Annotated in this window: 452 protein-coding genes, 5 tRNA genes, 1 other RNA gene, 4 pseudogenes, 2 riboswitches and 1 other annotated feature (2 of these 465 cut by a window edge); of the genes and pseudogenes, 392 read left to right on the forward strand and 70 right to left on the reverse strand. The window is 41.0% G+C overall.

Annotated elements, in window-relative coordinates; genetic code table 11:
* Positions 1–327 carry the 5' portion of an NUDIX hydrolase gene (locus tag HMPREF1195_RS00310; protein WP_023917461.1) on the reverse strand. 123 nt of this gene lie to the left of the window's left edge, so the window shows 327 of its 450 coding nt (coding positions 1–327); it begins with the start codon at positions 325–327; its stop codon lies beyond the left edge, outside the window.
* Between the two features lie 264 nt (positions 328–591).
* A complete protein-coding gene (locus HMPREF1195_RS00315) occupies positions 592–2,850 on the reverse strand; it encodes an ATP-dependent Clp protease ATP-binding subunit (RefSeq protein ID WP_023917463.1) in 2,259 nt (752 codons plus the stop codon).
* 249 nt (positions 2,851–3,099) lie between these two features.
* Between HMPREF1195_RS00315 and HMPREF1195_RS00320 the strand changes: the two genes are divergently transcribed.
* The 23 genes from HMPREF1195_RS00320 to metG all read left to right on the forward strand — a co-directional run bounded on the left by HMPREF1195_RS00320 (position 3,100) and on the right by metG (position 23,762).
* The gene (locus HMPREF1195_RS00320; RefSeq protein ID WP_003005989.1) at positions 3,100–3,330 is read left to right on the forward strand and encodes a DUF1797 family protein; all 231 of its coding nucleotides are present in this window, start codon (positions 3,100–3,102) and stop codon (positions 3,328–3,330) included.
* Positions 3,331–3,495: 165 nt separating this feature from the next.
* Entirely contained in the window at positions 3,496–4,350 is an 855-nt protein-coding gene (locus HMPREF1195_RS00325) for a bifunctional methylenetetrahydrofolate dehydrogenase/methenyltetrahydrofolate cyclohydrolase (protein ID WP_037599252.1), read from the forward strand.
* A gap of 13 nt (positions 4,351–4,363) precedes the next feature.
* On the forward strand, positions 4,364–5,137 hold the full coding sequence (locus HMPREF1195_RS00330; RefSeq protein ID WP_023917466.1) for an HAD-IIB family hydrolase: 774 nt from the start codon (positions 4,364–4,366) through the stop codon (positions 5,135–5,137).
* A gap of 52 nt (positions 5,138–5,189) precedes the next feature.
* Complete coding sequence (locus HMPREF1195_RS00335) at positions 5,190–6,068, forward strand: NAD(P)H-hydrate dehydratase (protein ID WP_023917468.1); 879 nt, start codon at positions 5,190–5,192, stop codon at positions 6,066–6,068.
* A 27-nt stretch (positions 6,069–6,095) separates the two neighbouring features.
* On the forward strand, positions 6,096–7,091 hold the full coding sequence (locus tag HMPREF1195_RS00340; RefSeq protein ID WP_023917469.1) for a LacI family DNA-binding transcriptional regulator: 996 nt from the start codon (positions 6,096–6,098) through the stop codon (positions 7,089–7,091).
* Between the two features lie 131 nt (positions 7,092–7,222).
* On the forward strand, positions 7,223–8,536 hold the full coding sequence (locus tag HMPREF1195_RS00345; protein WP_009732412.1) for an ABC transporter substrate-binding protein: 1,314 nt from the start codon (positions 7,223–7,225) through the stop codon (positions 8,534–8,536).
* Positions 8,537–8,620: 84 nt separating this feature from the next.
* Positions 8,621–9,523: a carbohydrate ABC transporter permease gene (locus HMPREF1195_RS00350; RefSeq protein WP_023917471.1), complete on the forward strand. Its 903-nt coding sequence runs from the start codon at positions 8,621–8,623 to the stop codon at positions 9,521–9,523.
* A gap of 1 nt (position 9,524) precedes the next feature.
* Complete coding sequence (locus HMPREF1195_RS00355) at positions 9,525–10,370, forward strand: carbohydrate ABC transporter permease (protein WP_023917473.1); 846 nt, start codon at positions 9,525–9,527, stop codon at positions 10,368–10,370.
* A gap of 9 nt (positions 10,371–10,379) precedes the next feature.
* Positions 10,380–11,834, forward strand: coding sequence for a glycoside hydrolase family 32 protein (locus HMPREF1195_RS00360; RefSeq protein WP_023917474.1), 1,455 nt, complete (start codon positions 10,380–10,382; stop codon positions 11,832–11,834).
* A 108-nt stretch (positions 11,835–11,942) separates the two neighbouring features.
* Complete coding sequence (locus HMPREF1195_RS10550) at positions 11,943–12,107, forward strand: type 2 periplasmic-binding domain-containing protein (RefSeq protein ID WP_023917476.1); 165 nt, start codon at positions 11,943–11,945, stop codon at positions 12,105–12,107.
* Between the two features lie 152 nt (positions 12,108–12,259).
* Positions 12,260–13,585 (forward strand): exodeoxyribonuclease VII large subunit, encoded by a 1,326-nt coding sequence (gene xseA, locus HMPREF1195_RS00365; RefSeq protein ID WP_023917477.1) that lies wholly within the window; start codon positions 12,260–12,262, stop codon positions 13,583–13,585.
* Complete coding sequence (locus HMPREF1195_RS00370) at positions 13,578–13,790, forward strand: exodeoxyribonuclease VII small subunit (RefSeq protein WP_003006013.1); 213 nt, start codon at positions 13,578–13,580, stop codon at positions 13,788–13,790. The genes xseA and HMPREF1195_RS00370 overlap by 8 nt, the downstream gene beginning before the upstream one ends.
* On the forward strand, positions 13,787–14,662 hold the full coding sequence (locus HMPREF1195_RS00375) for a polyprenyl synthetase family protein (protein WP_023917479.1): 876 nt from the start codon (positions 13,787–13,789) through the stop codon (positions 14,660–14,662). The genes HMPREF1195_RS00370 and HMPREF1195_RS00375 overlap by 4 nt, the downstream gene beginning before the upstream one ends.
* A complete protein-coding gene (locus tag HMPREF1195_RS00380) occupies positions 14,655–15,473 on the forward strand; it encodes a TlyA family RNA methyltransferase (RefSeq protein WP_023917480.1) in 819 nt (272 codons plus the stop codon). Before HMPREF1195_RS00375 ends, HMPREF1195_RS00380 begins: the two co-directional genes overlap by 8 nt.
* Positions 15,463–15,897, forward strand: coding sequence for an arginine repressor (locus HMPREF1195_RS00385; RefSeq protein WP_023917481.1), 435 nt, complete (start codon positions 15,463–15,465; stop codon positions 15,895–15,897). The genes HMPREF1195_RS00380 and HMPREF1195_RS00385 overlap by 11 nt, the downstream gene beginning before the upstream one ends.
* Before the next feature lie 6 nt (positions 15,898–15,903).
* Positions 15,904–17,562, forward strand: coding sequence for a DNA repair protein RecN (recN, locus tag HMPREF1195_RS00390; protein ID WP_023917483.1), 1,659 nt, complete (start codon positions 15,904–15,906; stop codon positions 17,560–17,562).
* A gap of 22 nt (positions 17,563–17,584) precedes the next feature.
* A complete protein-coding gene (locus HMPREF1195_RS00395) occupies positions 17,585–18,313 on the forward strand; it encodes a metallophosphoesterase (RefSeq protein WP_023917484.1) in 729 nt (242 codons plus the stop codon).
* An 89-nt stretch (positions 18,314–18,402) separates the two neighbouring features.
* Entirely contained in the window at positions 18,403–19,236 is an 834-nt protein-coding gene (locus HMPREF1195_RS00400) for a DegV family protein (protein ID WP_023917486.1), read from the forward strand.
* 110 nt (positions 19,237–19,346) lie between these two features.
* Positions 19,347–19,622, forward strand: coding sequence for an HU family DNA-binding protein (locus tag HMPREF1195_RS00405; protein ID WP_003006038.1), 276 nt, complete (start codon positions 19,347–19,349; stop codon positions 19,620–19,622).
* A 546-nt stretch (positions 19,623–20,168) separates the two neighbouring features.
* On the forward strand, positions 20,169–20,615 hold the full coding sequence (locus tag HMPREF1195_RS00410) for a Fur family transcriptional regulator (RefSeq protein ID WP_023917488.1): 447 nt from the start codon (positions 20,169–20,171) through the stop codon (positions 20,613–20,615).
* Positions 20,616–20,761: 146 nt separating this feature from the next.
* On the forward strand, positions 20,762–21,454 hold the full coding sequence (locus HMPREF1195_RS00415; RefSeq protein WP_003012031.1) for a phosphoglycerate mutase: 693 nt from the start codon (positions 20,762–20,764) through the stop codon (positions 21,452–21,454).
* Between the two features lie 69 nt (positions 21,455–21,523).
* On the forward strand, positions 21,524–21,712 hold the full coding sequence (locus HMPREF1195_RS11260) for a hypothetical protein (protein WP_080674677.1): 189 nt from the start codon (positions 21,524–21,526) through the stop codon (positions 21,710–21,712).
* A gap of 58 nt (positions 21,713–21,770) precedes the next feature.
* On the forward strand, positions 21,771–23,762 hold the full coding sequence (metG, locus tag HMPREF1195_RS00420) for a methionine--tRNA ligase (RefSeq protein WP_023917490.1): 1,992 nt from the start codon (positions 21,771–21,773) through the stop codon (positions 23,760–23,762).
* A 505-nt stretch (positions 23,763–24,267) separates the two neighbouring features.
* Here the strand turns inward: metG and HMPREF1195_RS00425 are convergent.
* Positions 24,268–24,474: a helix-turn-helix domain-containing protein gene (locus HMPREF1195_RS00425; protein WP_003006064.1), complete on the reverse strand. Its 207-nt coding sequence runs from the start codon at positions 24,472–24,474 to the stop codon at positions 24,268–24,270.
* Positions 24,475–24,484: 10 nt separating this feature from the next.
* Positions 24,485–25,006, reverse strand: a complete 522-nt coding sequence (locus HMPREF1195_RS00430; protein WP_003006066.1) for a DUF2975 domain-containing protein — start codon at positions 25,004–25,006, stop codon at positions 24,485–24,487.
* A gap of 248 nt (positions 25,007–25,254) precedes the next feature.
* Between HMPREF1195_RS00430 and HMPREF1195_RS00435 the strand changes: the two genes are divergently transcribed.
* The 4 genes from HMPREF1195_RS00435 to HMPREF1195_RS00450 all read left to right on the forward strand — a co-directional run bounded on the left by HMPREF1195_RS00435 (position 25,255) and on the right by HMPREF1195_RS00450 (position 32,051).
* Positions 25,255–26,517 carry a DUF6287 domain-containing protein gene (locus HMPREF1195_RS00435; RefSeq protein ID WP_023917492.1) on the forward strand — a complete coding sequence of 421 codons (1,263 nt, stop codon included), beginning with the start codon at positions 25,255–25,257 and terminating at the stop codon, positions 26,515–26,517.
* Positions 26,518–26,533: 16 nt separating this feature from the next.
* Positions 26,534–27,517, forward strand: coding sequence for a Gfo/Idh/MocA family protein (locus HMPREF1195_RS00440; RefSeq protein ID WP_023917493.1), 984 nt, complete (start codon positions 26,534–26,536; stop codon positions 27,515–27,517).
* 354 nt (positions 27,518–27,871) lie between these two features.
* A complete protein-coding gene (locus tag HMPREF1195_RS00445; protein ID WP_023917495.1) occupies positions 27,872–28,807 on the forward strand; it encodes a metal ABC transporter solute-binding protein, Zn/Mn family in 936 nt (311 codons plus the stop codon).
* 7 nt (positions 28,808–28,814) lie between these two features.
* Positions 28,815–32,051: a pneumococcal-type histidine triad protein gene (locus HMPREF1195_RS00450; RefSeq protein WP_023917497.1), complete on the forward strand. Its 3,237-nt coding sequence runs from the start codon at positions 28,815–28,817 to the stop codon at positions 32,049–32,051.
* A gap of 338 nt (positions 32,052–32,389) precedes the next feature.
* On the opposite strand, the gene HMPREF1195_RS00455 is transcribed toward HMPREF1195_RS00450, so the two are convergent.
* Entirely contained in the window at positions 32,390–33,574 is a 1,185-nt protein-coding gene (locus HMPREF1195_RS00455; RefSeq protein ID WP_023917499.1) for a DUF2974 domain-containing protein, read from the reverse strand.
* Positions 33,575–33,718: 144 nt separating this feature from the next.
* Here HMPREF1195_RS00455 and HMPREF1195_RS00460 point away from each other — a divergent pair, with 144 nt between their 5' ends.
* From HMPREF1195_RS00460 to HMPREF1195_RS00490, 8 genes are all read left to right on the forward strand, one after another.
* On the forward strand, positions 33,719–34,396 hold the full coding sequence (locus HMPREF1195_RS00460) for a response regulator transcription factor (protein WP_003006080.1): 678 nt from the start codon (positions 33,719–33,721) through the stop codon (positions 34,394–34,396).
* A complete protein-coding gene (locus tag HMPREF1195_RS00465) occupies positions 34,389–35,363 on the forward strand; it encodes a sensor histidine kinase (protein ID WP_023917501.1) in 975 nt (324 codons plus the stop codon). Before HMPREF1195_RS00460 ends, HMPREF1195_RS00465 begins: the two co-directional genes overlap by 8 nt.
* A gap of 15 nt (positions 35,364–35,378) precedes the next feature.
* A complete protein-coding gene (locus HMPREF1195_RS00470) occupies positions 35,379–37,004 on the forward strand; it encodes an AI-2E family transporter (protein ID WP_023917503.1) in 1,626 nt (541 codons plus the stop codon).
* Positions 37,005–37,012: 8 nt separating this feature from the next.
* Positions 37,013–37,699 carry a hypothetical protein gene (locus tag HMPREF1195_RS11200; RefSeq protein WP_023917505.1) on the forward strand — a complete coding sequence of 229 codons (687 nt, stop codon included), beginning with the start codon at positions 37,013–37,015 and terminating at the stop codon, positions 37,697–37,699.
* 4 nt (positions 37,700–37,703) lie between these two features.
* The gene (locus tag HMPREF1195_RS00480; protein ID WP_023917507.1) at positions 37,704–38,792 is read left to right on the forward strand and encodes an AAA family ATPase; all 1,089 of its coding nucleotides are present in this window, start codon (positions 37,704–37,706) and stop codon (positions 38,790–38,792) included.
* Between the two features lie 113 nt (positions 38,793–38,905).
* Complete coding sequence (locus HMPREF1195_RS11340) at positions 38,906–39,034, forward strand: hypothetical protein (protein WP_023917509.1); 129 nt, start codon at positions 38,906–38,908, stop codon at positions 39,032–39,034.
* Between the two features lie 15 nt (positions 39,035–39,049).
* Positions 39,050–39,808 carry an ABC transporter ATP-binding protein gene (locus HMPREF1195_RS00485; protein WP_006596750.1) on the forward strand — a complete coding sequence of 253 codons (759 nt, stop codon included), beginning with the start codon at positions 39,050–39,052 and terminating at the stop codon, positions 39,806–39,808.
* Positions 39,809–41,794: an ABC transporter permease gene (locus HMPREF1195_RS00490; RefSeq protein ID WP_023917511.1), complete on the forward strand. Its 1,986-nt coding sequence runs from the start codon at positions 39,809–39,811 to the stop codon at positions 41,792–41,794.
* A 367-nt stretch (positions 41,795–42,161) separates the two neighbouring features.
* Here the strand turns inward: HMPREF1195_RS00490 and HMPREF1195_RS00495 are convergent, their stop codons facing one another.
* The gene (locus tag HMPREF1195_RS00495; protein WP_003012241.1) at positions 42,162–42,425 is read right to left on the reverse strand and encodes a SemiSWEET family transporter; all 264 of its coding nucleotides are present in this window, start codon (positions 42,423–42,425) and stop codon (positions 42,162–42,164) included.
* A 280-nt stretch (positions 42,426–42,705) separates the two neighbouring features.
* Between HMPREF1195_RS00495 and HMPREF1195_RS00500 the strand changes: the two genes are divergently transcribed.
* The 11 genes from HMPREF1195_RS00500 (at position 42,706) to HMPREF1195_RS00550 (ending at position 54,720) form a co-directional block, all read left to right on the forward strand.
* Positions 42,706–42,963 carry a SemiSWEET family transporter gene (locus HMPREF1195_RS00500; RefSeq protein WP_003011864.1) on the forward strand — a complete coding sequence of 86 codons (258 nt, stop codon included), beginning with the start codon at positions 42,706–42,708 and terminating at the stop codon, positions 42,961–42,963.
* A gap of 107 nt (positions 42,964–43,070) precedes the next feature.
* On the forward strand, positions 43,071–43,448 hold the full coding sequence (locus tag HMPREF1195_RS00505; protein ID WP_023917513.1) for a YbgA family protein: 378 nt from the start codon (positions 43,071–43,073) through the stop codon (positions 43,446–43,448).
* A complete protein-coding gene (locus HMPREF1195_RS00510) occupies positions 43,449–43,814 on the forward strand; it encodes a TIGR02328 family protein (RefSeq protein WP_023917514.1) in 366 nt (121 codons plus the stop codon). It abuts the gene before it with no gap.
* Between the two features lie 118 nt (positions 43,815–43,932).
* The gene (locus tag HMPREF1195_RS00515; protein ID WP_023917515.1) at positions 43,933–45,501 is read left to right on the forward strand and encodes a type I restriction-modification system subunit M; all 1,569 of its coding nucleotides are present in this window, start codon (positions 43,933–43,935) and stop codon (positions 45,499–45,501) included.
* Positions 45,501–46,703, forward strand: coding sequence for a restriction endonuclease subunit S (locus HMPREF1195_RS00520; RefSeq protein WP_023917516.1), 1,203 nt, complete (start codon positions 45,501–45,503; stop codon positions 46,701–46,703). Before HMPREF1195_RS00515 ends, HMPREF1195_RS00520 begins: the two co-directional genes overlap by 1 nt.
* A 109-nt stretch (positions 46,704–46,812) precedes the next feature.
* Positions 46,813–47,334, forward strand: coding sequence for a restriction endonuclease subunit S (locus HMPREF1195_RS00525; RefSeq protein ID WP_023917517.1), 522 nt, complete (start codon positions 46,813–46,815; stop codon positions 47,332–47,334).
* Positions 47,335–47,380: 46 nt separating this feature from the next.
* Positions 47,381–50,425, forward strand: a complete 3,045-nt coding sequence (locus HMPREF1195_RS00530; protein ID WP_023917518.1) for a type I restriction endonuclease subunit R — start codon at positions 47,381–47,383, stop codon at positions 50,423–50,425.
* A gap of 194 nt (positions 50,426–50,619) precedes the next feature.
* Positions 50,620–51,495 carry an Rpn family recombination-promoting nuclease/putative transposase gene (locus tag HMPREF1195_RS00535; RefSeq protein ID WP_023917519.1) on the forward strand — a complete coding sequence of 292 codons (876 nt, stop codon included), beginning with the start codon at positions 50,620–50,622 and terminating at the stop codon, positions 51,493–51,495.
* Positions 51,496–51,644: 149 nt separating this feature from the next.
* Positions 51,645–52,568, forward strand: a complete 924-nt coding sequence (locus tag HMPREF1195_RS00540; RefSeq protein ID WP_021152814.1) for an L-lactate dehydrogenase — start codon at positions 51,645–51,647, stop codon at positions 52,566–52,568.
* A gap of 249 nt (positions 52,569–52,817) precedes the next feature.
* A complete protein-coding gene (locus HMPREF1195_RS00545; RefSeq protein ID WP_023917520.1) occupies positions 52,818–53,876 on the forward strand; it encodes an Rpn family recombination-promoting nuclease/putative transposase in 1,059 nt (352 codons plus the stop codon).
* A 304-nt stretch (positions 53,877–54,180) separates the two neighbouring features.
* Positions 54,181–54,720 (forward strand): NADPH-dependent FMN reductase, encoded by a 540-nt coding sequence (locus HMPREF1195_RS00550; RefSeq protein WP_023917521.1) that lies wholly within the window; start codon positions 54,181–54,183, stop codon positions 54,718–54,720.
* Positions 54,721–54,748: 28 nt separating this feature from the next.
* Here the strand turns inward: HMPREF1195_RS00550 and HMPREF1195_RS00555 are convergent, their stop codons facing one another.
* Both HMPREF1195_RS00555 and HMPREF1195_RS00560 read right to left on the reverse strand, forming a co-directional pair.
* Positions 54,749–55,444 (reverse strand): VIT1/CCC1 transporter family protein, encoded by a 696-nt coding sequence (locus HMPREF1195_RS00555; protein WP_023917522.1) that lies wholly within the window; start codon positions 55,442–55,444, stop codon positions 54,749–54,751.
* A gap of 275 nt (positions 55,445–55,719) precedes the next feature.
* Positions 55,720–57,114, reverse strand: coding sequence for an MFS transporter (locus tag HMPREF1195_RS00560; RefSeq protein ID WP_023917523.1), 1,395 nt, complete (start codon positions 57,112–57,114; stop codon positions 55,720–55,722).
* A 320-nt stretch (positions 57,115–57,434) separates the two neighbouring features.
* Between HMPREF1195_RS00560 and HMPREF1195_RS00565 the strand changes: the two genes are divergently transcribed.
* The 6 genes from HMPREF1195_RS00565 to HMPREF1195_RS00590 all read left to right on the forward strand — a co-directional run bounded on the left by HMPREF1195_RS00565 (position 57,435) and on the right by HMPREF1195_RS00590 (position 64,640).
* The gene (locus HMPREF1195_RS00565; protein ID WP_023917524.1) at positions 57,435–58,727 is read left to right on the forward strand and encodes a PTS transporter subunit EIIC; all 1,293 of its coding nucleotides are present in this window, start codon (positions 57,435–57,437) and stop codon (positions 58,725–58,727) included.
* Positions 58,714–59,571, forward strand: a complete 858-nt coding sequence (locus HMPREF1195_RS00570) for an alpha/beta hydrolase (protein WP_023917525.1) — start codon at positions 58,714–58,716, stop codon at positions 59,569–59,571. Before HMPREF1195_RS00565 ends, HMPREF1195_RS00570 begins: the two co-directional genes overlap by 14 nt.
* Before the next feature lie 83 nt (positions 59,572–59,654).
* Complete coding sequence (locus HMPREF1195_RS00575) at positions 59,655–60,773, forward strand: DUF4767 domain-containing protein (RefSeq protein ID WP_023917526.1); 1,119 nt, start codon at positions 59,655–59,657, stop codon at positions 60,771–60,773.
* A gap of 211 nt (positions 60,774–60,984) precedes the next feature.
* Entirely contained in the window at positions 60,985–61,548 is a 564-nt protein-coding gene (locus HMPREF1195_RS00580) for a hypothetical protein (protein WP_023917528.1), read from the forward strand.
* A gap of 328 nt (positions 61,549–61,876) precedes the next feature.
* Positions 61,877–62,644, forward strand: a complete 768-nt coding sequence (locus HMPREF1195_RS00585) for an ABC transporter ATP-binding protein (RefSeq protein WP_023917529.1) — start codon at positions 61,877–61,879, stop codon at positions 62,642–62,644.
* Positions 62,637–64,640, forward strand: a complete 2,004-nt coding sequence (locus HMPREF1195_RS00590) for an FtsX-like permease family protein (RefSeq protein WP_023917532.1) — start codon at positions 62,637–62,639, stop codon at positions 64,638–64,640. The genes HMPREF1195_RS00585 and HMPREF1195_RS00590 overlap by 8 nt, the downstream gene beginning before the upstream one ends.
* 331 nt (positions 64,641–64,971) lie before the next feature.
* Here HMPREF1195_RS00590 and HMPREF1195_RS00595 read toward each other — a convergent pair whose 3' ends face one another.
* Positions 64,972–66,936, reverse strand: a complete 1,965-nt coding sequence (locus HMPREF1195_RS00595) for a peptide ABC transporter substrate-binding protein (protein ID WP_014713037.1) — start codon at positions 66,934–66,936, stop codon at positions 64,972–64,974.
* 258 nt (positions 66,937–67,194) lie between these two features.
* Here HMPREF1195_RS00595 and HMPREF1195_RS00600 point away from each other — a divergent pair, with 258 nt between their 5' ends.
* From HMPREF1195_RS00600 to HMPREF1195_RS00780, 37 genes are all read left to right on the forward strand, one after another.
* Positions 67,195–67,524: a PadR family transcriptional regulator gene (locus HMPREF1195_RS00600; protein ID WP_023917534.1), complete on the forward strand. Its 330-nt coding sequence runs from the start codon at positions 67,195–67,197 to the stop codon at positions 67,522–67,524.
* Positions 67,518–68,318: a hypothetical protein gene (locus HMPREF1195_RS00605; RefSeq protein ID WP_023917537.1), complete on the forward strand. Its 801-nt coding sequence runs from the start codon at positions 67,518–67,520 to the stop codon at positions 68,316–68,318. Before HMPREF1195_RS00600 ends, HMPREF1195_RS00605 begins: the two co-directional genes overlap by 7 nt.
* Positions 68,315–69,145 carry a hypothetical protein gene (locus HMPREF1195_RS00610; RefSeq protein ID WP_023917538.1) on the forward strand — a complete coding sequence of 277 codons (831 nt, stop codon included), beginning with the start codon at positions 68,315–68,317 and terminating at the stop codon, positions 69,143–69,145. Before HMPREF1195_RS00605 ends, HMPREF1195_RS00610 begins: the two co-directional genes overlap by 4 nt.
* 285 nt (positions 69,146–69,430) lie before the next feature.
* Positions 69,431–70,822, forward strand: coding sequence for an APC family permease (locus HMPREF1195_RS00615; protein ID WP_023917539.1), 1,392 nt, complete (start codon positions 69,431–69,433; stop codon positions 70,820–70,822).
* A 104-nt stretch (positions 70,823–70,926) separates the two neighbouring features.
* Positions 70,927–71,163, forward strand: coding sequence for a DUF2829 domain-containing protein (locus HMPREF1195_RS00620; protein ID WP_000141913.1), 237 nt, complete (start codon positions 70,927–70,929; stop codon positions 71,161–71,163).
* A complete protein-coding gene (locus HMPREF1195_RS00625) occupies positions 71,156–71,854 on the forward strand; it encodes a 3-oxoacyl-ACP reductase (protein WP_023917541.1) in 699 nt (232 codons plus the stop codon). The genes HMPREF1195_RS00620 and HMPREF1195_RS00625 overlap by 8 nt, the downstream gene beginning before the upstream one ends.
* Positions 71,855–71,881: 27 nt before the next feature.
* The gene (locus tag HMPREF1195_RS00630) at positions 71,882–72,214 is read left to right on the forward strand and encodes an SMI1/KNR4 family protein (RefSeq protein WP_023917543.1); all 333 of its coding nucleotides are present in this window, start codon (positions 71,882–71,884) and stop codon (positions 72,212–72,214) included.
* A gap of 177 nt (positions 72,215–72,391) precedes the next feature.
* Positions 72,392–72,961, forward strand: a complete 570-nt coding sequence (locus tag HMPREF1195_RS00635) for a PepSY domain-containing protein (RefSeq protein WP_006596735.1) — start codon at positions 72,392–72,394, stop codon at positions 72,959–72,961.
* Positions 72,962–73,050: 89 nt separating this feature from the next.
* Entirely contained in the window at positions 73,051–73,725 is a 675-nt protein-coding gene (locus tag HMPREF1195_RS00640; protein ID WP_023917545.1) for a response regulator transcription factor, read from the forward strand.
* Complete coding sequence (locus tag HMPREF1195_RS00645; RefSeq protein WP_006596733.1) at positions 73,697–75,055, forward strand: sensor histidine kinase; 1,359 nt, start codon at positions 73,697–73,699, stop codon at positions 75,053–75,055. The genes HMPREF1195_RS00640 and HMPREF1195_RS00645 overlap by 29 nt, the downstream gene beginning before the upstream one ends.
* A gap of 202 nt (positions 75,056–75,257) precedes the next feature.
* Positions 75,258–75,596, forward strand: a complete 339-nt coding sequence (locus HMPREF1195_RS00650) for a DUF7716 domain-containing protein (protein WP_037599420.1) — start codon at positions 75,258–75,260, stop codon at positions 75,594–75,596.
* 52 nt (positions 75,597–75,648) lie between these two features.
* Positions 75,649–76,038 (forward strand): hypothetical protein, encoded by a 390-nt coding sequence (locus HMPREF1195_RS00655; RefSeq protein WP_023917546.1) that lies wholly within the window; start codon positions 75,649–75,651, stop codon positions 76,036–76,038.
* 43 nt (positions 76,039–76,081) lie between these two features.
* Positions 76,082–76,489 carry a hypothetical protein gene (locus HMPREF1195_RS00660; protein ID WP_023917547.1) on the forward strand — a complete coding sequence of 136 codons (408 nt, stop codon included), beginning with the start codon at positions 76,082–76,084 and terminating at the stop codon, positions 76,487–76,489.
* Positions 76,486–77,079 carry a hypothetical protein gene (locus HMPREF1195_RS00665; RefSeq protein ID WP_023917549.1) on the forward strand — a complete coding sequence of 198 codons (594 nt, stop codon included), beginning with the start codon at positions 76,486–76,488 and terminating at the stop codon, positions 77,077–77,079. The genes HMPREF1195_RS00660 and HMPREF1195_RS00665 overlap by 4 nt, the downstream gene beginning before the upstream one ends.
* On the forward strand, positions 77,076–77,471 hold the full coding sequence (locus HMPREF1195_RS00670) for a hypothetical protein (protein WP_155246324.1): 396 nt from the start codon (positions 77,076–77,078) through the stop codon (positions 77,469–77,471). Before HMPREF1195_RS00665 ends, HMPREF1195_RS00670 begins: the two co-directional genes overlap by 4 nt.
* A 126-nt stretch (positions 77,472–77,597) precedes the next feature.
* Complete coding sequence (locus tag HMPREF1195_RS00675) at positions 77,598–78,113, forward strand: Imm26 family immunity protein (protein ID WP_023917553.1); 516 nt, start codon at positions 77,598–77,600, stop codon at positions 78,111–78,113.
* Positions 78,114–78,217: 104 nt separating this feature from the next.
* A complete protein-coding gene (locus tag HMPREF1195_RS00680) occupies positions 78,218–78,736 on the forward strand; it encodes an Imm26 family immunity protein (protein ID WP_023917555.1) in 519 nt (172 codons plus the stop codon).
* A gap of 49 nt (positions 78,737–78,785) precedes the next feature.
* Entirely contained in the window at positions 78,786–79,259 is a 474-nt protein-coding gene (locus HMPREF1195_RS00685) for a hypothetical protein (RefSeq protein ID WP_023917557.1), read from the forward strand.
* Positions 79,260–79,374: 115 nt separating this feature from the next.
* Positions 79,375–79,815 (forward strand): hypothetical protein, encoded by a 441-nt coding sequence (locus HMPREF1195_RS00690; RefSeq protein ID WP_023917558.1) that lies wholly within the window; start codon positions 79,375–79,377, stop codon positions 79,813–79,815.
* A 98-nt stretch (positions 79,816–79,913) separates the two neighbouring features.
* Positions 79,914–80,198 (forward strand): hypothetical protein, encoded by a 285-nt coding sequence (locus HMPREF1195_RS00695; RefSeq protein WP_023917559.1) that lies wholly within the window; start codon positions 79,914–79,916, stop codon positions 80,196–80,198.
* Between the two features lie 54 nt (positions 80,199–80,252).
* Positions 80,253–80,816, forward strand: a complete 564-nt coding sequence (locus HMPREF1195_RS00700) for a hypothetical protein (RefSeq protein WP_023917561.1) — start codon at positions 80,253–80,255, stop codon at positions 80,814–80,816.
* Positions 80,817–80,849: 33 nt separating this feature from the next.
* Positions 80,850–81,539: an SMI1/KNR4 family protein gene (locus HMPREF1195_RS00705; protein WP_230514270.1), complete on the forward strand. Its 690-nt coding sequence runs from the start codon at positions 80,850–80,852 to the stop codon at positions 81,537–81,539.
* Positions 81,540–81,702: 163 nt separating this feature from the next.
* On the forward strand, positions 81,703–82,443 hold the full coding sequence (locus HMPREF1195_RS00710) for a hypothetical protein (RefSeq protein WP_023917566.1): 741 nt from the start codon (positions 81,703–81,705) through the stop codon (positions 82,441–82,443).
* 83 nt (positions 82,444–82,526) lie between these two features.
* Complete coding sequence (locus HMPREF1195_RS00715) at positions 82,527–82,925, forward strand: NTF2 fold immunity protein (protein ID WP_023917568.1); 399 nt, start codon at positions 82,527–82,529, stop codon at positions 82,923–82,925.
* A gap of 89 nt (positions 82,926–83,014) precedes the next feature.
* The gene (locus HMPREF1195_RS00720; protein ID WP_023917570.1) at positions 83,015–83,944 is read left to right on the forward strand and encodes a hypothetical protein; all 930 of its coding nucleotides are present in this window, start codon (positions 83,015–83,017) and stop codon (positions 83,942–83,944) included.
* Positions 83,945–84,079: 135 nt separating this feature from the next.
* The gene (locus HMPREF1195_RS00725; protein ID WP_023917572.1) at positions 84,080–84,634 is read left to right on the forward strand and encodes a DUF4304 domain-containing protein; all 555 of its coding nucleotides are present in this window, start codon (positions 84,080–84,082) and stop codon (positions 84,632–84,634) included.
* A gap of 65 nt (positions 84,635–84,699) precedes the next feature.
* Complete coding sequence (locus HMPREF1195_RS00730; RefSeq protein ID WP_023917574.1) at positions 84,700–85,305, forward strand: DUF6707 family protein; 606 nt, start codon at positions 84,700–84,702, stop codon at positions 85,303–85,305.
* 39 nt (positions 85,306–85,344) lie between these two features.
* Positions 85,345–85,824 (forward strand): NUDIX hydrolase, encoded by a 480-nt coding sequence (locus tag HMPREF1195_RS00735; RefSeq protein ID WP_023917575.1) that lies wholly within the window; start codon positions 85,345–85,347, stop codon positions 85,822–85,824.
* A gap of 7 nt (positions 85,825–85,831) precedes the next feature.
* On the forward strand, positions 85,832–86,560 hold the full coding sequence (locus HMPREF1195_RS00740; RefSeq protein ID WP_037599263.1) for a GNAT family N-acetyltransferase: 729 nt from the start codon (positions 85,832–85,834) through the stop codon (positions 86,558–86,560).
* A gap of 41 nt (positions 86,561–86,601) precedes the next feature.
* A complete protein-coding gene (locus HMPREF1195_RS00745; RefSeq protein ID WP_023917579.1) occupies positions 86,602–87,504 on the forward strand; it encodes a putative PEP-binding protein in 903 nt (300 codons plus the stop codon).
* Complete coding sequence (locus HMPREF1195_RS00750) at positions 87,446–87,886, forward strand: ASCH domain-containing protein (protein WP_023917581.1); 441 nt, start codon at positions 87,446–87,448, stop codon at positions 87,884–87,886. Before HMPREF1195_RS00745 ends, HMPREF1195_RS00750 begins: the two co-directional genes overlap by 59 nt.
* 381 nt (positions 87,887–88,267) lie before the next feature.
* Entirely contained in the window at positions 88,268–89,647 is a 1,380-nt protein-coding gene (gene glmU / locus HMPREF1195_RS00755) for a bifunctional UDP-N-acetylglucosamine diphosphorylase/glucosamine-1-phosphate N-acetyltransferase GlmU (protein WP_023917583.1), read from the forward strand.
* A gap of 9 nt (positions 89,648–89,656) precedes the next feature.
* Complete coding sequence (locus HMPREF1195_RS00760) at positions 89,657–90,202, forward strand: NUDIX hydrolase (protein WP_023917585.1); 546 nt, start codon at positions 89,657–89,659, stop codon at positions 90,200–90,202.
* Between the two features lie 11 nt (positions 90,203–90,213).
* On the forward strand, positions 90,214–90,549 hold the full coding sequence (gene macP / locus HMPREF1195_RS00765; RefSeq protein WP_023917587.1) for a cell wall synthase accessory phosphoprotein MacP: 336 nt from the start codon (positions 90,214–90,216) through the stop codon (positions 90,547–90,549).
* Positions 90,550–90,573: 24 nt separating this feature from the next.
* Entirely contained in the window at positions 90,574–91,266 is a 693-nt protein-coding gene (locus tag HMPREF1195_RS00770; RefSeq protein ID WP_023917589.1) for a 5'-methylthioadenosine/adenosylhomocysteine nucleosidase, read from the forward strand.
* Positions 91,267–91,426: 160 nt separating this feature from the next.
* The gene (gene nth / locus HMPREF1195_RS00775) at positions 91,427–92,050 is read left to right on the forward strand and encodes an endonuclease III (protein WP_023917591.1); all 624 of its coding nucleotides are present in this window, start codon (positions 91,427–91,429) and stop codon (positions 92,048–92,050) included.
* Positions 92,051–92,316: 266 nt separating this feature from the next.
* Complete coding sequence (locus HMPREF1195_RS00780) at positions 92,317–94,284, forward strand: peptide ABC transporter substrate-binding protein (protein ID WP_023917593.1); 1,968 nt, start codon at positions 92,317–92,319, stop codon at positions 94,282–94,284.
* 98 nt (positions 94,285–94,382) lie between these two features.
* Here HMPREF1195_RS00780 and HMPREF1195_RS10565 read toward each other — a convergent pair.
* Positions 94,383–94,475: pseudogene (locus tag HMPREF1195_RS10565) on the reverse strand (bleomycin resistance protein); the annotation flags it as partial.
* A 107-nt stretch (positions 94,476–94,582) separates the two neighbouring features.
* Here HMPREF1195_RS10565 and HMPREF1195_RS00785 point away from each other — a divergent pair.
* Positions 94,583–95,221 (forward strand): hypothetical protein, encoded by a 639-nt coding sequence (locus HMPREF1195_RS00785; protein ID WP_023917595.1) that lies wholly within the window; start codon positions 94,583–94,585, stop codon positions 95,219–95,221.
* Between the two features lie 234 nt (positions 95,222–95,455).
* On the opposite strand, the gene HMPREF1195_RS00790 is transcribed toward HMPREF1195_RS00785, so the two are convergent.
* Together HMPREF1195_RS00790 and HMPREF1195_RS00795 are read right to left on the reverse strand one after the other, a co-directional pair.
* Positions 95,456–95,842: a bleomycin resistance protein gene (locus HMPREF1195_RS00790; protein WP_004219638.1), complete on the reverse strand. Its 387-nt coding sequence runs from the start codon at positions 95,840–95,842 to the stop codon at positions 95,456–95,458.
* A gap of 11 nt (positions 95,843–95,853) precedes the next feature.
* On the reverse strand, positions 95,854–96,681 hold the full coding sequence (locus tag HMPREF1195_RS00795) for an exodeoxyribonuclease III (protein ID WP_023917598.1): 828 nt from the start codon (positions 96,679–96,681) through the stop codon (positions 95,854–95,856).
* A 135-nt stretch (positions 96,682–96,816) separates the two neighbouring features.
* Here HMPREF1195_RS00795 and HMPREF1195_RS00800 point away from each other — a divergent pair, with 135 nt between their 5' ends.
* From HMPREF1195_RS00800 to HMPREF1195_RS00875, 16 genes are all read left to right on the forward strand, one after another.
* Positions 96,817–97,269, forward strand: coding sequence for a DUF3290 family protein (locus HMPREF1195_RS00800; RefSeq protein ID WP_023917599.1), 453 nt, complete (start codon positions 96,817–96,819; stop codon positions 97,267–97,269).
* The gene (locus tag HMPREF1195_RS00805) at positions 97,266–97,898 is read left to right on the forward strand and encodes a DUF421 domain-containing protein (protein ID WP_023917601.1); all 633 of its coding nucleotides are present in this window, start codon (positions 97,266–97,268) and stop codon (positions 97,896–97,898) included. The genes HMPREF1195_RS00800 and HMPREF1195_RS00805 overlap by 4 nt, the downstream gene beginning before the upstream one ends.
* Positions 97,899–98,038: 140 nt before the next feature.
* Complete coding sequence (pbp2b, locus tag HMPREF1195_RS00810; RefSeq protein WP_023917604.1) at positions 98,039–100,090, forward strand: penicillin-binding protein PBP2B; 2,052 nt, start codon at positions 98,039–98,041, stop codon at positions 100,088–100,090.
* 10 nt (positions 100,091–100,100) lie between these two features.
* On the forward strand, positions 100,101–100,697 hold the full coding sequence (gene recR, locus HMPREF1195_RS00815; protein WP_023917606.1) for a recombination mediator RecR: 597 nt from the start codon (positions 100,101–100,103) through the stop codon (positions 100,695–100,697).
* Between the two features lie 76 nt (positions 100,698–100,773).
* Positions 100,774–101,820: a D-alanine--D-alanine ligase gene (locus HMPREF1195_RS00820; RefSeq protein WP_023917608.1), complete on the forward strand. Its 1,047-nt coding sequence runs from the start codon at positions 100,774–100,776 to the stop codon at positions 101,818–101,820.
* A gap of 274 nt (positions 101,821–102,094) precedes the next feature.
* Complete coding sequence (locus HMPREF1195_RS00825; RefSeq protein ID WP_023917610.1) at positions 102,095–103,465, forward strand: UDP-N-acetylmuramoyl-tripeptide--D-alanyl-D-alanine ligase; 1,371 nt, start codon at positions 102,095–102,097, stop codon at positions 103,463–103,465.
* Positions 103,455–104,066: an NUDIX hydrolase gene (locus tag HMPREF1195_RS00830; protein WP_023917612.1), complete on the forward strand. Its 612-nt coding sequence runs from the start codon at positions 103,455–103,457 to the stop codon at positions 104,064–104,066. Before HMPREF1195_RS00825 ends, HMPREF1195_RS00830 begins: the two co-directional genes overlap by 11 nt.
* A gap of 30 nt (positions 104,067–104,096) precedes the next feature.
* Positions 104,097–104,798 (forward strand): YwaF family protein, encoded by a 702-nt coding sequence (locus HMPREF1195_RS00835; protein ID WP_023917614.1) that lies wholly within the window; start codon positions 104,097–104,099, stop codon positions 104,796–104,798.
* 25 nt (positions 104,799–104,823) lie between these two features.
* A complete protein-coding gene (locus HMPREF1195_RS00840; RefSeq protein ID WP_023917616.1) occupies positions 104,824–105,510 on the forward strand; it encodes a YwaF family protein in 687 nt (228 codons plus the stop codon).
* Between the two features lie 13 nt (positions 105,511–105,523).
* Positions 105,524–106,204, forward strand: a complete 681-nt coding sequence (locus tag HMPREF1195_RS00845) for a YwaF family protein (protein ID WP_023917618.1) — start codon at positions 105,524–105,526, stop codon at positions 106,202–106,204.
* A gap of 58 nt (positions 106,205–106,262) precedes the next feature.
* Positions 106,263–108,188, forward strand: coding sequence for a DUF2207 domain-containing protein (locus HMPREF1195_RS00850; protein ID WP_023917620.1), 1,926 nt, complete (start codon positions 106,263–106,265; stop codon positions 108,186–108,188).
* Positions 108,189–108,373: 185 nt separating this feature from the next.
* A complete protein-coding gene (locus tag HMPREF1195_RS00855; protein ID WP_023917622.1) occupies positions 108,374–109,921 on the forward strand; it encodes a peptide chain release factor 3 in 1,548 nt (515 codons plus the stop codon).
* Between the two features lie 79 nt (positions 109,922–110,000).
* Entirely contained in the window at positions 110,001–110,381 is a 381-nt protein-coding gene (locus tag HMPREF1195_RS00860) for a PH domain-containing protein (protein WP_003015210.1), read from the forward strand.
* Positions 110,382–110,421: 40 nt separating this feature from the next.
* Positions 110,422–111,330 carry a magnesium transporter CorA family protein gene (locus tag HMPREF1195_RS00865; protein WP_023917624.1) on the forward strand — a complete coding sequence of 303 codons (909 nt, stop codon included), beginning with the start codon at positions 110,422–110,424 and terminating at the stop codon, positions 111,328–111,330.
* A 799-nt stretch (positions 111,331–112,129) separates the two neighbouring features.
* Positions 112,130–113,701: a degradosome RNA helicase CshA gene (locus tag HMPREF1195_RS00870; RefSeq protein ID WP_023917626.1), complete on the forward strand. Its 1,572-nt coding sequence runs from the start codon at positions 112,130–112,132 to the stop codon at positions 113,699–113,701.
* 350 nt (positions 113,702–114,051) lie between these two features.
* Positions 114,052–114,945: an aldose 1-epimerase family protein gene (locus HMPREF1195_RS00875; protein WP_023917631.1), complete on the forward strand. Its 894-nt coding sequence runs from the start codon at positions 114,052–114,054 to the stop codon at positions 114,943–114,945.
* Positions 114,946–114,961: 16 nt separating this feature from the next.
* Here HMPREF1195_RS00875 and HMPREF1195_RS00880 read toward each other — a convergent pair whose 3' ends face one another.
* Positions 114,962–115,225, reverse strand: coding sequence for a GIY-YIG nuclease family protein (locus HMPREF1195_RS00880; RefSeq protein ID WP_004219743.1), 264 nt, complete (start codon positions 115,223–115,225; stop codon positions 114,962–114,964).
* Positions 115,215–115,961: a tRNA1(Val) (adenine(37)-N6)-methyltransferase gene (locus HMPREF1195_RS00885; RefSeq protein ID WP_023917633.1), complete on the reverse strand. Its 747-nt coding sequence runs from the start codon at positions 115,959–115,961 to the stop codon at positions 115,215–115,217. The genes HMPREF1195_RS00880 and HMPREF1195_RS00885 overlap by 11 nt, the downstream gene beginning before the upstream one ends.
* A gap of 138 nt (positions 115,962–116,099) precedes the next feature.
* Between HMPREF1195_RS00885 and HMPREF1195_RS00890 the strand changes: the two genes are divergently transcribed.
* Positions 116,100–116,630: a DUF4352 domain-containing protein gene (locus tag HMPREF1195_RS00890; RefSeq protein ID WP_023917635.1), complete on the forward strand. Its 531-nt coding sequence runs from the start codon at positions 116,100–116,102 to the stop codon at positions 116,628–116,630.
* Positions 116,631–116,659: 29 nt separating this feature from the next.
* Here HMPREF1195_RS00890 and HMPREF1195_RS00895 read toward each other — a convergent pair whose 3' ends face one another.
* Positions 116,660–118,999, reverse strand: coding sequence for a cation-translocating P-type ATPase (locus tag HMPREF1195_RS00895; RefSeq protein ID WP_023917637.1), 2,340 nt, complete (start codon positions 118,997–118,999; stop codon positions 116,660–116,662).
* Between the two features lie 175 nt (positions 119,000–119,174).
* On the opposite strand from HMPREF1195_RS00895, the gene HMPREF1195_RS00900 reads away from it, so the two are divergent.
* The 14 genes from HMPREF1195_RS00900 to HMPREF1195_RS00965 all read left to right on the forward strand — a co-directional run bounded on the left by HMPREF1195_RS00900 (position 119,175) and on the right by HMPREF1195_RS00965 (position 135,603).
* Positions 119,175–119,921, forward strand: coding sequence for a lysophospholipid acyltransferase family protein (locus HMPREF1195_RS00900; RefSeq protein WP_023917639.1), 747 nt, complete (start codon positions 119,175–119,177; stop codon positions 119,919–119,921).
* Positions 119,922–119,988: 67 nt separating this feature from the next.
* Positions 119,989–120,657 (forward strand): helix-hairpin-helix domain-containing protein, encoded by a 669-nt coding sequence (locus HMPREF1195_RS00905; protein WP_023917641.1) that lies wholly within the window; start codon positions 119,989–119,991, stop codon positions 120,655–120,657.
* Complete coding sequence (locus HMPREF1195_RS00910; protein WP_023917643.1) at positions 120,638–122,884, forward strand: DNA internalization-related competence protein ComEC/Rec2; 2,247 nt, start codon at positions 120,638–120,640, stop codon at positions 122,882–122,884. Before HMPREF1195_RS00905 ends, HMPREF1195_RS00910 begins: the two co-directional genes overlap by 20 nt.
* Before the next feature lie 75 nt (positions 122,885–122,959).
* Positions 122,960–123,562 (forward strand): DUF805 domain-containing protein, encoded by a 603-nt coding sequence (locus HMPREF1195_RS00915; RefSeq protein WP_023917645.1) that lies wholly within the window; start codon positions 122,960–122,962, stop codon positions 123,560–123,562.
* A 23-nt stretch (positions 123,563–123,585) separates the two neighbouring features.
* Positions 123,586–124,620, forward strand: a complete 1,035-nt coding sequence (holA, locus tag HMPREF1195_RS00920; RefSeq protein WP_023917647.1) for a DNA polymerase III subunit delta — start codon at positions 123,586–123,588, stop codon at positions 124,618–124,620.
* Positions 124,621–124,708: 88 nt separating this feature from the next.
* On the forward strand, positions 124,709–125,314 hold the full coding sequence (gene sodA, locus HMPREF1195_RS00925) for a superoxide dismutase SodA (protein ID WP_023917649.1): 606 nt from the start codon (positions 124,709–124,711) through the stop codon (positions 125,312–125,314).
* A 210-nt stretch (positions 125,315–125,524) separates the two neighbouring features.
* Complete coding sequence (locus HMPREF1195_RS00930) at positions 125,525–126,997, forward strand: helicase HerA-like domain-containing protein (protein WP_023917651.1); 1,473 nt, start codon at positions 125,525–125,527, stop codon at positions 126,995–126,997.
* A 98-nt stretch (positions 126,998–127,095) separates the two neighbouring features.
* Entirely contained in the window at positions 127,096–128,163 is a 1,068-nt protein-coding gene (locus HMPREF1195_RS00935) for a serine hydrolase (protein WP_037599267.1), read from the forward strand.
* Between the two features lie 159 nt (positions 128,164–128,322).
* Complete coding sequence (locus tag HMPREF1195_RS00940) at positions 128,323–129,012, forward strand: Crp/Fnr family transcriptional regulator (RefSeq protein WP_023917655.1); 690 nt, start codon at positions 128,323–128,325, stop codon at positions 129,010–129,012.
* Positions 129,013–129,248: 236 nt separating this feature from the next.
* Positions 129,249–130,478 (forward strand): arginine deiminase, encoded by a 1,230-nt coding sequence (gene arcA / locus HMPREF1195_RS00945; protein WP_003002445.1) that lies wholly within the window; start codon positions 129,249–129,251, stop codon positions 130,476–130,478.
* Positions 130,479–130,563: 85 nt separating this feature from the next.
* Positions 130,564–131,580 (forward strand): ornithine carbamoyltransferase, encoded by a 1,017-nt coding sequence (gene argF / locus HMPREF1195_RS00950; protein ID WP_021152877.1) that lies wholly within the window; start codon positions 130,564–130,566, stop codon positions 131,578–131,580.
* Positions 131,581–131,665: 85 nt separating this feature from the next.
* Positions 131,666–132,610: a carbamate kinase gene (gene arcC / locus HMPREF1195_RS00955; RefSeq protein WP_023917657.1), complete on the forward strand. Its 945-nt coding sequence runs from the start codon at positions 131,666–131,668 to the stop codon at positions 132,608–132,610.
* Between the two features lie 124 nt (positions 132,611–132,734).
* Positions 132,735–134,249 (forward strand): YfcC family protein, encoded by a 1,515-nt coding sequence (locus HMPREF1195_RS00960; protein ID WP_023917659.1) that lies wholly within the window; start codon positions 132,735–132,737, stop codon positions 134,247–134,249.
* A gap of 19 nt (positions 134,250–134,268) precedes the next feature.
* Positions 134,269–135,603 carry a dipeptidase gene (locus HMPREF1195_RS00965; protein WP_023917661.1) on the forward strand — a complete coding sequence of 445 codons (1,335 nt, stop codon included), beginning with the start codon at positions 134,269–134,271 and terminating at the stop codon, positions 135,601–135,603.
* A gap of 30 nt (positions 135,604–135,633) precedes the next feature.
* On the opposite strand, the gene HMPREF1195_RS00970 is transcribed toward HMPREF1195_RS00965, so the two are convergent.
* Positions 135,634–136,104 carry an arginine repressor gene (locus HMPREF1195_RS00970; RefSeq protein ID WP_003006364.1) on the reverse strand — a complete coding sequence of 157 codons (471 nt, stop codon included), beginning with the start codon at positions 136,102–136,104 and terminating at the stop codon, positions 135,634–135,636.
* A gap of 11 nt (positions 136,105–136,115) precedes the next feature.
* Positions 136,116–137,144, reverse strand: a complete 1,029-nt coding sequence (queA, locus tag HMPREF1195_RS00975; protein WP_003006367.1) for a tRNA preQ1(34) S-adenosylmethionine ribosyltransferase-isomerase QueA — start codon at positions 137,142–137,144, stop codon at positions 136,116–136,118.
* A gap of 307 nt (positions 137,145–137,451) precedes the next feature.
* Here queA and HMPREF1195_RS00985 point away from each other — a divergent pair, with 307 nt between their 5' ends.
* From HMPREF1195_RS00985 to HMPREF1195_RS01045, 13 genes and pseudogenes are all read left to right on the forward strand, one after another.
* Positions 137,452–138,159 (forward strand): glucosamine-6-phosphate deaminase, encoded by a 708-nt coding sequence (locus HMPREF1195_RS00985; RefSeq protein WP_023917663.1) that lies wholly within the window; start codon positions 137,452–137,454, stop codon positions 138,157–138,159.
* A gap of 195 nt (positions 138,160–138,354) precedes the next feature.
* Positions 138,355–139,701: a DUF1958 domain-containing protein gene (locus tag HMPREF1195_RS00990; RefSeq protein ID WP_023917665.1), complete on the forward strand. Its 1,347-nt coding sequence runs from the start codon at positions 138,355–138,357 to the stop codon at positions 139,699–139,701.
* A gap of 70 nt (positions 139,702–139,771) precedes the next feature.
* Positions 139,772–140,944 carry an MFS transporter gene (locus HMPREF1195_RS00995; protein ID WP_023917667.1) on the forward strand — a complete coding sequence of 391 codons (1,173 nt, stop codon included), beginning with the start codon at positions 139,772–139,774 and terminating at the stop codon, positions 140,942–140,944.
* A 167-nt stretch (positions 140,945–141,111) separates the two neighbouring features.
* The gene (locus HMPREF1195_RS01000) at positions 141,112–141,687 is read left to right on the forward strand and encodes an LptM family lipoprotein (protein ID WP_023917669.1); all 576 of its coding nucleotides are present in this window, start codon (positions 141,112–141,114) and stop codon (positions 141,685–141,687) included.
* A gap of 73 nt (positions 141,688–141,760) precedes the next feature.
* Positions 141,761–142,711 (forward strand): competence protein CoiA family protein, encoded by a 951-nt coding sequence (locus tag HMPREF1195_RS01005; protein ID WP_023917671.1) that lies wholly within the window; start codon positions 141,761–141,763, stop codon positions 142,709–142,711.
* Between the two features lie 72 nt (positions 142,712–142,783).
* Positions 142,784–144,586: an oligoendopeptidase F gene (pepF, locus tag HMPREF1195_RS01010; RefSeq protein WP_023917673.1), complete on the forward strand. Its 1,803-nt coding sequence runs from the start codon at positions 142,784–142,786 to the stop codon at positions 144,584–144,586.
* A gap of 1 nt (position 144,587) precedes the next feature.
* Positions 144,588–145,307 carry an O-methyltransferase gene (locus HMPREF1195_RS01015; RefSeq protein WP_023917675.1) on the forward strand — a complete coding sequence of 240 codons (720 nt, stop codon included), beginning with the start codon at positions 144,588–144,590 and terminating at the stop codon, positions 145,305–145,307.
* 72 nt (positions 145,308–145,379) lie between these two features.
* Positions 145,380–146,324, forward strand: a complete 945-nt coding sequence (prsA, locus tag HMPREF1195_RS01020) for a peptidylprolyl isomerase PrsA (protein WP_023917677.1) — start codon at positions 145,380–145,382, stop codon at positions 146,322–146,324.
* Between the two features lie 253 nt (positions 146,325–146,577).
* Positions 146,578–147,063 (forward strand): LURP-one-related/scramblase family protein, encoded by a 486-nt coding sequence (locus tag HMPREF1195_RS01025; RefSeq protein WP_023917679.1) that lies wholly within the window; start codon positions 146,578–146,580, stop codon positions 147,061–147,063.
* Between the two features lie 24 nt (positions 147,064–147,087).
* Positions 147,088–149,706 carry an alanine--tRNA ligase gene (alaS, locus tag HMPREF1195_RS01030; RefSeq protein ID WP_023917680.1) on the forward strand — a complete coding sequence of 873 codons (2,619 nt, stop codon included), beginning with the start codon at positions 147,088–147,090 and terminating at the stop codon, positions 149,704–149,706.
* A 456-nt stretch (positions 149,707–150,162) separates the two neighbouring features.
* On the forward strand, positions 150,163–150,336 hold the full coding sequence (gene cas2, locus HMPREF1195_RS11265; protein WP_023917684.1) for a CRISPR-associated endonuclease Cas2: 174 nt from the start codon (positions 150,163–150,165) through the stop codon (positions 150,334–150,336).
* A 531-nt stretch (positions 150,337–150,867) separates the two neighbouring features.
* Positions 150,868–151,194, forward strand: a complete 327-nt coding sequence (locus HMPREF1195_RS01040; RefSeq protein ID WP_023917686.1) for a hypothetical protein — start codon at positions 150,868–150,870, stop codon at positions 151,192–151,194.
* A gap of 148 nt (positions 151,195–151,342) precedes the next feature.
* A pseudogene (locus HMPREF1195_RS01045) lies at positions 151,343–151,774 on the forward strand (DHHA1 domain-containing protein); the annotation flags it as partial.
* A 372-nt stretch (positions 151,775–152,146) separates the two neighbouring features.
* Here the strand turns inward: HMPREF1195_RS01045 and nrdF are convergent.
* The 3 genes from nrdF to nrdH all read right to left on the reverse strand — a co-directional run bounded on the left by nrdF (position 152,147) and on the right by nrdH (position 155,712).
* Positions 152,147–153,106, reverse strand: a complete 960-nt coding sequence (gene nrdF / locus HMPREF1195_RS01050) for a class 1b ribonucleoside-diphosphate reductase subunit beta (RefSeq protein WP_003011591.1) — start codon at positions 153,104–153,106, stop codon at positions 152,147–152,149.
* Positions 153,107–153,219: 113 nt separating this feature from the next.
* Positions 153,220–155,379, reverse strand: a complete 2,160-nt coding sequence (nrdE, locus tag HMPREF1195_RS01055) for a class 1b ribonucleoside-diphosphate reductase subunit alpha (RefSeq protein ID WP_023917690.1) — start codon at positions 155,377–155,379, stop codon at positions 153,220–153,222.
* Between the two features lie 114 nt (positions 155,380–155,493).
* On the reverse strand, positions 155,494–155,712 hold the full coding sequence (gene nrdH, locus HMPREF1195_RS01060; RefSeq protein WP_003006408.1) for a glutaredoxin-like protein NrdH: 219 nt from the start codon (positions 155,710–155,712) through the stop codon (positions 155,494–155,496).
* Positions 155,713–156,187: 475 nt separating this feature from the next.
* Between nrdH and HMPREF1195_RS01065 the strand changes: the two genes are divergently transcribed.
* The 24 genes from HMPREF1195_RS01065 to HMPREF1195_RS01180 all read left to right on the forward strand — a co-directional run bounded on the left by HMPREF1195_RS01065 (position 156,188) and on the right by HMPREF1195_RS01180 (position 185,895).
* Positions 156,188–156,451: a phosphocarrier protein HPr gene (locus tag HMPREF1195_RS01065; protein WP_003006411.1), complete on the forward strand. Its 264-nt coding sequence runs from the start codon at positions 156,188–156,190 to the stop codon at positions 156,449–156,451.
* A gap of 4 nt (positions 156,452–156,455) precedes the next feature.
* Positions 156,456–158,189 (forward strand): phosphoenolpyruvate--protein phosphotransferase, encoded by a 1,734-nt coding sequence (gene ptsP, locus HMPREF1195_RS01070; RefSeq protein WP_023917692.1) that lies wholly within the window; start codon positions 156,456–156,458, stop codon positions 158,187–158,189.
* Between the two features lie 327 nt (positions 158,190–158,516).
* The gene (glgB, locus tag HMPREF1195_RS01075; protein ID WP_023917694.1) at positions 158,517–160,424 is read left to right on the forward strand and encodes a 1,4-alpha-glucan branching protein GlgB; all 1,908 of its coding nucleotides are present in this window, start codon (positions 158,517–158,519) and stop codon (positions 160,422–160,424) included.
* Between the two features lie 50 nt (positions 160,425–160,474).
* On the forward strand, positions 160,475–161,617 hold the full coding sequence (locus HMPREF1195_RS01080) for a glucose-1-phosphate adenylyltransferase (RefSeq protein ID WP_014713084.1): 1,143 nt from the start codon (positions 160,475–160,477) through the stop codon (positions 161,615–161,617).
* Positions 161,607–162,743, forward strand: coding sequence for a glucose-1-phosphate adenylyltransferase subunit GlgD (gene glgD, locus HMPREF1195_RS01085; RefSeq protein ID WP_023917696.1), 1,137 nt, complete (start codon positions 161,607–161,609; stop codon positions 162,741–162,743). The genes HMPREF1195_RS01080 and glgD overlap by 11 nt, the downstream gene beginning before the upstream one ends.
* Complete coding sequence (glgA, locus tag HMPREF1195_RS01090) at positions 162,743–164,170, forward strand: glycogen synthase GlgA (protein WP_003006424.1); 1,428 nt, start codon at positions 162,743–162,745, stop codon at positions 164,168–164,170. The genes glgD and glgA overlap by 1 nt, the downstream gene beginning before the upstream one ends.
* 233 nt (positions 164,171–164,403) lie before the next feature.
* Positions 164,404–170,358, forward strand: a complete 5,955-nt coding sequence (locus HMPREF1195_RS01095) for a ZmpA/ZmpB/ZmpC family metallo-endopeptidase (protein ID WP_023917698.1) — start codon at positions 164,404–164,406, stop codon at positions 170,356–170,358.
* Positions 170,359–170,586: 228 nt separating this feature from the next.
* Positions 170,587–170,787, forward strand: coding sequence for a F0F1 ATP synthase subunit C (locus HMPREF1195_RS01100; RefSeq protein WP_003006433.1), 201 nt, complete (start codon positions 170,587–170,589; stop codon positions 170,785–170,787).
* 33 nt (positions 170,788–170,820) lie between these two features.
* On the forward strand, positions 170,821–171,534 hold the full coding sequence (gene atpB / locus HMPREF1195_RS01105) for a F0F1 ATP synthase subunit A (RefSeq protein ID WP_023917700.1): 714 nt from the start codon (positions 170,821–170,823) through the stop codon (positions 171,532–171,534).
* A gap of 19 nt (positions 171,535–171,553) precedes the next feature.
* Complete coding sequence (atpF, locus tag HMPREF1195_RS01110; protein WP_004219970.1) at positions 171,554–172,048, forward strand: F0F1 ATP synthase subunit B; 495 nt, start codon at positions 171,554–171,556, stop codon at positions 172,046–172,048.
* Positions 172,048–172,584: a F0F1 ATP synthase subunit delta gene (locus tag HMPREF1195_RS01115; protein ID WP_013903319.1), complete on the forward strand. Its 537-nt coding sequence runs from the start codon at positions 172,048–172,050 to the stop codon at positions 172,582–172,584. The genes atpF and HMPREF1195_RS01115 overlap by 1 nt, the downstream gene beginning before the upstream one ends.
* Before the next feature lie 15 nt (positions 172,585–172,599).
* Positions 172,600–174,105 carry a F0F1 ATP synthase subunit alpha gene (gene atpA, locus HMPREF1195_RS01120; RefSeq protein WP_009732555.1) on the forward strand — a complete coding sequence of 502 codons (1,506 nt, stop codon included), beginning with the start codon at positions 172,600–172,602 and terminating at the stop codon, positions 174,103–174,105.
* Between the two features lie 15 nt (positions 174,106–174,120).
* Positions 174,121–175,002 carry a F0F1 ATP synthase subunit gamma gene (locus HMPREF1195_RS01125; RefSeq protein ID WP_013903320.1) on the forward strand — a complete coding sequence of 294 codons (882 nt, stop codon included), beginning with the start codon at positions 174,121–174,123 and terminating at the stop codon, positions 175,000–175,002.
* Positions 175,003–175,087: 85 nt separating this feature from the next.
* Positions 175,088–176,494 carry a F0F1 ATP synthase subunit beta gene (gene atpD / locus HMPREF1195_RS01130; RefSeq protein ID WP_013903321.1) on the forward strand — a complete coding sequence of 469 codons (1,407 nt, stop codon included), beginning with the start codon at positions 175,088–175,090 and terminating at the stop codon, positions 176,492–176,494.
* Between the two features lie 13 nt (positions 176,495–176,507).
* Entirely contained in the window at positions 176,508–176,927 is a 420-nt protein-coding gene (locus HMPREF1195_RS01135; RefSeq protein WP_003002471.1) for a F0F1 ATP synthase subunit epsilon, read from the forward strand.
* A gap of 98 nt (positions 176,928–177,025) precedes the next feature.
* On the forward strand, positions 177,026–177,256 hold the full coding sequence (locus tag HMPREF1195_RS01140) for a DUF1146 family protein (protein WP_013903322.1): 231 nt from the start codon (positions 177,026–177,028) through the stop codon (positions 177,254–177,256).
* A gap of 66 nt (positions 177,257–177,322) precedes the next feature.
* The gene (gene murA / locus HMPREF1195_RS01145) at positions 177,323–178,606 is read left to right on the forward strand and encodes a UDP-N-acetylglucosamine 1-carboxyvinyltransferase (RefSeq protein ID WP_023917703.1); all 1,284 of its coding nucleotides are present in this window, start codon (positions 177,323–177,325) and stop codon (positions 178,604–178,606) included.
* Entirely contained in the window at positions 178,596–178,784 is a 189-nt protein-coding gene (locus HMPREF1195_RS01150; RefSeq protein ID WP_003006464.1) for a DNA-directed RNA polymerase subunit beta, read from the forward strand. Before murA ends, HMPREF1195_RS01150 begins: the two co-directional genes overlap by 11 nt.
* An 83-nt stretch (positions 178,785–178,867) precedes the next feature.
* Entirely contained in the window at positions 178,868–179,707 is an 840-nt protein-coding gene (locus HMPREF1195_RS01155; protein WP_023917705.1) for a DNA/RNA non-specific endonuclease, read from the forward strand.
* An 81-nt stretch (positions 179,708–179,788) separates the two neighbouring features.
* Positions 179,789–180,511, forward strand: a complete 723-nt coding sequence (locus HMPREF1195_RS01160; RefSeq protein ID WP_023917707.1) for a M57 family metalloprotease — start codon at positions 179,789–179,791, stop codon at positions 180,509–180,511.
* 104 nt (positions 180,512–180,615) lie between these two features.
* A complete protein-coding gene (locus tag HMPREF1195_RS01165; protein ID WP_023917708.1) occupies positions 180,616–182,523 on the forward strand; it encodes an ABC-F family ATP-binding cassette domain-containing protein in 1,908 nt (635 codons plus the stop codon).
* Positions 182,524–183,399: an XRE/MutR family transcriptional regulator gene (locus tag HMPREF1195_RS01170; RefSeq protein ID WP_023917710.1), complete on the forward strand. Its 876-nt coding sequence runs from the start codon at positions 182,524–182,526 to the stop codon at positions 183,397–183,399. It begins immediately after the preceding gene.
* Positions 183,400–183,420: 21 nt separating this feature from the next.
* Positions 183,421–184,599 carry an MFS transporter gene (locus tag HMPREF1195_RS01175; protein ID WP_023917712.1) on the forward strand — a complete coding sequence of 393 codons (1,179 nt, stop codon included), beginning with the start codon at positions 183,421–183,423 and terminating at the stop codon, positions 184,597–184,599.
* 108 nt (positions 184,600–184,707) lie between these two features.
* On the forward strand, positions 184,708–185,895 hold the full coding sequence (locus tag HMPREF1195_RS01180) for an MFS transporter (protein WP_023917714.1): 1,188 nt from the start codon (positions 184,708–184,710) through the stop codon (positions 185,893–185,895).
* Positions 185,896–185,918: 23 nt separating this feature from the next.
* On the opposite strand, the gene HMPREF1195_RS01185 is transcribed toward HMPREF1195_RS01180, so the two are convergent.
* Genes HMPREF1195_RS01185 through murT form a run of 3 tightly spaced genes read right to left on the reverse strand, consistent with a single transcriptional unit; the run spans position 185,919 to position 188,345 of the window.
* The gene (locus HMPREF1195_RS01185) at positions 185,919–186,203 is read right to left on the reverse strand and encodes a LapA family protein (RefSeq protein ID WP_003017726.1); all 285 of its coding nucleotides are present in this window, start codon (positions 186,201–186,203) and stop codon (positions 185,919–185,921) included.
* A 10-nt stretch (positions 186,204–186,213) separates the two neighbouring features.
* Positions 186,214–187,002 carry a lipid II isoglutaminyl synthase subunit GatD gene (gatD, locus tag HMPREF1195_RS01190; protein ID WP_003017742.1) on the reverse strand — a complete coding sequence of 263 codons (789 nt, stop codon included), beginning with the start codon at positions 187,000–187,002 and terminating at the stop codon, positions 186,214–186,216.
* Positions 187,002–188,345, reverse strand: a complete 1,344-nt coding sequence (gene murT, locus HMPREF1195_RS01195) for a lipid II isoglutaminyl synthase subunit MurT (protein WP_023917716.1) — start codon at positions 188,343–188,345, stop codon at positions 187,002–187,004. The genes gatD and murT overlap by 1 nt, the downstream gene beginning before the upstream one ends.
* Before the next feature lie 103 nt (positions 188,346–188,448).
* Here murT and cdaA point away from each other — a divergent pair, with 103 nt between their 5' ends.
* The 11 genes from cdaA (at position 188,449) to whiA (ending at position 197,894) form a co-directional block, all read left to right on the forward strand.
* Positions 188,449–189,297 carry a diadenylate cyclase CdaA gene (gene cdaA / locus HMPREF1195_RS01200; protein ID WP_023917718.1) on the forward strand — a complete coding sequence of 283 codons (849 nt, stop codon included), beginning with the start codon at positions 188,449–188,451 and terminating at the stop codon, positions 189,295–189,297.
* Positions 189,294–190,043, forward strand: coding sequence for a CdaR family protein (locus tag HMPREF1195_RS01205; protein WP_023917720.1), 750 nt, complete (start codon positions 189,294–189,296; stop codon positions 190,041–190,043). The genes cdaA and HMPREF1195_RS01205 overlap by 4 nt, the downstream gene beginning before the upstream one ends.
* Before the next feature lie 22 nt (positions 190,044–190,065).
* Entirely contained in the window at positions 190,066–191,415 is a 1,350-nt protein-coding gene (gene glmM / locus HMPREF1195_RS01210) for a phosphoglucosamine mutase (RefSeq protein WP_023917722.1), read from the forward strand.
* Positions 191,416–191,462: 47 nt separating this feature from the next.
* Positions 191,463–192,824: an LPXTG cell wall anchor domain-containing protein gene (locus tag HMPREF1195_RS01215; RefSeq protein WP_023917723.1), complete on the forward strand. Its 1,362-nt coding sequence runs from the start codon at positions 191,463–191,465 to the stop codon at positions 192,822–192,824.
* A gap of 117 nt (positions 192,825–192,941) precedes the next feature.
* On the forward strand, positions 192,942–193,073 hold the full coding sequence (locus HMPREF1195_RS10575; RefSeq protein ID WP_003011566.1) for a DUF4044 domain-containing protein: 132 nt from the start codon (positions 192,942–192,944) through the stop codon (positions 193,071–193,073).
* Positions 193,074–193,106: 33 nt separating this feature from the next.
* Complete coding sequence (gene obgE, locus HMPREF1195_RS01220) at positions 193,107–194,420, forward strand: GTPase ObgE (RefSeq protein ID WP_023917726.1); 1,314 nt, start codon at positions 193,107–193,109, stop codon at positions 194,418–194,420.
* A gap of 51 nt (positions 194,421–194,471) precedes the next feature.
* Positions 194,472–194,636, forward strand: a complete 165-nt coding sequence (locus tag HMPREF1195_RS10915; RefSeq protein ID WP_003006512.1) for a hypothetical protein — start codon at positions 194,472–194,474, stop codon at positions 194,634–194,636.
* Between the two features lie 18 nt (positions 194,637–194,654).
* Complete coding sequence (locus HMPREF1195_RS01230; RefSeq protein ID WP_003006514.1) at positions 194,655–195,038, forward strand: RidA family protein; 384 nt, start codon at positions 194,655–194,657, stop codon at positions 195,036–195,038.
* Positions 195,039–195,115: 77 nt separating this feature from the next.
* Positions 195,116–196,006: an RNase adapter RapZ gene (rapZ, locus tag HMPREF1195_RS01235; protein WP_009732574.1), complete on the forward strand. Its 891-nt coding sequence runs from the start codon at positions 195,116–195,118 to the stop codon at positions 196,004–196,006.
* A complete protein-coding gene (locus HMPREF1195_RS01240) occupies positions 196,003–196,980 on the forward strand; it encodes a YvcK family protein (RefSeq protein ID WP_003017791.1) in 978 nt (325 codons plus the stop codon). The genes rapZ and HMPREF1195_RS01240 overlap by 4 nt, the downstream gene beginning before the upstream one ends.
* Complete coding sequence (gene whiA, locus HMPREF1195_RS01245) at positions 196,977–197,894, forward strand: DNA-binding protein WhiA (RefSeq protein WP_023917728.1); 918 nt, start codon at positions 196,977–196,979, stop codon at positions 197,892–197,894. Before HMPREF1195_RS01240 ends, whiA begins: the two co-directional genes overlap by 4 nt.
* Before the next feature lie 289 nt (positions 197,895–198,183).
* Here whiA and HMPREF1195_RS01250 read toward each other — a convergent pair whose 3' ends face one another.
* Positions 198,184–199,152 (reverse strand): NAD(P)/FAD-dependent oxidoreductase, encoded by a 969-nt coding sequence (locus HMPREF1195_RS01250; protein WP_023917730.1) that lies wholly within the window; start codon positions 199,150–199,152, stop codon positions 198,184–198,186.
* A 179-nt stretch (positions 199,153–199,331) separates the two neighbouring features.
* Between HMPREF1195_RS01250 and rpsU the strand changes: the two genes are divergently transcribed.
* On the forward strand, positions 199,332–199,508 hold the full coding sequence (gene rpsU / locus HMPREF1195_RS01255; protein ID WP_000048054.1) for a 30S ribosomal protein S21: 177 nt from the start codon (positions 199,332–199,334) through the stop codon (positions 199,506–199,508).
* A 100-nt stretch (positions 199,509–199,608) separates the two neighbouring features.
* Here the strand turns inward: rpsU and mscL are convergent, their stop codons facing one another.
* On the reverse strand, positions 199,609–199,989 hold the full coding sequence (gene mscL / locus HMPREF1195_RS01260) for a large conductance mechanosensitive channel protein MscL (RefSeq protein WP_021152922.1): 381 nt from the start codon (positions 199,987–199,989) through the stop codon (positions 199,609–199,611).
* Positions 199,990–200,203: 214 nt separating this feature from the next.
* Between mscL and dnaG the strand changes: the two genes are divergently transcribed.
* From dnaG to HMPREF1195_RS01325, 14 genes are all read left to right on the forward strand, one after another.
* Positions 200,204–201,982, forward strand: coding sequence for a DNA primase (gene dnaG / locus HMPREF1195_RS01265; protein WP_023917732.1), 1,779 nt, complete (start codon positions 200,204–200,206; stop codon positions 201,980–201,982).
* A gap of 2 nt (positions 201,983–201,984) precedes the next feature.
* Complete coding sequence (gene rpoD, locus HMPREF1195_RS01270; protein ID WP_023917733.1) at positions 201,985–203,094, forward strand: RNA polymerase sigma factor RpoD; 1,110 nt, start codon at positions 201,985–201,987, stop codon at positions 203,092–203,094.
* A 124-nt stretch (positions 203,095–203,218) separates the two neighbouring features.
* On the forward strand, positions 203,219–203,548 hold the full coding sequence (locus HMPREF1195_RS01275; protein WP_004220168.1) for a metal-sulfur cluster assembly factor: 330 nt from the start codon (positions 203,219–203,221) through the stop codon (positions 203,546–203,548).
* A 172-nt stretch (positions 203,549–203,720) separates the two neighbouring features.
* Positions 203,721–204,428: an ABC transporter ATP-binding protein gene (locus HMPREF1195_RS01280; RefSeq protein WP_023917735.1), complete on the forward strand. Its 708-nt coding sequence runs from the start codon at positions 203,721–203,723 to the stop codon at positions 204,426–204,428.
* A 9-nt stretch (positions 204,429–204,437) separates the two neighbouring features.
* The gene (locus HMPREF1195_RS01285; protein ID WP_023917737.1) at positions 204,438–205,232 is read left to right on the forward strand and encodes a hypothetical protein; all 795 of its coding nucleotides are present in this window, start codon (positions 204,438–204,440) and stop codon (positions 205,230–205,232) included.
* Positions 205,233–205,335: 103 nt separating this feature from the next.
* Positions 205,336–205,684, forward strand: a transfer-messenger RNA (tmRNA) gene (gene ssrA / locus HMPREF1195_RS10580).
* Between the two features lie 10 nt (positions 205,685–205,694).
* Positions 205,695–205,782: transfer RNA gene (locus tag HMPREF1195_RS01290), tRNA-Ser, on the forward strand.
* 83 nt (positions 205,783–205,865) lie between these two features.
* Complete coding sequence (locus tag HMPREF1195_RS01295) at positions 205,866–208,967, forward strand: DNA polymerase III subunit alpha (RefSeq protein WP_023917739.1); 3,102 nt, start codon at positions 205,866–205,868, stop codon at positions 208,965–208,967.
* 84 nt (positions 208,968–209,051) lie between these two features.
* On the forward strand, positions 209,052–210,065 hold the full coding sequence (gene pfkA / locus HMPREF1195_RS01300) for a 6-phosphofructokinase (protein WP_021152956.1): 1,014 nt from the start codon (positions 209,052–209,054) through the stop codon (positions 210,063–210,065).
* Positions 210,066–210,134: 69 nt separating this feature from the next.
* Positions 210,135–211,640: a pyruvate kinase gene (pyk, locus tag HMPREF1195_RS01305; protein WP_013903352.1), complete on the forward strand. Its 1,506-nt coding sequence runs from the start codon at positions 210,135–210,137 to the stop codon at positions 211,638–211,640.
* A 165-nt stretch (positions 211,641–211,805) separates the two neighbouring features.
* Positions 211,806–212,366: a signal peptidase I gene (lepB, locus tag HMPREF1195_RS01310; RefSeq protein WP_003006560.1), complete on the forward strand. Its 561-nt coding sequence runs from the start codon at positions 211,806–211,808 to the stop codon at positions 212,364–212,366.
* A gap of 98 nt (positions 212,367–212,464) precedes the next feature.
* Complete coding sequence (locus HMPREF1195_RS01315; protein ID WP_023917742.1) at positions 212,465–213,106, forward strand: amino acid ABC transporter permease; 642 nt, start codon at positions 212,465–212,467, stop codon at positions 213,104–213,106.
* Positions 213,107–213,118: 12 nt separating this feature from the next.
* A complete protein-coding gene (locus tag HMPREF1195_RS01320) occupies positions 213,119–213,748 on the forward strand; it encodes an amino acid ABC transporter ATP-binding protein (RefSeq protein ID WP_023917743.1) in 630 nt (209 codons plus the stop codon).
* 9 nt (positions 213,749–213,757) lie between these two features.
* Positions 213,758–214,585: an amino acid ABC transporter substrate-binding protein gene (locus HMPREF1195_RS01325; protein WP_023917745.1), complete on the forward strand. Its 828-nt coding sequence runs from the start codon at positions 213,758–213,760 to the stop codon at positions 214,583–214,585.
* Positions 214,586–214,766: 181 nt separating this feature from the next.
* Here the strand turns inward: HMPREF1195_RS01325 and HMPREF1195_RS01330 are convergent, their stop codons facing one another.
* Complete coding sequence (locus HMPREF1195_RS01330) at positions 214,767–215,957, reverse strand: cation diffusion facilitator family transporter (RefSeq protein WP_023917747.1); 1,191 nt, start codon at positions 215,955–215,957, stop codon at positions 214,767–214,769.
* Positions 215,958–216,108: 151 nt separating this feature from the next.
* Between HMPREF1195_RS01330 and pcrA the strand changes: the two genes are divergently transcribed.
* The 3 genes from pcrA (at position 216,109) to HMPREF1195_RS01345 (ending at position 220,558) form a co-directional block, all read left to right on the forward strand.
* Positions 216,109–218,394 carry a DNA helicase PcrA gene (gene pcrA, locus HMPREF1195_RS01335; protein WP_023917749.1) on the forward strand — a complete coding sequence of 762 codons (2,286 nt, stop codon included), beginning with the start codon at positions 216,109–216,111 and terminating at the stop codon, positions 218,392–218,394.
* Positions 218,395–218,479: 85 nt separating this feature from the next.
* Positions 218,480–219,754: a DUF2130 domain-containing protein gene (locus HMPREF1195_RS01340; RefSeq protein ID WP_023917750.1), complete on the forward strand. Its 1,275-nt coding sequence runs from the start codon at positions 218,480–218,482 to the stop codon at positions 219,752–219,754.
* A 33-nt stretch (positions 219,755–219,787) separates the two neighbouring features.
* The gene (locus HMPREF1195_RS01345) at positions 219,788–220,558 is read left to right on the forward strand and encodes an alpha/beta fold hydrolase (RefSeq protein ID WP_196229792.1); all 771 of its coding nucleotides are present in this window, start codon (positions 219,788–219,790) and stop codon (positions 220,556–220,558) included.
* A 31-nt stretch (positions 220,559–220,589) separates the two neighbouring features.
* Here the strand turns inward: HMPREF1195_RS01345 and HMPREF1195_RS01350 are convergent, their stop codons facing one another.
* A complete protein-coding gene (locus HMPREF1195_RS01350) occupies positions 220,590–221,906 on the reverse strand; it encodes an FAD-containing oxidoreductase (protein ID WP_023917755.1) in 1,317 nt (438 codons plus the stop codon).
* Positions 221,907–222,087: 181 nt separating this feature from the next.
* Between HMPREF1195_RS01350 and truB the strand changes: the two genes are divergently transcribed.
* The 14 genes from truB (at position 222,088) to HMPREF1195_RS10590 (ending at position 236,528) form a co-directional block, all read left to right on the forward strand.
* On the forward strand, positions 222,088–222,984 hold the full coding sequence (truB, locus tag HMPREF1195_RS01355; RefSeq protein ID WP_141754501.1) for a tRNA pseudouridine(55) synthase TruB: 897 nt from the start codon (positions 222,088–222,090) through the stop codon (positions 222,982–222,984).
* 4 nt (positions 222,985–222,988) lie between these two features.
* Complete coding sequence (locus HMPREF1195_RS01360; protein WP_023917759.1) at positions 222,989–223,924, forward strand: bifunctional riboflavin kinase/FAD synthetase; 936 nt, start codon at positions 222,989–222,991, stop codon at positions 223,922–223,924.
* 309 nt (positions 223,925–224,233) lie between these two features.
* Entirely contained in the window at positions 224,234–224,635 is a 402-nt protein-coding gene (locus HMPREF1195_RS01365; protein WP_009732658.1) for a Spx/MgsR family RNA polymerase-binding regulatory protein, read from the forward strand.
* Between the two features lie 12 nt (positions 224,636–224,647).
* Positions 224,648–224,926 carry a UPF0223 family protein gene (locus tag HMPREF1195_RS01370; RefSeq protein ID WP_003003480.1) on the forward strand — a complete coding sequence of 93 codons (279 nt, stop codon included), beginning with the start codon at positions 224,648–224,650 and terminating at the stop codon, positions 224,924–224,926.
* The gene (locus HMPREF1195_RS01375; protein ID WP_023917761.1) at positions 224,916–225,686 is read left to right on the forward strand and encodes an inositol monophosphatase family protein; all 771 of its coding nucleotides are present in this window, start codon (positions 224,916–224,918) and stop codon (positions 225,684–225,686) included. Before HMPREF1195_RS01370 ends, HMPREF1195_RS01375 begins: the two co-directional genes overlap by 11 nt.
* On the forward strand, positions 225,687–226,991 hold the full coding sequence (locus tag HMPREF1195_RS01380; protein WP_023917763.1) for an RsmF rRNA methyltransferase first C-terminal domain-containing protein: 1,305 nt from the start codon (positions 225,687–225,689) through the stop codon (positions 226,989–226,991). It begins immediately after the preceding gene.
* A gap of 107 nt (positions 226,992–227,098) precedes the next feature.
* Positions 227,099–227,965, forward strand: a complete 867-nt coding sequence (locus tag HMPREF1195_RS01385) for a phosphate ABC transporter substrate-binding protein PstS family protein (protein WP_003017442.1) — start codon at positions 227,099–227,101, stop codon at positions 227,963–227,965.
* A 16-nt stretch (positions 227,966–227,981) separates the two neighbouring features.
* Complete coding sequence (gene pstC, locus HMPREF1195_RS01390; protein WP_014713132.1) at positions 227,982–228,893, forward strand: phosphate ABC transporter permease subunit PstC; 912 nt, start codon at positions 227,982–227,984, stop codon at positions 228,891–228,893.
* Positions 228,883–229,767, forward strand: a complete 885-nt coding sequence (gene pstA / locus HMPREF1195_RS01395) for a phosphate ABC transporter permease PstA (RefSeq protein ID WP_003006597.1) — start codon at positions 228,883–228,885, stop codon at positions 229,765–229,767. The genes pstC and pstA overlap by 11 nt, the downstream gene beginning before the upstream one ends.
* 10 nt (positions 229,768–229,777) lie before the next feature.
* The gene (gene pstB / locus HMPREF1195_RS01400; protein WP_003006600.1) at positions 229,778–230,581 is read left to right on the forward strand and encodes a phosphate ABC transporter ATP-binding protein PstB; all 804 of its coding nucleotides are present in this window, start codon (positions 229,778–229,780) and stop codon (positions 230,579–230,581) included.
* A 29-nt stretch (positions 230,582–230,610) separates the two neighbouring features.
* On the forward strand, positions 230,611–231,369 hold the full coding sequence (gene pstB, locus HMPREF1195_RS01405; protein WP_003003393.1) for a phosphate ABC transporter ATP-binding protein PstB: 759 nt from the start codon (positions 230,611–230,613) through the stop codon (positions 231,367–231,369).
* A gap of 12 nt (positions 231,370–231,381) precedes the next feature.
* Positions 231,382–232,035, forward strand: coding sequence for a phosphate signaling complex protein PhoU (gene phoU, locus HMPREF1195_RS01410; protein ID WP_003003266.1), 654 nt, complete (start codon positions 231,382–231,384; stop codon positions 232,033–232,035).
* Between the two features lie 129 nt (positions 232,036–232,164).
* Positions 232,165–234,708 carry a M1 family metallopeptidase gene (locus tag HMPREF1195_RS01415; RefSeq protein WP_023917766.1) on the forward strand — a complete coding sequence of 848 codons (2,544 nt, stop codon included), beginning with the start codon at positions 232,165–232,167 and terminating at the stop codon, positions 234,706–234,708.
* Positions 234,709–235,179: 471 nt separating this feature from the next.
* Positions 235,180–236,528 (forward strand): IS3 family transposase gene (locus HMPREF1195_RS10590; protein ID WP_155246325.1). Its coding sequence is split into 2 segments (ribosomal slippage): positions 235,180–235,621 and positions 235,621–236,528, totalling 1,350 coding nucleotides; the frame shifts between segments, so codons are not numbered across the junction.
* 90 nt (positions 236,529–236,618) lie between these two features.
* Here HMPREF1195_RS10590 and HMPREF1195_RS01430 read toward each other — a convergent pair.
* Together HMPREF1195_RS01430 and HMPREF1195_RS01435 are read right to left on the reverse strand one after the other, a co-directional pair.
* The gene (locus tag HMPREF1195_RS01430) at positions 236,619–237,896 is read right to left on the reverse strand and encodes a sensor histidine kinase (protein ID WP_023917770.1); all 1,278 of its coding nucleotides are present in this window, start codon (positions 237,894–237,896) and stop codon (positions 236,619–236,621) included.
* Positions 237,896–238,606 (reverse strand): LytR/AlgR family response regulator transcription factor, encoded by a 711-nt coding sequence (locus HMPREF1195_RS01435; protein ID WP_023917771.1) that lies wholly within the window; start codon positions 238,604–238,606, stop codon positions 237,896–237,898. The genes HMPREF1195_RS01430 and HMPREF1195_RS01435 overlap by 1 nt, the downstream gene beginning before the upstream one ends.
* Positions 238,607–238,712: 106 nt before the next feature.
* On the opposite strand from HMPREF1195_RS01435, the gene HMPREF1195_RS01440 reads away from it, so the two are divergent.
* Positions 238,713–239,669, forward strand: coding sequence for an ABC transporter ATP-binding protein (locus tag HMPREF1195_RS01440; protein WP_023917773.1), 957 nt, complete (start codon positions 238,713–238,715; stop codon positions 239,667–239,669).
* Position 239,670: 1 nt separating this feature from the next.
* On the forward strand, positions 239,671–240,393 hold the full coding sequence (locus HMPREF1195_RS01445) for an ABC transporter permease (RefSeq protein WP_023917775.1): 723 nt from the start codon (positions 239,671–239,673) through the stop codon (positions 240,391–240,393).
* A gap of 303 nt (positions 240,394–240,696) precedes the next feature.
* Here the strand turns inward: HMPREF1195_RS01445 and HMPREF1195_RS01455 are convergent, their stop codons facing one another.
* Entirely contained in the window at positions 240,697–241,230 is a 534-nt protein-coding gene (locus HMPREF1195_RS01455) for a biotin transporter BioY (RefSeq protein ID WP_021152981.1), read from the reverse strand.
* A 205-nt stretch (positions 241,231–241,435) separates the two neighbouring features.
* Here HMPREF1195_RS01455 and HMPREF1195_RS01460 point away from each other — a divergent pair, with 205 nt between their 5' ends.
* The 5 genes from HMPREF1195_RS01460 to HMPREF1195_RS01480 all read left to right on the forward strand — a co-directional run bounded on the left by HMPREF1195_RS01460 (position 241,436) and on the right by HMPREF1195_RS01480 (position 246,152).
* On the forward strand, positions 241,436–241,945 hold the full coding sequence (locus HMPREF1195_RS01460; protein WP_023917779.1) for a hypothetical protein: 510 nt from the start codon (positions 241,436–241,438) through the stop codon (positions 241,943–241,945).
* A gap of 135 nt (positions 241,946–242,080) precedes the next feature.
* Positions 242,081–242,761: a response regulator transcription factor gene (locus tag HMPREF1195_RS01465; protein WP_023917781.1), complete on the forward strand. Its 681-nt coding sequence runs from the start codon at positions 242,081–242,083 to the stop codon at positions 242,759–242,761.
* On the forward strand, positions 242,745–244,097 hold the full coding sequence (locus HMPREF1195_RS01470; protein ID WP_023917782.1) for a sensor histidine kinase: 1,353 nt from the start codon (positions 242,745–242,747) through the stop codon (positions 244,095–244,097). The genes HMPREF1195_RS01465 and HMPREF1195_RS01470 overlap by 17 nt, the downstream gene beginning before the upstream one ends.
* Before the next feature lie 32 nt (positions 244,098–244,129).
* Complete coding sequence (gene gloA / locus HMPREF1195_RS01475) at positions 244,130–244,510, forward strand: lactoylglutathione lyase (protein ID WP_023917784.1); 381 nt, start codon at positions 244,130–244,132, stop codon at positions 244,508–244,510.
* A gap of 259 nt (positions 244,511–244,769) precedes the next feature.
* Entirely contained in the window at positions 244,770–246,152 is a 1,383-nt protein-coding gene (locus HMPREF1195_RS01480) for a polysaccharide deacetylase family protein (RefSeq protein ID WP_023917786.1), read from the forward strand.
* A gap of 42 nt (positions 246,153–246,194) precedes the next feature.
* On the opposite strand, the gene HMPREF1195_RS01485 is transcribed toward HMPREF1195_RS01480, so the two are convergent.
* Positions 246,195–247,280 carry a DEAD/DEAH box helicase gene (locus tag HMPREF1195_RS01485; RefSeq protein ID WP_023917788.1) on the reverse strand — a complete coding sequence of 362 codons (1,086 nt, stop codon included), beginning with the start codon at positions 247,278–247,280 and terminating at the stop codon, positions 246,195–246,197.
* Positions 247,277–248,257 (reverse strand): Gfo/Idh/MocA family protein, encoded by a 981-nt coding sequence (locus tag HMPREF1195_RS01490; protein WP_023917790.1) that lies wholly within the window; start codon positions 248,255–248,257, stop codon positions 247,277–247,279. The genes HMPREF1195_RS01485 and HMPREF1195_RS01490 overlap by 4 nt, the downstream gene beginning before the upstream one ends.
* A 128-nt stretch (positions 248,258–248,385) precedes the next feature.
* On the opposite strand from HMPREF1195_RS01490, the gene HMPREF1195_RS01495 reads away from it, so the two are divergent.
* From HMPREF1195_RS01495 to HMPREF1195_RS01590, 20 genes are all read left to right on the forward strand, one after another.
* Positions 248,386–249,312, forward strand: coding sequence for a glycosyltransferase family 2 protein (locus HMPREF1195_RS01495; protein WP_023917792.1), 927 nt, complete (start codon positions 248,386–248,388; stop codon positions 249,310–249,312).
* A 65-nt stretch (positions 249,313–249,377) separates the two neighbouring features.
* The gene (gene rfbD / locus HMPREF1195_RS01500; RefSeq protein ID WP_023917794.1) at positions 249,378–250,229 is read left to right on the forward strand and encodes a dTDP-4-dehydrorhamnose reductase; all 852 of its coding nucleotides are present in this window, start codon (positions 249,378–249,380) and stop codon (positions 250,227–250,229) included.
* A 59-nt stretch (positions 250,230–250,288) separates the two neighbouring features.
* Positions 250,289–251,326, forward strand: coding sequence for an acyltransferase (locus HMPREF1195_RS01505; protein WP_023917795.1), 1,038 nt, complete (start codon positions 250,289–250,291; stop codon positions 251,324–251,326).
* A gap of 331 nt (positions 251,327–251,657) precedes the next feature.
* Positions 251,658–252,911 (forward strand): MATE family efflux transporter, encoded by a 1,254-nt coding sequence (locus HMPREF1195_RS01510; RefSeq protein WP_023917796.1) that lies wholly within the window; start codon positions 251,658–251,660, stop codon positions 252,909–252,911.
* 1 nt (position 252,912) lies between these two features.
* A complete protein-coding gene (locus HMPREF1195_RS01515) occupies positions 252,913–253,890 on the forward strand; it encodes a glycosyltransferase family 2 protein (protein ID WP_023917797.1) in 978 nt (325 codons plus the stop codon).
* Positions 253,891–253,907: 17 nt separating this feature from the next.
* The gene (locus HMPREF1195_RS01520; RefSeq protein ID WP_023917798.1) at positions 253,908–254,876 is read left to right on the forward strand and encodes a glycosyltransferase family 2 protein; all 969 of its coding nucleotides are present in this window, start codon (positions 253,908–253,910) and stop codon (positions 254,874–254,876) included.
* Positions 254,877–255,593 carry a glycosyltransferase family 2 protein gene (locus tag HMPREF1195_RS01525; RefSeq protein ID WP_037599277.1) on the forward strand — a complete coding sequence of 239 codons (717 nt, stop codon included), beginning with the start codon at positions 254,877–254,879 and terminating at the stop codon, positions 255,591–255,593. It begins immediately after the preceding gene.
* Complete coding sequence (locus tag HMPREF1195_RS01530; RefSeq protein WP_023917800.1) at positions 255,593–255,949, forward strand: DUF2304 domain-containing protein; 357 nt, start codon at positions 255,593–255,595, stop codon at positions 255,947–255,949. The genes HMPREF1195_RS01525 and HMPREF1195_RS01530 overlap by 1 nt, the downstream gene beginning before the upstream one ends.
* Positions 255,939–256,715: a glycosyltransferase family 2 protein gene (locus HMPREF1195_RS01535; protein ID WP_023917801.1), complete on the forward strand. Its 777-nt coding sequence runs from the start codon at positions 255,939–255,941 to the stop codon at positions 256,713–256,715. The genes HMPREF1195_RS01530 and HMPREF1195_RS01535 overlap by 11 nt, the downstream gene beginning before the upstream one ends.
* A gap of 1 nt (position 256,716) precedes the next feature.
* Positions 256,717–257,964, forward strand: a complete 1,248-nt coding sequence (locus HMPREF1195_RS01540; protein WP_230514272.1) for a beta-carotene 15,15'-monooxygenase — start codon at positions 256,717–256,719, stop codon at positions 257,962–257,964.
* Between the two features lie 184 nt (positions 257,965–258,148).
* A complete protein-coding gene (locus HMPREF1195_RS01545) occupies positions 258,149–261,100 on the forward strand; it encodes a rhamnan synthesis F family protein (RefSeq protein ID WP_023917803.1) in 2,952 nt (983 codons plus the stop codon).
* Positions 261,087–262,388: a DUF2142 domain-containing protein gene (locus HMPREF1195_RS01550; RefSeq protein WP_037599278.1), complete on the forward strand. Its 1,302-nt coding sequence runs from the start codon at positions 261,087–261,089 to the stop codon at positions 262,386–262,388. Before HMPREF1195_RS01545 ends, HMPREF1195_RS01550 begins: the two co-directional genes overlap by 14 nt.
* 8 nt (positions 262,389–262,396) lie before the next feature.
* Complete coding sequence (locus tag HMPREF1195_RS01555) at positions 262,397–263,629, forward strand: glycosyltransferase family 4 protein (RefSeq protein ID WP_023917805.1); 1,233 nt, start codon at positions 262,397–262,399, stop codon at positions 263,627–263,629.
* Between the two features lie 99 nt (positions 263,630–263,728).
* The gene (cps2T, locus tag HMPREF1195_RS01560; protein WP_023917806.1) at positions 263,729–264,877 is read left to right on the forward strand and encodes a beta 1-4 rhamnosyltransferase Cps2T; all 1,149 of its coding nucleotides are present in this window, start codon (positions 263,729–263,731) and stop codon (positions 264,875–264,877) included.
* On the forward strand, positions 264,874–265,815 hold the full coding sequence (locus HMPREF1195_RS01565) for a glycosyltransferase family 2 protein (RefSeq protein WP_023917807.1): 942 nt from the start codon (positions 264,874–264,876) through the stop codon (positions 265,813–265,815). The genes cps2T and HMPREF1195_RS01565 overlap by 4 nt, the downstream gene beginning before the upstream one ends.
* A complete protein-coding gene (locus tag HMPREF1195_RS01570) occupies positions 265,815–266,624 on the forward strand; it encodes an ABC transporter permease (protein ID WP_023917808.1) in 810 nt (269 codons plus the stop codon). Before HMPREF1195_RS01565 ends, HMPREF1195_RS01570 begins: the two co-directional genes overlap by 1 nt.
* Positions 266,624–267,823: an ATP-binding cassette domain-containing protein gene (locus HMPREF1195_RS01575; protein WP_023917809.1), complete on the forward strand. Its 1,200-nt coding sequence runs from the start codon at positions 266,624–266,626 to the stop codon at positions 267,821–267,823. The genes HMPREF1195_RS01570 and HMPREF1195_RS01575 overlap by 1 nt, the downstream gene beginning before the upstream one ends.
* The gene (locus HMPREF1195_RS01580) at positions 267,824–268,693 is read left to right on the forward strand and encodes a rhamnan synthesis F family protein (RefSeq protein ID WP_023917810.1); all 870 of its coding nucleotides are present in this window, start codon (positions 267,824–267,826) and stop codon (positions 268,691–268,693) included.
* The gene (locus tag HMPREF1195_RS01585; protein WP_023917812.1) at positions 268,693–271,197 is read left to right on the forward strand and encodes an LTA synthase family protein; all 2,505 of its coding nucleotides are present in this window, start codon (positions 268,693–268,695) and stop codon (positions 271,195–271,197) included. Before HMPREF1195_RS01580 ends, HMPREF1195_RS01585 begins: the two co-directional genes overlap by 1 nt.
* A 94-nt stretch (positions 271,198–271,291) precedes the next feature.
* Positions 271,292–271,768, forward strand: a complete 477-nt coding sequence (locus HMPREF1195_RS01590; protein ID WP_023917814.1) for an EbsA family protein — start codon at positions 271,292–271,294, stop codon at positions 271,766–271,768.
* 9 nt (positions 271,769–271,777) lie between these two features.
* Here HMPREF1195_RS01590 and HMPREF1195_RS01595 read toward each other — a convergent pair whose 3' ends face one another.
* The gene (locus tag HMPREF1195_RS01595; protein ID WP_037599281.1) at positions 271,778–271,978 is read right to left on the reverse strand and encodes a ferredoxin; all 201 of its coding nucleotides are present in this window, start codon (positions 271,976–271,978) and stop codon (positions 271,778–271,780) included.
* A 45-nt stretch (positions 271,979–272,023) separates the two neighbouring features.
* Between HMPREF1195_RS01595 and HMPREF1195_RS01600 the strand changes: the two genes are divergently transcribed.
* The 17 genes from HMPREF1195_RS01600 (at position 272,024) to HMPREF1195_RS01680 (ending at position 285,891) form a co-directional block, all read left to right on the forward strand.
* On the forward strand, positions 272,024–272,479 hold the full coding sequence (locus HMPREF1195_RS01600; RefSeq protein WP_003006692.1) for an SAG1386/EF1546 family surface-associated protein: 456 nt from the start codon (positions 272,024–272,026) through the stop codon (positions 272,477–272,479).
* A 14-nt stretch (positions 272,480–272,493) separates the two neighbouring features.
* Positions 272,494–273,171, forward strand: a complete 678-nt coding sequence (cmk, locus tag HMPREF1195_RS01605; RefSeq protein ID WP_023917816.1) for a (d)CMP kinase — start codon at positions 272,494–272,496, stop codon at positions 273,169–273,171.
* A gap of 26 nt (positions 273,172–273,197) precedes the next feature.
* Positions 273,198–273,326 (forward strand) — a sequence feature (ribosomal protein L20 leader region).
* A 16-nt stretch (positions 273,327–273,342) separates the two neighbouring features.
* A complete protein-coding gene (gene infC / locus HMPREF1195_RS01610; RefSeq protein ID WP_003003721.1) occupies positions 273,343–273,873 on the forward strand; it encodes a translation initiation factor IF-3 in 531 nt (176 codons plus the stop codon).
* 33 nt (positions 273,874–273,906) lie between these two features.
* Positions 273,907–274,107, forward strand: coding sequence for a 50S ribosomal protein L35 (rpmI, locus tag HMPREF1195_RS01615; protein WP_001125942.1), 201 nt, complete (start codon positions 273,907–273,909; stop codon positions 274,105–274,107).
* A 49-nt stretch (positions 274,108–274,156) separates the two neighbouring features.
* Positions 274,157–274,516 (forward strand): 50S ribosomal protein L20, encoded by a 360-nt coding sequence (gene rplT / locus HMPREF1195_RS01620; protein WP_000124830.1) that lies wholly within the window; start codon positions 274,157–274,159, stop codon positions 274,514–274,516.
* Positions 274,517–274,765: 249 nt separating this feature from the next.
* Positions 274,766–275,233 carry a deoxycytidylate deaminase gene (locus HMPREF1195_RS01625; RefSeq protein ID WP_049490930.1) on the forward strand — a complete coding sequence of 156 codons (468 nt, stop codon included), beginning with the start codon at positions 274,766–274,768 and terminating at the stop codon, positions 275,231–275,233.
* Between the two features lie 173 nt (positions 275,234–275,406).
* Positions 275,407–275,847, forward strand: coding sequence for a hypothetical protein (locus tag HMPREF1195_RS01630; protein ID WP_023917818.1), 441 nt, complete (start codon positions 275,407–275,409; stop codon positions 275,845–275,847).
* A 119-nt stretch (positions 275,848–275,966) separates the two neighbouring features.
* A complete protein-coding gene (locus tag HMPREF1195_RS01635; protein WP_023917820.1) occupies positions 275,967–276,413 on the forward strand; it encodes a hypothetical protein in 447 nt (148 codons plus the stop codon).
* A gap of 136 nt (positions 276,414–276,549) precedes the next feature.
* Positions 276,550–277,776, forward strand: a complete 1,227-nt coding sequence (locus tag HMPREF1195_RS01640) for a hypothetical protein (protein ID WP_023917822.1) — start codon at positions 276,550–276,552, stop codon at positions 277,774–277,776.
* A 390-nt stretch (positions 277,777–278,166) separates the two neighbouring features.
* The gene (gene metK / locus HMPREF1195_RS01645; RefSeq protein ID WP_023917824.1) at positions 278,167–279,357 is read left to right on the forward strand and encodes a methionine adenosyltransferase; all 1,191 of its coding nucleotides are present in this window, start codon (positions 278,167–278,169) and stop codon (positions 279,355–279,357) included.
* 192 nt (positions 279,358–279,549) lie between these two features.
* The gene (locus HMPREF1195_RS01650; RefSeq protein WP_023917826.1) at positions 279,550–280,809 is read left to right on the forward strand and encodes a UDP-N-acetylglucosamine 1-carboxyvinyltransferase; all 1,260 of its coding nucleotides are present in this window, start codon (positions 279,550–279,552) and stop codon (positions 280,807–280,809) included.
* Between the two features lie 56 nt (positions 280,810–280,865).
* Positions 280,866–281,417 carry a GNAT family N-acetyltransferase gene (locus HMPREF1195_RS01655; protein ID WP_023917828.1) on the forward strand — a complete coding sequence of 184 codons (552 nt, stop codon included), beginning with the start codon at positions 280,866–280,868 and terminating at the stop codon, positions 281,415–281,417.
* On the forward strand, positions 281,410–282,687 hold the full coding sequence (gene spxR / locus HMPREF1195_RS01660) for a CBS-HotDog domain-containing transcription factor SpxR (protein WP_023917830.1): 1,278 nt from the start codon (positions 281,410–281,412) through the stop codon (positions 282,685–282,687). Before HMPREF1195_RS01655 ends, spxR begins: the two co-directional genes overlap by 8 nt.
* Positions 282,688–282,707: 20 nt before the next feature.
* A complete protein-coding gene (locus HMPREF1195_RS01665; protein WP_003015764.1) occupies positions 282,708–283,568 on the forward strand; it encodes a methionyl aminopeptidase in 861 nt (286 codons plus the stop codon).
* 84 nt (positions 283,569–283,652) lie between these two features.
* A complete protein-coding gene (locus HMPREF1195_RS01670) occupies positions 283,653–284,627 on the forward strand; it encodes a YihY/virulence factor BrkB family protein (protein ID WP_023917833.1) in 975 nt (324 codons plus the stop codon).
* A gap of 95 nt (positions 284,628–284,722) precedes the next feature.
* Positions 284,723–285,187, forward strand: a complete 465-nt coding sequence (locus HMPREF1195_RS01675; protein WP_023917834.1) for a MarR family winged helix-turn-helix transcriptional regulator — start codon at positions 284,723–284,725, stop codon at positions 285,185–285,187.
* Positions 285,184–285,891: a B3/B4 domain-containing protein gene (locus tag HMPREF1195_RS01680; RefSeq protein ID WP_023917836.1), complete on the forward strand. Its 708-nt coding sequence runs from the start codon at positions 285,184–285,186 to the stop codon at positions 285,889–285,891. Before HMPREF1195_RS01675 ends, HMPREF1195_RS01680 begins: the two co-directional genes overlap by 4 nt.
* A 24-nt stretch (positions 285,892–285,915) precedes the next feature.
* On the opposite strand, the gene HMPREF1195_RS01685 is transcribed toward HMPREF1195_RS01680, so the two are convergent.
* Complete coding sequence (locus tag HMPREF1195_RS01685; protein WP_023917838.1) at positions 285,916–286,359, reverse strand: GtrA family protein; 444 nt, start codon at positions 286,357–286,359, stop codon at positions 285,916–285,918.
* A 28-nt stretch (positions 286,360–286,387) separates the two neighbouring features.
* Positions 286,388–286,493: riboswitch (PreQ1 riboswitch) on the forward strand.
* Between HMPREF1195_RS01685 and HMPREF1195_RS01690 the strand changes: the two genes are divergently transcribed.
* The 4 genes from HMPREF1195_RS01690 to pulA all read left to right on the forward strand — a co-directional run bounded on the left by HMPREF1195_RS01690 (position 286,491) and on the right by pulA (position 292,392).
* Positions 286,491–287,000, forward strand: a complete 510-nt coding sequence (locus tag HMPREF1195_RS01690) for a QueT transporter family protein (protein ID WP_023917840.1) — start codon at positions 286,491–286,493, stop codon at positions 286,998–287,000. (Overlaps the previous riboswitch by 3 nt.)
* 85 nt (positions 287,001–287,085) lie before the next feature.
* The gene (gene ligA / locus HMPREF1195_RS01695) at positions 287,086–289,044 is read left to right on the forward strand and encodes an NAD-dependent DNA ligase LigA (protein WP_037599286.1); all 1,959 of its coding nucleotides are present in this window, start codon (positions 287,086–287,088) and stop codon (positions 289,042–289,044) included.
* Between the two features lie 9 nt (positions 289,045–289,053).
* On the forward strand, positions 289,054–290,016 hold the full coding sequence (locus tag HMPREF1195_RS01700) for a diacylglycerol kinase family lipid kinase (RefSeq protein ID WP_023917844.1): 963 nt from the start codon (positions 289,054–289,056) through the stop codon (positions 290,014–290,016).
* 78 nt (positions 290,017–290,094) lie between these two features.
* Complete coding sequence (pulA, locus tag HMPREF1195_RS01705; RefSeq protein WP_023917846.1) at positions 290,095–292,392, forward strand: type I pullulanase; 2,298 nt, start codon at positions 290,095–290,097, stop codon at positions 292,390–292,392.
* A gap of 55 nt (positions 292,393–292,447) precedes the next feature.
* Here pulA and HMPREF1195_RS01710 read toward each other — a convergent pair whose 3' ends face one another.
* Positions 292,448–294,607, reverse strand: coding sequence for an LTA synthase family protein (locus HMPREF1195_RS01710; RefSeq protein ID WP_023917848.1), 2,160 nt, complete (start codon positions 294,605–294,607; stop codon positions 292,448–292,450).
* 230 nt (positions 294,608–294,837) lie between these two features.
* On the opposite strand from HMPREF1195_RS01710, the gene HMPREF1195_RS01715 reads away from it, so the two are divergent.
* The 25 genes and pseudogenes from HMPREF1195_RS01715 (at position 294,838) to HMPREF1195_RS01835 (ending at position 317,959) form a co-directional block, all read left to right on the forward strand.
* Positions 294,838–296,001 carry a class I SAM-dependent rRNA methyltransferase gene (locus HMPREF1195_RS01715; RefSeq protein WP_023917850.1) on the forward strand — a complete coding sequence of 388 codons (1,164 nt, stop codon included), beginning with the start codon at positions 294,838–294,840 and terminating at the stop codon, positions 295,999–296,001.
* Positions 295,998–296,675, forward strand: coding sequence for a type I 3-dehydroquinate dehydratase (gene aroD, locus HMPREF1195_RS01720; protein WP_023917852.1), 678 nt, complete (start codon positions 295,998–296,000; stop codon positions 296,673–296,675). Before HMPREF1195_RS01715 ends, aroD begins: the two co-directional genes overlap by 4 nt.
* Entirely contained in the window at positions 296,665–297,537 is an 873-nt protein-coding gene (locus HMPREF1195_RS01725; protein WP_023917854.1) for a shikimate dehydrogenase, read from the forward strand. Before aroD ends, HMPREF1195_RS01725 begins: the two co-directional genes overlap by 11 nt.
* Positions 297,538–297,699: 162 nt before the next feature.
* Positions 297,700–298,773 (forward strand): 3-dehydroquinate synthase, encoded by a 1,074-nt coding sequence (gene aroB / locus HMPREF1195_RS01730; protein ID WP_023917856.1) that lies wholly within the window; start codon positions 297,700–297,702, stop codon positions 298,771–298,773.
* A gap of 6 nt (positions 298,774–298,779) precedes the next feature.
* The gene (gene aroC, locus HMPREF1195_RS01735; RefSeq protein WP_023917858.1) at positions 298,780–299,946 is read left to right on the forward strand and encodes a chorismate synthase; all 1,167 of its coding nucleotides are present in this window, start codon (positions 298,780–298,782) and stop codon (positions 299,944–299,946) included.
* 16 nt (positions 299,947–299,962) lie between these two features.
* Complete coding sequence (locus HMPREF1195_RS01740) at positions 299,963–301,069, forward strand: prephenate dehydrogenase (RefSeq protein ID WP_023917860.1); 1,107 nt, start codon at positions 299,963–299,965, stop codon at positions 301,067–301,069.
* 100 nt (positions 301,070–301,169) lie between these two features.
* Positions 301,170–301,508 (forward strand): YlbF/YmcA family competence regulator, encoded by a 339-nt coding sequence (locus HMPREF1195_RS01745; RefSeq protein ID WP_003014453.1) that lies wholly within the window; start codon positions 301,170–301,172, stop codon positions 301,506–301,508.
* A 172-nt stretch (positions 301,509–301,680) separates the two neighbouring features.
* Positions 301,681–302,964: a 3-phosphoshikimate 1-carboxyvinyltransferase gene (gene aroA / locus HMPREF1195_RS01750; RefSeq protein WP_023917862.1), complete on the forward strand. Its 1,284-nt coding sequence runs from the start codon at positions 301,681–301,683 to the stop codon at positions 302,962–302,964.
* Positions 302,957–303,442 carry a shikimate kinase gene (locus tag HMPREF1195_RS01755; RefSeq protein WP_023917865.1) on the forward strand — a complete coding sequence of 162 codons (486 nt, stop codon included), beginning with the start codon at positions 302,957–302,959 and terminating at the stop codon, positions 303,440–303,442. The genes aroA and HMPREF1195_RS01755 overlap by 8 nt, the downstream gene beginning before the upstream one ends.
* On the forward strand, positions 303,433–304,287 hold the full coding sequence (gene pheA / locus HMPREF1195_RS01760) for a prephenate dehydratase (RefSeq protein ID WP_023917867.1): 855 nt from the start codon (positions 303,433–303,435) through the stop codon (positions 304,285–304,287). The genes HMPREF1195_RS01755 and pheA overlap by 10 nt, the downstream gene beginning before the upstream one ends.
* Positions 304,284–305,600 carry an LCP family protein gene (locus HMPREF1195_RS01765; RefSeq protein WP_023917869.1) on the forward strand — a complete coding sequence of 439 codons (1,317 nt, stop codon included), beginning with the start codon at positions 304,284–304,286 and terminating at the stop codon, positions 305,598–305,600. The genes pheA and HMPREF1195_RS01765 overlap by 4 nt, the downstream gene beginning before the upstream one ends.
* A gap of 62 nt (positions 305,601–305,662) precedes the next feature.
* Positions 305,663–307,021, forward strand: a complete 1,359-nt coding sequence (rlmD, locus tag HMPREF1195_RS01770; RefSeq protein ID WP_023917871.1) for a 23S rRNA (uracil(1939)-C(5))-methyltransferase RlmD — start codon at positions 305,663–305,665, stop codon at positions 307,019–307,021.
* A gap of 607 nt (positions 307,022–307,628) precedes the next feature.
* The gene (locus tag HMPREF1195_RS01775) at positions 307,629–308,351 is read left to right on the forward strand and encodes a MurR/RpiR family transcriptional regulator (protein ID WP_003014472.1); all 723 of its coding nucleotides are present in this window, start codon (positions 307,629–307,631) and stop codon (positions 308,349–308,351) included.
* An 8-nt stretch (positions 308,352–308,359) separates the two neighbouring features.
* The gene (locus tag HMPREF1195_RS01780) at positions 308,360–309,112 is read left to right on the forward strand and encodes a MurR/RpiR family transcriptional regulator (RefSeq protein ID WP_003014478.1); all 753 of its coding nucleotides are present in this window, start codon (positions 308,360–308,362) and stop codon (positions 309,110–309,112) included.
* Positions 309,113–309,260: 148 nt separating this feature from the next.
* Positions 309,261–310,691 carry a 6-phospho-beta-glucosidase gene (locus HMPREF1195_RS01785; RefSeq protein ID WP_003003486.1) on the forward strand — a complete coding sequence of 477 codons (1,431 nt, stop codon included), beginning with the start codon at positions 309,261–309,263 and terminating at the stop codon, positions 310,689–310,691.
* 12 nt (positions 310,692–310,703) lie between these two features.
* Entirely contained in the window at positions 310,704–311,006 is a 303-nt protein-coding gene (locus HMPREF1195_RS01790; RefSeq protein WP_003003699.1) for a PTS sugar transporter subunit IIB, read from the forward strand.
* A gap of 10 nt (positions 311,007–311,016) precedes the next feature.
* Entirely contained in the window at positions 311,017–312,330 is a 1,314-nt protein-coding gene (locus tag HMPREF1195_RS01795; protein WP_003003586.1) for a PTS sugar transporter subunit IIC, read from the forward strand.
* A gap of 13 nt (positions 312,331–312,343) precedes the next feature.
* Positions 312,344–312,664 carry a PTS sugar transporter subunit IIA gene (locus HMPREF1195_RS01800; RefSeq protein WP_003003528.1) on the forward strand — a complete coding sequence of 107 codons (321 nt, stop codon included), beginning with the start codon at positions 312,344–312,346 and terminating at the stop codon, positions 312,662–312,664.
* A 28-nt stretch (positions 312,665–312,692) separates the two neighbouring features.
* Positions 312,693–312,983 (forward strand): annotated as a pseudogene (locus HMPREF1195_RS01805) (alpha-amylase family glycosyl hydrolase); the annotation flags it as partial.
* A gap of 395 nt (positions 312,984–313,378) precedes the next feature.
* Positions 313,379–314,452, forward strand: coding sequence for a hypothetical protein (locus HMPREF1195_RS01810; protein ID WP_023917873.1), 1,074 nt, complete (start codon positions 313,379–313,381; stop codon positions 314,450–314,452).
* 165 nt (positions 314,453–314,617) lie between these two features.
* On the forward strand, positions 314,618–315,394 hold the full coding sequence (locus HMPREF1195_RS01815) for an alpha/beta fold hydrolase (protein WP_023917878.1): 777 nt from the start codon (positions 314,618–314,620) through the stop codon (positions 315,392–315,394).
* A gap of 32 nt (positions 315,395–315,426) precedes the next feature.
* On the forward strand, positions 315,427–316,164 hold the full coding sequence (locus tag HMPREF1195_RS01820) for a DUF4336 domain-containing protein (RefSeq protein WP_023917879.1): 738 nt from the start codon (positions 315,427–315,429) through the stop codon (positions 316,162–316,164).
* Positions 316,165–316,423: 259 nt separating this feature from the next.
* On the forward strand, positions 316,424–316,717 hold the full coding sequence (gene relB / locus HMPREF1195_RS01825) for a type II toxin-antitoxin system RelB/ParD family antitoxin (protein WP_023917881.1): 294 nt from the start codon (positions 316,424–316,426) through the stop codon (positions 316,715–316,717).
* Positions 316,710–317,048 (forward strand): type II toxin-antitoxin system RelE/ParE family toxin, encoded by a 339-nt coding sequence (locus HMPREF1195_RS01830; protein ID WP_023917883.1) that lies wholly within the window; start codon positions 316,710–316,712, stop codon positions 317,046–317,048. The genes relB and HMPREF1195_RS01830 overlap by 8 nt, the downstream gene beginning before the upstream one ends.
* Before the next feature lie 467 nt (positions 317,049–317,515).
* Positions 317,516–317,959: a GNAT family N-acetyltransferase gene (locus HMPREF1195_RS01835; RefSeq protein ID WP_023917885.1), complete on the forward strand. Its 444-nt coding sequence runs from the start codon at positions 317,516–317,518 to the stop codon at positions 317,957–317,959.
* Between the two features lie 235 nt (positions 317,960–318,194).
* On the opposite strand, the gene HMPREF1195_RS01840 is transcribed toward HMPREF1195_RS01835, so the two are convergent.
* Genes HMPREF1195_RS01840 through HMPREF1195_RS01850 form a run of 3 tightly spaced genes read right to left on the reverse strand, consistent with a single transcriptional unit; the run spans position 318,195 to position 320,523 of the window.
* Positions 318,195–318,911, reverse strand: coding sequence for an ABC transporter permease (locus HMPREF1195_RS01840; protein ID WP_023917887.1), 717 nt, complete (start codon positions 318,909–318,911; stop codon positions 318,195–318,197).
* Positions 318,908–319,723, reverse strand: coding sequence for an ABC transporter ATP-binding protein (locus HMPREF1195_RS01845; RefSeq protein ID WP_023917889.1), 816 nt, complete (start codon positions 319,721–319,723; stop codon positions 318,908–318,910). The genes HMPREF1195_RS01840 and HMPREF1195_RS01845 overlap by 4 nt, the downstream gene beginning before the upstream one ends.
* Positions 319,720–320,523 carry a MerR family transcriptional regulator gene (locus tag HMPREF1195_RS01850; RefSeq protein ID WP_023917891.1) on the reverse strand — a complete coding sequence of 268 codons (804 nt, stop codon included), beginning with the start codon at positions 320,521–320,523 and terminating at the stop codon, positions 319,720–319,722. The genes HMPREF1195_RS01845 and HMPREF1195_RS01850 overlap by 4 nt, the downstream gene beginning before the upstream one ends.
* A 129-nt stretch (positions 320,524–320,652) precedes the next feature.
* Here HMPREF1195_RS01850 and HMPREF1195_RS01855 point away from each other — a divergent pair, with 129 nt between their 5' ends.
* The 18 genes from HMPREF1195_RS01855 (at position 320,653) to HMPREF1195_RS01935 (ending at position 340,221) form a co-directional block, all read left to right on the forward strand.
* A complete protein-coding gene (locus HMPREF1195_RS01855) occupies positions 320,653–321,672 on the forward strand; it encodes a DNA/RNA non-specific endonuclease (protein ID WP_023917893.1) in 1,020 nt (339 codons plus the stop codon).
* Positions 321,673–321,791: 119 nt separating this feature from the next.
* Positions 321,792–321,968, forward strand: a complete 177-nt coding sequence (locus HMPREF1195_RS11205; RefSeq protein ID WP_003017298.1) for a hypothetical protein — start codon at positions 321,792–321,794, stop codon at positions 321,966–321,968.
* Positions 321,968–322,579, forward strand: coding sequence for a Fic/DOC family protein (locus HMPREF1195_RS01860; RefSeq protein WP_023917895.1), 612 nt, complete (start codon positions 321,968–321,970; stop codon positions 322,577–322,579). The genes HMPREF1195_RS11205 and HMPREF1195_RS01860 overlap by 1 nt, the downstream gene beginning before the upstream one ends.
* A 252-nt stretch (positions 322,580–322,831) precedes the next feature.
* Positions 322,832–324,589: a glycoside hydrolase family 13 protein gene (locus HMPREF1195_RS01865; protein WP_023917897.1), complete on the forward strand. Its 1,758-nt coding sequence runs from the start codon at positions 322,832–322,834 to the stop codon at positions 324,587–324,589.
* A gap of 110 nt (positions 324,590–324,699) precedes the next feature.
* Positions 324,700–325,011, forward strand: coding sequence for a hypothetical protein (locus HMPREF1195_RS01870; protein ID WP_003003574.1), 312 nt, complete (start codon positions 324,700–324,702; stop codon positions 325,009–325,011).
* 201 nt (positions 325,012–325,212) lie between these two features.
* Complete coding sequence (locus HMPREF1195_RS01875) at positions 325,213–325,986, forward strand: Ltp family lipoprotein (RefSeq protein ID WP_037599290.1); 774 nt, start codon at positions 325,213–325,215, stop codon at positions 325,984–325,986.
* Between the two features lie 119 nt (positions 325,987–326,105).
* Positions 326,106–326,387: a hypothetical protein gene (locus HMPREF1195_RS01880; RefSeq protein WP_023917901.1), complete on the forward strand. Its 282-nt coding sequence runs from the start codon at positions 326,106–326,108 to the stop codon at positions 326,385–326,387.
* A gap of 173 nt (positions 326,388–326,560) precedes the next feature.
* Positions 326,561–327,223 carry a hypothetical protein gene (locus tag HMPREF1195_RS01885; protein ID WP_023917903.1) on the forward strand — a complete coding sequence of 221 codons (663 nt, stop codon included), beginning with the start codon at positions 326,561–326,563 and terminating at the stop codon, positions 327,221–327,223.
* A complete protein-coding gene (locus tag HMPREF1195_RS01890) occupies positions 327,216–328,280 on the forward strand; it encodes a hypothetical protein (RefSeq protein WP_023917905.1) in 1,065 nt (354 codons plus the stop codon). The genes HMPREF1195_RS01885 and HMPREF1195_RS01890 overlap by 8 nt, the downstream gene beginning before the upstream one ends.
* A gap of 8 nt (positions 328,281–328,288) precedes the next feature.
* Positions 328,289–329,635 (forward strand): AAA family ATPase, encoded by a 1,347-nt coding sequence (locus tag HMPREF1195_RS01895; RefSeq protein WP_023917906.1) that lies wholly within the window; start codon positions 328,289–328,291, stop codon positions 329,633–329,635.
* A gap of 288 nt (positions 329,636–329,923) precedes the next feature.
* Entirely contained in the window at positions 329,924–330,811 is an 888-nt protein-coding gene (locus HMPREF1195_RS01900; protein WP_023917908.1) for a DUF4300 family protein, read from the forward strand.
* 3 nt (positions 330,812–330,814) lie between these two features.
* Positions 330,815–331,231 (forward strand): hypothetical protein, encoded by a 417-nt coding sequence (locus HMPREF1195_RS01905; RefSeq protein ID WP_023917910.1) that lies wholly within the window; start codon positions 330,815–330,817, stop codon positions 331,229–331,231.
* Between the two features lie 22 nt (positions 331,232–331,253).
* Positions 331,254–332,009 (forward strand): CPBP family intramembrane glutamic endopeptidase, encoded by a 756-nt coding sequence (locus HMPREF1195_RS01910; RefSeq protein ID WP_023917912.1) that lies wholly within the window; start codon positions 331,254–331,256, stop codon positions 332,007–332,009.
* A complete protein-coding gene (locus HMPREF1195_RS01915) occupies positions 332,006–332,761 on the forward strand; it encodes a CPBP family intramembrane glutamic endopeptidase (protein ID WP_023917914.1) in 756 nt (251 codons plus the stop codon). Before HMPREF1195_RS01910 ends, HMPREF1195_RS01915 begins: the two co-directional genes overlap by 4 nt.
* A 158-nt stretch (positions 332,762–332,919) precedes the next feature.
* Complete coding sequence (locus tag HMPREF1195_RS01920; RefSeq protein WP_021153074.1) at positions 332,920–333,591, forward strand: ankyrin repeat domain-containing protein; 672 nt, start codon at positions 332,920–332,922, stop codon at positions 333,589–333,591.
* A gap of 186 nt (positions 333,592–333,777) precedes the next feature.
* A complete protein-coding gene (glpK, locus tag HMPREF1195_RS01925; RefSeq protein ID WP_021153075.1) occupies positions 333,778–335,286 on the forward strand; it encodes a glycerol kinase GlpK in 1,509 nt (502 codons plus the stop codon).
* 484 nt (positions 335,287–335,770) lie between these two features.
* Positions 335,771–336,535, forward strand: coding sequence for a (S)-acetoin forming diacetyl reductase (locus HMPREF1195_RS01930; RefSeq protein ID WP_023917916.1), 765 nt, complete (start codon positions 335,771–335,773; stop codon positions 336,533–336,535).
* An 896-nt stretch (positions 336,536–337,431) separates the two neighbouring features.
* Positions 337,432–340,221 (forward strand): DNA methyltransferase, encoded by a 2,790-nt coding sequence (locus HMPREF1195_RS01935; protein ID WP_023917917.1) that lies wholly within the window; start codon positions 337,432–337,434, stop codon positions 340,219–340,221.
* A gap of 165 nt (positions 340,222–340,386) precedes the next feature.
* On the opposite strand, the gene HMPREF1195_RS01940 is transcribed toward HMPREF1195_RS01935, so the two are convergent.
* From HMPREF1195_RS01940 to HMPREF1195_RS01965, 6 genes are all read right to left on the reverse strand, one after another.
* Complete coding sequence (locus HMPREF1195_RS01940; RefSeq protein ID WP_023917918.1) at positions 340,387–340,566, reverse strand: hypothetical protein; 180 nt, start codon at positions 340,564–340,566, stop codon at positions 340,387–340,389.
* Between the two features lie 139 nt (positions 340,567–340,705).
* Positions 340,706–341,152 carry a hypothetical protein gene (locus HMPREF1195_RS01945; protein ID WP_023917919.1) on the reverse strand — a complete coding sequence of 149 codons (447 nt, stop codon included), beginning with the start codon at positions 341,150–341,152 and terminating at the stop codon, positions 340,706–340,708.
* 10 nt (positions 341,153–341,162) lie between these two features.
* Positions 341,163–342,344, reverse strand: a complete 1,182-nt coding sequence (gene mobV / locus HMPREF1195_RS01950; RefSeq protein WP_023917920.1) for a MobV family relaxase — start codon at positions 342,342–342,344, stop codon at positions 341,163–341,165.
* A 174-nt stretch (positions 342,345–342,518) separates the two neighbouring features.
* A complete protein-coding gene (locus tag HMPREF1195_RS10495) occupies positions 342,519–343,001 on the reverse strand; it encodes a hypothetical protein (protein ID WP_023917921.1) in 483 nt (160 codons plus the stop codon).
* 4 nt (positions 343,002–343,005) lie between these two features.
* Entirely contained in the window at positions 343,006–343,830 is an 825-nt protein-coding gene (locus tag HMPREF1195_RS10500) for a phage replisome organizer N-terminal domain-containing protein (RefSeq protein WP_023917922.1), read from the reverse strand.
* Positions 343,831–343,839: 9 nt separating this feature from the next.
* Positions 343,840–344,118 carry a hypothetical protein gene (locus HMPREF1195_RS01965; RefSeq protein ID WP_023917923.1) on the reverse strand — a complete coding sequence of 93 codons (279 nt, stop codon included), beginning with the start codon at positions 344,116–344,118 and terminating at the stop codon, positions 343,840–343,842.
* A 157-nt stretch (positions 344,119–344,275) separates the two neighbouring features.
* On the opposite strand from HMPREF1195_RS01965, the gene HMPREF1195_RS01970 reads away from it, so the two are divergent.
* Both HMPREF1195_RS01970 and HMPREF1195_RS01975 read left to right on the forward strand, forming a co-directional pair.
* Positions 344,276–344,824 carry a helix-turn-helix domain-containing protein gene (locus tag HMPREF1195_RS01970; protein ID WP_023917924.1) on the forward strand — a complete coding sequence of 183 codons (549 nt, stop codon included), beginning with the start codon at positions 344,276–344,278 and terminating at the stop codon, positions 344,822–344,824.
* Between the two features lie 63 nt (positions 344,825–344,887).
* Complete coding sequence (locus HMPREF1195_RS01975; protein WP_023917925.1) at positions 344,888–346,048, forward strand: tyrosine-type recombinase/integrase; 1,161 nt, start codon at positions 344,888–344,890, stop codon at positions 346,046–346,048.
* A 104-nt stretch (positions 346,049–346,152) separates the two neighbouring features.
* On the opposite strand, the gene HMPREF1195_RS01980 is transcribed toward HMPREF1195_RS01975, so the two are convergent.
* From HMPREF1195_RS01980 to HMPREF1195_RS01990, 3 genes are all read right to left on the reverse strand, one after another.
* Entirely contained in the window at positions 346,153–346,395 is a 243-nt protein-coding gene (locus tag HMPREF1195_RS01980) for a type B 50S ribosomal protein L31 (RefSeq protein WP_003016441.1), read from the reverse strand.
* A 161-nt stretch (positions 346,396–346,556) separates the two neighbouring features.
* The gene (locus HMPREF1195_RS01985) at positions 346,557–347,126 is read right to left on the reverse strand and encodes a hypothetical protein (RefSeq protein WP_023917927.1); all 570 of its coding nucleotides are present in this window, start codon (positions 347,124–347,126) and stop codon (positions 346,557–346,559) included.
* A 110-nt stretch (positions 347,127–347,236) separates the two neighbouring features.
* Complete coding sequence (locus HMPREF1195_RS01990) at positions 347,237–348,181, reverse strand: DHH family phosphoesterase (protein ID WP_023917929.1); 945 nt, start codon at positions 348,179–348,181, stop codon at positions 347,237–347,239.
* 148 nt (positions 348,182–348,329) lie between these two features.
* Between HMPREF1195_RS01990 and HMPREF1195_RS01995 the strand changes: the two genes are divergently transcribed.
* The 17 genes from HMPREF1195_RS01995 (at position 348,330) to HMPREF1195_RS02080 (ending at position 361,134) form a co-directional block, all read left to right on the forward strand.
* Positions 348,330–348,599, forward strand: coding sequence for a TIGR04197 family type VII secretion effector (locus HMPREF1195_RS01995; RefSeq protein ID WP_023917931.1), 270 nt, complete (start codon positions 348,330–348,332; stop codon positions 348,597–348,599).
* 17 nt (positions 348,600–348,616) lie between these two features.
* Entirely contained in the window at positions 348,617–348,991 is a 375-nt protein-coding gene (locus HMPREF1195_RS02000; RefSeq protein WP_023917933.1) for a DUF3958 family protein, read from the forward strand.
* Positions 348,966–350,888: a DUF3114 domain-containing protein gene (locus HMPREF1195_RS02005; RefSeq protein WP_023917935.1), complete on the forward strand. Its 1,923-nt coding sequence runs from the start codon at positions 348,966–348,968 to the stop codon at positions 350,886–350,888. Before HMPREF1195_RS02000 ends, HMPREF1195_RS02005 begins: the two co-directional genes overlap by 26 nt.
* Positions 350,809–351,456 (forward strand): hypothetical protein, encoded by a 648-nt coding sequence (locus tag HMPREF1195_RS02010; RefSeq protein ID WP_229042363.1) that lies wholly within the window; start codon positions 350,809–350,811, stop codon positions 351,454–351,456. The genes HMPREF1195_RS02005 and HMPREF1195_RS02010 overlap by 80 nt, the downstream gene beginning before the upstream one ends.
* Positions 351,457–351,551: 95 nt before the next feature.
* On the forward strand, positions 351,552–352,229 hold the full coding sequence (locus tag HMPREF1195_RS02015) for a hypothetical protein (protein WP_023917937.1): 678 nt from the start codon (positions 351,552–351,554) through the stop codon (positions 352,227–352,229).
* 99 nt (positions 352,230–352,328) lie between these two features.
* Complete coding sequence (locus HMPREF1195_RS02020) at positions 352,329–353,024, forward strand: hypothetical protein (RefSeq protein ID WP_230514273.1); 696 nt, start codon at positions 352,329–352,331, stop codon at positions 353,022–353,024.
* A gap of 162 nt (positions 353,025–353,186) precedes the next feature.
* Entirely contained in the window at positions 353,187–353,630 is a 444-nt protein-coding gene (locus tag HMPREF1195_RS02025; RefSeq protein ID WP_023917941.1) for a flavodoxin, read from the forward strand.
* 63 nt (positions 353,631–353,693) lie between these two features.
* Positions 353,694–353,966, forward strand: a complete 273-nt coding sequence (locus HMPREF1195_RS02030) for a chorismate mutase (RefSeq protein ID WP_023917943.1) — start codon at positions 353,694–353,696, stop codon at positions 353,964–353,966.
* A gap of 46 nt (positions 353,967–354,012) precedes the next feature.
* Entirely contained in the window at positions 354,013–355,176 is a 1,164-nt protein-coding gene (locus HMPREF1195_RS02035; RefSeq protein WP_230514277.1) for a chloride channel protein, read from the forward strand.
* Between the two features lie 123 nt (positions 355,177–355,299).
* Positions 355,300–355,647 carry a 50S ribosomal protein L19 gene (gene rplS, locus HMPREF1195_RS02040; RefSeq protein ID WP_003003254.1) on the forward strand — a complete coding sequence of 116 codons (348 nt, stop codon included), beginning with the start codon at positions 355,300–355,302 and terminating at the stop codon, positions 355,645–355,647.
* Positions 355,648–355,690: 43 nt separating this feature from the next.
* A tRNA-Arg gene (locus HMPREF1195_RS02045) sits at positions 355,691–355,762 on the forward strand.
* A gap of 246 nt (positions 355,763–356,008) precedes the next feature.
* Positions 356,009–356,431, forward strand: a complete 423-nt coding sequence (locus tag HMPREF1195_RS02050) for a hypothetical protein (protein ID WP_023917947.1) — start codon at positions 356,009–356,011, stop codon at positions 356,429–356,431.
* Between the two features lie 15 nt (positions 356,432–356,446).
* On the forward strand, positions 356,447–356,881 hold the full coding sequence (locus HMPREF1195_RS02055; protein ID WP_023917948.1) for a hypothetical protein: 435 nt from the start codon (positions 356,447–356,449) through the stop codon (positions 356,879–356,881).
* 32 nt (positions 356,882–356,913) lie between these two features.
* Entirely contained in the window at positions 356,914–357,570 is a 657-nt protein-coding gene (locus HMPREF1195_RS02060) for a DUF6572 domain-containing protein (protein WP_023917950.1), read from the forward strand.
* Between the two features lie 150 nt (positions 357,571–357,720).
* Positions 357,721–358,332 carry an NAD glycohydrolase inhibitor gene (ifs, locus tag HMPREF1195_RS02065; protein ID WP_023917952.1) on the forward strand — a complete coding sequence of 204 codons (612 nt, stop codon included), beginning with the start codon at positions 357,721–357,723 and terminating at the stop codon, positions 358,330–358,332.
* A 905-nt stretch (positions 358,333–359,237) separates the two neighbouring features.
* Positions 359,238–360,206: a DUF6287 domain-containing protein gene (locus HMPREF1195_RS02075; protein WP_023917955.1), complete on the forward strand. Its 969-nt coding sequence runs from the start codon at positions 359,238–359,240 to the stop codon at positions 360,204–360,206.
* Positions 360,207–360,321: 115 nt separating this feature from the next.
* Positions 360,322–361,134 carry a PrsW family glutamic-type intramembrane protease gene (locus tag HMPREF1195_RS02080; protein WP_023917957.1) on the forward strand — a complete coding sequence of 271 codons (813 nt, stop codon included), beginning with the start codon at positions 360,322–360,324 and terminating at the stop codon, positions 361,132–361,134.
* A 42-nt stretch (positions 361,135–361,176) separates the two neighbouring features.
* Here HMPREF1195_RS02080 and mnmE read toward each other — a convergent pair whose 3' ends face one another.
* A complete protein-coding gene (mnmE, locus tag HMPREF1195_RS02085) occupies positions 361,177–362,550 on the reverse strand; it encodes a tRNA uridine-5-carboxymethylaminomethyl(34) synthesis GTPase MnmE (protein WP_023917958.1) in 1,374 nt (457 codons plus the stop codon).
* A gap of 162 nt (positions 362,551–362,712) precedes the next feature.
* On the opposite strand from mnmE, the gene rpiA reads away from it, so the two are divergent.
* From rpiA to HMPREF1195_RS02130, 9 genes are all read left to right on the forward strand, one after another.
* A complete protein-coding gene (gene rpiA, locus HMPREF1195_RS02090) occupies positions 362,713–363,384 on the forward strand; it encodes a ribose-5-phosphate isomerase RpiA (protein WP_023917960.1) in 672 nt (223 codons plus the stop codon).
* 93 nt (positions 363,385–363,477) lie between these two features.
* Complete coding sequence (locus tag HMPREF1195_RS02095; RefSeq protein WP_023917962.1) at positions 363,478–364,689, forward strand: phosphopentomutase; 1,212 nt, start codon at positions 363,478–363,480, stop codon at positions 364,687–364,689.
* A gap of 1 nt (position 364,690) precedes the next feature.
* Positions 364,691–365,236, forward strand: coding sequence for a DUF1697 domain-containing protein (locus HMPREF1195_RS02100; protein ID WP_023917963.1), 546 nt, complete (start codon positions 364,691–364,693; stop codon positions 365,234–365,236).
* A gap of 12 nt (positions 365,237–365,248) precedes the next feature.
* Complete coding sequence (locus HMPREF1195_RS02105) at positions 365,249–366,058, forward strand: purine-nucleoside phosphorylase (RefSeq protein WP_023917965.1); 810 nt, start codon at positions 365,249–365,251, stop codon at positions 366,056–366,058.
* A gap of 4 nt (positions 366,059–366,062) precedes the next feature.
* Entirely contained in the window at positions 366,063–367,295 is a 1,233-nt protein-coding gene (locus HMPREF1195_RS02110) for a chloride channel protein (protein ID WP_023917967.1), read from the forward strand.
* Positions 367,292–368,005 carry a type 1 glutamine amidotransferase gene (locus HMPREF1195_RS02115; protein ID WP_023917969.1) on the forward strand — a complete coding sequence of 238 codons (714 nt, stop codon included), beginning with the start codon at positions 367,292–367,294 and terminating at the stop codon, positions 368,003–368,005. Before HMPREF1195_RS02110 ends, HMPREF1195_RS02115 begins: the two co-directional genes overlap by 4 nt.
* Before the next feature lie 206 nt (positions 368,006–368,211).
* Positions 368,212–368,922, forward strand: coding sequence for a purine-nucleoside phosphorylase (deoD, locus tag HMPREF1195_RS02120; protein ID WP_003007097.1), 711 nt, complete (start codon positions 368,212–368,214; stop codon positions 368,920–368,922).
* Positions 368,922–369,689 carry a hypothetical protein gene (locus tag HMPREF1195_RS02125; RefSeq protein WP_023917973.1) on the forward strand — a complete coding sequence of 256 codons (768 nt, stop codon included), beginning with the start codon at positions 368,922–368,924 and terminating at the stop codon, positions 369,687–369,689. The genes deoD and HMPREF1195_RS02125 overlap by 1 nt, the downstream gene beginning before the upstream one ends.
* The gene (locus tag HMPREF1195_RS02130; protein ID WP_023917976.1) at positions 369,690–370,421 is read left to right on the forward strand and encodes an NAD-dependent protein deacylase; all 732 of its coding nucleotides are present in this window, start codon (positions 369,690–369,692) and stop codon (positions 370,419–370,421) included. It abuts the gene before it with no gap.
* A 38-nt stretch (positions 370,422–370,459) separates the two neighbouring features.
* On the opposite strand, the gene HMPREF1195_RS02135 is transcribed toward HMPREF1195_RS02130, so the two are convergent.
* A complete protein-coding gene (locus HMPREF1195_RS02135; protein ID WP_003003594.1) occupies positions 370,460–371,368 on the reverse strand; it encodes a LysR family transcriptional regulator in 909 nt (302 codons plus the stop codon).
* Positions 371,369–371,609: 241 nt separating this feature from the next.
* On the opposite strand from HMPREF1195_RS02135, the gene HMPREF1195_RS02140 reads away from it, so the two are divergent.
* From HMPREF1195_RS02140 to HMPREF1195_RS02240, 21 genes are all read left to right on the forward strand, one after another.
* A complete protein-coding gene (locus HMPREF1195_RS02140; protein ID WP_023917978.1) occupies positions 371,610–373,046 on the forward strand; it encodes a DUF6688 domain-containing protein in 1,437 nt (478 codons plus the stop codon).
* 185 nt (positions 373,047–373,231) lie between these two features.
* Positions 373,232–374,038 carry a dihydroorotate dehydrogenase electron transfer subunit gene (locus HMPREF1195_RS02145; RefSeq protein WP_023917979.1) on the forward strand — a complete coding sequence of 269 codons (807 nt, stop codon included), beginning with the start codon at positions 373,232–373,234 and terminating at the stop codon, positions 374,036–374,038.
* Between the two features lie 9 nt (positions 374,039–374,047).
* The gene (locus HMPREF1195_RS02150) at positions 374,048–374,986 is read left to right on the forward strand and encodes a dihydroorotate dehydrogenase (protein WP_023917981.1); all 939 of its coding nucleotides are present in this window, start codon (positions 374,048–374,050) and stop codon (positions 374,984–374,986) included.
* Between the two features lie 179 nt (positions 374,987–375,165).
* A complete protein-coding gene (gene pyrF, locus HMPREF1195_RS02155; RefSeq protein ID WP_013903499.1) occupies positions 375,166–375,858 on the forward strand; it encodes an orotidine-5'-phosphate decarboxylase in 693 nt (230 codons plus the stop codon).
* 267 nt (positions 375,859–376,125) lie between these two features.
* Positions 376,126–376,758 carry an orotate phosphoribosyltransferase gene (gene pyrE / locus HMPREF1195_RS02160; RefSeq protein ID WP_023917983.1) on the forward strand — a complete coding sequence of 211 codons (633 nt, stop codon included), beginning with the start codon at positions 376,126–376,128 and terminating at the stop codon, positions 376,756–376,758.
* A gap of 142 nt (positions 376,759–376,900) precedes the next feature.
* Entirely contained in the window at positions 376,901–377,500 is a 600-nt protein-coding gene (locus HMPREF1195_RS02165) for a hypothetical protein (protein WP_023917985.1), read from the forward strand.
* 55 nt (positions 377,501–377,555) lie between these two features.
* The gene (locus HMPREF1195_RS02170) at positions 377,556–378,047 is read left to right on the forward strand and encodes a DUF3592 domain-containing protein (protein ID WP_023917987.1); all 492 of its coding nucleotides are present in this window, start codon (positions 377,556–377,558) and stop codon (positions 378,045–378,047) included.
* Positions 378,048–378,195: 148 nt separating this feature from the next.
* Positions 378,196–379,698 (forward strand): glycosyltransferase family 39 protein, encoded by a 1,503-nt coding sequence (locus HMPREF1195_RS02175; protein ID WP_023917988.1) that lies wholly within the window; start codon positions 378,196–378,198, stop codon positions 379,696–379,698.
* Between the two features lie 130 nt (positions 379,699–379,828).
* Positions 379,829–380,482, forward strand: a complete 654-nt coding sequence (locus HMPREF1195_RS02180) for a uracil-DNA glycosylase (RefSeq protein ID WP_023917989.1) — start codon at positions 379,829–379,831, stop codon at positions 380,480–380,482.
* 9 nt (positions 380,483–380,491) lie between these two features.
* Positions 380,492–380,956, forward strand: a complete 465-nt coding sequence (locus HMPREF1195_RS02185; RefSeq protein ID WP_023917990.1) for an NUDIX hydrolase — start codon at positions 380,492–380,494, stop codon at positions 380,954–380,956.
* A gap of 11 nt (positions 380,957–380,967) precedes the next feature.
* On the forward strand, positions 380,968–382,236 hold the full coding sequence (locus HMPREF1195_RS02190) for a dihydroorotase (protein WP_023917991.1): 1,269 nt from the start codon (positions 380,968–380,970) through the stop codon (positions 382,234–382,236).
* Between the two features lie 14 nt (positions 382,237–382,250).
* On the forward strand, positions 382,251–383,093 hold the full coding sequence (locus HMPREF1195_RS02195) for an SGNH/GDSL hydrolase family protein (protein ID WP_023917992.1): 843 nt from the start codon (positions 382,251–382,253) through the stop codon (positions 383,091–383,093).
* The gene (locus tag HMPREF1195_RS02200; protein WP_023917993.1) at positions 383,062–383,694 is read left to right on the forward strand and encodes a YpmS family protein; all 633 of its coding nucleotides are present in this window, start codon (positions 383,062–383,064) and stop codon (positions 383,692–383,694) included. Before HMPREF1195_RS02195 ends, HMPREF1195_RS02200 begins: the two co-directional genes overlap by 32 nt.
* A gap of 433 nt (positions 383,695–384,127) precedes the next feature.
* A complete protein-coding gene (locus tag HMPREF1195_RS02205; protein ID WP_023917994.1) occupies positions 384,128–385,690 on the forward strand; it encodes a 2-isopropylmalate synthase in 1,563 nt (520 codons plus the stop codon).
* Positions 385,691–385,702: 12 nt separating this feature from the next.
* Entirely contained in the window at positions 385,703–386,740 is a 1,038-nt protein-coding gene (leuB, locus tag HMPREF1195_RS02210; RefSeq protein WP_023917995.1) for a 3-isopropylmalate dehydrogenase, read from the forward strand.
* Position 386,741: 1 nt separating this feature from the next.
* Complete coding sequence (locus HMPREF1195_RS02215) at positions 386,742–387,020, forward strand: DUF1294 domain-containing protein (RefSeq protein ID WP_023917997.1); 279 nt, start codon at positions 386,742–386,744, stop codon at positions 387,018–387,020.
* Between the two features lie 24 nt (positions 387,021–387,044).
* Positions 387,045–388,427 (forward strand): 3-isopropylmalate dehydratase large subunit, encoded by a 1,383-nt coding sequence (leuC, locus tag HMPREF1195_RS02220; protein ID WP_023917999.1) that lies wholly within the window; start codon positions 387,045–387,047, stop codon positions 388,425–388,427.
* A gap of 11 nt (positions 388,428–388,438) precedes the next feature.
* Positions 388,439–389,032, forward strand: a complete 594-nt coding sequence (leuD, locus tag HMPREF1195_RS02225; protein ID WP_023918001.1) for a 3-isopropylmalate dehydratase small subunit — start codon at positions 388,439–388,441, stop codon at positions 389,030–389,032.
* A 95-nt stretch (positions 389,033–389,127) separates the two neighbouring features.
* Positions 389,128–389,913, forward strand: a complete 786-nt coding sequence (locus HMPREF1195_RS02230; RefSeq protein ID WP_003003291.1) for an L-threonylcarbamoyladenylate synthase — start codon at positions 389,128–389,130, stop codon at positions 389,911–389,913.
* A 98-nt stretch (positions 389,914–390,011) separates the two neighbouring features.
* On the forward strand, positions 390,012–390,377 hold the full coding sequence (locus HMPREF1195_RS02235; protein WP_023918003.1) for a hypothetical protein: 366 nt from the start codon (positions 390,012–390,014) through the stop codon (positions 390,375–390,377).
* Between the two features lie 56 nt (positions 390,378–390,433).
* Entirely contained in the window at positions 390,434–390,844 is a 411-nt protein-coding gene (locus HMPREF1195_RS02240) for a hypothetical protein (protein WP_023918005.1), read from the forward strand.
* Positions 390,845–390,890: 46 nt separating this feature from the next.
* On the opposite strand, the pseudogene HMPREF1195_RS10610 reads toward HMPREF1195_RS02240, so the two are convergent.
* Positions 390,891–391,130, reverse strand: a pseudogene (locus HMPREF1195_RS10610) (IS30 family transposase); the annotation flags it as partial.
* Between the two features lie 274 nt (positions 391,131–391,404).
* Between HMPREF1195_RS10610 and HMPREF1195_RS02245 the strand changes: the two are divergent.
* The 4 genes from HMPREF1195_RS02245 to HMPREF1195_RS02260 are packed head-to-tail and all read left to right on the forward strand — an operon-like array spanning position 391,405 to position 395,212.
* Positions 391,405–392,181, forward strand: a complete 777-nt coding sequence (locus tag HMPREF1195_RS02245; protein ID WP_023918006.1) for an SDR family NAD(P)-dependent oxidoreductase — start codon at positions 391,405–391,407, stop codon at positions 392,179–392,181.
* Positions 392,178–393,320 (forward strand): glycosyltransferase, encoded by a 1,143-nt coding sequence (locus HMPREF1195_RS02250; protein ID WP_023918008.1) that lies wholly within the window; start codon positions 392,178–392,180, stop codon positions 393,318–393,320. Before HMPREF1195_RS02245 ends, HMPREF1195_RS02250 begins: the two co-directional genes overlap by 4 nt.
* Positions 393,313–393,969 carry a hypothetical protein gene (locus HMPREF1195_RS02255; protein ID WP_023918010.1) on the forward strand — a complete coding sequence of 219 codons (657 nt, stop codon included), beginning with the start codon at positions 393,313–393,315 and terminating at the stop codon, positions 393,967–393,969. The genes HMPREF1195_RS02250 and HMPREF1195_RS02255 overlap by 8 nt, the downstream gene beginning before the upstream one ends.
* Positions 393,929–395,212, forward strand: coding sequence for a glycosyltransferase (locus HMPREF1195_RS02260; RefSeq protein ID WP_023918012.1), 1,284 nt, complete (start codon positions 393,929–393,931; stop codon positions 395,210–395,212). Before HMPREF1195_RS02255 ends, HMPREF1195_RS02260 begins: the two co-directional genes overlap by 41 nt.
* 42 nt (positions 395,213–395,254) lie before the next feature.
* Here the strand turns inward: HMPREF1195_RS02260 and plsY are convergent, their stop codons facing one another.
* A complete protein-coding gene (gene plsY / locus HMPREF1195_RS02265; protein ID WP_023918014.1) occupies positions 395,255–395,899 on the reverse strand; it encodes a glycerol-3-phosphate 1-O-acyltransferase PlsY in 645 nt (214 codons plus the stop codon).
* 187 nt (positions 395,900–396,086) lie between these two features.
* On the opposite strand from plsY, the gene parE reads away from it, so the two are divergent.
* From parE to HMPREF1195_RS02310, 9 genes are all read left to right on the forward strand, one after another.
* A complete protein-coding gene (parE, locus tag HMPREF1195_RS02270) occupies positions 396,087–398,036 on the forward strand; it encodes a DNA topoisomerase IV subunit B (RefSeq protein ID WP_003007156.1) in 1,950 nt (649 codons plus the stop codon).
* Between the two features lie 55 nt (positions 398,037–398,091).
* On the forward strand, positions 398,092–398,910 hold the full coding sequence (locus HMPREF1195_RS02275) for an aminoglycoside 6-adenylyltransferase (RefSeq protein ID WP_023918015.1): 819 nt from the start codon (positions 398,092–398,094) through the stop codon (positions 398,908–398,910).
* Between the two features lie 201 nt (positions 398,911–399,111).
* Positions 399,112–401,565 carry a DNA topoisomerase IV subunit A gene (gene parC, locus HMPREF1195_RS02280; protein ID WP_037599301.1) on the forward strand — a complete coding sequence of 818 codons (2,454 nt, stop codon included), beginning with the start codon at positions 399,112–399,114 and terminating at the stop codon, positions 401,563–401,565.
* Between the two features lie 175 nt (positions 401,566–401,740).
* A complete protein-coding gene (locus HMPREF1195_RS02285) occupies positions 401,741–402,763 on the forward strand; it encodes a branched-chain amino acid aminotransferase (RefSeq protein ID WP_023918018.1) in 1,023 nt (340 codons plus the stop codon).
* A 236-nt stretch (positions 402,764–402,999) separates the two neighbouring features.
* Entirely contained in the window at positions 403,000–403,230 is a 231-nt protein-coding gene (locus HMPREF1195_RS02290) for a DUF2969 domain-containing protein (protein WP_023918020.1), read from the forward strand.
* Between the two features lie 52 nt (positions 403,231–403,282).
* Positions 403,283–403,363, forward strand: a tRNA-Tyr gene (locus HMPREF1195_RS02295).
* Between the two features lie 49 nt (positions 403,364–403,412).
* Positions 403,413–403,484: transfer RNA gene (locus HMPREF1195_RS02300), tRNA-Gln, on the forward strand.
* Between the two features lie 168 nt (positions 403,485–403,652).
* On the forward strand, positions 403,653–404,852 hold the full coding sequence (rpsA, locus tag HMPREF1195_RS02305) for a 30S ribosomal protein S1 (protein ID WP_003011990.1): 1,200 nt from the start codon (positions 403,653–403,655) through the stop codon (positions 404,850–404,852).
* 231 nt (positions 404,853–405,083) lie between these two features.
* A tRNA-Arg gene (locus HMPREF1195_RS02310) sits at positions 405,084–405,155 on the forward strand.
* A gap of 93 nt (positions 405,156–405,248) precedes the next feature.
* Here the strand turns inward: HMPREF1195_RS02310 and HMPREF1195_RS02315 are convergent.
* Complete coding sequence (locus HMPREF1195_RS02315) at positions 405,249–406,235, reverse strand: L-lactate dehydrogenase (RefSeq protein ID WP_023918022.1); 987 nt, start codon at positions 406,233–406,235, stop codon at positions 405,249–405,251.
* Between the two features lie 198 nt (positions 406,236–406,433).
* Here HMPREF1195_RS02315 and gyrA point away from each other — a divergent pair, with 198 nt between their 5' ends.
* The 4 genes from gyrA to radC all read left to right on the forward strand — a co-directional run bounded on the left by gyrA (position 406,434) and on the right by radC (position 410,834).
* Entirely contained in the window at positions 406,434–408,890 is a 2,457-nt protein-coding gene (gene gyrA, locus HMPREF1195_RS02320; RefSeq protein ID WP_023918024.1) for a DNA gyrase subunit A, read from the forward strand.
* 13 nt (positions 408,891–408,903) lie between these two features.
* A complete protein-coding gene (locus tag HMPREF1195_RS02325; RefSeq protein WP_023918026.1) occupies positions 408,904–409,647 on the forward strand; it encodes a class A sortase in 744 nt (247 codons plus the stop codon).
* A 170-nt stretch (positions 409,648–409,817) separates the two neighbouring features.
* The gene (locus tag HMPREF1195_RS02330) at positions 409,818–410,096 is read left to right on the forward strand and encodes a hypothetical protein (RefSeq protein WP_023918028.1); all 279 of its coding nucleotides are present in this window, start codon (positions 409,818–409,820) and stop codon (positions 410,094–410,096) included.
* A 54-nt stretch (positions 410,097–410,150) separates the two neighbouring features.
* Positions 410,151–410,834, forward strand: a complete 684-nt coding sequence (radC, locus tag HMPREF1195_RS02335; RefSeq protein WP_023918030.1) for a RadC family protein — start codon at positions 410,151–410,153, stop codon at positions 410,832–410,834.
* A gap of 52 nt (positions 410,835–410,886) precedes the next feature.
* Here the strand turns inward: radC and HMPREF1195_RS02340 are convergent, their stop codons facing one another.
* The 6 genes from HMPREF1195_RS02340 to HMPREF1195_RS02365 all read right to left on the reverse strand — a co-directional run bounded on the left by HMPREF1195_RS02340 (position 410,887) and on the right by HMPREF1195_RS02365 (position 414,946).
* A complete protein-coding gene (locus HMPREF1195_RS02340; RefSeq protein ID WP_003015147.1) occupies positions 410,887–411,534 on the reverse strand; it encodes a redox-sensing transcriptional repressor Rex in 648 nt (215 codons plus the stop codon).
* 129 nt (positions 411,535–411,663) lie between these two features.
* Positions 411,664–411,879, reverse strand: a complete 216-nt coding sequence (locus tag HMPREF1195_RS02345) for a DUF4649 family protein (protein ID WP_023918032.1) — start codon at positions 411,877–411,879, stop codon at positions 411,664–411,666.
* 1 nt (position 411,880) lies between these two features.
* Entirely contained in the window at positions 411,881–412,228 is a 348-nt protein-coding gene (locus HMPREF1195_RS02350) for a DUF1831 domain-containing protein (protein ID WP_003015156.1), read from the reverse strand.
* 9 nt (positions 412,229–412,237) lie between these two features.
* The gene (locus HMPREF1195_RS02355; protein ID WP_023918034.1) at positions 412,238–413,350 is read right to left on the reverse strand and encodes a cysteine desulfurase family protein; all 1,113 of its coding nucleotides are present in this window, start codon (positions 413,348–413,350) and stop codon (positions 412,238–412,240) included.
* Between the two features lie 9 nt (positions 413,351–413,359).
* Complete coding sequence (locus tag HMPREF1195_RS02360) at positions 413,360–414,316, reverse strand: ribose-phosphate diphosphokinase (protein WP_023918036.1); 957 nt, start codon at positions 414,314–414,316, stop codon at positions 413,360–413,362.
* Positions 414,317–414,388: 72 nt separating this feature from the next.
* On the reverse strand, positions 414,389–414,946 hold the full coding sequence (locus HMPREF1195_RS02365; protein ID WP_023918037.1) for a CYTH domain-containing protein: 558 nt from the start codon (positions 414,944–414,946) through the stop codon (positions 414,389–414,391).
* Positions 414,947–415,041: 95 nt separating this feature from the next.
* On the opposite strand from HMPREF1195_RS02365, the gene HMPREF1195_RS02370 reads away from it, so the two are divergent.
* From HMPREF1195_RS02370 to mutY, 5 genes are all read left to right on the forward strand, one after another.
* On the forward strand, positions 415,042–415,713 hold the full coding sequence (locus HMPREF1195_RS02370; protein WP_023918039.1) for a GTP diphosphokinase: 672 nt from the start codon (positions 415,042–415,044) through the stop codon (positions 415,711–415,713).
* Positions 415,697–416,515, forward strand: a complete 819-nt coding sequence (locus HMPREF1195_RS02375; protein WP_329601246.1) for an NAD kinase — start codon at positions 415,697–415,699, stop codon at positions 416,513–416,515. Before HMPREF1195_RS02370 ends, HMPREF1195_RS02375 begins: the two co-directional genes overlap by 17 nt.
* The gene (locus HMPREF1195_RS02380; RefSeq protein ID WP_023918044.1) at positions 416,512–417,405 is read left to right on the forward strand and encodes an RluA family pseudouridine synthase; all 894 of its coding nucleotides are present in this window, start codon (positions 416,512–416,514) and stop codon (positions 417,403–417,405) included. The genes HMPREF1195_RS02375 and HMPREF1195_RS02380 overlap by 4 nt, the downstream gene beginning before the upstream one ends.
* A gap of 21 nt (positions 417,406–417,426) precedes the next feature.
* Complete coding sequence (pta, locus tag HMPREF1195_RS02385) at positions 417,427–418,401, forward strand: phosphate acetyltransferase (RefSeq protein ID WP_023918046.1); 975 nt, start codon at positions 417,427–417,429, stop codon at positions 418,399–418,401.
* Positions 418,402–418,647: 246 nt separating this feature from the next.
* Positions 418,648–419,802 carry an A/G-specific adenine glycosylase gene (gene mutY, locus HMPREF1195_RS02390; protein ID WP_023918048.1) on the forward strand — a complete coding sequence of 385 codons (1,155 nt, stop codon included), beginning with the start codon at positions 418,648–418,650 and terminating at the stop codon, positions 419,800–419,802.
* Between the two features lie 27 nt (positions 419,803–419,829).
* Here the strand turns inward: mutY and HMPREF1195_RS02395 are convergent, their stop codons facing one another.
* From HMPREF1195_RS02395 to HMPREF1195_RS02425, 6 genes are all read right to left on the reverse strand, one after another.
* On the reverse strand, positions 419,830–420,177 hold the full coding sequence (locus tag HMPREF1195_RS02395; RefSeq protein ID WP_023918049.1) for a DUF6568 family protein: 348 nt from the start codon (positions 420,175–420,177) through the stop codon (positions 419,830–419,832).
* Positions 420,178–420,433: 256 nt separating this feature from the next.
* Positions 420,434–422,149 (reverse strand): phospho-sugar mutase, encoded by a 1,716-nt coding sequence (locus HMPREF1195_RS02400; RefSeq protein WP_023918051.1) that lies wholly within the window; start codon positions 422,147–422,149, stop codon positions 420,434–420,436.
* A gap of 171 nt (positions 422,150–422,320) precedes the next feature.
* Positions 422,321–423,669 (reverse strand): IS3 family transposase gene (locus HMPREF1195_RS10620; RefSeq protein ID WP_118398572.1). Its coding sequence is split into 2 segments (ribosomal slippage): positions 422,321–423,228 and positions 423,228–423,669, totalling 1,350 coding nucleotides; the frame shifts between segments, so codons are not numbered across the junction.
* Between the two features lie 70 nt (positions 423,670–423,739).
* A complete protein-coding gene (locus tag HMPREF1195_RS02415) occupies positions 423,740–424,300 on the reverse strand; it encodes an ECF transporter S component (RefSeq protein WP_023918056.1) in 561 nt (186 codons plus the stop codon).
* Positions 424,297–424,836 carry a phosphopantothenoylcysteine decarboxylase gene (gene coaC, locus HMPREF1195_RS02420; protein WP_023918058.1) on the reverse strand — a complete coding sequence of 180 codons (540 nt, stop codon included), beginning with the start codon at positions 424,834–424,836 and terminating at the stop codon, positions 424,297–424,299. Before coaC ends, HMPREF1195_RS02415 begins: the two co-directional genes overlap by 4 nt.
* A 10-nt stretch (positions 424,837–424,846) precedes the next feature.
* Positions 424,847–425,524, reverse strand: coding sequence for a phosphopantothenate--cysteine ligase (locus HMPREF1195_RS02425; RefSeq protein WP_023918059.1), 678 nt, complete (start codon positions 425,522–425,524; stop codon positions 424,847–424,849).
* Positions 425,525–425,699: 175 nt separating this feature from the next.
* On the opposite strand from HMPREF1195_RS02425, the gene HMPREF1195_RS02430 reads away from it, so the two are divergent.
* On the forward strand, positions 425,700–427,370 hold the full coding sequence (locus HMPREF1195_RS02430) for a formate--tetrahydrofolate ligase (protein WP_023918061.1): 1,671 nt from the start codon (positions 425,700–425,702) through the stop codon (positions 427,368–427,370).
* A gap of 68 nt (positions 427,371–427,438) precedes the next feature.
* Here the strand turns inward: HMPREF1195_RS02430 and HMPREF1195_RS02435 are convergent, their stop codons facing one another.
* The gene (locus tag HMPREF1195_RS02435) at positions 427,439–428,782 is read right to left on the reverse strand and encodes an MATE family efflux transporter (protein WP_023918063.1); all 1,344 of its coding nucleotides are present in this window, start codon (positions 428,780–428,782) and stop codon (positions 427,439–427,441) included.
* Between the two features lie 96 nt (positions 428,783–428,878).
* On the opposite strand from HMPREF1195_RS02435, the gene HMPREF1195_RS02440 reads away from it, so the two are divergent.
* Complete coding sequence (locus tag HMPREF1195_RS02440; protein WP_003011957.1) at positions 428,879–429,433, forward strand: GNAT family N-acetyltransferase; 555 nt, start codon at positions 428,879–428,881, stop codon at positions 429,431–429,433.
* A 186-nt stretch (positions 429,434–429,619) separates the two neighbouring features.
* Here HMPREF1195_RS02440 and HMPREF1195_RS02445 read toward each other — a convergent pair whose 3' ends face one another.
* Positions 429,620–430,648, reverse strand: coding sequence for a YdcF family protein (locus HMPREF1195_RS02445; RefSeq protein WP_023918064.1), 1,029 nt, complete (start codon positions 430,646–430,648; stop codon positions 429,620–429,622).
* Between the two features lie 135 nt (positions 430,649–430,783).
* Here HMPREF1195_RS02445 and brnQ point away from each other — a divergent pair, with 135 nt between their 5' ends.
* The 3 genes from brnQ to HMPREF1195_RS02460 all read left to right on the forward strand — a co-directional run bounded on the left by brnQ (position 430,784) and on the right by HMPREF1195_RS02460 (position 433,547).
* Positions 430,784–432,100 (forward strand): branched-chain amino acid transport system II carrier protein, encoded by a 1,317-nt coding sequence (gene brnQ, locus HMPREF1195_RS02450; RefSeq protein ID WP_023918066.1) that lies wholly within the window; start codon positions 430,784–430,786, stop codon positions 432,098–432,100.
* A 154-nt stretch (positions 432,101–432,254) separates the two neighbouring features.
* Complete coding sequence (gene ccdA2, locus HMPREF1195_RS02455; RefSeq protein ID WP_023918067.1) at positions 432,255–432,962, forward strand: thiol-disulfide oxidoreductase-associated membrane protein CcdA2; 708 nt, start codon at positions 432,255–432,257, stop codon at positions 432,960–432,962.
* A gap of 24 nt (positions 432,963–432,986) precedes the next feature.
* Positions 432,987–433,547 carry a TlpA family protein disulfide reductase gene (locus HMPREF1195_RS02460; protein WP_037599449.1) on the forward strand — a complete coding sequence of 187 codons (561 nt, stop codon included), beginning with the start codon at positions 432,987–432,989 and terminating at the stop codon, positions 433,545–433,547.
* A 37-nt stretch (positions 433,548–433,584) separates the two neighbouring features.
* Here the strand turns inward: HMPREF1195_RS02460 and HMPREF1195_RS02465 are convergent, their stop codons facing one another.
* The 3 genes from HMPREF1195_RS02465 to HMPREF1195_RS02475 are packed head-to-tail and all read right to left on the reverse strand — an operon-like array spanning position 433,585 to position 436,402.
* Positions 433,585–434,829 carry an NAD(P)H-dependent oxidoreductase gene (locus HMPREF1195_RS02465; RefSeq protein WP_023918071.1) on the reverse strand — a complete coding sequence of 415 codons (1,245 nt, stop codon included), beginning with the start codon at positions 434,827–434,829 and terminating at the stop codon, positions 433,585–433,587.
* Positions 434,830–434,847: 18 nt separating this feature from the next.
* Positions 434,848–435,453 carry an NADPH-dependent FMN reductase gene (locus HMPREF1195_RS02470; protein ID WP_023918073.1) on the reverse strand — a complete coding sequence of 202 codons (606 nt, stop codon included), beginning with the start codon at positions 435,451–435,453 and terminating at the stop codon, positions 434,848–434,850.
* A gap of 25 nt (positions 435,454–435,478) precedes the next feature.
* Complete coding sequence (locus HMPREF1195_RS02475; protein ID WP_023918075.1) at positions 435,479–436,402, reverse strand: FAD:protein FMN transferase; 924 nt, start codon at positions 436,400–436,402, stop codon at positions 435,479–435,481.
* Between the two features lie 224 nt (positions 436,403–436,626).
* On the opposite strand from HMPREF1195_RS02475, the gene nox reads away from it, so the two are divergent.
* From nox to ilvD, 16 genes are all read left to right on the forward strand, one after another.
* Entirely contained in the window at positions 436,627–438,003 is a 1,377-nt protein-coding gene (gene nox / locus HMPREF1195_RS02480) for a H2O-forming NADH oxidase (protein ID WP_023918076.1), read from the forward strand.
* A 360-nt stretch (positions 438,004–438,363) separates the two neighbouring features.
* Positions 438,364–439,908, forward strand: coding sequence for a ClC family H(+)/Cl(-) exchange transporter (locus tag HMPREF1195_RS02485; RefSeq protein WP_023918077.1), 1,545 nt, complete (start codon positions 438,364–438,366; stop codon positions 439,906–439,908).
* Positions 439,909–440,018: 110 nt separating this feature from the next.
* Positions 440,019–440,891, forward strand: a complete 873-nt coding sequence (efeO, locus tag HMPREF1195_RS02490; RefSeq protein ID WP_023918079.1) for an iron uptake system protein EfeO — start codon at positions 440,019–440,021, stop codon at positions 440,889–440,891.
* A 5-nt stretch (positions 440,892–440,896) separates the two neighbouring features.
* Positions 440,897–442,102: an iron uptake transporter deferrochelatase/peroxidase subunit gene (efeB, locus tag HMPREF1195_RS02495; protein WP_023918081.1), complete on the forward strand. Its 1,206-nt coding sequence runs from the start codon at positions 440,897–440,899 to the stop codon at positions 442,100–442,102.
* On the forward strand, positions 442,080–443,765 hold the full coding sequence (locus HMPREF1195_RS02500) for an FTR1 family iron permease (protein ID WP_023918083.1): 1,686 nt from the start codon (positions 442,080–442,082) through the stop codon (positions 443,763–443,765). Before efeB ends, HMPREF1195_RS02500 begins: the two co-directional genes overlap by 23 nt.
* On the forward strand, positions 443,752–444,471 hold the full coding sequence (tatC, locus tag HMPREF1195_RS02505) for a twin-arginine translocase subunit TatC (RefSeq protein ID WP_024056040.1): 720 nt from the start codon (positions 443,752–443,754) through the stop codon (positions 444,469–444,471). The genes HMPREF1195_RS02500 and tatC overlap by 14 nt, the downstream gene beginning before the upstream one ends.
* Positions 444,471–444,668 (forward strand): Sec-independent protein translocase subunit TatA/TatB, encoded by a 198-nt coding sequence (locus tag HMPREF1195_RS02510; protein ID WP_023918087.1) that lies wholly within the window; start codon positions 444,471–444,473, stop codon positions 444,666–444,668. Before tatC ends, HMPREF1195_RS02510 begins: the two co-directional genes overlap by 1 nt.
* Before the next feature lie 713 nt (positions 444,669–445,381).
* Positions 445,382–445,999, forward strand: coding sequence for an SAP domain-containing protein (locus HMPREF1195_RS02515; RefSeq protein ID WP_023918090.1), 618 nt, complete (start codon positions 445,382–445,384; stop codon positions 445,997–445,999).
* 314 nt (positions 446,000–446,313) lie between these two features.
* Complete coding sequence (locus HMPREF1195_RS02520) at positions 446,314–446,850, forward strand: hypothetical protein (protein ID WP_023918092.1); 537 nt, start codon at positions 446,314–446,316, stop codon at positions 446,848–446,850.
* A 150-nt stretch (positions 446,851–447,000) separates the two neighbouring features.
* Positions 447,001–447,597, forward strand: coding sequence for a hypothetical protein (locus tag HMPREF1195_RS02525; protein ID WP_023918094.1), 597 nt, complete (start codon positions 447,001–447,003; stop codon positions 447,595–447,597).
* Positions 447,598–447,639: 42 nt separating this feature from the next.
* Complete coding sequence (locus HMPREF1195_RS02530; protein WP_023918096.1) at positions 447,640–448,365, forward strand: alpha/beta fold hydrolase; 726 nt, start codon at positions 447,640–447,642, stop codon at positions 448,363–448,365.
* 182 nt (positions 448,366–448,547) lie between these two features.
* Entirely contained in the window at positions 448,548–449,531 is a 984-nt protein-coding gene (gene guaC / locus HMPREF1195_RS02535; protein WP_037599307.1) for a GMP reductase, read from the forward strand.
* Positions 449,521–449,616: riboswitch (purine riboswitch) on the forward strand. Its footprint overlaps the gene before it by 11 nt.
* Positions 449,617–449,706: 90 nt before the next feature.
* Positions 449,707–450,288 carry a xanthine phosphoribosyltransferase gene (locus HMPREF1195_RS02540; protein WP_003001484.1) on the forward strand — a complete coding sequence of 194 codons (582 nt, stop codon included), beginning with the start codon at positions 449,707–449,709 and terminating at the stop codon, positions 450,286–450,288.
* On the forward strand, positions 450,288–451,550 hold the full coding sequence (locus HMPREF1195_RS02545; RefSeq protein ID WP_023918098.1) for a nucleobase:cation symporter-2 family protein: 1,263 nt from the start codon (positions 450,288–450,290) through the stop codon (positions 451,548–451,550). Before HMPREF1195_RS02540 ends, HMPREF1195_RS02545 begins: the two co-directional genes overlap by 1 nt.
* Positions 451,551–451,659: 109 nt before the next feature.
* The gene (locus HMPREF1195_RS02550; RefSeq protein ID WP_023918099.1) at positions 451,660–453,003 is read left to right on the forward strand and encodes an MATE family efflux transporter; all 1,344 of its coding nucleotides are present in this window, start codon (positions 451,660–451,662) and stop codon (positions 453,001–453,003) included.
* Between the two features lie 126 nt (positions 453,004–453,129).
* Positions 453,130–454,848 carry a dihydroxy-acid dehydratase gene (gene ilvD, locus HMPREF1195_RS02555; protein ID WP_023918100.1) on the forward strand — a complete coding sequence of 573 codons (1,719 nt, stop codon included), beginning with the start codon at positions 453,130–453,132 and terminating at the stop codon, positions 454,846–454,848.
* A gap of 59 nt (positions 454,849–454,907) precedes the next feature.
* On the opposite strand, the gene HMPREF1195_RS02560 is transcribed toward ilvD, so the two are convergent.
* Positions 454,908–455,090: a 4-oxalocrotonate tautomerase gene (locus HMPREF1195_RS02560; RefSeq protein WP_001117401.1), complete on the reverse strand. Its 183-nt coding sequence runs from the start codon at positions 455,088–455,090 to the stop codon at positions 454,908–454,910.
* Positions 455,091–455,204: 114 nt separating this feature from the next.
* On the opposite strand from HMPREF1195_RS02560, the gene HMPREF1195_RS02565 reads away from it, so the two are divergent.
* The 8 genes in view from HMPREF1195_RS02565 to HMPREF1195_RS02600 are tightly spaced (at most 38 nt apart) and all read left to right on the forward strand, a layout consistent with a single transcriptional unit that may run on beyond the window.
* Positions 455,205–455,789: a thymidine kinase gene (locus tag HMPREF1195_RS02565; protein WP_023918101.1), complete on the forward strand. Its 585-nt coding sequence runs from the start codon at positions 455,205–455,207 to the stop codon at positions 455,787–455,789.
* A 21-nt stretch (positions 455,790–455,810) separates the two neighbouring features.
* A complete protein-coding gene (locus HMPREF1195_RS02570; protein WP_023918102.1) occupies positions 455,811–456,290 on the forward strand; it encodes a GNAT family N-acetyltransferase in 480 nt (159 codons plus the stop codon).
* 9 nt (positions 456,291–456,299) lie between these two features.
* Entirely contained in the window at positions 456,300–457,379 is a 1,080-nt protein-coding gene (prfA, locus tag HMPREF1195_RS02575; protein ID WP_003007273.1) for a peptide chain release factor 1, read from the forward strand.
* The gene (prmC, locus tag HMPREF1195_RS02580) at positions 457,379–458,215 is read left to right on the forward strand and encodes a peptide chain release factor N(5)-glutamine methyltransferase (protein WP_023918103.1); all 837 of its coding nucleotides are present in this window, start codon (positions 457,379–457,381) and stop codon (positions 458,213–458,215) included. Before prfA ends, prmC begins: the two co-directional genes overlap by 1 nt.
* The gene (locus tag HMPREF1195_RS02585; protein WP_023918104.1) at positions 458,202–458,813 is read left to right on the forward strand and encodes an L-threonylcarbamoyladenylate synthase; all 612 of its coding nucleotides are present in this window, start codon (positions 458,202–458,204) and stop codon (positions 458,811–458,813) included. The genes prmC and HMPREF1195_RS02585 overlap by 14 nt, the downstream gene beginning before the upstream one ends.
* A gap of 38 nt (positions 458,814–458,851) precedes the next feature.
* On the forward strand, positions 458,852–460,108 hold the full coding sequence (glyA, locus tag HMPREF1195_RS02590; protein WP_023918105.1) for a serine hydroxymethyltransferase: 1,257 nt from the start codon (positions 458,852–458,854) through the stop codon (positions 460,106–460,108).
* An 8-nt stretch (positions 460,109–460,116) separates the two neighbouring features.
* Positions 460,117–461,091: a nucleoid-associated protein gene (locus tag HMPREF1195_RS02595; RefSeq protein ID WP_023918106.1), complete on the forward strand. Its 975-nt coding sequence runs from the start codon at positions 460,117–460,119 to the stop codon at positions 461,089–461,091.
* Positions 461,091–461,373, forward strand: partial view of a lysozyme family protein gene (locus HMPREF1195_RS02600; RefSeq protein WP_023918108.1) — the 5' end (the start) only. Its footprint extends 320 nt past the window's final position; 283 of the gene's 603 nt are visible here — the first part of the coding sequence; the start codon lies at positions 461,091–461,093; its stop codon lies off the right edge, out of view. The genes HMPREF1195_RS02595 and HMPREF1195_RS02600 overlap by 1 nt, the downstream gene beginning before the upstream one ends.

Consider the following 461,373-nt stretch of genomic DNA (forward strand, 5'->3'; position numbering starts at 1 on the left):
AGCTTCTGTATAGCCTAGCACTTCATAAATATAGGCGGGATTGTAGTAGTAGGTGTCGCGATGACTGGAATAGAAATACTCATCTGCTTGGCCATAGTATTGCCCTAAAATAGCAGTAAAGCCTAATTCTTCGATCAGTTCCCGTTTCAGAGCTTGCAAGTGATCTTCACCTGCCTCGATTTCCCCACCTGGTAAGAACCAGGCTCCATTAGGAGCTTGAACGAGGATGATCTGATCCTTGTCCTTATTGGGAATAACAGCGTAGACACCATAGCGATTGACGTAGGTCACATCTTGTTTTTTTTCACCAAAACTTGGAATGGTCATGGTTTTCTCTTTTCTTATTTTTTCATCATTATATCATATTTTTTAGCAAAAATCTGGAGGGAAAAAAGAAAGAGGCTGGGACAAAAGTCCTAGCCTCTCAATTGTTTTTGGATTGTCGAGCAAGACGCAGTGGTTGAGTGGGCTCTACTACGCTGATTTCATCAGCTTTTACAGCCCTACTCAACTGTGCGGAGGTGGGACGACGAAATCGAATTCTAACGAATTACCGATTTCTGTCCCACTCTCTGAATGTACATTTACTGATTATGCTTCTGACTTCTTTTCGGCCGTTTTGTGAACAGCTTTGATGCTAATATTCCCATTGCTGGTCATGACTGCTTTGAGTTGTTTTTCACTTGGATGTTCTAGGTAATAATCTGTAATGGCATCTTCGATATGGTCTTGGATGGTACGACGGAGTGGGCGGGCCCCCATTTTTGGATCGTATCCCAGATCGACCAATTTTTCTTTGACCTTCTCTGTCACATCCAGATGAATCTCATTTTGTGCGAGACGTTGATTGACTTCATCGAGCATGAGGGTAACGATTTGAAGAAGGTTTTCTTTTGATAGAGGTTGGAATTCAATGATGCCATCAAAACGGTTCATGAATTCAGGGCTAAAGAAGTTCCCGAGTTCTCCAAGTACGGAGTTGGTCCGACCTTCGCGAGCAGCTCCAAAACCAACATTGGCCTCAGCTTTGCCGGTTCCAGCGTTAGAGGTCATGATGATAATGGTATCTTTAAAGCTGACGGTACGGCCTTGACCATCTGTCAAACGGCCATCATCCAAGACTTGCAAGAACATGTGCATGACATCTGGATGGGCTTTTTCCACTTCATCCAACAACACGAGGGAGTATGGATTGCGACGGACTTTTTCAGTTAGTTGTCCAGCTTCATCGTAGCCAACATAGCCCGGAGGAGCTCCGACTAGTTTCGCTACGCTATGTTTTTCCATGTATTCGCTCATATCAAAGCGGATCATATTGTCTGCAGAGCCAAAGAGCTCGATCGCTAATTGTTTAGACAACTCGGTCTTTCCGACACCAGTTGGTCCGACAAAGAGGAAGCTTCCGATCGGACGGTTAGGCGATCCTAGGCCGACACGATTGCGTCGAATGGCTTTTGCAATTTTATCTACTGCATCATCTTGACCGATTACATGAGCTTTCAAATCAGAAGCCAGATTGATCAATTGAGACTGTTCTTTTTCTTTCAAATCGCCAACAGGAATATTAGTCTTTTGTTCAACGATGTGTTCAATCGTTTTTTCACTGATGACAGGGGTCTCCTGATCAGTGACATGTTGACCTTGCATTTCCTTGTATTTCGCGATTTGGTCACGGAAGTAGGCTGCTTTTTCAAAGTCTTCTTCGCGGGTTGCTTGAGCTTTGAGGTTTTCAGCTTCAATCAAGCGCTGATCAATCACTTTTGGATCCACAAAGTTCAGAGTCAGGTTCATTTTAGACCCGGCTTCATCCAACAAATCAATGGCCTTGTCTGGCAGGAAGCGATCTTGGATGTAGCGGTTTGACAGAATAGCTGCCGCTTCGATAGCCCCGTCTGTATAGTGGACGTGGTGGTAGTCTTCGTATTTTTTCTGGATGCCCTTGAGGATAGTGATGGTTTCTTTAACCGTTGGCTCATCGACCTTAACGGGTTGCATCCGACGTTCCAAGGCCGCATCTTTTTCAATGATGCGGTATTCATTGAGGGTAGTAGCACCAACTAATTGGAGTTCTCCGCGCGCCAAGGCTGGTTTGAGGATATTTCCAGCGTCCATATTGCCTTCGCCAGCAGATCCTGCGCCAACAATTTCATGGATTTCGTCGATGAACAGAATCACATCTTCACGTTGACGAATTTCATCCATTAATTTTTGCATGCGTTCTTCGAATTGACCACGAATACCTGTGCCTTGAACGAGGCTGACGACGTCTAGGCGGATGACTTCTTTTCCTTGTAATTTATGAGGAACGTCGCCATCGACGATTTTTTGAGCCAGGCCTTCCACAACAGCTGTTTTTCCGACCCCAGGCTCTCCAATCAGAACCGGATTGTTCTTGGTTCGACGGTTAAGAATTTCGATGACACGGATAATTTCTTCATCACGGCCGATGACAGGGTCAATATCCCCTTTGCGGGCAATTTCTGTGACATTGATACCGAACTCTTCTAACAGTCCTTTAGGCTTTTGAGAACGGGCTTGACGTGGGTCTTGACTGCCACTACGGTTATTGTTTTGGCCGTAGCCACCACCTCCATAACTGCCTCCGGATTGAGTTGGAGGGGTTTGAGGCTCTTGCGGACTTTGGAAGTTTCCAAGGTTATTGAAGAAATCTTCGAAGGGATCTCCAGTCAGTTGGCTCCGTTGGGTCATGCCTTTCAAGAAGCTGTTATTTGGGTCTGTTTTCATAATTTTATAGCAATTTTGACAGAGGTCTACTTGCTGCTGACGTCCATTTACATTTGTATATAAATGGATGGTTGATTCATTTATTTTACAATTTTGACAAAGCATATACATACCTCACAGTAGGTTTTTGATGGTTTTCCATCAAGAGACGAGCCTATTTTAAAAAAGGTCAAAAATAGTCAAAGATTTATAGTTTCATTATATCAGTATTCTAGAAGTTTGCAAGAATTTGCTACGGAATGTCACTAAGGAGTGAAGAAGAGAGTAAATCAATGGAAAAATGTGAATTTTTATTGGAAGAGCTTTCTCTTTTATGATAAAATAGGAGAGTAGAAAGTAAAGAGGAGAAAAAAAATGGAATCACATTTAGTACGGATTATCAACCGTTTGGAGACGATGACAAAAGACGGTGGAAATTTGAAACGTAATTTTGAACGTGACGGTGTTGTTGTCGCTGAAGTAGCCTACAACCACAATGAAGAAGAAGGTTCAACCTTTACACTTCGTGATGTTGAAGCGCGTGAAACCTATACATTTGATAGCATTGATTTAATTGCAATGGAAATTTATGAATTGCTTTACTAAGCAGCTGTGTGGATGAGTTTGGGGTGGTCTCAAGCTCATTTTTTGTCCATCTGGCTATAGTTTTCGTCTATAGGAAATTCTAATTAGGAACAGTTAGGTTTGAGAGTTGAAATCTGCTATAATAGAGAGGACTATTTTCATTACTTGACTAGAAAGAGAATTGATATGACGACACTCATTGATGGGAAGGCGCTCGCTACAAAATTACAGGGTGAGATTGCGAAGAAAACAGCACGATTAAAAGAAGAGACAGGAGTTGTGCCTGGCCTCGTTGTCATCGTGGTAGGAGATAATCCAGCTAGCAAAATCTATGTAAGAAATAAAGAGCGTTCTGCTATTGCGGCAGGCTTTCGGAGTGAAGTGAGACGACTTCCTGAAAGCATCAGCCAAGCTGAATTATTAGAAGTGATCGAACACTACAATCAAGATCCCCTTTGGCATGGGATTTTGGTACAGTTGCCACTGCCTAAGCATATCGATGCGGATGCAGTCCTTTTAGCGATTGATCCGACAAAAGATGTGGATGGTTTTCATCCATTGAATATGGGACGCTTATGGGCTGGAAATCCTCTCATGGTGCCTTCAACTCCCGCTGGGATCATGGAGATGTTCAAAGAGTATGGGATTGATCTAGAAGGGAAGCGAGCAGTCGTGATTGGTCGTTCCAATATCGTTGGAAAACCCATGGCGCAGTTGCTCCTCGCCAAAAATGCGACGGTAACCTTGACCCATTCCCGGACCCATCATCTGCCTAAAATTGCTAGAAGAGCAGATATCTTGGTTGTTGCGATCGGTCGTGCCAAATTTGTAACAGCAGACTTCGTGAAAGAAGGCGCCGTTGTTATTGACGTCGGAATGAATCGCGATGAGAATGGCAAATTGTGTGGGGATGTCGATTTTGAATCCGTTGCACCTTTGGCCAGTCATATTACTCCGGTACCAGGAGGGGTTGGGCCTATGACCGTCACCATGCTGATGGAGCAGACCTACGAAGCAGCTGTTCGTGCCTTAAAAAAATGAAAGTGTGAACAAGATGAAGTTTGTATTTGATTTAGATGGAACCCTGTCATTCGATGGTGTCACAATCGATGATGAAATCAAACAGGTCTTATTGAGAGCAGAAGAATTTGGCCATGAAGTCGCCTTTGCTTCTGCACGTTCTTACCGGGACTGCTTGGGCCTTTTAGGGGACCCATTGAGTCAGCAACTCGTGATTGGTTTAAATGGTGGATTGGCCTATCGTCAGGGGCAATTGGTATATGAGGACCAATTGGACAAGGATGTGTATCGGGAAGTCCTTGGCTTTTGCCGCCATTACAATCTACCATTTTTTGTGGATGATACCTTTGATTATAGCGGACAGATTTTGGAAAAGATTCCTTTTGTTGCTAATGTAGATCCCCTCAAGAAAGCTCAGTATCGTTCATTAGAGGAGCTGACAGATCCGATTAAGGTCGTGATCTATATGGGTGGCCATGAGGAGCTCGTGGATGAGATCATCGAGCGGATCGAAAAGACAGATAAGGCCCATATCCGCTATCATGCGCATGAAAAATGCATCTATCTCAATCCAGCAGACACGCATAAAGCGACAACCGTAGAAGAACTCTGTGGAGAGAATTTCGTGGCTTTTGGCAATGATCAAAATGATATCGAGCTCTTTGAAAAAGCTCTTTATGCAGTTCAGATTGGCGATTTTCCATCCCTTCGGCCTTACGCTGATGATCAATTAGTGGCCAAGCAAAATCATCCACAAGCTGTTGCTGCTAAAATCTTGCAAGTCTTCGCAGAATTTAGAGGAAAATAAAAGAAGGAGGGGGAGTCGTGGCTTCTCCTTTTTCGCTAGAAATGAGGAAGGTATGAGAAGAGTTCGGAAAGAAGAGATCCAGCGCGTCATTGTGAAGCGCCCAATGACGTCATATAAGGGAGATTTTGGTCGTCTGCTCCTGATTGGAGGAACCTATCCCTATGGGGGAGCCATCATTATGGCAGCGATCGCTACGGTTCATAGTGGGGCGGGCTTGGTCACTGTTGCAACAGATCCTGACAATCTGACGGCCCTTCATAGCCATCTTCCTGAAGCTATGGGCTTTGATCTAGCGGATCACGAACTCCTTTGTGAGCAAGTGCAAAAAGCTAGCGTGATTTTAGTCGGGCCGGGCTTAAAGGAATCTAATGAAAACCAAGGAGTCTTACAAATGATTTTTGAGCAGGTCTCTAGGCAGCAGGTCTTGATATTAGATGGAGGTGCTATTAGTCTTTTTGCAACCTCTCAATTTGACTTGCCAGAAGCTCAGTTGGTCTTTACCCCTCATCAAAAAGAATGGGAAAAACTATCGGGACTTGATCTAGCAAGCCAGACAGAAGAGAAGAGCCAAAGAGCAGTACAGAACTTTCCTGAAGGGACTGTCATAGTAGAAAAGGGGCCTCACACACGAATTTGGACAAGTGGGAAGGAAGAGGGCTATCAGCTAGATGTTGGTGGTCCCTACCAAGCAACAGGTGGCATGGGAGATACCTTGGCAGGGATGATTGCGGGGTTTGCAGGTCAATTTCCACAGGTTGGACTCTATGAGCGCGTGGCAGTCGCGACCTACCTTCATTCAGCGATTGCTGAAGACTTGAGCAAGGAGTCTTATGTGGTTTTACCGACAAGCATTAGCAAAGAAATTCCCAAATGGATGAAGAAGTGGAGTGACAATTTAAACGAAAATGTTGAAAATAAAACGTTTTCATGATAGTATTTAAGAAAAGGAGGTGAAAAAATGAATGAGCAAAAAAAATCGATTACCATGAAAGATGTTGCAGCAGAAGCTGGAGTTAGTGTTGGGACAGTCTCTCGTGTCATCAATAATGAAAAAGGCATTAAAGAGGTGACCTTAAAAAAAGTTCAACAAGCAATTGAAAAACTTTCTTATGTCCCAGATGAATATGCGAGAGGATTAAAAACGAATCGTAGTAATATTATTGCTTTACTCATTCCAACTATATGGCATCCTTTCTTTTCTGAATTTGCTTATCATGTTGAAAAAGCACTATTAAAAAATCAATATAAATTATTAATTTGTAATGCGGATAAAGATTCTAAAAATGAGATAGAATACATAAAATTACTTGAGAAAAATAAAGTAGATGGGATTATAGGGATCACCTATTCAGATATTGATAAGTATGTCTCATCAAATTTACCTTTTGTCAGTATTGACCGTCATTTTTCTGAAAATGTCTATTACGTAACTTCTGAAAATTTTCATGGTGGTCAACTAGCTTGTCGCGAATTAGTCAAACGCGATTGTCAAAATCTAGCTTACATTAGTGGTGTGAACAAACATTTGAATGAAACAACGGAACGGGGGAGAGGTTTCAAAGCGGAGGCTAAACAGAAAAATACGAACCTTTATTGTCTTGAAATGCCGGAACCACTGAATCAAGTAGAAGAGCAAATAAGAACCTTTTTTGAAAAGCATCCTCAGATTGATGGGATTTTCACAGTAAATGATTTTATGGCCCTTCGTGTGATAAAAGTTTTAGGGGATATGGGAAAAATTCCTATAGAAGATTATCAGATTATTGGTTTTGATGGATTAAGACCAGCTTTTGATCAACCTTACTTACTTTCTACAATTGTTCAACAAATAGCTCAGATGGCTCAAGCAGCAGTTGAACTATTGCTTAAATTAATTCGTGAAGAAAAAATAGACCAGAATGTCATAAGTTTACCGGTACATTTTTTTGAAGGAAACACAACAAAAAAATTATAAAAAGTGCTTGACAAATTATGAAAGCGCTGTTATAATTTAGTCATAAAATGAAACGTTTCAAAAAAACTCAGCTATTTTAGTTTGAGTTAAAAAATTAATAAAAAATGAAACGTTTCAAAAAGGAGGAAGCTATGCGTAAAGGTATTAAGTTATCTGTAGTTGCAGCACTATCATTAGGATTGCTTGCAGGATGTGGTGGGGGATCAAAATCCAAAACTGCAAGTTCTTCGGACGAAATAAAAGTCTGGGTTCAATTCTCAGATGAAACAGCTGAGGGAAAAGCTTGGCAACAAGTTGTTGATAATTTCAACAAGTCAAAGAAAACCAAATATAAGGTTGTGACAGAATATATTCCACGTAGTGGTAGCGGTGGAGGATATGAAGATAAGGTCAACGCTGCTGTTACGACAAATAGTTTACCAGATGTTATTACGCTAGATGGACCAAATACTGCTGCCTATGCAAAATCAAAAGTGATTGCTCCCTTGGATGATTATCTAAAGGACAATGACATGGATGATGTACTGGACAGTATTAAACAACAGGGAACTTATGATGGTAAATTCTATGCGTTTGGTTTTTCTGAATCAAATGTAGGTGTATACTATAACAAGAAGATGTTTAAGGAAGCTGGGATTGATGAAGCGAGTTTGCCAACCCTTGAAAAACCATGGACATGGTCTGAGTTTAATGCTATTGCTAAGAAATTAAAAGATCATTTTAATAAACCAGCAATCGATTTCCGTTTGAATTCAAATGATGAGATGTTACCATATGCTTATATGCCTCTTATTTGGTCAAATGGTGGTTCTGTTGTAAATTCTAAAGGAACAAAAGCTGAAGGTTACTTCAATAGTAAGGAAAGTGTTGAAGCTGTTCAATTTATTCAAAATCTAGTAAAAGAGGATTACACTACAGTTAGTCCTGTTGAAAAAGGATTTGAAACAGGTGAGTATCCGATGGTTCTAAGCGGGTCTTGGACGATTGGGGATCTACAAACAAATTACAAAGATATTGATTTTGGTATTCTTCCTTATCCAGTTTCAGATAAAACGAAGAAATTGGTCTCACCTTCAGGTAGTTGGCAATTAGCTGTTACAACAAAATCTGATAAAAAAGAAGCTGCTGCTGAATTTGTTAAGTTTGCAACAAATACAGAATCTAGTGAAATTATAAGCTTGGGGAACAGTGTTCTTCCAATCAGAAAATCAACAATTAAAAATATTAAGGATAAAGTATCTGAACCATTGCGCTTCTTGATGGAACAAAATGCTGTATCAGCCCATCCTCGTCCTGTTGTAGTAGCTTATCCACAAGTTTCACGCGCTTTCCAACAAGCGATGCAAGATATCAGCTATTATAAAGATAATCCAGATGTACAAAAAGTATTAGATGCTCGTACGAAAGAAATGCAAACAGCAATCGACCAATCTTTAAATAAATAGTTGATATTCAAAAGGTGGAAGGAAAGTTATGAAATGTACCTTCCACCTTATTTTATTTAATGATTTCATCTTAGGAGACGAACAATGAGCGAAACAAAGAAAGTCGAAACAAAAAAGAAAGAACGTCTTAAAGAAAATATTATGGGCTATAGCTTTTTAGCTCCAGCCTTAGTATTACTTTTTATCTTTTTGGTGATACCTGTTGGTATGGTCATCTATTATGCCTTTACAGATTATTACCTATTGACCCCAGAGGACAGAAAATTTGTAGGGTTACAAAATTTCATGCGCTTAGCACAAGATCCGATCTTTATAAAAAGCTTCCTGAATACCTTGAAATTTGTTGTTTGGATTATTCCAGTACAACTTGGGGCAGCCCTTGGTATGGCTTTAATCGTAAATAAGAAACGTAAAGGAAACATGTTCTTTAAGGTAGCATTCTTTGCTCCTGTTGTGATGTCTCTCGTGGTTATCTCTATTCTTTGGCTATACTTGTTAAATCCAAATAATGGTTTGCTCAATGCCCTACTGAATAAAATTGGTATTTCTTCACAACCATTCTTGACAAGTCCAAAACAGGCCATGTATGCAATTGTATTTGTTTCTGCATGGCAAGGTGCAGGCTATCAAATGTTGTTATTCCTTGGAGGAATGCAAAATATTCCACAAGATGTTTATGAGGCAGCAGAGTTGGATGGATTTTCAAAATGGGCTCAATTCAGATACATCACAATGCCTTTATTGAAACCAACTGCCTTATTTGTACTCTTGACGACATTGATTTCAGCATTTAAATTGATTGTACAACCAATGGTCATGACTCAAGGTGGACCACTAAACTCAACAATTACAATGGTATATTATATTTACCAACAAGGTTTCACAGACCGTCTCGTTGGTTATTCAAGTTCTATTGCCTTAGTATTTACAACATTGATTGGTATGATCAGTCTTGTACAACGGCGAGTTTTGAAGGAGGACGATTAGGATGAAACGTTTAAAACCGACTTCTATTTTAGAATATATTTTATTAATTCTATTAGCAGGCCTCTTTCTATTTCCTATGATCTGGATGGTGGTTTCAGCAATGAAGCCAGAAGCAGATGTGTATAAGAATTTAACAAGTTGGAAAGCTTTCTTACCTAGTTTTAATCCAGCTGATTGGTTTAAACCTTACCAAGAAGTTCTTTCACGTTTTAGTATTCTAACATACTTAGGGAACAGTATTTTTTATGCAGGAACATTTGCACTGGGGTCTATTATAGTAAATGCCTTAGCGGGATTTGCATTTGCAAAAATTAATTTTACAGGTAAAAAAATTCTATTTGGCTTTTTATTGGCATTGTTAATCATTCCGATTGAAACAGTGTTGATTCCTCAATTTACAATTATTAATTCACTTGGCTTAGTCAATAATCGTTTAGCGGTTATTATCCCTGGATTAGCTAGTGTCTTTAATATCTATCTTTTCCGGAACTTCTTTATTGCCATTCCAGAAGAAATTATCGAATCTGCAAAAATAGATGGTGCAAGTATCTTGCGAATCTTTTTCAAGATTATGTTGCCGATGTCGAAACCAGCAGTTGCCACAGTCGGTGTTCTTTCCTTTATTTCTAGTTGGAATGATTATATCTGGCCGTTGATGGTTTTAACAGATTCTTCAAAATTTTCAATGCAGGTAGCGATTACAACCATTAATACAACTCAACCAGTTTATATCAATCAAGTAATGGCTGTTTTGACAATTTCTACAATTCCACTTATTCTAGTATATATCGTAGCACAAAAATATATTATTCAAGGTTTAGGTGGATCTGGTACAGGTATTAAGTAGGTGATAAGGATGAAGGAAAGCATTCGAAAAGCAAATCAGTATATTAATGAAAACAGGGAGAAGGTTGACCAGCAATATAGAGGATCCTTTCACTTACTACCTCCAATAGGCTGGATGAACGATCCTAATGGCTTTGTTTATTTCCGCGGAGAATACCATTTGTTTTACCAATTCTATCCCTATGATAGTGTTTGGGGGCCCATGCATTGGGGGCATGCCAAATCAAAAGATCTTCTCCATTGGGAAGAACTGCCAGTAGCATTAGCGCCAAGTGAAAGCTATGATAAGGATGGCTGCTTCTCGGGTAGTGCTATCGTGAAAGACGACAAGCTCTACTTGCTGTATACGGGTCATGTAGACGATGAGGAAAAGCGCGAAGAAACTCAGTGTCTTGCGGTATCGACGGATGGCATTACCTTTGAAAAAATCCCTACTAATCCAGTGATTCATGTGGAGCATATTGATGGTATCGCAGATATTGCTGATTTTCGTGATCCTAAAGTCTTTGAATACCAAGGAATCTATTATACTGTAGTTGCTTCCAAAACAGTAGATGATCGAGGGCAAATTCTCTTGTTTGCGTCAAGTAATCTAGAGGACTGGAGCTTTAAATCAGTCTTACTGGAAGGTGAAAAAGGGCAAGGTATCATGTGGGAATGTCCGGATTTCTTCCTCTTAGATGGTAAATGGGTCTTGATTCTGTCTCCCATTGAAATGGAAAGACAGCAAGAAAAATACTGGAATTTAAATTCGACTGTTGCCTTTATCGGTGACATGAATTGGGAAACGGGTCAGTTTGTTGTCGATTCATATGATGAAATTGATGGTGGCTTGGACTTCTATGCTCCTCAAACTTGTCAAGGACCAAATGGCGAACGATACATGGTTGCTTGGATGCAAATGTGGCAACGTTCCATCCCTAGTCATGACTTAGGTCATGGTTGGGCAGGAAGCATGACGGTTCCTAGAAAATTATGTTTGAGAGACGGAAGATTGGTTCAGGAATTACCTGAGTCTGTGAAAGATCACTTCCTTGTAGAGAATGCGCCAGAAACCATTGCAAAGGGCAATCAAATCACGATCCAAGCTAGAGGGAAACAAACCTTGTTTGAGATAGGTGCTAAATCAGGTCGCTCCTTTATCCTAAGCTATGGGAATGAATCTGATGCTGATAGTACCTTGCAATTGATTTACGATGCCTCCAATAAACGCTTTAGCTTGAGTCGAGATCAATTTGGACACCTCATTTCTGGAAAAGAAAGCCCAGAAATTCAATCAAGATGGATTCAGTTGGATGGTGAAAAGGATCATCATTTCTCGATTCTTCGAGATACCAACTCAATTGAAGTATTCGTGGATGGTAAAACTCTATCAATGACCTTTTATGAAACGACTGAGAATCCTGTCTATACCTTCAAAGCAGATGAAGGGGTCGATTTAGTTGTAAAAGCCTATCAAAAATAGGGACACAAAAATCTCCTAAAGAAGAAAAGACAAGTCCTGAGACTTGTCTTTTTGTTGTATCCTAAATAGGTTTTGAGTTTCATCGAAGAAAATTTAGGAATTGGCCTCATGACCGATCTGACTCTCTTTCCAGAATATCCAAATCTTGTCAAAATTCCGCTGGTTGAAGAGGAAAAAACAGTCTTCTATATTAGTTATGCCTATCCAAATGAAGGGGAACCCCAAGCACTTCTTAGTTCCTTTATTGAACGATTAGAGCAGTGTGAAAAATAGGGAAGCTGGTTTAAAATAGACCAGTAGAAAGTGACTTGAATAAAATGAGGCTTGGAGAGAAAGGAAATTCATGATTTCGCTTTGTCTGCCAGCCTTTTTTGGTGTTTTTTGGTATAATTAAACTTGATCATATTCTGCAGAAAGGAGTTCCTATGTCCAACTATTTATCCGTATCAAGTTTGACCAAATATTTGAAATTAAAATTTGATAAGGATCCCTATTTGGAAAGGGTTTATCTGACAGGGCAGGTCTCCAATTTCCGAAAACGTCCTAATCACCAGTATTTCTCTCTAAAGGATGAAAAGGCTGTGATTCAGGCGACTGTTTGGGCTGGGATCTATAAGAGTTTTGGCTTTGAGCTAGAAGAAGGCATGAAAATCAATGTCATTGGTCGGATCCAACTCTATGAGCCAAGTGGGAGTTATTCCATTGTCATCGAAAAGGCGGAGCCAGATGGGGTAGGGGCCTTAGCCATCCAATTTGAGCAACTCAAGAAAAAGCTGACCGAAGAAGGGCTTTTTCAGGATCGGTGGAAGCAAGCTCTACCACAATTCCCAAGAAAGATCGGGGTGGTCACTAGTCAAAGTGGGGCCGTGATTCGCGATATTATCACAACGGTGAGCCGTCGTTTTCCTGGTGTGGACATCGTGCTCTACCCGACCAAGGTCCAGGGAGAAGGCGCTGCAAGTGAGGTGGTTGCCAATATCCAGAAGGCCAATGCTCGGACGGACCTAGATGTCTTGATCATCGGTCGTGGGGGTGGTTCGATTGAAGACCTCTGGGCCTTTAATGAAGAGCCAGTTGTGCGGGCTATTTTTGAGTCTAGAATTCCCATTATTTCCAGTGTGGGACATGAGACAGACACGACTCTAGCAGATTTTGTAGCGGACCGACGAGCCGCTACTCCGACAGCAGCAGCTGAATTAGCCACTCCGGTGACGAAATTAGATCTCTTGTCGCATTTACAAAAGCAGGAGAATCGCATGGCAACAGCCATGTCCAATCGTTTGGCCTATAATCGTGAACGTTTGGCCAAATTAAGTCAATCGGTTATTTTTAGACAGCCCGAGAGACTCTATGATAGCTACCTGCAAAAGATTGACCAGTTGCAATTGCGATTGAAACAAGGGATGCGCGAAGCTTATGGACAAGGGGACAATCAGTTACAAGGTCTGCGCCATCGTCTAGAGGCTATGTCTCCTTTGCATCGTATCGAACGTTATCAAGACCGTGTCTTTCAAGATAAGAGACTCTTAACCAGCCGCATGGAACAAGTCCTAAAAGAGCAAAAGATCAAGGTTCAAGGCTTATCAGAAGCCCTCTTGATGCTGGATACGAGTCGGATTATTGCGCGTGGCTATGCCATGGTCAAGCAAGACGATCAAGTCTTGGATTCGGTTGCGAACGTAAAAGAAGGAGACCCGCTGTCCCTCATCATGAGAGATGGCCAGTTAGAAGTAGAGGTGAAACATGTCTAAAGAAAAGAAATTTGAAGAAAATTTAGCAGATTTGGAAGCCATCGTCCAAAAATTGGAGAGTGGGGATGTGGCTCTTGAAGAAGCGATTACAGAATTCCAAAAAGGAATGAAGTTGTCAAAAGAATTGCAAGACACCTTGGATCAAGCAGAGAAAACCTTGGTCAAGGTCATGCAAGCAGATGGTACTGAAGCGGATCTAGCATGAGACAAGAAGAAAAACGAAATAGAGTAGAGCAAGCGATTCGCTCTTTTTATGAGGAAAAATCCATCGCCCCCCATTTAGTGGGCTCGGTCCTTTATTCGATCCAAGCAGGTGGAAAACGCCTGCGCCCAATGCTTCTTCTAGAATTGTTAGAAGCCTTCGGACAGGAGTTGACAGAGGCTCATTTTCAAGTGGCAGGGGCTTTGGAGATGATCCACACAGGAAGCCTTATTCATGATGATCTACCGGCCATGGACAATGACGATTACCGTCGGGGGCAATTGACCAATCACAAGAAATTTGGAGAAGATTTGGCGATTTTAGCAGGAGATGCACTTTTTCTCGATCCCTTTGGCCTGATTGCTGCGAGTGACCTTTCAGATGCGGTCAAGGTCTCTTTGATCCTTGAGTTATCAGATGCTTCGGGTAGTCGCGGAATGGTAGCTGGCCAAGTCCTTGACATGGAAGGGGAGCACAAACAGCTCACTCTAGCAGAATTGCAAACCATCCATGCCAATAAGACAGGACGACTCCTTGCCTATCCATTCATCGCAGCAGCCTCGATTTTAGAGTTGCCAGCAGACATTGGTCAGCTTCTAGAAACAATTGGGAAAACATTAGGGCTGGCTTTTCAAGTACGGGATGATATTTTGGATTTGGTCGCTGATTTTGAAGCTCTGGGTAAGACTCCTCAAAAGGACTTAGTGGCAGAAAAATCGACTTATCCAGCCCTCTTGGGATTGGAAGAATCAAAAGCTTTGCTGACAAGTGAATTAGATGCTTGCGAGAACTTGTTGGATCAGATTACGGCTGCTTGCGACTTTGATCCGCAAGCAATCAAGAAATTAATAGAAGGATTACGAATAGATGGCTAAGGAAAGAGTAGATGTATTAGCCTATAAACAAGGCCTATTTGATACACGCGAACAAGCCAAAAGAGGGGTCATGGCAGGCCTTGTCGTTGCCGTTATCAATGGTGAGCGCTTTGATAAACCGGGTGAAAAAATTGATGAAGCAACTGAGTTGAAATTAAAGGGTGAAAAACTCAAGTATGTCAGCCGGGGCGGACTCAAATTAGAAAAAGCCCTGAACCAATTTGGTTTGTCTGTAGAGGACAAGATTGCCATCGATATTGGCGCCTCCACAGGTGGTTTTACAGATGTCATGCTGCAAAATGGAGCCAGCCTGGTCTTTTCGGTGGATGTTGGGACCAATCAGTTGGCTTGGAAATTGCGCAACGATCCTCGGGTAGTCTCGATGGAACAGTTCAATTTTCGCTATGCTGAGCCAGATGATTTTGAAGCGACACCGAGCTTTGCGAGTATCGATGTCAGCTTTATTTCCTTGGACTTGATTCTGCCAGCCCTTCATAGGATTTTGGCAGATAATGGACAAGTGGTTGCGCTAGTTAAACCCCAGTTTGAAGCAGGACGCGAGCAGATCGGAAAAAATGGGATCATTAAGGATCCCAAGATTCATTTAGCGGTCCTTGAAAAGGTCGCTACATTTGCAGGGACACATGGCTTTTCCGTGATGGGAGTGGATTATTCCCCTATCCAAGGAGGCCATGGCAACATCGAATTTTTGATGTATCTAGAAAAAAAAGAAGAGAAAACAAAGCCTAGTACAGAGCAGCTGGAGACTGTTGTGGAAAAGGCGCACAAGGAATTTAAACATGAAGAGTAAGAATATTCGATTAGAAAAAATTCTCCGCTTTATACGTGATCATGAAGTGGGAACACAAGAAGAGATTGTTGAACACTTGAAAGAAGAGGGGATTTCAGCAACCCAGGCGACAGTGTCACGCGATATTAAAGAGCTGGGAATTGTTAAACGACCTTTAAAAGATATGACTTATGTCTATGAATTGCCACGCAAGCATCACCAAGGAATCGGGATGATTGAAAGCAATATCTTGTCTCATCGTCGAATGGGTGAATATGTTAATTTCACCATGGTTCCAGGGACAGCTCCTTTAGTTAAACGTCGTTTGCGGGATATTTATCAGAATCATATATTTAGTATTGTCGCAGATGATGATACGATCTTGTTGATTGCTTATTCCGCACCAGAAGCAGAGAATATCCTCAAATCAATCTTTGGGTGGTAAGAGCCTATGCTATTAGAAATTTCGATTAAGAACTTTGCCATTATCGAGGAGATTTCCTTAAATTTTGAAAAGGGAATGACGGTACTGACAGGGGAAACAGGTGCAGGGAAATCCATCATTATCGATGCCATGAATATGATGCTGGGAAGCCGTGCAACGACGGATGTCATTCGACACGGAGCCCCAAAAGCGGAAATCGAAGGTCTCTTTGCTGTTGAGAGCAATCGCCATTTGACAGCGCTCTTTGAAGAGCAAGGATTAGAGTGGACCGATGAATTGATCATTCGCCGAGAGATCTTGCAAAATGGGCGAAGTGTCAGCCGAATCAATGGCCAAATGGTAAATTTATCAGTCTTAAAAGCGGTCGGTCAACATTTGGTAGACATCCATGGCCAGCACGATCAGGAAGAACTTATGCGGCCTCAATTGCATATCGCTATGCTGGATGAATTTGGAGATGCAGCCTTTTTCCAAACCAAAGATGCTTACTGTCAGACCTTTGAAGACTACAAACGCCTGCGTAAACAAGTGGTGGAACTCCAGCGCAACCAGCAGGAAAACAAGGCCCGTATCGAGATGTTGGAGTTTCAAATTGCAGAGATTGAGGCAACTGCCTTGGAAGTGGATGAGGACGTGCGTCTGGAGCAAGAACGCCAACGTCTGCTCAATCACAAGATGATTGCAGATACTCTAACCAATGCCTATACCATGCTGGATGCAGAAGAGTTTTCGAGCCTTTCCAATGTTCGCTCAGCCATGAATGATCTGGAAAGCATTGAAGAATATGATCCGAGCTACAAAGAACTCTCAAGCCAGTTATCGGAAACCTTCTATGCCCTTGAGGATATTACCAAGCGCTTAGAAGATGTGGTCGATGGTCTGGAATTTGATGGTAATCGCCTCATGCAGGTGGAATCGCGTTTGGATTTGATCCACTCCATCACGCGCAAGTATGGTGGTCAAGTTAAGGATGTCTTGGAATACCTGGCGCAAATCACCAAAGAATATGGCCTCCTCACAGTAAGTGACCTCTCGTCTGAGGACTTGGAAAAAGAACTCAAACGTTTGGAAAAGAGTTTGGTCACCTTGGCTCAAGATTTGAGTGATCAGCGGCATACTCTGGCCCAAGCTTTGGAAAATGAAATCCAGCAAGAATTGGCAGATCTCTACATGGACAAGGCGCGCTTCCAAGTGCGTTTTAGCAAGGCTAAGTTTAATCGGGAGGGAAATGAAGCTGTCGAATTTTACATTTCGACCAACCCAGGTGAGGACTTTAAAGCCCTTGTCAAGGTTGCATCCGGCGGAGAATTGTCACGCTTGATGTTGGCCATTAAATCTGCTTTTTCTCGAAAAGAAGGAAAAACCAGTATCGTCTTTGACGAGGTAGATACAGGGGTCTCTGGGCGCGTGGCTCAAGCCATCGCAGCGAAAATTCATAAGATTGGTCAAAATGGCCAAGTTCTTGCTATTTCTCACCTGCCTCAAGTCATCGCTGCAGCGGATTATCAATTCTATATTGAGAAAATCAGTGATGCACACTCTACCGTATCAACTGTACGCTTGCTCAATAGAGAAGAACGAATCGAAGAAATTGCCAAGATGCTGGCAGGAGAGGATCTAACGGAAGCTGCCCGTCAACAGGCAGAGCAACTTCTCAAGCGTTAAGAGAGAAAGAAGGTTTATAACCATGTCAACATACTTTGTAGTCGGAGATATTCACGGAAAAGCACAAATGCTAGAAGAGCTCATGACAGAGTGGGACGGAAAAGCTCAATTGGTCTTTTTAGGTGATTTGATAGATCGAGGCGAAAACAGCAAACGATCGATTGAGATCGTAAAAGACTACGTAGACCATCACGGAGCTGTTTGCCTTTCCGGAAATCACGAGTACATGTTTTTAGCTTGGTTGGACAATCCAGAAGAGCGTTATGACCACTACCGAAGAAATGGTGGCGATACGACCATCAACTCTCTTTTAGGCCGGCCACTCGATGCTCCTGTAGATGGGATTGCCGATGCGCAAGCCGTAGAGAGCGCTGTTCCTGAATTGGTAGCCTTCATCCGTAGTTTGCCCTTTGACTTTGAGACAGAAACCTATTACTTTGTCCACGCCGGTGTGGATTTAACTCTTGAAAATTGGCGGGAAACCAGTGACTACCAAAAAGTCTGGATCCGAAAACCATTCCATGAAGCGGAGAATCAGACAGGCAAATGGATCGTCTTTGGTCATACACCGGTCTATGGACTGCTCAATGAGCCAGTCGGTACCGAAAATCTTTGGATTTCAGATCAAAAAATGGGTGTCGATGGGGGCGCTGTTTATGGAGGAGTTCTCCATGGGTTGCTCTTGGATGATCAAGGCATTGTCCAAGACCATGTCCTTCACAATACAGGTTTTTCTGCTGCAGACGATTGAGAGCGGAGGTCTGGAAATCTTTTACAGCAAAACCTCGTGTTTTTTGATATAATGAAACCAGAACATTCATAGGAAGAGTAAAGAAATAAATGGCAAATATTAAAATAGTTACAGACTCATCTATTACAATTGAGCCTGAAGTGGTTGAAGAATATGGCATTACCATTGTGCCACTTTCTGTTATGGTGGATGGAGTCCTTTATTCCGACAGTGAGTTGGGTGAAGGGGACTTCTTGCGCTTAATGCAGTCTAGCAAAAATCTTCCAAAGACTAGCCAACCACCTGTTGGAGTCTTTGCAGAGGTGTATGAAAAGTTAGCAGCGGACGGAGCTCATATCGTTTCGATTCATATGTCTCATGCCTTGTCAGGAACAGTAGAAGCAGCTCGTCAAGGGGCAACCTTGTCAGGGGTAGATGTGACCGTGATTGATAGTGGCTTTACAGACCAAGCCATGAAGTTTCAAGTGGTTGAGGCAGCTAAGTTGGCTAAAGAAGGAGCAGATCTAGACACCGTTTTAGCTCGTATTGAAGAAGTCAAAGAAAAGACAGAGTTGTATATCGGCGTATCTACCTTGGAAAATCTAGTTAAAGGTGGTCGGATTGGTCGTGTTACCGGACTTTTGAGCTCGCTTCTTAACATCCGTGTCGTGATGGAAATGAAGGACCATCAGTTAGAACCGATCGTCAAGGGGCGTGGAAACAAGACCTTTAAGAAGTGGGTAGATGAATTGACTGAGAAGTTATCCCACAGCAAGGTTGCTGAGATCGGGATTTCTTATGCAGGAACCCCGGAATGGGCCAATGAAATGAAGGCTCAGTTGCAATCGCTCGTTGAAAATGCGATCCCAGTTCTCGAAACTGGATCGATTATCCAAACCCATACAGGTGAGAATGCATTTGCAGTTTTGGTGCGCTACGAATAAGCTGAATAAATGTTTGAAAAAACAGGTTTAGTACTTGACCTAAAGGCTTTTTTTAGATATTATAGTACTGTTAAGGCGTAAAGCCTAAAAAAATTTGGAGGATTTGTTAAATGGCTAACAAACAAGATTTGATCGCAAAAGTGGCAGAAGCTACAGAATTGACTAAAAAAGATTCAGCAGCAGCTGTTGACGCTGTATTCGCAGCAGTTTCAGAATACCTTTCAAAAGGTGAAAAAGTTCAATTGATCGGTTTCGGTAACTTCGAAGTTCGTGAACGTGCAGCTCGTAAAGGTCGCAACCCACAAACTGGTAAAGAAATCAAAATCGCAGCTTCTAAAGTTCCAGCATTCAAAGCTGGTAAAGCTCTTAAAGAAGCAGTTAAATAATTGCATTTTGAAAAACCATCCTAGATTTCTAGGATGGTTTTTTTGTTGGACAGCTCTATAGGATAAGGGTATAATAGGAAAAAAGAAGGAGAGAGAAAAGACCATGCGATTCATTTTAGGCCTCTTTGCCTTGTTGTTTATCCGACCTATTTTGTATCTACTGAAAGGGCTGTGGTTCGTACTGGAATTCTGTTTTATGATCCTCGTAGTTAAAATGATCCTAGGAACCGTGCGCTGGATGACCAGTTGGATCGGCTGAGAGGGGATAGAGACATTAGTGAATGACTCAATGTCCCCCAGGGGTTTTGCTCTTTCATTTTCAGGCTCGTGACTCAATGTCCACTGGACATAACCTCGCTTTTCCGTTTTCAAGTTGGTGAATCAATGTCCACTGGACATGAACTCGCTTTTCCGTTTTAGGCTCGTGAATCAATGTCCACTGGACATTTTTTTTAATTAAAAGCATTCTAAATAGTGATTTATTTTGAAACATGCTATAATAGGGGTAACGAATCGATTAAATCATATTGGAAAGGGGGGATCATAGTGAACGCATTGCATCGTCATGAAGAAGAGCGCGTGGAAGAAGTCTTGCAAAGTTTGCGTGCTAAGAGCATTCGGATTACCGATACTCGCAGAGCAGTTCTTTCCTATTTAGTGGCGAGTCATGAACATCCAAGTGCTGAGAAGATCTATCGCGATTTATTGCCTCAGTTTCCAAGCATGAGTCTAGCAACTGTCTACAACAATATCAAGGTTTTAATTGATGAGGGGGTTGTTTCTGAGATCAAGGTTCGCAATGATACCACGACCTATTTTGATTTCATGGGGCATGACCATTTGAATGTGGTGTGTGAAAAATGTGGCGGTATCGCAGATGTGGACATTGAAGTCCCAGATCTTCGCGAAGAAGCAGCCAGTCAAAGTGGCTACCAGATCACCAAGACCCAAATGACTGTCTATGGTATTTGCCCAGAGTGTCAAAAACAATGATGAAGATATTCCAAGAGAGTCGTCAGGCTCTTTTTTGTGAGAAATTGCACTTTTCTATGGTCGCCACTAGATTTTTTACTGAAAATCTAGTAGAATAAAATAGATAAACGGGGGAAACCTCGGAGAATAAAAAGGAGATCCATCTAATGGTAAAATTGGTTTTTGCTCGCCACGGTGAGTCTGAATGGAACAAAGCTAACCTTTTCACTGGTTGGGCTGATGTTGATTTGTCTGAAAAAGGTACACAACAAGCGATCGACGCTGGTAAATTGATCAAAGAAGCTGGTATCGAATTTGACCAAGCTTACACTTCAGTATTGAAACGTGCGATCAAAACTACTAACTTGGCTCTTGAAGCTTCTGACCAATTGTGGGTTCCAGTTGAAAAATCATGGCGCTTGAACGAACGTCACTACGGTGGTTTGACTGGTAAAAACAAAGCAGAAGCTGCTGAACAATTTGGTGATGAACAAGTTCACATCTGGCGTCGTTCTTACGATGTATTGCCTCCTGCAATGGACCGTGATGATGAACACTCAGCACATACTGACCGTCGTTACGCTTCACTTGATGACTCAGTAATTCCAGATGCTGAAAACTTGAAAGTTACTTTGGAACGTGCCCTTCCATTCTGGGAAGATAAAATCGCTCCAGCTCTTAAAGATGGTAAAAACGTATTCGTAGGAGCACACGGTAACTCAATCCGTGCTCTTGTTAAACACATCAAACAATTGTCAGACGACGAAATCATGGATGTGGAAATCCCTAACTTCCCACCATTGGTATTCGAATTTGACGAAAAATTGAACGTTGTAAAAGAATACTATCTTGGAAAGTAAGATAGCGTGATTCGTTATCAATAATAGAAGAGGCTGGGACAAAAGTCCTAGCCTCTTCTTGTTTTTGGATTGTCGAGCAAGACGCAGTGGTGGAGTGGGCTCTACTACGCTGATTTCATCAGCTTTTATAGCCCTACTCAACTGTGCGGAGGTGGGACGACGAAATCGAATTCTAACGAATTACCGATTTCTGTCCCACTCTCTTTTTGCTTGTCTTCCTTAGATCCTAGCCGCTTTTGGGTTTTCAGGGTCTCCTAAAAGTGTTATAATAGAGTGTTACTAAATTGGGTTCCATTAGCCCTGAAAGGAAAAGAAAATGACAAAATCATTCTACATCACAACTCCTATCTATTACCCATCAGGTAAATTGCATATTGGTTCAGCTTATACAACGATCGCCTGTGACGTTTTGGCGCGTTACAAACGCATGATGAACTACGATGTTTTCTACCTGACTGGTCTCGATGAGCATGGTCAAAAGATCCAGCAGAAAGCAGAAGAAGCTGGGATTACGCCGCAAGCTTATGTAGATGGGATGGCCGTTGGAGTGAAAGAACTCTGGCAATTACTCGATATCTCATATGATAAATTCATCCGTACGACAGACGATTACCATGAAAAAGTGGTGGCTCAAGTCTTTGAACGCTTGCTTGCGCAAGATGACATCTACCTGGGTGAATACTCTGGCTGGTACTCAGTCTCTGATGAAGAGTTCTTTACAGAAAGCCAATTGGCTGAGGTTTACCGTGATGAGAATGGCAAGGTCATCGGTGGGGTAGCCCCATCAGGCCACGAAGTAGAATGGGTTTCCGAAGAATCTTACTTCCTTCGCCTCAGCAAATACCAAGACCGCTTGGTTGAATTTTTCAAATCCCAACCGGATTTCATCACGCCAGATGGCCGTCTCAATGAAATGTTGAAAAACTTCATCGAGCCAGGCTTGGAAGATTTGGCAGTATCTCGAACTACCTTTACCTGGGGAGTTCCAGTTCCATCTAATCCCAAACACGTGGTCTATGTATGGATCGACGCCCTTCTCAACTATGTGACGGCTCTTGGTTACGGTCAAGAAGATCATGAAAACTTTGATAAATTCTGGAACGGAACTGTCTTCCACATGGTTGGAAAAGACATCCTTCGTTTCCACTCGATTTACTGGCCAATCCTTCTTATGATGTTGGATATCAAATTGCCAGAACGCTTGATTGCCCATGGTTGGTTTGTCATGAAAGACGGCAAGATGTCTAAGTCTAAAGGAAATGTCATCTACCCAGAAATGTTGGTGGAACGCTTCGGCTTGGATCCACTTCGTTACTACCTCATGCGCAGTTTGCCAGTTGGTTCTGATGGTACCTTCACACCAGAAGACTACGTGGCTCGCATCAACTATGAATTGGCCAATGACCTTGGAAACCTCCTTAACCGGACGGTAGCCATGATCAATAAATACTATGGTGGTCAAGTTCCTGCTTATGTCGAAAATGTCACAGCATTTGATGCAGATTTGGCTAAGGTAGTTGAAGAAAACATCGCTGAATACCACAAGCAAATGAACGCGGTGGATTACCCACGCGCTTTGGAAGCCGTATGGAACATCATCTCTCGTACCAATAAGTACATCGATGAGACTGCTCCTTGGGTCCTCGCTAAAGAAGATGGTGACAAGGAACAATTGGCAGCGGTCATGACTCACTTGGCAGCCAGCCTCCGTGTTGTGGCTCACTTGATCCAACCATTCATGATGAACACCTCAAATGCCATCATGGAACAACTAGGCTTGGGCATGGACTTCGATCTTGAAAACTTGACCTTAGCTGGCTTCCCAGAAAATGTTACAGTGGTTGCCAAAGGAACTCCAATCTTCCCACGTCTGGACATGGATGAAGAAATTGCCTACATCCAATCGCAAATGACTGCTGGTAAACCACAAGAAAAAGAATGGATTCCAGAAGAAGTGGAACTCAAGTCTGAAAAAGATGAGATCAAATTTGAAGACTTTGACAAGGTTGAAATCCGTGTCGCAGAAGTCAAAGAAGTGGAACGTGTCGAAGGCTCAGACAAATTGCTTCGCTTCCGCCTAGATGCAGGAGATGGCGAAGACCGTCAAATCCTTTCTGGTATCGCGAAATTCTATCCAAATGAACAAGAATTGGTCGGCAAGAAACTCCAAATCGTAGCCAACCTTAAACCACGTAAGATGATGAAGAAATATGTCAGCCAAGGCATGATTCTTTCCGCAGAATACGGAGATCAATTAACAGTCTTAACTGTTGATCCATCTGTACCAAATGGAAGTATCATTGGCTAAACGATAGACAAAGAAAAAATCATCTAAAAAACTTTCCTTAGGTGAGTACGGACGTCAGCGAACTTCGAAGAAGTTCCATGACTAATTATTGAGCCTAAGGTCTCAATAATTCCGAGTGCCTGAAACAACTGTATTTCAGGCACTTTTCTCACGGCGGAAAGATTCAGTAGATGATTGAATAATTCTTACGAATAAATTTTTTAATTTTTATAGAATTTATTTGATTTGTATGGAAGAGCAGATTGTCTATGCTCTCAAGCACTCCCGCGGGAGTGCTTTTGTTGTATTGATATGGTTCCTATCATTGAGTTTTACAAGGATGGTAGATGAGTCCTATTAGCAATGGATGTTAACGGAGACTTCCGCAGTGAGAAAAGAGTCTGAAACGGTATCATTTCAGACTCTCGGGAGATTTGAGACAGTAGGCTCAAATATTAGGTATGGAATCCCAAAGGGATTCGCTACCGTCCGTCCTCACCCAAGGAAGGTCTCAAATTATATTTTCCTATTCATCCGGCCGGTATTCTAGGATATCTCCTGGCTGGCAGTCGAGTTCTTTGCAGATGGCTTCAAGGGTGGTGAAGCGGATGGCTTTGGCCTTGCCGGTTTTGAGGATGGAGAGGTTGGCTGTGGTGATGCCGATTTTGTCGGCTAGCTCGTTGGATTTCATCTTTCGCTTGGCTAGCATGACATCTAGATTGACGATAATCATGGCAACCTCCTTAAATGGTTAGCTCATTTTCTTCAGCAATCTCAATACCTCTCTCTAAAATCTTGCCAGAGACCCAGACGATTGGAACGGCAAGGAGAAGCCCTGTGTTAAAGGTAAATTGGAAAGTGAAGGGAAGGAGATAAGCATTTCCACTGGTTTCAAGTGTGCCAGACATAAAGGACAAGACCAAGAGAATCTTCCAAGCTCGGTTGCAAAGATCAATGTTAGAGTGAGAAAAGATCTTTTCTTGGTAGAGATTTTGGAGGAAGCTGCGAATGGTGATGAGAAGGTAAATATAGATAGCGCTTGAGGCTAGTGGGAAGAGCAGCTGCCAGAGAGGTTGCGGATGTTTGGGGAAGAGTTGGATGCCATTCACATCAAAGGACAAGCGTCCAGTTTGAATGAGATCTTTAAACACTCCCATCCGTGAAAGCAGGTGGACGACCAGTGCAGCCACAGTCATAAAGCCACAGAAGTAAATGAAAGCCGTCAAGACTTCAATGACATTTTTTAAGGTTTTTGAGTTTTTCATCGCAAGCCTCCTTGAAGTTTATTTATTTTTCACTTATAGTATACTCTTTATAAAAAAATAGTCAATAAAAAAGTATCGAAAAACGATAAAAAAATAACGATAAACAAAATATTATTTTTGAGAAACAGGTATTCTCTGCTAAGACTAGTCAGTTTAAACCTGGAAAACCACTACATAGAGGGGAATTTTACTATACTTTCGATTTAGGGTATACTAGTGTAAAGATCTTATTCCATGGAGGTAGTAAAATGAATCTTAAGTGGAAGAAAAAATACCTGGGGCCGATTTTGGGGCTGGTCGGAGCAGTTGTTCTGATCGGAGGAGTTTATCTCTACTCTAGCTCCAACATCCAACCAGACCATCAAAAGGAATTTAACCAGACTAGCAAGAAGGTCACCAAGCCAAAGGAAAAAGCTATTGACCTGAGTGGTGACTATGTCTCTAATGAACGGGATGAAGCCAAAATCGAGAAAAAAGGCAAGGCCTGGAAGATCGATTACCAAACAGCTGACGGCAAGGTATCCGCTGAATTTAGCACGGATTGGAAGGTCGAAGGGTCTAATAAAGTTTCGACAGGCAAGATGAAAAAGTCCGATGGCAATACAGACTTTACAGTCACTGTTCGTGTCTTTAAATACAAGACAGATAAGAAGCCTTTGATCACGGTCACCATGTCTGACAAAAATCCCGACCACGAGATGGTCTTTGCCAATCGGGAGGATTTTTTCAAATCGACAGATCCAAATGATGTCGTCCTTGATGGCAATCTCTCACCGTTTGAAGGTGCTTATTCCAATGATACCTATGAAAAGGAAATCGCAGATTCCGGTTTTAAACTTTATGGCTATACTCCAGAAGAATATTACCAAAACAAGACCAATGCCTTTCCAAGTATTGTAAATGGGGAGACTGGCTGGACTTTCTGGAGTGGAGGCACTCGGGCAAGTTACTTGTTCAATAAAGAAAAAGAGCCCAAGAAGCGAAAAGGCTATTATGAAGTTTATTTCACAGGGGCAAATGCGACTGCGATCCAAGGGCAGGAACAAACCTTGTACTTGATCCCAGCGGGTGTGACAGGTCCTGACGGAGTAGCTTCCCAAGAACGTCGGATTCTCTTTGGTGACGTGGCCTACCGTGATTACCATCTAGAGTGGTGGAAAGCTTACCCACAACCGAAAAAAGAGAAAGACTTGGATATTGCGGCTATTAACGGAGGAGACTTCTCAAGCTTAGCTGGAACCTGGCGCAATGGCAAGGGGGCTGAAATCGTCATCCAAGCAGACGGAAAAGTCAAGGGCCAAGGCAGCCTCAAGGCTGTTGCAGATTCGGATAAGAAGAGCAAGATTCCTTATGTTGAGATGAAGATGGGGGAGACTGGTGCTGCGATTGGACTTCTGAAAATCGGTTTCCAAAATCCAGATGGAGACCAGTCTGATACCAGCAAGCCACGTCTAGTGGTCACTCAATCTGCAGGCAACTACCCGGCTGATCAATATTTCTACCGTCAATAAAAAAGGAGATTAAACCATGGGCTATCACATCAACTATAAGTGGGCGAGTCTTGGAACAGGCGTTATTGCCAATGAATTGGCGCAAGCCCTTGAAGCGCTTGGTGGGAAACTCTATTCCGTTGCCAATCGTACCTATGACAAGGGGGTAGCCTTCGCTGAAAAATACGGGATCGAAAAGGTTTATAAAGAGATTGATGAAGTCTTTGAAGACCCTGAAGTGGATATCATCTATATCTCAACGCCTCACAATACTCATATCCAGTATCTTCGTAAGGCCCTCGCAGCTGGCAAGCACGTGCTCTGCGAAAAGTCCATCACCCTCAACAGTGAGGAATTGGCAGAAGCGATAAAGCTTGCTGAAGAAAACCATGTCAAACTAGCAGAAGCCATGACCATTTTCCATATGCCTATTTATCGGAAACTCTCTGAAATTGTAGCAAGTGGCAAGCTGGGACCCCTTAAGGTTATCCAGATGAACTTCGGTTCCTATAAGGAATACGACATGACCAACCGCTTTTTCAATCGCAATCTGGCAGGTGGAGCTCTACTGGACATCGGTGTCTATGCCCTGTCTTTCGTACGTTGGTTTATGACGTCACAGCCGACAGAGATGGTTTCACAGGTCAAGCTGGCACCGACTGGTGTCGATGAGCAAGCGGGGATCCTTCTTACGAATCGTGAAGGGGAAATGGCAACGGTGACGCTGAGTCTTCACGCCAAACAACCGAAACGTGGGACGATCGCTTATGACAAGGGCTATATCGAACTCTACGAATACCCGCGTGGGCAAAAAGCGGTCATCACCTATACGGAAGATGGATCACAAGAAGTGATCGAAGCAGGAGAAACCGCTAAAGCCCTCCAGTATGAAGTCCTTGATATGGAAGCAGCAGTCGCAGGAAGGGAAAATCATCTCTACCTAAACTACAGCCGTGATGTCATGGACCTCATGACTCAACTCCGCAAAGACTGGGGCTTGGTTTACCCAGAAGAAGAATAGGAGTCGGAAAAGAGGCTGGGACAAAAGTCCTAGCCTCTCAATTATTTTTGGATTGTCGAGCAAGACGCAGTGGTTGAGTGGGCTCTACTACGCTTATTTCATCAGCTTTTACAGCCCTACTCAATTGTGCGGAGGTGGGACGATGAAATCGAATTCTAACGAATTACCGATTTCTGTCCCACTCTCTTTTTTTACTGCAAGGAAGGCTCGTGGAGTCTAGGCAACTGTTAGTCTCTAGCATTAAAAGGAAAAAAATGTAAAAAAGGCTTGACAAAGCAAATGATTAGCAGTATTATTAACTAGTTAATTAACTGATTAATAAACTAGTTAACGAAAATGAAAAAGAGGTGAAGGATGAATTGGAGAAGAATGAAGGTTCTGGGACTCTTGTTTCTCGGTTTCTTTCTGCTGACAGCTTGTGGAAGTCAAGGAAATGCGGGCAAGCCCCCTTCTAAAAAAGGTCTTAAAATTGTCACGAGTTTTTATCCTATCTATGCCCTGGTCAAGGAAATCTCTGGCGATCAAAATGACATCTGGATGGTTCAGTCAGGTGCAGGGATCCATGATTATGAACCCTCAACCAAGGAAGTAGCCCAGATCTATGATGCGGATGTATTTGTCTATCATTCTCAGACCCTGGAATCTTGGGCCGGTCGCTTAGATCCTAATCTTCAAGGTTCCAAGTTGCGAGTGATCGAAGGTAGCCAAGGAATGACCCTTGATAAGGTGGCTGGATTAGAGGATGTCGAGGCTGGTCAGGGAAAAGAAGCCAAGCACTTGTATGATCCGCATACTTGGTTGGATCCTGTAAAAATCGCAGAGGAAGGAAAGATCATCGCCCAACGTTTGGGAGAGATCGATCCAAAGAACAAGGAACTCTATCAGGCCAATGCTCAAAAGCTTGAAAAGCGCTGTGAGGAACTAGTAGCTCACTACCAGCCTCTCTTTGACAAGGCCAAGCAAAAGACTTTTGTGACCCAGCATACGGCCTTTTCTTATCTGGCCAAACGCTTTGGTCTCAAGCAGTTAGGGATTGCAGGGATTTCCCCAGAGCAAGAACCAACCGCTCGGCAATTGGCCGAGATCCAGCAGTTTGTCAAAGACTACAAGGTGAAAACGATCTTTGTGGAAAAGCACACGTCGTCAAAAGTGGCAGATAGCATTGCCAAGGCAACAGGGGCGCGTGTCAAGGTCCTGGATCCACTGGAAGCCGATCCACAAAACGATAAGGATCTATTAGAAAATTTAGAAGAAAATATGGCAACTTTGGCCAAGGAATTAGAGGAGTAAAACAAGAATGAAGAAAAAGGGAACGATTGGAATTGTAGCGACCTTGGGGCTAGGACTTTGTGCCTATGCGCTCAGTCAGCAACCACAAGTCAAGGAAGAGAGAAAGAATCAGATTCAGTATTTGCAAGCGGACAAGAAATCGTCATCGTCTGCCTCAAGTAAAAAGGAAGACAGCATCGAAGCGGTCAATGCCAAGGAAAAGACCCAGGCAGAGCAGATTGTCATCAAGATTACAGATGAAGGCTTTGTCACTTCTCATGGGGATCATTTTCATTACTACAGCGGCAAGGTCCCATTTGATGCCATCTTTAGTGAAGAGTTGATTTTGCGGGATCCAACTTATCAGCTGCAAGAAGCGGATATCGTGAGCAAGGTCAAGGATGGCTATATCATCAAACGCGCTGGGAAATACTATCTCTACTTAAAGGATGCCCAACATACAGTCAATGTGCGCTCGATCGAAGAGATCGCCCAACAACAAAAAGGAGGCACCAAAGAAGAAGGGGAAACGGGATCGGTGCAAGCGAGCTCCTCGCACAAGGCAGGCAAGACCCGTGACTTCCGTCAACCGAGTCAAGCGCTGAAAGAAGGAAAGACCCTTGAGATGCTGACGGCTAAGAACCATACAGGTGGTGGCTACCGTACGGACGATGGTTATATCTTTAGCCCTGGAGATGTCATTTCAGATACAGGGGACGGCTTTATTGTACCCCATGGCGGCCATTTCCATTATATTCCAAAGAGTGCCTTATCTGCTGGAGAGTTAGCAGCAGCCCTCTCTGTCTTAGGTGGTCAAGCTGGCCATCAGGCTGGAAACTCACGCCTAGCTGGAGCAAGTACAGAACAAGGGCAAGGAACTCCAGATCAGGCCTCTCCAAACCTTGGGAAGCAAGCGAGCAACCAGCCATCAGTCAGTCCAACTAATACACAGACGACACCAACGACTTCTAAACCGGCTACCTCTAAACCGAGTCCAAGCCTGAGCAATCTAATCGAAGAATTGCAGAAAGCCCCGTTGTCTTCTCGTCATGTGGAGTCTGATGGTTCTGTCTTTGATCCAAGCAAGATTACCAAGTGGACCGATCAAGGGATTGTCTACCCTCATGGGGATCATTTCCACTTTATCCCATACAGCTCTCTATCGCCTTTAGAGCGTGAGTTGGCGCGACAATTCCAATTGCTTCGTGCTCAAGGAACTAGTAGTCCAACCGAAACAAACCCAAGCTTGCCTTCAAATCCAAGCACAAAACCAGTTGAACATGAGCATGATCATGAGCATGGCGACAGTCACGAGCACGAAGAGGAGCACGATCATGGTTTCCACGCAGACAAGGTCATCAGCAAGGATGAGGAAGGCTATATGGTCGCTCATGGCAACCATGCCCACTATTTCTATAAAAAGGACCTCTCTCCTCAAGAGATTGCAGCAGCAGAGGCAACTCTGGCAGGTAAGAAAGAAGAGGACAAGGGGCAGCCACTGACAGATGATGTTGCGACCTATTCTCGTGATGCCTCAGATGAGGAAAAGATCCAGTACATCAGCAAGACCTATGGTGTCCCTCGTGAGGCCATTAAGATTTCCAATGGTTTCTTTGTCTTTAACAATCCAGACCAAGAATACGATCCGACCCACATCCATCCTTATGCTGTTCGTAAGGAACATGTCCGGATCCCACTTGAAACTGGCAATCCTGAACTAGACTTTATCAATGAACTCTATGCAACAGCGCTTCGTTCGGGGATTTCTCCTTATAGCCTCCAGATTGAAAATGGTCAGTTTGTCATCCCGCATGGCGATCACAACCACTACATCAAGGTGAGATCAGCGGGACTAGCAGACTACTTAGCACATCGCCTTCCTACCATCCAATCGCCTTACAAAAAAGGAGACTTGGATAAAAAAGCAGTAGAGGACAGGGTCAACCAACTTTTAGCAGAAAGCCGAACTCTTTACGCTTCTGATCCATTGCAGCAACGACGGATTGAGCTCATCTTGGGCCACTTCTTGGAAAACGTCAAGAGTTTCCCAAGCAACTCGACGGAAGGCTATCTAGCCAGTCTCAAACAGGTTGATGATCAGTATATTCATGCGACCCAAGCGGTCAAACCAAAAGAAGAGACAGCCCTAGATCGTCGTTACCAAGAATTGCTGGAACAAGTGCGCTTGCTAGATACAGAGGCCTTCCAATTGAAGAAGGAAGAGTTGGTCTCTCAACTGCAGGAAGCCTATACTGCCAAGGACAGCAAGCGTATAGAGCAGGAAGGGAAGCTATTAGAAGCTGTTCAGGAGATGCAAGATCGGACGGGTGTGACATCTGTCGACTACCTCAAGTATTTCTACCAAAGCTTGAGCGATGCGCGCTTGACACCAGAACTCCGCACCAAGGCGGCAGATCTAGCCTTGAAGCTCTACCGAGCTCAAGCCTTTGAAGAAGCTTGGGATTCCAAGTCTCACTTTATGGAGCTCTACCAAACTAAGCAAGCTATTGACCAGCTCTTCTCCCAAGAAAAAGGCCAAACCTATCCTATTGAAAAAACAGTTTTGGATCAAAAAGGAAGTCAAGCCCCATCTTACAACGTAGAGGTTTATGATTTCCTCAAAGGCTTGTATGGAGAGTTGGATAAGGCAACAGAAGCTCGTCAACAGAACAAGATTCTGACAGCTCTCTTAGAGCAAATCCAGTCGCTCTTGCCACAAGTCGAAGACCAAGGCAAACGAACTGCTTTTGAAGCAGGCTTGGCTCAACTTGGAAAAGAATCTGATCCAGACAAGGCTATTCCAAGTGGGGAAGCACTTCTACGCGAAATCAGTGATAGTATTGAAAAGCAAAAACAGAAGCAAACCGAAGAGCCTCAAATTGGGGATGTCGCTCTTTATCAACAGCTCTATAATCAATTGATGGCCCTACACCAACAATTGCAGGACAAGGGGGCTAGTGATGCGGTATTTGATCGCTTAGAAGCTCTCTTTGACCAATTGGCTAATCCAAAGAGTGATAAAGCAGCCTTACTACAGGCCATCCAAGCCTTCCAGGCAGAGTTGGCAGCTGCGCCATCTACAAGCGAAGCGGGCAAACCAGCTACCACGGTTGAAACACCTGTCGCTACAGAAACTCCGGTGGAAAAAGAAGCAGCAGCTTCAGAAGGAAGCAAGCCTGCCACAACTGAGACAGAAACAGAGCCTGCAAGCGCAGCTGTAACAGAAGAAAGCACGCCAGATGCTCCATCTCCTCAGAACCAATAGAAAATAGAAAAGCATCTGAAAGGAAATTTCAGATGCTTGAATTTGAAAAAATCTTCTTAAGACTTTCCTAAGGTGAGTACGGACGTCAGCGAACTTCATAGAAGTTCCATGACTTAGTTTTGAGCCTAAGGTCTCAAAACTCCCGAGTGCTTGAAATATTATTTCAAGCACTTTTCTCACGGCGGAAAGTCCAAAGTAGACATGGATAACTAATAACATATAATTTTTCTTTGCAGAATATCTTGTATTATTTTTGTAAAGAGTGGTTTATCAATGTCCTGTACGCTTGAAGTTATTTATTCAGATGCTTTTTGCGTGAAGAGGTCAGTAGTTGAGCATCACTCCTTGTGTTCTAAGAGCAGTGGTGAGGAAAGCTCGACTGCTTTTTTTCGCTTGAAAAATGCGGCCATTTGAACCAGGATACGGGGAACTGTTTGCCATTTTTTCCAAGCTTGTACCCGGGTGTCGATGAGTTGTTTAGCGAGACGTTCCAGCATTTCTCGCTCGGTTGGATCCAAATCCTGGGCATTTTGGAGGATTTCCTTGGCCTTAGCTAGCTGCTTGAGATCGGTTAGATCATTGATGGAAGTGATGCCGGCATCTAGAAAAATGCCAAAAAAGGTGTCAAAAAATTTCTTGCGCTCCTCTGCCGATGTTTCGCTAACCCATTGTTTCAAGGTCAGATCGGTCTGCTGGCTATCTGGACTGGTTTCAGAAACGGTCACAAAGCTGTAGTCCTTGATTTCCCAAGTAAAGGCGTCGTGCTGGGCAAAGCCACCAAAGGCGCGACTTTTGACAATGGTCGTCGGTTCTGGCACTTCCAACATCATGCCAACGATGGATCCCTGAGGGACAAATCGATGAATGTTTGGGGACGTGCGCTGGTAGCCTTCGGTTTCGATGATGGCCTTGTTGAGGCCAGGAGCATCGTAGCTGTAGATCGCGTCGACCCGCTCAAATAAGGAATCAGGTAGATAAGAGCAGGCATAGGTCGCAAGGTTGCCCCCTTTGGAGTGACCGGCTACTAAGAAGCGCCCTTTCGGAAATTCCTTCATGACATGTTGCAGGTAGGTGGCTGCGCGCTTCTGAGCTGGAACATGGTCCATATAGGTCATGTGGAAGTCTTCCTTCCAGCCGATCAAGGTGTCATCCGTTCCTCTGAAAACGACCAAATACGCATCCAGACTAAGCTGATAGGTCATGGCCGCAAACTGTTTTTGCACATCGGGATCGTATTCATCGACATAGTTGAGGAGTTTGATGTTCTTAAAGCGCTTTGAACTAGCCAACTCATCGACTAATTGCAGGTGCTGGTTACTCACGATGAAATCGGTAGTCCGGTCGATCAGTTCCATCGCATCAGACAGGCGCACTGGGATCCCTGTTGTATCTCCTTGAGGCACAATGTGTCCAAAGGGCAGATAGGTCAGCTCTGTCAATGCGAGAACATCCAGTTCATTGAAGGGACGGTCATAAATGGAATCGTAGGTCACTTCTTTTAGGTAATCAAAAATCGTCGACATCTGTGCCTCCCGTGTCTTATTTCTTTCAGTATAGCACAAAAATGGGACTAGAAAAAGCAACTCTTGTTATGAAGATTACGCTGGATCTTTTTCTCTGCTGCTTAATCTGTTATAATAGGAAGAAAAAAAGAAGGAAAGAAAGCCATGCATAAAATTCTCTTAGTAGAAGACGATGAAATTATCCGCCAACAAGTCAAACAATTATTGGAACAATGGGGCTATGAAGTGGTCGCAGTAGAGGACTTTATGGATGTCCTCGGGATCTTTGTCGAAAGTGACCCCCACTTGATCCTCATGGATATTGGCCTGCCTCTCTACAATGGTTACCACTGGTGCCAGGAGATTCGTAAGGTTTCAAAGGTTCCGATCATGTTTCTTTCTTCACGGGATCAAGCCATGGATATTGTCATGGCCATCAATATGGGTGGAGACGACTTTGTCACCAAGCCTTTTGACCAAAATGTCCTCCTTGCCAAGGTCCAAGGGCTCTTGCGCCGCTCTTACGAATTTGGGACAGATCAAAATCTGCTGGAGCACCGGGGTGCTATCCTCAATCTCAAGTCCACGGACTTGGTGTATGAAGGGGAAGTCATCAAGCTGACCAAGAATGAATTTCAGATCCTGCGCGTCCTGTTTGAGCATGCGGGCAGTATCGTGGCACGTGATGATATGATGAAGGAGCTCTGGAATAGCGACTTCTTTATTGATGACAATACCTTGTCTGTCAATGTGGCCCGCCTTCGCAAGAAACTAGAGGAGGCTGGCTTGTCAAACTTCATCGAAACCAAGAAAGGCATCGGTTACGGGTTGACCCATGAATAAATTTGGAACGATCTTCTGGCAATATGTGGTATCCCGCAGGCGCCTACTCTATCTATTGGTCATCTTTTTGATCGTCGATTTGGTCTTTGCCTTTCTCTTTCCAGAGACGGGGACGATTTTCCTCTATGCGACCCTGGTGTTAGGCTTTTTTGCCCTCTGTGTCTTGATCTGGGATTGTGCCATGACCTTTCAGGACTATCGCAAAGCAGCGCTATATGAGGAAATAGAAGTTGCCTCGCCACTAGAACATCTCCTTTATGAAAAATACACTGAAGAACAGCAGGCTCGCCTGGAGGAAGGCAAAACAGCCCAGGCCAAGTTCAATGACCTGATGGATTACTACACCCTCTGGGTTCACCAGATTAAGACGCCCATTGCAGCTAGCCAGCTCTTGGTGCAAGATGTCGAGACGCCCATTGTCAAGCAGCAGATGGAGCAGGAGCTCTTTAAGATTGACTCCTATGCCAATCTGGTTTTGCAGTACTTGCGACTGGAGAGTTTTCATGATGATCTGGTCTTAAAGCGCGTGTTGGTAGAAGATTTGGTCAAAGAAGTAGTCCGCAAGTACGCCCTCTTTTTTATCCAAAAGAACTTGACCGTGGATCTGCATGATTTGGAAGAGGAGGTCATCACCGATCGTAAGTGGCTCCTGGTCATTATCGAGCAGCTCTTGTCCAATAGCCTCAAGTACACCAGCACTGGTGGGATTGAAATCTATTTTAAAGACCAGGCTCTCTATATAAAAGATAGCGGGATTGGGATCAAAAATAGCGATGTTCTCCGTGTCTTTGAGCGGGGCTTCTCCGGCTACAATGGCCACCTGACCCAGCAATCTTCAGGGCTGGGGCTCTATCTATCTAAGAAAATCGCAGAGCAATTGGGCCACAGGATCACCCTCCATTCAGAGGTCGGACAAGGCACGACCGTTGCCATTCGCTTTGAAGAAAAGAAGTTGGTCATGGATTAAGAAAAAGGGATTATTATGGAAAATAAAAATGAAACATTAGAGATTACTAATAATGAATTAGAATATGACAATTTGATAGATCTAAAAAGTACTCTTCAAGTTGAGTTAAATGATATTTTAGATGAACTTTCTTCAATTGAGGAGGATAGAGAAAAACTACAAAATAACCAGTATCTTGAAGAAGCCATTCAAGACATCATTTGGGACCAAGTTCAAAATCAATTAGCAGTCCAAATTGGTGAAGAGTTTATTAAAGATAACAACGGACAAAAACTAGATTTACGAAAAGACGCACATATACAAACTACTGAAAATTTTGAAAAAGGGAAATTTGCATCACACAATAGAGAGTTTAATTATCAAGAAAGATATGACAAATGGCAAGATAATTTTACCACTAATAAAAAAGGTGAAAGAGTTTTAAAAAAAGAAGCCCGTCAATTTTTTGATAAGGGAAGAGATATGGGGTCTGCAGCTGTTCATAAAGATCATACGGTTTCCATTAAAGAACAATTAAATGATATCGAAATGGCTGCATTTTTTTCTAAAGAGCAAGTTAAAGAGTTTGCCAATAGCTCTAAAAATTTACATGATTTAGATGCCTCTGCAAATAAATCTAAGAATGATAAAACTATGACTGAGTTTTTAAACTCTGAAAGAAACGGGTTGAAGCCTGAAGAGCGTTTTAATATTGATAGAAAACAATTAGAAAAAGATGATAAAGAAGCTAGAGAAGAGCTAAAAAATAGAAAAGATGAGAATAAAAATATTGCCATACAGTCTGGCAAAAAATCACGACGTAAAGAGGCTTTGAAAGTGACAGGGAAAGCTTTAAAAGCTGCTGTTCTTCAATTGTTGACAGAATTTTTGAGAGAGATTGTTAAGAAGTTTATTTCTTGGTTGGGTGAAAGAGAGAAGAATTTCGGGAACTTCATTGCAAAAGTAAAGGAAGCAATTACAAACTTTATCACCAATCTTTCTCATCATGTCCTTGGTGTAGGGCAATCGATGGTTACGATGTTAGCTACCTCTATAATTGGTCCTGTAGTTGGAACATTTATGCAGGTCTGGACTTTTATTCAGCAAGGTTGGAGATCTCTTACCGATGCGATTGACTATTTAAAAAATCCAGAAAATAAAAATAAAAGTACAAGTGTAAAAATGCTTGAGATAGGAAAAATTATTGTTGCAGGAGTAACAGCTGCTGGAGCGATCGTTTTAAGTAGTGCAATTGGAGCAACTTTGTTATCTATTTTTCCTCCACTTGGTGTAGAAATCCCATTGCTAGGAAGTTTGTCTGGTCTGATCGGTACATTTATGGGGGCAACAGTAGCTGGTATAGCCGGTGCATTTGTCTTGAAATTAATTGATCAAATGATTGTCGACAAACAGATTGACGAATTAACAAATAAAAAAATCGATAAATATAATGATAAACTAATTGTACAAGACCAAATGAATGCGGTTGGAATGGCGCTTGTTCGAGTGGATAAAATGGAGTCTTTGAGCCAAATGGAAGATCGACATCACCAAGCAGCAGAAATAATGCGGGATGAGCTTTCTTTTTTACTTGAAGAAAAAGAAAAAAATGACAATGAATTTACAGAAATCGACGCCTTGTTGGCAGAGTTAACAGATTAGGAGTTATTATGGAAAATGAATTTGACTTACAAGTCAGTAATCATGATTTTAATGCAGCAAAAGAACAATTGAAAAAATTTGCTGAACAGGATGTAGAAGAGTTGAAGTTTGATAAAGTTCGTACACATGAAGACATCTTTGGATTAGAGTGGGCTGAACACGGAGTGACTGGGAAAGAACTTAATTCATTGATTGAAAAACTTCAGAAATATTTTTCAAAGGTTTATGATCGTGATCAAAACTTAATTGAAGAATTTGGTGAAGTTTATAAAGCCTTAGAAGCATTGGATAAGGATTACATTCAGGCTATACTAACTTCTGTTTCTGCGATCAAAAAAACAAATGAAAAGATTTTAATAGAGCAAGAGCGAATTGATCAGACGATTGAGAAACAAAAAGCTACCTTAATCGCCTTAAAACAGTTTAAAGAAAGTGTGTCAAATCAATTATCTGAAATTGATTCTAGTCAACTTATCAGTATTATTGAACAACTTGAGAGTAGGGTTGAGACATTGGAAAAACCTTCTAGTGATTTGAAGGATGAAAGCACAGAAATTAATCGGTTAAAGAATGAATTGGATGCTGTAAAAGGCCAAGTGAATATCCTATCGAATAAGCTAACAACTTCTTTCGCTTTGATAGGCATAGCTACCGGAGTTGCTGTTGTGACTTTGATCATTTTATTGATGAGGTAAGCAAATGAGCCGTTATCAGGATGAATTAATTGAACTAGCAAAAAAATTTGATATCCAAACAGATTCAAAAGGAAAATTTCATGAACGAGTAATTATTTTGCTCAATGATTACTCTGAAAAATTAGTCATTGATATTTTGCAATACTTAGTTATTGAAAAACAAGAGGGTTCTCAAAAGATCGCCACTCTAGCAAATCAATTGTCAGAAGCGCTTCTGAAATATGCAGGCTATGTAAGTCTAAAAGGTTATAAACAAAATAAAAATGAGCAAGTGACGGAAGAATGCTCTCTTGATGATTTAAAAAAAGAACTTGACCGATTAGTTGGTTTACAAAATGTCAAAGAAGAAGTTAATCATCTGATTTCCTATCAAAGAATACAAAAGATAAGGAAAGAAAAAGGACTGAAAATTCCGAATAGAACTTTGCATATGGCATTTACAGGTAACCCAGGAACAGGAAAAACAACAGTAGCTCGTATTGTTGGAAAAATGTATAAACAACTCGGTTTGTTATCTAAAGGTCACTTTATTGAAGTTTCACGAACAGATTTAATTGCAGGATATCAAGGTCAGACTGCTTTGAAAGTTAAAAATGTGATTGAGAAAGCTAAGGGAGGAGTTCTTTTTATCGATGAGGCATATAGTATTACCGAAAATGAAAATTCAGATTCTTATGGTAGAGAATGCTTAACAGAATTAACGAAGGCCTTAGAAGATTATCGAGATGATTTAGTTGTGATTGTTGCGGGTTATACAAAGCCAATGGAACAGTTCTTTTCTTCAAATCCAGGGTTAAAATCTAGATTTAATTACTTTATTGAATTTGGAAATTATATACCAGATGAATTATTGAAAATATTAGAATTTCTGTGTCAAAAAGATGACTATAGACTAAGTGACAATATGAAATTGAAATTGATCAATTATTTCGAAACAAGTATACAAAATGATGAGAAAAACTTTTCGAATGGAAGATTTGTTCGAAATATATATGAAAATCTCGTAATGAATCAATCTGTTAGATTAGATCAAGCGAAGATAAATGATGTAGAAGATTTGTCATTGCTTAGATCATGTGATTTTGAGAAATAAAATCCCCATCTTACAAAAATGTAAGAAATAAAGGTCAAAATGAAAGGTTAGGTTATGGTAGCCGCCTTTTATTTTTTATACAATAGTCTCATCAAATGAAGGAGGTCAAGAAAATGAAACTCTTGAAATGGATGAAACAACTCAAAAAGACTGAGAAACCAAGTAACCAAACCGATCTGGAAAAGGTAGAATTTGGTCGCCAAGTATTACACCAAACTCAAGAATTTTTCTTGATCTACTAGTAAAAGGAGAAAATCATGTCATTACTAGATGTTCAACATATCAAAAAGATCTACAAAACCCGCTTTCAAGGAACGCAGGTTGAAGCCTTAAAGGATATTCATTTTACCGTTGAGAAGGGCGAATACGTCGCCATCATGGGGGAATCAGGATCCGGGAAATCGACCCTCCTCAATATCCTAGCCATGCTGGATCAGCCGACCGAAGGGCGGGTCTACCTCAATGGCACCGATACCTCCACCATCAAGAACAAGGATGCTTCGAGCTTCCGTCGGGAAAAACTAGGTTTTGTCTTTCAAGATTTCAACCTACTTGATACCTTGTCTGTCAAGGACAATATTCTTCTCCCTCTAGTCCTCTCTCGCAGACCGGTCAAGGAAATGATGAGCAAGGTCGATAGCGTCAGTCGGGAGTTGGGCATCCACCAACTGCTTGAAAAATACCCTTACGAAATCTCTGGTGGGCAAAAACAACGGGTAGCCGTAGCACGGGCTATCATCACCTCGCCAGAAATTCTCCTTGCTGATGAGCCAACAGGGGCGCTGGATTCTAAGTCTTCAGCTGCTTTGCTGGACGTCTTTGAGGATATCAACACTATGGGCCAAACCATTCTTATGGTGACCCACTCAACCGCAGCGGCAGCACGTGCCAAGCGCGTGCTCTTTATCAAGGATGGGATCCTTTACAACCAGATTTTCCGTGGGGAAAAGACGGAGCGTCAGATGTTTCAAGAAATCTCAGATACTCTGACAGTCATGGCAAGTGAGGTGGAGTAGATGTTTCGATTAACCACTAAACTAGCTTGCTCCAATCTGATCAAGAACCGCAAGCTCTATTATCCCTTTGCGATTGCGGTCATTCTCGCAGTGACCATCGCTTACCTCTTTGACTCCCTGACCTTTAATCCCCGCATTTCCGAGCTTCGAGGGGGCTCTTCTATAGTGTTCACTCTCAGCTTGGGATTCTTCGTGGTCAATGCGGCGGGAGCTATCATCGTGCTCTATGCCAATAGCTTCGTCATGAAAAATCGCTCCAAGGAGCTGGGAATCTACAGCATGCTGGGTCTTGAGAAACGCCATCTCATCAGCATGATCTTCAAGGAACTCTTGATGTTTGGCTTTCTAACCATCTCAGCCGGAGTCTTGATTGGAGCCCTCTTTGACAAGCTGATCTTTGCCTTTCTCTTGAAACTCATGAAGATGAAGGTCCAGCTAGTATCTACCTTCCAACCTGGGATTGTCATCTTGGTCTTTGTCACCTTTGGTCTCATCTTTGGACTTTTGATTCTTCTCAATGCTTGGCGCATTCTTCGTTTGAATGCCTTGCAGTTGACGCGTGAGAAATCTAGTGGCGAAAAGAAAGCCCGCTTTTTGTGGCCTCAAACCATCCTGGGCTTAGCAGCTCTTGCTTTTGGCTACTACCTAGCTGTGTCTGTCAAAGACCCCATTATTGCGCTTGTGACCTTCTTTCTAGCCGTTATCCTGGTCATGATCGGAACCTACCTGCTCTTTAATGCTGGGATCACCGTCTTCTTGCATCTGCTTAAGAAAAAGAAGAGCTACTATTACCAGCCCAACAATATGATCTCGGTCTCTAACCTCATCTATCGCATGAAGAAAAATGCAGTGGGGCTTGCGACCATTGCCATCCTCTCGACCATGGTGCTGGTAACCATCTCTGCAGCAACCAACATCTATGTCGGTAGCGAAATGGTCAAGAAAATCATGGCTCCTCATGATTTCTCAGTCCAAGGAAAAGGGGTAGACCTGGAGCAGATTAATCAGAAATTTGATGAATTTGCTTCTGAGCATCATCTTGAGATCAAAAATCGCGATCTGATGACCTATGCCAACTTTGGGGTTAAATCACAAAAGGGCACAGACTTGACCGTCTATCCAGCTGATGAACGCAGCGTCACTCCTAAAACCGTCTTTATGGTCTTTGATGTAGCTAGTTATGAACACATGACAGGAGAAAAGATCGATCTGACTGGCAACCAAGTCATCCTCTTTGCTCATAACAAGGATCTTAAAGGGCAAAAGCAGTTCACTATCAATGGGCAAGACTTCCAAGTCAAGGAAGAGGTGAGCAAGGATTTTATCACCGACCACGTGCCAAATCAGTTTAATATGCTGACGGAGGATTTCAATTACCTGATCGTGCCTGACCTCTCAGCCTTTGTCGCTCAGTTTCCGAACCTGGCCATCAATACCAATATCTACGGTGGCTTCAATGTCAATGTCGATGAAGATCAGCAACTCAAGCTAGCAGCCAGCTATGACAAGATGATCGATGAATTGAGCAGCCAACAGGGCCAAGGAACATTTATCTATGGAGGTAACCGAGCCAATGATGTGGCAGAGTTGAATAGCCTCTTTGGTGGCATCTTCTTTATCGGGATTTTCTTGTCACTGATCTTTATGGTCGGAACGGTCATCGTCATCTACTACAAGCAAATTTCAGAAGGCTATGAAGACCGTGACCGCTTCGTCATCCTCCAACAGGTGGGGCTCGATGAACACGAGGTCAAACGGACCATCAACCGTCAAGTGCGGACCGTCTTCTTCCTTCCCCTCATCTTTGCCTTTGTCCACCTGGCCTTTGCCTACCATATGATTCGCCTCATTCTCAAAGTGCTCGGTGTCATCAATAGTGGCCAAGTCCTCGTCGTCACCCTCAGCGTCTGTGCTGTCTTTCTCATCACCTACCTAATCGTCTTTTGGATCACCTCTCGGAGTTATCGTAAGATTGTGCAGATTTAGGAAAAGAAACTCAAATTAAATTAGAAACTTTCCTTAGGTGAGTACGGACGTCAGCGAACTTCGAAGAAGTTCCATGACTAATTATTGAGCCTAAGGTCTCAATAATTCCGAGTGCCTGAAACATAATTATTTCAGGCACTTTTCTCACAGCGGAAAGTTTCAATATACTCTAATAATAATCAGATATTATTTGGATATTTTTGCACAATAATCCAGCATAGGTTATTCAAAGAAAAGAATTGTCAATTTTTTTAGCTTGCTCATAGCGGGCTTTTTTGTACGAAAACCGACTGCGATTGTTTTTGTTTTTCAAAGGGATACACAAAAAAGACTGAACCCGTAGAGTTCAGTCTTTGTTCACTTTCTATTAAAGTGATGTAAGGAAAGTCAATCCCCCTAGGATGACACCTGCTGAATTTGGAATGATCAAAATCCAGTCTTTTTTAGGTTCCTTTGTCCAACCATAAATGACCCAGATCAAGCAAGAAATAGCAGCTGACAAGGGTTGGAAAGGTTGGGCCTTATTTCCCTGTAAATTAGCAATAATTTGTGGGATGTAGGCAATGAAAACGATAATCCCAATAAAGGCACCGATCGAGCCAACGATTTGGTTGATTTTTTGTTTGTTCATAAAATTTTACCTCTGTGTATTAAAATAGCATAAGTAGGAAGATAATGCAATTAATTTGCATGCTACGCAAAATGAAAACGATCACATTTGCAAAAGAATTAGACAAAGTGTCAAAAAATGGCAACTAGAGAGAAAATCCATTCGAAAAGAAATCCATCTTCCTGCAAAATCACAAGATTGTGACACTTTACAGTTCGGTAACATTTGAAAAAAGTAATTGAATTTTAAGAGGGCAAGCGTTAGAATAGTACGTACTTAAAAAACGAAAGGTATCATGAAAATGAATGAAAAACAAATGAAAATCCTTGGTTGGGTTGCAACCTTTATGTCTGTCATGATGTATGTGTCTTACTTTCCACAAATCATGGACAACCTCGCTGGTCACAAAGGAAACTTTATTCAACCGCTTGTCGCAGCCATCAACTGTAGCCTTTGGGTCTACTACGGCCTCTTTAAAAAAGAACGCGATATCCCACTTGCTGCAGCCAATGCACCAGGGATCATCTTTGGTTTGATCACAGCGATCACAGCCTTGTAATTAATTAAAAAAGCTGGACAAAAGTCTTGCTTCTTTTTTTATGACTTCACTCATTTCCATGGTATAATGGGAGGACTATTCATAGAGAAGATCAAAAGGAGACACGAGTGGATCAAAAACGTCACTGCCAAGTCCTATGGGCGAAAAATAAATACCTGGTGCTGAGTCATTCCAGCAACATTTACAAGGAGATCCGGGAATACCTCAAGCAAGACCAGGTGGAGGTCAGTCATGTCGAGGACCTGATCCAGCAAGCGCTGGCCTTGCCGGAAAATCGTGGCCAGGTATCCAATGCCTTCCAGCATATCTGGGGCTATTTCAAAAAGCAGGCGACTCCTGAGGAAAAGGCCGACTTCATGTTGCTACTTGAGAGATACCAGCATGGCCAAGCTAGCCAAGAGGATCTCATCAAGGGGATCCAAACGCTCCTTGAGCGCTATCCCAATCGCTACTTGCAAGAGTCAACACTACTAGGAGGTCAATAGATGAGACTGTGGCACCAAGACTTGATTCCCAAACTACCTCGACCCCAGCTTCTAGGCCAACACCGGGAATGTTGCGCCCTTCGAGGCAATGGCTGGGGAAAGAAGCACGCAACGGTCAACTATGTCTTTGATTACTCGCCTTATCGTCTCTATGCCTATCACCGCCTGATCATGGAGGAGATGACCGCTCGTGGCTACAAGGTCAGCCCAGAGTGGTGGGAGCCGACCTACCGAGGTAAGACCTGCCCAGCTTATCCAGAGCTGGAAGAGGAAGCCTTGAGCACTCCCATCTATCCTGAGCATCAGGACACTTACCTACAGGAGTGCCTGGATAACCTAGTAGAAAAAGGGATCTATTTAGATTAATCATTGATTAAGTAAAAATGTAAGCTAAACCATTCGTAATCAAATTATTACGAATGGTTTTTAGTATCTAAAATATGATAAAATAGAAAGGATAATAGATTAATTAAGGAAAGTAAAAATGGCAAGTAAAGAAAATGCAGAGCGCAAGGAGCTTCACCGTAAAATTTGGGCGATTGCAGACGCTGTTCGTGGAGCAGTAGACGGTTGGGATTTCAAGCAGTACATACTTGGAATTCTATTCTATCGCTTTATTTCTGAGCATATGGCTGACTATTTTGATCATGCTGAGCACGAGGCTGGAGATTTAGAATTTCGTTATGCTGATTTGAGTGACCAAGAAGCTGAGCGAGATTTCAAACCAGGGACAGTTGAGGATAAGGGATTTTTTATCCTTCCTAGTCAATTGTTTGAGAATGTCGTCAAAAATGCTTCACAAAATGAAAATTTAAACGAAGATTTAGCCAATATTTTCCAAGATATTGAGAAATCAGCGATTGGATTCAAGTCTGAGGATGATATCAAAGGATTATTTGATAATTTGGACACACGAAGTAACGTCCTTGGTGGTACTGTCCCAGAAAAAAATAAACGTCTTTCTGATATTCTTAATGGTATCAATAGCATTAACTTTGGCAACTTCGAGGAAAATGACATTGATGCCTTTGGGGATGCCTATGAGTTCTTGATTTCAAACTATGCGAGTAATGCTGGTAAAAGTGGAGGTGAATTCTTCACACCTCAGACAGTTTCTAAATTACTGGCTCGTTTGGTTATGGTTGGTAAGGTGAAAATTAACAAGGTCTACGATCCAACATGTGGGTCGGGTTCACTCTTGCTTCAGATGAAAAAGCAATACGAAGACCATATCTTAGAGTATGGTTTCTTTGGTCAAGAAATCAATATGACCAATTATAACTTGGCTCGAATGAATATGTTCTTGCACAATATCAACTACAATAACTTCGATATCAAGCGAGGAGACACCCTTTTAAATCCTCAGCATTTGGATGAAAAACCATTTGATGCGATTGTTTCTAACCCTCCTTACTCTGTCAAATGGGTAGGAGATGGAGACCCAACTCTCATAAACGATGACCGTTTTGCGCCAGCAGGGAAACTAGCTCCTAAGTCAAAAGCTGACTTTGCCTTTATCATGCATAGTCTCAATCATTTGTCTAACAAAGGTCGAGCAGCTATTGTCTGTTTCCCAGGTATTTTCTATCGTGGTGGTGCTGAGAAGACCATTCGTCAGTATCTAGTAGATAACAACTTTGTTGAAGCAGTGATTGCTCTACCTGATAATCTCTTCTTTGGGACTCCTATTGCGACTACGATTTTAGTTTTGGCGAAGAATAAACTAGAAAATAAAACACTCTTTATTGATGCGAGCAAGGAATTCAAAAAAGAGACCAATAACAATATCTTGACGGATGATAATATCGACCATATCGTTGAATTATTTACTAATTATCAAAGTGTGGACTACAAATCAGCTCTTGTTGATAATGAAGTGATTGGTTCAGAGCAGGATTATAACCTTTCCGTATCTACCTATGTTGAACAAGAAGATACACGCGAGAAGATTGATATTGATGTTCTCAATAAAGAAATAGAAGAGACTGTTGCTAAGATTGACCACTTGCGTGCAGAGATAGACAAGATTGTAGAGGAACTAGGAGGTAAATGATGAGTATCCTAGAAGAAATCCAGAACTGTCCCGTTGAGTGGAAAGAGTTGGGGGAAGTGTGTGAAATTGTCAGAGGAAATGGGTTACAGAAAAAAGATTTTGTAGATGAAGGCATACCTTGTATTCATTATGGACAAATATATACATATTACAGTAGTTATGTATATAAAACGAAATCATTTGTCTCTATTTCTTTGTCTGAAAAGTTGAAAAAAGCACAAACTGGCGATATTATTGTAGCGACAACTAGTGAAAATATAGAAGATGTAGGAAAATCTATTGTTTGGTTGGGAGATGGTGATGTATGCATTGGAGGTCATTCTTGTATAATAAAAACGAATGAAAATCCAAAGTATATAAACTATTATATGCAATCTATTTTCTTTCAAAAACAGAAAGAAAAACAAGTAATTGGCACTAAAGTTATAGAGCTTTATCCTAAAAATCTATCAAAGATTAAAATCCCAATTCCTCCTCTAGAAATTCAAGAAAAAATCGTGCAGATACTTGACAAAATGACTGAGTATGTTACAGAATTGACCTCAGAATTGACCTCAGAATTGACCTCACGTAAAAAGCAATATTCTTATTATCGAGATAAACTTTTATCTTTTGAGGATGAGGTTTATCAGGTTGAGTGGAAGAAGTTGGATGAGATAGCAGAAAATCTAGATAGTAAGAGACAGCCAGTTGCGAAAGGGGGACGTAGTTCAGGCGTTTATCCATATTATGGAGCTTCTGGGATAGTTGATTACGTTGATGACTTCATATTTGATGGAGATTTTCTTTTGGTATCTGAGGACGGGGCAAACTTAGTTGTTCGTAAAACTCCTATCGCATTTTCTATTACGGGTAAAACTTGGGTCAATAACCATGCTCATGTATTAAAATTTGATAATATGATAAATCAAAAATTTGTTAATTATTATTTAAACAACATTGATTTATCACCTTATATTTCTGGAGCCGCGCAACCAAAGCTAAATCAACAAAATTTAAATAATATTAAAATTCCTTATCCATCCATCGAAATCCAATCTCGTATTGTTCAAGTTTTAGACAACTTTGATACGGTATGTAACGACTTGAATATTGGACTTCCCAAAGAGATTGAACTTCGTCAAAATCAGTACGAATATTTTCGAGATAAACTCTTGACATTCGTCGCCGAAGGCGAGTACACTGAGAGTAGAGTAGAGTAGAGTAGAGGAGTGGGACAACTCCGCTATTATCAAACTTTTACAGTGGGTATTTGGACCAATTCGAGTTGAGTTGGGAGCAGTTGCAGAATATAGTCAAAAGAGGATTAGTGTGACAGAACTAACTCCAGAAACTTATGTTGGAGTTGATAATTTGTTACAAGATAGAAAAGGGAAAACAGTTGCTACATTCTTACCTAATCAAGGAAGTGTTACAACCTATAATCAGGGTGATATACTGATTGGTAATATCAGACCTTATCTCAAAAAAATTTGGTTTTCTAATCAAGTTGGTGGGACAAGTGGAGATGTCTTGACAATTCAAAATTCTATAATCCCTTTTATGGAAAATAAATATTTATATTATATTTTATCAGATGATCGATTCTTTAATTATAATGTGCAATACTCAAAAGGTTCTAAGATGCCACGAGGAGATAAGCAAGCAATTATGCAATATAAGTTTATATTGCCATCACTTACTGAACAAGAAAGAATCGTCTCTATTCTTGATAATTTTAACACCTTAACCAATTCTCTTTCTGAAGGTCTTCCAAAGGAAATTGAACTAAGACAGAAGCAGTATGAATATTGGCGAGAACAATTATTAAACTTTACTAGACAAACTCTTTAATCATATTGAGATAGAATCTCAATTAAAACAAAAAAGGAAGCATGCTATGGTTGATTATTCAAAAATACATGAAGTAATTGCGGAAACAAATGAAGGGATTCTCTTGGCTGAGTATCAACCAGAGTATCGCACGGATAGAGAATATCAGTCAGAAGCTGATTTAGAAAATCAGTTGATTTCTGATTTGGTGAATCACCTCAACTATGAACGCTTAAGTATTCATACACCGGAAGAGCTCTTAGCAAATGCCAAGGTGCAAATAGAAAAACTCAATAAGGTGACTTTTACGAATGCTGAGTGGAATCGCCTTATAGTAGAGTATCTGGATTGTCCCAATGAAGGATTAGTTGAAAAAACTCGAAAAATCCAAGAGAATTATATCTATGATTTTGTCTTTGATGATGGACGTATTAAAAATATTTTCATCCTTGATAAGAAAAATATTCATAACAACAGCATGCAGGTCATTAATCAAGTGACTCAAGTAGGTAGCCATACCAACCGTTATGATGTTACTATTTTAGTGAATGGTCTGCCGTTAGTTCAGATTGAATTAAAGAGACGAGGGGTTAGTCTTAAACAAGCTTTTGAACAGATCCATAGATATAGTAAGGAAAGTTTCAATAGTGAAAATTCTTTATACAAATACATTCAGATCTTTGTTATTTCTAATGGAACTTATACACGCTACTTTGCAAATACGACAGCTCAAAATAAAAATCATTATGAGTTCACCTGTGAATGGGCAGACCGAAAAAATAAAACCATTCACGATTTAGAAGACTTTACTGTCACTTTCTTGAGTAAGCGAGTCCTCTTGGAAGTCTTGACCAAGTATTGTGTCTTTGATGCTGATAATACCTTACTCATCATGCGCCCTTATCAGATAGCAGCAACGGAGAGTATTTTACGAAAGATTCATTCCACAAATGAAATGAAGAATTTCGGTACGATCAATGCTTGTGGCTATATCTGGCACACGACTGGTTCTGGGAAAACTTTGACTAGTTTTAAGACCGCTCGTTTAGCAACAGAGTTGGACTATATTGACAAAGTGATTTTTGTGGTGGATAGAAAAGACCTTGACTATCAAACCATGAAGGAATATCAAAAATTCCAACCAAATTCAGTCAATGGTAGTAACAATACAAAAGAACTCCAACGTAGTATTGAAGAAAATGATGATCGAATTGTTGTCACAACCATTCAAAAATTAAATAAGTTTATCACTGCGAATCCAAATCATGAAATCTACAACAAAAAATGTGTCTTGATTTTTGACGAGTGCCATCGCTCTCAATTTGGGAAGGCGCAAAAGCGTATCAAAAAAGCTTTTAAACAGTATGCTTTATTTGGATTTACAGGTACTCCAATTTTCCCAGAAAATAGTTTAACGGGAGAAACAACTCAAGAGGTTTTTGGTGAACAACTTCATAACTACGTTATCACAGATGCTATTCGAGATAAAAAAGTGTTGAAGTTCAAAGTCGACTATAACTATATCAAGCCTGAAATCAATAAGTATAGAGAAGCAGAAAAGGCAGTTGGCCGAGAGCTCGATGAGAAGAAACTCAAAAAGATGGAGAAGGAACTCCTTTTACATCCTGAACGGATTGCAACCATCACTGAGTACCTGTTGCGAGTCTATAACGACAAGACACATCGAAATCAACACTATACTCATAAACAAAAACAACTGTCGGGATTTAATGCCATGCTGGCTGTACAAAGTATTGAAGCTGCGAAATTATACTATGAAGAACTTCAGCGACAACAAGCATCATTACCAGAAGCTAAGCGTTTGAAGGTCGCAACTATCTTTAGCTTTGCACCTAACGAAGAACAGTCAGCTTATGGAGAAATTCAAGATGAAGAGCTAGAACCTCAAGATACAGCTATGCCTCTTTCATCTAAAGAGTTTCTTTCTAAGGCAATCTACGACTATAATCAAATGTTCAAGACCAACTTTTCGACTGATGGGAAAGAGTTTCAAAATTACTATCGTGACCTCTCTAAACGAGTTAAGTCCAAAGAAGTGGATTTGCTGATTGTAGTGGGTATGTTCTTGACAGGTTTTGATGCGCCAACCATGAATACTCTCTTTGTCGATAAAAACCTACGTTATCATGGCTTGATTCAGGCTTTTTCTAGAACCAATCGAATTTTTAACAAGGTTAAACCTTTTGGGAATATCGTATGTTTCCGTGATTTAGAGAAAGCTACTCAAGAAGCTATTAGAACCTTTGGGGATACCAATAAGCTTGATATTATCTTAGAAAAAAGTTTTAGCGAATACATGGATGGTTTCGTGGATCAGGTAACTGGTATCAAGGTTAAAGGTTATACAGAAGTTTGTCAGGAAATTCTGGAAAGATTCCCTAATCCACAAGAGATTGAAACAGAACATGATAAAAAAGAGTTTGTTAAGTTATTTGGTGAGTTTCTGAAACTTGATAACGTGCTTCGAAATTATGATGAGTTTCAGGAAATCGATAAGCCTATCTCGGAAGGATATCTCCAAGATTTAAGAAGTTCTTACGTGGAAATTCGAGATGAATTCTTAAACCTTAAAAACTATGAAAGAACAAAAGATTTAGGTGTTGACCTTTCAGATGTTGAATTTGAGATTGAGCTCTTAAAAACTGACGAGATTAATCTGGACTATATCCTCGCATTAATTGTTGAAAAATCGAAGAACTCTGAGTCTAAGGAAGCAATGAAAGCTGAAGTTAGCCGTGTTATTCGGTCAAGTATTGATATTCGTGCTAAGGAAGAGTTAGTGATTGGCTTTATCAATGATACTGATTTAGCGAGTCTGAAAGACCATGATGAAATTATCAATGCATTCTATGCTTATGGTAAAGAACGTAAAGCAGTCGCTATTCGTGAATTGGCAGAATCTGAAAATCTTGTAAAAGATTATCAATTATTCATTGATCGTTCTATTCAACGTGGTTATGCTGAGAATAGTGGAGCTGATTTGGATTCGATTATTCCACCGACTTCTCGTAGACATGGAGCTCGTGAACGTAAGAAACAAGAAGTTCTACATCAGATTCAAACATTAGTAGAAGTATACTCAGGTATTTGATCATGAAACTAAGAATAATTACCTAAGAGAAAGATCAATTCACTATTAAGAAATTTTGGGTTTAATAATGAAGGATATTATTAATAAGTGGATTGAAAAAACAGTAGAGGTTAAATTTCAACTATTCCCAAATTTTTTTCGAATGATAGAAGTAGAGGGGCCTTCCCTCTATTTTTTATCGAAAAGGAGCAGGAATGCAGAAAAGACATGCACATGTATCGCCGACCTTGGACATCATGGTCAAGAAGATTTTTAGTTTGCCGGAGGTGACGGCAGCATTTATTCGGGACATTTTAGAGCTAGATGTGGCAGATGCTCAGATTGTGGAGGGAAACCAACCCCACAGCATGGCCTATGAGGAGGATGATTTGTTCTCCACTGCGGTGGATGTGAGGGCCAAGCTCCATGACGGGACCGAGGTGATCATCGAGATCCAGATTCGCAAGCAGCAGTATTTCTTGAATCGATTCCATTACTATTTGGCCAATCAGCTTGTGGAGAATGTACAAAAACTGCGTCAGCAAGGACAGACACATAAGATGTACGAGCAGATGGAGCCCGTCTATGGAATTGCCATTTTGGAGAAGTCGCTCTTACTGGACGAAGAGGCCGCCATCAACAAATACTGGCTGACCAATAGCCGGTCCGGGAAGCAACTCAAGGCCTATTATAAAAATGGCAAGCACCAAAATCTTCTGCAGGTTGCCTTTTTAGAGCTAGACAAGTATAATAAAGATGAGAACCTGACAGATGTAGGTAGACAGTGGTTGGAGTTTTTTGGGAATCTTCCCTTTACAAAAGCTCCCAGTCAAGCCGTTGCCCACGCAGATTCATTATTAGATTCATCTAGCTGGACCAAGGAGGAGAAGACCATGATAGACGAGCGGATTCGGATTCAAGAAAATTATGATATGACCCTGGAGACAGCGATTGATGAAGCGCGAGAAGAAGGTCTCGAACAAGGTCGTAAACAGTTGGTATGCGAGATGGTATCACGAGGAATGTCGCCTGAGTTGATCTCGGATATGACGGGCTTAACCATTGAAGAAATTGAGACTCTTCTTTCCTGAGTCGTTAAAAGAGGCACTGCCTCTTTTTTTGAAAAAACTTGAAAATTTTCCCATTTTTTCAATCCGCCTTTCTAGAATTGTGGTAGAATAGAGTCAACAAAGAGCTATCCTCACCAACAGTGTGATCGATACTAGAAAAGAGGATTCTGATGACAAGAAAAATTGGTATTATTGGTTTGGGGCATGTGGGTGCCACCTTGGCCCACAGCATGATTTTGAAACACACCTGTGATCACTTGGTCTTGATTGATACCAATGAGAAAAAGGTCAAGGCAGATGCCTTGGATTTCTGTGATACGGTTGCCAATACGGGGTATCCAGTTCATATCACGGTCAATGATTACGCAGCTTTAGAAGATGCGGATGTCGTGGTGTCGACTCTTGGAAATATCGAGTTGCAGGCTAATAACACTGATGACCGTTTTGCGGAGCTTCCCTTTACCAGCAAGCAAGTGGTGCAAGTAGCGCGTGATCTGAAGGCTTCTGGCTTTAGCGGGGTCTTATTGGTAGTGACCAATCCGGTCGATGCCGTCACTCAACTCTATCAACAATATACTGGCCTTCCAAAAGAGCAGGTGATTGGGACAGGGACGTTACTGGATACAGCTCGGATGAAGCGTGCAGTCGCTGATCGTTTGCAGGTTTCTCCTGCTAGTGTATCAGGTTACAACCTCGGTGAGCATGGAAATTCTCAATTTGTTGCTTGGAGTCAGGTCCGTGTCAAGGGACACGCTATTACCGATCTCTTCTCTCAAGAAGAGCTTGACGCCATCAACTACGAGTCCTTGCGCGGTGGTCACACGGTCTTCTTTGGTAAATTCTATACTAACTTTGGGATTGCAGCAGCAGCCCAACGCCTGGCAGAAGCTGTGATCAATGATAGCCACGAGGAAATGCCAGTGTCTAACTATCGTCCAGAATATGGAACCTATCTTGGCTATCCAGCAATTGTAGGTCGAAAAGGAATTCTTGAACGATTGGATTTGCATTTGACAGAAGAAGAAAAAGAAAAATTGCTCCATTCAGCCGAAACCATTAAGGAAAACACACGAAAAGGATTGGAGCATGCATAAAAGCAAAGAGAGTGGGACAGAAATCGGTCATTCGTTAGAATTCGATTTCGTCGTCCCACCTCCGCACAGTTGAGTAGGGCTGTAAAAGCTGATGAAATCAGCGTAGTAGAGCCCACTCAACCACTGCGTCTTGCTCGACAATCCAAAAATAATTGAGAGGCTAGGATTTTTGTCCCAGCCTCATTTTCTGCAATTTTTTCGAATAGTATAAGTGAGGGGATTCCCTATACGAAATCATCGGAGGTTGCTATGAAAAAACGACATGAGTATGTATCGCCCACCTTGGATTTAATGGCGAAAAAGATTTTTAGTCTGCCGGATGTGACAGCGAAATTCATCCGCGAAGTCTTGGATCTGCCAGTAGAGTCCGTTGAGATTTTAGAAGGAGACCAGATCCATGAGCAGGGGTTTTTAGGAGATCTTCCTTTTGAAACATCTGTTGATGTGAGAGCAAGACTAGATAGTGGGCTTGAAGTCATCATTGAGATTCAAGTTTTGAAGCAAGAGTATTTCTTGAATCGTTTTCACTATTATTTAGCCAATCAACTGGTAGAAAATGTCCAACGCAAGCGAAAGAAAGGGGCAACCCATTCTATGTACCAGGAGCTGGAGCCGGTCTATGGGATCGCTATCCTGGAGCGAAGTATTTTTCCTCATTTAGATTCACCTGTCAATGTCTATGAAATGCGCCATACAGTAGATGGGACACCTCTTTATAGCTCTCGAAAGGATGGAGTAGCTCATAATATGTTAAAGGTTGCCTTTTTAGAGTTGGATAAGTATAATGAAAGTAGAGATACGGAGTTGAATGCTCACTGGAGACAATGGCTTGAATTTTTTGGCAATCGCCCATTCAGTCATCAACCAGATCAAGTGATCGAGCAGGCAGAATCACTCCTGATCCCATCAAATTGGACAAGGGAGGAAAAAGAAATGATTGATGAACGGATTCGTATCAGAGAAAATTGGGAAATGAGCATGGATACCTTTCGGAAAGAACAACTGGAAGCCGGTTTTCAGAAAGGGTTGAAAAAAGGTCTTGAACAGGGACTCGAACAGGGACTCGAACAAGGTCTTGAACAAGGTTTAGAACAAGGTCTCGAACAAGGACTCGAGCGTGGTCTCGAACAGGGATTGGAACAAGGCAGACAAGAAGGCATGGAGTTGGGAGTTCAAGCTGGTCAGCAGTCTCTGATTCAAAAACTATCTTTGAAGGGGATGAGTATTGAGATGATTGCTGAAATGACGGATTTATCCAGCGAATCCATCAAAATAATGTTGGCTACGGATTCGTCTAACGAGGAGTAGTAGCGCGAACAGAATTTGGGGCTTGAGAATTACCTTGCTTATAAAAAAGTAGTTCTAAAATGGATTGTAAAGATCGTCAGGAGTTCGTTATTTTTGGATCTTGATCCTCTACAGATTTATACGGTTATGATTTATTGAAGGTTGGAAACTTTTATCCAACCTTTTTTTCTCACTCCTCTTGCTCCTCACCTAGTGAACTGGAATAGAAGTTTAAAAATACGAGTTGTAATCCTTGATATTACATTGTGATCCTGTATAATAGCTATTGTAATAAATAATCTTACAACAGAAAGAGGAAGCAACTATGAAAAACATTTTATTTATTGTCGGATCCCTTCGTCAAGGATCTTTTAACCACCAAATGGCTAAGAAAGCAGAAAGCCTTCTTGAAGGAAAAGCAACAGTGACTTACTTGGACTACAAAGACATCCCAATGATGAACCAAGATTTGGAAACGCCAACCTTACCAGCAGTGCAAGCAGCGCGTGATGCAGTCCTTGCTGCGGATGCCATCTGGATCTTCTCGCCAGTCTATAACTTTGCTATTCCAGGTGTAGTGAAAAACCTGATCGACTGGCTTAGCCGTGCCCTTGACCTGTCAGAAACTCGTGGTCCATCTGCCCTTCAAGATAAGATCGTAACGGTTTCTTCAGTAGCCAATGCCGGACACGAACCAATGTTTGCGGCATACCAAGCGCTTTTGCCTTTCGTTCGGACTCAAGTGGTTGGAGAGTTTACTGGAACAACCGTTAACCCAGAAGCCTGGGAAACAGGTGAATTAGTCTTGACAGATGAAGAGGTCGCAGGACTGGAAAAACAAGCACAAGCCTTATTAGAAGCATAAGAAAAGCTGAGACAGAAGTCTCAGCTTTTTAGATACTAAAGAGTTGTCCGAAGAAGTAAGTCACACCCATGGTGAGAAGGCCAATGATGAGGTTGCGAAGCATGGCTGGCTTGGTTGGTGCTTTTCCCAGTTTTGCACTGGTATAGCCAGTGAAGATCAAGGATAGTCCAACAACGAAGACCGTCACCGGGATGCGATAGGCAGTTGGAAAGAGAATAATAGAGAGCATTGGAGGAAGGGAACCAACCGAAAAAGCAAGAAAGCTAGATGCAGCAGCATGCCAAGGATTGGTAAACTCCTCATATTCGATACCATATTTCTCTTCGACTAGGGCTTTGAGGGGATGTTTCAGAAAGGCCCGTTCTGTCAAAATCTTTGCGGAAGTTTCGCATTCTCCATTTTGAAGATAAGCGTGGTAGAGAGATTCTCTCGCTAACTTTGGATCGCGATCCAACAAGGCTTGTTCGCGGTTCACAGCGGCTTCTTCCGTGTCTTTTTGTGTGGAAACAGAAACATACTCACCACCCGCCATCGAAAAGGCACCTGCCAGAATCGCCGACAAGCCAGATAGGAAAATGATCCAGATGTTTGGTGTGGCACTGGCCACCCCAATCACCACCCCAGCAATAGAAATAATCCCATCATTGGCCCCGAGAACCGCGGCTCTCAAGATATTCAATCGATCGCTAAATGATTCATCTACTCCATGTTTCATTTCAGTCATACAATGTCTCCTTTATCTTATTTAGAATGATTATAAATAAAATACAAAAAGAAAGCAAGGATTTTAACTCAAATGATAAAAGTTCGACAATTTAATGAAATTTAAGTTATAATCTTTGGCATTGCAAGCAAAAAGAAAGAATAGGTCATACGCCTATTCTAGCAAGATTTATTTAGCAGAAGTGACTTTACCTTTGAGGATACTGATGGCATTGTCACACGGGTCAGAAAAGGATAACAAAAAAACAGCAAATTGCTGTTTTCTGATGAGAAAAATTAATTCGTATCTTGTTCTTTCCCAACAACCCAAAATAAGAGAAGGAGTTGGAAGATGCCCAAGGCAAATAAGACCATAAAACCGTTGCGACTTCCTTTAGCAGTGGCTTGAGTAAAGTCCATCTTTTGATTAGCTTGGCTCATGGCAACAATCAGCGAAGCCAGGGTTGTTCCGACAGCGCCTGCAAATTGTTGCAGGGTGTTAAAGATCGCGTTCGCATCGGGTTGCTCTTCCAGAGAGAGTTGTTTTTGTCCGTTGGTCATGATATTGCCAAAGGCAAGCCCCATACCGGTCATGAAGATCATGTAAAAGATGAGAATCAAGCCATTTGTCAGCTTCAGAGCAAAAAGGGTGAAGTGGAAATGGGCTAGAAGGATTAAAGCAGCTCCAAGGAGAATCGGTTTGCGAGCGCCCAACTTATCTAGAATGAGACCGGAGAAAGGAGCAAAGCCAGCTCCGATGATGGCTCCTGGAAGCAGCATCAAAGCTGCAAGTGTGGTGTTAGAGTGGTTGACCAACTGGATATAATTGGGCAAGAGGAAACTCATGGCCAGAGAACCTAATTGGAAAGTGAAAAAGGCAAGAACATGGCCAGTGAGGAGATGGTTCTTTAAGATGGCAAGGTTGATAATGGGATTCTCCAACTGATTGGACCGCCAGACTAAGAGAACGAGTCCCAAGAACCCAATCACCAGCCAACCAAGGACAGAAAAACTAAAGAAAGCATGGTCAGAGAGACCGTGAATGCCTAGAATCAAGCCTAAAAATGATGCAATAATGGCGAGAAGGCTCATGATATCAAGGGTTTCTCGTTTGACTTTACTGATTTGCTCAATGGAGCGAAGTCCTGCAACTAGCGAAGCTAGAAGGATCGGGAATTGAACCAAAAAGATGGAGCGCCAGCCGAAGTTAGCTGTCAAGAGACCACCGACAGTAGGACCAATGGCGGGAGCGATAGCTGTAATCAGGGTCCCCACTCCCATCATGAGACCGATCTTGCGTTTTGGGACCTGCTCTAAAATGATATTAAACATCAGAGGAAGGGCAAAACCAACCCCCATTCCTTGGACCAATCGACCCAAGACCACAAAGCCAAAACTTGGAGCTAGGAAGTCAATGAGAACACCTAAAACAGATAGGAGATTTCCAACTAAAAAGATGGACTTCATTTTGAAAGAGCGCTTGAGGTAGGCAGATAAGGGGACCACACAGGCAACTACTAGAAGATAGATGGTGGTGACCCACTGAACGGTTGCGGTATTGATTTCAAATTCCTTCATCAATATTGGGAAGGTGATATTCATGGCAGTTTCTCCAGCAACCCCGCAAAAAGAAAGGATCCCCGTCGCAAAGATTGCAAACAGGACCTTGGCTGAAATTTTATCTTGTGACATCGGTGTCTGATTCCTCCTAAATCTTCCTAAAGATATGGACTATGGTATAAAAATCATGGTTACGATCTGATTTTCCGTTAGCTCCAATCGCTAGGAGCATAGCAAGGCTGACGTTAACATGATTCATCGTTTTGTTAGCTAACAAATAGTATAGAGGAAATGAAGACCCCTGTCAAAGAGTTTTTGAAAAGTTTTGAAAATTTTAACAGCATTCTCAACTGATGACGTCTCTACAAACGAAAGGAAAGGCTCGCCAGTATGGTATAATAAGAAGAAAGTAAGCAACGTGAATAAGTCAATCAACTCGAACAGGAGGCCCCATGACCAAGTATTTAGTCCAGAAGTTTTTCTGGTTACGAGAAAAAAGTTTGATTCAAATTTCCCAGAAAACCCTGGTTTCCTTATTTCCTTTTTTCCTATTTTCTGGAATCATTCGGGTGATCGCTCTATCGGTCTTCTCCGATCGAGGCTATATCCATCAGCTCTTTTCGATGGATAGCTGGTTGCCATGGGATCAGGCCATTAGTCAAGTCCTCATTAATTTTTCCAATTTTTTAGGAGGTCTAGCTGGGCCTTTAGCGACCTACTTCGCTGGAAAATACACAGCTGGGCATTACGGTCGAAGTACGGGGACAGCCGGCGTGACTGCTCTTTTGGTCAGCTTGATTGTAGGGTCTCAGGAATTGTTGGTGGGACCACTCCATGATGGGCAACTGACACGCATTAACTTACCTGCGACGACCAATATCCTCTTAGCCATTGTTTTAGGCTATCTTATCGGACAGATCTTTCGGCTATCTAAAGCCAGTGACGATCAGATTGTGGACAAAGACTTCATCTATCAACCCAAGACGGTGCGTCCCATTTTCTTATCCTTAGTTCTAGGGGTCAGCCTAAATCTTCTTTTGGTTCTTGGGAACCAATTTAATATTTTTCAGACTATCCGACAGTTCTTGGCTTCTCTCACGGTAAGCAGTCATTATCTTTTGTCCACCTTTGTCATGGGACTATTTAGTGGGCTATCTGCTTGGTTTGGAAATAGTCAAGCCTTTGCCTTGAACTCAATTGCGGATGATAACTTTGCTTTGGAAAATCTCACCTACGCTGTGACCCATCATACAACGACAGGCATTCCTCATCTCTATACCTTGACCAATTTGTACCGCAGTTTTGGTCTGGTGGCTGGTGTCGGCGCTGTCCTAGCGCTTTTGGTTGCAATCTTATTGGTTTCACGAAGTCAAAAGGACAAGAAAGTCAGCCTCCTCAGTCTGTTTCCAAGTCTCTTTAACAACGGAGCGTCTTTCATGGTAGGGATACCGGTCCTTCTCAACCTCCTATATGTGATTCCCTTTTTATTGATCCCTTTGGTGAATATGGCGATAGCAGCTGTAGCTTTGTGCCTCAAACTGATGCCAGCAGCCGTCTATCCGGTGCCAGATGGGACTCCTAGCCTTCTTTATTCTTTTATTGGAACGGGAGGGAGTCTTAGAGCCTTAGCTGTCAGTATACTTTGTTTTGCCGTCGATGTGCTCCTTTATCTACCATTTGTCCGCATGGGAAATCGTATCCGAAAAGATTTAAAAGTGAAAGGAGAAAGCGATGAAACAATCTAAAAAAACAGCGATCGTCCTCACTTTGGTCAGTCTTTTCTTAATCGCTTTAGCCATTCCTTCTTATAGTTGGACTCGGACCAATGTTTCAAAAATCGAGAAATTTTATAATTCAAAATTGTCTCCCATCATCATGATCCCGGGAAGCTCTGCGACAGAGAACCGCTTCGATGGCTTGGTGACCAAGCTCAACCAAGACCGTCAAGGAACCAAACACAGTCTGCTCAAGGTTAAGGTTTGGAATGATGGGCATATCACCTATAGTGGTAGTATTGATGCCAAGGACAATGAGCCGGTAATTGTAGTTGGTTTTGAAAACAACAAAGATGGCTATAGCAACATTAAAAAGCAAGCCAAACTATTTAATCAAGCCTTTGAAGCCCTTCAAGAAAAATACAATTTTAATAATTTTAAGGGCTTGGGTCATTCCAACGGTGGCTTGATTTATACAGCCTTTATTGAAAATTACCTGGGGGATTATGATGTGGATCTCAAGACCCTCATGACCATCGGAACTCCCTACAATTTCACGGAAACCAATATCAAAAATAAATCTGAGATGTTGGCTGACTTTATCAAGGGAAAAGAAGCTATCCCCACAACCCTTCATATGTATTCAGTAGCAGGGACCATTACCTATGATTCAGATGAGTTGGTCCCGGACGCCAGTGTTTCCGCTGGGAAATATATCTACCAAAACCAAGCGGCTAGCTATACGGAGATTACGGTGACAGGGGAAGATGCCCAGCACTCGGACCTTCCAACCAATGATGAGGTGGTTGCCTTGGTGAAAGAGCATATTGAAAGTCAAACGGATCGTCGAGCCAAACCGAATAAAATAAACTAAGTGTGAAGAAGGGATTCCTTCCTCACCCTTTTTTTAGTATAATAAAGTTTAGTATGAAAATAGGGGAGACGAAAGGAGATCAGATGAAAAGAAAACAGTGGATGCAGTTGGGCTTAGTGGTTTCAAGTATGATTTTGTTAACAGGATGTTACCAGAGATACCAACGCAAATCCAGTCCCAAAAAAGAGGCTGCAACCAGCCAGACAAGCACAAATAAACAGACGAAAAAAGCAGATAACAAACAATTATACCAGTCTGTTTTTTCAGACTATCAAAAGATTTTTGCTACTTCAAAGGATGTGGATGCTATTTCAAAATTGAATTCTCAATTAGCCAAAGAAGATCGGATGATCAATAGCTGGGTGATCGAGACTGTCATCAATCAGCCAGCAGCTGTTCGCTATGCCTTTAAGGACTTAAATAGCGATGGGGTAGATGAGATGATCATCGCCAACCAGCAAACCGATGGGAGCTACTTTGCGACAGGAGTCTACTACCTCAAGGACCAAAAGCCGACCTTGCTTGCAGAAGGTTTCGTCGCTGGACACGGAGGAGCGCGCAATGCGACAACCCTCTATCAGGGAGGAGATGTCTTAGAAGTCAGCTGGTTGTCGGGAACTGGCCGTGGTGTAGCCGTGCTTTCACGAATAGAAAAGACACCTCAAGCCGCGACAAAAGTCCAGGAAGAAGAAGTCCAAGTACCTGGGTCAGATCTGAATGCCCTCTTTGGAAAATCTGATGAGGATAAACTGGATCTCAAGGCTTTTGACTGGCAAACCTTTGAAAGCACACCATCAGCAGGAAATAGCCAAAGCCAGGAAAAAACGCCGTGGAATGCTGAAAAATCAGCAAAATTAGCAGAATTTATGAAGACCTGGGGCGAAAAGATGGGGCAACCCAACTACCAAAAAGGCATAGCTGGCGGTGATGTAGGACCTGACAACCTCTATACTCTAGGGGACAATAGCAAGATGGATGCTATTTATACAGATACTGGCCAAGGAAATGCAAAATACCGAATCGTAGAACGCTATAGCAATTGGGACAAGTATCCAGATGTGCATAGTTATTTCTTTGCTATTACAGATACAGGAGAAGGCATTGTCTTTCATTCTCCAACGACCAATGGTGGAAAGATGTATCTAAAACCAACGGACAACAAGGAACTTCAAGAAGAATTTACGCAACTGCTTCATCAATAAAAAAAGAAAAACCAGGAAACGACTGTTTTTCTGGTTTTGTTTATTCAATGTATGAATAAAAATACAAAATAAACGACATTTTTTGGGATAGAAAATATGTTAAAAACTAGTGATAATTAACGGTGTAATTGCATTTAGAAACGGAAAATATTTGACAAGCAAAGGAAAATCATTTAGAATATATTCATTCTTTATTTATAGGAGAAAAAATATGAAAAAACTTCTTACAGCCGGTGTGGCTCTCTTGTCAGTTGCAACCTTAGCAGCATGTTCTGGTAAAACTGCTTCGGAATCATCAAGCAAAGATGCAAAGGCTTCTTCTAGCAAAGTAGAAAAATCATCTACTTCAAAAAGCAAATCAAGCAGTTCATCAAAAACATCAAAATCAGCAACCTCTTCTGTTGAAATTCCAGAAATTGTCTTGTTGACTGATGAAGAAATTGATAATGCCAAAACACTTGGTGATATGAAAACCATTTATGGAAAAATGATTGACAACTACACAAAATATGTCAAAGAGATTGGGGATAAGATGCCCGAGTCTGGTAAAGATGCCTATAATCAGCAAGTAGCTCCTGGGATCCAATCTATGGAAACTGCAAGAAAAACATTTAACGATACACTTTCAGCTGCAGGTTCTGATGATACAGTTGTTCCTGAACAAGCTCGTAGTCAATTCGCACAACAATTGAAAAATGCTCGCGATATTGCCCAAAAAGCTCTTGAAGGTGCTTATCAATCAATTGCACCATTGCTCTCTTCATCAGCCGAATAATTCATAAATGAAAATGAGAGTGGGACAGAAATCGGTAATTCGTTAGAATTCGATTTCGTCGTCCCACCTCTGCACAGTTGAGTAGGGCTGTAAAAGCTGATGAAATCAGCGTAGTAGAGCCCACTCAACCACTGCGTCTTGTTCGACAATCCAAAAACAATTAAGAGGTTAGGACTTTTGTCCTAGCCTGTTTTTTCGCTTTCTTACAAAAATGTAAGAAATAAAGGGGAAAATGTAAGGTTAGGTTATGGTGAAAGCGCTTCAGTTTTAGTACAATAGACTTGTAAAAATGGATTGAAGCTTTTATCGAGCTAGAAAGGAACGGACCATGACCCTACTAGATGTTCAACATATCAAAAAAATCTACAAAACGCGCTTTCAAGGAACGCAAGTCGAAGCCTTAAAGGATATTCACTTCACTGTGGAAAAGGGTGAATACGTCGCCATCATGGGGGAATCAGGATCCGGGAAATCGACCCTCCTCAATATCCTAGCCATGCTGGACCAGCCGACCGAAGGACGGGTCTACCTCAACGGTACCGATACTTCAACTATCAAGAACAAGGATGCCTCGAGCTTCCGTCGGGAAAAACTAGGCTTTGTCTTTCAAGACTTCAACCTGCTGGATACCTTGTCTGTCAAGGACAATATCCTCTTACCTTTGGTCCTTTCTCGCAGGCCCGTCAAGGAAATGATGAGTAAAGTCGATAGCGTGAGTCGGGAGTTGGGTATTCACCAGCTTCTTGAGAAATATCCTTACGAAATATCTGGCGGGCAAAAACAACGGGTGGCTGTAGCGCGTGCCATCATCACCTCACCTGAAATTCTCCTTGCTGATGAGCCAACAGGGGCGCTGGATTCCAAGTCTTCGGCTGCGTTGCTCGATGTCTTTGAAGATATTAATACAATGGGCCAAACCATCCTCATGGTGACCCACTCAACTGCAGCGGCTGCTCGGGCCAAGCGCGTGCTCTTTATCAAAGACGGAATTCTCTACAACCAGATCTTCCGCGGGGAAAAAACAGAACGTCAGATGTTCCAAGAAATCTCGGATACCTTGACGGTCATGGCGAGTAAGGAGGATCGTGATGTTTAAATTAACAAGTAAATTAGCTCTTTCCAACCTCAAACAAAATCGTAAGCTCTATTACCCTTTTGCTATAGCTATCATTTTAACGACTATGATCCTCTATAGCTTTATCGCCCTGGCAACGACCCCTCATTTAGAAGCTTCTTACGGAGGACGAACGGCAAGAGCTGTCCTTGGTTTTGGTTGTTTCATCGTCCAGCTGGTCGTCGTCATTTTAGTGGCTTATGCCAATGGCTATGTTATGAAAAATCGTTCCAAAGAACTGGGCTTGTACAGTGTTTTGGGGATGGAGAAGAAGCACCTCCTCGTCATGACCTTATGGGAATTGCTTATCTTCTATATCCTCACAGTTGGAGTAGGACTGGGCTTGGGGCTCTTGTTTGATCCCTTGATTTTTGCCCTCCTCTTAAAATGTATGGGGCTTCCAGTCGTCATTCAATCGACCTTCCAGATAGGGGCTGTTCTTAACACTTTATTTGGGCTAGCCTTAGCTTTTGCCCTCATTCTCTTGTTAAATTCTTTCCGTCTCTTGCGCTACAGTTCCCTCCACCTCATGCAACAGAAAAAGGCAGGAGAGAAGAAAGGACGCTTCTTGCTGGTCCAAACTCTTTTAGGACTAGGACTCTTAGGAATTGCTTTCTATTTAGCGCTAACAGCAGAGCGTCCAGTTGCGGCTGTCCAAAGATTCTTTATTGCCGTTATCTTGGTCATTCTTGCGACTTATCTCTTATTCAACGCAGGCACCATTACCTTTTTAAGATTTCTCAAAGGTCGGAAATCCTACTATTACAAGCCAGAGAATTTTATATCCGTCTCCAACTTAATAGCACGGATGCGAAAAAATGCAGCGGGCCTTGCGACCATTAGTATTCTTTCCACCATGGTCTTGGTCACCTTAACAGGGTCGCTGAATCTCTTTATTGGAGGGCAGAATTACCTAGATACTATGTACCCTTCGGACTACAATATTAGTGTGGGGCATATGACTTCAGAAGCTGAAACAGAACCGGTTATTGAGGAGGTTCAAGCACAAATTAAGAAAGTGGCCGATGCGACACATCTATCAGATTATCAAGTGAATCAGACAACATACTGGTCGGCTGAAATTCGAAAGATTGATGGAAAGGTCTTAGAGGTTTATGACCAGTCCGATCAAGAAACTGGTCAGGAATTGAAGACAGAAGGAGTAGTCTACTTTTTTGATCAGGCAACTTATGAGCAACTGACGGGTCAAAAAGTTGAGCTTGGGGAAAATGAAATCCTAGCCTATGGGTATCAGTATCCTGGAAGACTAGACTCGCAATTAGAAATCAATGGAAAGAGCTTCGCGATTAAGCAAAAACTAGACTCCAATTTTATCCAAGGGAAACTCCCTCAAGCCGACCTGTTTCAACACCAAATGGGCTTGTATCTTGTCCTCCCTGACTTGAACCAACTGGGATTAAAAATTGATAAAAATTTGGAATTCTCTATTAGTGCTAAAAATAAAGAAAACCAAGATTTTATAGCTGGAATGGCCAAAGAGCTTTATTCGACAGACAAAATGAGTCAATATGGTGGGACTTTGTTTGGTGGGGTTGATCGATACAGCATGGAGAAGGAGTGGCGTGAATCAGCAGGGACAATCCTCTTTATTGGTGTTTTCCTATCTGTGATCTTTCTATTGGCTACGGTTCTCGTGATTTACTACAAACAGATTTCAGAAGGCTATGAGGACCGGGAAAATTTTGTGATCTTGCAACAAGTAGGATTGGACCAAAAGCAAACCGGCACCACCATACGCAAACAGATTCTCACCGTCTTTTTCCTTCCATTATTCTTCTCCTTCCTCTACCTAGGAGTGGCCTATAAGATGATTGCAAAAATCGTTGCTCTCTTAGGAGCGAACAATGCGGGCTTGGTCCTTCAAACAACCTTAGCCATCTGCGCTGTCTTTTTCATCTCTTATATCCTCGTCTTTCTACTGACGTCTAGAAGTTATCGGAAAATTGTCGTGAGGTAGCGCAGAGTCTATAAAAGATTGAGAAATGAAAAATCCAATAAATAAACAAACTGTTTTTTACATAGGACAAGCCAAGTGTTGCGGAAAGAATTATAATAATGTATGTTATTAAGCTTATTTAAATAGATACCGAAACTTTCCGCCGTGAGAAAAGTGATAGAAATACTAGTATTTCTATCACTCGGGAGTTTTGGAACCTTAGGTCCAAAACTAAGTTATGGAACTTCGAAGAAGTTCGCTAACGTCCGTACTCACCTAAGGAAAGTTTCAAGGATAGGTTTTTCCTTAATCAAAAACACCGAGGATTTGATCCTCGGTGTTTTTATCGTGATTATTTCACGTGTTTTGCAAGTTCTTCTTGCGCTTTTTTGTTTGATTCTTCTTTTTCTTTCAACCAATTCTTATAAGCTTTTTCGTAGTCAGCCGTTGTGACTGTCTTGTCTTGCACTTTTTGGTATTTGAAGAAGCTTGTTTCACCTTTAATACCAATTGCAGAATTTGCTGCTGAGAATGGCGTCACCTTGGTGATAGATGGAACTCCACCCTTAGAGTAGATTGGAAGAACAATGGCGTTTTCTGTCAACCAAGCTTGGGCAGCAGCGTATTTTTCATAACGTGCATTGGTATCCAATTTTTCAGCATTGGCAGCATCCAACAATTCTTTGTATTGGTTCAAACCAATTTTTTCGATGAGCGCTTGGTCTTTCTTAGGATCAAGTCCCATACCAGTCAAGGTTGAACCATCTGTTGGGTTCAAGATATCCAAGTAAGTAGATGGGTCTTGGAAGTCAGGTCCCCAACCAGTGATATCCATATCAAAGTCTTTTTGCTCTGGTGATTGGGCAAAGTAAGTAGCGTTGTCTGCATCGTCTGTAGACAATTTTTGTACATCGATTACGACATTGTCTTTACCAAGAGCTGCTTCGATTGAGCTCTTCATAGAGTCTGCTTGTTGGACAAGAGCATTAGAAGATTGGTCTACGACATAGTCGATATGGATTGGGAATTGAACACCTTGTGATTGCAATTCAGCCTTCGCTTTTTCAAGTTCCGCTTTGGCTTTGTCCGCATTATGCAAGCTATCTTGAGCATCTGCGAAGCTAACACCTTTCCACTCATCTCCTGTTGCGGCAAGTTTTTCTTCAACGAGAGTACCGAAGTCTTTCCCGTCTGCTTGCACAAATGTCGGTGGAACTAGAAGGGTACGAAGAGTTTTTGATGCTCCGTCTTTCCCGTTAACTTGAGCGCTGTAGGAAGTTCTGTCTAAAGCAAAGTTCAAAGCTTGACGGAAGTTTTTGTTTTGAAGGGCTGTCTTCGTGTTGTTCTTTTGCTCATCAGATGTCTTCTTGGTATGGCCGTAATTTTGACGGTTGACGTTGAAGTAAGCGTAGTAAACAGTAGAATCTTGTGGGGTATAAACGATGTTATCCTTGAATTTCTTCTCAATCGTACTGTAGGTTGAGCTTGTTGGGAAGAGACGAGCAGTAGATAGGTTACCATCTGAGAAGTTACGAGCAAGATAGTCTTGGTCTGATCCATCGAAGTAAGTCAATTTAACCGTATCGATGTGAACATTTTTCTTGTCGTAGTATTCAGGGTTCTTTTCCAACTCGATTTGTGATTTTGAAGTGAAGGACTTCAAAATGTAGGCCCCGTTGTAGAGGATCCCATTTGGTTTCACGCTACCGAAATCTTTACCAGCTGATTCCAAGAATTTTTCATTAACTGGCATCATGGTAGCAGTCGTCAATTTAGAATTCCAGAAAGATTCAGGTTGGTTCAAAGTATATTGAAGAGTATGATCATCAACAGCTTTTACCCCAACGGTTGAGAAGTCTTTGGTTTTCCCATTTACATAGTCATCCAAACCTTTGACTGAGTTTTGAACCAAGTAAAGTGCATCAGATTTTTTATCGGCTACATATTTCAGAGATGTCACGAAATCTTTTGCAGTGACGTCAGCGTATTCATTTCCTTCTGAATCATACCACTTCGCGTCTTTTCGAAGCTTGTAGGTATAAGTCAGACCGTCTTTTGAAACAGACCAGTCCTCAGCAAGAGCAGGCACTAGGTTACCGTATTGGTCGTTTTCAAACAAACCATCGACCAAGTTGGTAGTAATGTCGCTTGTAGTTGAACGATTTGAAGTCAAATAGTTCAAGGAATCAGGGTCTGTACCATACACGTAGTTGTAGGTTGTTCCCTTTGACGCATTAGAAGATGAGCCACATGCAGCAAGGAAAAGCGTTGAAGCAGCGGCAACACCTGCTAAAAGAGCAAGCTTCGATTTTTTCATATTCGTGTCTCCTTTTGAATAATTTTAATTATTATACTCCAATCAATCTATAAAATAAAGTGTTTTTTGAACTTTTTTTGTATATTTACACACCAGTATACAGTGAAAGCCTTGATTTTAAAGGATTTTTAAGGAATAAAATTTTTTTAAAAAAGTTACTATTTTGCTTTACATACTAGTTGAGAAAGAGTATACTGATAGTGAATAAACTAGTATGTAAAACAAACTAGTGAATATGTGAAGAAAGAGGTGAGAAGGATGAAAGAGTCCCAATTACTAAAGGGAGTCTTGGAGGGCTGTGTGCTGGAGATTATTTCCAAAAAGGCCATTTATGGCTACGAATTGATTCAAAGTCTCAAAGAGATGGGATTTGATAAGATTGTCGCTGGGACCATTTATCCCCTACTTCAAAAATTAGAAAAACAAGGAATTATTCATGGGGAAATGAGGCCGTCTCCAGATGGTCCTGATCGTAAGTATTTTTCACTCAGTGATGCTGGAAAAGAGCGTTTAGGGGAATTTTGGGACCAGTGGCAGGAGCTAGTCACAAAAGTAGAACGTATCAAGAAGGAGGGGGAAGAATGGTAGAAAGTTATACAGAAAAAATGTCAGATGAATTGATTCATTTAAATAAAGAGGATCAAGCCTATGTGAAAAAAATGGTCGCTTATATTGGGGCTAAGTCCTATTTTTATGATGATGAAGCACTCGGTGAACAACTCTACAATATGGTTTGCGACCTAAAAGTTGCTGAGAAAGAAGGCATTCGGGCAGTGGATTATTTTGGAAAGGATCCACGGGCTATGGTGGACCAAGTTCTTTCAGAGTTACCTAAACGCTCTTTAGGATCTTATGTGGGACTCGTCTTCCTACTTGGAGTGATCTTAGTTGGCATGCGTTATTTAATGGATTTCACCTGGATGACGCCACTGAAAATCGAACCCCTGACCTATGTTGTCATTCTACTCAATTTCTTGGTGTTTAGCCAGTTCATCACGTGGCTTTGGTCCAAACAGAGCTATGGTGAAATGAAGTGGTCTTGGGCTATTTTTATCAGTGTGATCTGCCTGATGGTATTTCTGAACATCGTACGACTATTTTCGATCTATTTTGGCCACATTGGGAGTCTATTCTTATCAGATGGTTGGGCGGTTGTTCTTGCTGTCCTAGTCCTACTTGGGTTTGCGGTTATGGCTTATAGAAGCAGGGAGCGTTTGATGATGAGTATACTGGTCATGGGCCTGACTTTCCTAGTTACGGGATGCTGGATTCGTCTTGTGAATCAGGAAACTGCTCATTTATTAGGCTGGCTACTTCCTCTCATAGGACTAGTTTTGACCTTCGTTGTATTTCGTCTCCAAAGAAAGGGGAAAGAAAGATGACATCAGTTATTTATTATGAAGAAACGCAGGCTTTGGTTCAAACATTTAGCCAGGAGGACCAAGCTTATTTCCAAGATCTCTGGGATTATTTCAATTTCGCCGGTTTCTTATATGAGGAGAAGGCTTTGAGAGAGCAGGTCTATAATTTAGCACTAGACTTTTCGCAAGCAAGCGGTGATGGATTGACAGCCAAGGACTATTTTGGACAGGATCCAAAGGGAATGGCAGACCAAATCATCGAGAACATGCCTAAAGAATCCACGCGATCCGTTCTAAAATATGGGGCAATCGTCTCAGGAGTTGTCATTTTTTATCGCCTCTTAAGTGATTTTGCTTCACAAGCAGTCCTTGTGCTCAAGCCTCTAGTCTATTTAACCGACATCATTTTGGGACTCCTAGCAATTGGGCTACTATTCTATCTCCTTCGTCGCCTCATTTTTGCAGAAGAAAAGTCGAGAAAAGCAATCCATGTGGCAATTGTTTTGGTTTTAGGAGTCTATTTCGCTAGTGAGATCGTGGGGGTCCGCTTCTTACCAGCCCTTGCTTGGTTGACAGTGCCGAATCCATGGGATACTCTCCTTATGACAGGAGCTAGTGGAGCTCTCATTCTTTGGCAATGGAAAGAAGAGTTTGCTCGTGCTTTCATCTTTCCTATTCTGTCCTTCTTAGTAGTGGGATTCTTGCATCGCTGGACCTTGGCACAAGGAATTCAGAATCCTAGTATGACTGTCCTCCTGCCAACAGGCGTCATTGTTTTTGGGCTAGTTATATACTATTGGTTTACCATTCGTTCTTTGAAAAAGAATAGGACGGAAAGTGGTAAATAGAAAGAAAAGGAGGGCTGGGACAAAAGTCCTAGCCTCTCAATTGTTTTTGGATTGTCGAGCAAGACGCAGTGGTTGAGTGCTCAAAGCACTGCTTTGAGGTGGTAGATAGGACTTGCTAAGCAAGTTTCCTAAGTATTTGTTCGCTTTTCAAGTTCCAAAGATGCCCTACTCAATTGTGCGGAGGTGGGACGACGAAATCGAATTCTAACGAATGACCGATTTCTGTCTCACTCTCTTTTCTGATCCAAGTATGATAGAATAAACTCATTAGATGGGAGAATATACATGAATTTGTTTCGAAAAAAGGGACTTGGGCAAGTACACCCGGGTCTAAATCGCCATTTACGATTGTGGGATTTGATTATTTTAGGAATCGGTGCCATGGTGGGGACAGGAATCTTCACGATTACGGGAACTGCAGCAGCGAATTTAGCTGGTCCAGCCTTGATCATTTCGATTGTGATTGCGGCTTTTTGCGTTGGCTTATCTGCCCTCTTTTTTGCTGAGTTTGCCTCTCGCATCCCTTCAACTGGTGGAGCCTATAGTTACCTCTATGCCATCTTTGGAGAGTTTCCCGCATGGATTGCAGGTTGGTTGACTGTGATGGAATTCATGACCGCCGTATCAGGGGTGGCTTCAGGTTGGGCTGCGTATTTCAAGGGCTTATTGGCCAATCTTGGCTGGAGTCTGCCGACGGCTTTAAATGGGACTTTTGATCCAGTTGCGGGAACTTATGTGGATCTCTTACCTATTTTGGTCATGGTCCTCGTCACAGCCTTGGTCCTTATGAATGCAAAAGCCGTCTTACGCTTCAATTCCTTGCTGGTCTTACTCAAGTTCTCAGCTCTTACCTTGTTTATTCTTGTCGGGATTTTTCACCTAAACCCTGGCAACTGGGCAAACTTTGCCCCTTATGGCTTTGGCGAAATTTATGGTGGTCAAACAGGTATTATGGCTGGCGCTTCGCTCATGTTCTTTGCCTTTCTTGGTTTTGAGTCCATTTCAATGGCGGTCGATGAAATCAAGGAACCACAAAAGAACGTTCCTCGCGGCATTGTCCTTAGTCTTTTGATCACAACGGTTCTTTATATCTTGGTTACCCTGGTTTTGACCGGCATGGTTCCTTTTAAGAACTTAAATGTAGATGATGCAGTTGCCTTTGCCCTCCGTCAGGTAGGAGCTAGCTGGGCAGGGAATTATGTATCGTTGGTCGCTATTTTGACCCTGATTACCGTCTGCATTTCTATGACCTTTGCCCTCTCACGGATGATTTACAGTTTGGCGCGAGATGGCCTTTTGCCAAAAGCGATGAAACAGCTCGATCCTAAAACCAGAATCCCAAAAAATGCGACATTGGTCGCTGGATTGATGGCTGCCATTGCTGGTGGAGTTTTTCCGCTAGCTAGTATCGCTTCCTTTTTAAATATCTGTACCTTGGCTTACCTGGTTATGTTGGCCTTTGCCCTCTTGAAATTGCGCAAGGAACACGGGGTTCCTGGACCTGGTGAATTTAAAACGCCTTTGGTTCCGGTCTTACCAATCCTATCGATTGTGGTCTGTGTGTCCTTTATGACCCAGTATTCTCTATCGACCTGGCTGGCCTTCGGAGTTGCTCTCTTGATTGGGATAGGAATTTATTTTGGCTATGGGTATCGCCATTCAGAAGAACATAAATAAAAGATGAAAGCTAGAGTAGAAGAACTCTGGCTTTTTGTATAGAGAAAGCTCTTTTTTTGGTATAATAAAGGGAGAAAGTTAAATAGATAACAAAGGAGAACACCATGACATTTGAAGAGATTTTACCAGGATTAAAGGCCAAGAAAAAATATGTACGAACAGGATGGGGTGGAGCAGAAAACTATGTCCAATTGTTTGATACCATCGAGCAAAATGGAGTGGCTCTGGAAGTGACACCTTATTTCCTCATTAACGTGTCTGGTGAAGGCGAAGGCTTTTCCATGTGGAGTCCAACTCCCTGTGATGTTCTAGCGACAGATTGGGTGGAAGTGCATGACTAAAGGGGTCTTGATTACAGGCGTGAGCTCCGGGATTGGTCTGGCGCAAGCTCGTTTGTTTTTAGAAAAGGGTTATCAGGTTTTTGGAGTGGACCAAGGAGCGGATCCTCAGTTGCCAGGCGATTTTCACTTCTTACAGCGAGACTTAACCTTGGATTTGACACCAATCTTCGACTGGTGTCCTGAGGTAGATGTCTTGTGCAATACAGCGGGAGTATTGGACGATTACAAACCGCTTCTTGAGCAAAGCGCTCAGGAGATTCAGGAGATCTTTGAGATCAACTATGTGACTCCGGTAGAGCTGACACGGCATTATCTGACTCAAATGATGGAGAAGAAGCAAGGGATCATTATCAATATGTGCTCCATTGCTTCTAGCCTTGCAGGCGGAGGTGGGCACGCCTATACCTCTTCTAAACATGCCTTAGCAGGATTTACCAAGCAATTAGCTCTAGACTATGCTGAAGCTGGGATTCAGGTCTTTGGCATTGCTCCTGGTGCAGTTAAGACTGGTATGACCGCTGCTGACTTTGAACCAGGTGGTCTGGCAGATTGGGTAGCTAGTGAGACCCCTATTAAACGCTGGATAGAGCCAAAGGAAGTGGCAGAAGTCAGCCTCTTTTTGGCTAGTGGGAAGTCCTCTGCTATGCAGGGACAACTCCTGACCATTGATGGTGGCTGGAGTTTGAAGTAGAGAACTGAGAAAGCAGGAGGTTAAAGCATGCACGAATATGATTTTGGTTTTTCCTTACCGAAAGGATATCAGGTATTTCTTGATGACTTAGGGGATCAGCTAGGTTATGACATTGGTGAGACGGGTATTTGTCTCTATGCTAAAGAAGATCTTACCGAACGCAATCAAACCTACCAGATTGATGAGGATGAACCAGATTTCTTTATGATCGGTCAAGATGGGGATATGGCCTATTTCCTCAAAAAGAATGGGGACGATAGCATTTATGAAAATGATCTAGGTGCGCTAGGTTCTCTCGAAATGCAAAAGGTAGCTGAATCAATTACAGACTTTATTAATCAGATCTTGCAGGAGGAGTAAGATAGAAATAGAAAGGGGACTGAGAAAGATAGCTGCAAAAAGCTCGTCGATTTACTCAGTCTTTTTTAAAAAATTTTTTAAAAAATCTTTTCTCATTCATTTTGGATTCATCTTTCTTAGATAAAATAGAATCATCAAGAAGAACTTGATAAGAAAAAAAGAAAGTTGGTAACTAACATGAAAAAATCAATTAAACAAAAAGCCGTTGCAAGTCTCGCAATCTTCTCTCTATCAACTGCCGCTCTAGGCTCTGTAGTAGCCTTTGCCGATACTGGAACAAGTAAAAAGACTACTTCTTCAACAGTGACTGCATCTGTCACCCTTGCACAAGCTCAAGAAAAAGCTCTGAAAGAAGCTAAGGGTGGAAAAGTGATTGGCTACGAGCAAGAAGAAAAACATGGAAAAGCAGTGTATGAAGTGACCATCTTGGATGGAAAAAATGAAAAAGAATATAAGATCGATGGCCAGTCTGGTGCTATCTTGAAGTCAAAAACTAAGGATCTGAGTCAGGATCGTGAAGATCAGCAATTAATCGGAGCAAGTGTTCAGTTGGACTTGGCTAAGGTAGAGAGCCAGCTGAAATCAAAATACTCGAATGCTAGTATCGAAAAAGTAGAGTTAGATGTAGAAGATGGTAAACTTGTCTATAGCGTTAGCTTGCGAGAAGGCAATCAAAAAATTGAGTTAGAGTTAGATGCCAATACAGGTACCGTATTGGAAGAAGATGTGGAGCTGGATCACGATTAACTAGAGTAAGATCTCGACTAGGCTTTTCCTAGCCGAGATTTTTTATGGAAGCATGGTATAATAAGGGAAGAAATTTGGAGTAAGTGGCTATGAAAGTATTAGTGATTGAAGACGAAGTAGATTTGAATCGTAGCATCGTTAAATTACTGAAAACCCAGCAGTATAGTGTTGATGCGGCCTATGATGGTCAGGAGGCCTTGGACTACATTCGTGTGTCCCAGTATGACGTGATTATTTCAGATATTATGATGCCGCAGCTAGATGGTTTGGGGGTATTGAGCTACTTGAGAAATCATCAGATTAAGACCCCAGTTCTGATGCTAACGGCTAAAGATAGCCTAGAAGACAAGGTAACAGGACTGGATGCTGGTGCAGACGACTACTTGGTCAAACCCTTTGAATTTGATGAATTACTGGCTCGGATTCGCGTCATGCTGAGACGAAATAATCGAGAAAACTTGACCAACCTGGTCCAATTTGGTGACTATTCCTTAGACCTGGCAAAAAAGACCATCCAACACAAGGGTGTTTTGGTTGACATGACTTCCAAGGAGTATGAGTTACTAGAGTGTCTGGTGCGCCATCCCAATGTGGTTTTAAGTCGGGAACAGATTCGTGAGCATATTTGGGATTTTGATTATGTTGGAGAGTCTAATATCATTGATGTTTTAGTCAAGAATATCCGCAAAAAATTAGGTAATCCATCGATTATTCAGACAAAAAGGGGGATGGGCTATGTTTTCAAAAATGAAGAAGGACTCTAAGTCTCCCTCCATCGTTTCTAAGGTGACATTGTGGTATACCCTCTTTGTTTCTTTTCTCTTTGTTCTTATGTTTTGTGCTTCTTTTATCATTTCCGGAGCCTGGTCCAGCTATAGCTCACGTGGGGAACTGGAGCAGAAGACCATGGAAGTAGCTTCAGACCTTGAGGAATTTGAGCCCTTTGATGACGGAAATTATTTTGCACTCTACAATCAAAACATGAAGTTGGAGCAGGGTGCTCTGCCAAGTGGCTTTGATATCAATGCTGGCTTTGAGTCTGGGAAATTGTCGACGTATACCTCTTCCCAAGCAACCTATTATTATTTTGATGTCTATAATGAAAGTGAGGGCAAATGGATACGGGGCGTGCGCCTTGCTTCTGGTCTAGGAAGAGAATTAAGTATCTTTCTTCTTTCCTTGGCCATTCTAGCTCCTCTGTCCATCCTTGGGATGGCCTGGGGTGGACGTCGGATCCTTCGTAAGGCCTTTCTGCCGATCAGAGAGGTGACCCAAATGGCAGAGGAAATTGCAGAGAGCGGAGACTACAGTAAGCGCGTGTCGACCGAGCATCAGAAGGATTATGTAGAAACGTCTCGTCTTACCAAGGTCTTTAATAATTTGATTTCTTCTGTTCAGTCGACTTTTGAGAAAGAAAAGCAATTCAACCAAAATGTATCCCATGAGTTGCGGACCCCTCTGTCAGTCATCGTTTCGGAGAGTGAGTTTGGCTCCAAATATGCAGATAACCTAGAGGAGACCAAGGAATCTTTGACGGTCATTCATCGGCAGGCTAAATTAATGAAATCGATGACCGAGCAGATCTTGGAAATATCCAAGACCCAACACCTGCAGTGGTCGGATTTAAAACCCGTTTGTCTATCAACCCTGGTGTCAGATTATTGTCAGGGACAGGAAAGAAAGTGGGGCGAAAGCCCCATAGCCTTTGAAGTGAGCATTCAGCCGGACCTCTGGATTCAGGGGGATGCTGTTTTGGTCACTCGGATGCTGGATAATCTATTGAGCAATGCAGTGAAATTTACCAAGACCAAGGTTGCCATCCACTTGGTGGCTAGTCCAGCTGGTGCTGTTCTCAAGGTAGCGGATGATGGGATTGGGATAGCGCCAGACCATTTGAGCAAGATTTGGGATCGCTTCTATCAGGTGGAGGATTCTCGGAACAAGGGCCTCAATAGTGGTATCGGACTTGGGTTGTCCTTTATTAAGGACATTGCAGACCTCCATCGAGCAGAGGTGAAAATCATCTCTGAAGAAGGAAAAGGAAGTCTCTTTCGTGTGACTTTCCCACAGATCCAGGACAAGACTTCTGTCTAAGACGGTTGATTGAGCGATCAGTATGGGTTGAAAAGGGAAAATAATAAAGTGAAATAATAAGGATAAAATGAGTCTAGTAAAACCGCTAGGCTCATTTTCTGTTTTAGCTTTATGGAAAGGGAATCTTATGGTATGATAGCCTAAAAGGGACCTGTAATATGGAGGTCAAACTATGGAAAGAGAGACTCAAAAAGGAGAAGAGATGCGGAAACACCAAGAACTTTCACTAGAGCAGATCATCGAGCAGATGCGTGTGGACGAGTCTTCTTCAGATGATTTTTGCCTCTATGGTAAGGAGTATGGAGAACTAGCACTAGATAGGCTCTATTGGATATCGGATTATCCAGATGTCGTAGATGACCGTGATGTCTACCCGACAGATGTTGCGGAGCAAGATCTTCAGCTAGTCTACTATGGAGAACAGTTGATTGATGTCCTCACCGTAGCGCTTGAAGAAAAGCCAGATGCTAGTCACCAAGACTTGGTCGAGGCTTTGAAATATTATCAGCAGCACGATAACTTTATGCCCTTTAATGATTAGCTAGGTTGATTAGAGAAATGGTATCTGATGACTGATAGCATAAGGAGAGAAAATGATGAGAGAATATAAATTTGATGTCCATAACGAGATGTATGTAGCAATTCCAGAGGAAAGAGAAAAGGTCTGCCTTGCTTTAAGTGATTCTTTAGAGGTTATCAATGAGGAGTTGACTCCGTCCTATAAAGCAAAACTCGATAATCTACTGGATCAATCATCAGTATGGTATCCAAAAGCTTTGGAAAAAATTCAGGAGGAATTTACAGGACTAGCACATGCTAGACTCCTTTCAATTTTTATCTTGTCTGAACAAAGGGCTGTAGACCTAATTTTCGGCTTGGAATTTGGACTGAAAGAGGACTCGGAGCATGGTAGAGGACTTAAATTCTCCCACAATAGTCTTGAAATTTTAGAATATGGTTTAGGGGAAGTCGCTTACTATTAGGTGTAGTCTATAACAAGAGAAGCACTAGAAGATGGAGCAGGATATGGTAGAGAAAGAATGGCGTTTTTATTCATCAGAGGATGATAGGGAGTGGGTGATTTTATCCGATCGTGATAGAGCTGAAACAAAAGAGGATATCCACTCTGTTAATCAGAAAGAATCCGTCATGCGAATGTATCGAAGACCGGGGGACTTTATCTCAGTGTCTTTGCTGTCCGCTTCTTATGAAATAGACGATGTAACAGGGAAACTTGGACAAGAGCGAGATTTCTACTTAAAAATTGAATGCCTGCAAGATGGATGGGCCAGTATTAGTTCTCAAGTCTATAAAAAAGAGGAAGCAGTAACCTTAGCAAGCCTCTTTATGGGACTTAGAAAAGATGCGGCTATCAAACTTTGGAAGTTTAAAAAATTGGGTGAAAATAACCTAGGAGATCGGATAGAAAAATGACAGTTACTATCAATGAATTAGTGAAGGAGCTTGGTTTTTGTCTGGTGCCTACAGAGGAGAAACCATTTAGTCTGGATGTGGTTCGTTTCAACTTTTTTGCCTATTTAGAGGATTATTCCAAAATGGGATTTTCTTTTGTTAAAGTAGCTAGGGATCTAGTAGAACTAAGGAAAGAGCAAGAGAGTTATAGGCTTTTTGGCCAGTGTTTTTTAGGTGCTTTTGTAATTGGAGAAGAGGAACAAGTCTTCTTACTTTGCAATCAAGAAGGAAGAGAAGTTTTTCAAGAAGCGAGGGTTTATGTCAATTCTTCCTTACATACTTTTGTTTCCTCTTATTCACTTTTTCTATCAGGCATCTTTCTTTTGAAAGCAAAGTTTTATGAGATTGAGCAAGATGAAGTCGAAGAGATTGCAGCAAATTTGAAGAACCAAGTACTTGCCTTGGAAAAGTCCCTTGAACAAGAATTGCCCTTCTGGGAGCACATGGCCTATTTGATAGAAGACGATGGAATCGTTCTAAGAGATGATCTCTTTCCTAATAATAGAATGCTAGAAGTAGAAATAGAAAAATCCAATCATGGAAAATCGTGATAGATTTAACGAATCTTAAAATAAAATCAGGGAGCAAAGTGATGAGGAGTAATTGGAAAGACTTGCAGCCGATAAGGGTGGCAAACGGGTGGACTATTGATATTAATAATTTTTATCAGTTTGAATTGAATAAAGAAAATCTGGATTGGTACTATGGTGAATTTTTATTGTGTGGAACACATAGTCAAAAGAAAGTTTGCTTTGATTCCTCCTATGAACCAGAGGGGGATCCAGAAGGATTTCTTACTGTCCGATTTTATTCTATGAAAGATTGTGAAGAATCTTGTGGGTTGGAAATCAATCAATTCCTTGGAGAATTTAAAACGAGAGACAAGGAAGAATTTATCAGAGTGATTGAAACATTTATGTTCACTAATGCGCTTTCCTTTTGATGGTTGAGCAGACCAAACCTTAAGTCGGAAGTGAATCAAAGCTACGATTTACTGTGAGATGGATTATGGAGCTAATTTTAGGGAAAACATAAGTTCCGATATAATAACAATTAAGGAAGAAAAGTTATGGCTAAAAGATTGGCAAGAGTAGAAATTGGCGAATTCTATGCAATTCCTCTATTTCTATTTGAATATATAGAGACGCAACGATTTAAAAAAGCTGATTTAGAAGGAGATGATAAACTCTTTGCTTTTTGTCGGATTATCGATGATTCGGGTGTCAGCATTATAATTGAAGTATTTAAACTTGTGAGCAAGTTACCTGTGACCTTTGAAAATATTCTTAATTCAGGACGTCTATATGATCCGATCATGATAAATGGTCTCGGTATCTATAAAAAAAGATGGAAATTACTCGGAAAGCAAGAGAGTTATGATAAAGAAGTTGATTCAGGTTTTTCCAATATCCAATTTGTTTATCCTGCTTTACCTGGTGGTACACCTCGATTAAGGAAAAGTGGACAAGAAAGGGAAATTTCTTTTGAAGAGAGTGAACAGTATGAATCCTCAAGGAGTTGGAGTGCGCAACACTTAGAAACTAGGATTATCACTAGCTTGAAAGAAAAAGATGGTTCTTTCTAAATCAGTTGAAGGGCTTAGTCAAGTTTAAAAGTATTCACTATCTTCTTCTCTAGTCGTGAGGTAATCAGCAAACAAAGATATAAAACAATTGAGGAGTAAAAATAATGGTAAATAAATTAGCAAATGTTAGCGGTGGAGAAATTTTCGCAATTCCTTTGTTTTTATCTGATAGATCCGATTTAGAGAGATTTAAAAAATCTGATTTCTCTGGGGAAAATAAAAAATTCGCCTATTGTAGAATCATCAAAGATCTAGGTGGTGGCGGTATACTCATAGAGGTTTTTACTTTAATCAATGGATTGTCTCCTGAAATAGAGGACATCATCCAATCAGGAAGGTTATTTCCGCCAATTACCATAAATGGTCTGGGAATATATAAAAAACGTTGGCCGAAAGTCGGACAAGAAGAGAAGTATGACTGCGAAATAGATTCTCATTTTTCTCAAATACAGTTACTTCTTCCTGCCTTACCGCATGAAAAGCCTAGATTATGGCAGAATGGTCAAGAAAAGTTTATTTCTTTTGAGGAGAGCAAGGATTATGAAGAATGGACAGTTTGGCTTTCTTCTCATTTAGAAAAAAGATTTATTGAAAGTTTAAAAGCAAGAGTAATCAACATTTAGTTATGAAATCAGATAATTTTTTTTAAATGACAGAATTGAGGTAGACTAATTGAATTGGGATGATGAGATTGAACGTCTTATAAAAAGTGATTTCTTTTTTAAAATGGGAGAAACTGAACAGATAGATCATGTTATCTTTATAAAAACCGTCAATGAAGCTTTTATAAATCCTACGGAAGAAGCTTTTGAGAATCTATATAAAAAAATGAATTGGCTTCCGTCGTCGCTGAGTGATAAAGATCCATTTTATGGGGATCTTAAGGTTCCAGAGGAACTTGTAGATTATAGGAAAATGGTTAGTCAAATTATATTCCAAAAGGCAAGAGAGATGGATAAAAGCCTGTTTGTATCCAGAGCGCATGATTTTTCAAATGTTGCTAAAATGGGAATGGCCTTTGCTTTTAGACAATATTTAGTAGAAAAGTCCTTGTCGTTAGGGTCTTATTGGGAAAATATTGTTAACTTGTATTATATGGGACATTGGCCGATAGGGTATTTTGAAGGGATCCTGTTTGCTATTTAAGATAACATGATTAAAAGTAAATATAAAAGTATGAGGCTTTGCTAGAGATTTATTCTGACCTATCAAATGTTTTTCATGAAGCAAGCACCCGTTAGCTAACGAGAGAGTGAGAACAATGAGTGACTTAAAAAAGAAATTATCCTTGTTAAAAGTGAAAAGACGAATCAATCAGTTGAAGGGGATTAAGGATGTCTATTTTCTGACCGATAAACCTAAAGAAATTGCTTGGTATGCTGGGGAGTTGAATCCTATAGACTCTCCGATTCCTTGCCTTTATGAGTTTCCTGCCAATCTTACTACTAAAGATCTAAGTAGGTCAATTCAAAGTCTAGTTGGAAATAGAAGGCAGTTTATCCTAGTTTTGTGGGAGTTTTTACCAGTTTATGTCTTATTTCAAATGGAGTCTTTGGATGACTTTTTGCCCTCTTATTTTACTGAATTTTCTACCAGAGACCTGACGCTATTCTTTCAAGACCAGGAAAAAGTACTGGATCTCCATTTAGCGGAGGATAAAGTAGAAGTGAGAGTCTTGGAGAATAAATCTAAGAGCCCGTAGATTCTATAAATTGAAAATGAATATAGAATTAGTCGATGAAAGAGGCAAAGAGGAAAGAATGCCATTCTTGGAGAGACAAATGGTAAAGGAAGATTCTAATGTGTGAAAAAGAATATTATTATTATGGCAATAGTGAGTTTATGACAGGCCTAGGAGTTATTTATACAGAGTTTACTGGTCAGCGTGCAAGTCGACAAATTAACGTTTTGAATGGGCACTCTTATGCTTCCTCTTGCCTACAGGATTATGTTCCAGAAGTAGGGTTTCTACTCTATGATGGTCGAAAAGATGAGTTGGATTTATCAGACTCCATCAAGATTAGTCAAGAGGAATTTGAACGAATTTGGGCTCAGGCTGTCGCTAGCGGTCAGAATGATACGTAATCGTCAGTTGAAAATAGCTAAATATAATCCCAAAAATGTGAGAGGAGTCCAATCATGATGTTCAATTTGTTGAAGGAATTTGTAGAAGTCTATCATAGAAACAAGGGCTTAGGAGAGCTTGTATTTACTAGTAACTGTCTCCATGTCGAAAAGCCAGATTTGTCTGGTCAATTGAAAGAGTTCTACCAACATTTGAGCTTTGAGGAAGAAGCTTATTTTAGAGGAGCTCCCTATGATCTTGCTCTAATTCCTCTCCCTCTATGTGAAGCTGCATCAGAAGGATGGCAGGATACTAGCTGGAAAGAGAGTTATGTGATTTTTGCCCACATGATGGGGGATGAGCCAATTTTTTGTGATCTAACTAGCGAGCTTAGTCCTGTATTTGGCAAGATTCCTGGAAATTCTAAGCTCTATTGCTTAAGCCCCTCTTTATCTACTTTCTTGTCTACTTATAGTCAGATGAAAAAGCTAGAAATCACCAAGTTTGAGAATGACATCTACATTGATGAGGACTTGTCGGACTATAAAGAAGGTTTTTTAACAGGAATCATGGCTATTATCGAGGAGCAACTTCCTGAAGCCTATCGAAAAGACTTTATTGAATTTATGCTTGGCTAAAGCCAAAAATGGAGAGATGAGAAGCAAATGGAAATGAAGAATTTTTTAAAATGTTGTGAGGATCTGATTATACAAGAAAGTGGGGCCTCAGCTCTTGAACTAGAAAAACTCAAAGCCAGACAGTTTCCTCAAGCTCACCTGGATTTGCTCTCCATGACCAATGGCTTGGAGTTTTATGGTGGCTATTATCGCTTGTTTGGGACGGATTCTACTCAAGCTATTACGCTAGATTCCTGGAATTCTGATGAGCTATGGAAAGATGTCTGGAGAGATTATGTATCAGACTACTATTTTTTTGGTATGTCTGCTATTGGAGATCAATTCGCTTATAGATTGAAGGATGGGAACATTCAAAGTCATCAAGTTTATTATTTAGATGGGATTACGATGGATGTCATCGAGATCTATGACAGTTTTGAAGCATTTTTTGAGAGGGAATTTGTTCTGAAAGCCCAAGGTGGGATGGAATCTATTTTTGTTTCTGCTAGGGAACGATTTGGAAATCTAGACCTCTCCACAAGCTGTATTTATTCCCCTTCCTTAATGATGGTGAATGATCCAAGCGTTGAGAATCTCATGCTTTTACCGACAAAGGATGTCATGACCATCAATGGGGATTTGTTAGTTCAATTGTCTGATTCAGAGGAGTCTATTACGAAACTAGAGCAATATCTAGACGCTTCGGGTAGAGCCAGAGTCAAGGTCATTTTTGATCGAGATTGAGCAAGCAGGATAAAGTTTATATAGAAAAGAGTACTCTTGAGATTCATGATTTTAACCTTTTGGCGACAAGCGATGATTTAGTCTTCTAGTCAGGGTGTCATTGTAAAATGATTTAGGTTGAAAATAGAAAACGAAGCATTTTATTCATGAAAAGAGGTGAATAATGACCAGTTTAGATAAATATTTAGAGATCATTAAAAAAGGATTTTCCGAAAGAGAGAATCTAATGGCAATGGAGCCTCTGCATTCTATTGAAGAGATTGCACCATTATTGGATGAAAAATTGACTTATAATGAATTCATCGATATCAATCGCTTATTAAGACAAAAGTACATTGTCGAAAACCCAGAGGATATGCTGAAAGATGTAGATTTTAACCAGCTTTCTTTACCTAGCAATACGAGGGTGATTTACTTGATGGGAAGTAAATCTGATGTGCTAGACTTTTCAAAATATGAACAAGTAGAAAAGATTTTAATAGTTGGGGCTAGAAAAGTAAGAAAGATCATCTTACCCCAGAATGATTGTGTGAAAGCTCTAGGGATATCTTCCATGACAAATTTGGAAACGATAGAGAACATTTCTTTTCATAAAGGCATGCGTTATCTGCACTTTGATTATGGTGTAAAGTTGCCCAACTTAAATTTTATTAGAGATTTAAATCAGTTACTCTATCTTTCATTTACGGCAAATAAAAAATTACCAGAATTGGATTTTATCCAGTCCTCTAGTGAGCTTCGTTTTTTGGATTTTGTCGATACGTCTATTTTTAACTACGCAACAACAGTTAGCTACCTGAAGGGTCTGAAACATCTCCGATTTTTAACAACGGGAAGAACAAATCAAAAGCAAAGGGAACTTCTTAGAAGAGAGTTACCACATGTTTGCATGCGTGAGGGGTAAAAAATGCCTTTAATCCAGCTTTTTATGACCGATGTCTTCATAATAAACGAACCTTTAGTCCCGTTGTTTAAGTAGGAGGAAATATGACCCATACGAATCTAGCAAAAGAAACCTTACTCCAGTTTATGCAGGCCATGTATTCTTGGGAGAGGAAAGCCACAAGGAGCCTAAGAAACCAAGCCGATAAAGAGATGTTGAAGGATGAATTAGCTGCTATATTTGATCAGTTTTGTAGATCTAAAAAAACACTCAGAGAAAGGGAAGTATCTTTATCTGTTCGATTTCCATTTGACTATAAATTAGAAACGCATCCCATCGTCGATGAAGAGTATGACGGGAATCAAACTTATTTGTATATTAAGGAGAATCGATCTGGTTTAGAAACTCTCTATCGTTTTCGAATGGTATTTCAAAAGGGGAAATGGTGGATTGATAAGAAGGAATGGCTTGATGATGGGAAGTGGATCAATTCTTCCTTGTGATATACTGAAAAATGTAGGAAGACAGGAAGAAATGTGTTTCAAAAGACAGTGGTAGTTTAAGTGTAAGTAATGAAATGCTAGGGGTCAATATGAATAAATCACTTTCAAATCAAAAAAGAAAATTAACAACCATTAGAAATCAAGTACTAAAAGCGAGAGATTTTCACTTAGAGGCAGAAAACCGATCAAATACTGAAGCCATTTTAACAGCTCTAAAATCTGATAAGAAAAGCGTTAAAGTTAACTACGAAGAAAATGGTGAGGTAAGATCATACCTGTATGATCACTTAGATATGATTGATTCTATAAGTCCTTATCCTCTAGTCTCTAATTTTATAGAAAACAAGACATCTGAAACCTATCAATCTTTGCTAAATGGCTGTTTTTGTTCTGTAATGGCCGATATGGCTTCTGCTAAATATTTGGCTAAAGGGGGCTCAAACTTTGATACAGATATTTGTTTGAATATCTTATTTGCCCTTGCCTATTTAGATGATACTTATGTAGAGTTTTTAATTGATAAATTAGCCTATTTTAAAGAAGCCCAAGTTGAAAAAGGGAAAAAAGTTATTTTCTTTTCAGCCAAGAGTTTATTGCCTTTAGTCGTTTTTCTTTATGGAAATGGTAAGGGTGATCGACTTGCTAACCTACTGGAGAATGCTTGTGATGCCAAATATCAACCCTTGGACAAGAATCCTTATCAGAATGTGAATGATGTCTATAAACAGGTTATGAAAACTATTTTTTCAGAGGATGTTGATGTTTTTAGAGAAACACTTTTATCCATGTGTGATTATCATTTAGCGAACACCAAAGATAGTCATTTAGTAGACTTCAATACCTTACTATGGCAATATTTCCCAATTGAAATCTTAGTTTTACTAAAAGAACGTCAGAAAAGAGGGTTCCCAATCGACGGGCTTAGCCATCCCTTGCTTGATGACTTTTTACCCTATTTCATGGATAACTTTCAGCTATCCGAGCAAAACAAGATGATTCTAGGAACGATCTTAGACTAGTTGTGTAGAATAGATGGAGACCGTCAATAACCCATGCAATCGCAAGGAATTATAGGAATCACCTATATCCATTTAGATTCCTAGGAAAATGCAATGAGGAACTCCCCACATTCTGTTAGAAATAGAGGTAATGAAATGAAAGAGGCCAAAGAACTCTTCGTAAAAAATGGCTTTTCGCGACTAAAGCGGACCCATAACTATTATAAAATTGATCATGATTTTTACACGGTCATCTATTTTCAACGAAAATCAGATGGGACTGCCTATTTCGTTAATATTGGCCTTCATCCTCTCTTTCTGGACGCGGGACTGTTAGAAGAAGTGGATTGTGCTTTAAGGACGCGATTAGGTTCTATCGATCATAGAAATGGCATGGATCAAGCTGAATTGGAAAAAGCTGTCCAAGAGGCCATTGATTTTACTGCTCAGTATTCATCGTATTCTACCGTATTTTCGAGCATAGATCCCGAGAAGGATCTTGAGAAGGATTGGTTGTTAAAACAATTCTCTATCAGCAAAGTGAACTTATGCAGATTATATGTTGAGTATTATGATTCAATCGATTCTAAGAAGTTGGCTTTAGATTTTGCAAACTATGGCTTATCCATTACACCTAAGATTGCTTCTGTTCCTAAAAAATTCTTTAAGACCTATATTCGTTCAGGAGAAATAATTAAAACTACTTATTAGGGCGGAGTGAAAGTGCAGATTTACTGATCAATATCCTGACGAAAGAAACCGGTAGGAGAAAAGGAATGAATGTGAAAGAACTAATCGAAGAGGTTGAAAATGATGTCAAGTTAGCAACCTACATCAGTCTTGTACCAAAAAAGAATAAGAAGACTCAAGCCACCTATCTCGAATCGCTAAATCATCTGGCCTATTTACTTTATCTGGATGGTCAAGAGGAAATGACTAAGGAATTATTAGATAGGATCATACAAGTTCCATTTGAAGGGAATTATAACACTTGGACCTTTGTTGATAGCTCTCTGGTTTTATTGGCCTATCTGGAAAAAGAGGCAGAAAATAAGCTATCCGCCTATAAAAAACTCCTTTTGTTTCCGTTAGAACAAGGGGAGGAATCCACTCAAAACATAAGAAGGAGAGTTCATCAGAGATTTTTGAATGGTGATAGCTTGGAGCAAAAGCTTGCAAAAATCGAGCAAGCTTCAAGTTCTGAATCAGAAATGGAACGTCGTCTGTTATATTTGACAGATTTGTTGAAAATTTACCTCTTTATTGCTGAGTCAACTTGTGAAGAGATAGATATACAGGAAAAAATAGAAGAAAATATAGAGATACTGAAGAAGTATATCAAGGAGCATGGAATTTATTGCCTATTTCCTTTTAAGGGATAAGGTGAGCTAGCAATTTTGGAATTATAGAAAGAGTGGAATATGGAAATCAAAAATCATTTTGGCGTCTACGGAGTCTGTCTTCAAGAAGGGAAACTGCTCTGCATTGAAAAAACGAGAGGACCTTATCAGCATCGCTTTGATCTACCGGGTGGTAGTCAGGAACTCGGTGAGGGGTTGACAGAAACCCTCAAGAGAGAAGTTCTTGAAGAGACAGGCTATACGCTTAGCAGTTTTTCAAATCCTAGAATTTACGATGTGATGGTTCAAGAAGAAGGGAAAGACTTTGCTGTACACCATATCATGGTCTTTTATGATATAGAACTTGATTTCGAAGGCCCTCAAAAACCCCTTCCTCAGGAGGTTCTTGACGGAAGCAATGATTCAGCAAAGGCAATTTGGTTAAATTTGGAAGAGATTACTGCCGATAATGCTTCGCCTTTAGTATTAAAGGTAAAGGCAGAGTTACGAGGATTTCCAGAATTAGACATGACAAGCTATAGAAATTGGAAGGTAAAATAGAGGGAGAATGGAACTATTTAAAACATGGAAGAAATATATGGTTCTCTATGGTCTTAAATCTCAAATTGGAACTGTTTATCGAAACAGTGATAGGACAACGAGCTTTTATGATATTGGGAATTTTCTATATCTAGCAGGGAAATTAAATTCTAGATTTTGGGAAGACTTTGTTAGGCAATATGGTTTAGATTATAAGATTATTATTTCAGAAGACACTAAGTGGCAAGATTTTCTGCATCAGCAAGTGGGGTTAATTTCTTTTACTCGCTATTCTTTTAAGGATAAGGCAAATTTTCAAGTTGAATTTCTAAATGATATAGTTACTCATTTAGAGGAAGGTTACAATATTGTACCTATTGATAATCGTATTTATAACTATCTTTCTGAGGAAGAATGGTCACAAGATTTACAGGGGGATTTTGAGTCCTACCAGGATTTTACTTTAAAAGGTGGATTTGGCTTTGTTATTCTTAAAAATAATGAACTGATTGCTGGGATTTCCTCAGGTTTAGTTTACCATGGAGCAGTTGAAGTGGAAGTTGCAACTAGACCAAACGAACAAGGAAATGGATTTGCTAAAAAGCTTGGTGCTGCAATGATTCTAGAAAGTTTAAATAGAGATATGTTTCCACTTTGGGATGCTCATAACGAGGCTTCCAAAAAAGTAGCAGAATTTTTAGGATACGAGTTAGTTGAACCTTATGAAGCTTTTGAACTAGAGGAAAGTATCATATAATGATATCTGATATTGTATCTTTTAAGACGAGGTGAATGAAAATGCAAAATCAACTAGGTCTTAGTGGCGAAAAAATTGTTGAAAAAGTTTATCCCCATTTATTGCACCACGTCGGCTTGATTCGTGGGGAATACTTGTTGAGAGAACTAAACCAAAACATACTATTACCAAATTGTCAGCAATTTGTGAAAGATTATCTAGACACTATTTGTCATTTGTACTCAGATGAAGAAGTCTGGTATCGCTTTTCAGAGTTAACAAATGCAGAAGCAAATATTCTAGACGGGACTAAAGAGTATTTTGACGAACGCCACCCCTTATTTGGATACAGAGGTATCAGGCGTTTGTTGGCGTGTCCAGATGAATTTCAGGCTGAGATAAATGTTGTTACCGAAGTTTTTCAAACCAATCCCAATCTGTCTGTTATTTTTCCTTTTGTCAATGATGCCGAACAATTAAAACAAGCTATTACAGTATTGCGTCAGTATGGTTTTACCGGGAAAGTTGGCACGATGATTGAATTACCATCAGCTTATTTCGACTTGGACAGGATACTGGAAACTGGTATTTCAAAGATTGTAGTTGGAATGAATGATTTAACTTCTTTTATTTTTGCGACTGTGAGAAACAGTCAATGGCATGATATGGAAAGTCCAATTATGTTAGATATGTTGAGACAGATGCAGGATAAAGCAAGGAAGAACAAGATTGATTTTGCTGTAGCAGGCTATCTGAATACTTCTTTCATACAAAAAATGAATCAGATGGGTATCGAATGTATTCTCCATTACAGCTCTATTCCAGAGATTTTTGATTTAGAAATTGACCATCCAGACCATCTTAAACATATAAAAGAAGAAAGTAAAAAATTACAAAGGAGAACCCATGACACCTCAAGAAATGTGGAATGCCTACAAGCAAATCAACCCCTCTATCGGAGATGAGATAGACGCCTGGGCTTTTGGAGCGGAACCAGACCTTTTAGCGGAACTGGTCTTTAAAGGCGAAAAAACAGCAACAGCCTCAGCTTACGACCTCTACGCATTAGAGGACGAACCCCTTCCCCAAGAAGGGACTTTTGATGTCATTTTAGACAGTCAAGATCAGGCTGTCTGCATTGTTGAAGTTACAAAGGTTTCTGTTCAGCCTTTCAAACAGGTTTCAGCTGACCATGCCTACAAGGAAGGTGAGGGAGACAAATCTCTAGCTTATTGGCGTCAGGTTCATGAAGACTTTTTCACAGACTGTTTAGGAGAAGCGGGACTAACTTTTACACCTGATAGCAAGGTGGTTTTAGAAGAATTTCGCAAGATTTATCCATTATAGATACGCTCTCCATTTAGGAGAGTCACATTGAAGACAAAATTAATTTGAAAACTTTCCTTAGGTGAGTACGGACGTCAGCGAACTTCCTCGAAGTTCCATGACTTAGTTTTGAGCCTAAGGTCTCAAAACTCCCGAGTGCTTGAAATGATCGTATTTCAAGCACTTTTCTCACAGCGGAAAGTTTTAGTATATTTTTGATTAATTTTTAAAATTAAAACTATTATTACTTATTTGTTGAGTAACGTTACTTATCTTACTAAAAAATAGTTTGTCTACATTCGAGCTTCCCTTATAGGAGAGTTTTTTGGTTTGGGTCTTATTTTCCAAAAGGGCTAAAAAATGGTATAATGTAAGCGATATTGTACAGAAAAGAGAAATGTTATGCCAAATTATGCCATTATTTTAGCAGCGGGGAAAGGTACCCGTATGAAATCAGATCTGCCTAAGGTTCTTCACAAGGTTGCTGGGATCTCTATGTTGGAACATGTTTTCCGTAGTGTTGGAGCCATCTCACCTGAGAAGACTGTAACGGTTGTGGGCCACAAGGCGGAATTGGTGGAGCAAGTATTAGCTGGACAAACAGAGTTTGTCAAACAAATCGAACAATTGGGAACTGGTCATGCGGTAATGATGGCAGAGCCAGTCTTGAAAGGTCTTGAAGGGCATACCCTCGTCATTGCAGGAGACACTCCTTTGATTACGGGTGACAGTCTCAAACACTTGATTGACTTCCATATCAACCACAAGAATGTGGCAACGATTTTGACAGCCGAAGCAGCCAATCCATTTGGGTATGGCCGGATTGTTCGTAATGACAATGCGGAAGTGCTTCGAATTGTTGAGCAAAAAGATGCGACAGATTTTGAAAAACAAATCAAAGAAATCAATACAGGGACTTATGTCTTTGACAATGCGCGCCTTTTTGAAGCTTTGAAGAATATCAATACCAACAATGCCCAAGGTGAATACTATATCACAGATGTGATCGGGATTTTCCGAGAAGCAGGAGAGAAAGTTGGAGCCTATACGCTCAAAGATTTTGATGAAAGCCTGGGGGTTAACGACCGCGTGGCCCTTGCAACAGCAGAAGGCATCATGCGTCGTCGCATTAACCAAGCCCACATGGTTAATGGGGTGAGCTTTGTCAATCCAGATGCGGCCTATATCGATGTCGATGTTGAGATCGCACCAGAAGTGCAAATCGAAGCCAATGTTACCCTAAAAGGTCACACAAAAATTGGGGCTGAGACAGTTTTAACCAATGGAACCTATATTGTGGATAGTGAAATTGGGGCAGGTGCCGTTATTACCAACTCCATGATTGAAGAGAGCACAGTAGCTGATGGCGTGACAGTGGGACCTTACGCCCACATTCGTCCAGGATCTAGCCTTGCAAAAGATGTCCATATTGGAAATTTTGTCGAAGTCAAAGGTTCGTCTATTGGCGAAAATACCAAAGCTGGTCATTTGACCTATATTGGAAACTGTGAAGTTGGTAGCAACGTTAATTTTGGTGCAGGAACCATCACAGTGAATTATGATGGCCAACACAAGTTTAAAACGACGATTGGAAACAATGTCTTTGTCGGCTCCAATTCGACGATCATTGCGCCAGTTGAATTAGGCGACAATTCCTTAGTCGGTGCTGGATCAACCATTACCAAGGATGTACCAGCTGATGCGATTGCGATTGGTCGTGGCCGTCAAGTGAATAAAGAAGAGTATGCCCTTCGCTTGCCACACCATCCTAAAAATAAATAGGAGATTCTCATGCAATTTGAAGAAAAAACCATTGAGCGCAAGGAGATTTATCAGGGGCCGATTTTCCAAGTGGTCACTGATCAAGTAGAACTACCCGCTGGGAAAGGCCAAGCGCAGCGTGATTTAATCTTCCATAACGGAGCAGTAGCGGTTTTGCCGATCACAGAAGATGGGAAAACGATCTTGGTCAAGCAGTACCGCAAGGCGATTGAAAAGACTTCGGTGGAGATTCCAGCAGGGAAGTTAGAAAAGGGAGAAAATGCAGACCCTAAAGCGGCTGCTCTGCGCGAATTGGAAGAAGAAATTGGCTACACAGCGGATCTAGAGTTGTTGTATGATTTTTATTCAGCCATTGGATTTTGTAATGAGCGGATCAAACTTTATGGTGCGACCAACTTGAAAAAGGTGGAAAATCCACGTCCACAAGATGCGGATGAGACCTTAGAGTTATTAGAAGTGACCTTGAAGGAAGCCAAAAATTTAATCCAAACTGGCGAAATATGTGATGCCAAGACCATCATGGCTATCCAATATTGGGACTTAATCAATAAATAGAGGAGGATCCGATGGGAAAACCTTTATTAACCGATGAAATGATTGAACGAGCAAGGCGAGGTGAGGACATCACCGGTCCTAATATGGTCGATGCTGAAGAAACGAAGATTATTCGGACAGACCACAGAGGATTTGGCTACGAACGTCCTATGAGAGAGAGTCGTATGGAGCGTCCACAGGAGAGCTATTCTCAGGATACTGTGCAGATCCAAGTGGAGCCCACAGTGACCAAGAGTCGTCGCATTGAAGAACGCAAACAAAGTGTGGTCCAATCCAAACTCAATAAGATTTTGTTCTGGATCATTGTGCTCCTCATTGCCTTGATCATTGCTATTTGGCGTCTATAGGGTCGTCACAAGGAGAGAAATGACATGAAAATTGGAATTATCGCAGCCATGCCCCAGGAGTTGAAGATCTTGGTTGAAGCCCTTGATAATGGGGAAAAGCATCTGCGTCTTGGAAAAGTGTACTATACAGGATCAATTGGACGCCATGAGGTCGTTTTGGTGGAAAGTGGTATCGGAAAAGTCATGTCTGCTATGAGTGTAGCCGTCTTGGCCAATGATTTCAAAGTGGAAGCCATTATCAATACGGGTTCTGCAGGTGCCGTTGCCCCAGGAATGGCTGTTGGGGATATCGTCCTTGCGAACAAATTGGCCTATCATGATGTGGATGTGACAGCTTTTGGCTATAAGTACGGTCAAATGGCAGGCCAACCGCTTTACTTTGAATCTAGTCGCTATTTCGTATCAGAAATGAAAAAAGTTCTGGAAGAAGAAGCTGCAACCACACATGTGGGCTTGATTACAACAGGAGATAGCTTTATCGCGAGTGAAGAAAAAGTCGCAGCAATTCGGGAGCATTTCCCAGAAGTCTTGGCAGTTGAGATGGAGGGGGCAGCTATTGCCCAAGCCGCTCATGCAGCTGGGCGTCCCTTCATGGTCATTCGAGCTATGAGTGATACGGCAGATCACGCAGCCAATATCTCTTTTGATGAATTTATCGTAGAGGCTGGCGAACGCTCTGCTCAAACCCTGATTACCTTCTTGAAGAGATTGGTGTAAAATAAACAATAGGGCCAAGGAATATCTGATGATAGAAGTGGGACGAGGAATGAAGTTAGATTCAATTTCATTCCTCGTTCCATTTTTTTCTGAAGCCGAATCTTTCAGAAATAGGGAACTTTCATGCTATAATAAAGACTAGTAATGTAAAGGAGAGAATATGGTTTTATCAAAGAAACGGGCACGTCATGTGATTGAAGAAATTATCGCCCTCTTTCCAGATGCCAAGCCAAGTCTGGATTTTCGTAATCATTTTGAATTACTAGTAGCAGTCATGCTCTCAGCTCAGACGACAGACGCGGCTGTTAACAAAGCGACACCAGGTTTGTTTGCGGCTTTTCCAACCCCCCAAGCCATGGCAGTAGCCAGTGAGGCTGATATCGCCAAGCATATTTCTAAATTAGGCCTCTATCGAAATAAGGCCAAATTTCTCAAAAAATGTGCCCAACAATTGCTAGATAATTTTGATGGGCAAGTGCCTCAGACTCGTGAAGAGTTAGAAAGTCTAGCAGGAGTAGGACGCAAGACAGCAAATGTCGTCATGAGTGTAGGTTTTGGGATTCCAGCTTTTGCTGTCGATACCCATGTGGAGCGGATCTGCAAGCACCATGATATTGTCAAGAAATCAGCTACGCCATTGGAAGTTGAAAAGCGGGTCATGGATGTTCTGCCAAAGAGCGAATGGCTAGCTGCCCATCAAGCCATGATTTATTTTGGAAGGGCTATCTGCCACCCGAAAAATCCTGAATGTGACCAGTACCCACAACTCTATCATTTTGATTAGGAATCAGTTCCTCTGCTCGAAAGTGCAGAGGTTCTTTTTTGTGATGAAACGTATATTTATTAAAAGGATTGAAAGGTGATATCTTTGTTGGATCTGGTGGTAGGTGCCTAGACTCCCCTATCCGGCTTCTTTGAGGTCGATTTCAAGATGCTTTTTCTTTATATCTTATTATATTCATTCAGAAAAAACGAACTTTTTTAAAATAAATTTGGTTTTTTTTAAGAAATAGTGTATAATGGTAGAAAATCTAACATAAGGAGATAGTGATGAAAGCAAAAAAACTGTTAGCTCTTGCAGGAGTTTCTGTTGCAGGTGCCTTTTTCTTAGCAGCGTGTGGCGGTGGTAGTAGCAATCAAGCAACCTACTCATTCGTCTATTCAGCGGATCCAAATACCTTGGATTACATCGCTGCAACTCGTACAACAACTTCAGATGTCACAAGTAACCTTGTAGATGGTCTTCTTGAAAACGACCGATACGGAAACTTTGTGCCAAGTCTAGCAGAAGATTGGACTGTCTCTGAAGATGGATTAACCTATACTTACAAACTTCGTAAGGATGCCAAATGGTATACGAGTGAAGGAGAAGAATATGGTGCTGTAACGGCTCAAGACTTTATTACAGGGATCAAACACGCGGTTGAGTCTAAATCAGAAGGTCTCTTCTTGATTCAAAATTCGATCAAAGGTTTGGATGCCTACGTAAAAGGGGAAACCAAAGACTTTAACACAGTTGGAGTGAAAGCTTTAGATGACCACACCATACAATATACTTTAGTTCGTCCAGAAAGCTTCTGGAACTCAAAAACAACCTCAGGTGTTCTTTTCCCAGTCAATGCGGATTTCTTGAAATCTCAAGGGAAAGATTTTGGTTCGTTGAAACCTAGCAGCATCTTATACAATGGTCCATATTACCTGAAATCATTGACTTCAAAATCTGAGATTGAATTGGTCAAGAACAAAGACTATTACGATGCGAAAAATGTTCATATCGACAATGTCAAATTGACCTTTAACGATGGATCAAACCCAGATTCTATCATTAAGAACTTTGAAAAAGGTCAATATTCCTTTGCATCTGTTATGCCAAACAGCTCGACTTACAAGAGTGTCAAGAAAAACTTTGGTGACAACATTGTCTACGGTTTGCAATTGGGAACATCCTACTATCTTGGATTCAACTTGGACCGTCAAAAGTATGACCACACAGCCAAAACAACGGATGAACAAAAAGCTTCTACCAAGAAAGCAATCCTGAACAAGGACTTCCGTCAAGCGGTGAACTTTGGCTTTGACCGCAAATCATATGCGGCACAAGTATCTGGATCTGATGCGGCTGAAAATACCCTTCGTAGCACCTTGGTACCACCAACTTATGTCCAAGTCAATGGAGAAGATTTTGGTAAGGTCGTTGAAAAACAATTGGTTACCTATGGGGATCAATGGAAGGGTGTGAGCCTGGCCGATGGTCAAACGAGCCTTTACAACCCAGAAAAAGCCAAAGCTTCCTTTGCGAAAGCCAAAGCTGAATTGCAAAAACAAGGCGTTCAGTTCCCAATTCATTTGGACTACATTGTCAGCCAAGTGGACAACAGCATGGTCCAACAAGCTAGCTCCTTCAAACAATCTGTAGAGTCAGCGCTTGGTGCAGACAATGTCGTTGTGGACCTTCAAAAGGTATCGGATGATGATTTCCAAAATATCACCTACTTCAGCGATACAGCAGCTGCGAGAGATTACGATATCTCAGGCGGTGGTTGGGCTCCTGACTACCAAGATCCATCGACTTACCTCGAAAGTATCAGCCCAGTAAATGGTTCTGTCTTCTACTATCTTGGTATTGATGCAGGTTCAAACAATCCAGCCATTGCAACAGTTGGTTTGGATCAATACGCTAACATGTTGAAAGACGCCGATGCTGAATTGTTGGATCAAGGAAAACGCTATGAAAAATATGCAGCAGCGCAAGCTTGGTTGACAGATAGCTCGATTACGCTTCCAACAGTCTCAAATGGTGGTGCTCCAATGCTTCAACGGACTGTGCCATACAGCCGTGCTGCTTCATGGGTTGGTACAAAAGGAACAGGAACATTCTACAAATACCTTGAAATGTCTAAAGATGTTGTCACTACAAAAGACTTTAACAAGGCCAAAGAAGAATGGTTGAAGAAAAAAGCAGAATCCAATAAAAAAGCTCAAGAAGATCTCAAAGATCACATTGAGAAGAAAAAATAAAAAAAATCAATCATTGGTCTATCAATGAAGATAAAAAAGTCGGAGCCGTCATGTAAGGGCTCCGGTTTTTTAAGTCTTGAAAGTCAGTCCGTCTCATTCTATTCACTAAATCTTAAAAAATAGCCATCAGGGTCTAAAACTGCAAATTCATGGGGATAGATATATTGTTCACCAACACGAAATTTTCTTTTGTTATACCCTATGCTTTTTAGTGAAAGCGTTTCCTGTTTTAATTTAAATAAACTATAAAAAATGATATAATACATGTGAGTCAACCACTTTAAGGAGAACAATCCTGATGAAAAACAAAATAATATTAAGCTCTGTAACGCTTCTATCTGCATTTATACTAGCAGCATGCGGAAACGGAGAGAAGAAAGCAACAGAAACTACGGCTGCATCAACGACAAAAGCTCAAACAACAACTCCTGGGTCTTCTTCTAGGGCAAAAGAAATATCCCTTGCAGATACTCAACGTATCGGAAATGAAAATTTTGGTTATATCAATATCCCTAAAGATTGGGTCGTATATAATTTCAAAGCTCAAAGTAGCAAAACTCAAAGTAGCAAAACGCTCAAATATTCATCACCAGACAAACACAATATGTTGTTAATGGAATCAAACACTAAAGATACTGTTGAACTTGGCCCCAACGAAACCTTTGACGCACAGTTACTTGCGGACCGTTTATATAGCTTCTGGGGAAAAGCCAAAAATCAAACTAGTTTAGAAGGTGTAAAAGCTATTTTTGCCAGTGAGGACGCTTTCTTAATAAAAGTAACATTTAAAAATGGGAACATTTTGTACGAATGGGTATTCCAAAAAGGCGATAAAGTATACAATATCACAATCGTAGGTTCAGAAGATATGATTAAAGCCTTAAGACCTGTTCTCGAGCAATCTTGGGGCTTAGATCCAAATATTCCTGGGAAATAATCCCCAAAAGACTAAAAGAGAGTGGGACAGAAATTGGTAATTCGTTAGAATTCGATTTCGTTGTCCCACCTCCGCACAGTTGAGTAGGGCTGTAAAAGCTGATGAAATCAGCGTAGTAGAGCCCACTCAACCACTGCGTCTTGCTCGACAATCCAAAAATAATTGAGAGGCTAGGACTTTTGTCCCAGCCTCTTTCTTTTTTTGTTTCTTTTTCTACTCTAGTGATCTATTTTCTTATTCACTAAATCTTAAAAAATAGCCATCTGGATCTAGAACTGCAAATTCATGGGGATAGATATATTGTTCACCAACACGAAATTTTCTTTTGGTCAAAGGACGATGAATAGGATAGTTAGACTCGATTACTTTTTGATAGAGTCTAGGGACATCTTTTATGCCGAAGGAGATATTAACTCCACGACCAAAGGGGTAGGTCAGTTCAGCTAGTTCCTCCTTACTCCCCTCCTCTATCATTAGCTGGCACTCTTCAAGAGAAAGAAAGAGGAAGTTCTCTTCTGGTCGCCCGTATTCGATGGTAAAACCCAGTAAATCACAGTAGAAGGAACGGGACTGCTCTAAATTCGATACAATAAACTCAGGAATCACTGCATTGAAATTCATAAAGACCATCCTTACAAATCAATTTCTAATACAATTGGTGTATGGTCTTGGCGAGCGCCTGAGTCGATCATATATGACTTGGTAACTTTGTCTGCCACACGGTTACTTGTGAGCCAATAGTCGATTCTCCAGCCTGTATTGTTGATTTTTGAGGTTTTACTTCGTTGCGCCCACCAAGTGTAGCGTTCTGGGACATCACCATGGACATGGCGGAAGGTATCTGTAAATCCTTTGGCCAAAAGATTTGTAAATCCTTCGCGTTCTTCGTCTGTGAATCCTGGCGAACGGCGGTTGCTGGCTGGGTTAGCAAGGTCGATTTCCTTGTGAGCAACGTTGTAGTCACCGGTTGCAAGGACAGGTTTTTCTTTGTCTAATTCAGCCAAATATTCAGCATATTTGACATCCCATACTTGACGTTCTTCTAAACGTTTGAGACCATCACCAGCGTTAGGTGTGTATACCTGAGTAACGAAAAATTTATCAAATTCTAGGGTAATGATCCGACCTTCCAAGTCCATGGTCGAAGGGGCTCCGATCTCTGGGAAAGTCACAACGGGTGTGAGCTCTTTTTTATAGAGGAACATGGTTCCAGCGTAGCCTTTACGAGCCGGTTCTTGAGAAGAGCGCCAGGTGTTTTCATAGCCAGGGAAGAGTTCCTCAAGGATTTCAAGGTGTTTTTTGGTAGGTCCTTTGGCGGATAACTTGGTTTCTTGAATGGCAATGATATCCGCATCCTCAGCAACCAAGGTTTGGAGGACTTCTTGAGAGAGTTTGGCGCGTGCTGAATCACTAGTTAATGCAGCATTAAGCGAGTCGATATTCCATGAAATGAGTTTCATTGTATTTCCTTTTCTTGACATGATAGATAACTTTATTATAACAAAAAATATATTTTTTTCTGATTAGAATGCCTTGAATTCTCTCCTGAAATACATTATAATAGCTTGAATTCATTTGGAGAAAGGGAGTTCATTATGAAATTTTACTCTTATGATTATGTATTGAGTCAGATCAGTCAGCAAAATTGGGTGACCATTGGGATCTCTGGTTTGCTCATTCTACTGACTGGTTTTTTTGCGGTGAAAGCCTATCGGGATAAGCAAGATAGCAAATTCCGTGAATTATCCATTATCTCGATTTTGACTCTGGTTGCAGTGGTCTTGATCGGCATCAGCAGTTTCCAAAATAGCCAAAGTAATAATGACCAATTTCAACGGTCTCTGCATTTTATTGAGGTCATCTCAAAGGAGTTGGATGTCAAAAAAGAAGACGTCTATGTCAATACTTCAGCAGCCACAGATGGGGCGATCCTGAAGGTTGGAGAGGTTTATTACCGAGCTATCGCAGGATCTGACCCAGATAGCTACCTATTAGAAAAGATGGATCTGTATAAAACAGACGTGGAACTTGTGGAGGTGAACAAATGATAGTAAATTTTTTAAACATCTTGATTAAATTAGCTTTGGGCTTGATTTCCTTGGTATTTGTCATCAATGTGACCGGGAAAGGAAACTTAGCACCAAATTCTGCAGTAGACCAGATACAGAACTTTGTTCTTGGGGGCATTATTGGTGGGGTCATCTACAATAGCTCCATTACCATTCTTCAATACATTGTGATTCTCTTAATGTGGACTATTTTGATCTTGCTCTTAAAATGGCTCAATACCAATGTTCGTTTTATGAAGCACTTGATTGATGGAAAACCAACTGTCATCATTAAAAATGGGAAACTGGATCCGGAAGCGTGTCGTTCCAAAGGACTTTTTGCTTCAGATGTTGCTTTGAAACTACGTGGACAAGGGATTTTTCAATTAAAAGATGTGAAGCGCGCTGTTATTGAACAAAATGGTCAATTGATCGTTGTCCGTGCGGGGGATGAGAATCCTAAATACCCGATTATTACGGATGGAGTGATTCAGCTTGAAATTTTGGAAACAATTGGAAAAAGTGAAGAGTGGTTGTTGGCTGAATTGGAAAAAGAAGGCTATGATAATGTTTTGGATATTTTCATTGCGGAGTATGACAAAGGAAAAATCAATGTTGTGACCTATTAAAAGAAGAGATTGGACGAGCCTGTCCAATCTTTTTTCTTTATAAAATTCCAGGAAAGGCCTCTTCCTTTTCTTGAGATACTCTGGGAAAAATAGTAAAATGGAAGGTAAGTGTTCATTAGAAAAGAAGGATAGAAAATTTCATGAAGAAGAAAATACGGAAGTTTGAGAATCATTCGATTACACGCAGACTCTACCTGCTGTTTAGTTTGATTTGCCTTCTTTTTTTGGTGCTGATTGCCCGACTTGGCTATATGCAGATCACTCACCAAGCCTACTATACGGATAAATTGGCAAAAGCTACGAAAAAGACGGTCAAACAAGGGAGTGTGCGAGGGCAAATCTATGATGCTTCTGGTAAGCCCTTGGTGGAAAATGTGGGAAAACAAGTCTTGACCTTTACGCGGGATCGTAAAATGACGGCCCAAGAAATGCGAGAGACAGCTGGAAAACTCTTGCAGTATGTCGATGTAGAAAATCCTCAAGTGACCGAACGGCAAGAAGTGGATTACTATCTAGCCAATACCAAAGTCTACCAAGAGGTCGTAGAGCACCTGCCTGAGAAAAAGAAATTTGATACTGATGGCAATCGTCTACCAGAAGCTAAAATCTATCAAGCGGCAGTGGACAGCATTGACCCTTCAAAACTCGGTTACACAGATGATGAGAAAAAGATTATCTATCTTTATAGCCAAATGAATGCTGTGGAGAATTTTGCGACGGGGATTATTTCGACGCAAGCACTAGGAGCTGAGCAGATTGCGACCATCGCGGCTGACAGTCAGGACCTTCCTGGAATTGCGATCACGACCAGCTGGGACCGCAAGGTTTTGGATACTCCTTTAGCTTCTATCATCGGAACGGTTTCGACTGAGCAGGCAGGACTTCCAGCAGAAGAAGTCGAGGAATATGTCAAAAAAGGTTATGCCCTCAATGACCGGGTTGGAACATCTTATCTCGAAAAGGAATACGAAAACGTCCTTCAAGGAAAACGCAGTGAAAAAGAAATTCTCCTGGATAAAAATGGCAACATGGATAAAGTGGTAGACATTTCAAAAGGAGCTAAGGGAGAAAACCTCAAGCTCTCGATTGACTTGGATTTCCAAAAAGGGGTGGAAGATATTCTCCGCTCTGCCTTTAGCGCAGAGTTGCAAGCTGGAAATGCGACCTACTCCGAAGGTGTCTATGCTGTAGCCCTTGAGCCTGATACAGGGAAAGTCCTTGCCATGGCAGGGATCAAACACCAGGCTGGTAGTCAAGATTTATCAACCGATGCTTTGGGAACAGTCACCAATGTTTTCGTCCCAGGATCGGTCGTTAAAGGAGCAACCTTGACTTCAGGATGGGAAAATGGTGCCATTTCCGGCAATCAGGTACTGACCGATCAGCCCATTGTTTTTGCAGGATCAGCTCCTATCAATTCTTGGTTTACCCAATACGGTAGTCGTTCCATCAATGCGGTAGAAGCTTTGGAATACTCTTCTAATACCTATATGGTCCAAATTGCTCTAAAGATGATGGGGCAACCTTACACTCCAAATATGACCTTACAAGTGGATCAGGTTGAACCTGCTATGAAAAAACTGCGCTCTACTTTTGCAGAGTATGGTCTTGGAACGTCAACGGGGATTGACCTTCCCAATGAATCGACCGGTTTTATTCCGAAAGACTATACAGTCGGTAATTATTTGACCAATGCCTTTGGTCAGTTTGACAACTATACGCCTATGCAATTGGCCCAGTATGCGGCAACGGTAGCGAATGATGGGAAGAGGGTGAGTCCTCATGTCGTCGAAGGCATCTATGACAATAATGATCAAGGGGGCCTTGGTCAGTTGAAAAAAGCGATCGAAACCAAGGAGCTCAATCAGGTCCATATCTCAGCGGAGGACATGGCCTTGATCAAGCAAGGATTCTACCAGGTTGCGAATGGTACGAGTGGGTTGACGACAGGGAAAACCGTCGGTCAAGGTGCTAGTGTCTCTATTAGTGCCAAGACCGGTACGGCCGAAACCACAGTCGATGGAGGCAAACAAGCCATTAATACCAATGTGGTGGCTTATGCACCGTCAAACAATCCAAAGATTGCTGTAGCAGTGGTCTTTCCACATAATACCAATCTACAAGCGACGGTCAGTCATTCCATTACGCGTGACATTATTAACTTATACAATCAGAAACACCCCATGAATTAGAAAGGAAACTATGCTTTATCCAGCACCTATTGCAAAATTAATTGACAGCTATTCGAAGTTGCCAGGAATTGGGATCAAAACAGCGACCCGTCTTGCTTTTTACACCATTGGCATGTCAGATGATGATGTTAATGAATTTGCCAAGAACTTACTCAATGCCAAGCGTGAGCTAGGCTATTGCAGTATTTGTGGCAATTTAACTGATGAAGAAACCTGCGAGATTTGTCGAGATGAAACGCGGGATCCATCTCTTCTTCTTGTTGTAGAAGATAGCCGGGATGTCTCTGCTATGGAAAATATCCAGGAATACCACGGTCGCTATCATGTCTTGCATGGCTTGATCTCACCCATGAATGGCGTGGGACCCGATGATATCAATCTCAAGAGTTTGCTCAGTCGCTTGATGGATGGAACAGTTACTGAGGTCATTGTTGCGACCAATGCGACGGCAGACGGGGAAGCGACTTCTATGTATATCTCACGCGTGCTCAAACCAGCAGGCATCAAAGTGACCCGTTTGGCACGGGGGCTAGCAGTTGGAGCCGATATCGAGTATGCGGACGAAGTGACCCTTCTTCGCGCGATCGAAAATCGGACAGAATTATAAGAGAAGTTCTTTCGAAAGGGCTATCATTGTGGTATACTATCAAGTAAGAAATCAAGGGAACAATTAGGGAGAAACTATGAGTAAACAAGACTTAATCCTGTTATATGGTGGACGTAGTGCAGAACGTGAAGTATCTGTTCTTTCAGCAGAAAGCGTGATGCGCGCGATTGATTACCAAGCATTTTCGGTTCAAACCTATTTTATTACGCAGTCAGGAGACTTCATCCAGACGCAAGCTTTTGAAGAGAAGCCAGCGGATGATGAGAAATTGATGACCAATGAGACAGTGGACTGGTCTAAAAAAGTCGCACCATCAGCGATTTACAAGGAAGGAGCAGTGGTCTTTCCAGTGCTTCATGGACCGATGGGAGAAGATGGTTCCATCCAAGGCTTCTTAGAAGTCTTGAAAATGCCTTATGTCGGCTGTGGCATCTTGGCTTCTAGTGTCGCGATGGACAAGATCACGACCAAACGGGTCTTGGAGTCTGCAGGGATTCCACAAGTTCCTTATGTAGCTGTAGTGGAAGGCAATGATATAGATGAGAAAATTGCTGCAATTGAAGCTACTCTCTCTTATCCTGTCTTTACTAAACCATCCAATATGGGTTCTAGCGTAGGGATTTCAAAATCTGAAAACCAAACTGAACTTCGGACTGCTCTTGAATTGGCCTTCAAATACGATAGCCGTATCCTGGTAGAACAAGGGGTCAATGCGCGTGAGATTGAAGTTGGACTGCTTGGAAACTATGATGTGAAGAGCACCTTGCCAGGTGAAGTTGTGAAAGATGTGGCCTTCTATGATTATGATGCCAAATACATCGACAACAAAATTACCATGGCGATTCCGGCTCAATTGGACCCTGAGGTTGTGAAAACCATGCGGACCAACGCAGAGAAAGCCTTTCGTGCGATCGGTGGTCTGGGCTTAGCGCGTTGTGATTTCTTCTATACCGATAAAGGAGAGATCTTCTTAAACGAACTCAATACCATGCCTGGATTTACCCAATGGTCTATGTATCCTCTGCTTTGGGACAATATGGGACTCAAATATACAGATTTGATCACCAAGTTAGTAGAGCTTGGAAAAGAAGTCTTCCAAAAACACGAAGCGCATTTGTTGTAAGAAAAGAGAGAGTGGGACAGAAATCGGTAATTCGTTAGAATTCGATTTCGTCGTCCCACCTCCGCACAGTTAAGTAGGGCTGTAAAAGCTGATAAAATCAGCGTAGTAGAGCCCACTCAACTACTGCGTCTTGCTCGACAATCCAAAAACAATCAAGAGGCTAGGACTTCTGTCCCAGCCACTTTTTTTGTGGTCTAGAATATGGTATAATGAGAAGAATTTGATAGGAGCGTCCAAATCTTTGAGGACGCTACGGAGAACTGAGGAGTCGGATATGAATCTCACATTACATGAAGTTGCTCATCTAGTACACGCAAAAAATGATATCAGCCAATTTGAAGATGTAGCCCTCATCAAGCCGGAATTTGACAGTCGTTTGATTGGGCCTGGAGACCTGTTTGTTCCCTTAAAGGGAGCGCGTGATGGTCATGACTTTATTGAGACTGCTTTTGAAAACGGAGCCGTAGCCACTTTTTCAGAGAAAGTGGTAGAAGGCCACCCTTATATTTTGGTGGAAGATGTGCTGAGCGCTTTTCAAACATTAGCTGCAGCCTATCTTCAAAAGACAAAAGTGGATGTTTTTGCAGTGACGGGGTCAAATGGTAAAACCACCACAAAAGATATGTTGGCACAGCTATTGTCCACCACCTACCTGACCTATAAAACACAAGGAAACTATAATAACGAAATTGGTCTTCCTTATACGGTTTTGCATATGCCAGAAGGGACGGACAAACTCGTCCTTGAAATGGGGCAAGACCACCTAGGAGATATCCATCTCTTGTCAGAACTGGCGCATCCAAAAGCTGCTATTGTCACCTTGATTGGAGAAGCCCATTTGGAATTCTTTAAAGATCGAAGTGAGATCGCAAAAGGAAAACTCCAGATTGCGGATGGCATGCCAGAAGGTGGCCTTCTGGTGGTTCCAGCTGATCCGATCGTGAATGCCTACCTCCCTGAAAAACAAAAATTGGTTCGCTTTGGGCCAGACGAGGAGATTTTTATTACTGAGTTAATCGAGCGAAAGGATAGCTTAACTTTCCGAGCTAATTTCTTAGAAGAAGCGATTGATCTTCCGGTAACAGGAAAATACAATGCGACCAATGCCATGATTGCAGCTTATGTTGCTTTGAAAGAAGGAGTGAGTGAAGCTGCAATTCGTGATAGTTTTGAAACCTTGCAATTGACGCGCAACCGGACAGAATGGAAAAAGGCCAGTAATGGAGCAGATATCTTATCCGATGTCTACAATGCCAATCCGACGGCTATGCGCCTAATCTTAGAAACTTTCTCGACTATTCCTGCTAATCCAAATGGTCGAAAATTAGCCGTCCTGGCAGATATGAAAGAACTAGGGGAGCAATCTATTGATCTACACAACCAAATGATTCTCAGTCTCTCGCCAGATGTCTTGGATACGGTTATTTTCTACGGCCAAGACATTGCGGGATTGGCTCAGTTAGCGAGCCAGATGTTCCCACTCGGACATGTCTATTATTTCAAGAAGACAGCTGAGGAAGACCAGTTTGAGGATATGGTCAAACAAGTCAAGGAAAGCTTGAAAGAGCAAGACCAAATCCTTATCAAGGGAAGCAATTCCATGAATCTAGCCAAATTGGTAGAGGAGTTGGAGAATGGCGAGTAATAATGTACTGAAGAACATTCAGCGCTTGATTTCAATCACTAATACAGGCTTAGCGTTTTCAAAAGATCCATTTGATCAAGAGCGCTACCAGGATATTCGTGCTATTTTACAGGATCTTGTCAGAGAAGCGACTGATTTGAATCCACAAGAATTATCGGATTTGTTTCGTCCGACAGACCATTACGACACTCCCTTGATTGATGTAAGGGCCTGGATTGTCAAAGATGACAAACTTTGTTTAGTGAAAGGTCAGGGAGAAGAGACCTGGGCTTTGCCGGGTGGTTTTGGTGAGGTTGGCTATTCTCCTAAAGAAAATATTTTAAAGGAAATCCAAGAAGAAACGGGCTATGTAGCACGTGTCAATCGCTTGTTGGCAGTATTTGATACCAATCGCTACCAATTGCAAAGCCGCCAATATGTGAAATTGGTATTTGAATGTGAATTGCTGGATGGAAGTTTTCAACAGAATCAGGAAATTTCCGATCTTGCCTTTTTTGAGAGAGAAAAAATACCTGCTCTTTCTACCAAGCGCAATACAGAAGAACAATTGAACTTCCTTTGGGAGGTTTATGATGGGAAACGAGATTTGTATTGTGATTAAAAACGATCTATAAACTAAAGGAATATGAACATGACACTTTGGGATTTATTGTTTACGAACCAAAAATCAGCCCCGCCTGAGTTTGGACTCTGGTATTTTTTCCTACCAGTTTCCTTGTTGGTGGTTGGCTACTTTTCTATCAAATATGCGCAGTCAAAAAGCTACCAACGCTTTTGGTACTGGGCACAATTGATTCAAGTCCTGACCATCAATGCTTGGTATATTCTAGCCCACATGCCTTTGACAGATAATTTGCCTTTTTATCATTGTCGCTTGGCTATGCTTGCGATCCTCTTTGCACCGAGAGGGACCTATATCAAGCAATATTTTGCCTTGTTGGGAGTTCTAGGATCCATTGCGGCCTTGGTTTATCCAGCCTTTGACCCCTTCCCCTTCCCCCATATTACTGTGCTCAATCTGATTTTTAGTCACTGGGCCTTGTTTGCCAATAGTTTGATTTACCTGCAAGATTTTTATCAGTCGGAAAAGCAAGATAGCTTACGAATTGTTAAGATCACCTTTGGCATGAATGCCGTCATCTTTTTGGTCAACCTTTTGACCAGTGGAGATTACGGCTTCTTAAAGCGTCCACCAATCATTGGAGACCACGGTGCTCTCTTGAACTACCTCTTGGTCAGCATTGTGATGGTGGCAGGTATTTGCTTGGTCAATCAACGCTATAAATACAAATACAAGATGGTCGAAGAGAGTATAGTTTCGCGTTCAGAATAAAAAGAGCAGATAAGGGAAAGAAATCATGACACTTTGGGACCTATTTTTCACCAGTCAACCAACGGCCCCTCCTCAATTAGGAGTCTGGTATTTCTTATTGCCGACTTCTTTGGTAGTGGTGGGAGTTCTGTCCGTTCGATTTGCTCACTCTAAAGGCTATCAAAACTTTTGGTATTGGGGGCAATTGATTCAGTTGCTCATTATCAACTCTTGGTATCTAGCAGCTCGCTTGCCTTTTTCAGAGAGTCTTCCCTTCTATCATAGCCGGATGGCCATGTGGATTATCCTTTTGGCCCCCAAGGGAAGCTTCAAGCAATATTTTGCCTTAGTCGGAGTCTTTGGCTCCATTATGGCCTTGGTTCATCCTGTTTTTTATCCCTACCCTTTTCCTCACGTTTCCTCGATCAACAATGTCTTTGGTCACTGGGCCCTCTTGGCCAACTGCCTAATCTATCTGGTTCAATCCTACCAGGTGGAAGAAGGGGCTGTTTGGAAGATCTGTCAGATGACTTTTGGAGTCAATGCCATTATTGTTCTAGCCAACCTTGTAACGGGCGGAAACTATGGCTTTCTGCGTCGGCCACCTGTGCTAGGAGACCATGGCCTTGTGCTCAACTATTTCATCGTGACAGTCCTAATGACGGGGACACTGATCCTCATCAATACGATCGTTCAGTACAGTAAGAAAAGAAGAATACCTGAATCTGTTTAAATAAGGAGACTTTATGCATCATTTTTTCACTACAGAATCAACAGCACCACCAGCAATCTCAGCACTTTGGTATAGTGTGATGGTCTTGTTCGTTGTGACAGCGATCATGATGTCACTTCGCTATTATCAGAATGAGCAATTTCGCAAATGCTTTCAATACTTACAAGCCTTCCAGTTAATTTGCTTGTATCTTTGGTATTTTGCCTACCACATTCCTTGGTCCAACAGTTTACCTTTTTATCATTGTCGATTGGCCATGTTTGCGGTCTTGTTTTTGCCAGACAGCTGGAAAAGCAAACAGTTCTTTGCCTTGATGGGAGTGAGTGGAGCCATCTTTGCTTTGGGCTATCCAGTCTTTGATCCCTACACTTTCCCTCATATTACGAGTTTTTCTTTCCTCCTCGGACATTACTGTCTCCTCATCAATTCCTTGATTTATCTCTTGAGATGCTATGATCGAAACCTCTTAAAAAATAGTCAGATTGTTCTCTATACCTTTGCCTTAGATTTATTCCTGGTTGGAGTCAATCAATTGACAGGAGGAAATTATGGCTTGATGGCCCGCCCTCCGATTATGAGAGGGGATAAGGTGTGGCTCAATTATCTGGTTGTATCCAGTATTTTAGCCCTTGCTTTATTACTCTTTAATCAGTTCTTCAGTCGCAGAAGTGAGCGGGTGAAAGTGAGAAAATAACAAGTAGGAAGGTTGGGACATCTCGGTCTCAACCCTGTTTTATATTAAAGGAGAATATATGAAGCGTTTCTTGCTAATGATTTCCCTCATTTGGAGTTTGGTTTGTACAATCACGATCGCACATGCAGATGATGAAGTTCGCTATTCGATTGAATCCTATGTAGGACACCTCCAATTGCAGGAAGATAGCCAAGCAACATTTACACAAGAGATTACCTATCAGTTTCAGACAGGCTATCATGGTCAATATGTGACTCTAGGAAGCGCAGATCCTCTTCCAAAAGGGTTTAAGATTCATCGTCATCCTGAGGTGGAAGCCTATGTGGATGGGGAAAAACGTGAGATTCGTGTAGAGGAGACAGACCTGGAAGATGGTCGTCAATTAAAAATATACAATGCCCGTATCGTCGGAGGGACGGTCAAGATCAAAGTAAAATGGAAGATTGATCATCTCTTGACTTTCTACAAGGATATTGCAGAACTGAATTGGTTTCCTATTTCAGATGGAGATGAGAAAGTCGCGAAATTAGATTTTTATGTGGATGGCTTGGATGCCAAGCAGGGAAAACTGTATGCCCATACTGGTTACTTTAATCCACCAGCCCATGTCGAACGGACTGCAACTGGTTATCATATTTGGACAAAGGATTTTCCCAAAAATGGCAAGCTCGAACTGCATGCCTATTGGCCAATGTCAGAGGCCCTGCGTCGAGACCAAGCAAATGAGATTAATAAGGGAAATGGAAAAGAGAAATTTCTCAAAAAAGAGAAATCCATTGAACAAAAAACATTCTTTTATCGGACCCTTCTACTCAAAGTCGTTCCAATTGTATCGGTTCTTTTATTGATCCTAGCTTTCATTCCATGGATCCGGTATTTTATCAGTACCAGAACTCGTCGAATTTCAAAAGGAGTACGATTATACGAACCACCACAGAATTTACCTCCTCTTGTCCTAGCTAAGGCACTGTATCAACTTGATTTTGAACGGATGGTGATGTCTAGAGAGAAGGGGCAACTAAAATTTAATCATCTCATCCAGGCAACCATATTAGATCTCATTGACCGAGGAAATATTCGGTTGACTAGGGATGAAAATGGGGAAACCTTGACCTGTCTCCATTATGAAGGCTTGGCTGATTTTGAATTGAAGTTTATTGAAATGATCTTTGATCAAGAATCTCAAATCAATATCAGTGAAGTATTTTCAAGGTATAAAATCGACAAAGTAGCCCTAAAAAAAGACTTTCGAGCTGCTAAATCAGACACCCAACGAGACCGTATTCGAAAGGTCGGAAATGACGTTCAATCACTGTTAAAAAAAGATGCCCAGCAATTGTCAAAAGGGGTAGAGAAGGAGATTGCGAAATTAGGATTGCCTTCTTATTTTAGAGACTTATCTGAAAAAGAAGAAGCTTTTTCAAAAACAGGCTGTGCCTTACATTTTTGGCTCTTACTGATCTTATTTGTGAGCATGTGTTTCTTATCTTTTGGATTTGGTTCCCACCTATCTTCCTTCTATTTTTGGATGATTGTATTGTTGGTCGTTCTCTTCATTCCATTTTATATTCTTGTGAAAATTCGCGAAGAACATCTCCAATCCTTAGAAAACTTGGATTCACAATTCCAATGGATGGCCTTTCGAAATATGATCGAAAGTATTCCAAATTTCAACCAAGCAGAACTTGAGAGTGTCATCCTATGGAATCGTATCCTAGTCTATGCAACTATGTATGGTCAAGCTAAAAAAGTGAGTCAGGTACTCAAAAATCATCAGATTTCCTTACCATATGAGGATTGGGATGCTGTTGTTTGGATAACGACCTCTTCAAATTCCTTCCTAGACGGCTCTACCTTGATGAGTTATGCAGATGATTCCTATAGCGTTTCAAGCTTCTCTACTAACTCCTCAGATGGCAGTGGCGGTTTTGACGGCGGTGGCTTTTCTGATGGTGGCGGTGGCGGAGGATTTGGAGCCTTCTAACAGTCATGATAAGAGGACTAGAATCGACGGATTTTAGTCTTTCTTTCTGCTCTCAAAGAAGAATCATCATTGAAAAAAGTGCCTATTTTCGCTATAATAGAAAAGATAGAGAAATTGAGGAGAGATCCGATGTAGAGATGAATTTGTAAATTTATCAGAAAATAAAAAGAGAAAGAACTAGGAATATGAACGTACAAGAAGAAATTAAAAAACGCCGTACCTTTGCCATTATCTCCCACCCGGATGCTGGTAAAACGACGATTACAGAGCAGTTGCTCTACTTTGGGGGAGAGATTCGGGAAGCCGGTACCGTCAAAGGGAAGAAAACAGGAAACTTTGCTAAATCTGACTGGATGGATATTGAGAAACAACGTGGGATTTCGGTAACCTCATCTGTTATGCAGTTCGACTATGATGGCAAACGGGTCAATATCCTTGATACGCCAGGGCACGAGGACTTCTCAGAAGATACTTATCGGACCTTGATGGCGGTGGATGCTGCCGTCATGGTGGTAGACTCTGCCAAAGGGATTGAGGCTCAAACCAAGAAATTGTTTGAGGTTGTGAAACACCGTGGCATTCCCGTCTTTACCTTTATGAATAAGCTAGACCGGGACGGTCGTGAGCCACTGGATCTCTTGCAAGAATTGGAAGAAGTCTTAGGCATCGCGAGTTACCCGATGAACTGGCCGATTGGGATGGGGAAGGCCTTTGAGGGACTCTATGACCTCTATAACCAACGCTTGGAACTCTATAAAGGAGACGAGCGTTTTGCGAGTCTAGAAGACGGAGACAAGCTCTTTGCTAACAATCCTTTCTACGAGCAAGTGAAAGACGACATCGAACTCTTGCAAGAAGCTGGGAATGAATTCTCAGAAGAAGCCATCCTTGCGGGTGAATTAACACCAGTCTTCTTCGGATCCGCTTTGACCAACTTTGGGGTACAGACTTTCTTGGAAACCTTCTTGAAATTTGCTCCAGAACCACACGGACACAAGAAAACAGACGGTGAACTTGTCGATCCTTACGATAAGGATTTCTCAGGCTTTGTCTTTAAAATCCAAGCCAATATGGACCCTCGTCACCGTGACCGGATTGCCTTTGTGCGGATCGTATCGGGTGAATTTGAGCGTGGGATGAGTGTCAACTTGCCTCGTACTGGTAAGGGCGCTAAGCTATCAAATGTCACCCAGTTTATGGCCGAAAGCCGTGAGAATGTCAGCAATGCCGTAGCAGGAGACATCATCGGGGTCTACGATACAGGGACTTATCAGGTTGGAGATACGCTGACAGTTGGTAAAAACAAGTTCGAATTTGAACCACTGCCAACCTTTACGCCTGAAATTTTCATGAAGGTATCTGCCAAGAACGTCATGAAGCAAAAATCCTTCCACAAAGGGATTGAGCAATTGGTGCAAGAAGGAGCCATCCAGCTTTATACCAACTACCAAACAGGTGAATACATGTTGGGTGCTGTCGGGCAACTTCAGTTTGAAGTCTTTAAACACCGCATGGAAAATGAATACAATGCCGAAGTGGTCATGAGCCCAATGGGTAAAAAGACTGTTCGCTGGATCAAACCAGAAGACTTAGATGAGCGCATGTCTTCAAGCCGAAATATCTTGGCCAAGGATCGCTTTGACCAGCCAGTCTTCCTCTTTGAAAATGACTTTGCCCTCCGTTGGTTTGCGGACAAGTATCCTGACGTTGAGTTGGAAGAAAAGATGGGATAAGGAACGTTTTCAAAACCGATCCATAACAATAGAATAAGAAGACGAAAATCTACCCGTTTTCGCTTATAAAGGAGAAACTATGGGATTACTAAGTGGTTTGATGGGCAATGCCTCTCAAAAGAATGTTGATAAAGTAGAAAGAGATCTGGAAGATATCTTGGTGCCGGGAGAGCAAGTCACACTTGCTTTTAGCTTGATTCGTGATTTAATCGTCTTTACAGAGTTTCGTTTGATCTTGGTGGATAAGCAAGGAGTAACAGGAAAGAAAACTTCCTACAAATCCCTTCCTTATCGCTCCATCTCTCGATTTTCAGTAGAAACTTCCGGTCATTTTGATTTGGATGCTGAATTAAAAATCTGGGTCTCTTCAGCAGTGGAACCTTCAGAAGTTTTACAATTCAAGAGTGACAACAGTGTCATTGAAATCCAGCAAGCATTAGCCAGTGCGGTCTTTAAATAAAAAATCATGTTGATAGAGAACAGTTGAGAAAGGAGACGGAATGTTTATCGATAAACAATTGGGTCAAGATCGGAAATGGATCAATATCGACTCGGATTTGATTGCTGAAAATTCATATCTTTATAAAAAATACGATATTGACAAAGAAACCATTGAGTACGCGATGGATAAGAACGAACGTGCCCATATGGATTACAATCGAGAAAACGGAACGATCACCTTTATCTACAATGTATTGGATTTAGAAAAGGACAAGGAATACTACGAAACCATCCCCATGACCTTTATCGTTCAAGATACGCGACTCGTCACCATCAGTAACCAAGACAATGCCTATATCATTGAACAAATGGTTCGCTATTTGGAAAGCCATGAGGAACTATCGATCTATAAACTGCTTTTTGCAGGTCTTGAAATGATCAGTAATGCTTATTATCCGATTATTGATCGCTTAGATAAGCACAAGGATGAACTCAATCGCTTGCTTCGAAAAACTACAACGACCAAGAATCTCTATGCCCTGTCTGACCTTGAGACCGGTATGGTTTATCTAGTTGCAGCAGCCAAGCAAAATCGGATGTTGCTAGAGCATATTAAAGCGCACGCCATCTATCGAAGGATGGATGATGTTGAAAAAGAGCAGTTTGATGATGCCATGATCGAAGCGCGTCAGTTGGTTTCAATGACTGAGTTGATTTCCAACGTCTTGCAGCAGTTGTCTGGATCATACAATAATATCCTAAACAATAACCTGAATGACAACCTGACCACCCTAACCATCTTTGAAGCCTTGTTGGCTGTTTTAGCCGTGATCACAGGTTTCTTCGGTATGAACATCCCTCTTCCATTGACACAAGATCCCAATGCATGGATTTATGTGTCGGTATGCAGCTTTATTTTATGGCTCCTTTTGGCAAAAGTGATGCGGTGGATTGTTAAAAAAAGATAAAAAAAGAGGCTTGGAGAAATCCGAGCCTCTTCGTATCTAAATAATCTGAGAAATAGGAACCATCTAGACACCTGCCCTCCTCTCCAAAGAAGGGGCAGTGTGAATAGTTCATTGACTGTACAAAATCTTCTTGGAAATAGTAGGAGTAGATTTAATAGTACTGAGTGGTTTCTAAAAAAATTAGAACGTAGAATAAATCGTTGAATCAGATAAAATGATCCTATTTCTTTATACAGAAATATTTCAGATACTAACTGTATTATACATATTTATTTGTAAAAACGCAAGATAAGAACTACCAAAAAATAAAAGTTTTTCCGATTTTTTTATACTCCTATGATGAAGTATATTAGATGGCTGCATGAAAAAAAACAGTCCTGGATTGGCTTTTCGTCACTTTTATGATTTCAAGCTATCAAGGATTTTTTCCTAAAAAATAAAATTATTCTCCTTTGACTATCATTTGCCTCTTCATTGTGTTATACTAGATAAGTTGCAAACTTGTATGAGAGAAATGGTGGGGAGGCGGAGCAGATGGAAGGCTTCTGTTCGAAAGAAGACTCCCGCAAAAAGGATCTTGGTGTCTCTTCGTTTGAAAAACGACTTTAATCAACCAAATCCGCTAGTGCGAAAACATTTTTCGCCAAAGGGAATTCCATTGAAAAACGATTGGCTTTTCCTTTAGATGAGTCTTGCGACAGGTGACCGGGAAGGTGACTTCCTATGCAATCAGTGCGTTTTCGCATTGAAAGAAGTTTGATAAAGTGGCTTCGCACCACTTTTTAGAAAGAAGAAAGAATTGAAATTCAATGAATTTAACTTATCTGCTGCATTATTAGCAGAAATCGAAAAAGCTGGCTTTGTAGAAGCAAGCCCTATCCAAGAACAAACCATTCCTTTGGCTCTTGAAGGAAAAGATGTCATCGGTCAAGCGCAAACAGGGACTGGTAAAACAGCTGCTTTCGGTCTTCCAACGTTGGAGAAGATTGATGTCGATAACACAGTGATCCAAGCCCTTGTCATTGCCCCAACGCGTGAATTGGCCGTTCAAAGTCAGGAAGAATTGTTCCGCTTTGGACGCAGTAAGGGTGTCAAGGTTCGCTCTGTCTATGGTGGATCAAGCATTGAAAAGCAAATTAAAGCTTTGAAGTCAGGCGCTCACATCGTTGTGGGAACACCTGGACGTTTGCTAGATTTGATCAAGCGCAAGGCCTTGAAACTCGATCATATTGAAACCTTGATCCTGGATGAAGCAGATGAAATGCTCAATATGGGCTTCTTGGAAGATATCGAAGCCATCATTAGCCGTGTTCCAGAAACACGCCAGACCTTGCTCTTTTCAGCAACGATGCCAGAAGCCATCAAACGCATCGGTGTGCAGTTTATGAAAGAGCCAGAACACGTTAAGATTGCGGCCAAAGAATTGACAACCGATTTGGTCGATCAATACTATATTCGTGTCAAAGAAGGCGAAAAATTTGATACCATGACTCGATTGATGGATGTCGAGCAACCTGAACTTGCCATCGTCTTTGGTCGGACAAAACGCCGGGTTGATGAATTGACTCGTGGCTTGAAGATTCGTGGTTTCCGGGCAGAAGGAATTCACGGAGATTTGGATCAAAACAAACGTCTCCGAGTCCTTCGTGATTTCAAAAATGGGAACTTGGACGTCTTGGTGGCAACGGACGTTGCGGCACGTGGGTTGGACATTTCAGGTGTGACCCATGTCTACAACTACGATATTCCACAAGATCCAGAAAGCTATGTTCACCGGATCGGACGGACAGGTCGTGCTGGGAAAACAGGGCAATCCATTACCTTTGTATCGCCAAATGAAATGGGCTATTTGCAAATCATTGAGAACTTGACCAAAAAGCGGATGAAGGGAATGAAACCTGCAACAGCAGAAGAAGCCTTCCAAGCGAAAAAACAAGTAGCGCTGAAGAAAATTGAGCGAGACTTTGAAGATGAAAAGATCCGGACCAACTTTGAGAAGTTTGGCAAGGATGCTCGCAAATTGGCTGCAGAATTCACTCCTGAAGAATTGGCCATGTATATCTTGAGCTTGACTGTTCAAGATCCAGACAGCCTTCCAGAAGTTGAAATTGCGCGTGAAAAACCATTGCCATTCAAACCATCTGGTGGTGGCTTTGGTGGAAAAGGCAAAGGTGGCCGTGGAAATGGCCGTCGTGGAGACCAACGCCGTGACCGCAATCGCAGAGATGACCGTGAAGGTGGACGCCGTGATTTCAAACGCAAGTCCAATAAAAATAGCCGAGACTTTGAAGGCAAAGGCAACAAACGTCCTCATCGTACTTCCAATGAAAAGAAAAATGGATTTATCATCCGCAACAAAGGGGATAAATAAGTCCGAAGGACGGTCTAGCAATAGGCCGTTTTTTATATGAAAATCAAAAATACAAGGGTTAACTAGCTGTTAACCCTTGTATATTTATAAGGAGACCTAAATGATAACTGACTCTTTTAGAAAAATGTATCATGATAAGGAGCATCCAAAAAAGTCAGACAACAGAAAGAATGAATTCCTAAAACGGAATGTTTCTGTTAACATATTAAGTCTACAATTATTTCCAAGCCTTGTCAAGGATTTTTTCTTATTTTTTTAAAATTTTTGACTAGAAAAATAAAAATTGACAATCTCTTCTAAAAGGTTATAATGAATATAATAACTATACTAATTATAAAGAGGTCTTGTCCATGGTGATTGCATTAAAAAATGATGATCTAGAAGTACAATTTAAGACATTTGGTGGAGAATTGAGCTCCATTCGAAGTAAAGAAGGCATAGAATATCTCTGGCAAGGTGATCCAGAGTACTGGTCAGGACAAGCGCCCGTTCTGTTTCCGATTTGCGGGAGCGTTCGTAATGGCCAAGTGCAGTATCATCTAAAAGATGGAGTGAAGACAGGCCAACTTCCAAGACACGGTCTTATTCGCAAGAGAGAGTTTGAACTCAAAGAACAAACAGACCATCGTCTTGTCTTTGAAATTACTTCTAACGACGAGAGCTTTCAAAATTATCCCTACCATTTTCGAGTGGAAATCGCTTATGAATTGAAAGGGAAAGAGATCACCATCACCTATCGCGTGCAAAATCTAGAGTCAGATCAAGTCATGCCTTATTTCATTGGAGGGCATCCAGCCTTTCGTTGTCCCCTTTTAGCAGATGAAGACTATGAAGACTACGAGTTGATTTTTGAAAAAGAAGAAAGCTGTAGCGTTCCTCTCTTGTTCACAGAAACCGGTTTGGTTGATCGCCTGCAGCGGACGCCATTTTTAGACCATAGTCGTAGCCTACCTTTGCGCCATGAACTGTTTGAAAAAGACGCCATTATTTTAGATCAATTAGCCTCTAAATCTGTGAAGCTTATCTCGAAAAAATCTGGTAAAGGTTTGGAATTTGCCTTTGCAGATTTTGAGAATCTCGTCCTTTGGTCTACCAATAACAAGGGGCCTTTCATTGCCTTGGAGCCTTGGACGGGTATTTCCACATCTGCAGAAGAGGGCGATTTCTTCGAAGATAAAAAAGGTGTGATCCAGTTGGCTCCTCAAGAAACACGGAGTCACCAGTACCGTATCACCATTTTGTAAATGAAAAACCGTTGGACTATGGAGTCCGACGGTTCTTTTTGATATAGTTTAGTTTTGCTTGGCGTGATTTCTTTTTAAAGAGAGCCTCGGCAGACATAGCAGAGGGTTTATCTGGATAGGATTCTTGGTAAAGAAGTTTAACGGGGAGGCGAGCCCGTGTGTATTTGGCGCCTTTTCCAGCATTGTGAGTCTTTAGGCGTTTTTCGACATCCGTGGTGTAGCCAGTGTAGAGGGAGCCATCCGCACACTCTAGAACATACATGTAAGCCTTAGTTTCCATAGTAGATCTCATGAATCTCGTCTGTATAGCTGCCGTCTTCATTGTGAATAAAGAGGGGAGGCAGAATTTTTAAACCGTCCAGTGAGCCATCCTTGATCGCCTCAATCAACAACATATTCGCCTCTTTGGTCACTTTTGGATAGACAAACTGGATCCGCTTAGGTGCAAGATTGTAACGCTTCATGGTTTCGATGATATCTAAAAAGCGATCTGGACGATGGACCATCGCTAGTCGACCATTTGATTTGAGAACCCGCTGGGCCACATGGCAAATCTCATCTAAATTGGTGGTAATTTCATGCCGAGCTAAGAGGTAGTGTTCACTCTCATTGAGATTGGAATGCTCATCCACCTTGAAATAAGGAGGATTGCAGAGGATGATATCCACCTTACTGCCCTTGATATGTTGAGGCAAATGCTTAAGGTCATCGGTGATCATGGACATTTGCTGGTTCAAGTCATTGAGGGCAATGGAGCGGGTAGCCATATCCGCTAGACGTTCCTGAATTTCGACACCAATGATCTGGGCCTCTGTCCGCGTACTCGCAAAGAGTCCCACAGCCCCATTTCCCGCGCAGAGATCTACGATCAAGCCCCGCTTGGGCAATTTTGGAAAGCGTGAGAGCAGGACGCTATCCACGGAGTAACTAAAGACTTCCCGATTTTGTATAATTTTCACATCACTTGAAAAGAGTTGATTGACGCGCTCGCCGTCTTTTAATTCGATATCTGTCATGGCTCTATTATAGCATGAAAAGAGTCTTGGGGAAAGATGATAATTTTTAATATATTAAAATGATATATTTTTGTAAAAACGCTTTCTTTTCTTGTTTAAATATGTTACTATATATTAAAAAAGTGGGAGGTTTTGTAAATGAACAAAACGAAAAAATGGTTTGGCTTGGGGGTAACATTGCTTTCAGCAAGTATACTAGTAGCCTGTGGAAATTCTAGTAGTAAGTCTGATGATACTTCAAAAGAAGCTAAAACAGAGAAAAAGGCATCTACTGAGAAGAGTAGTGAAAAGAAATCAACCTATGCAATTGGTGATAAGATTGTTTTTGATAAACAAGCTGAGTACACTATTACAAATGTTGAATGGACTGATGAACGGAATGATTTTGATAAAACAAATCCCGATAAAGTATTAAAAGTGACCTATAATGTGAAAAATCTATCAGATAGTGATCTAGCAGTTGGGGTTGACATTGATCTATTTGTTGGTGGAAATAAAATGGAGACTTATCCTAATACAAATACAATGGGGTCAATTTCACCGGGTCGATCAATGGAAGGTGCTATACAACATTTTGGTGTAAAAGGGGATGGCAAATTAGAACTGGAAATAAAACCATTTGCTGCATTTAATGAAAAACCTGCGATTGTTGCTTTTGATGCACCGTAAAAAAAGTTGAGAGTAAAACTCTCAACTTTTTAATCAAATTCATATTTTTGGAGAATCGTAGTGAGGATAAAGACTCCTGTAAAGATAGCCATCAATGCCAGATAAACTGGGAAAGTAGTGGCTGTAAGGAGGGAAATCTCGATCAAGTTTTTCAACACGACCGCAGATGCGTAGAATCCTACTACAGAGAAGAGGATGAGGAGGGCCCTCCAGATATTTAGTGGCAGGCAAGCACGGATAACGGATAGGAAACCGATGGAGCCAAGTAAGTAGTAGGATACAGTAGACATATCGGCTGCAGACCAACCATGGCTTGCTCCCCAAAGGCGAATAAACAAGACACTAAAGACGACCATCAAGGCGCTTGGTAAGGCTAACAGAAGGGAACGTCTCAAGAAGTGTTTTTCAACCGGTTTGATATTGCGTTCAAAGGTCAAAACAAATGGTGGGAATCCTTCGACGAATTGGTCGATCAGGGTGATTTGAATAGGAATGAAAGGGAAAATCAGCAAATAGTTGACGTTAAAGAAGAGAGCACTGGCGATACAGATGATAGCCAAGAGGAAGGAATAGATCGTTTTGATAAAGAAGATTGGAGCGATTCGTCCAATGTTATTCACCACACGACGGCCTTCAAAAAGAATTTCTGGAACGTCATTAAAGTCAGAGTTCAAAAGAACAATATTGGCAATTTGACGGGTTGCGGGATCTCCTTCAGCCATCACGATGGAGCAGTCTGCTTCGCGAAGAGCAAGAATATCATTGACCCCATCTCCTGTCATAGCAGTCGTCCGACCAGCTGCTTTCAAGGTTTGGATAAGCAGTTTTTTCTGGTGAGGGGACACGCGCCCAAAGATAGCTGTTTCTTCAGCTTGATCCACTAATTGATCATCAGAAATTTTTGAACAATCGATGTAGTTCTCATAATTTTTGAAGCCAGCTTGTTGAGCGATATAAGAGACCGTCACAGGGTTGTCACCAGAGATGATTTTGAGATCCACTCCTTGTGAGCGCAAATACTCAAGAGTATCTGAAGCCCCTTCACGAATGGGGTCTGTAATCTCAATAACCGCAATCCCTTCAAGATTTTCAGGCAGATTCAATTCCTGCATGCTGATCAGTTCTGAACTATGAGCCAAGACGAGCACGCGTGATCCACGAGCTTGTGCTTCGACGACAGCAGCTGGATTTTCTTGAAGGAGCATTTCAGGAGCACCGAGAAAGACGGTTCCAAGGTTGGATAGGTGCATGGCTCCCCATTTCCGATCACTTGAGAAAGGAATAATGTTTTCCGCAGTATAAGCATGTTCCAACTCCCCATAAGCCTTGCGAATAGCTTGAGCAGTAGGATTGGTGTCCTCGCTATTTTGCATGTAAGCAGAGAGGATGACCTGGATCGTCTGTTCCGAAAAATGATCAGATAAGCTATGGAGAGCTTCGACTGTCATCTTCCCTTGAGTGATGGTGCCGGTCTTATCAAGACACAAGGTATCCACACGGGCCAGGGTTTCTACTGAGTACATTTCTTGGACAAGAACCTTGCGCATGCCGAGTTTAATAACCGCTGTCAAGAGAGACGTAACCGTCAGTAGGGCAATTCCTTTTGGCAACATTCCCAGGAGAGCTGTGGAAGAATTCACGACAGCATCCTTGATTGGCAGCATCTTGATCAACAATGCTTCAAAGAAGAGGGCAAGGCCAAATGGGATGATAATTTTACCAGTGAAGCTTGAAATTTTCGCTAAGTTATAAAGAATACGCGAATTGATCGGCTTCAAGGTTTTTGCTTCCATCATCAGTTTGTTGGCATAGTTGTTTGCTCCAACTCGCTTGACACGGGCATAGACTTGACCACTGGCAATATAACTACCAGAAAGCAGTTCATCACCAACTTCTTTTAAGACCAGATCACTCTCACCAGTCAGCATAGCCTCATTGGCTTCTGCAATACCAGACATGACTTCGGCATCACTAGGGATCTGCTCACCCGAAGATAAGAGCATTAAATCACCTAGAACAAGCTTTTCTGGTGGAATCGCATCTTTTTCCCCGTCACGAATGACAGTCACTAGCTCACGACTCATGAGGTTGAGCTTATCAATCATCCGCTTGGCGCGCATCTCGGTCATGATCCCTGTAATGGCATTGAAGCAAATGACTGCAAAAAAGATCATATTGCTCCAGGCCTGTACAGCAGCCAAGGCCACAGCAATCACAAAGTTTAAGGTATTAAACAAGGTGAAGACGTTGCGCTTGATGATTTGCCAGGTGCTGGTACTGGTATTCGTTGTAAAATCATTGGTTTGTCCGCGATCCATTTTCTTGCGAACTTCACTGAGGGATAACCCCTTTAATTCATTCGTTTCCATAGACAATATGATATCATTTTTTTGCGAAAAAGACTATCTAGAATCGGTCCGCTGAGACATTTTTTATCTAAAAAAAGTTTGCGGTCAAAATCAGGATACGGTATAATGAGAAAGAAGGTTCAATATGATTAACTATCATGTTGAGAGACGAATGAAATGGATTTGAGGAACAACTATGTTTTACACCTACTTACGAGGCCTTGTTGCCTTTATTCTTTGGGTTTTAAATGGGAATGCCCATTACCATCATAAGGACAATATTCCAGATCGGGAAGAGAACTACATATTGGTATCGCCTCACCGGACCTGGTGGGATCCAGTCTATATGGCCTTTGCGACCAAGCCAAAGCAGTTTATCTTTATGGCGAAAAAAGAACTCTTCACCAATCGTATTTTTGGCTGGTGGATTCGTATGTGTGGGGCTTTTCCGATCGACCGTGAAAATCCGGGAGCAGAAGCCATTAAGTATCCTGTCAATATGCTGAAAAAGAGCAACCGTTCTTTGATTATGTTTCCAAGTGGAAGCCGTCATTCTCAAGATGTCAAAGGCGGTGTTGCTATCATTGCCAAAATGGCGAAGGTTCGTATCATGCCAGTGACATATACTGGTCCAAGAGACTTGAAAGGGTTGGCAACGGGTGAACGCATTGATATGAACTTTGGACATCCAATTGATATTTCGGATATTAAAAAGATGAATGACGAAGGAGTGGCAGAAGTTGCCCGCCGTATCCAAGAGGAGTTTGATCGCTTGGATGCGGAAGCACAAGCGATCAACACCCCAACAAAACCGTTTATCTTGATTCGTTTGTTAAAAATTCTTTTGCTTCCCCTTGTCTTAGTCGTGGGCATCTTGACCTTGCTCTTTAGTTACCTGGCCAGCTTTGTATGGGATCCGGACAAACATCGGAAAAACAAGTAAAAAAACTGAGAGTTTCTCTCAGTTTTTTTTTATTTTTACGAATAATAAAAGTGAGAGGAGGTTTCTTATGGAGGATATCATCGAAAAAATCAAAGAATATAAGCTCTTTTTGGCTCTTACAGCTATTGGACTCTTACTTGGAGGGTATTTTCTTTTTCATCGACCTCAGTCAAGTGCATCCACCATACCGGATCTTTATCAGTCTTCTAGTTCAACTTCGAGCAAAGAAAAGGTGCAGACCGCTAGTTCCAAAGAAGAAAAGACGGTTACTTCAGTGTCTGATGCACCCGAGATCATTACGGTCGATGTCAAAGGAGCCGTCAAACAACCAGGGGTCTATGAGTTGCGCTCCAATAGCAGAGTCCACGATGCCATTTATAAGGCAGGCGGGATGACAGCAGATGCCAATAGCCAATCGGTCAACTTGGCGCAAAAACTCACCGATGAAGCGGAGATCTATGTTGCTAAAGAAGGAGAGGATGTTCCAGTACTTGGAAGTTCAGAAAGTCCTGCAACTTCGTCAGCGCCAGCAGAAAAAACAGGCAAGGTCCATTTAAATCGAGCGACCGAGTCAGATCTCCAGACAGTATCAGGCATTGGCCAGAAACGTGCCCAGGACATTATCGCCTATCGCGAAGCAAATGGTCCTTTTCGATCAGTGGATGATCTGAAGAATGTTTCAGGAATCGGAGAGAAAACACTGGAGAAACTAAGAGATGCTTTCACGGTGGATTAAAGACCTTCCTTTTTCGCTTGTCCATCTCGCCTTTGTGCTCCTATGGCTGTATTTTAGTATCTATCAACCATCTTGGCTTTCGATCAGCGGTCTAGTAGTAGTGGGAGTTTTAGCGGTTCATCACTATAAAGGGGAGCGCTCAAGTTTGCTAGGGCTTGCTTTAGCAACCCTTTGTTTTGCGGCCTTCTTTGTCTTTCAGCGACTACAGGATCATCCAGTACAAGCAGAAAGTCAGCTGCCACCCCACTTACGCCTGATTCCAGATAGCATCAAGATCAATGGGGACGCCCTGTCTTTTCGTGCTAAAAATCAGGGTAGGACCTACCAAGTCTTTTATACTTTAAAATCAGAAAAAGAAAAACAACAGTGGCAAAGTCAAACTCATTTGTTGGAGTTGACGTATAAAGGTGCTATAGAAGAGCCAGAAGGGCAGCGAAATTTTAGAGGATTTGACTACCGGTCTTATTTGCAAACACAGGGGATTCACTATCAAATAAAAATTGAGGCGATCCAATCCGCGCTTCCTATACAGACTTGGAATGTTTTCGATAGCCTATCTCAATGGAGGCGCCAGGCCATTGTTTGGAGTAAAGAGCACTTTCCGCAGCCAATGAACCAGTATATGACCGGCCTTCTTTTTGGCTATTTAGATAGGGATTTTGAAGAGATGGACCAGCTTTACACGAGTTTAGGAATCATCCATTTATTCGCCTTATCTGGGATGCAGGTCGGCTTTTTCATCAATGGGATCCGAAAAGGTCTCTTACGTCTAGGAATCTTGCAAGAGACAGTCGATATCTGGATGGTTCCAATTTCTTTGGTCTATGCTGGCTTGACAGGTTTTTCAGTTTCAGTGGTTCGCAGTCTCTTGCAAAAGATCCTCTCTCAAAAGGGGATCCGAGGGATGGAGAATATGGCGATGACCCTGATGCTCTTAATGCTGCTTGTGCCCAAGTTTCTCCTGACAGCTGGAGGGGTCTTGAGTTGTGCCTATGCTTTTATTTTGACCTTGGTAGATACCAGTTCTTATTCAGGACTTAAAAAGATACTAGTGGAAAGTTTCTGGATTAGCCTGGGGATTTTGCCCCTTTTGACCTATTACTTTAGCGTCTTTCAACCCTGGTCACTCCCTTTAACCTTCCTCTTTTCTTTCTTATTTGACCTTGTCCTTCTTCCAGGTTTAACGGTGCTATTTATCTTATCGATTCTAAAGCCCCTTACAATCTTTAACAGTTTCTTTCTTCTCATAGAGGAGTGTATTCGTTGGATTTCAAAGCTCACGTCGCTACCTTTGGTATTTGGTCAGCCGACGGGACCAGCTCTGATCGCTCTCTTCCTTCTTTTAGGGATCTTGTATGATCTTCGAAAGCAAAAAAAACGTCGTTTTCTGTTAATAGGTATGATTCTACTCATCTTTTGTTGGACCAAGCACCCTTTAGAAAATGAGATTACCATGGTGGATATCGGTCAAGGAGACAGTATCTTTTTACGCGATTGGAAAGGAAGAACCATATTGATTGATGTCGGAGGACGTGTCACTTTTAAAAGTGGAGAAAAGTGGCAAGAGCGCAGTCAATCTGCCAATGCGGATCAAACCTTGATTCCCTATCTCAAGAGTCGAGGTGTTGGAAAACTCGATGCTTTGGTCTTGACTCATACAGACCAGGACCATATGGGCGATATGGTGGAGGTTGCCAAACAAATCCCAGTTAAAAAAGTGTATGTCAGTCCAGGTAGTCTAACTAATTCTCAATTTCGAGAGAAATTGAAACAGCTTCATAGTCCGATTAAAGTAGTCCAGAGAGGAGATCAACTTCCTATTTTTGATCATCATCTAGAAGTCTTATCCCCTGATGAAGTGGGGGATGGTAAAAATGATGATTCGATTGTCCTCTATGGGCAGTTCTATCAGAAACGATTTTTGTTCACGGGTGATTTGGAAGAAGCTGGAGAGAAAAAACTATTGAAAAACGATCCACAATTACAAGTAGATGTCTTGAAAGTAGGCCACCACGGTTCTAAAGGTTCCTCTAGTGATGTGTTTTTAGACCAGTTACATCCTCAGTTGGCCTTGATCTCTGTTGGAAAGAAAAATCGCTACCAACATCCCCATAAAGAATTGCTCGATCGTCTAGAGGAACGCTCTATTTCTTATCTTCGTACCGATGAAAGGGGAGCAATTCGCTTGATTGGGTGGGACCATTGGAGGGTAGAAACGGTCCGCTAGAGACGAGGAGAGGTTTGCTTTCTATGCTGAAAATTGCTATTATAGAAAGTGAAATCAATGTAAAGGTAGAATCGTATGAACGCATTTAAGCAATTTTGGATACAGTATGCAGATTTTTCAAGTAAGACCAGTCGGGCCCATTTTTGGCTAGCTTTTTTCTGGAATTCCCTGATTTCTTTGCCTCTTTGGGTTTTTTACATCGTGACCTCTTTATCCCATCAAAATGCTCAAGAAACGCTCAATTTTTCAACTGTTCATTCTAAGACAGGTTTATGGGCGCTCGCTTTCTTAGCGTTCTTTTACTTCCTCATTTTGGTACCCAGTCAAGCCATTTGTGTGCGTCGCTTGCGGGATGCTGGGATTCATTGGTCTTGGATTTTTTTGAACCTTGGTCCGGTTCTGCTCTATTTGTTGACGGGTCTAGATATTTTCCTATTTCTCTGGGTAATTACAGTTATTTCCCTCTTGATTCTCATGATGCTTCCAGGGAAAAACACCTTCCCACAACCAGTAGAAACTCCTATGGGAGTGGCTTCTGAACCACAGGTCACAGCGACAGGGGGGAGCTTTGGAGGAAACTCGTTTGAGCAAATTCCTAATTTTGTAGCAGCACCTGATTTGTCTGATGAAAAACCACCATTGGAACAAAAAATGGCTGCTGAACACGAAATCCACTAAACTGATAGAGATAAGAGAGTTTCATGCAAGCAATTACCGACACTAAACATCTGACGGTTCAAACTCTGCCTCCTATTCTTGTCTTGACGGGTGAGGATGTAGGTCAATTTGAATGGTTAAAAAAAGACATTTTAAAAAAAATAGGCTATGATCCTTCAGATTTGAATTATTCTTATTTTGATATGAAGGAAGCCTCCTATGCTGAGGTCGAGCTGGATTTGGTTAGTCTTCCCTTTTTTGCAGATGAAAAAATCGTGATTTTAGATCACTTATTGGATCTGACCACTGCCAAGAAACGCAATTTAACCGATGAAGATCTGAAACAATTTGAAAACTATCTGGAAAATCCTTCTGAATCGACCCGTTTGGTGATATTTGCAGAAGGAAAATTAGATAGTAAGCGCCGCTTGGTCAAACTCCTAAAACGGGATGCCCAAATCATTGAAGCGACCACTCCTAAAGAGCAAGATTTAAAGCGTTATTTTTCTGGTCAGGCGCAAGAATTGGGCTTACACTTTGTGGGCGATTCCTTGGACCAGCTGCTCTTAAAATCTGGCTATGATTTTGGAGAGTTACAGAAGAATCTCGCTCTATTGCAGGCTTATAAAGAAGATGGTCAGATTACCCTCCAAGATATCGAGGAGGTTGTTCCAAAGTCCTTGCAAGATAATATTTTTGATCTGACACAGATGATTCTCAAAGGCCAAATCGATCAAGCCCGGAATTTGGTTAAGGATCTTCGCCTACAAGGTGAAGATGAGATAAAATTGATCGCTATTTTGTTGGGGCAATTCCGAATGTTTTCTCAGGTTAAAATTTTCTCAGAAGAAGGCCAAACTGAAAGCCAAATTGTAGCGAACTTGTCGGACTTGTCAGGACGCAAGGTCAATCCTTACCAGGTGAAGTTCGCCCTACGGGATAGCCGTAGGCTTTCCCTATCCTTTTTGAAGCAAGCTATGATGACCTTCATCGAGACGGATTATGCGATTAAAAGTGGAACATATGAAAAAGACTACTTATTTGATTTGGCCCTGTTGAAAGTAGCGAATAGCGTCTAACGATGAATGAAATCGCAAGCAGATTAGTTGAATAATTTAGCTGTTTGCGTTATCATCAAGTCAGTAATAAAGAAAAGAGGACCATAAAATGGCTATCATTTTACCAGAATTACCATATGCTTATGATGCATTGGAACCTTATATCGATGAAGAAACCATGCATTTGCACCATGATAAACACCATCAAACATATGTAAACAATGTGAATGCAGCTCTTGAAAAACATCCTGAAATTGGAGAAGACCTTGAAAGCTTGTTAGCTGATGTTGAATCCATTCCAGCTGACATTCGCCAAGCTGTGATCAACAATGGTGGTGGTCATTTGAACCACGCTCTTTTCTGGGAATTGATGACTCCAGAACAAACAGCTCCTTCAGCAGAACTTGCTGCAGCGATTGATGCTACATTTGGTTCATTTGAAGACTTCAAAGCAGCCTTCAAAGCAGCAGCAACGACACGTTTTGGTTCTGGCTGGGCATGGTTGGTTGTTAACAAAGAAGGCAAACTCGAAGTGACTTCAACAGCAAACCAAGATACACCAATCTCTGAAGGTAAAACACCAATCCTTGGTTTGGATGTTTGGGAACATGCCTACTACGTGAAATACCGTAACGTACGCCCTGACTACATCAAAGCTTTCTTCTCAGTGATCAACTGGAATAAAGTTAATGAATTGTTTGCAGCAGCAAAATAATAAAATGAAGGAATCTATAAGAGCAAGTATTGGCTCTTATAGATTTTTTTATTTGCATCCGAAAAATCGGAGTATAATTTCTTGCGTTTGGTCAGGAAAATGATACACTAGTAGGAGTGTGTCTTACTTGTCTGAAGCCTGGTTTGAAGGGCCTAGGCAAGGAAAAGATAAACCTTAAAATGAAAACTGAAACATTCAGGGAGAAATGAAATGACTAGTATTACCATTACTAAAGGAGCCGTTGAGACGCCTATCTATTTGCGGATGTTAAATCGTCATGGCTTGATTGCAGGTGCAACAGGAACAGGAAAAACGGTTACGCTCAAGGTCCTAACAGAAAAATTAAGCAAAGAAGGCATTCCGGTCTTTCTAGCCGATATCAAGGGAGATTTATCTGGCTTAGCCAAAGCCGGGCAATGGACGCCAAAACTGGAAGAACGCTACAAACTTCTTGGGATCACAGATCCGTTTGAGCCACAAGCCTTCCCAGTTCGATTGTGGGACGTCTTTGGCCAAGCTGGTCATCCTGTTCGGGCGACCGTCGAAGGGATGGGGTCATTGCTTCTGTCTCGTCTACTTGATTTGAATGAAACCCAATCAGGAATTCTCGCAATTGTCTTTAAAGTAGCCCAAGAGAAAGATTGGCCTTTGATTGATTTGAAGGACCTGCAAAGCCTTTTAAAGGAAGTCTATGAACACAGTTCAGACTATTCGGCCCAATATGGCAATATCACCAAACAATCTGTCGGAGCGATCCAAAGAAGTCTCTTGGTTCTCGAAGAAGAAGGAGCAGACCAGTTTTTCGGAGAGCCCGCACTTGATTTAAATGACTTCATGCAACTTGATGCATCTGGTCGTGGTTATATCAATATTCTTTCGGCTACAAAGCTCTTTCATTCACCAAAATTGTACTCAACCTTTTTGATTTGGATGCTGTCTCGTCTTTTTGAAACACTTCCAGAGGTTGGGGATCCTGAAAAGCCAAAATTGGTCTTCTTCTTTGATGAAGCGCATCTTCTCTTCAAGGATGCAAGCAAGCTCTTTCTTGAGAAGGTTGAGCAAGTGGTACGCCTAATTCGTTCGAAGGGTGTAGGGATTTACTTTATTACCCAAAATCCTCAAGACCTTCCAGAATCTGTTTTGGCACAGCTTGGAAATCGTGTTCAGCATGCACTTCGAGCTTATACACCAAAAGAAATGAAGGCGATCAAGGTTGCTGCCCAAAGTTTTCGTCCAAATCCAGATTTTGATACTGAAACAGTGATCACAGAGTTAGGGACAGGGGAAGCCTTGGTTTCTTTCCTCAATGAAAAGGGACAGCCTAGTGTGGTTGAGCGTGCTTATATTCTCTCTCCTCAATCGAGTTTTGACCTCTTAAATGAGAGTGAACAATTGGCCTTGATCACAACATCGCCTTTCCATCAAAAGTATGCGACGACGATTGATCGGGAATCTGCCTATGAAAAATTAGCAGCTAAAGCAAGCAAGGAAGCACAAGAAGAAGAGCAAAAAGAAGCAGAAAAAGAACGAGCTGCGGTGGAAAAAGCAGAGCAAAAACGCAGTCCAGGTCGCCCAAGAAAATCCAGTCTTGAAAAAGCCAAGGATTCCTTCTTGAGTTCCTTATTCCGGACGATTGCGCGTGAGATTGCTAAGCTAATTATGGGCTCCTTTAAACGGAAATAAGCCTTTGATGAAAAGAAATAAACTTTTTAAAAAGAAACCGTTTTCTCTTTCTGATAATTCTTGTTATTTTCAGTAGAATCTTTTATAATTAATCTCGTATGAAAAAATATTTTAATCTACGCTCGATCATGATTGCGGTCAGTATTTTATTGTGCTTAGTGGGAACAAGCGCACTGGGCTACTTGCATCTTACGCAACCAACAGCATCAGCAATTGAAAAAAAAGCAAAGAAAACAAAAGAAGCAAAAGAACAAGATATCGAAAAGTCTACCCCTGAGACGAAAAAACCACGTGTCAAATCTCCTGAAGCTAAGCAAGCAGTAGTAGATGCAGACATGGAAACGATGAGTGCTTATGGCCTTGTCTATGATTATGCTAATAAAGGCTTGGTAGAGGTTGTTCAGGATTTCCTAGCGGAAAGTGGAATTGATCCGTCACAAGTTGCCTTCACGTATCGCAATGCCATTACTGGAGAGCAATTTGCCATGAATGATCTTCAACCAATGACGGCAGGTAGTACCTATAAGCTACCGTTGAACATGTTGGTGGTGGATGAAGTCGCAAAAGGCAAACTCAATTTAACAGACCGGTTTGACATTACCAATACCTACTATGAATATGTAGGGGAGCATGACAATTACGTTGCTGCCTTTGATGGAGCCATGTCTATTCCTGATATGCAGCGCTATTCATTGGTTTACTCTGAAAATACTCCAGCCTATGCCTTGGCAGATCGTTTAGGGGGAATGGAGCAAGCGCGTAAGCTATTCAGTCGCTATGGTCAATCTCGTTCACCAGAAGTCAAAACCTTTAGCGAAGATAATAAAACGACAACAGATTATTACATCCATGTCTTGGAATATCTTTGGAATCATCAAGAAAAATATGCAGATTTACTAGAACTGATCGGGGAGTCTTTCCCAGGTGAGTACTATAAGAAATTCTTGCCAGATTTGGTCATTCAACAAAAACCAGGTTATGTTGCTGAAGCACTCAATGTGGATGCGATTGTCCGTGAATCAACTCCTTATTTGGTTGCCATCTACACTGCAGGACTTGGAGGTACGACTCCGGAAAGTTCTGAAATCAGTGGCGTTGGTCTTTATCAATTGGGGCAATTGGCTTATGTTATCAATGAATGGCATCGTGTCAATATGAATGAATAATCGACAGAAGGTCTGAGGGTTGCTCAGACCTTTTGTTCTAACAAAGTATCATGAAAATGACTTGGTGTTTCGAATTACTTTTCTGTTTTAAAGAGACTTCTTTCCCTTTTCTATAAAAAGTATGTTATACTACTAATAGTAATAAGAGGAAGTATAGACATGATTACAAAGGAAGATTACCAGTTGCTCCGCTCGCATCCAGCCTTTTCTGCGCTACCAGTGGAGCTATTTGATAAATTAGCTGTTGAAATTCATGCCAGGGATATCCCTAAAGGACAAATTTTATTTTATGCAGGAGATAGGCGGGAGCGTATTTTTCTTCTGGCAAAAGGCTTTGCTCGTATTGAGCAATTTGATTCGTCTGACCAATTCTCCTATATGGATTATATAAAGAAGGGGGCTCTGTTCCCTTATGGTGGGATGTTCCAGGATGAGCGTTACCATTATACAGCTAGTGCGGTGACGGATTTGCGTTGTTTCGTGATCCCCGTCAGTCTCTATGAATTATATGCCCAAGAGAGTAAGGAGCAGTTGCTCTTTATTATGAGAAAGCTCTCCTCCATCCTAGAATTTCAAGAGTTGCGCTTGCGCAATGTCGTGACAGCTAGTGCTAGTGAGCGCGTGATTCAATCCTTAGCCATTCTGTGCAAGGACTATGAAAGCCTTGGAAATCAACTTCCATTTCCAATTAGTATGAAGGAAATGGCCAAATTAGCAGCCACAACTCGAGAAACAGTCAATCAAGTTTTAAAGAAACTCATCGATTCTCATAAGATCCAGTATGAGAGAAAACAACTAACTTTTCTAGATACAGCCTACTTTTTAAAAAGTTTTGAAGAGATCAACTAATTCGTTGATCTTTTTTTATTTTTTACAAAAAAATATATATTCATAAAAATAATATAAAAGACAAAATATGCAAAGAAAACGCTTCATATTAACTAAAAAATAGGAAAGATTCAAAAAAACGCCAAATTCTTTGCATTCAAAAAGCAGAATCCTTTGTGAAAGCGGTACCAATAAAGAATATAATAACAATTGTAATAAGCTTGTGAACAAGCTCAAAGAAAAAAGGAGGATGACAGATGTCAACTAAACCAATTCATGTTTTCTCAGAAATTGGAAAACTGAAAAAAGTAATGTTGCACCGTCCAGGTAAAGAGTTGGAAAACTTGATGCCTGACTATCTAGAGCGTCTTCTTTTTGATGATATTCCATTCTTGGAAGATGCACAAAAAGAACACGACAATTTTGCTCAAGCGCTTCGTAACGAAGGAATCGAAGTACTTTATCTTGAAAAATTGGCAGCTGAGTCATTGACTACTCCAGAAATTCGCGAACAATTCATCGAAGAATATCTTGATGAAGCAAACATTCGTGGACGCCAAACTAAAAACGCTATTCGCGAAATCCTTCGTGGTATTGAAGACAACCAAGAATTGGTTGAAAAAACAATGGCTGGTTTCCAAAAAGCTGAGCTTCCAGAAATTCCAGAAGCTGACAAAGGCTTGACAGACCTTGTTGAATCTGACTACCCATTTGCGATTGATCCAATGCCAAACTTGTACTTCACACGTGACCCATTTGCTACAATTGGGAATGCAGTATCATTGAACCACATGTATGCTGATACACGTAACCGTGAAACTTTGTATGGTAAATACATCTTCAAATATCACCCAGTATATGGTGGTAATGTAGAATTGGTATACAACCGTGAAGAAGATACTCGTATCGAAGGTGGGGACGAATTGGTCCTTTCTAAAGATGTCTTGGCAGTTGGTATCTCACAACGTACAGATGCTGCATCAATTGAAAAATTGTTGGTAAACATCTTCAAGAAGAACGTTGGCTTCAAGAAAGTATTGGCCTTCGAATTTGCGAACAACCGTAAATTCATGCACTTGGATACAGTATTCACAATGGTGGACTACGATAAATTCACTATCCACCCAGAAATCCAAGGCAACCTTCGCGTCTTCTCTGTAACATATGAAAATGAAGCATTGAAGATTGTTGAAGAAAAAGGTGATTTGGCTGAATTGCTTGCTGAAAACCTTGGTGTTGAAAAAGTTACATTGATCCCTTGTGGTGATGGCAATGTGGTTGCAGCTGCTCGTGAACAATGGAACGACGGTTCAAATACTCTTACAATCGCACCTGGTGTAGTAGTTGTATACGATCGTAACACAGTTACAAACAAGAAATTAGAAGAATACGGACTTCGTTTGATTAAGATCCGCGGAAGTGAATTGGTTCGCGGTCGTGGTGGACCTCGTTGTATGTCAATGCCATTTGAACGTGAAGAAATCTAATAGAGAAGACCGAGAGCTGGTCTTGAGGGATCAGCTCTTCCTTCTTACTGATCAATACTAGAAAGAAAATAGGAGACAATTAGAAATGACAGATTCAGTATTCCAAGGACGTAGCTTCTTGGCAGAAAAAGACTTTACACGTGCAGAGTTAGAATACCTTATCGGACTTTCAGCTCACTTGAAAGACCTTAAAAAACGCAACATTGAACACCACTATCTTGCTGGTAAAAACATTGCGCTTTTGTTTGAAAAAACTTCAACTCGTACTCGTGCTGCCTTCACAACAGCAGCTATCGACCTTGGTGCTCACCCAGAATACCTAGGTGCAAACGACATCCAACTTGGTAAAAAAGAATCTACAGAAGATACTGCTAAAGTTCTTGGACGTATGTTTGACGGTATTGAATTCCGTGGTTTCAGCCAACGTATGGTTGAAGAATTGGCTGAATTCTCAGGTGTTCCAGTTTGGAATGGTTTGACTGACGAATGGCACCCAACTCAAATGCTTGCAGACTACTTGACAGTTCAAGAAAACTTTGGACGTTTGGAAGGTTTGACACTTGTATACTGTGGTGATGGACGTAACAACGTTGCGAACAGCCTTCTTGTAACAGGTGCTATCCTTGGTGTGAACGTACACATCTTCTCACCAAAAGAACTCTTCCCAGAAAAAGAAATCGTTGAATTGGCAGAAGGATTTGCAAAAGAAAGTGGCGCTCATATCTTGATCACTGAAGATGCTGACGAAGCAGTGAAAGGTGCAGACGTACTTTACACTGACGTTTGGGTATCAATGGGTGAAGAAGACAAATTTGCAGAACGTGTTGCCCTTTTGAAACCTTACCAAGTAAACATGGATTTGATTAAGAAAGCTGATAACGAAGACTTGATCTTCTTGCACTGCTTGCCAGCCTTCCACGATACAAATACTGTTTACGGTAAAGATGTTGCTGAAAAATTCGGCGTAGAAGAAATGGAAGTTACTGACGAAGTGTTCCGCAGCAAATATGCTCGTCACTTTGACCAAGCTGAAAACCGTATGCACACAATCAAAGCGGTTATGGCAGCTACTCTTGGTAACTTGTACATTCCAAAAGTTTAAGACTTTATAACCGTATACCAACAGCTATAGGGGCTGGACTGCTAGCTTTAGTCCTGCTCCTATTTTTTATAGAAAGGGATACCTTATGTCAAGAAAAATCGTCGTTGCTTTGGGAGGAAATGCTATTCTCTCATCTGATCCTTCTGCTCAAGCTCAACAAGAAGCACTTGTAGAAACGGCAAAACACTTAGTCAAATTAATCAAAAACGGGGATGACTTGATCATCACTCACGGAAATGGTCCTCAAGTAGGGAACCTCTTGCTCCAACACTTGGCAGCAAACTCTGAAAAGAACCCTGCTTTCCCACTTGATTCATTAGTTGCTATGACCGAAGGAAGCATTGGCTACTGGCTTCAAAATGCTCTTCAAAATGCTCTTCTTGAAGAAGGAATCGAAAAAGACGTGGCTTCTGTTGTGACACAAGTCGTTGTTGATAAGAACGACCCAGCTTTTATCAACCTCAGCAAACCAATCGGTCCATTCTACTCAGAAGAAGAAGCAAAAGCAGAAGCTGAAAAATCAGGAGCAACTTTCAAAGAAGATGCTGGTCGTGGCTGGCGTAAAGTTGTGGCTTCACCAAAACCAGTGGATATCAAAGAAATCAATACCATCCGTACTTTGTTGAACAACGGTCAAGTCGTTGTAGCTGCCGGTGGTGGCGGTATCCCAGTTGTGAAAGAAGCAGATGGTAGCTTATCTGGTGTTGAAGCGGTAATCGATAAAGACTTCGCCTCTCAACGTTTGGCTGAATTAGTAGAAGCAGACCTCTTCATCGTTTTGACTGGTGTCGATTATGTCTTTGTCAACTACAACAAACCAGACCAAGCAAAATTGGAACATGTCAATGTGGCTCAATTGGAAGAGTACATCAAACAAGACCAATTTGCACCAGGAAGCATGCTTCCTAAAGTAGAAGCTGCCATTGCCTTCGTCAATGGTCGTCCAGAAGGAAAAGCAGTTATTACGTCACTTGAAAACCTTGGCGCTTTGATTGAGTCTGAAAGTGGAACAATCATCCAAAAAGACTAATGAAAAATTAGGAAAAAACTAGTATTTTAAAGCTTATTGTGATAGAATAAATCTATAGGTAAGCGTTTTACAAGATGCTCTTGTAAAACATCACTCACACTTTGTTGCGTTAGGAGGAAGACAAATGAGTGAAAAAGCTAAAAAAGGGTTTAAGATGCCTTCATCTTATACCGTATTGTTGATCATCATTGCTATTATGGCAGTGTTGACTTGGATTATCCCAGCTGGAGCTTTTGTGGATGGTGTTTATAAGTCACAACCGCAAAATCCTCAAGGGATTTGGGATGTCTTGATGGCTCCTGTTCGTGCCATGCTAGGAACAACACCTGAAAAAGGTTCGTTGATTAAAGAAACTAGTGCGGCGATTGATGTAGCCTTCTTCATCTTAATGGTTGGTGGTTTCCTTGGTGTTGTCAATGAAACTGGGATGCTAGACACTGGTATTGCTTCCATCGTGAAGAAATACAAAGGTCGCGAAAAAATGTTGATTTTGGTTCTTATGCCTTTGTTTGCTCTTGGTGGTACAACGTATGGTATGGGTGAAGAAACCATGGCTTTCTATCCTCTCCTTGTGCCAGTTATGATGGCCGTTGGATTTGATAGTTTGACTGGGGTAGCCATTATCTTGCTCGGTTCACAGATTGGATGTTTGGCATCTACCTTGAACCCATTTGCAACAGGTATCGCATCTTCAACTGCAGGTGTTGGTCTTGGTGAAGGTATCATCCTTCGTTTGATTTTCTGGGTTGTCTTAACTGGTCTTAGCACTTGGTTTGTTTACAAGTATGCAGATAAGATCCAAAAAGACCCAACCAAATCTCTCACCTATGCAACTCGTGATGAAGATATGAAATTCTTCAATGTTGGTGAAGATGATGAAAATGTTAATTCAACTCTTTCAAAGAAACAAAAACAAGTCTTTGTACTCTTTGTTTTGACCTTTGTCTTGATGGTCTTGAGTTTCATTCCTTGGAATGATCTCCATGTTACTATTTTCAGTGACTTTAATACTTGGTTAACAGGCCTTCCAGTAGTTGGTAAGATTGTTGGTACTTCAACTCAAGCTCTCGGTTCATGGTACTTCCCTGAAGGAGCAATGCTCTTTGCCTTTATGGGTATTTTAATCGGTATTGTTTACGGATTGAAAGAAGAAAAAATTATTTCATCCTTCATGAATGGTGCAGCTGACCTCTTGAGTGTTGCTCTTATCGTAGCAATCGCTCGTGGTATCCAAGTCATCATGAACAACGGTATGATCACTGATACTATCTTGAACTGGGGTAAAGAAGGACTCAGTGGACTTTCATCTCAAGTTTTCATCGTCTTGACTTACATTTTCTACTTGCCAATGTCATTCTTGATCCCATCATCATCTGGTCTTGCCAGCGCGACAATGGGTATCATGGCTCCTCTTGGAGAATTCGTACATGTACGTCCTAGCTTGATCATCACTGCCTACCAATCAGCATCTGGTGTTTTGAACTTGATCGCACCAACTTCTGGTATTGTAATGGGAGCTCTTGCTCTTGGACGCATCAACATTGCTACTTGGTGGAAATTCATGGCAAAACTTGTTGTTGCAATTATAGTAGTAACAATTGTTCTCCTTCTTCTTGGAACCTTCGTTACATTCTTATAAGAAGTGAGTGAGGTGTTTCATGAAAAATAGAATAAAGGACGATGTGAAAGAGCAGTTTTTAGACTCTCTTCAAACCATCATTTCTTACCCTTCTGTATTAAATGAAGGGGAAAATGGAACACCGTTTGGACAAGCTATCCAAGATGTCCTAGAAAAAACCTTAGAGCTTGCTCGAGAATTAGGTTTTCAAACCTATATAGATCCTGAAGGATACTATGGATATGCAGAGATCGGTCAGGGGGAAGAACTCCTGGCCGTTCTTTGTCACTTGGATGTTGTTCCAGCCGGTGATCTGAAAGATTGGCAAACGCCAGCCTTTGAAGCGACTGTTGTCGGTGACTATCTAGTAGGTCGTGGTGTACAGGATGATAAGGGGCCGTCACTCGCTGCTCTCTATGCAGTTAAGAGTTTGCTGGATGATGGCATCCAGTTTACCAAACGAATCCGCTTTATCTTTGGGACGGATGAAGAAACCTTGTGGCGGTGTATGAACCGCTACAATCAAATTGAAGAACAAGCAGATCTTGGGTTTGCACCGGATTCCTCTTTCCCTTTAACCTATGCTGAAAAAGGCTTATTACAAGTGAAATTGCATGGTCCAGGTTGGGATGATCTTCCCTTACAGGCTGGTCAGGCCCTCAATGTTGTTCCAGACAAGGCGACCTATGCTGGTCATCGTTTGGAAGAGTTGCTTCCTGTTTTGGATCAAAGTGGGGTTCAGTATAGCCAAACAGAAAATTCTGTAACGGTTTTGGGTGTTTCCAAGCACTCTAAAGATGCAGCTGAAGGAGTGAATGCCATTGTCGGTTTAGCGGAAAGTTTATCCCTCATTCAACCCCATCCAGCCTTGCTCTTTATCGCAGATGCAGTTGGTGAGGATGCAACTGGTGAGGCTCTATTTGGCCCTATTTCAGATGAACCAAGTGGCGATCTTTCCTTTAATCTTGCGACCCTTGTGATCGATCAAGAACAATCGGAAATCGGGATTGATATCCGGATCCCCGTCTTAGCAGATAAGGAGGCCTTGGTAGCTCGTTTGCAAGAAATTGCAGCTAGCTATCAGTTGGAATATGAAGAGTTTGATTATCTGGCTCCTTTATATGTTCCTTTGGATAGTCCTTTAGTCAGCTCTCTGATGGCCGTCTACCAGGAAGAAACTGGTGATAAGACGCCAGCTATGTCTTCTGGTGGTGCGACATTTGCGCGGACCATGGAGAATTGTGTTGCTTTTGGGGCTCTTTTCCCAGGTGCAGAACAGACCGAGCACCAAGCCAATGAACGTGCAAAAATTGAAGATCTCTATGCTGCGATGGAAATCTATCGAGAAGCCATTCAACGCCTAGCCACCATATAAAAAAGTTTGGAAACTTGGTTTCCAAACTTTTTATTTACTAAAGAAGAAGGGTGGGGTGAATTCTTTTAATTTTTCAAAACAATCCAAAGCTCCTTGGTTGTCTTCGCAGATAACCAAACAGACATCATCTCCACAGATGGTGGCTACAATTTCTTGGAGTTCCAATGCATCTAAGATAGCTCCAAAGGATTGGGCCAGACCTGGAAGAGTTTTTACAACGACCTGGTTTTGAACGGGCCGTAACATAACTAAGGCATCTTCCATATACATCCGCAGGCGCTTTTCCCAACGGGAAGGAGCGATGGTGTTCATGGCATAGTAGGAACTATCCCCCTCGTTAATTTTTACCAAATTCAAGGATTTGACATCCCGTGAAAGGGTGGACTGGGTAACGAGAACACCATTGGCTTCTAAGGCTTCCTGGAGTTCTTGTTGGGTATGAATCCTACGCTCAGAAATGATCGAGCGGATCAAGCGATGGCGGCTTTCAATTTTATTCATGAGAGACTCCTTTACTTGATGAACATAGCATCCCCGAAACTGAAGAACCGGTAGCGTTCTTGAATCGCATGGTGGTATGCTTCTAGGGTTAATTCACGGCCGGCAAAGGCAGAAACCAACATGACCAGAGTTGATTTTGGAAGGTGGAAGTTGGTAGAAAAAGCATCGACGACTTTCCATTCATAACCTGGTTTGATAAAAATATTGGTCCAGCCTGAATCGGCTTGGATATCACCATCAAATTTGTTTCCAATCGTTTCAAGAGTTCGGATAGAAGTCGTTCCGACGGCTACGATGCGTTTCCCTGCAGCTTTTACCTGACGAAGGGTCGCAGCAGCTTCTTCAGAAAGTTGGTAGAATTCAGAGTGCATCTCATGGTCTTCAAGATTGTCCACAGATACTGGACGGAAGGTTCCTAGGCCCACATGAAGGGTCAAATAGACCAGGTGAACCCCTTTTGCTTCAATTTTTTGGAGCAATTCTTGGGTGAAATGAAGACCTGCCGTCGGAGCTGCAGCAGAACCATTTTCTTTGGCGTAAACGGTTTGGTAGCGCTCGCGGTCAGCAAGCTTTTCGTGAATATAGGGAGGAAGTGGCATTTCGCCAAGGCTTTCTAGAACTTCTAAAAAGATCCCTTGATAGTGGAAGCGAACGATGCGGCCTCCATGCTCCAATTCTTCCTCAACAGTTGCAGTCAAACGACCATCTCCGAAGCTGACTGTGGCACCTACCTTTAAGCGTTTTGCAGGTTTTGCCAAGACTTCCCAACAGTCATCTTGCGTATTTTTAAGGAGAAGGAATTCGACGTGACCACCTGTTTCTGGTTTGACTCCATGAAGACGGGCAGGTAGCACGCGCGTATTGTTCATGACAAGAGCATCTCCTGGCTCCAATTCATCCAAAATTGCATCAAAATGACGGTCTTGGAATTGCCCTGTTTTTCGATCAAGGATCAAGAGTTTAGAGGCATCTCGTTTTTCAAGAGGGGTTTGGGCAATCAGTTCTTCAGGCAAATCAAAGTCAAAGTCGTTGGTATTCATTTGCGCTCCTTTTATAATAAATTTGTGAGTAGATAGATGGTAGTCCCGACAGCTAAGAGCATCAGGCAGATTCCCATCAAAAAGATCAGGACCTTGAGAATCTTTCTTTGATGAATCAAGAAAGATAAGAGAAAGACAAGGAGTCCGATCAAAAAAATGATGAATAATAGTGATACAATCATACCTTTCATTATATCATGAATCGACTTGAAAATGAAAAAAATGCCAGAAAAAGATAGCGGTTTCACTTGACAAAAATTGGTCTATACCATATAATAAAAGCATAGAGAAATAGGAGGTCTATCCAATGAAAATTATTGAAGTAAAGGACCAAATTGAAGGTGGAAAAGTTGCCTTTGATATATTAAAAGAAACCTTAAAGGAAGGTGCTCAAACCTTAGGTCTTGCGACTGGAAGCAGTCCCCTTGAGTTTTATAAACAAATTCGTGAAAGTGATTTGGATCTGTCTACTCTAATCAGTGTAAACTTAGACGAATACGTAGGCTTGACGGGAGATGATCCTCAATCTTATCGTTACTTCATGGAGAAAAATCTCTTTGATGCCAAACCGTTCAAAGAAAGCTATCTCCCATCAGGTGTTGAAGAATCTGCCGATCAAGAAGTGATCCGTTATAACAAAATACTCGAAGACCATCCAGTGGATCTTCAAATCTTGGGAATCGGACGCAATGGGCATATCGGTTTTAATGAGCCAGGGACATCCTTTGATAGTCAGACCCATTTAGTACAGTTGGATGACTCTACCATTGAAGCTAATTCTCGTTTCTTTGATAAGATCGAAGATGTACCAACTCAAGCCATTTCGATGGGGATTGCCAATATCTTAGCAGCGAAATCGATTGTCTTGTTTGCCTATGGGGAATCGAAAGCTCAAGCGATCAAAGGTACGGTAGAAGGTGAAAGGACAGAAAAAGTGCCAGCTAGTGCCCTTCAAGGACATCCAAATGTGACCATTATTGCGGATAAGGAAGCTTTGAGCTTGTTAAGTCGATAAAAAACAGGACCTATCGCCGATTTATTCAGGCCAGATAGGTTTTTTTCTGCTTCAAAATATGGTACAATACAAGTAATTATCTGCTGTGATTAGCTCTTTTCATCTACTGGGAGACAAGAGGAAAGGGCATGAGGGCTAGAAGCTTATTTTAGCCTCCAGCTGATTAGTCTGTTATATGTTATAAAGGAAAAGTTTATGATAAAAAAATATTTGATCCATATTTGCCTCCTTCTGAGTCTCTTATGCCAGCCAATTCTAGCGAGTGCGGATGAATTGGTGGATATGGCGCAAAAGATGTACCCAAATGACAATGTCCAAGCCATTAACCGTCCGCATTCTTCGCTTGTTATTGATGGAAATACAGGAAATGTTCTTTGGAAGGACAATATCGATGAAGTCAGAGATCCTGCCAGCATGAGTAAGCTCATGACGCTCTATCTCTTGTTTGAAGATATGGCAAATGGCAAGATCAGTAAGGATACAGTGATCAAGGCGACCGCTTCAGACCAAGCGATCGGAAAGATCTATGAGATCTCCAACAATAATATTGTTGCTGGGGTAGACTACACAATTCCTGAGTTGATTACCATGACAGTGGTTCCATCCTCAAATGTATCGACCCTCATGTTGGCCAATCTTATGTCCAACAATGATCCAGATGCCTTTATCGAGCGCATGAATGCCAAGGCTAAGGAATTAGGGATGACCAATACGGTCTGGAATAACCCGAGTGGGGCGGCCATCTCCACCTTGCAAGGCTACTATCAGGTAAACAATTATCCAAATGATGCGGCCAATCAGACAACTGCGCGTGATTTAGGGATTTTGGTCTATCATTTTATCAATCAATACCCAGATATTTTAAACTATACCAATCAAGCACAAGTCACGGTCAAAAAAGGGACTCCGTATGAGGAAACCTTTGATACCTACAATTATTCATTGCCAGGAGCCAAGTATGCTTTGAAAGGTGTGGATGGTTTAAAAACTGGATCAAGCCCTCGTGGAGCTTTCAACTATATCGCGACCATCAAACGGGGCAATCAGCGCTTAATTGCTGTCATTATGGGCGTAGGAGATTGGGCAGACCAAGATGGGGAATATTACCGTCACCCGTTTGGCAATGCCTTGATCGAAAAAGCCTATAAAGATTTTGGCTATAAAAAATTGCTAGATGCAGGTGTCCAGAAGATTGACGGAAAGACCTATACACTTGAAAAACCCTTCTATGCAACGGTTAAAAAAGGTGCTAAAGAACCGACCCTTGCGGTAAAAGATGGCTATCTGACAGTAGATAATGATCTCTACACGTTGTCTGAAGGTATCCGAGATGATATGAAGGTGGAAGAAGGATCCAAGCCAGAGCTTGTCAAAGAAACAGCAAGTGGGAAAAAGACAACGGCTAAGCACAGTAAATGGCTTTCGCTAGATCACTTCCTGATCTTGATTCCAATTCTCATTCTTGTTATCATTCTCTCGATTGAAAAACAAAGTCGTGAGAGACGCAAAAAAGAGGCTCAAAAGCGCTATAATAAAGAATAAAATAAAACCTAACTGATTGTCAGTTGGGTTTTGTCATTGTCCCATTCCGATATTTTTAGAAAGGATTTATATGAAAAAATTCCGAAATTCTTATGCGGCATATATGCTGCTCTATAGTTTTTATTTTATGTCCACATCTCTCTTTACGACCCTTATTTCCGTTTATTTGATGGGAAAGCACTATAGTGCAACTCAAGTGTCGACCTTGGTATCGGTTGCCTTTTTCTTATCTATGGTAGCCCAACCCTTCTTTGGGTATATCAATGAGCGATTTGGAATCGTAAAAATGACGACCCTCAGTCTGAGTGTGATCATTGGTGGTGTCTTCGGTTTTCTTTGGGCCCCCAATCTCTTTTGGCTGACCGTTTTTTACGGAATTGTTCTAGTCTGTTTGAATGGGACAGCTCCCATGATGGAAGTTTTTGCAACGCAAAGTCCATACGCTTTTGGGAAGATTCGCGTTTGGGGAACCATTGGCTACTCGGTCGGTGTTCAAATAGCCGGCTGGGTCTATCATCAGTTTAGCCCCCAAGCTGTCTATTATACGGTTTTGATCACCATTGTACTCAGCATTTTCTGTCTAAGTGCCGTTCGGATGAAGACAAGAGAGAAAAAAGAAGAAAAGGTTAAAGAGCCAGTTTCTATTCGTCCCCTTCTTCACAATGGACCTTACCTCTTCTTTATCATTTTGATTGGCTTGGCTTCAGGGGTTGGAAATATTGGTCATACCTATATTCCTGAGCTACTCATGGATAGTGGTCTACCAGTTCATATTGCCTCAACAGTTGTGGCTATCTCCGTCGTAGTGGAAGCTCCCTTGATCTTTTTCTCTGATCGATTCATGGACCACTGGCCTTTACGGGTTTTGATCGCTCTTCCAATCGGGATTATTTTTGCTCAATATGTTGTCTACGCTCTTCCAAGTCCTGTCTTCTTAAAAGTGCTTTTGACTCTTTTAGCCAAGCATACAACAGGGATGGTTTTGATTATGGTCTCCTTACGGTTTATTGCCCAACAGGTGAATGGCAAAGACTTGGTTCTTGCCATGGCTATTGTCCAAGGAGCTCGTTATTTAGGAACCATTCTTTTACAACCTCTCGCAGCCCTCTGTATTGAAAGAGGTGGTTACCAAGTCATGAGTTTCTTTTTAGCAGGGGTTGTAGGGATCGTCTTTTTGCTGAGCTTTGCCTTAAAAATGCCCCAAGGGAAGGCTCACGGCCTTTTTAGTGGCAAAGTAGACTAATAAAATTGTCACAATTGTATGACTAATCATCGAGGAGTTGGACAGAAACACTGATTTCACAGTGTTTTGTCCAACTTTTTTGCTATTATTAAGAACTAGTGATTAATTTGACAATCAAAGTATTCGATGGTAGAATGAGGTAAAATAAATATAAAGGAGACCATTTTATGAAAAAAATGATCTTATCGACAGCTGCTCTTTTGACGATTGTTTCCCTAGCTGCTTGTTCAAACAAACAAGACACAAAGAAGGAAACTTCAAACAGTCAATCAACTACTAAAGTGACGAGCAAATCTGCCAACACTTCAAAAAGCAAGGATACTTCAACAGATTCAGAAGAGACTTCATCTTCTAGCCTCTTAACAGACGCTGAAATCAGCAAGGCTAAAACAGTTGGAGACTTTAAAAAGTTGTTTGCAAAATTAATGGATCAATCTGTTTCTATTACTGAAGAAGCAGGTACTTCTGTGACAGGTTCTGCAAAAGAACAATACGATGCAACGATTAGTGCTTTGAAGCAAGAATTGGAAAACCAAAAAGATATCTTTAATGAAGGCTTGGAAAGCATCGGTTCAGATAGCACAGTCGTTCCTAAAGAAAAGCGTGAAGCTTTGATCGAAAGCTTGAAAGATGCTCGAGAAGAGTTGGAAAGTACTCGTAAAGAAATGAAAGATATGCAGAAAGAATTGAGTAAATCTCCTGTTGCAGATGACGACAGTGATGATTCAGATTCTGAAGAATAAAAGGAAGAAGAGGTTGGAATTTCCAGCCTTTTTCTTATTTTTTTTCGAATGATATAGATGAGGAGGTGGGGCTATGTTTATTGCCATGGATAACAATCAAAAGCGGTGGAACTGTATGGAAGAGATCCCAGCTGTGACAGAAGGTCCCTTCTATTGCTTAGCTTGTCATAGTCCAGTGCGTCTAAAAAATGGCTCGGTTCTACGGGCTCATTTTGCTCATGTAGAATTACAGCATTGTCCCTATCATCACGAAGCTGAGAGTTTTGAACATCTGGAATTGAAAGCCAGTCTTTATGACTGGGCCTCTAAGGAGTCTCATACAGAAGTAGAAAGTTATTTAGCAGACTTTCAACAAATTGCCGATCTTTTGGTAGTAGACAAGAATTTAGCTTTGGAAGTGCAGTGCAGCTCCCTATCTTTAGAACGCTTGAAGGAGAGAAGCGATGCTTATCGATCCTACGGTTATCAGGTCTATTGGTTACTTGGTAAAAAGTTGTGGCTCAAGAAAAGACTAACAGAGCTGCAGGCTGGCTTTCTTTATTTTAGTCAGAATCGAGGGTTCCATCTTTGGGAATTGGATTTGACAAAGAAAGAGTTACGTCTGCAATACCTCATCCATGAGGATTTACGAGGGCGATTGCATTATCAAACAGAAATTTTTCCTTTTGGCCAAAGGTCTTTACTGGAAGTCTTACGGACTCCTTATCTTTCGCAACCCATGCGGCAAATGGCAGTCGAGCTCGATCGTACATTTTTAACGTATATCCAGCAGCAACTCTTTTATCGTCATCCAAAGTGGCTGAAGCTTCAGGAAGAACTCTATATGCAGGGACACCATCTGATGGAACTGGGGCTGGATTTCTTTTATCCTCTTTGTCGTCCGATCCTTTCACAGAACTTGCTCCAAATTAAAGAGGATGTAGAAGGTTACTACCAGCAATTTATGACCTATTATCAGTCGCAAGGGATCCAACCCGTTCAGATCCTCTATCCCCCACGTTTTTATGCTCAACAGAAAAGCTAACTTTCTAAGATAGAAATCCTCCCGAAATGTTCATTTTTATGCTAAAATAGTACCATTGGAGGATTAATCGAAATGGTAAAACAACGTAATGAAATTGATGAAAAATACCAATGGGATTTGTCGACAATTTTTGCGACAGATCAAGCTTGGGAAGAAGAAGCAGCAAGCTTAGCTGCAGATATTAAAGCAGCAAGCCACTATGCTGGTCATTTGTTGGATTCAGCGCAAACACTGTTGGATACAACCAATGCATATTTGGAATTGAGCCGTCGTTTGGAAAAGGTCTATGTCTATGCTCATATGAAAAATGACCAAGACACACGAGTGGCTAAATACCAAGAATACCAATCAAAAGGGATGTCTCTTTATAGCTTGTTGGGTGAAACCTTTGCCTTCTATGAGCCTGAATTCATGGCCATTACGGATGAGCAATACAAGGACTTTGTGAGTGAGGTTCCAGCCTTGGAACAATATGGTCATTATTTTGATCGTTTGCTAGAGAAAAAGGAACATGTCTTGTCTCAAAAAGAAGAGGAATTACTTGCAGGAGCTGGTGAGATCTTTGCGGCTGGTGGGGAAACCTTTGAAATCTTGGACAATGCAGATATTGTTTTCCCAACTGTACATGATGACAAGGGCGAAGAAGTTCAATTAACCCATGGAAACTATATTTCTTTGGTAGAATCAAAAGATCGTGCCGTTCGTAAAGAAGCTTACGAAGGTCTCTACAAGGTTTATGAACAGTACCAACATACCTATGCTAAAACCTTGCAAACCAATGTGAAAGTTCACAACTTCAATGCCAAAGTTCGCAAATTCTCATCTGCCCGTGAAGCGGCCCTTTCTGAAAACTTTGTACCAGAAAGTGTTTATGATAGCTTGGTAGCAGCTGTGAATAAACACTTGCCACTCTTGCAACGCTATGTGCAATTGCGTTCAAAAATTCTAGGAATCTCAGACTTGAAGATGTACGATATGTATACGCCATTATCCGATACAGACTACAAGTTTACCTATGAAGAATCGTTGGCCAAAGCAGAAGAAGTCTTGGCTGTTTTGGGTGAGGACTACCTTTCTCGTGTGAAACGGGCCTTTAGCGAACGGTGGATTGATGTGCATGTCAACCAAGGAAAACGCTCAGGTGCCTATTCAGGTGGTTCTTATGATACCAATGCCTTCATGTTGTTGAACTGGCAAGATACATTGGATAATCTCTTCACCTTGGTGCATGAAACTGGTCACAGTATGCATTCTAGCTATACCCGTGAAACCCAGCCTTATGTCTATGGGGACTATTCCATCTTCCTTGCCGAAATCGCCTCTACAACCAATGAAAATATCCTGACCGAACGTCTGTTAGAAGAAGTAGAAGACGATGCAACTCGTTTTGCTATTTTGAATCACTTCTTGGATGGCTTCCGTGGAACCGTCTTCCGTCAAACGCAGTTTGCTGAATTTGAGCATGCTATCCATAAAGCAGACCAAGAAGGTACCGTTTTGACTAGTGAGTTCTTAAACAACCTCTATGCAGAGCTCAATGAAAAATACTATGGTCTTTCAAAAGAAGACAACCCTGAGATCCAATATGAATGGGCTCGAATTCCTCACTTCTACTATAATTACTACGTCTTCCAATATTCAACAGGTTTTGCAGCAGCTTCAGCCTTAGCTGAAAAGATTGTTCATGGAACACAAGAAGATCGTGATAAATATATCGACTACTTGAAAGCTGGAAATTCTGATTATCCACTCAATGTCATCCGCAAAGCAGGTGTGGATATGGAAAAAGAAGACTACTTGGACGCAGCCTTTGCGGTCTTTGAACGTCGGTTGAATGAATTTGAAGCCCTAGTAGAAAAATTAGGACTCGCATAAGATGGTAGAGTCTTATAGTAAAAATGCCAACCACAATATGCGCCGGCCAGTGGTTAAAGATGAGATCGTTGACTTTATGCGCACGCGTCAAAAACCGGTAGCAGGTGCCTTGGAGGAGTTAGAAGCATTCGCCCGCAAGGAAAATATTCCGATTATTCCGCATGAAACGGTAGCTTACTTTAGACTACTCCTGCAAGCCCTACAACCAAAGAAAATCCTGGAAATTGGGACAGCAATTGGATTTTCAGCGCTCTTAATGGCTGAAAATGCTCCCGATGCACAAATTACCACTATTGATCGGAATGAAGAGATGATTGGCTTTGCCAAGGAAAATCTGGCTAAATACGATCAGAGAAAGCAAATCACCTTGCTTGAAGGAGATGCGGTAGATGTCTTGCAGGATTTAACAGAGACCTATGACTTTGTCTTTATGGACTCTGCTAAGTCTAAGTACATCGTCTTTTTACCACGGATTCTCGAACTCTTAGAGGTTGGGGGAATTGTGGTACTGGATGATATTTTCCAAGGAGGAGATGTTGCCAAGGACATCATGGAAGTGCGTCGTGGACAACGAACCATTTACCGGGGGCTTCAGAACCTCTTTAATGCGACTCTCAATCATCCAGATTTGACCGCTAGTTTGGTGCCACTTGGAGATGGTATTTTGATGATTCGGAAAAATGCAGAGACGGTAACCTTGCCAGATCCTAGCTCTTTTTAGGTAAATTTAAGGTATTCTCTCTAATTTGTGGTAAAATAGAAGAAGTTTAAAAAGGAACGGAGAATAATTTTCATGAAGAAAAAACTTGTAGCGGGTGCTGTGACCTTGCTATCAGTCGTAACACTAGCAGCGTGTGCCAATGGCACAAACAAAGATATCGTGACCATGAAAGGGGACACGATCACAGTTTCTGATTTCTATAATGAAATCAAAACCAACCAAGGTGCTCAACAAGTTCTTTTCCAAATGACAATCAATAAAGTCTTTGAAAAAGAATATGGATCAAAAGTTTCTGATAAAGAAGTCGATAAAGAATTGGCTAAACAAAAGAAACAATTAGGTAACCAATTCGATGCATACTTGGCGCAACAAGGCTTGACGGAAGAAACAGCGAAGAAACAAATCCGTAGCAATATGTTGTTGGAATATGCAGTCAACCAAGCGGCTAAGAAAGATATCAAAGAGTCTGACTATAAGGCAGCTTTTGAATCTTACACACCAGAAGTAACAGCACAAATTATCAAGTTAGATTCAGAAGATAAAGCAAAAGAAGTGTTGGAAGCTGCTAAAGCGGAAGGTGCAGACTTTGCCCAAATCGCCAAAGACAATTCAACAGATACTGCTACAAAAGACAAAGGTGGCGAAGTCAAGTTCGATTCAGGAACAGCAGGTATCCCATCTCAAGTCAAAGAAGCTGCCTTTAAATTGGATGAAAACGGCATTTCAGATGTGATCACAGTTTCAGCAGGTCAAAACTATTCTGCTAGCTACTATATTGTCAAATTGAATAAGAAGACAGAAAAAGGCTCTGACTGGAAGAAATACGAAAAACGTTTGAAAGAGATCATTGTTGATGGTCGTAAGCAAGATACCAACTACATCCGTAGCATTATTGCAAAAGCGATGACCAATGCCAATATCAAGGTCAAAGATGATGCCTTCAAATCAACCTTCAACCAATATTTGCAAAATATCGGTGTTCAAACGAGCGATAGCAGTTCATCATCTAAAAAATAGTTGACGGTTCCTTTTGGAACTTGTATAATGAAATAGTTGAGAATAAATCATTGTTACTCGGAATCAGAGAAGTGGCGGGGGTGCGAGCCATGGAAGAGAAATGATTTTGCTACTCGGCTGAGACAATTGCATATAAAATGAAGAATGACAAGTTCATTGAATGAAGGTGGTACCGCGGTTTTTCGCCCTTCGTTTAGTGGCTTGTCTTTTGTTTATGGGCAGTTGTCTGGAGCTTTTTAAAGGAGATCAAAAGATGCGAACCTATCAAGTGAAACAAAAATTTCGATTGGGTGGCGAGCGGTTCGATATCAAAGATGAATTGGGAAATGTTGAGTACCAGGTTGAGGGGTCTTTTCTTAAGATTCCCAAGACTTTTACCATCTATGATAAGAATGGTCAAGAAGTGAGCCACATTACTAAAAAAACAATCAGCTTTCTTCCCAAGTTTGTGGTTGAGTTGAAGGATGGGGACCGCTTTTTTATCCATAAAAAACTGACGCTCTTCAGGGATAAATACGATATCGAAGATTTGGGACTGCGGGTACAGGGAAATATCTGGGACCTAGAATTCAAATTATTCGATGATCGGGATCAAATCGTCGCTGAGATTAGCAAGGAACTCTTTCATCTAACCTCTACCTACCAAGTATCGGTGTATGAGGATGAATACGCTGATTTAGTCATCTCACTTTGTGTCGCCATCGATTATGTCGAAATGTTAGAAGCTAGCGCAAATTAATCTTAAAAAAATTAGGAGACAAATATGAAACAATTATCTAGTGCACAAGTCCGTCAAATGTGGCTTGATTTCTGGGCAAGCAAAGGCCACTCTGTAGAACCATCAGTTAGCTTGGTTCCAGTAAACGATCCAACACTTTTGTGGATCAACTCAGGGGTTGCCACTCTTAAAAAATACTTCGATGGAACCATCAAACCTGAAAATCCACGGATTACCAATGCTCAAAAAGCTATTCGTACCAATGATATCGAAAACGTAGGGAAGACTGCTCGTCACCATACTATGTTTGAAATGTTGGGGAATTTCTCAATCGGAGATTACTTCCGTGATGAAGCCATTACTTGGGCTTATGAACTTTTGACTAGTCCGGAATGGTTTGATTTCCCTAAAGACAAACTTTACATGACCTATTACCCTGATGACAAGGATTCATACAACCGTTGGATCGCTGTTGGGGTGGATCCAAGTCACTTGATCCCAATCGAAGACAACTTCTGGGAAATCGGTGCAGGGCCTTCTGGACCAGATACAGAAATCTTCTTCGACCGTGGAGAAGAATTTGACCCAGAAAACATCGGTCTTCGTCTGCTTGCAGAAGATATCGAAAACGACCGTTACATCGAAATCTGGAACATTGTCTTGTCACAATTTAACGCAGACCCTGCTGTTCCTCGTAGCGAATACAAGGAATTGCCACACAAGAACATTGATACGGGCGCTGGTTTGGAACGTTTGGTAGCCGTTATCCAAGGAGCGAAGACCAACTTTGAAACAGACCTCTTCATGCCAATCATCCGTGAAGTGGAAAAGATGTCTGGTAAGACCTATGATCCAGATGGCGATAACATGAGCTTCAAGGTGATTGCTGACCACATCCGTTCGCTTTCATTTGCGATTGGTGATGGGGCTCTTCCAGGTAATGAAGGACGCGGTTACGTTCTTCGTCGTCTCCTCCGTCGTGCTTCCATGCATGGTCAAAAATTGGGGATTGAAGGAACCTTCTTGTATAAATTGGTTCCAACCGTTGGGAAGATCATGGAAAGTTACTACCCAGAAGTACTTGAAAAACAAGACTTTATCGAAAAAATTATCAAGAGTGAAGAAGAGTCATTTGCTCGTACTTTGAATTCTGGTCAACACTTTGCCCAAACCATCGTTGAAGACTTGAAAGCCAAAGGTCAAACAGTGATTGCTGGTCAAGATGTCTTTAAACTTTATGATACATACGGATTCCCAGTAGAATTGACAGAAGAAATCGCTGAAGAAGCTGGAATGACAGTCGATCGTGAAGGTTTTGAAGCAGCCATGAAGGAACAACAAGAACGTGCGCGTGCATCTGCTGTCAAAGGTGGATCTATGGGGATGCAAAATGAAACCCTTCAAAACATTACAGTTGAAAGTAGCTTCAACTACAATGCTAGCCAATTGCCTTCTAAGTTGGTGGCTATCGTAGCGGACAATGCAGAAGTAGAGGCTGTTTCAGAAGGAACTGCATCACTGATCTTTGCAGAAACTCCATTCTACGCTGAAATGGGTGGACAAGTTGCGGACCATGGTCAAATCTTGGATGCTGCAGGAAACGTCGTAGCGACGGTGACAGATGTTCAAAAAGCACCAAATGGACAACCACTCCATACGGTTGAAGTTCTTGCTCCTCTTGCCTTGAACCAAGAATACACCTTGGCTATCGATACCAATCGTCGTCATCGTGTCATGAAGAACCACACTGCGACTCACTTGCTCCATGCGGCTCTTCACAATATCCTTGGTAACCATGCAACCCAAGCAGGATCTCTCAACGAAGTAGAATTCCTTCGCTTTGACTTTACCCACTTCCAAGCCGTGACTCCAGAAGAATTGCGTGCTATTGAGCAACAAGTCAATGAAAAGATTTGGGAAGCGATCGCAGTCGAAACGATTGAAACAGATATCGATACTGCTAAAGAAATGGGAGCTATGGCCCTCTTTGGTGAGAAATACGGTAAGGAAGTTCGCGTAGTCACTATCGGGGACTACTCTGTTGAGCTCTGTGGTGGTACCCACGTAGGCAATACTTCTGAAATTGGTCTCTTCAAGATTGTCAAAGAAGAAGGGATCGGATCAGGAACTCGTCGTATCTTGGCAGTGACTGGTAAGGAAGCCTTCGAAGCATACCGTGAACAAGAAGACGCACTGAAAGCAGTAGCAGCAACCTTGAAAGCACCTCAACTTAAGGAAGTCCCTCACAAGGTGGAAGGTCTTCAAGAACAACTCCGTCAATTGCAAAAAGAAAATGCAGAATTGAAGGAAAAAGCGGCAGCAGCTGCAGCAGGAGATGTCTTCAAGAATGTTCAAGAAGCAAACGGCCACCGTTACATTGCCAGCCAAGTTTCTGTATCAGATGCAGGTGCCCTTCGTACCTTTGCGGATAACTGGAAACAAAAAGATTACTCTGACGTCCTTGTTCTTGTCGCAGTAATCGGTGACAAGGTCAACCTTCTCGTAGCTAGCAAGTCTAAAGACATCCACTCAGGTAACTTGGTTAAAGAATTGGCTCCAATCGTCGATGGACGTGGTGGTGGAAAACCAGACATGGCCATGGCAGGAGGAAGTAACCAAGCGAAAATCCAAGAATTGTTGGATGCCGTAGCAGGTAAATTGTAATCTAGAGAAGACCTACCCTCGGGTAGGTCTTTTTGCTTGTGTATTTTTTTATATATGGCTTGACTACTTTTGAAAACGTGATAAACTAATATCCTTTATCCATTGAGGAGGTGTTAGGACATGAGTGGTTTTTTCGTACAAAAGTCGGACTATGTTTTAGGTCTATCTGAATACAGAATTATCGTGAAAAATGGGAATGGTGAAATTTTCAGGGAGAGCTAGAAAAGGAGCTATTTGAAAAAGAGGAGGATGATGCTGTCATATGAACAGATGAGGGAAGTGAAATCTTTATCCGAGGTATGAGGGAAAGGATGCTGGAAAATCATCCATATGTTCAAGGTATAGCAAACGTTACAGTTTTTTCTATACTGCTGATCAGCAAATCAAAAGCTTGATCAGATCGTTTGAGGAGCTAGGTCCTCAATCTTATCGAACATGTGATACAGGAGATAAATAATGGGATTATTCTATCGTTTATCAGGAGATGAGAAAGAGTTCGCCAAGAAAAAGTCTCTCTTTTGCTCGATTATCTACGATATCACCAGCATTAAACGGAGCTTGAAATTGGCTAAACTTCTAGAGGTATTTGGTATTCGAGTGCAACGCTCTTGTTTTGAGGTTGATTTATAGTTAGAGGTCTCTAGTTATCAGCTTTTACTTGGTGCTCGTCAAAATTCTTATGATGCCAAGCAAGAGGACAACAATATCATCTATGTCGGTAGTTTGGAGGAAACCGTTCGTTTGAATGGGGTGAGAGATCAATAGAACGTGAAGATTGTTTGTTCTTCTAGCTGAAAGCTCTAGTAAAATATGGTATACTTAGGATTGTTTCCAGGTAGGAACTATACTGTGTGTTGATTCCCTTTTTGGGATGCAGCATATGAAGTAGGCCCCCCTAACCCTTGATAGTGGATTGAAAGAGCTCAAATTCCTTCTACGTTTGATGAAAGTTATGGAGGGCGTAAAGGTTCAAAATACAGCTTAATGACTGATGTTATACGCTTGCAATACATTCAATGTATCTATTATTCTGATATTGTCAGAGAAGCATCAGGGAGCTATAGGAAACAAGTTAATTCCAAGTTTTCATCTGATACAGAAGAGAAAATTATTGGTGAAATTATTAAATATTTAGACGATGAGTTATAAGAAAGGAATAAAATGGGAAGATTTAATAGAGCATTACTCAATTTACTATGTTTTGGGATTTTCTTTAGTACAATAGTCATTATGTTCATTTTCAAGGCTGGAAATGACCTATCTAATATCTATGATAGATTAGAGAAAGAGAAACAAGAGCAGATAGTGAAAAACCCTAATCCACAAGATCGTGAAATTGTTGGAAAAACTGATGATGGTGAATACTTACAATTCATCTTGTGGGATGAATACAACCAAAAAGAACACAAAATACACGTTCACCCCAGTGACTATGATATTTATAAAATAGGGGATATCTATTATACTGATAAAAACACAATTCATTAAAATCAAGGAGAAACTAAAAATGAAAAACACTAAAAAACGTAAGATTATTTTTAAGTAGGAAGCCACCAAACCCTCGAGAGGAGATGGAAACGGTCTTACAAATCTCATAAAAGCTGTACAAGTTCCAACTCCAGTAAATGATTCAAATAAGGAAGTTCCTCACAAGGTGGAAGGTCTTCAAGAGCAACTCCGTCAATTGTAAAAAGAAAATGCAAAATTGAAGGAAAAAGCAGCGGCTGCAGCAGCAGGCGATGTCTTCAAGAATGTTCAAGAAGCAAACGGACACCGTTACATTGCCAGCCAAGTTTCTGTATCAGATGCAGGTGCTCTTCGTACCTTTGCGGATAACTGGAAACAAAAAGATTACTCTGATGTGCTTGTTCTTGTCGCAGCCATCGGTGACAAGGTCAATGTCCTTGTAGCCAGCAAGACAAAAGATGTTCATGCAGGTAATGTGATCAAAGAATTGGCTCCAATCGTCGATGGACGTGGTGGTGGTAAACCAGACATGGCCATGGCAGGAGGAAGCAACCAAGCGAAAATCCAAGAATTGTTGGATGCTGTAGCAGGTAAATTGTAATAATCGGAGAGGTTGGATGTTTGTCCAACCTCTTTTTTCAAAAAAAAGCAGATCCAATTAGAAAAAGATTGCAACAAAAAAACCTTTCCGTCTGGAAAGGTTTCAGATTGAAGATAAAGTCTTCTAAAAAACTTTCCTTAGGTGAGTACGGACGTCAGCGAACTTCAAAGAAGTTCCATGACTTAGTTTTGGACCTAAGGTTCCAAAACTCCCGAGTGCTAGAAACATGATTGTTTCTAGCACTTTTCTCACGGCGGAAAGTTTTTAATCTTCAAAAAATAAAAGTCACTTTTTGAAAATCATCTATCTGTTTTATGTAAAACAATAGGTTGTCTATATTTAAAAACCTTTCCATCTGGAAAGGTTTTTGTCTTATAGGCCGTAGTTGTAATCGTCATCCTGCATGGCTTCTACTTCACCGAGAAGGTAACCATTTCCGACTTGAGAGAAGAAGTCGTGGTTAGAGGTACCGGTTGAGATTCCGTTCATGACGATTGGGTTAACGTCATCTGCTGAGTCTGGGAAAAGTGGATCTTGTCCTAAGTTCATGAGAGCTTTATTGGCGTTGTAACGAAGGAAGGTCTTGACTTCCTCAGTCCAGCCCACACCATCATAGAGGCTCTCTGTGTAGCCTTCTTCATTTTCGTAGAGGGTGTAGAGCAGATCATACATCCACTCTTTGAGTTTTTCTTGTTCTTCTTCTGGTAATTCGTTAAATCCAAGTTGGAACTTGTAGCCGATATAGGTTCCGTGAACTGATTCGTCCCGAATGATCAACTTGATGATCTCAGCTACGTTGGCCAATTTGTTGTTTCCAAGATAGTAGAGAGGTGTGAAGAAACCAGAGTAGAAGAGGAAGGTTTCAAGGAAAACGCTGGCGACTTTCTTTTCAAGAGGGGTCCCATTGAGATAGATTTCGTTGATGATTTCTGCCTTCTTTTGAAGGAAAGGATTGGTGTTGGTCCATTCGAAAATCTCTTCGATTTCTGACTTAGTATTCAAAGTAGAAAAGATAGAAGAGTATGACTTAGCATGGACAGATTCCATAAATTGGATGTTGTTAAAGACAGCTTCTTCATGGGGAGTACGAATATCCGCACGAAGAGCCTGAACACCTGTTTCAGATTGCATGGTATCTAGAAGGGTTAATCCCCCAAAGACTTTACCAACTAGGTCTTTTTCTTTATTAGACAACTTTCTCCAGTCATCCAAGTCGTTTGACAAAGGGATACGTGTATCCAACCAGAATTGCTCTGTCAGTTTTTCCCAGGTCGATTTATCGATGACATCTTCGATCGCATTCCAGTTAATGGCTTTGTAGTATGTTTCCATTTGCATCACTTTCTTTTTCTATTCATTCAATCGTTACTATTCTACCATAAATTGATAGAATACCGCACAAAAAGTCGGCGAACCGACTTTTGATAGCTATCTAGGATAGCGGATTAGATGACACAGCTTTCACATTGGTTGGCGCCAACTTCTCCACCATCATCTGTAAAGGTACGGACGTAGTAGATAGACTTGATACCCTTGTTAAAGGCGTAGTTCCGAAGGATAGACAAGTCACGAGTGGTTTGTTTGTTTTCCGTTTTCCATTCGTAAAGACCCTTTGGAATATCGCTGCGCATAAAGAGAGTCAGTGAAAGACCTTGGTCTACATGCTCAGTTGCAGCAGCATAGACATCGATGACTTTTCGCATATCCATGTCGTAGGCAGAAGTGTAGTAAGGAATCGTTTCCGTTGACAATCCTGCTGCAGGGTAGTAGATTTTACCGATTTTTTTCTCTTGGCGTTCTTCAATCCGTTGTGTAATTGGGTGGATAGAAGCAGATACGTCATTGATGTAGCTGATAGATCCATTTGGTGCCACAGCCAAGCGGTTTTGGTGGTAAAGACCATCTGCCTTGACTTTATCACGAAGTTCAGCCCAGTCTTCTGCACTAGGAATGAAAATGTCCTTAAAGAGTTCTTTGACGCGATCAGATTTTGGTACAAATTCTCCAGTCATGTACTTATCAAAGTATCTACCGTTGGCATAATCAGATTTTTCAAAATTGTGGAAGGTAACACCACGTTCGCGCGCAATGTTATTTGATTCTACGAGAGTCCAGTAGTTCATGAGCATGAAGTAGATACTTGTGAACTCAACAGACTCAGGTGATCCGTATTCAATCAATTGTTGCGCAAGGTAGCTGTGAAGTCCCATTGCTCCAAGTCCGAACGAATGCGCCAGTTTATTTCCGTGGTCAATGGTTGGAACGGCCACGATATGAGAACTATCGGTAACGAAGGTTAAAGCACGAACCATGGCACGAATCGAACGTCCAAAATCAGGTGAAGTCATCATGTTAACTACGTTGGTTGAACCAAGGTTACATGAGACGTCTGTTCCCATTTGGACAAATTCTTGGGCATCGTTGATCAAGCTTGGTTCTTGAACTTGGAGGATCTCTGAACACAAGTTACTCATGATGATTTTTCCATCAACTGGGTTGGCCCGGTTAGCAGTATCGATGTTGACTACATATGGATAGCCAGATTCTTGTTGCAATTTAGAAATTTCAGTTTCCAAATCACGTGCCTTAATTTTTGTCTTGCGGATGTTTGGATTAGCAACCAACTCATCGTATTTTTCAGTGATGTCGATGTAGTTGAATGGTACTCCGTATTCACGTTCCACAGAGTATGGGCTGAAGAGGTACATTTCTTCATTTTTACGAGCCAACTCGTAGAACTTGTCTGGCACGACGACCCCAAGTGAGAGAGTCTTCACCCGAACTTTTTCATCAGCATTTTCTTTCTTAGTTGAAAGGAAGGCGATGATGTCTGGGTGGAAGACGTTGAGGTAAACCACCCCAGCCCCTTGGCGTTGTCCCAATTGGTTAGAGTAAGAGAAGCTATCTTCGAAGAGTTTCATAACTGGAACCACTCCAGAAGCGGCTCCTTCATACCCTTTGATTGGTGCTCCAGCTTCACGAAGGTTGCTGAGGGAAATCCCAACCCCACCACCGATACGTGAAAGTTGAAGGGCAGAGTTGATGGAACGTCCGATCGCATTCATATCATCGGTTACTTGGATCAAGAAACATGAAACCAATTCTCCACGGCGGGCACGTCCAGCGTTTAAGAAAGAAGGAGTAGCTGGTTGGTAGCGTTGGTGGATAATTTCGTTTGCGATGTCTCGCGCGATAGCTTCATTTCCATCTGCAAAATAGAGAGCATTGAAGAAGACACGGTCTTCCATGCTTTCAAGATAGTATTCTCCATCATTTGTTTTCAAAGCGTATTGGTTATAGAATTTGTAGGCCGCCATGAAGGACTTGAATTGGAAGTTTTGGTCTTTGATAAATTGGGCCAATTCCTCTAAAAATTCAGGACGGTATTTCTCGATAAAAGCTCTCTCAATGTAATTGTGCTCGAGAAGGTACTGAATCTTGTCTGTAATCGAGTCAAAGGCTTTAGTATTTGGTACAACATTTTCTTTAAAGAATGCATCCAAAGCTTCTTTATCCTTATGAAGCATGATTTGGCCGTTTACTGGACGGTTGATTTCATTGTTAAGACGAAAATACGTCACATCTTCAAGAGATTTTAATCCCATAATAATCCTTTTCTAGTTCAAAAAAATGAAGAGGAGAAGTCCTCTCTTCCCAAGTAAAAAGTCTAGTGTTAGGTTGCTAACGCTAGACCCTATTTAAGCAAAATACTGTGTTTATTATGAAAGTTTCTTCAACTTAGCTGGTTGAAAACCAGAAAATACTTCATCCGGTGTTTGAATAACTGGAGCAGCATTGAAGCCAAGGTTCTTAACATGCTCTACAAATTCTGGCTGTTCGTCTAAGTTAATTTCGCGGTATTCCACATGATTGCTATCGAGGAATCGCTTGGTCATTTTGCATTGAACACAATTATTTTTTGAATAAATGGTTACCATTTCTTTTCCGTTCTCCTATCGAAATATAAATCTGTAAACAGTATAAACAAAATCCAGCAACTTGTCAACAAAATAAAACTAAATATTGTGCAAAGAGATGAAATGGAGTTTTCAAAGCACAATATATTGTGGTGAGTGAAAAGTGTGAAAATCGAAGAAATGGGATAGGAATAGGCTTTAAAGCATCTTTAATTAGTTATAATTTTTTGGTGAATCAATATCCTGTGGTTCAAGAGCTTCTTTTCATTGAAAGCGGAGGAAAATGTTACTTATAATATAGTAGAAAATTGAAAAGATATTTTCTCTGTTCTTCAGGTGCTTCTTAAAATGTATCTAAATTGGGATTTTTCGCAGTCTTTTTCTGTAAGTCAGTGATAAAAATCTTGAAAAAAATTTCAAAAGATGATATAATACCAAATTGTAAGGGTTATCAAAAGGTAACTCAAAAACTATTTTTAAAAAGGAGAGTCAAACTATGGCTTCTAAAGATTTCCACATCGTGGCAGAAACAGGTATCCACGCACGTCCAGCAACTTTGTTGGTTCAAACTGCTAGCAAATTTGCTTCAGATATTACTCTTGAATACAAAGGTAAATCAGTTAACTTGAAATCAATCATGGGTGTTATGAGCCTTGGTGTTGGTCAAGGAGCAGACGTTGTAATCTCTGCAGAAGGTGCTGACGCTGATGATGCTATCGCAGCTATCTCAGAAACAATGACTAAAGAAGGATTGGCTTAAAAATATGACAAAAATGCTAAAAGGAATTGCAGCATCTGACGGTGTTGCCGTTGCTAAGGCATATTTGCTCATTCAACCAGACTTATCATTTGAGACTGTTTCAGTCGAAGATACAAGTGCAGAAGAAGCTCGTTTGGATGCAGCTCTTGAAGCTTCACAAAACGAGCTTTCTCTTATTCGGGAGAATGCAGTAGCAAGCCTTGGTGAAGAAGCAGCGCAAGTTTTTGATGCGCATATGATGGTTCTTGCTGACCCTGAAATGATTGGTCAGATCAAAGAAACAATTCGTACGAAAAAAATCAATGCAGAAGCTGGCTTGAAAGAAGTCACTGACATGTTCATTGCGATCTTTGAAGGAATGGAAGACAATCCTTACATGCAAGAACGTGCAGCAGATATTCGTGACGTTACCAAACGTGTCCTTGCCAACTTGCTTGGTAAAAAATTGCCAAACCCTGCTTCTATTAATGAAGAAGCAATCGTGGTTGCACATGACTTGACTCCATCTGATACAGCACAGTTGAACAAAAAGTATGTAAAAGCTTTTGTTACGAATATCGGTGGACGTACCAGTCACTCAGCTATCATGGCTCGTACACTTGAAATTGCAGCTGTTCTTGGTACAAATAACATCACAGAACTTGTCAAAGATGGCGATGTTTTGGCTGTATCAGGGATCACTGGTGAAGTAGTGATCAACCCTACTGAAGAACAAATTGCAGAGTTCAAAGCAGCTGGTGAAGCTTATGCTAAACAAAAAGCTGAATGGGCTCTCCTTAAAGATGCGAAAACAGTGACTGCTGATGGAAAACACTTCGAGTTGGCTGCCAACATCGGTACACCTAAAGACGTTGAAGGTGTGAACGATAATGGAGCAGAAGCAGTTGGTCTTTACCGTACAGAATTCTTGTACATGGATTCTCAAGACTTCCCAACGGAAGATGACCAATACGAAGCTTACAAAGCTGTTCTTGAAGGTATGAACGGTAAACCTGTGGTTGTTCGTACAATGGATATCGGTGGGGATAAAGAACTTCCTTACTTCGACCTTCCTAAAGAAATGAACCCATTCTTAGGTTTCCGTGCTTTGCGTATCTCAATCTCTGAAACGGGTAACCAAATGTTCCGTACACAATTGCGTGCTTTGCTTCGTGCATCTGTTCACGGTAAATTGCGGATCATGTTCCCAATGGTTGCCTTGTTGACTGAGTTCCGTACTGCTAAAGGTATTCTTGAAGAAGAAAAAGCTAAATTGGTTGCTGAAGGTGTTGCCGTTGCAGACGATATCCAAGTAGGGATCATGATTGAAATCCCAGCTGCAGCTATGCTTGCGGATCAATTTGCTAAAGAAGTTGATTTCTTCTCAATTGGTACTAACGACTTAATCCAATACACAATGGCTGCTGACCGTATGAACGAGCAAGTTTCATACCTTTACCAACCATATAACCCATCTATCCTTCGTTTGATCAACAATGTGATCAAAGCGGCGCATGCTGAAGGCAAATGGGCTGGTATGTGTGGTGAAATGGCCGGTGACCAAACTGCTGTTCCACTTCTTGTCGGAATGGGCTTGGATGAGTTCTCTATGTCAGCGACATCTGTCCTTCGTACACGTAGCTTGATGAAGAAACTCGACACAGCTAAAATGCAAGAATACGCTAACCGTGCTCTTACTGAATGTTCAACAATGGAAGAAGTTCTTGAACTTTCAAAAGAATACGTGAACGTAGACTAAGAATTCAACAAGACTAAGACAAATCTGTCTTAGTCTTTTTTTACATTGTTCATAAAAATGTTCATTTTATTCGTAATAAACTAGTTAGTAATAAAAATAGTGATTTAAATGTTCGGTTTTTGTTTGATTTCCCTCGTATATATAGTATAATCGTAAGTAAGATAAGGAGGATGACCAAGGAAGGATCGAAAAGGTTCGGGAAAGAAAATGGAAAAACTTTTCCTGATAATTTTACATGATTTTACAGGAATCAACTTGAAAATTAAGTGATTTTATAGTAGAATAATATCAAATAGAAAACGCTTTCAAAAATAAAGAGGTGAGTATATGGATAGAAGCACAGACTTATGGACATTTGGAAGAGGGGATAATTTCCATCTTCAAGAGTACTTAGGAGCTCACAAGGAAACAAGGGGAGAACAAGAAGGCTTTACCTTCCGTGTTTGGGCTCCCAATGCTCAGGCGGTGGATCTGATTGGTGATTTCACTGATTGGGAAGCTCGTAAAATTCCAATGGTTCGTAATGAAGGAGGCGTCTGGGAAGTCTTCTGTTCCGATGCAAAAGAGGGAGATATATACAAGTATTTGGTGACTCGACAAAATGGCCATCAGGTGCAAAAAATCGATCCTCTAGCGTTATGGATGGAAAAGAGACCCAATACAGGTTCTATTATTAAGACGATTCCAGAGAAAAACTGGAAAGATGGTCTTTGGAGAGCACGCCGCAAAAAACTTGGTTTTAAGGAACGACCCGTTAATATTTACGAGGTTCATGCAGGATCGTGGAAACGTAATGAGGATCACAGTTCCTATACCTTCAAACAACTAAAAGAAGAATTAATTCCATATTTGGTGGAGATGAACTACACCCACGTGGAATTTATGCCAGTGATGGCCCATCCATTGGGCTTGAGTTGGGGCTATCAGCTCATGGGATATTTTGCACTCGAGCAGACTTATGGTAGTCCAGAAGAGTTTCAAGACTTCGTGGAAGAATGCCACCTCAACAATATCGGAGTGATCGTGGATTGGGTACCAGGACATTTCATTATCAATGATGATGCCTTGGCTTATTATGATGGAACACCAACCTTTGAATACCAGGATGAACATCGTGCCCATAACTACGGATGGGGAGCCTTGAACTTCGATTTAGGGAAGAATCAAGTCCAGTCATTCTTGATTTCTAGTTTGAAGTTTTGGATTGATACCTATCATTTAGATGGGATTCGGGTCGATGCTGTGAGCAATATGCTCTATCTTGACTACGATAGTGGTCCATGGACACCAAATATTGATGGTGGAAACCTCAACTACGAAGGCGTTCATTTCCTTAGACGTTTGAATGCGATTATCAAGAACGAACACCCAGATGTCATGATGATTGCAGAAGAAAGTTCTGCTGGTCAAAAGATCACGGGTCCTGAAGAAGAAGGTGGACTTGGCTTTGACTATAAATGGAATATGGGTTGGATGAATGATATCCTTCGATTCTATGAAGAAGATCCCGTCTACCGGAAATTTGACTTTAACCTGGTAACTTTTAGTTTCATGTATGCATTTTCTGAAAACTTCTTACTACCATTTTCACACGATGAAGTGGTGCATGGTAAGAAGAGTTTGATGCATAAGATGTGGGGAGATCGTTACAATCAATTTGCTGGACTCCGTAACCTCTTGACCTATCAGATTTGCCATCCAGGTAAGAAATTACTCTTTATGGGTTCAGAATTTGGTCAATTTTTGGAATGGAAGTCAGAAGAGCAACTGGAATGGGGCAATCTAGAGGATGAAATGAATGCTAAGATGCGTCGTTTCACTTCTCAGCTCAATCATTTCTACAAAGAACACAAGGAATTGTGGGAGATTGATGATAGCTTTGATGGCTTAGAGATTATTGATGCAGATAACCGGGATCAGAGCGTCTTGTCTATGGTTCGGAAAAATCGTAAAGGCGATCTTCTGGTGTGTGTTTTCAATATGGCACCAGTGGAACGCAAGGACTTTACGATTGGTGTGCCTGTATCAGCGGTCTATGAAGAAATTTGGAATACAGAATTAGAAGAATGGGGAGGTGTCTGGAAAGAGCACAATCCGACAGTTCAGTCTCAAGATGGACTGTGGAAGGATTATGAACAAACTTTGACCTTTACTTTGCCGGCTTTAGGGGCTAGTATTTGGAAGGTAAAACGCAAGGTGCGTAAGACAAAATCTAAAACATCAGATAAGAAATGACGATCGGTTGACTCTATGGGAGTCCAAGCTTTAAAAAGAGGAAGTAGTCAATGAAGAATGAAATGCTCGCTTTAATTCTTGCCGGTGGGCAAGGAACACGTCTTGGAAAATTAACCAAAAACATCGCAAAACCTGCGGTTCAATTTGGTGGGCGCTATCGGATTATCGATTTTGCGCTATCAAACTGCGCCAACTCAGGAATTCACAATGTTGGTGTGATTACACAGTACCAGCCACTTGCCCTTAACAGCCATATTGGGAATGGTTCCAGCTGGGGCTTGGATGGAATCAATACGGGTGTGTCTATTCTCCAACCTTATTCAGCTAGTGAAGGAAATCGTTGGTTTGAAGGAACTAGCCATGCCATCCTCCAAAACATCGACTATATCGACAGCATCAATCCGGAATATGTCTTGATATTATCTGGGGACCACATCTATAAGATGGATTACGATGATATGCTTCAAGCGCACAAGGATAATAATGCAAGCTTAACTGTTGCCGTCCTAGATGTACCTTTGAAGGAAGCAAGCCGTTTTGGAATCATGAATACAGATGCCAATAATCGGATTGTCGAATTTGAAGAAAAACCAGCTGAACCAAAATCTACCAAGGCTTCCATGGGGATTTACATCTTTGACTGGGCTCGTCTCCGCAATATGTTGGTTGCTGCTGAAAAGAGTGATATCGATATGTCAGACTTCGGTAAAAATGTCATTCCAACTTATCTAGAATCAGGCGAAAGTGTTTATGCTTATGAATTCAATGGTTATTGGAAAGACGTTGGTACGATTGAGTCTCTTTGGGAAGCCAATATGGAATATATCGATCCAAATAATGCCTTGGATAGTCGCGATCGTCACTGGAAAATCTATTCACGCAACCTCATTTCTCCACCGAACTTCTTTGGGGAACATGGCCACGTCGAAGATTCTCTTGTCGTCGACGGTTGTTCGGTAGACGGTACAGTCAAACACTCCATCTTATCAACAGAAGCTCAAGTTCGTGAAGGAGCAGTTGTCGAAGATGCTGTCGTGATGAGCAATGCCATTATCGGTAAAGGAGCTGTCGTGAAACGCGCGATTATCGGAGAAGGCGCAGTCATTGCAGAAGGTGTCGTGATTGATGGAACAGAGGAAGTACAAGTTGTCGGTTACAATGAAAAAGTGGGGGTAGCAACAGATGAAGATTGATAAATATTCAGCCATTTTAGGAAATACAGTTGGGTATCATGATATGTCCACTTTGACCAGCCATCGTCCGGTAGCATCCCTACCGTTTGATGGGAAATACCGCTTAATCGACTTCCCATTGTCTAGTCTTGCAAATGCTGGTATTCGTAGTGTTTTTGGGATTTTCCAACAAGAAAATATTAGTTCGGTCTTTGACCATATTCGTTCAGGTCGTGAGTGGGGCTTGTCTACTTTATTGAGCCACTATTACCTCGGAATCTATAATACTCCAGTTGAAAATACAACGGTAGGACCAGAATACTACCAACAATTATTAACCTATTTGAAACGGTCTGGTTCTAATCAAACAGTTGCTTTGAACTGTGATGTATTAATGAATATTGACCTCAATCAGATTTTCCACCTTCATAATACCATTGATCGTCCGATTACAGTGGTTTATAAAAAGTTGCATCTGCAAAACATTTCTGAAGTGAATGCTGTCTTGGAAATTGATGAAACAGACCATGTTACAGAGCAAAAACTTTTTGATGGTCAGAATCCTGATGAAGTCTACAATATGTCAACAGATGTCTTTATTGTAGATACTCCTTGGTTGATTGAAAAAATTGAAGAAGAAGCCAAGAAAGAATACCCACAAAAATTGCGCTATATCTTGCGTGATTTGGCGGTGGAATACAATGCTTTTGCCTTTGAATATACAGGTTACTTAGCCAATATTCATTCAGTTGAATCATACTACCATGCAAACTTGGATATGTTGGAAAACCAAAAATTCATGAAGCTCTTTTCACCAAACCAAAAGGTGTATACGAAAGTGAAGAATGAAGAACCAACGTATTATTCCAAGACTTCACATATTAAAACGTCTCAATTTGCTTCGGGTAGTATTGTAGAAGGAACCGTTGAACGTTCCATTGTTTCACGTCGGGTACGCCTTTATGAAGGTTCAGAAGTACGCAGTAGCCTTCTCTTCCCTGGTGTTGTGATTCATGAAAATGCAATCGTCGAACATGCCATTCTGGATAAGGGTGTTGAAGTGGCTGCTGGTGTGACGATTCGTGGGACAGAAGAAGCACCTGTCGTGGTTAAAAAAGGAACGATTGTTACAGAGGATATTGTCTAATGAAACTATTATTTGTTGCAGCTGAAGGAGCACCGTTTTCTAAAACAGGTGGTTTGGGAGACGTTATTGGCGCTCTTCCTAAATCCTTAGCGAAAAGTGGTCATGATGTGCGCGTGATCCTCCCTTACTATGATATGGTAGAGGCTAAGTTTGGAGATCAAATCGAAGATGTCTTGCACTTTGAGACCAAGGTTGGCTGGAGAAGTCAATATGTTGGTGTGAAACGCATTGTGCGCGATGGAGTCACCTTTTACTTTATTGATAACCAACATTATTTCTTTAGAGGTCATGTGTATGGTGACTTCGATGATGGCGAACGCTTTGCCTTCTTCCAGCTCGCGGCCTTAGAAACGATGGAACGAGTTGACTTCATTCCAGATGTTCTTCATGCCCATGATTACCATACGGCGATGATTCCTTTCTTGCTGAAGGAAAAATACCGTTGGATTCAAGCTTATCATGGAATTAAGACAGTATTGACCATCCATAATTTGGAATTCCAAGGTCAGTTCGACCCAGGAATGTTGTGGGATCTTTTCGGAGTTGGATTTGAACGCTATGCAGATGGAACACTTCGATGGAATGATTGCCTGAACTGGATGAAAGCCGGCATTCTATATGCTGACCGTGTGACAACTGTTTCTCCTAGCTATGCGCATGAGATTATGACTGCTGAATATGGTTGTGGCTTGGATCAGATCCTTCGGATGGAGTCTGGCAAGGTGACCGGAATTGTTAACGGGATTGATGCAGATCTGTATAATCCTGAAACGGATCCACTCTTGACGTATCACTTCAGTCTCTCAGATCTTTCAGGTAAAGCAGCTAGTAAACGAGCTCTTCAAGAACGTGTCGGTCTACCTGTTCGCGATGATGTTCCTTTGTTTGGGATCGTCTCTCGTTTGACACGTCAAAAAGGCTTTGACGTGGTGGTAGAAGAGTTGCATCAACTCTTGCAAAAGGATATTCAGATTGTCTTGCTCGGTACAGGAGATCCTGGATTTGAAAATGCCTTTGCTTGGTTTGGTCAAGCCTACCCAGATAAACTTTCAGCGAATATCACATTTGATGTCCAATTGGCCCAAGAAATCTATGCAGCGTCGGATGTCTTCTTGATGCCAAGCCGTTTTGAACCGTGTGGTCTTTCTCAAATGATGGCCATGCGTTATGGAACCCTTCCTTTAGTGCATGAAGTCGGCGGACTTCGAGATACGGTCCAACCGTATAATGCTGTTGATGGAAGTGGAACAGGCTTTAGTTTCAATAATTTGTCTGGCTATTGGTTTAACTGGGCAGTTGATGAAGCCTTGGCTGTCTACTACAATGACAAACAGGCTTGGTATGGTCTCCAAGAGCAAGCTATGACGCGTGACTTCTCATGGGATACGGCTAGTCAACGATACAATGATTTGTACCAATCCTTATAAATAGATCTATAATACAAACGCCTTTCGAGGCGTTTTTTGTGTTGCTTTCTTCCTATAAAGAAAACGGTTTATTTTTTTGAGTTTTAGAGCTTGCTAAAATAGAAGAAAAAAGATAAGATAGGTAAAGGTAAAAAATCACGGGAAGGTTCTTATTTCTGGAAAGGATCCCATCCTCTCTAAAAATAATCAGGTCCCTGCTCGAGGGTTAAATATTACTATATAGGAATTTTAGGATGAAAAAAGCGAAACAAACGTTTGAAAAAATGACCAAATATTCGATTCGGAAATTAACTGTCGGTGTTGGTCCGGTGGCCATTGGAGCCTTTTTATTAGGAGGAAGCTTGTTAGGAGCTCGTCCTGTCCAAGCTGATCAGATGACTCTACCTGCTCATGTTCACTTAGGATATGTGACAGAAGAAGAGCTGACTGCTGAAGAAAAAGCACAGGTGATTCATGCAATCCCTGAAGAGTATCAAAATGAAGATACTTTCTATCTCGTCTATAAGAAGAAGGAAGCAATTCAGTCGGTTCTTCCTCAAACAGGAAGTCAGGAAGTCGCCCTTTTTGGGCTAAGTCTAGCCACAGCTTCCTTTGCGGTCCTCTTACTCTCTAAAAAGCACCGGAAGAAGGTCATGGGCGTCCTTTTGATTGGAGCCATGGGACAAAGTCTTCTACTTCCAGTTGAAGTCGCAGCCCTACAAAATCAAGTTTTGCGCGCCTATAATCAGGATCTTGCGATCGCATCGAGCAAAGATCTTGCAAATGGCGTGATTCAAATTGACGGTTATGACTATATTGGTTATCTGCGCTACCCGTCAGTCCAAAAGACGAGCTTACGAGAGCCAAAGGCTATGCAGGAAACGAAACCTTCTGTAGAAGGAACGATCAAAACAAGTACAGGTATTCCACAAGTGGAAGCACAAGCTCGTGTGACCCCAGAAGTCTCTCCAGCCTTTCCTCAAGTTGAAAAACCAAGCCTGGAAGTCTCTACTGAGCCTGTGCCATTTGAAACTGTCAAACAAGCTGATCCTACATTACCTAAAGGGCAAACCAAGGTGCTGACTGCTGGTCAAAATGGGGAGCGGACCCTATTGACAGAAGTGAGTGTGGTAGATGGACAAGAAGTTCGCAGAGTCGTTGAAAGCAAGGTCACTAAAGAACCAGTTTCACAAATTCTTGCTGTTGGGACAAAAGAAGATGCCCAACCAACCCCTCAACCCAATCCTTCTCCAGTTGTAACGGCTAAGGGGACACAAGAAGAAGGTCATGTCGGTGAAGCTCCTGTTCAACCGGAGAAGCCAACCTATACAGGTGTGGTGGAAGATAAAGGAACACAGGAAGAAGGCCATATCGGCGAAGCTCCTGTTCAACCAGAGAACCCAGCCTATACAGGTGTGGTGGAAGCTAAGGGAACACAGGAAGAAGGCCATGTCGGCGAAGCTCCTGTTCAACCGGAGAACCCAACCTATACAGGTGTAGTAGAATCCAAGGGAACACAGGAAGAAGGCCATGTCGGCGAAGCCCCTGTTCAACCAGAGAACCCAGCCTATACAGGTGTGGTGGAAGCTAAAGGGACACAAGAAGAAGGCCATGTCGGCGAAGCCCCTATTCAACCGGAGAACCCAACCTATCAAGTAACGGAAGGGACGGTAACAGAGACAGAAACGGTAATCCTTCCATATGAAACAGAGTATGTAACGGACGCCAATCGTTACACCGATGAAGAAAGCCTCCTTCAGAAAGGCGAGGCTGGTAGCCAGGAGATTCGTCGAGTTTATAAGACGGTCAATGGTGAGAAGATTGGCGAGCCTCTCAGTACGACCACTGAAACGGTAAAAGCTCCTGTGACAGAAAAAATTAGTCGTGGGACTAAGGCGATTGAAGGCCAAACAGAGGATGTTTCGTTTGAAGAAATTCCATTTAAGACGGTAACCGAACAAGATGTTACCTTGCTAAAAGGAACCGAAAGGGTTTCTCAAGTCGGTAAAAATGGGAAGAAAAAAATCACCAAGGTCTATAAGACCATTAAAGGTGTCAAAACAACGGATGCTCCTACAATTTCTGAAGAAGTAGTAGAACAAGCCCAAGATCAGATCATTCAACAAGGGACCAAAGAACTTGATAAGCCTACCTTAACTTTGACCCAGGTCGATAAGGAAGAATTGAAGCGCAGTGCTAAAGCTACTTATCATTTGGATAAACCAGACGGTGTGACCATCAAGTCCATCCAGGCTGTATTGAAGAAGGGTGATCAAGTGGTGAAAACCCTGACCCTTTCAGAGACGGACTTGGCAGCTGCTTTAGCGGACTTGGACTACTACAAGGATTATACGCTCGCAACGACCATGGTGTATGACCGTGGAAATGGGGATGAAGAAGAAGTTCTCAAGGAAAAACCACTGAGAATTGATCTTAAAAAAGTTGAAATCAAAAACATCAAGGAAACCAGTCTGATTAGCGTGGATGACCAAGGTCTTGAGACCGATAGCAGCCTCTTGTCTGAAACACCATCAGATGTGAAGCCTTACTACTTAAAGGTCACTACCTATGATAATAAGGTTACAAAACTAGCCGTTGATAAAATTGAAGAAGTAACGGTAGATGGCGTGACCCTCTACAAAGTAACAGCCAAAGCTCCTGATCTCATTCAACGGACTGCGGACAACCAGTTTAGTGAGGACTATGTCCACTATATTGCAAAACCCAAAGCTCATGAAGGGGATGTCTACTACAATTTCAACGAACTTGTAAAAGCTATGCAAGCCAATCCGACTGGTACCTTTAAACTGGGTAGCAATATGAATGCGACTAATGTCCAGCCAGTAGGGAAATCCTATGTGACCAATGCCTTCAAGGGAATTTTGGAAAGTACGAATGGAAATAAATTTGCCATCCATAACATTACAAGACCATTATTTGGGAACATCGAAGGTGGCTCGGTTAAGAATCTCTTGCTTGAAAATGTCAATATTGACCTACCTGGGACAGATCGAGTAGCCCCAATAGCAGGTGTTATCAAAAATAATGCAACTGTCGAGAATGTTAAAGTAACAGGAAGTGTTGTTGGGAACAATGACGTAGCAGGGATCGTCAATAAAATTGATGGCAGTGGGAAAGTAAGTAATGTCGCCTTTATCGGGAAACTGCACGCTGCTGGGAACAAAGGTGGCTATCTAGCGGGTGTTGTTGGTGAGAACTGGAAGGGTGTCGTAGAAAAAGCTTACGTTGATGCTGAAATCACTGGGAATAAAGCCAAAGCTGCAGGTTTGGCTTATTCCTCTCAAAATGGTGGAAATAACCACACAGTAGGTAAAGAAGGGGTTCTCAGAAATTCAGTTGCTAAAGGTTCAATTGAACTGAAAGAAGCTGTTCAATCTGGTGGGTTACTGGGGACCAACTGGGCCTTGGGTGCTATTGAAGACAACATCACCATGATGAAAGTCAAAACTGGTGAGATGGTCTTCGGACACTCGGATATCGACGCAGATGATTATTTCACCTATTCAAGAACCAAGCGCAATTACAGTGTGGAAGGCGTGAGTGAAGGGAAGAAAACCTTTAACAACTCCCGTAAAATCCCTAGCATCTCGCTGGCAGAAGCTGAGCAGAAGATTGAAGCAATGGGAATCACTGCTGATAAATTCACCAGCAGGAAACCAATTGAAGATACGCTCAATCACCTTGTTAGCAAAGACGATCAATACAAGGCTATCACTGCTTACGATGCGACTCGTGAGCTAGCTTACCGCAATATTGCTAAATTGCAACCATTCTACAACAAAGAATGGATTGTCGACCAAGGGAATAAATTGGCTGCAACGAGTCCTCTCTTGACCAAGGAAGTCTTGTCTGTGACTGCTATGAAGGGCAATGATTTTGTTACTGAACTAGCTGATGCTGATCACATCCTGATCCATTATGCCGATAAGACAAAAGATATCTTTAGCATTTCACCGAAAGAGTCTAAAGTCAAACAAGTCAAAGAGTACAGTGTGGCGGAGCTCGGTGAAGTGGTCTATACGCCAAATATGGTGGACAAAGACCGGAGCGATCTCATTGGTGCGATCGTTGAAAAATTAAGCCCTGTCGAATTACAATCAGATCCAATCTACACACATCTTGGTCGAACAGGTCCTAACAAAGTCAATGCCATTAAGAACCTTTACCTTGAAGAAAGCTTCCAAGCAGTCAAGGATAATCTGACTCACTTTGTCAAACAACTAGTTGAAAACCAAGATCATCAATTAAATACAGATGAGGCTGCCAAACGGGCCCTTATCAAGAAAGTTGATGACAACAAGGCCGCTGTTCTTCTTGGTTTGTCATACCTCAATCGCTATTATGGAGTGAAGTTCGATGATGTCAATCTCAAACAGCTCATGTTGTTCAAGCCAGATTTCTATGGGAAGAATGTTGATGTCTTAGACCGCTTGATTGAAATTGGTTCAAAAGAAGACTACATCAAAGGGACTCGTACCCACGATGCCTTCCGAGAAGTCGTGGCTAAATCGACTCTTTCTGGGAACCTAAATGACTTCTTGAAGTACAATATGGAGCTCTTCACAAAAGAGACAGACTTGAATGATTGGTTCATTAAAGCAACCAAAGACAATGTCTATATTGTGGAGCCTGAGACGACCAATCCAGCTTTCGCATCTGCTAAGCATAGAGCCTATGAGGGCTTAAACAATGATGTTCACGGTAAAATGATCTTGCCACTCTTGAACTTAAAAGATGCCCATATGTTCTTGATTTCAACATACAATACCATGGCTTATAGTTCCTTCGAGAAATATGGTAAGAACACGGAAGCAGAGCGGAATGCCTTCAAAGCGGAAATTGACAAGGTGGCGAAAGGGCAACAAAATTATCTCGATTTCTGGTCACGTCTAGCAACGGATAAGGTTCGCAATCAACTCTTGAAGAGCAATAATATGGTGCCGACCCCTGTCCTTGATAACCAAAACTACAAGGGCATTAGTACAGACCGTTACGGCCATACCAACAGTGGCAAAGATGTCGCTCCAATCCGTGAATTGTATGGTCCAACCGATCGTTACCATGCGACAGATTGGCGCATGGGAGCTGTGGCGCGAATTTACGGAAACCCATATAAAGACGACTCTGTTTTCTTCATGGTGACCGATATGATCAGTGACTTTGGGGTCTCTGCCTTTACCCACGAAACAACGCACGTCAATGACCGCATGGTATACTTAGGTGGTTGGAGACACCGAGAAGGAACCGATATCGAAGCCTTTGCCCAAGGCATGTTACAAACGCCATCCGTATCCAATCCAAATGGGGAATACAAGGCCTTAGGTATCAACATGGCCTATGAACGTCCAAATGATGGGAACCAATGGTACAATACCAATCCAAATGATTTGAAGTCACGTGACGAAATTGATCGGTATATGAAAGGCTATAACGACACCCTCATGCTTCTGGATTACCTAGAAGGAGAAGCTGTCCTCAACAAAGGCAGTCAAGACTTGAACAATGCATGGTTCAAGAAGGTTGATAAACAATACCGAGGGGCTAACACCAAGAATCAATTTGATAAGGTACGTCCTTTGAGCGATGAGGAAAAAGCGATCACCTTACATTCAGTAGATGATCTCATCACCAACAACTTCATGACCAATCGTAGTCCTGGAAATGGAGTCTATAATCCATCTGACTTTGGCTCCGCCTATGTGACGGTACCGATGATGACAGGGATCTATGGTGGAAACACCAGTGAAGGGGCTCCTGGAGCCATGTCCTTCAAACACAATACCTTCAGACTCTGGGGTTACTATGGCTATGAAAAAGGCTTCTTAGGCTATGCTTCAAACAAGTATAAACAAGAATCCAAACAAGCAGGTCATGCGACTCTAGGGGATGATTACATCATTCAAAAGATTTCTGATGGGAAATTCAGTACCCTTGAAGACTGGAAGAAAGCCTACTTCAATGAAGTGGTAACCAGTGCCAAAAATGGACTTCAGGCTATTGAAGTGGATGGGACTACTTATAGCTCTTATGAGGACTTAAAACAAGCCTTTGCAACTGCGGTTGAAAAAGATCAGGCCAGTTTGAAGAATGGTTCTGTCAAATTTGACAATACCCTTGCCTTGAAAGAAAAAATCTTTAAGAAATTACTGCAACAAACAGACAGTTTCAAAACGTCTATCTTTAAATAATCGAATTCTCTCATCTGCTGAGCAGGTGAGAGTTTTTTAGAAGAAAAAATGAATAGAGGTGGACAAAGCGACTAAAAATTAAAAGAAATCAATCGTAGATAGGAAAAATTATCATATTAAAAAAATAACGTAATTTCACTAAAACGCTTACTTTTATAGGAAATATTTGACTATTATATCTTTTAGGAGTAAACTAAGGAAGTAAAATTTATAAAAGGAGAATTCATCATGAATTTAACATTTTTAGGTCTTTGTTTAGCCTGTTTTGGTGTATCACTGGCAGAAGGTTTGATGATGAGTAGCTTATTGAAATCTGCGTCTCGTCAACCAGAAATTATCGGTCAATTGCGTAGCCTCTTGATTCTTGGTGTTGCCTTTGTCGAAGGTACTTTCTTCGTAACCTTGGTTATGGCCTTTATTATCAAATAGACGCTTCTATTTTAGAAAAGGAGGTGTCAAACCTTGGAAGAAAGTATCAATCCAACGATTACTCTTGGACCTGTATCTTTTAATTTGACCCTACTTGCTATGACCCTGATTTCTGTTTTCGCCGTTTTTGGCTTCATTTATTGGGCCAGTCGAAAAATGTCGATCCGACCAAAAGGCAAACAAAATGTGCTGGAATACGCATATGACTTTGTCGTAGGCTTTACAAAAGGAAATATTGGGGAACATTACATAAAGGACTATTCCTTGTTCTTGTTTGTTCTTTTCCTCTTTCTTTTAGTAGCCAATAACATTGGATTGATGGCTAAAATCGAAACGACCAATGGTTACAATTTGTGGACATCACCAACCGCTAACCTGGGTTATGACTTTGCCTTTTCATTTTTGATCACCTTAATCGCCCATGTAGAAGGAATTCGCAGACGTGGTGTGAAGGAATATTTAAAGGCTTTTGTGACACCCGGATTTATGACCCCCATGAATATTTTGGAAGAATTCACGAATTTTGCCTCCTTGGCCCTTCGGATCTTCGGAAATATCTTTGCGGGTGAGGTACTAGCAAGCTTGCTTGTGACTTTGTCGCATCAAGCTGTTTATTGGTATCCATTTGCCTTTATTGGAAGCATGGCGTGGACAGCGTTTTCGATTTTCATTTCATGTATCCAAGCCTATGTGTTTACCATGTTGTCATCAATTTATATTGGTAAGAAAATTAATGGCGAAGAGTAAGTAGAGGAGGAGTAGAAGAATGCATGTATCAATGAGTGAAATTATTGGTAACTTTATTCTCATTGCTGGTTCCTTCCTATTATTAATCTTTTTAATAAAGAAATTTGCATGGAACAATATCAATGGAATTTTAGAAGCGCGTGCCAAAAAGATTACAGATGATATTGATGGAGCAGAATCAGCTCGTCAAAAAGCTGAGGAACTAGCAAGTAAACGTGAAGAAGAGTTGGCAGGTAGCCGCAAAGAAGCTGCGTCTATCGTCGAAAATGCAAAGGAAACTGCAGAAAAGAATAAATCTCAGATCCTTTCAGAAGCCACTCAAGAAGCAGTACGTTTGAAAGAAAAAGCGCAACAAGAAATTGCGCATAACAAAGAAGAAGCATTGAACAGTATCAAAGGTGATGTGGCAGATCTCACTGTCAATCTTGCCAGCAAATTGTTGAGCCAACAGCTGGATGCTGAAGGTCAACGCCAACTGATCGATCGCTATCTTGATGAATTAGGAGAAGCCTAATGGACAAAAAGCAACTGATGGTGATTGAGAAATATACCCAGCCTTTTGTTCAATTGGTCTTTGAAAAAGGAGAACAAGACCTAGTCTTTGAAAAATTGACTCAAATCAAGGGTATTTTTGAAGAGACTGGACTTGCTAACTTCTTAGCTCATATCGGTGTAGAGGATGAAGAGAAAGCAAAAAGTCTAAGACTTTTTCAACCCTCTGATTCACAATTACTCGACCATTTGATTGAAGTGGTTATTCTCAATCATCGTGAAGCCTTATTTTATGACATTGTAACGATTTGTTTGGATCAGATTCAACTGTTGAGCAACGCATTTGTCGTCACTGTTACGACAGTTGCTGGTTTGGATCCTGTTCAAGAGCAAAAGCTAGTACCCATTATCGAAAGAAAATTTGGGATTCAAGTTCGCTCGATCCAACAAAAGATCGATCCAGATTTAATTGGTGGCTTTGTCGTGACAGCCAATCATAAAACGTTGGATACCAGTCTCAAACACCAATTGCAAGTTATAAAATCTAAATTGAAATAGAAAGTGGTGTGAATTTTGGCGATTAACGCACAAGAAATCAGCGCTTTAATTAAGCAACAAATTGAAAATTTCAAGCCAAACTTTGACGTCACTGAGACAGGTGTTGTAACCTACATTGGTGACGGGATTGCCCGCGCTCATGGGCTTGAAAATGCCATGAGTGGTGAGTTGTTAATCTTTGAAAATGGCTCATACGGGATGGCCCAAAACTTAGAAACAACGGATGTCGGAATCATCATCTTGGGTGATTTCACGGATATTCGTGAAGGAGACTCTGTCCGTCGTACAGGTAAAATCATGGAAGTCCCTGCAGGGGATGCCTTGATTGGTCGTGTTGTCAACCCACTTGGCCAACCAGTAGATGGTTTGGGTGAGATTGTGACAGATAAATTCCGTCCAGTTGAAACACCAGCTCCTGGTGTTATGCAACGGAAATCTGTCTCAGAACCCCTACAAACTGGTTTGAAAGCCATTGATGCCCTTGTTCCAATTGGACGCGGTCAACGGGAATTGATCATCGGGGACCGTCAAACAGGGAAAACTTCGATTGCCATCGATACCATTTTGAACCAAAAGGGTCAAGACATGATCTGTATCTATGTGGCGATTGGTCAAAAAGAATCAACAGTTCGTACGCAAGTAGAAACTCTCCGTAAATACGGAGCTATGGATTATACGATTGTGGTAACCGCTTCGGCTTCTCAACCGTCTCCATTGCTTTATTTGGCACCTTATGCTGGGGTTGCCATGGCAGAAGAGTTCATGTATAACGGTAAACATGTTTTGATCGTCTATGATGATTTGTCAAAACAAGCCGTAGCTTACCGTGAATTGTCCCTTCTTCTTCGTCGTCCACCAGGACGTGAAGCCTTCCCAGGGGATGTCTTCTATCTCCACAGCCGTTTGTTGGAACGTTCTGCGAAAGTTTCGGATGAATTGGGTGGGGGTTCTATTACAGCTCTTCCAATCATTGAAACCCAAGCAGGGGACATCTCCGCTTATATCGCAACCAATGTGATTTCGATCACAGACGGACAAATCTTCTTGCAAGATAGTTTGTTTAATGCCGGTATTCGTCCAGCCATTGATGCCGGATCTTCTGTTTCCCGGGTTGGTGGATCTGCTCAAATCAAGGCTATGAAGAAGGTTGCGGGTACCCTTCGTATCGACCTCGCTTCCTACCGTGAATTGGAAGCCTTCACGAAATTTGGTAGTGACTTGGATGCTGCGACTCAAGCGAAATTGAACCGTGGTCGCCGAACAGTTGAAGTCTTGAAACAACCTGTTCATGAACCATTGACGGTTGAAAAACAAGTCGTGATCTTGTATGCCTTGACTCATGGTTTCTTAGATAGTGTTCCAGTAGACGACATTCTTCGTTTCCAAGAAGAGTTGTTTGATTACTTCGAAGCACATTATCATCAAATCTTTGAGACGATTCGTTCGACACATGATCTTCCAGCAGAAGAAGAACTGGATGCAGCCCTTACTGAATTTGTCAACCAGTCAAATTTCAAATAGAAATAGGAGTGGAAGATGGCAGTTTCATTAAATGATATTAAAAATAAAATTGCATCCACAAAAAACACCAGTCAAATCACCAATGCCATGCAGATGGTGTCCGCTGCCAAACTTGGTAAATCTGAGCAGGCAGCCAAGGATTTTCAGGTTTATGCTGCTAAGGTTCGTAAGCTCTTAACAGACTTGCTCCATGGACATGAAACAGAAAATACCAAGTCCCATCCGATGTTGGTGAGTCGCCCGGTAAAAAAGACAGCTTATATCGTGATTACATCCGATCGTGGTTTGGTTGGAGGTTACAATGCCTCCATCCTTAAAACCATGATGGAAATGAAGGCAGAATACCATCCAACTGGAGATGACTTTGAAGTGATCTGTATTGGAAGCGTCGGTGCGGATTTCTTCCGTGCCCGTGGGATTCAGCCGGTTTATGAATTGCGTGGTTTGCCTGATCAGCCTAGCTTTAAGGAAGTTCGCAAGATCATTTCGAAAACAGTCCAAATGTATCAGGAAGGCTTGTTTGATGAGTTGTACGTCTGTTACAACCACCACGTCAACAGTTTGACGAGTCAAATGCGGGTGGAACAAATGCTTCCAATTATTGATTTGGACCCAAATGAAGCGGATGAGGACTATGTATTGAATCTAGAATTGGAATCTAGTCGAGATGCCATTTTGGATCAATTGCTTCCTCAATTTGCTGAAAGCATGATCTATGGTGCCATTATTGATGCTAAAACAGCTGAAAATGCTGCTGGGATGATGGCCATGCAAACTGCAACAGACAATGCCAAGAAAGTCATTGATGAATTAACGATTCAATACAACCGTGCTCGTCAAGCAGCGATTACACAAGAAATTACCGAAATCGTTGCGGGTGCTAGCGCCCTTGAATAGTTGTCGGATACAATTTTAAATACAAAAACAGATGCTTGAAAGAGAACTTTTGAGCAGTAGAAATTACTTAGAATAGGAGAATGACATGAGTTTAGGCAAAATTTCTCAGGTCGTAGGTCCCGTCGTAGACGTTGCCTTTTCCGTTGGAGATAAACTTCCTGAGATCAATAATGCGCTTGTAGTCTATAAAAATGACCAACAAAAATCAAAAGTCGTTCTTGAAGTAGCTTTGGAACTTGGTGATGGGGTCGTACGGACCATCGCCATGGAATCAACCGATGGTTTAACCCGTGGAATGGAAGTCTTGGACACAGGTCGTCCAATCTCTGTTCCTGTCGGAAAAGAAACCTTGGGACGTGTCTTCAATGTTCTTGGAGATACCATTGACTTGGATCAACCTTTTGCTGAGGATGCTCCTCGTGACTCCATCCACAAAAAAGCTCCATCCTTTGACGAGCTCTCTACTTCAGAAGAAATTCTTGAAACAGGGATCAAGGTCATTGACCTCTTAGCCCCTTATTTGAAAGGTGGGAAGGTCGGACTCTTCGGTGGTGCCGGAGTTGGGAAGACTGTCTTGATTCAAGAATTAATCCATAATATTGCCCAAGAACACGGTGGTATTTCTGTATTTACCGGTGTTGGGGAACGGACACGTGAAGGGAATGACCTTTACTGGGAAATGAAAGAATCTGGCGTTATTGAAAAAACAGCCATGGTCTTTGGACAAATGAATGAGCCACCTGGAGCACGGATGCGTGTTGCTTTGACTGGTTTGACCATTGCGGAATACTTCCGTGATGTCGAAGGTCAGGACGTTCTCTTGTTTATCGACAATATCTTCCGTTTCACCCAAGCCGGATCTGAAGTATCAGCCCTTTTGGGACGGATGCCTTCAGCCGTTGGTTACCAACCTACTTTGGCAACTGAAATGGGGCAATTGCAAGAACGGATTACGTCAACCAAGAAAGGTTCTGTTACATCCATCCAAGCCATCTATGTGCCAGCCGATGACTATACAGACCCAGCGCCAGCAACCGCCTTTGCCCACTTGGATTCAACAACCAACTTGGAACGTAAATTGGTACAATTGGGGATCTACCCTGCGGTGGACCCATTGGCATCAAGCTCACGTGCCCTTTCTCCAGAAATCGTAGGAGAAGAACACTATGCAGTAGCATCTGAGGTCAAACGTGTCCTTCAGCGTTACCATGAATTGCAAGATATCATTGCGATCTTGGGGATGGATGAATTGTCTGACGAAGAAAAGACCTTGGTTGCTCGTGCTCGCCGGATCCAATTCTTCTTGTCACAAAACTTCAACGTTGCGGAACAATTTACCGGTCAACCTGGTTCATACGTACCTGTTGCAGAAACTGTTCGTGGTTTTAAAGAAATCTTGGACGGAAAATATGACCATCTTCCTGAAGATGCCTTCCGTGGTGTTGGATCGATCGAAGATGTGATTGCCAAAGCTGAAAAAATGGGATTCTAAGAAGAGGTGAAAGATGAGTCAAATGAACGTCCAAATCGTTACACCGGATGGACTGGTTTATGATCATCATGCCGCATTTGTATCTGTCAAGACAATTGATGGTGAATTAGGGATTTTACCTCATCATATCAATACCATTGCGGTTTTGGCTGTAGACCAAGTAAAGGTTCGTCGTGTCGACGATGACAAACATATTGATTGGATTGCAGTCAATGGGGGGATTATCGAAGTAGCTGATAATGTCATTACCATTGTTGCCGATTCTGCCGAACGTGCTCGAGATATCGACATTAGTCGTGCAGAACGTGCCAAACTGCGAGCTGAAAAAGCGATTGAAGAAGCCAAAGATCAGCATTCGGTTGATATGGAACGTCGTGCTAAAATTGCTCTTCAACGCGCCATTAACCGGATTAATGTCGGAAATCGTTTATAACATATTAAAAAATAAGGTAGAGGTCTTGTCCTCGCCTTATTTTTGTTGAGTGAGAATCAAAAGAAGAAAGTGAGAATCAAATATGGTATAATAGCTGTATGATCCAAATGATTTTTAACTTTTCAAGCCATTTATTGTTTATCTTTTTTGCCTATTACCTATTGTTGAACCTAGTTCAATGGGAAAAGTTTTTAAAAGTAAGTACTGAAAATGCTGTTAAAATCCGTTTTTTGATCTTGATGCTCAGCATTGGAATCGGCTATCTAGCCAGCTCATTTTTTATCAGCGTGTATGAGATGAGTCGGCAGATTTTTATTGGCCAATTCTAGCCACATTTTATCAAAAATATGGTATGATAGAAGTCGTGACTTTAAGAAATTGGAGAACAATCCCGTATGGAAAAAATAATCGTTAATGGTGGAAATAATCGACTAGTTGGAACTGTCAAAATCGAAGGAGCAAAAAACGCTGTCCTTCCGCTTCTTGCTGCAACAGTCCTTGCAAGTGAGGGCGTGACGACCTTAAAAAACGTCCCTGTTTTATCAGATGTCTTCACAATGAACAATGTCGTTCGTGGCTTGAATGCACAAGTGACCTTCAATGAAGAAGAAAATACGGTTGTCGTAGATGCGCAAGAAAAATTATCAGAGGAAGCGCCTTATAAGTATGTGAGCAAGATGCGGGCCTCTATCGTTGTCTTAGGTCCTGTCTTGGCACGCAATGGCCATGCTAAAGTTTCCATGCCTGGAGGCTGTACGATCGGTAGTCGTCCAATAGACCTCCATCTCAAGGGTCTGGAAGCCATGGGGGCTGAAATTACACAAACGGCCGGCTATATTGAAGCGAAAGCAGATCGTCTCAAGGGAGCACATATCTATATGGACTTCCCATCAGTAGGGGCGACACAAAATATTATGATGGCCGCAACCTTGGCTGATGGAGTCACCGTGATTGAAAATGCTGCGCGGGAACCTGAGATTGTCGACCTAGCTCTTTTGCTCAACAAAATGGGAGCTACTGTCAAGGGGGCAGGAACTGAGACCTTAACCATCGTCGGTGTGGAGAGCTTGCACGGGGCAGACCACAATGTTGTACAAGACCGCATCGAAGCTGGAACCTTTATGATTGGGGCAGCCATGACCGGTGGAGATGTCTTGATCGAAGATGCCATTTGGGAACACAATCGTCCGCTGCTGTCTAAGATGCAGGAGATGGGCGTGACGGTAACCGAAGAAGAAAATGGAATTCGGATTCAATCGGATATCAGTAAGCTCCGTCCAGTGACCGTTAAAACTCTTCCGTACCCAGGATTCCCAACTGATATGCAGGCTCAATTTACAGCCTTGATGGCCATGGCTAAAGGTGAGTCCACCATGATTGAAACCGTCTTTGAGAATCGCTTCCAGCACTTAGAAGAGATGCGTCGAATGGGCGTTCACTCAGATATTATGCGGGATACAGCTCGTATCGTAGGTGGTGAAAGTTTCCAAGGTGCAGAGGTTATGTCGACCGATTTGCGCGCGAGTGCAACGCTTGTCTTGATGGGCTTAGTGGCAGAAGGAGAAACAAAGGTCAGCAAATTAAGTCACTTAGATCGTGGTTATTATCAATTCCATGAGAAATTGGTGGCACTTGGTGCAGACGTGAAACGTGTAGAGGAAGAAGACGATGAAAACTAATCTTCGCTATGTTGGAAAACAGCTAGGAATTGTCCTCCTGTTGGCTGTGATTGGAATCATCATTTTTGCAGTTGGTTTGGTCATTGGCTATGGAGTGATTGGAGATGGAAAAAATCCATGGTCCATTCTCTCTCCGGATACTTGGTCAGAGATCATTGGAAAGCTAACAGGCAAATAAGCTTTTAACTAAAATTGAGTAAAAAGGAGAGCAGCGAATCGAGTCAATGACCCATCTAGCGCTGCTCTTTTTTGGAGAGAGATATGGCAAAACAAACAGTAAGCAAACGAACCAAACAAACCCTAGCAGGTTTTGTGGTGGCAACGGCCCTAGCTATTGGGGGCTATTATTTTAATCAACCGGCGGTAAAAGAAGCGACGGATCAGGTTGTTTCGGTGGTAACTAGTAGCCAGCAAGAAACACCTAGTAAAGAGTTAGCTAGCTCTGTACTAACGAAATCTGCCCGTTCACAATTGGGGAATGACTTGGAATGGAATGGTGCTGGAGCCTTTGTAGTTAAGGGGAATCGCACAGATCTGGATGCTAGTGTGGCCAGTCAACCCTATGCCGATAACAAGACAAAAGAAGTGAATGGAAAGACCGTACCGACGGTTGCGAACGCTATTATGACCAAGGCGACTCGCCAGTACAGAGATCGAGATGCAACAGGTAGTGGCCTAACCGATTGGAAACCAGCAGGTTGGCATCAGGTCCATAATCTGTCCGGTGAGTATGACCATGCTGTGGATCGGGGCCATCTATTGGGCTACGCCTTGATCGGTAATCTCAAAGGTTTTGATGCTTCGACTAGCAATCCCAAAAATATCGCTGTGCAAACGGCGTGGTCCAATCAAGCCAATGATCCTCATTCCACTGGTCAAAACTACTACGAGACCCTGTTACGAAAAGCATTGGATAAGAACAAACGGATCCGCTATCGAGTAACCTTGATCTATAACCAGCCAGAAGATTTGATTCCATTAGGTTCTCAGATCGAAGCCAAATCGAGTGATGGAACCCTTGAATTCAATGTCTTTGTTCCCAATGTTCAAAGTGGGATTAGTCTGGATTACCAGACAGGAAAAGTAACCGTTCATCAATAAGCTGGAAAGCGGATGTGCTTAAGCCTTTTTTAAGTATGGTGCGATATAATTGTGTACCTTCTTTAAGAGAAAGGAGAATATATGAGAACCATTTTTCGGTTTTTCAGAGGAATCCTTCGCATGGCTTGGAGTCTTTTTTGGGGATTTTTCTGGACCATTGCCATCAGTTTTCTCGTTCTAGTGGGGATCATCTATTTCACAGATTCTCCTAGTTCTGGTATGGATGGAGTTGGCCGAGCTGCCCAAAAGGTTGTCTATCAAGTCGGCAATTTATTTGGTGATCAGGGTTTTGCATCGCGCTTCGGGATGACACCTAGCTCACAGACCACGCAGACGGACAATCATGAGCATAGTGGCGCTCGCTGGGAAAAAGCGGAAGCTACGGTCTATTTGGATCCCAATATCAATCAAACCTTTATAAAAGCTTATCGGGATGCTATTGAGGCTTGGAACCAAACAGGCGCCTTTACCTTCAAGCTGGTTACAAATGAAAAAGAGGCTAATGTGGTCTTGACGGAAATGGATAACGCATCGGTTTCTGCTGCAGGAGAGACTGCCTCTCAGACCAACCTCTTAACCAACCGCTTCACCCACATCACAGTTCGTCTCAATCGCCATTATCTTTTAAACTATGTCTATAACTATAGTTATGATCGGATTGTCAATACAGCTGAGCATGAGCTAGGCCATGCGATAGGGCTGGACCACACTGATGGAGAATCGGTCATGCAACCGGCTGGTTCCTTTTACAGTATTCAGGATACAGATGTGGAAGCAGTCAGACAATTATACAAGGAAGAATAAGTTTTAAAATACTTTCTAAAAGTTCTGAGCCTCAAGGGGCTCAGGATTTTTTTGATGGCTCGTCTTTCCTTGTTTAATCTGGAAAAAGATAGTAAAATAGGGACATGATTATTTTACAAGCCAACAAAATTGAACGCTCTTTTGCAGGGGAGGTTCTTTTTGATAATATCAGCCTGCAAGTGGATGAACGGGACCGGATTGCCCTGGTTGGAAAGAACGGAGCCGGTAAGTCAACACTCTTAAAAATCTTGGTGGGGGAAGAAGAACCAACTTCAGGTGAAATCAATAAAAAGCGGGATCTTTCTCTCTCCTATCTGGCCCAGGATAGTCGATTTGAGTCGTCCAATACCATCTACGATGAGATGCTCCATGTCTTTGAAGACCTCCGTAAAACGGAGAAAACTTTGCGGCAGATGGAGCTTGAGATGGGTGAAAAAACTGGGGCTGACCTAGAAAAACTCATGCAGGACTATGACCGTCTATCGGAAGAATTCCGTCAGGCAGGTGGCTTCACCTATGAAGCAGATATCCGCGCGATTTTAAACGGCTTCAAGTTCGATGAGTCCATGTGGCAGATGAAGATTGAAGAGCTGTCTGGTGGGCAAAATACCCGTCTAGCTCTGGCCAAGATGCTCTTAGAAAAACCAAATCTCTTGGTACTGGACGAGCCAACCAACCACTTGGATATTGAGACCATCGCCTGGTTGGAAAATTACTTGGTTAATTATAGCGGAGCTCTTCTCATTGTCAGCCACGACCGGTATTTCCTAGACAAGGTCGCCACCATTACACTGGACTTGACCAAGCATTCCTTGGATCGCTATGTCGGCAATTACTCCAGCTTTGTCGAGCAAAAAGAACAAAAATTGCTGACCGAAGCCAAAAACTACGAGAAGCAACAAAAAGAAATAGCAGCTCTGGAAGACTTTGTTAATCGCAATTTGGTGCGGGCTTCGACTACCAAGCGGGCTCAGTCTCGGCGTAAGCAGTTGGAAAAAATGGAGCGTCTAGACAAGCCGGAAGCTGGGACCAAGTCTGCCCATATGACCTTCCATTCCGATAAGACATCTGGAAATGTCGTCCTGACAGTAGAAGAGGCAGCCGTCGGCTATGACGATCAAATCCTCTCAGAGCCTATTAATTTGGATATCCGCAAGATGAATGCAGTCGCCATTGTGGGACCAAATGGGATCGGGAAATCTACTCTTATCAAGTCCATCGTCGGGCAGATTCCTTTTATCAAGGGTGAAGCTCGTTTTGGAGCCAATGTCGAGGTGGGCTACTATGACCAGACCCAAAGTAAACTAACGCCTCACAACAGTGTCTTGGATGAGCTCTGGAATGATTTTAAACTGACGCCAGAAGTGGAAATTCGCAATCGCCTGGGAGCCTTTCTTTTCTCTGGGGATGATGTCAAGAAAACCGTCGGCATGCTGTCGGGTGGAGAGCGGGCCCGCTTGCTTCTAGCTAAGCTGTCCATGGAAAATAACAATTTTTTGATTCTCGACGAGCCGACCAACCACTTGGACATCGATAGCAAGGAAGTGCTAGAAAATGCCTTGATTGATTTTGACGGCACCCTGCTCTTTGTCAGCCACGACCGTTACTTTATCAATCGGGTGGCCACACAAGTTTTGGAACTGTCAGAAGAGGGCTCAACTCTTTACCTAGGCGACTATGACTATTATCTGGAGAAAAAAGCTGAGTTAGAAGCCCTTGCTGCAGCGCAAGCAGAAGCTATGCCTGTTTCTTCGACCGAAGAAGTCACCAGCAATGATTATCACTTGCAGAAACAAAACCAGAAGGAACTCCGTAAAATCACCCGTCGCATTGAGCAATTGGAAGCAGAGATGGAAGAGCTGGATCAAAAAATCCAAGCCATCACCGAAACCATGCATAGCACCAACGATGCAGCTGACTTGGTACAACTCCAGAGCGAGCTGGACCAACTAACTGTCCAGCAGGAAGCGGTTATGGAAGAGTGGGCAGAACTGTCAGAGCAGGTGGAATAGATGGAAGATCTTGGAAAAGTTTTTCGTGAATTTCGAATCAGTAAGAATTACTCGTTAAAAGAAGCTGCAGGAGAGGCCTGCTCGACCTCCCAATTATCCCGTTTTGAATTGGGGGAGTCGGATTTGGCTGCTTCGCGCTTCTTTGACATTTTGGACAATATCCATGTGACGATTGAGAATTTTATGGATAAGGCCAGAAATTTTCAACACCATGAGCATGTCGCTTTGATGGCTCAGATTATTCCGCTTTACTACTCAAATGATATTGCAGGTTTTCAAAAGCTTCAAGAAGAGGAACTTGAAAAAGCCAAACATTCCACCAATCCTCTCTATTTTGAGCTGAACTGGATCCTGCTACAAGGCCTGATTTGCCAGAGAGATGCTAGTTATACCATGAAGCAGCGTGATCTAAACAAGGTGGCGGATTACCTCTTTCAAACGGAAGAGTGGACCATGTATGAATTGATCCTCTTTGGCAATCTCTACAGCTTTTATGAGGTGGACTATGTCACACGGCTTGGGAGAGAAGTGATGGAGCGTGAAGATTTCTACAAAGAAATTGGTCGCCATCGAAAACTGGTCTTGATTCTGGCTCTGAATTGCTACCAACATTGTTTAGAACACTGTTCTTTTGAAAACGCCAGCTATTTTGAAGCCTATGTAGAAAAGATTATCGGGAAGAGCATCAAGCTCTACGAACGCAATGTCTTTCATTATCTTAAGGGATTTTCTCTGTATCAGAAGGGGCAAACTGAAGAAGGCCGGCAGCAAATGCAGGAAGCCATGCATATTTTTGACGTGCTAGGACTGCCGGAGCAGGTGGCCTATTATCAAGAACACTTTTATAAATTTGTAAAAAATGAATGTTCTAAATAGGACAGTGATAAAGGAGATTTTATGAACCGACATGCGGTCCAATTAATTAGTCGTGGAGCTATTAACAAAATTGGAAATATGCTCTATGACTATGGAAATAGTGTCTGGCTGGCTTCGATGGGGACTATAGGAAAGACGGTATTAGGGATCTATCAAATTTCTGAGTTAGTGACAGGGATTCTCGTGAATCCTTTTGGAGGAGTGATTTCAGACCGTTTTTCTCGTCGCAAGATTTTGATGACGACCGACCTGGTTTGTGGACTCCTTTGTTTGGCGATTTCTTTTATCACAAATGATAGCTTGATGATTGCGGCTCTTATTTTTGCCAATATTGTTCAGGCCATTGCCTTTGGTTTTTCTCGACCTGCCAATAAAGCCATTATTACCGAGGTAGTAGAGAAAGACGAGATTGTGACCTATAACGCCCACTTGGAGTTAGTCTTACAGGTTGTTAGTGTCTGTTCACCTGTTTTTTCTTTCCTAGTTCTACAATTTGCCAGTCTTCATATGACCCTCTTATTAGATGCACTGACCTTTTTCATTGCTTTTGTCCTAGTGGCTTTCCTTCCGAAAGAAGAAGCTAAGGTTCAAGAGAGGAAACAGTTTACCGGGAAAGATATTTTTTCTGATATCAAGGATGGGTTAGACTATATCTGGCATCAGAAAGAGATTTTCTTTCTCTTATTAGTGGCTTCTAGCGTCAATTTCTTTTTTGCGGCTTTTGAGTTTTTACTTCCCTTCTCGAATCGTCTATACGGGGTTAAAGGAGCTTATGCGACTATTTTAACGCTGGGAGCTATTGGATCTATTCTAGGAGCGCTTGTTGCTAATAAAATGAAATCAAGTATGAAAATTCTCCTGTTTTTACTGATCATGGCAGGGGTCGGAGTGTTCATAATGGGCTTGCCCCTTCCGCCTTATCTTTCCTTTTCAGGAAATCTGGTCTGTGAATTCTTTGTGACCATTTTCGACATCCACGTTTTTACCCAAGTACAAACCAAGGTGGAAGATGATTATCTGGGGAGAGTCTTGAGCACAATTTATACCTTGGCTGTTCTCTTTATGCCCATCGCCAAAGGGTTGATGACTTGGTTGCCAAGCGTCCGTATGGAAACATTTCTCTTGATTGGAGCTGGGATTATTCTCTTTTCACTCTTGGCTCAGCTAGTAGCTAAGCAGCTTCAATCAAAAGAACAGTAGGGATCCTTTGATAAATTTGTAAACCATTATTTTTCCCAAATAGGGGACAAAATGAAAACCTCTTTCATGAACTGATACAATAGTTTCAGAAAATGAAGGAGGTTTTTTATGAATCGACATGCTATCCAGCTGATTGCTCGTGGGGCAATCAATAGAATGGGGAATATGCTCTATGATTACGGGAATAGTGTCTGGCTGGCCTCGATGGGGACTATAGGAAAGACGGTATTAGGGATTTATCAGATTTCTGAACTTGTCACCTCCATTCTAGTCAATCCATTTGGTGGCGTGATCTCAGACCGGTTTTCCCGTCGCAAGATTTTGATGACGACCGACTTGGTTTGTGGTCTCCTTTGTTTAGCGATTTCGTTTATCAGGAATGATCGTTGGATGATTGCGGCCTTGATTTTTGCCAATATTGTCCAGGCCATTGCCTTCGCTTTTTCTCGTACGGCCAATAAAGCCATTATCACAGAAGTTGTAGACAAGGACGAGATTGTGACCTATAATGCCCGCTTGGAGTTGATCTTACAAGTGGTCGGTGTTAGTTCTCCTGTGTTCTCTTTCCTTGTTTTACAATTTGCCAGTCTCCATGCAACCCTCTTACTGGATGCACTGACCTTTTTCATCGCCTTTGTTCTGGTCGCTTTCCTTCCGAAAGAAGAAGCCAAAGTTCAAGAGAAGAAAAAATTTACAGGAAAAGATATTTTTTCTGATATTAAGGATGGGTTACACTACATCTGGCATCAAAAAGAAATTTTCTTTCTCTTATTAGTAGCTTCCAGCGTCAATTTCTTTTTTGCAGCTTTTGAATTTTTACTTCCCTTTTCCAATCGCCTTTACGGGGTCAAAGGAGCCTATGCGACCATCTTAACCTTGGGCGCTATCGGCTCTATCATCGGAGCCTTGATCGCCAATAAATTTAAATCAAGCATGGAGATGCTTCTCTTCTTATTGATTTTAACAGGAGTAGGAGTCTTCATGATGGGCTTGCCCCTTCCGCATCTTCTTTCCTTTTCTGGAAATTTAGTTTGTGAACTCTTTATGACGATTTTTAATATCCACTTTTTTACCCAAGTGCAAACCAAGGTGGAAGGAGACTATCTGGGCAGGGTCTTAAGCACGATTTTTACCCTAGCCATTCTCTTTATGCCGGTAGCTAAAGGTTTGATGACCTGGTTACCAAGTGTTCGAGTAGAATCCTTTCTCCTGATAGGAGCTGGCGTCATTCTCTTTTCACTCCTAGCTCAAGTAGTCGCCAAGAAATTACAAGCAAAAGAAGGTACATCAGCATGAAAAAAGCACCGATCGGTGCTTTTTTAGTTGTTTTCTTTTTCTTCTGTCTTGATTTCTTTCTTTTCTTCTTCCAGTTGCTTTTGAGTGCTCTTGAGTTCTTTTTTTAGGGAGAAGCCCTTTGAAAAATTAACCAAGGTCATGACGAATGCACCCAAGAGGACACAGAGCAAGATCAGAATGATCAAGGGCAATTTAAATTGGACCAAGAGGAAATTTACGGTAACCGATTGCATGTTTGCAAGGGAAATACCAGCAATCAATAAAATTAAAAGTAATAAAGCAATGTAGTGTAGATTATTTTTGTTCATCATTATCTCCTTATTGTTCAGCAGGGGCCTTACTTTTCACATCAGCGTATTCTTCCGCTTTTTCTAGACTTAAAATATCATCATAAGTCGCTAAGACGATATCTTGTCCATATTTATTCTTTAGAGCTGTTGTCACCAAGCGATAGGCCAAATTGGCATTTCGGGACAAGATAGGACCGTGGAAGTAGCTGCCAAAGACGTTCTTGTAATGAACTCCTTCGCATCCATCTTCTTTGTTGTTCCCATTTCCATAGACGACCTTACCCAGCGGTTTTTCATCCTCAGCCAAGAAGGTCCGACCTTGGTGGTTCTCAAAACCATAGTAGGTCTCGTTGAACTCTTCATTATGGATTTTGATGTCGCCAATGTAGCGATTATTTTCTTGGTTGAGGGTATAGTGTCCCATAATACCAAGTCCCTCAATGCGCTTGCCAGAAGCTTCAATGTAGTATTGGCCTAGAAGTTGAAAGCCACCACAGATAGCCAGGACCACACCATCTTCATCAATGAAGCGTTCGATGTCTTCTTTTTTATCTGGTAGATCCTCGGATACAATAGTCTGTTCGTAGTCTTGGCCTCCACCGAAAAAGGCGATATCGTAGGCGTCTGGATCAAAGCGGTCTTTAAGAGAAACGATGTCCACCGTTACGCGAGCACCAAGCTTCTCCGCAACGTACTTGAGCATGAGGATATTCCCATTGTCCCCATAGGTATTCATTAAGTTGCCATAGAGATGGGCAATGCGCAGGCTGTAGGGATACTGTGCCTGATCAGAAGATTCTAGGGAAGTATAAGTCATTAGTGCATCTCCTTTTCAATCAGGTGTTCTTGGGCCAAAAGTTCACGGAATTCTAGCATGGCTGTATAGGTAGCTAAAATGTAAGCGTGAGGGGTTTCCTGTTGCTGGATGCGTTGGAAAACCTCTTTTAATTCAGCCATTTCTGTGATCTTTTCTGCAGGATAGCCAGTGACCCGAAGTCGCCGAGCAATCTCAGAGTGGCGCACCCCGCCAGCGTTGATCTCTGGAATGTCCATCTGAGTGATTTGCTCGAAGTCGGCATCCCAAATCCAGCTGGTATCAATCCCATCTGCATAATTCGCATTGAGGAGAACCGACAAGCTAAAGGGATAAGGGGCTAGTTTGATCATTTCAATGGCTTGGGTCGCACCAACCGGATTTTTAATCAGGACTAGGGTACATTCCTTATCCCCAATCTTAAAGGTTTCCTGGCGACCAAAGACAGCGCGACTGCGATCAAATCCTTGCTTAATCACTTCAGGTTGAACCCCAAAGAATCCAGCAACGGAAACAGCTGCTAAGGCATTATAGATGTTGTAGAGACCACCGATATTGATGTGGTAATCTTGCCCTTGGATCCGGAATTGGGAAGAGCGCTGGGTTAATGAGAGGAGATCCGATACGGCATAAGTCAGAGAAGGCCTGTGGAAACCACAGTGCTCACAGATATAATCCCCAAGATTAGCATAGGTATTGAGCTTGTACTGGAGGATGTTGTGGCAATGCGGACAGAGGATTCCTTCCGTATTGTAATGGGCTAGTTGTGGCTCTGATTTGTCAGTATCAAATCCATAATATTGGATCGGATTGGATAAGGTCTGACTATTAAAGAGCGGACTATCACCATTTAACAAGACTGTTGCAGTTGGGACCTTGTGAATAGCATCCAAAATCATTTGGTAGGTCGTATAGATCTCTCCATAGCGGTCCATCTGGTCCCGGAAAATATTAGTGACCACAAAAAGGCTGGGCTTAATATAATCACAAATCCGAGAGAGGCTGGCCTCGTCAATTTCAAGTACCGCAATCGGTCGATTTGCTTTCGAATGCTTAGCACGTAAGAAGGTCGTTGTAATCCCAGAGATCATATTGGCCCCACTTGGATTGGTCAAAATAGGTCCAAAAGCTTCTTGGAGAATACCTACTGTTAGCGCAGTGGTCAGGGTTTTTCCATTTGTCCCTGTAATCACAACAATCTCATAGTTTTTTGCCAGTTGACTGAGAATATCTTTATCAAATTTGAGGGCTACTTTACCTGGTAGGGTTGATCCCCGCCCCATCTTTTCTAGAATAGAGCCGGAAAGCTTTCCTGCCAGAAGGCCCAAGGTTGTATTTATCTTCATAAATCATATTTTATCATAAAAAGCATCAGAAGGTTACAGAAAAATCTGTTGAAACGTGTTATAATAAGATGATGTCTTTTAGAGAAGTGGTAGGTATGAGAATATGAATATTCAACAGTTTTCAAATCCACAATTTTGGACCAGTTTGTTCCCAAATTGGTGGAGTGTTATTATCAATATCATCGATATTGCCCTGGTGGCTTGGTTGCTGTATTTTTTGATCAAGGCCATCGTCGGGACCAAGATCATGATTTTGGTGCGTGGAGTTATTATCTTTTTCTTGGCTCAATTTTTAGCCAATTTTTTGGGTTTAACGACTATTTCTTGGCTGATCAATCAAGTGATTACCTATGGGGTTATCGCGCTGGTTGTGATTTTCTCCCCTGAAATTCGGATTGGCTTAGAGCGTTTAGGTCGGGCGACAGAATTTTTTACGACGAGTGAAGTCAGTCAGGAAGAGAAAATGGTACAGGCCTATGTCAAGGCAGTGGCTTATATGAGCCCACGTAAGATTGGTGCCTTGGTAGCTATTCAAGGGGCCAGAACCCTTCAGGAATACATTTCCACAGGGATTCCACTAGATGCGGAAATTTCAGGAGAATTGCTGATTAATATCTTCATTCCTAATACTCCTTTGCACGATGGAGCGGTCATTGTCCGCAATGATAAAATTGCCGTTTCTTGTGCCTACCTGCCCTTGACGGAAAATACCGGAATTTCAAAAGAGTTCGGAACGCGTCACCGCGCAGCCATTGGTTTGTCTGAAGTTTCGGATGCCTTTACCTTTGTGGTATCAGAAGAAACGGGCGGGATCTCTATGACCTATAATGGAACCTTCCGACACGATTTAACTTTAGAAGAGTTCGAGGCAGAATTGAGATCCTTCTTGGTTCCTGAAGAGAATAAAACGAGTAGTTGGAAAGAGCGTCTATTTGGGAGGGTGACAAAATGAGATCGAAAAAAGAATTTCTTTATGTTTTTGCCTCCGTCTTATTGTCCTTTATCTTGTTTATTAATGCGTCATCCTTTAATTTTCAAAATAATAGCAGCGCTAGACAAGTAAGTTCAGAGACCTACACCAATACCTTGACCAATATTCCGATTGATGCCAAGTACAATGACAAGACATACTTTGTCAGTGGGTTAACATCGGAAGTAACAGTCTTTCTAAAGGGTTCAAACCGGGTCGCTCTAGCAAGCGAAATGCAGCCGGGAACTCGGAAGTTTCGCGTGGTAGCGGATCTTCGTAAGGCCAAGGAAGGTACCGTTGAAGTGCCGTTGATTGTGGAAGATCTTCCGGCTGGTTTGACCGCAACCGTAGAGCCTCAGAAAGTTTCTGTAAAAATCGGGAAGAAAGCGAAAAAATCGTTTGCGGTCAGGGCTACGATCCCGGACAATCAAATTGTGGATGGAATAACGGTTTCGGATATTTCTCTTGAAACCACCAAGGTAGAAGTGACCAGCGATCAAGAAACCTTGAGTCGCATTGATCATGTCCAAGCGGTCTTCCCATCCAGTGAGATCATTAGTGGAAATTATAGCGGAACTATTTCCTTAAATGCAGTAGATGCCCAAGGAAATGTTCTACCAGGTTTGGTCAAGCCGAGTGAAACACGGATTCAAGTGACCACAAAGAGTAGCTCGTCTACGTCAAGCTCAAGCAGCTCGTCGTCGACCTCCTCCAGTTCAAGTAATTAGAAAGTAAAAAAGGTAATGAAGAATGGGTAAATATTTTGGGACGGACGGTGTCCGTGGAGAAGCAAATGTAGAATTAACGCCAGAATTGGCTTTTAAACTAGGCCGTTTCGGTGGCTATGTGTTGAGCCAACATGAAGAAGAAACACCCTTGGTATTTGTTGGACGTGATACGCGTATTTCTGGTGAAATGTTAGAGCATGCCTTAATTGCTGGCCTCTTATCTGTTGGAATTCGCGTCTACAAGTTGGGTGTGATTGCAACGCCAGGTGTTGCTTATCTAGTTCGTACGGAAAAAGCCAGTGCCGGAGTTATGATTTCTGCTAGCCACAATCCAGCCTTGGACAATGGCATCAAATTCTTTGGTGGTGATGGCTTCAAATTGGATGATGATCGCGAACTTGAAATTGAAGCCTTGCTTGATGCTGCTGAAGATACCCTTCCACGTCCAAGTGCCCAAGGTTTAGGAACGGTCATGGAATATCCAGAAGGCTTGCGTAAGTATCAAGAATTCCTTGTATCGACAGGTGTCCAACTCGAGGGCATGCACGTAGTCTTAGATACAGCAAATGGTGCAGCCTCTACTAGTGCCCGTCAAATCTTTGCAGATCTGGGAGCTCAATTGACCGTCATCGGTGAAAACCCAGATGGTTTGAACATCAATGATGGGGTTGGTTCTACTCACCCAGAGCATTTGCAAGAGAAAGTCAAAGAAGTAGGCGCAGCGATTGGTCTAGCCTTTGACGGAGACAGCGATCGCTTGATTGCAGTGGATGAAAATGGAGAGATCGTTGACGGGGATAAGATCATGTACATCATCGGTTCTTATCTTTCAAGCAAAGGCTTGCTCGAAAAAAATACGATCGTCACAACCGTCATGTCCAATCTCGGCTTCCACAAGGCATTAGATGCGAAGGGAATTCAAAAAGAAATCACAGCTGTTGGAGATCGTTATGTGGTCGAAGAGATGCGCAAGTCTGGTTACAACCTTGGTGGTGAACAATCCGGTCACGTCGTCATCATGGATTACAACACGACTGGTGATGGTCAATTAACAGGAGTTCAATTGACTAAAATCATGCAAGAAACCGGCAAGAAATTATCTGAATTGGCTGCTGAAGTAACCATTTATCCACAAAAACTCGTCAATATCCGGGTTGAAAATAGCATGAAAGATAAGGCGATGGAAGTACCTGCTATTCGTGAAATCATTGAAAAAATGGAAGCGGAGATGGCAGGAAATGGACGTATTTTGGTACGTCCAAGTGGAACTGAACCCCTCCTTCGAGTGATGGCAGAAGCACCAACCCATGAAGAAGTGGACTACTATGTAGATACCATTGCTGCAGTTGTTCAAGCAGAAATCGGACTTTAACCTTGTAAAAAACATGGCTCGCAAATAGGCGAGCAGAGGAGGTATATATGAAACAGGTTCGTCAAATTGTATGGGCACTTGCCTTAGTGCTAACGATTCTATTCACAGCTGGTTTGACTAAAACAATACATGCTGCAGAAGTCTCATCATATACACAGACAGCACGTCTAACGAAAGACGGTAACACGCTAACAAATGGGAGCAAGGTGTTGACAAATGAAAAATTGTCAGCAAGTATTTATTTAGCCTTTCCAGATTCGCAAACTATTCAAGCTGGTGATACCTTAACTCTTAGTTTGCCAAAAGAATTAGCCCTCTACACAGCACTGGAATTCAATGTTCTTGAGGAAGGTCAATCAAATGGTCAGACGGTGGGGAAAGCTGTCGTTGATACAGCTAAGAAAACAGTGACCGTTACCTTTAATGATTATTTCGCATCTCATCCACTCAACAAACGAGTTGCTCTTCATTTTGATGTAAAAGTAGACTCAGAAGTAGTTACAAAAACTTCTCCAATCCAGTTTAAACTAGGAAATACAGATTTTTCATTTAATTATGAAAAAACAGCTGGAGAAGCTGGAGACTATGAGATGAAATACGGTTACCAAGATAAGTCTGATCCAACCATTATCAAATGGCGGATTCTCTTAAATGCTCGCCAAGATATGCTTCGTGGAATGGTCATTAAAGACCAATTCGGAGATGGCTTAACATTGGTTGAAGGGAGCTTACGCGCTGTTCGTTATGCTCCTGTAGAAGGTGGGATTAAGAACGAAGCTCAGATATTAAGTCTCCCAGTTCTGGATAACTTTACTAAAAAAGCTGTTTTCAATAAGAATGCAGATGGAAAGATCACTGGTTTTACAATTGAATTTGGTGATAATTACAATTGGCCAATGTATATTGAATATTCTACAAAAGTGGCACCTGGAACGAAAGTCGGTGATGTTGTCCATAATACATTAACATGGACAGCAACCAATTTCCCAGCACCGCGTAGTTTAACCCGTGAATTGAGATTGGAATCAGGAACCGGAGAGGGATTAGGTGAGAAAGAACAAACACCACCGACACCTAGCTCAACCTCCTCATCAAGTTCTAGTTCTTCATCAAGCTCTAGTTCTTCATCAAGCTCTAGTTCTTCATCAAGCTCTAGTTCTTCATCAAGCTCTAGTTCTTCATCAAGCTCATCATCTTCAACGAGTTCCAGTTCTACATCGAACTCAACATCCACATCAAGTTCTTCATTGAAATCATCTTCATCTTCTGTTAAAGAAGAAGCCCCAAAACCTGGTAAGAAAAAAGTTCTTCCAAGTACAGGTGAAAAGATGACACCGGTAGTTCTTGTCATGGGTGTCTTCCTAGCAATTCTATCGGTTGGTATTTTACGTGTAAGAAAAGATTCTTAATATGATCAATGAAAGATCAGACTTCTGTCTGGTCTTTTTGTGTAGGCTCGATTTGAAAAATCCCCTATTTCGTGGTAAAATAGGGCTAATGAATTTATAGTAATCGAGGTATTAGAAGTGGCTTTTGGAGATAACGGAAAACGTAAAAAAACACCATTTGAAATGATCACGATGGTGGTCATTGTGATTATGTTGATTGTAACGGTTGGTGCAATATTTGCAACCGCAATTGGTGCTCTTTCTTACTAAGACGCACACAGAAATAAAGGAAATCATCTATTTATGAGTATGTTTTTAGATACAGCCAAGATTAAGGTCAAGGCTGGAAATGGCGGCGATGGCATGGTGGCTTTTCGTCGCGAAAAATATGTCCCTAATGGCGGACCTTGGGGTGGTGATGGAGGTCGTGGTGGCAATGTCATCTTCGTAGTAGACGAAGGCTTGCGTACCTTGATGGACTTCCGTTATAACAGGCATTTCAAAGCCCAAAATGGGGAAAAAGGAATGACCAAAGGGATGCACGGACGGGGAGCAGAAGATCTCTATGTACGAGTCCCTCAAGGAACGACAGTCCGAGATGCTGAGACTGGCAAGGTCATTACGGACCTAGTCGAGAATGGACAAGAGTACATTGTTGCCCACGGTGGCCGTGGCGGACGTGGAAACATTCGTTTTGCTACTCCTAAAAATCCAGCTCCAGAGATTTCTGAGAACGGGGAACCTGGTCAGGAACGCGAACTTGAATTAGAGCTCAAGGTCTTGGCAGACGTTGGTTTGGTTGGCTTCCCATCAGTAGGGAAATCAACTCTTCTTAGTGTCATCACTTCAGCCAAACCAAAGATTGGAGCTTATCATTTCACAACCATCGTTCCAAACTTGGGCATGGTTCGGACACCGTCAGGTGAATCCTTTGCAGTCGCGGACCTTCCTGGATTGATCGAAGGGGCTAGCCAAGGTGTCGGACTCGGAACCCAGTTCCTTCGTCACATCGAGCGCACCCGTGTTATCTTGCATGTTATTGATATGTCAGCCAGTGAAGGACGTGACCCTTATGAAGACTATGTTCAAATCAATAAAGAGCTTGAAACCTATAATCTTCGTTTGATGGAGCGACCTCAGATTATCGTGGCAAATAAGATGGATATGCCAGAAAGCCAGGAAAATTTGAAAGAGTTCAAGAAGAAATTGGCAGCCAATTACGATGAGTTTGATGAACTGCCACAGATCTTCCCGATCTCTAGTTTGGCGCATCAAGGTTTGGACAACTTGTTAGAAGCAACAGCAGAATTGTTAGACAAAACGCCAGAATTCCTCTTGTATTCAGAAGACGAAATGGCCCAAGAAGAAGTCTACTATGGCTTTGATGAAGACCAGCCAGCCTTTGACATCAGTCGGGATGACGATGCCGCTTGGGTCTTGTCTGGTGAAAAACTTGAAAAACTCTTTAATATGACGAATTTCGATCGGGATGAAGCGGTCATGAAATTTGCTCGTCAATTGCGTGGCATGGGTGTTGATGAAGCTCTCCGTGCGCGTGGGGCAAAAGATGGCGATATCGTCCGGATCGGTAAATTTGAATTTGAGTTTGTAGATTAGGATAGATCCCCAGCGGATCAAGGATTCCAAATAAGAAGTGAGGCTTTTTCAGTGGGAGATAAACCAATATCTTTTCGAGATGAAAATGGAAATTTTGTTTCAGCAGCCGATGTTTGGAATGCTGAAAAACTTGAAGAACTCTTTAATACGTTAAACCCTAAGCGCAAGTTGCGCTTACAAAGGGAAAAATTAGCAAAAGAAAACCAGCAGAAGTAAATAGACTTGGAGAATACTATGGCAAAAACAATTCATACAGATAAAGCACCTGCAGCAATTGGACCTTATGTTCAAGGGAAAATCGTAGGGAATCTTCTCTTTGCAAGTGGACAAGTTCCCTTGTCACCTGAAACAGGTGAAATCATTGGAGAAACCATCCAAGAACAAACAGAGCAAGTCTTAAAGAACATTGGGGCTATTTTGGAAGAGGCTGGGACAGACTTTGACCACGTGGTGAAAACCACTTGTTTCTTAAGTGATATGAATGACTTTGTACCTTTTAATGAGGTCTATAAAACAGTCTTTACTACAGAGTTTCCAGCTCGATCTGCTGTTGAAGTAGCACGCCTGCCACGTGATGTGAAGGTTGAAATTGAAGTTATTGCGGAAATCAAAGCCTAATAACCATTCAAAGACAAAAAGACAGAGTGGAGAGCAGGAAACTGTAGGCCACTCTGTTTTATTTATGGGAGGAGAAAATGACAGAAAGTAAGATTCAACTGGTCATGGTAACAGGGATGAGCGGTGCGGGTAAGACCGTCGCCATCCAATCGTTTGAGGATTTGGGTTACTTTACCATCGATAATATGCCACCGGCGCTCTTGCTGAAATTTATTGAGCTCATGCGCCACAGTCCCGATAACAATAAATTAGCCGTTGTTGTGGATATGCGGAGCCGGTCTTTTTTCAATGAAATTCGCACCATTTTGGATGAATTGGACAACCAAGAAGACCTCGATTTCAAGGTCTTGTTCTTGGATGCCACTGATAGTGAGTTGGTAGCACGATACAAGGAAACCCGTCGTAGCCACCCACTAGCGGCAGATGGCCGTGTCTTAGATGGGATTACTCTAGAGCGCGAACTCTTATCCCCTTTAAAAAATATCAGTCAAAATGTAGTAGATACGACTGAGTTGACACCTCGTAATCTGAGAAAAACCATTGCAGAACAATTTGCCAGTCAAGACAATCAGCCAGATTTTCGGGTTGAGGTCATGTCATTTGGGTTTAAATATGGCCTTCCGATCGATGCTGACCTTGTGTTTGACGTGCGTTTTCTTCCAAATCCCTACTACAAATTGGAGCTTCGGAATTTAACCGGTCAAGATCCAGCTGTTTATGATTATGTCATGGATCACCCTGAATCAGAGGACTTTTACCGTCATCTTCATGACTTGATCGTTCCTATTTTACCGTCCTATAAACGTGAGGGTAAATCCGTTCTCACCATTGCTATGGGATGTACCGGTGGGCAACACCGTTCAGTAGCCTTTGCAGAGCGCTTAGCACATGATTTAGAAAAAAATTGGCAGGTCAATTGCAGTCATAGAGACAAGGACAGACGGAAAGAAACGGTGAATCGCTCATGAGAAAACCTAAAGTAACCGTTATTGGAGGAGGAACAGGGATTTCTGTTATTCTCGATAGTCTGAGAAAGAAACCGGTCGATATTACTGCTATTGTAACCGTTGCAGATGATGGCGGGAGTTCAGGTGAATTGCGGAAGAACATCCAAAAATTGACACCACCTGGGGATCTTCGAAATGTGCTGGTTGCCATGTCAGATATGCCTCGTTTTTATGAGAAGGTCTTTCAATACCGCTTTGCTGACGATGATGGCCCTTTGGCCGGACACCCTTTGGGAAACTTGATTATTGCAGGGATTTCAGAGATGCAAGGCTCGACCTATAATGCCATGCAGTTGTTAACCAAGTTCTTTCATACGACCGGCAAGATCTATCCGTCCAGTGATAGTCCCTTGACCCTTCATGCCGTCTTTCAAGATGGAAAAGAAGTGGTAGGAGAAAGCCACATTGCCAACTACACCGGCATGATTGATCATGTTTATGTGACCAATACCTTTGATCAAGAGCGTCCAAAAGCTAGTAAAAAAGTAGTGGAAGCTATTCTTGAAAGTGATATGGTCGTCTTAGGTCCTGGTTCGCTCTTTACCTCGATCCTTCCTAATTTGATGATCGATGAGATTGGGAAAGCCATCCTTGAAACCAAGGCTCAGGTAGCCTATGTTTGTAACATCATGACCCAAAGAGGAGAAACCGAGCATTTCACAGACAGTGACCACGTTGCCGTTCTCCATAAACATTTGGGAGAGAAGTTCATCGATACCGTCCTTGTCAATATCAATCAGGTTCCCGCAGCTTACATGAACAGTAACAAATTTGATGAATACTTGGTGCAGGTAGAGCACGATTTCAAGGGGCTACACTCGCAAGTTCCCCAAGTGATTTCTTCTGATTTCTTGAAGTTGGTCAATGGAGGAGCCTTTCATGATGGTGAAAAAGTGGTCGAAGAGTTGATGCAGATCGTGCAGGTGAGAAAATGAGTTTTACGGTTCGTGTAAAAGAAGAATTATTGTCTCTCAAGCGATTTGAAAAGAGTGAATTGGCTGCCATTATCAAGATGTCTGGAAGTCTTGGGATTTCAATGGGGGGCTTGACGCTCTCGGTAACAACAGAAAATGCCAAGATCGCTCGCCATATCTATGAATTGTTGCATCATTTCTATGAGGCCAAATCGGATATCCGCCACCACCAAAAAACCAATTTGAAAAAAAATCGTGTTTACACAGTATTCTTGGATGAAAAGGTGGAAGAGATTCTAGCTGACTTGCATTTGGCAGATGCCTTCTTTGGGATTGAAACAGGTATTGATGCCAGTGTTTTAGAAGATGAAGTAGCCAGTCGTGCTTATCTTCGAGGGGCTTTTCTGTCGAGTGGTTCCATCAAGGATCCTGAAAAAGGAAAGTACCAGTTGGAAATTCATTCTGTTTATACAGACCACGCGGAAGGAATTGCCCTTCTCATGCAAGGATTTTTACTAGATGCGAAAACCATCGAGCGGAAAAAAGGAGTGGTGACCTATCTGCAACGAGCGGAAGATATTATTGATTTTCTCATTGTAGTAGAGGCCATGCAAGCCATGCAGGAATTTGAGTCTATCAAGGTCATGAGAGAGACGCGCAATGACGTCAATCGGGCCAATAATGCCGAGATGGCCAACATTCAGCGCACAGTCACAGCTAGCATGAAAACCATTAATAATATTAGTAAAATTGTGGATACGGTCGGCCTAGGGAGTTTACCAAGTGACTTGCAAGAAGTTGCCTATATCCGGATGAACCATCCAGATTATTCCATCCAGCAGATCGCAGATAGCTTGCAACAACCTATTTCAAAAAGCGGCGTCAATCACCGCTTGCGTAAGATCAATAAGATCGCAGACGATTTAGACAAATAAAAAAGGCCAAAGGCCTTTCATAATGAGGATAAAGTCTTTTTAAAAACTTTCCTTAGGTGAGTACGGACGTCAGCGAACTTCATAGAAGTTCCATGACTTAGTTTTGAGCCTAATGTCTCAAAACTCCCGAGTGCCTGAAACGTAATGTTTCAGGCACTTTTCTCACAGCGGAAAGTTTTGTATTTTCTTGATTCATACTAAAAATAGGAACTCATTTTTACTTCTTTGCAGAATCGATTAACTTAAAATAGTTTGACTTCAATTTAAAAAAGGCCAAAGGCCTTTTTTATTATAAACTAGTTGAGTGCGTTGGTTGGACTTTCTTATCTGGATAGATGTAGTTGATGGCATTGTTTACGGCTGTTGGAGCTTCCCCCAGACCTGTAGCGATGAGATCAATCTTTCCTTCGTAGAAGCAGCAGTCTCCACAGGCATAAATTCCAGGAAGGCTGGTTTCTTGTTTCTGATTCACCTTGATTTTATGGCGTTGCAATTCTACACCCCATTCTTTCAAGTTTCCGATTGAAGATTTAAAGCCATAGTTGACAAATAAGTGATCAATCGGGATGAGTTCGGTTTCATCGGCTTTAACTTTTGTGATTTCAAGATGAGTGGCATGACCATTTTCGCCAATCAAGCGGCTAGGAACAAATGGTGTTTTGATGCTGACAGAAGATTGCTTGAGTTCTTCTACACTGTGTTCTAGGGCACGGAAGTTGTCCCGACGGTGAACGATTGTAGTTGGAGCAATCATATCAAAAGCAAGAGCCCAGTCCACAGCAGAGTCCCCACCACCAAGGACGGTCACCTGTTGTCCTTTATATTGTTGGATGTTTGAAACATGGTAGTGGACGTTATCAAAGTCTTCAGCCCCCTCGATATCAAGAGCGCGTGGCTTAAAGGCACCGCCACCCATGGCAATGATGACTGCTTTAGACTGATGAACCTGGCGAGAAGTAGTGATAGTGAAGAGGTCACCCTCTTTTTGAATATCCTCTACAGTTTCATTGAGGAAGATCGGCGTATCAAACCGTTCGACTTGCTCGATCAAGCGGTTGCTCAATTCTTCACCAGTCAAATTGGTAAAGCCAGGTACATCGAGGATACTCTTTTCTGGATAGAGAATAGCTGGTTGCCCTCCAAGTTGAGGTAAGGAATCAATCAGTTTGACTTTAACTTGGCGCATATTGCCATAAAAAGCAGCAAACAGACCAACTGGTCCGCCCCCAACAATCGTAATATCATAAATTTCTGACATGGTATCTCCTTCAGGGTTTTCTTTGTTTCCATTGTATCATAAAATAGGAGGATTGAAAAAGTCATAAAAAAGAAATGGCATAAAGGCTAGGAAGGCTAGAAAAGTTTCAAAAGATCTTGACAGCCTCTTTAAAGTGTGATAAAATAATTAAGATTTTAGGCTTGAAGGGAGTGAAAAATATGTCAAAAACAGTAGTACGTAAGAATGAATCTCTTGACGATGCTCTTCGTCGTTTCAAACGTGCGGTTACTAAAGCTGGTACTCTTCAAGAAACACGCAAACGTGAATTCTATGAAAAACCTTCTGTAAAACGTAAACGTAAATCAGAAGCAGCTCGTAAACGTAAAAAATTCTAATTGAATACAAGAACAGACCTCGGTCTGTTTTTTGTTTTTTTCATCCGTTAAAGACAAAAAAACCGATCTTCTAGCTAGAAGATCGGATCTTTTTATCTGATTATTTGTTTGCAAGCAAGTCGCGGATTTCAGTAAGCAACTCTTCTTGAGTAGGAGCAGGAGCTTCTTCTTCGACAGCTTCTTCTTTTTTACCAAGGTTTTGAGCTTTTTCAGCAGCTTTCACTACGAAGAAAAGAACAGTACCAACAACAAGGAAGTTGATCACAGCGCTCAAGAAGCTACCGTATGCAACACCGTTCCATGACAAATTAGCAATCTTATCAACACCAGCAGCTTTCATAGCTGGTTTCAAAATAAGTGGAGTGATGATATCGTTAACAAGTGATGTTACGATAGCTCCAAATGCAGCTCCGATAACGACTGCTACAGCAAGGTCAACAATATTCCCACGAAGGAGAAAAGCTTTCAAATCTTTTAACATATCCTAAATATGTCCTTTCATAATAATTTTTTACTATGATAGTATAACGGAAAAATATTCGACTGACAAGGAATATGCCTCATTTTTAAAAATTAGTGATAAAGGTTGAAAATCTTTTCTTTTATGTGTGAAATCGGTAGGAAAAAATTTACTTTTACTAACTTTTAGTATAAAATATAAAGTGATAATCTATGGTAAAATGGAGGCACTGTTTATGGTTGATAAAGAGCTGATTGCAGAAATTAAAAACAGTGTAAACATTGTTGAAGTTATTGGAGAAGTTGTTTCTTTGACCAAGGCTGGCCGTAATTTTTTAGGGCTCTGTCCTTTTCATGGTGAAAAGACTCCTTCTTTTAATGTCGTTGAAGACAAGCAGTTTTACCATTGTTTCGGATGTGGTCGCTCGGGAGATGTCTTTAAGTTTATTGAGGAATACCGTGGAGTCGCTTTTATGGATGCGGTTCAGATCGTAGCAGAAAAAGCGGGTATTGCGCTTCAGTACCAAGCAAGGCCGGCTCAACCAACGTCTATCAATCCCAACCAAGAACTTTATGAGATTCATCAGGAAGCCAGTAAGTTCTACCAGGCGATTCTGATGACGACAAAGATGGGAGAAGAAGCGCGAAATTATCTGCATGAACGTGGACTGACGGATGAGGTCATCCGACATTTTCAATTGGGCTTAGCCCCAGCAGAAGGGAATTATCTCTATCGAAATCTCTCTGAGAAGTTCTCTGAGAAAGTGATTACCGATTCGGGGTTATTCACAATCTTAGATACTGGAACAGTTTTTGATGCCTTTCAGGATCGGATTATGTTTCCTTTGACGGATGATAGTGGACGTGTCATTGCTTTTTCTGGTAGACTGTGGAAACTAACGGATGATGGCAGTCATCAAGCCAAGTACAAGAATAGTCGAAGTACCCGTCTATTTAATAAGAGTTATGAACTTTATCATTTGGATCAAGCTAAGACGAGCGCCAAAAAGCAACATGAAATGTATATCATGGAAGGCTTTATGGATGTCATTGCGGCTTATCGAGCTGGGATTGAAAATGCAGTCGCCTCTATGGGGACAGCCTTGACACCAGAGCACGTCCAGCACCTGTCTCATTTTACCAAAAAGGTCATTTTGACCTATGATGGGGATAAGGCGGGACTTGAAGCAACCGCTAAGGCCTTGGATGTCTTGCAGGATCTGGAGTTGGAGATCGTCCGTATCCCTGATCAGATGGATCCCGATGAGTACCTCAAAAAGACCTCCCCAGAAGATCTAGCTTCCCTCTTGAAGAATTCGCGGATCAGTAAGGTTGAATTCTTGATGCACTACTGGAAACCCCAGTATATTGAGAACTTGCAGGCACAGATTGAGTTTGTCGAGAAGCTGGCACCGATGATCGCCCAGACGCGCTCCATCACAGCGCAAAACACCTATATTTATAAGTTGGCAGATTTATTGCCAGACTTTGATTATTTGCAGATTGAGCAGATTGTCAATAATAGTCGCTTGCATCAACGGCAGGAGGATCAAAGTGGTGGACGATCAAGAACGTCGAATTTTTCAGTCGATCTCCTGCCTAATCGTGGGATGACGCGCTTGATCAAGGCGGAAAATCATTTATTAAGTAGGATGAAAGATTTTCCAATGGTGCTCAATGATTACCGTTTGCGACCTGATTTTGTCTTTGACACACCGGAGTTACAGATCTTGTACCAATTACTCTGTCAAAATGGAGAAGTCACATCTCAGGATTTGTCCGAGCAACCTGAAGGGGTCCAGCACGCCTGGTACCGGATGTTAGAAGAAGATTTGCCAGAAGAGATAGCGGATGGTGAATTAGAAGAAGTGGAAGAAACGCGAAATCGTGAGCTTCTTCGCAAAGAAAGTCAACAAATTGGAAATAAAGTGAAGGAAGCTTCCTCGACAGGGGATGCGGAAAAAGCTTTATTGGAACTCGAGCGTTTGATCGCTCAAAAAAGAAGAATGGAGTAGGAATGGCTAAAGAACAAAAAGATATTACAACATTGGACGTTCAAATTGCAGAGTTTATTCGCAGCCACAAGAAAAGTGGAACTGCAACAGATGATGAAATTAATGACAAGTTGGTTATTCCATTCACACTAGATGCAGATGGGATTGAAGATCTTTTGCAACGCATTCAAGATGCAGGAATTTCGATCACGGATAAAGATGGTAACCCAAGTGCGCGTGTGTTGAACAATGAAGAAGAGCTAGAATTGTCAGATGAGGAATTGCTTGGAAGTAACTCTGCCAAGGTCAACGACCCAGTACGGATGTACTTGAAAGAAATTGGGGTTGTTCCTCTTTTGACCAATGAAGAAGAGCAAGAATTGGCTATCCTAGTGGAACAAGGTGATTTGGAAGCTAAGCAACGTCTTGCAGAAGCCAACCTTCGTTTGGTTGTATCCATTGCGAAACGTTATGTTGGTCGTGGAATGCAATTTTTGGATTTGATCCAAGAAGGAAATATGGGCTTGATGAAGGCCGTTGATAAGTTTGACTATACCAAAGGGTTCAAGTTCTCTACCTATGCGACTTGGTGGATTCGTCAGGCTATCACTCGTGCCATTGCAGACCAAGCACGGACCATTCGGATCCCTGTTCACATGGTGGAAACCATTAACAAGTTGGTTCGTGAACAACGCAATCTCTTGCAAGAATTGGGACAAGACCCAACGCCTGAACAAATCGCTGAACGCATGGATATGACGCCTGATAAGGTGCGTGAAATCTTGAAGATTGCCCAAGAGCCTGTTTCTTTGGAAACGCCAATCGGGGAAGAAGACGATAGCCATTTGGGAGATTTCATCGAAGATGAAGTGATTGAAAATCCAGTAGACTACACCACTCGTGTGGTTCTACGTGAACAATTAGATGAAGTCCTCGATACCCTGACAGACCGTGAAGAAAACGTCCTTCGTTTACGCTTCGGTTTGGATGATGGAAAAATGCGGACCTTGGAAGATGTGGGTAAAGTCTTCAACGTGACCCGTGAACGGATCCGTCAGATCGAAGCCAAAGCCCTCCGCAAACTCCGCCATCCAAGCAGAAGCAAACCATTGCGTGATTTTATTGAGGATTAAAAATGTCCGGGGGACATTTTTAACGGTCGCCTAGAAATGAAGAAGCGACCTAGGTCCGGGGGACATTTTTAACGGTCGCCAAGAAATTCTATCGAGAGTAACATAACAAAAAAGGAAGTGTCATATGGCATATACAACTGAGCAAATTGAAGAAATTAAAAATAAAATCTTAAATGCTTTGGAAGAGGTAATCGATCCTGAGCTTGGGATTGACATTGTTAATTTAGGTCTTGTTTATGAGATCCATTTTGATGGTGAAACTGGAGCGACCATTATTGATATGACGCTAACGACCATGGGATGTCCATTAGCGGATCTTCTGACAGATCAGATTCATGATGTTTTAGCAGAAGTAGAAGAAGTGACATCAGTGGATGTGAAGTTGGTCTGGTATCCTGCTTGGACGGTTGAAAAAATGAGCCGCTATGCACGGATTGCACTTGGAATTAGTTAAACATTCTATTCATCAAAACAAATCAGAGGTTGGGGGCTTCCCTAACCTCTGATTTGTTTACATCTGTATTTTTGAACAACCATTTTCAAATTCTTAGCAAATTTTCAGATAAAGTTGCAATCATCAAGAGGACAAGGTATAATAGCATAAATAGAAAATAAAGGAGATTTACATGAATCAGTATCCTTTGGTCTACTTGGACCATGTGACAAAGAATTATGGGCATGAAGTTGCTCTCATGGATGTTAGTTTGAACATCCAACCTGGCCGTATTATTGGCCTTTTGGGGCCTAATGGTAGCGGGAAAACAACCATCATTAAATTGATTAATGGTTTGTTGCAACCAAGCCTTGGAAATATCTATATTCATGGTCAATTACCATCCCCAGCTTCTAAAAAAGTTGTTTCCTATTTGCCGGATACGACTTATCTGAGTGAAAATATAAAAATTAGTGATGCTATTAGCTATTTCCAAGATTTTTATTCAGATTTTAATGTCCAACGAGCTTACCAATTGCTCAACGATTTGCATTTGCATCCAAATCAAAAATTGAACAGCCTTTCAAAAGGGAATAAGGAAAAAGTACAATTGATTTTGGTGATGAGTCGTGAAGCTGACTTGTATGTCCTTGATGAACCAATCGGTGGGGTCGACCCAGCAGCGCGTGATTATATTTTGCGGACCATTATTCAAAACAGACGTCCAAACTCTTCTGTCTTGATTTCTACTCACTTGATTGCGGATATTGAGCAAGTTTTGGATGAAGCGATTTTCATCAACCAAGGAAGAATCCTCATGCATGAAAATACGACTGTTTTGCGCAATCAACACGGAAAATCAATCGATGAGATCTTCCGTGATCAATTCCGTGTTTATTAGGAGGAACCCATGTTTGGTAAATTATTAAAATACGAATTTAAGACAACAAGTAAATGGTATCTGTTGATTACTTTGATCGCACTAGGTTTGTCAGTGATTACAGGTGTTATTGGTGGAAGTGCTACAAACGGTTTTGTAGATATGGAAACCAATAGTATGCAAATCATAACTGGGACTCTTGGGATTCTCATTTTTGGAGGAGTCATTGGTCTTTATCTTAGTAACTACTATATTATTATTCGTCGTTTCTATTCCAACTTATACGGACGTGAAGGTTACTTGACCTGGACCCTTCCAGCTAGCCCTCATGCGATCATTTTGTCTAAATTTGTGGGAGCTTTAGTAGCGAGTCTTTACTGCCTATTCCTTCTATTTTTTAGTGGTTTTATCACAATTATTGTGATGGGCGCTGTCATTGGACAAGACCTCTCTCCTGTATTTAGTATTATCGCTGAGGCTTTTAGTCATTCTATTGCTTATTGGATTATCATCTGGTGGATTTTTACCACAGCTTCAGGAATCTTACTATTTTATGTATCAATCGCACTTGGCCAACTGTTCCAAAATCGTCGTGGATTGAAGGCTATTCTGTTTTTCTTTCTCTTGTGTATTGTGTTAAGTATCATCGGTACAGCAGTTAATCCATTGAAAGATTCATATGCTGTCGGATATGCATTGGTTTATGGAAATATTGATGAATTTGGACCAAACTTCATCCCAGGTCTCATTTATGAAGTTATTAAGATTGTTTCTATGTACTTCACCATTCACTACATCAGCAAGTACAAGTTGAATCTTCAATAAGAACAGCAAATTGAGCAAGGAGCTTCCCAGAAGAAGCCTTCTTGTTCAATTTTTTTCTTTTGCATTTTTAGCTAGATTTTGATATACTAATTGTATTCGTTTTGGGGTCGTTACGGATTCGACAGGCATTATGAGGCATATTTTGCAACTCATCTAGCGGATGTAAAACGCCAGTTAAATATAACTGCAAAAAATAATAATTCTTACGCTTTAGCTGCCTAAACACCAGCAGGCGTGACCCGATTCGAATCGCTCGTGTTTGATGACAGGTCTTTATTTTAGCGAGATACGATCTAACTTTGTCTAGGAGTTAGATAAGAGATTGATAGACTCGCAGGTACAGGGCTTGAGTTATGTGTCATGTAGCTGTTAAACTAAGACATAACCTATGGTTGTAGACAAATATGCTGGCAGGTGTTTGGACGTGGGTTCGACTCCCACCGGCTCCATATTTTTATTCATGGAAGATTACTCAAGAGGCTTAAGAGGCCGTGTTGGAAACGCGGTAGGCGTGTAAAAGCGTGCGTGGGTTCGAATCCCATGTCTTCCGTTGTTGAGACATCATTGTGTAGCAGTGGTGTTTTTTTGTACAAAAAAGAGTCCCAAAAATAGACAAGTGAGGGAGGAGACAAAGTGATTGCACAGCTAGATACCAAATCAGTCTATACTTTTATGGAAAGCCTTGTGACCATAAAAGACTATGTCCACGTGGCTAAAAGCATGGGGTATGACGCATTGGGAATCATGGATGTAGATAATTTGTATGGTGCTTATGAATTTATCGAAGCCTGTCAGGCCCACAATCTCAGCCCCTTGGTCGGATTAGAAGTTGGACTAGAAGTAGACAATGAAACAATTCCGTTTCGGATGATGGCCCTGTCAACGAAGGGCTACCAGAATCTGATGAAGATGTCGACCGTCAAAATGATGGGGAAGAGCAATTGGGAGGATGTGAAGCACCTAACAGAAGGAGTAGCAGTTATTGTCCCAGCGCCTTTTGCTAGTGGAGACTTGCCGTTTGGTCTAGATTACTTCATCGGAGTTTTTGCGGATACGCCGGTTCAAGAGTTTAGCCACCCTGTGCTCCCTCTTCATACCGTTCGATTTTTTGAGGCGGGAGATGTGGAAGCCATGCAGATGCTGGCAGCCATCAAGGACAATCAAAGCTTGACGGAAACAGGGCCAATTGATCAGACAACAGTCCTAAAAACTCCTCAGGATTTAAAGAATGATTTTGCAGAGCGATTTCCTCAAGCCATCACAAATCTGGAAAACCTTGTTCAAGGGATTCAATATGACATTGATACCCAGTTGAAATTGCCTCGCTTCAATCCTCAGAAACCAGCTGTTGAGGAACTCAGAGAATTAGCTCAAGCGGGTCTCCTTCGAAAGAACTTGACTAGTCCGGTCTATCAAGAACGTCTGGAGCATGAATTAGACATTATTCACCAAATGGGCTTTGATGACTATTTCTTGATTGTCTGGGACCTTCTTCGTTTCGGACGGAGTCAAGGCTATTATATGGGAATGGGACGTGGGTCTGCTGTAGGCTCACTGGTAGCCTATGCATTAGGAATTACAGGGATTGACCCTGTGGAGAAGAACCTCCTCTTTGAGCGCTTTTTAAATGTGGAGCGCTACACCATGCCGGATATTGATATTGATATTCCTGATATCTATCGTCCAGAATTTATCCGCTATGTGCGAGACCGTTACGGGAGTTACCATGCAGCTCAGATCGTGACCTTTTCAACCTTTGGGGCCAAACAAGCCATTCGAGATGTCTTTAAACGTTTTGGGGTACCAGAGTACGAATTGACCTCCATTACCAAGCGGATTGGCTTTAGGGATACACTGACGACAGCTTATGAACAGAATCTAGCTTTTCGACAAGTGATTCATAGCCGAGCAGAATTTGAGCGTGGCTTTGAAATTGCCAAAAGAATAGAAGGCCAACCAAGGCAGACCTCTATCCATGCGGCTGGGGTTGTGATGAGTGACCAGGATTTGACGGATCACATTCCTCTCAAGTATGGAGAAGACATGTTTGTCACCCAGTATGATGCCCATGCGGTTGAAGCCAATGGTCTGTTGAAGATGGACTTTTTGGGTCTGCGAAATTTAACCTTTGTTCAGAAAATGAAGGAAGCCGTCTATGAAAAGTACCAAGAAGAGATCGTGATTGAAGCCATTGATTTAGAAGATCCAGAAACCTTGGCCTTGTTTGCTGCTGGGGATACCAAGGGGATTTTCCAATTTGAACAGGCTGGAGCCATTCGCCTCTTGAGACGTGTGAGACCCAATCATTTCGAAGAAGTGGTAGCGACCACCTCTCTCAATCGTCCAGGGGCTAGTGATTACATTGATAATTTCGTCAAAAGAAAGCACGGCCAAGAAAAAGTTGAGATTTTAGATCCAGCTATTGAAGAAATCTTAAGGCCCACTTATGGGATCATGCTCTACCAAGAGCAGGTCATGCAGGTTGCCCAGCGTTTTGCAGGCTTTAGTCTAGGGAAAGCCGATATTTTACGTCGGGCTATGGGCAAAAAAAATGCAGCTGAAATGCATCAGATGGAAGACGATTTTGTCGCAGGTGCTCTTAAACTTGGGCATACGGAAGAAAAAGCTAAAGAGGTCTTTGCAATCATGGAAAAATTCGCAGGCTATGGGTTTAACCGTTCCCATGCCTACGCCTATTCTGCCTTGGCCTTTCAGATGGCCTATTTCAAGGTCCATTATCCAGATGTTTTCTTTGATGTTATGCTCAATTATTCGAGCAGCGATTATCTGACAGATGCTCTCCAGTTTGATTTTAAAGTCGCGCCATTATCCATCAACACCATCCCTTACAGAGATAAGTTCCAGGATCGAAAAATCTACTTGGGAATGAAAAATATCAAGGGACTCCCAAGAGATTTCGCGTATTGGATCATTGATAATCGTCCCTTTGAAAGTGTCGAAGATTTTATTTTACGCCTCCCCAATCAGTATCATAAATTACCTCTGTTAACACCTTTAGTGGAGCTTGGATTGTTTGATATTTTTGAAAAAAATAGGCGCAAGGTGCTTCACAATTTGCCGAATTTGTTTGTCTTTGCCGATGAGCTAGGTAGTTTATTTGCAGATTCTAACTATTCCTGGACAGAAGCAGAAGACTTTAGCCAAGCTGAAAAATATGAGAAGGAAGAGGCCATTATTGGTGTCGGGCTCAGTACTCACCCATTGGTTGCGATTGGGCAAACGAGTCCCTACGAGATCCAACCAATTTCTCAAATCATACAAGGAGAGCAGGTACGCATTCTCATTGAGGTACAAAGCATTCGAACCATTCGAACCAAGTCAGGTGATCTCATGGCTTTCTTACAAGTCAGTGATACCAAGAAAAAATTGGATGTGACCCTTTTCCCTGAAACCTACAATCGATTTTCCTCCTTGATAAAAGAAGGTGGCTTTTATTACTTGACAGGGAAGATACAAGAGCGTGATGGGCGCTTGCAGATGATTCTAGCAGAGGCACAACTAGCGACCAATGAAAAGTTCTGGATCCAGTTGCTCGATCATCGTCAGGATAAAACAATTCTTTCTATCTTGAAAAAATATCCGGGCCCATATCCTGTGATATTACGCTATGAAGACGAGAAAAAAACTCTACAATTGAAGGGCTATACAGTCCAGAAAAACAAAGAATTGGAAGATGAATTAAAGAATCTCGTTATGAAAACGATTTATCGGTAAAAACTGCGAAAAATACGAGAATTTTAGTCTTCTTTGTGTTATAATTACGTAGAATGTAAAAGAAAAAAAGGAGCAAACAACGAAATGAAACGTATTGCTGTTTTAACTAGTGGTGGAGATGCCCCTGGTATGAACGCTGCCATCCGTGCAGTTGTTCGTCAAGCAATTTCAGAAGGAATGGAAGTTTTCGGTATCTATGATGGATATGCGGGAATGGTTGCTGGTAAAATTCAGCCTCTTGACGCCTCATCTGTTGGAGATATTATCTCCCGTGGTGGTACCTTCCTTCATTCAGCTCGTTACCCTGAATTCGCTCAACGCGAAGGTCAATTAAAAGGGATCGAGCAATTGAAGAAACACGGGATCGAAGGTGTTGTCGTTATTGGTGGAGATGGTTCTTACCATGGTGCGATGCGCTTGACTGAGCTTGGATTCCCAGCTGTTGGTCTTCCTGGTACGATCGACAACGATATCGTCGGAACTGACTTTACAATTGGTTTTGATACGGCAGTCACAACTGCAATGGACGCGATCGATAAGATCCGTGATACTTCATCTAGTCACCACCGTACTTTCGTAATTGAAGTTATGGGACGTAACGCTGGAGATATCGCTCTTTGGGCAGGGATTGCATCTGGTGCAGATGAAATCATCATCCCTGAAGAAGGATTCAAGATCGAAGATGTTGTTGAGAGCATCAAAGAAGGTTACGCAAAAGGTCGTACCCACAACATCATCATCTTGGCTGAAGGCGTGATGTCTGCAGATGAATTTGGTAAAGCGTTGAAAGAAGCTGGTGATGAAAGTGACCTTCGTGTGACTGAGCTTGGCCACATCCAACGTGGTGGTTCACCTACTGCGCGTGACCGTGTTCTTGCTTCACGTATGGGAGCACATGCAGTTAAATTGTTGAAACAAGGAATCGGTGGTGTAGCCGTTGGTATCCGTAATGAAAAAATGGTGGAAAACCCAATCCTTGGTAAAGCAGAAGAAGGAGCCCTCTTTAGCTTGACAGAAGATGGTAAGATTGTGGTAAACAATCCACATAAAGCTGATCTTGGTCTTGCCGAGTTGAACCGTAGCTTGTCTTCAATCTAATTTTATTTCATAAATTCGTTAACCTTGTCTTAAAAAGACAGATATATTTAAAAAGGAGTCATATATATCATGAACAAACGTGTAAAAATCGTTGCAACTTTAGGTCCTGCGGTAGAAATCCGTGGCGGTAAAAAATTCGGTGAAGATGGATACTGGGCTGAAAAACTTGACGTTGAAGCTTCAGCACAAAACATTGCTAAATTGATCGAAGCTGGTGCGAACACTTTCCGTTTCAACTTCTCACACGGTGACCACCAAGAACAAGGTGAACGTATGGCGACTGTTAAACGTGCAGAAGAAATCGCTGGTAAAAAAGTTGGTTACCTTCTTGATACAAAAGGTCCTGAAATCCGTACTGAATTGTTCGAAGGCGAAGCTAAAGAATATTCATACAAGACTGGTGAACGTATCCGCGTTGCTACAAAACAAGGTATTAAATCAACTCGTGAAGTGATTGCTTTGAACGTTGCTGGTGCGCTTGACATCTTTGATGACGTTGAAGTTGGACACCAAGTATTGGTTGATGATGGTAAATTGGGTCTTCGCGTTGTAGAAAAAGACGCTGCAAAACGTGAATTTGTTGTTGAAGTTGAAAACGATGGTATCATCGCTAAACAAAAAGGTGTAAACATCCCTAACACTAAGATTCCTTTCCCAGCACTTGCTGAACGTGATAACGACGATATCCGTTTCGGTTTGGAACAAGGTATCAACTTCATCGCGATCTCATTCGTACGTACTGCAAAAGACGTTCAAGAAGTTCGTGCTATCTGTGAAGAAACTGGTAACAGCCACGTTCAATTGTTTGCGAAAATCGAAAACCAACAAGGTATCGAAAACTTGGATGAAATCATCGAAGTTACTGATGGTATCATGATCGCTCGTGGTGACATGGGTATCGAAGTACCATTCGAAATGGTTCCAGTTTACCAAAAAATGATTACTTCTAAAGTAAATGCTGCTGGTAAAGTTGTTATCACTGCAACAAACATGCTTGAAACAATGACTGAAAAACCACGTGCTACACGTTCTGAAGTATCTGACGTCTTCAACGCTGTTATCGATGGTACTGATGCTACAATGCTTTCAGGTGAGTCTGCAAACGGTAAATACCCACTTGAATCTGTAGCTACAATGGCGAAAATCGACATGAACGCTCAAACACTTTTGAAAGAATATGGTCGTTTGAACCCAGCTTCATTCGAACGTAACTCTAAGACAGAAGTTATGGCTTCAGCTGTTAAAGATGCTACAAACTCAATGGATATCAAATTGGTTGTAACCTTGACTAAGACAGGTCACACTGCACGTTTGATCTCTAAATACCGTCCAGATGCTGATATCTTGGCATTGACATTTGACGAATTGACAGAACGTGGATTGATGTTGAACTGGGGTGTTATCCCAATGTTGACAGATGCTCCTTCATCAACTGATGATATGTTCGAAATTGCTGAACGTAAAGCAGTTGAAGCTGGTCTTGTTAAATCTGGTGATGATATCGTTATCGTTGCTGGTGTACCAGTTGGAGAAGCTGTTCGTACAAACACAATGCGTATCCGTACAGTACGTTAATAGACAATTATATCTAAAAGCCTTGCTGGTTGGTCCGAAAGGATTGACCGCGAGGTTTTTCTTTTTCTTCTGGTGTGTGTTGATAAGAATTCTCACTAATGCTTACTTTCTCTTTTTTAAAGATCAAAAACATGGTATAATAAATAAAAAGGAAGGGAGACATACATGCCAAGGAGAGATTTAATTAGAAATGTCATAATTGTCGGTGTACTGGTTTTGGCACTGATTTTGCTTCGAATCTTTGTATTTCATCCATTTAGTATCAATGATAAAATGGCCAATGCTTCTGTGAAAACTGGAGATCTTGTGGTAGCAACTAGAAACGCTCAGGTAGATCGCAGTGATTTGGTCTTATATAAGGTCGGTGGAAAAGAATACCTTGGACGTGTCATTGCCAAAGAAAACGACGAAGTCAGCTACGTAGATGACGTCCTCTATTTGAATGGACAGGCAACACCAGAACCTTACCTGAATAAAATGCTGAATAAACACCTAGCTGCTCCAACGAGTAATGGGTATTATACGGATGATTTCTTTTTATCAGAGTTAAAAGGGACCAAGGCTGGTCGTGTACCATCGGATACTTATCTAGTCTTAAATGATAACCGTGGGGATACAGAAGATAGCCGTGAGTTTGGTTATATCCATAAAAATCAGATCGAAGGAGTCGTGAATCTGCGTCTCTATCCTCTCAATAAATTTGGATTTATAAAAGTAGAAGAATAGCCGAAAGGCTATTTTTTTTATAAATATCAAAATGAACTAGTTTTTTTCCATTTTTGTGGTAAGATGTTCATTAAATAATTTTTTAGGAGGAGAATGCTATGCAGTATGCTTTGGAAATTTTACCAAGTTTGTTAAAGGGAGCAAGCCTCACCTTGCAAGTGTTTGCTTTCGTATTGATTTTATCGATTCCGCTAGGAATCGTTGTTGCTTTTTTGCTTCAGTTGCGCTCAAAGATCCTGCATGGACTCCTAACGATTTATATCTGGATCATGCGAGGAACTCCTCTTTTGCTTCAGTTGATCTTTATTTATTACGTCCTTCCAAGTATTGGGATTCGGATTGATCGCTTGCCTGCAGCTATCACAGCCTTCACTCTCAATTATGCAGCCTATTTTGCGGAAATCTTCCGTGGAGGAATTGTCGCCATTCCGACAGGTCAGTATGAGGCGGCCAAGGTCTTGAAATTGAGTTCATGGCAAACAATTCGCTATATCATTTTGCCTCAGGTGGTGAAGATCGTTCTTCCAAGTGTCTTCAATGAAGTCATGTCCTTGATTAAAGACACCTCCTTGGTCTATGCTCTGGGAATTAGTGATTTGATCCTGGCTAGTCGGACGGCAGCCAATCGTGATGCCAGTCTAGCGCCTATGTTTTTGGCGGGAGCTATTTATTTAATCCTCATTGGGATCGTGACCATCATTGCTAAGCGAGTTGAAAAGAACTTTTCATATTATAAATAGGAGGAGAAGCATATGTTAGAATTAAAACAAATTTCGAAACGGTTTGGGGATAAGCAGATCTTATCAGATTTCAATCTTCTCGTTCCTGAAAAACAAATCGTCGCCATTGTTGGTCCTTCTGGGGGAGGAAAAACCACCTTGCTTCGCATGCTAGCTGGTCTTGAAACCATTGATTCTGGTCAGATCATTTACAATGGTGAAAACTTGCCTCTGGATGCCTTAGAAAAACGAAATCTTCTCGGTTTTGTCTTTCAAGATTTTCAATTGTTTCCACATTTATCGGTCTTGGAAAACCTTATCTTGTCTCCTGTTAAGACCATGAATGTGACTAAGGAAGAAGCGAGTAAAAAAGCCATGAGCTTACTGGAGCGTCTAGGACTCGAACAACATGCGGATGCTTATCCCTTCTCTCTATCTGGTGGTCAGAAGCAACGGGTGGCATTGGCTCGTGCTATGATGATCGATCCAGAAATTATTGGCTATGATGAGCCGACTTCGGCCTTGGATCCAGAATTGCGATTAGAAGTTGAGAAGTTAATCTTGCAAAACCGTGAACTGGGGGTGACTCAGATCGTTGTTACCCATGATATTCCGTTTGCAGAAGCAATTGCGGATGTTCTTCTCAAGGTTGAGCCTAAATAGGAGGAGACTATGAAACGAGTAATACCATGGCTGATAGGTGTCCTTAGTCTCGCTCTTCTGACTGCCTGTGGACAGACAGTCAGTGATCCTAAAGTGGACAACTGGCAAAAATACCAAAAAGAGCAGTCCATCACGATTGGTTTTGATAATACTTTCGTTCCCATGGGCTTTGAGCAAAAAGATGGGAGCTACGCTGGTTTTGACATTGATTTGGCCAATCAAGTCTTTGAATCTTATGGGATTCATGTCAACTGGCAACCCATTGATTGGGATATGAAAGAAACGGAACTGAAAAATGGGACCATTGATGCCATCTGGAATGGCTATTCGGCAACAGATGAACGTCGGGAAAGTGTTGCTTTTACCAAGCCCTATATGAAAAATGAACAAGTCTTGGTCACTAAGAAAGCCTCTGGGATCCAATCAGTCGATGGGATGAAAGAGAAACGATTAGGTGCCCAGACCGGATCGTCTGGCTATATGGATTTTGAAGCCAATCCTAAAATCTTAAAAAATAAGGTTAAAAATCAAAAGGCTACCCAATACCAGAGTTTCAACGAGGCGCTGATCGATCTTCAGAATGATCGGATCGATGGCCTCTTAATCGACCGTGTCTATGCCAACTATTATCTGCAAACGGAAGGAATTTTAAAAGACTACAATGTCTTTCCTGTCGGTTTTGAGACAGAATCCTTTGCGGTAGGGGTGCGCAAGGCGGATAAAACTTTGAAGAAAAAAATTGATGAAGCATTCGTAAAACTTTATCAAAAGGGCCAGTTCCAAAAGATCTCTAAGAAGTGGTTCGGAACGGATGTAGCAACAGACGATATCAAGTAATAAAGAGAGTGGGACAGAAATCGGTAATTCGTTAGAATTCGATTTCGTCGTCCCACCTCCGCACAGTTGAGTAGGGCTGTAAAAGCTGATGAAATCAGCGTAGTAGAGCCCACTCAACCACTGCGTCTTGCTCGGCAATCCAAAAATAATTGAGAGGCTAGGACTTTTGTCCCAGCCTCTTTTAGTCGGTTTTATTAGTAATTTGATGGAAAATCTTTTGCCACGTTTCATGGCGACGCCAGAGACTGGTATGGATTTGACCATCTAGTTCATAGCGTATGAGTTTGGTTTTTTGGCTGATGGATTCCAGTTCAAAGTTTTGCAATTGAACTTGGTCGCTTGCGAGAGCCTCTAATAATTCTGCCTTGTTGTGTTCGTGACCGGTATCGTCAATCAAGGTATAATTATCCGCTAGCAATGTATCAAACTCTTGCTTAGCATAGAGGCGTTTTTCATAGGTTAAGAGTTTCTTTTCAACGTTTTCGATCAGCTCATCTTCAGGAATTGAGCTAGGTTCCACATGGACGTCAATGTCAAAGACTCCAAATTCTTCTTTTAGGAGATTCTCGACTTCTTCTGTGATCGCATGGCTTTCATAGACGGAAAGATCGGGATTCATCTCCAAGACAACGTCCAGATAGATATTGCTTCCGTAGGTCCGTCCGCGTTGGTATTTCACACGCGCAATCTTAGGGAGTTTTAAAATAGCTTTTTCGTAATCTTCGAGGAGACTATCGTCAAAGCCATCTGAAAGACTAAAGGAAGATTCCATAAAAATATCGTAGGCTGTTTTGAGGATAAAGAAGGTGATGATGATGGCTACGATTTTATCGACAATTGGATAGTTAAAAGCACTAGCAGCGATCGCGATCGACGTTCCAAGAGAAGTGACGACGTCTGAAAGATTGTCTTTTGCGGCAGCTTTTAAGGCTTTTGATTTGGCCCGTTTTGCTAAGCGAAGATTGTAGAAATAAACGCCTAGCATGACAAGGGCTGAAACCACTCCGACACCAGCACCGAGTGGATCAATGCTAACTGTTTCATTGCTGAAGATCTTTTGGAGGGTATCGCGTAAGACATCAAAACCAACATAAAACATAATGATGGAGGTGACTAGGCTTGCTAGATCCTCAATTTTCCAGTGACCAAATTTGTGATCGCGGTCAGCAGGTTGGCGAGCGAGACGAATCCCGATGAGCAGGGCAGCATTGCTGATGATATCAGATAAGTTGTTAAATCCATCGGCTACCAAACTGGATGAATGAAGTAGATGGCCGGTAGCCAATTTTACTGAAGAGAGCAATAAATAGGCTAGAATACTAATGATAGCGCCACGTTCGGCCAGTTTTAAGTTACTGTATGGTTTATCCAAAATATCCTCCTAGACCTCGGATGAAATCCTGTTTTCTTTAAGCTACTATTATATCGTTTTTGGAAGGGAAATTCAAATGAGTCCTTTTTTAAAAGAAGCTAGGCAGGTTTTTGTGGTATAATAGAACGATTGAATGAATGAGGAGTATGAGATGAATCCTTTATTGAATGGTATGAATGATCGCCAAGCAGAGGCGGTCCAAACGACAGAAGGTCCCCTCTTGATCATGGCGGGGGCTGGTTCTGGTAAGACACGTGTCTTGACCCACCGCATCGCTTACTTGATCGATGAAAAAATGGTCAATCCTTGGAATATTTTGGCCATTACCTTTACCAATAAAGCCGCTCGGGAGATGAAGGAGCGGGCTTATCAATTGAATCCAGCCACCCAAGATTGCTTGATTGCCACCTTCCACTCCATGTGTGTGCGCATCCTTCGCCGAGATGCGGATCACATTGGCTACAATCGTAACTTTACCATTGTCGATCCAGGTGAGCAACGGACCTTGATGAAGCGGATCTTGAAGTCCTTAAATTTGGATCCTAAGAAATGGAATGAACGGACCATCTTGGGGACTATTTCCAATGCTAAAAATGACCTGATCGATGAAGTGGCCTATGCTGCACAAGCGGGAGATATGTATACTCAGATCGTCGCCAAGTGTTATGAGGCTTACCAAAAGGAACTCCGGCAGTCAGAAGCGGTAGACTTTGATGATTTGATCATGCTGACCTTACGTCTTTTTGATCAGCATCCAGATGTGCTGACCTATTACCAGCAGAAGTTCCAATACATCCACGTAGACGAGTATCAAGATACCAACCATGCCCAATACCAGTTGGTCAAACTCTTGGCTTCACGTTTTAAAAATATCTGTGTCGTTGGGGATGCGGACCAGTCTATTTATGGCTGGCGGGGAGCAGATATGCAGAATATCCTGGACTTTGAGAAGGATTATAAGGAAGCTAAGGTCGTCCTCCTAGAAGAGAATTACCGCTCGACTAAGACGATTTTGCAAGCAGCCAATGATGTCATCAAAAACAATCGCCACCGCCGTCCGAAGAATCTCTGGACACAAAATGAAGACGGGGAAGAAATTGTCTATTATCGGGCTAATGATGAGCAGGATGAAGCTGTCTTTGTTGCTAAAACGATTGAAGAGCTTAGTCGCGAAGCTGGCTACAAACACCGTGATTTTGCAGTTCTCTACCGGACCAATGCCCAGTCACGGACCATTGAAGAAGCGCTACTCAAGTCCAACATTCCTTACACCATGGTAGGGGGCACCAAGTTCTACAGCCGGAAGGAAATTCGGGATGTCATTGCTTATCTGAACTTGATTGCCAACCTCAGTGACAATATCAGTTTTGAGCGCATTATCAATGAACCCAAGAGGGGAATCGGGCCAGGTACAGTGGATAAGATTCGTGACTTTGCCCAACTGCAAGAGTCTTCACTCCTGGATGCTTCAGCCAATATCATGCTCTCAGGCATTAAAGGAAAGGCAGCTCAATCCATCTGGGACTTTGCCAATCTCATTCTTGATTTGAGAGAAAGATTGGACCAGCTGACCATTACAGAGTTGGTCGAAGAAGTCCTTGACAAGACGGGCTATATGACGGCCCTAACCAATCAGGGAAATTTGGAAAGTCAGGCTCGCATCGAGAATATCCAAGAGTTCTTGTCTGTTACCAAGAATTTTGATGAAAATGGAGAGACCGTCGAAGACGAATCAGGTGTGGAAACCTTGAGTCGTTTCTTGAACGATTTGGCTTTGATTGCTGATACAGATGATGGGGCGCAAGAAACTTCAGAAGTCACCTTGATGACCCTTCACGCGGCTAAAGGATTGGAGTTTCCAGTCGTCTTCTTGATTGGGATGGAAGAAAATGTCTTTCCTCTTAGTCGTGCGGCTGAGGATCCAGATGAGTTAGAAGAAGAACGTCGTCTGGCTTATGTAGGTATTACACGGGCAGAGAAGGTTCTCTTCTTGACCAATGCCAACTCACGTTTGCTCTTTGGACGGACTAGCTACAACAGGCCAACGCGTTTCATCAATGAAATTAGCTCGGATTTATTGTCCTACCAAGGATTAGCTCGTCCAGCCAACACTAGCTTTAAGGCTTCTTATAGCAATGGAGGCGGAACGACCTTTGGAAAAGGGATGAGCCTGTCACAAGCCCTTCAAGAGCGCAAGAGACAAGCAGCTCCAAGTACTCTCACGTCATCAAGCCTCCCCTTTGGCAATAGCAACCGTTCTAGCGCCAAAGAGAGCGTCGCTTGGTCCATTGGCGACATTGCCATTCACAAGAAGTGGGGTGAAGGAACCGTGCTTGAAGTATCTGGTAGTGGTAGTACCCAAGAACTCAAGATCAACTTCCCAGAAGTGGGGCTCAAAAAACTCTTGGCCAGTGTTGCTCCGATTGAAAAGAAATAAACTGAAACCAGTAAGCTTAGCTTGCTGGTTTTGATTTTACAGGTGGCATGATATAATATACTAAGAATAGAGAAAGAGGCATGCTATGAACGAAATCAAGTGCCCCAACTGTGGGGAAGTCTTTACAGTCAACGAAAGTCAATACAGCGAACTCTTGTCACAGGTACGGACAGCTGAGTTTGACAAGGAAATTCATGAGCGGATTCGGCAAGAGTTGGCTTTAGCTGAGCAAAAGGCCCTTAATGAACAGCAAGAGAAGTTAGCAAAGAAGGACCAAGAAATTGCCCAGTTACAGAACCAGATTCAACAGTTTGATACCGAAAAAGAATTGGCCAAAAAAGAGGTGGAGCAAACGGCTAGCCAAAGCCTGCTAGAGAAAGAAAAAGAAGTGCAAGCACTGGAAAATCAGTTGGCCACCTTGCGCTTGGAGCATGAGAATCAACTGCAAAAAACACTGTCTGATCTAGAGAAAGAAAGAGATCAGGTCAAAAATCAGCTCCTATTACAAGAAAAAGAAAACGAGCTTTCTCTGACTTCTGTTAAGCAAAACTATGAGGCTCAGCTAAAGGCGGCCAATGAACAGGTCGAGTTCTACAAGAATTTTAAGGCCCAACAATCAACCAAGGCCATCGGGGAAAGTCTGGAGCAGTATGCGGAAAGTGAATTCAACAAGGTTCGCAGTTTTGCCTTTCCAAATGCCTATTTTGAAAAGGACAACAAGGTCTCTGCGCGTGGGTCTAAAGGCGACTTTATCTTCCGCGAGTGCGATGAAAATGGGGTGGAGATTATCTCCATCATGTTTGAGATGAAGAATGAAGCCGACGGGACAGAGAAGAAGCATAAGAATGCCGATTTCTACAAGGAATTGGACAAGGACCGTCGAGAAAAGAACTGTGAGTATGCGGTTTTAGTGACCATGCTTGAAGCAGATAACGACTACTTTAACACAGGGATTGTCGATGTCAGCCACGAGTATGAGAAGATGTATGTCGTCCGTCCTCAGTTCTTTATCCAGATCATTGGGCTCCTGCGTAATGCGGCCCTTAATTCCCTTAAATACAAGCAGGAATTGGCGCTTGTCCGTGAACAAAATATTGATATTACCCACTTTGAAGAGGACCTAGATGCCTTTAAAGTAGCCTTTGCTAAGAACTACAATTCGGCTTCTGTCAACTTTGGCAAGGCTATCGATGAAATCGACAAAGCCATCAAGCGGATGGAAGAAGTCAAGAAATTCCTCACCACATCAGAAAACCAACTTCGCCTCGCTAACAACAAGTTGGATGATGTTTCCGTTAAAAAATTGACTCGGAAAAATCCAACCATGAAAGCTAAGTTTGATGCTCTGAAAGGAGAATAATCTTTGTATTCAGCTAAGAACGCTACCTTGTCCATGAATGGGAAAACCATGGACTATGTGACATTTGGAAAAGGAAAGGACGCTCTAGTAATTATACCAGGCTTGGGGGATGGGTTACAGACCGTTAAAGGAAAGGCACAGCTCTTTTCTCTCTCGTATCGTCTACTTGCTAAGCGATATAAGATCTATGTTTTTTCTCGAATCAATGAGTTGAGACGGGGCTATACGACGCGGGATATGGCAGCAGATGTAGCAGAAGCAATGGAGACACTAAACCTAGATACCGCTTATGTTATGGGGATTTCACAAGGTGGAATGATTGCCCAATGGTTGGTGGCGGATTTCCCTGAAAAGGTACAAAAGATCATTTTAGCTGTGACCACTGCAAAACCTAGTCAACTTCCTAGAGAACGAATTGAGCATTGGCAAAAACTTAGTCAATCTGGAAATTTTAAGCATCTCATGCTGGATATTGCAAAGCATTCCTATACGCAAAAGAGCTATCAAAAGTGGCGGTTGCTTTATAATATTATGGGTCGCTTGGGGCGAATCAAAGATGAAAATAGAATAGCCATTCAGTCTCAGTCTTGCCTGGAACATAATAGCCGTGAGGTCTTAAAGGAAATTCAGTGTCCAACCTTTGTCCTTGGTGCGCTTGAAGATGATGTGATTGGTGTGGACGGATCCAAGGAACTGGCAAAAGCGATTTCGGATTGTCAACTCCTCATTCTTAAGCACTCTGGGCATGCTCTTTATGAAGAAAATAAAGCATTTCAAGAGGCTGTCTGTGGATTCTTAAACTAAAAAACGCTGGAAAAATTTCCAGCGTTTTTATTTAAATCGCAAAGAGATCGTTTAGGTTTTCTGCCATGGTTGGGTGGGTAAAGATTTGTTTTGCGATGTAAGTATAAGGGATCTTGTTGTCCATCGCCATGGTAATCAGGTTGATGATTTCGCCTGCAGCTTCTCCAAAGAGCGTCACTCCAAGAATTTCTTTGGTTTCTGGGTTAACCACGGCTTTGAAGGCACCTCGAAGGTCTGCATTGACGTGTCCGCGTGGCATAGCAGCAACTGGCAATTCTTTAACAGCAACTGGAAGTTCTTTGTCACGTGCTTCTTGCTCGGTCAAGCCGACTTGGGCAAGTGGAGGAGCAATAAAGAGTGTTGTCGCATAATTTCTACGAGTTTCGAGATTGTAGCTACCATCGCCTGTGAGGTAGTTGAAGACAATGCGGAAGTCATCGAGTGACATGTAGGTGAATTGAGGGCCACCATTGACATCTCCAACTGCAAAGACACCAGGGACGCTGGTTTCCAAATAACGGTTGACTTGGATCGCTCCACGATCAGTGACTTGGATGTCTGTGTTTTCAAGACCAAGTCCAGCTGTGTTTGGCTTACGACCTGTTGCGTAGAGAAGGATATCGAACTCAAAGTCTCCCTTATCTGTGACAACCGTTAAGCTGTTTTGGCCATCTTTGATTTCTTGGGTATGAATGCCTTGCAAGAATTGAATACCGTCTTCTTCAAGGTAGCCTTTTGCAAGAGCTGCAATACTTGGCTCGATCCGTGGCAAGAATGTTTCAGAAGCATCCAATACCGTTACTTGGCTGCCCAAGGTATTATAGAGATGAGCAAATTCCAATCCGATTGGTCCACCACCAAGGACACCCAAGCGTTTAGGTAGGTTTTCCAAACGTTGAATGCCGGTTGAATCCACGGCAAATTTACTTTCAGCCAAACCTGGAATCGGAAGGACATTTGGCACAGCACCAGTATTAATAATAATGGTTTCAGCTGTCAATTCTTCCTTTTCATCTCCAGCTTGAATTTCGATGACTTTGTTAGAAACGAAACGAGCCGTCGCGTCGATAATGTCTACACCAGTTCCAGCAATGGTTGCGTAGTTCTTGCCATTGAGACGAGTAGTGACTGCATTTTTCTCATTCATGGCTTGCTCAAAATCCAAGCCTTTTTCTGCTGCAACAATCAAGGTCTTGGTTGGAATACAAGCGATATTGATACAAGTACCACCGTACATAGATTTGCTCTTTTCAATTAGAGCAACTTTTTTTCCTTGGCTTGATAATTTCGCTGCAAGTGTTTTACCAGCTTTACCAAATCCAATCACAATAACATCATACATTAACATATGTTACACCTTCTTTCGCTTTCTATTGTATCAAACCCATTTTAAAAAGTCTGAAATCTGCTACGGGATTTTTTAGGAGCTCATGGGAAGGGGGGAAAGAGGGACAAGAAGTCTCGTTTCGTGGTATAATAAGAGGTCGGTGACCCGGATGGTCACACATGAGTTAGAAAGAGCAATTCAAATGGACGGAATTATCAATGTAAGAAAAGAAGCAGGCATGACTTCGCATGATGTGGTCTTTAAACTGCGGAAAATCTTAGGCACCAAGAAGATTGGCCATGGAGGAACTTTGGATCCGGATGTGGTCGGGGTGCTTCCGATTGCCGTAGGAAAAGCGACCCGTATGGTCGAATTTATGCAAGATGAGGGTAAAATCTACGAGGGAGAAATCACTTTGGGATTTTCTACCACGACGGAAGATGCCAGTGGGGAAATCGTTGAGCGTACTCCAGTGGAAGCACCTTTAGATGCAGCAGAGGTAGACCACATGATTGCCCAGATGGTGGGAGAGATCGAGCAGGTACCCCCCATGTATTCAGCGGTCAAGGTCAATGGGCGTAAGCTCTATGAATATGCGCGTGCAGGTGAAGAAGTGGAACGGCCTGTCCGGCAGGTAACCATTTATGACTTTACGCGCACCAGTGAGATCGGCTATGAGGCAGGACTAGCCCGTTTTCGCTTCCGGGTTAAATGCAGCAAGGGGACTTATATCCGGACCTTGTCGGTGGATTTGGGTCAAAAGTTGGGTTACGCCGCCCACATGTCCCACTTAACACGAACCAGTGCTGCAGGTTTGTCACTGGATGATGCCCTGACCCTGGAAGAGCTTGCTGAAAAAGTAGCGAAAGGAGATTTGAGCTTCCTTCATCCTCTTGAAATTGGGACAGGAGATCTAGAAAAAGTGGAGCTGACAGCAGAAGAGGTTGGCGAAGTCCAAGTAGGACGCTTTATTCCAGTTGAGAGTGACTCCAAAGAGTTAGCTGCTTTTTACCAAGGAAAATTGGTAGCCATTTTAGAAAAAAGAGAAGAACTTTACAAACCTCGAAAAGTCTTTCTCACAGAAAGTGTGTTACAATAAATTCATGAATATTCGTACGATTACTACTGCTAACCAGATCCATTTGGAGAATGAGACAGTTTTGGTTCTGGGCTACTTTGATGGCCTGCATCTGGGGCATCAAGAACTCTTTAAAAAGGCGCGTCAGATAGCGGATGAAAAAGGCTTGAAGGTCGCTTTGTTAACCTTCCCTGAATCTCCTAAGTTAGCCTTTGTTCGCTACCAACCAGAATTACTGCTTCATTTGCAGAGTCCTGAGGATCGGTTCCAAAAATTAAACGAACTAGGAGTGGATGAGCTCTTCCTCATTGATTTTACGACCGATTTTGCTTCTAAAACCGCCAAAGAATTTGTTGATCAATTTGTCAAAGCCTTGAGGGCCCGAGTTTTAATTGCTGGATTTGATTATAGTTTTGGCTCTGATAAGAAAACGGCCTCTGACTTAGCTGCTTATTTTGATGGTCAAGTGGAAGTCATTTCTCCTGTATTGGATCAGGGTGAAAAGATTAGTTCGACCCGCATTCGTCAAGCTATCCTAGAAGGACGCGTCCAAGAAGCTGCCCGTCTACTTGGTCACCCTTTATCCAGTCGAGGAATCGTTGTGCATGGGGATGCGCGTGGCCGCACCATTGGCTATCCTACTGCCAATTTAGCGCCGATTGACCGGACCTATTTACCATCAGATGGGGTTTATGTAGTTGATGTCGATTTTAAAGGGCAGACCTACCGTGGGATGGCTTCTGTTGGGAAAAATGTCACCTTTGATGGAAAAGAGCTTCGTTTCGAAGTCAATCTCTTTGATTTTACAGGAGATATCTACGGTCATACCCTGACCATTCATTGGTTAGATAAGATTCGAGAAATGGTCAAATTCGATGGGATCGATCAACTAGTGGCGCAACTAGAAGAAGATGAAGCAGTTTCACGAAACTGGACAAAGAGGCTGGGACAAAAGTCCTAGCCTCTCAATTGTTTTTGGATTGTCGAACAAGACGCAGTGGTTGAGTGGGCTCTACTACGCTCATTTCATCAGCTTTTACAGCCCTACTCAACTGTGCGGAGGTGGGACGACGAAATCGAATTCTAACGAATTACCGATTTCTGTCCCACTCTCTTTTTTCGAGCCTCTTCTTGGGAAAAATGAAAGGGATTTCTTTTTTCCACTGAAATTCAGAAAAATCGTCGAGAAATCAAAAAAGCGCTTTTCAAGCACCTATTTTTTTTGTATAATAGAGTCAGATAGTTATATATAAAAAAAGAAGTGAACCACATGATTACATTATTTTTATCACCGAGTTGTACATCATGTCGAAAAGCTCGGGCTTGGTTAAAAAAGCACGATGTTCCATTTAAAGAACACAATATTATGACAAGTCCTTTGAGCAAACAGGAGTTGACAAGTATATTGGCCTTGACCGAAAACGGAACAGACGACATTATTTCAACTCGTTCAAAAATTTTTCAAAAATTGGATGTTGATGTTGAAGATTTATCCATCTCGGCCTTGATCCATCTGATTGAGGAAAATCCTAGTCTCTTGCGGAGACCGATTATTTTAGATAACAAACGCATGCAGATTGGCTTTAACGAAGATGAAATTCGGGCCTTCTTGCCACGGAGTTATCGCAAACAAGAGTTACGCTCTGCCACTCTAAGAGCAGAAATAAACTAAGAAGTATGTCGAATGCAAAAAAATTATAGTTACCCACTGGACTTATCGTGGAGCACTGAAGAGCTTGCTTCAGTGCTTTCTTTTTTCAATAAAGTTGAAGAAGCCTATGAAAGTAAGGTAGAGGCCAAAGAATACATGGAAGCCTACCGCGCTTTTAAGAAGGTCGTGCCTAGTATCGGAGAAGAAAAGCGTCTCGGACGGGAGTTTGAAGAAGTGAGCGGTTATTCTCTCTATCGTGCGACCCAGGCTGCAAAGCAAAAAGAGGAAGGATGGTTTTCTCTTGAAGAATAAATTAGAGTTTGCCAAACAAATCGTTTTAGAGGCTGGAGACTACTTGCGTCTTCATCTCCATGATGACTTGATGATCTCAAAAAAGACTGGGCCGACAGATTTAGTCACCCAGATGGACCAACAGGTTCAAAAGGATTTGGTTGAAAAAATCACACATCGCTACCCAGAAGATCGGATTTTTGCGGAGGAAGATGGCCTTCGCTCACCGATTTCAGAAGGATCCGTTTGGGTGATTGATCCTATTGATGGGACCAATAATTTTGTGACCCAAAAGGAAGATTTTGCGGTGATGGTGGCCTATTTTGAAGACGGAATTGGTCAGTTTGGCCTGATCTACGATGTGATGAGGGATCACCTTTTTTACGGGGGTGGAGAATTCCCTGTTTATCGCAATGAGGTTGAACTGACGCCCTTTGTGGACCAACCTCTGGAAAACTTTTTGATTGCTTCAAATGTCGGCATGCTTGAGAAAAATGACTGGGGCATGGCCGATCTTGGTATGGATTCTCTTGGCATTCGGGTCTACGGAAGTGCCGGTATTAGTTTTTCAAAAATTCTCTCAGGTGGGATTCTAGCTTATTTTAGCTACATCTGGCCTTGGGATTATGCCGCAGCTGCGATCATGGGGGACCAGTTGGGCTATACCGTTTTAAATTTAAATGGAGATAAACCTAATTACCAGACAGTGGAACCCATTATGATGGTTCCAAAAGTGAAGTTAACAGAAATTCAAACCTATCTTAAGAAAGGGAGAAGTTAAATGAATTTTCCCAATGGTTTTAAAGAAAAATACCAGCATCTTCTAGGTGAGGATGCTGCTGCTTTTTTTGCGACCTTTGATCAAGAAGCAGTATCGGCCTTTCGGACTAATCCCTTGAAAGAAGCGCAAAAAGCATTTGATGATCCGATTCCCAATACCCCTTGGGGCCATTATGGAAAGGTCTCAGGAAAATCCATTGAGCACGCAACGGGCTTGGTCTATTCGCAAGAGCCAGCAGCTCAGATAGTGGCCCAAGTCGCCCAGCCGAAACCAGGAATGAAGGTCCTGGACTTGGCCGCAGCTCCTGGCGGAAAGACTACCCAACTCTTGTCTTATTTGGACAATCAGGGACTTTTGGTCTCCAATGAAATCCACAAGGGCCGCTCGAAAATTCTTGTAGAGAATGTAGAACGCTTTGGTGCCCGAAATGTATTGGTAACCAATGAGTCTGCCGATCGTCTGGCCAAAGTTTTCTCAGGCTTTTTTGATCTGATTGTACTGGACGCCCCTTGTTCAGGTGAGGGGATGTTCCGTAAGCAACCAGATGCCATGGACTATTGGTCCATCGATTATCCCCGAGAGTGTAGTCTCCTTCAAAGAGAGATTCTAGGGGATGCCCTCAAGATGTTGGTTCCAGGAGGTTCCTTGGTGTATTCAACCTGTACCTGGGCTCCAGAGGAAAATGAAGAGATCGTATCCTGGCTTTTGGAAAACTATGATCTGGAGCTGGAAACGATCGAGAAGATCAATGGTATGGCAGAAGGCATTGACTATCCAGAAACCGCGCGTATGTATCCTCATCTCTTTAAAGGGGAGGGACAATTTGTTGCTAAGTTCCGTTATCTAGGAGAGAATCGTCCTGCCAAAATCCCTTCCAAAAAGGACCAATTATCTGCGGAGCAAAAGAAATGGTGGCAGGAGTTTGCTAAGAAACACTTGAAGATCACTCTAGAAGGTGTCCTCGAAACCTTTGGGGACGAGCTCTACTTGGTTCCACTTGGTTTACCAGATTTGCGCAAAGTAAAAATTGCTCGAAATGGTTTGCACCTAGGGACCTTCAAGAAAAATCGATTTGAACCTAGTTTTGCCCTTGGTCTAGCTCTGAAACCGAGTGAAGTCAAAGAAACCGTTTCGATCACGCCTGAGGACTTTGTTCATTATGTGGCGGGAGAGACGGTTCAATTGAAGGAAACGCATCCAAATGGATGGTACCAGGTCCTTGTCGAAGGCAATGGTTTGGGCTTTGCCAAAGTGACCGGACAGACCCTGAAAAATTTCTATCCCAAGGGCCTACGTTTTAGGTAAAATGCTGGGCAAAGAACCCGTTCTATGATATAGTGGAAGTACAGTTTTTTTAAAAAGAAACTTGTCAAAATCATAAGTGAAATAGTGAAATATCAAGGAGACATGATTTGAAAAAGTCTAAAAAGCTGATCCTAGGACTAGCGACGATCGCATTAGCAGGAAGTTTATCTGCTTGTGCTTCTTGGATCAATCGCGGAGAATCAATCACTGCTGTTGGATCCACTGCCTTGCAACCCTTGGTTGAAGGAGTGGTAGATCGCTACATTGAAGAACATCCTGGTAAGATTGTGAATGTACAAGGAGGAGGTTCTGGTACAGGACTTTCACAAGTTCAATCAGGTGCTGTGGACATCGGAAATAGTGACCTGTTTGCAGAGGAAAAGTCTGGGATCGATGCCTCTAGTCTGGTCGATCATCAGGTAGCCGTAGCAGGGACAGCCATCATTGCCAATAAAAATATCTCGATTGACAATCTGACAACGGAGCAATTGCGAAAGATCTTTACAGGTGAATATACCAACTGGAAGCAGTTGGGTGGTCCAGATCTTGAGATCACGATTGTGAACCGTGCCGTAGGTTCTGGTAGCCGTGCTGTCTTTGATGCCATTATCATGGATGGCAAACAACCCAAGCAGGCCCAAGAGCAAGACTCTAATGGAATGGTGAAAAACATCGTTTCTCAAACTCCAGGAGCCATCTCTTATCTAGCCTTTACCTACTTGGATAGCAGTGTCAAAACCATGAAGCTCAATGGTTATCAACCAACCAAAGCTAATGTCGTCAACAATAACTGGCCCATCTGGTCTTACGAACATATGTATACCAAGGGAAAACCCAATGAGTTGTCTAAAAAATTCATTGACTACATGATGACGGATGAGGTTCAGCAAAAAGTTGTTGGTAAGATGGGCTATATTCCAATCAATGATATGAAAGTCACCCGTGATTTAAAAGGGAATGTGACAAAAAAATAAAAGAATTAGGTAAAAAATGAACGAAGTAGCAAAAAAAATGCTGACGAAATCAAAAAACTCCCGCCTAGAAAAATTTGGGAAAACCATTACCTTTCTATGTATGAGTTTGATTGTTGTCGTCGTTGCCATGATTTTGATTTTCGTGGCCCAAAAAGGTTTATCGACTTTCTTTGTTAATAAAGTCAATATCTTTAGTTTTCTATTTGGGAGCTCTTGGAATCCTGCTGCAAAGGAATTTGGAGCCCTACCCATGATTTTAGGTTCCTTTATTGTAACCTTGCTTTCTGCCCTCTTGGCAACGCCGTTTGCCATTGGTGCAGCAGTTTTCATGACAGAAGTCTCCCCCAAAGGAGCTCGTTTCTTGCAACCAGCGATTGAGCTTTTGGTGGGGATTCCTTCCGTTGTTTACGGATTCATTGGTCTTCAAGTGGTCGTCCCATTTACCCGTAGTCTCTTTGGGGGGACTGGTTTTGGGATCCTCTCAGGGGTCTTTGTCCTTTTTGTTATGATCCTACCCACTGTTACCTTTATGACGACCGATAGCCTCCGAGCTGTACCCCGTCATTATCGGGAAGCTAGTATGGCAATGGGAGCGACCCGCTGGCAAACCATTTGGCATGTCACGCTCAAGGCAGCCCGCTCTGGAATCTTTACAGCGGTCGTCTTTGGAATGGCGCGTGCCTTTGGGGAAGCCTTGGCTATCCAGATGGTGGTCGGAAACTCGGCAGTGGTACCAACCTCGCTCACAACACCAGCTTCCACCCTCACCTCTATTTTGACTATGGGAATCGGAAATACCGTCATGGGTACGGTCAATAACAATGTTCTTTGGTCGCTCGCCTTGGTATTGCTCCTCATGAGTCTTGCCTTTAACAGTGTGATTAAACTGATTACGAAAGAAAGAGGTAAGAAGAACTATGCACGCTAAACGAATGGATAAAATTGCCACAGGAGTGCTGTATGCTATTTCAGGGATCATCGTTGCGATTCTTGCCTCATTGATCCTTTATATCTTGGTCCGTGGCTTGCCCCATGTATCTTGGCACTTCTTGACTGGGAAATCTTCTTCTTACCAAGCAGGAGGAGGGATCGGAATTCAATTGTATAATTCCTTCTTCCTCTTGGTCATTACCTTGGTGATTTCCTTCCCACTTTCTCTTGGAGCTGGGATTTACCTCTCTGAGTATGCTAAAAAAGGTCGCTTGACCAATTTGGTTCGTACCTGTATTGAGATCTTGTCTTCTTTGCCATCTGTCGTTGTAGGTCTCTTTGGTTACTTGGTCTTCGTTGTCCAGTTCAAATACGGATTTTCGATCATTTCAGGGGCCTTGGCCTTGACCGTCTTTAACCTGCCACAGATGACTCGCAATATCGAAGATAGCTTGCAGCACGTCCACCATACACAGCGCGAAGCAGGTCTAGCATTGGGCTTGTCTCGCTGGGAAACTGTGATCCATGTCGTGGTTCCAGAAGCACTTCCAAGTATTATCACTGGGGTTGTCTTGGCCTCAGGACGGATCTTTGGGGAAGCCGCTGCCTTGATCTATACAGCAGGTCAATCGGCTCCAGCTCTTGATTGGTCAAACTGGAATATCTTTAGTGTGACTAGTCCGATTTCGATCTTCCGTCAGGCTGAAACCTTGGCCGTCCATATCTGGAAGGTCAACAGTGAAGGAACCATTCCAGACTCGATCGAAGTCTCAGCCGGTTCTGCCGCCGTTCTTTTGATCTTTATCTTGATCTTTAACTTTGGAGCGCGCAAACTCGGAAGTTACCTCCATAAAAAACTAACATCTGCTTAAAGGAGAAGAAATGTCAAAATACAATTGGGATGAGAGACACATCATTACTTTTCCTGAAGAAAAGGTGGTCCTATCGACCAAAGATTTGCATGTCTATTATGGAACGAACGAGTCCATTAAAGGCGTCGACATGCAGTTTGAAAAGAATAAGATTACAGCCTTGATCGGTCCTTCAGGATCTGGGAAATCAACCTACCTCCGTAGTTTGAACCGGATGAATGATACCATCGATATTGCGCGTGTAACGGGTGAAATTTGGTATGAAGGAATCGATGTCAATCGTCCGGATATCAATGTTTATGAAATGCGTAAGCACATTGGGATGGTTTTCCAACGGCCCAATCCTTTTGCCAAATCGATTTATAAAAATATCACCTTCCCGCATGAACGCGCTGGGGTGAAAGACAAGAAGATCTTGGACGAATTGGTCGAAACTTCTTTGAAACAGGCAGCTTTATGGGATCAGGTCAAGGATGACCTTCATAAATCAGCCCTGACACTTTCAGGTGGCCAACAGCAACGACTCTGTATCGCACGGGCCATCTCTGTGAAGCCAGATATCTTACTCATGGATGAGCCTGCTTCAGCGCTTGATCCGATCGCGACAGCGCAATTAGAAGAAACCATGCTTGAGTTGAAGAAGGATTATACGATTGTCATCGTGACCCACAGCATGCAACAAGCAGCCCGTGCTAGCGATTATACCGGTTTCTTCTATCTAGGAAACCTCATCGAGTACGATAAGACTTCGAATATTTTCCAAAATGCGAAATTGCAATCGACCAACGATTATGTATCTGGTCACTTTGGATAAAGTAAAATGACAACAAAAAGGAAAATAGAATGACAGAACCAATTTTGCAAGTCAAGGACTTGTCGGTTTATTACAATAAAAAGAAGGCTCTAAATAGCGTCTCCTTGGACTTTGCTCCAAAGGAGATTACGGCCTTGATTGGTCCTTCAGGATCAGGGAAATCTACCCTTTTAAAAGCCATTAACCGCATGGGCGACCTCAACCATGAGGTCACTACCACAGGAACCATCCTCTATAATGGACATAATATCTACGGACCACGGACCGATACGGTCGAATTGCGTAAGGAAATCGGAATGGTCTTCCAACAGCCCAATCCTTTCCCAATGTCCATTTATGATAATGTGACCTATGGATTGATGATTAATGGTGTCAAGGACAAGGCTGTCTTGGATGAAGCAGTTGAAACCTCTCTGAAACGCGCTTCCATCTGGGATGAAGTCAAGGATCGCCTGCATGATTCAGCGATCGGACTTTCCGGTGGTCAGCAGCAGCGGGTCTGTGTGGCGCGGGTTCTTGCGACCAGTCCCAAGATTATTCTTTTGGATGAGCCAACTTCAGCGCTGGACCCAATTTCAGCTGGGAAAATTGAAGAAACCTTGTATGGACTAAAAGACCGCTACACCATGCTCTTGGTGACACGTTCCATGCAACAAGCAAGTCGGATTTCCGATAAAACAGCCTTTTTCTTGGATGGGGATTTGATTGAGTACAATGATACCAATGAAATGTTCTTGAACCCAGCTAAGAAAGAAACAGAAGACTATGTCTCTGGTAAATTTGGATAGGAAGAAAATAAAATGTTACGAGTTCAATTTGAAGAAGATTTAGAGAAGTTGCATAACCAGTTTTATGCAATGGGAAATGAAGTGTTGAGTCAGATCAACCGTACAGTTCGTGCTTTCGTGACCCATGACCGTGAATTGGCCCGTCAGGTTATCGAAGATGATGCGGAGATCAACGACTACGAAGTGAAGCTAGAGCGTAAGTCTTTTGAGATTATCGCCCTTCAACAGCCTGTTTCACAAGACCTTCGCGTCGTGATGACCGTCTTAAAAGCAGTTTCTGACCTAGAGCGGATGGGGGACCACGCAGTATCGATTGCCAAGGCAACGATTCGCATGAAAGGGGAAGTCCGTATCCAATCTGTTGAGGAAGAAATCAGCAAGATGGGCCGTGAAGTCAAAGATTTTGTCGAAGCGACACTAGATGTTTACCTCAAAGGCGATGTGGATTTGGCCTATGAAGTTGCGACACGAGACGAAGTCATCAACCATTACTTCGATAGCATCCAAGAATTAGCAACAGAAGAAATTCGAAAAAATCCTGAGTCCATCGTGACAGGACGGGATTATTTCCAAGTGATCAACTTCTTGGAACGCATCGGAGATTATGCAAAAAATATCTGTGAATGGGTAGTTTACTTTGAAACAGGTAAAATTATCGAAATGTAAGATCATGGAGTCTTTTCGATCTCAGACAGGCATTGTCATGCTTGTCTTTTCTTTTATCCCAACTTTGTGATAAAATAGTTTTATTAGGGCTTTTCATTGGAAAGCGTAAAACATTTAAAGGAGGAAATTATGCAAGCAGTTGCACATTTTGTAGAAACATTCGTTCCAGAACATTACGAAGTGTTTTTGGATTTAAGTCGTAAAACCAAGACCTTTAGCGGTCGTGTGGTGATCACAGGTCAAGCCAAGGCGGACAAGATCTCGCTTCACCAAAAGGATTTGACCATCGAAACAGTAGAAGTAGCAGGTCAAGCCCGTCCATTTACGGTTGATGATGACAATGAAGCAGTCTATGTTGAATTGGAAGGAACAGGTCAAGTGACAGTTACCCTGACCTATTCTGGTAAGATTACAGACAATATGACTGGGATTTATCCATCTTACTACAGCATTGATGGTGTGAAGAAGGAAGTCCTCTCGACTCAGTTTGAGAGCCATTTTGCGCGTGAAGCCTTTCCAAGTGTGGACGAGCCTGAAGCTAAAGCAACTTTCGATCTTTCTTTGAAATTTGACCAAGAAGAAGGTGAAATTGCCCTTTCAAATATGCCTGAAATCGATGTGGAAAACCGCAAAGAAACAGGAATTTGGAAGTTTGATACGACTCCACGGATGTCTTCTTACCTCCTTGCCTTTGCTGCTGGAGATCTTCAAGGAGTGACAGCTAAGACCAAGAATGGAACCCTAGTCGGTGTCTACTCTACCAAAGCTCACCCATTAGAAAACTTGGACTTCTCATTGGATATTGCCGTTCGTGCTATTGAATTTTATGAAGACTACTATGGTGTGAAGTATCCAATCCCTCAATCCCTTCATATCGCCCTTCCAGACTTCTCTTCAGGAGCGATGGAAAACTGGGGCTTGGTAACCTACCGTGAAGTCTACCTTCTAGTAGATGAAAACTCTACGGCCCAAAGCCGTCAAACAGTAGCCTTGGTGGTGGCTCACGAATTGGCTCACCAATGGTTCGGAAACCTCGTGACCATGAAATGGTGGGATGATCTCTGGTTGAATGAAAGCTTTGCCAATATGATGGAATATGTCAGCTTGGATGCCATTGAACCAAGCTGGAATATCTTTGAAGACTTCCAAACAACTGGAGTGCCTGCTGCTTTGAAACGCGATGCTACAGATGGCGTTCAATCCGTCCATGTGGAAGTCAAACACCCAGACGAGATCAACACTCTTTTTGACCCAGCAATCGTTTACGCTAAGGGTAGCCGTCTTATGCACATGCTTCGTCGATGGTTAGGCGATGACGCCTTCCGCAAAGGGTTGAAGATCTACTTTGAAAAACACCAATACGGCAATACTATCGGTCGTGACCTTTGGGATGCTCTTGGGCAAGCTTCAGGTCGTGATGTCGCAGCCTTTATGGATTCTTGGTTGGAGCAACCAGGATACCCTGTTGTTTCAGCTTCTGTGGAAAACGATACCTTGATCATCCGTCAAGAGCAGTTCTTCATCGGAGATAGAGAAGAAAAAGGACGCAAGTGGGTTGTTCCGTTAAATAGCAACTGGACGGGTATTCCAGATACCTTGGAAACTGAAGTCTTAGAAATTCCAAACTACAGTGCCTTGAAAGCAGCTAACAGCGGAGCTCTTCGCTTCAATACAGAAAATACAGCTCACTATATCAGTGACTACCGTGGGGAATTGTTGGAAGACATCCTTGCTGACCTTGCTAGCTTGGATAGCACTTCAAAATTACAAGTGGTTCAAGAACGTCGTCTTTTAGCTGAAAGTGGTCAAATTTCTTATGCAAGCCTCTTGCCAGTGATTGAACACTTGACAGAAGAAAGTTCCTACTTGGTTGTTTCAGCTGTTTCGAGCGTCTTAGCTGGAATCAGTCTCTTTGTGGATGAAGGAAATGAAACAGAAGCTGCCTTCCATGAGTTGTTGAAACGCTTGAACCGTTACAACTTTGAACGCTTGGGTCTAGAAGCTAAGCCTGGTGAAACAGAAGAAGACGAAAAAGTTCGTCAGCTAATGATTGCTAATATGATCAAGGCCAATGATGAAGCTGCAAAAGCTCAAGCGAGCACTATCTTTGAAGCACATGCAGATGATTTGGAAAAACTTCCAGCTGCCATCCGCCTGCAAATCTTGGTCAACCAAATCAAGCACCAGGAAACCAAGGAGCTTAGCCAACAATACCTGGATACTTATGTTAAGACAGTAGATGGGAACTTTAAACGCCAGTTGGCGGCTGCACTTTCTTATACCAAGGATGAGGAAACTTTGGAAGCTCTATTGAAGGAGTGGAAGAACAAGGATGTGGTGAAACCTCAGGACTTGGCTATGAGTTGGTACTACAACTTCTTACACGATGACTTTACCCAAGGAAGAACTTGGACTTGGGCGCGTGAAAACTGGGATTGGGTCAAGAAAGCCCTCGGTGGTGATATGAGCTTTGATAAGTTTGTTATCTACCCAGCTAACTGTTTCAAGACCCGTGAACGGTTGAATGAATACAAGGCCTTCTTTGAACCTCAATTGGATGATATGGCGATTAGCCGCAATATCAAGATGGGAATCAAGGAAATCGCCGCTCGTATCGATCTGATCGACCGTGAGAAAGCAGCTGTTGAAGCAGCGCTTCTAGCTACAAAATAAAGAAAAAAGCTCCTAGAGAAGGCTCTGCAGATCTGCAAACTTCTCTAAGAGTCTTTTTATTTTTCTTTTTTGAAATAAGGAAGATGCTGAAGATTTCGATAAAGGATGACCGCGAAAATAGTTTATCAATATCCTAATGGAGTGGGAAAAAAGTCCGCAAAATAAAAAAGGTTGAAAAAAGCTTCCCCACACCTTTTCAATTTTTCCACCTGCGTATAGTTCCAACAGTCTGGGAGAGTGTTGGAGGTTGCAGATCAAGGAAATATTGTTCTCCTTATCATTGGAGCTAAATAAGCGAACAAAGACTTGGGGAACTTGCTTCACAAGTTCTATCCTCCACCTCAAAGTAGCGGTTTAAGCAATCAACCACTGCGTCTCACTGTTACTTCTATCAAACATCAAAGTCTGGACAGATTTGAACTGCACCCTAAAAGTTAGACAGAAAAATCTAACTTTTGGGGTGCTTTTATTATGAAATTAACTTTTGAAGATAAAGTTCAAATATATGAATCAAGAAAGCAAGGAGAGAGTTTTAGGCGACTTTCAAATCAATTTGGGATAAAGATTTCTAATCTTCAGTACATGATTAAATTGATTGATCGTTATGGAATAGAAATCGTAAAAAAAGGAAAGAATTGTTACTATTCTCCTGAACTAAAACGAGAAATCATTGATAAAGTCTTACTTGAAGGTCGTTCACAAAGAAGTGTAAGCCTTGATTATGCTCTTCCAAACCAAGGAATGCTTCCAAATTGGCTGGCACAATACAAGAAAAATGGGTATACTATTGTTGAGAAAACAAGAGGGAGAGCACCTAAAATGGGACGCAAGCTAAAGAAGAAATCTGAAGAAATGACAGAGTTAGAACGTCTTCAAGCAGAAAATGAATACCTGAGAGCGGAGAATGCCATTCTAAAAAAGTTGAGAGAACTCCGATTGAAGGAGGAAAAAGAGAAAGAAGAAAGACAGAAATTGTTCAAGAATTAATCACTGAGTTTTCGTTAGATATTCTTCTAAAAGCCATTAAACTCGCTCGTTCGACCTACTATTATCACTTGAAACAGCTAGAAAAACCAGATAAGGATCACGGGCTTAAAGCTGAAATCCAATCTATTTTTACTGAACACAAGGGAAATTATGGCTATCGTCGGATACATTTAGAATTAAGAAATCGCGGTTTTTTGGTCAATCATAAGAGGGTTCAGCGGTTGATGAACGTCCTCAATTTACAAGCTAGAATCCGGCAGAAGCGAAAGTATTCTTCTCACAAAGGAGATATTGGTAAGAAAGCCGACAACCTTATTCAACGCCAGTTTGAAGCTTCAAAACCAATGGAAAAGTGCTACACAGATGTGACAGAATTTGCCATTCCAGCAAGCAGCCAAAAGCTCTATTTATCACCAGTATTAGATGGTTTTAACAGTGAAATCGTCGCTTATAATCTTTCAACTTCACCAAATTTAGAACAAGTGAAAGCTATGTTAGACCAGGCCTTTACTGAGAATCATTACACAAATACAATTCTCCATAGTGATCAAGGATGGCATTATCAACACCAGTATTATCATCGTTTTTTAGAGGATAAAGGAATTCAACCGTCCATGTCACGTAAAGGAAACAGCCCAGACAACGGCATGATGGAATCCTTCTTTGGCATTTTGAAATCGGAAATGTTTTATGGTTACGAGAATACATTTAAGTCACTTAACCAATTGGAACAAGCTATTGTAGACTATATTGACTATTACAACAACAAACGAATTAAGGTAAAACTAAAAGGACTCAGTCCTGTGCAATACAGGACTAAATCCTTCACTTAAATTATTTGTCTAACTTTTTGGGGTCAGTACAATTTTGCCTAGCCTCTTTTTTATAAATTACCTGAATAAGGCCTTGAAGGAGAAGGATCATTAGTTTATTGGACTTGGTAAGAGGATCTCCGTTCGATAGCGGCCATTTTCTTTGAATCGCTTGATAGTTCCTTGGTATTCTTGTACTAGAGCATCAACGTTTCGTAAGCCCCAACCATCTCTTTGACGTGTTTTACGAGTCTCTTGTTCTTGTTCATTAAAGGTATTGTTGATCGAAATAAATAGGTTTTGTTGAAAATAACGTATATTTAGAGCCAATGTTCTCTCCGATTTATCAGTTAATCGAAGACAGGCTGAAATACTATTATCTAAACAATTTCCTAAAATAACAGCTAGAATATCAGGCTGAATAGATAATTCTTGAGGGACAAAGCAGTCAATTTCCAATTCAATTTCATCTTCCACATCGTGCAGTTTTTGATTCAGTAAATAATTAACCGTTGGATTTTTGGAGTAAAAGATTTGTTTTCCTGAAATACTATCGGTTAACGATTGAAGATACTCTCTAGCTTCATCAGGATTTTCTTCTAGAAGTGCCAAGAGGGTTAAATGTTTATTTTTTAAGTCATGCCGAAGACTTTGCAATCGTTGGTATTCTTCTTGAGACTGTTGTGTTTCTCGTAATTGGAACTGAAGCTGTTCTTTATCTAATTTATTTTGATAATAAGCGTGCTGTTGTTGAGAAAGATGTAAGGTAAAATACAGCGAGGAAAACGACAATACAATAAGAGACAAGAGTGAAATGACAGAAAGATAATCTGGTCCAAATACTTGCCCTTGAATAGCAGATACAGTAAAGGCAAAAATAATAGATAAAATCGGCACGATAAATTGATAAAGCCAATTTCTTCTAGAAGTTGCCATGGTTAACTTTTGATGTGTTCGAAATAGCTGTCGAAGAACAAGAGTGATCACAGTTGAAAAAAGAAAACTGATGGCAAGGTAACCACTAATCATTCCTAAATTTTTCGATACTTTTGACAGTGGAAGAAATAGTTGGATAGCTTGATTGAGGACAGCTCCGGCTAATAATGTCAGGCTTGTTTGTAAGAATATCCAAAAGGAAGAATCAAGAAAGGAGTAGCCAAAATAGAGTCCTACAAGAGAGGATTCTACAATACTCAGGAAGAGATTGCTAACTAAAAACACACGACCTTCTAAAAATAGAAACACAAGAGCCACATGAAAAAGAAAGCAACAACAAAGGACTAAAAGTGTCTCTTTTGAATGTTTACTTTTGGATATTGGCCTATAAAATAAGACACTTGCTAGAAATAAGTCAAACAAGATACTAATGATCCGCAATCCTATTAGCATTAGAAATTCCTTTCACTGAGATATTTATAGTATTTTTCTTTAAAAGAAGACTGGAACTTACGACTAATTGGAAGTGAATGTTCCTCGGTTCCATTTAGCAAAATAGTTACTGTTTTCGCATCAAAATCTTTTATATATTTGGGATTTACAATATAAGAAGCATGAATTTGAATAAAATAATCAGGTAGTTTATCTAAAATTTCTTGAGTTTTCAGTAAGGACTTATAGGTATCTGCTAGTGTGTAAATAAAAACGTAACGCTTATCTTTCTCAAAATAGGTAATGTCACTTAAAGGAATAGAGTAACTTTGTTTTCCAAATGAAAAGTTAAAGATGGTTTGTCCTAAATCTAAATAACGTAAAATTCTGTCTACTACCTTATTTAACCTTTGGGGTTCAATGGGTTTTACTAAGTAATCAAAAGTCTGTACTTCAAATACTTGTTCCATGTAATAACGATAGCTGGTCACAAAAATAATGGGGATAAAAGGATTGAACTGACGAATTTCACGTGCAAGGTCAATTCCAGTAATTTGTGGCATATCAATATCCAAAAAAACACAATGCGTATCCCTTGTTAACTGTTCTAGCATTTTTTGTGGATTTGTATATAGTTTTGTTTCTACAGGAACCTTGTCGTAAGAAAGTAAATACTGTTCTAACTGACTAGCATCTCTAGTTGAGTCATCACAAATAACGACGTTTAACATAAGTCCCCCTTATCAAATTGAGTTGGCTAATTATGACACTAAAATGGTAAATCATGACGTAAACCATGGAAAGTCATATGTTTATTATACAATAATCTTATCAAAAATGAAGGAAGCTGGGAAAATCTTCTCAGTCTTGAGTGATGAGATGAAGACATTTGCACCACTGACTATTAGAGATTTGACAAAATCATTTGATAAGCAACATTTTGCTAATAACCATATTTCATTAGAAATAGAAGCTGCTAAAATTACAGCTTTTTTAGGACACAATGGTGCTGGTAAGTCCACCCTCTTAAATCAAATGATTGGTTTTACCAAACCCGATAAAGGAGATGTATGCTATGGAGATATTTCTTTTGTACAGAATCGTAAACAAGCTCGCTCAATGATGAGCTATATGTCGCAACAGTATGCACCACTTGAGAAATTGACGGTGGAACAAAACATAGAAATGCTTGGAAGAATGAGAGAGTTAAACACCTTAGATTTACAAAAAGAAATGGATCAGCTCTTAACCGACTTAGAAATTAAGGAGTACCGGGCAAAACAAGGAAAGGATCTCTCAGGAGGATTAAAGCGTCTAACTTCTTTTGCAATGGCTTTAATAGGATCTCCGACCATCATTCTTCTTGATGAACCGACAAATGATGTTGATCCAATACGTCGTGAAAAACAATGGCAATTATTACAGAAGCTGGCGCATAAAGGTCATACCATTATTATCGTGACGCATAATCTTTTGGAAGTTGAAAAATATGCAGACAACTATGCCTTATTTAACCATGGGAAGTTAATCAAGTCAGGCCCAGTTCAGCAAATAACCTATCAAAAACAGTATCAAATATCTTTTGAGTTTAGGAATAAAGATAGCTTAGCTCTATTCCAAGATTATACCATTATCAATGGTTCGATTTGCCAGATTGAAGTAGAAGAGAAGGAGTTAACAAGACTGCTACCAAAAATAACACAGGAATTGGATAGAAAGAATATTTTTAATCTGTCACTTGCTCAGAAAAACGTATCCATTTCAGATCTTTATAGAGAGGAGTTGACAAACTGATATGACTCAATTTTTTTACTTACTTCGTTGGAACTATCTTCGTCAAAAAGATCTATTTCTACTCTTTACGCTAGCTCAGGTTCTGTTATCCATTTCACTTCTTTTTGGTTATCCACTAGTGATCGGTGAGATTGATACGACAGCTGCCTACTATCTCTCTTCTGGTTCAGTTCTGATAGGAATTATTTCTATTGGCTGTACGATCTCATCCCCTGTTATAGCAAATGCGAAGTCAGAAGGACATGTAGACTACGTACGAGCCCTTCCAATACCACGAATTCTGATTTCCTTAGCAGATCTTTGGATGTGGATGATTGCTATTTTACCTGGAGTGTTCATTTCTGTTATACTGGGCTATTTTCGTTTTTCTGTCCGCCTAAATGTATCTGTTCTGGCTGTTTTCATCCTATTTCTGATCTGTCTTACGATGATCAGTCTTGGATTTGCCATTGCGTATACTTTTTCTCCCAATATTGTCACGCTGATGTCTCAGTTAATTCTCATGATTGGTTTGATGTTTTCACCAATCATGTACCCTGCAAGTCGTCTTCCAGATTGGATAAACCATCTCTACCATGTTCTTCCATTTGTCCCTTCTGTCAAACTCCTACGAGCTTGTGTCTATAGTCATGGTCACGTCTCATTTTTTGACTTCACTATACTGATTATCTGGATTTTGCTAACACAGTTACTGATCTTGAGAGTTCTTTATAAGGAAAAATAAAGGAAGGAGGGTAGATAGAAGGTTCTTCTTCGAAACAGTAACCCATTTAAAAGTAGTTTAATTAAAGAGATTTACAAATGTATGCCTATAACAAAAGAGGCTGGGACAAAAGTCCTAGCCTCTCAATTGTTTTTGGATTGTCGAGCAAGACGCAGTGGTTGAGTGGGCTCTACTACGCTGATTTCATCAGCTTTTACAGCCCTACTCAACTGTGCGGAGGTGGGACGGCGAAATCGAATTCTAACGAATTACCGATTTCTGTCCCACTCTCTTTTTTAATATATCCGCTAAGCCCTTTGTGTATTATTTGAAATACCAGTGGTGTTTGAGGCTGGCAAAAATCGCCTTGCTGGTGATCGTGATGATGACCAGTTTGATGAGGTCGGCAAGGATAAAGGGAGCAACGACCAAAGTAAATGCTTTTTGGAGATCGGTATGCGTGACCAGCATAAAGCCGATAGCTCCTGACACAAAGAGGAGAGCACTACTGAGGAGATTGGCCAAAAAGATAGTGAAAATGCTGGATTTAGCATTGGTAAATAGAGACGTGATCCATGCTCGGAATGGGAAGAAGAGGAGGAAACCAGCAGTAGGACCAAGGAAATGCGAAGCGCCACCAGCACCGCCGGCAAATACTGGAAAACCTAAGAAGCCTAAAAGTAGGTAGAGACAGACTGTGACAAAGGCATGGCTGGGTTTATAGATGGTCCCGATGATCCCGATCATGAGTGTCTGCAGGGTCAAAGGAATTGGACCAAAGGGAATGGTGAATTGAGATAGGACGGAGATCATGGCCACTCCAATGGAGATGAGAACTAAGGGAAAGATTTTCTTCATAACAGTTAACCTCGTATTTATTTTATGGTAACTATTCTACAATAAGGGGTTCATCCTGTCAATAGCCCACGCTTGTTTTAGGATTTTTTAAGTAAAAATTTAGGCAGGCTTAAGACTCCTGAAGTATAATCGCCTTACTAAAGGATCGAGCTCCCTTTAAATTATAAAAGACAAGTACTTGTACAAAAAGATAAAAGGTAAAAAGATGAATCAAAAAGAAACAAAACAAGTAGTAGAAACGCAAGAATCCAAAGAAAAAATGGTTGTCCTAAAACGAAGTCCTAAGTGGTGGATTGGCATGGCAGCAGTTGGTGGATTGTTAGTTGGTGCTGGAAGCGGCTTTGGTGTCGGTGTCATCGCCTCTCAATCCTCCAATAACCAACAATTTTCTCAACCGGTCCAAACGGGTCAGAACCAAGGATCCAATCAGCAACAAAATAGTCAAACTGGCCATCCTTCACAAGGAAACCAGCAAAATGGTGGCCCACAGGATGGCGGACCTCAAGGCGGTGGTCCACAAGGTGGCGGTCCGGGTCAAATGCCACAAGAAGGCAATGGTGGCCCACAAGGGAATGGTCCAGATAATGGCATGAACCAATCTGGCGGACAAGAAGGGAACCAGGGGTCCTCTAAAAAGTCCAATAAGAAGAATTCAAAAAATAAAAACAAGACGAGTGACAGTCAAAGTAACAAAGAAAACACGACAAACTCATAGAATTAGCCTTCCTCAGGCAGGCTGTATTTGATCATAAAACCAGGTTCTAAACTATAGGAAATGAAGGCAAGTCGTGTTATAATGGTTAAGAATAGATTAGAAAGACTCACTCACGAAAGAGAAGAGGATACGACGATGATTAAAATTCTATTGGTCGAAGATGACCTTGGTTTATCAAATTCAGTATTTGATTTTTTAGATGATTTTGCGGATGTCATGCAGGTCTTTGACGGAGAAGAAGGTCTTTACGAAGCAGAAAGCGGGATCTATGATTTGATTTTGCTGGACCTGATGCTTCCTGAAAAAGACGGTTTCCATGTCTTGAAAGAATTGCGTGAAAAAGGCGTGACAACCCCTGTTTTGATCATGACAGCTAAAGAAAGTCTGGATGACAAAGGGCACGGCTTTGAGCTAGGGGCAGACGATTACCTCACCAAGCCTTTCTACCTAGAAGAGCTTAAGATGCGGATTCAAGCTCTATTGAAGCGCTCAGGAAAGGTCAATGAAAACACCCTTAATTATGGCAATTTGAAGGTCAATTTATCCACCAATTCGACTTATGTGGATGGGAAAGAAGTGGAACTTCTTGGGAAGGAATTTGATCTTTTGGTCTATTTTCTTCAAAACCAAAATGTCATCCTTCCAAAGACCCAGATCTTCGATCGTCTCTGGGGCTTTGATAGTGACACAACCATCTCAGTGGTTGAAGTCTATGTTTCAAAAATCCGTAAGAAATTAAAAGGTACTGATTTCGTTGAGAACTTGCAAACATTGCGCAGTGTGGGGTATATCTTAAAAGATGCTAACAAGGATTAAGAAAACAGTCGGAGAAGATGATTTTTCTTACTTTATCCGATATTTTGGTCTCTTCACCTTGATATTCTCAGCCATGACCTTAATTATTATTCAGGTCATGCGCTCGAGTCTCTATACAACGGTCGATGAGAATCTCAAGACCTTGAGTCAGGATCCTTATTCCATTATAGCTATTGCCAACCGGGATCAGAAACAGTCTAATTCCAAAGAGGGTGATGAGCATGAGATGATGATGCCTAATCCTGATAAATCGGAACCAAAAGGAGACGTTACTTCCAATACCACTGTTGTTCTACTGAACAAAAAATATCAAAACTTAACAACGGGAAATGGGTTTTTAAACTTCAAAACGGTGACGTTTGGTCGAAAGCTCCTCAATAAGGTTTCCCAACTCCAAATCACAAATAGTTACGGGAAAAAAGAAAGTTACCGGGCTTACATGACGGATTTGGGCTTGTCTGATGACGGAGATAGTGACGTCAAGTATGCGGTTGTCATGACCAATATCAGTCAGCTAGAACAGACCAGTGAGGAGCACGAGAGCCAGATCGCACTCGTCATGATTTGCTTCTGGGGAATCTCCTTATTCGCTAGTCTCTTCCTAGCACGTCTCAGTGTTAAGCCCCTACTTGAGAGTATGCAAAAGCAAAAGGCATTCGTGGAAAATGCTTCACATGAGTTACGGACGCCTCTAGCAGTCCTTCAAAATCGCCTCGAAACGCTTTTTAGAAAGCCCGAAGCGACCATTATGGAGTCAAGCGAGAGCATTGCATCTAGCTTGGATGAAGTGCGAAATATGAAGCTCTTGACCACCAACCTTCTTAATATTGCCCGAAGGGATGACGGCTTGAAGCCAGAGATGGAGGACATCGAACCAAGCTTTTTCGATCAGACCTTCTCGAATTTTGAGATCATTGCGGAAGAAAATGGCAAACTCTTCCAAGGAGACAATCAGGTGGACAAAGTCATTTGTTCTGATAGAACGCTCCTCAAGCAATTGATGACCATTCTCTATGACAATGCCTTGAAGTACACCGATGAAGATGGCGAGATCCAATTTGAAGTCCAGTTGAAGGACAAAAATCTACTTTTGAGGGTGCTGGATAATGGTCCAGGGATTCGAGATGAGGATAAGAAACGGATCTTTGATCGTTTTTACCGCGTGGACAAGGCCAGAACCCGTCAAAAAGGTGGATTTGGTTTGGGGTTATCCCTCGCTAAGCAGATCGTAGAATCCTTCAAAGGAACCATCCAAGTCAAAGATAATAAACCAAAAGGGACCATCTTTGAAGTGAAATTATCCGTCAAGACGGAAAGTCGTAAAAAAAATCGTTGATAATTTTTTAAAAATAGAAAAGAGGAATACCTATGAGTTCAAAAATGTTGCACACTTGCCTTCGTGTGGAAAACTTAGAAAAATCAATCGCTTTTTACCAAGATGCTTTTGGTTTTGAAGAAAAACGTCGGAAAGATTTCCCAGACTACAAGTTCACTATCGTGTACTTAGGTCTGCCTGGAGATGACTATGAGTTAGAATTGACTTACAATTACGATCATGGTCCTTATGTGATTGGAGACGGCTATGCTCACGTCGCATTGAGTACTCCTGATCTAGAAGGTTTGAATGCCGAACACAAGGCTAAAGGCTATGAAGTGACGGAACCAAAAGGTCTTCCAGGGACACAGCCGAATTACTATTTTGTTGTAGATCCAGATGGTTATAAGGTAGAAGTCATTCGCGAAAAATAAGAGTGATTAAAAATAAGGGGGCTGGGACAAAAGTCCTAGCCTCTCAATTATTTTTTTGATTGTCGAGCAAGACGCAGTGGTTGAGTGGGCTCTACTACGCTGATTTCATCAGCTTTTACAGCCCTACTCAACTGTGCGGAGGTGGGACGACGAAATCGAATTCTAACGAATTACCGATTTCTGTCCCACTCTCTCTTTTTTATGAAACCATTTACAAAAAAGGAATGTTTTTTCGAGAGAAATTTGCTATAATAAAGTTATGAGATTCAAACACACGAAAACTATTTTATTAATCATTATAAATCTCCTTTTTCTGAGTCTTTTGTATATCGGATATCAAAAGATTCAAAGGCTTCGTGAACAAAAAGCCTATCAGGATCAGTTTTCCAAGGTCACCCAATTAGAGAAAAGCTCTGAAAAAGGAAAAGATGCCCAGGTTCAGGAAGGAATTTTAGGAACTTCTTATGTGACGGCTTATTATCCTACTAAGGATGGACAGCCTGTTGAGATTATTAAAGAGAAGATCCAAGAAGATCTTCAGCGTTTAGGATCGGATGAGAAAACCAAGGAGCCTAGGCATTTGACCTTCTATCATAGTGAAGAAGCAGAAGCGCCTTTTGTTGGTTATCACCCTATCCAAATCAAACGGGCTGAATACCAGTACAAAAAAGGGAAATTCATCAAAGATGAGACGGTGAAGTTGCCCCTCTTTTACTTGGATGATGATAGTAACCCTTTGACCCTCAGCCAGGTTTTTGCGGATCCAGATGGAGCCAAACAGATCTTTTTGGAGGAATTACGGGGGAATCTAGCCTTTCGTCAGCTGGACGAGGAAAGCATTGATCAAATGGTTGCCCACTTCTCAGAGTTGGATTTGAGCCAATGGGAATTCCAATATGAAAAAGGAAATTTCACCATTCCATTTCCAACCAAGGTTAAAGGAGACGATACCTTCACTGTTCCCTTGTCTAAATTCTACGACGTGATTGATACAGAGCGCTTGCTTCCTGATGATCTAGCTTCTTATGAATCCTATATTGAAGAACGCCACCGTAAGATGATTGCCCTGACCTTTGATGATGGACCAGATCCAACCACGACTCCTCAGGCGCTGGCCATCTTAAAGAAATACAATGCCAAAGCTACCTTCTTTATGGTCGGAAAAAATGTCAGTGCGAATCCGGATATTGCTAAGCAAGTCCGCAAAGAAGGTCATCAAATCGGGAACCATACCTGGGATCACCCTCAATTGCCAAAATTGAGCTTGGATAATGCCAAAAAAGAGATCTTGGATACCCAAGAAGCTATTCAAAAAGCGACAGGTGTGCAGACCAAGATTACCCGTCCTCCGTATGGGGCCATCAATAACGCTATCCAATACGGTGTCGACCAATCCTTCATCATGTGGGATGTAGATAGCCTAGATTGGAAGACACATAATACGACGGCTATTCTCAATGAAGTGAAAAAAGAAGTCAAACCGGGTTCGATTATCCTCATGCATGATATCCATCAAACCACGATTGACGCTCTACCGACCGTCCTTGACTACCTCAAATCACAAGGCTATACCTTTGTAACGGTGGATGAGTTGTTGGATTACCAACTTGAAAGTCATCGCATCTATTACAATGGAAATTAACGTAAAAATCCTCTGCAGTTCTTTCACTAGCAGAGGATTTTCTTATTCATTTAAAAAGAGTTCGGAATTTTTTAAAACCAGTTCACGGACAGAAGCGTATTTTTTCAAGGCTTTGAGTTCTTCTGGGTGGGTGATAAAGGTGATTACATAGCCATCACGCCCCATTCGTCCTGTTCGACCGGCACGGTGGGTATAGGTCTCCACATCACGAGGAATATCGTAGTTAATCACACACTCAAGATGTTCAATGTCGATTCCACGAGCGACTAAATCGGTGGCCAGCAAGAGGGTCAGATGATGGTCTTTGAAGCGTTCCAGAATGACCTTGCGGTATTTGACATTGACATCGCTTGCGAGCGATACGGCCTCAACACCACGGTATTGTAGTTTTTCTTCAGCACTACCCAGATCAGACAGGCTGTTGAAAAAAGCCAGACCACGAAAATCTTCAACGTAGGCGAGTTTGCGGAGCAATTCGACCTTGTCCCGCTTATCCACTTGCATATAAAAATGTTGGATATTGTCCAAAGAAACTCCATCAACCGTAACGCGAAGAGTATTTTCCTCTAGTTGGTCTGGATCGACCTTGGCTGTGGCGCTCATATAGATATATTGGTGGTCACGGGGAGCATAGTGGCTGATCTTGTCGACGAAGTGGTACTGAGAATCGCTCAGTAATTGGTCGAATTCATCTAAAATGATAGTTTCCACATTCATCATTTTGATCTTTTTCAGCTTGATCAGTTCAAAGATCCGACCAGGCGTCCCAACCAGGATTTCGGGTCCTTTTTTGAGACGTTCGATTTGCCGTTTTTGACTAGATCCTGAAAGGAAGAGTTGTGTCTGGAGCCCGAGAGGCTCTGCCCATTGTTTGGTGACATCAAAAATTTGTCCTGCTAACTCTGTGTTAGGAGCCAAAATCAAGAGTTGTTGGGCCTTCTTCGGTTTGAGTTTGAGCAAGCTCGGAAAGAGGTAGGCGAGTGTCTTACCAGTACCGGTAGGACTGATTCCGAGGACATTTTCTCCTTCATAGATAGGGGAGAAGATCTGTTCCTGAATTTCAGTGAATGTATCAAATCCAAGTGTTTCTAACTGGTCTTTCCAGCTTTGTGGAAATTGTTCTTTCATTCTTTTTCATCCTTAAATTGTATTCCAGCGCTTTGACGCATCTGGTAGAGGGTTTCATGGACCTGCTCAGCTGTTTGTAACCATTCAAGATAAGCAGCTGGCTTTTGATGAGCGATGGCAAGGGCAAAGGCTTCCGCCTCTTCTTGCATTTGGTGTGGGCAGGACTGGATCGGAAGGTCGATGACTTCCCCAGAATGGCTGACGAAGCGAGCCTGGTTGATGGCTGCTACAGCATTGAGAGTTAGTGTTCCAGTCTTGGTGTAGATTTCAGCAGGTAGATGGCTGGTGATATTTTTCCCTGCCTGAATGGCAACCTGAAACTCTGGATAAATCAAGACACCTTGACCATAGAGATCAACCGAATTGGGTAATTGCTGAGCGGTGTAGTGGCTGGAGATCGGTTCTCCAAAGAAGCCGATCGCCAAGTAGAGGCAGTAGACTCCCAGATCCATCAAGGCTCCACCTGCATAGACATCTGAGAAAATATTGGGCATCTCACCTGCAAGAAGGGCAGGCAATTTAGAAGAATATTTGGCAAAGGTGAAGTTGGCGCCCAGTATTTCCTGGTTAGAGAGGAAGTTTTTAACTACTTGAAAGGCTTCTTCTTGGTAATTTCTGGCAGCTTCAAAGAGATAGACCTGGTGCTCCTTAGCGAGCTTGACCAGTTCCTTCCATTCAGAAGGGGTGGTCACAGCGGGTTTTTCAATGATGACATGCTTCTTGGCCAGAATAGCAAGCTTGGCCTGAGCGAAGTGAAGAGAATTAGGGCTAGCAATGTAGACCACATCCAGCTCACTGTCTAAGAAGTCGATGATATCCATGTAGCAAGAGATCTCCCCATAAGGCTCACAAAACTCTTGAGCTGTCTTCATCTTTCTCGAATACACAGCCTGCAAGTGATAGTGGCCCGTCTGATGAGCAGCTTTAATAAATTCATGTGAAATCCAACTCGTACCAATAATTCCCAGCTTTAACATAAGGTGTCCTTCCGTCATCGATTCACTCTATTATACCATGAAAAGGGGGAGTGACGGGGTGAAAAATACTAGGGTTTATGAGAGTTTTTTGTTACAATAGAAGGTGAAGAAATCAAGGAGAGAGTTGAATGACCATATCAGTTGTAGTCCCATGTTTTAACGAAGAAGAATCGATTCCATTATTTTACGAAGAAATGGAACGAGTTCGGACCTCCATGGGAGAAGAATTTGAATATATTTTTATTAATGATGGGTCTTCTGATAAAACCTTAGATGTTTTACGAGAACTCAATCTCTTGAATCCTTGTGCTCATTATCTTTCTTTTTCACGAAACTTTGGAAAGGAAGCAGCTCTCTATGCAGGACTTCAGCATGCTTCAGGAGATTATGTGACGGTCATGGATGTGGATCTACAGGATCCTCCGGAATTATTGATCGAAATGAAGCAGAAGTTGGAGGAACAGCCGGATTTAGACTGTGTTGGAACGAGACGCGTAACCCGTGATGGGGAACCTCCTATTCGCTCCTTCTTTGCACGGATGTTTTATAAATTGATCAATCATATTAGCCAAGTGGAAATGATTGACGGGGCGCGTGATTTCCGTTTGATGCGCCGTCCTATGGTCGATGCTATCATGGAGTTATCGGAGTACAATCGTTTCTCAAAAGGAATTTTTGCTTGGGTAGGATTTGAGACAGAATACCTGGAATATAAAAATGTTGAGCGCGTGGCAGGAGAGACGTCTTGGAATTTTTGGTCCCTCTTCAAATACTCGATCGAAGGAATTGTCAATTTTTCTGATGCCCCACTAAATATTGCCTTTGTTGGTGGACTGTTATCTTGGATATTGGCCTTTATTATGGTGATCCTAATTGTGATCCGTACCTTAGTCTTTGGAGATCCTACTTCAGGTTGGCCATCCCTCATGACAGTGATTCTTTTCCTTGGAGGCTTCCAATTGCTAACTATTGGGATTTTAGGAAAATATATCGGTAAAATCTTCATGGAAACCAAGAAGCGTCCAATCTATGTTATTAAAGAGAAAAGTAAGTAAAAAGCAGAAAACTTCTGCTTTTTTTGCTATAATGATAGGGAAAAAGCATTCGAAAGGAACGTAACATGATTTTAATTACAGGTGCAAATGGGCAACTTGGAACAGAACTTCGCCATTTGTTAGACGAACGAAATGAAGAATATGTAGCCGTTGATGTGGCTGAAATGGATATCACAAATGCAGAAAAAGTAGACGAAGTATTCGCAGAAGTAAAACCAACCTTGGTCTACCACTGTGCTGCTTACACAGCTGTTGATGCTGCTGAAGATGAAGGAAAAGAGTTGGACTATGCCATCAACGTGACTGGTACGGAAAATGTAGCAAAGGCATCTGAAAAACACGGTGCAACCTTGGTTTATATCTCAACAGACTATGTTTTTGATGGTAAAAAACCAGTGGGACAAGAATGGGAAGTAGACGATCAAACAGATCCTCAAACAGAGTACGGTCGTACCAAACGTATGGGGGAAGAATTGGTTGAGAAACATGTTTCTAACTTCTATATCATCCGTACAGCTTGGGTCTTCGGGAACTACGGTAAGAACTTTGTCTTCACCATGCAAAACCTTGCCAAGACTCACAAAACACTTACAGTCGTTAATGACCAACACGGGCGTCCAACCTGGACCCGTACTCTCGCAGAGTTTATGACTTATTTGGCTGAAAACCGTAAAGAATATGGTTATTACCATCTATCAAATGATGCTGAAGAAGATACAACTTGGTATGACTTTGCAGTTGAAATCCTCAAAGATACTGATGTAGAAGTGAAGCCAGTGGATTCCAGCCAATTCCCAGCTAAGGCGAAACGTCCACTGAACTCAACGATGAGCTTGGCTAAGGCTAAGGCTACAGGATTCGTTATTCCAACTTGGCAAGATGCCTTGAAAGAGTTTTACAAACAAGAAGTGAAATAATTAAAATGGAAAGATGGTGCGAAACCATCTTTTCATTCGGTAATACAATAAGGAGATTTATGAAAGAGCGAAAACTAAATATAGATATACTAAAATGTATTGCAATAGTATTTGTAGTAGCTGTGCATTTTTTTCTTCATACCAATTATTATGGTCGTCCCTATACCTTTAAAAGTATATTTTTATCATCTTTTATTTGGATGATTTTTATGACCTGTGTTCCTATATTTATCATGACTACAGGTTATTTAATGAAAGATAAGACTTATAGTAAAACTTACTTTATCAAATTACTACCAGTAATTGGAATTTACTGTCTTGCCGCTTCTATCTATACTTTTTTCGACGTTAGAGTTTTTAATATAGATTATCTTGGTAAGTTATTAGTAAATATATTTTCCTTTAGCCACTATGCATGGTATGTAAATATGTATATTGGGTTATATATAATGATTCCATTTTTAAATGCAGGTTTCAAATCATTTAATAATCGTAGAAATCAAGCTATTGCATTAGGTGTTCTAGTATTATTAACTATTTTCCCAGCCACTCTTTCATTGTTTAATAACAATGAGCAAATTTTTATGATTGTATCTCACCTAATTCCTGATTATTGGAAGGGACTCTGGCCTATTACATATTATCTTGTTGGTGCTTTTATTGCTTCTTCTAAGAAGAGGTCAACTATTAAAGAACTTTTTTTAGTCATTTTAATTCTCGATATATTAAGTGTTTTGGGATTATCAGTAATATCAGGATCTAGTTTTGGAATAGAATACGGTGTTCTTCCAGTATTTCTATTGTCTTCATTAATTTTTTATTCTGTTATTCAACTACGAGTAGATATTAAAAATGATTGGCTACAAAAAGTTGTCCTATTTATCTCTAAGAACACTCTTCCTATTTATTTACTATCTGTGATTGGAGATTTATATTGGTATCCTAAAATAGTTGAGAAATGGGGAGATTTTGCAAACATCTTACCAAAATTTCCTTTTATAGTCATTTTTTTGTTTTTACAATCTCTTTTTATCACCTACGTCATTACTCGAGTTCTAAAATTTGTTCAAAGTATGATTGTTAAATATAACAAGTAATAGACTAATGAATCTGAAAATTAATGGGATTTTGTAATATTTGCAATTTGTGTCTATGTCCATTTCATTATAATTTGTAAAGTGGAAAATAAAGTAAATTAAGGGGGACTGTTTCTCGATTAGAAGAAACATTTCCCTTTGTTTTTTTGGAAATTTTAAATAATGTAGTAATAATTTTAACTATTGAAATATCAAACATATTTTTTTCGGCCGCAGCAAACCAGTATTATTACTAATCATAATATTGGGAGTATATCATAAGCTACTCTCTTTTTTATTGTCTTTATGGTATAATTAATGGAATGTGCTTATAGAAAGTGAGTAGAAAAACTTGAGAAAAGTAACTGCCCAAAAGGTGTTTTTCTGGAATATTTTAGGAAGTCTGTCTTCAGCTGCTGTTTCAGTTATACTTCTTTTTATTGTTACACGTGCTTTAAATAGTGCTTCAGCGGATACCTATAGTTTTGCCTATGCAATTGCGAACCTCTTTGTTATTGTAGCAAGTTTTCAAGTCAGAGATTTTCAAGCAACAGATATAAGAGAAAAGTATTCTTTTGACACCTATTTTGTCACAAGAATCATTTCTAATGTTGCAATGGTTCTTCTTTTAGTGACGTATTTAATTTTTAATATTAATACTCACTCAAATGTAGGGATAATTTTTTGGGTATCTTATTTCCGAGTTAGTGAAGCCCTATCAGATGTTTTTCAAGGATTGTTTCAGCAGAAAGAACGTCTGGATATTGCAGGGAAGTCTCTTTTCCTGAGAAATACCATTTCAACAATTGTATTTGCTTTAACGTTAGTTATCTCTAAAAATCTATTGTGGTCTGTGATCGCACAAACCATCAGTTCATTTATTTTTATTGCTCTATTTGATTATCCTAATTCAAAAGTCTTCCATCGCTTAAATCTTAAGAGTGTTAGGTTGAGTAATATTATCAATGTGTTGAAAGATTGTTTACCTTTATTTATTAATGCTTTTTTGTTGGTCTCAATTTATAATCAGCCTAAATATGCTTTGAATGATATTTTTAATCAAGGTTTGATTGGAAATGGTGTTCAGCGAGATTTTAGTATTTTGTTTACACCAATTTTTGCCATGAATCTTATGATTGTGTTTCTTAGACCAATGATTACACAACTTGCAGTCTTTTTAGAAGAAAAGAAGATTTCTCATTTTGTCACTTACAAGAATAATCTCTTCAAGATTTTATTTGGAACTTGTACATTAATATTTCTAATTGGTGCTTTTATAGCCATCCCAGCTTTGGATATTGTATACGGGACTAACCTTAAGCAGTATCAGACGAGTTTTATCGTCTTGTTGCTTGGAGGAATTGCAAGTACTTTTTCAACTGTATGTGATAATATTTTGACAATATTTAGGAAGCAACATTTTTTGGTTATTTCCTTTATTGTGGGTTATATTGTGTCAATCTTAACTGCCAAGCCTCTAGTGTCAAAATTTGAAATTTTTGGAGCATCTCTCTCATTCCTTTGTGCAATGATAGCTTGGTTAATTGCGTCTTTAGTAATTTATTTTGCAACAAATCCATATACAATCTTTAGAAGGAAAAAATAAAATGAAATTTTCAATTATAGTTGCTGCATATAATGTGGCAGAGTATTTAGAAGAATGTGTAGAAAGTCTTGTAAGTCAAAACTTCCCTGATTCTGAATATGAAGTTCTTATAGTTGATGATGGTTCTACAGATGGCCGAACAGGAATGATTTGTGATCAATTAACATCTGAATTTGAGGTAGTTAGAACCATTCATCAAGAAAATGGCGGATTATCTTCAGCGAGAAATACTGGAATTAAATATTCTAAGGGAGATTATTTACTATTTGTTGATGGTGATGACTTTTGGAGTAATCCAGACTTCCTTGATAAATTATCGAATAACATTGATAAATTTCGAAGTGATGTAATTATATTTTCTTATAATAAATACTATGGATTAGATGATAGCGTCAGGGTTGGTTTTGATTTTGTTCCCGATTATGGAGGTACCAAAGAGAATATTAAAGGATTAGTCAAAAACGAGATTTTAACCGCTCCAGCTTGGAATAAATGTGTGAAAAAGAACCTGTTTGAACAAGGACTAGACTTCCCTATTGGTTTTTTATCTGAGGATTGTTTATATTGTGCGAAGCTATTAAAAATGATTTCTACTTATTCGATTTTAAATATAGATTGTTATCAATACAGACAGAATCGATTGGGAAGTATTACAAATATTGTAAAAGAAAAAAATGTAATTGATATTTTAAAGAGTATCGAAATTGGGTTAACTGATGTTAATAGTCTTGACCCTGATGTTAAACATGCATTGAGTATTTACTTTGCGATCTCATATATCTCAATCCTTCCTTACGTTAATCAATATTCATCTCATCCTGAAATCCAACGTTTACTTAGAGAGTACAAATTCCTTCTTAAGTTTTCAGATGAGATAGAGAATAGACCATTCAGATACACTGGGATGATAACAAGATTATTTGGACTGAGATTATCAATTAAGATATTCCCATATTTGATGAAATTTTATAAAAAATAATAGATAGAAAGTATAATATGTCTAATCCAACCGTTTCAGTCATAATTCCTGTGTATAATGCACAAGAGGGAATTAAACAATGTATGGATTCTCTTCTAAATCAATCATTTACAGATTTTGAGATTATTCTGTTAAATGATGGCTCTACAGATAATAGTTTAGAAGTTATTAAAGGGTATGCTGATGCTAATGATTTTATCAGAGTAATCGATAAAGAAAATGAGGGAGTTGCTAAAACCAGAAATAAAGGTATACAACTTGCTAAAGGGAAGTACATTGTATTTATCGATAATGATGATTTTGTTGATTCAGATTATTTAGAGCGTTTTTATAATGCAATAGATCAAGAACAACTAGATATTGTTCTTGGGGGTTATAAGCGTGTTAATCAGGAAATGAAGACACTTTTTAAGCAAGATTTAACACAGTCTGAATGGTCTAAGTATATAGTTGTTGCTCCTTGGGCACGTATTTATAGAACTTCATTTTTAATAGATAATAATATCCAGTTCTTTGATTATCCAATAGGTGAAGATGTTATCTTTACTTTGACTGCTTACAATTTAACAGAAAAAATTAAAATAATTGATTATAATGGCTATAATTGGTTTTTTAACGAGAAGAGTATCTCAAACACATCTCAAAGAGGCTTTAATCCGAATATAGATATTGTGTATTTCCTGAGTCACTTGCTTCAAGTTGCTGGAGATTCAAAATATATTCGCTATTTTATTAAACGATATTACATTTGGTACTTACTCTTTTCTGGAAGAGCCGCTTCAAGCTCGTCATTTATGGATCAATATAGAAAAATTAAACAATGGGTTTCTAAAGAAAATATTGATTCAAATTTAACACCATTATCATCCGAGATAAATGGAGAAAGAATTCAAACTATTATTTCTGTAATGGCTTTTAGAACTTTAGAACGTTTAAGATTAGTTTCACTGTTTTCGAGATTTTACTGTAAAGGAAAGGAGAAGTAGTTGAGAGTATTAATGATAATTCCTGCCTACAATGAGGAGGAAAGTATTTTCGATACGGTAACGAGTATCTTGAATTACCGCAAGAAGGTTGATTTTGATTTGGACTATGTGGTTATCAATGATGGATCAACAGATATGACAAAACAAATTCTTGACGAGAACCATTTTAATGCTGTTCATCTCGTGATGAATCTTGGAATTGGTGGTGCGGTTCAAACAGGATACAAATATGCACTAGCGCATGATTATGATGTAGCAGTTCAATTTGACGGTGATGGCCAGCATGATATCGAATCCTTGTCAGATTTGCTAGAACCAATTAGAAAAAACGAAGCAGACTTAGTTATTGGATCTCGTTTTGTTGGTGATGTTAAGTCGGAATTTCAGACAACTTTTATGAGACGCTTTGGTATAGGAGTTATTTCTAACTTGATTAAGTGGACAACAGGTCAAAGGGTCTTAGATACAACTTCGGGATATCGATTAGCTGACAAAGTTGTGATCAAACAATTTGCTAGACGTTACCCAATCAAGTATCCAGAGCCTGAAACAATTGTTCACATTTTGAAACGTAAATATAAGGTTGTGGAAAAACCTGCTAATATGTTTGAACGTACTGGCGGAGTGTCCTCCATCACTCCTATCAAGTCTATTCGTTATATGATTGAAGTATGTTCATCCATTTTAATCGCAGCCTTTATGAGGGAGAGTGAATAATGTCAGTATTATCTATAGTTATGTTGGTAGCTTCAATCTTTTTCCTTTATTTAGTCATTAGAAATATCAACAAAAATAATATCTTATTTGAACAGGCATTCATGTGGATTGTTATCAGTCTTGTCATGATTGTAATTTCAGTGTTTGATTCTATTCCTGGATACTTTGCTAAATTACTTGGATTTGAATTGACCTCCAATTTTCTATTGTCTCTTACTATTTTTTTCCTGTTGGTCATTGGATTTTTGCAAACCATGACTTTGTCAAAACAAAAAGAACAGATAAAGCATTTAGTTCAAGAATTATCTATTTTAATAAGTCAAGTAGAAACGAAAGAGGAGAATGATGAACAGTAATCATACGTGGGTGATTTGTGCTTATGGTGAGAGCGAATACTTGGAAGCTTGTATTCAATCCTTGAAGAATCAAACTCTCCAATCACAGATTATCTGTTACAGTTCAACACCACTGGATTCGATCAAGGAACTTTGTCAGCGTTATGCTATTCCATTTTACACCAAGCAAGGTGGTGGAATTGGTAAGGATTGGAACAATGCCATGTCTTTTGCAGAGACGAAGTATGCTACCATCGCCCATCAGGATGATTATTATGAGCCGGACTATGCTGAGAAAGTTTTGGCTAAGATGGAAAAAAATCAAGATGTGTTGATTGGGTATTCTGATTATTTTGAAGAAAAAGATGGCCATAAAATTCCTGCGAATACAAATCTGAAGATCAAAACCTTGATGTTAAAAACCATGAATCTTTTTCCTGCTAGTCACTTTTGGCGAAACCGTGTGATGGCTTTTGGGAATCCGATTTGTTGTCCAGCTGTCACCTATAATCGTGAAAATTTGAAGAATTTCTATTTTGATGAAGGGATGAGAGTGAGTTTGGATTGGTACGCATGGTATAAGATCAGCGAGTATAAAGGTCGTTTCGCTTATGTATCTGACAAACTCATGTGCCACCGTATCCATGGAGAATCTGAAACATCAAAAACAATTGCAGACAATACGCGTAGTAAAGAAGATCTATACATGTATGAACTCTTCTGGCCCAAATGGATGGCCAAGTTGTTGATGAGACAATATGTGAAGAGTCAGAAGACGAATAATTAGAATGGGAATATTGGTAAACGTTAGAAAAATGAAAAGTAACAGAAAATATTATATTTATATTTTAGTCATGGCTGTTTTATATGGATTACAGTATTACATTAATAATAAAATTACTCCAGTAGGAGATCAAACTGCCTTTTTAAAATATGCAAAGGAATTTCATCACCAATATTTTACATTTGGTCTTCATCGTTATTTTACATGGAGCAGTAGGTTATTAATTGAATCTGCAACATTATTATTTTCAGTTCATGAAAAGATTTTTTTAGTAGTGACGGTGATTGCTAGTTATTTTCTACTTATACCTAGTAAAAAACTGATTCCTAGCCTACCATTGTTACCTGCGTTAATAATCTTTTTTAGTCTGCCAGCAAGTGAATTTTTAAGTGCAGGTTCAATACCAACATATACTAATTATATTTTTCCAGCGTCTTTTCTTTTCTTCTCTTTATATTACCGTTATTCAGATAATTTAGCTGTTCGATTTCTTTCATTTTTTAGCTTCATATTTTCAATTATGAATGAACAGTTAGCAGCATATGCTTTTTTGTGGATTATTTTCGAATTGTTTCATGATTGGAAAAATAAAGTTTTTAGGTATAGAAATTTCTTATATTTATTTCTTTCATTTATGGGTATCCTTTCAGCTAAAATTTCACCGGGTAATGCTGTTCGATTTACAAAGGAAGTTGCAACTTGGTTTCCAAATTATACGCGTTTAAATATTTTCCAAAAATTATCTTTAGGTATACTTGAGACAGCAGATGGTTTATTGTCTGTATCCTTCTCATTTGTATTTTTGCTTCTAATAATTTTAATTGTATTATCTGTTTATAAAAAAAATTTTTTATCCCTTTCTTTTTCGGTATTTATATTTTTATCTATACTAAGCCAGAAGTTAGAATGGAGAAATCCTTTATTTACCTTATCAGGACTAAGTAAGATTGTTCGAGAAAGTGGAACTTTTAAAGTAAACATTGCCAATTTTGGAGTACTCATCTATAATATTTTATTATTTTTTATGCTGACATATATCATTTGGAGTGTTACAAACTCTACAAATAAATTATGGTTAAGTTATCTTTTTGTTATTGGAATTTTGGCGCGTTTAATTATATCTTTCTCTCCTACCCTCTATGCCTCTGGGACAAGAACGTACCTTCCAGTAATGATTAGTATATTTGTGATTACTTGTGAGCTCTTAAATGAAGTTTATTCTTATTTTAAACAGACTAGTATTGGTGTTTGAAAAGCAGAATCGATCTGCTTTTTTTGTTAGTAGTCAGATGACTTTTTCTTTTTGCTTTAAAATATAGTATAATTAACTTGAATACACTTTCGAAGATTGTGTAGAAAGTAATCTTTGAAACATGGGAATGTTAGTAGATATTGTATACTAATTGATGTTTTGTTGAACAAAATGGATGGAAACAATGAAAAATTTAATATCGGTGGTTGTGACCTCTTATAATCATGAAAAGTATATTGAGCAGTGCTTGCGAAGTATTTTTAATCAGACTTATCGAAATATCGAATTAATCATTTTGGATGATGGATCTACAGATGGTTCTAATCAGATTATTCAAAACGTTTTAAATGATTCGCCTTTTGAAACAAGCTTTGAATCTCATGAAAATCTAGGTGTTGTAAAGAATCGGAATATGGGGCTTGGTCTAACCAAAGGAGACTATTTGCTGTTTGTAGATAGCGATAACTACCTGGATATGGATTATATTGAGCAGTTGTATAGCAAATTGATTGAAACAAATGCTGATATTGCATATTGTGATCTTTTTAATCCTGAAAAAGAGGAGTTCTATCTTAAAAGTCGTAAATTTGACTTAACTGCCTTTCTAAATGCTAGTTTCATTGATAACTGTTCTTTGATTCGTAGAAGTATTATTGGGAATGCTCGTTATGATGAGAAGTTGAATCGTAAAAAGCTTGAAGATTATGACTTTTTATTAAATCTCATTCTTAATAATGGAGCTAAAGCAGTATATCAAACAAATACTAAACTTAACTATCGTGTTTTTGAAACAGGATCTATTTCTTTACGTAATTCAGTCAAATATCATTATGAAATATATCTTGAGATCCTTGAGAAGTATTTGGATAAACTTCCTCATGAGGTTTATAAAGCAGTTTGTGATAATCTCATGACTTTAGAAGATCGTTTAGAAAGTTTAATAAGTCACCATAATGATGTTTCTGAATATGTAAAAGAATTACAAAGAAAGCAGAAACAACTTCATCGTAAGAGTCAAACGCAAGTAGTAGAATTGAAAGAGGCTCGTAAAGAGATACAACTGATTCGAAGTTCTCTTTCGTATCGTATAGGGAATTCTCTGATTAAACCTATTAAAATCACGAAGGTTTTATTAAAAAATCCACGAAAAATTAAGTCTTATTTAAATGCTACAAAGGATAAAATTGTTAGATTACGTCGTCATGTGACCCCACTTAAGGTTCGTCGGTTACGTCGTCTTAGAAATAGTCAACGGTCTGCTCTGTCATTTACTGGTAAAAGAGCACTAGTCTATGTCATTTTCGAATCTGAAAATCGGTTGCAAGAATACAAATTACGATTTTTACAGGCCTTATCTCCGTTAATGGATGATGTCATTGTTATTGTAAACGGTCAGCTTCATGTTGAGGATGTCAATAAACTTGAACCTTATGGACAAGTTTTGACCCGTAACAATAAGGGATATGATACAGCAGCCTTTAGAGAAGGAATCTTTGCCTTTGGTAAAGATAAGCTTAAAGATTATGACCAGCTCTTCTTGGTGAATGATACTAATATTGGTCCGATGAGAGATTTGTCTCAAGTATTCCATGAAATGGCTGATAAGCAACTAGATTTCTGGGGAATTTCCTTTGGAGAAGAGCAAGAGGATGTTACTAAAGAGAATCCTTATGGCTACATTCCTAAGCATCTTCAATCTTATTTCCTAGTTATTGAAAAGCTCATGCTAAACGATGATTCCTTTTATGAGTACTGGTCACACTTGACGGATACAGACTCTCGTGATAAGGCGATTGGTAGACATGAGACACGTTTTACCAAGCATTTTGCCGATTTGGGTTATCGTTTCGATGCTGTTGTGCAAGAATACGAAGATTCTGCAATGTATATTCACCCGTTGAGGATGCTTAAAGCAGGTAGCCCTTTGGTCAAATACACAGCTTTGAAAAATTATGATGAGGATCAATTCTTGTGGCAAGGTCTTGAGCGTGAGTCAGAAGTTCCGGATTTGCTAGAGTATGTTGCTGAGAAGACAGATTACCCAGTGTCAATCTTGGAAGATATTATCAATAAATTCAAGGCTGTTCCTCGAGAACAATATATTTTATTGATTGATGGAGTTGAAAATATCATTCCTCAGTGTACTCGTTACCGTGTCTTGAATAAGGCAGAGCAATTACGTAAGCATGGCTTTGAAGTTATGGTTACTAACTTATCAGATTTTCAATTGTCAATGGCCCAAAATGCTAGTCATATTATTATCTATCGTTCTCCAATCTCGCCTGAACTACTGCGCTTATGTTATATGGCTCAAGATTATGGTAAACCGATTTTTTATGATATTGATGATTTAGTCTTTGATACGGTTTATACAGATCAATTGAGTTATACGCAAGGGTTGAATTCGGTTGAAAAAGGAAACTATGATGCAGGTGTTCGAAATTATGGCTATATGCTAGAAAACTGTGATGGTGCCATTACTTCGACTAACCAATTGCAGGAGGAGTTGTATAAGTACCAAAGTAAGGTTTTACTTAATCGCAACTTGGCTTCTGATGACTTAATCGCTATTAGTAGTCAATATATCAAAGATTACTCTCAAACATCTGATATTGTTAAGATTGGTTATTTCTCTGGTTCAATTAGTCATAATGAGAATTTTGAATTGATTAAACCAGCTATTAAGCAACTGCTTACAAAATATAGCAATGTCCAATTACATATTGTCGGGATTCTCGATATCCCTCAGGATATGAAGCCCTTTGAAAATCAAATTGTAACTCACGATTATGTGGACTGGGATAAATTGCCTGCCTTGATTAGTGAGGTTGATATTAACCTAGCACCGCTTGTGGATTCTATCTTTAATCGTGCCAAATCTGAGATTAAGTGGATTGAAGCTGCTTTAGTGAAAGTACCAACAGTAGCAAGCAAGATAGGAGCTTTCTCGGATATGGTTATTGATGGTGAAACAGGTCTGTTAGCTACTGATGATCAGTGGTTTGACAAGCTAGAAGCTTTAGTTTTATCTCCAGAATTAAGACAAAACATAGCAGAATCAGCTTACCGAGCAGTCCTTGAAAATTGTACCTTAAGCAAGAAAGATGAAATGGTGACTTATTTTGAACAAAATTAAACAAATAAAAGTTGAAAATTTATTTTTCATCTTAGCAACGATTTTTATTTTTTCATTTATGTTAGTATTTCCAATTAATCGTGTGCCAGACGAAACAAACCACGCGCGTATGACTTGGGAAACTGTCCACAAACCAACTCTACAGTCCTTTAAATGGATGAACGAGATTTCGAGTGATGCTCATGTAAACCCTACTGACTATGAAAAGGTTCTTAATAAAAAACTTGATATGGAAAAAGAACCGTATCAAGTCACTCTAAACCTTAAATCTCTTTCCTTCCTTCCTCAGTTGGTTGGTATGACATTGGGAAGTTTGATAAAGCCAACAGTAGGCATGATAATCTATATGGGCCGAATTTTTAATGCCTTAGCTTATATTATAGGTGTCTTTTGTTTAATTAAATATTTTAAATATGGTAAACTAGCTCTATTCTTTATTTCGTTACAACCAATAATGGTTCAACAAGCATCTTCTTTATCTTATGATGTAATGAATTATTTAGAAATCATGCTAGCAATTGGTTTTATAACGAATTTAGCATACAAAAAGACTTTTTCAAATAAGGATGGATTTTTATTAGTACTTATATCGTTATTGCTTTTAGCTACTAAACCAAATAACTTTTTATTACTATGTCTTATTCCGTTTATACCATTAAATTTTGAAGGTGTCTTTAGTTTTTTAAATACGCCCTTAAGAGTGATTAAACAGACTATTTCAAAATTTAAGTATATGTTTTATTTAGTTTTATTACTTGCAATCTTCGCTGTTCTATATTATTTAATGAGAGATAACGGTGGAGTAATCCACTACATTCGGGTGTTGTCGAATACATTATTAAAACAACATATGAACGGTGACCTAAATACTATTTTAACAATAGGTATGTTTGGTTATTTTGGGAATTTCACTATTCAGCTTCCATTATGGCTTATTTTTGTAAATATTTGCATATTATTTCTTGTGTTTTTATCAAGCGAAGAATATTTCTTCACTAAAGATTTTGCAACTGTCTCTTCATTATTGTTTCCAATACAAGTGCTTGCAACTGTAACGGTCATGTATCTACAATGGACACCTATAGTGTTAGGAAATGGGGCGAATATTTCTGTTGGAAGTCAGGGGAGATATTTCACTCCATTTCTCATCTTATTTTTGCCCATAATTGCAAATTTAGGTAACCTTAAAATTAAACAGCATAAGTTGCTAACTATTACTGTAGTTACCCTATTATTCAATTATCTGATTTCTCTTTACTTATTAATTCCATTTTATTGGGTATTTTAGGAGTTGCGATGACTAAAACAATTTTATTTATTTCACCTACTGGAACAATGGATAATGGCGCCGAAATTTCAATTTTTAATTTAATGAAATTTTTAGTTAGTAAAGGCTTTCGAGTCTTAAACGTTTTCCCTGATTATCGTGTACCAGTTCAAAAAAATTATTTGGAGCAGATGAAGAAAGCTGGAATTCAAGCTATTGGTATTCCAGCAGTTAAGTGGTGGTGGGAAGAAGCTCCAGGTGGATTACCTGGGACACATTATCAGCGAGTAAAAAGTTACGAGGATAATATTAAAAGAATTCGAGATATTTTGAAACAGAATAAAGTTGATTTAGTTATTAGTAACACAGCTAATGTCTTCCAAGGAGCTTTGGCTGCAGCTGAAGAAAATATTCGTCATTTTTGGCTAATTCATGAATTCCCTGAGGGAGAATTTGGTTATTATAAAGAAAAACTTGGATTTATTGAATATTATTCTGATCAAATTTTTGCTGTGTCTGGTTCTTTGCAAAAGGAATTATCACAATTATTAACTGATAAGAATATTTTAAGTTTTATACCATACTCTGAAATAAGTGGTACAAATTTAAAAACCTCTAATTCTCATAGGATTATTCAGATTGGAAGAATAACTGAGAATAAAAATCAGTTGGAATTAATCAAAGCTTATCACAATTTAAATATTTCAAATATTCCATTGATATTTATTGGTGCAGAAGATGAAGAATATGCAAAAAGATGTAAAGATTATGTAAAAAATAATAGCATTCAAAATGTTCATTTCATAGGTTTTCTTGAAAAACCTTGGGAATTTTTAACCGATAAAGATATATGTGTATTTACGTCAAAAATAGAAACGTTTGGAATGGTATATATTGAAGCACTAATAAATAGCATTCCAACAATTGTATCGAATAACAAGGGATATAGATCTGTTAAAGACCTCTTTATACAAGGAGAAATGTACTGCTTGGGCGATATACCTGATTTATCAAGACATATCTTAAATTTATTGACAAATTTTTCTATGAAGAAAAATGAAATGGTACAAAATAAAGAAAAAATAACAGCAATATATAATTTAGAAAATGCTTATAAGTGTATATTGAAACATGTAAATGAGGATGTAGAGATTAATGTAAAGGAAAAAGATAAATTTTTAAATATTAAGGGTGTAAAATCATCTAAAATTGATGTATTTAAAAATTTTATTAAAAAATTATTTGTATTAAAAAAGTTATAGAATGATTGCAGACAAATACCGTCACTACAAAATGGTTATACAAGCTTTCTTTAAAATGGTATAATTGAATAGACTGTAAATGATTTGAAAGGGAACTCTATGCAACATGTTTTTATTATCGGAAGTCGTGGGCTTCCGGCTCAATATGGCGGTTTTGAGACTTTTGTGGACCAATTGGTTTCGCATCAAGTGTCTTCAGATATCCAGTACCATGTTGCCTGCCTTTCTAATGATCAAGCTTATCAACATTTTGACTATAAGGGTGTGGATTGTTTTACGATTAAAGCCCCCAAGCTTGGGCCTGCGCGTGTCATTGCCTATGATATGATGGCCATCAACTATGCCTTGAAGCTTATTAAGAAACAAGGAATTGAACAGCCAATTTTTTACGTCTTGGGCAATACAATTGGAGCCTTTGTGGCACCCTTTGCGCGTAAGATCCATAAGATGGGTGGGAAATTCTATATCAATCCAGATGGACTGGAGTGGAAGCGGGCCAAGTGGGCTAAACCGATTCAAGCCTATCTCAAGTATTCTGAAAAGATCATGACGCGCCACGCTGACTTGGTGATTTCTGACAACCCGGGTATTGAGTCCTATATTAAGAAAGCTTACCCGTGGTCTAAGACGACCTATATTGCCTACGGAACTGACCTATCTCCGACCAGCCTAAACAGTCAGGATAATAAGGTCAGAGAATTCTATCACAAGTGGCAGACTCAGGAGAAAAACTATTACCTAATTTTGGGTCGCTTTGTTCCAGAAAATAATTACGAGACTGCCATTCGTGAATTTATGGCCTCTTCCACCAAACGGGATTTGGTGATCATTTGTAACCAGGAAGGCAATCCTTATTTTGAAGAGTTGCGAGCTCGGACTGGATTTGATCAGGATCCACGCGTCAAGTTTGTAGGAACGGTCTATGATCAAGACCTCTTGAAATATATCCGTAAAGAAGCCTTTGCCTATATCCATGGTCATGAAGTGGGGGGAACAAATCCAGGTCTCCTAGAGGCTCTCGCTCAGACGGATCTGAATTTGGTTTTAGGCGTTTCCTTTAACCAAACGGTCGCAAAAGACACAGCCCAATATTGGACTAAAGAAACTGGGAATTTGGCGCATTTGATCAACCAGGTTGATTCTTTAAAAGATGTATCTGAATGGGGTCAATTAGCCAAAGCCAACATGAAACAAAACTTTACCTGGAAAAAAATTGTAGGTGAGTACGAGGAATTATTCTTATCATGAAAGTAAATATCTTGTTGTCCACCTATAATGGTGAACAGTATCTAAAAGAGCAGGTCAAAAGTATCCAAGACCAGACTTATCAAAACTGGCAACTCTTGATCCGAGATGATGGGTCAACCGACGGTACGGTAGAGATTATTCAAGAGTTGGTGGCCCAGGATGAGCGCATTCGCTTTATCAACCAAGGAGCTATCGAAAATCTCGGTGTTATCAAGAGCTTCCATGCCCTCTTGAAATATGAAAAAGCGGATCTTTATTGCTTCAGTGACCAAGACGATGTCTGGTTACCAGACAAGATTTCTCTTCAAGTGGCAGAAGCCGCCAAGCATCCGCAAGATAAGCCTTTGCTGGTCTACACCGATTTAAAAGTGGTCGATGAAAACTTGAATGTTCAGCATGAAAGTATGATTCGCACCCAGTCTGATCATGCCAATACAGAATTGATTCAAGAGCTGACAGAAAATACGGTAACTGGTGGGGTAGCCATGATTAACCATGCCCTGGCGGAATTGTGGACAGGTCAAGAAAAGCATGCACTCCTTATGCATGATTGGTATTTGGCCTTACTAGCAACTGCCTTTGGAAAGCTCATCTATATCGATCAGCCGACAGAATTGTACCGTCAGCACAGTAGCAATGTTCTGGGGGCTCGTACCCTCAGAAAACGGGTCAAAAACTGGGTTCGCCCTCATATTTTGTTTGCTAAATATTGGAGTCTCATCGAGTCCAGTCAAGAACAAGCAAAAAATTTATTGGCTCTGCCAGTCAGTCCCCAAAATAAAGAAATTATTGAAAACTTTGTGACCATCATGGACGTACCGCTAAGAGAACGTTTGAGACGGATTCGTCAGTACGGTTATCGGAAGAACCGGGCTTTTCACACCTTTGTGTTTACCAGCCTAATTCTGACAAAGTTTGCATATCGAGGTAAAAAATAATGTTTGACGTTTTTAGTCAGAAAAATCGAATTTTATTACGAGAGTTAATTAAAACAGACTTTAAATTACGCTACCAAGGATCAGCAATTGGTTATCTTTGGTCGATTTTAAAGCCCTTGATGATGTTTAGTATCATGTATGTGGTATTTGTTCGTTTTTTGAGGTTTGATGATGGAACTCCACATTATGCAGTTGGACTTCTCTTGTCCATGATTTTTTGGACATTTTTTACAGAGGCAACGAATATGGGTATGTTATCAATTGTTTCAAGAGGAGATTTGCTACGCAAATTAAATTTCCCTAAGCAAACAATTGTTGTTTCCTCAGTTTTGGGAGCCGCAATAAATTTTTCTATTAATCTTCTAGTAGTATTTGTGTTTGCTCTTATAAATAATGTTTCATTTGGTATTCATTCTCTAATAATTATTCCTTTATTTATTGAGATGTTAATCTTAGCTATGGGGTGTGCCTTTATTCTATCGGCCTTATTTGTTAAATATCGTGATATCGGGCCGGTCTGGGAAGTTGTTCTTCAAGCAGGTATGTACGCCAGTCCTATTATTTATTCGATTACCTATCTATTGCAACGAAATCATTTAGCAGTTGCTAAAATGTTGATGATGAATCCAATAGCTCAAATGTTACAAGATATGCGTCATTTTATTATTGATCCAGTCAATCCACGTGGTTGGGATATCTTTGAGAATAAAATGATAGCTTGTATTCCATATTGTATTCCTGTATTTATTTTTGTGATTGGTTTAATTGTATTCAATAAGAATTCGAAACGATTTGCGGAGATTTTATAATGTCAAGTAATGTAGCAGTTAAGGTAGACCATGTAAGTAAATTTTTTAAGTTACCAACAGAGTCAACTCAAAGTTTACGCACAACACTAGTGAACCGTTTTAAAGGAATTAAAGGTTATAAAAAGCAAGAAGTTCTACGTGATATTTCCTTTGAAGTCCAAAAAGGAGATTTTTATGGTATTGTCGGTCGAAATGGTTCTGGGAAATCGACTCTTTTAAAAATTATTTCAGAAATTTATGTGCCGGAAAAAGGTTCCGTCACCATCGATGGGAAGTTGGTATCCTTTATCGAGCTTGGCGTCGGTTTTAACCCTGAACTGACTGGTCGAGAAAATGTCTATATGAATGGTGCTATGCTGGGCTTCTCAACAGCTGAAATTGATGCCATGTATGATGACATCGTAGACTTTGCTGAGTTGCATGACTTCATGAACCAAAAGCTTAAGAACTACTCATCAGGGATGCAGGTTCGCTTAGCCTTTTCAGTTGCCATTAAGGCTCAAGGGGATATCTTGATTTTGGATGAGGTCCTTGCAGTAGGAGACGAGGCCTTCCAGCGTAAATGTAATGATTACTTTATGGAGCGTAAAAAGTCAGGAAAAACTACCATTCTTGTCACTCATGATATGAATGCGGTTAAGAAATATTGTAACAAGGCAGTACTAATTGAAAATGGTCTTGTCAAAGTAGTTGGTGATCCTGATGAAGTCGCGAACCAATATAGTTATGATAATGCAGCTAGCCAAACAGTTTCTAATGATGATGTAACAATAGAGCATGAAGCAGTCACCAATTTAAGTGTAAAACTGCTTTCAGATAAGATGACTCAACCTGAGGCTCCAATAGAGTTTGAGATTTCTTATGATGTTAATCAGGACATAGAAACTTACATAGCTTTCTCGCTAACTGAAATTGATCGCGGTCTTTGGGTATATAATGATAATTCTTTAGATTTATTAACTGATGGAAAAGGGAGAAAGAATTTCCGCTATTCTTGTAGTTTATCAAGCTTGAATGATATCAAATTAAAACTTCAAGTTTCAGTAAGAGATAGCTCGAATACAATGCTTGCATTTGCCAAGGGAGATAATTCACCTATAATTTTATTAAATCGAACAGATATTTTAGATGATGATTTGTCAGCGAAAGATTCTGCTACCGGATTATTGCAAAGGAATGGGAAATGGGAGACGATGTAGATGAATAGAATTCTACTTTATGTTCACTACAATAAGTCTGATGATTTAAGTAGTCATGTTTTATATCAATTGGAAAAACTTTTCCCACTTTTTTCGCGTATTCTATTGATATCGAATAGTTACTTATCAACTGAACATTTAAAATCCCTACGAAAAATTGGCATTAATGAAGTTGTTCAACGAGAGAATATTGGGTATGATTTTGCTGCCTGGCGAGATGGTATGAATTATATAGGATTTAATTCCTTGATAGATTATGATTCGGTTACCTTGATGAACGATACATGTATTGGTCCCTTGTGGGATTTAAAAGAGTATTTCGAAAAATTTGAAAAACAATTAGATATTGATTTTTGGGGAATGACTAATTTTAGAAAAACAAAGTATTTTAAGGAACATCTTCAGAGTTATTTTGTTTCTTATTCCCGTCAAGTTGTGTCGTCAAAAGTTTTTCAAAAGTTTTGGACAAGTATTAGGGATTATGAAAATATAAGAAGTGTGATTGATCGTTACGAGACAAGATTTACTGGTATTCTAACTAAATCTGGATTTAAATACGGTGTGGTTTTTAATACTTTGCACGAAAATTCTGATGAAATGGTTCATCCTGATTTTTCTTACTATAAACCTTTTAAAATATTAGAACATCGTGTTCCAGTTTTAAAAGTTAAAGCAATTCAGGCGCATCCTCTTCAAGCTGATCAGTTAAAAAATAAAATAAGAGAAGTTTCAGATTTTCCAATTGAAATTTTAAATAGTGTCTATTCTTCAATAGAATTTTTTTCTATTGAAAATGAACAAACAGAAAGATACACTTTATTAAAAAAAGTGCGAAACAAAATTAAAAGAACAATAGGAAGAAAAGGATAATGGATTTAAATAAGATTTATAGCTTTTATAATATCTATCTTAAAAAACGTATTCTAAAAATTATTCTATTCTCTCTTGCGTTTGCATTATTAATTTTAAATGTTATTAATATGCAGTTTACAGTGAAGTCACATTATCGTATACAAGAGGTTTCTTATTTTAATAGTTCAATATTATTAATCGGTATTTCTAGTCTCTATTTGGGAATGATATTGTCAAAAATTTGGAATAAGAAATTTTTTATTAAATTAGGAGTGATCTATGGATTGTATTTATTATTTTCATATATACTTGATGCTAGTCTAAGAGTAAATGAAAAACAGTTTAATTTTTTCAAGAGCTTGCAATCCTCTTTTCTTCAAACAGATTTCATATTTTATATTGCTTTAATTTTTATATTCGCTTTTGTCTATCATTATTTGATTTCTGTATTTTTCCCATTGTTTGAAAAATATCTAATTCCAATTTCGAATGATCGAGAAATATATACATTTATTTTCTATGCATTTTCTTTAACAGCTTTTTGTTTTACTGATAGTAAATTTTTTAACGCCGTAATGGGGAGTAATTTCATTACTCAATTTCTTGAAAATAATATTATAAAACTTACGACTCCTACTTTAATAGAACTAGATAAACTGATATTAACCTTGGTTATCATTGTTTTCTGTATTTCTTGTTATATTGTAAAAGGGATAAATGAATTAGAAAATAATAAACCGGAATTTGGCTTGGTGGTTCTTACGAGTGTTGTTTTTTCTATACTATTAAATTATTTTCTTCAATATAGTATACGAACAGATGTAATCGTAATGGAAAAACATATTTTTCCGGGGGCTACACTGTTTCAAATTAGCATTTTTTTTGCTGTGTTTTTGTTTCTTTACTCTATTATCAACGAGTATCTGTTGACTACCATCATAAATATATTGCTTATTATTGGAATTTCAATTTCAAGTTATTTAAAATATCAGTTCCGCCAAGAACCATTGTTACCAAGTGATTTAAGTTGGTTGAAAAATCCAGGATCGCTTTTAGGATTTGTTGGATCAAGTTCTTATTTATATGTTTTTGTATTAATAGTTTTCTTTTCATTTATTTATTGGTTTTTTAAAGATATAATTCTTTATGGTAAAATATTTAAAGCACAACTGGTTAGATTTGTAACAATTCTTTTTATTCTATTTTTCTTTACTACTGTCTACTATTCCTTTAAAAATAGGCAAGATGGTAAAATGAGTGAACATATTCCAGTATTAGCAAACTTAAATAATCGGTATGATATTGCATGGTTTGGAAATACAGTTAATGCGCAAATGAAATCAAATAGCTATGCATGGTTTTCTCAGATGACATCCGATATTATGCATAAACCTGAAAAGTACAGTAAAACTTCTATTAAAAAGATTGAAGAAAAGTACCATTTAAAATCAGTAGAAATAAATAAATATCGAAATCAATTCATCAATGAACAAACTGTAATTTATGTATTAAGTGAAAGTTTTTCAGATCCATCAAGAATAGAAAAAGTTCAAGTTTCATCAAATCCAATTCCTAAAATTCAAGGAATCAAGAGCAGAACAACTAGTGGATTGATGAAATCTGATGGGTATGGAGGTGGGACTGCTAATATGGAATTTCAAACGTTAACAGGATTGCCAATGTACAACCTTTCTCCAAGCATTTCTATTCTATATACTCAAGTAGCACCTAATATGAAATATTTTCCATCTATAAGTAATTATTTTGAACCTAAGAATCGGGATGTTATTCATATTGCAAGTCCTAGTAATTATTCAAGAAATGTAATATATGGGAATTTAAAATTTAATAAATTTATACATTATGGAAACAAAGGAAATAAAGGATATAATGTTGGTGGGAATTATAGTGATGATTCAACTTATCATTTAATTGAAGAAAATCTGAATAAGAATAGTCAATTTTTCTCTGTGATTACAATGCAGAACCATACTCCGTGGACGGAACTGAATCCTATAGATATGAGTGCGAGTTATCCAGGATTTTCGGATGGACAAAACAAATCTTTATCATCGTATGTGAGAATGCTTTCACAAACCGACACCGCCACCCAATCCTTCCTGGAAAGTCTTTCTAAAATAGATAAGAAGATTACAGTGGTATTCTATGGAGATCACTTACCAGGTCTCTATCCTGAGTCGGCCTTTAAGGATAATCCGGAGAGTCAGTATCAGACAGACTACTTCATTTGGAGTAATTTTGATGCACCGAAATTGAACTATCCTTTGGTCAATTCAAGTGATTTCTCTGCTATGGTCTTTGAACAGACCAATTCAAAAGTTTCGCCTTACTATGCTTTGTTGACAGAAGTGCTGAAAAAAGCAAGTGTCGATAAAAAGGCCTTAGAAGGAGAAGCGCAAGAAATTGCAGAGGATTTGAAAATGGTTGAATACGACCTAATTAGTGGGAAAGGTTACCTTTCTAAAGACTTCTTTAAAGTTCCAACCAACAAATCCAATTAAAAGGAGTGCAAGCAGTTAAAAATCTTTGTGATTTTGGCTGTCTGGCTCCCTTTTTTTTGTTTTTTATGCTAAACTATTAGATGGGGGTACGCTCATGATTAAGATATTTGGAAAGGTCCATTATCATTGGCAACCGGACTTATCTATTCTTGTGACTTATTGGTCCATTGCAGTGATTCCGGTCTTTATTGGACTGGCCTTGATGTATGAGAGCTCTAGTGTGCCAACGCTAGTTTTGTTTTCGTTCTTTTTATTTATGGTCTTGCTCGCGATTGGGGTCCATCGTTACTTCACGATCTATGAGGATGGGATCTTGCGGATTATTACTGCCAATCCTTTTACTCCAATCAAGGTGAAGATTGACTCGATTGAAAAGGTCGAAGTAAATAAGAAATCGATCAAGCTCATATTTAATGATGGATCGCGCAGTCGAACATTCTGTATGCGTAAATGGCCGAAAAAATACTTTATCAATGCACTTGCCTTAAATCCTTATTTTAAGGGAGAAGTAATCCTGACGGACAATTTCATCCATGTGGATTACTACGAGATGTATTATGCAAACAAATAAAAAGCCCTCTTAATCTTTTAAGAGAGCATGAGTGGGGCATTCTTTAATAGCCTCGAGAACATCGTTTGTGACAGGGACTTCCTTTTCAAGGAGGTCGTCCTCTTCAGCAGCAAATTTAACGATGCCATTGTTATGGTAATCAAATAATTCAGAATAGGTCTGACAGAGACCGCAAGCGATGCAACGATCTGGAATTAACGTAACTTTCATACTTCTATTGTAATGATTTTTACGAGAAAAAACAAGGAGGAAGTCATGGCAAAAGAACCATGGGAAGAAGATATTTACGATGATGGAGAAGAAACATTGAAAAGAACGAGTAAGTTAAACGGAATCAAGGCAGATCGTCTATTGACGATTTTAGCCATTATTTTCTTTGTAGTAGTAGTGGCGATGGTCTGCTTGTTGATTTTCCTTTCAACAGGTGGCAGCAACAAATCAAAACAAATGTCTGGTTTCTACAATGGAGAGACTAAGGTTGAACAGAAATCATCAGCCCCTGCAGCACAAACTGACCAAGCGGCTAAAGACGATAGTTCAAAAGATGAGAACTCTGAAGAAGGTACGATCACTGTTCAAGCAGGTGAAGGGGAAGCAGCGATTGCTGCGCGTGCGGGTATTTCCATTGCCCAATTGGAACAGTTAAATCCTTCTCATATGTCTACAGGATCATGGTATGCGAATCCTGGTGATGTCGTTAAGATTCAGTAGGAGTTGAGGACAGCATGAAACAAATTCAAATTGCCATTGATGGACCGGCTTCTAGTGGAAAATCCACAGTCGCAAAGATCATTGCCAAGGATCTAGACTATACGTATCTAGACACGGGAGCTATGTATCGTGCAGCGACTTACCTAGCTTTGCAAAATAATCTGACAGCTGAACAGGTTGATGACCTCTTAGCCCTTTTAGATCAGTATCCAATTAGTTTCGGTCGTTCAGAAGAAGGAGAGCAGCTTGTCTTTGTAGCAGACGTGGATATTACCCATCCAATTCGTGATAACCAAGTGACCAATAATGTTTCGTGGGTTGCAGCGCTTGCGCCTATCCGTGAAAAGTTGGTGGCTCTTCAGCAAGAGATTGCAGAGAAGGGTGGAATCGTCATGGACGGTCGCGATATTGGGACAGTTGTCTTGCCAAATGCAGAGCTGAAGATTTTTTTGGTTGCTTCGGTTGAGGAACGTGCAGAACGTCGCTTCAAGGAAAATGTTGAAAAGGGCATCACAGCGGATCTTGAATTGTTAAAAAAAGAAATCGCTGAACGTGACTATAAGGATAGCCACCGTGCTGTGTCTCCTTTAAAACCTGCAGCAGATGCCATTCATTTTGACACAACGGGTGTTGGCATTGCAGACGTTGTGGCCTTTATTGAAGAAAAAGCAAAAAAACTTCTTGACAAATAATAAAAAACTTGATATCATATAAAAGTTGAGAAAAGCAGAAGTGAGAACTTCTCGCCTTGTGACGCAAGTTGCCTGGCCCCTACGGATCAAGTTTCAGTAATGAAATACATCATGTAGTTCGGGCCTGTATTGCAGGTCCGTTCTTTGTTTTTCTCGAATAATAAAAAAGAGGTGAAAACCATAGCAAAGCAAGACTTATTCATCAATGATGAAATTCGTGTACGTGAAGTTCGCTTAATCGGTCTTGAAGGTGAGCAATTGGGTATCAAACCACTTAGCGAAGCGCAAGCACTTGCGGACGACGCTAATGTTGACTTGGTTCTCATTCAACCTCAAGCTAAACCTCCTGTTGCGAAAATTATGGACTACGGTAAGTTCAAATTTGAGTACCAGAAGAAGCAAAAAGAACAACGCAAAAAACAAAGCGTTGTGACCGTGAAAGAAGTTCGTTTGAGCCCAGTGATTGACAAGGGTGATTTCGATACAAAACTTCGCAATGCTCGCAAATTCCTTGAAAAAGGAAATAAAGTGAAGGTATCCATTCGCTTTAAGGGTCGTATGATTACCCACAAAGAGATTGGTGCTAAAGTTTTAGCCGACTTCGCTGAAGCGACACAAGATGTGGCGATCATCGAACAACGTGCTAAGATGGATGGACGTCAAATGTTCATGCAATTGGCGCCAGCAACTGACAAGAAATAATCTGTCAGAAAGTTAAAAAAAGGAGAAAATATCATGCCAAAACAAAAAACACACCGCGCATCAGCTAAACGTTTCAAACGTACAGGTTCTGGTGGACTTAAACGTTTCCGTGCTTACACTTCTCACCGTTTCCACGGAAAAACTAAGAAACAACGTCGTCATCTTCGTAAAGCATCTATGGTGCATTCAGGAGATTTCAAACGTATCAAAGCAATGCTTACTCGCTTGAAATAATCGCGTATTCGTAAGTAAAGAATTCTAGGAAATATTGGAGGAAATATAAATGGCACGTGTTAAAGGTGGCGTTGTATCACGCAAACGTCGTAAACGTATTCTTAAATTAGCTAAAGGTTACTATGGAGCTAAACATATCTTGTTCCGTACTGCAAAAGAACAAGTAATGAACTCTTACTACTATGCATATCGTGACCGTCGTCAAAAGAAACGTGACTTCCGTAAATTGTGGATCACACGTATCAATGCGGCAGCTCGTTTGAACGGACTTTCATACTCACAATTGATGCATGGTTTGAAATTGGCTGAGATCGAAGTGAACCGTAAAATGCTTGCTGACTTGGCTGTTAACGATGCAGCAGCTTTCACAGCTCTTGCAGATGCAGCTAAAGCAAAACTTGGTAAATAATGTTTATGAGGCTGGGCAAAAGTTGTCCAGCCTTTGATGTATGATAGAAATAACTGTATGACGCAGTGGTTGATTGGTATCTTTATTCGCTTTTAAGCTCTAAAGATGACCTAATCAACTATGCGGGGGTGGGAAAACGAACTCTTTTTTACTAGTCAGAGTTCTTTCCCACTCCCTTTTTTTCTTGCTGATTTCATGCTATAATGAAATCAATTATAGGAGTAATCATATTAGATGGAGGATCTAAAGGTGACACACAATCGGCTAGCATGGGATGAGTATTTTGCAGCTCAGGCCTTACTGATTTCGAATCGGGCGACCTGTAATCGGGCGAAAGTAGGGGCTGTTCTGGTTAAGGATAATAAGGTCATTGCAACCGGCTATAATGGATCTGTTTCTGGAACAGATCATTGCTTAGAGGATGGCTGCCTCATGGTCGAGGGACACTGTGTCCGTACGATTCATGCGGAAGTCAATGCTATTTTGCAAGGAGCTGAAAGAGGGATTCCCAAAGGCTTCACAGCTTATGTCACGCATTTTCCTTGTCTCAATTGTACTAAGCAGTTACTTCAAGTTGGCTGCAAGCGTGTGGTATACATCCATCAATACCGCATCGATGAATATGCCGAATACCTCTACCGTGAAAAAGAAGTAGAGCTGGTCAATCTACCGATTGAAGAGGTGAAACGAGCCATTGCAGAGGCAGACTTCATTTAAAATAATCCTGTCTAAAACTTGATATAGATCTAATAGAAAGCTTGTTTTTGAGATCACGCTTGGCTAATTCGTCTAGAGGAAGGAGAGTGTGATGATACGTAAAATTTGCTATCTAATTTTCTTATTCGCCCAGGGGCCTGGGGTTGTTGTTATATGAAAGGTAGGAAACAGTGATGACAGACCAAGAGAAACATTTTGAAGAAAATAAGGAACCTAGTAAGAGAAGTGAAGATCATCCCATTTCTGTATTTGTTCAGAATCCTCCAAAAGAAAATAGCTTACATTCTATTCTTCTTTCAGTGACCTTTTACTTATCCATTATCTATCTTGTATTGTTTGTCTCTCTCTTTGCACTTTCGGGTTATGGTTGGGGATTTGTCGTTTTGATTTTCCTTGGACCAAACTTATTAAGTCTTGCCATTGGAGCCTTTTTACTTCGACTAGGGATGAAGAAGGGGAATAAAAGCTTTCTTTATGCGAGTATTGGACTCTATCTGCTGTCAATCATCTTGGCTTTTGATCCGGACTGGGAAATATTTCGAATTGCTCCCTTATGTTTAGGTATTTTGGATTTAATCGGAACACTCCTGGTTAAAGAAGAGAAAAGCTCTTAATCAAAAAATTGGTATGGTCAACTCTACTCAATAAAAAGTATTCGGGTCGATCAAAGAGATAGTTAAATCAGTTCTTCCGCTCTATTTTTAAGCGCTATTATTTGAAAGAATAACTAAAAATGTTTGGAGAAAGTTATGGCAGATCAACAAAAAATCCTGAAGTAGATAAAGAAAATGAGGCATATGCTTCAGATGAAAGTCTTTTTCCGAACAATGAAATGAAGCCAGAGAAGAGAATTGGAAATTCTGTAATCCTTTCTATTGCTTTGATCTTGGCCATTGTTTATATAGTTTTACTTTTATTAGGTCTCTTTTCAATGGGAGCGTGGGCTGGTGGCTTTTTGTACTTTTTGGGAATCCATATGATTAGCTTTGTGATTGCAACCATCCTACTTTGGAATGGAAATGTGAATGGCAATAAAGCAACTCTTTATATAGCAGCAGCTATTTATGTTCTTTCATTTATTGCTGCGGGTGATCCTTCTTGGGTGATTAATCATATACCACCGCTTGTGGTAGGAGTGCTGGTATTGATTGGAACTGTATTGTTAAAAAATGAAGAGTGATGATAGGAGGTAGGGTGTTCAATCCTATCTTTTTTATTTATTACTGATAATACGCCAGGAAAACGATTACAAACTATGTTATAATTTAAATAAAATGAATAGTTTAATACTTTATTTAGAAAGTGGAGGAGAATCTATGTCTAGAAAAAAATGGTATTGTATACTGCTAATTCTTGAAGCAATTCTTTATCTTGTTTCTTATGGTAGTAGTCTAGTAGAGAGCTATAATGCTCAAAATTTAAATGGAAATACACCACTGTTCAATGCCTCTAGTATTTTTTCTATATGGAATGGAATGATTATTTGCTGGTTAATTTGGAGAATCATGAAGCAACGTTTAAATGTTGAAGGATTGATAGCTGTTCTTCTCCTCTCAATTACTCAACTACTGATGTTTTTTTTACCACCTTTCTCCCTAACAAATCTGATGAACATTTCCTTTGTGCTAAATATCATTTGTTTAATATGGATTTGCTTGCTTATAAAGAATGTAGAAATGAGGGAGCTTTTAAACGATTGGAAAAGTAAAGATGGTTGGAAATCAACGATAACTTATTTAGTACTATTTGTTGCCTCAACCAATATATCTCCATTATTTATATTGTTTGGTATGGATAGAACGAGTGTAATTTACGCTTTTACACTTCAATACACTGTAATGGAGTTAATGTTTCTAATTCTGATTAATGTTATGATCACAAGTACAAGTGATAAACTTCAGAAAGTCTTTTCTCTTTTGCTAATTTTATCTTCTCTTGTTGAGATAGGTGTAGTATACTCTTTTATCTCTCGTATAAGCTTTTACGGTCTCTTTTATCTTCTCTTATCGATTTATATTGTTTGTCGTGTTTTTGGTTTGTTTGATAAAGTTGCAGATAGCTGGGAGTCCAAGGTGAAAGTACAAGATGTATCATCTATTGAAACTAAACCAGAGATGGAATACCCTCAAGTAAAAGGAGAGATAGATGTAAACGATCAGTTGAATGCTGAGATACGATCAAACAATGATAAAGAAAATTCGCCAAAAAGAATTATTCTTCAGTCGTCTTGGTTATGGAGCGCCCTTATAATAGCAGTCTGTCACCTTGGTATTATGATTTTTCCTTTATTTTTAGGAAACCCCATGTATCTACTGATCTTATATATTGGTGCCATCCATTATATTTGTTTTATGATTGCGACTATATTACTTTTCATTGGTATGAGAAAAGGAAGTAAAGGACTCCTAAATGCGGCAGCTATCTTATTTGTTATTTCCATTATAGGTACGCCAGATACTTATTGGATAGGTCCAAATATTTTATCCTTTATTCTGGGAGTCTTGGTATTTATTGGAACTATATTATTTAAAAATGGAGACTGATTAAAGTAGATAGGGTTGAAAATTTTTAAAGAACTGTTATCATTTATGTAGGTGGTAGGTTTTCGAGTACCCATTGGTACGCGGACACCTACCATTTTTGAAGATAAAAAAGCACCGTGTGAGGGTGCTAGATCTTACCTGCTGAACTCGTAAATTGATCGATACCCTACGGGGTATTTTTTTGTGAACTTTTTAGGAACTTTGAGGCTTGCTTAAGTTTGTTTAATTGAGCCCAAAAAAGCTGATTTAATGGGCTTTTTTGAAAATAATTTTCCATATTATTGGTAATATGTTATAATGAAGTGTTATATGGTCCCGATAAGGTGGTAGAAATCTTCTATCAGTACTTTGTAACTCTATAACGAATATTTTTTAAGGGGGGACATTTTTATGTCAGAACGTAAATTATTCACGTCTGAATCAGTATCTGAGGGGCATCCAGATAAGATTGCAGACCAAATTTCAGATGCTATTTTAGATGCTATTTTAGAGCAAGATCCAGAAGCTCACGTGGCTGCCGAAACAGCTGTTTATACAGGTTCAGTCCATGTTTTTGGTGAAATTTCAACCAATGCCTATGTCGATATTAACCGTGTTGTTCGCGATACCATTGCAGAAATTGGCTATACCAATACAGAATATGGTTTCTCTGCTGAAACTGTTGGAGTACACCCATCATTGGTGGAACAATCTCCTGATATCGCTCAAGGGGTAAACGAAGCCCTAGAAGTACGTGGGAATGCGGATCAAGATCCACTCGATTTGATCGGTGCAGGAGACCAAGGTCTCATGTTTGGTTTTGCGGTGGATGAAACAGAAGAACTCATGCCATTGCCGATTTCATTGAGCCACAAGTTGGTTCGTCGCTTGGCAGAATTGCGTAAGTCAGGTGAAATCAGCTATCTTCGTCCAGATGCGAAATCGCAGGTCACTGTTGAGTACGATGAAAACGATCGCCCAGTGCGCGTGGATACGGTTGTTATTTCAACCCAACACGATCCAGATGTCAGCAACGAACAAATCCACGAAGATGTGATTAACAAGGTCATTAAAGAAGTGATTCCAGCTTCTTACCTAGATGATGAGACTAAATTCTTCATCAACCCAACAGGACGCTTTGTTATCGGTGGACCTCAAGGGGACTCAGGATTGACAGGTCGTAAGATCATCGTCGATACCTATGGTGGTTATTCACGTCACGGTGGTGGTGCCTTCTCTGGTAAGGACGCAACCAAGGTGGACCGTTCGGCTTCTTATGCAGCTCGTTACATCGCCAAAAACATTGTGGCAGCTGGTCTTGCTAAGAAGGCAGAAGTGCAATTGGCTTATGCGATCGGGGTGGCTCACCCAGTATCTGTTCGTATCGATACTTTCGGTACAAGTACTGTTGCTGAGAGCAAATTAGAAGCAGCAGCGCGTGAGATCTTTGATCTTCGCCCTGCAGGGATTATCCAAATGCTGGACCTTAAACGTCCAATCTACCGTCAAACAGCAGCATACGGTCATATGGGACGGACAGATATCGACCTTCCATGGGAACGTTTGGACAAGGTAGAAGCCTTGAAAGATGCTGTAAAATAGTTCGTTGAAATGGAAAAGTTAGGGTCAAGATGATCCTAGCTTTTTTTCGTGTTGAAAATTCCTACAGATGGAAAAATAGGGCGATCTGTGGTATAATAGATGCAGTATTTTAAATACATTGTCCCTTTTATTTCCGTTAAAAAAAACGATAGTAAAAGGAAAAAGATTTGAAAGAGCTAATGAATTATTAAGATGAAAAAAATTGTAATAAATGGTGGTCGCCCTCTAAAAGGAGAGGTGACCATTAGTGGCGCAAAAAACAGCGTAGTAGCCCTGATTCCTGCGACCATTCTGGCGGATGATATTGTGACCCTTGATGGGGTGCCAGATATCTCCGACGTGGCGAGTCTGATTGAGATCATGACCATCATGGGGGCTAAGATAGAGCGCAAAGAAGACAGTTTGATCATTGATCCTCGTGGGGTGAAGGATATGCCCATGCCATTTGGAAAGATCAATAGTCTTCGTGCCTCCTATTATTTCTATGGCAGTTTATTAGGGCGCTACGGTCAAGCAACGGTTGGACTACCTGGCGGGTGTGATCTTGGCCCGCGTCCGATCGATTTGCATTTGAAGGCCTTTGAAGCGATGGGAGCTGCTATGACCATGGATGGCTCCAGTATGAAGCTTGCGACAGACGGCAAGCCCCTTCAAGGAGCGATTATCTATATGGACACTGTTAGTGTTGGTGCAACAATCAATACGATTTTGGCAGCGGTCAAGGCTGAAGGTCGGACAGTGATCGAAAATGCTGCTCGTGAACCTGAAATTATCGATGTGGTAACCTTGCTTAACAATATGGGAGCTCATATTCGGGGAGCAGGGACGGATATCATTACCATTGATGGTGTTCCGCATTTGCATGGGACGAGACATCAGGTTATTCCTGATCGCATCGAAGCAGGAACCTATATTGCGCTTGCGGCTGCTATCGGAGAAGGCATCCAGATCAATAATGTCTTGTATGAGCATTTAGAGAGCTATATTGCCAAGTTAGAGGAAATGGGTGTGCGCATGACCATTTCTGAAGATAGCATCTTTGTAGAAAAACAAACAGGCTTGAAGGCGATCCAGATCAAAACGTCTCCTTATCCTGGTTTTGCGACAGATCTGCAACAACCCATCACTCCTTTGCTCTTAACTGCTACAGGACGTGGTCGAATTGTTGATACGATTTATGAAAAGCGGGTCAACCATGTGCCAGAATTGGCTAAAATGGGGGCTGCTATTTCGACCTTGAACGACCACATTATCTATGAAGGGCCAAATCAATTGACAGGATCCAGTGTGAAAGCGACGGATCTTCGAGCTGGTGCGGCTTTAGTGATCGCAGGTCTCATGGCTTCTGGAACAACAGAAATTACAAATGTGGAATACATCCTTCGCGGGTATTCAGATATTATTCAAAAATTGACCCAACTTGGAGCGAATATCCAGTTGGTAGAGGAATAGTGACAGAGCTAGAGATCTGATAGTGGCAGCTGGTTACACGAACAATGGAGTTTGAGATGAATATTTGGACGCACTTAGCTGCCTATTCACTAATTGAAACACAAAGGTTGTATTTACGACCTTTTCTCTTTGAGGATGCGGAAGATTTTTATAAGATTGCTTCTAATCCTGAAAATTTACAATTTATCTTTCCTGCACAAGCCGATCTCGCCGAAACCCAGTATGTACTAGCCAACTACTTCATGAAAAATCCTTTGGGGGTTTGGGCCATCTGTGATAAAGAAACCAATCAGATGATCGGCTCCATCAAATTTGAAAAGTTGGATGAAATCAAGGGTGAGGCTGAGTTAGGCTACTTTTTACGCAAAGATTTTTGGGGAAAGGGCCTCATGACTGAAGCGGTCAAAGAGTTGGTTTATCTCTCATTTGAGAAATTTCAACTGAAGGAGCTTAAGATTGTCACCCATGTTGAAAATGCAGGGAGTCAAAAGGTCGCTTTAAAGGCTGGCTTTCGTCTCTTTCGTCAATTTAAAGGGAGTGACCGTTATACGCGTAAAATGCGCGATTATTATGATTTCCGCCTAGGTAGAGGGGACTTCTATGAGTAAACACCAAGAGATTTTAGACTATCTCGAAAAATTACCGATTGGAAAACGAGTCAGTGTTCGGAGTATTTCCAATTTTTTGAATGTCAGTGATGGAACGGCTTATCGTGCCATTAAAGAAGCTGAAAATCAAGGAATTGTAGAAACGCGTCCTAGAAGTGGGACCATCCGTGTTAAATCGAAAAAGGCTGTACTAGAGCATTTGACGTATCGAGAAATCCAGGAAATTACCGGTTCGGAAATTTTAGCTGGTGAAGAGGGGCTCGAAAAAGAATTTAATAAATTCTACATCGGTGCCATGACGGAGAAGCACGTCCTAGACTATGTGTCTGAAGGGGGCCTTTTGATCGTGGGAGACCGCACCAGCATTCAACGATTGGCATTAAAGCATGACAATGCAGTCTTGGTGACAGGTGGCTTTGAGGTGAGTGAAGATGTGATTGAGCTGGCCAATCAGGTACAAATCCCAGTCATCCGAACTTCACACGATACCTATACCGTCGCTACTATGATCAATAAGGCCTTGTCCAACATGCAGATCAAGACAGATATCTTGACGGTGGAGCAGGTCTATCGGCCTTTCCATGAGTACGGTTATCTTTCTGAAACAGATACGGTAAGGGATTATTTAGATCTGGTTCGAAAGAATCGCTTTAGCCGCTTTCCGGTTGTCAATCAACACCAGATGGTAGTGGGTGTCGTGACCATGCGAGATGCTGGTGATAAGGCACCTCAGACGACCCTAGATAAGGTGATGTCGCGGACTATTTTTACTACTAATTTGTCCACCAGCATTGCGACCATTAGCCAGCGGATGATCGCTGAAGATTATGAGATGATTCCTGTGGTTCGTACTAACCAGACCTTGCTGGGTGTTATTACGCGGCGGGATGTCATGGATCGGATTAGCAAGGTGCAGTTTTCGAGCTTGCCAACCTTTAGTGAGCAAATCGGTCAAAAGATTCAAACAGAGAACGACTATTACCAATTCACAGTAGAGCCAAGTATGTTGGAGAAAAGTGGTGTTTTGGCCAATGGGGTCATGATCGAAGTGCTGATGAAGGTTGTTCGCAAGATGATGCAACACAGTGGGCGTAGCTTGATCGTCGAACAGCTGATCATCAATTTTTTACAAGCTGTGCAGGTGGACGATGTGATCCGCATTGAACCACAACTTGTTCGGCGAACCAGACGTTCAGCCTTGGTTGATTTTAGCTTGTATCTAGATTTGCAGCTGGTCGCAAAAGCAACCATTACCATTAAGATTAATTAAACAAGAGAAATGAGGAGACAATGATTACATTAAAATCACAACGTGAAATTGAAGCCATGGATCGTGCAGGAGATTTCCTTGCCAGCATCCATATTGGATTGCGTGACTTGATCAAGCCAGGACTTGACCTTTGGGAAGTAGAAGAATATGTCCGCCGTCGCTGTAAAGAAGCCAATGTCTTACCACTTCAAATTGGAGTAGAAGGCAGTCTCATGGACTATCCTTACGCGACTTGTTGCGGTTTAAATGATGAGGTTGCCCATGCCTTTCCCCGTCATGTTATCCTGAAAGATGGTGATCTCCTCAAGGTAGATATGGTCTTATCTGAGCCACTCGACAAGTCTGTTCTGGATGTTTCAAAATTAGATTTTGATAATGTTGCCCAAGTGAAGAAATATACCGAGTCTTATACTGGTGGCTTAGCGGACTCTTGCTGGGCTTATGCGGTTGGAAATGTTTCTCAAGAAGTTAAAGATTTGATGGACGTGACTAAAGAATGTCTTTACAAAGGAATTGAGAAAGCAGTCGTAGGCAATCGCTTGGGAGATATTGGTGCAGCGATTCAAGAGTATGCAGAAAGCAAAGGCTATGGTGTGGTGCGTGACTTGGTCGGCCACGGTGTCGGCCCTACTATGCATGAAGAACCAATGGTACCGCATTACGGTCGTGCTGGACGCGGTCTTCGTTTGCGTGAAGGCATGGTCTTGACGATTGAGCCAATGATCAATACCGGTACTTGGGAGATTGATACTGATATGGAAACTGGTTGGGCCCATAAGACCCTCGACGGTGGCCTTTCTTGTCAATACGAGCATCAATTTGTGATTACAAAAGATGGTCCAGTGATTCTAACCAGTCAAGGTGAAGAAGGAACTTACTAAAAGATTGAGAGGAAAGAATGGAGCTGAAGGCACGTGTCTGGTTTCGCTCTTTGCTCTTTTTTAGTAAAAATGGGGAGGTGAGGAATGAAAAAGGTCCTACAAAAAGTGTTCGATCAGCCATTTATAAAAGGCTTCGTGCGGTTTTATCAGAGTGCTGAGTCTGATATCACTAGCATTGCTGTAGCCTATTATTTGTTGATCTCTATTTTCCCTTTGATGCTGATTGCAGCCAATATCTTGCCCTACTTTCACATTCGTCCTACTCAGATTCTTTTGAGTCTAAAAGAAATTCTGCCCGCTTCCTTGTATCGGACAGTGGCCCAGATGATCTCGAGTGTGTTGACCAAGCCTTCGACAGGGTTACTGAGTTTCTCGATTATTTCTGCTTTGTGGATCTTCTCACAGAGCATTGCCTACCTCCAAAAAGCCTATAACAAGAGTTATGGGGTAGAAAAGGAACGTGGTATTATCTGGGGGCGACTCTTTAGCTTTCTGATCAGTTTTGCCTTGCAAGGCTTGTTTGGACTTTCGCTGATCCTTTCCATGTTTGGGAAAATGATCGTTCGCTATCTCTATCAGACCTTTTCATTTGATCGGACAATTTATGTGCGTTTACTGAATTTGACAGAGCCGACCATCTACCTCTTGCTCTTTGTCAGCTTGGTTTTGCTCTATTACACGCTTCCAAATGTTAAAATTCCAAAATTTAGATATGTTTTTCCAGGGGCGACTTTTGTGGTTGTTGTCCTGTATGCAATCTTGAATATCTTTTGGAAATACGTAGATCGCTATGTGAGTCATTTCTTGGATGCTCGCTTCTTTGGTTCGGTCGTCCTAGCGGTTATTATGTTTTGGTTTATCTTGGTAGCTAAAATCATGATTATTGGTTGTATTTTAAACGCCAGTGTCCAATTTGCCAGAGAAGCCAAATTCCAAACGCGTAATGGAGAAATTGTTTCCAAATTAAAATCAGAAGAAGTGGCCTTCCGGCATAGAGAAACTTCATTAAAATTAAAACAACGATTACGTCTTAAAAATAGAGATAAAAGGAAAGAATAGAAATCAGATGATATCTGGTTTCTTTTTTTGTTGATTTTTATTGCATTTGCAACAAAAATATGTTACTCTATTTCTAACAAGAAAGGAGGAGTGGGATGAGTATTTTGCGTGAGATTGGTATCATTGCGCGCGCTCTGGATTCTATTGCAAATATCGAATTTAGAGATTTAGATTTAGCACGTGGTCAATATCTCTATCTGGTGCGAATTGCAGAGCAACCTGGAATGATTCAGGAAGAACTCTCTGACCTCTTGAAAGTAGATCGATCCACCGTTGCAAGGTCCGTAAAAAAACTAGAAGAGCGTGGCTTGATTCAGCAACGTCCGAGAAGTGAAAATCTCAAAACAAAGGAATGGGAGTTAACTGAAAAAGGTAAGCAGATTTACCCCTTCATTTTAGGGGAGCATCTTTACTCTGAGAGAACTGCTTTAAAAGGATTTTCCAAAAAAGAAGTCGCACAGTTAGAAGAGTATCTCATCCGAGTTCGTGAGAATATCACCTTGGATTGGGAACTAGTTAAAAAAGGTAAAAAAAGAAATTATAGTGAGGTAAAGCAATGAAAGTAACAGTCGATCAAGAATTTTGGGATTTGTTCCCAACAGCTAGAATTACAGTGATGTCCTTGTATGGCATTGATAATACAGTAGATGAAGCCAAGGATCCTTATTTCAAAGAATTGTTGGACAAGGGTGCCAAGAGAGCATGGGAATTTATCGATGAAGAAAACTATACCCAGAGTGGGTTCGTTCAAGAATGGCGCCAAGCTTTTAGCAAGTTTAAAACAAAAAAAGGAGCCCGATCTTCCATCGAAGCACTCTTAAAACGGGTTCACCAGGGTCGTGAATTTTATCCGATTAATCCTTTGGTGGATCTTTACAATAGCGTTTCGATGGCTTATGCTCTTCCTTGTGGGGGAGAAGATATGGATAAATTGGTGGGTGGACTCTCTCTAGGACAAGCGAAAGGAGGCGAACCGTTCTTTCCATTAGGAGCTGAAGAAGATGCGCCAGCTTTGGAAGGGGAGATCATCTACTATGACCAAGAAGGAGCTGTTTGTCGTTGTTTGAATTGGCGTGAGGCTCAAAGAACCATGCTAACTGAAGATACGAAGGATGCTATTTTGGTGATTGAAGCCATTGATGAGGTACAGGCCAAACGTGCACAAACAGCTATGCAGGAATTGAAAGACCTAGCCAAGGATTATTTTGGGGTCGAAGGAACGATCTATCAATTAAGTGCAGAGCATGCAAGTATAGAAGTTTAAAATAATAAGGCTGAAACAATTGTTTCAAGCCTTGTTTTTATTTTTAAAGACAAAGAGTTTACTAAAGACATAATTGAGGACCACTATAGCGACTTGCGCAAAGAGGGTTTCAATTAGATTGATTTGACTCTTGTTGTTGTGGACAAATTGCCCGATGATTCCTGGGAATTGCTTGACAAAAATCTCGGTCAAGGCCATGTCTAGTATAAAGGTCCCAGAGCGCGCAATCGCAAATCGGATCAAGCGCTGAAACCAGCCCTTTCTTTCTTGCTTAAAGACGATGGTATCGTTGGTCGCAAAGGCAAAGAGGATCCCAGCAATATTTCCAATCGCTGTCGCCAATCGTTCATCACGAGACATATGATAGATAAAGAGGCGGGTTCCGACGGAAACAAGGGTTGTTGCCACACCAAAGAAGAGATAGGATAAAATTTCATTATCAAAAAATTTTTTAATGAGTGTTTTCATAAATTCAGTCTACCATAAAACCTCAAAATATGCTATACTTGAAAGGTTGAAGAAATAAACCTTCGACCCTTGGTGCTTAAGATCCTTTCGCCAAGCATATTAAACGCGGGAAAACCGCTAAAGGAGAATAGATGAAACAGTTAACTGCTCGTGATATGGCACAAATTGCCATTGTTGCTGCGATTTATATCGTATTGACCATTACCCCACCTCTCAATGCTATGGCCTACTATGGCTATCAATTCCGTGTTTCGGAAATGATGAATTTCTTAGCCTTCTACAATAAGAAGTACTTGATTGGAGTGACTCTTGGTTGTATGATTGCTAACTTATTTAGTTTTGGATGGATCGATGTCTTTGTCGGTGGAGGTTCGACCTTTGTCTTCTTAGGACTCGGACTCATTTTATTTGGTCGTTTTAAAAACAAGTTCTTGTTTGACGGTCTTATTCGATTGGACCATTTCTTGTTTGCGATTTTCTTTTCCATTTCCATGTTTACGATTGCCTTGGAACTTTATTACCTTCAAGGCCAACCATTCTTCTATAACTGGTTGACCATGGGAGTGGGTGAATTTGCATCCTTGATTTTTGGAGCGATTGTGATCAATCAACTTTCTAAACGGATTGATTTTACAAAATAAGAAAAGGGAGCTTTGGCTCCTTTTTTTCATGCTAAGAATGCAGTAAATTCAAGGCTAAATTAAGATTTTATGATAAAATAAGAACATGAAAACCAGAATGAAAGAATTAGTGGAATTACTCAATCGCTATGCTTATGAGTATTACACAAAAGACGCTCCATCTGTTTCAGATAGTGAATATGATCAATTATATCGGGAGTTGGTGGAACTAGAAATCGCTCATCCAGATGAGATCTTACCAGAGAGTCCAACTCACCGTGTAGGTGGTGTGGTTTTAAAAGGCTTTACTAAATACCAGCACCAGTATCCCCTTTATAGTTTGCAGGATGCTTTTTCACGTGAAGAATTAGAAGCTTTTGATCAGCGTGTCCGGAAGGAATTTCCTTCCATCAGCTATGTATGCGAGTTGAAGATCGATGGCTTGTCCATTTCCCTCACCTATGAAAATGGTGTCCTTGTAACAGGAGCAACACGTGGGGATGGTTCTGTCGGTGAGGATATTACAGAGAATCTCAAGCGGGTCAAGGACATTCCTTTGGTGTTACCAGAGCCAGTCAACATTACAGTTCGAGGCGAGTGCTACATGCCACGGGCTTCCTTTGATCGCGTCAATCAGATCCGTCAAGAAAATGGCGAGCCTGAGTTTGCTAATCCACGGAATGCTGCTGCAGGAACGCTTCGCCAATTGGATACGAAAATTGTGGCCAAGCGAAATCTCGCGACCTTCTTATATCAAGAAGTGAGTCCCACTGATCAAAGCAGTCAGGAAGGCGTGCTTGAGAAATTAGCTCGCTTAGGATTTGTCGTGAACCAAGAGCGAGTGCTGGCTGAAGATATGGAGCAAATTTGGGACTTTATCCAAAAAGTAGCTCAGTTTCGAGAGGATCTTCCCTATGATATCGATGGGATCGTCATCAAGGTCAATGACCTAGCTGTTCAAGAAGAACTAGGCTTTACCGTAAAAGCTCCTAAATGGGCTGTCGCGTATAAGTTTCCAGCTGAAGAAAAAGAAGCGAAAATCCTATCGGTGGATTGGACAGTTGGACGGACCGGTGTGGTGACGCCAACTGCCAACCTAACTCCAGTCCAGCTAGCAGGAACCACCGTTAGTCGGGCAACCTTACACAATGTGGACTATATTGCTGAAAAAGATATTCATCAGGAAGATACCGTCATTGTCTACAAGGCTGGTGATATCATTCCTGCGGTCTTAAGTGTCGTCAAAGATAAACGGGTTTCTGATCAAGCATTAGCCATTCCAAGTCATTGTCCGAGCTGCCAAAGTGAGTTGCTTCATTTCGAGGATGAGGTGGCCCTTCGCTGTATTAATCCGCTCTGTCCAGCTCAGATTAAGGAGGGATTGAACCACTTTGCAAGTCGGGATGCTATGAATATCACAGGCTTGGGTCCAGCTGTTGTAGAGAAACTCTTCGCGGCTCAGTTGGTAGAGGATGTAGCTGGGATCTACCGGCTCACTGTAGAGGATCTATTAACCTTAGAAGGCTTCAAAGAAAAATCTGCTGAAAAACTCTATGAAGCCATTCAAGCTTCAAAAGAGAATTCAGCTGAAAAGTTACTCTTTGGTTTGGGAATCCGCCATGTCGGAAGCAAGGTCAGTCAAATCTTGCTCCAAGAATTCCATGACCTCGATCAACTGGCTACCGCTGATCCAGAACGGATTGCCAGCATTGATAGTCTCGGTATGGTCGTGGCTGAAAGTCTCAAGTCTTATTTCGCACAAGAGGGATCCAAGCGTCTCCTGCATGAATTGAAAGAAGCTGGAGTCAATCTGACCTATCTTGGTGAAAAAGTTGCTGCCGATGCGGCCCTTTCAGGGATGACAGTCGTTTTGACTGGGAAGCTAGAGCGACTCACGCGTTCAGAAGCAAAGGCCAAATTAGAGAGTCTGGGTGCTAAGGTAACTGGTTCTGTTTCCAAAAAAACAGATTTGGTCGTAGCAGGTAGTGACGCTGGTAGCAAATTAACCAAAGCACAAGAATTAGGAATCCAGGTAGAAGATGAGGCCTGGCTTGAAAGTTTGTAGAGGATCTTTATGGTAGAACGAATCAAAAAAGCCCGTTTAATTTATAATCCGACCTCTGGGCAAGAAATTATCAAGAAAAATATTGCGGAAGTCTTGGATGTACTCGAAGATGTGGGCTACGAAACTAGCGCCTATCAAACGACTCCAGAACCATTTTCTGCACAAAATGAAGCAGAAAGAGCCGCCAAAGCAGGCTTTGATTTAATCATTGCTGCTGGTGGAGATGGCACGATTAATGAAGTGGTCAATGGAGTTGCAGGTCTGGAGAATCGTCCGCAGATGGCCTTTATTCCAACAGGCACAACCAATGACTATGCGCGTGCCTTGAAGATCCCGATGGGAGATCCAGTGGCAGCTGCCCGCATTATCGAAAAGAATCAAACCATTCAAATGGACATTGGTCGTGCTTATGGCAGTAAGTATTTTATCAATATTGCTGCAGCAGGGACCCTGACAGAATTGACCTTCAGTGTCCCAAGTAGTGTCAAATCTCGCCTGGGTTACTTTGCCTATGTGGCAGAAGCAGCTAAAATGTTGCCGAGAAACAAGGCTCGTAAGGTGCGGATCGAACACGATAATGGCGTTTTTGAAGGTCCAGCTTCGATGATTTTTGTGGCTTTGACCAACTCTATTGCTGGCTTTGAAAGTGTCGCACCAGATGCCAAGCTAGATGATGGAAACTTCACCTTGATTATCGTAAAAACTGCTAAGCTCTTTAACATGTTGTCCTTGATGATTCAGGCCATTAATGGAGGCAAGCATGTGCACGATGAAAATGTAGAATATCTCAAGACCAAGAAGTTGTCGATCGAAATGTTAGGGAAAAATGCTCAACCATTCCGCATCAATCTAGATGGCGAATATGGGGGAGATACTCCAGTTGAATTGGAAGTCTTTCATAATCACTTGGAATTCTTTGCGAATATTGATGAAATCAACAACGATGCTTTAGTTCACACATCTGAAGAATAAAAACAAATAGTTGGAACCATGTACGTGTTTCACGAGCGAATGGTTCCTTCGGTATCAAATTGGAAATAGGAAAATATTATGCGACAATACCATGTAAAGCTTCATTTTCATAAGCAAAAAGGAAATTATTTTGCCTATGATATGTGGCAGTGGCAGGATCAAGTAGAAGGAAAATCAGTCTCTTTCTCCAAGTTAGATTATTTTGGAGTAGAGGGAAATCTGGTATACGAGAGTGAGGATGCCTTGAGCCGGGGTCATGTCTTGGTTAAAGAAGGAGATTGGCTCACCAAAACCCGTGATTTTGAAATCGAACTCTTACCAGAAGGGCATGTTCGAGAAGTTTGGATTCTCGATGGGGACGATACTGTCTATTATTCTTTGCAAGCTGCTTTGACGAGTCATGCTTATAGTCATCGTCAGCCTCATGCCTACGATATGGCGACCCATGCCAAGGAATTTGACACCAAATGGGCTTATCAAGGCTGGCTTGGTTATCGTGAAGAAGAAGGGGAGTATTGCTTTAAGCTGTGGGCCCCTACTGCTAAGAAAGTTGAATTGTTGCTCTATCAATCAACAGAGTTGGATGCGCCTATTTGGAAGACTATTCCGATGATGCGAGGCAAACAAGAGTCTAGCTACCATCCAGAAAACACCCAAGGTGTTTGGATTCTAGATTTTCTAGGAAATTTAAGTGGCATGGCTTATCAATATCGTGTGCATTTTGAACACCAGACTCAAGTGACGCGCGATCCTTATAGCATTGCAACGACAGCCGATGGAATGCGCTCAGCCATTCTCTCAAGAGCAGATCGTCAGTTTGATTGGGGCACTAAAAAAGGCGCCGATGCGACTCCCTGGCGCCTGGACAATCCTTGTCAAGCAGTGATCTATGAGATGCACCTTCGGGATTTGACCAAGTCACCGACATCAGGTGTGGACGAGTCTTTGCGTGGGACCTATCTGGGGACTTGCCAAGAAGGAACTGTCAATAGCCATGGCGATGTGACTGCCTTTGATTATATCCGTCAGTTAGGGGTCAATGTCGTGCAATTGCAGCCGATATCTGATCGCTATAAACAGTACGATGAAGAAGGTCGTGTGACCTACAATTGGGGTTACGACGTTCAGAATCATTCTGCACCAGAAACCAGTTTTTCAACAGATCCATCCAATCCCAAACAAACCATGAAAGAGCTTAAAACTATGATCCGGACTTATCATGAAGCTGGGATTTCTGTAGTCATAGATGTGGTCTACAATCATACCTACTCAACTGAGCATGGTCCTTTCCAAAATACAGTTCCGGATTATTATTACCGGATGGAGCCAGATGGGCGCTTCCAAAATGGGACAGGTGTCGGGAATGAGACGGCAAGTGAGCATGAAATGTACCGCAAGTACATGATTGATTCCCTCACGCACTGGGTAAAAGAGTACCAGATCGATGGTTTCCGCTTTGATTTGATGGGCATTCACGATGTGACGACAATGAATGCTATTCGGGAGGCGATGGATGCTCTGGATCCTCGCATTCTCCTTTATGGAGAAGGTTGGGATATGGGAACCGGTCTCGCACCAGAGGATAAGGCTAAGAAAGACAATGCGGCGCAATTGCCACGTATTGGATTCTTTAACGACACGGAGCGCGATGCTATTAAAGGAGCTGAGGTTTATGGTTCCATCAAACGTGGCTTTGTCAGCCGAAAATCAACAGAGAATATCGTTGCGCGTGCTGTTCTAGGTAGTGCGGAGCTGGGTCATTATTTAAGTCCGAATCAGGTTTTGAATTATGTGGAGGCTCATGACAATTATAATCTCTATGACTTGCTTCAGACCCTCCATCCAAATGAAGAAGTAGCAGGCTTGGTCAAGCGCTCAGAGTTGGCTACGGCCATGAACCTGCTCTTCCAGGGTATGACCTTTATGCAATTGGGTCAAGAGTTTATGCGGACTAAATTGGTAGCGACAGGTCCTCATGGAGAGATCACACCTTTGGATCGTGAGCGGGCCATGAATTCCTACAATGCTCCAGATTTTGTGAATCAGGTCAATTGGGATCTGGTCAGTCAGAATAAGGAATCGATCGCCTACATTCGAAGCTTAATCGCCTTGAAGACCAGTCTTCCTGTCTTAGGGCTTGAAAGCTATGATAACATCTACCAACAAGTCTTTATCCAATCTGCGACAGATACCAGTGGTCTTGTCATCTATGAACTAACAGGAGACAAGAAGTACTTGGTCATCTTCAACGCCAGCGGGCTTCCATATTACCTCCAAAATTCAGATAAATTGAAATTAATGGTTGGGAATAGTCGCCATAAACGTCCTTTCTATGTGGAGAATTTAACAGCTTCTATTTTTGAAGTCCTAGACTAAGTTCTTTTTAAAGAAATCATAAAATCCCTGAGTTTTTAAACTCAGGGATTCTTTTTTATTTAGATGAACTACTACTGGTCTCTGTTGAGGAAGAACTATCATCTTCTGGGTGCAATTCTTTATAAGTTGGTGCCTTGAAGAGATCGACAGTGGACTGGTTGCCACGTTGGTTATAAAGGCTGGTTGATTTGTCACCTTTTTCCTTTTCAATCTTCTTCAATGCCTTGAAGGAATTGGTATAGGAATAATCATCTGGATTGACTTTTCCAAGATCATTGCCCTTGAAGAAGCGGAGGAGGTCACCGGTCTGGATGCTATCGCTAATCTTTAATTGAAGGTTAGCGGCTTCCCTAATCTTGTCCAATTCTTCCTTGGTTTTTTCATCAGGATTAGTGATTTCCTCACCTGTTTTTGTGTAATAGGTCCGGCCACTATAGCTCGTATACTCAGGAGTTACAAAGTAGTTAGCGGAGCGGAAGGCTACAATTTGATCATGTTCTGGTGAGAGCATATCTTGACCAACTTGGAGAAATTTGTTGGACTCAATGCCCAGCAAATGTTCTAAGGTTGGGAGCATATCAATCTCACCACCAAAGGTATCAATGATGCCTCCTTTATCCATACCTGGAACGACTACCATATAGGGTACTCGTTGCAACATGGCATTGTCATAGCTTGACCACGTTTCAGAGTTCTTACCAAGTAGAGGAGCAAGAGCTGGGTTACGAGAGTTTGAAATTCCGTAGTGGTCCCCATAGAGAACGATGATGGAATTTTTGTAAAGACCAGATTCTTTCAAGTAATCAAAGAAGGCCTTGATCGAAGAATCCAGGTAGTTAGCGGTCGCAAAATAGCCATTGATGGTTTCGTCTTGTGTCTTAGCAAGAGGGAAGCCAAGATCATCTCCTGACAAGCTAGTCGTATAAGGGTAGTGGTTGGAAACCGTAATGAACTTAGTATAGAAAGGCTGTTGCAATCTCTCGAGGTATTTGATGGAATCTTTGAGCATGTATTTGTCATTGAGACCATACTGGAAGGAGTTGCTGCTGTCTTGTTTGGTGAAGTAGCTAGCATCAAAGAAATAATTGTAGCCCCATTGTTTATAGGCCGTATTTCGATTCCAGAAACTTCCAGCATTCCCGTGGAAAACAGCGCTCGAGTTGTAACCATTTTTCGAAAGAATAAATGGTGCGGCCTGTTGGGTATTGGTTCCACCATAGTTCACCATAAAGGAACCTTGGTTGAGTCCAAAGAGCCCAGTTTCAATCATGGTCTCAGCATCAGACGTTTTCCCTGCCTTGACTTGGTTAAAGACATTCGAAAAGGCAAAGGTTTCCTTCGAATGATAGAGGGAATTTAAGAAAGGCGTCACTTCATATTCTTTATCGTCTACTTTCAACTTGTAATCGATCAAGAATTGTTGGAAACTTTCCAAGTGAATGTAGATGACATTACGGCCTTTGGCCATTCCGAAGTATTCAGGATTAGCTTTGGCATAATGCTGTTGGATATATTCTTCAACCGGTTTTAGATCTGCCTCAGATGCTTTGGAACGCTCTTTGTTTGCAACATAAGTTTGATTAGCGCTGTATCCTAGAAAAGCAGGAAGACCCAAGGCACGAACAACATAGTAGTTTGAGAACCCACGTGTCAAGAGCTCAGGCCGGTCAATTTCTGCAAGGAAAAGATTGGCCGAAAAGAGCATAGCAGACAAAGATGTGATCGCAAAACTAGCTCGTTTATTGAAGGGACGGTTATCCATTCGAATCCATTTCTTAAAGAAGAAGAAAGCTAGAATCGGGAAATCCAAAATATAAATCACATCCCAAGGGCGGAACAATTCTAAAGCTGCAGCTCCAAGACCGGCGGAAACCTTGCTGGAAGCCAACATGGTATTAACTGTTACAAAGTCTGTAAATTCTCGATAATAAATAGAATTGGAAATCAACCAGATAAATAAGAGAAGGTAGATCCCAAAAGCCAAACTATAAAAGAGCTTGGTAGGTTTGATATAGAGTGCTAGACCGATTAACAGTAAGCTGACCGGAAATGGATTGATCACTGCTAGAAAGATCTGATACGGTCCCTGAATGTCTAAATTAAAATCAACTGAATAGGCCCACATGGTTTTGAACCAGTAGAGCAGCAGAAGGGTCAAGACAAATCCTAGTCTGGTACTCATGAAATTGAGTATCGAATTCGTAATTTTTTTCACAAAATGTTACTTCCTTGTCTTATTTCCTAAAAATTTTCATATACAAGTATACCACATTTTTATGGAGAAAGAAAAAAATGACTGTAAAGAAGAGGAAAGAAATAGGAGAGATCTGGTATTTTATATCGTTTAAAGCTAAATGATGAGAGCTACGATAAAATGGTAAAAAAAGTTCCAGTAAATAAAGCCTCCCTTTGTGAAAACTGCAGACTTTTGCTATAATAGAGGGTATGAAAAAACTCACAGTCAGTCGGCAAGTAGCTCGAAAACTAAAACAAGGACAATCGCTCCTTGAAAAGCAAGACTTTGATTCGCTTCCTACCTTGGATCAAGCGGTTCAATTGCTTTCAGGAGATGGACAATCCCTCGGTGTCGGATACTTATCTGAACAAAATAAAGGGATTGGATGGTTTGTTTCGCAAGAGTTGGTCGCTTTTGATCAAGACTTTTTTAAAAAGCTTTTCATCAAAGCTAAGCAATATCGTCGTTCTTATTATGAGGATGAGAAGACAACTGCTTTTCGTCTCTTTAACCAAGAGGGAGATGGTTTTGGTGGTTTCACGGTTGACTTGTATGGTGAGTTTGTTGTCTTTTCTTGGTACAATCCCTTCGTGTTTCAGATCAAGGAAACCATTCTAGCGGCCTTTCAAGAGGCTTTTCCTGAAGTCCGAGGCGGCTATGAAAAGATTCGCTTTAAAGGCATGGACTATGAATCGGCTCATGTCTATGGTGAAGAAGCACCGCAAGAATTTTTGATTCTTGAAAATGGAGTTTCTTACCAAGTCTTTCTCAATGATGGCTTGATGACGGGGATCTTTTTGGATCAGCATGAAGTTCGAGGTAGCTTGGTAGAGGGCTTAGCAGCTGGCAAGTCCTTGCTCAATATGTTCTCCTATACGGCAGCCTTCTCTGTGGCTGCGGCAATGGGTGGAGCAGTTGAGACAACATCGGTCGATCTGGCTAAGAGAAGTAGAGAATTATCAGAAGCGCATTTTGTGGCAAATGGCTTGGCGCTGGATGCTCATCGTTTTGTCGTGATGGATGTCTTTGACTATTACAAATATGCCAAACGCCATGAGCTAAGCTATGATGTGATCGTGCTCGATCCGCCTAGCTTTGCGCGGAATAAAAAACGGACCTTTTCAGTTGCTAAAGATTATCATCGATTGGTCAGTGAGGCCCTCGAGATTTTAAATCCAGGAGGAACCTTGATTCTCAGTACCAATGCGGCAAATGTGACCAAAGAGAAATTTAAAAAACAAATCGAAAAGGGATTTCAAGGGCGTAAACATCGTTATGTAGCAGAATACGGCCTTCCGGTAGATTTTCGATGGAACAAGAAAGAAGAAAGTAGTAATTACTTAAAAGTATTTACGATTAGGGTGGATGTATGAAGTTAGTTGTGTCGATTATGCCTCGCTCCTTAGAAGAGGCGCAACAACTAGATGGTTCGCGTTACGATGATGCGGATGTCATTGAGTGGCGTGCGGACTTTTTAGAAAAAAACGAGATCTTAACCGTTGCTCCAGCAGTATTTGAAAAATTTGCTGGACGCGAAATTTTATTCACCTTACGGACTCGAGCTGAAGGGGGAGAGATGGAGCTGACCAACGAGGAATATGTTGGAATCCTGAAAGATATTCAATCCATCTATCATCCGGATTATATCGATTTCGAGTATTATAGTCACCGTGAAGTCTTTGAAGAGATGTTGGAATTTTCAAATCTTGTTCTCAGCTACCATAACTTCCAAGAAACTCCGGAAAATATGATGGAGATCTTATCGGAATTGACCAGCTTTTCTCCAAAATTAGTCAAAGTATCTGTCATGGCCCACAATGAACAAGATGTTCTTGACTTGATGAATTATACGCGTGGTTTCAAGACACTGAACCCTGAGCAAGAATATGTAACGATTTCCATGGGCAAGGTCGGGAAGATTTCGCGCTTGACAGCTGATTTGACAGGTTCTTCCTGGTCTTATGCTAGAGTTGGAGATGAAAGTGCCCCAGGTCAAATTCCTCTTGAAAATATGAGAAGAATTCGGGAGTTATTAAATGAAGATTGACGGATATACTCGGATGGCAGCTGTCATTGCCCATCCCATTCGTCATAGTATCTCTCCTTTCATTCATAATCTAGCCTATGAATTAACAGCGACCAATGCTGCTTATCTAGCTTGGGATATTGCTGAAGAAGACTTAGAAAGCACCATCAGCCAAATTCGTAAGTTGGATATGATTGGGGCCAATATCTCCATGCCCTACAAGCAGAAGGTCTTTCCTTACTTAGATGAAGTGGATGAGATGGCCCGAAAGATCGGTTCTGTCAATACTATCGTTCACCGCGATGGTAAACTTAAAGGCTATAATACGGATGGGATTGGTTTCTTTCGTAGTTTACCTCCTGCTTTCTCTATTAAGGGAAAAACAATGGTTCTCTTAGGTGCAGGTGGTGCAGCTTTAGCGATTATTGCACAGGCGATTCATCTAGGTGTAAAACGTATCCTTGTCTTTGTGAGAGAGGAAAGATTGGTTCATTATCGTTCAATAGTTCAGTTGATTGAAGAAGGCTTTGATTTCTTGATAGAATTGTATGCGATTGAGAAAGATGAAGACGTTCAAAGCTCCTTTAATCAAGCCGATCTCATCTTAAATGCGACTGGTGTTGGGATGGATGGTCAGTCTCTTCCGATAGCGAGTCACTTGACCTTTCCCCCACAGGCCTTAATCGTAGAGATGGCTTACTATCCGGCAGTGCCCCCCTTTCTGCAATTGGCAGTGAATCAAGGAAACCAGAGGGAAAATGGGCTGGGAATGCTCTTTTATCAAGCTGAAGCAGCCTTTGAATTAATGACTGGGAAAGTATTTCCTACAGAGTCTGTATGGGAAGCATTGACAACAGAATATCGCCAATTTGTATGTGACTAAGAGAGGGTTTTACATTTTCCTATTGAAAAAGCTTTATGAGATTAGAACAGGAACTGATTTTTTAAAAAACAGTCTTGCTCTAGTCTCTTTTTCATTTTGATTGAGACATGTGCCCTATTTCATGATAAGATAGAATCAAAGAAAAACGTGAAGGAGATTCCTATGAACGTATCGGTACCTATTCCAGGACATTCCTATGATATTGTGATTGAAAGAGGTGGTCTCAACCAGGTTGGAGACTGGTTGCGCACTCTTTGGGGCGATAAAAAAATCGCCATTATTTCCGATAACCGCGTGGCTAAGCTATATGCCTCTATCGTAGAGAAGAGCCTTGAGAAAGCTGGTTTTCAAGTGGTGCGCTTTGAGTTTCTTCAAGGGGAAGCCAGTAAGAATCTAACCACTGTTTCAAAAGTCTATGACTTTCTAGCTACCCAGGGCATGACGCGCAGTGATGGTATCGTCGCTCTTGGGGGTGGCGTAGTTGGTGATTTGGCTGGTTTTGCTGCCTCGACCTATATGCGAGGAATTTCCTTTGTTCAGATCCCGACTAGCTTGACCGCACAGGTGGATTCTTCTATCGGGGGAAAGACGGGAGTCAACACAACACTTGCTAAAAACATGGTAGGGACCTTTGCTCAACCAGATGGTGTGTTTATTGATCCTGAAGTGTTGAGCACGTTGGGGCAACGTGAATTGATCGAGGGAATGGGCGAAGTCATCAAGTACGGTCTCATCCAAGATACGGAACTCTGGGAAGAATTGGAAGCCATGGATGGTTCTGTCCAGAGTATTTTAGAGCATGCAGAGAGCATCATTTCCCATTCTTGCCTGGTGAAGCGAGACCATGTGGTGGCAGATGAGTTGGACAATGGTATTCGACTGTATCTCAATTTTGGTCATACCATCGGGCATGCTATTGAAGCGACAGCTGGTTATGGGCAGGTTATGCATGGAGAAGCCGTCAGTATGGGCATGGTGCAGCTCTCCCGAGTTGCAGAAGAAAAGGGCTTGATGCCAAAAGGAATCAGCCAACAAATCGAAGAAATGTGCCGGAAATTTGGCCTTCCGGTGACCTATGAGAACTGGGATAAAGAAGCCCTTTATCAAGCCTTGACTCATGACAAAAAAGCGCGTGGGACGAACTTGAAATTAGTAATTGTTCCAGAGTTGGGGCAAGCAGCGATTCATCAAATCCCTCTTCAAGAAATGAAGGACTTTTTAGAAAGAAAGGAATAAGGTCGTATGAGATATTTAACAGCAGGAGAGTCCCATGGGCCTCGATTAACAGCCATCATAGAGGGCGTTCCGGCAGGCCTTCCTTTATCTGAAGAAGATATTAATAAAGAGCTCAAACGTCGACAAGGTGGCTATGGTCGTGGTGCTCGGATGAAAATTGAGAGTGACCGGGTCGAGATCACATCAGGGGTCCGTCATGGCTTGACCATGGGAGGTCCGATTACTCTGAACGTGACCAATCTGGATCATCAAAAATGGCTAGAGATCATGAATGTAGCACCGGTCGAAGAGAAAAAGAAAAATCTACGTAAGATCACCAAGCCACGTCCTGGTCATGCCGATCTAGTCGGAGGGATCAAATACCGTTTTGACGATCTCCGTAATTCCTTAGAGCGTTCTTCTGCCCGTGAGACGACCATGCGTGTAGCCGTTGGTGCAGTTGCTAAACGGATTTTAGAAGAAATCGGCCTTGAAGTGGCCAGCCACATTGTTAATTTTGGGGGAATTGAGATTGCAATTCCCGAGAATCTAACCGTTTCTGAAATCAAGGAAAAGGCAGCGAAGTCGGAAGTTTCGATCGTTGTGCCAGAACAAGAAGAAGCCGTTAAGGCCTACATTGACCAAGTAAAAAAAGATGGCGATACTATCGGGGGAATTGTGGAAACCTTGGTTGGTGGTGTGCCTGTTGGACTAGGATCCTATGTGCAATGGGACAAGAAATTGGATGCCAAAATCGCTCAAGGGGTGGTCTCTATCAATGCCTTTAAGGGAGTTGAGTTTGGCCTTGGTTTTGACGCAGGTCGCCTAAAAGGTAGTCAAGTCATGGATGAAATCATCTGGTCTCAAGACACCGGTTATACCCGTCGCACCAATAATCTTGGTGGTTTTGAAGGGGGCATGACCAATGGTGAGCCCATTCTGGTTCGTGGCGTCATGAAGCCTATTCCGACTCTCTACAAACCCTTGATGAGTGTGGATATTGAAACCCATGAACCCTATAAGGCGACGGTTGAGCGCAGCGACCCAACGGCTCTACCTGCTGCAGGAGTGGTAATGGAAGCAGTGGTCGCAACGGTCCTTGCGACAGAAGTGCTTGAAAAATTCTCATCCGATAACTTGGAAGAATTGAAAGAAGCCGTTGCCAAGCACCGGGACTTTACGAAGAATTTTTAAGAGAAAGAGTTTTCCTTTGGAGAAGAAAGTTGTTTATATTGCAGGGTTGGGCTTGATTGGTGCTTCACTTGCGCTAGGCATTAAGAGAGCCCACCCAAACGTGACTGTTCTTGGGTACAATCGTAGTGAAGCCTCTCGAACCATCGCCCTTGAAAGAGGAATGGTGGATCAAGTGACGGATGATTTCGCAGCCTTTGCCCCTTTAGCAGATATCATTATTTTGGCCCTTCCCATCAAGCAAACCAAGTCTTACTTAGAAACCTTAGCTAGCTTGCATTTGAAAGACCGGGTACTGGTGACAGATGCAGGCTCTACCAAGGCAGAAATTGTCACACAAGCTGAAAAGGTATTTACAGACAAGGCTGTTCGCTTTGTGGGAGGACACCCCATGGCTGGTAGTCATAAGACAGGTGCCGCAGCAGCAGATGCAACCTTATTTGAAAATGCCTATTATATTTTTACTCCTTCCAGCTTGACGACAGGAGGTGCCATGGAAGAGTTGAAAGAGCTTCTGAGTGGATTGGGATCTCGATTTATTGAAATCGATGCCGAGGAACACGATCGGGTGACTTCCCAGATCAGCCATTTTCCTCATATTTTAGCCTCGACTCTGGTCGAGCAGGCTGTAGCTTATGGGGAAGAGCATGAAATGACCCGCCGTTTTGCGGCTGGTGGCTTTCGGGATATGACACGGATCGCGGAAAGTGAGCCAGGTATGTGGACTTCTATTCTCTTGTCCAACCCTCAAGCGATATTGGAGCGGATTGCAGATTTCAAAGAGCGATTGGATCAGGTAGCTGAGACCATTCAAGCAGATAACGAGAAGGCTATTTGGTCCTTTTTCCATGAAGGGCGGAAGCACCGAAAAGAAATGCAGATCCATCAGCGTGCTGGACGCGATAGTGCCTATGATCTCTTTATTGATGTTCCAGATAAAGAAGGTGTAATCCTTGAAATCTTACAACTCCTACAAGGGATTTCCTTGGTTAATATTCACATCAATGAAGAGAATCGTGAAGATATCCACGGGATTTTGCAGCTGACCTTCAAAAATGCAGAAGATCAGGAGAGGGCTCAAACATTGATCAGCCAGGCGACGTCTTATACCGTTCTTGCTCGCTAGGTCTACAGAAGGATTTGCATCAAAAGGCCTGCTTCATTTTAGGAATATTGAAGGAAAAGCAGTATAATAGAAGTATCTTATCAGTAAAGGAGCCTAGAAAATGGCAAATATTTATGATGTAGCAAACGAACTCTCTCGGACCCTGCGAGACCTTCCTGAATACAAGGCTGTCGTAGAAAGCAAGCAAGCGATCGAAGCGAATCCAGAAGCGAAAACGCTGTTTGACGAATACGTCGCTTTCCAAAATCAACTGCAAGGCTTGATGCAATCCGGTCAACTTCCAACAGAAGCTGTGCAACAAGAAATGAAGGACTATATGGAAAAAATCCAAGCAAGTCCGATTGTGAATGAATTTTTCACCAAACAACAGCAATTGTCTATTTATCTTGCAGATCTTGAAAAGATCATCTTTGAGCCGATTCAAGATTTATACAAATAAGAACCACTACCAGAGTTGTCATTTCGACTCTGGTATTTTCGTTCGCCACTAGAAGAAAAGAGGCTCAAAAAAAGCTAGGAAACATTCGTTTTTTGTTCCAAATTTTGGATCAAAAATTGAATTCATGTCCTATTTATGATAGAATATGAGGAAAAGCACTCTGGAGAAGGCAATGAAATTAAGAACCAATAGCAAGGGCCTCAGGGGCACCATTCGCGTACCTGGTGACAAATCCATTAGTCACCGATCCATTATTTTTGGAAGTCTTGCAAAAGGCGAAACCAAGGTCTATGATATCTTGCGAGGCGAAGATGTGCTTTCTACCATCCAGGTGTTTCGAGATTTAGGAGTCTCCATCCAAGATGACGGGGATGTGATTCGGATTCAAGGAGTAGGCTTTCAAGGTCTTCAAGCTCCGACCGCTCCCCTTGACATGGGCAATTCAGGAACTTCTATTCGTTTGATCTCAGGTGTTCTAGCAAGTCAGGATTTTGCAGTGACCATGGTCGGAGACGATAGTCTTTCCAAACGCCCTATGGATCGTGTGGCGATCCCACTGCGTCAGATGGGGGTAGAGATTTCTGGTCAGGGAGATCGCGATTGCCCGCCTTTACATGAAAAAGGGACGCATCAGCTCCAACCGATTCATTACCGTTTGCCAGTGGCATCGGCCCAAGTCAAATCTGCTCTCATTTTTGCCGCTCTACAAGCTGAGGGTGAATCGACGATTATCGAGAAGGAAAAGACGCGTGACCATACGGAGGATATGATTCGCCAATTTGGTGGAGAGATCCAAGTGGATAGAAAAACCATCCGCATCCAAGGTGGACAAGAGTTCCAAGGTCAAGAAGTCATTGTTCCTGGAGATATTTCCAGTGCAGCCTTTTGGTTAGTGGCTGGCCTCATTCTGCCAGAGAGTGTGATCAAGATTGAAAATGTTGGCATCAACCAAACGCGGACAGGGATTCTCGATGTGATTCAAGAAATGGGGGGAGATCTCACCATGGAGGATCGCGATGAAAAAGCGGTCTCTGCGAGTCTCACTGTCAAGACTTCGTCCTTAAATGGGATTCGGATTGATGGGGAGTTGATTCCACGCTTGATTGATGAATTGCCGATTATTGCCTTACTAGCGACACAAGCAAATGGTCAAACCGTGATTGCGGATGCTGAAGAGCTTCGTGTGAAAGAAACGGACCGCATCCAGGTCGTAGCAGATAGCCTCAATGCTATGGGAGCCAATGTCGTGCCAACGGAAGACGGCATGATCATCACTGGACCGACTCCCCTACATGGAGCAGACTTAGAAACTTTTGGAGACCACCGGATTGGGATGATGGCTGCCATTGCTGCCTTATTGGTGAGTGAAGAAAATGTGATGCTGGATCGGGCAGAGGCCATCAACACCAGTTACCCTAGTTTTTTTGAAGATTTGGAGACCTTACTGCATGGCTAAAATTTTACTTGGTTTTATGGGAGCAGGTAAAACGACCGTTGGTCGCATTCTTGATCCAAAGTTCCATGATATGGATGAATTAATTGTTGAAGAGATCGGTATGTCGATTAATGACTATTTCGCAGTGGAAGGGGAAGCTGCCTTTCGTCGTCGCGAGGCTGAAATGCTGGAGCGTTTGTTGGAAAACGAGGCGGCCATCATCTCCCCTGGAGGCGGGATTGTGGTCAATCCTCATAACCGTGCGCTCTTGGAAAAAAATCCTCACAACATTTATCTGCGGGTAGATTTTGAAACCTTGTACAGCCGCATTCAAAATGACAAAGCCATGCAACGCCCCCTCTTTTTAAACCACACCAAAGAAGAATTCAAGAAGATTTTTGAAGGACGTTTGCCTTTGTATGAGGATATTGCTACCCATATTGTGGATGTTAAGGACAAAACACCTGACGAAATTGCGGAGATTATTCGATGCTTGTAGGCTATCTAGGTCCCAAGGGATCTTTTACCCATGATGTGGCGATACATAGTTTTCCAACTTCTGAACGCATCGCTTATCGAACGATCACAGATGTTATTAAGGCCTATGAAAATCAAGAAATCGATTTTGCAGTCGTCCCCGTTGAAAACTCTATTGAAGGTAGTGTCCACGAGACGATTGATTACCTCTTTCACCAGGGGACCATCCAGGCCGTTGCAGAAGTGGTCTATCCCATCAAGCAACAGCTCTTGATGGCTAGAAAAGATCGGCCTATTCGAACGGTCTATTCACATCCACAGGCCTTGGCCCAAGGGAAGGCTTTTCTAAGGGCCCATTATCCAGATGTGACCATGGAAATGACGGCTTCAACAGCCTATGCAGCCCGCTATGTAGCAGAACATCCAGAATTGGAGATTGCAGCTATTGCCCCTCTGGCAGCAGCCAGTGAGTACGGTTTAGAAGTCCAGGCCAAAGACATCCAAGAAATCGAGGACAACTACACGCGTTTTTGGATTTTAGGGGCAAAAGAGCCCTTGATTTCAGAAACTTTGAATCTTTCGAGTCAAAAGATTAGCTTGGCTTTAACCTTGCCAAGTAACCTGGCTGGAGCCCTCTATAAGGGGTTGTCCACCTTTGCTTGGCGGGGAATCAATTTAACCAAGATTGAAAGTCGCCCTCTAAAAACAGCTTTAGGAGAATACTTTTTCATTATTGACCTCCTAAATGAAGCGCCTGATCTAGTGCACTTTGCCTATCAAGAATTAGACAGTCTGGGCATTCAGACAAAAGTCTTGGGTCAGTATCAGGTCTATACCATAAAAGATAACGGAATGGAGAAAAGATGAGTAACGAATCCAACTTTCTATCTCACCATGAGCGAAAGCGATTAGAGTACTTATACTCAAATTTTCATTATTTGAATGAACGAGAACAACTAGAATACAATTATTTGCTCAAAAAAAGCCAAGGAGCTTATGAGGAAACAGAACCCCTTCAACAGCCTGAAGTAGCTGCTACTGAAGAAGTGCAAGGGGAGATTGCTGAACCGATTGGTGACCTTCCTGTTTACCAATCACGTAGCAGAAAAACAAAGAAAAAAGCAGTCGCTGCGACGAGCGATCTACCTAAGAAACCACGGAAAAAGATCCGCGTCAAGCGGATCCTCAAGTGGATAGCTCTCTTTTTCTTGCTCATTATCGGTGGCATGGTCTTTATGTTTGTGAAAGGCCTCAACAGTAAACCAGCTGGTAAAGATGCCAAGCCTGCTGTCGTAGAGAAATTTAACGGCAAGAAGTCGCGAGATGGGGTCAATATTCTGATCTTGGGGACAGATGGTCGGATCGGTGAGAAGTCAGATGAAACCCGGACAGACTCCATCATGGTGGTCAATGTCAATAACAAAGAAGGCAAGATCAAGATGGTCAGCTTCATGCGGGATACACTGGTCCATATAGATGGTGTCAGCCAGCAAAATATTCCTGAATATGATGGCTACTATGACCAGAAGCTCAATACTGCCTTCACCATCGGGGAGCAAAATAACAACCAAGGGGCTGAATTGGTGCGTCAGATGCTCAAAGATAACTTTGACATTGACATCCAATATTACGCCATGGTCGATTTCAAGACCTTTGCGACAGCGATCGATACCCTCTTCCCGAATGGGGTCGAGATGAATGCGCAGTTTTCAACAGTTGATGGCGAAAAGGTCAGTGAAGTGGAAGTGCCAGACGATTTGAACATGAAAGACGGTGTCGTTCCGCAACAAACCATCAAGGTTGGAAAGCAACGGATGGATGGCCGGACTCTTCTCAATTACTCGCGTTTCCGTAAGGATGATGAAGGGGACTTTGGTCGGACCCGTCGCCAACAAGAGGTCATGTCTGCTATCATGCATCAGATCAAGGATCCAACCAAACTCTTTACGGGATCAGAAGCCCTCGGGAAAGTCTTTGCTATGACGTCTACCAATGTACCTTTCTCCTTCCTATTGACCAATGGACTTGGCCTAGTCGGTAGTGCTGGAAAAGGAATTGAACGAGTGACCATCCCAGAAAACGGGGATTGGGTCGATGCCTACGATATGTATGGTGGCCAAGGCTTGCTCGTCGATTTCGATGCTTATAAAAAGAAATTGTACCAAATGGGACTGAGATGATATAATAAGGGGATAGGAGTTTTGGACTCCACCCCTTTTAATTTGTAGAAAGATAGAACACCATGTTAAAGAAAAATGAAATTGTAACCGTTGAGATTGTCGATTTGACCCACGAAGGAGCAGGAGTGGCTAAGGTCGATGGCCTGGTCTTTTTTGTGGAGAATGCCCTGCCAGGAGAAGTTGTCCGCATGCGCGTGCTTAAAGTCAACAAAAAGATTGGCTACGGAAAAGTAGAGGAGTACTTAGAAAAATCCCCTCATCGTAATGAAGAGCTGGATCTTGCCTATTTACGAAGCGGAATCGCCGACTTGGGTCACCTAGCTTATCCGGAGCAACTAAAATTCAAGGCCAAGCAGGTCAAGGATAGCCTCTACAAGATGGCAGGGATCTCTGATATCGAAGTACCCCTGACCTTGGGGATGGACCATCCTGTCCAGTATCGCAACAAGGCCCAAGTCCCTGTCCGTCGTGTCAATGGTCAGGTAGAGACAGGCTTCTTTCGGAAGAACTCTCATGATTTGATGCCGATCGAAGATTTCTACATCCAAGATCCAGTCATTGACCAAGTGGTCTTGGCTCTTCGGGATTTGATTCGTCGTTTTGATCTCAAGCCTTATGATGAGAAGGAACAGTCTGGCCTGATTCGGAACCTTGTCGTCCGTCGAGGGCACCATTCTGGAGAAATTATGGTCATTTTGGTCACTACTCGTCCCAAGGTTTTCCGTGTAGACCAGTTGATCGAGCAGCTGATCAAGCAATTCCCAGCCATCAAATCTGTTATGCAAAATATCAATGACCAAAATACCAATGCGATTTTCGGGAAAGAATGGCGTACTCTCTACGGTCAAGACTATATTACCGACCAAATGTTGGGCAATGATTTCCAAATCTCTGGACCAGCCTTTTACCAGGTCAATACCGAAATGGCAGAGAAGCTCTATCAAACAGCCATTGACTTTGCGGACTTAAAAGAAGATGATGTGGTGATCGATGCCTATTCAGGAATCGGAACTATTGGCTTATCAGTCGCTAAACATGTCAAGGAAGTCTACGGAGTGGAAGTTATCCCAGAAGCAGTAGAAAATAGCCAGAAGAACGCAGAATTGAACGGTATCACCAATGCCCACTATGTCTGTGACACAGCTGAAAATGCCATGAAGAATTGGCTCAAGGAAGGCATCCAACCAACTGCCATCCTGGTCGACCCACCACGCAAGGGCTTGACCGAAAGCTTTATCAAAGCAAGCGCTCAAACAGGAGCTGACCGCATCGCCTATATCTCCTGTAACGTCGCCACCATGGCGCGTGATATCAAACTCTATCAAGAGTTGGGCTACGAATTAAAGAAAGTCCAGCCGGTGGATTTGTTTCCACAAACGCATCACGTTGAGTGTGTAAGTTTGTTAGTGAAACGTAGTTAATCCTCAAAAGGTTTCCCAAACCTTTTGAGTCCACAGACGCATCACGTGGAGTGTGTTGCTCTGCTCGTAAAAACCTAGAAACCTTTGAACGCAAGGGAGTTTGAAAAGCCTTGATTGCAAGGCTTTTTGTATTGGCGTGGGGAAGTATCAGAGTGAGAAAATTTTTGGAATGAATAGAAGTGATAGCTAGAAATTATCAGTTTCTATTTCCATTTACCCTGTGGGTACGTGTTTGTTTCCATTGACAAGGAGTTTATGGGAATAGAAACGTCCCCACCTTACATATCTCCAGAATGGACGATTGAAATTGAGACAATTTAATAGAGATAAGCTCTTGTTATGTTTCTTTTAAGTCAATAAACTAACAATACTCAAAGTATGCTCAAAAATATGATATAATCTAGAACATAAGGCAATACTGTTTTAAAGTATTTTCTCTTAACCATGTCTCGTTAGACAAATCTGATTCGTCTGGTTTTCTAATAGATTTTAATGCTGACTTGGTTTTATAGCCATTATGCTCTCCATTATTTTAGTGTAGAACACTTTGGTTATTAGTTTTTTGTTACATTGTAAGCAAATCAATAGAGATAGAAAAAGGGATTATATGTTTAGTTATGAGGTTGTAGCAAGTTTTAACGACTTAGAAAATGCTATTTATACAACTATTTTAGAAAATGAAAATATATCCTCTATGACAATCAAGGAATTGGCCCAACTTGCACATGTATCAGTTGGAACCGTACAACGATTTTGCAAGCATCTAGGATTTGATGGATATAGCCATTTTAAGATTGCTTATAAAGAATATTTAAAAAATGAGCAAATTATTTTAAACAATCAAGACAATAATTCTTTGAAGCTATTCATTGATTATACTGAGCAAGATACTTTTTTGCAGCTGATTATGGAGGCTGTGGCAATCTTAAAGAACGTTGAACAGATTGTTTTTGTCGGAATTGGTTCCTCTGGAACTTTAGGTCGATATGGAGCGCGCTATTTTTCAAATATTGGCAAATTTAGTATGTGTATTGAAGATCCTTGGCAACCAGTGCTACAAAACAGTATGGAAAAAACTTGTGTCATTGCCTTATCCGAATCTGGTGAGACTTCTCAAACATTGAAAATTGTACAAAAATTAAAGGAAAAAGGTTGTCCAGTTATTGCCATCACAAATACATTGGAATCAACATTGTCAAGGCTATCTGATTGCTCCATAACCTATCATGTTCCTCAATTATTTTTAAATGGGTTTAATATTACGACGCAGGTACCTGTTATTCTCATTATTGAAATGTTAATGAAACAACTATATACTACAAAAGCATAAGGGTGTCTATGAATTTATTTGATTATCATAAAGCAAAAGGGCTAAATAATAGTGAATTAAGCGTGTATAATTTTATATTGCAACATAGAGATAAAGTTGCTACGATGACTATCAGAGAGCTATCGACATCTATAAATCTATCGACAACAACCATCATTCGTTTTGCGAAAAAGATGGGATTTGATAGCTACAATGATTTAAAATATGCCTTGTCAAGGTCGGAAGATAAGGAAAATAAACATCGTCACTACTTTCCTATTGATATTCCAGCAATACAATTTTTACAGACTAGTGTCCAAGATGAAGCTTTAAAAAAACAACTATCAGAGATAGCAGACTTGATCGTTCAAGCCAAACAAGTTATCTTTTTAGGGGTGGGTACTAGTCTAAGTTTGGCAGAATATGGCTCATATCTTTTTTCTGGAATCGGTATTCTTAGCTTTGCTATTACTAACCCATTTTATTCTCTGAAATTGCATCATTCTAATTTGGAGGATGTTTTGGTTATTGCTCTAAGTGTCAGCGGTGAGACAGAAGAAGTTCTAACTCTGGTACAGGGATTCAAAGAAAGAAATGCTAAGATTGTTAGTCTGACAAATACAGATATTTCCACTTTATCACAGCTATCGGATATAAATTTATCCTACTTTATGCCAGTTGCCTACGCAGATTCCTCGCTACGTTCCACTAATTTGACCACTCAGATTCCAGTTGTCTATTTTTTAGAATCCTTACGTTACCAAGTTTATTTAAAAAAATAGGAGTGAAAACTCTTGTTTTTTTTATGTAACAAATATTGTTCGACTGTACATATATTTTCTATCTCAATATCTATTGTCAGCAGGTACAGTATGTTATAAAATAGACTTGTTCATAGCGCTAGTACAAAATACAGAAAGGATAGGTAAAATGGCAAAAATACCAGAAGGCTTTTTATGGGGTGGGGCAGTTGCTGCTCACCAAATTGAAGGAGGGTATGATAAAGGTGGAAAAGGCATTTCGATAGCCGATGTGATGACGGTTGGAAGTGCTAGCCACTCTCGACAGATTACTGATGGCGTCTTACCTGACGAATATTATCCGAATCATGATGCAATAGATTTTTACAGAACCTATAAGGACGATATACAATTATTCGCTGAGATGGGATTTAAGTGTTTTCGAACTTCGATTGCCTGGACTCGTATCTTCCCAAATGGAGATGAAGAAGAACCTAACGAAGAAGGGTTGAAATTTTATGATGATTTATTTGATCAGCTGCTAGCTCATCAAATTGAACCGGTCATCACACTCAGTCACTTTGAAATGCCCTATCATCTAGTTACTAAGTATGGTGCTTGGCGTAATCGCAAGTTGATTGATTTCTTTGTTCGTTTTGCGGAAGTCGTCATGGAACGATATAAGGACAAAGTTAAGTATTGGATGACCTTTAACGAGATCAATAATCAAGGTGCAATTAATGTTCCTTGGTGCTCATGGACTAATTCTGGTGTCATTTATCAGGAAGATGAAAATCCAGTTGAGGTACTACAGCAGGTTATCCATTATCAGTCAGTGGCTTCTGCAAAAGTTGTTCAATTGGGTCGGAAAATCAATAAAAATTTCAAAATTGGTTGTATGCTGGCAATGGTACCATTTTACCCGAATACATGTGATACAAAAGATATACTTGCTAGCCAGAAGGCAATGGAGCATCGTTTATTTCACTATGGAGATCTTCATGTTTTTGGAGAGCGTCCTTACTATATCGAGGCCTTTTGTCGAAAAAATAATATCAAACTGGATATTTTACCAGAAGATCTAGAAACTCTAAAAGAAGGTTGTGTAGATTATATTGGCTTGAGTTACTATATGAGTGATACAGTGACTGCTACAGCATCTGAGGAAACAGAAGAGCTTTTCAAAGATGTTTATACTAAGAAAAATCCCTATATTGAATCAAGCGATTGGGGTTGGCAGATTGACCCTGAGGGATTACGCTATAGCTTAAATCTTTTATACGATCGCTATCACTGTCCGCTTTTTATAGTTGAAAATGGATTCGGTGCTTATGATAAGGTAGAGCCTGATGGAATCCATGATTCTTACCGCATTGATTACCTCAAACAACACATTGAACAAATGATGTTAGCGATTGAAGAAGATGGCGTAAATGTCATTGGTTATACCCCTTGGGGCTGTATCGATATTGTTAGTGCTGGTACAGGTGAAATGGAGAAGCGTTATGGCTTTATCTATGTCGATAAGAATAATAATGGCGAAGGAACTTTGCAACGAATGAAGAAAGATTCCTTTACATGGTATCAAAAAGTGATTACATCAAATGGAAACGAATTATAAGGAGTAATTAAAATGAATATTGGATTGTTTTGTGCAGCAGGTATGTCAACAAGTATTTTGGTTGAGCGTATGAAAGAAGCGGCTCAGAAAAAAGGGAAAGATGCAACAATTGCAGCTTATTCCATCAGTGAATTGGAACAAAGAGTTGGAGATATTGATGTGGCTCTATTAGGCCCACAGGTTGGTTTCCAACTTGAAAAAGCAAAAGAAATTTGTGCTTCTCACAATGTTCCTGTAGAAGTGATTGCAATGGCTGATTATGGCACTGTAAACGGTATGGCAGTTCTTAAACAAGCTTACATGATGAAAAAATAAGGAGAAGATGATGAAGGATAAACTAATTAAAAAGTTTGTTGATCGGATGATGGCCTTTGTCAATACCAAAGGTGTAACAGCGATAAAAGATGGTATTGTTTTCTCTATGCCATTGTTGATTGTTGGCTCCATCTTTCTTATCTTGGCCAATTTTCCAGTTCCAGCTCTAGCAACGATGTTAGAAACTAGTGGTATTACCCCTGTTCTCAATCAAGCAATTGGTGCGACCTTTAATATCAGTGCGATTGTAACAGTCATTGGGATTGCGTATACCTATGCTAAGCTAGAAAAACAGGAGCCGCTTGGGGCAGGTGTCATTGCCTTAGCAGTTTTCTTGCTAATCCAGCCCTCCAGTTTGATTTCTAAAAATGGGGATGTAGTTGGTAACATTATTCTGAAGGATTGGACTTCCGGGAAAGGGATGATTGGTGCCATTATCGTTGGTTTGATTGTAGGAGCAAGCTATTCTTGGTTTTTGAAGAAAAATATCAAAATCAAAATGCCAGATGGCGTACCAACTGGTGTAGCCAACGCATTTTCAGCCTTGATTCCTGCTACTGTTATCATCACAGCGGCAACGATCTTTGTCGGACTTGTTGAACAATTGTTTAAGGTCACAACGATTGAAGTGATTTATAATCTTATTCAAACACCAATGCAAGGCTTGACTGACTCATTGTTTGGTGCGGTGCTTATGTGTTTCCTTGTACCATTCTTATGGATGTTTGGGGTGCACGGCTCAACTGTAGTTGGTGGCATCATGAGTGGCTTGCTACAGGCGAATGCTTTGGAAAACCAAGCCATTTTAGATAAGGGCCTTGAATTAAATCTAGCCAATGGTGGTCATATTGTGACGATTCAATTTTTTGATCAATTTATCAATGTTACAGGTGCCGGGATTACGATTGGTTTGGTAGTTTACATGGTTGCATTTGCAAAATCAAAACAACTAAAAATTCTTGGACGTCTTGAAATGGTTCCAGCCATCTTTAATATCAATGAGCCGGTGCTCTTTGGTTTGCCGATTGTAATGAATCCAGTTTTAGCAATTCCCTTTATATTAACGCCTATTTTATCTTGTATCATCCAGTATTCAGCGATTTATTTTGGACTGACACCTATGTATGGTGCCGTTCAAGTTCCGTGGACTTGTCCTCCAATTATTTCAGGATTTATCATCGGTGGTTGGAAAACAGCCTTGTTGCAAACACTTATTTTGGTTATGTCTTTCTTTGTTTATTATCCGTTTATTAAACAGATGGATAAACAAGCTTTACAAGCTGAAATACAAGAAACAAGCGATTTAGAAGACGAAGATTGGTAAGAGAGGCATTAAAATGGACGAAAAAGTACTCGAAGTGTGTTTTCAAATTATCACCTATGTAGGAACAGCAAAATCTATGTACATCGATGCTATTCAATTGGCTAAGCAGGGTGAATTTGAGCAGGCTAAAGATAGAATTAAACAAGGCGAAGAAGCATTTGTACAGGGACACAATGCTCACCACTCACTTTTGACAAAAGAAATGAATGGGGAATTAAACCAAACAGGTCTAATTCTGATGCACGCTGAGGATCAGTTATTGAGTGCAGAAGGTTTTCGAACGATTGCTGAGGAATTTATAGCAGTCTATAAACGCTTTGAGGAAGGTAAATAGAGCAAGTTATGAAAGTAAAAATTAAGCAATGTTAATTACCTATTCAGACAGTCTTGGAAAAAATCTGAAAGACTTGAAGCAGGTCTTAGAAGGCCCTTTGAAAGATGTGGTCGGTGGTGTCCACATTCTTCCCTTCTTTCCATCGTCAGGCGACCGCGGGTTTGCACCCGTGGACTATACCAAGGTTGATGAGGGTTTTGGAGATTGGAGCGATATTGAGGCACTCAGTCAAGACTACTATCTCATGTTTGATTTCATGATTAACCATATCTCAGCCAAGTCGCCTTATTTCCTTGATTTCCTAGAAAAGAAAGATGATCCGCCCATGCGACAAGGTGAAACCGAAGGTCGAGAAGGTATCATGGGGTATAGGTCTCATAGAATGAGGAGGGAAACAGACGAAACGATACGGTAACAGAGAACTGCATAGTGTGGTGATGCCTTTTACCGACTGATATAGGATTGTAGAGATGGTAAACTGGATAGGATTTTGGTCAAGTTGAGTAGTTATTTTGACAGGAATATCATGTGCCAATTTCTCGACAACATCACAATCTCAGGAAGTGGGCAGATTCCTGTAACTTTCCTTGAAGGAAGAGAAGTTGACTTGTAGGAAACTGCAATCGAAAGGTTGCAGTTTTTTGTGTTGTTTCGTGGTATAATATGCTAAAACGATAAACGGTAAGATTGGTTACTAGCTGTAGGAGTTATATTATGGGTAAGTGGACTTGTCAATGCGGATATCCAATGAATGACCATGCTGCTCCAGACCCGAATGCTTTTTCGGTATTCTCGGATGAGTTATGGGAAGAGATAACGGATACCGCAGATGAAAATAATAAGATTGATTATTATGATATTACTGATGCTTCGTACTATGCTTGGCAATGTCCAAATTGTCATAGCTTGATGGTATTCGGTGAGGATGAGAATCCAAATCGTTATACTTTCTATAAGTGGATAGATTTAGATAGTAAAGAGAAGGAGCTATCTGATCAAGAAACTGATTCAAATTCATCAGATATAGTTTACAGAGTTGCATCAGTCACTTTTTCAGAGTTTGGTGAGGAATACATCTATATTTGTGAGGATGAATCAATCAGGGAAGACCATTTTGTGGTTGTACCTGTTGGAATCAACGACGTTGAAAAGATTGCTCATGTTGTGAAGATATATCAGGCTTCGCAAAAAGACATCTCATATCCAATTGACAAGTTAAAGCGTGTGATTAAGCGTTACTCTGATTTTGATAAAGGGAAAGCAAGAGAGATTGCAGCTGAATTATTAAGGTCAGGTCGATGTTTGCAAATAAATGATTTTTCTAAATCAGTAGCAACAGACGAATATTTTGATATTTTGCACAATAAACTTGGATACTGGTGGTTGGAACTGAATGGCGTTCCCATTCCAATGAAGGTTATCCTATTGAATACCAATTATGAAAAGTATCACGTTGACTGCGCTATACATATCAAACCTTACAATATGCACTATAGTACTTTCCAATCGTTAAAGTTATGTACCGACTTTGAGATTGACGCTTCCCGCTGGGTTGATGTCATTTCTTATGAATATGTTTGGGGAAATTACTGGGAACTTGATGGTATCCAGTTTGGGATAACCTGTCAGGAATCATCAGAGGAGGATGAAGTGACACTTGGCAAATACAGTCGTGTCCCATATTATAAGGACTGGCATCCAGATTGGAGCTATAGCTACGGTTTTAATGTAGCTTGGAAACCACATGAATCTGATGAAGACTTATCGGTAGGTTTTTACATTTCTTAAAGTGATAAATTCGTTCAATCATATAATAACAAAGCCATACTAGTCACTTTTCGTTCGATAATATAGATGTTTGCTAGCATCACATGTTGAGGCAGTATCACTGCTTGTTCAAAATGATTTAATATGGATGTATCTAGTGAAAATCCCACAGTAAGGAGTTTAAACATGAAATTCCATGAATTTGGTGATAAGAATTTGCCTCCTATCTTGCTGATACATGGCGGTGGCAGTTCTTGGTGGAATTATCTTCGCCAAGCACGGATTTTGTCAGAAGACTACCGTGTTATTCTACCCACTTTGAATGGCCATGGTGAAGAGTATCAACTCGATTATGTTTCTACGGAAGATTCTGCTTTGGAGATCCTAAACTATATCAAAGCAAACTATGGTGGAAAGTTGTTTGCGATCGGTGGCGTTTCTCTTGGTGGTCAAATTGCTATGGAGCTTTTATCCTTAGACAGCGAGATAGCTGAGAAGGCCATCATAGACGGAAGCCTCTGTATTCCTCAACCAAGGTTAGCTAAAATCAGCATCTTTCTAGTATCCCTATTTGGTAAACTGATGTTCAGTAAATTCTCTTGCAAACTCCAGTTAAGCATGATGGACAAACTCTATCCTAAACTGGCTTATCCAGAGGAGATAAAAGCTTATTATTTGGAGGATCTTCCAAGGACGCCTATCAAAACATTGGTGACTATTTACAAAACCTATATGGGGCGTTACAAGCTCAAGGATACGATTTCTGCTAGTAAAGCGCAGGTTCTGTATATCTACGGTGAAAAAGAATTGAACTGTGTGAAAGCATCGGCGAAATTATTTCAGCAGCTCCATCCCAATACGATCCTGTATGAAGCTAAAGGCTATAACCACGGCTATTTATCAGCTTATCTACCTCAAGAGTGGATTGATTTGGTGGTGCCATTTTTGGAGAATAACGATTGATTATACTTTATTAATTTAGAAAGCAGAGTTTCATGAAAGTCAGAAAATATAGTCCCCTCAATTCCTTAAAAAAGATAGCAGATAATCTATGGATTGTGGATGGGGAAGAAGTACTGATGGATTTTAAATTCTTCAAAGTGCCTTTTTCAACTAGAATGACAGTTATCCGTCTACAGAACGGTGGTCTTTGGGTGCATTCACCGACTAAGCCTAATGACAATTTACTTTTTGAAATCAAGCGATTAGGTGAGGTAAAACACCTTATTGCACCCAATGTCTTACATTATAGTTATATAGATGAATGGCATCAACTATTTCCTGAAGCAAAAGTTTGGCTAGCTAGTGGTGTTCAAAAGCGTGCCAGAAAATCGGGAATGAGTTTGGATTATGGTCAGGAATTAAGCAAGGCCAATTGGAACGAAGAAATTCTTTTTACAACATTTGAGGGAAGTTTTTACGTGAAAGAGGTTGTTTTTTTCCATAATGAAAGTTCAACTCTGATTTTAACGGATCTTATTGAAAACATAGAAACTGAGAATGTATCGATTTTTGAAAAGCTACTGTTTAAAATAGGCGATAATCACTATCCAAATGGTAAAACACCAAGAGATTTAAGAATGACTTTTTTATTTAGTAAAAAACAGGCATTGAAGAGTTATCGTATAGTAAAGAAATGGGAACCTAAGAATATTATTATTTCTCATGGACCGTGTATAGTTGGACAAGCAAAAGAAATGCTAAACCAAGCGTTCTCTTGGCTAGAGAAATAGTAATTTACTATAAAGAAATTAATAAAATATATCTAATATAATTGACTACAATTACTTGGAGTTGTCAAATTAAGATGTGGAATCTACTTAAATTGTTGATTCTAGGAGGTATCAGATGACACGAGAGAAAGAATATAGATTAGCTATCGGTATCTCTTAATTAGATTTAGTGAAAGAAGAATCCATTTTTTACTTGATTCCCCTCTCTATCTTATGGTAGTATGTATATACAAATTGTATGTACAAAGGAGAGGTAGAAATGGCAAACACGAAAGCAGTGAATTTTCGAGCAGATGCGATGTTTTACCAAAAAACAAAAGAGGTGCTTGCGGATAAAAAAATTTCTGTGTCAGATGTCCTAAATGCAGTACTTCGAAAAATTGCTAATGGGACTGTGGATCCAGAAGAATTTGTTTCGAGTGATTTGCAGGACAAACAGTATCAGGTAGCCTTTGAAGATTTGAAGAAGGAGATTTTAGTGGGGCATCAGGAAATCGCTCAAGGAAAAGTTACTTCTGTAGCCGATGTGAGAAAGGAATTTGGTCTTGACTAAGTTGAAACGTTATCAGGTCTTTCTTTCAGATCGTGCTAAGCAGGACTTGCGTGACATTCACGACTATATTCTTGTGAATTTTTATAGCCAGCAAGCTGCAGATGGCAAAGTCGATTTGCTATTGAGCGCTCTTGAGACCCTAGAACTCTTTCCAGAAGCCTGTCCTCTGGTATCAAGCCGGGGCTATGGTGAGATGACGAATGATGGAAAACCCTATCGTTATATGCCAATAGAGAACTATCTCGCATTTTATTATATGGAGAAGCATAGGGTGTATGTTGCCCGTATATTCAGTGCAAAGCAGGATTGGGTCAAGATTTTTTATAAGTAGGATGAGGGACCCCCATGTTAAAATCCAATAAGCTGATTATTTTTTTAATTTCTCTACCTTTTCTGATGGTCCTTGTTTTCTATTCTCTTAGTGAGCATCCTTGATATAGTGATGATAGTAATTTCATTAGAAATCATGAAGCTGCTATTAAGAGTGAGATCATCGCACACTTAGCCCAGGAAAAGCAAGGCATAAAGTCCGTGACCTTATTGCCAAATACTGCTAGAGGAGAGTATGATAATGGTGGTGATGTAAGTGGACATTACCATATCTATTTTACAGCCTATGCTGATGATAACCCTGAGAGGACGTTAAGAGTAGAATTATCCTTCCCCGATGCCAGCATTCCCCCTTTTACCTTGTTTCACCCTAACCCTTATAAAAGCAAGAGCCAAAAGATGGCCAATTGGTTGATGGGGAATATTGAAGTATCAAAGGAAGCGTCTAAATAGAAATAAGAACAAGTCATGATGAATAGAATAGTAGATGATCAGATAGTGCTTATTCCTTATTATAGGAATGATGAGATCTCCCTTCTTTGGTATCAAGATAGTGAGGTTTGCAAACAAGTTGATAATACTGAACAGATTTACGATCTAATAAAACTTCATAAAATGTATGATTACCTAACTTCACACGGATCTTGCTATTATATCCAATATGAGGGTGTGTTAGTTGGAGATGTGACACTTCAAGATAACTCAGAACTTTCTATAGTGATCAGCAAAGAGTATCAAAATTTACAGATCGGAAGACGATGTATTTCTAAAATGATACAGCTGGCCAAAGAAAAAGAGATGGTTAAGGTAACTGCTCAAATTTATCCTTTTAATACCCAAAGTCAAAGAATGTTTTTGGCTTTGGGATTTCAGAAAGTAGATGAAAAGTTGTATGAATATACGTTGATATAGAACAGTTGTATATCTCCATATATATTAAGACTGTAATCTACTGTTTATAAAACAATGTTCATGAAAAATAGAGTTAAAGGGTACCTACTGATACATGGACAAGAGGTTTTTTCAGAAATCTAAAAATGAAGAGAACACCAACAGATGATTTTTTGTTGGTGTTCTCTTCATTTGATTTTACGATCTATCTCGCTTTTGCTTTAAAGTAAAAGCTGGCATGGAATTATTCAGGCATCTAGTTAGATTTTTGTTTATTCAACAGGAGGATAGATGATATTATTGCAATGCAAGATACAAGAATCAGATACCAAAGATTTTCAAGACCAAAACCATGATCTAGCATCAAGCGGTATCCCCAAGAAGCGGGGAAAAGACGCCCGATTGCTTGAAGAAAATCAGGCAGTAAGGTGATGGGAAACATGATTCCTGAGAGCATAATTGAGGGTAAAAATACAAGTTGCGCTATCATGGTCAGCTTTGCTTGATTTTTTACAGTAAGGCCCAGTATACTTCCGATACTCAACGATACAAAAATGTAGATGGCAAGCGCGAGAAAGAATAAGGGAAATTGACTTGGTAGACTTGCTTTAAATAAAATTGGAGCAAGTAGTAGGATCACTATGCAAGTCATTATCAAATGAACAAAGGCAGAGAGAACTATGGTCACCAATCCTAAATGAATAGGCACACCATTTGCTTTATAAATCTTTTTTATGTCGCTTCCGTATGTTTCAATCAAGGAAGGCGGTAAACCGAGAAAGGCTCCCATTGAAACACTCATGACAATCATTGACTGTATAAGTGTGCTACCCATTTCAGGCATAACGGAAGTAAAAATACCACCCATGAGAAGAAAGAAAATAATCGGTACAATATAGTAAGTAACCAAGAGAGACTTACTTCGTATGTCCAATTTCCACTGTAATGTTAGGCTATATAAAAAACCATTCATTCCAAACCCCTCCTTGCCATTTCAATGAAATGCTGCTCCAGTGTGCCACGATCAACCTTGATATCCAATATCTGGATATTTTTCTGTTTGCATTCTTCCAATAATGAAATTAAGCTATCCTCGATCGTATCTGTTTCAAAAGATTCCTCTCCGTCCCGGGTCTTTAAATGGATGAAATATTTTCTTCCCAACCTGTCTGTCAGTTCTGAAGGAGTACCACAAAAGACAATCTTTCCACTATTCAAAATAGCAATGCGGTCACATAGGGTTTCAACTTCGGCCATATCGTGGCTTGCCAAGACGATTGTCTTTTCCTGTGATTTGAGCTTTCGGATTTGTTCATGGAGAGATAGTCGTCCTTCAACATCAAGTCCCGCTGTCGGTTCATCGAGAAAAATAATATCCGGGTTACTGATAAGTGCAAGAGCAAGATGTAATCTCCTTTTTTGACCGGTGGATAATTCTATGTATTGCGACTGTTCAATTTCTTTTATTCCAAGGGCCTTTAGCATAGCATCATCAATGTATGTATGATTCCATTTTGCAAAGAGCTTTATGGCTTCCATTGGTTTGATGTGGACGGGTAGAGAGGAGAACTGTAGTTGAATTCCGGTTTTCCCATTTACAACTATAGTGCCTTCGTCATATTTTCTCAGACCTTCGATACATTCAAGCGTTGTTGTTTTACCAGCTCCGTTCACTCCGAGCAGAGCAAAGATTTCTCCTTGTTTGATTTGAAAATCGAGACCACTAAGAACCATATTGCTACCATAACTTTTCTTTAATCCAGAAACCTCTATTGCGTTTTTCATGGTTCTACCTCCTCAAAAGGATTTGTTCCAAGCCTTGAAAAATAGACTTGTAGGGCGGGTCCTATATAATCATTGACGATTTTTTGCTTTTCTTCCCAAGCGTTTGAGGCGGTATCAATAGTACCAACTTCCATCAACTTAGGAAGCATGCTCATATCACCATTTGTAAACTCCATAATCAAGCCCCAGTATTCTTTCACAACCTGTTGGCTTTGTTCGCTTTCAGCTGGTACGTTTTCTTTTTGAAGCTCTACGATTTGATCACTTAGGCGGTTCAATCTGTCCATAAAGTCAAGTCCGCTTTTCTTGTCAAATCGACTGCGTATCTGGTCGAGTGTATTATCATCAAAGCGCTTAATGAGAGAGTAGGAGTCATTCTTCATCTGTAGATTGACGATGATGTCTGCATACTTCTTAAAATTGACCGTCTGTATTTGTAAAACTTCTGCCTTTAACTGCTCTATTGCGACTAAAGAATCCTTAAGTTGTTCAATATTTTTACGAATAGTATCTGCTTGCTCTGTAAGAGCATTGGCAACATCATCAGGTGTTTTCAAAGAGATCAAACGCCCCTTTATATCCTTGAGAGAAAAACCTAATGATTTTAAAGACAATATCTGATGGAGTAGCACTAAGTCTTTATCGGTATAAAGCCTGCGACCTCCCTCACTTTCTGCCGATGGGGAAAGCACCCCTTCTTTATCATAGTATTGTAGAGTACGGACAGTAACGTTCATTTTCTTAGCAAGTTCCCCAACCGTCATAAATCCTTCCGGAATTGCTCTATATTTAGCCATCATTACCCACCTCCTCATACTTATTATACATCGTTACGTAAGGTCATGAACAAGAGTTTTTGAAAAAATAAATTTTTTGTAACTGCTTTTTTCTGCTATAATAATACTAAATAGTAATGCGGGAGTTTTATCATGGTTACAAAACGGTTGTTGAAAAATGTCATTGTTACAATGGTCACGATATTCATTTCTATGGCCTGTATTCAAGGGGCTCAAGCCCAGCAAACTGGACTCGACTATCAGAGTCTTAACCTGCTACCTTTTACTGGTAACAATCAGCTAGTTCTAGGTGAGTTTGATCATTTAGGTCGTGCGACCTCCGCTCATATTCAGCTGCAGGATAAGGATGAACCTAAGCAGAAAAGAGAGCCACGTCTCAAACATAATCCTGTTGGTTGGCATAATTATAAGATCGCTTATGGAAACAAGGGAAAGAAGGCCTGGTTGTTCCACAGAGGGCATTTGATTGGCTATCAGTTTAGCGGTCTGACCAATGAAGGGAAAAATCTGGTTCCTCTAACTGCCTGGACTAATACGGGGAATTATAAAGGGACAGCGGATAGTAATGTGGAGGGCATGCTCTACTACGAGAAACGACTCGATAGCTGGCTGGCCACCCACCCAAATTACTGGTTAGACTACAAGGTGACCCCGGTCTATACTGGTGATGAATTAATTCCTCGGCAGGTGACCTTGCAATATGTAGGAATTGATCGAGATGGCAACCTTTTACCTATCCATCTAAGTAGTCCCAAAGAGTCGGTAGATGCTTATGGGATCACCACCGTGACCTTGGACAACTACTCTAAGAATGCGACCATTGACTATCTGAAGGGGACTGCCAAGCCATCTTTAGTGCCGACAGAACCAAGTAGCCAACCACAACCAGCCAGCCCTTCTGTAGAGACGCAACCAAGTCAAGCCCCTCAACCGAGTCAAGCAGTAGAACCAGCTCAGCCAGTCCAACCTGTCGAACCTGTAGCACCAACTCGTCAACTGGCTCCAGTAGTTTATGTAGCCAGAAATGGGAGTGCGGATGTTTATTGGTACTCTTTGGACAGTATGCCTCGCAATACTAATTTTTCTAAGGTGGTTCAGATGTCAGAAGAGCAAGCGCTAAGTCTTGGAAAGCGGCATACAAGTAAGGAATGAAGATCAGTTATTTTGATAATGAGAAAGCCCATTTGCTGGGCTTTTTGTGTAGGGTAAGTACTAAATAGGAGAACTAAAATGATTTAAAATATGCTATAATAATAGGACGGAGGTAGAATATGACCTTAGATGTAGATAAAGAAAAAATGATGATTATGGGTGTGATTTTTGACAACAAAAAGGTTTTTAAGAGTGTCTGGTTTGCTCTGAGCACCAATATGATTGAAGGATGGCATCCCACGGTAGAAGACGTGGAGCGACTGAGAGAAGAGGCAGTTGCATTAGGAGTTGGATAATGGTCAGAAAAATATATGAAGGGTATGATTATATAGACCCTGATAATTTATACACCTATCCCCATTCATCTGTTCTCATAAATAAATTTAATGAGAAAAATGATAATAAAGCACGAGAATTAGAATATCGTTTAGTAGCAAGTCAAAGTTTAAAACTGTTTATTAATCCAATTGAAGTAAATACTGTTTCAGATATTTTAAAGATTCATAAGTTTCTTTTTGAAGGAATGTATACTTGGGCAGGTCAATACCGTCAAGTAAATATCTCTAAAAGTGGAAATGCTTTTATGCCAGTTCAGTCTTTTGATATGGCAGAAAAATTTTTAAATACTTTGCTTTCAAACTATTTACTGAACGCAAATAATAAAATTGAGATTTGTAAAAGTTTAGCTGAGATATTAGATAATCTAAATTATTTTCACCCATTTCGAGAAGGAAATGGTCGTACTCAACGAGAAGTTATCCGTTCTTTAGCTTTGATGAAAGGCTATGAATGTGAAATTTCAATTGGTTTAGATGATGATATCTATCACTTATATATGGATGGAACAGTTTATGGAGATACTAGTAAGCTCGAAAAACTGTTCAATAAACTATTAACAGAAATATAGATCTGTAGTATATTTTAGTAGGAAACAGTATAAAGTGATGCTTATAAGGTAAAGTCATTGCTTCAACAAAAATCTTTAAGCCCAATTGATGGGCTTTTTGTGTGGCATTACAATCTTAAAAAGTTAGAGGTCTAATATTCTCTAAAGATCTTGCAAACGTTTTTATAAAGTAGTATACTAGAAATAGTTTATGGAATCGTTTGCATAAAACGGTAAATGATGAAAAGAGAGTATAGTAGGAGACGAGGACAAATGGAATTAGCAGCGATTTATCACCGGCCTGAATCGGAGTATGCCTATCTTTATAAGGACGGCCAGCTCCATATTCGCATCCGGACCAAGAAAGAAGATATCAAACGGATTGTCTTGCACTATGGGGATCCCTTTATTTTTATAGAGGATCTTTATGAGGCAACTAAGGAAATGGACAAGGTGACGACCGACGACCTCTTTGATTATTGGCAAGTGTCGGTATCTGTCCGCCATGCCCGGATCCAGTACCTCTTTGAATTAGAGGACACAGCGGGAGAGAAGGTCTTGTATGGGGATCGGGGTGTGGCAGCCTACACCGAGGAGAACCTGGACTTTGTCATGAACGGCTTTAAGCTTCCCTTTATCCATGAGATTGATGGGTGTGCTGTTCCAGATTGGGTGGCGCAGACGATTTGGTATCAGATTTTTCCTGAGCGCTTTGCCAATGGGAATCCAGCCATTTCCCCAGAAGGTGTTCGTCCTTGGGATGCCTCTATTGCTCCTCAAGTATTGGATTTCTTTGGTGGTGATTTGCAAGGGATCATCGATCATCTGGACTACTTGCAGGAGTTAGGAATTACAGGGCTCTATCTTTGCCCGATTTTTGAATCTCCGAGCAACCACAAGTACGATACCATTGACTATTTTGAAATTGATCGACATTTTGGTGATAAGGACACCTTCCGCCAGCTAGTGAAAGAGGCTCATGCGCGTGGAATGAAGATTATGCTGGATGCCGTCTTCAACCATATTGGTTATGATTCACCCCAATGGCAGGATGTGGTCAAACACGGGGAGGATTCGATTTACAAGGACTGGTTCCATATCAAAGAGTTCCCTGTCTCCTCAGAAAATCTGTGGAATAGTCGCGACTTGTCTTACCATGCTTTTGCCTTTGCGGGCTATATGCCTAAGCTCAATACGGCTAATCCAGAGGTGAAGGCCTATCTCTTGAAGGTTGCGACTTACTGGATTGAAGAGTTTGATATTGATGCTTGGCGATTGGACGTGGCCAATGAAATCGACCATCAATTCTGGCGGGATTTCCGTAAGGCGGTCTTGGCTAAGAAGTCAGACCTCTATATCCTCGGGGAAATCTGGCATTCGTCTCAACCTTGGCTCAATGGTGATGAGTTCCATGCGGTGATGAACTATCCGCTCTCTGAAAGTATCAAGGATTATTTCCTGCGGGGGCATAAGGAGACCCAGCGCTTCATTTGGGAGATCAATAGCCAGTCGATGTATTACAGGCAGCAGATCTCTGAGGTCATGTTTAACCTCTTGGACTCCCATGATACAGAGCGCATTTTGACGACGGCCAAAGGCGATCTCCAGTCTGTCAAGTCTGCCCTCGCCTTCCTCTATCTGCAACGCGGAACGCCCTGTATCTATTATGGAACAGAGCTAGCCCTCATTGGTGGTCCAGACCCAGATTGTCGTCGTGTCATGCCTTGGGAGCGCGTGTCAGCGGACAATGATATGCTGAACTTTATGAAGGATTTGATCCAGCTACGAAAAGAAGTGGCAGAGTTGATCCAGCATGGTAAAGTGGGTCTGAAAGAAGTAGAGCCGGATGTGGTGTCAGTAGAATGGCAGCATGAAGGCCACATTCTCAAAGCCTACTTTAACCACTCCAAGAAAAACGTTGTCCTAGAAAGAGAACAAGCAGATCTGATCAGCCATGGAAGAATTTCTGATGATCGATTGATCATTCAGCCAAATGGATTTGTTATTTATAGAGAAGAGCTAAACGTATAAAACTATTTCTAATGGACGCATTTGTGTGCTATTTTCCGAAATCCTTTAGTTGTACATTCCCCTCCATAGGTGTATAATGTGTCCTTAGATAAACAAATGAGGAGTTTACTATGGAATTGAAAGATTTTACAGAAAAAGAACAAGAACAAATCAAGCAAGGATTGAGCACGGCTGAGCTTTCTGATAAGGAAGCAGCGAAGAAATTGCTTGCTCTTGTACCGCAAGAATGGATTAAACGCATTCCTTTCTTTGTCAGAGGGCATGCGACGACTAAGACAGTTGAGCGTGTAGCCAAACAATACCCTGAACTCTATGCCGTGGCGAAACGTCAAGGGGACCTTCCTGAAAAAGAAGGAGAAGAGCTCCGCAAGATTATGACAGCTATCTTTGAAGAAAAGATGAACAAACACAAGATTAAATAAGATTTTATAATACTTTGTCATTTTTTATTTCACATAGAATGAGTGATTGCAGTTGAAATGCAGTCACTTTTTTATTTACTAGCCATAGAGACTTTTACACTAGTAAATAAAAATGAACAATATTTCATGATATAATACTAATGAAAGCAGTTCCAGAGGGATGAAAATTTCATTGGAGAAAAACAAGTAAAGGTAGTCATGATGAAAAAGTTTTTGATATTTATTTTTACAATTTTTGGATTATTTGCAGGAATGCTAGCTCTTATAGTAATTGATTATGAAATAAATTATAATAAATGGATAAATTCGCGTTCAGGATCACAGTTGACTAATCCTGAACAAAAATACTCTTCTTCAAGTGATGGAAATAAGGATGATTTTGAATCATCAAAACAAGAATACGCTACTTCAAGTTCTAGTACGCAGAATTATGATTATAAAAAATACTCTTCTTCAAGTGATGGAAATAAGGATGATTTAGAATCATTAATGAATATGTTTATGAAAGGACTATTTCCTCCAACTTTACTATATCCAGAATATACAAGGGCATATGAAGAAGCTAAATCTTGGTCAAAAAAGCATTTATCGCAGCAGCAAATTAAAATATATCTTACTAAGTATGACAGGTATTCAGAGGATGCTACTCAGTACGCTTTAAATAAGCTTAATGTAGACTGGAAAGAGCAAGCACTTTTAAAAGCAAAATCATATCAAGAGTTTCATTATTCGAAAGAAAAATTAGTTGAGCAACTTATAAATATTGAAAAATTTACTCAAGAAGAGGCTGATTATGCCATAGAACAAGGTAATTTCGATTGGAAAGAGGAAGCTGTGAAAAAAGCGGAATTTTATGCAAACGGTGGTAAGATTACGAAAGAAAAGTTATTAGAAAAACTTGTTGTATATAGAAAATTTACTCAAGAAGAAGCTGAGTATGCAATAGAACATGCAAAAATAGATTGGGATAACTAAAATATAAGAGTGATATGTTTTTATCTAAATGTTATTCCATTACAATCAAATTTATCAACAAACACATTTTTAACTTTTAGAACTATACAGAAAAAGAACAAGAACAAATCAATCGAGGTTTGAGCACAGCTGAGATTTCTGATAAGGAAGCGGCGAAGAAGTTGCTCGCTCTTGGCCCGCAAGAATGGATCAAGCGTATTCCTTTCTTTGTCAGAGGGCATGCGACAACAAAGACGATCGAACGTGTGGCTATGCGCTATCCTGAACTCTATGCCGTGGCCAAGCGTCAAAGAGACCTTCCTGAAAAAGAACGGGAGGAATTGCGTGTCATCATGACGGAAGTCTTTGAAGAAAAGATGAACAAACACAAGATTAAAAAATCTTATATAATACTTTGTTAATTTTTTATCACACAATTGAACGAGTGATTGTAGTTGAAATATTGCAGTCGCTTTTTTGTTTACTAGTATGAAGACTTTTACACTAGTAAATAAAAATGAACAATATTTCATGATATAATACTAATTAAAGTAGTTCAAGAGGAATAAAGTGTTTCATTGAAAAAGAGGTTATTATGGATTACAGAGAAATTATAAAAGAATGTGTGATTGAACTTGAGTCAAAATCATTTCTTTATTTAAAAGATACACTGATTGCTGATTATTTTGACTTTAAATTTATCCAAGATGGCTCAATCACAAGAGAGATTTTAGCAGAGAAAATTACTGACTATTTTGAAAAGGTTGAGTTAAAAAATAATAAAAAATTTGAAAAAATACTAGAATTCTATTTTAATCATTTAGAAAATTTCGTTGCAAAAAGAGTACCAGAAAAAACAACCAGAAAGAATAAGGATATAACGTCTGTTATAGTTCCAAGGACTAAAAGATATTTTGAAAAAGCTAAACAATTAAGAGCTTTAAAGTTTAATAATGTGAGACAAATAATAGATTATAATAGAATTTTGATGTGCCTTCTTGTAGAGATTGTAAAACAAAATAATAAAGAGGTTACCAATTTTGATTTTTCAACCAGGTGTCTTGATGAAATGATCATAATTCCATGTATGGAAAGTATATTAGAAGAAGATTTATTTTCAATTTTTAATAAAAAAAGTCAAGGAATCATAAAGGATAAAGGGTTCTATAGTTTCGAAGTTTGTTCATTAATTCTGTCCATTATATTTCTTAACAAGATCAAAGATGCAAGAATTATAGGAGAGTACAGTAATGAATAAAACACTAGTAATTGATTATTTGAAACAATTTAATCAGTTTAAAAACGATAAAGGAATTATTGAAATAGTTGTTAGAGGGCAAAAAAATAGAATCAAAGCATTTCAAAAAGTTGCATTAAGTGATATTGTACAAAAGGGAAATAAAGAGATTAGTGAAAAAGCAATTGGAGTTTTTAATAAAAATTTTTCCAATATGCTTAATGATCAAATGAATATATCTCAAATTACCATGCATAATATCCAACAACTTGCATCGGTAAGTAAATTAGGGATTGTGATGAATGGTTTAAACTTAGCAGCCACGAGTGCTGGATTCGCTATTATGTATGAAAAACTTGATAATATTAGCTCAGAGATGAAGCTTCAATTTGATGAATTAAAAAATGTAGTCAAACAGGAGCATGATGTTCGTGCTATTTATGAATTTGAAAAAGTTCTAGGTGAGTATACCGATATGCTTGATTGCAGACGTCGTCAACAGCCATATTCTGAAGAACAAATGCGTTTTTTAGTTCAAAAACTATACACTGCTTTAAAATTACTAACAGACTTATTTAGAAAAGACATTGCATCAAATAATCATCTACTAATCGTTTCCATCTTTTCACTTCTTTCAATGTTTACTGTTGCTTTAAAATATTTTGATGAGCAATATTATTTTAATAATCATAATATTCTAATAGATACAGATGTTTGGCATTCGTCACATGATAAATGGATGAGCATCTATAATGAATTAACTGAAGAGTGGTTTATAGAGAAATTGCAGGATTACGCTGTATTTGAGACGGATTTAGATACTATTGGCGTCGATATATATTATACTGAACTAATTGATAGAGTTAATGAAGCTTTTCAGGAAGTTGTCGATAATAAGGAATTGATTAAGTGTGTAGGAGAAATTCATGTTTTGGAGGCTATCCGTGAAAACAGTACAAGAGAAATGAAAGAACTGATAGATGAAACTATTAGAGATACCTTTAAAGATCAAGATAGTAAAGAAATATCAGATATCTACAAGAATGTAATAAAACAAGCAGAGCTTCTTTTGGTGTGAGGAAACCTATGAATATTGATATTAAAAATTCCCTTGATAGCTTATTATTCATCTGTAATACAATCAAGACATCTTCAAAAGATATAGAAGATATAGATAGGATGATGATAGAAGATATTTTATCTTTTATTCATTACATTTCTAGTGAGGATTCAGAAGAAAGAATATCTCTTTTTAAAATTACATATCTAAACACTTCATACTCTGACCTTTATCCGAAAGTTCAAGAGATAGAAACACCTAGATTTTTTAAATTACTTTTTAATCTTAGTAAAGAAATAAGTAGTAATAGGGTTTCACATATTGAGTCATTATTTATTTCAACAATCTATGAAATTGGAAAGTACTACTCTTTAAATAAACAAGATGAAAATACTGTTGATAAAGAAAAATTTATGAATTATTTAAAGATGCTTAAAGAGTACACTGAGTTAAATAAAGAATCTCAAAATATTGCTTTTGAAAATTTAGATAATAGTATAATAAAAAATGAAGAAATACATAATAAGACATCAATTGATGGTAATAAAAAAGATGACGATCAAGAAGAATCTTTGGAGGATTTATTAAATGAACTGAATGAATTGATCGGTCTAGCAGGTGTAAAAGAAGAGGTGAGCTCTTTAGTAAATATATTAAAAATTAATAAATTAAGAGAAAGTAGAGGGTTTAAGGTACCCCAAGTTTCTAAGCATTTAGTTTTTTTGGGAAATCCTGGGACAGGCAAAACAACAGTTGCAAGACTACTTTCAAAAATTTATAAAAAATTGGGTGTGTTAGAAAAAGGACAATTAGTTGAAGTTGATAGATCTGGTTTAGTAGCAGGATATGTTGGACAAACTGCAATTAAGACTCAGGAGAAAATTAATGAAGCTATGGGAGGAGTACTATTTATTGATGAAGCCTATACTTTGGCTAAAGGAGAAAATGATTTTGGACAAGAATCTATTGATACACTTTTAAAAGCCATGGAGGACCAGCGTGAAGATTTTGTTGTAATTGTTGCGGGTTATTCAGAGCCCATGAATAGATTTTTAGAATCAAATCCAGGTTTAAAATCTCGATTCAATAAAAGTATTACATTTGAAGATTATTCACCAAATGAACTTCTAGATATTTTTGAGTTGTTCTGTAAATTAAATGATATGAGATTGTCTAGCGACGCAAGGGATTATTTAACACAATACCTTAGCAAATTAAGTAATGAAAAAAGTGAGAACTTTGCAAATGGTAGAGAAATGAGAAATCTTTTTGAGAAGGCTTTTACCAACCAAGCGAATCGATTGTCACAATATAATGATATTTCTGATGAAGAATTAAATATTATAAAGTCTGAAGATATTATTGTTCATTAAGAATGATCTTCATATACTATTGTTTTTATTGAAAAATTAAGCTTGTTTGACATAAAAAAGATAATATTAGTTTTCTGAATTCCAGAATTCTAATATTGTCTTTTTTCTTATTAGAGTAGATCGCCAACTTTTCATCAGTCAATAACACCGCAGCTATTTTAATGCTAGCATTCTCAGTGTAAAAGTAAAATGTTTTTTCTTTCTGTTTCAATCTGTTTCTTGTTATAATGAACTTAAGAAACTTTAAAATAAATGATTCTTACAACAATCATTAGAAGGAACCATTTTATGAAACCATCTAAAAAAATCATGCTCCTTACTAGCTGTGCCTTGGCGATCTTTGCTTTAGCGGCTTGTGGTAGCAACCAAAAGCAATCCAAGGAAAAGCAGGCAAGTTCTACTGTGCAGAAATCTAGTTCGGATAAGGAGCGCTACAAGGGCACCTACAGCAACCTCAATAGCAAGGCAAGTGTCGAAGAAGTGCGGAGTCTTTTGTCTGCTTATTTGGATCAGGACAGTGTAGACAAGTTTTTGGGTCTAGTAACGGATTACGATAGCATTGTTGGCTCGGTCGGCTTGACGGGTGACTTCAGCAAGTTTAAGAAAACAGACTACAATGTTGAGAAGATCAGTGACTTGTGGACCAAGAAAAAGGGCGATTTCGTCGGGACCAACTGCCGGATCAATAGCTATACTCTTCTGAAGAACCGCATTGAGATTCCTAAGATGAAAGCGGATAGTGAACTCTTGTTCGTGGACAATGATGCCATTGACAAAGGAAAAGTTTTCGATGAGGCAGACAAGGAAGCCTTTAACATTCTCTATTCACGGGTTCCGACAGAAGCAACAACGGATGTCAAGGTCCATGCCAAGAAGATGGAAGAGTATTTTTCTCATTTCAAGTTCAATGAAAATGCCCGCATGCTTTCCGTTATCGTTCATGACAACCTAGATGGAAACACACTTTTTGTCGGGCACGTCGGTGTCTTGGTTCCTGCTAAGGACGGCTATCTATTTGTCGAAAAGCTAACCTTCGAAGAGCCCTACCAAGCCATTAAGTTTGCGACCAAGGAAGATGTCTACAAATACTTGGAGACCAAGTACCAAGACTACACAGGCGAAGGTCTGGCTAAACCCTTTATCATGGATAATGAAAAATGGGTTGAGATGAAGTAGAGGATGAAAGACGGCGTGTTAGAATTTAGAAAGATAATGGAGTATGCTCCGATTCTATATGTGCTCATTTTCTTGCTCGTTTTCACTGTTTTCCTTTTCCTGAGAAGAAGGGCAATTGTGAGACGTAGTGGAGGTCCCTTCTTTGCTCCTTTCCACATTAGCCGTGGAATCTTCTATATCCATGTCGCTCTGTGTTTCAGTCGTCGCAGGATCCCGCTGAAAGAGATCAAGCAAATCACCTATGCAATTTTTCGTGGACGATCTGGGGGTGGGGCTCGCTATGCTTTTTATATCGAGCTTAGAAATGGAAAGACCATTCCCTTCTTTTTTGGAAAAAGTAAGCGGAATGAAGAGCTAGTGGAGAAGCTCAAACGAAATGCAGGCAGGTATGGGTTTAAGGTAGATAGCACTGGTAATTAATTGAAAGAAAAAGGAATCACGAATGAGTAGAAAGCAAGCCCTTTCCATGTATTTGATAGGGACCTTTGGTCAAGTATTAGGAGTTAGCCTTCTGGTGTGGTTTTTAAGAGCAGGAGGAGTCAAGGTTGATTTTACATCATCATTTGGGATCATCGCTATTATTGTAGGTGGCTTGTCATCAGCTTTGTGGGGCAGTCTTGCAAGCATTAGTTACCATCAATCTAGTTTCAAACAAGTTTTAAAAGATTTTTTTCAAGTCAAAGACAGTTTGGCAAATTATTGCTTGGTGCTCGTTTTCTTGTTGCTTGACTTTTTCCCATTTATCTTAGGTGGTAAGATCACCACTCAATCGTTGGTCTTGCCAGTAGTGCTCTTTTTCAAGGCTCTTCTTTTTGGTGGAGTTGAAGAAATTGGCTGGCGTTATTTCTTTCAACCAACTTTGCAGGAAAAAATACCTTATTTTTCAGCTACTTTGATCACCTTTTTAGCTTGGTCTAGTTGGCATCTACTATACTTTTATATCGACGGTTCTTTAGCTGTCATTCAATTGTTTCCGTTTCTAGTAGGTTTGCTAATTAACTGCTTTATCTTATCGGCCTTGTATCATAAAACGCAAAATTTATGGATTTGTGTCATGACCCATGCCTGTATCAATTCCTTGTCTCAGATTCTAGTGAATGAAGAGGTATGGCTATCTATCGTCAGTAAAATTCTTATTATTAGTTTAGCAATCTGGATTGCAAGAAAGAAGTATGTAACTGTAAAGGAAGAAAAATGAGCAAATTTATTTCAAAACAATCAGTCGCTATCTGGTATGCATTGACTGCCCTCCTTGCTACATTTCTAGTAGGGCAAGTGATCCTTTGGTTTTTCCCAGATGGGAGGAGTATGGGGACCTCACTACTGTTTATCCTAATGAACTTGATTCCCCTGATTGTGGCGGCTGTCTTTTCTCTGGTGTTGAGGGAAGTCAACTCCTTGGGTGAATTTTTCAAAAAGGTCTTTCTTCAAAAAGAAAGTTCCCTATCTTGGATCCTAGCTTTCTTCATCCCCGTCATCTATTATGGGATTTCCATCCTGCTTATGAACGTTCGCTTTACTGGGAACTCCCTCTTGGCCTTCTTCATTTATTTCCCCTGGACCTTTTTATATGGAGGTCTGGAAGAAGTAGGCTGGCGTTGGTTTTTACAAGATCATCTTTCCTTTCGTAATCACTTTATACCTAAAATGATGGTTCTTTCCATTGTCTGGTTCCTCTGGCATATTCCTATCTATCAACTCCCATGGATTACAGCAGGTTCGTCCAACTATCTCATCTTTTACCTGATGATTTTAGGGAATACTTTCCTATTTGGAGCGCTCAAGGAGTACTCGAAAGGAGCTGTCCCTTGTATCCTCGCTCATATGCTGATCGATAGTCTAGCTGTCCTCATGCTGGTTCAGAGCTCGCTTCCTCAGATTATCCTTCTGGTTAGTTTCGAAATCCTAGTAGCCTCTTGGCTGGTGGCTGCACGAAAATCAGAGAATTAGAGTTGTATCTTTTTTGGTGGGAGTCTGTCATCTTTAGCCTTTAGGACTTCAATGTAGAGTCCATAAAATGGTATAATCAGTTTAAAGAAGAACCTAGCGATAGGATCAAAGTATCAACACAGTGTTATTCTTATCTATAATGAGAGAGGGGGAAAACCATGCAAAAAACCTTTCAGTTGTTGCGAAGAGGAGATCTAGAGGCCGTCCGTCAGATATTGGATAAAAAGCCTGAAGAAGTTAATGCTGTTTCGGGTGACAAACCTAAAAGAGATCAGGGACAGTCGCTCCTTCAAGTCGCTATCAAATCGGGACATTTAGATATTGCAGACTTACTTATTGATAGAGGAGCAGATCTTAACTTTATTGAAGAGCCGACAGAGCTGAATCCATTTTGTCAACCAGTCCTCCAAACAGCGGGTGGACGAGCTGTATTTGACTGCCGGCGCATGATCAAACTCTGGAATGGCCAATATGAGATGTATTCGTCTAAGGAAAAGGCTGACCGATCTTTCAAGGTTTTCGAGAAAATGTTGGAGCTTGGGGCTGATATATCTCAGAAGGACAGCCATGGTGGGACTTTGTTGCAAACTATTTTAATTGAAACCAAGGAAGTGTTGCCATCTTATTATTGGAAAACAAAAGAAACAAGCGATAATGTCCTCATAACGGATGAATTGCGTCATGATTTAAATCGTATTTATGATCTATTAATTCGTTACGGTGTGACTGCTGACGAAATAGCTGTCTATCAGAACATTCCTCTCAAAGAACTTTATCAAGACAGTCCGACCATGGAGTTTTTAAATCGGTTAGATCAAAGCAAATCTTGATAAGCATTTGAACTACTAGTTAAAAGAGTCTCAGTGCTCTTTTAACTTTGTCTGATAGAGCTAGAAGCAGTAGAAAATGTTAGACCGGATTTTCTTAAAAAAATGGATACAAATCCATGATGAAATAGAGTATACTAGTTTATGAAAGAACAAGATTTTTAAGTATCGAATTCAGGAGGGCAGTTTATGTCTCAAGAAACTTTCATTATGGCGATTGACCAGGGAACCACTAGTTCGCGGGCTATCATTTTTAATAAAAAAGGCGAGCAAGTTAGCTCTAGTCAAAAGGAATTCACTCAGATTTTTCCGCAGGCTGGTTGGGTGGAGCACAATGCCAATGAGATTTGGAACTCGGTTCAGTCGGTGATTGCTGAGGTCTTTATCGAAAGTGGCATCAAGCCCAATCAAATCGAGGCGATCGGCATTACCAATCAACGGGAAACGACAGTTGTTTGGGATAAGAACACGGGGCTTCCTATTTACAATGCCATTGTCTGGCAATCTCGTCAAACTGCCCCAATGGCTGAGGAACTTAAAAACCAAGGCTATGTAGAAACCTTCCATCAAAAGACAGGTCTAGTTATCGATGCCTACTTTTCAGCGACTAAAGTTCGTTGGATTTTGGACCATGTTGATGGGGCGCAAGAGCGTGCGGAGAAGGGCGAATTACTTTTTGGGACCATTGATACTTGGTTGGTCTGGAAGCTGACGGATGGAGCAGCCCACGTGACTGACTATTCCAATGCTGCCCGGACCATGCTTTACAATATCAAGGAACTGAAATGGGACGATGAGATTTTGGAAATTCTCAACATTCCTAAAGCCATGCTTCCTGAGGTGCGTTCAAACTCTGAAATCTATGGTAAGACAGCGCCTTTCCATTTCTACGGTGGACAAGTGCCGATTGCAGGGATGGCGGGAGACCAGCAAGCGGCCCTCTTTGGTCAATTGGCTTTTGAACCTGGGATGGTCAAAAACACTTATGGAACTGGATCCTTCATCATTATGAATACGGGTGAGGAGATGCAGTTATCAGAAAATAACTTGCTGACGACGATTGGTTATGGGATCAATGGCAAGGTCTACTACGCCCTTGAAGGATCGATCTTTATCGCTGGAAGTGCCATTCAATGGCTCCGCGATGGCTTGCGTATGATCGACAGTTCACCTGAATCCGAGGCCTATGCTCTGAAGTCTCAGAACCAGGATGAAATCTATGTGGTTCCTGCCTTTACGGGTCTTGGAGCACCATACTGGAATCAAGAGGCGCGTGGTTCTGTCTTTGGACTTACCCGGGGAACAACCAAGGAAGACTTTATCAAAGCAACCCTTCAATCCATTGCCTATCAAGTACGTGATATTATTGACACCATGCAGGTGGATGCCAAGACTCCTATCCCTCTCCTAAAAGTAGACGGAGGAGCAGCGAAAAATGATTACTTAATGCAGTTTCAGGCTGATATTCTTGGAATTGCGATTGCTCGTGCCAAAAATTTGGAAACTACGGCTTTAGGAGCAGCCTTCCTAGCAGGTCTGACCGTAGGCTATTGGAAGGACTTGGAAGAATTAAAATCTCTTCATGGAGCAGCCCAAATCTTTGAACCCAAGATGGATGAATCTCGTAAGGAAGAGCTGTACAAGGGGTGGAAGAAAGCAGTCAAAGCCACTCAAGTATTTGCGGAGTCTGATGACTAAAGGGATCAATCAAACGAATAGTTTATGAGAGAGAGTGGGACAGAAATCGGTCATTCGTTAGAATTCGATTTCGTCGTCCCACCTCCGCACAGTTGAGTAGGGCTTTAAAAGCTGATGAAATCAGCGTAGTAGAGCCCACTCAACCACTGCGTCTTGCTCGACAATTCAAAGACAATTGAGAGGCTAGGACTTTTGTCCCACTCTCTTTTTATGTAGCTTTTACAGTATAGAACAATTATCTGTTTTGGCTAAAAGCCATACTCTATTTCACGCTTTCGTTCACTTATCACTAAATAAAAATATCATATAAATAAACTATTTTTTTCAAAAAACAGGCTAGAGTTTGAAATATTTTTCACAAAAGAGTATACTGTTAGCATAGTTTTGTCGGATATTTATAATAGACCCCATCAAAACTAGTTGTCAACCCTTGCTGTTCTGATAGGAACGTTTGCTGGTATCATTGATACCAAGGAGGAATCATATGTCTAAAGTAGCTATTGTCACAGGTGCTGGTCAAGGAATCGGTTTTGCAATCGCAAAACGCTTGGTGCAAGATGGCTTTAAGGTTGGAGTATTGGACTACAATGCTGAAACAGCTGAAAAAGCAGTTGCTGAGTTATCAGCAGATCATGCTTTTGCAGTCGTAGCTGATGTGTCTAAACAAGAAGAAGTGGCTGCAGCTTTCCAAAAAGTTGTGGATCATTTCGGAGACTTAAACGTCGTCGTTAACAACGCTGGTGTTGCGCCAACTACACCACTTGATACAATTACTGAAGAACAATTTACACGTACATTTGCTATTAATGTTGGTGGCGTGATTTGGGGTGCACAAGCAGCTCAAGCTCAGTTCAAAGCACTCGGTCATGGTGGAAAGATCATCAATGCGACTTCACAAGCAGGGGTTGTCGGAAATCCAAACTTAACCATTTATGGTGGGACCAAGTTTGCTGTTCGTGGGATTACGCAAACCTTGGCGCGTGACTTGGCGGATTCAGGAATCACTGTCAATGCTTATGCACCAGGTATCGTGAAGACACCAATGATGTTTGACATTGCTCATGAAGTTGGGAAGAACGCAGGTAAAGACGACGAATGGGGTATGCAAACATTCGCTAAAGATATCACTTTGAAACGTCTTTCAGAACCAGAAGATGTAGCAGCTGCGGTCAGCTTCCTTGCTGGACCAGATTCAAACTACATCACAGGACAAACCATTATCGTGGATGGTGGAATGCAGTTCCATTAAGATGAAAAAAGAGGTTGGGATCAACATCCTAACCTCTTATTTTGTGAATTCACAATAAAAGAAACGGAGATCAAAAAAACCACTCCCGAAAGGGAAGTGGTTCTGTGTTGGTTCTTATTTGAGACCGTATTTTACAAGGAGCCTCTATTATATTCTTAAATACCTATTAGATAGGGTATTTTAAACGGAGTTTTTACCAAAATTGTTACGTGTACTACATTATGTATAATTGAAAAGGTACCAAAAAGGTACTAAATATTTGGTTTCGGAGCTTATAAAATAAAGAAATAAAGATGATATTTGTCTCCATTAAAAGAAAAAAATTTTATCGAATTCTATAAATCTCACTTAAATTAAAATAAAGTTTTTCCGTCATTTTAAAGTTCTAAATCTATCTATATTTTGAGTTTTATAGACTTATTATTCCTATTTTGATATAATTATATTGTTATAAAATGAAAACCTCAGAATGCTTTGCATAGCTTTCTGGTTTTTTTTGAATATTCACAAATAATAAGATTATCAATTTTGAATGCTTTGTTTTCATATAACGAGCATGGTTTTAGGTTTATAGATAATCAAAATTAAAATGTAAAAAGCTTGTCTAGATTCAGGAAATACTTAAAATAGAAGTTACTGATAAATTAAGTGAAGATCAAGCGTATGATATGTGAACAAATAAGAGAAGAAATCATTAAAATGATTAGTTTAGAAACTAGCTGAAATTTTTGGTACATCTTTTGTTGTTATAAAAGGACGTGATGATGGATTAGAAAAAAATGTTAGTTTATTGTTGGAATATGAACCGACAGAAGACGAAAAAATGAAATTATTAGTTTTTTACAGAGCTTTTTAATAAATAATTCTAAATAATTTTGTAGTTGGAGAATGAAAAAGTGAATAATATACGGGAACAAAAAAAGCAAGCTAAAGCATTTATTAAACGCTGGGAAAATAGAGGAAACGAAAGGCAAGATAGTCAGTCTTTCTGGTTAGACTTACTTCAATCTGTTTATGAAGTAGAAAACCCAAGTGAGTATATAACATTTGAAGATAAAGTGATGCTTGACCATACTAGTTTTATGGATGGCTTTATTGATAAAACAAAAGTATTAATTGAACAAAAAGGAGCAGATAAAGACCTTAATAAAGCTATAAAACAGTCTGACGGAACTTACCTGACACCATTTCAACAGGCTAAGCGATATTCTGCAAACTTGCCTTATTCTCAACGCCCTCGTTGGATTGTAACTTGTAATTTCAAAGAGTTCTATGTTTATGATATGGAACAGCCAAACGGTGAACCTAAAGTCATTAAACTTACTGATTTAGATAAAGAAGCCTATCGTTTAGAATTTCTGATTGATAAAACAAACGAGCATCTAGAGCGAGAGATGAAAGTTTCTATAGAAGCAGGAGAAATTGTTGGGGAGATTTATGAAAGTCTTCTTAAGCAGTATATTAATCCGGATAGTCCAGAAAGTCTTCATGCTATCAACCAACTTGTCGTTCGTCTAGTATTTTGTCTATATGCTGAAGATGCTGGTATTTTCGGCCATCACATGGTGTTTCATGATTATCTTGCCCGTTTTAGTAGTCGTGATTTTAGACGTGCTTTAATCGACCTCTTTTCTGTACTAGATACGCCAATTGAAGAACGTAATCCTTATTTAGATGATGAGCTCCTTGCTTTCCCGTATGTCAATGGAGGGATGTTTGCAGAAAATAATTTAGAGATTCCTAATTTTACTGATGAGCTACGTGAGCTAATTTTGGAGCATGCTTCATCTAGCTTTGATTGGTCAGAAATTAGTCCTACTATTTTTGGGGCAGTATTTGAGTCAACTCTCAATCCAACAACACGTCGTAGTGGCGGTATGCACTATACTTCTATTGAGAATATCCATAAAGTTATTGACCCGCTTTTCTTAGATGAACTAAAAGATGAGTTGAATGAGATTCGTCAATTAAAGCAATTTAAAACTGTTGAACAACGAGCTAAACAGTTCCAGTTAAAACTATCTAGTCTTATATTTTTTGATCCAGCTTGTGGTTCAGGAAACTTTCTTACTGAAACATATATATCTCTCAGACGCTTAGAGAATGAAGCTATTAAGCTTTATATGGGAGATGCAGTAGCATTAGATTTAGGTCAAGATCTTGTTAAGGTGAAACTAAATCAATTCTATGGTATCGAAATTAATGACTTCGCTGTATCGGTTGCTAAAACAGCACTATGGATTGCAGAAAGTCAAATGTTGGAAGAGACCACTGATATAGTATATGCAAATATCGATTTTTTACCACTTAAGTCGTATACAAATATTGTTGAAGGAAATGCTTTAACAATCGATTGGGAGACAGTTGTACCAAAAGATAGGCTAAACTATATAATTGGTAATCCGCCATTTATTGGCAAAAAGGAGCAGACAGCTGAACAAAAAATCCAACTTATTAATACTTTTGAAGGAAAAAAAGTAGGTATAATTGACTATGTTTCTGCATGGTACTACAAAGCAATAATTCTTATTCAGGGTACAAATGCTCGTGTCGCATTTGTTTCTACAAATTCTATAACGCAAGGTGAGCAAGTTCCAGTTCTATGGCCTATATTAATTGAAAAGGGAATAGAAATAATTTTTGCATACCGTTCGTTCGTGTGGTCTGCTGAGACCAAATCTCAAAATACAGCAAAAGTACATTGTGTTATTATTGGATTTAAAGATAAAAATAGTAAACTAGTATCCCCAAAATACATCTTTACAAATAAAGGTAAAGATGAAGTAAAACAAATTAATCCATACCTTGTAGAAGGATCGAATTGCATCATAACCAATAGAACTAAACCGTTGTCTAATATTACTAAGATGAGCTATGGTAGTATGCCAATTGATGACGGTCATTTAATTCTAAATAAAGAAGATGTTGAAACTTTGTTGCGTGAGAATGAAAATAATAAAAAATTTATCAAGAAATACGCTGGTGGTCAAGAAATTCTAAAAAATAAGGAAAGATGGTGTCTTTGGTTAGACAAAATTTCTCCATCTGAATACAATAAATCAAGAATAATAATGGAACGCATCGAAAAAACAAAAGAGTTTCGAAAAAATAGTGAACGAATACAAACTCAAAATCTAGCGAATGTTCCTTATCTTTTTGGTGAAATTCGTCAACCTTCTTCTGATATGTTAGTTATTCCCAAAGTATCTTCAGAGAGTAGGCGATATATACCAGTCTCTCTAATTGGTCCGGATGTAATTATTAACGGAAGTGCTTTAATAATACCAAACGCTAATTTATTTACATTAGGATTATTAATTTCAAATGTTCACATGGCTTGGATGAGAACAGTTGCCGGTAGAATGAAAAGCGATTATCAGTACTCCGCAAATGTTGTTTACAACAGTTTTCCTTGGCCAGATGTAACCGAGGCTCAGAAAGAGAAAATTTCTAAAACTGCTCAAGCTATTCTTGATGCACGTGCATTATATCCAGACAGCTCATTAGCTGACCTCTATGATGAGTTAACTATGCCTGCTGAACTTCGTAGAGCACATCAAGCTAATGACAAAGCGGTTATGCAGGCTTATAACATGATAAAAATAGTTGATGGGAGAAAGACTTGGTTAAGCGAAAGTGAAACAGTGGCAAGATTATTTGAGATGTATGAAGAGTTAGCTAACTAATAGGAGTGTTATTGGTAGTTTTTTTGGAAGCTTACATACAAGAGATATTACTTATTTCAAAGTTAACATAAAAGGAATGTTGATTTATCAGCATTCTTTTTCATTGCAATAAGTTTCTTGAAAATAGAAAAAGGATGCTATTTGCATCCTTAAAAGCAATAACATCTATTTTGATGTTTGACTAACACAATGAGGAAAACTGGCTACTTCATAACCGTATTGATCTTTTAGGATCGTTTTAACTTCTTGTCGAGTGAGTTTCCCTGGAAGTACGAATTCTTCAAAATCAGCGATTTTACCATCTTTGCAGAGTCTTACAGTTGCGTATGTATGAGTTTTAGTCATCCTATAAACCTCCTTTTTTTTATATATTATTAGTATGCCACAAAAAATCGAAAAAAATAGAAAAAAATTGAAAAAATCAAAAAATAAGTAAAAATTTATTAGAAAGGTTTTTCAATTCATAATCATTTTCTATTTGCTTTTAGTTTTTAGTTTTTAGTTCTTCGATTTCTGCCCTTATAGCTATTTTGTGTTTTTCTATTCTTTCTTTAAGACTTAATCTTTTTTCAGTTAATTCTAAATGATCAACTAGTTCTTTTGTAGTAAATGTATCAAGTAGATAGAATGAGATATTCTCACGAAATCTAGTAACATCATTTACAATTAAATATAGATCCTTAGTATTATTATCAATATTTTTGATTGTAATTTTTACCCCTAGTTGATTGAAAAGGTTATCTTTTAGGTTTTTTATATAGATTTGTTTTGTTAGGAACTGTCTATAAATTGAATTATTTAATAAAATTTGTAGAAGTTCATTAGCATTCTCAACTCTTAGTTGTTTTGCAATTGAGATTAGTAGTGCGGAAATGTATTTACCAGTGAGTTCTCCGGAGTAAGTTAGTTTAAAACCTTTATTTTCTGTCATTTTTTTCTCCTTACATATTTTTATCCATAACCTTATTTATTTGTTGAACAACTGAAACTATTAATTTAATTGGATTTAGTGAATTAACTATGAGTAACTGGCTTTTGAAAAGAGGAGTAGAAGTATGTTTTTTTGCAAATTCCCGCCATCGTTTTGATTTGACACACATTATTCTGAATCTTTCCAGAAGCTTTTTATACTTATTCTGTAAAGCTTGTTGCTTTTTAGTAAGTTCAGAAATGTGCCGATCCTTTGAGATTACAATATTTCTATATTTTTCTCCCTTTGATTTCTCTATTATCATCTCATTTCTTAATTTAAATATATCTTGTTCAAGTTTGGCTACTTTCATTTCCTTGTCCAAATAACTTGATTTAATCTTATTATAGGATTCAGGATACATTACAATCTGCTCTTTACCAAAGGGGAGTTTTTTCTTTTTTATAGCTAATTCATTATCCCAATTTTGTTGAATCTTATCATTTGATTCTAGTACTTTGCTAAGTTCCCCAAGCTCTCTTTTATTTTTTACGAGTTCGTTTTGTATGTTTGCCAATTCATGTTTAGCATCATTTACTTTTTCTGTTTTTTCTTCTAACTGACTTTGTAAATCTTTATATTCTTTTACTGTAAGGTGTTTAGCAGTGCTACCTTCTTTCCCCCTATGAATATCATATCCATTTTCATTTAAATATTTTGGTAAATCATTTTGAATTTTAAGAAGTTCTTCTCTGTTAAACATCTGTTTAGAAGATAATTTACCCTCTACCATTGGAACTATACCTAAGTGCATATGAGGAGTACTTTCATCCATATGAACACTAGCAAATGCAATATTTTCCTTGCCATATTTCTTTTCAAAAAAATCTTTAGAGGTTTCAAAAAAGCATTTAATTTCTTCATTATCTAATTTTTTGAAAAAAGAACTGTCAGAAGTTATGATCCATTCATTGCACATAACCGCATCCTTTCGAATAGATCGACTGCCTACTTTATTTTCATCAATGAAATCAGTGATTTGCTTTTTATACGTTAGTTCTTTGTTACGATCAGTTAGTTCATAATTTAGATGAGTTTTTGAAGGATCAATCTTTTTATTGCTATGATTTTTAAATATACGTTCATTATGATAGTAGATACCACCTAAGTTAGAACTCTTTAGCTTTTGCATTCTTGCTACAATTTGGCTCATTTTTTGCTCCTTTTTAAATATCTTATAAGTATTTAAATAGATTTTATAAATTAAAATAAACAGCTATTTAAGATCAGAAATCTATTTAAGATCCAGCATACTTCCTAGTGAAGTATAACGCACTATACTTTACCAAATGGTAAAAGTGCGTTACACATGCAAGCATGTCGAGAATCACATAGATTCTATTAGACTATCCAGGAAAGAAGAAGCAGATTTATAATTGTTTTCTTTTACCAATTTTTCCAATTTATCTCTATTTGATGGTTTTATAATAAACTGGTATTGTTTTTTCTTTTCCGTTTTATGGTAGTTATTTTCATTAACTGAATGTGTATTGGACTGTTCGATCATATTTGTACCTCCGTTAATAAGTGATTCAAAATCGATAGATAATCTATAACTTAAATAATCATTATCATAGATATCAACATAATCAAAAATGTTCCGTTCCGAGATAACTAATTTGTTTCCAAAATAAACTGGGTAATAAAATTTCTTTCGTTTCATTTGGAATACCAAATCATAAATAGATTCATTTGAGAAAAATAATATTTCTTTAATTTCTTGCAATTCAATACAAATTGAATTGTTATTGGAAAACTGTAGTGACTTATTAACTAAGAATTCGATTAATTCATTGCATTTTATATTCATGATGTTATGATCCTTCTTTGTAATGATCAGAAGCAATCTTATGTGCTCTTATTTTTTCTTCTTGTCTTCTCTCTTGAATGAGATTTTCTATCATCTTAAACAAATAAGCTAATGGACTTTCTGTGGTTGAAGGAATCCTGTCAATTAAATCCATGATCTCATTACTTTGTATATAATTTGATTCAAGGTATTTTCCAATCTTCATTTTTTGAGAGTGTTTTAAAACAAAACCTTGGGGATACATAAAACGATCGTTATATTTATCAGCAATGACCTGAACTAAGTTATAGTAATTTTCACCTATAAAATTTTTCTTTTTTGAAGGATTATTTTTAGGCTCTTCTAGAACTAAATATCTATTCTCTAATCTCTTATCTCTAATCTCTAGACTCTGGTGGAGATTTGTCGGACTTTTGTCGGACATTTGTCCAGATAATAAAATATTTTGTTTTTCGTTAGCAATTCTATTTCTATATTCTCTTTTGCGATCAGCTTCTGTTGTTGTTTTCCCAATAAAGTTTTGAATATCCATCATATAGATTGCACCATTGTCCAACACCTCAATTAACTCAAGTTCCTGGAATAAATGTAAAGCTTTTTCGACAACAGCAACGGGTTGCCTTGTCATAGTAGCTATTAACCATGGATTGTAGGGGATTCTATCTCTATACATCAATTTACCCTCATTCTTTAAACTTTTTAAATATAACTTCAAAAGGATATTTGAGTACTTTTCGCCATCAGGTTGATTTTCCAAGAGAAGCAGTTCTTCAGTATCAAAAAAATCTTCTTTCAACCTCATGTAATAATATTTTTTCGAATCAGACATACAGAACCCTCATCTTTCATATTTTTTTAACCATTCAGTCACTTTATGTTTATCATATAAAGTAACTCCATCAATAACAATATGAGGCATTCCTTCACGTTGCCATTTGATAACTGTGGTGGTAGAGACATCTAACCAACGAGTTAAACCGGCCATTCGAACCATAGGTTTATATAACTCATAATCTTCAAAGGCCTTTTCAAGGGCTTTTTGAAGCATATTATCATATCTGGCAATTAACATTTTTTCAGTTGATTTGGGTAAACTGATAGTGAATTGATCTGACATATGGTACCTCTTTCTTTATTTTATAAGCTCCAAAATAATTCTTTTTGAATTATTTATAAACATTATAAATTCTTTTTGAATTTGTGTCAAGACTTTTTATGCATTTTGAATAATTTGTGATACAATATATTTAATAAATAAAATAGGAGAGGGTAATATGAGTAGCAATATACAGAAACTTATAAAGAGTAGTGGAAAAAAACTGACAGAAATAAGTAAAGAAACAGGAATTCTTTATCCAACTCTATCAGGATATAATCAAGGAATTAGAACTCCAAAAAAAGAGAATGCCGAGATACTGGCTAGATATTTCAACGTCTCCGTCCCTTATCTATTGGGTATCGACGACAATCCTCAACTACGAAATCCTAGCGATGATAGTTTTTTCCAAGATCTTTATAGACGCATGAAAAATGGAACCTTAATCGATTATAAGATTACTGAATGGACACCATTTAAAGAAGACTTGGCATATTTTATAAGTGATTTTGTGAATAGTGAGGTTTTACCAAATTATATTGATTATATAACAAAAGATAAAGGCTACAATCCTTTGTTTATAGAAGCATTTAAGACATATATTCAGGATAATCAAAGTTTTATCTATCTTATTAATGCTAGTGGTAATGAATCTTCACCATATTATGATGTTTGGCAGACTTGGATCAATTCTGACGAATACAAGCAAGCAATTAAGAAAAAATAGTTGAGTATCTAATTTCTTTATTTTATAAGCTCCGAAACCATATAAAATAAAGGGGAAATTAAGATGTCAATTATTAAATACAAAGCTAAAAAATCAAAAACGGGCTATCTTTATAAAGTTAGAATTTATAGAGTGATAGATGGAAAGCGTCATGACTTCTTTAAAAGCGGGTTTAAGACGCTTAGAGAAGCGAAGCAGTATGAAACATTGATGATGCAAAAGAAATACTCAGGGGAGCTCACAGAGCTCCTGAGTGCTTCAAAAAAGTCCTTTATAGATGTTTTTGAAGAATGGTTTAAAACATATCAAGACACTGTCGAATTAACTACAAGTGTTAGAACGGATGATTTATTTAGGCTTCATATTCTTCCTAGTTTAGGTGAATTTAAAATTTCAAAAATTACACCATGGCAATGTCAAGAGCTAATTACTGAAAAAGGTAAGACTTTTAGGAATATTAAGCAGATTAAGTCATACATTAGTCAGATATTTGAATTTGCTATTAAGATGAAATTGATTAGTGATAATCCAGTAAAAGGAGTGGTTCTTCCAAAAAGGGAGAAGATTGAATCACAGAATTATTTTACAGTTCAAGAGCTACATCAATTTTTAAAAATTGTAAAAGAAGAAGAGCCCTACAAAAATTATGCTTTATTCAGATTATTAGCTTATAGTGGGTTACGAAAAGGGGAATTGTATTCATTGAGGTGGTCTGATTTAGATTTTGATAATCAGATTCTATCAGTGAGTAAGAACCTAGGTAGAATTAATGGAAAAGCACTAGAAAAAAGCACCAAGAACAAATTCTCGGTGCGTCAGATAAGGTTAGATCAAGATACAGTAGATATACTTTCTGAATGGAAGCGACAATCATTAAGAGAAAAAGGAAAGTTAACGGTCACTCCTTTAAATCTTGGTGAATCGTATATGTTTACTTTTATTAATCGAAACGGTGAGGAAGAACCGCTTTATCAGGATTATATAAATAGTATTTTAAAAAGAATTATTGATAAACATGGTTTAAAGAAAATCACACCTCATGGTTTCAGGCATACTCATGCTACACTGATGATTGAAATCGGTATTGATCCAGTTAATACAGCGAAAAGATTAGGGCATGCAAGTAGTCAAATGACTTTAGATACATATAGTCATACAACAGCAGTAGGTGAAGTAAAAGCTATTAATAAGTTTGCAAATTATATGAACGGGTGGAAAGACTAATTTTCCAAGACGGTACCAAAAACGGTACTAAAAAGAAAAAAGCCAATTCCAATTTCTTGGAAAAGGCTTTATTTTCAACGTTTTTAAGTTCGTTATGCGGTTTCTTATTTGAGACCGTATTTTTTGTTGAAACGATCCACACGTCCATCTGCTTGAGTGAACTTTTGACGTCCAGTGTAGAATGGGTGTGAGTCTGATGAAATTTCAACACGGATCAATGGGTAAGTTTCACCTTCAAATTCAACTGTTTCGCTAGAGTACTTAGTTGAACCGCTGAGGAACTTGTAACCAGTAGTAGTGTCCATGAAGACAACAGGGCGATATTCTGGATGGATATCTTTTTTCATTTTGCAATATTTCCTTTCTGCCATGGTCTCTTTCCGAGCCATAGATTGTTACTAAGCTAGTTTACCAAATTTCCAGGATCTTGACAAGTATTTTCACTAATTTTATTTAAAATAATGATCAAAAAAATCACCCTGGCTAAGCCAAGGTGAATCTAATATTATTATTGTTCAGATTGATTTGGATCTTTTGGTGCTTCAACTGGTTGATCAGCTTGTCCCTCAGTATGTTCGTGAGTTTCTTTTTTGATTTCATCTACAGCAGTTTTTACAGTAGAAGTTGTCACACGTCCAACAGATTGGGCAAATCCTTTACCTGATTCAGCAAGTTCTTCGAAGGTTCCTTTAGTGATTTTACCACCAGACATTGCCAAGAGACCAGTCACAACAATAGCGATTGATGCGATCAAAGCAAGGATCAACCCAAAGCCAATTGAAACGCCATAACCATTGAAGTCAGCAGCGTACTTGTTCACACTGAATACATCAATCAATGTTACAACAGTTGAGAGAGCCCCAGATACGATAACACCAATTGCAAAACCTTTTGGTAGTGAAGATTTTACATCATTCAAGCATGCAAGGACAATCGCAACGACTGCGAAGATAATAACGAACCATCCATCTCCGCGAAGACCATTCCAGCTGTATGAACCAAAAGCACCAGCATTCAGGCTTGCCCATGGCAAGAAAGAGCTAAGAATCGCTACCGCAGCAGAGATAATGATAAACAAACGATTTTTTCCATAAAAAGTCTCCTTAAAAATTTTATTAGCTTTATTTTACCATAAGAAAGATCAAATGAAAACCCCATGACCAAGATAAAAAGGCTGAGAAACCGTTCTCAGCCTTCGTTTGTGCGAGCCACTTCTTGTAGCTCTTGGTAAATTTGGTCATTTTCTTCGAGGGAGTAGGAGTTAGCCCCACTCGCTAGTGGATGGCCCCCACCATTATGGCGTTTGGCGATTTCGTTAATCACTTTTCGTTTGCTCCGCATCCGAACACGGAAGTGACCGTCAGGCTGCTCAACAAAGATAGCCCAAACAGACACGGTATCGATGCGTCCAGGAGCTCCGACAATGGCAGCAGTCTCAGAATCACGTAGATCGAATTTCTTCAAGAGCTCTTGTGTCAGGGTAACACGCGCTGCACCATGTTCATCGATCTCGAGATGGTCATAGACATAGCCTTGAAGCTTAGCAGTTTTGAGATTGATCGTATCCATTTGACGAGCAAGTGAAGTAAAATCAAAAGGAATGCTTCGAAGGGTTGCAGCAATCTCAAAGGTCCGAGTCGAAGTGGCAGGATAAAGAAAACGCCCTGTATCGCCGACAATCCCGGCATAGAGGAGACGAGCAGCACTAACCGGGAGTTCGAGATCCAATTCCTTGGCAAACAGGGTAATCAACTCGCTGGTAGAGCTAGACTCGGTATCGACCCAGAGTAGATCACCATAAGCATCGTCATTTGGATGGTGGTCGATCTTGATCAGGAAATCTCCCGTCGTATAGCGCTTGTCATCGATGCGGGGAGTATTGGCCGTGTCACAAACGATCACCAAAGCTCCCTCATAATCCTCATCCTTGACGTCATCCATCTCAGCTAGCCAAGTCAAGGTCGGCTCATCATAGCCAGTTGCCAATACCCGCTTTTGAGGGAAGTGCGCACGCAGGAGATCCCGCAAGCCCACTTGGCTACCAATCGCATCCGGATCCGGATTTTGATGACGGTGGATAATAATCGTGTCATAAGCTTGAATCTTTTCAAGAATGTCATTCATTACGTTCATACATTACCTCATTTTCTCTGTCAATTTTAACATAAAAAAGGCCCATCCAGCAAGCATTTATCACTATGTAGGGGCAGTGGAAGCGGTTTTACAGATATTCAATATTTTGGTAGAATGAATGAATAGATTGAGTATGGGAGGAACTAGAATGATTGAAATTAAAAGTAATGCTGAGACAGCACAAGAGTTAGCGGCTTCTTTAAAAGATAGTGGGGATACACTTTCGGGAGTTGCATCAGCTTCAAAAGATGAACAAACCAAACTATCCGGTAATGATGCTGCCCATCAAGCCATTGATACTGCTAAAACCAAAGCAGAAGAAATTGCAGCAGCGATTGAATCAATCGGGACCAACCTACAAAGTGTTTCAACTGGATTTACAGAAGTGGATGAAGCGACTGCTGCGAGCATGCAATAGGTTGAAAGAGTAGGAAGATGGATTACGATCAACGACTGTTAGAATTAAGAAAAAAAGAAGACCAACTTTTCCAGAAAGAAAGGGCCATTATAAAAGAAACAAGAAAGTTGGAAGAGGATTTGAACCGCTTTGAAGCGTATAGCTATGATGCACACCGTTTTTTATGGAATGCATTTGAATCTTATCCTTCCTCTAGAAATTTTTTTGACCACCTTCAGGAGGAAGCCCTTCATGAATCGCGAAAAATTTCAACTAGTTATTTGGAAGAAATAGATGAATTAGCTATCCAAAAAAGAACAATCGAAGATGATTTAAATGATATTTATCACGAACGAAAAAAACTAAACTTTGAAAAGGAGAGTGACGATGGGAATCGAAGTTTATCGAGGTAGTTTGGATAGTCAGGCTACTAGCACAGGGACGATGGTTGAGCAGCAACTGAAAGCCTATGAGGCACTAGAAACATCATTAACCCAAATAGAAAACTCAGCCTCACGCTTGTCTGGCCAAGCTTACGACTCATTTAGAACCTTTGTGACAAGTGTTGTTAAGCCATTGAAAGAAGCCGGCGTAGCTTTAGCGGATGCGACACAAGAAAGTGTGAAAAAGCTCCCAAAATCCTATCGCTCTGAGGTGGCTGATGAGGACTTACAGGAAGAAAAGTTGGTTTCTGATATTGAACAGTGTGATCGGATGATTGCTATGTTTCATGCAGAGATCAATGAAATTGCAGCTAGTCAATCGACCAGTGCTGGAGATTTTCAACGGTTGCAGAGATTACAGCGACTTCAAGGCTTAAACATATTAGATGGTATTGTAAAAGCTGCTAGAAATAAACTACAAGAAAAATTAAACAAACTAAGAGCATTTAATGCAACGTCACCAAGCATCTTCTGGGAAATTGATGTTTTAGCCCAAGCTATTCAAATAGCTGTCAATCAAATTAACGTAGCGTGGGATCCAAATACTGGAATGTATTCTATTCCAAAGGATTTATCTTGGTCAGATCTCGTAAATGAAACGATTAAGAATAAAGAGTTTGAAAGTGAATATTTGCCAACGAAACCAAAGGGTGTAACAGCTTTCGAATATAACCAATTTCTCACGGGATTACGTGAACAATCAGTGAACCTTAAAGAAATAGATGGTTGGGATAAGGATGCCATCAAAGGTTATGTCAAAGGCGTTTCAAAAAGAACAGCAGATATCAAGACAGGTAGCGAGTTAAACGCAAGGAGAGATGCTTTATATGCGGAAACCAAGGAGATTGGATCCGATATTTATACAGAGATGTATGCTAGTAGTAAACTTGATTCAAAAGCGAAAGTAAAACTGGTTCTTAAGCAATTGGGGGCAGAAACGGACAAAAAGCAGTTTATGCATTTGACAAGTCAAACCCATAAGATTTCAGAGAACCTACCACCACACGGTGATTTCAACATGTATTTCAGACGGGATGTGGTAATAGCGTTTGGAAATGAAAATCTTAATTACCAAAAGGATCCACTTAGGCAACAAGTTCATTTCTTCCGCTATTATTTGGATCGTCAAGCGATTTACTATATTCGCAGTCATTACGAAGGAGCAAATGATTACGAAAAACTGTTAGCATATGGTAAAGAAAATAATATTGAATTTGATTATACAACTGGCTCTAACTACCATAACCGCTTCACTCCAAAAGATGGCTTCAAACATCCCTATAATATGAAGGTTCAAGTACCCAAAGGCAATTCATCTAAAGGGAATGATTTAAACAATGCTCGGATGGTGGAGTTTATTGTGAATATGGATACCGGCGAGTTTGATAGCCAATGGGATGCCTATGACAAGCACAAACTTCCAAATGGTCGCTATGATTCCAACCCAGATCATTATTCTGAAGAAGAATTAAGAGAAATTGCAAATACGGAGTCCTTTAACTATGGTCCTTCAAAAGGTGATAATTCTGATGTTACTAAGTTTTACGAAGGTAAACATGGAATGCTCGATGTGGATGGCACTCCTGAGCCAGCTACTCGAACTGAAGCAAAAAAACTATTTCGCTATGAAGATGATTTGGGTAAAACAGATGAAAAAACTGGTCATGTAGGTCAATTCGCGAATATTGTAAAAGGAGGAGGACATGAAGATTATGAAGCATGGCAACGTAATACAAAAGGAATGTCAGAAAAAGAAAAAATGGAAGAGTATAATAAATATAAAAGTTATGCTAGTGGCATTAAGCCTAGCGATCGCGGGTATAATAAGTATACTCGTAGCCCTGAGTACATCAAAGAGCATAAGTGATACTCATTCAATATTAATAAATAAACGTTATATTGAGACTCAAAGTATTTCAGATAATGATAAAAAATTATCAATCAGTGCGGGTTTTGATTTAAAAGATAAAGAATTTTTTTATTACCATGGAGCTGCAATAAAAAATAGTAAATTGTATGGTGGTAGTCAGGAATATAGTGCTGCGGAGTATTATAAAAGAGCTTTGGATATTGAGCTCACTTCAGCACTTTTAAATCACCACATTAATATTGAAGATATAAAAGATTCCAACTATCAAATCACTCGTTCAACTGATTCATTCATCAATAAAAAATTATTAGATGAAAAACATCCGCCAGAATTTGAAGGTAGATATTCTATCAAGGATAGTCAATTTTCCAAAGTTCGTATCACCTACAACAAAGAGTTTCTACCTACTAAAATTGAGTGGTACTATAAGGGTGAAGAAGGGCTAAAATGGTACACTTGGCGCACGTATTCATACCCATTTAAGAATAAGGCTGAATTTAATAAGAAGCTTGATGAAGAAATCGAAACTATTAAAGAAATTCAAGAAGAAAATGAGGGTGATTGACCTGTTATTGAAATAAAGCTGAGCTTATTTAGGGCCCAGCTTTATTGTTAGGAAGACACTTCCTTTTAGGTATATATTTTGTTAGAATGAGAGAGATGAAACACATTAAAAGATTAACAAGCAAATGGGAATTATTGTTTCATTTGCCAAAAATAATGATGGCAATTCTTGCCCTGTTTTTTATAAGTAGTTGCAGTAACAATCGATCAGCATTGAATGTTTTAAAGAAAAAGCAATTTGTTATGATCAAAATGGGAGATCCTACCGAAGAGCATTTTGAGGTTGGGTTGGATCTTGATAAAAAGGAATATTACTATAATGATGAAACGGCAGTGAAAGACGATACAGTTTATGGTGGTTATAAAGCGGACTGGGATCGTAAACAGTATTACAAATCTGCAGTAAATGAAGAACTATCATCAGTTCTATTAAGTAAGAAAATTTCTACTGATGAAATTAAGAAATCCAACTATCAAATTACTAGCTCACCGAAAAGATTTTTGGACGATAAATTGATGAAAGAAGAATATCCCCCGGAATTTGAAGCGATTTATTTGAAGAAAAATCGTCAATTCACAAAGGTCCGCATCACCTATAACAAAGAATTCTTGCCAACTAAAATCGAGTGGTACTATAAAGGTAAAGAAGGCTTAAAATGGTACACTTGGCGTACCTACTCTTACCCATTTAAAAATAAGGCTGATTTTGATAAGAAATTGGATGAAGAAATCAAAGATATTAAAGAAATTCAAATGGAAAATGAGGGCGATTAACCTCTTATTGAAATAAAGCTGAGCTTATATAAGGCCCAGCTTTATTGTTAGGAATACTCTTTCTTTTAAATGGATATTTAGGTAGAATGGATGAATATGATGAAAGAAATTAAAAATAGACCATTCAGTTCGAAAGTCTTTCTAGTTGCTTTGTCTCTAGTAGTTGTTGCTAGTATTTTCATAGCCGTCCAGATTGGTAAGATTGGTAAGGATTCAAAATCCATATTAGAACAACAGCGGTTTATTGTTGTGGATGATTCGGGCGATGAAAATTTATATCGATCTTATTTTGAGAATGGCTATGACTTGAGGAGCAATAATTCTTATAGTAAAACTCAAGTAGTAGTAAAAAATGGGGAAAAATATGGCAGTTATTCGGACGAAAAACCATCCGATAGGTATCATAGAGACTTATACCGAAATATTACTTCCGCAATTTTGAACTTAAAAGTTTCAAGAGAAGAGATCGAAAAATCAAACTTTATTATTGAGCGAGATCCGAAATCTCTAATCACAAAATCACTAGTGAAAGGAAAAATGACACCTGAATTTGAGGCTAGAGTTTTAGATAAAACTGACAAATTTTCCAAAGTTCGGGTCACCTATAATCAAGATTATTTACCGATCAAACTTGAATGGTATTTTAAAGGGAAAGATGGGTTGAAGTGGTATACCTGGAGCCGTTTTTCCTATCCATATAAGACTGAATCTGAATTTAATAAAAAACTAGATGAAGAAATCAAGCGTATTAAAGATATTGAAGAGGAGTACGAGTTGGAGGCGAAAAACGGATAATAATTGAACTATTAAAGAGATTCAAAAAGAAAACGAGGGCGATTAGGTTGAATCGGTCCAATTTCTTGAAACGTGTCCCTTCTTTCACCTTATCGGGAAAGGTTTCGTGCAAAATACATGAAAAAGTGGTATAATACGGAAAATAGATTTTGGGAGGAAATTATGACTGTAGCGAAGATTGTTTTTGCTAGTATGACTGGAAATACTGAAGAAATCGCCGATATCGTAGCGGATAAATTCCGTGATCTTGGTGTCGAAGTAGATGTGGATGAGTGTACAACTGTGGATGCGGAGGATTTCCTTGAAGCAGATATCGCAGTGGTAGCGACTTATACCTACGGTGATGGAGAGCTTCCAGATGAGATCCAAGATTTCTACGAAGATTTGGCTGGCCTTGATCTTAAAGGCAAACTTTACGGTGTTGTAGGATCAGGGGATACCTTCTACGATGAATTCTGTAAAGCAGTTGATGATTTCGACCGTTGCTTCGCTGCGACGGGTGCTGAAAAAGGTTCTGAAAATGTCAAAGTTGATTTGTCTGCAGAAGACGAAGACATTGAAAAATTAGAAGCCTTTGCAGAAGAACTCGTAGCCAAAGCAAATTAATGACAAAGAGGCTGGATCGATGGATTACAGCCTCGATTTATATCCAAAATAAAGAGGAGACACATGGATTTAGATCAGATTCGTAAGGACATTGACCAGATCGATCAAGAGCTTGTAGCCTTGCTGGAAAAACGGATGGTTTGTGTCGGTCAGATTATAGAATATAAGGAGCAGCAGGGCCTACCTGTGCTCGACCAGGGAAGGGAAAGAGAGCTGCTTGAGAAAGTCGGCTCTCTCGTGACGGATGAGCAGTATCGTGCGACTATTCAAGCTCAGTTTCAAGATATGATGAAGCGTTCTAGAGACTACCAAGAGGAGGTGAAGGCGCGTGACTAGTCTATCTATCAGGCAAAAAGCACAACAATATGTGGTCCTAACAGGGATGGCTCTCTTCATCGGTCTCTTGGTCGGTGCCATTGACATGATTTTTGGTCGAGGATTGCTCCTAATCGGAGATTTCCGAAGCCAGCATTGGCCCTTGATTCTTTTCCTGGCTTTAGCAGGGCTTGTCATCGTTTATCTTTATAAACGTTTTGGTGGGAAGGCTTCAAAAGGGATGGGATTGATCTTTGATGTCGGGCATGCACGTGAGGAGAAAATTCCATTTGTCTTAGTGCCTTTGATCATGCTGACGACCTGGATGAGTCACCTCTTTGGTGGTTCGGTCGGTCGGGAAGGCGTAGCGGTCCAGATCGGAGCAACCCTTTCGCATCGTTTTGCCCGTTATTTCCAGTTTCCGGATGCTTCGCGCATCTTTCTCATGACGGGGATGGCAGCCGGTTTTGCGGGGCTTTTTCAGACGCCTCTAGCAGCAACCTTCTTTGCCCTTGAGGTTTTGACAGTTGGGGAGTTGCAGATGATGGCTCTCTATCCAGCGCTCATCGCCTCAATCGTGGCTAGCTTCACCTCTCATGCCCTTGGTTTGGAGAAATTTGCTGTGCCACTAAGAGAAACGCTGAGCTGGACACCAGAGACCTTGATCAAAGTTGCCCTTCTTGGCTTGGCTTTTGGACTCGCTGGTAAACTGTTTGCTGTTAGCCTTTCCTGGTTGAAGAAAACAGTCGCTCAAGTCTTGCCTAATCCTTATATCCGGATTGCCCTTATAGGGGCTGGACTTAGTTTGGTCCTCTTAACCCTCCAGCTGACCAAGGTCGGTACTTATAGTGGACTTGGAACCAATCTGATTGATGTGGCTTTTCATCAGGGTAGAGCGCAGAGTTATGACTGGATCTTGAAGCTCCTCTTTACCGTAGTGACCATCTCTGCTGGATACCAAGGGGGAGAAGTGACACCGCTCTTTGCGATCGGAGCTACGCTTGGAGTCTTTCTTGCCCCTATGCTGGGCCTACCAGTCTTAGTCGTGGCCGCTATTGGTTATGCCAGTGTCTTTGGCAGTGCGACGACGACCTTGCTCGCACCGATCTTGATCGGAGGAGAAGTCTTTGGCTATGCCAATCTTCCTTTCTTTGTCATTGCTTGTGCCATCGCCTATTGCCTACCAAAAGAGTGGAGTATTTATTCCGGTCAAAAAGTTGCGAAAAAGTAGAGAAAAGTGCTTTACAAACCTGAAATTATCTGATATGATAGTTTCTGTGCGTAATGGAAGCACAAAAATACAGTTTATCCGCTGAGGGAGGTCCCTCAAGATTGACGAAGATAGGAGAATAAAATGAATCCATTAATCCAAAGCTTGACTGAAGGTCAACTTCGTACTGATATCCCTGCATTCCGTCCTGGTGACACTGTTCGTGTACACGCGAAAGTTGTCGAAGGATCTCGTGAACGTATCCAGATCTTTGAAGGCGTTGTTATCGCTCGTAAAGGTCAAGGACACACTGAAATGTACACTGTTCGTAAAATCTCTAACGGTGTCGGTGTTGAACGTACATTCCCAGTACACACTCCACGTGTAGAAAAGATTGAAGTAGTACGTTACGGTAAAGTACGTCGTGCGAAATTGTACTACCTTCGTGCATTGCAAGGTAAAGCAGCTCGTATTAAAGAAATCCGTCGTTAAGACGAATAAGGAGGCGGGAGTGATCTCGCTTCTTTTTTTATAGGTCCCCTTAGTTCAATGGATATAACAACTCCCTCCTAAGGAGTAGTTGCTGGTTCGATTCCGGCAGGGGACAATATAGATAAGTAAAACACTGATTCGCCAGTGTTTTTTCTTTTGCCAAATGTTGACAAAAGTCATAAGATATCTATGGTGTGGTATAATAGGGGAAAGTATAAGTACTAATTTGATTGGGATTTCTCTCCTTATAATGAGATCGGATTAATGTTTAAAAGATGGCATCGCCTATTGAGGAAGAGAAAAAGAGGCCTGATTTTATGATAATCTGGTTGAGAGAATAACTTGCACTAGGAGAATACAAATGAAACCAACAAAACTAGAATGGGAAGATGTTATCCAGTTTGAAGAAGTTGAAGGATATGGGAAATCCATCTGGAAAAATGAGGATAAATATTTTTTAGTTTCAGAAGAGGGAACTGTGGCTTCTTGGTTAGCAGTCTATGATTTACCCCAAGAATTATTCTCTCTATTAGATAGTGGAGAGAGATCACTACTCGAAATATCTTGGAAGATTAAGCACGATTCTTGGCCACCGACGGAAGAAGAAAAGAAGGCTAGTGAGAAACAATTTGTATTAAAAGGCTTAACTCCTTTAATAGCTAATCCTAAGAGTTGGGAATTATTTACTCAGGAAGAGCTTGAGACATTAATTCCACTTGCTGAACAAAAATGGATTGACTGGAGAGGCAAACTTCCAGACGATTATGTATCACCATTGAAATAGACAAAAAGAAATAGTATGACAACAGAAATTCAACAATACAAAAATTGTACGGTATTAAAAAACAATAATGATTATCAGATTCTGTGGAGTAGAGGGAAAGAAGTGCTTAATTTTCCCATTAGCCAGGAATTAGCAAAACGTGTTTCAAAATCAGAAAAAGATGCTTTAGAAGTAATGTTTTATTGTGAACATCATCGTTGGCCAAAGGCAGATGAGTTAGATGATTATAATCATTCCAATACGATTGTACATAGAGGCGACGGATTTGTTGTATATGAAACTGATGGTTATTACGAAATTAGCTTCTTTAAAGAAGTTGGAGGAGCTATGGGCCCAGAAGTATGCTATCGTATTACTAAAGAACTGATGGATAAAGCATTTGAATCTTCTAGGGGAGCATATGAAGTAATGATTTATGCTGAAACAGGGCACTGGCCTATAAGTGATTAGTAAATAGGTTTCAAATAGCAAAGGTGATTTTAATGAAAGTAATTTATTTAAGCAAAAAAGACATGTTGGAAATTTGTCAAGATGGTGATAAGTATTTCTTGCGTTATCCAACTTTCAATATCACCATGCCAGAGGTTGTTAAAGAAATTCCAAAAGAAGCTGTCGACAGCTATTTAGCAAGAGAACATGATGGTGAAGAATTAATTAATTATGCTAATTTCGGATTTTGGAAATCAAAAATTAGTCAAGAAGATGCTAACATACAATTTCTAAGAGATAATCCAGAATTTCTTCTTATGGATACAGATAGAAAGAGACACTATTTCTCCGAAAAAGAATTTGAAGAACTGTTACAAAAAGCAATTTCTTCAGGGCTCAAACCAACTGAACTTGACGCTATTGGTATAGTTGATAATCATTTAGAGTTACTCCTTGTTGATCCAGTCGGCTGGCAGGAAGAGATAGAAGCAGTCCATCTGGAAATTCTGCAGGAAAAAATCAACAATTATATTCACTTCCTCGAAAGCAAGCAGTATTTGGAGCGATATGGTGATAAGTTTGATAAAAAAATCATCCATATTACCTTTCAATATTCCCCATCTGATAATGGACTGGCCTTTCTCGTAGCGGTTCAGAAGACATTGGAACCTACAGATATGAGCTTGAAGGTAGAATTGCCGGAGTTATAAAGGGAGCAGAAACGCTCTCTTGATAATTTTCTATCTGCGATTGAACGTCAAGGCTATTATGAAATCAAAAATCCACGTGTCTATAAGCCTGGCACTAATGAAATTGAGCAAGTTGAAGGAATTTTTAGAATTAACCAATGGAGTAAATAAATGAAAAAATATGAAATACCAGAGCCTAAAGATTATCAATCTTTTATTAATTTTTATCGTAATGTGATGAGAGAAGGAAAAGAGGAAGAAGCTTTTTTAGGCACAGATGCAAAATATCGTATATGGCAAAGGGATTCTTATGAACTTGATAGTACAGATATTGGGGTATTGATAGAATATTGCTTATATCCTTTGTATGTGGAAGGTGATAGGGATATAGCGCGCAGAACTTTTGAAATCTTGAAAGATTTTAGCTTATCTAATGATCTAATGAAATTAAAGAAGGTCACTCAATATATTTCTAATCAAAAATGGTTTGTAACGAATTATTATGATATTCCCTTTGTTATTGAAACAGATGAATTGGTAAGAAATATTATAGAAAGTATCTCAAAATTATCAGATGAGCAGAAACGTACGTATGCTTATGAAAGACTATGTAATGTATTAGACCGTAGTCCGTTATACAGACGATGTGATGAAGAAAAGGTGGAGAAGATTCTCATCACTTTTCAATATTCCCCATCTGATAATGGACTGGCCTTTCTCGTAGCGGTTCAGAAGACATTGCAAAATACAGATATGAGCTTGAAGGTAGAAGTACCGGAGTAAAGAACAACTAAGAAGAATAAAATTAATCAATTTATGAGGGATTAAAAGTATTAAAGCGAAGGTCAGTCAAAAAATAAGTTAGCTAAAAAGTAAACCAAAATTTTCTAAAAGCCTATTAGAATAGGCTTTCTAAGTATATTTTATATTTCGGCAGGGGCAGAGATAGAAAAGAAAACACTGACAGTTGAACTGCACCCCAAAAGTTAGATTTTTTCTGTCTAACTTTTGGGGAGTAGTTCACTTATGACAGAGTGTTGACGTTTTATAGCCGTGTTGTTTCGAATTGTCCTAAAACTTATTTTTTGTATGTTATAAAAGAATATTTTAAAAATGAAAGGGTTTTCTATGGAAAGTGATGTGTTTTTTGATTATTTTTTAAAATCACTTAGGTTTCATTTTCGTGATAGGTGTAAGGATATTGGATTTATAAAGTTTTTTAAAGATGAAAATAATTGTTTTATTACTATAGAGGATTATGTTTTGGAATCATTTGTAATATTGTCAAATATTTTGAGTCAGAAGAGGATTGTGTTTTCTTGTGGAATTATTTATAGTAAGGGGGTAGTTACTGGAGTAGAAGTATATATGAATGTATCAGAGTTAGAAAGATTAAATAAATTGTTTAAAATATAGTTTTGAAGCATATTAAAAAATAAGGGAAACTGTCTATGTAGGATGTGTGGAGTTGATAGTATCAATGTTTCCTTGTTTTAGAGCTGTGTTCTTTCGAATGATCCCAAAACAAGAAAAACAAAAAATGATGGTCTAGGAGCTCGATACATTGAACTTCTATTTCTTTAGAAATTCAAATAATAATTTTACAGACTTTTATGCCCCCCCCCACTTTTTCTTTGACTCTCCTTTCTTATTTTTCTAAAATAGTAGGTGTGTGAAGGGAAATTAATATGAAAAAAGGTTTAGTAATTGTGCTTTCTGCTTTGGTCTTGGCTTCGTGTGGTTGTCCTCAGAGGACGGTGACGCCTAAGAGTTCGGATACCAAGCAGACCAGCACTTCAGAAAAGAAACAGTATGGCATGGACTTGAAAGCCATTAAAGCTAAGGACTACTCGAGTATCAAGGGGACTTGGATCGATGGTCGTGGCAATGAGCTGGTCTTTGATGATAGGGGCTTGGTCAGCGAGGATGTTGAGCTTGATACAGCGAGTTTTAAGCAGAAGGACCAGATCGCTGAGATGACGGTTAGTGCCAAGTCGGGTGTTGGAGGCTATGGTCTCTTGCTTCTTCCAAAAGGTCAGAAAGCGGGCAAAGACGATGCTTCTGATAAGTCCAAGGATCGGATCTGGGCTGGTCAGTCACCGGCTTATGGCGATGATGACAATTTCTACTATCGCAAGAAAGAGCAACCGAAAGATCGGGAGCAAGTAGATACAGACGATAGCAGTAGTACGACAAAGACCAGTAAGGCTAAGAAGTGGAATACTCGCTCGGATGGCGAGGTCAAGTCTTCGAAGAAGGCAGACCAGAATGATTATCCAGGCTACACCGCTGCTCAGGTTGAAGCTGCTCGTGTCTGGGCTTATGTGATCAAGAACGTGCCATCAGAGTTAAATATTTCAAATAGTGTAGCTGGAACAAAGATTTATAATGGTGGCTTGGGTGTCGATTATCCAAAAGATGTGCGTCATCTGTTTGGTTCTTATTCAGCAGAAGGAAATATCACTTATGCATCCAACGGTGATGGGACAGTGACGATCTATCCTATACCGAGCCACTGGCAACAGTCTGCAGATGAACTCAATAGTGAAGAGTTTATGACGCAATTTACCCAAGGGATCTTGGACCATGCTGAAACGGTTACATTGCCAGATGGGGATCCAGACATGATTCGCCAGATTCTTGCAGTATTGAAGTAGGAGCTGAATTTGAGAGCTCAGTTTATTGTTTTTTTAAGCTGATCCTGTTACAATGATACTACACGGAAAAGACTGGTCTTCCAGCCTTTTTCATTTCACTTTAGAAAGGTCTTTTATGAAACGCAAATCGATTTTGTTTCTTTATTTACTCTTGCTAGCGATCGGCCTAGCCTATGAGACTCAGTCACTGACGGAAGGTTGGATGTCTGGCAGCCAGTACGGGATTGTGGGACTTTCTACCCTGATCCTTTTGGTCTATGCACTTCCTGCTGTTTGGGCTCTCTTTCATTTTGCTAAGAAGTGGAAGTTGTCTTGGGTACCGGTTCTCTTTTCTTTATTAGGAGGGGGCTTTGTTGCCGGTTGGTTGTCTAGCTTTGCCAATACCTATTTCCATGACATGATTCAAGCGATCGCTCCAAATAGCGACTTTTGGAACCAGTACGAGAGTGCCATCGCTGCGCCTCTCTTTGAGGAACCCTTTAAGTTGATTCCGATCTTCTTTGTCCTCTATTTGTTCAGTGTCCGTCGCATCAAGTCGATCTTCCTCTTGGCTATTGCCTCTGGTCTTGGTTTCCAGATCGTGGAGGACTTTGCCTATATCCGTCAGGATCTGCCGGAAGGTTTCTCTTACACGGTTTCAGGGATTCTCGGTCGTGTGTCTAATGCGCCCATGTCTCACTGGGTCTACACAGGTCTAGTCATGCTGGGGCTCTTCTTGATTGTCCAAGCAAGCAGAGGACGCAAGGATCTACGTCTAGTAGGCTGGGGATATTTAGTAGCTGGGTTTGGACTTCATTTTGTTGGAAATTCACCCTTCTCACAAATCGTGACCGAGTTGCCGATTGCGATTCCAGTCTTGAATGCTACTGGTCTCTTCCTGATCTACCTAGCTTATCAAACTGTCGAGCGATTAGAACAAGGAAAATAAAACAAAAAAGAATGCGTATGTTTGAACACATACGCATTCTTGTTATTTACCAAGACAGAACTGGCTGAAGAGTTGGGTAATGAGCTCATCTGGAGCAGCGTCCCCTGTGATTTCTCCGAGGATTTCCCAGGTGCGGGTGAGGTCGACTTGAAGCAGGTCAACCGGCATACCTAGAGCTAAGCCTTCGTTGACAGCTTGTAGGGCTTCAACAGCTTTCTCGATCAGAGAGATGTGACGGGCATTTGAGAGATAAGTCGCGTCTTGCTCGACCAGACCTGCATTTTCAAAGAAGAGGGCGTTGATCCGGTCTTCGATTTGGTCAATGTTTTGATTTTTAAGGACAGAGATCTTGATGTGATCTGCAGGGATTTGATCCAACTCGATTTGTTGCGGGAGATCGACCTTGTTGAGGAGAATGATGCGGTTGCTATCTTGAGAGATCTCAAGGAGCTGGCGATCTTGATCGGTCAAGGGCTCGCTAGCATTTAGGACCAGGAGGACCAGATCAGCTTCCTTGAGGGCTTTTTTCGAACGTTCGACACCGATTTGCTCGACGATGTCTTCGGTTTCCCGGATCCCAGCCGTATCGACCAACTTGAGGGGAACGCCGTTGATGTTAACGTATTCTTCGATGACGTCCCGGGTGGTCCCTTCGATATCGGTCACGATAGCTTTTTCCTCTCTAAGAAGGTTGTTGAGGAGGCTAGACTTGCCGACGTTTGGTCGACCGATGATGGCCGTAGAGATCCCTTCGCGCAGGATCTTGCCACGGCGAGCTGTCTTCAGCAAATTGGTCAAGAGGGCTTCAAATTCAGTGGTCTTTTCACGGATGATTTCAGTGGTTGCTTCTTCGACATCATCGTACTCAGGATAGTCGATATTGACTTCGACCTGGGCTAGGGTATTGAGGATCTCTTGGCGCGTGTTGTTGATCAGATCAGACAGGGAACCATCGAGTTGTTTCACAGCGATGTTCATAGCCTTATCGGTCTTGGCGCGGATAATGTCCATGACGGCTTCGGCCTGGGTTAAATCGACCCGACCGTTCAGAAAGGCCCGCTTGGTAAACTCACCAGGTTCTGCCAATCGAGCGCCTTCCCGGATGACTAATTGTAGGATTTCGTTGGTCACTGCAATCCCTCCGTGGGTATTGATCTCGATGATGTCTTCACGAGTGAAGGTCTTAGGCGAGCGCATGGCTCCCACCATGACTTCGTCGAGAATCTCGTCCTTATCTGGATCTACGATATGGCCGTAGTTGAGCGTGTGGCTAGCCACGCTGGTCAAATCTTTACCTTTGAAGATTTTTTGCGCAATGGCAAAGCTGTCTGCCCCGCTCAAGCGGACGATCCCGATAGCCCCCTCACCGAGAGGGGTTGAGATGGCAGCAATGGTATCAAATTCTTTAGTAATCATGTTATTTCTCTTTTCCTGTAGATTCATCTCTATTCTATCGTAAAGTCAGCGGACGGGCAAGGTTTTGCTTTTAGAACTAAAAGCTGGAAAGGTTTTCAATTAATTAGTGAAATCTCTTACAGAATATGCTATACTGTAAGAGAATATAAAAGGAGGTCTATGATGGTAAACCTAAAAGAACAGGTAGGAATTAAAGCGGCTGAGTTTGTCAAAGACGGCATGATTGTCGGTCTCGGTACAGGGTCAACTGCTTATTATTTTGTGGCTGAATTGGGTCGTCGCATCAAAGAAGAAGGCTTGGAGATCACAGCTGTCACAACGTCGAGTGTGACCTATGATCAGGCTGAAAGTTTAGGCATTCCGCTCAAGGCTATCGACGATGTTGAAGTGGTCGATGTAACAGTGGATGGCGCAGATGAAGTGGATCCTCAATTGAACGGGATCAAAGGTGGCGGTGGTGCTCTCCTCATGGAAAAGATCGTCGCAACCAATTCAAAAGATTGCATTTGGATCGTGGATGAATCCAAACAAGTCGCAACTCTTGGGGCTTTCAAACTTCCAGTGGAAGTAGTGCAATACGGGGCTGAAAATCTCTTCCGTCACTTTGAGCAAAAAGGTTACCATCCTGCTTTCCGTCTCGCGGATGATCAACGATTCGTCACTGACCAAGGCAACTTCATCATTGACTTGGATCTCAAGGTGATCGAGGATGCAGAAGCTCTAGCCAATGAACTGGATCACACCGTCGGGGTTGTCGAGCACGGTTTATTCTTGAACATGATTTCAAAAGTGATTGTAGGGACACCAGATGGCCCTGTCATCATTGAAAAATAGGTTTCTCTAAAGAGGGGCCGGAACTATCAACGGCTCTCTTCTTATAGGGATATGGTATAATATAGCTAGTTTAATAAAGGAAAGAGGCAGTATATGTCAAAATTTAAACGCATGCACTTAGTTGTGCTGGATTCAGTTGGGATCGGTGCTGCACCAGATGCCAATAACTTTGTCAATGCAGGTGTACCTGATGGCGCATCTGACACACTTGGACACATCTCAAAAGCAGTTGGTTTGAATGTACCAAACATGGCCAAAATCGGTCTTGGAAATATTCCTCGTGAAGTACCATTGAAGACTGTGCCAGCTGAAAGCAACCCAACTGGCTATGCGACAAAATTGCAAGAAGTTTCTCTTGGGAAAGACACCATGACTGGTCACTGGGAAATCATGGGGCTCAACATTACAGAACCTTTTGATACCTTCTGGAATGGTTTCCCTGAAGAAATTTTGACTAAAATTGAAGAATTCTCAGGACGCAAGGTCATCCGTGAAGCTAACAAACCATATTCTGGTACAGCGGTCATCGATGACTTTGGACCACGCCAAATGGAAACTGGTGAGTTGATCATTTATACATCAGCAGACCCTGTTCTTCAAATCGCAGCTCACGAAGACATCATTCCTTTGGATGAACTCTACCGTATCTGTGAATACGCTCGTTCCATCACTTTGGAACGTCCAGCTCTTCTAGGCCGTATCATTGCTCGTCCTTATGTTGGGGAACCTGGAAATTTCACACGTACAGCCAACCGTCGTGACTTGGCTGTTTCACCATTTGCGCCAACTGTTTTGGATAAGTTGAACGAAGCGGGTATCGATACCTATGCGGTTGGTAAGATCAACGATATCTTCAACGGAGCTGGTATCAACCACGATATGGGCCACAACAAATCAAATAGCCACGGTATGGATACCTTGATTAAGACCATGGGACTTCCTGAGTTCCAAGAAGGGTTCTCATTTACCAACTTGGTAGACTTTGATGCTCTTTACGGTCACCGTCGCAATGCTCATGGTTATCGCGATTGCTTGCATGAGTTTGACGAACGCTTGCCAGAAATCATCGCTGCGATGCGTGAAGATGACCTCTTGATGATCACTGCAGACCACGGAAATGACCCAACCTACGCTGGTACAGACCATACGCGTGAATACATCCCATTCTTGGCTTATAGCCCATCCTTCAAGGGCAATGGTGTGATTCCAGTCGGACATTTCTCTGATATCTCTGCAACAATTGCAGAGAACTTTGGTGTTGAAAAAGCCATGATCGGTGAAAGCTTCTTAGACAAATTGAACTAAGATGACACGCTTCGCTCTCCTCGTAAGAGGGATCAATGTTGGCGGGAAAAACAAGGTCATGATGGCAGAGCTTAGAGAGGAGCTCCAAACGATCGGGCTGGATGGGGTAGAGACCTACATCAATAGTGGCAATATCTTCTTTGAATCTGCTGCTTCTAAAGCAGAATTGGTAGATTTGCTGGGACATTTCTTTCGTGAACACTATCCCTTTATCCAGTCTTTTTCTCTCTTTTCAGCTGAGGACTATGCGCGAGATCTCGCTGCTCTACCAGCCTGGTGGCAGGAGGATCTGGCCCGCAAGGATGTTCTTTTTTACACAGAAGGCCTTGATCAGGATGCTGTCTGGGAGCTGGTCTCCTCTTTTTCACTCGGTGATGAAATCATCCATCGTGGGAATCTAGGGATCTACTGGGGCAAATACTCAGAAGAGACCTATACAAAGACAGCTTACCACAGACAAGTCCTCAAGATGCCGGATTACCGTCTGTTGACCATTCGCAATGCCAATACATTTGACAAAATTGGCCAATTTCTAAGGAAATCATAAAGGAAATATGCAATGACATTATTAGCAAAAATCAATGAAACAGCTGCTTTTTTGAAAGGCAAAGGAATGGAAGCACCTGAGTTTGGCTTGATCCTTGGATCAGGTCTTGGAGAACTGGCTGAAGAAATCGAAAATCCAGTCGTAGTAGACTACTCTGAAATTCCAAACTGGGGTCGTTCAACGGTTGTCGGCCATGCCGGTAAATTAGTCTACGGTGAGCTTGCTGGACGCAAGGTTTTGGCCCTTCAAGGACGTTTCCATTTCTACGAAGGAAACCCACTAGAAGTGGTGACTTTCCCAGTTCGTGTCATGAAAGTTTTGGGCTGTGAAGGGGTTCTTGTTACCAACGCTGCCGGTGGTATCGGCTTTGGTCCTGGTACTTTGATGGCCATCACAGACCACATCAATATGACTGGTCAAAATCCATTGATCGGTGAAAACTTGGATGACTTTGGTCCACGTTTCCCAGATATGTCAAAAGCTTATACACCTGAATACCGTGAAATCGCCCACAAAGTAGCAGACAAATTGGGTATCAAGTTGGATGATGGGGTTTATATCGGTGTGACTGGTCCAACTTATGAAACTCCAGCTGAAATCCGTGCGTATAAGACACTTGGCGCAGATGCTGTCGGAATGTCAACCGTTCCTGAAGTCATCATTGCAGCGCATTCTGGCTTGAAGGTTCTTGGTATTTCATGTATTACCAACTTTGCGGCTGGTTTCCAAGAAGAGCTCAACCACGAAGAAGTAGTAGAAGTGACAGAGCGCATCAAAGGCGACTTCAAAGGATTGCTGAAAGCGATTCTTGCTGAACTCTAATCCAATGAAAGTACGACTCCAAAGGCTGCCCTACGGACTGAGGTTGCTTCTAGCCACCTTATTATTAGGGATCGGGACAGGTCTGGTCGGAATTGCCTGCCATTATCTACTAGAAGGGGTGCAAGAGCTGGCTTTTGGCCAAGCTAGTTCCGATTTGCTCCAGCAATTTCAAGAAGCTGGAGGTCTCCGTAGATTTCTGGTTTTGTGTGTGACTGGGTGCTTGGCAGCTGGCTTCTGGTATGTCCTGCAAAAGCGTTATAAGATTCTGTCTATTCGCCAGCAAATTGACTTAGCAGGAGACAGGGAACCAGAGCCCTTAACCCATCTCCTTCATGCAGGGATGCAGGTGGCAATTGTAGGAGCAGGTGCATCGGTCGGAAAAGAAGGAGCCCCACGTGAGGTCGGGGCTCTTCTAGCTGGTCGCTTGGCGAAGGGATTCTCACTAGCTATCAAAGAGCGAAAAGTCTTGATCGTCTGTGGTGCTGGAGCTGGTTTGGCTGCGGTTTATCAGGTCCCCTTTGCCAGTAGCTTGTTCGTCTTTGAGACCTTAGGACTCGCCTACAGTTGGCAGAACTTTCTATTGGTTTTGACCAGTACTTATCTGGCCACCTGGGTCGCTCAGCCCATCGTTGGTCAGGAGGCCGTTTATCACCTGTCCGCAGTCTCATGGTCGGCTAGCAGCTTCTTGCAGGCGTTTCTGATTGCTTTATTGGTTACTCCCTTGGCTCTGGTCTTTGCTTTCCTCGCCAAGCGGGCTAGTCACAAAAGGCGGAAGGATGGGACGATTCTTTGGGCTCTTCCTTTAGTCTTTCTGGTGCTGGGGAGCCTAGTAGCCTTTTTCCCTATCTTTATGGGAAATGGCCAGGTACTAGCGCAAGCCCTCTTGTCTAGTCAGCCGATTCCTTATCTTCCACTGACTCTTGCAGTGAAGGGGCTTATGGTTTACCTCCTCTTGCGCAATGGTGCTTATGGGGGTACCTTGACACCATCATTTGCCCTTGGGATTGGTTCTGGCTACCTAGTGACCTTGCTTTTGACAGTCCTTGGGATTCATCTGGATCCTGCTCTAGGGATGTTACTAGGAGCGACAGTCTTTTTAGGGACGACCCTAGAAGCTCCTCTGACAGCCATTGCCCTGAGCCTTGGATTTACAGGCCAAACTTGGAATTTGACTATTCCGCTTGTACTTGCGGCTGGTCTGTCATACGTGATTCGAAAGAGATGGGAGAAGAAATGATGAAGGTACATTTTGTACTGCATGAAACCTTTGAAGTGCCGGGCGCTTATCTAAAATGGGCGCAGGAGCGTGGCCATCAGGTAACCACGACCAAAGTCTATGAGAATGAAGTCTTACCAGAGACAGTGGATGAGATCGACTTTTTGATCATCATGGGAGGACCTCAATCGCCAGATGAAGATCGGGAAACTTTTCCATACTACGATCCTCAGGCAGAGATTGAGCTGATTCAAAAGGCCATGAAGGCTGATCGTTATATTGTTGGGGTCTGTCTTGGTGCCCAGCTCTTGTCTGTTGCCTATGGAGCGAAGTATGAGCACAGTCCGGAACGTGAGATTGGGGTTTATCCTGTGACCTTGACGCCTGAAGGACTCACAGATCCGCATGTCGGTGATTTTGGAGAAACGTTTGAAACCGGCCACTGGCATGGCGATATGCCAGGATTGACAGAAGATGCTGTTGTTCTTGCAACCAGTCAAGGGTGTCCACGTCAGATGATTCGCTTTAGTCCGAAACACTATGCCTTCCAAGCCCACTTGGAATTTGATCCAGAAGCAGTCGATCTCTTGATTGCTGCTGACGGTGAAAGTGTTTTGGAAGAACAAAGTCAAAAACTGACCTTTGTTCAAAAACCTCAAGCCATTCGTGCTTACGATTATCGAGAAATGAATGCTAAACTCTTTGCGTTTTTGGATTCATTAACAAAATAAATAAAAAAGAAAGGTAGAGCATGTGTTCTGATTTGAACACGAGCGGAAAGCTTTTCAAAACAAAAAATGAAAGGAAGGGCAGTTCGGGTTTGAATTGAACCCGGGCTAGAGGCTGTGTAAAAAAGATAAATCCTCCTAGATGCGAGGCATCTTTGTCGGATTTCCTATTTTTCTTTGCCTCTTTAACGCCCTTGGTATCTTATATTATGTCTATCCATATTGCTGCTAAGCAGGGTGAAATTGCTGATAAAATTCTTCTTCCTGGAGATCCTCTTCGTGCGAAATTTATTGCTGAGAACTTCCTTGAGGATGCTGTATGCTTCAATGAAGTCCGTAACATGTTTGGTTACACAGGTACTTATAAAGGTCACCGTGTATCTGTCATGGGTACTGGAATGGGGATGCCATCCATCTCGATCTATGCGCGTGAGTTGATCGTGGACTACGGTGTGAAGAAATTGATCCGTGTCGGAACTGCTGGTTCTTTGAATGAAGATGTACATGTTCGTGAATTGGTCTTGGCACAAGCAGCTGCAACCAACTCAAACATCATCCGCAACGACTGGCCTCAATACGATTTCCCTCAAATTGCTAGCTTTGATCTTTTAGACAAGGCTTACCACATTGCCAAAGACCTTGGCATGACGACTCACGTCGGCAATGTCTTGTCATCAGATGTTTTCTATTCAAACTATGGTGAAAAGAACATCGAGCTTGGTAAATGGGGTGTCAAAGCTGTAGAAATGGAAGCAGCGGCTCTTTACTATCTTGCTGCCCAACACCATGTCGATGCGCTAGCTATCATGACTATTTCAGACAGTTTGGTCAATCCTGATGAGGACACAACCGCTGAAGAACGTCAAAATACTTTCACAGACATGATGAAAGTTGGTCTTGAGACCTTGATTGCAGACTAATGACAAAATTCTTTCATGATGAATGGCTCTACGATCTCCAAAATTATCACTACAGCCGGGCTCTGCGTTCTATCAAGCAGCAGGAAGATGTACCGGATTTGTTGGTGAGCTTACTGCAGTTAATGGCGGAGCGTCGAGAGCTCAATATCCAACCCGTCATGAATCAAAAGTTGAGAACCGAGTTGCTAGAAGCGACTGGTTTTCAGCTTTTTTGGCATGAAAATCCAGAAAATGAACAGTTGGCCAACTACCTTTATGATCTCGAAGCGAAGTTGAGAAATGAACAGATTATCGACTTTGTTCGTGCCGTTAGCCCAGCCATCTACCGGATTTTTATGCGATTGATTCAGTTGAAAATTCCTGATATTACAAACTATATTCATAACTCCAAAGAGTCCAGTTATGACCGTTGGAAGTTTGAGAGCCTGCATGCGTCCGACAATCCTATCCTGCAGCAATTCCACAGCGAAAGTGTGGTCAATTCGTCCAGTTTGACGGAGTTGATTGTGCAGTTGGATTTGCCAGATAGCGTCAAAGTTGCGGCCCAACAATTGCGGGAGTTAGAAAAATCAGTTCGCAACCCCCTGGCTCACTTGATCAAGCCCTTTGATGAAGAAGAGCTCCATCGGACGACGGGTTTCTCTTCTCAGGATTTTATGAAGAATTTGATTGACCTTGCAAGCTACACAGGAATTCATTATGATCAAGCTAACTTTTATTTTGATCAGGCCAATGCTGTGATGGAAGAGCTACTAAAGGAGAAGTAGATGGATAAGATTGCTCAATTACAGGAGATGATTGACCAGAGTCAACGGATCGTTTTTTTCGGTGGTGCAGGAGTTTCCACGGAGTCAAATATTCCAGATTTTCGAAGCTCAGACGGTGTCTATAGCGTTCAGGTAGGGCGGCATTTGACAGCTGAGCAATTGGTCTCCCATACCATGTTTGAGCGCTATCCAGAGGACTTTTTCGACTTTTACAAGAAATACCTACTCTACCCAGATGCCAAGCCCAATGCTGCCCATCAGTATCTGGCTCGGCTTGAAGAGACCGGTAAGCTCAAGGCAGTGGTGACACAAAATATCGATAGTCTCCATGAAATGGCTGGTTCTAAAAAAGTTTTGAAGCTTCATGGCAGTGCCGACCGCAATTACTGTACGGGTTGCCAGCGATTTTATGATTTGGAGGCCTTTCTAGCTTTGGAAGGCCCGGTTCCACACTGTCTGGACTGCGGCAAGGTTGTCAAACCTGATGTGACCCTCTACGAGGAGCCTCTCGATATGGAGGTCTTTAGCCAAGCAGCCCAAGCCATCCAAGAGGCTGATCTCCTGATTATCGGCGGAACCTCTCTCGTGGTCTACCCAGCAGCTAGCTTGATCCAGTATTTCCAAGGGAAGAAGCTGGTTGTCATCAATAAGACCAGTATCCCACAAGACAAGCAAGCAGACCTAGTTATCGAAGGAAAAATTGGAGAAGTATTTTCTCAATTAAGACCATAAAAAATATCTGAGTGAACATGGATCACTCAGATATTTTTTTACTTATCAAACTTCACTTCCTCAAGCAAGTATTCGATGAATTTTTCTCCCATTTTTGAGAGGGCTGTTTTTTCATGTTTGATGTAGACCAGCTCGATCGGGTCTTCGATATCAAGGGGAATGGAGACGATGTTATTTCCGTTGAGATTGCTGTTGAGGATCCCGGTCGCAATGGTGTAGCCATCTAGACCAATCAAGAGATTAAAGAGGGTCGCCCGGTCACTAACGACGATGGATTTCTTATGATGCTCTTGAGAGAGGATCTCTTCTGAGAAGTAGAAGGAATTGTGGGTTCCTTGGTCATAGCTAAGGTATGGGAAATCTTCCAGATCTGACAAGTGAACGATCTCTTTCTTGGCAAGAGGATTGGTCTTGCTGACAAAGATATGAGGTTGCGCTGTAAAGAGGTGGGTGGCAATCAGGTGATTATCATCCAGCATCTTAGAGAGGACATCGCGGTTGTAGCTATTCAAAAAGAGTACGCCAACCTCGCTGCGGAAGTTCTTGACGTCATCGATGATCTCCCAAGTCCGCGTCTCCCGTAGGAAGAGCTCGTATTTTTCCATGTCGCTTTTCTTCAATAGTGAAACGAAGGCCTCAACCACGAAGGCGTAGTGCTGTGAAGAGACGCTGAAAAGCTCACGAGAGCCCACAGGATTTTTATAGCGCTCGGACAAGAGGTCAATCTGCTCCACCACCTGGCGGGCATAAGAGAGGAACTCCATCCCATCGCGGGTCAAAGTGATCCCTTTGGGATTTCGGATAAAGATTTCAATTCCCATCTCATTTTCCAAGTCCTTGACAGCATTGGAAAGGCTAGGTTGAGTGATGAAGAGTTGTTTTGCGGCCTCATTCATAGAGCCGGTTTCGACGATTTTGATAATGTATTGTAATTGTTGTATTCTCATGCTTTTATTTTAACATAAAAAAGCGCGTTTTTCCCGTAAAATGTGGTCTTTCAAGGACTGTATGAGAATAAGACAGGCTGAGGTAGGTAATAGGAAGTAGGCTAGATCAAATAGTTAAAAAATAGAAGATTGGAAACAAAATCTACATCTGGGGACTGATTTTGATGGAAAAATACAGTTTTGCCTTGCTGAAGGTAAGATCTGATTGATAGAATGGTAAAAAATTGATTGAGGAGATCTTATGAAAAAACTCGTTTCCTGGTATAAGAAAAAGGATAAGGAATTGGAAACCCATTTCACAGCTGGTCTGTTGCAGATCAATTTTGTGACCAATGCTCTGATTCTATTGGTCTTTTACATCTATTTGGTTATTAGTCAGTCGCTCTACGCAATTAAGGATCCATTCATTCAATTTAGTTTTCTTGCTATAGTATCCTTTACGATGGAGGTCTTGCCCTATGGTGTGACCTTAGCCCTTTTTGTTCCCAATATTTTTGTCATTATCTATGGGATCGGTCGGTGGTCTAGCCTCCAGTTCAAAGAAGCTGAAGAAGAAGCTCTCAAAGATCCGGATTTGTTTGAAGATAGGGTGCCAAAGGAAGGAAAAGGGACAAGAGAAGATGACGCATCTCTTATGAAGGAAAAGCAAGAATCACCTAATCCTAAGCCTGTCAAAAAGAAAAAGCAACAGCCTACAATTGTTCTTTGGTTTGGTCTCTTTGGTTGCTTTCTCGAAGCGATTTTCATTTACATCGTCAAGGAGATGACCTTTTACGAATGGAATGAGCCCTTGATCAATTCTCAGAAACATGCCTTGATCTGGTCTGGCGCCTATCCGACCTTCTTTACACTGGCAGCTCTTACTTTACTAGCCTTGATTATCTATTCCTACCGGGATGCGAATTCACTTTCGCCGTTAGCAAATGTCTTCTGTATTAGTGGCATTCTAGGAGGAGTGGTTCTCCTCTTAGTTTTTGATAATCAACTGCAGGTAGCAAGTTTTCACACCTTTTTCTTACTGATCTATTCCATCCATCTCTTATGGGTTCGCATTAAGGAGTGGCAGGAAGATCGAACAGAGATAAGCTATGAGAATCGTCTACTTCAATGGCTCCATCAGCTCTTAAACAAGTCGCGCAACTGGCCATGGCTAGCGGTCCTTATCGCTATTCCAACCCTTGCCCTTGTTGTCCTTGTTCTCATGCTCTTTGGGCAGCAGCCGGATTCCATGATCAAGGCATGGACCAATACAGCTGATTGGGCCTTCTCACAGAAGATCCCTCCTCAGAATCTTATCATTGATGAGCACTATCTCTGTACGGTTGCGGCTGGTGGGCATGAAAAAGTTGTCAAGCCCCAGCGGATGGGCATCCGCCACGGTCATCCAGTCGTTGTCAATCGCCAGCTTTGTATTGCCAATGCCTTTGAACAGGTACTAGAAGAAAAGACGCCGCGATTCCATCGCTTCTTGCGTCGCAATTACGACCGCTATGGCTATCCCTTTGCTAAACACATCAAGAAGAAATGGGCTATGGACCTGATTTACTACCTAATGAAACCCTTGGAATGGCTCTTTTTACTTGTTCTTTATCTAGTTGATCGTAAGCCTGAAAATCGAATTGCCATGCAATACATCAAACCGATCCCAGAAGATTTTGACCCCAAGAAAGCTTCGTAAGCTACCGATTTCTACTTGACAAGCGAGAAGGAGCGCGATATAATGAGACAAATTTAACCTTTAAGAGGTCCAGAGAGGCCTGCAAGGAAAGACGGAATAAAGATCAGCGGACGGAGTCTAGCTGACCATTTGTGGGACCTTGCTTTTGCGAGGTCTTTTTTGCTGAAAGAAAGAAGAGGAAACCAATGGTCAGTGACAGTTGTAAAAAACGCTTTGGCAAAATCATGATGGAGGAGATGGAGCTGGTCGCTCAAGAAGAGATCGCTCCCCGCATCTATTCTATGATCTTGAAGGGGGAAATGGTGGCGCAGATGCTACCAGGTCAATTCCTTCATATCCGAGTCCCTGATGGGGCCAAGCTCCTTCGCCGTCCGATTTCAATTTCTGAGATTGATCCTGAGACACAGACGTGTCGCTTGATCTACCGCATCGAAGGTGGGGGGACAGCTATCTTTTCCCAATTGCCAATCGGTAGCAAACTAAGCGTGATGGGGCCTCAGGGAAATGGCTTTGATCTCACCAATCTCGGCCAAGGTCAGAAAGCCTTGATCATCGGTGGCGGGATCGGTGTTCCTCCTTTGGTCCAAGTGGCCAAACAACTCCATGAGCAAGGGGTAGAAGTTGAAGTGGTTGTCGGATTTGCGACCAAAGAAGCCGTCATTTTGGAAGAAGAGCTTTCTCAGGTGGCTCATGTCACTGTAACGACAGACGATGGATCTTATGGTACCAAGGGCTATGTCTCGTCGGTTATTGATCAGATGGACCAGGAGTTTGACGCTATCTATTCTTGTGGAGCACCTGGCATGCTCAAATATGTCAATACCAAGTTTCATGACCATCCCCGCGCCTACATTTCCATGGAATCCCGTATGGCTTGTGGGATGGGGGCTTGCTACGCCTGTGTGGTGCATCTGGAAAATGAAAGCCAAGCAGCCAATAAGCGCGTGTGTGAAGATGGACCGGTATTTGAAACCGGTACGATTGTGATGTAGGAGGACCTTATGACAGCAAATCGACTAGCGGTATCCTTACCCGGTTTAGACTTGAAAAACCCCATCATTCCGGCATCTGGCTGTTTTGGTTTTGGTCAGGAATATGCTAAATACTATGACTTAGACCTGCTTGGATCCATCATGATCAAGGCGACAACTGCTGAGGCTCGTTTTGGTAATCCAACGCCACGTGTCGCTGAGACGCCTGCAGGCATGCTCAATGCTATTGGGCTCCAAAATCCAGGCGTAGACGTGGTCCTAGCAGAGAAACTTCCTTGGTTGGCCCAACATTATCCAGACCTACCGATTATTGCCAATGTAGCTGGCTTCTCCAACGAAGAGTATGCGACGGTATCAGGCAAGATCTCTCAAGCGCCAAATGTCAAAGCGATTGAACTCAATATTTCTTGTCCAAATGTAGACCATGGGAACAATGGTCTCTTAATCGGGCAGGTTCCTGAGTTGGCCTATGCGGCTGTGAAAGCAGCGGTAGAAGCGTCCTCAGTCCCTGTTTATGTCAAGTTAACGCCTAGTGTGGCAGACATTTCGCAGGTCGCAAAAGCAGCAGAGGATGCAGGGGCGACCGGCTTAACCATGATCAATACCTTAGTTGGGATGCGCTTTGACCTCAAGACTGGTAAGCCCATCATTGCCAATGGAACCGGAGGCATGTCGGGTCCAGCCGTTTTCCCAGTTGCATTAAAACTCATCCGCCAGGTTGCCCAATCCACTAAACTTCCGATTATCGGAATGGGAGGTGTGGATTCAGCCGAAGCAGCCATTGAAATGATGATTGCAGGGGCTTCTGCGATTGGAGTTGGAACCGCTAATTTCACTGATCCTTATGCTTGTCCAAGCATCATCGAAGATCTGCCACAGGTCATGGATCGCTATGGTATTGACACCCTTGAGAACTTCCGAAAACATGTACGGGAAAATCTACTGTAAATCCTTGACTTTTCCTAAATATCGTACTACAATAAATAAAAACCTTTAAAGCAGTCCAGAGAGGCTCCTAAGGTCTAGACGGTGAATCATGGTAGTTGTTCCTACCTAATTTTCGTGTAACCTTGCCTCGGGCAAGGTTTTTTTGTAGACAAAATGATCAATCAAAAAAGGAGTAATCCATGCGTGAAGAACGTCCTATTATCGCCCTTGACTTCCCAGCTTTCGAGGATGTCAAAAATTTTTTAGAGCATTTTCCAGAAGACGAAAAATTATTTGTAAAAATCGGAATGGAATTTTTCTATGCAGTTGGTCCTGAAATTGTACATTACCTCAAAGGGCTTGGACACAGTATTTTCCTTGATTTAAAATTGCATGATATCCCAAATACAGTCAAATCAGCTATGTCCGTACTGGGGACTTTCGGAGTAGATATGGTGACGGTCCACGCAGCCGGTGGTGTGGAGATGATGCGCGAAGCTAAGGCAGCTCTTGGTGAAGGAGCTAAATTGGTAGCCGTGACCCAGTTGACTTCTACCAGTGAAGAAGACATGCGTGATTGCCAAAACATCCAAACAACAGTCCAAGAGTCTGTAGTTAATTATGCTCGCAAGGCCCAAGAAGCAGGCTTGGATGGTGTTGTCTGCTCAGCCCATGAAGTAGCCTTGATCAAAGATGCCACTTCGTCAGACTTTGTCTGTGTCACACCAGGGATTCGTCCTGCTGGAGCTGAAATCGGCGACCAAAAACGGGTCATGACCCCACAAGAGGCTCATAAAATTGGATCTGACTATATTGTCGTTGGACGCCCAATTATCCAAGCAGAAAACCCATGGGACGCTTACCATGAAATTAAGAGACAATGGAATAGTTAAGAACGTCTAAGAAGCTGTGCTTCAAGACGTTCTACGGGAAGCCCGATAGGGCCTTCCCTAAACTATTCACTAGATTATGAGAATAAAAAGTATCGTTTTATTCTCATAATCGTCGGAACACTAATTGCTACTAAAAGTGAAAATTTTGTAGCTCTACGGGAAGTCCTACTGGACCTTCCCTAACGCGTTCACTAACCTGTAAAGTTGTTGTTTAAATCAATGATTGATTTAATTCGTATATGATTAAAATCGTAAAAAGGAGTCGTCATGTCATTAGCTAAAGATATTGCTAGCCATCTTTTGAAAATCGAAGCGGTTTATTTGAAACCAGAAGAACCGTTCACTTGGGCATCTGGGATCAAGTCCCCAATTTATACCGATAACCGTGTAACCCTCGCTTATCCAGAAACTCGTACCTTGATCGAAAATGGATTTGTAGATAAAATCAAGGAAGCTTTCCCTGAAGTGGAAGTGATTGCAGGTACAGCAACTGCTGGGATTCCTCACGGAGCCATTATTGCGGACAAGATGAATTTGCCATTTGCCTACATCCGTAGCAAACCAAAAGACCACGGTGCTGGAAATCAAATTGAAGGCCGTGTACCACAAGGTCAAAAGATGGTCGTAGTGGAAGATTTGATTTCTACTGGTGGATCTGTCTTGGATGCTGTCGCAGCTGCCAAGCGTGAAGGGGCGGACGTTCTTGGTGTGGTTGCCATCTTCACCTACCAATTGGAGAAAGCCGATAAGAAATTTGCGGAAGCTGGCGTTCAACTTGAAACCTTGTCTAACTACACAGAATTGATTCATTTAGCAGAAGAACAAGGTTACATCACTTCTGAAGGTTTAGAGTTGTTACACCGTTTCAAGGAAAACCAAGAAACTTGGCAAGATAAATAATAGGACGGAAGCGTTTCTAACGCTTCTTTTTTATACTCTATTCACTAGTTGGTGATTAACTTGAATCTCAAAGTAAAATCCGGTATGATAGTAGTAATTGTTTTTATGGATGAAGGAAAAACTATTTTTAAGGGAGAATAAGATGACAAAAGAACATTATTTGCAAATGAAGAAGGAATTTAAAATTAGATTTACAATTATTATCGTCCTAGGTATAATTGCTAGTGTATTTTATATTCAGATATTGCTTAGCCACTCTCGTGAAGTGCCCTTTTTTATAACCTGTCTTGGAACTCTCACCTTCATCAATCGGTCATTGATTGCACCTTTCTTTTATGAGAAAAAAGCAGCTGAGAAGGAACATCCAGAATGGAAGAATTTATCAACAAAAGGAGTAGAAATTCCTCAGGAAGAAATTCAAAAACGAAATGGGATATCGATCCTATCTTTCATCATTGTAATTGTTGGATTCTTCATGTTATACCGACCAGCTCCAAAAACGGATGTAGGAACTGAGGTAATAAAAACTAATAGCGAGATCCAGTCTGTACCAGAAAGTTTGACAGAAAAAGAATCTAGCACAGTCTCTAATTTAACCCCGAAAGATGTTCAAACTTTACAAGAATTGAAAGAAGAGATTGAATCCAATGCTCCATCAGATTCAAATTCACTAGATATAAACAAAGCAAAAGATTTTGCAGAAAAAGCGCAGCAACAGAATTGGTTGAAAAGGGGAGAATAAAAATTTTTCAAGGGATTTGAAACCAACTAGTTTATGTGAAAGGGTAAAAAAATCAATGACAGTAACAATATTCTGGCTTAGCTTGGGCATTCTGAGCCTTGTTTTCTTGATCATGCTGCTCATCTTTTACACCTTGTATCGTCGTGAAATAAAAGTGAAAACAGAATCAACCGCAAAAGTTCTGGGAGAAGTAGTTGCTTTTGATTCCAAAAATCAACTGCTTATTTCCCTGCCTGTGGTGGAGTATCAAGTTGGGGGCGAAAGATACCAAAAGACCTTTACCTACGCTTATTTCAGAGAGACTTCTTCTAAGTCAAGACAAACCAATGTTTTCGATAGAACCTATGTTCTTGGAGCCGGCAAAAATCTGGATTTGCGGATGATATTCCCAATCGGGTCTCCTATGACAGTCTTTTATAATCCAGTCGACCCACAGATCGGTTTTGTCGAACGATATGCTGGCTTAGTCGGTTTCTATAAAATCGGAATGATTCTAACGGTTGGAATTTATCTTGTATTATTATGTATTTTAATTCTAGTATTTTAGGTCTGTTAGTTAAGGTTAAGAGTTAAAAATTGCTTCGATAAAATGAGTATGTTTATAAATTACATTTTAGAACAACTTTTCTTTTCACTTTACAGTTGATAGTCAGTCCAAAACAGCAGAAATGCTGTTTTTTTGATATAATGGAGCTATGTTATCGAAAAGTAAACGTATTCTATTTGGGATGCTTCATGTTGTCATGTTGCTAGTGATGGTCCACTGGTTCTTGATCAGTGTGACCTATCTGAGAGAGATTTCATGGCTAGCCATTTTAGGTGCTGGGTTGCTATTTCTGCTAGCCTGGCTGAAACGCGATGGGCTAAAGAGTGCCTTTGCTTGGTTGACTCGGCATAAAAAAGGCTTCTTGCTTGGAGCGGTTGTCTTTCAGTTGATCGTCATGGTCTGTGCGGAGCTCTTTATCCGTCGGGATGCTGCGGTTGTTTTCAAAGGGGCTTTTGATCTTCTTAAGCAATCCTCTATCACCAACTACCTTAGTCGCAATCCCAATAACATTCCGCTCTTTCTTTACGAGAAGTTTTTCTATGTCTTATTTGGCTCTAGCGGTCTGTGGGTCATGCAGGCTCTCAATATCCTCTATGTCAATCTGGGAGCAGTACTCTTATATAAGCTATCTCAGAAGCATTTCAATCAAAAAACGGCTGATCTAGTCTATCTCTTCTATGTGAGCTTGATCTGTTACTCGCCGTATTTCTATTCCATGTATACGGACATTCCGCCACTTCCTTTGATCGCTCTTCAGTTATGGTGGGCCTTGGATCTCTTGAAGAAAGATCAAGCAGTCTCCTGGAAGAAGATTGTTGGCTTGGGAATCTTATCTGGCGTGACCATGTTGATCCGTCCAACGACGATTATTGTCATGATTGCCTTTTGGGCTGTGCTCTTCTTCAGAGGAAATTGGAAGGCCTTTGGCAAGATTGCTACGGTGACGGTCATGACGACGGGCTTTGTCTTTGCAGGATTGAATACAGCGGTCAATCATCAAAGAGTTGTGCCGATCTTGAAACAAGAAGGGCTGGCTAAAGGACCTCTCTCGTTTATCAATCTGGGCTTGACGGATATGGGGCACAACCAAGAAGATATGAAAGAAGGCTTGCTAGCCTATATTGATGAGGATAAGCGCTCGGATTACAACAATGGTCTCTTTAAAAAAGAAAATGTGATCAAAGAAATCAAGCGCCGTCTCAAGGAGTATGGACCGTTCGGTTTGATCGGGCATATCTACTACAAGCAATCCTTGACGGTAGCAGAAGGGACTCTAGGGTGGCTTTACCGAGATGTAGAGTATGAGAAGACGCCTTTTATCAATCCTCTCTATGCACCCCTGACTAAAAATAATGGTCTGGCAAAATGGGTGCGGACCTATTTTCTCAGCATTGATCGCCCGCAGTACAGGTATTATGAATTTGTCAAGCAGCTGATCTGGATCGTCCTATCAGCTGGTTTGGTTGGAGCTTATCTCAAACGTCGAGATACAGATGACTTTAACTTCCTTTCCTTAGCGGTTTTTGGTGGCTTGCTCTTCTTAACCATTTTTGAAGGAGGGAAGACTCGCTACCTCATCCAATTCTTACCGCAAATTTTACTAGTCGCTTCGATCGGTCTAGCAGGATTTACCAAGAAAGAAAATACCTAAAAGCTCTGGCTTGTTTGACAGGCAGAAATTGAGGTTGGATAAAAATGTCCAGCCTCTTTTTTATCCAGTGGATCTGCGCCAAATGTGGTATAATGGAAGGTAAGAATTTATTGGATAGCGGAGAGTTTCCATGCAGCATTCACCCTGGCATGAAGCCATCAAATCCCATCTTCCAGAAGGGTATTTTCACCAGATCAATGACTTTATGAATGAAGTCTATAGCAAAGGAGTGGTTTATCCACCGCGTGACAAGGTCTTTAAGGCCTTGCAGACGACAGAGATGGATCAGGTCAAGGTCTTGATCTTAGGCCAAGATCCCTACCATGGACCGGATCAAGCGCAGGGCTTAAGTTTTTCTGTTCCGGATCATGTACCAGCACCGCCTTCTTTGCAAAATATTCTCAAAGAATTGCGCTCAGATATCGGAGAGAAGCGTTCTCATGATCTGACTTCTTGGGCAGAGCAAGGAGTGCTCTTACTCAATGCCTGTTTGACGGTGCCTGCTGGTCAGGCCAATGGTCATGCAGGACAAATTTGGGAGCCTTTCACAGATGCTGTGATCAAGGTGGTTAATGAGTTGGAGGAGCCTGTTGTCTTTATCCTCTGGGGATCTTATGCCCGTAAGAAAAAGCCTCTGATTACCCACGATCGACATTTGGTCCTTGAATCAGCTCACCCAAGTCCTTTATCGGCCTACCGAGGATTCTTTGGTTCCCAACCCTTTTCAAAAACCAATCAATTTTTGAAAGAGGCGGGACGCGAGCCGATTGATTGGTTAAGATAGGAGAAAGAAATGCCACAATTAGCAACGATTTGTTACATTGACAATGGGAAAGAATTTCTCATGTTGCATCGCAATAAAAAGCCCAATGATGTCCATGAAGGTAAATGGATCGGAGTTGGTGGAAAATTAGAACGCGGGGAAACCCCACAGGAGTGTGCGGCGCGTGAGATTTTTGAGGAGACCGGCCTTAGAGCCAAGCCAGTCTTGAAAGGGATTATTACATTTCCGGAATTTACTCCAGATTTGGACTGGTATACCTATGTCTTCAAGGTAACAGATTTTGAGGGAGAACTGATCGAGTGTAACGAAGGAACCTTGGAGTGGGTGCCTTATGATCAAGTCCTCTCAAAACCAACCTGGGAAGGGGACCACACCTTTGTCGAGTGGTTGTTAGAGGATAAACCCTTCTTTTCAGCAATGTTTCGCTATGATGGGGATCGCTTGCTAGAGACCCATGTCGATTTTTATGAATAAAGGAGAATGCAATGGTTGTCATTAAAAATGGTCGCGTAATGGATCCCAAGACTGGTTTGGATCAAGTCTGTGACCTTCGCATCGAAGGAAAGAAAATTGTAGAGATCGCTGAAAACCTCCCAACGGATGGACAAGAAGTCCTTGATGCTACTGGTTTGGTGGTTGCTCCTGGTTTGATCGATGTACACGTGCATTTCCGTGAACCCGGTCAAACTCATAAAGAAGACATCCATACGGGTGCCTTAGCCGCAGCTGCTGGTGGTTTTACTCGAGTGGTCATGATGGCCAATACCAATCCGACCATTTCAGATATTGCTACCTTAGAAGAAGTCTTAGCTTCTGCAGCCAAGGAAAATCTTCACATTCATACGGTTGCGACGGTGACTAAGAACTTTGACGGTCAACACCTGACAGATTTTGAAGGATTGCTTAAGGCCGGTGCAGTAGGATTTTCAGATGATGGGATTCCCCTTCAAAGCACTAAGGTTGTCCGTGAAGCTTTGGAAGAAGCTAAGCGTCTAGGAACCTTTATTAGTCTGCACGAAGAAGACCCTGAGTTGAATGGCATTCTTGGTTTGAATGAGAACATTGCTAAGGAACACTTCCATGTCTGTGGTGCGACAGGTGTAGCCGAATATTCAATGGCTGCGCGTGATGCCATGATTGCCCATGCGACAGGTGCTCACCTCCATATCCAACACCTTTCCAAGGAAGAAAGCGTCAAAGTGGTGGAATTTGCCCAAGGATTAGGAGCTCATGTAACGGCAGAAGTGGCACCTCAACACTTTTCGAAAACAGAAAGTCTGCTCTTGACTAAAGGAAGCAATGCTAAGATGAATCCACCTCTTCGCTTGGAATCTGACCGTCTAGCAGTGATTGAAGGCTTGAAATCAGGCGTTATCTCTGTGATTGCGACTGACCACGCGCCTCACCATGCGGATGAGAAGAATGTTCCTGATATTACCAAAGCACCATCTGGAATGACTGGGCTTGAAACTTCGCTTTCTCTTGGTTTGACCTACTTGGTGCATGCAGGCCATTTAAGCCTGATGCAATTGCTTGAAAAGATGTCCTATAATCCAGCCCGTCTCTATGATTTTGATGCCGGCTATATCGCAGTGGGTGGACCGGCAGATTTGACCATCTTTGATCCAGAAGCAGATCGTCTGGTATCGGATCATTTCGCTTCAAAAGCAGGCAATTCACCATTTGTGGGTGAAACATTAAAAGGGAAAGTTGCTTATACAATCTGTGATGGACAAGTGATTTTTCAAGGATAAGCGATCGTATTTATATGAATCTTAAAAAAATGATGCAAGGCTTGGTTTTCTTTTTAACCAGCCTTCTTGTCTTTGTCTTTCTATTTCGTGCTTTGCTACCAACTGCATCTCTTCGCATGACCAAGCCCAAAACAGCTGCGAAAGAAATCACCTATACTTATGTAGCTCTAGGAGATTCACTAACCGAAGGAGTAGGAGATAGCACCAAGCAAGGGGGCTTTGTGCCCATCCTTGCCCAAAGCCTGTCCAATGAAAATGACGGCCAGTACCAACCTGTCAACTATGGAGTAGCTGGAAATACAAGCGCTCAGATCTTAGATCGGCTTAAGAAGCAAACAGATCTTCAGAAGGATCTCAAAAAGGCGCGTGTCATGACCTTAACAGTTGGCGGAAATGATCTGCGCAAAGTCGTTGTCGATCATCTGAGTGATTTTTCTCTATCAGATATCCAAAAGCCACTCAAGAGTTATACAGCGAACCTCAAAGAAATTATTACAAAGGCCAGAAAGGACAATCCCCATCTTCCCATTTATGTAGTGGGGATCTACAATCCTCTTTACCTGAATTTTCCTGAATTAACCAGTATCCAGACGGCAGTAGATCGTTGGAATGAGACGACGGAAGAAACCATCGCGCAATTTGATCAGGTCTATTTCGTTCCGATCAATGATCTGCTCTATAAAGGAATTGATGGCCAAATGGGCGTATCAGAAATCAGTGACGGGAAGACAACCGTTATCAATGATGCCCTGTATGAAGAGGATAGTTTTCACCCTAACAATACGGGCTATGAAAAGATGAAACAAGCAATATTGGAGAAAATCAATGCCACGAAGAAAACTTGGAGTCAAAAATAATCCCATCAAAGAGAAGGTCCCCTTCCTTCAAAAAATCAATATTTGGAAATGGTTGTTTTTAGGCTTGGTCAGCCTTCTCTTAGCCTTTGCTTTAGTCGTGCAAGGACGCTTAGCGACGCCAAGAGAAGATGTTAGTCAGCTTCATCAAGCAGTTGGAACCAAAGATGTCAAAGTTGGAACCATGACAACGACTCGGGATCAACTCAATGATACTATCAAATCGCTACTGAAAAAATATAAGCTGTCCGACTACAAGGTCTATGCGGACAATCAGCAAATCCTATTAGAAGGGCAGTTGAGTCTCTTAGGAAAGGAGTATCCCTTATATATTTACTTTCAACCATCCAAATTGGAAAACGGGAATATTCTCTTGACGGTGAAGGATTTTTCAGTCGGAACCTTTCAAATTCCACAAAAGATGGTTTTGCGACTTTTAAGCAAAAATAAAAATATCCCAGATTTTATCCAGATTTCTCCAAAGGAGTCTACCATTACCATTGTACTACCAAAAATTGACAATGATTTTGGAATTTACGTCAAGGCCAATACCATTGATCTCTATAATGACAAGATCGTTTTTGATTTGTATCAGAAGAAGTAGGGCGAAAGAGGCTATTCAAATTGAATTCACAATCATCTTAAAAAATTTCCTTAGGTTCAATAATTCCGAGTGCTAGAAACAATAGTGTTTCTAGCACTTTTCTCATGACGGGAAGTTTCTAAGATGACTATATCCTCAATCTAACTAGAACTGAAAGCTTTATTTTGTTTCTGTTCAAAAAATTCAGAATATTACAGAAAATTCTTGACATTGCTTTTTCCCTATGCTAAAATACTAAACAAGACATTGAACAAAGGAGAAAGTCAAACATGAAAACAGCTAAGTTTATTCAATTTGCTTTGTTGTTGAGGTATAAGGGCTAGTGCAGAAGCATTAGTCCTGTTTGGCTTACCAAGCGGGCAAAAACATCTCGCTTGGTTAACCGAGTGAGATGTTTTTCTTTATATCCACTACATAAAAATGAGGAGACCCTATGCGTAAAGTTGAATTTTTAGATACCAGCCTTCGGGACGGTGAACAGACTCCAGGAGTTAATTTCTCTATCAAAGAAAAAATTGCCATTGCTAAACAATTGGAAAAATGGGGTATTTCTGCTATTGAAGCAGGTTTTCCTGCAGCTAGTCCTGATTCCTTCACGGCTGTTCAAGAGATTGCCAAGGTCTTGACCAAGACAGCCGTGACAGGTTTGGCTCGCTCCGTTAAATCCGATATCGATGCTTGCTATGAAGCCTTGAAAGACGCCAAATATCCACAAGTTCACGTCTTTATCGCAACCAGTCCGATTCACCGGGAGTTTAAACTCAACAAGACCAAGGAAGAAATTCTTGAAGCCATTAAAGAGCACGTTTCATATGCGCGTTCAAAGTTTGAGGTTGTGGAGTTCTCGCCAGAAGATGCGACACGGACCGAATTGGATTTCCTCTTGCAAGTCGTACAGACTGCGGTCGACGCAGGGGCTAGCTACATCAATATTCCTGATACAGTCGGTTTCACGACACCAGCAGAGTATGGCGCGATTTTCAAATACTTGATTGACCATGTCAAGACGGACCGCGAGATTATCTATTCCCCTCATTGCCATGATGATCTAGGAATGGCGGTGGCAAATAGCCTCGCTGCTGTCAAAAATGGAGCCCGCCGCGTGGAAGGGACCATCAATGGGATCGGTGAACGGGCTGGAAATGCAGCGCTTGAAGAAGTAGCGGTCGCTCTTAATATTCGCGAAGACTATTACCAGGTGGAAAGTCCGATTTTGCTCAATGAAACCATCAATACTTCTGAGTTGGTTTCTCGTTACTCTGGAATTCCAATTCCTAAAAACAAGGCGGTTGTTGGTGGAAATGCCTTCTCACATGAGTCTGGGATTCACCAAGATGGAGTCCTTAAAAACCCTCTTACCTATGAAATCATCACCCCAGAGTTGGTGGGTGTCAAGAGCAATAGCCTCCCTCTTGGAAAATTATCTGGTCGCCATGCCTTTGTCGAAAAACTGCATGAGTTGGGACTGGAATTCACAGAAGAAGACATCAAGCCATTGTTTGCTAAATTCAAATCTTTGGCAGACAAGAAACACGAGATCACAGATGCCGATATCCGCGCCCTTGTTGCCGGTACTGCAGTGGAAAATCCAGAAGGATTCCAATTTAATGACCTCCGCTTGAGCACCAATGCAGACGAAACGATTACAGCAGCGGTTAGCCTCAGCAATGAAGAAGGGGAAGTGCTTGAATTCCTTGCCAATGGTCAAGGGTCGGTTGAAGCCATCTTTAATGCGATTGATAAATTCTTCAACCAAACTGTTCGCTTGACTTCTTACAATATCGATGCAGTGACTGATGGGATCGACGCCCAAGCCCGTGTCTTGGTATCGGTGGAAAATGTCGATACAGATACGATCTTCAATGCCTCTGGTTTGGACTTCGACGTATTGAAAGCCTCTGCCATTGCTTATATCAATGCCAACACGCTGGTTCAAAAAGAGAATGCGGGTGAGATGGGACGAACTGTCTCCTACCGTGATCTTCCACAAGCCTAAGAGGAAATGAACATGACAAAGAAAATTGTAACACTTGCAGGAGATGGGATTGGCCCTGAGATCATGGCTGCTGGACTAGAGGTCCTCGCAGCCGTCGCTCCCAAAATCGGCTTTGATTATAGTCTAGAAGACAAACCTTTTGGGGGTGCTGGGATTGATGTCGCTGGCCACCCACTTCCTCAAGATACTCTAAAAGCAGCTAAAGGAGCGGATGCTATTCTTCTCGCAGCTATCGGGAGTCCGGAATATGACAATGCTCCTGTTCGTCCAGAACAAGGCCTGCTCGCTATTCGCAAGGAGTTAAATCTCTTTGCCAATATTCGTCCTGTACGGATTTTTGACGCCTTGAAACACTTGTCTCCTTTGAAACCCGAGCGTATCGAGGGTGTCGACTTCGTGGTCGTGCGTGAATTGACAGGTGGGATTTACTTTGGAGAGCATATCTTGAAAGAAGATACAGCACGCGATATCAATGATTACAGTGCAGAAGAAATCCGTCGGATTATGCGCCAGGCCTTTAAGATTGCGCAAGGACGTGGTAAGAAAGTGACCAGTATCGATAAGCAAAATGTCCTTGCAACTTCTAAATTGTGGCGCCAAGTGGCAGAAGAAGTTGACAAAGAATTTCCAGATGTGACTTTAGAGCACCAGCTTGTCGATAGTGCGGCCATGATCATGATTACCAATCCAGCCCGCTTTGATGTTGTAGTGACAGAGAATCTATTCGGAGATATCTTATCTGATGAATCGAGCGTCCTTCCAGGAACACTAGGCGTGATGCCATCTGCTAGTCATTCTGACCAAGGACCAAGTATGTACGAACCAATTCATGGTTCAGCACCTGATATTGCTGGTCAAGGCATTGCCAATCCGATTTCCATGATCCTGTCCGTTGCTATGATGCTCCGAGACAGTTTTGGAGAAACAGCAGGTGCAGAAATGATCGAAGAAGCTGTCAATCAAACCTTGAATCAAGGAATCTTGACACGGGATCTAGGTGGTCAGGCTTCTACTGCAGAGATGACTGCAGCCATTATTGAGAATCTCTAAGATGACATGGAGAGATCGCTGTTTAGTTGTTATTGCTATTTGGAATAGTATCGTATTTCTGACCTATGGTTTAGATAAACGAAAAGCTATCCAAAAGAGGTGGCGGATTCCTGAAAAGGTCCTGTTACTTGAGAGCTGGCTGCTTGGTGGATTCGGAGCTCTACTAGGTGGATATCTCTTTCACCACAAGGTGCGGAAATGGTATTTTCAAGCTACCTGGTGGGGCAGTAGCCTTCTTTTAGCAGGTGCCCTCTTTCTAATCCTTCAATGGATTTCCTAACAAGAAGATAAATGGAGAAAGACGATGAGTGGAAAATCTATCTTTGATAAACTTTGGGACCGCCACGTGATTACAGGAGTGGAAGGGCAACCCCAACTCATGTATGTGGACCAACACTACATCCACGAAGTGACGAGTCCCCAAGCCTTTCAAGGATTACGGGACGCAGGACGCAAGGTCCGACGACCTGATTTAACCTTTGGAACCTTTGATCACAATGTTCCAACGGTCAATATTTTTGATATTCGAGATGTGATTTCAAAAGCCCAGATTGATAAATTAGCTGAGAATGTGGTGGACTTTGGGATTGATCATGCTGCCCATGGTTCTGCCAAGCAAGGAATCGTTCATATGGTGGGCCCTGAAACCGGTCGGACCCAGCCTGGAAAATTTATTGTCTGTGGAGACAGCCACACCGCCACCCACGGAGCCTTTGGTGCCATAGCCTTTGGGATTGGAACCAGTGAAGTGGAGCATGTCTTTGCCACCCAAACCATCTGGCAAGTCAAACCAAAGAAAATGTTGGTTGAATTCACTGGAACCCCACAAAAAGGGATCTATTCAAAGGATTACATCCTAGCTTTGATAGCGCGCTACGGTGTTGCTTGTGGAGTTGGCTATGTCGTAGAGTATCGGGGAGAAGCAATTGATCGCTTGACCATGGAAGAACGCATGACCATCTGCAACATGTCGATCGAGTTCGGATCCAAAATGGGGATCATGAATCCTGATGAGACGACCTTTGACTACCTCCGAGGACGTGAATGTGTGCCAGATGATTTTGAGGCCGCAGTAGCTGATTGGAAGACTCTGGTTAGTGATGACGATGCCGTTTATGATAAGGTCATCCGTATGGATGTATCTGATCTTGCTCCGATGGTGACTTGGGGAACCAACCCTTCAATGGGAGTGGACTTTGAGACTCCGTTTCCAGAGATACGAGACATGAATGATGAACGGGCTTATCATTATATGGATCTCGAACCTGGCCAAAAACCAGCAGACATTGAATTAGGCTATATCTTTATCGGTTCTTGTACCAATGCGCGTCTCAGCGATTTGGAGTTGGCAGCCAAGTTTGTGAAAGGCAAAAAAATTGCGCCCAACTTAACTGCTATTGTGGTACCTGGCTCTCGTCCGGTTAAGCAAGCCGCCGAAAAATTAGGCTTAGACAAGATCTTTATGGATGCGGGCTTTGAATGGCGTGATCCAGGATGCTCTATGTGTCTAGGAATGAACCCAGACAAGGTTCCAGATGGGGTCCATTGTGCCTCTACTAGCAACCGGAACTTTGAAGACCGCCAAGGATTTGGGGCTAAAACCCATCTCTGTAGCCCAGCAATGGCCGCTGCAGCAGCAATCGCTGGTCGCTTTGTCGATGTGCGCCAAATGCCAGAAGTCGAGTAAAAGGAGGAATCATGGAGAAATTTACCATTTATACAGGAACAACCGTTCCTTTGATGAACGATAATATTGATACCGACCAAATCCTCCCCAAGCAATTCTTAAAGTTAATTGATAAAAAAGGTTTTGGGAAATACCTCATGTATGCTTGGCGCTATTTGGATGACCAATATACTGAGGATCCAGATTTTATCTTTAACAAGCCAGAATACCGCAAGGCAACCATTTTGATCACTGGTGACAATTTTGGGGCTGGTTCCTCTCGGGAGCACGCAGCCTGGGCTTTAGCTGATTATGGCTTTAAAGTCGTTATCGCTGGATCTTTCGGAGATATCCATTACAATAATGAGCTCAATAATGGCATGCTGCCGATTGTCCAACCACTAGAGGTTCGTCAAAAATTGGCAAGTTTGAAGCCGACAGATCCAGTGACGGTGGATTTGGAAGAGCAGAAGATCATCTCGCCTGTTGGAGAGTTTCACTTTGAGATCGATCAAGATTGGAAACACAAATTGCTCAACGGCTTGGATGATATCGGGATTACGCTTCAGTACGAAGACTTGATTGCAGCTTATGAGAAGAACCGGCCAGCTTATTGGCAACGATAAAATTGTATACTTAATTACGAATTTTCTGAAAATATATTGAATTTGAGACTGTTTTTTGATACAATACTAAAAAGAATAGAAAAGGAAAGAGACTTATGACAAAACACATTCAATGGGACGGACAACTTTCACAAGAAGGATTTGACATTCTTAAAGGAGAGGGTGGCTGTATCGTCTGCCCTACCAAAGTTGGCTACATCATCATGACCAGTGACAAGGCTGGCTTGGAACGGAAGTTTGAAGCCAAAGAACGCAACCGCAACAAACCAGGTGTGGTTCTCTGCGGAAGCATGGATGAACTTCGTGCCCTTGCGCAATTGAATCCTGAAATCGAAGCTTTCTACCAAAAACATTGGGATGAAGATATCTTGCTTGGTTGTATCCTTCCTTGGCGCGAAGATGCTTATGCAAAATTGCAAGCTTTCGGAGATGGACGTGAAGAACTCATGACAGACGTTCGTGGAACCAGCTGTTTTGTCATCAAATTTGGTAAAGCTGGTGAGCAAATCGCCAAAGAAATGTGGGAAAAAGAAGGCAAGATGGTCTATGCTTCATCCGCAAACCCTTCAGGGAAAGGAAACCGCGGGAAAGTCGAAGGAATCGGTGAGCGCATCGAAGGTGCTGTGGACTTGGTTATCGAAGCTGATGATTATGTAGCTTCTATCCAACCAGACAAAACAATTGAAACGCGCTATGAACAAGGTGTGATGGTTTCTATGGTGGATGCAGAAGGTAAACTGATCCCAGAACAAGGAGCAGGCAGCCGTTCTGTCAATACTTGTCCAGTCGTCATCCGTAAAGGATTGGATATCGATAAGATCATGATGCACTTATCCGATCATTTCAACTCTTGGAACTACCGCCAAGGGGAATATTATTAAGAAACAGAAAAAAGCATTCCATTTGGGATGCTTTTTTTGTAAAATGAGAAAGATGGTATAATAGAGACAAACGATGTTCCAATAGAAAGGGAATTGGTATGATCTCCAGAAAAGCATTTATCGATAAAGTAAATCAGGAAGGTTTTTCCTTCAACATCCAAATCCCATGGTGGTGGTATAAAGACTTCAAGGTATTGGTTTGGAAAAAAAGGCTCTCTGAGGAGCAACTCTATCAGATCTTTCTTTCACTTTGTAGGGAGATAGAAGACCGGAGAATGCAAGCCATAGCGGATAAGAGGAAGTTTCAGACAGGATTTTATGTCGCTGCATGCAATGGTCGCGAGTTTCGCTTTGAGTTTGTATTCAAAAAGAATCAACAACTAAGAGTTTATAATCTATTTGAGACAGTCAATGGTCGTAAGAAACTTACCCTGATGGACCTGCTTGATTACATAATGGATTGACTGTGTATAGAAACAATAAGGGTTCGCTAAAGATTGATAAAAGAAAGAGTGGTTCTATGATTTCAAGAGATGAATTTTTAGAAAGAATGAATCGGGAGGGATTTTCATTTAGCATTGAAATCCCGCGCAGAAATTTTTCGGATTTTAAATCATTGGTTCGGAGAAGAAGAATTTCAGAAGAAGACCTCTATCAGCTGTTTTACAACTATTGTCAGGAGCTAGAAAACTGTCTAAAAGAAGCAGGAGAGAAACGACGCTTGCTCTTCAATAAATTTCCAGTTAGCCCTGTTCATGATAAATATAAAACAAAATTTGATACAGTGGCACCGAATGGACGCGAATTCCGCTTTGAGTTTGTCTTTAGCAATGACAATCGTTTAAAAGTTTATCACATGATCGAAACTGTTAATGGTCGTAGGAGAAAAACTCCTATGGAAATATTGATGGACTTAGTCGATGCTTTATAGTGGATATTGATTTAAGAATGATAAATTGCAAGAATAAGTGCAACATTTACTTGACCTCATCCTCTAGAGCTTCACAAGCAGTTCTGTAAGCTAAACATTTTTGTGGTCGGTGATTGATATCATATAAGGCTTTGTTCAATGCCTCATCAGAAATAGTGGCTAAATCTGTTTTCTTTGGGATATATTCTCTTAGTAAGCCATTTACGTTTTCATTGCTTCCTCTCTGCCAGGAAGAATAGGCGTCCGAAAAGAAAAAGGGAATTCCTAAGTTCTCTACCAGAGGATGATGGTCTTCTCCATCCTTCTTTGAGTCTCTTTAATAAGGACTAGGCTAGAGGGGCTAAACAATTTTTCTATATCTTTTATTCGATGCAAAACGATCTTTCCTGTTTGATCGCTTAACAGCTAGTAGTTATAGAACTACGGTTTGGAAATAGACAAAAGATAAAATTACTCTATTTTTGCGATAGAGACCTTTTTTATAAGTAGGGGTTGAACCGTAAAGTTAGAATATGGTAGTAGGAGTTTTCTAACTGGTTGAAATTTGGTACACTAGAGCTATGAAGATAGAAGATACTATTAAAAAAGCGATCATTTTAGGGGCTACAGGAGGGATTGGCCGGCAGCTAGCGAAAGAACTGGCAAGAAGTCTGGATTATCTGGTCTTAGTGGGTCGAGATGCTGATAAACTCTCCCAAGTCCAAAAAGAACTAACTGGGAGAAAGGCGCAACTGTCAATCCTAACATTAGATATGCTAGATCAATTGGCTCTAGAAGCTTTTGTAGAGAACCTAGATGCAGATCTTCTTGTCAATTGTGCGGGATTAGCCTATTTTTCCCGTGGAAGTGACCTTGATTCAGCCAGTGAGCAAGACCTCTGGCAAGTCAATTACCATGCTCCGGTCCAACTAATTAAGCAGTTAGTGCAGAAGAATCAGAAGATCCACTTGGTCCAGCTGTCATCTCTGGCTGCTCTTTTTCCTCATCCCTATCTAGCAGCCTACAGTGCCAGTAAGGCTGCCTTGCAGACCTACACTCTTGCTCTCCAGGAGGAACTGAAGCAATCAGATTCCCCGATACAGCTAGGTCTCTATATTCTTGGACCAGTCCAAACAGGTATTTTTCCTCCTAAACTAGTAGAAGCATTGGGAGGCAGTCGCTTGCAGATGAAGCCTGAGAAAGTCGCTCAGCAGTTGATTCGATTCATAGAAAGAGATACTTCCTATGCGATTATCGGCCTTCGCTATCGCTTGCTAGTTTGGCTAGGTCCTCTGCTTCCCCAAAGATGGATTATTCGCCTCCTTGCAAGGTATTTACGAAAGGGATTTAATAGATGAAATTTGTATTTATTTTTTTAGGCGTTTCTTATCTTCTCTTATTTCTCGTCCGTTGGTTGCTGTCCTTTACTTATTATAAAAAAGGTCAGGCTCATTCTGCTGATTTCCCAGAAGAGCTTTTTACAGTGGTCCAACCCATTCTCTCTGGTGATCCTCGTTTAGAGAGTGATTTGCGGGCTAATCTTCAGCAAACAGAAGCAGTGGAATTCTACTGGTTGATTGACCAGTCTGATACAGAAGCCCAGCGAGTAGCAGATCAGATTTGCCAAGCGGCTTCCTTTGCCCAACGCATTCGAATCTTTCTCATTGAAGACGTCCCTCAAGGGATTAATCCCAAGAGTTACAAGATTGAGCAGGTTGTAGAGGAGCTGTCCCGGCCTTATCTGATTGTTTTGGACGATGATAGTGTGATTGATTTTTCTAAAATGGGGGAGCTGACTACCTATCTAGGTCAAGAGGTCATACTGACAGGTATTCCCTATAACCAAGAAAGAAGTAATTTCTGGTCCAAGCTGGTTGCAGCATTCGTTAATGGCAATTCCTTTATTACCTATTTTACCATGGCATTAGTTGAAGCGAATCACTCCATTAATGGGATGTTTTATATCCTACCGGTAGAACTTGCAAAAGATCAGGGGCTCTTCACAGCGATTAAGGACTATCTATGTGATGATTTAGCTGTGGCCGATTTTTTAAGGAGTAAAGGAGTATCCATTATCCAAACGCAGGTTACCTGTAATGTTCGAACCACTATCAAAAACGCTAAGCAATACCTGCTCCAGATGAAGCGGTGGCTTCTCTTTAGCTCTATCTATCTCAAAGAACACCTGGACTGGAAGGTCTTTTGCCTCATAGGTTTACCGAGTTTTCTACCTCTTCCAGGTTTGATCTTAAGTATGTTTTTAGGTTGGCCTTATCTTCTTCTAGCCTTAAGCTTACTGGTATTCAAGGCAGTTTGGATGCTTCTCTATCGACAAAGCATTCTAACCAATCGCTTACACTTGGATGAAGTCACCTACGAAGTGCTGAATGATCTCCTGCTTCCTTGGCTGTTTGTCTATGTTCTAATGACACCTCCTGTGATTCATTGGCGGGGGCGGAAGATTCGAGTGACGGATGGAAAGATTCGTTATGAGTAAGATGAAGTCCTATCTAGACCGTTTGTCTGCTTTATCTCTTGATCAGACTATGCTAGACTCTGATCGCTTGGTTCTCTTTCTTAGTGGGAGCAGTGATGTCACTTGTGCCGGGCTGACAGCTGGGCAGTTAGATCTCCTCCATGCTATTTGTCCTTCTGGTTACTCAGTAGTAGCCAGCAATTTTCCCTTCAATCAAGATTTTGAACATATAAAGTCTCCTCAAGTATCCCTCTTGTTGCCTGCTACATCAAATGTTATCTACTATTGGCATACGATTTTGAACTTTCGTTTCCAAAAGTTGTTACAGGAGCACTTGTCTCCCTTGTTGGAAGCGCAGGAAGTAGTGCTTGTTTGTAAGAGTTCAGGGGTCAATATGCTGACCCAGTGGCTCAGAAGTTTAGGGAATCAGGTCACCCTTCTAAGATTGCGCGTGATAGCGCTTGGCCCGGTTTCCCAGCTTCTCTTAAATCAAAAAGAACTAGAGCTACTGGTCATCAAAGGAAAGAAAGATCCTTATTCATGTATTCTGGATCACCACTCAGCGGATATTCAAGTGGATACAGATCATTATAGCTATGAATACAGAGAAGATGTGAAAGGAATCATCTATGACTGGATTAGAAAAAGTGATAAAAATCGATGTGATTAGCGTTCCCTTTAGTGGGCATTTGTTTCCAACCTTGACCCTGGTGAAACCCTTGCTGGAGGATCCGCGTTTTCAGATCCGTGTTATTACAGGTTTTCAGAAAAAGGCATTGGTTGAGCAGATTGGTTTTGACTGCCTTGCCTTGTTTCCTGACCGACCGACAGTGATGGAAGATATAGCCAATACAGCCAAGCAAGCAAATCTATTGATCATGTACCAACAATTAATGGACAATAGCAGACTGGTCCCTGAGGTTTTCCACGAAATAAATCGAATTTGGGAGGTTGAAGGAAGACCAGACTTGGTTATTGCAGATTTTGTAGCAGCTCCTGCAGGTATGTTAGCTGATCGTTTGGAAATTCCCTGGATTACGACCATTCCAAGTCCAGTAGCGATTGAAAGTCGCACGACAACCCCTGCATATCTGGGAGGCTGGAAACCGCATCAGGGCATCTTCTATAAGTGGAGAGATGTACTAGGCAGGAAAGTCATTCGTTTGGCAAAGAAGGTTGGATTTGCGCTGGTTAAGAAGAATCTCGATACCCTAGAGGGGTTAAAATTGTATCGCGAAGACGGGACAGAAGCGATCTATTCTCCCTATTCAATCTTGGCTCTGGGCATGAAAGAGTTGGAGTTTCGAGACGATTTTCCATCCCAGCTTAAATGGGTTGGTTATCGCTGTCTATCTTTTGACCGACTTCCTCAAGAGCAGAAGCAGTATTTCACTAGCTCTAATAAGCGGGTCTTCGTCACTTGCGGGACTCATTTAAAATGGGAAAAAGAGCGGATGGTGGAGTATGCAAAGCTTTTGAGCCAAGAATATCCTGACTATGTCTTTTACGTTACCCTAGGTGACCCTAGTGGTTTGGAGAATCCACCTAGCAAGTTGTCGGAAAATCTTCTGATCTTTGATTACCTCCCTTATTCAGATGTTTTAGATCAAATGGACTTTGCCATTCATCATGCAGGTGCAGGGATCCTTATGGGTTGTATTGATCTTGGGATTCCAAGTTTGATTTTGCCCCAGGACTATGACCAGTTTGACAATGCAGTTCGGGCTGAGTTATTCCAAATAGGTTTGGTCTCTCGTAAAAAAACGGAATCCGAAGTCTTGCGCTTATTTAATGAATTGGTTTCTAGGGAAGATTGGACTCATCTAAAGGTCCTCGCTCAACAAAGCAAGGCTTATCAACCAACAGAGATTCTTTATCAAGAAATAGAGAGACTCTTGAAAGTGAAGTTATAGAGGCCTTTTATTAATGAACATAAAAAAACTAGAGCGCAGGCTCTAGTTTTTTGGTTGTTGATGGGTGATATTCTTTCCCCAAGGGATGAGATTTTCTTTTTTCTCTTTGATCCGTTGGATATTGTCTTTGTGACGAAGAATGATCAAGGTCGCTAAGGCCAAGACAATGACTGTAAAAAGCGGATCATAACCGTGCAAGATCCATCCAGTCAATGGGAGAAGGAGGACAGATAGAATGGCGAGTAGCGCAACGGTAACACTCGAAAATGAGATCATACTGGTTAAATACAGGCTGGCAACAAAATACACAGCTAAAATTAGTAGTAGGATAGGCGAGAAGCCAAGTAAGACACCAGCACTTGTCGCCACTGCTTTTCCCCCCTTGAATCCAGCAAAAATTGGAAAAGTGTGACCTAAAACAGCTAAGAGACCAAAGACCATCGGTGAGATCCCTTGAATTCCGAAGAAAGTCGGAAGGAGAACGGCTAAAGTCCCTTTTAAGAAATCAATCGCAAAGACGATGATCCCAGCTTTCTTCCCTAAAATCCGAAAGGTATTGGTCGTTCCTGTATTGCCCGAGCCATGTTCCCGTAAATTAATATGGAAAAAGATTTTCCCAATCCATAATCCCGAAGGAATGGAGCCTAATAGATAGGCTAAAACTAAAACACTTATTTCTTTTATCATACTTTCATTATAACAAAAAGCTATCAATAGAAAAAGCAATTTTTGGAGTTCAAGTGTGACATCTGAAGAAAGTGCTCAGCCAGTATTTTATACTGAGATATAGAAATCACCATATAAAGAGAAAAAATTTTGCAAAATTTCCTAAAAAACTGTAATATAGAAAAGATGAACAAACAGGAGGTTCCTTGTGGCAAAAAAGGAAATCAATATTAATAATTATAATGACGATGCCATTCAGGTACTAGAAGGGTTGGATGCAGTCCGTAAACGTCCAGGAATGTATATCGGGTCGACCGATGGAAACGGCTTGCATCACATGGTCTGGGAGATCGTGGATAATGCGGTCGATGAAGCCTTGTCTGGCTTTGGCTCACAAATCGATGTTACGATTAATAAAGATGGTTCTCTATCGGTAGAAGACCAGGGACGTGGAATGCCGACAGGAATGCATGCTATGGGCAAACCAACCGTTGAAGTGATTTTTACGGTCCTCCACGCCGGAGGGAAGTTTGGTCAAGGAGGTTATAAGACATCTGGAGGTCTTCACGGAGTGGGATCTTCTGTCGTCAATGCCCTTTCTAGTTGGCTTGAGGTAGAAATTACCCGTGATGGAGCTGTCTACAAGCAACGCTTTGAAGATGGCGGTAAGCCTGTCACTACTCTTGAGAAGATAGGATCGGCTCCCAAATCTAAGACAGGGACCAAGGTCACCTTCATGCCGGATCCAACCATCTTTTCAACGACGGATTTCAAATTTAATACCATTGCTGAGCGGATCAAAGAATCAGCCTTCTTGCTTAAGGACGTGACGCTGACACTGACCGACCTCCGCAAGGAAGAAGACAACCATGTGGCCTTCCACTATGAAAATGGGGTTCAAGATTTTGTAGAGTACTTGAACGAAGATAAGGAAACTTTGACACCTGTTCTCTACTTTAGTGGCGAATCAGATGGTTTTCAGGTAGAAGTAGCCATGCAATACAATGATGGTTACTCAGATAATATCTTGTCCTTCGTAAATAATGTCCGGACCAAAGATGGGGGAACCCACGAGACAGGTCTTAAGACAGCTATTACCAAGGCCATGAACGACTATGCAAGAAAGACAGGACTTCTAAAGGAAAAAGACAAAAATCTGGAAGGATCAGACTACCGCGAAGGTTTGTCGGCTGTTCTTTCAATCTTGGTCCCAGAAGCCCATTTGCAATTTGAAGGGCAAACCAAAGACAAATTAGGAAGTCCCTTGGCTCGTCCAGTCGTTGATAGCATTGTTTCTGATAAATTGACCTTCTTTCTCATGGAAAATGGAGAGTTGGCTTCTAATCTCATTCGTAAGGCTATTAAGGCCCGGGATGCGCGTGAAGCAGCTCGAAAAGCGCGGGATGAAAGCCGAAATGGCAAGAAGAGCAAAAAGGACAAAGGACTTTTATCTGGTAAATTGACACCAGCCCAGTCTAAAAATCCTAAGAAAAATGAACTCTACCTAGTCGAAGGAGACTCTGCTGGCGGTTCTGCAAAACAAGGACGGGACCGTAAGTTCCAAGCGATTCTCCCCCTTCGTGGGAAGGTTCTCAATACTGAGAAGGCCAATATGAGTGATATCCTCAAGAACGAGGAAATTAACACCATGATCTACACCATTGGTGCAGGAGTTGGGGCAGATTTCTCTGTGGAAGATGCTAACTACGATAAGATCATTATCATGACCGATGCGGATACAGATGGTGCCCACATTCAAACCCTTCTCTTAACCTTCTTCTATCGCTATATGCGACCTTTGGTAGAAGCTGGACATGTCTACATTGCGCTTCCTCCTCTTTATAAGATGTCCAAAGGCAAAGGCAAGAAAGAAGAAGTGGCCTATGCTTGGACAGATAGCGAATTGGAAGAGTTGCGTCGGACCTTTGGCCGTGGCGCAACCCTCCAACGTTACAAAGGGTTGGGTGAGATGAATGCGGACCAGCTTTGGGAAACGACCATGAATCCAGAAACTCGTACCTTGATCCGTGTCACCATTGATGATCTAGCTCGTGCAGAACGCCGTGTCTCCGTCCTAATGGGAGATAAGGCTGCACCACGTCGTCAATGGATTGAAGACAATGTTAAGTTTACCTTAGAAGAAAATACGGTATTTTAATTACTTTCTACTATAAAATAAATAAGCCGTAATGTAGGAATGTTAAGGAATCGACATGAGAACTGATACAGAAATGATGACTCTGATCTTGCAGATAGCTGATACTCTGAAAGTAGAAGCAATTGCTTTATCCGGATCCCGAACGAATCCTCAGTCCGTAAAAGATGAGTTTCAAGATTATGATGTGGTCTATATAGTTGATGATCTGGAAGACATGATTTCAGATTTATCTTGGCTAAACCAGTTTGGGAATCGCCTGATTTCACAACATAACGTAGTAGACCACCGTCATCTTTACCTTATGCTCTTTGAAGATGGAAATCGCATTGATTTGACCCTCTGTCCTAAGGAGTATATCCAAGAGTGGGTAGACAGCGAAGCAAATTTTGAAGTTATAAAAGATGACAAAGGTTTGTTTGAATCGTATTTGCCAAGCCCAAAACGCTACTGGACCTGTCCGCCTACTGAAGAGGAGTTTGCGGCTACTTGTAATGAATTTTGGTGGGTATCGGCTTATGTGATAAAAGCTATTCGAAGAAATCAGCTTATTTATGCGACCGATCACCTCTATGGCATTTGTCAGCAAGAACTCCTCAAGGTCTTAGCTTGGCAGGTAGCAAGCGATAGGGGAATAGTTGACATCGGAAAGAACTACAAGCACCTCTTTCACTATTTGCCTGCTGAGAAGGAAAAGGTGTTCTCAGCACTTCTTGATCTATCTAGTATAGAGAAGGTTGGTCAGTCCTTATTCGCTACCATGAGGTTATTCGATGGTGAAGCGCAAGAATTGGCCCAAAAAATGGGGTTTACTTACGATAAGGAAGTAGCAGAGAAAATGATTTCTTATGCTAAAGAGAAACTTTCGAATCATTAATGAATCTATTTTATACTACAGAAAGATGGTTTTGTTACAGAATGTAACTGAATCCTCTTTCTACAAAAGACTACTCAACATTCTTTGAAAGGAGTTGAACACGCCCTAAAAACTGTTTGAAAAAGTAATTTCTCTTGTGAGCATCGCTCACTGCAAGAATTTCCTATTTTCACTTTGCATTTTACGGGCTTTGTATCCTATATGAGTAATATCCAAAATATGTCTTTAGAGGACATCATGGGAGAGCGCTTTGGTCGCTACTCCAAATACATTATTCAAGAACGGGCTCTTCCTGATATTCGGGATGGCTTGAAACCTGTTCAACGGCGGATCCTTTATTCTATGAATAAGGATGGGAATACCCATGACAAGGGCTACCGCAAGTCGGCCAAGTCTGTCGGAAATATCATGGGGAATTTCCACCCTCACGGGGATAGTCCGATCTATGATGCCATGGTCCGCATGTCTCAAGACTGGAAGAATCGTGAGATTCTTGTTGAGATGCACGGTAACAATGGTTCTATGGACGGTGATCCACCAGCGGCTATGCGTTATACCGAAGCGCGTTTGTCTGAAATCGCAGGTTATCTTTTGCAAGATATCGAAAAGAATACAGTGCCATTTGCCTGGAACTTTGACGATACAGAAAAAGAGCCAACTGTTTTGCCTGCCGCTTTTCCAAATCTCTTGGTCAATGGGGCAACAGGGATTTCAGCTGGTTACGCGACAGATATTCCGCCACACAACCTTGCTGAAGTCATCGATGCGGTGGTCTATATGATCGACCATCCATCTGCCAAGGTAGACAAACTCATGGAGTTTTTACCTGGACCTGATTTCCCAACGGGTGCCATTATCCAAGGTCGCGATGAGATCAAGAAAGCCTATGAAACTGGTAAGGGACGGGTTGCTGTCCGCTCTAAGACAGAGATCGAGCAACTCAAAGGCGGCAAGCAGCAAATTGTCGTCACTGAGATTCCTTATGAGATCAACAAGGCCGTCTTGGTCAAGAAGATCGACGATGTCCGTGTCAACAATAAGGTGGCCGGTATTGCCGAAGTTCGGGATCAGTCTGACCGGGATGGTCTTCGCATTGCTATTGAGCTTAAGAAAGATGCCAATGCAGATCTAATTTTGAACTACTTGTTCAAGTACACGGATTTGCAGGTCAACTACAACTTCAATATGGTGGCAATTGACAACTACACACCACGTCAGGTGGGGATTGTACCGATTCTCTCTAGCTACATTGCACACCGTCGGGATATCATTGTCGCTCGCTCGCGCTTTGATAAGGAAAAGGCAGAACGACGCCTCCATATCGTAGAGGGCTTGATCCGCGTCATTTCTATCCTTGATGAAGTCATTGCCTTGATCCGAGCTTCTGATAATAAGGCAGATGCTAAGGAAAACCTCAAGGTCAGCTACGATTTCACGGAAGAACAAGCAGAAGCTATTGTTACCTTGCAATTGTACCGCTTGACCAATACCGATATCGTGACCTTGGAAGAAGAGCATGCCAGTCTCAAGGAGCAAATCGCGACCTTGGCAGCCATCATTGGGGACGAACGGACCATGTTCAATCTCATGAAGAAGGAATTGCGTGAAGTCAAGAAGCTCTTTGGTAATCCGCGTCGTAGTGAATTGCAAGACACTGCTAAAACGATTGAGATTGATACAGCCAGTCTCATTGTTGAAGAGGAAACCTTCGTCAGCGTAACCCGTGCTGGATATATCAAACGAACCTCGCCTCGTTCTTTCAATGCCTCAACACTGGAAGAAGTCGGTAAGCGAGACGATGATGAGTTGATTTTTGTAGAGCCTGCTAAGACCACTCAGCACCTCTTACTCTTTACCAACTTGGGGAATGCCATTTATCGACCAATTCACGAATTGACAGATACCAAGTGGAAGGATATCGGCGAGCACCTCAGTCAGACCTTGACCAATTTCGAGCAAGAGGAAGAAATTCTCTTTGCGGAGATTGTAGATCAGTTTGAGGGAGTCACCTACTTTGCGGCAACTCAACAAGGACAAATCAAGCGCTTTGAACGCAAGGAATTAAGCCCATGGCGGACTTATCGTTCTAAATCGACTAAGTACGCTAAGCTAAAAGACCAAGACGACCGTATCGTAGCAGTTGCACCAGTTGTCCTTGAAGACATCATGATCATTACTAAAAATGGTTACGGGTTGCGTTTCAATATTGAAGAGGTCCCTGTCGTAGGAGCCAAAGCAGCAGGGGTCAAAGCCATTAACCTCAAAGACGGAGATCAAGTTGCTGCCGCCTTTAAGTCGACAACTCCAAGCATGTACATTCTGACTCAACGAGGCAGTCTCAAACGGATGTTACAAGACGATATTCCTGTGACCAGTCGGGCCAAACGGGGACTACAGGTCTTGCGTGAGTTGAAAAATAAACCACACCGTGTCTTTAAGGCAGGTCCAGTCTTCACTGACCAGGGAGATTTTGATCTCTTTACGAGCCAAGAAGAAGTGGCAGAGCAAGATCAAATCCTTCAAATCACTTCCACAACAGGTCAGGTAACAGAAGTTGATTTGACACAATTAAGCATTTCTGAAAGAACAAGCAATGGATCCTTTGTCAACGATACCATTTCGGATCAAGAAGTTTTTTCAGCTACTATCAAATAAAAGAAATTGTCGGTCCGTTCTAGGACTGACTTTCTTTGAAAATAAATTTTCTGAAAATTGAAAATTTCGCTTGAAATTCTCATGAAATGGTGTACAATAGTGTACATAGATTGAGAAACTGAATCGACCTGCAGCAGATCGACAAGGAATAGAAAAAATTAAAAGGAGCACTATCATGACAGTATCACTTGATTGGGAAAACCTTGGCTTTTCATATATGAAATTACCTTATCGCTATTTGGCACATTTTCGCAATGGAGCTTGGGAAAAAGGGGAATTGACAGAAGATGCGACTTTGCATTTGTCTGAATCTTCTCCAAGTTTGCATTACGGTCAGCAAGCCTTTGAAGGGTTGAAAGCCTACCGTACAAAAGATGGAAGCGTCCAATTGTTCCGTCCAGATCAAAACGCTAAACGTTTGCAACGCACGGCAGATCGGTTGCTCATGCCTCAAGTTCCAACAGATATGTTTGTGGATGCTTGTAAGGCAGTGGTGAAAGCCAATGAAGAGTATGTTCCACCATATGGTACAGGAGCTACCCTTTACCTTCGTCCACTTTTGATTGGGGTTGGTGATATTATTGGTGTGCATCCAGCAGATGAGTATATCTTTACCATCTTTGCCATGCCTGTCGGTAACTACTTTAAAGGTGGTTTGGTTCCAACGAACTTCTTGATTCAAGATGAGTATGACCGTGCTGCTCCACATGGTACTGGGGCTGCAAAAGTTGGTGGGAACTACGCAGCTAGTATGTTGCCAGGTAAGATTGCGCATGATCGTAACTTCTCTGACGTGATTTACCTCGATCCAGCGACTCACACCAAGATTGAAGAAGTTGGTTCTGCAAACTTCTTTGGTATCACTGCTAATAACGAATTTGTGACGCCATTGAGTCCTTCTATTTTGCCATCTATCACCAAGTACTCTTTGCTTTACTTGGCAGAACACCGTCTTGGTATGACACCAATTGAAGGGGATGTCTTTATCAATGACTTGGATCGCTTTGTAGAAGCAGGAGCTTGTGGTACCGCAGCTGTCATCTCTCCGATCGGAGGCGTTCAACACGGAGATGACTTCCATGTCTTCTATTCTGAAACAGAGGTAGGTCCTGTCACACGGAAACTCTATGACGAGTTGACTGGTATTCAATTTGGTGATGTCGAAGCGCCAGAAGGATGGATTGTCAAAGTCGATTAAACCGAAAGCATCTGAGACCAAAGTGTCTAGGCTTCAATGAGAACGAGTCTTAACGAAAGAACGCAGTAACTAATGTTTCTCTTCATTCGCTTTTAGGAATAGAAGAGTGCCGAATGACTATTGCGGGGGTGGGATAAAGAAGGAATTACTAACTAAATTCTTTCTGCCCCACTCCCTTTTCTCTTGCGTCATCAAGAGAATTTTTGTAAAATAGAAAAAGTGAAAAGAGGGTTGAAATGAGTAAAAAAGATAAGAAAATTGAGATTCAAATCGTTGATAGTAAAGTAACCGTCGGAAAAGACACTTTTGATGGGTTCACTTTGTCCATTGGAAAGAAAACGATTGGTGAAATTGCAGATATGGCTGGTCAATATGCCATTATCAAAAATGGAAATGTGGATTCTCTTTACAAAAAACTTGAAAAAGCCGTTGAAATTTTGATAGAAAATTATAATTTGAATAAATAAGGGCTTGCAATCATAATAAATCAATGGTATAATAGATCCTGTTGATTTATATGGAGAGATAGCGAAGAGGCTAAACGCGGCGGACTGTAAATCCGCTCCTTCGGGTTCGGGGGTTCGAATCCCTCTCTCTCCATTAGCGTTCATTGTGACGATGATAAAGTGACTGATGTCAGCGCTCTTTTTGGGGTATAGCCAAGCGGTAAGGCAAGGGACTTTGACTCCCTCATGCGTTGGTTCGAATCCAGCTACCCCAGTTCTTAGGTAATATCAGATAAGTGATAAAATATCTATCCAGGTATTTTATTTCTTTATAGGATGAGTCGTTAAAGATTGTAGTTGATCTCATTGCGAGTGCTTGCTTAGGAAAAATAATTATAAGTATGTCAAGTTTTAGAAAACTTGATTGTTGGAGGATTTTTTAGATGAATGAATTTGAAGATTTGCTAAACAGTGTTAGCCAAGTTGAACCAGGTGACGTTGTTACTGCTGAAGTATTGACAGTTGACGCGAACCAAGCTAACGTTGCAATCTCTGGAACTGGTGTCGAAGGTGTCTTGACTCTTCGCGAATTGACAAACGATCGTGATGCTGACATCAACGACTTGGTAAAACCAGGTGAAACACTTGAATTGCTTGTTCTTCGTCAAGTAGTTGGTAAAGATACTGATACAGTAACTTACCTTGTATCTAAAAAACGTTTGGAAGCTCGCAAAGCATGGGACAAATTGGTTGGACGTGAAGAAGAAGTTGTTACTGTTAAAGGAACTCGCGCTGTTAAGGGCGGACTTTCAGTAGAATTTGAAGGACTTCGTGGATTTATTCCAGCTTCAATGCTTGATACTCGTTTTGTACGTAACACTGAACGTTTCGTAGGTCAAGAATTTGATGCTAAAATCAAAGAAGTAGATCCAAAAGAAAACCGCTTCATCCTTTCTCGTCGTGAAGTTGTTGAAGCTGAATCAGCTGCAGCACGCGCAGAAGTATTTGGTAAATTGAACGTTGGCGATGTCGTAACTGGTAAAGTTGCACGTATCACAAGCTTCGGTGCTTTCATCGACCTTGGTGGTGTTGATGGATTGGTTCACTTGACAGAATTGTCACACGAACGCAACGTATCACCTAAATCAGTTGTAACTGTAGGTGAAGAAATCCAAGTGAAAGTTCTTGACTTGAACGAAGAAGAAGGTCGTGTATCACTTTCATTGAAAGCTACAACACCTGGACCTTGGGATGGCGTAGAACAAAAATTGGCTGCTGGTGATGTTATCGAAGGAACTGTTAAACGTTTGACTGACTTCGGTGCATTCGTTGAAGTATTGCCAGGTATCGACGGACTTGTACACATCTCACAAATTTCACACAAACGTGTTGAAAATCCAAAAGATGTTCTTAAAGTTGGACAAGAAGTAACTGTTAAAGTTCTTGAAGTAAATGCTGCAGATGAACGTGTATCACTTTCTATCAAAGCTCTTGAAGAACGTCCAGCTCAAGAAGAAGGCGAAAAACAAGAAAAACGTCAATCTCGTCCACGTCGTCCAAAACAAGAAAAACGCGACTTTGATCTTCCAGAAACTCAAACTGGATTCTCAATGGCTGACTTGTTTGGCGATATCGAATTGTAATATTCAAAAGAGGCTGGGACAAAAGTCCTAGCCTCTCAATTGTTTTTGGATTGTCGAGCAAGACGCAGGGGTTGTGTGGGCTCTACTACGCTGATCTCATCAGCTTTTACAGCCCTACTCAACTGTGCGGAGGTGGGACAACGAAATCGAATTCTAACGAATTACCGATTTCTGTCCCACTCTCTTTTTTACTTGTAAAATTCTCAAGAATTTGATATACTATAACAGTTGCCACCCTTAGTGTAATGGATATCACGTAAGATTCCGGTTCTTGAGATGGGGGTTCGATTCCCTCAGGGTGGAAAGAAGAAAAGGTTGAGAAGTCTCTCAGCCTTTTTATCTTATGTTCATAGCTCAAAAAAAGACTCTCAAATTTGAGAGTCTTTTTTAATTGAATTAGTTGATAGATGCTTCTTGGAATTCAGGGTTTTTCCATGCTTCATCAATGATTGCTTGCAATTCATCAGCAGAAGCTTTCATTTTTTGTTGTTCCGCATCGTTCAATGGGATGTTCACTGGACGAACAATACCGTGTGCACCTACGATAGCAGGTTGACCGATAAAGACGTTGCTAACACCATATTGACCTTCTTGGAATACAGAAAGTGGAAGTACTGCATTTTCATCATCAAGGATTGCTTTAGTGATACGAGCAAGGGCAACAGCGATACCGTAGTATGTAGCACCTTTTTTATTGATGATGGTGTAAGCAGCATCACGAACACCTTCGAACAATTCGATCAATTCAGTTTCTTGAACGTTTTGAGTGTCTTTAAGGAATTCTTCAAGGTTTACACCAGCGATGTTAGCGTGTGACCATACAGCGAATTCTGAGTCTCCATGTTCACCCATGATGTAGGCGTGCACTGAACGAGCATCAACGTCCAATTTTTCAGCAAGTGCTTGACGGAAACGAGCTGAGTCAAGAGAAGTACCAGAACCGATAACGCGTTCTTTAGGGAATCCTGAGAATTTCCATGTAGAGTATGTCAAAACGTCAACTGGGTTAGCAGCTACAAGGAAGATACCGTTAAATCCTGATTCAATAACTTGTGTTACGATTGATTTGTTAATGGCAAGGTTTTTACCAACAAGATCAAGGCGAGTTTCACCTGGTTTTTGAGGAGCACCTGCAGTAATTACAACAAGGTCAGCATCCGCACAGTCAGCGTACTCAGCCGCATAGATCTTCTTAGGTGAAGTGAAGGCAAGGGCGTGGCTAAGGTCAAGCGCATCTCCGACAGCTTTTTCGTGCAATTGAGGAATTTCGATAATTCCAAGCTCTTGTGCAATTCCTTGGTTGACAAGTGCAAATGCATAAGATGAACCTACGGCACCGTCACCGACAAGGATAACTTTTTTGTGTTGTTTAGTCAAATCCATGAGTCTAAACGTCTCCTTCATTTTTTTTTGAGATAGATTCTCATACGACTTCATTCTACCACTTTTGAAAGTCTTTGTCATCTGAAACAGTATGAATCCTTGATGTAAACGTTTTTACGTTTGTGTTCCTAAGAAGAAAAATAGGCTAAAATGTGTTATAATAGTATGGTGAATTAAGTAAAGAGAGGCATTTTTTGAATGCAGGATAATAATCTAATTGATGTGAATTTAACATCAGAAATGAAGACGAGTTTTATCGATTATGCCATGAGTGTTATCGTTGCTCGTGCCCTCCCTGATGTTCGTGATGGTTTGAAACCTGTTCACCGTCGTATTTTGTACGGAATGAATGAATTGGGTGTTACCCCAGATAAACCACACAAGAAATCAGCCCGTATTACAGGGGATGTTATGGGTAAATACCACCCACACGGAGATTTCTCTATTTATGAAGCCATGGTTCGGATGGCGCAATGGTGGAGTTATCGCTACATGTTAGTGGATGGTCATGGAAACTTTGGTTCTATGGACGGTGATGGCGCCGCTGCACAACGGTATACAGAAGCCCGTATGAGTAAGATTGCTCTTGAAATGTTGCGGGATATCAATAAAAATACAGTAGATTTCGCAGATAACTATGATGCCAGCGAGCGCGAACCTTTGGTCTTACCTGCACGTTTCCCTAACCTTCTCGTCAATGGTGCTACTGGTATTGCCGTTGGGATGGCAACCAATATTCCTCCTCACAATTTGGGAGAAACCATTGATGCAGTGAAGCTGATGATGGATAATCCTGAGGTAACGACCCGTGAACTTATGGAAGTTCTTCCTGGTCCAGATTTTCCGACAGGTGCTTTGGTCATGGGGAAATCAGGTATCCACAAAGCCTATGAAACAGGAAAAGGCTCAATTGTTCTTCGTTCTCGTACAGAAATTGAAGTAACTAAGAGTGGCCGTGAACGGATTGTTGTCACTGAGTTCCCTTATATGGTCAATAAAACCAAGGTTCACGAGCACATCGTTCGCTTGGTGCAAGAAAAACGGATCGAAGGGATTACAGCTGTACGGGATGAATCAAACCGTGAAGGGGTTCGTTTTGTGATTGAGGTCCGCCGAGATGCTTCGGCTAACGTTATTTTGAACAACCTCTTTAAGATGACACAAATGCAAACCAATTTTGGATTCAATATGTTGGCGATCCAAAATGGAGTTCCAAAGATTCTTTCTCTTCGCCAAATTTTAGGTGCTTATATTGAGCACCAGAAAGAAGTGGTGACTCGACGGACCATCTTTGATAAAGAAAAAGCGGAAGCACGTGCCCATATCTTAGAAGGTTTGCTCATTGCCTTGGATCACATCGATGAAGTGATACGGATTATCCGCAATAGCCAGACAGACGCTGAAGCACAAGCTGAATTGATGGCTAAATTCAAGCTTTCTGAACGTCAAAGCCAAGCTATTTTGGACATGCGTCTTCGTCGTTTGACCGGTTTGGAACGAGACAAGATCCAAAGTGAATACGATGATTTGGTTGCCTTGATTGCTGATTTGGCTGATATTTTGGCGAAACCAGAACGTGTGGCTACCATCATCAAGGAAGAATTGGAAGAAGTCAAACGCAAGTTTGGCGATGCTCGCCGAACTGAGTTGATGATCGGAGAAGTCCTTTCTCTTGAAGATGAGGACTTGATCGAAGAAACAGATGTCTTGATCACCCTTTCTAATAAAGGTTACATCAAACGTTTGGACCAAGCAGAATTCACTGCTCAAAAACGTGGGGGACGTGGGGTTCAAGGAACTGGTGTCAAAGATGATGATTTTGTCCGTGAACTAGTATCTACGAGCACTCATGATCATTTGCTCTTCTTTACCAATAAGGGGCGTGTCTATCGTCTGAAAGGTTATGAGATTCCAGAATATGGCCGGACAGCCAAAGGATTGCCAATCGTCAACCTCTTAAAATTGGACGAAGGTGAATCGATTCAAACCATTATTAATGTGGAGCAAGATCGCAGTGACGAAGCCTATCTTTTCTTTACGACGCGACAAGGTTTGGTCAAGAGGACCAATGTAGCTGAATTTTCAAATATTCGTCAGAACGGTCTCAAAGCTTTGAATCTGCGTGATGAGGATGAATTGATCAATGTCTTTCTTACAGACGGCAATACTGATGTCATTATCGGTACCAAATATGGATATTCAGTCCGCTTTAATGAGGCAGTAGTTCGGAATATGGGACGTTCTGCTACAGGTGTACGTGGTGTGAATCTCCGTGATGGAGACAAGGTTGTTGGGGCGAGTGTTATCACCGACCAGGACGAAGTATTGGTCATTACTGAAAAAGGGTATGGTAAGCGGACGATAGCTGGTGAATACCCAACCAAGGGCCGTGGTGGTAAAGGTATCAAAACCGCCAATATTACAGAGAAAAATGGTCCCTTAGCTGGTCTTTTAACCGTTAAAGGGGATGAAGATCTGATGATCATTACCGATACCGGAGTTATGATTCGGACAGGTGTGGCTAACATTTCTCAAACGGGGCGTTCGACTCAGGGTGTGAAAGTCATGAGACTGGATCAGGATGCGAAAATTGTGACCTTTACAACAGTCCAGCCCGATGAAAAAGATGAAGAAGTAGTGGAAGAAAACGAATAGATAAGGGGACAGCATGTCACGCAAAAGAAAAAAGAAAAAGAGTTTACGTAATACTCTTATCAACATCGTTGCAACACTTTTGATTATTCTCTCGCTTCTCTTAATTTTCAATGCTCCGATCCGCAATATGATCATGGTTTGGCATACCAACCAATACCAGGTTAGCAAGGTCGATAAAAAGACTATTGATAAAAACAAAGAAGTGAAGACGAGCTTTGATTTCCAACATGTCCAGTCACTCTCGACGGAGGCCGTTATCAATGCCCAATGGCAGGCTCAAAAACTTCCTGTAATTGGGGGAATTTCGATTCCTGAATTGAACATGAACCTTCCAATTTTTAAAGGACTCGAAAACGTAGCCCTTTACTATGGAGCAGGGACTATGAAGGAAAACCAAGTCATGGGACAAGGCAATTATTCTCTTGCTAGTCACCACGTATTTGGCCTTACTGGAGCAAATGCCATGCTGTTCTCACCATTAGAGAAAGCCAAGGCTGGTATGAAGATCTACATCACGGACAAAGAAAAGATCTATACTTATGTCATCTCGTCTGTTGAGACAGTGACTCCAGACCGTATAGATGTCATTCAAGATCGTGAAGGTGTTAATGAAATCACCTTGGTGACCTGTGAGGATGCTGCAGCGACTTACCGGACAATTGTAAAAGGAAATTTGGAAACCTCTGTTGACTATGACAAGGCTCCAAAAGACATCCTGGATTCATTCAGCAAGTCTTATAATCAAATGCAACTTTAAGAAAATAAAGCCCGAGACAGAAATGTCTGGGCCTTTTCTATGTAGGAGGCTGGGAGAAATTCTTGTAAAATTGTAAGAGATTGGTAATATAATGTAAGGAACTTGTCATAATATTAAGGGAAAATCGGTATATAATAAGAGGAGAAAGAGTATGATAAGGAGGTAGAATAGTGACGAAAGAGCGAATTTATCATCTCTTGCATCATTTCTATAATCTCTTAATAAATGATTTTCCACGAAATGGATTAATTACGAAAGGAATCTACGAAGTAGAGCAAGTCTACCAAACCTTAGAAGCCATTCCTCAGAGTCAGGAGTACTTGATCCGCTGTGAAATTCAACAGTTTTTAAAGGAGCTTGAACAAGTTCAAACAGGTTATCAGATCCGCTTTAATAAAGATGAAGTCTTAGTGTTAGATGATTTGAAGCAAGAAATCGCCTGTAAATAATGAAAGGTCGTTATTTTCTCAATTTATTACGAATTAATAAGTGAGGAGGAAATTATGTACGACATATCATTTATTGAACCATCTTTACTTCCTAGGGAGCGCTTGGTTTCTGAAGGGGTGGATAAGCTAAGTCATCAGGAATTGTTATCCATTCTCTTACGGACAGGCAACAAGCAAAAAAGCGTTTATGAGATTGCACAAGGTCTTTTGAGCTCGGTAAATAGTTTAAAGGAGTTAGGGCAATTAACCCTAGAGGAGCTACAGGAAATCTCTGGCATTGGGCGAGTGAAGGCCATCGAACTTCAGGCGGTTATTGAGTTTGGACGAAGGATTCATAAAGATGAATTAATGAGTTCCGAACAAATCATGAGTAGTCAGAAATTGGCTCATAAAATTCAACAGGAAATTGGCCATAAAAAGCAGGAGCACCTAGTTGCCCTTTATTTGAATACCCAAAATGAAATTATTCATCAACAGACGATATTTATTGGAACAGTGAATCGAAGTATCGCGGAGCCGCGTGAAATCCTTCATTATGCACTGAAGCACATGGCAACCTCCATTATCTTGGCTCACAATCATCCATCTGGTGCTGTGTTCCCCAGTAAAAATGATGATGAAGTCACTCATCGAGTCTTAGAAGCCTGTGAAGTAATGGGGTTAACTCTATTGGATCATTTGATTGTATCCGAAGAAAACTACTATAGTTATCGAGAAGAAACGGATTATTTGGTATAAAAAAGGTTGGAACCTTCTTGTTCCAACCTTTTTGTTATTGAAGTATAAGTCTTTATTCTTCGTTTTTACGCATAAAATAAAGGAGTGTTTGCAATTCACTAGTAAGATCGACATATTGGACGACGACATCCTTAGGGACTGTCAGATGCACTGGCGAGAAACTGAGAATCCCCTTGACACCTGCATCTACCAAGAGGCTAGCAACTTCTTGAGCCTTAACACTTGGAACAGTTAGAATGGCTGTTTGAATGCCTTCTTGTTTAAGTTTCTCTTTAATAGATGAAATACCGTAAATAGGAATTCCGTCTTTACTTTTAGTATTGACCAGTTCGTGATCGTCTAGATCAAACGCCATGACAATTTTCATCTTATTGCGTTCATGGAAGCGATAGTTGAGGAGGGCACTTCCCATATTTCCGATCCCAACAATAGCGACATTAGTAATAGCATTGTCATTTAAAAGATCTGCAAAGAAGTTCATCAGTTTTTTTACGTCATAACCAAATCCACGTCTTCCTAATTCACCAAAATAAGAAAAATCTCGGCGAACAGTAGCAGAGTCAATCCCAATTGCATCCGCAATTTGCTTGGAATTGGCGCGCTCTATTTTTTCAGAGTTAAAGCGTTTAAAAATGCGGTAGTAGAGCGATAAGCGTTTTGCTGTTGCGCGTGGAATTGGAGTATTTTTATCATGTTTCACAATATCACAACCTTTCCCTCTTATTGTATAGGAAGATTGTGAAAAAATCAACTATCTTGAACGGTTTTTCAAAAATATTTTTGTCTAAAGAAAAAGCTGATGGCGGTGGAGAGTTCCATCAGCATCAGCTTAGTTTTCAGCTTGTTCTACCTTTTTCAGATAAGCATAGAGCCCATCGACTCGACCTGTATAGGGAAGCTTTTGTCCCTTATATTCAATGGAAACAATTGAGTAAGAGTCAGGCAAGGTTACACAGCCTGAAAAAGCAAGGATACAAGCCGCAAGGTCAGTATAAGTAGTCGTTCGTTCTACTTGATAAGCATCGATATAAGTTAGGGTTACCATATTAGACCTCTGTTTTGTTGAAAATTTCTCTTTCGACAAGACTATCCATTAGGAAATAAAATTTTTGTTGGATAATGTCATTTTCTGGATTTTTAAAGATATTAACCAGACGAAGTCCAGATTTGTCTGTAATATTGATTTTAAAACCTGTGAGGTCTTTGTTGAAGATAATTTTAAGCAAGAAGCCTTCACCGCTATTTGGAACAGCTTCAAGCAAACGATTTAATTCGTAATTTCCAACTTTTGTAACAGCAAATGTATTGTCACGTAAGGTATATTTTTTTACATTTGGGTGTAGACTATAGGTATATTTGCAGTCTTTCAATGAAACACTTGTTTCAAAAGCCATATTGTTCTCCTATGATAAAATTTCTTTTAGTGTTGCGAGGAAGTCTTGAACTTCCTCTACGGTATTGAGTTCTGAAAAACTAATTCGAAGGGATTCTTTCAGGCGTGAGCTATTTTTTCCATAGAGTGCCTCTAGGACGTGGCTAGGTTGAACTGTACCAGCGGTACAAGCAGAACCTGTAGAGACAGAAATTCCAGCAAGATCGAGTCGCATCAATAATACATCATTTTGGACGCCTGGGAAGCCAAGATTCCAAACAAATGGGAGATGATCGTCACTCGCATTTACGTAGTAGTCGTAGGTTGCTAAACCATTAACTAGTTCTTGACCGAGTTTTTGAACGTGGTGGAAATTTTCTTCTTGATGAAGTGTGGCTTGCTGAAGCGCAGTTGCCATCCCGACAATTGAAATGAGATTTTCCGTGCTGGCTCTCATCTTATTTTCCTGATCACCACCATGGATGAGATTATCAAAATCTGGGGCGGCTGCATAAAGGAAACCGACTCCCTTGGGACCATGGAATTTGTGGGCAGAAGCACTGAGAAAATCAATCCCTAACTCTTCGGGATAGACCGGGACTTTCCCAATTGCTTGGACAGCATCAACATGAAAGGCAGCGGGATGATTTTTTAAGAGTTCTCCGATTTCTTTAATCGGTAGAAGATCTCCAGTCTCGTTATTGGCAAACATGGTAGAGACAAGAATGGTATCCGGTCTAAGAGCTGCCTTGATATCACTAGCCTGAATACGCCCTTCTCTTGGTTGGACGATCGTGACTTCAAATCCGAAATGTTCTACAAGGTATTCAATGGGTTCGAGAACCGCATGGTGTTCCAAAGCGGTCGTAATGATGTGTTTGCCATCTGCCTGGTGTTTCAAGCAGTAGCCTTTTATCACAGTATTATTACTTTCTGATCCACCTGAAGTGAAGAAAATACGATTTGGAAGGGTATGGAGAGATCTAGCAATCTCCTCGCGAGATTCACGGAGGAGTTTACTAGCCATTCGTCCATGAGCATGAAGACTGGATGGATTTCCAAAGGTTGTCTTCATGGTTTCTGTCATCGCAGTGATGACTTCAGGCAAAAGGGGAGTTGTTGCGGCATTATCAAAATATATCACATTCAGACCTTATTTCTTGTGGTAGGCAAATAGAGGACTAACAGGTTTTCTTTCTTGAATGCGAACAATAGCTTCAGCGATCAGTTCGCTAGCTGTCAGATAGTTAATATTTTTTGGTGTTGGTCCTTTTGGAGCAACAGAATCGGTTACTAAGATTTCTTTGATCGGAGCTTGATCTAATAATTCAACAGCACCTTTAACAAATAAACCATGGCTTGAAACAGCATAAATTTCAGTAGCACCATCACGTTCGACGATTTTAGCAGCCTCTGAGAATGTCTTCCCAGTATTGAGGATATCGTCAATCAAGATTGCTTTTTTGCCTTTGACATCTCCAATAATATAGCCATAATCACGATTCGCATCATCTTGCTCGTAATCAATGATCGCAATCGGTGCATCAAGATATTCTGCTAAACTACGAGCTCGTTTAACTCCTGAGTTTTTAGGGCTGACGACAACAACATCTGGACCAGTTAGACCTTTGTTGATGTAGTGCTCTGCAAAAAGTGGAATGGTAAAGAGGTTATCCACGGCAATATCAAAGAAACCTTGGACCTGAACAGCATGGAGATCGAGTGTGACGACGCGATCCACCCCAGCTTTGACCAACATGTTTGCGACGAGCTTAGCTGTGATTGGTTCGCGAGGAGCAGCAGTTCGGTCTTGGCGGGCATAGCCAAAATAAGGCATGACCACATTGACGGTGTTTGCGCTAGCCCGTTGGCAAGCATCCACCATGATTAACAATTCCATTAAGTGATTATTAACAGGAAAACTGGTTGATTGAATGATATAAATATCATATCCACGAACACTTTCCTCAATATTGACTTGGATTTCACCATCTGAAAACTGACGAGATGAAATTTTCCCAAGTGGAACCCCAGCATGATCCGCGATTTTTTGCGCAATCTCTGGGTTTGAATTGAGAGAGAAGAGCTTCATATTTTTTTTATCTGACATGTGATTCCAACCTCATTTAGATTTTTGATCTTAGCACTATTTTAGCAAAAATTTGCGATAATTTCAGCTTTTTTACAATCTTTCCGCTAATCTAGCGATTTTATTTTTTGCTGCTTTGTAGACGATTCCATGGTCTGAAATGAACTGATGAAAATTTTCTTCCTGTTCAGCAGTTTCCACCTCAATTTCCAACTCATAATCTTCAGTATCTAGATAGAGACTGTGGTCTAGTGCCACCAAGCCTGCAGCTGTTTCTTTTTCGAATCGTTCTGTTGTCAGACTTCCCCAGACAGCAAGTTGTTCAACTGGGATTCCCTTTGACTCCAAGAGGTTTTTGATTTCTCCATCAGGAAACTGTTGTTGTTGAAGAATCTCATTGGTTTCTTCTGGGCTGAGTGCTTGATTGTACTCGAAATGGCCAACTGTTTCAGGAACTTTGAGGGTCAATTCCGCTTGATCTGTGAAAGTGCGCACCCGTAAGGCCATTTTTTCCTTGCGGATGAGCTGGTCGGGTGTATCGATATAGTGATTGGTTTGGACAACCAATTCTGTATCAGCAAAAAGTGAAAGGAGGGATTGGTATTCCTCCTTGTCTAGCAAGGTTTTGTATTCAATTTCTAAATGGTTCATTTTGTAGTCCTTTGCTTTTTTTCGAAAGCGATTCATGATATAATAAGAGATGTGTTTATTGTATACAAAAATGGTTCAGATTACAAGGTGGTAGGATGGCAATTGATTGGGAAAACTTCTTAGATCCTTATATCCAAGCAGTTGGGGAATTAAAAATCAAACTGCGTGGGATTCGTAAACAATATCGTAAGCAACAAAAGCATTCTCCAATTGAGTTTGTCACTGGCCGTGTCAAACCGATCGAGAGCATCCGAGAAAAGATGATCCGAAGAAATATCTCTGAAGAAAATCTGGCACAGGATATGCAGGATATTGCAGGTCTTCGCATCATGGTCCAGTTCGTAGACGATGTCGAAGAGATCCTAGAAGTTTTGAGACAACGGCAGGACATGCGCGTGGTCCAAGAGAGAGATTACATCCGCCACAAGAAATCAAGTGGCTACCGGAGTTACCACGTCGTGGTGGAGTATCCAGTCGACACCATTGATGGAAATGAAACAATCTTAGCAGAGATTCAAATTCGGACCTTGTCCATGAATTTTTGGGCAACCATTGAGCACTCGCTCAATTATAAATATAAAGGAGACTTTCCAGACGAGATCAAAAAACGCTTAGAGACGACTGCAAACCTGGCTTATCTCTTGGATGAAGAGATGGGGGCAATTCGGGATGCGATTCAGGAGGCTCAAGCCCTGTTTGATCCACTTCATCGTAAGTTAAATGATGGCGTTGGAAATAGTGATGACACAGATGAAGACTACAGGTAAAAAAGTATCCATTATTCGCAATCGCAAGCGTCAAAGTGAAGAGGTTTTTCAGCAGTTGCGCTATAAGCTTAGGAAAAATAATTTTATTTTGACGGAGAAGCATCCGGATATTGTGATTTCAATTGGTGGTGATGGGATGTTGCTATCGGCCTTTCACAAGTATGAACACCAGTTGGATCGAGTTCGCTTTGTTGGCGTCCATACCGGACACTTAGGATTTTATACAGATTACTTAGACAGTGAAATCGATAAGCTGGTTGAGAACTTAAAATATGATACTGGTGCTAAGGTTTCCTACCCTATTTTGAATGTCAAGATTACTTTTGACAATGGGGAAACCCGTACCATGAGAGCCTTGAACGAAGCGACAATTAAGAGAAGCGACCGGACCATGGTTGCCGATCTTAGCATCAATGGGGTTGATTTTGAGCGCTTTAGAGGAGACGGCATTACTGTTTCGACTCCGACAGGAAGTACGGCTTACAACAAATCCTTGGGAGGAGCAGTCCTTCACCCAACAATTGAGGCGCTGCAGATTGCGGAAATTGCCAGTCTCAACAACCGTGTTTATCGTACCTTGGGTTCTTCTGTTATTGTCCCTAAAAAGGATAAGATTGAGATTACACCGACGAGACCTGGCTTCCACATTATCTCTGTTGACAATTCAACTTATTCCTATCGCAATATAGCAAAGGTGGAGTACCAGATTGACAACCATAAGATCAATTTTGTGGCTAGTTCTAGTCATACCAGCTTCTGGAATCGGGTCAAGGATGCCTTTATCGGAGATGATCGGGAATGAGATTTGAATTCATTGTCGATGAGCATGTCAAGGTCAAGACTTTTCTGAAAAAACACGAGGTTTCTAAAGGCCTTTTAGCTAAGATTAAGTTTCGTGGTGGCCAAATCCTTGTCAATGGTCGGCCAGAAAATGCTGTTTATTTGTTGGATATTGGGGATCGCTTGGTTATTGACATTCCAGCAGAAGAAGGGTTCGAAACCCTAAAACCCCTGGATCGGCCTTTGGATATTTTGTTTGAAGATGATCATTTTTTGGTTTTAAACAAACCCTTTGGCATTGCCTCGATTCCAAGTGCGATTCATTCCAATACCTTGGCAAACATTGTGAAGGGCTATTATGTAAAACAGGGATATGAGAATCAGCAGGTACATATTGTTACGCGCTTGGATAAGGATACGAGTGGCGTTATGCTCTTTGCCAAACACGGTTATGCTCATGCTCGTTTAGATAAGCAATTACAGACCAAGACCATTCAGAAACGCTACTATGCCTTGGTTAAGGGAGAAGGTCAGTTAGATCCTTCTGGAGAGATCATTGCCCCGATTGCGCGTGATGAAGAGTCGATCATTACTCGAAAGGTAGCAAAGGGAGGCAAGTATGCTCATACTAGCTACCAGGTTGTTCAATCTTTTGGTGATATTCACCTAGTGGATATCCAGTTACACACTGGTCGAACCCATCAGATCCGCGTTCATTTTTCTCACATTGGTTTTCCGCTTTTGGGAGATGATCTCTATGGCGGAAGCCTAGACGATGGCATTGAGCGCCAGGCCCTCCATTGCCATCGTCTATCCTATTATCATCCATTTCTAGAGGAAGAATTGGTCATAGAAAGCCCACTGCCTCCAGATTTTCAAGCTGTTCTAACACAGCTCCAAACAAGTTATTAATTATTAAAAGGAGTAAAACTCATGGAAGTTTTTGAAAATCTCAAAGCCAACCTCGTTGGTAAGAATGCACGCATTGTATTACCAGAAGGTGAAGAGCCTCGTATTCTCCAAGCGACAAAACGCCTTGTGAAGGAGACAGAAGTAACCCCTGTCTTGCTTGGTAATCCGGATAAAATTCGGATTTACCTTGAAATTGAAGGGGTTTTGGATGGATATGAAGTCATTGATCCTCATTCTTATCCAGGTTTTGAAGAGATGGTAGCTTCCTTGGTAGAACGTCGTAAGGGCAAAATGACAGAAGAAGAAGCGCGACAAATTTTGCAAGACGATGTCAACTACTTTGGTGTCATGTTGGTACATCTGGGAATCGTTGATGGGATGGTGTCAGGTGCGATTCACTCAACAGCTGCAACGGTTCGTCCAGCTCTTCAAATTATTAAAACTCGTCCAAATGTCAAACGGACTTCTGGTGCCTTCCTTATGGTACGTGGATCCGAACGCTACTTGTTCGGGGATTGTGCCATCAACATTAATCCAGATGCTGAAGGCTTAGCTGAAATCGCCATCAACTCTGCTATCACAGCTAAGATGTTTGGCATTGATCCCAAAATTGCTATGTTGAGCTATTCAACCAAAGGCTCTGGTTTTGGGGAAAGTGTTGATAAGGTTGTTGAAGCGACTAAGCTTGCTCATGAACTTCGTCCAGACCTTGAAATTGATGGGGAATTGCAATTTGACGCAGCCTTTGTCCCAGCAACTGCAGCCTTGAAGGCTCCAGGAAGCAAGGTGGCAGGACAAGCCAATGTCTTTATCTTCCCTGGTATTGAGGCAGGTAACATTGGATACAAGATGGCTGAACGTTTGGGTGGCTTTGCAGCAGTAGGTCCTGTCTTGCAAGGGTTGAACAAACCAGTCAACGACCTTTCTCGTGGATGTAATGCAGATGACGTTTACAAATTGACCTTGATTACTGCTGCTCAAGCTGTTGAACAATAAGTAATGCATTTAGAGAGTGGGACAGAAATCGGTAATTCGTTAAAATTCGATTTCGTCTTCCCACCCCCGCACAGTTGAGTAGGGCTGTAAAAGCTGATGAAATCAGCGTAGTAGAGCCCACTCAACCACTGCGTCTTGCTCGACAATCCAAAAATAATTGAGAGGCTAGGACTTTTGTCCCAGCCTCTTTTTCTTTATAAAATCAGAATTTCTAAACTCTAACTCATTCTATGGTATACTAGGAATATGTTAGATTTAAAAGATTACGGGATTACCATGTGGGAGGAGGAAAAAATCGCCTCTTTCCGAGAAAAGTTATTAGCCTGGTATGATGCCCATAAACGGGATCTCCCCTGGAGAAGGACCCAGGATCCTTATAAAATTTGGATCTCAGAGATTATGCTCCAGCAGACACGTGTCGATACGGTGATTCCTTATTATGAGCGCTTTTTAGATTGGTTTCCGACGGTCGCTGATTTGGCTCAAGCCCCTGAAGAAAAACTCTTAAAAGCTTGGGAAGGATTGGGGTATTACTCACGTGTCCGCAATATGCAGAAAGCTGCCCAGCAGATAATGGAAAATCATGGAGGAGTGTTTCCGTCAAGCTATGACGAAATCTCTAAACTCAAGGGAATTGGGCCTTATACAGCTGGTGCCATTGCTAGTATTGCTTTTGGCTTGCCAGAGCCAGCAGTGGATGGCAATGTCATGCGTGTTCTAGCCCGTTTGTTTGAGGTGGACTACGATATTGGTGTACCGACCAATCGCAAGATTTTTCAAGCCATGATGGAAATTTTGATCGATCCGGCCCGTCCGGGTGATTTCAATCAGGCTTTGATGGATTTGGGATCCGATATTGAATCGCCAGTCAATCCACGTCCGGAAGAGAGTCCTGTTAAGGAATTTAGCGCGGCCTACCAACATGGGACCATGGATCGTTATCCCATTAAGGCTCCTAAGAAGAAACCTGTACCTGTCTATCTAACAGCTTTTATTATCAAGGATAGTCAAGGTCACTACTTGCTGGAGAAAAATGAGCGAGAAGGGCTTTTATCAGGTTTCTGGCATTTCCCCTTGATCGAAGTGGATTGCCTGTCTGAGAACCTAGGCCAATTATCACTACTGGATAGTAAGGGGGAAGCAGAGAGCAACCCAGAAATTCTTTCTTTTGAACAGGACTATGACTTGGTCATTGATTGGCAGGACAGATCGTATCCTATCGTGCAGCATGTCTTTTCGCATCGCAAGTGGCAGGTTCAAATACGATATGGTCTGGTAAAAGAAGGTGAAGAGTTAGCAAGCGAATCGACTGTTTGGTTAACACCAGAAGAATTTTCCAATTATCCTTTTGCTAAACCCCAGCAAAAGATTTGGACGACTTTTACGGAAAATGAAAAATAGCTAGAGATTATTCTCTAGCTATTTTTTTTATAGATGAGCGAATGCTTTGATTTCTTCTTCAGACATGGATGAGTCGCAACGAACACTGACTTCACCAGATTCGACATGTAAAAATCCTGGGACAGTTGGGATGCCGTAAGTTGAGCGGAAGGCTTGTAATGCGTCTAGCTGACTTGGTTCTTCACTATTAATAAAATAGATATGAGCTTTTGTTTCAGCTACGACAGTTGCTAATTTAGCAGCGAACTTCCGGCAGTAAGGGCAAGTCTTGCGTCCGATAAAGAAGGTCGCTGTTTCTTTTTGATCGATCGCTTCTTGCGCACGCGCGACAGTTGTGACTTCAAGATCTTTAATATCTTCTAAAAATTGTTCCATGAGATTACCTCGCTTTCTTCTATGTCTAGTATGCCATATTTTCTATAAAATCGCTGGTATTTGCTACGAAAGAAAGAGAGAGTGGGACAGAAATCGGTTATCGTTAGAATTCGATTTCGTCGTCCCACCTCCGCACAGTTGAGTAGGGCTGTAAAAGCTGATGAAATCAGCGTAGTAGAGCCCACTCAACCACTGCGTCTTGCTCAACAATCAAAAAATAATTGAGAGGCTAGGACTTTTGTCCCAGCCTCATGTTTTAGCCTACAAAAGCATTGATTTCTGCTTCGATATTCGCAATTTTTTCTTTAGCATCTGCTTCAGATTCACCAACAGTAGCAATGTAGAACTTGATTTTTGGTTCGGTACCTGAAGGACGAACGGCAAACCATGAATCATCAGCCAAGATGTATTTCAATACGTTACTTGGAGGAGTTGTTAATTTTTCAACGCCGTCAGCAGTAGTAGCTGTTTGTTCCAGGAAGTCTTCTGTCTTAGCAATGTCTGTGTTGTTGAATTGTTTAGGAGCGTTACCGCGGAATTTATCCATGATTTTCTTGATTTCAGCAGCTCCATCCACACCTGAAAGGGTAACAGAGATAGTCTTTTCTGCGAAGTAACCATATTGTTTATAGATTTCTTCGATACCATCTGCCAAAGTCATACCACGTGAGCGGTAGTATGCTGCGATTTCAGCAACGATAAGAACGGCTTGGATAGCGTCTTTGTCACGTACGAATGGTTTGATGAGGTAACCGAAGCTTTCTTCAAAACCAAGCATGTAAGTGTGGTTGTGTTGGGTTTCAAATTCATGGATTTTTTCACCGATAAATTTGAAACCAGTCAAGACGTTAAACATGGTTGCGCCGTAGCTTTTTGCAATCTTGGTCACCAACTCAGTGGATACGATTGATTTACAAAGAGCAGCATTGGCAGGAAGGGTACCAGCTGTTTTGTGAGCTTCAAGAATATATTTAGCAATGATCGCTCCGATTTGGTTACCAGAAAGGTTGAGGTAAGAACCGTCTGGTTGGCGGATTTCAACACCAAGGCGGTCTGCATCTGGGTCAGTTGCAACCAATACATCAGCGTCTACTTTGCGGCCAAGTTCTTCAGCAAGAGCAAAAGCAGCTTGGTTTTCAGGGTTTGGAGATTTAACAGTTGAGAAGTCTGCATCTGGAACAGCTTGAGCTTCAACAACTTGAACTGCTTCAAATCCAGCTTGTGCAAGAGCACGACGAGCCAACATTTCACCTGTACCATGAAGAGGAGTGTAGACAATCTTCATGTCGCGACCGTATTCATTGATCAAGTCTTGGTTGATGTTAACGCCTTTCACTTCTTTCAAATATTCAGCGTCGACGTTTTCACCGATAACTTCAATCAAGCCGTTAGCTTTGCTTTCTTCAAGATCAGCCAATTGAACAGTGAATGGATTTTCGATCGCACGGATGTAATCTGTCAATGCATCCGCATCTGCAGGTGGCATTTGTCCACCGTCTTCACCATATACCTTGTATCCATTAAATGGAGCAGGGTTATGGCTAGCTGTTACCATGATCCCAGCAAATGTGTGGAGGTGACGAACGGCAAATGACAATTCCGGTGTTGGACGTAGGCTTTCAAATACATAAGATTTGATACCGTGAGCAGCCAAAACTTGAGCAGATTCAAAAGCAAACTCAGGAGAGAAGTGACGGCTGTCGTAGGCGATCGCAACACCGCGTTTCTTCGCTTCCTCACCTTTTGAGTCGATTAATTGAGCCAATCCTTCAGTTGCTTGGCGAACAACATAAATGTTAATGCGGTTGGTACCAGCACCAATCAATCCACGCATACCAGCTGTACCGAATTCAAGGTTGGTATAGAAGGCATCTTCTTTTGTTTTTTCATCCATTGCGACCAACTCATCACGAAGGTAAGCTGGTAATTCAGCAAAGTCGAGCCATTTTTGGTAGTTTTCTTGATAGGTCATGCAAGCGTCTCCTTTTTGCTTATAATTTAATCGCTTTCATTATAGCAAATTTTTTCAGAAAATTCTAGCGATAATTGTAAATCTTTTCAAAAAAATAGAGTTAATTCATCATCAAAAAAAGCCAAGATAAATTGGTCTTGTGTACTGACCTCAAAAAGTTAGACAAATAATTTAAGTTAAGGATTTAGTCCTGTATTGCACAGGACTAAGTCCTTTTAGTTTTACCTTAATTCGTTTGTTGTTGTAATAGTCAATATAGTTTACAATAGCTTGTTCCAATTGGTTAAGTGACTTAAATGTATTCTCGTAACCATAAAACATTTCCGATTTCAAAATGCCAAAGAAGGATTCCATCATGCCGTTGTCTGGGCTGTTTCCTTTACGTGACATGGACGGTTGAATTCCTTTATCCTCTAAAAAACGATGATAATACTGGTGTTGATACTGCCATCCTTGATCACTATGAAGAATTGTATTTGTGTAATGATTCTCAGTAAAGGCCTGGTCTAACATAGCTTTCACTTGTTCTAAATTCGGTGAAGTCGAAAGATTATAGGCGATAATTTCGCTATTAAAACCATCTAAAACTGGCGATAAATAAAGTTTTTGATTGCTTGCTGGAATGGCAAACTCGGTCACATCTGTGTAGCACTTTTCCATTGGCTTGGTTGCTTCAAATTGGCGTTGAATAAGATTATCTGCTTTCTTACCAATCTCTCCTTGGTATGAAGAATACTTCCGTTTACGACGAATACGAGCACTTAAACCAAGGACCTTCATCAGACGTTGGACCTTCTTATGATTCACTACAAAACCACGATTCCTCAATTCAAGAGTCATTCGACGATAGCCGTAATTCCCTTTATGCTCAGTAAAAATAGATTGAATTTCAACTTTAACATCATAATCCTTATCGCTTTGATCGAGCTGTTTTAAATGATAATAATAAGTTGAACGGGCAAGCTTAATAATCTTTAGAAGAATCTCTAAAGCAAACTCTGTTACCAATCCTCGGACAATTTCCGTTTTTCTTCTTGCTCTTTTTCGTCCCTCAATCGGAGTTCTCTCAACTTTTTTAGAACCGCATTCTCCGCTCTCAAGTACTCATTTTCTGCTTGAAGACGTTCTAGTTCTGTCATCTCTTCGGGTTTCTTCTTTGGCTTACGTCCCATTTTAGGTATCCTTCCTCTTGTTTTCTCAACAATAGTATACCCGTTTTTCTTATATTGTGCTATCCAATTATGCAACATTCCAACACTTGGAAGAGCATAATCTAGAGATACCTTTATTTGTGAACGACTTTCAAGCAGAACTTTATCAATGATTTCTTGTTTTAGTTCGGGAGAATAGTAACAATTCTTTCCTTTTTTGACGATTTCTATTCCATAACGATCAATCAATTTAATCATGTACTTAAGATTAGAAATGTTTATCCCAAATTGATTTGAAAGCTCTTTGAAGCTTCGCCCTTGTTTTTTATGTTCATAGATCTGAACTTTATCTTCATAAGTTAATTTCATAATAAAAACACCCCAAAAGTTAGATTTTTTTCTGTCTAACTTTTGGGGTGCAGTTCATTGGCTTGGAAGGTTATTTTAATTTTTCAAGAGATGGAACGACTGCACTGGTAATGAGTACTGTCGCAATGACTTCGATGAGAGAGTTGGTAGATACAATCAAGGCTAGGAAATGTTGAATCCCCCCTCCAAAACTGTTACCAAAGAAGAAGTAAATCCCGCTTAGAACGAAAACAGTATTGGTCAAAGAGCCGACAATTCCAGCGATCACAAGTCCTGTACGATTGCGGATCCAGCGATAGACGAAATAAGGGGTTACCCCGATGAGAATCCGAGGAACTATGGCAATGATAAGGGAGTAGAGATTCCCGTGAGGGACAAAGGGACTAAAGAGATAGCTTGCGGGTGTTATAACCAGGGTATTCATAGTGAGGCTAAAAAGTCCCATGAGGAGTCCTAAGATAGCTCCAATCCGTGGACCGTATATGATAGAGGCGATCACGACTGGAATATGAACCAAGGTTGGTTGAATTCCTGATGGAACAAATTGCAGAATGAAGGATGTCACAAAGTGAATGGTGATCATCACCGCAAAAAAGATGGCAATTCGTGAAATAGAAGATGACTTTCTCATAAACAATTCTCCTTAACAGCTTCAACAATAGTTTCTACAGTCGCTAGAGCTCCAGAACCTTTGTCCCCACAAGCAAGAATAGCATCACGAGGTTGGATCATCTGGTAACCATAGTCTTGTAAGATTTTTAGATTTCGTTGGGTAGCGGGATGTTCTAGCATTTTTGTATTCATAGCAGGGGCAAGTAATTTTTTAGTTCTTTGTGGCAAGGCTAGAGCTGTGCTAGTGACCATATTATCTGCAAGTCCCATAGCCAATTTAGCAATGGTATTGGCACTGGCTGGCGCGACAAGAAAGAGGTCAGTTTCTTTCCCAATGTCGATGTGCTCGATCCGCTGTGGATCGTCTTCCATCATAACATCTAGCCCTACTTGGTTTTTTGAAAGAACTTGCAAGGTTAAAGGGGTGATGAATTTTCTGGCTGAAGGGGTCATGAGGACCTTCACTTCAAAGCCCAATTTGGTTAGTTGGCTGGTAATATCAGCAGCTTTATAGGCGGAAATACTACCGGTAACCGCTAAAGTAATGTGTGTCATATGTTCCTTTTTATTTGATATAATGTAGGATAGCCTCTGCGATTTCTGTTTTCGTAGAAGCTTCTAGGACCTGATCGTCTGTCACTAGATAGGCTTGATGCTGACCGTTCTGAATCTTGGTCAGATCATTGGCAACGATCATGATGGCATGATTTTTAACGAGGCTTTCACGCGCTACCTGGATCAACTCTTCAGAAGAAACATCGACTAATAGCTTAAAGCCGATCAGTTGAATAGCAGGGTTCCATTCTTTGACGAGCGAGATAATCTTGGGATTTTTCTTTAGAAAGAGCACTTGGTATTCTTCTTTGGAAGAGATTTTAGCTTCCTGATTTTCGCGATGGATAAAGGTATGAAGGTCTTGAGCCTTCTCAACTTCCTCAAGGCCTGTCATGTAAACAGGTGTGTAGTCTGAAACAGCCATAGCGTGAATCAAAACCTGATGATGAGGGACTTCCGCTTTCATTTGTGCGACTAGTTCTTCGACATTCTGGATCAATAGGAGACGAAGGTGTGGGTGAGGATCGGGTTTAAGCGCGGTAGGCGTTGTGATCAAGGTTACCTGATGTCCCTTTGCAAGAGCTGCTTCTGTAAGGATTTTCCCTAGGCTCCCAGTGGAATGGTTGGTGATTGAACGAACGCTATCAATGGCTTCACTCGTCCCGCCTGATGTAATTAAAATATGCATATGCTTATTTTACACAAAAAAGATACGTAAGTAAAGTTCTGAAGCTATTCAAATAGGCTATGACAAGCCATAAAATATACATAAAAAGCGAACGTTGGATTCAAAACATGGAAAAACCATGTTATTTTCGCGAATTTTAGGTATAATAGATCTATCAAATATAAAGGAGTCCCTTATGAAAACAGATATCGAAATTGCTCAAAGCATTGAACTCCAACCGATTGTGGACGTTGTTAAGAAGATTGGTTTGGTAGACGATGATCTTGAATTGTATGGAAAATACAAGGCGAAATTGAGCTTTGATAAGATTCGTGAAGTTGAGAAAAATCCAGTAGGAAAACTTATCTTAGTCACTGCGATCAACCCAACTCCAGCTGGAGAAGGGAAATCAACCATCACCATTGGTCTAGCAGATGCTTTGAATAAAATCGGTAAAAAAACCATGATTGCCATTCGCGAACCTTCTTTAGGTCCAGTTATGGGGATTAAAGGTGGTGCTGCTGGTGGTGGTTATGCCCAAGTTCTACCGATGGAAGACATCAACCTTCATTTCACAGGGGATATGCATGCGATCACAACGGCTAATAACGCTCTCTCAGCATTGATTGATAATCATTTGCACCAAGGAAATGAGCTAGGAATTGACCAACGTCGGATTATCTGGAAACGGGTAGTGGACTTGAATGACCGCGCTCTTCGTCATGTTTCTGTCGGTCTTGGCGGTCCTTTAAATGGGATTCCGCGTGAAGACGGTTTTGATATTACGGTTGCTTCTGAGATCATGGCCATCCTTTGCTTGGCGACAGATATTGAAGATTTGAAACGTCGTTTGGCCAACATTGTAATTGGTTACCGCTATGATCGTAGTCCAGTTTATGTCCGTGATTTGGAAGTAGAAGGGGCTCTTGCCTTGATCCTTAAAGATGCGATTAAGCCAAACTTGGTTCAAACCATCTATGGAACGCCTGCCTTTGTTCACGGTGGTCCATTTGCCAATATCGCCCATGGATGTAACTCTGTGTTAGCAACGACGACAGCTCTTCATTTAGCCGACTATACGATTACAGAAGCAGGTTTTGGGGCTGACCTCGGTGCTGAAAAATTCCTCGATATTAAAACTCCAAACTTACCTACATCACCAGATGCAGTCGTAATCGTAGCGACACTCCGTGCTCTTAAGATGAACGGTGGAGTGACCAAGGATGCTTTGACTGAAGAAAATGTAGAAGCTGTTCGTGCTGGTTTTGCCAACTTAAAACGTCACGTTGAAAATATCCGTAAGTTTGGCATTCCTGCATTGGTTGCCATCAATGAATTTATCACAGATACAGAAGCAGAAATTGCTGCTTTGAAAGAATTGTGTGCTGAAATTGATGTTCCGGTTGAGCTTGCGAGTGTATGGGCGAATGGTGCGGACGGTGGAGTTGACCTTGCTGAAACCTTGGTTAAAACCATCGAAACAAGTCCAGCTAACTACACACGTCTGTACGATAACAACCTTTCTGTAGAAGAAAAAATTGAAAAGATTGTTACCGAAATTTACCGCGGTACGAAGGTGAATTTTGAGAAGAAAGCTAAGACACAAATTGCTCAAATCGTGAAAAATGGTTGGGATAAGTTGCCAATCTGTATGGCCAAAACACAATATAGTTTCTCTGATAATCCAAATGCCTTGGGAGCTCCTGAAAACTTTGAAATCACTATTCGTGAAGTGGTTCCAAAATTGGGAGCAGGCTTTATTGTCGCTTTGACGGGGGATGTGATGACCATGCCTGGTTTACCAAAACGTCCAGCTGCTTTAAATATGGATGTAGCTGCTGACGGAACAGCCATCGGTTTGTTCTAATAGCTAGATATCTAAAAACAACTTCTGTTCAAATGAGCAGAAGTTGTTTTGGTCTTGTTAATCAATCATTATTCAGTAAGGAGTTGGCACCTGATTTTTCGATAGATTATGATGAGCTGTAGGGTCATGGGAATCCAGATAAGGGGTTCGCAGAGAATGACCCCCATGTAGCCGGTGTGAGGAATAATCCACAGAACGAAGAAAATTTTTCCAAACAATTCAATAAAACTGGATGTGAGTGGGGTTAATTTTTTACCCATTCCCTGTAGGGCATTTCTCAGGATAATGAGACTCGCCAAAATAGGATAAAAGCAAGAGCTGATCTGTAGATAAAGACTGGCATTTGCAATGAGATCAGGATTTGTCGAGCCGGAAATAAAGCTGGTTAAAGACGGACTTGTGAAGAATAGAAGAGCAGCAACCAAGACAGACCAAACCCAAGAAAGAAGGTTGGCAATGGTAACGCCTTTTTTGATCCGCTGGAATTGCTCTGCGCCAAAATTCTGCGAGATAAAGGTTGTGATACTTGAGGCGATAGCTGTAATCGGTAAAACGGCAAAGGACATGATACGACGGGCTGCGACCTGTGCACTGATAATGGTTGTTCCAAGCTGATTAATAGCGGATTGGAGGATAACCGTTCCAATCGAAACGATGGAAGTCATGAGGCCCATGGCAAGGCCCTGACTTAGCAGATCCTGATAAAGCTCCTTTTCCCAAACAAAATCCTTGCGATGCGGGAGCAGAAAAGGGACCTTCTTACGAATATAGAGAAGACAAAGAAGGGCCGAAATACCCTGGGCAATAATGGTCGCAATTCCAGCGGATTGGACTCCGAGATGGAGTTGGGTAATAAAATAAAGATCGAGAAGAATATTGAGAATGGCAGCGATAATCAGGAAGTAGAGTGCCGCTAAGCTATCGCCAACCGCTCTAAGAAGTCCAGCGCAAAGATTATAGGCAAAGGTCACAGCCACACCATTGACAATAGTGGAGATATAGAGATAAGACTGAGACACAATTGCTGATGGGGTCCCTAAAAATTGGAGCAGGGGATAAAGTCCGACAGCACCAATGAAGATCACGAAGAAACTGAGAATGCAACCAATAATAGCAGTTGCGGCGACTGATTTTCGTAATTGGTCTTCGTTTTTGGCTCCATAATTTCTCGCGATAATAATCCCCATCCCATTTCCAACACCGACAGCAAATCCAACGATCAAATCAAATATGGCAGAGGTTGCTCCAACGGCGGCCAAAGATTTTTGACCTAAAAAACGCCCTACAATCATGACATCCGAGGTATTGTAGAGTTGTTGAAAGATATTGGACAAAAGAATAGGAAAGGCAAAACTCAAAAGAGCGGGTAAAATAGGACCATCTATGAGGACCACACGCTGAATTCTTTTCATAGTGTCATTATACCAACTTCAGGAACCAGCGACAAGCGTCGATAGTTGAAGGCCCTTACATTTTTTGGTATAATCAGGGCAGAAAAGGAGGCTTTTATGAGCTTAACCAGTCAATTAATCACGGAAACGTTCCCAGATCTGGACAAGGTCGAGAGGCTGAATATCGAGGCATTTCCAGAAGAAGAGCGAGTTCCTTTGTCGGAATACCTGCGTTATACGGACAATGACGATGCTAATTTTTTTGCTTTTTATAACGAAGAAGAATTTGTAGGCTTTGCTTTTTCTATCTATAATCAGAAAGTTTTTTATGTTAGCTTCTTTGCCATTATGCCCCACCTACGTAGCCATGGTTATGGTCAAGAAATCATTGAAAAATTGGTAGAATTTTACCAAAGAACCATGATTCTTGAAGTGGAACGTTTAGATGAAGAATGTGACAATCTAGAGCAACGTCAGTCTCGGATGGATTTCTATAAGCGAAATGGATTTAAAACTGCCAATGCCTTTTTAGAATACGAAGGACTGAGCTTTGAAATTCTCTATCGGGGTGATCACTTTGACGAAGAGGCTTATCGCGATATTTTCCGTAAACTGCAGGAAGAAAATTATTTCGATTTCCGAATTAAATATAGACGCTTTAGTGACCACTAGACAAGAAAGAGGCTGGGACAAAAGTCCTAGCCTCTCAATTATTTTTTGGATTGTCGAGCAAGACGCAGTGGTTGAGTGGGCTCTACTACGCTGATTTCATCAGCTTTTACAGCCCTACTCAACTGTGCGGAGGTGGGACGACGAAATCGAATTCTAACGAATTACCGATTTCTGTCCCACTCTCTTTTAGTTTAGATGTTGCATGAAGAACTCAATCAGTTTCATGATTTGTGTAAAGAACCAAGGCAGAAATAGAAGAGCTAGGAAGGTAACATGCCATTTCCAATAAAGTGAAACCAAGCCAACGGTTTCTCGAATCCAAGCGGATGGGAGATAGTAAAAAGCTGTTCTTGAACCGATACTTCGACCAGGTATTTTCAATCGTCTCATAAAGACACCTGCACGGAGCGCGTGAAAAGAATTGGTTACCACAAGGACTCTCTTGCCAAGCCCCTGTTCTTCAAGGATACGCTTGCTAAAGGTCAGGTTTTCAAAAGTAGTACGAGAGCGATTCTCGATGAGAATGGCGTCTTCTGGCACCCCATGTTCCATCAAGTATCTGGCCATAGCTTCCGCCTCTGCGATGAGCTCATCTGATCCTTGACCACCAGAAACAATCAGCTTTGGTCGTTCCTTGAACTGCTCATAAATGGCCTTTCCCTTCTCAAGACGCTGGGCCAAGAGTGGGGGAACCTTGTCTCCGATCAAACCTGAGCCAAGGATGATGATGGCGTCTGGCTCTTTGCGAACCGGAAAGAGATTGCAAAAGGTCCCATAGGATACATAAGAGAGGTAGAGAAAGGTCATGTAAAACAGGGCAAAGTCAGTCAGATAAATGAGGATGTCATTCCCTGGGAAATAGGGTAGAAAATGTAGTGCCAAAGCTCCGATAATAAACAGTCCATAAAGCAGAGAGAGGAGGTTGGCCAGTCTTTTTCCTTCAAAAAGCATCATTTGACGGCCGTTAAAAAGGAGAAAGATAGATGAGAAAATAATGCTGAGAAAAACGAGGATGGAAATCACTACAAAAACAATCATTGCAATTTGTTGATTAAACCATAGCTCAGTTCGAACGACTAGTAGAAATGCAGAAATCAGTAGAAGAAGCCCCAGGTTTATCGAAAAGAGATAAGCATTGAAAAGCCTTCTGCGATCACTCATAAAGAACAATAAAAAAATAAGAGCTGGAAATAACCAGAATAGATATAGATACATGTTTTGCACCTCGTAAAATCTTACATCCATTGTACCATAATGACTGATAGAACTAGCGGATTGTTCATGCAAATAAGTTGCTTTCTTCAAATGAATTTGATAAAGTTAAGATTATCGTTTTTTTAAGGAGATCGTATGTTACGAAAAGGTTCCCTGACAGGTTTATTACTGTTTGGTATTTTTTTTGGTGCTGGAAACCTGATTTTCCCACCGACTCTTGGTGCTTTATCGGGTAATCAATTTTGGCCAGCTATTGCTGGGTTTGTCCTTTCAGGCGTGGGAATTGCCATTGTGACCTTGATTATCGGTACACTTAATCCCAAAGGATATATTGATGAGATTTCTCGTAAGATTTCACCTGTTTTCGCGATTGTATACTTAGTTGCGCTTTATCTTTCGATTGGTCCTTTCTTTGCCATTCCAAGAACGGCGACGGTATCTTTCGAAGTGGGGATAGCCCCCTTATTAGGTGGAATGAATGCCAGTTTAGCACTTTTCATTTTTACCCTGGTCTACTTTTTGCTAGCCTTTCTGATTGCTTTGAATCCATCTAAGATTCTAGATCGGATCGGTCGTATTTTGACCCCGATCTTTGCGATTCTCATTTTGATCTTGGTCGTTCTTGGGGCTCTGAAATACAGTGGACACGCTCCAATGGTGGCCACCAAAGCCTATCAGGCTTCTGCCTTTGGGCAAGGATTTTTAGAGGGGTACAATACCTTGGATGCCTTGGCATCTGTTGCCTTTAGTGTGATCGCAGTGACTACCTTGAATCAACTTGGATTTTCAAGTAAGAAAGAATATATCAAGACCATTTGGTTGGTTGGAATTGTTGTAGCCCTTGGTTTTAGTGTGCTGTATATTGGCTTAGGATATCTGGGAAATCATTTTCCAATTCCAGCTTCTGTTATGGCATCTGATACCAATAAAGGGGTGTATGTATTATCAGAAGCGACCAAAGCGATCTTTGGTCCGACTGCTCAGATTTTCCTAGCAGGAATGGTGACGGTAACTTGCTTTACCACAACAGCTGGTTTGATCGTCTCTACCAGTGAATTCTTCCATAGCACCTTCCCTAAGGTTTCTTACAAGGTCTATGCAACTGTCTTCACTCTGATTGGTTTTGCGATTGCCAACCTTGGCTTGAATACCATTATTGCTTTCTCATTGCCAGTCTTGATGATTCTTTACCCAATCACCATTACCATTGTATTGATTGTGATAGTGAATAAATTTGTGGCTCTTTCAAAACCAGGAATGCAACTGACTATTTTCTTGGCCAGCTTGGTCTCTCTTGCAAGTGTTCTGGCAAGTACCTTTAAAATTTCACTAGTAGAAAAGGGGATTGCTTTGCTTCCATTTGCGGCTCAATCTCTTCCATGGTTAGTGCCAGTAGTCATCGGGATTCTTTTATCGCTCGTATTACCAAATAAACAAACGGCAGAAGAATAAGTTATATTAAAAACTCTAAAGGTTTGTGCTTTAGAGTTTTTCTTTTGAAACTAGTATCTAAATCCAAACTTTAGTAAAAAAACGTAGCAGAAATTTTTATTTTTTGTCAGTCAATGCTATACTGAATGTAGCATATCAATATACGGAGTGAACTATGAATCCAATCATTTTTTCATTGACAGTTTTTCTTGCGGGTATTCTGTCTTTCTTTTCTCCCTGTGTCTTTCCTTTGCTGCCGGTTTATATTGGAATCTTACTAGGAAGTGATCAGGAAAAGGCTATCCGATTGTTCGGGAAAAAAATTCGCTGGCATGGCTTGCTGAAAACCCTTTGTTTTATTGCAGGTATTTCTGTTATTTTCCTCCTCATTGGTTTTGGAGCGGGCTTGCTTGGAAAGATCATGTACACCAATTGGTTCCGTTATCTGATGGGAGCCCTTATCATTATCCTTGGTCTTCATCAAATGGAAGTTTTCCACTTTCATTTCCTTGAGAAGCAAAAAACAATGGATTTTGGAGCCAACAAACAGAAGAATGAATTGTTTTCAGCTTTTCTACTTGGTCTTGGTTTTAGTTTTGGTTGGACCCCTTGTATTGGTCCGGTATTAGGATCGGTTCTTGCTTTAGCAGCATCAGATGGGCAAGATGCTCTTATGGGAGCTATTTATCTCTTTGTTTATACCTTGGGAATGGCTCTTCCGTTTTTACTCTTGGCCTTAGCATCTAGTCTGGTCCTACCTTACTTTAATCGTCTCAAACCCCATTTGTTATTGCTGAAGAAAATCGGCGGAGCCATCATTATTCTGATGGGAATTCTCTTACTTTTGGGACAATTGAACAGTTTGTCATCTATCTTTTCATAAAATAATCCGGAGGTTTAACGCATGATGAAAGGTTTTAAATACGCTTGTTTCTCAGTCCTCTCTTTAGCTTTGCTGTCAGCTTGTTCCATGAATCAATCCAGTGAGAGTAGTATGGACAATCAGCCAACAATGAATACAACAACGAATAAGAATGCTTTGGTAGGAAAAGACGCTAGTGACTTTGAACTAAAGGATATGAAGGGGAATACGGTTAAACTTTCAGACTACAAAGGGAAGAAGGTTTATTTGAAATTTTGGGCAACCTGGTGTGGTCCTTGCCGGAAAAGTATGCCTGAATTAGAGAAATTGGTCAAGGATACGGATAGAGACTTTGAAATTTTGACCATTATGGCACCGGGACTCCAAGGTGAAAAAACAGAAGAAGAATTCGTTAAATGGTTTGATCAACAAGATTACAAGTCCGTACCGGTCTTGTACAATCCAGACGGTTCTGCATTTGCAGATTATCAGGTTCGCTCTATTCCTACAGAAGTCTTTATAGACAGTCATGGGAAAATTGGACATGTCCAATTAGGGGCTATTTCAAACGACGATGCTAAGAAGATTATCAAAGAGTTACAATAAAAAAATGAAGCACGAAGCTTCATTTTTTTATTGTTTCTTAGTTGCTTGCACCAGAAGTGGCATCGGCATCTCCGTGCCCTCCGTCACCATGTCCTCCAGCATCAGAAGCACCAGAAGTTGCATCTGCACTACCGTGTCCACCAGCAGGAGCAAATGGACCGCTTCCACCAACTAGACGTTGACCTGTTGTTTGCAGGTACCAGTCCAACCATGGTTTGAAGTTGAAGACAATCTCATTGATACCAGCGTAAGAACCATCTTCATAGTACATAGCTTGGTAGTTGTGAGTGTTAATCACGCCTTCAGGAGAACCTGGAACAATGGTCCGAACATAGTCTTGGTTACCGTTACGAAGGGTACCAATCACCCATTCTACGTTTTTCATACGTGCTGGTGGTAGGGAACCATGAACGGTTGACATCCGGCTTCCTGATTGAGGTGGCACGCGTTTGGCAAACATGGTATCAGGATCTTGATGGGCATTGTTGTAGTAGAGGAATTGGTTGTTATCATCGGCATAGGTCAATTCAAATGGCATAGCCTTTAAGAACATATCAATTTGGTTAACGGTTAGGATACCGTGGTCGAGTTTGACATAGGTATCGCCGGAAACGGCACCAGTGATTTCAGCTACTTTTTCTACCCAATCTGGATCGTCAGGATCGACTTCAGTAACAGTTGTAGCGATTGGATGATTACAATCCAAGTCTTCTGGTTCAATTGGTTTTGGTTTTTTCAATTTAGATACAACCTCAACGTATTTCATAAAATTATCCAAGCAGGTTTCAAGGAATTTGACGGTTCCCTCGTTAATGATATTGCCGTCTTCGTCAAAAGCTTCTTTGGCTTTTCCAAGAAGGAATTCATTTCCTGGAAGGGTATAAGCATTGACACCTGGGGCATCGAGGATCTTACGGAGGTGAACTTGCGCACGTGAAGTCCCTTGATCATAGTAAGAAGCACCGACGATCATAACCGGTTTGTTTTCAAATGGATGCACCTCGAAAGAGAGCCATTCAAGAACAGACTTGAGAGCAGCAGAGATCGTATGGTTGTGCTCTGGAGTGGCAATGATAACACCATCTGCACGAGTGATTTTGTTATATAAAAGACGCAATTGGAAACTTTCGTCCCATTTTTCATCTTGGTTAAACATTGGAACTTCGTCGATTTCAAGAACTTCCAATTCAAATTTGATTTTAAATTGGCGGCGAATGAATTCCAAAAGTTTACGGTTATATGATTGATCGTAGTTTGAGCCTACAAGTCCAACAAATTTCATTCTTTTCTGTCTCCTATCTTACAAGTTTTCCCAGTCAAATTCTTCAGCATCTTTGCGAAGTAATTCTTGGGCGTTGCGCAATTTGTCTGTAATTTTTACAAACACACGGAAATCATTGAAGACCGCATCTAATTTTTGAATGACATCTAAATCCACCAAGTCTCCATTTTGATCAAAGGCTTGCAATGAATGAGAGAGCAAGAATTCATCTGGCAAGACATTCGCTTTAATTTCAGGAGCATTTAAGATTTGGCGAAGTTGGAGTTGGGCGCGTGAAGATCCCAACGTACCGTATGATGCCCCAGTAATCATGACCGGTTTGTTCAACAATGGGAAGACTCCGTATGAGAGCCAAGCGAGTGCACTCATCAAGACTGCTGGAATAGAGTGGTCGTATTCTGGAGTTCCAATAATGACCCCATCAGCTTCTTCAATTTTTGCAACAATATCTAAGACAGCTTCAGGAACTTGTTTGTCGGCTGGTTTGTTAAAGACAGGGATATCTTTAATTTCGACCAATTCGATCTCAGCCTTATCAGCAAAATGTTTTTGCATGTATTGAAGCAGTTGACGGTTTGTAGAACGTTTGGAGTTAGTCCCCACAATCGCAATAAGTTTTATCATGGAAAATTCCTTTCTGATAGGAGAATTATAAATAAGATTGAAGCCCACTTGTATAGGCGATCTTGCCTGATTGAGAAACCAATAAGGTATCTATACCAGGAAGTGATTCAACAGTGTTGAGGATAGAAGCAGGAGATTCCCCGAACAAGCGGGTAGTCCATATCTCCCCGTCTACGGATCGATCAGATATGATGGTGATACTGGCTAAGTCTGTCTCGACCGGATAGCCCGTCGCGCTATCAAAGATGTGGTGAAACGACTGGCCGTCCACTTCTAAATGACGCTCGTAGATGCCAGAGGTGACAATAGATTTATCCTTGACAGAGAGGACCAGTAGGTGCTGACCTCTTTTTTCGACTGGATTTTGAATGCCAATCCGCCAAGGTTGCTGTTTGACGGGATGTTGACCGACAGTGAGGATATTTCCTCCAAGATCGATCAAGGCATCTGTTACTCCCTGGCTCTTTAAAAAAGTCGCAATGCAGTCTGCACTATAGCCCTTAGCCAAGGCACCTAAATCGATCTTCATTCCAGGACGCATAAGAAAGACCGTATGGTTTTCTGGGTCGAGCTGAATTCGGTGAGGATCGATCATGGTCAGAGCTTGATTAATTTCCCCTTGCTGGGGACGTCTAGCATCTGAAAATCCAATTCGCCAGGTCTGTACAAGAGGACCAATGGCGATGTTTAAATGGCTGTTTTGAGCTTGACTATGCAAGGTTCCTAATGCAATCAGTTCAAAAAGATCTGGATGAACTTGGACAGGAGCAATACCAGCTTGGTAATTGACCTCCATGAGTTCAGAACTTGCATCATTGGCACTGAAGCGATGTTCGTAGGAGCGAAGAAGTTCAAAGCAGCGGGCTAAGAGTTCATTCGCTTGTGGGTGACAGATCGAAACAGTGATGGTCGTTCCCATCAAACGTTCGGATCGACTACTTAGGTCCACTAAAAATCTATCCTTTCCTATTTTCACTTACTTACAGTATATCAAAAAGATATCGTTTTCACAATTATTTCAAGCATATTGTTTGACATTTTTTGAAACATGTGAAGTGGGATTTTCTTGAAAATTGAAAAAAAGATCACAAATTCTGAGCAAAATAATTGTAACCGATATCATTTTTATGATATACTAAAGAAGTAAATTAAATTAAAGGTAGGATTTATTCTATGAGTAAAATCGTTGTTGTAGGGGCTAACCATGCCGGAACAGCTTGTATCAACACTATGTTAGATAATTTCGGAAATGAAAATGAAATTGTAGTTTTTGACCAAAACTCAAACATTTCATTCCTTGGATGTGGGATGGCGCTTTGGATCGGTGAACAAATCGATGGTCCTGAAGGTCTTTTCTACTCTGACAAAGAAAAATTGGAAGCAAAAGGTGCAAAAGTCTACATGAATTCACCTGTTCTTTCAATTGACTATGACAACAAAGTGGTTACAGCGGAAGTTGATGGAAAAGAACATAAAGAATCTTACGAAAAATTGATCTTTGCGACTGGATCAACACCAATCATTCCTCCAATTAAAGGAGTTGAAATCGTACCTGGTAACCGCGAATTCAAAGCAACTCTTGAAAATCTTCAATTCGTTAAATTGTACCAAAACGCTGAAGAAGTGATCGAAAAATTGAAAGACAACAGCAAACACTTGAATCGTATCGCCGTAGTTGGTGGTGGTTACATCGGTGTTGAACTTGCTGAAGCTTTCGAACGTCTTGGTAAAGACGTTGTCTTGGTGGATATCGTGGACACTGTCTTGAACGGCTACTATGACAAAGACTTTACAGACATCATGGCGAAAAACTTGGAAGACCACAACATCCGTTTGGCTCTTGGACAAACTGTTCAAGCAGTTGAAGGAGATGGTAAGGTAGAACGTCTTGTAACCGATAAAGAAACCTTCGACGTAGATATGGTCATCTTGGCTGTTGGTTTCCGTCCAAATACAGCTCTTGCAGATGGTAAGATTGAACTCTTCCGCAACGGTGCCTTCCTTGTCGATAAAAAACAAGAAACGTCACTTCCAGGTGTCTATGCAGTTGGTGACTGTGCGACTATCTATGACAATGCACGTGGTGAAATGAGCTACATCGCTCTTGCGTCTAATGCGGTTCGTTCAGGTATTGTTGGTGCCTACAATGCGACTGGTCATGAATTAGAAGGAATCGGTGTTCAAGGTTCTAACGGTATCTCTATCTATGGCCTTCACATGGTTTCAACTGGTTTGACTCTTGAAAAAGCGAAAGCTGCAGGCTTCAATGCCACTGAAACTGGCTTCAACGACCTTCAAAAACCTGAATTTATCAAACACGATAACTATGAGGTTGGTATCAAGATCGTCTACGATAAAGACACTCGTCAAATCCTTGGAGCTCAAATGGTATCACGTGATAGCGCTATCTCAATGGCTATTCACATGTTCTCACTTGCGATTCAAGAACACGTGACGATTGATAAGTTGGCTTTGACGGACTTGTTCTTCTTGCCACACTTCAACAAACCTTACAACTACATCACAATGGCAGCTTTAACTGCTGAATAATAGCTAAAGTTCTATTAAAAACTTTCCTTAGGTGAGTACGGACGTCAGCGAACTTCTACGAAGTTCCATGACTAATTATTGAGCCTAAGGTCTCAATAATTCCGAGTGCCTGAAACTGTATTGTTTCAGGCACTTTTCTCACAGCGGAAAGTTTTGACTTTTCTTTATTCATTCCATAATAATAGAACATATTTATATTTCTTTGTAGAATTTCTTAACTTAATTTACTTGATAAAATGGTTTGTCTACATTCTAAACAAAACTAACAAGGGTGGTTTTGTTTTTTTCTGTCTTTCCATGTATTCAGAGGCAGTGAAATAAGGTATAATGAATAGGATAAGAGTTTGAAGGAGTTAGGGAATGTCTGCTAAAGAAGAAGCCTTAAAAAAGGAATTTCATTTTGCCTCTAGTTCAATTGTGGCCCATATTGTCAGAGGTGTTCTGGTTGGGATCGTTGTGGGCTGCATCGTCTCAAGTTTTCGTTTTTTGATCGAACATATTTTTCATTTTGTTCAAGGCGTTTACAAGGAGATGTCTGGTCAACCACTTTATTTGCTGGCGATGCTGTTGGGGTATGGGGTGATCGTACTGATTTCTGGTCGCCTCATTCGCACCAATCGGGATATCAAGGGATCGGGAATTCCGCAAGTCGAAGCAGAGCTCAAGGGTCTTTTGGCGGTGAGCTGGTGGGATACCTTGTGGAAGAAGTATATTTTAGGTGTCTTGGCCATCGGAAGTGGCTTGATGCTTGGTCGTGAAGGTCCTAGTATTCAATTAGGGGCTATGGGTGGAAAAGGAGTAGCCCATCATTTGAAGGTCAGCCCGGTTGAAGAGCGGTCTTTGATTGCAAGTGGAGCTGCTGCTGGCCTTGCGGCCGCCTTTAATGCACCGATAGCAGGGCTTTTATTTGTGGTTGAAGAGGTCTATCATCATTTTTCTCGATTCTTTTGGATTTCGACCTTGGCCGCTAGTCTGACTGCTAATTTTATTTCACTCAATGTCTTTGGTCAAACACCCGTACTTCATATGCCGCAAAATATTCCGCCGCTCCATTTGTCTCAGTACTGGATTTACCTTTTTCTTGGAGTCTTTTTGGGGGCAGCAGGTTATGTCTATGAAGTAGTGGTTCTGAATATCGGTCGATTGTATCGTTTACTTGAGAAGATTTTTCATGTTCCCTCTCATTACTCTTCCTTATTTGCCTTTGTCTCGATTATTCCAATCGGCTATTTCCTTCCACAAATTCTTGGTGGCGGGAACCAATTGGTTTTGGATTTGGCTCGAGTACCGTATCCAGTTCTATCGATCCTTCTCTATTTTACGATCCGGTTTATCTGGAGTATGTTGAGCTATGGTAGTGGTCTACCTGGCGGAATTTTCTTGCCCATTCTAGCTTTAGGATCTCTTTTAGGCGCGATCGTTGGAACTTTCCTCCAAAACATTGGCTTTATCTCTCAAAATCAATTACCTCTCTTCATTATTTTAGGAATGAGTGGGTATTTTGGGGCTATTTCGAAAGCTCCTTTAACCGCTATGATTTTGGTAACAGAGATGGTCGGTGATATTCGTAGTTTAATGCCACTGGGTATGGTCACCTTGCTGGCTTACATGATCATGGATCTCTTCCATGGAGCACCAGTCTATGAAGCCATGCTGGAGCAACTCTTACCTGATAAGGCGCAAGAAGAAGGAGAGTTGACCTTGATTGAGATTCCTGTATCCGAAAAGATTGCAGGGAAACAAGTTCATGAACTCGAACTCCCTCAAGATATTTTGATTACTACGCAAATGCGAAGTGGTAAGAGCTATACGGTCAATGGTGCGACCCGCTTGTATCTAGGTGATAGCATCTTTGTGGTGGTGAAAGAATCTGAAATTGGACGAGTCAAGGATATTCTTTTGTAAAAGACAGTTTCTTAGAAAAGTCTTTCTATTATTAAATTTTCAGACAATTGTTGAAAAATGAGAAAACTTCTGGTAAAATAAGTCCAAGAACAAAAGAGGAGAAGTCTTTCATGAAAAAATATAGTCTACTCTTATTGAGTGTTGCTCTTTTAGCAGGGTGTGCAAATTCTAGTAGCAAACAGTCGAGTCAAAAGACGCAAACCAGCTCAACGGTGCAGTTGTCAAAGGCTGACCAGAAGACCTTGGACAATGCGACAGCTGAATACAAAGACTTTGTCGAAATGCAAATCGACCAATTGCTCAAGGATACAGAAGGATTCCGAGCTACGCTAAAGGCGGGAAATTTGGAAGAAGCTAAAAAGCAATATCCCTTGATCCGCATGGCCTATGAACGGTCTGAACCGATTGCTGAAACCTTCGGAGAATCGGATGTCAAGATCGACTACCGCTTGGTGGATTATGTGGATGAAAATAAATCAGAAGATGGCTGGTCAGGTTTCCACCGGATTGAGCGTATCCTTTGGGAAAACAATACTACAGATGGAACAGACAAATATGCTGACCAACTGGTGAACGATATAAAGGAGTTGAAAGCTAAAATTGCTACAGTAGAAGTCACACCGGATATCATGTTGACTGGAGCTGTCGATTTGCTCAATGAAGTGGCAACGCAAAAGATTACAGGTGAAGAAGAAGTCTTCTCTCATACAGATCTTTACGACTTTCGTGCCAATATTGAAGGGGCTGAAAAGATCTTCTCTCTCTTTAAACCTTTGATTGAGAAAAAAGATGCCAAATTGGTTAAAACCTTGGAAGCAGAATTTAAGAATGTGAATGCTTTATTGGACAAACACATGACAGATGATTCAAACTATAAGTCTTACACAGATTTATCCAAGGAAGATACCAAGGAATTGGCAGAAGCTGTGACCAAACTTGGTGAACCTTTGTCTCAAATGGGTGTGATTTTAGATGGGAAATAAGAAAAATGGCTGACGAAAAATTTTTAGATAAAAAAATGGACCGTCGTGAATTTCTTAAAAAAGCAGGTATCGGAGGGGCTGGTCTAGCGCTGGGTCTCTCTGGTGCATCTGCTTTTTTCGCTAATCAAGACAGTTCCATTAAAAAAGCTTATGATGGGGATGAAGACATCTCCTTTTATGGCAAGCACCAAGCCGGGATTACGACGGCCATGCAGAAGACTTGCTACTTGGTGGTGCTGGATCTTCACACGACGGATAAAAAAGAAGTCATCCAGCTTTTTAAAGACTGGACCGACTATAGTAGTAAATTAGTCGAAGGAGAATTGGTCAAAAAAGATGGTTCCAATGCCCTCTTGCCACCAACAGATACAGGTGAAACAGTGGGACTCAACCCCTATCGCTTGAGCCTGACGTTTGGGGTTTCAGCTTCCTTTCTAAAGAAACTGGGCTTGGAGTCCAAACGTCCCAAGCTCTTTCGTGATTTGCCTCCATTTCCAAAGGAGCAGTTGCAGGACAAATACACTGGTGGCGATATCGTCATTCAGGCCTGTGCCGACGATGAGCAAGTAGCCTTTCATGCGGTCCGAAATCTCATCCGCAAAGGTCGCAATACCATCACCATGAAGTGGAGCAAATCAGGATTTGCAGCTATTGGTGACCGAAAAGAAACGCCCCGCAACCTCTTTGGTTTCAAGGATGGAACAGCAAATGTCACGACGGAGAAGGATTTTGACAAGGTCGTCTGGACTGATAGCAAGGATTGGATGAAGGGTGGTTCCTATATGGCTCTTCGCCTAGTGCAAATGCACTTGGAAACTTGGGACCGAACCAATTTGCAGGAGCAGGAAAATACCTTTGGTCGCTACAAGGAATCCGGTGCTCCCTTTGGTAAAACCAACGAATTTGATGAAGTAGATTTATCTAAACTACCAGTTGATTCACATGTTCGTTTGGCCAAAGAAGTGGATCGACCGATTTTACGGCGTTCTTATTCTTATTCGGATGGCATCAATGAACAGACTGGGCAATTTGATGCTGGCTTGATCTTTATCGCCTTTCAAAAAGATCCAAACAGTTTTGTTAAAATCCAAACCAATCTAGGTGCAGAGGATAAAATGAACGAGTACATCACCCATATCGGAAGTGGACTCTTTGCTTGCTTTGCAGGTGTTGAGAAAGGAGGCTACCTTGGTCAAGCACTCTTTGAATAAACTTTTGATCTTGTTAGGCCTTCTTGCCTTGTTCTGGACTCATCCAGTGGCTGCGGAATCTTATAGCGATCTCTTTATCAAGATCACAGATGCAACAACCGCTGTAGAAAATAAGAACCAGGATAAGGCCAAGGAATTGATCGCTGAGATTCAGGATGATTTTGAATCCAAAGATCACCATGATTCCAAGGCAGGAAAAAAAGTTAGCCAAGCTCTAGCTATAAAAGGGGAGGTAACCAAAGAGGATCTCACCAAGATCTCATCAGCCCTGCTAGCTTTTGAAAAAGAACAAAATCCGGTCGATTTAGAGGCGGAAAAAGACAAACTCGTGAGTCGCCTCGCTCCTTACTTTAAGAACCTACAAGATGCCATTACAGCTAAGGATCTGGATAAAACCCGTCAAACCTATGCAGATCTCAATAATACCTGGACACGAAACGAAGCAGTGGTAAGGGATCATAGCACAGCCTACTATGGCAAAATCGAGACGGCCATTTCGCTCTTACGTAGTAGCATTGAAACAGAGCCTACTGACTTCACCAGCATCCAGTCCTCCTATGATGACCTCAAAAATGGGATTGATGCCTTTGTAAAAGGAGAAGCGATTAGCAGTGCTAGTCCGGATTTGACACTGAAAGATGGGATCAAGCTTTTGGAGAAGGCGCAAAGCCAATTCCAATCTGGCGACGATAAATCTGCTGCAGCAACTATGAAGCAGTTCATCACCATCTGGCCAACCATTGAGGGGGATGTCAGCACGACCAATCCAAGCCTCTACACGCGCGTAGAGAGTGAATCCCCGGTCATTATGGTTAAGGGGAAAGAAAAGACCTATCAAGAGAAATTACAAGCCTTGATCAGGGACCTTTCTGCGATCGATACGACAGCTTCTTACAACGCTTTTGATGCTATGTTGATTCTTCTACGTGAAGGAGTAGAAGCGCTTCTGATCGTCATGGCCCTTGTGACGACCCTTAAGGCCGCTAAGATGAGGAAAGGCCTCAAATGGGTCTACGGTGGAGCTGCTGCGGGGGTTCTTGCCAGCGCAGCGATCGCTCTTGTTCTGCAAGTCGCTTTTCCAGCCGTTACTTCGGGCTCTAACCGGGAAATTATTGAAGGTGGCGTTGGGATTTTCGCTGTGGTCATGATGATCCTCATCGGAATTTGGCTCCACAGCAAGTCCTCTGTCAAACAGTGGAATGCCTTCATGGACCGTCAGATGAAGACGGTAACGGCTACAGGAAGTTTTGTCTCTATGTTTGCCCTCAGTTTCTTAGCAGTCTTTCGTGAAGGGGCTGAGACTATTCTCTTCTATGTTGGAATCATTCCACGGATTACAACCACGAATTTCTTATTAGGAATCGGGCTTGCCATAGCTGTTCTCATCCTTATTGCAGTGGCCATGACCAAGGCCAGTCAAGCCATCCAACCTCATCGAATCTTTTTCATTCTGACGTGGTTAATCTACGCCTTGGCCTTCAAGATGCTCGGTGTTAGCATCCATGCCCTTCAGTTGACCAATATCCTACCGAGTCATTTGGTCAATGGATTTCCTACCATTGATTGGGCAGGGATCTATCCAAGCTGGGAAGTTCTTCTTCCCCAACTACTCTTTGTGGCCCTGATCGCCCTTATCACGGTGAGACAACATGGCAAAGAGTAGAGCAGATAAAATGACCATTGTCGAGCACTTGGTCGAATTTCGAAAACGATTGATCGCAGTGGTCTTGTGTTATATTATCGTCTTCATCGTAGCCTTTGTATTTGGAGGAGAACTCTACCAGATCTTGACCGCTAGCCTCCATCAAAAACTGCTGGTACTGGGTCCAAATGATATCCTCTGGATCTATGTATCGCTGGCCAATCTCTCAGCTTTTAGTCTGACACTGCCCTTTATTGTCTACCAGATTTGGCAATTTGTGAGACCGGCTTTAAGGGAGAAGGAGGCGCGTGCAGTCTTTGCCTACATTCCAGCTAGCTTTATTTGCTTTGTGCTTGGGCTGGCGTTTGGTTATTTCTTTGTCAGCCCAGCTATTTTAGAGGTCTTGATGCGCTTGGGAGAAGGGCTGTTTGATACCCAATTGACGGCACAAAATTATTTAACCTTCTTATGGCACACCACCTTGCCTTTAGGGGTCTTGTTCGAGTTACCAGTTTTGGTCGCTTTTCTGACCTCGATTGGGCTCTTGACACCACAGTTTTTAATAACCTACCGACGTTACGCTTACTTTGTCCTGCTGGTCTTGGCCGTCGTGCTAACCCCTGCAGACTTTATCAGTGACTTGGCCATGACACTCCCTTTGATCCTCTTATTTGAAGTCAGTGTCGCCATCAGTAAAGTCATCTATTCAAGAAAAAGGAGAAACTAATGGGAATTTTACGTGATATTGGAGCACCAGGTTTGATCATCATCATCCTGGGCGCCCTCTTGATTTTTGGACCAAAACGCCTGCCTGAGTTGGGCCAGTCTATCGGCAAAATGTTTGCTGAATTTAAGACAGCTGTCAATAAAGGCAGTGAAGAAGCAGATCAAGACGCCAAAGAAGCTAAAGAAGAAAAAGAATAATCAGACAATTTTCAAAATTCTATTGAGTTCGATTGCATAAAAAGGTATAATAAGACAAGTACTTGCAATCGACGAAGGAGGAAACCATGATTATTACGATTTTGTCACTCATTTTCTATTTTAGCTATATCGGATTCTTATGCTGGTTGGTCGTAAAAATTGTCGAAAAATTGTTCAATTTCTTGTTGAACCGTTAATGAAGAAACAATCCATTTCACCCCGAGTGAGTGGATTTTTTGTGTCCAATTCAGTTAGAAAGATTCAAACAAAGAGGTTTTAACGGTCTCAGATTGAAGATAAAGTCATATAAAAAACTTTCCTTAAGTGAGTACGGACGTCAGCGAACTTATTAGAAGTTCCATGACTAAATCAAAATACAAAGGGCGTCTGCGGATAAAGTCAAAAGAGGAAATTAGAAAGCAAGTGAAACAACACAACAAAACCATCGTTTTACTGACTGTTTTGTTTATTGCTATGCTTTCCATTTAAATGTTTTTATATCTTTCAACTTCTAGTATTTCTTGTTACTAGTGATGGACTATATCGTTTGTTTTTCTTATTTATTTTATAAGAATGTTAAGCTTAATAGAAATACAGTAATTACAAGATTGTAATATATTCTGTTATAGCTTTATGTGGCATGGGTATAAATTGATATGACTTTTATTATCTATGGTATAATGAGATAAATTTGGAGTTGTAGAGGCGAGCATTTGGAAGAACATAGACCTGATTTTAGAGATATAAAATCATTTGAAGAATTTAACAGATACTACTGGTATCGAGAAGAGCTTTCACAAATTTGTAAGTACCTTGGATTAGAATACAGATGTACAAAAAAAGAATTAAATCATATTATAGAACAATATTTTAGGGGAAATAGAGTAGAAAAAGTTTTGAGGAAAAGAAACAAAAATCAAACCGAAATAATAACCCTAAATACATCATTACTTGAATGTGGGTTTTCCTTTAATCAGAAATTTCGTGATTATTTTTCAGCTGTAACAGGTGTTAATCCGTTTAAGTTTAATGCTGATATGGCAACTGCTTGGAGAAAAGTAAAACGGGACAACAACATAAATTTTACAATCCAAGATATGATTAAAATATACTATGGAGAGTCAGACTACGCCAAGTATGATAATTCAGCTTGCCAATGGAATCAATTTCTAAAAGACTTTTGTGCCGATGAATTTAGCAATCATTACTCCAACAAGTTAAAAGTTGCGGCTATCCTTTGGAATGAAGTTAGAGATTCAAAAAATAAAAAAATTTATTCACGGGGACTTCTAAAAGAATATAGCTACAAAATAGAGGAGTACTGTAAGTAAACAACTTCAAGTTTGTCGAACGGAATATAAAGTATTAAAGACGATAGCACTCTGTTTTTGCAGAGTGCTTTTTTGTTTTATAGAATATAAGAGAATGTGGGATACTTGCTTTCTCTGCTAGATGATCGAGCAGAGAAAGATTTATTAGATATGACATCAGTCAGCTAAACCCTTTTAGCTGGCTTTTTTGTTAGCGACTCGGTCATTAACTTGCTTGTCAAAATATAATTCGGTATCATAGATATATAATGTTTGGTAAGTAAGTCCTATTGTCAGTTCGGAACAAGTAGATAGGAGAAGGGGAGAAAAAACTAGTGAATAAAGACCAATTGATAGAGAAACCAGAAATAAATATTGTTGGGGTTATTGCAAATCATCAGTTTAACTGGTATATTTGTTCAAACGAAATGTGGACAATGGATATCGATAAATATATTCAGGCATACCAGGAAGCAGGTCTGGATGTTGATTTCTCCTATTTACCTGAGATTCAGCAGAATCTTCATGTGATTACAAAAAGCAATCTTGAGAGCTACTTAGAAATGTATAAAGATGATTGGCTGAAGGTGACGGTTGAAGAATTGATCTCAATGATCAAACGTTCAATGGAAGAGGAGAACTTGAATTCAGAGATTATTCTGGAAGGAAAAGCCTTGCTTCCGGATCTTTTCATCGATTTTGATAAAGAAGAATTTTATTCAAACCATCTGGGGATGAAAAACTACGAAAGATATGTGCCAAACGGATGGAAGTTTTTTTCAGGACGTTTTGATCATTTGATCCCCAAAGAGGAGCAATATTGGATTGAAGAGACCAAGAAAACTGAAGGAACTAGTCTTCTATTCATATAAAAATAATACAGTTTAAAAGTATTTCATGAGACTGTGAAATGCTTTAAAATTTCGCCACATTTCAAATCTTTATATTCCGTTTCGTTAGGAATAGCGATGGAAAGCCAACCAAATATGCTATACTGAAGTAGATAGAAGGAGGAGCGACTGATGAGCAGAAAGTGGGTAAAGATCATTGCTATTTTAATTTTCATCCTATCCGGTAGTTACTTTGTCTACAATAAACTAACGAAGCCGAATCTTGGACCGAAAACAACAAAGCTCTATAAGCATGGTTTTCTTTTGCTAGAAGAACAAATCGGAACCTACATCAAAGAACACTATACTGGGATTGAGAAGATTGAGTTCTCCCCAATCTACGTTACTGAAGAAGGGTCAACATTCTCAAATGCCTATGTGCGTCCGACGATCTATGACAAGTATGGAAATAAAGCTACTCTGGGAGATAAAATAAAGAAATTTATTCCATTAAGTTATGGATTGATTTCAGACATTGTTCTTGATTTTGATGGAGGTGGCAATGAAGTCATTGAGTTACTGGACTCAAATGGCAAACCTGTAGACGTTTCAAATGAGGAGCATTTGCCTAAGAGAGCTATACTCACAGAGGCAAGTAGTACAGATGAAAATATTGAATTATTAGTAGAAGATGGTCAGTTAATAGGAGTCGTAAAGGATGATAAAGGAAGCCCTGGTGCAGAAATTGTTTATAATACGGAACTCCATAAAGGAGACGCGAGAGAGTAGCGCTAACCAATGAAATAGAATGAAAAAGAAAGGACAAAACACATGCAGTATTATTTTATCGGTGGCCTAGGTGGTAATAGCTACCATCTGGCTCCACTAATGGATGAGCTAGGCTTTCCTGTGACCTTTCTAGATCCCTATAGGGAAATGATTCAGACAGAAAACGATCTTCGTGATTGGTTCCAAGGTCGGGTTGGCCAGGCTGAAGAGATCTGCTTATTTGGGCATTCCTTGGGTGGAGATTTGGCTCGTTATCTGGCTACTGAGTTTCCTCAGATCCAGGCTTTGATTCTCCTGGATGGGGGTTATCTGGATATGGAAAAGATCCTGCCTCTTGAAGAAGAACTAGAAGGAACGGCGTCCTTCATGCAGCAGCAAGTTTTTGCAACTTTAGAAGAAGCCGTGTTATCAGAACTTGGTGATGGAGAAGATCCTACTCCTATAGCGCGAAAAGCAGTAGAGGCTAGCTTTCGCTGGAATCCAGCAAGTGAACAATATGAATTAAATCTGGATCTCGAAAAGGTCATGGCTTTATTGCGTCTACGGCGTCGGATCAAGACTTACCAGATTCCACTGGCGGACCTGCCTGTCCTCTTTATTGGACCTCGATACCAAGAAGAACCTGAATGGAGAAAAGAAGCTCTGAAGCAACTAGATCCCCAGATCAAGCAAGTTTTGCTAGATGCTTTGGGGCACGAACTGTATACAGAGGCGCCAGAAATTGTAGCTAGAGAAGTCAACAATTGGCTCCAAAATGTTCATAAATAAAACCTGTTTTCTTTTTTGAAACAGGTTTTTATCTTGTAATTTCCGAACGTTATTTCCTATAAAATCATTCCCATTGCATTAGGTCCGTATCTTTGGTATAATCTATCAAGGAAACGTCAAGAGACGTAGCGATGCGCTTGCGCATAGGTAGGTCAGTTTTTAGAAAAGAGATTTTTCAATCTATGTTAAATGAATTTCCTATTTTCGACTATGAAGATATTCAGTTGATTCCCAACAAATGTATCATCAATAGCCGGTCAGAAGCAGATACAACCGTCCAATTTGGAAAGCATACCTTCAAGCTTCCAGTCGTTCCGGCTAATATGCAGACGATCTTGGATGAGAGTGTAGCAGAGCAGTTGGCGCGTGGTGGGTATTTCTATATCATGCACCGGTTTGATGAAGCAGGTCGGATTCCTTTTGTCAAACGCATGCATGATCAAGGTTTGATCGCTTCCATTTCGGTTGGTGTTAAGGAATACGAATACGACTTTGTGAGTCAATTAAAGGCAGATGCGCCTGAGTACATCACTATTGATATCGCACACGGTCATGCGGATAGTGTCATTCGGATGATTCAACACATCAAGAAAGAATTACCAGATACCTTTGTCATTGCTGGAAATGTTGGAACTCCTGAAGCTGTTCGTGAATTGGAAAATGCAGGAGCTGATGCGACTAAGGTCGGAATCGGTCCTGGTAAGGTTTGTATCACCAAAGTGAAGACTGGATTTGGTACAGGTGGTTGGCAATTGGCTGCTCTTCGCTGGTGCTCAAAAGCAGCTCGTAAGCCAATCATTGCGGACGGTGGTATTCGGACCCATGGAGATATTGCTAAATCGATTCGTTTCGGGGCGTCTATGGTCATGATCGGTTCTCTCTTTGCAGGACATATCGAAAGTCCTGGTAAAACAGTAGAGATTGATGGAGAGTCTTTCAAAGAGTACTATGGATCTGCTTCAGAGTACCAAAAAGGCGCTTATAAGAACGTCGAAGGTAAGAAGATTTTATTGCCTGCCAAGGGTCATTTGCAAGACACTTTAACGGAAATGGAACAAGATTTGCAAAGTTCGATCTCTTATGCAGGAGGCCGGAAATTAGCAGATTTGAAACATGTTGACTATGTGATCGTTAAGAATTCTATCTGGAATGGCGATGCACACTAATTGAATTACTTATTTATTTCACGAATGGGCGTGATGTTTCTACAAGGTGCCGGAACACCTAACAATAAGTAAGTCGGGATTATTTCTCTTTTTAGAGAGATTTCAAGGCTTGCTTAGCAGGCTTTTTTGTGTTTTGTGAATGAAGTAGAGGATTTTTTAAAAAGTAGGAGGAAGTATGAAATTACTTGAAGAGCGCATCTTAAAAGATGGTAATGTTTTAGGTGAGAATATCCTCAAGGTGGATTCCTTTTTGACCCACCAAGTGGATTTTAAATTGATGAAAGAGATTGGTCAGACTTTTGCGGACCGGTTTAAAGATGCTGGTGTGACGAAAGTCGTAACCATTGAAGCATCTGGGATTGCACCAGCCCTTTATGTAGCTGAAGCCTTGGATGTTCCCATGATCTTTGCTAAGAAGGCTAAAAACATCACCATGAATGAGGGTATCTTGACGGCTGAGGTTTATTCCTTTACCAAGCAAGTCACCAGCACCGTTTCAATTGCGGGTAAATTTTTGGATCCATCAGATAAGGTTTTGATCATTGATGATTTCCTTGCAAATGGCCAAGCAGCCAAAGGCTTGATTCAAATCATCGAACAAGCTGGTGCTCAAGTCGAAGCGATTGGGATCGTGATTGAAAAATCCTTCCAAGATGGACGGGGATTGTTAGAAGAGTTGGGATATCCAGTTGTATCCCTCGCACGTTTGGACCGTTTTGAAAATGGTCAGGTTGTATTTAAGGAGGCAGACATCTAATGCAAAAACAAGAAAGCCATTCACAGGCGGCCATTCTAGGCTTGCAACACCTTTTGGCCATGTATTCGGGATCTATTTTGGTGCCGATCATGATCGCAGGAGCTTTGGGCTATAACGCTCATCAACTAACTTACCTCATCTCTACAGATATCTTCATGTGTGGGGTAGCAACTTTCCTTCAAGTGCAGCTCAATAAATACTTTGGGATCGGTCTTCCGGTAGTCCTTGGGGTTGCCTTCCAGTCTGTGGCACCTCTCAGCATGATTGGAGCTAGCCATGGTAGTGGGGCCATGTTTGGTGCCTTGATTGTCTCAGGGATTTATGTCATCCTTGTATCTGGTTTCTTCTCTAAGATTGCCAATCTCTTCCCATCTATTGTAACGGGATCTGTTATTACAACCATTGGTTTGACTTTGATTCCAGTAGCGATTGGAAATATGGGAAATAATGCGCCAAAACCAACCGTTCAAAGCTTGATTTTGGCTGTGGTGACCATTCTCATCATTTTAGTTGTTAATATCTATACGACTGGGTTTATTAAATCCATTTCAATTTTGATTGGTTTGATCGTAGGTACTGCTATTGCGGCTTCTATGGGCTTGGTTGACTTCACACCTGTGGCTCAAGCACCAGTCGTTCACGTTCCAACACCTTTCTTCTTTGGAGCTCCTAAGTTTGAAATCACCTCAATCGTCATGATGTGTATCATCGCGACAGTTTCTATGGTTGAATCAACAGGTGTCTATCTTGCACTTTCTGATATTACCAAAGATCCAATTAATAGCACGCGCCTTCGCAATGGTTACCGTGCTGAAGGGTTGGCTGTTCTCCTCGGTGGTATCTTCAACACCTTCCCTTACACCGGATTCTCACAAAACGTTGGCTTGGTGAAATTGTCTGGTATCAAGACTCGCTTGCCAATCTACTACGCGGCTGGTTTCCTTGTTCTTCTTGGTCTCCTTCCTAAGTTTGGAGCTTTAGCACAAATTATTCCAAGTCCAGTTCTTGGGGGAGCGATGCTAGTCATGTTTGGTTTTGTATCGATTCAAGGGATGCAGATTCTTGCGCGTGTTGATTTTGAACACAATGAGCACAACTTCTTGATCGCTGCTGTATCGATTGCTGCAGGGTTTGGTTTGAACAACAGTACCCTCTTCAATGGCCTTCCAACAGGATTCCAAATGTTCTTTGCTAACGGAATTGTCGTTGCCAGTGTCTTGGCGATCGTTCTCAATGCTATTTTAAACCGCAACAAACACTAATCTCACATGAACCGGAGGTCCTTGGATCTTCGGTTTTTTGACTTTTAAGGAAACATATAGTAGAGTGGAAGAGGAGAAAATTTAGTTTGATGAGAAGAGAGTTAGAATCATGTATGTAACCTATCACTTTAAAGAGCGCTTGCGCTTGTTTTTGAGTCTATTTTTGCCGATTTTAATCTACCAATTAGCTAATTATTCAGCCAGCTTTGTCGATACAGCCATGACTGGTCAGTACCGGACCCTTGATTTGGCTGGTGTTTCTACAGCTACGAGTCTGTGGAATCCATTTTTTACTTTCCTGACAGGGATTGTCTCTGCGCTGACGCCGATTGTTGGGCATCATTTAGGCAAGGGAAATAAAGAACGGATTGCTGGCGACTTTTACCAATTCCTCTATATGTCATTTGGTATGGCCATTCTCTTAATAGGCTTTGTTTGGGGGATTGCACCCATGATTCTCAAGCAGATCGGCTTAGAAAATGTTGTTGCCCAAATAGCCATTCACTATTTATATTTTCTTTCTCTGGGAATCTTACCTTTGTTGCTCTTTAGTATCGTGCGGACCTTCCTCGATACCTTGGGAATGACGCGTCTATCGATGTACTTGATGCTCTTGCTTTTGCCTCTCAATGCTTGTTTTAACTATATCCTGATCTATGGGGCATTTGGTTTTCCCGAGATGGGGGGAGCAGGAGCAGGTCTTGGAACCTCTCTGGCCTACTGGGTCTTGTTGGTTATTGCGGTTTTGATCTTGTGCAAACACCCTAAGGTAGCACCTTTCCAATTGTGGAAGCCCCAACCTTATGATTTTAAAGGGATGAAAGAAGTATTGCGCCTTGGGCTTCCAATCGGTGGAATTGTTTTTGCAGAAGTCATTATCTTCTCGCTGGTTGGTTTGTTAATGGCAAAATTCCCATCACTGACCATTGCTAGCCACCAATCGGCCATGAATTTTTCTACCCTGATGTATGCTTTCCCAGTTAGTATCTCCAGTACTATGGCGATTATCGTATCTTACGAACTGGGAGCAGGAAGACCAGAAGTGGTCAAACAATATTGCCGTTTGGGACGACTGACAGCCTTTGGTTTTGCCATTGTCACCCTCGTCTTTCTCTATACATTCCGCTTCCAACTAGCAGGACTATACGGGAAGGATCCAGTCTTTGTGCAGCAAACAGCGATTTTCATGACTTATAGTCTCTTTTTCCAAGTGGCTGATACTTTTGCAGCACCTCTACAAGGGATTTTGCGGGGCTATAAGGATACAACCGTTCCTTTCTTATTAGGTGTCTTTAGTTATTGGTGCATCTCTATCCCACTAGGGATTTTCCTTGACCATGTGACCAACTTGGGTCCATACGCTTATTGGATCGGCCTTATTTCTAGCCTTGTCGTGAGTGGAATTTGTTACCAACTTCGGCTCTGGCAGATCGAAAAAAAGCAAACAAACTAAAATAAAGTCTGGGAGACCAGGCTTTTTATGTACCGTAAATATTATAAATTTTCTGAAAGTTCTTGACAATCGATGTCAAAGTGGTAAGATTAGGAGGTAGAAATGAAGAACTAGAAGGAGAACAAGATGAGAAGTGATATGATCAAAATGGGGATCGACCGAGCACCAGCGCGTGGTCTCCTCTATGCAACAGGGCAAGTAAAATCAGCAAAGGATATGCAAAAGCCCTTTATTGCCATTTGTAACTCCTATATTGATATCGTTCCAGGCCATGTTCACCTGCGTGAATTAGCAGATGTTGCTAAGGAAGCTATTCGCGAGGCTGGTGGGATTCCTTTTGAATTTAATACCATCGGTGTCGATGACGGAATCGCTATGGGCCATATCGGGATGCGTTATAGTTTGCCATCACGCGAGTTGATCGCAGATGCTGCTGAAACAGTCATCAATGCCCACTGGTTTGACGGTGTTTTCTATATTCCTAACTGTGATAAGATTACACCAGGAATGATTTTAGCAGCCATGCGGACCAATGTGCCAGCTGTATTTTGTTCTGGTGGACCCATGAAGGGTGGCATTGACATGACGGGGCATCAAGCGACTCTCTCCAGTTTGTTTGAAGCTGTAGGTACTTATCAAGCTGGTGATATGGGCTTGGATGAGCTGGATTTCTTGGAAAAAAATGCCTGCCCAACTTGTGGCTCTTGCTCTGGTATGTTTACCGCCAATTCCATGAACTGTTTGATGGAAGTTTTGGGCCTTGCCCTTCCAGGTAACGGTACTATCCTAGCCGTTTCAGATGAACGTCGGGAATTGGTTCGTCAAGCAGCCAAACAATTGGTAGAGAATATTAAAAAGGATATCCGTCCACGGGATATCGTGACCAAAGAGGCCATTGATGATGCCTTTGCGCTCGATATGGCCATGGGTGGTTCTACCAATACTGTGCTTCATACACTCGCTATTGCACGTGAAGCAGGGATTGACTATGATCTCAAAGATATCAACGAAATTGCCAAGAAGACACCTTATCTTTCTAAAATTGCCCCTTCAAGTGTCTACACTATGCATGATGTGCATGAAGCTGGTGGTGTTCCAGCCATTATCAATCAGTTGATCAAAAAAGGTGCCATTAAGGGTGATCGTATTACGGTTACTGGTAAAACCTTGAAAGAAAACGTAGCTGGTGCTGAAATCAAAAATGAAGAAATTATCCATCCAATCGAACATCCTATTTCACCGGTAGGTGGTTTGTCGATCCTTTACGGAAATATTGCTCAGGATGGAGCTGTTATCAAGGTCGGTGGAGTCGATCCGTCTGTGACCACTTTCCGTGGTAAAGCTATTTGTTGCGACTCACAAGATCAAGCCCTTGAGTTGATTGACAATGGAACAGTCAAGAAGGGACATGTTGTTGTCATTCGTTACGAGGGTCCTCAGGGTGGACCTGGTATGCCAGAGATGCTAGCGCCAACCTCTAAGATTGTCGGACGCGGTCTTGGTAAGGATGTGGCACTGATTACGGATGGTCGTTTCTCAGGAGCTACTCGTGGGATTGCTATTGGTCACGTTTCTCCAGAAGCAGCAGAAGGTGGAAATATCGCCCTAATCGAAGATGGGGACGAAATCGTGATCGATCTTCCAAATCGTACCCTTGATTTGCTTGTTGATGATGCAACCCTTGCAGAACGTCGCAAATATTTGAAACCTTTCAAATCAAAAATCTCCAGCGGTTGGTTGCGTCGCTATACAGCCTTTGCCAAATCAGCCAATGTCGGCGGAACCTTGATGAGTGACGAAGAATTCGAAGAACGGAAAGCAGAACGTCAAGCCCAAGAAAAATAAGAAAAAACCTTTCCTGCTATGTGATATCACAAGCAAGAAAGGTTTTTTTAGTGGAACCATTATTTGGTGCGCATTTCACCTTGAGGGAAGTAAGTTCCTTCAGGCATATCGTTAATGATGACGTGAACAGCTGACTGAGGAGCACCAGTATTGCGGACAACAGCTTCGGTTACTTCCTTGGCCAAGGCTTTCTTTTGTTCCAAGGTGCGTCCTTCAAATAGGTCAATTCGTACAAATGGCATATGGCCACCTCCTAAATTTTTTATAGGACTATTTTATCACATTTTGGGATACAAAGCTTAGCAAAATTATGGTAAAATGATAATGAAACACATTTTAGAGAGAACAAAAGGAAAATGGCACAATTATATTATAAATATGGGACCATGAACTCGGGGAAAACCATTGAGATTTTGAAGGTGGCCCATAATTATGAAGAGCAAGGCAAGAGCGTCGTTATCATGACCTCAGCAATCGACACCAGAGATGGAGTAGGAGTGGTTTCTAGCCGGATCGGTATGAAACGCGAAGCCGTTGCGATCGAAGAGGAAACCGATATCTTTGGCTTTATTAAAAACCAAACGATCAAACCTTACTGTGTCTTAATCGATGAAGCCCAGTTTTTGAAACGACACCATGTCTATGACTTGGCAAGAGTCGTGGATGAACTGGATGTGCCGGTCATGGCTTTTGGCCTCAAAAATGATTTCCGAAATGAACTCTTTGAAGGTTCCAAACACCTCCTCTTGTTAGCCGACAAGATCGAGGAGATCAAAACTATTTGCCAATACTGTTCCCGCAAGGCGACCATGGTCTTGCGTACCCAAGCGGGCAAACCTGTCTATGATGGAGAGCAGATCCAGATCGGTGGACACGAGACCTATATCTCCGTTTGCCGCAAACATTATTTTAATCCAGACATACCAACTGAAAGCGTCTAGAACGTTTTAGAGAGGATAATAATGTCTATTTGTTTAAAAGATATTACAATAGAGAATTATTTCGACGTTTTAAATCTAGAAGTTCATCCAAACCAAAGGAATTTTATTGCATCCAATTCCATTAGTTTAGCTGAAGCCTATGTATATGATAAAAATGGTGATTTTATAGCTCCCTTAGCAGTTTATGATAAGGAAGTATTAGTTGGTTTTGTGATGATTGCCTATGACCAGAAAATTGGGATCAGCAAGGGGAACTACTTGTTATTTCGTTTTATGATCGATAAACGATTTCAAGGTTTAGGCTATTTTAAGCCGACTATGGATGCAGTTATTGACTTTGTTCGAACAGAGCCAGCTGGAAAAGCAACAAGTCTTTGGTTATCTTATGAACCGGAAAATAATCAAGTGAGATCTTGCTATCTCCATTATGGATTTAAAGAAACTGGCGAAGTCATAGAAGACGAAATTGTAGCAATCTATGATCTAACAATCAAGAATTAAGGAGCAAACATGAATATCTATGATCAACTACAAGCTGTAGAAGACCGATACGAAGAGTTAGGAGAATTACTGAGTGACCCAGATGTGGTCTCTGATACCAAACGCTTTATGGAGCTTTCAAAAGAAGAAGCTTCCACGCGTGATACGGTGACAGCCTACCGTGAGTACAAGCAAGTCCTTCAAAACATTGTTGACGCTGAGGAAATGATTAAGGAAGCAGGCGGCGATGCGGATTTGGAAGAAATGGCCAAGCAAGAGCTAAAAGATGCTAAGGCTGAAAAAGAAGAGTACGAAGAAAAATTGAAGATCTTACTTCTTCCTAAAGATCCAAACGATGACAAGAACATTATCTTGGAAATCCGTGGGGCAGCTGGAGGAGACGAAGCCCAATTGTTTGCTGGTGACCTCTTGCAGATGTACCAAAAATATGCAGAAAGCCAAGGCTGGCGCTTTGAAGTCATGGAAGCTTCCTACAATGGCGTTGGTGGGATCAAAGAAGTCGTAGCCATGGTTTCTGGTCAATCAGTCTACTCGAAACTCAAGTATGAATCTGGTGCCCACCGGGTGCAACGGGTTCCAGTGACAGAAAGCCAAGGTCGTGTCCATACTTCAACTGCCACAGTTCTGGTCATGCCAGAAATCGAAGAAGTCGAGTATGACATTGATCCAAAAGACCTTCGGATTGACATCTACCACGCATCTGGTGCGGGTGGACAGAACGTCAACAAGGTCGCTACAGCCGTTCGTATCGTCCACTTGCCAACCAATATCAAGGTAGAGATGCAGGAAGAACGGACACAACAGAAGAACCGCGAAAAAGCCATGAAGATCATCCGTGCGCGTGTGGCTGACCACTTTGCTCAGATTGCCCAAGATGAGCAAGACGCTGAGAGAAAGTCTACTATCGGGACTGGTGACCGTTCAGAGCGGATCCGGACTTACAACTTCCCTCAAAACCGTGTGACCGATCACCGGATTGGCTTGACCCTTCAAAAACTGGATACCATCTTATCTGGTAAATTAGATGAAGTGGTCGATGCTTTGGTCTTGTATGACCAAACACAAAAACTAGAAGAGTTGAACAAATAATGTTGTTGGGACCATTATTAGCCCAGTATGAAGAAGAATTAATAGCCGTTGGAGAGGAAGCAGAAAGCCTCTCCTTCGCGTATCGTGCTTTAAAAAACTGGACTTTTACAGACTTTGTCCTTGCCTTGCAAAAAGAAGTTAAAGTAGAGGATCAGGCCTTGCTTCTATCCATCTTTGAGCAGCTGAAACATCACGTTCCTGCCCAATATATTATTGGTAGCGCAGATTTTTTTGGCCATATTTTTACAGTGGATGAGCGCGTGCTGATTCCACGCCCAGAAACAGAGGAGTTGGTGGCTCTAATTCTCGAAGAAAACGATGAGAAAGCCTTACGAGTTCTGGATATTGGTACAGGAAGTGGTGCTATCGCTATTAGCTTAGCCCTTGCTAGACCTACCTGGCGGGTTCAAGCTAGCGATGTATCAGAAGAGGCTTTAGCCCTGGCTCAAAAAAATGCCAAGCAGCTAGAAGCAGTCCTTGCCTTCAAGTCGTCAGATGTACTGGACGAACTAGAAGGTCCTTATGACCTGATTGTATCCAACCCTCCCTATATCTCTCGGGATGATGTAGAAGAGGTTGGAGCCAATGTTTTAGCCTCTGAACCCCACTTAGCTCTCTTTGCAGACCGTGATGGATATGCTATCTACGAAAAGATTACCCAGCAAGCACCAAGTGTTTTAACACCAGACGGAAAGATCTATCTAGAAATTGGCTATAAGCAAGGAGCCAAAGTAAAAGAGCTCTTTCAAGAAGCGTTTCCTAACAAACGAGTTCGCGTTCTGAAAGACCAATTTGGACAAGATAGAATGGTAGTAGTAGACAATGGATCACATTGAGAAAGAATTAGAAGCAGGACGTGCAGTTATTCTGCCAACTGAGACAGTCTATGGTATTTTCGCCAAAGCTTTGAATCAAGAGGCAGTCGATTATATATACGAATTAAAACGTAGACCGAGAGACAAGGCTCTGAATTTAAATGTAGCCGATGAAAAAGCGATTCGACTTTATTCGAAAAATCAACCTAGTTATTTAACAAAACTAGTTGATTCATTTTTACCAGGACCTCTGACTATTATTCTTCAGGCGAATGACAAGGTGCCAGACTGGATTCATTCAGGATTGGATACAGTTGGTTTCCGTATACCGGCTCACCCAAAAACGTTGGAATTAATTCGTAAATATGGCCCTTTGGTTGGTCCCTCGGCTAATCTTTCAGGTCATGCAAGTGGAACAAAGTATAAGGCTATTATAAGCGAATTTGATCAAGTGGTTCCTGGTATAGAGGATGATGACTTCTTGACTGGCCAAGATTCAACTATTTTGGATATCTCTGGTTCTAAAGCTAGGATTTTGAGGCAAGGTTCGATTACCAAAGCTGATTTGCTTGCACAAGTGCCCGAGATTTCCTTTGAGGAAGATGAACTTCCTCAGTGATAATGTACATAAATAATTTTTTATAAAGGAGTAGACCGATGATTTTTGATAAAGAAGATTACAAAGCCTATGATGCAGACCTATGGAATGCGATCGCTAAAGAGGAAGAGCGTCAACAAAACAATATTGAGTTGATTGCTTCTGAAAATGTCGTCTCTAAGGCAGTGATGGCTGCTCAAGGGTCTATTCTGACCAATAAATATGCCGAAGGCTATCCTGGTCGTCGTTACTATGGGGGGACAGATGTGGTCGATGTGGTCGAAAGTCTCGCGATCGAACGGGCCAAAGAAATCTTTGGCGCTAAATTTGCGAACGTTCAACCGCATTCAGGAAGTCAGGCAAACTGTGCTGCCTATATGGCCTTGATTGAGCCTGGTGATACTGTCATGGGGATGGATCTAGCTGCTGGTGGGCATTTGACGCACGGAGCTTCTGTGAGCTTCTCTGGCCAAACCTATAACTTTGTGTCCTATAGTGTAGATCCTGAAACAGAGCTCTTGGATTTTGACGCCATCTTAAAACAAGCCCAAGAAGTGAAGCCAAAACTCATCGTTGCTGGTGCCTCAGCCTACTCTCATATCATTGATTTCTCTAAATTCCGTGAGATTGCAGATGCAGTAGGAGCTAAGCTCATGGTTGATATGGCCCATATCGCTGGTCTCGTGGCAGCAGGTCTTCATCCAAGTCCAGTTCCTTATGCCCATATCACGACCACGACCACTCACAAGACCCTTCGTGGACCTCGTGGAGGCCTAATCTTGACCAATGATGAGGAATTGGCTAAGAAAATTAACTCTGCTATTTTCCCTGGTATTCAAGGAGGACCGTTGGAGCATGTCATTGCAGCCAAAGCTGTCGCCTTCAAAGAAGCGCTGGATCCTGCCTTTAAAGAGTATGCAGCTAACGTGATTAAGAACAGTCAGGCCATGGCTGATGTCTTCTTGCAAGATCCAGATTTCCGAGTTATTTCAGGAGGAACAGAGAACCACCTTTTCCTTGTCGACGTCACTAAAGTCGTTGAAAATGGGAAAGTGGCGCAAAACTTGTTGGATGAAGTTAATATCACTCTCAACAAGAACTCTATTCCTTATGAAACCTTGTCTCCATTTAAGACCAGTGGGATTCGGATTGGTGCAGCAGCTATCACCGCTCGTGGTTTTGGTGAAAAAGAAAGTCGCACCGTTGCTGAACTGATGATCAAAGCGCTGAAGAATGCGGACAAGCAAGAAGTATTAGACGAAGTACGTAGCCAAGTCAAAGCCTTGACAGACGCCTTTCCACTTTACGAGGTCTAAACCATCTTATGGATATTTACGTAAAAAAAGCCATCATTCATCAATTTAGCCCTGACGATACCGATCTCTATCTGGCAGATAAATTTCTCAATATCACGCCTAAAATCGAGGAATACTTGCGTAAGAAGATTGAACGGGTCTATTCCGATGAAGCCAGGACCGGTATTTTCGAAGAGGACAATCCTTTTCTTGAGATGATCTCAGATGACCTATTAGAAACTTCGGTCGCAGTAGCGAATCGCTGGAAGGAAGAATTTGTCGTCTCTGAGAATCAAAAGACCAACGATTTGGTGTTCATTCAATTCTCAAAAGAAGGGGTGGACCATTTTGCCTTTCTTCGGATCGCCTTACGGGAAACCTTGACGCATCTTGGCGGTGAAGTGGACAATCCGATTAAGTTGACGCAAAATAATCTACCTGGTTTTGGGACTGGTGCAGATGAAGCTTTGGTCATCAATCTTCAAAGCCGCAAATACCACTTGATTGAAAAACGGATCAAGTACAATGGGACGTTCTTGAATTATTTTTCTGAGAATCTGTTGCAGGCGCAACCCAAGATCTCTCCAAAAAAATCGATCAAGGCACTGGAAAAAACAGCCCAGAAGATTGCGGAAAGCTTTAACACAGATGATTTTCAATTTCAATCAAAGGTTAAATCAGCTATTTTTAACCATATTGAGGAAGAAAATAAACTCTCTCCTGAGAAATTAGCGGATGATCTCTTCGACGACAATCTGACAGCTCGCCTCAGTTTTATTGACCAAGTCAAAGAAGCTGTACCAGAACCTGTCACCTTTGAAGAGATTGATGCAAGTCGCCAGTTGAAGAAGTTCGAAAATCAGAAATTGTCATTGTCAAATGGAATTGAACTGATCGTTCCGAATAATGTCTATGAAGATGCAGAATCTGTTGAATTTATTCTAAACGAGAACGGGACCTATTCTATTCTGATCAAAAATATTGAGGATATACAGAGTAAATAATGATTAAACGTATAGTGAAGATCTTCTTATTCATCTTACTAATATTTGGAATCTACAAGGGTGTTCAGATCCACCATGATGTCAAACAAGTCATGCAGTACCGCTCCCTGGTTAGAGAAGTCCTTGCTGAGGAGGACACCACGGCCAATGAAAACCTCATTCTGGCTATGATCTATACGGAGACCAAAGGCAGAGAAGACGATGTCATGCAGGCGAGTGAGAGTGCAAGTGGTGAGACCAATACTATTAGTGATAATAAGGCCAGTATTCGCCAAGGAATTC

This window comes from Streptococcus parasanguinis CC87K (genome assembly GCF_000507765.1).
Classification (GTDB): Bacteria; Bacillota; Bacilli; order Lactobacillales; family Streptococcaceae; genus Streptococcus; species Streptococcus parasanguinis_J.

What these genes read in the sequence shown, in the direction of transcription:
- HMPREF1195_RS02235 (WP_023918003.1), top strand. Translation starts at nt 390,012, where the DNA reads ATGATCTCCAGAAAAGCATTTATCGATAAAGTAAATCAGGAAGGTTTT.
- glgD (WP_023917696.1), top strand. Translation starts at nt 161,607, where the DNA reads ATGAAGATTGATAAATATTCAGCCATTTTAGGAAATACAGTTGGGTAT.
- HMPREF1195_RS01785 (WP_003003486.1), top strand. Translation starts at nt 309,261, where the DNA reads ATGGCAAAAATACCAGAAGGCTTTTTATGGGGTGGGGCAGTTGCTGCT.
- HMPREF1195_RS01455 (WP_021152981.1), bottom strand. Translation starts at nt 241,230, where the DNA reads ATGAAGAAAATCTTTCCCTTAGTTCTCATCTCCATTGGAGTGGCCATG.
- HMPREF1195_RS01975 (WP_023917925.1), top strand. Translation starts at nt 344,888, where the DNA reads ATGTCAATTATTAAATACAAAGCTAAAAAATCAAAAACGGGCTATCTT.
- HMPREF1195_RS00725 (WP_023917572.1), top strand. Translation starts at nt 84,080, where the DNA reads ATGAAAGAGGCCAAAGAACTCTTCGTAAAAAATGGCTTTTCGCGACTA.
- HMPREF1195_RS02140 (WP_023917978.1), top strand. Translation starts at nt 371,610, where the DNA reads ATGAAAAAACTCGTTTCCTGGTATAAGAAAAAGGATAAGGAATTGGAA.
- HMPREF1195_RS01675 (WP_023917834.1), top strand. Translation starts at nt 284,723, where the DNA reads ATGAGTATTTTGCGTGAGATTGGTATCATTGCGCGCGCTCTGGATTCT.
- ptsP (WP_023917692.1), top strand. Translation starts at nt 156,456, where the DNA reads ATGACAAAAATGCTAAAAGGAATTGCAGCATCTGACGGTGTTGCCGTT.
- HMPREF1195_RS02240 (WP_023918005.1), top strand. Translation starts at nt 390,434, where the DNA reads ATGATTTCAAGAGATGAATTTTTAGAAAGAATGAATCGGGAGGGATTT.
- HMPREF1195_RS00585 (WP_023917529.1), top strand. Translation starts at nt 61,877, where the DNA reads ATGACCCTACTAGATGTTCAACATATCAAAAAAATCTACAAAACGCGC.
- ligA (WP_037599286.1), top strand. Translation starts at nt 287,086, where the DNA reads ATGAAAACCAGAATGAAAGAATTAGTGGAATTACTCAATCGCTATGCT.
- HMPREF1195_RS02570 (WP_023918102.1), top strand. Translation starts at nt 455,811, where the DNA reads ATGTCTATTTGTTTAAAAGATATTACAATAGAGAATTATTTCGACGTT.
- HMPREF1195_RS01350 (WP_023917755.1), bottom strand. Translation starts at nt 221,906, where the DNA reads ATGTTAATGTATGATGTTATTGTGATTGGATTTGGTAAAGCTGGTAAA.
- truB (WP_141754501.1), top strand. Translation starts at nt 222,088, where the DNA reads ATGGACGGAATTATCAATGTAAGAAAAGAAGCAGGCATGACTTCGCAT.
- HMPREF1195_RS01650 (WP_023917826.1), top strand. Translation starts at nt 279,550, where the DNA reads ATGAAAAAAATTGTAATAAATGGTGGTCGCCCTCTAAAAGGAGAGGTG.
- HMPREF1195_RS01325 (WP_023917745.1), top strand. Translation starts at nt 213,758, where the DNA reads ATGAAACGAGTAATACCATGGCTGATAGGTGTCCTTAGTCTCGCTCTT.
- HMPREF1195_RS00460 (WP_003006080.1), top strand. Translation starts at nt 33,719, where the DNA reads ATGCATAAAATTCTCTTAGTAGAAGACGATGAAATTATCCGCCAACAA.
- HMPREF1195_RS01170 (WP_023917710.1), top strand. Translation starts at nt 182,524, where the DNA reads ATGGAAGATCTTGGAAAAGTTTTTCGTGAATTTCGAATCAGTAAGAAT.
- HMPREF1195_RS02230 (WP_003003291.1), top strand. Translation starts at nt 389,128, where the DNA reads ATGACAAAACACATTCAATGGGACGGACAACTTTCACAAGAAGGATTT.
- HMPREF1195_RS01080 (WP_014713084.1), top strand. Translation starts at nt 160,475, where the DNA reads ATGAAGAATGAAATGCTCGCTTTAATTCTTGCCGGTGGGCAAGGAACA.
- efeB (WP_023918081.1), top strand. Translation starts at nt 440,897, where the DNA reads ATGGCTGACGAAAAATTTTTAGATAAAAAAATGGACCGTCGTGAATTT.
- HMPREF1195_RS00320 (WP_003005989.1), top strand. Translation starts at nt 3,100, where the DNA reads ATGGAATCACATTTAGTACGGATTATCAACCGTTTGGAGACGATGACA.
- HMPREF1195_RS02125 (WP_023917973.1), top strand. Translation starts at nt 368,922, where the DNA reads ATGACAAAATTCTTTCATGATGAATGGCTCTACGATCTCCAAAATTAT.
- nth (WP_023917591.1), top strand. Translation starts at nt 91,427, where the DNA reads ATGGTTTTATCAAAGAAACGGGCACGTCATGTGATTGAAGAAATTATC.
- queA (WP_003006367.1), bottom strand. Translation starts at nt 137,144, where the DNA reads ATGAATACCAACGACTTTGACTTTGATTTGCCTGAAGAACTGATTGCC.
- HMPREF1195_RS11200 (WP_023917505.1), top strand. Translation starts at nt 37,013, where the DNA reads ATGGAAAATGAATTTGACTTACAAGTCAGTAATCATGATTTTAATGCA.
- HMPREF1195_RS10500 (WP_023917922.1), bottom strand. Translation starts at nt 343,830, where the DNA reads ATGTCTGATTCGAAAAAATATTATTACATGAGGTTGAAAGAAGATTTT.
- HMPREF1195_RS01980 (WP_003016441.1), bottom strand. Translation starts at nt 346,395, where the DNA reads ATGAAAAAAGATATCCATCCAGAATATCGCCCTGTTGTCTTCATGGAC.
- HMPREF1195_RS00425 (WP_003006064.1), bottom strand. Translation starts at nt 24,474, where the DNA reads ATGATTATCGTCAATCTAGATGTCATGCTAGCCAAGCGAAAGATGAAA.
- HMPREF1195_RS01775 (WP_003014472.1), top strand. Translation starts at nt 307,629, where the DNA reads ATGTTTAGTTATGAGGTTGTAGCAAGTTTTAACGACTTAGAAAATGCT.
- argF (WP_021152877.1), top strand. Translation starts at nt 130,564, where the DNA reads ATGACAGATTCAGTATTCCAAGGACGTAGCTTCTTGGCAGAAAAAGAC.
- HMPREF1195_RS00695 (WP_023917559.1), top strand. Translation starts at nt 79,914, where the DNA reads ATGTGTGAAAAAGAATATTATTATTATGGCAATAGTGAGTTTATGACA.
- HMPREF1195_RS00790 (WP_004219638.1), bottom strand. Translation starts at nt 95,842, where the DNA reads ATGAATTTCAATGCAGTGATTCCTGAGTTTATTGTATCGAATTTAGAG.
- glgB (WP_023917694.1), top strand. Translation starts at nt 158,517, where the DNA reads ATGGATAGAAGCACAGACTTATGGACATTTGGAAGAGGGGATAATTTC.
- rpoD (WP_023917733.1), top strand. Translation starts at nt 201,985, where the DNA reads ATGGCTAAAGAACAAAAAGATATTACAACATTGGACGTTCAAATTGCA.
- HMPREF1195_RS00545 (WP_023917520.1), top strand. Translation starts at nt 52,818, where the DNA reads ATGAAAAAACGACATGAGTATGTATCGCCCACCTTGGATTTAATGGCG.
- HMPREF1195_RS00970 (WP_003006364.1), bottom strand. Translation starts at nt 136,104, where the DNA reads ATGAATAAAATTGAAAGCCGCCATCGCTTGATCCGCTCGATCATTTCT.
- rpsA (WP_003011990.1), top strand. Translation starts at nt 403,653, where the DNA reads ATGAATGAATTTGAAGATTTGCTAAACAGTGTTAGCCAAGTTGAACCA.
- glmU (WP_023917583.1), top strand. Translation starts at nt 88,268, where the DNA reads ATGCCAAATTATGCCATTATTTTAGCAGCGGGGAAAGGTACCCGTATG.
- HMPREF1195_RS00510 (WP_023917514.1), top strand. Translation starts at nt 43,449, where the DNA reads ATGAGACTGTGGCACCAAGACTTGATTCCCAAACTACCTCGACCCCAG.
- HMPREF1195_RS00605 (WP_023917537.1), top strand. Translation starts at nt 67,518, where the DNA reads ATGGTAGAAAGTTATACAGAAAAAATGTCAGATGAATTGATTCATTTA.
- rfbD (WP_023917794.1), top strand. Translation starts at nt 249,378, where the DNA reads ATGATTTTAATTACAGGTGCAAATGGGCAACTTGGAACAGAACTTCGC.
- HMPREF1195_RS01890 (WP_023917905.1), top strand. Translation starts at nt 327,216, where the DNA reads ATGAATAAAACACTAGTAATTGATTATTTGAAACAATTTAATCAGTTT.
- pyrE (WP_023917983.1), top strand. Translation starts at nt 376,126, where the DNA reads ATGTCATTAGCTAAAGATATTGCTAGCCATCTTTTGAAAATCGAAGCG.
- HMPREF1195_RS01205 (WP_023917720.1), top strand. Translation starts at nt 189,294, where the DNA reads ATGAGATCGAAAAAAGAATTTCTTTATGTTTTTGCCTCCGTCTTATTG.
- HMPREF1195_RS01000 (WP_023917669.1), top strand. Translation starts at nt 141,112, where the DNA reads ATGAAAAAAATGATCTTATCGACAGCTGCTCTTTTGACGATTGTTTCC.
- HMPREF1195_RS01280 (WP_023917735.1), top strand. Translation starts at nt 203,721, where the DNA reads ATGAATCAGTATCCTTTGGTCTACTTGGACCATGTGACAAAGAATTAT.
- HMPREF1195_RS01810 (WP_023917873.1), top strand. Translation starts at nt 313,379, where the DNA reads ATGGGTAAGTGGACTTGTCAATGCGGATATCCAATGAATGACCATGCT.
- nrdE (WP_023917690.1), bottom strand. Translation starts at nt 155,379, where the DNA reads ATGGGATTAAAATCTCTTGAAGATGTGACGTATTTTCGTCTTAACAAT.
- HMPREF1195_RS00845 (WP_023917618.1), top strand. Translation starts at nt 105,524, where the DNA reads ATGCATCATTTTTTCACTACAGAATCAACAGCACCACCAGCAATCTCA.
- HMPREF1195_RS00590 (WP_023917532.1), top strand. Translation starts at nt 62,637, where the DNA reads ATGTTTAAATTAACAAGTAAATTAGCTCTTTCCAACCTCAAACAAAAT.
- HMPREF1195_RS02180 (WP_023917989.1), top strand. Translation starts at nt 379,829, where the DNA reads ATGCAGCATTCACCCTGGCATGAAGCCATCAAATCCCATCTTCCAGAA.
- HMPREF1195_RS02290 (WP_023918020.1), top strand. Translation starts at nt 403,000, where the DNA reads ATGAGTAAAAAAGATAAGAAAATTGAGATTCAAATCGTTGATAGTAAA.
- HMPREF1195_RS00710 (WP_023917566.1), top strand. Translation starts at nt 81,703, where the DNA reads ATGACCAGTTTAGATAAATATTTAGAGATCATTAAAAAAGGATTTTCC.
- HMPREF1195_RS02005 (WP_023917935.1), top strand. Translation starts at nt 348,966, where the DNA reads ATGGGAATCGAAGTTTATCGAGGTAGTTTGGATAGTCAGGCTACTAGC.
- HMPREF1195_RS00750 (WP_023917581.1), top strand. Translation starts at nt 87,446, where the DNA reads ATGACACCTCAAGAAATGTGGAATGCCTACAAGCAAATCAACCCCTCT.
- HMPREF1195_RS01415 (WP_023917766.1), top strand. Translation starts at nt 232,165, where the DNA reads ATGCAAGCAGTTGCACATTTTGTAGAAACATTCGTTCCAGAACATTAC.
- cmk (WP_023917816.1), top strand. Translation starts at nt 272,494, where the DNA reads ATGAAACAAATTCAAATTGCCATTGATGGACCGGCTTCTAGTGGAAAA.
- HMPREF1195_RS02255 (WP_023918010.1), top strand. Translation starts at nt 393,313, where the DNA reads ATGAGTAAGATGAAGTCCTATCTAGACCGTTTGTCTGCTTTATCTCTT.
- HMPREF1195_RS00370 (WP_003006013.1), top strand. Translation starts at nt 13,578, where the DNA reads ATGTCTAAAGAAAAGAAATTTGAAGAAAATTTAGCAGATTTGGAAGCC.
- HMPREF1195_RS02315 (WP_023918022.1), bottom strand. Translation starts at nt 406,235, where the DNA reads ATGGATTTGACTAAACAACACAAAAAAGTTATCCTTGTCGGTGACGGT.
- HMPREF1195_RS00745 (WP_023917579.1), top strand. Translation starts at nt 86,602, where the DNA reads ATGCAAAATCAACTAGGTCTTAGTGGCGAAAAAATTGTTGAAAAAGTT.
- HMPREF1195_RS00910 (WP_023917643.1), top strand. Translation starts at nt 120,638, where the DNA reads ATGCTTTCACGGTGGATTAAAGACCTTCCTTTTTCGCTTGTCCATCTC.
- HMPREF1195_RS02250 (WP_023918008.1), top strand. Translation starts at nt 392,178, where the DNA reads ATGAAATTTGTATTTATTTTTTTAGGCGTTTCTTATCTTCTCTTATTT.
- HMPREF1195_RS00900 (WP_023917639.1), top strand. Translation starts at nt 119,175, where the DNA reads ATGTTTTACACCTACTTACGAGGCCTTGTTGCCTTTATTCTTTGGGTT.
- HMPREF1195_RS02060 (WP_023917950.1), top strand. Translation starts at nt 356,914, where the DNA reads ATGAAAGTAATTTATTTAAGCAAAAAAGACATGTTGGAAATTTGTCAA.
- HMPREF1195_RS02285 (WP_023918018.1), top strand. Translation starts at nt 401,741, where the DNA reads ATGACAGTATCACTTGATTGGGAAAACCTTGGCTTTTCATATATGAAA.
- HMPREF1195_RS01540 (WP_230514272.1), top strand. Translation starts at nt 256,717, where the DNA reads ATGGGAATATTGGTAAACGTTAGAAAAATGAAAAGTAACAGAAAATAT.
- HMPREF1195_RS00520 (WP_023917516.1), top strand. Translation starts at nt 45,501, where the DNA reads ATGAGTATCCTAGAAGAAATCCAGAACTGTCCCGTTGAGTGGAAAGAG.
- HMPREF1195_RS00700 (WP_023917561.1), top strand. Translation starts at nt 80,253, where the DNA reads ATGATGTTCAATTTGTTGAAGGAATTTGTAGAAGTCTATCATAGAAAC.
- aroD (WP_023917852.1), top strand. Translation starts at nt 295,998, where the DNA reads ATGAAGTTAGTTGTGTCGATTATGCCTCGCTCCTTAGAAGAGGCGCAA.
- HMPREF1195_RS00485 (WP_006596750.1), top strand. Translation starts at nt 39,050, where the DNA reads ATGTCATTACTAGATGTTCAACATATCAAAAAGATCTACAAAACCCGC.
- HMPREF1195_RS02030 (WP_023917943.1), top strand. Translation starts at nt 353,694, where the DNA reads ATGGATTTAGATCAGATTCGTAAGGACATTGACCAGATCGATCAAGAG.
- HMPREF1195_RS00660 (WP_023917547.1), top strand. Translation starts at nt 76,082, where the DNA reads ATGGTAGAGAAAGAATGGCGTTTTTATTCATCAGAGGATGATAGGGAG.
- HMPREF1195_RS00480 (WP_023917507.1), top strand. Translation starts at nt 37,704, where the DNA reads ATGAGCCGTTATCAGGATGAATTAATTGAACTAGCAAAAAAATTTGAT.
- HMPREF1195_RS02135 (WP_003003594.1), bottom strand. Translation starts at nt 371,368, where the DNA reads ATGAGAATACAACAATTACAATACATTATCAAAATCGTCGAAACCGGC.
- HMPREF1195_RS00740 (WP_037599263.1), top strand. Translation starts at nt 85,832, where the DNA reads ATGGAACTATTTAAAACATGGAAGAAATATATGGTTCTCTATGGTCTT.
- HMPREF1195_RS02215 (WP_023917997.1), top strand. Translation starts at nt 386,742, where the DNA reads ATGACATGGAGAGATCGCTGTTTAGTTGTTATTGCTATTTGGAATAGT.
- macP (WP_023917587.1), top strand. Translation starts at nt 90,214, where the DNA reads ATGGGAAAACCTTTATTAACCGATGAAATGATTGAACGAGCAAGGCGA.
- prsA (WP_023917677.1), top strand. Translation starts at nt 145,380, where the DNA reads ATGAAGAAAAAACTTGTAGCGGGTGCTGTGACCTTGCTATCAGTCGTA.
- HMPREF1195_RS01670 (WP_023917833.1), top strand. Translation starts at nt 283,653, where the DNA reads ATGAAAAAGGTCCTACAAAAAGTGTTCGATCAGCCATTTATAAAAGGC.
- HMPREF1195_RS02010 (WP_229042363.1), top strand. Translation starts at nt 350,809, where the DNA reads ATGCTAGTGGCATTAAGCCTAGCGATCGCGGGTATAATAAGTATACTC.
- HMPREF1195_RS02170 (WP_023917987.1), top strand. Translation starts at nt 377,556, where the DNA reads ATGACAGTAACAATATTCTGGCTTAGCTTGGGCATTCTGAGCCTTGTT.
- HMPREF1195_RS01485 (WP_023917788.1), bottom strand. Translation starts at nt 247,280, where the DNA reads ATGAAAGAACAATTTCCACAAAGCTGGAAAGACCAGTTAGAAACACTT.
- HMPREF1195_RS01715 (WP_023917850.1), top strand. Translation starts at nt 294,838, where the DNA reads ATGAAAAAACTCACAGTCAGTCGGCAAGTAGCTCGAAAACTAAAACAA.
- HMPREF1195_RS02360 (WP_023918036.1), bottom strand. Translation starts at nt 414,316, where the DNA reads ATGTCAGATAAAAAAAATATGAAGCTCTTCTCTCTCAATTCAAACCCA.
- HMPREF1195_RS00795 (WP_023917598.1), bottom strand. Translation starts at nt 96,681, where the DNA reads ATGAAACTCATTTCATGGAATATCGACTCGCTTAATGCTGCATTAACT.
- HMPREF1195_RS01725 (WP_023917854.1), top strand. Translation starts at nt 296,665, where the DNA reads ATGAAGATTGACGGATATACTCGGATGGCAGCTGTCATTGCCCATCCC.
- HMPREF1195_RS01765 (WP_023917869.1), top strand. Translation starts at nt 304,284, where the DNA reads ATGAGTAACGAATCCAACTTTCTATCTCACCATGAGCGAAAGCGATTA.
- HMPREF1195_RS01315 (WP_023917742.1), top strand. Translation starts at nt 212,465, where the DNA reads ATGCAGTATGCTTTGGAAATTTTACCAAGTTTGTTAAAGGGAGCAAGC.
- rpsU (WP_000048054.1), top strand. Translation starts at nt 199,332, where the DNA reads ATGTCAAAAACAGTAGTACGTAAGAATGAATCTCTTGACGATGCTCTT.
- HMPREF1195_RS02430 (WP_023918061.1), top strand. Translation starts at nt 425,700, where the DNA reads ATGAAAACAGATATCGAAATTGCTCAAAGCATTGAACTCCAACCGATT.
- spxR (WP_023917830.1), top strand. Translation starts at nt 281,410, where the DNA reads ATGAGTAAACACCAAGAGATTTTAGACTATCTCGAAAAATTACCGATT.
- HMPREF1195_RS02245 (WP_023918006.1), top strand. Translation starts at nt 391,405, where the DNA reads ATGAAGATAGAAGATACTATTAAAAAAGCGATCATTTTAGGGGCTACA.
- HMPREF1195_RS01940 (WP_023917918.1), bottom strand. Translation starts at nt 340,566, where the DNA reads ATGACTAAAACTCATACATACGCAACTGTAAGACTCTGCAAAGATGGT.
- HMPREF1195_RS00895 (WP_023917637.1), bottom strand. Translation starts at nt 118,999, where the DNA reads ATGGAAACGAATGAATTAAAGGGGTTATCCCTCAGTGAAGTTCGCAAG.
- HMPREF1195_RS00335 (WP_023917468.1), top strand. Translation starts at nt 5,190, where the DNA reads ATGAGAAGAGTTCGGAAAGAAGAGATCCAGCGCGTCATTGTGAAGCGC.
- HMPREF1195_RS00625 (WP_023917541.1), top strand. Translation starts at nt 71,156, where the DNA reads ATGACTAAAGGGGTCTTGATTACAGGCGTGAGCTCCGGGATTGGTCTG.
- HMPREF1195_RS01125 (WP_013903320.1), top strand. Translation starts at nt 174,121, where the DNA reads ATGGCAGTTTCATTAAATGATATTAAAAATAAAATTGCATCCACAAAA.
- whiA (WP_023917728.1), top strand. Translation starts at nt 196,977, where the DNA reads ATGAGTTTTACGGTTCGTGTAAAAGAAGAATTATTGTCTCTCAAGCGA.
- glyA (WP_023918105.1), top strand. Translation starts at nt 458,852, where the DNA reads ATGATTTTTGATAAAGAAGATTACAAAGCCTATGATGCAGACCTATGG.
- HMPREF1195_RS00580 (WP_023917528.1), top strand. Translation starts at nt 60,985, where the DNA reads ATGAAAAAACTTCTTACAGCCGGTGTGGCTCTCTTGTCAGTTGCAACC.
- HMPREF1195_RS01685 (WP_023917838.1), bottom strand. Translation starts at nt 286,359, where the DNA reads ATGAAAACACTCATTAAAAAATTTTTTGATAATGAAATTTTATCCTAT.
- prfA (WP_003007273.1), top strand. Translation starts at nt 456,300, where the DNA reads ATGAATATCTATGATCAACTACAAGCTGTAGAAGACCGATACGAAGAG.
- HMPREF1195_RS00350 (WP_023917471.1), top strand. Translation starts at nt 8,621, where the DNA reads ATGAGCGAAACAAAGAAAGTCGAAACAAAAAAGAAAGAACGTCTTAAA.
- HMPREF1195_RS01595 (WP_037599281.1), bottom strand. Translation starts at nt 271,978, where the DNA reads ATGAAAGTTACGTTAATTCCAGATCGTTGCATCGCTTGCGGTCTCTGT.
- HMPREF1195_RS00400 (WP_023917486.1), top strand. Translation starts at nt 18,403, where the DNA reads ATGGCAAATATTAAAATAGTTACAGACTCATCTATTACAATTGAGCCT.
- HMPREF1195_RS02035 (WP_230514277.1), top strand. Translation starts at nt 354,013, where the DNA reads ATGGCTCTCTTCATCGGTCTCTTGGTCGGTGCCATTGACATGATTTTT.
- HMPREF1195_RS00875 (WP_023917631.1), top strand. Translation starts at nt 114,052, where the DNA reads ATGGTGATTGCATTAAAAAATGATGATCTAGAAGTACAATTTAAGACA.
- HMPREF1195_RS01155 (WP_023917705.1), top strand. Translation starts at nt 178,868, where the DNA reads ATGGCAAAACAAACAGTAAGCAAACGAACCAAACAAACCCTAGCAGGT.
- HMPREF1195_RS01665 (WP_003015764.1), top strand. Translation starts at nt 282,708, where the DNA reads ATGATTACATTAAAATCACAACGTGAAATTGAAGCCATGGATCGTGCA.
- HMPREF1195_RS02150 (WP_023917981.1), top strand. Translation starts at nt 374,048, where the DNA reads ATGACAGCAAATCGACTAGCGGTATCCTTACCCGGTTTAGACTTGAAA.
- HMPREF1195_RS01795 (WP_003003586.1), top strand. Translation starts at nt 311,017, where the DNA reads ATGAAGGATAAACTAATTAAAAAGTTTGTTGATCGGATGATGGCCTTT.
- HMPREF1195_RS01370 (WP_003003480.1), top strand. Translation starts at nt 224,648, where the DNA reads ATGCAAAAAAATTATAGTTACCCACTGGACTTATCGTGGAGCACTGAA.
- HMPREF1195_RS02525 (WP_023918094.1), top strand. Translation starts at nt 447,001, where the DNA reads ATGAGCAGAAAGTGGGTAAAGATCATTGCTATTTTAATTTTCATCCTA.
- HMPREF1195_RS02110 (WP_023917967.1), top strand. Translation starts at nt 366,063, where the DNA reads ATGAAAGTACGACTCCAAAGGCTGCCCTACGGACTGAGGTTGCTTCTA.
- HMPREF1195_RS00885 (WP_023917633.1), bottom strand. Translation starts at nt 115,961, where the DNA reads ATGACAGATATCGAATTAAAAGACGGCGAGCGCGTCAATCAACTCTTT.
- cdaA (WP_023917718.1), top strand. Translation starts at nt 188,449, where the DNA reads ATGAATATTCAACAGTTTTCAAATCCACAATTTTGGACCAGTTTGTTC.
- HMPREF1195_RS01590 (WP_023917814.1), top strand. Translation starts at nt 271,292, where the DNA reads ATGATTAAGATATTTGGAAAGGTCCATTATCATTGGCAACCGGACTTA.
- HMPREF1195_RS01140 (WP_013903322.1), top strand. Translation starts at nt 177,026, where the DNA reads ATGATCCAAATGATTTTTAACTTTTCAAGCCATTTATTGTTTATCTTT.
- HMPREF1195_RS00385 (WP_023917481.1), top strand. Translation starts at nt 15,463, where the DNA reads ATGAAGAGTAAGAATATTCGATTAGAAAAAATTCTCCGCTTTATACGT.
- HMPREF1195_RS02510 (WP_023918087.1), top strand. Translation starts at nt 444,471, where the DNA reads ATGGGAATTTTACGTGATATTGGAGCACCAGGTTTGATCATCATCATC.
- HMPREF1195_RS00470 (WP_023917503.1), top strand. Translation starts at nt 35,379, where the DNA reads ATGGAAAATAAAAATGAAACATTAGAGATTACTAATAATGAATTAGAA.
- glgA (WP_003006424.1), top strand. Translation starts at nt 162,743, where the DNA reads ATGAAACTATTATTTGTTGCAGCTGAAGGAGCACCGTTTTCTAAAACA.
- HMPREF1195_RS01930 (WP_023917916.1), top strand. Translation starts at nt 335,771, where the DNA reads ATGTCTAAAGTAGCTATTGTCACAGGTGCTGGTCAAGGAATCGGTTTT.
- HMPREF1195_RS02055 (WP_023917948.1), top strand. Translation starts at nt 356,447, where the DNA reads ATGACAACAGAAATTCAACAATACAAAAATTGTACGGTATTAAAAAAC.
- HMPREF1195_RS01490 (WP_023917790.1), bottom strand. Translation starts at nt 248,257, where the DNA reads ATGTTAAAGCTGGGAATTATTGGTACGAGTTGGATTTCACATGAATTT.
- HMPREF1195_RS00550 (WP_023917521.1), top strand. Translation starts at nt 54,181, where the DNA reads ATGAAAAACATTTTATTTATTGTCGGATCCCTTCGTCAAGGATCTTTT.
- HMPREF1195_RS02415 (WP_023918056.1), bottom strand. Translation starts at nt 424,300, where the DNA reads ATGAGAAAGTCATCTTCTATTTCACGAATTGCCATCTTTTTTGCGGTG.
- HMPREF1195_RS00610 (WP_023917538.1), top strand. Translation starts at nt 68,315, where the DNA reads ATGACATCAGTTATTTATTATGAAGAAACGCAGGCTTTGGTTCAAACA.
- HMPREF1195_RS01495 (WP_023917792.1), top strand. Translation starts at nt 248,386, where the DNA reads ATGACCATATCAGTTGTAGTCCCATGTTTTAACGAAGAAGAATCGATT.
- HMPREF1195_RS00825 (WP_023917610.1), top strand. Translation starts at nt 102,095, where the DNA reads ATGAATCTCACATTACATGAAGTTGCTCATCTAGTACACGCAAAAAAT.
- HMPREF1195_RS01885 (WP_023917903.1), top strand. Translation starts at nt 326,561, where the DNA reads ATGGATTACAGAGAAATTATAAAAGAATGTGTGATTGAACTTGAGTCA.
- HMPREF1195_RS01240 (WP_003017791.1), top strand. Translation starts at nt 196,003, where the DNA reads ATGAGAAAACCTAAAGTAACCGTTATTGGAGGAGGAACAGGGATTTCT.
- relB (WP_023917881.1), top strand. Translation starts at nt 316,424, where the DNA reads ATGGCAAACACGAAAGCAGTGAATTTTCGAGCAGATGCGATGTTTTAC.
- pheA (WP_023917867.1), top strand. Translation starts at nt 303,433, where the DNA reads ATGCTTGTAGGCTATCTAGGTCCCAAGGGATCTTTTACCCATGATGTG.
- HMPREF1195_RS00990 (WP_023917665.1), top strand. Translation starts at nt 138,355, where the DNA reads ATGATAAAAAAATATTTGATCCATATTTGCCTCCTTCTGAGTCTCTTA.
- pulA (WP_023917846.1), top strand. Translation starts at nt 290,095, where the DNA reads ATGCGACAATACCATGTAAAGCTTCATTTTCATAAGCAAAAAGGAAAT.
- rplS (WP_003003254.1), top strand. Translation starts at nt 355,300, where the DNA reads ATGAATCCATTAATCCAAAGCTTGACTGAAGGTCAACTTCGTACTGAT.
- HMPREF1195_RS00835 (WP_023917614.1), top strand. Translation starts at nt 104,097, where the DNA reads ATGACACTTTGGGATTTATTGTTTACGAACCAAAAATCAGCCCCGCCT.
- HMPREF1195_RS01430 (WP_023917770.1), bottom strand. Translation starts at nt 237,896, where the DNA reads ATGCTAATAGGATTGCGGATCATTAGTATCTTGTTTGACTTATTTCTA.
- HMPREF1195_RS00800 (WP_023917599.1), top strand. Translation starts at nt 96,817, where the DNA reads ATGAAATTTTACTCTTATGATTATGTATTGAGTCAGATCAGTCAGCAA.
- HMPREF1195_RS02025 (WP_023917941.1), top strand. Translation starts at nt 353,187, where the DNA reads ATGACTGTAGCGAAGATTGTTTTTGCTAGTATGACTGGAAATACTGAA.
- HMPREF1195_RS00640 (WP_023917545.1), top strand. Translation starts at nt 73,051, where the DNA reads ATGAAAGTATTAGTGATTGAAGACGAAGTAGATTTGAATCGTAGCATC.
- HMPREF1195_RS01065 (WP_003006411.1), top strand. Translation starts at nt 156,188, where the DNA reads ATGGCTTCTAAAGATTTCCACATCGTGGCAGAAACAGGTATCCACGCA.
- HMPREF1195_RS01360 (WP_023917759.1), top strand. Translation starts at nt 222,989, where the DNA reads ATGAATATTCGTACGATTACTACTGCTAACCAGATCCATTTGGAGAAT.
- HMPREF1195_RS01545 (WP_023917803.1), top strand. Translation starts at nt 258,149, where the DNA reads ATGAAAAATTTAATATCGGTGGTTGTGACCTCTTATAATCATGAAAAG.
- pbp2b (WP_023917604.1), top strand. Translation starts at nt 98,039, where the DNA reads ATGAAGAAGAAAATACGGAAGTTTGAGAATCATTCGATTACACGCAGA.
- ilvD (WP_023918100.1), top strand. Translation starts at nt 453,130, where the DNA reads ATGAGAAGTGATATGATCAAAATGGGGATCGACCGAGCACCAGCGCGT.
- HMPREF1195_RS00435 (WP_023917492.1), top strand. Translation starts at nt 25,255, where the DNA reads ATGAATCTTAAGTGGAAGAAAAAATACCTGGGGCCGATTTTGGGGCTG.
- cas2 (WP_023917684.1), top strand. Translation starts at nt 150,163, where the DNA reads ATGGGATTATTCTATCGTTTATCAGGAGATGAGAAAGAGTTCGCCAAG.
- HMPREF1195_RS01900 (WP_023917908.1), top strand. Translation starts at nt 329,924, where the DNA reads ATGAAACCATCTAAAAAAATCATGCTCCTTACTAGCTGTGCCTTGGCG.
- HMPREF1195_RS02195 (WP_023917992.1), top strand. Translation starts at nt 382,251, where the DNA reads ATGAATCTTAAAAAAATGATGCAAGGCTTGGTTTTCTTTTTAACCAGC.
- HMPREF1195_RS01015 (WP_023917675.1), top strand. Translation starts at nt 144,588, where the DNA reads ATGGTAGAGTCTTATAGTAAAAATGCCAACCACAATATGCGCCGGCCA.
- HMPREF1195_RS02175 (WP_023917988.1), top strand. Translation starts at nt 378,196, where the DNA reads ATGTTATCGAAAAGTAAACGTATTCTATTTGGGATGCTTCATGTTGTC.
- HMPREF1195_RS00915 (WP_023917645.1), top strand. Translation starts at nt 122,960, where the DNA reads ATGAACGCATTTAAGCAATTTTGGATACAGTATGCAGATTTTTCAAGT.
- HMPREF1195_RS02545 (WP_023918098.1), top strand. Translation starts at nt 450,288, where the DNA reads ATGCAAAAACAAGAAAGCCATTCACAGGCGGCCATTCTAGGCTTGCAA.
- HMPREF1195_RS00330 (WP_023917466.1), top strand. Translation starts at nt 4,364, where the DNA reads ATGAAGTTTGTATTTGATTTAGATGGAACCCTGTCATTCGATGGTGTC.
- HMPREF1195_RS01275 (WP_004220168.1), top strand. Translation starts at nt 203,219, where the DNA reads ATGGCATATACAACTGAGCAAATTGAAGAAATTAAAAATAAAATCTTA.
- HMPREF1195_RS00645 (WP_006596733.1), top strand. Translation starts at nt 73,697, where the DNA reads ATGTTTTCAAAAATGAAGAAGGACTCTAAGTCTCCCTCCATCGTTTCT.
- HMPREF1195_RS02560 (WP_001117401.1), bottom strand. Translation starts at nt 455,090, where the DNA reads ATGCCATTTGTACGAATTGACCTATTTGAAGGACGCACCTTGGAACAA.
- HMPREF1195_RS00830 (WP_023917612.1), top strand. Translation starts at nt 103,455, where the DNA reads ATGGCGAGTAATAATGTACTGAAGAACATTCAGCGCTTGATTTCAATC.
- HMPREF1195_RS00380 (WP_023917480.1), top strand. Translation starts at nt 14,655, where the DNA reads ATGGCTAAGGAAAGAGTAGATGTATTAGCCTATAAACAAGGCCTATTT.
- rplT (WP_000124830.1), top strand. Translation starts at nt 274,157, where the DNA reads ATGGCACGTGTTAAAGGTGGCGTTGTATCACGCAAACGTCGTAAACGT.
- HMPREF1195_RS01025 (WP_023917679.1), top strand. Translation starts at nt 146,578, where the DNA reads ATGCGAACCTATCAAGTGAAACAAAAATTTCGATTGGGTGGCGAGCGG.
- HMPREF1195_RS02325 (WP_023918026.1), top strand. Translation starts at nt 408,904, where the DNA reads ATGTCACGCAAAAGAAAAAAGAAAAAGAGTTTACGTAATACTCTTATC.
- HMPREF1195_RS00565 (WP_023917524.1), top strand. Translation starts at nt 57,435, where the DNA reads ATGACCAAGTATTTAGTCCAGAAGTTTTTCTGGTTACGAGAAAAAAGT.
- deoD (WP_003007097.1), top strand. Translation starts at nt 368,212, where the DNA reads ATGTCTATCCATATTGCTGCTAAGCAGGGTGAAATTGCTGATAAAATT.
- rpmI (WP_001125942.1), top strand. Translation starts at nt 273,907, where the DNA reads ATGCCAAAACAAAAAACACACCGCGCATCAGCTAAACGTTTCAAACGT.
- HMPREF1195_RS00540 (WP_021152814.1), top strand. Translation starts at nt 51,645, where the DNA reads ATGACAAGAAAAATTGGTATTATTGGTTTGGGGCATGTGGGTGCCACC.
- HMPREF1195_RS01345 (WP_196229792.1), top strand. Translation starts at nt 219,788, where the DNA reads ATGAATGGGAAAACCATGGACTATGTGACATTTGGAAAAGGAAAGGAC.
- HMPREF1195_RS02445 (WP_023918064.1), bottom strand. Translation starts at nt 430,648, where the DNA reads ATGTATCTATATCTATTCTGGTTATTTCCAGCTCTTATTTTTTTATTG.
- HMPREF1195_RS02095 (WP_023917962.1), top strand. Translation starts at nt 363,478, where the DNA reads ATGTCAAAATTTAAACGCATGCACTTAGTTGTGCTGGATTCAGTTGGG.
- HMPREF1195_RS01790 (WP_003003699.1), top strand. Translation starts at nt 310,704, where the DNA reads ATGAATATTGGATTGTTTTGTGCAGCAGGTATGTCAACAAGTATTTTG.
- HMPREF1195_RS01965 (WP_023917923.1), bottom strand. Translation starts at nt 344,118, where the DNA reads ATGTCAGATCAATTCACTATCAGTTTACCCAAATCAACTGAAAAAATG.
- HMPREF1195_RS00985 (WP_023917663.1), top strand. Translation starts at nt 137,452, where the DNA reads ATGAAAATTATTGAAGTAAAGGACCAAATTGAAGGTGGAAAAGTTGCC.
- HMPREF1195_RS01920 (WP_021153074.1), top strand. Translation starts at nt 332,920, where the DNA reads ATGCAAAAAACCTTTCAGTTGTTGCGAAGAGGAGATCTAGAGGCCGTC.
- efeO (WP_023918079.1), top strand. Translation starts at nt 440,019, where the DNA reads ATGAAAAAATATAGTCTACTCTTATTGAGTGTTGCTCTTTTAGCAGGG.
- HMPREF1195_RS00615 (WP_023917539.1), top strand. Translation starts at nt 69,431, where the DNA reads ATGAATTTGTTTCGAAAAAAGGGACTTGGGCAAGTACACCCGGGTCTA.
- HMPREF1195_RS01800 (WP_003003528.1), top strand. Translation starts at nt 312,344, where the DNA reads ATGGACGAAAAAGTACTCGAAGTGTGTTTTCAAATTATCACCTATGTA.
- HMPREF1195_RS02145 (WP_023917979.1), top strand. Translation starts at nt 373,232, where the DNA reads ATGGTCAGTGACAGTTGTAAAAAACGCTTTGGCAAAATCATGATGGAG.
- HMPREF1195_RS01990 (WP_023917929.1), bottom strand. Translation starts at nt 348,181, where the DNA reads ATGAACGTAATGAATGACATTCTTGAAAAGATTCAAGCTTATGACACG.
- obgE (WP_023917726.1), top strand. Translation starts at nt 193,107, where the DNA reads ATGAGTATGTTTTTAGATACAGCCAAGATTAAGGTCAAGGCTGGAAAT.
- HMPREF1195_RS00355 (WP_023917473.1), top strand. Translation starts at nt 9,525, where the DNA reads ATGAAACGTTTAAAACCGACTTCTATTTTAGAATATATTTTATTAATT.
- HMPREF1195_RS02440 (WP_003011957.1), top strand. Translation starts at nt 428,879, where the DNA reads ATGAGCTTAACCAGTCAATTAATCACGGAAACGTTCCCAGATCTGGAC.
- HMPREF1195_RS01680 (WP_023917836.1), top strand. Translation starts at nt 285,184, where the DNA reads ATGAAAGTAACAGTCGATCAAGAATTTTGGGATTTGTTCCCAACAGCT.
- HMPREF1195_RS02205 (WP_023917994.1), top strand. Translation starts at nt 384,128, where the DNA reads ATGCGTAAAGTTGAATTTTTAGATACCAGCCTTCGGGACGGTGAACAG.
- rlmD (WP_023917871.1), top strand. Translation starts at nt 305,663, where the DNA reads ATGTTAAAGAAAAATGAAATTGTAACCGTTGAGATTGTCGATTTGACC.
- ifs (WP_023917952.1), top strand. Translation starts at nt 357,721, where the DNA reads ATGAAAAAATATGAAATACCAGAGCCTAAAGATTATCAATCTTTTATT.
- HMPREF1195_RS00345 (WP_009732412.1), top strand. Translation starts at nt 7,223, where the DNA reads ATGCGTAAAGGTATTAAGTTATCTGTAGTTGCAGCACTATCATTAGGA.
- pfkA (WP_021152956.1), top strand. Translation starts at nt 209,052, where the DNA reads ATGAAACGTATTGCTGTTTTAACTAGTGGTGGAGATGCCCCTGGTATG.
- HMPREF1195_RS01915 (WP_023917914.1), top strand. Translation starts at nt 332,006, where the DNA reads ATGAGCAAATTTATTTCAAAACAATCAGTCGCTATCTGGTATGCATTG.
- metG (WP_023917490.1), top strand. Translation starts at nt 21,771, where the DNA reads ATGACAAAATCATTCTACATCACAACTCCTATCTATTACCCATCAGGT.
- HMPREF1195_RS00415 (WP_003012031.1), top strand. Translation starts at nt 20,762, where the DNA reads ATGGTAAAATTGGTTTTTGCTCGCCACGGTGAGTCTGAATGGAACAAA.
- HMPREF1195_RS00805 (WP_023917601.1), top strand. Translation starts at nt 97,266, where the DNA reads ATGATAGTAAATTTTTTAAACATCTTGATTAAATTAGCTTTGGGCTTG.
- HMPREF1195_RS00890 (WP_023917635.1), top strand. Translation starts at nt 116,100, where the DNA reads ATGAACAAAACGAAAAAATGGTTTGGCTTGGGGGTAACATTGCTTTCA.
- HMPREF1195_RS02015 (WP_023917937.1), top strand. Translation starts at nt 351,552, where the DNA reads ATGAAACACATTAAAAGATTAACAAGCAAATGGGAATTATTGTTTCAT.
- pstB (WP_003003393.1), top strand. Translation starts at nt 230,611, where the DNA reads ATGACAGAACCAATTTTGCAAGTCAAGGACTTGTCGGTTTATTACAAT.
- HMPREF1195_RS01700 (WP_023917844.1), top strand. Translation starts at nt 289,054, where the DNA reads ATGGTAGAACGAATCAAAAAAGCCCGTTTAATTTATAATCCGACCTCT.
- HMPREF1195_RS00500 (WP_003011864.1), top strand. Translation starts at nt 42,706, where the DNA reads ATGAATGAAAAACAAATGAAAATCCTTGGTTGGGTTGCAACCTTTATG.
- leuB (WP_023917995.1), top strand. Translation starts at nt 385,703, where the DNA reads ATGACAAAGAAAATTGTAACACTTGCAGGAGATGGGATTGGCCCTGAG.
- HMPREF1195_RS11340 (WP_023917509.1), top strand. Translation starts at nt 38,906, where the DNA reads ATGAAACTCTTGAAATGGATGAAACAACTCAAAAAGACTGAGAAACCA.
- mutY (WP_023918048.1), top strand. Translation starts at nt 418,648, where the DNA reads ATGTTAGATTTAAAAGATTACGGGATTACCATGTGGGAGGAGGAAAAA.
- HMPREF1195_RS01815 (WP_023917878.1), top strand. Translation starts at nt 314,618, where the DNA reads ATGAAATTCCATGAATTTGGTGATAAGAATTTGCCTCCTATCTTGCTG.
- HMPREF1195_RS01365 (WP_009732658.1), top strand. Translation starts at nt 224,234, where the DNA reads ATGATTACATTATTTTTATCACCGAGTTGTACATCATGTCGAAAAGCT.
- parC (WP_037599301.1), top strand. Translation starts at nt 399,112, where the DNA reads ATGAGTAATATCCAAAATATGTCTTTAGAGGACATCATGGGAGAGCGC.
- mobV (WP_023917920.1), bottom strand. Translation starts at nt 342,344, where the DNA reads ATGAGCCAAATTGTAGCAAGAATGCAAAAGCTAAAGAGTTCTAACTTA.
- pcrA (WP_023917749.1), top strand. Translation starts at nt 216,109, where the DNA reads ATGAATCCTTTATTGAATGGTATGAATGATCGCCAAGCAGAGGCGGTC.
- HMPREF1195_RS01910 (WP_023917912.1), top strand. Translation starts at nt 331,254, where the DNA reads ATGAGTAGAAAGCAAGCCCTTTCCATGTATTTGATAGGGACCTTTGGT.
- HMPREF1195_RS01445 (WP_023917775.1), top strand. Translation starts at nt 239,671, where the DNA reads ATGACTCAATTTTTTTACTTACTTCGTTGGAACTATCTTCGTCAAAAA.
- HMPREF1195_RS01755 (WP_023917865.1), top strand. Translation starts at nt 302,957, where the DNA reads ATGGCTAAAATTTTACTTGGTTTTATGGGAGCAGGTAAAACGACCGTT.
- HMPREF1195_RS02595 (WP_023918106.1), top strand. Translation starts at nt 460,117, where the DNA reads ATGGATATTTACGTAAAAAAAGCCATCATTCATCAATTTAGCCCTGAC.
- HMPREF1195_RS00880 (WP_004219743.1), bottom strand. Translation starts at nt 115,225, where the DNA reads ATGGAAACTAAGGCTTACATGTATGTTCTAGAGTGTGCGGATGGCTCC.
- HMPREF1195_RS01460 (WP_023917779.1), top strand. Translation starts at nt 241,436, where the DNA reads ATGAATCAAAAAGAAACAAAACAAGTAGTAGAAACGCAAGAATCCAAA.
- HMPREF1195_RS01635 (WP_023917820.1), top strand. Translation starts at nt 275,967, where the DNA reads ATGTTTGGAGAAAGTTATGGCAGATCAACAAAAAATCCTGAAGTAGAT.
- HMPREF1195_RS02200 (WP_023917993.1), top strand. Translation starts at nt 383,062, where the DNA reads ATGCCACGAAGAAAACTTGGAGTCAAAAATAATCCCATCAAAGAGAAG.
- holA (WP_023917647.1), top strand. Translation starts at nt 123,586, where the DNA reads ATGCAAGCAATTACCGACACTAAACATCTGACGGTTCAAACTCTGCCT.
- leuD (WP_023918001.1), top strand. Translation starts at nt 388,439, where the DNA reads ATGGAGAAATTTACCATTTATACAGGAACAACCGTTCCTTTGATGAAC.
- HMPREF1195_RS00445 (WP_023917495.1), top strand. Translation starts at nt 27,872, where the DNA reads ATGAATTGGAGAAGAATGAAGGTTCTGGGACTCTTGTTTCTCGGTTTC.
- HMPREF1195_RS01100 (WP_003006433.1), top strand. Translation starts at nt 170,587, where the DNA reads ATGAATTTAACATTTTTAGGTCTTTGTTTAGCCTGTTTTGGTGTATCA.
- HMPREF1195_RS02345 (WP_023918032.1), bottom strand. Translation starts at nt 411,879, where the DNA reads ATGGTAACCCTAACTTATATCGATGCTTATCAAGTAGAACGAACGACT.
- HMPREF1195_RS02585 (WP_023918104.1), top strand. Translation starts at nt 458,202, where the DNA reads ATGGATCACATTGAGAAAGAATTAGAAGCAGGACGTGCAGTTATTCTG.
- HMPREF1195_RS01690 (WP_023917840.1), top strand. Translation starts at nt 286,491, where the DNA reads ATGAAACAGTTAACTGCTCGTGATATGGCACAAATTGCCATTGTTGCT.
- HMPREF1195_RS01515 (WP_023917797.1), top strand. Translation starts at nt 252,913, where the DNA reads ATGAAATTTTCAATTATAGTTGCTGCATATAATGTGGCAGAGTATTTA.
- HMPREF1195_RS00535 (WP_023917519.1), top strand. Translation starts at nt 50,620, where the DNA reads ATGCAGAAAAGACATGCACATGTATCGCCGACCTTGGACATCATGGTC.
- tatC (WP_024056040.1), top strand. Translation starts at nt 443,752, where the DNA reads ATGGCAAAGAGTAGAGCAGATAAAATGACCATTGTCGAGCACTTGGTC.
- HMPREF1195_RS01285 (WP_023917737.1), top strand. Translation starts at nt 204,438, where the DNA reads ATGTTTGGTAAATTATTAAAATACGAATTTAAGACAACAAGTAAATGG.
- HMPREF1195_RS00575 (WP_023917526.1), top strand. Translation starts at nt 59,655, where the DNA reads ATGAAAAGAAAACAGTGGATGCAGTTGGGCTTAGTGGTTTCAAGTATG.
- HMPREF1195_RS01340 (WP_023917750.1), top strand. Translation starts at nt 218,480, where the DNA reads ATGAACGAAATCAAGTGCCCCAACTGTGGGGAAGTCTTTACAGTCAAC.
- HMPREF1195_RS02020 (WP_230514273.1), top strand. Translation starts at nt 352,329, where the DNA reads ATGAAAGAAATTAAAAATAGACCATTCAGTTCGAAAGTCTTTCTAGTT.
- HMPREF1195_RS01555 (WP_023917805.1), top strand. Translation starts at nt 262,397, where the DNA reads ATGACTAAAACAATTTTATTTATTTCACCTACTGGAACAATGGATAAT.
- HMPREF1195_RS02425 (WP_023918059.1), bottom strand. Translation starts at nt 425,524, where the DNA reads ATGCATATTTTAATTACATCAGGCGGGACGAGTGAAGCCATTGATAGC.
- HMPREF1195_RS01570 (WP_023917808.1), top strand. Translation starts at nt 265,815, where the DNA reads ATGTTTGACGTTTTTAGTCAGAAAAATCGAATTTTATTACGAGAGTTA.
- lepB (WP_003006560.1), top strand. Translation starts at nt 211,806, where the DNA reads ATGCCAAGGAGAGATTTAATTAGAAATGTCATAATTGTCGGTGTACTG.
- HMPREF1195_RS10495 (WP_023917921.1), bottom strand. Translation starts at nt 343,001, where the DNA reads ATGAATATAAAATGCAATGAATTAATCGAATTCTTAGTTAATAAGTCA.
- HMPREF1195_RS01150 (WP_003006464.1), top strand. Translation starts at nt 178,596, where the DNA reads ATGAAAACTAATCTTCGCTATGTTGGAAAACAGCTAGGAATTGTCCTC.
- HMPREF1195_RS00495 (WP_003012241.1), bottom strand. Translation starts at nt 42,425, where the DNA reads ATGAACAAACAAAAAATCAACCAAATCGTTGGCTCGATCGGTGCCTTT.
- HMPREF1195_RS00600 (WP_023917534.1), top strand. Translation starts at nt 67,195, where the DNA reads ATGAAAGAGTCCCAATTACTAAAGGGAGTCTTGGAGGGCTGTGTGCTG.
- HMPREF1195_RS00665 (WP_023917549.1), top strand. Translation starts at nt 76,486, where the DNA reads ATGACAGTTACTATCAATGAATTAGTGAAGGAGCTTGGTTTTTGTCTG.
- HMPREF1195_RS01575 (WP_023917809.1), top strand. Translation starts at nt 266,624, where the DNA reads ATGTCAAGTAATGTAGCAGTTAAGGTAGACCATGTAAGTAAATTTTTT.
- HMPREF1195_RS02370 (WP_023918039.1), top strand. Translation starts at nt 415,042, where the DNA reads ATGGCAATTGATTGGGAAAACTTCTTAGATCCTTATATCCAAGCAGTT.
- pepF (WP_023917673.1), top strand. Translation starts at nt 142,784, where the DNA reads ATGGTAAAACAACGTAATGAAATTGATGAAAAATACCAATGGGATTTG.
- HMPREF1195_RS01505 (WP_023917795.1), top strand. Translation starts at nt 250,289, where the DNA reads ATGAAAGAGCGAAAACTAAATATAGATATACTAAAATGTATTGCAATA.
- glpK (WP_021153075.1), top strand. Translation starts at nt 333,778, where the DNA reads ATGTCTCAAGAAACTTTCATTATGGCGATTGACCAGGGAACCACTAGT.
- arcC (WP_023917657.1), top strand. Translation starts at nt 131,666, where the DNA reads ATGTCAAGAAAAATCGTCGTTGCTTTGGGAGGAAATGCTATTCTCTCA.
- HMPREF1195_RS00720 (WP_023917570.1), top strand. Translation starts at nt 83,015, where the DNA reads ATGAATAAATCACTTTCAAATCAAAAAAGAAAATTAACAACCATTAGA.
- HMPREF1195_RS02080 (WP_023917957.1), top strand. Translation starts at nt 360,322, where the DNA reads ATGAAACGCAAATCGATTTTGTTTCTTTATTTACTCTTGCTAGCGATC.
- HMPREF1195_RS01530 (WP_023917800.1), top strand. Translation starts at nt 255,593, where the DNA reads ATGTCAGTATTATCTATAGTTATGTTGGTAGCTTCAATCTTTTTCCTT.
- HMPREF1195_RS00860 (WP_003015210.1), top strand. Translation starts at nt 110,001, where the DNA reads ATGGGATTACTAAGTGGTTTGATGGGCAATGCCTCTCAAAAGAATGTT.
- HMPREF1195_RS00515 (WP_023917515.1), top strand. Translation starts at nt 43,933, where the DNA reads ATGGCAAGTAAAGAAAATGCAGAGCGCAAGGAGCTTCACCGTAAAATT.
- HMPREF1195_RS02375 (WP_329601246.1), top strand. Translation starts at nt 415,697, where the DNA reads ATGAAGACTACAGGTAAAAAAGTATCCATTATTCGCAATCGCAAGCGT.
- HMPREF1195_RS00630 (WP_023917543.1), top strand. Translation starts at nt 71,882, where the DNA reads ATGCACGAATATGATTTTGGTTTTTCCTTACCGAAAGGATATCAGGTA.
- HMPREF1195_RS02465 (WP_023918071.1), bottom strand. Translation starts at nt 434,829, where the DNA reads ATGAAATTTGTTGGACTTGTAGGCTCAAACTACGATCAATCATATAAC.
- pstB (WP_003006600.1), top strand. Translation starts at nt 229,778, where the DNA reads ATGTCAAAATACAATTGGGATGAGAGACACATCATTACTTTTCCTGAA.
- HMPREF1195_RS02115 (WP_023917969.1), top strand. Translation starts at nt 367,292, where the DNA reads ATGATGAAGGTACATTTTGTACTGCATGAAACCTTTGAAGTGCCGGGC.
- HMPREF1195_RS01905 (WP_023917910.1), top strand. Translation starts at nt 330,815, where the DNA reads ATGAAAGACGGCGTGTTAGAATTTAGAAAGATAATGGAGTATGCTCCG.
- HMPREF1195_RS00620 (WP_000141913.1), top strand. Translation starts at nt 70,927, where the DNA reads ATGACATTTGAAGAGATTTTACCAGGATTAAAGGCCAAGAAAAAATAT.
- HMPREF1195_RS00375 (WP_023917479.1), top strand. Translation starts at nt 13,787, where the DNA reads ATGAGACAAGAAGAAAAACGAAATAGAGTAGAGCAAGCGATTCGCTCT.
- HMPREF1195_RS01435 (WP_023917771.1), bottom strand. Translation starts at nt 238,606, where the DNA reads ATGTTAAACGTCGTTATTTGTGATGACTCAACTAGAGATGCTAGTCAG.
- arcA (WP_003002445.1), top strand. Translation starts at nt 129,249, where the DNA reads ATGTCAACTAAACCAATTCATGTTTTCTCAGAAATTGGAAAACTGAAA.
- HMPREF1195_RS01185 (WP_003017726.1), bottom strand. Translation starts at nt 186,203, where the DNA reads ATGAACAAAAATAATCTACACTACATTGCTTTATTACTTTTAATTTTA.
- gatD (WP_003017742.1), bottom strand. Translation starts at nt 187,002, where the DNA reads ATGACTTATACTTCCCTAGAATCTTCTGATCAGGCACAGTATCCCTAC.
- HMPREF1195_RS02395 (WP_023918049.1), bottom strand. Translation starts at nt 420,177, where the DNA reads ATGGAACAATTTTTAGAAGATATTAAAGATCTTGAAGTCACAACTGTC.
- xseA (WP_023917477.1), top strand. Translation starts at nt 12,260, where the DNA reads ATGTCCAACTATTTATCCGTATCAAGTTTGACCAAATATTTGAAATTA.
- HMPREF1195_RS02000 (WP_023917933.1), top strand. Translation starts at nt 348,617, where the DNA reads ATGGATTACGATCAACGACTGTTAGAATTAAGAAAAAAAGAAGACCAA.
- HMPREF1195_RS01875 (WP_037599290.1), top strand. Translation starts at nt 325,213, where the DNA reads ATGAAAAAGTTTTTGATATTTATTTTTACAATTTTTGGATTATTTGCA.
- HMPREF1195_RS01970 (WP_023917924.1), top strand. Translation starts at nt 344,276, where the DNA reads ATGAGTAGCAATATACAGAAACTTATAAAGAGTAGTGGAAAAAAACTG.
- HMPREF1195_RS01520 (WP_023917798.1), top strand. Translation starts at nt 253,908, where the DNA reads ATGTCTAATCCAACCGTTTCAGTCATAATTCCTGTGTATAATGCACAA.
- HMPREF1195_RS01840 (WP_023917887.1), bottom strand. Translation starts at nt 318,911, where the DNA reads ATGAATGGTTTTTTATATAGCCTAACATTACAGTGGAAATTGGACATA.
- HMPREF1195_RS02105 (WP_023917965.1), top strand. Translation starts at nt 365,249, where the DNA reads ATGACATTATTAGCAAAAATCAATGAAACAGCTGCTTTTTTGAAAGGC.
- HMPREF1195_RS01095 (WP_023917698.1), top strand. Translation starts at nt 164,404, where the DNA reads ATGAAAAAAGCGAAACAAACGTTTGAAAAAATGACCAAATATTCGATT.
- HMPREF1195_RS01860 (WP_023917895.1), top strand. Translation starts at nt 321,968, where the DNA reads ATGGTCAGAAAAATATATGAAGGGTATGATTATATAGACCCTGATAAT.
- HMPREF1195_RS00490 (WP_023917511.1), top strand. Translation starts at nt 39,809, where the DNA reads ATGTTTCGATTAACCACTAAACTAGCTTGCTCCAATCTGATCAAGAAC.
- HMPREF1195_RS02365 (WP_023918037.1), bottom strand. Translation starts at nt 414,946, where the DNA reads ATGAACCATTTAGAAATTGAATACAAAACCTTGCTAGACAAGGAGGAA.
- HMPREF1195_RS00655 (WP_023917546.1), top strand. Translation starts at nt 75,649, where the DNA reads ATGATGAGAGAATATAAATTTGATGTCCATAACGAGATGTATGTAGCA.
- HMPREF1195_RS00865 (WP_023917624.1), top strand. Translation starts at nt 110,422, where the DNA reads ATGTTTATCGATAAACAATTGGGTCAAGATCGGAAATGGATCAATATC.
- HMPREF1195_RS02460 (WP_037599449.1), top strand. Translation starts at nt 432,987, where the DNA reads ATGAAAGGTTTTAAATACGCTTGTTTCTCAGTCCTCTCTTTAGCTTTG.
- HMPREF1195_RS02400 (WP_023918051.1), bottom strand. Translation starts at nt 422,149, where the DNA reads ATGACCTATCAAGAAAACTACCAAAAATGGCTCGACTTTGCTGAATTA.
- HMPREF1195_RS00650 (WP_037599420.1), top strand. Translation starts at nt 75,258, where the DNA reads ATGCGGAAACACCAAGAACTTTCACTAGAGCAGATCATCGAGCAGATG.
- HMPREF1195_RS00820 (WP_023917608.1), top strand. Translation starts at nt 100,774, where the DNA reads ATGAGTAAACAAGACTTAATCCTGTTATATGGTGGACGTAGTGCAGAA.
- HMPREF1195_RS02565 (WP_023918101.1), top strand. Translation starts at nt 455,205, where the DNA reads ATGGCACAATTATATTATAAATATGGGACCATGAACTCGGGGAAAACC.
- HMPREF1195_RS01865 (WP_023917897.1), top strand. Translation starts at nt 322,832, where the DNA reads ATGGAATTAGCAGCGATTTATCACCGGCCTGAATCGGAGTATGCCTAT.
- HMPREF1195_RS00465 (WP_023917501.1), top strand. Translation starts at nt 34,389, where the DNA reads ATGAATAAATTTGGAACGATCTTCTGGCAATATGTGGTATCCCGCAGG.
- HMPREF1195_RS00430 (WP_003006066.1), bottom strand. Translation starts at nt 25,006, where the DNA reads ATGAAAAACTCAAAAACCTTAAAAAATGTCATTGAAGTCTTGACGGCT.
- recN (WP_023917483.1), top strand. Translation starts at nt 15,904, where the DNA reads ATGCTATTAGAAATTTCGATTAAGAACTTTGCCATTATCGAGGAGATT.
- HMPREF1195_RS01845 (WP_023917889.1), bottom strand. Translation starts at nt 319,723, where the DNA reads ATGAAAAACGCAATAGAGGTTTCTGGATTAAAGAAAAGTTATGGTAGC.
- HMPREF1195_RS02470 (WP_023918073.1), bottom strand. Translation starts at nt 435,453, where the DNA reads ATGATAAAACTTATTGCGATTGTGGGGACTAACTCCAAACGTTCTACA.
- nrdF (WP_003011591.1), bottom strand. Translation starts at nt 153,106, where the DNA reads ATGGAAACATACTACAAAGCCATTAACTGGAATGCGATCGAAGATGTC.
- HMPREF1195_RS00855 (WP_023917622.1), top strand. Translation starts at nt 108,374, where the DNA reads ATGAACGTACAAGAAGAAATTAAAAAACGCCGTACCTTTGCCATTATC.
- alaS (WP_023917680.1), top strand. Translation starts at nt 147,088, where the DNA reads ATGAAACAATTATCTAGTGCACAAGTCCGTCAAATGTGGCTTGATTTC.
- metK (WP_023917824.1), top strand. Translation starts at nt 278,167, where the DNA reads ATGTCAGAACGTAAATTATTCACGTCTGAATCAGTATCTGAGGGGCAT.
- HMPREF1195_RS01180 (WP_023917714.1), top strand. Translation starts at nt 184,708, where the DNA reads ATGAATCGACATGCTATCCAGCTGATTGCTCGTGGGGCAATCAATAGA.
- HMPREF1195_RS00785 (WP_023917595.1), top strand. Translation starts at nt 94,583, where the DNA reads ATGAAAAACAAAATAATATTAAGCTCTGTAACGCTTCTATCTGCATTT.
- HMPREF1195_RS01175 (WP_023917712.1), top strand. Translation starts at nt 183,421, where the DNA reads ATGAACCGACATGCGGTCCAATTAATTAGTCGTGGAGCTATTAACAAA.
- HMPREF1195_RS00340 (WP_023917469.1), top strand. Translation starts at nt 6,096, where the DNA reads ATGAATGAGCAAAAAAAATCGATTACCATGAAAGATGTTGCAGCAGAA.
- HMPREF1195_RS02260 (WP_023918012.1), top strand. Translation starts at nt 393,929, where the DNA reads ATGACTGGATTAGAAAAAGTGATAAAAATCGATGTGATTAGCGTTCCC.
- HMPREF1195_RS00960 (WP_023917659.1), top strand. Translation starts at nt 132,735, where the DNA reads ATGAGTGAAAAAGCTAAAAAAGGGTTTAAGATGCCTTCATCTTATACC.
- HMPREF1195_RS00325 (WP_037599252.1), top strand. Translation starts at nt 3,496, where the DNA reads ATGACGACACTCATTGATGGGAAGGCGCTCGCTACAAAATTACAGGGT.
- gyrA (WP_023918024.1), top strand. Translation starts at nt 406,434, where the DNA reads ATGCAGGATAATAATCTAATTGATGTGAATTTAACATCAGAAATGAAG.
- HMPREF1195_RS02530 (WP_023918096.1), top strand. Translation starts at nt 447,640, where the DNA reads ATGCAGTATTATTTTATCGGTGGCCTAGGTGGTAATAGCTACCATCTG.
- plsY (WP_023918014.1), bottom strand. Translation starts at nt 395,899, where the DNA reads ATGATAAAAGAAATAAGTGTTTTAGTTTTAGCCTATCTATTAGGCTCC.
- phoU (WP_003003266.1), top strand. Translation starts at nt 231,382, where the DNA reads ATGTTACGAGTTCAATTTGAAGAAGATTTAGAGAAGTTGCATAACCAG.
- mnmE (WP_023917958.1), bottom strand. Translation starts at nt 362,550, where the DNA reads ATGATTACTAAAGAATTTGATACCATTGCTGCCATCTCAACCCCTCTC.
- HMPREF1195_RS02540 (WP_003001484.1), top strand. Translation starts at nt 449,707, where the DNA reads ATGAAATTACTTGAAGAGCGCATCTTAAAAGATGGTAATGTTTTAGGT.
- HMPREF1195_RS01850 (WP_023917891.1), bottom strand. Translation starts at nt 320,523, where the DNA reads ATGATGGCTAAATATAGAGCAATTCCGGAAGGATTTATGACGGTTGGG.
- radC (WP_023918030.1), top strand. Translation starts at nt 410,151, where the DNA reads ATGTACGACATATCATTTATTGAACCATCTTTACTTCCTAGGGAGCGC.
- HMPREF1195_RS00850 (WP_023917620.1), top strand. Translation starts at nt 106,263, where the DNA reads ATGAAGCGTTTCTTGCTAATGATTTCCCTCATTTGGAGTTTGGTTTGT.
- HMPREF1195_RS00780 (WP_023917593.1), top strand. Translation starts at nt 92,317, where the DNA reads ATGAAAGCAAAAAAACTGTTAGCTCTTGCAGGAGTTTCTGTTGCAGGT.
- HMPREF1195_RS01585 (WP_023917812.1), top strand. Translation starts at nt 268,693, where the DNA reads ATGGATTTAAATAAGATTTATAGCTTTTATAATATCTATCTTAAAAAA.
- HMPREF1195_RS01945 (WP_023917919.1), bottom strand. Translation starts at nt 341,152, where the DNA reads ATGACAGAAAATAAAGGTTTTAAACTAACTTACTCCGGAGAACTCACT.
- HMPREF1195_RS01115 (WP_013903319.1), top strand. Translation starts at nt 172,048, where the DNA reads ATGGACAAAAAGCAACTGATGGTGATTGAGAAATATACCCAGCCTTTT.
- HMPREF1195_RS00705 (WP_230514270.1), top strand. Translation starts at nt 80,850, where the DNA reads ATGAAGAATTTTTTAAAATGTTGTGAGGATCTGATTATACAAGAAAGT.
- HMPREF1195_RS00595 (WP_014713037.1), bottom strand. Translation starts at nt 66,936, where the DNA reads ATGAAAAAATCGAAGCTTGCTCTTTTAGCAGGTGTTGCCGCTGCTTCA.
- HMPREF1195_RS10550 (WP_023917476.1), top strand. Translation starts at nt 11,943, where the DNA reads ATGACCGATCTGACTCTCTTTCCAGAATATCCAAATCTTGTCAAAATT.
- HMPREF1195_RS00930 (WP_023917651.1), top strand. Translation starts at nt 125,525, where the DNA reads ATGACTAGTATTACCATTACTAAAGGAGCCGTTGAGACGCCTATCTAT.
- HMPREF1195_RS00395 (WP_023917484.1), top strand. Translation starts at nt 17,585, where the DNA reads ATGTCAACATACTTTGTAGTCGGAGATATTCACGGAAAAGCACAAATG.
- HMPREF1195_RS01320 (WP_023917743.1), top strand. Translation starts at nt 213,119, where the DNA reads ATGTTAGAATTAAAACAAATTTCGAAACGGTTTGGGGATAAGCAGATC.
- HMPREF1195_RS02050 (WP_023917947.1), top strand. Translation starts at nt 356,009, where the DNA reads ATGAAACCAACAAAACTAGAATGGGAAGATGTTATCCAGTTTGAAGAA.
- HMPREF1195_RS02190 (WP_023917991.1), top strand. Translation starts at nt 380,968, where the DNA reads ATGGTTGTCATTAAAAATGGTCGCGTAATGGATCCCAAGACTGGTTTG.
- HMPREF1195_RS01630 (WP_023917818.1), top strand. Translation starts at nt 275,407, where the DNA reads ATGACAGACCAAGAGAAACATTTTGAAGAAAATAAGGAACCTAGTAAG.
- HMPREF1195_RS01895 (WP_023917906.1), top strand. Translation starts at nt 328,289, where the DNA reads ATGAATATTGATATTAAAAATTCCCTTGATAGCTTATTATTCATCTGT.
- HMPREF1195_RS00360 (WP_023917474.1), top strand. Translation starts at nt 10,380, where the DNA reads ATGAAGGAAAGCATTCGAAAAGCAAATCAGTATATTAATGAAAACAGG.
- glmM (WP_023917722.1), top strand. Translation starts at nt 190,066, where the DNA reads ATGGGTAAATATTTTGGGACGGACGGTGTCCGTGGAGAAGCAAATGTA.
- HMPREF1195_RS00940 (WP_023917655.1), top strand. Translation starts at nt 128,323, where the DNA reads ATGATTACAAAGGAAGATTACCAGTTGCTCCGCTCGCATCCAGCCTTT.
- HMPREF1195_RS01040 (WP_023917686.1), top strand. Translation starts at nt 150,868, where the DNA reads ATGGGAAGATTTAATAGAGCATTACTCAATTTACTATGTTTTGGGATT.
- HMPREF1195_RS02550 (WP_023918099.1), top strand. Translation starts at nt 451,660, where the DNA reads ATGTATGTAACCTATCACTTTAAAGAGCGCTTGCGCTTGTTTTTGAGT.
- HMPREF1195_RS01440 (WP_023917773.1), top strand. Translation starts at nt 238,713, where the DNA reads ATGAAGGAAGCTGGGAAAATCTTCTCAGTCTTGAGTGATGAGATGAAG.
- HMPREF1195_RS02275 (WP_023918015.1), top strand. Translation starts at nt 398,092, where the DNA reads ATGAGAACTGATACAGAAATGATGACTCTGATCTTGCAGATAGCTGAT.
- HMPREF1195_RS01480 (WP_023917786.1), top strand. Translation starts at nt 244,770, where the DNA reads ATGAGATTCAAACACACGAAAACTATTTTATTAATCATTATAAATCTC.
- cps2T (WP_023917806.1), top strand. Translation starts at nt 263,729, where the DNA reads ATGCAACATGTTTTTATTATCGGAAGTCGTGGGCTTCCGGCTCAATAT.
- HMPREF1195_RS01870 (WP_003003574.1), top strand. Translation starts at nt 324,700, where the DNA reads ATGGAATTGAAAGATTTTACAGAAAAAGAACAAGAACAAATCAAGCAA.
- guaC (WP_037599307.1), top strand. Translation starts at nt 448,548, where the DNA reads ATGTTAAATGAATTTCCTATTTTCGACTATGAAGATATTCAGTTGATT.
- HMPREF1195_RS00770 (WP_023917589.1), top strand. Translation starts at nt 90,574, where the DNA reads ATGAAAATTGGAATTATCGCAGCCATGCCCCAGGAGTTGAAGATCTTG.
- HMPREF1195_RS00440 (WP_023917493.1), top strand. Translation starts at nt 26,534, where the DNA reads ATGGGCTATCACATCAACTATAAGTGGGCGAGTCTTGGAACAGGCGTT.
- prmC (WP_023918103.1), top strand. Translation starts at nt 457,379, where the DNA reads ATGTTGTTGGGACCATTATTAGCCCAGTATGAAGAAGAATTAATAGCC.
- HMPREF1195_RS02075 (WP_023917955.1), top strand. Translation starts at nt 359,238, where the DNA reads ATGAAAAAAGGTTTAGTAATTGTGCTTTCTGCTTTGGTCTTGGCTTCG.
- aroC (WP_023917858.1), top strand. Translation starts at nt 298,780, where the DNA reads ATGAGATATTTAACAGCAGGAGAGTCCCATGGGCCTCGATTAACAGCC.
- HMPREF1195_RS01580 (WP_023917810.1), top strand. Translation starts at nt 267,824, where the DNA reads ATGAATAGAATTCTACTTTATGTTCACTACAATAAGTCTGATGATTTA.
- ccdA2 (WP_023918067.1), top strand. Translation starts at nt 432,255, where the DNA reads ATGAATCCAATCATTTTTTCATTGACAGTTTTTCTTGCGGGTATTCTG.
- HMPREF1195_RS00995 (WP_023917667.1), top strand. Translation starts at nt 139,772, where the DNA reads ATGAAAAAATTCCGAAATTCTTATGCGGCATATATGCTGCTCTATAGT.
- HMPREF1195_RS01600 (WP_003006692.1), top strand. Translation starts at nt 272,024, where the DNA reads ATGGCAAAAGAACCATGGGAAGAAGATATTTACGATGATGGAGAAGAA.
- HMPREF1195_RS02165 (WP_023917985.1), top strand. Translation starts at nt 376,901, where the DNA reads ATGACAAAAGAACATTATTTGCAAATGAAGAAGGAATTTAAAATTAGA.
- HMPREF1195_RS01465 (WP_023917781.1), top strand. Translation starts at nt 242,081, where the DNA reads ATGATTAAAATTCTATTGGTCGAAGATGACCTTGGTTTATCAAATTCA.
- pstC (WP_014713132.1), top strand. Translation starts at nt 227,982, where the DNA reads ATGAACGAAGTAGCAAAAAAAATGCTGACGAAATCAAAAAACTCCCGC.
- HMPREF1195_RS01165 (WP_023917708.1), top strand. Translation starts at nt 180,616, where the DNA reads ATGATTATTTTACAAGCCAACAAAATTGAACGCTCTTTTGCAGGGGAG.
- coaC (WP_023918058.1), bottom strand. Translation starts at nt 424,836, where the DNA reads ATGACACACATTACTTTAGCGGTTACCGGTAGTATTTCCGCCTATAAA.
- HMPREF1195_RS01820 (WP_023917879.1), top strand. Translation starts at nt 315,427, where the DNA reads ATGAAAGTCAGAAAATATAGTCCCCTCAATTCCTTAAAAAAGATAGCA.
- gloA (WP_023917784.1), top strand. Translation starts at nt 244,130, where the DNA reads ATGAGTTCAAAAATGTTGCACACTTGCCTTCGTGTGGAAAACTTAGAA.
- HMPREF1195_RS02435 (WP_023918063.1), bottom strand. Translation starts at nt 428,782, where the DNA reads ATGAAAAGAATTCAGCGTGTGGTCCTCATAGATGGTCCTATTTTACCC.
- aroB (WP_023917856.1), top strand. Translation starts at nt 297,700, where the DNA reads ATGAACGTATCGGTACCTATTCCAGGACATTCCTATGATATTGTGATT.
- HMPREF1195_RS00450 (WP_023917497.1), top strand. Translation starts at nt 28,815, where the DNA reads ATGAAGAAAAAGGGAACGATTGGAATTGTAGCGACCTTGGGGCTAGGA.
- HMPREF1195_RS01780 (WP_003014478.1), top strand. Translation starts at nt 308,360, where the DNA reads ATGAATTTATTTGATTATCATAAAGCAAAAGGGCTAAATAATAGTGAA.
- HMPREF1195_RS01135 (WP_003002471.1), top strand. Translation starts at nt 176,508, where the DNA reads ATGAGTCAAATGAACGTCCAAATCGTTACACCGGATGGACTGGTTTAT.
- HMPREF1195_RS02185 (WP_023917990.1), top strand. Translation starts at nt 380,492, where the DNA reads ATGCCACAATTAGCAACGATTTGTTACATTGACAATGGGAAAGAATTT.
- HMPREF1195_RS01745 (WP_003014453.1), top strand. Translation starts at nt 301,170, where the DNA reads ATGGCAAATATTTATGATGTAGCAAACGAACTCTCTCGGACCCTGCGA.
- HMPREF1195_RS01640 (WP_023917822.1), top strand. Translation starts at nt 276,550, where the DNA reads ATGTCTAGAAAAAAATGGTATTGTATACTGCTAATTCTTGAAGCAATT.
- HMPREF1195_RS00690 (WP_023917558.1), top strand. Translation starts at nt 79,375, where the DNA reads ATGAGTGACTTAAAAAAGAAATTATCCTTGTTAAAAGTGAAAAGACGA.
- HMPREF1195_RS00760 (WP_023917585.1), top strand. Translation starts at nt 89,657, where the DNA reads ATGCAATTTGAAGAAAAAACCATTGAGCGCAAGGAGATTTATCAGGGG.
- HMPREF1195_RS02380 (WP_023918044.1), top strand. Translation starts at nt 416,512, where the DNA reads ATGAGATTTGAATTCATTGTCGATGAGCATGTCAAGGTCAAGACTTTT.
- HMPREF1195_RS01215 (WP_023917723.1), top strand. Translation starts at nt 191,463, where the DNA reads ATGAAACAGGTTCGTCAAATTGTATGGGCACTTGCCTTAGTGCTAACG.
- HMPREF1195_RS00840 (WP_023917616.1), top strand. Translation starts at nt 104,824, where the DNA reads ATGACACTTTGGGACCTATTTTTCACCAGTCAACCAACGGCCCCTCCT.
- rpiA (WP_023917960.1), top strand. Translation starts at nt 362,713, where the DNA reads ATGGTAAACCTAAAAGAACAGGTAGGAATTAAAGCGGCTGAGTTTGTC.
- HMPREF1195_RS01535 (WP_023917801.1), top strand. Translation starts at nt 255,939, where the DNA reads ATGAACAGTAATCATACGTGGGTGATTTGTGCTTATGGTGAGAGCGAA.
- HMPREF1195_RS02350 (WP_003015156.1), bottom strand. Translation starts at nt 412,228, where the DNA reads ATGGCTTTTGAAACAAGTGTTTCATTGAAAGACTGCAAATATACCTAT.
- pyrF (WP_013903499.1), top strand. Translation starts at nt 375,166, where the DNA reads ATGCGTGAAGAACGTCCTATTATCGCCCTTGACTTCCCAGCTTTCGAG.
- HMPREF1195_RS00635 (WP_006596735.1), top strand. Translation starts at nt 72,392, where the DNA reads ATGAAAAAATCAATTAAACAAAAAGCCGTTGCAAGTCTCGCAATCTTC.
- HMPREF1195_RS00570 (WP_023917525.1), top strand. Translation starts at nt 58,714, where the DNA reads ATGAAACAATCTAAAAAAACAGCGATCGTCCTCACTTTGGTCAGTCTT.
- HMPREF1195_RS02485 (WP_023918077.1), top strand. Translation starts at nt 438,364, where the DNA reads ATGTCTGCTAAAGAAGAAGCCTTAAAAAAGGAATTTCATTTTGCCTCT.
- HMPREF1195_RS01855 (WP_023917893.1), top strand. Translation starts at nt 320,653, where the DNA reads ATGGTTACAAAACGGTTGTTGAAAAATGTCATTGTTACAATGGTCACG.
- nox (WP_023918076.1), top strand. Translation starts at nt 436,627, where the DNA reads ATGAGTAAAATCGTTGTTGTAGGGGCTAACCATGCCGGAACAGCTTGT.
- HMPREF1195_RS00715 (WP_023917568.1), top strand. Translation starts at nt 82,527, where the DNA reads ATGACCCATACGAATCTAGCAAAAGAAACCTTACTCCAGTTTATGCAG.
- HMPREF1195_RS01250 (WP_023917730.1), bottom strand. Translation starts at nt 199,152, where the DNA reads ATGTCAGAAATTTATGATATTACGATTGTTGGGGGCGGACCAGTTGGT.
- pyk (WP_013903352.1), top strand. Translation starts at nt 210,135, where the DNA reads ATGAACAAACGTGTAAAAATCGTTGCAACTTTAGGTCCTGCGGTAGAA.
- HMPREF1195_RS02130 (WP_023917976.1), top strand. Translation starts at nt 369,690, where the DNA reads ATGGATAAGATTGCTCAATTACAGGAGATGATTGACCAGAGTCAACGG.
- leuC (WP_023917999.1), top strand. Translation starts at nt 387,045, where the DNA reads ATGAGTGGAAAATCTATCTTTGATAAACTTTGGGACCGCCACGTGATT.
- nrdH (WP_003006408.1), bottom strand. Translation starts at nt 155,712, where the DNA reads ATGGTAACCATTTATTCAAAAAATAATTGTGTTCAATGCAAAATGACC.
- HMPREF1195_RS00935 (WP_037599267.1), top strand. Translation starts at nt 127,096, where the DNA reads ATGAAAAAATATTTTAATCTACGCTCGATCATGATTGCGGTCAGTATT.
- atpD (WP_013903321.1), top strand. Translation starts at nt 175,088, where the DNA reads ATGAGTTTAGGCAAAATTTCTCAGGTCGTAGGTCCCGTCGTAGACGTT.
- HMPREF1195_RS00530 (WP_023917518.1), top strand. Translation starts at nt 47,381, where the DNA reads ATGGTTGATTATTCAAAAATACATGAAGTAATTGCGGAAACAAATGAA.
- HMPREF1195_RS00965 (WP_023917661.1), top strand. Translation starts at nt 134,269, where the DNA reads ATGAAAAATAGAATAAAGGACGATGTGAAAGAGCAGTTTTTAGACTCT.
- rapZ (WP_009732574.1), top strand. Translation starts at nt 195,116, where the DNA reads ATGACAGAAAGTAAGATTCAACTGGTCATGGTAACAGGGATGAGCGGT.
- pstA (WP_003006597.1), top strand. Translation starts at nt 228,883, where the DNA reads ATGCACGCTAAACGAATGGATAAAATTGCCACAGGAGTGCTGTATGCT.
- HMPREF1195_RS00555 (WP_023917522.1), bottom strand. Translation starts at nt 55,444, where the DNA reads ATGACTGAAATGAAACATGGAGTAGATGAATCATTTAGCGATCGATTG.
- HMPREF1195_RS01995 (WP_023917931.1), top strand. Translation starts at nt 348,330, where the DNA reads ATGATTGAAATTAAAAGTAATGCTGAGACAGCACAAGAGTTAGCGGCT.
- HMPREF1195_RS00675 (WP_023917553.1), top strand. Translation starts at nt 77,598, where the DNA reads ATGGCTAAAAGATTGGCAAGAGTAGAAATTGGCGAATTCTATGCAATT.
- atpF (WP_004219970.1), top strand. Translation starts at nt 171,554, where the DNA reads ATGCATGTATCAATGAGTGAAATTATTGGTAACTTTATTCTCATTGCT.
- recR (WP_023917606.1), top strand. Translation starts at nt 100,101, where the DNA reads ATGCTTTATCCAGCACCTATTGCAAAATTAATTGACAGCTATTCGAAG.
- HMPREF1195_RS02100 (WP_023917963.1), top strand. Translation starts at nt 364,691, where the DNA reads ATGACACGCTTCGCTCTCCTCGTAAGAGGGATCAATGTTGGCGGGAAA.
- murT (WP_023917716.1), bottom strand. Translation starts at nt 188,345, where the DNA reads ATGAAGATAAATACAACCTTGGGCCTTCTGGCAGGAAAGCTTTCCGGC.
- HMPREF1195_RS00560 (WP_023917523.1), bottom strand. Translation starts at nt 57,114, where the DNA reads ATGTCACAAGATAAAATTTCAGCCAAGGTCCTGTTTGCAATCTTTGCG.
- mscL (WP_021152922.1), bottom strand. Translation starts at nt 199,989, where the DNA reads ATGTTAAAAGATTTGAAAGCTTTTCTCCTTCGTGGGAATATTGTTGAC.
- HMPREF1195_RS01655 (WP_023917828.1), top strand. Translation starts at nt 280,866, where the DNA reads ATGAATATTTGGACGCACTTAGCTGCCTATTCACTAATTGAAACACAA.
- pta (WP_023918046.1), top strand. Translation starts at nt 417,427, where the DNA reads ATGGAAGTTTTTGAAAATCTCAAAGCCAACCTCGTTGGTAAGAATGCA.
- HMPREF1195_RS00735 (WP_023917575.1), top strand. Translation starts at nt 85,345, where the DNA reads ATGGAAATCAAAAATCATTTTGGCGTCTACGGAGTCTGTCTTCAAGAA.
- HMPREF1195_RS00905 (WP_023917641.1), top strand. Translation starts at nt 119,989, where the DNA reads ATGGAGGATATCATCGAAAAAATCAAAGAATATAAGCTCTTTTTGGCT.
- sodA (WP_023917649.1), top strand. Translation starts at nt 124,709, where the DNA reads ATGGCTATCATTTTACCAGAATTACCATATGCTTATGATGCATTGGAA.
- HMPREF1195_RS00455 (WP_023917499.1), bottom strand. Translation starts at nt 33,574, where the DNA reads ATGTCGACGATTTTTGATTACCTAAAAGAAGTGACCTACGATTCCATT.
- HMPREF1195_RS01230 (WP_003006514.1), top strand. Translation starts at nt 194,655, where the DNA reads ATGGCAAAAACAATTCATACAGATAAAGCACCTGCAGCAATTGGACCT.
- HMPREF1195_RS01160 (WP_023917707.1), top strand. Translation starts at nt 179,789, where the DNA reads ATGAGAACCATTTTTCGGTTTTTCAGAGGAATCCTTCGCATGGCTTGG.
- HMPREF1195_RS00680 (WP_023917555.1), top strand. Translation starts at nt 78,218, where the DNA reads ATGGTAAATAAATTAGCAAATGTTAGCGGTGGAGAAATTTTCGCAATT.
- murA (WP_023917703.1), top strand. Translation starts at nt 177,323, where the DNA reads ATGGAAAAAATAATCGTTAATGGTGGAAATAATCGACTAGTTGGAACT.
- HMPREF1195_RS00405 (WP_003006038.1), top strand. Translation starts at nt 19,347, where the DNA reads ATGGCTAACAAACAAGATTTGATCGCAAAAGTGGCAGAAGCTACAGAA.
- HMPREF1195_RS01005 (WP_023917671.1), top strand. Translation starts at nt 141,761, where the DNA reads ATGTTTATTGCCATGGATAACAATCAAAAGCGGTGGAACTGTATGGAA.
- HMPREF1195_RS01380 (WP_023917763.1), top strand. Translation starts at nt 225,687, where the DNA reads ATGAATTTTCCCAATGGTTTTAAAGAAAAATACCAGCATCTTCTAGGT.
- HMPREF1195_RS01470 (WP_023917782.1), top strand. Translation starts at nt 242,745, where the DNA reads ATGCTAACAAGGATTAAGAAAACAGTCGGAGAAGATGATTTTTCTTAC.
- brnQ (WP_023918066.1), top strand. Translation starts at nt 430,784, where the DNA reads ATGTTACGAAAAGGTTCCCTGACAGGTTTATTACTGTTTGGTATTTTT.
- HMPREF1195_RS00315 (WP_023917463.1), bottom strand. Translation starts at nt 2,850, where the DNA reads ATGCTTTGTCAAAATTGTAAAATAAATGAATCAACCATCCATTTATAT.
- HMPREF1195_RS01835 (WP_023917885.1), top strand. Translation starts at nt 317,516, where the DNA reads ATGATGAATAGAATAGTAGATGATCAGATAGTGCTTATTCCTTATTAT.
- HMPREF1195_RS01565 (WP_023917807.1), top strand. Translation starts at nt 264,874, where the DNA reads ATGAAAGTAAATATCTTGTTGTCCACCTATAATGGTGAACAGTATCTA.
- HMPREF1195_RS00730 (WP_023917574.1), top strand. Translation starts at nt 84,700, where the DNA reads ATGAATGTGAAAGAACTAATCGAAGAGGTTGAAAATGATGTCAAGTTA.
- aroA (WP_023917862.1), top strand. Translation starts at nt 301,681, where the DNA reads ATGAAATTAAGAACCAATAGCAAGGGCCTCAGGGGCACCATTCGCGTA.
- HMPREF1195_RS11205 (WP_003017298.1), top strand. Translation starts at nt 321,792, where the DNA reads ATGACCTTAGATGTAGATAAAGAAAAAATGATGATTATGGGTGTGATT.
- dnaG (WP_023917732.1), top strand. Translation starts at nt 200,204, where the DNA reads ATGGTTGATAAAGAGCTGATTGCAGAAATTAAAAACAGTGTAAACATT.